Origin of the sequence: Streptomyces sp. NPDC001599, from assembly GCF_042893535.1 — a bacterium.
Classification (GTDB): domain Bacteria; phylum Actinomycetota; class Actinomycetes; order Streptomycetales; family Streptomycetaceae; genus Streptomyces.
The window spans coordinates 1-396,136 of sequence record NZ_JBIAVA010000009.1; the positions used below are offsets into that span (position 1 = coordinate 1).

Annotated in this window: 373 protein-coding genes, 1 rRNA gene, 5 pseudogenes and 2 riboswitches; of the genes and pseudogenes, 193 read left to right on the forward strand and 186 right to left on the reverse strand. The window is 73.1% G+C overall.

The window, feature by feature from the left end; genetic code table 11:
* The 11 genes from rrf to ACFYZ3_RS22705 all read left to right on the forward strand — a co-directional run.
* Nucleotides 1-95 (forward strand): 5S ribosomal RNA (gene rrf, locus ACFYZ3_RS22655); the annotation flags it as partial.
* A 109-nt stretch (nucleotides 96-204) separates the two neighbouring features.
* Complete coding sequence (locus ACFYZ3_RS22660; protein WP_007388195.1) at nucleotides 205-813, forward strand: CDP-alcohol phosphatidyltransferase family protein; 609 nt, start codon at nucleotides 205-207, stop codon at nucleotides 811-813.
* 112 nt (nucleotides 814-925) lie between these two features.
* Nucleotides 926-3,421 carry a mannose-1-phosphate guanyltransferase gene (locus tag ACFYZ3_RS22665; protein WP_358739076.1) on the forward strand — a complete coding sequence of 832 codons (2,496 nt, stop codon included), beginning with the start codon at nucleotides 926-928 and terminating at the stop codon, nucleotides 3,419-3,421.
* A gap of 99 nt (nucleotides 3,422-3,520) precedes the next feature.
* Complete coding sequence (locus ACFYZ3_RS22670) at nucleotides 3,521-4,429, forward strand: DUF881 domain-containing protein (RefSeq protein ID WP_388520610.1); 909 nt, start codon at nucleotides 3,521-3,523, stop codon at nucleotides 4,427-4,429.
* Entirely contained in the window at nucleotides 4,426-4,758 is a 333-nt protein-coding gene (locus ACFYZ3_RS22675; RefSeq protein ID WP_003977440.1) for a small basic family protein, read from the forward strand. The genes ACFYZ3_RS22670 and ACFYZ3_RS22675 overlap by 4 nt, the downstream gene beginning before the upstream one ends.
* A gap of 5 nt (nucleotides 4,759-4,763) precedes the next feature.
* The gene (locus tag ACFYZ3_RS22680; RefSeq protein ID WP_388520613.1) at nucleotides 4,764-5,618 is read left to right on the forward strand and encodes a DUF881 domain-containing protein; all 855 of its coding nucleotides are present in this window, start codon (nucleotides 4,764-4,766) and stop codon (nucleotides 5,616-5,618) included.
* Nucleotides 5,619-5,766: 148 nt separating this feature from the next.
* The gene (locus ACFYZ3_RS22685; RefSeq protein ID WP_388521495.1) at nucleotides 5,767-6,615 is read left to right on the forward strand and encodes an FHA domain-containing protein; all 849 of its coding nucleotides are present in this window, start codon (nucleotides 5,767-5,769) and stop codon (nucleotides 6,613-6,615) included.
* Between the two features lie 44 nt (nucleotides 6,616-6,659).
* The gene (locus ACFYZ3_RS22690) at nucleotides 6,660-7,400 is read left to right on the forward strand and encodes a MerR family transcriptional regulator (RefSeq protein ID WP_388520615.1); all 741 of its coding nucleotides are present in this window, start codon (nucleotides 6,660-6,662) and stop codon (nucleotides 7,398-7,400) included.
* An 83-nt stretch (nucleotides 7,401-7,483) separates the two neighbouring features.
* Nucleotides 7,484-7,957: a bifunctional nuclease family protein gene (locus ACFYZ3_RS22695; protein ID WP_388520618.1), complete on the forward strand. Its 474-nt coding sequence runs from the start codon at nucleotides 7,484-7,486 to the stop codon at nucleotides 7,955-7,957.
* Between the two features lie 162 nt (nucleotides 7,958-8,119).
* Entirely contained in the window at nucleotides 8,120-8,806 is a 687-nt protein-coding gene (locus ACFYZ3_RS22700; RefSeq protein ID WP_388520621.1) for a MerR family transcriptional regulator, read from the forward strand.
* A 64-nt stretch (nucleotides 8,807-8,870) separates the two neighbouring features.
* Entirely contained in the window at nucleotides 8,871-10,310 is a 1,440-nt protein-coding gene (locus ACFYZ3_RS22705; RefSeq protein WP_388520624.1) for a DNA polymerase IV, read from the forward strand.
* On the opposite strand, the gene ACFYZ3_RS22710 is transcribed toward ACFYZ3_RS22705, so the two are convergent.
* Nucleotides 10,220-10,603 (reverse strand): PRC-barrel domain-containing protein, encoded by a 384-nt coding sequence (locus ACFYZ3_RS22710; RefSeq protein WP_361006135.1) that lies wholly within the window; start codon nucleotides 10,601-10,603, stop codon nucleotides 10,220-10,222. The genes ACFYZ3_RS22705 and ACFYZ3_RS22710 overlap by 91 nt on opposite strands.
* 150 nt (nucleotides 10,604-10,753) lie before the next feature.
* Nucleotides 10,754-10,849: riboswitch (glycine riboswitch) on the forward strand.
* Between the two features lie 177 nt (nucleotides 10,850-11,026).
* On the opposite strand from ACFYZ3_RS22710, the gene gcvP reads away from it, so the two are divergent.
* Nucleotides 11,027-13,912 (forward strand): aminomethyl-transferring glycine dehydrogenase, encoded by a 2,886-nt coding sequence (gene gcvP, locus ACFYZ3_RS22715; RefSeq protein WP_388520628.1) that lies wholly within the window; start codon nucleotides 11,027-11,029, stop codon nucleotides 13,910-13,912.
* A 66-nt stretch (nucleotides 13,913-13,978) separates the two neighbouring features.
* Here the strand turns inward: gcvP and ACFYZ3_RS22720 are convergent, their stop codons facing one another.
* A complete protein-coding gene (locus tag ACFYZ3_RS22720) occupies nucleotides 13,979-14,398 on the reverse strand; it encodes a molybdopterin-binding protein (protein WP_388520631.1) in 420 nt (139 codons plus the stop codon).
* Nucleotides 14,399-14,547: 149 nt separating this feature from the next.
* On the opposite strand from ACFYZ3_RS22720, the gene ACFYZ3_RS22725 reads away from it, so the two are divergent.
* Nucleotides 14,548-15,144: a DUF1707 domain-containing protein gene (locus ACFYZ3_RS22725; RefSeq protein WP_388520634.1), complete on the forward strand. Its 597-nt coding sequence runs from the start codon at nucleotides 14,548-14,550 to the stop codon at nucleotides 15,142-15,144.
* Nucleotides 15,145-15,161: 17 nt separating this feature from the next.
* On the opposite strand, the gene ACFYZ3_RS22730 is transcribed toward ACFYZ3_RS22725, so the two are convergent.
* The 3 genes from ACFYZ3_RS22730 to ACFYZ3_RS22740 all read right to left on the reverse strand — a co-directional run bounded on the left by ACFYZ3_RS22730 (nucleotide 15,162) and on the right by ACFYZ3_RS22740 (nucleotide 17,549).
* Nucleotides 15,162-16,232, reverse strand: a complete 1,071-nt coding sequence (locus ACFYZ3_RS22730) for a LacI family DNA-binding transcriptional regulator (RefSeq protein ID WP_388520636.1) — start codon at nucleotides 16,230-16,232, stop codon at nucleotides 15,162-15,164.
* 230 nt (nucleotides 16,233-16,462) lie between these two features.
* Nucleotides 16,463-16,666: a DUF5999 family protein gene (locus tag ACFYZ3_RS22735; protein WP_030401952.1), complete on the reverse strand. Its 204-nt coding sequence runs from the start codon at nucleotides 16,664-16,666 to the stop codon at nucleotides 16,463-16,465.
* A gap of 298 nt (nucleotides 16,667-16,964) precedes the next feature.
* Complete coding sequence (locus ACFYZ3_RS22740; RefSeq protein ID WP_388520639.1) at nucleotides 16,965-17,549, reverse strand: hypothetical protein; 585 nt, start codon at nucleotides 17,547-17,549, stop codon at nucleotides 16,965-16,967.
* Between the two features lie 559 nt (nucleotides 17,550-18,108).
* On the opposite strand from ACFYZ3_RS22740, the gene ACFYZ3_RS22745 reads away from it, so the two are divergent.
* A complete protein-coding gene (locus ACFYZ3_RS22745; RefSeq protein WP_361006119.1) occupies nucleotides 18,109-19,626 on the forward strand; it encodes a glutamate--cysteine ligase in 1,518 nt (505 codons plus the stop codon).
* 81 nt (nucleotides 19,627-19,707) lie between these two features.
* On the forward strand, nucleotides 19,708-20,535 hold the full coding sequence (locus ACFYZ3_RS22750; RefSeq protein ID WP_388520642.1) for a CPBP family intramembrane glutamic endopeptidase: 828 nt from the start codon (nucleotides 19,708-19,710) through the stop codon (nucleotides 20,533-20,535).
* A gap of 26 nt (nucleotides 20,536-20,561) precedes the next feature.
* Here the strand turns inward: ACFYZ3_RS22750 and ACFYZ3_RS22755 are convergent, their stop codons facing one another.
* The 3 genes from ACFYZ3_RS22755 to ACFYZ3_RS22765 all read right to left on the reverse strand — a co-directional run bounded on the left by ACFYZ3_RS22755 (nucleotide 20,562) and on the right by ACFYZ3_RS22765 (nucleotide 23,358).
* Nucleotides 20,562-21,371: a PhzF family phenazine biosynthesis protein gene (locus ACFYZ3_RS22755; RefSeq protein WP_388520645.1), complete on the reverse strand. Its 810-nt coding sequence runs from the start codon at nucleotides 21,369-21,371 to the stop codon at nucleotides 20,562-20,564.
* Nucleotides 21,372-21,511: 140 nt separating this feature from the next.
* Nucleotides 21,512-22,147 (reverse strand): response regulator, encoded by a 636-nt coding sequence (locus tag ACFYZ3_RS22760; RefSeq protein WP_388520648.1) that lies wholly within the window; start codon nucleotides 22,145-22,147, stop codon nucleotides 21,512-21,514.
* Nucleotides 22,144-23,358, reverse strand: a complete 1,215-nt coding sequence (locus ACFYZ3_RS22765) for a sensor histidine kinase (protein ID WP_388520651.1) — start codon at nucleotides 23,356-23,358, stop codon at nucleotides 22,144-22,146. Before ACFYZ3_RS22765 ends, ACFYZ3_RS22760 begins: the two co-directional genes overlap by 4 nt.
* A 172-nt stretch (nucleotides 23,359-23,530) precedes the next feature.
* On the opposite strand from ACFYZ3_RS22765, the gene ACFYZ3_RS22770 reads away from it, so the two are divergent.
* From ACFYZ3_RS22770 to ACFYZ3_RS22780, 3 genes are all read left to right on the forward strand, one after another.
* Nucleotides 23,531-24,748 (forward strand): FtsX-like permease family protein, encoded by a 1,218-nt coding sequence (locus tag ACFYZ3_RS22770; RefSeq protein ID WP_388520653.1) that lies wholly within the window; start codon nucleotides 23,531-23,533, stop codon nucleotides 24,746-24,748.
* The gene (locus ACFYZ3_RS22775; RefSeq protein WP_388520656.1) at nucleotides 24,745-25,431 is read left to right on the forward strand and encodes an ABC transporter ATP-binding protein; all 687 of its coding nucleotides are present in this window, start codon (nucleotides 24,745-24,747) and stop codon (nucleotides 25,429-25,431) included. The genes ACFYZ3_RS22770 and ACFYZ3_RS22775 overlap by 4 nt, the downstream gene beginning before the upstream one ends.
* 102 nt (nucleotides 25,432-25,533) lie before the next feature.
* A complete protein-coding gene (locus ACFYZ3_RS22780) occupies nucleotides 25,534-26,196 on the forward strand; it encodes a PadR family transcriptional regulator (protein WP_388520659.1) in 663 nt (220 codons plus the stop codon).
* Between the two features lie 103 nt (nucleotides 26,197-26,299).
* Here ACFYZ3_RS22780 and ACFYZ3_RS22785 read toward each other — a convergent pair whose 3' ends face one another.
* Entirely contained in the window at nucleotides 26,300-26,488 is a 189-nt protein-coding gene (locus ACFYZ3_RS22785; RefSeq protein WP_162467732.1) for a hypothetical protein, read from the reverse strand.
* A gap of 197 nt (nucleotides 26,489-26,685) precedes the next feature.
* On the opposite strand from ACFYZ3_RS22785, the gene ACFYZ3_RS22790 reads away from it, so the two are divergent.
* The 3 genes from ACFYZ3_RS22790 (at nucleotide 26,686) to ACFYZ3_RS22800 (ending at nucleotide 29,583) form a co-directional block, all read left to right on the forward strand.
* Nucleotides 26,686-27,225 carry a Clp protease N-terminal domain-containing protein gene (locus tag ACFYZ3_RS22790; RefSeq protein ID WP_388520662.1) on the forward strand — a complete coding sequence of 180 codons (540 nt, stop codon included), beginning with the start codon at nucleotides 26,686-26,688 and terminating at the stop codon, nucleotides 27,223-27,225.
* Between the two features lie 216 nt (nucleotides 27,226-27,441).
* Entirely contained in the window at nucleotides 27,442-28,446 is a 1,005-nt protein-coding gene (locus tag ACFYZ3_RS22795; protein ID WP_388520665.1) for a DMT family transporter, read from the forward strand.
* Between the two features lie 186 nt (nucleotides 28,447-28,632).
* Nucleotides 28,633-29,583, forward strand: a complete 951-nt coding sequence (locus tag ACFYZ3_RS22800; protein ID WP_388520668.1) for a DMT family transporter — start codon at nucleotides 28,633-28,635, stop codon at nucleotides 29,581-29,583.
* A gap of 82 nt (nucleotides 29,584-29,665) precedes the next feature.
* On the opposite strand, the gene ACFYZ3_RS22805 is transcribed toward ACFYZ3_RS22800, so the two are convergent.
* Entirely contained in the window at nucleotides 29,666-30,352 is a 687-nt protein-coding gene (locus ACFYZ3_RS22805; RefSeq protein ID WP_388520671.1) for a pyridoxamine 5'-phosphate oxidase family protein, read from the reverse strand.
* A gap of 35 nt (nucleotides 30,353-30,387) precedes the next feature.
* On the opposite strand from ACFYZ3_RS22805, the gene ACFYZ3_RS22810 reads away from it, so the two are divergent.
* The gene (locus tag ACFYZ3_RS22810) at nucleotides 30,388-31,725 is read left to right on the forward strand and encodes an aminotransferase class I/II-fold pyridoxal phosphate-dependent enzyme (RefSeq protein ID WP_388520673.1); all 1,338 of its coding nucleotides are present in this window, start codon (nucleotides 30,388-30,390) and stop codon (nucleotides 31,723-31,725) included.
* 453 nt (nucleotides 31,726-32,178) lie between these two features.
* Here the strand turns inward: ACFYZ3_RS22810 and ACFYZ3_RS22815 are convergent, their stop codons facing one another.
* Complete coding sequence (locus ACFYZ3_RS22815; protein ID WP_388520676.1) at nucleotides 32,179-33,168, reverse strand: DMT family transporter; 990 nt, start codon at nucleotides 33,166-33,168, stop codon at nucleotides 32,179-32,181.
* 74 nt (nucleotides 33,169-33,242) lie between these two features.
* Here ACFYZ3_RS22815 and ACFYZ3_RS22820 point away from each other — a divergent pair, with 74 nt between their 5' ends.
* The gene (locus ACFYZ3_RS22820; protein ID WP_388520678.1) at nucleotides 33,243-34,154 is read left to right on the forward strand and encodes a LysR family transcriptional regulator; all 912 of its coding nucleotides are present in this window, start codon (nucleotides 33,243-33,245) and stop codon (nucleotides 34,152-34,154) included.
* Nucleotides 34,155-34,191: 37 nt separating this feature from the next.
* Here the strand turns inward: ACFYZ3_RS22820 and ACFYZ3_RS22825 are convergent, their stop codons facing one another.
* Both ACFYZ3_RS22825 and ACFYZ3_RS22830 read right to left on the reverse strand, forming a co-directional pair.
* Nucleotides 34,192-34,659, reverse strand: coding sequence for a pyridoxamine 5'-phosphate oxidase family protein (locus ACFYZ3_RS22825; RefSeq protein WP_361006077.1), 468 nt, complete (start codon nucleotides 34,657-34,659; stop codon nucleotides 34,192-34,194).
* A complete protein-coding gene (locus ACFYZ3_RS22830; protein WP_388520681.1) occupies nucleotides 34,656-35,153 on the reverse strand; it encodes a Rieske (2Fe-2S) protein in 498 nt (165 codons plus the stop codon). Before ACFYZ3_RS22830 ends, ACFYZ3_RS22825 begins: the two co-directional genes overlap by 4 nt.
* A gap of 317 nt (nucleotides 35,154-35,470) precedes the next feature.
* Here ACFYZ3_RS22830 and ACFYZ3_RS22835 point away from each other — a divergent pair, with 317 nt between their 5' ends.
* The gene (locus ACFYZ3_RS22835) at nucleotides 35,471-37,084 is read left to right on the forward strand and encodes a serine protease (RefSeq protein WP_388520684.1); all 1,614 of its coding nucleotides are present in this window, start codon (nucleotides 35,471-35,473) and stop codon (nucleotides 37,082-37,084) included.
* 42 nt (nucleotides 37,085-37,126) lie between these two features.
* Entirely contained in the window at nucleotides 37,127-37,690 is a 564-nt protein-coding gene (locus ACFYZ3_RS22840) for a hypothetical protein (RefSeq protein ID WP_388520686.1), read from the forward strand.
* 56 nt (nucleotides 37,691-37,746) lie between these two features.
* On the opposite strand, the gene ACFYZ3_RS22845 is transcribed toward ACFYZ3_RS22840, so the two are convergent.
* Nucleotides 37,747-38,730, reverse strand: a complete 984-nt coding sequence (locus tag ACFYZ3_RS22845) for a LuxR family transcriptional regulator (protein WP_388520689.1) — start codon at nucleotides 38,728-38,730, stop codon at nucleotides 37,747-37,749.
* A gap of 124 nt (nucleotides 38,731-38,854) precedes the next feature.
* On the opposite strand from ACFYZ3_RS22845, the gene ACFYZ3_RS22850 reads away from it, so the two are divergent.
* Nucleotides 38,855-40,267, forward strand: coding sequence for an aminopeptidase P family protein (locus ACFYZ3_RS22850; RefSeq protein ID WP_388520692.1), 1,413 nt, complete (start codon nucleotides 38,855-38,857; stop codon nucleotides 40,265-40,267).
* 50 nt (nucleotides 40,268-40,317) lie between these two features.
* Here the strand turns inward: ACFYZ3_RS22850 and ACFYZ3_RS22855 are convergent, their stop codons facing one another.
* Nucleotides 40,318-43,062, reverse strand: coding sequence for a LuxR C-terminal-related transcriptional regulator (locus ACFYZ3_RS22855; protein ID WP_388520695.1), 2,745 nt, complete (start codon nucleotides 43,060-43,062; stop codon nucleotides 40,318-40,320).
* 253 nt (nucleotides 43,063-43,315) lie between these two features.
* The gene (locus tag ACFYZ3_RS22860; protein ID WP_388520698.1) at nucleotides 43,316-43,936 is read right to left on the reverse strand and encodes an ATP-binding protein; all 621 of its coding nucleotides are present in this window, start codon (nucleotides 43,934-43,936) and stop codon (nucleotides 43,316-43,318) included.
* Nucleotides 43,937-44,195: 259 nt separating this feature from the next.
* On the opposite strand from ACFYZ3_RS22860, the gene ACFYZ3_RS22865 reads away from it, so the two are divergent.
* Nucleotides 44,196-44,951, forward strand: a complete 756-nt coding sequence (locus tag ACFYZ3_RS22865; protein ID WP_361006053.1) for a HipA family kinase — start codon at nucleotides 44,196-44,198, stop codon at nucleotides 44,949-44,951.
* Nucleotides 44,948-45,331: a DUF3037 domain-containing protein gene (locus tag ACFYZ3_RS22870; RefSeq protein WP_109030049.1), complete on the forward strand. Its 384-nt coding sequence runs from the start codon at nucleotides 44,948-44,950 to the stop codon at nucleotides 45,329-45,331. The genes ACFYZ3_RS22865 and ACFYZ3_RS22870 overlap by 4 nt, the downstream gene beginning before the upstream one ends.
* Before the next feature lie 47 nt (nucleotides 45,332-45,378).
* Here ACFYZ3_RS22870 and ACFYZ3_RS22875 read toward each other — a convergent pair whose 3' ends face one another.
* Nucleotides 45,379-46,161, reverse strand: a complete 783-nt coding sequence (locus tag ACFYZ3_RS22875) for a hypothetical protein (RefSeq protein ID WP_388520702.1) — start codon at nucleotides 46,159-46,161, stop codon at nucleotides 45,379-45,381.
* A gap of 265 nt (nucleotides 46,162-46,426) precedes the next feature.
* Between ACFYZ3_RS22875 and fabG the strand changes: the two genes are divergently transcribed.
* The 5 genes from fabG to ACFYZ3_RS22900 all read left to right on the forward strand — a co-directional run bounded on the left by fabG (nucleotide 46,427) and on the right by ACFYZ3_RS22900 (nucleotide 51,226).
* Nucleotides 46,427-47,188, forward strand: coding sequence for a 3-oxoacyl-ACP reductase FabG (gene fabG, locus ACFYZ3_RS22880; protein WP_087810511.1), 762 nt, complete (start codon nucleotides 46,427-46,429; stop codon nucleotides 47,186-47,188).
* Nucleotides 47,189-47,231: 43 nt separating this feature from the next.
* Nucleotides 47,232-47,993 carry an SDR family oxidoreductase gene (locus ACFYZ3_RS22885; RefSeq protein WP_388520705.1) on the forward strand — a complete coding sequence of 254 codons (762 nt, stop codon included), beginning with the start codon at nucleotides 47,232-47,234 and terminating at the stop codon, nucleotides 47,991-47,993.
* A gap of 208 nt (nucleotides 47,994-48,201) precedes the next feature.
* Nucleotides 48,202-49,788 (forward strand): ABC transporter substrate-binding protein, encoded by a 1,587-nt coding sequence (locus tag ACFYZ3_RS22890; RefSeq protein WP_388520708.1) that lies wholly within the window; start codon nucleotides 48,202-48,204, stop codon nucleotides 49,786-49,788.
* Nucleotides 49,789-49,861: 73 nt separating this feature from the next.
* A complete protein-coding gene (ung, locus tag ACFYZ3_RS22895; RefSeq protein ID WP_388520711.1) occupies nucleotides 49,862-50,545 on the forward strand; it encodes a uracil-DNA glycosylase in 684 nt (227 codons plus the stop codon).
* A gap of 129 nt (nucleotides 50,546-50,674) precedes the next feature.
* Entirely contained in the window at nucleotides 50,675-51,226 is a 552-nt protein-coding gene (locus ACFYZ3_RS22900) for a hypothetical protein (protein WP_388520713.1), read from the forward strand.
* Nucleotides 51,227-51,266: 40 nt separating this feature from the next.
* Here ACFYZ3_RS22900 and ACFYZ3_RS22905 read toward each other — a convergent pair whose 3' ends face one another.
* The 3 genes from ACFYZ3_RS22905 to ACFYZ3_RS22915 all read right to left on the reverse strand — a co-directional run bounded on the left by ACFYZ3_RS22905 (nucleotide 51,267) and on the right by ACFYZ3_RS22915 (nucleotide 53,052).
* Nucleotides 51,267-51,773 (reverse strand): hypothetical protein, encoded by a 507-nt coding sequence (locus ACFYZ3_RS22905; protein WP_388520716.1) that lies wholly within the window; start codon nucleotides 51,771-51,773, stop codon nucleotides 51,267-51,269.
* Between the two features lie 103 nt (nucleotides 51,774-51,876).
* Nucleotides 51,877-52,389, reverse strand: a complete 513-nt coding sequence (locus tag ACFYZ3_RS22910) for a DinB family protein (protein WP_388520719.1) — start codon at nucleotides 52,387-52,389, stop codon at nucleotides 51,877-51,879.
* Nucleotides 52,390-52,431: 42 nt separating this feature from the next.
* Complete coding sequence (locus tag ACFYZ3_RS22915; protein ID WP_388520722.1) at nucleotides 52,432-53,052, reverse strand: TetR/AcrR family transcriptional regulator; 621 nt, start codon at nucleotides 53,050-53,052, stop codon at nucleotides 52,432-52,434.
* Nucleotides 53,053-53,153: 101 nt separating this feature from the next.
* Between ACFYZ3_RS22915 and ACFYZ3_RS22920 the strand changes: the two genes are divergently transcribed.
* Together ACFYZ3_RS22920 and ACFYZ3_RS22925 are read left to right on the forward strand one after the other, a co-directional pair.
* Entirely contained in the window at nucleotides 53,154-54,344 is a 1,191-nt protein-coding gene (locus tag ACFYZ3_RS22920; RefSeq protein ID WP_388520725.1) for an FAD-dependent monooxygenase, read from the forward strand.
* Nucleotides 54,345-54,357: 13 nt separating this feature from the next.
* Nucleotides 54,358-55,263, forward strand: a complete 906-nt coding sequence (locus ACFYZ3_RS22925; protein ID WP_388520728.1) for a Gfo/Idh/MocA family protein — start codon at nucleotides 54,358-54,360, stop codon at nucleotides 55,261-55,263.
* Here ACFYZ3_RS22925 and lnt (ACFYZ3_RS22930) read toward each other — a convergent pair.
* Nucleotides 55,187-56,761: an apolipoprotein N-acyltransferase gene (gene lnt / locus ACFYZ3_RS22930; RefSeq protein ID WP_388520731.1), complete on the reverse strand. Its 1,575-nt coding sequence runs from the start codon at nucleotides 56,759-56,761 to the stop codon at nucleotides 55,187-55,189. The genes ACFYZ3_RS22925 and lnt (ACFYZ3_RS22930) overlap by 77 nt on opposite strands.
* 150 nt (nucleotides 56,762-56,911) lie before the next feature.
* Between lnt (ACFYZ3_RS22930) and ACFYZ3_RS22935 the strand changes: the two genes are divergently transcribed.
* On the forward strand, nucleotides 56,912-57,652 hold the full coding sequence (locus ACFYZ3_RS22935; protein WP_388520734.1) for an SDR family NAD(P)-dependent oxidoreductase: 741 nt from the start codon (nucleotides 56,912-56,914) through the stop codon (nucleotides 57,650-57,652).
* A 60-nt stretch (nucleotides 57,653-57,712) separates the two neighbouring features.
* On the opposite strand, the gene ACFYZ3_RS22940 is transcribed toward ACFYZ3_RS22935, so the two are convergent.
* From ACFYZ3_RS22940 to ACFYZ3_RS22950, 3 genes are all read right to left on the reverse strand, one after another.
* Complete coding sequence (locus ACFYZ3_RS22940; RefSeq protein WP_115746278.1) at nucleotides 57,713-57,892, reverse strand: hypothetical protein; 180 nt, start codon at nucleotides 57,890-57,892, stop codon at nucleotides 57,713-57,715.
* Between the two features lie 63 nt (nucleotides 57,893-57,955).
* Nucleotides 57,956-58,831, reverse strand: a complete 876-nt coding sequence (locus ACFYZ3_RS22945; protein WP_361006020.1) for an undecaprenyl-diphosphate phosphatase — start codon at nucleotides 58,829-58,831, stop codon at nucleotides 57,956-57,958.
* 149 nt (nucleotides 58,832-58,980) lie between these two features.
* Entirely contained in the window at nucleotides 58,981-59,454 is a 474-nt protein-coding gene (locus tag ACFYZ3_RS22950) for a winged helix-turn-helix transcriptional regulator (RefSeq protein WP_388520737.1), read from the reverse strand.
* 136 nt (nucleotides 59,455-59,590) lie between these two features.
* Between ACFYZ3_RS22950 and ACFYZ3_RS22955 the strand changes: the two genes are divergently transcribed.
* On the forward strand, nucleotides 59,591-60,760 hold the full coding sequence (locus ACFYZ3_RS22955) for a thiolase family protein (protein WP_388520740.1): 1,170 nt from the start codon (nucleotides 59,591-59,593) through the stop codon (nucleotides 60,758-60,760).
* 29 nt (nucleotides 60,761-60,789) lie between these two features.
* Here the strand turns inward: ACFYZ3_RS22955 and ACFYZ3_RS22960 are convergent, their stop codons facing one another.
* A complete protein-coding gene (locus tag ACFYZ3_RS22960; RefSeq protein ID WP_388520743.1) occupies nucleotides 60,790-61,566 on the reverse strand; it encodes a TVP38/TMEM64 family protein in 777 nt (258 codons plus the stop codon).
* Between the two features lie 49 nt (nucleotides 61,567-61,615).
* Here ACFYZ3_RS22960 and ACFYZ3_RS22965 point away from each other — a divergent pair, with 49 nt between their 5' ends.
* The 3 genes from ACFYZ3_RS22965 (at nucleotide 61,616) to ACFYZ3_RS22975 (ending at nucleotide 64,697) form a co-directional block, all read left to right on the forward strand.
* A complete protein-coding gene (locus tag ACFYZ3_RS22965) occupies nucleotides 61,616-62,338 on the forward strand; it encodes a DNA alkylation repair protein (RefSeq protein WP_388520746.1) in 723 nt (240 codons plus the stop codon).
* Nucleotides 62,339-62,613: 275 nt separating this feature from the next.
* Complete coding sequence (tuf, locus tag ACFYZ3_RS22970) at nucleotides 62,614-63,792, forward strand: elongation factor Tu (protein WP_388520749.1); 1,179 nt, start codon at nucleotides 62,614-62,616, stop codon at nucleotides 63,790-63,792.
* 59 nt (nucleotides 63,793-63,851) lie between these two features.
* A complete protein-coding gene (locus ACFYZ3_RS22975; RefSeq protein WP_361006003.1) occupies nucleotides 63,852-64,697 on the forward strand; it encodes a fused MFS/spermidine synthase in 846 nt (281 codons plus the stop codon).
* Nucleotides 64,698-64,720: 23 nt separating this feature from the next.
* Here ACFYZ3_RS22975 and ACFYZ3_RS22980 read toward each other — a convergent pair whose 3' ends face one another.
* Nucleotides 64,721-65,755, reverse strand: a complete 1,035-nt coding sequence (locus tag ACFYZ3_RS22980) for a hypothetical protein (RefSeq protein ID WP_388520752.1) — start codon at nucleotides 65,753-65,755, stop codon at nucleotides 64,721-64,723.
* 76 nt (nucleotides 65,756-65,831) lie between these two features.
* A complete protein-coding gene (locus tag ACFYZ3_RS22985) occupies nucleotides 65,832-66,797 on the reverse strand; it encodes a hypothetical protein (protein ID WP_388521498.1) in 966 nt (321 codons plus the stop codon).
* A gap of 84 nt (nucleotides 66,798-66,881) precedes the next feature.
* Between ACFYZ3_RS22985 and ACFYZ3_RS22990 the strand changes: the two genes are divergently transcribed.
* Nucleotides 66,882-67,319: a DUF4442 domain-containing protein gene (locus ACFYZ3_RS22990; RefSeq protein WP_052838967.1), complete on the forward strand. Its 438-nt coding sequence runs from the start codon at nucleotides 66,882-66,884 to the stop codon at nucleotides 67,317-67,319.
* Nucleotides 67,320-67,407: 88 nt separating this feature from the next.
* Nucleotides 67,408-68,043, forward strand: a complete 636-nt coding sequence (locus tag ACFYZ3_RS22995) for a DedA family protein (protein WP_388520756.1) — start codon at nucleotides 67,408-67,410, stop codon at nucleotides 68,041-68,043.
* Nucleotides 68,044-68,148: 105 nt separating this feature from the next.
* Here ACFYZ3_RS22995 and ACFYZ3_RS23000 read toward each other — a convergent pair whose 3' ends face one another.
* Nucleotides 68,149-68,676 carry a gamma carbonic anhydrase family protein gene (locus ACFYZ3_RS23000; RefSeq protein WP_388520759.1) on the reverse strand — a complete coding sequence of 176 codons (528 nt, stop codon included), beginning with the start codon at nucleotides 68,674-68,676 and terminating at the stop codon, nucleotides 68,149-68,151.
* Between the two features lie 108 nt (nucleotides 68,677-68,784).
* Here ACFYZ3_RS23000 and ACFYZ3_RS23005 point away from each other — a divergent pair, with 108 nt between their 5' ends.
* The gene (locus tag ACFYZ3_RS23005; protein WP_388520762.1) at nucleotides 68,785-69,588 is read left to right on the forward strand and encodes an acyltransferase; all 804 of its coding nucleotides are present in this window, start codon (nucleotides 68,785-68,787) and stop codon (nucleotides 69,586-69,588) included.
* 30 nt (nucleotides 69,589-69,618) lie between these two features.
* On the opposite strand, the pseudogene ACFYZ3_RS23010 reads toward ACFYZ3_RS23005, so the two are convergent.
* Nucleotides 69,619-70,477: pseudogene (locus ACFYZ3_RS23010) on the reverse strand (EamA family transporter).
* 129 nt (nucleotides 70,478-70,606) lie between these two features.
* On the opposite strand from ACFYZ3_RS23010, the gene ACFYZ3_RS23015 reads away from it, so the two are divergent.
* Both ACFYZ3_RS23015 and ACFYZ3_RS23020 read left to right on the forward strand, forming a co-directional pair.
* On the forward strand, nucleotides 70,607-71,179 hold the full coding sequence (locus tag ACFYZ3_RS23015; protein WP_388520764.1) for a helix-turn-helix domain-containing protein: 573 nt from the start codon (nucleotides 70,607-70,609) through the stop codon (nucleotides 71,177-71,179).
* A 43-nt stretch (nucleotides 71,180-71,222) separates the two neighbouring features.
* Nucleotides 71,223-71,780 (forward strand): YbaK/EbsC family protein, encoded by a 558-nt coding sequence (locus ACFYZ3_RS23020; RefSeq protein ID WP_388520767.1) that lies wholly within the window; start codon nucleotides 71,223-71,225, stop codon nucleotides 71,778-71,780.
* 4 nt (nucleotides 71,781-71,784) lie between these two features.
* Here ACFYZ3_RS23020 and ACFYZ3_RS23025 read toward each other — a convergent pair whose 3' ends face one another.
* Nucleotides 71,785-72,852 carry a cation diffusion facilitator family transporter gene (locus tag ACFYZ3_RS23025; protein WP_388520770.1) on the reverse strand — a complete coding sequence of 356 codons (1,068 nt, stop codon included), beginning with the start codon at nucleotides 72,850-72,852 and terminating at the stop codon, nucleotides 71,785-71,787.
* A gap of 105 nt (nucleotides 72,853-72,957) precedes the next feature.
* On the opposite strand from ACFYZ3_RS23025, the gene ACFYZ3_RS23030 reads away from it, so the two are divergent.
* Entirely contained in the window at nucleotides 72,958-73,317 is a 360-nt protein-coding gene (locus tag ACFYZ3_RS23030) for a metalloregulator ArsR/SmtB family transcription factor (protein WP_003977520.1), read from the forward strand.
* A gap of 29 nt (nucleotides 73,318-73,346) precedes the next feature.
* Here the strand turns inward: ACFYZ3_RS23030 and ACFYZ3_RS23035 are convergent, their stop codons facing one another.
* The gene (locus tag ACFYZ3_RS23035) at nucleotides 73,347-74,570 is read right to left on the reverse strand and encodes a 4-hydroxybenzoate 3-monooxygenase (protein ID WP_388520773.1); all 1,224 of its coding nucleotides are present in this window, start codon (nucleotides 74,568-74,570) and stop codon (nucleotides 73,347-73,349) included.
* Between the two features lie 161 nt (nucleotides 74,571-74,731).
* Between ACFYZ3_RS23035 and ACFYZ3_RS23040 the strand changes: the two genes are divergently transcribed.
* The 3 genes from ACFYZ3_RS23040 (at nucleotide 74,732) to ACFYZ3_RS23050 (ending at nucleotide 78,889) form a co-directional block, all read left to right on the forward strand.
* Nucleotides 74,732-76,138, forward strand: a complete 1,407-nt coding sequence (locus tag ACFYZ3_RS23040) for a hypothetical protein (protein WP_388520776.1) — start codon at nucleotides 74,732-74,734, stop codon at nucleotides 76,136-76,138.
* A 151-nt stretch (nucleotides 76,139-76,289) separates the two neighbouring features.
* A complete protein-coding gene (locus ACFYZ3_RS23045) occupies nucleotides 76,290-77,534 on the forward strand; it encodes an AAA family ATPase (RefSeq protein ID WP_388520779.1) in 1,245 nt (414 codons plus the stop codon).
* A 77-nt stretch (nucleotides 77,535-77,611) separates the two neighbouring features.
* On the forward strand, nucleotides 77,612-78,889 hold the full coding sequence (locus ACFYZ3_RS23050) for a VWA-like domain-containing protein (RefSeq protein WP_388521501.1): 1,278 nt from the start codon (nucleotides 77,612-77,614) through the stop codon (nucleotides 78,887-78,889).
* A 12-nt stretch (nucleotides 78,890-78,901) separates the two neighbouring features.
* Here ACFYZ3_RS23050 and ACFYZ3_RS23055 read toward each other — a convergent pair whose 3' ends face one another.
* Nucleotides 78,902-79,309 carry a CoA-binding protein gene (locus ACFYZ3_RS23055; protein ID WP_361005963.1) on the reverse strand — a complete coding sequence of 136 codons (408 nt, stop codon included), beginning with the start codon at nucleotides 79,307-79,309 and terminating at the stop codon, nucleotides 78,902-78,904.
* 141 nt (nucleotides 79,310-79,450) lie between these two features.
* Between ACFYZ3_RS23055 and ACFYZ3_RS23060 the strand changes: the two genes are divergently transcribed.
* Together ACFYZ3_RS23060 and ACFYZ3_RS23065 are read left to right on the forward strand one after the other, a co-directional pair.
* Nucleotides 79,451-80,221, forward strand: a complete 771-nt coding sequence (locus ACFYZ3_RS23060; RefSeq protein ID WP_388520782.1) for a hypothetical protein — start codon at nucleotides 79,451-79,453, stop codon at nucleotides 80,219-80,221.
* Nucleotides 80,222-80,291: 70 nt separating this feature from the next.
* Nucleotides 80,292-80,918: a YigZ family protein gene (locus ACFYZ3_RS23065; RefSeq protein ID WP_388520785.1), complete on the forward strand. Its 627-nt coding sequence runs from the start codon at nucleotides 80,292-80,294 to the stop codon at nucleotides 80,916-80,918.
* 39 nt (nucleotides 80,919-80,957) lie between these two features.
* On the opposite strand, the gene ACFYZ3_RS23070 is transcribed toward ACFYZ3_RS23065, so the two are convergent.
* Entirely contained in the window at nucleotides 80,958-81,893 is a 936-nt protein-coding gene (locus tag ACFYZ3_RS23070) for an SDR family NAD(P)-dependent oxidoreductase (protein WP_388520788.1), read from the reverse strand.
* Nucleotides 81,894-82,044: 151 nt separating this feature from the next.
* Between ACFYZ3_RS23070 and ACFYZ3_RS23075 the strand changes: the two genes are divergently transcribed.
* The 3 genes from ACFYZ3_RS23075 to ACFYZ3_RS23085 all read left to right on the forward strand — a co-directional run bounded on the left by ACFYZ3_RS23075 (nucleotide 82,045) and on the right by ACFYZ3_RS23085 (nucleotide 87,336).
* Nucleotides 82,045-82,965 (forward strand): helix-turn-helix transcriptional regulator, encoded by a 921-nt coding sequence (locus ACFYZ3_RS23075; RefSeq protein ID WP_388520791.1) that lies wholly within the window; start codon nucleotides 82,045-82,047, stop codon nucleotides 82,963-82,965.
* A 211-nt stretch (nucleotides 82,966-83,176) separates the two neighbouring features.
* Nucleotides 83,177-84,340 carry an exonuclease SbcCD subunit D gene (locus tag ACFYZ3_RS23080; RefSeq protein WP_388520794.1) on the forward strand — a complete coding sequence of 388 codons (1,164 nt, stop codon included), beginning with the start codon at nucleotides 83,177-83,179 and terminating at the stop codon, nucleotides 84,338-84,340.
* A complete protein-coding gene (locus ACFYZ3_RS23085) occupies nucleotides 84,337-87,336 on the forward strand; it encodes an AAA family ATPase (RefSeq protein WP_388520797.1) in 3,000 nt (999 codons plus the stop codon). The genes ACFYZ3_RS23080 and ACFYZ3_RS23085 overlap by 4 nt, the downstream gene beginning before the upstream one ends.
* A 32-nt stretch (nucleotides 87,337-87,368) precedes the next feature.
* On the opposite strand, the gene ACFYZ3_RS23090 is transcribed toward ACFYZ3_RS23085, so the two are convergent.
* A complete protein-coding gene (locus ACFYZ3_RS23090) occupies nucleotides 87,369-87,815 on the reverse strand; it encodes an Lrp/AsnC family transcriptional regulator (RefSeq protein WP_388520800.1) in 447 nt (148 codons plus the stop codon).
* Nucleotides 87,816-87,936: 121 nt separating this feature from the next.
* On the opposite strand from ACFYZ3_RS23090, the gene ACFYZ3_RS23095 reads away from it, so the two are divergent.
* From ACFYZ3_RS23095 to ACFYZ3_RS23105, 3 genes are read left to right on the forward strand one after another with little or no spacing between them, the layout of a single operon-like run.
* Nucleotides 87,937-88,428, forward strand: coding sequence for a rhodanese-like domain-containing protein (locus tag ACFYZ3_RS23095; RefSeq protein ID WP_388520803.1), 492 nt, complete (start codon nucleotides 87,937-87,939; stop codon nucleotides 88,426-88,428).
* A 21-nt stretch (nucleotides 88,429-88,449) separates the two neighbouring features.
* Nucleotides 88,450-88,971 (forward strand): immunity 21 family protein, encoded by a 522-nt coding sequence (locus tag ACFYZ3_RS23100; RefSeq protein WP_388520806.1) that lies wholly within the window; start codon nucleotides 88,450-88,452, stop codon nucleotides 88,969-88,971.
* 53 nt (nucleotides 88,972-89,024) lie between these two features.
* The gene (locus ACFYZ3_RS23105; protein WP_388520809.1) at nucleotides 89,025-89,870 is read left to right on the forward strand and encodes an SDR family oxidoreductase; all 846 of its coding nucleotides are present in this window, start codon (nucleotides 89,025-89,027) and stop codon (nucleotides 89,868-89,870) included.
* 24 nt (nucleotides 89,871-89,894) lie between these two features.
* Here ACFYZ3_RS23105 and ACFYZ3_RS23110 read toward each other — a convergent pair whose 3' ends face one another.
* Nucleotides 89,895-91,583, reverse strand: a complete 1,689-nt coding sequence (locus ACFYZ3_RS23110; RefSeq protein ID WP_388520812.1) for a DUF885 domain-containing protein — start codon at nucleotides 91,581-91,583, stop codon at nucleotides 89,895-89,897.
* Between the two features lie 78 nt (nucleotides 91,584-91,661).
* A complete protein-coding gene (locus ACFYZ3_RS23115; RefSeq protein ID WP_388520815.1) occupies nucleotides 91,662-92,153 on the reverse strand; it encodes an Lrp/AsnC family transcriptional regulator in 492 nt (163 codons plus the stop codon).
* Between the two features lie 59 nt (nucleotides 92,154-92,212).
* Here ACFYZ3_RS23115 and ACFYZ3_RS23120 point away from each other — a divergent pair, with 59 nt between their 5' ends.
* Nucleotides 92,213-93,436 carry a trans-sulfuration enzyme family protein gene (locus ACFYZ3_RS23120; RefSeq protein WP_388520818.1) on the forward strand — a complete coding sequence of 408 codons (1,224 nt, stop codon included), beginning with the start codon at nucleotides 92,213-92,215 and terminating at the stop codon, nucleotides 93,434-93,436.
* Between the two features lie 23 nt (nucleotides 93,437-93,459).
* Here the strand turns inward: ACFYZ3_RS23120 and ACFYZ3_RS23125 are convergent, their stop codons facing one another.
* The 5 genes from ACFYZ3_RS23125 to ACFYZ3_RS23145 form a co-directional block, all read right to left on the reverse strand.
* Nucleotides 93,460-94,803, reverse strand: a complete 1,344-nt coding sequence (locus ACFYZ3_RS23125; protein ID WP_388520821.1) for a GNAT family N-acetyltransferase — start codon at nucleotides 94,801-94,803, stop codon at nucleotides 93,460-93,462.
* A 115-nt stretch (nucleotides 94,804-94,918) separates the two neighbouring features.
* Nucleotides 94,919-97,651 carry a DUF6493 family protein gene (locus tag ACFYZ3_RS23130; RefSeq protein ID WP_388520824.1) on the reverse strand — a complete coding sequence of 911 codons (2,733 nt, stop codon included), beginning with the start codon at nucleotides 97,649-97,651 and terminating at the stop codon, nucleotides 94,919-94,921.
* Nucleotides 97,648-99,051: an SWIM zinc finger family protein gene (locus ACFYZ3_RS23135; protein WP_388520827.1), complete on the reverse strand. Its 1,404-nt coding sequence runs from the start codon at nucleotides 99,049-99,051 to the stop codon at nucleotides 97,648-97,650. Before ACFYZ3_RS23135 ends, ACFYZ3_RS23130 begins: the two co-directional genes overlap by 4 nt.
* A 153-nt stretch (nucleotides 99,052-99,204) precedes the next feature.
* The gene (locus ACFYZ3_RS23140; protein WP_388520830.1) at nucleotides 99,205-100,794 is read right to left on the reverse strand and encodes an alkaline phosphatase D family protein; all 1,590 of its coding nucleotides are present in this window, start codon (nucleotides 100,792-100,794) and stop codon (nucleotides 99,205-99,207) included.
* Nucleotides 100,795-100,945: 151 nt separating this feature from the next.
* A complete protein-coding gene (locus ACFYZ3_RS23145; RefSeq protein WP_388520833.1) occupies nucleotides 100,946-102,409 on the reverse strand; it encodes a PLP-dependent aminotransferase family protein in 1,464 nt (487 codons plus the stop codon).
* A 150-nt stretch (nucleotides 102,410-102,559) separates the two neighbouring features.
* Between ACFYZ3_RS23145 and ACFYZ3_RS23150 the strand changes: the two genes are divergently transcribed.
* From ACFYZ3_RS23150 to ACFYZ3_RS23190, 9 genes are all read left to right on the forward strand, one after another.
* The gene (locus ACFYZ3_RS23150) at nucleotides 102,560-103,042 is read left to right on the forward strand and encodes a hypothetical protein (RefSeq protein WP_388520836.1); all 483 of its coding nucleotides are present in this window, start codon (nucleotides 102,560-102,562) and stop codon (nucleotides 103,040-103,042) included.
* Nucleotides 103,026-103,988 carry a bifunctional lysylphosphatidylglycerol flippase/synthetase MprF gene (locus ACFYZ3_RS23155; protein ID WP_388520838.1) on the forward strand — a complete coding sequence of 321 codons (963 nt, stop codon included), beginning with the start codon at nucleotides 103,026-103,028 and terminating at the stop codon, nucleotides 103,986-103,988. Before ACFYZ3_RS23150 ends, ACFYZ3_RS23155 begins: the two co-directional genes overlap by 17 nt.
* Nucleotides 103,989-104,079: 91 nt before the next feature.
* Nucleotides 104,080-105,213 (forward strand): acyl-CoA dehydrogenase, encoded by a 1,134-nt coding sequence (locus ACFYZ3_RS23160; RefSeq protein WP_388520840.1) that lies wholly within the window; start codon nucleotides 104,080-104,082, stop codon nucleotides 105,211-105,213.
* A 484-nt stretch (nucleotides 105,214-105,697) separates the two neighbouring features.
* Nucleotides 105,698-106,825, forward strand: a complete 1,128-nt coding sequence (locus tag ACFYZ3_RS23165) for an SDR family oxidoreductase (protein ID WP_388520843.1) — start codon at nucleotides 105,698-105,700, stop codon at nucleotides 106,823-106,825.
* Nucleotides 106,825-108,114, forward strand: a complete 1,290-nt coding sequence (locus ACFYZ3_RS23170; RefSeq protein ID WP_388520846.1) for an aspartate aminotransferase family protein — start codon at nucleotides 106,825-106,827, stop codon at nucleotides 108,112-108,114. Before ACFYZ3_RS23165 ends, ACFYZ3_RS23170 begins: the two co-directional genes overlap by 1 nt.
* 53 nt (nucleotides 108,115-108,167) lie before the next feature.
* Nucleotides 108,168-108,635, forward strand: coding sequence for an aromatase/cyclase (locus tag ACFYZ3_RS23175; RefSeq protein WP_388520849.1), 468 nt, complete (start codon nucleotides 108,168-108,170; stop codon nucleotides 108,633-108,635).
* Complete coding sequence (locus ACFYZ3_RS23180) at nucleotides 108,607-109,215, forward strand: flavin reductase family protein (RefSeq protein WP_388520851.1); 609 nt, start codon at nucleotides 108,607-108,609, stop codon at nucleotides 109,213-109,215. The genes ACFYZ3_RS23175 and ACFYZ3_RS23180 overlap by 29 nt, the downstream gene beginning before the upstream one ends.
* Nucleotides 109,212-110,534 carry an NAD(P)/FAD-dependent oxidoreductase gene (locus tag ACFYZ3_RS23185; protein WP_388520854.1) on the forward strand — a complete coding sequence of 441 codons (1,323 nt, stop codon included), beginning with the start codon at nucleotides 109,212-109,214 and terminating at the stop codon, nucleotides 110,532-110,534. Before ACFYZ3_RS23180 ends, ACFYZ3_RS23185 begins: the two co-directional genes overlap by 4 nt.
* 56 nt (nucleotides 110,535-110,590) lie before the next feature.
* Nucleotides 110,591-111,835: a wax ester/triacylglycerol synthase domain-containing protein gene (locus ACFYZ3_RS23190; RefSeq protein WP_388520857.1), complete on the forward strand. Its 1,245-nt coding sequence runs from the start codon at nucleotides 110,591-110,593 to the stop codon at nucleotides 111,833-111,835.
* Between the two features lie 66 nt (nucleotides 111,836-111,901).
* Here the strand turns inward: ACFYZ3_RS23190 and ACFYZ3_RS23195 are convergent, their stop codons facing one another.
* The 6 genes from ACFYZ3_RS23195 to ACFYZ3_RS23220 form a co-directional block, all read right to left on the reverse strand.
* Nucleotides 111,902-112,798, reverse strand: coding sequence for an SAM-dependent methyltransferase (locus ACFYZ3_RS23195; protein ID WP_388520860.1), 897 nt, complete (start codon nucleotides 112,796-112,798; stop codon nucleotides 111,902-111,904).
* A gap of 32 nt (nucleotides 112,799-112,830) precedes the next feature.
* Nucleotides 112,831-114,393, reverse strand: a complete 1,563-nt coding sequence (locus tag ACFYZ3_RS23200; protein ID WP_388520863.1) for an ABC1 kinase family protein — start codon at nucleotides 114,391-114,393, stop codon at nucleotides 112,831-112,833.
* Between the two features lie 86 nt (nucleotides 114,394-114,479).
* On the reverse strand, nucleotides 114,480-115,145 hold the full coding sequence (locus tag ACFYZ3_RS23205; protein WP_388520866.1) for a hypothetical protein: 666 nt from the start codon (nucleotides 115,143-115,145) through the stop codon (nucleotides 114,480-114,482).
* Nucleotides 115,146-115,198: 53 nt separating this feature from the next.
* Nucleotides 115,199-115,723, reverse strand: a complete 525-nt coding sequence (locus ACFYZ3_RS23210; protein ID WP_388520869.1) for an RNA polymerase sigma factor — start codon at nucleotides 115,721-115,723, stop codon at nucleotides 115,199-115,201.
* A 150-nt stretch (nucleotides 115,724-115,873) separates the two neighbouring features.
* Nucleotides 115,874-117,631, reverse strand: a complete 1,758-nt coding sequence (locus ACFYZ3_RS23215; RefSeq protein WP_388520871.1) for an NAD(P)/FAD-dependent oxidoreductase — start codon at nucleotides 117,629-117,631, stop codon at nucleotides 115,874-115,876.
* A 49-nt stretch (nucleotides 117,632-117,680) separates the two neighbouring features.
* A complete protein-coding gene (locus tag ACFYZ3_RS23220; RefSeq protein ID WP_388520874.1) occupies nucleotides 117,681-118,298 on the reverse strand; it encodes a hypothetical protein in 618 nt (205 codons plus the stop codon).
* Between the two features lie 252 nt (nucleotides 118,299-118,550).
* Here ACFYZ3_RS23220 and ACFYZ3_RS23225 point away from each other — a divergent pair, with 252 nt between their 5' ends.
* Nucleotides 118,551-119,420, forward strand: a complete 870-nt coding sequence (locus ACFYZ3_RS23225) for an esterase/lipase family protein (RefSeq protein ID WP_388520877.1) — start codon at nucleotides 118,551-118,553, stop codon at nucleotides 119,418-119,420.
* Here ACFYZ3_RS23225 and ACFYZ3_RS23230 read toward each other — a convergent pair.
* On the reverse strand, nucleotides 119,372-120,250 hold the full coding sequence (locus tag ACFYZ3_RS23230; protein ID WP_388520880.1) for an alpha/beta fold hydrolase: 879 nt from the start codon (nucleotides 120,248-120,250) through the stop codon (nucleotides 119,372-119,374). The genes ACFYZ3_RS23225 and ACFYZ3_RS23230 overlap by 49 nt on opposite strands.
* 171 nt (nucleotides 120,251-120,421) lie before the next feature.
* Here ACFYZ3_RS23230 and ACFYZ3_RS23235 point away from each other — a divergent pair, with 171 nt between their 5' ends.
* Together ACFYZ3_RS23235 and ACFYZ3_RS23240 are read left to right on the forward strand one after the other, a co-directional pair.
* Nucleotides 120,422-121,309 carry an RNA polymerase sigma-70 factor gene (locus ACFYZ3_RS23235; protein WP_388520883.1) on the forward strand — a complete coding sequence of 296 codons (888 nt, stop codon included), beginning with the start codon at nucleotides 120,422-120,424 and terminating at the stop codon, nucleotides 121,307-121,309.
* A gap of 191 nt (nucleotides 121,310-121,500) precedes the next feature.
* Nucleotides 121,501-122,262: a GntR family transcriptional regulator gene (locus tag ACFYZ3_RS23240; RefSeq protein WP_388520886.1), complete on the forward strand. Its 762-nt coding sequence runs from the start codon at nucleotides 121,501-121,503 to the stop codon at nucleotides 122,260-122,262.
* Nucleotides 122,263-122,301: 39 nt separating this feature from the next.
* On the opposite strand, the gene ACFYZ3_RS23245 is transcribed toward ACFYZ3_RS23240, so the two are convergent.
* The 3 genes from ACFYZ3_RS23245 to ACFYZ3_RS23255 all read right to left on the reverse strand — a co-directional run bounded on the left by ACFYZ3_RS23245 (nucleotide 122,302) and on the right by ACFYZ3_RS23255 (nucleotide 125,387).
* Nucleotides 122,302-123,456: an ROK family transcriptional regulator gene (locus ACFYZ3_RS23245; RefSeq protein WP_356365336.1), complete on the reverse strand. Its 1,155-nt coding sequence runs from the start codon at nucleotides 123,454-123,456 to the stop codon at nucleotides 122,302-122,304.
* Between the two features lie 99 nt (nucleotides 123,457-123,555).
* Nucleotides 123,556-124,218, reverse strand: a complete 663-nt coding sequence (locus tag ACFYZ3_RS23250; protein WP_388520889.1) for a response regulator — start codon at nucleotides 124,216-124,218, stop codon at nucleotides 123,556-123,558.
* 14 nt (nucleotides 124,219-124,232) lie between these two features.
* Entirely contained in the window at nucleotides 124,233-125,387 is a 1,155-nt protein-coding gene (locus ACFYZ3_RS23255) for a sensor histidine kinase (protein ID WP_388520892.1), read from the reverse strand.
* 108 nt (nucleotides 125,388-125,495) lie between these two features.
* Here ACFYZ3_RS23255 and ACFYZ3_RS23260 point away from each other — a divergent pair, with 108 nt between their 5' ends.
* The 3 genes from ACFYZ3_RS23260 to ACFYZ3_RS23270 all read left to right on the forward strand — a co-directional run bounded on the left by ACFYZ3_RS23260 (nucleotide 125,496) and on the right by ACFYZ3_RS23270 (nucleotide 127,669).
* Entirely contained in the window at nucleotides 125,496-126,434 is a 939-nt protein-coding gene (locus tag ACFYZ3_RS23260; protein ID WP_388520895.1) for an ABC transporter ATP-binding protein, read from the forward strand.
* 2 nt (nucleotides 126,435-126,436) lie between these two features.
* On the forward strand, nucleotides 126,437-127,162 hold the full coding sequence (locus ACFYZ3_RS23265) for an ABC transporter permease (RefSeq protein ID WP_388520898.1): 726 nt from the start codon (nucleotides 126,437-126,439) through the stop codon (nucleotides 127,160-127,162).
* 66 nt (nucleotides 127,163-127,228) lie between these two features.
* Nucleotides 127,229-127,669, forward strand: a complete 441-nt coding sequence (locus ACFYZ3_RS23270) for a hypothetical protein (protein WP_388520900.1) — start codon at nucleotides 127,229-127,231, stop codon at nucleotides 127,667-127,669.
* Between the two features lie 13 nt (nucleotides 127,670-127,682).
* On the opposite strand, the gene mug is transcribed toward ACFYZ3_RS23270, so the two are convergent.
* From mug to ACFYZ3_RS23300, 6 genes are all read right to left on the reverse strand, one after another.
* A complete protein-coding gene (gene mug / locus ACFYZ3_RS23275) occupies nucleotides 127,683-128,234 on the reverse strand; it encodes a G/U mismatch-specific DNA glycosylase (protein ID WP_388521504.1) in 552 nt (183 codons plus the stop codon).
* 20 nt (nucleotides 128,235-128,254) lie between these two features.
* Complete coding sequence (gene purB, locus ACFYZ3_RS23280; RefSeq protein WP_388520903.1) at nucleotides 128,255-129,697, reverse strand: adenylosuccinate lyase; 1,443 nt, start codon at nucleotides 129,695-129,697, stop codon at nucleotides 128,255-128,257.
* Between the two features lie 85 nt (nucleotides 129,698-129,782).
* Nucleotides 129,783-130,565 (reverse strand): SGNH/GDSL hydrolase family protein, encoded by a 783-nt coding sequence (locus tag ACFYZ3_RS23285; RefSeq protein WP_388520905.1) that lies wholly within the window; start codon nucleotides 130,563-130,565, stop codon nucleotides 129,783-129,785.
* A 110-nt stretch (nucleotides 130,566-130,675) separates the two neighbouring features.
* Nucleotides 130,676-131,689, reverse strand: a complete 1,014-nt coding sequence (locus tag ACFYZ3_RS23290; RefSeq protein WP_388520908.1) for a hemolysin family protein — start codon at nucleotides 131,687-131,689, stop codon at nucleotides 130,676-130,678.
* A complete protein-coding gene (locus tag ACFYZ3_RS23295; protein WP_388520910.1) occupies nucleotides 131,686-133,101 on the reverse strand; it encodes a hemolysin family protein in 1,416 nt (471 codons plus the stop codon). The genes ACFYZ3_RS23290 and ACFYZ3_RS23295 overlap by 4 nt, the downstream gene beginning before the upstream one ends.
* An 82-nt stretch (nucleotides 133,102-133,183) precedes the next feature.
* The gene (locus tag ACFYZ3_RS23300; protein ID WP_388520912.1) at nucleotides 133,184-133,609 is read right to left on the reverse strand and encodes a GNAT family N-acetyltransferase; all 426 of its coding nucleotides are present in this window, start codon (nucleotides 133,607-133,609) and stop codon (nucleotides 133,184-133,186) included.
* Between the two features lie 106 nt (nucleotides 133,610-133,715).
* On the opposite strand from ACFYZ3_RS23300, the gene ACFYZ3_RS23305 reads away from it, so the two are divergent.
* Together ACFYZ3_RS23305 and ACFYZ3_RS23310 are read left to right on the forward strand one after the other, a co-directional pair.
* The gene (locus ACFYZ3_RS23305; protein WP_388520915.1) at nucleotides 133,716-133,943 is read left to right on the forward strand and encodes a toxin-antitoxin system HicB family antitoxin; all 228 of its coding nucleotides are present in this window, start codon (nucleotides 133,716-133,718) and stop codon (nucleotides 133,941-133,943) included.
* 19 nt (nucleotides 133,944-133,962) lie between these two features.
* Nucleotides 133,963-134,337 (forward strand): fic family toxin-antitoxin system, toxin component, encoded by a 375-nt coding sequence (locus ACFYZ3_RS23310; protein ID WP_356868064.1) that lies wholly within the window; start codon nucleotides 133,963-133,965, stop codon nucleotides 134,335-134,337.
* 21 nt (nucleotides 134,338-134,358) lie between these two features.
* On the opposite strand, the gene ACFYZ3_RS23315 is transcribed toward ACFYZ3_RS23310, so the two are convergent.
* From ACFYZ3_RS23315 to bioB, 4 genes are all read right to left on the reverse strand, one after another.
* Entirely contained in the window at nucleotides 134,359-135,036 is a 678-nt protein-coding gene (locus ACFYZ3_RS23315) for a class I SAM-dependent methyltransferase (protein ID WP_388520918.1), read from the reverse strand.
* Nucleotides 135,037-135,136: 100 nt separating this feature from the next.
* A complete protein-coding gene (gene bioD / locus ACFYZ3_RS23320) occupies nucleotides 135,137-135,853 on the reverse strand; it encodes a dethiobiotin synthase (protein WP_388520921.1) in 717 nt (238 codons plus the stop codon).
* Nucleotide 135,854: 1 nt separating this feature from the next.
* Nucleotides 135,855-137,141 carry an adenosylmethionine--8-amino-7-oxononanoate transaminase gene (locus ACFYZ3_RS23325; RefSeq protein WP_388520924.1) on the reverse strand — a complete coding sequence of 429 codons (1,287 nt, stop codon included), beginning with the start codon at nucleotides 137,139-137,141 and terminating at the stop codon, nucleotides 135,855-135,857.
* Nucleotides 137,134-138,363, reverse strand: coding sequence for a biotin synthase BioB (gene bioB / locus ACFYZ3_RS23330; RefSeq protein WP_388520927.1), 1,230 nt, complete (start codon nucleotides 138,361-138,363; stop codon nucleotides 137,134-137,136). Before bioB ends, ACFYZ3_RS23325 begins: the two co-directional genes overlap by 8 nt.
* Nucleotides 138,364-138,513: 150 nt before the next feature.
* Here bioB and ACFYZ3_RS23335 point away from each other — a divergent pair, with 150 nt between their 5' ends.
* On the forward strand, nucleotides 138,514-139,641 hold the full coding sequence (locus tag ACFYZ3_RS23335; RefSeq protein WP_388520930.1) for an 8-amino-7-oxononanoate synthase: 1,128 nt from the start codon (nucleotides 138,514-138,516) through the stop codon (nucleotides 139,639-139,641).
* 42 nt (nucleotides 139,642-139,683) lie between these two features.
* Here the strand turns inward: ACFYZ3_RS23335 and ACFYZ3_RS23340 are convergent, their stop codons facing one another.
* Entirely contained in the window at nucleotides 139,684-139,914 is a 231-nt protein-coding gene (locus ACFYZ3_RS23340; protein WP_388521507.1) for a DUF397 domain-containing protein, read from the reverse strand.
* 21 nt (nucleotides 139,915-139,935) lie between these two features.
* On the reverse strand, nucleotides 139,936-140,796 hold the full coding sequence (locus ACFYZ3_RS23345; RefSeq protein ID WP_361005787.1) for a helix-turn-helix transcriptional regulator: 861 nt from the start codon (nucleotides 140,794-140,796) through the stop codon (nucleotides 139,936-139,938).
* A 215-nt stretch (nucleotides 140,797-141,011) separates the two neighbouring features.
* Here ACFYZ3_RS23345 and ACFYZ3_RS23350 point away from each other — a divergent pair, with 215 nt between their 5' ends.
* The gene (locus tag ACFYZ3_RS23350) at nucleotides 141,012-141,524 is read left to right on the forward strand and encodes an ATP-binding protein (RefSeq protein WP_388520933.1); all 513 of its coding nucleotides are present in this window, start codon (nucleotides 141,012-141,014) and stop codon (nucleotides 141,522-141,524) included.
* Here the strand turns inward: ACFYZ3_RS23350 and ACFYZ3_RS23355 are convergent.
* The 3 genes from ACFYZ3_RS23355 to ACFYZ3_RS23365 all read right to left on the reverse strand — a co-directional run bounded on the left by ACFYZ3_RS23355 (nucleotide 141,495) and on the right by ACFYZ3_RS23365 (nucleotide 143,474).
* Complete coding sequence (locus ACFYZ3_RS23355) at nucleotides 141,495-141,968, reverse strand: C40 family peptidase (RefSeq protein ID WP_356868080.1); 474 nt, start codon at nucleotides 141,966-141,968, stop codon at nucleotides 141,495-141,497. The genes ACFYZ3_RS23350 and ACFYZ3_RS23355 overlap by 30 nt on opposite strands.
* 3 nt (nucleotides 141,969-141,971) lie before the next feature.
* Nucleotides 141,972-142,113, reverse strand: a riboswitch (cyclic di-AMP (ydaO/yuaA leader).
* Between the two features lie 412 nt (nucleotides 142,114-142,525).
* Nucleotides 142,526-142,831 carry a hypothetical protein gene (locus tag ACFYZ3_RS23360; RefSeq protein ID WP_388520936.1) on the reverse strand — a complete coding sequence of 102 codons (306 nt, stop codon included), beginning with the start codon at nucleotides 142,829-142,831 and terminating at the stop codon, nucleotides 142,526-142,528.
* Nucleotides 142,832-142,838: 7 nt separating this feature from the next.
* Nucleotides 142,839-143,474, reverse strand: coding sequence for an ATP-dependent Clp protease proteolytic subunit (locus ACFYZ3_RS23365; RefSeq protein WP_388520939.1), 636 nt, complete (start codon nucleotides 143,472-143,474; stop codon nucleotides 142,839-142,841).
* Between the two features lie 126 nt (nucleotides 143,475-143,600).
* Between ACFYZ3_RS23365 and ACFYZ3_RS23370 the strand changes: the two genes are divergently transcribed.
* From ACFYZ3_RS23370 to ACFYZ3_RS23405, 8 genes are all read left to right on the forward strand, one after another.
* Nucleotides 143,601-143,885 (forward strand): type II toxin-antitoxin system Phd/YefM family antitoxin, encoded by a 285-nt coding sequence (locus tag ACFYZ3_RS23370; RefSeq protein WP_388520942.1) that lies wholly within the window; start codon nucleotides 143,601-143,603, stop codon nucleotides 143,883-143,885.
* A gap of 250 nt (nucleotides 143,886-144,135) precedes the next feature.
* Complete coding sequence (locus tag ACFYZ3_RS23375) at nucleotides 144,136-144,438, forward strand: urease subunit gamma (RefSeq protein ID WP_388520945.1); 303 nt, start codon at nucleotides 144,136-144,138, stop codon at nucleotides 144,436-144,438.
* 13 nt (nucleotides 144,439-144,451) lie between these two features.
* Nucleotides 144,452-144,763 (forward strand): urease subunit beta, encoded by a 312-nt coding sequence (locus tag ACFYZ3_RS23380; RefSeq protein ID WP_388520948.1) that lies wholly within the window; start codon nucleotides 144,452-144,454, stop codon nucleotides 144,761-144,763.
* Entirely contained in the window at nucleotides 144,756-146,477 is a 1,722-nt protein-coding gene (locus tag ACFYZ3_RS23385) for an urease subunit alpha (protein WP_388520950.1), read from the forward strand. Before ACFYZ3_RS23380 ends, ACFYZ3_RS23385 begins: the two co-directional genes overlap by 8 nt.
* Nucleotides 146,478-146,485: 8 nt before the next feature.
* The gene (locus ACFYZ3_RS23390; protein WP_388520953.1) at nucleotides 146,486-147,160 is read left to right on the forward strand and encodes an urease accessory protein UreF; all 675 of its coding nucleotides are present in this window, start codon (nucleotides 146,486-146,488) and stop codon (nucleotides 147,158-147,160) included.
* A 166-nt stretch (nucleotides 147,161-147,326) separates the two neighbouring features.
* Entirely contained in the window at nucleotides 147,327-148,004 is a 678-nt protein-coding gene (gene ureG / locus ACFYZ3_RS23395; RefSeq protein WP_388520956.1) for an urease accessory protein UreG, read from the forward strand.
* Nucleotides 148,001-148,765 carry an urease accessory protein UreD gene (locus ACFYZ3_RS23400; RefSeq protein WP_388520959.1) on the forward strand — a complete coding sequence of 255 codons (765 nt, stop codon included), beginning with the start codon at nucleotides 148,001-148,003 and terminating at the stop codon, nucleotides 148,763-148,765. The genes ureG and ACFYZ3_RS23400 overlap by 4 nt, the downstream gene beginning before the upstream one ends.
* Before the next feature lie 152 nt (nucleotides 148,766-148,917).
* Nucleotides 148,918-150,531, forward strand: a complete 1,614-nt coding sequence (locus ACFYZ3_RS23405) for an alpha/beta hydrolase (RefSeq protein ID WP_388520962.1) — start codon at nucleotides 148,918-148,920, stop codon at nucleotides 150,529-150,531.
* Between the two features lie 63 nt (nucleotides 150,532-150,594).
* Here ACFYZ3_RS23405 and ACFYZ3_RS23410 read toward each other — a convergent pair whose 3' ends face one another.
* Nucleotides 150,595-151,620, reverse strand: coding sequence for an NAD-dependent epimerase/dehydratase family protein (locus tag ACFYZ3_RS23410; RefSeq protein WP_388520965.1), 1,026 nt, complete (start codon nucleotides 151,618-151,620; stop codon nucleotides 150,595-150,597).
* Between the two features lie 71 nt (nucleotides 151,621-151,691).
* Complete coding sequence (locus ACFYZ3_RS23415; protein ID WP_115740920.1) at nucleotides 151,692-152,414, reverse strand: 1-acyl-sn-glycerol-3-phosphate acyltransferase; 723 nt, start codon at nucleotides 152,412-152,414, stop codon at nucleotides 151,692-151,694.
* Nucleotides 152,415-152,629: 215 nt separating this feature from the next.
* Here ACFYZ3_RS23415 and ACFYZ3_RS23420 point away from each other — a divergent pair, with 215 nt between their 5' ends.
* Nucleotides 152,630-154,108, forward strand: a complete 1,479-nt coding sequence (locus ACFYZ3_RS23420) for a helix-turn-helix domain-containing protein (RefSeq protein ID WP_388520967.1) — start codon at nucleotides 152,630-152,632, stop codon at nucleotides 154,106-154,108.
* 274 nt (nucleotides 154,109-154,382) lie between these two features.
* Nucleotides 154,383-157,583 carry a M28 family peptidase gene (locus tag ACFYZ3_RS23425; RefSeq protein ID WP_388520969.1) on the forward strand — a complete coding sequence of 1,067 codons (3,201 nt, stop codon included), beginning with the start codon at nucleotides 154,383-154,385 and terminating at the stop codon, nucleotides 157,581-157,583.
* Between the two features lie 99 nt (nucleotides 157,584-157,682).
* On the opposite strand, the gene ACFYZ3_RS23430 is transcribed toward ACFYZ3_RS23425, so the two are convergent.
* Entirely contained in the window at nucleotides 157,683-159,197 is a 1,515-nt protein-coding gene (locus tag ACFYZ3_RS23430; RefSeq protein ID WP_388520971.1) for an MFS transporter, read from the reverse strand.
* 141 nt (nucleotides 159,198-159,338) lie between these two features.
* Here ACFYZ3_RS23430 and ACFYZ3_RS23435 point away from each other — a divergent pair, with 141 nt between their 5' ends.
* The gene (locus ACFYZ3_RS23435) at nucleotides 159,339-159,797 is read left to right on the forward strand and encodes an RpiB/LacA/LacB family sugar-phosphate isomerase (protein WP_388520973.1); all 459 of its coding nucleotides are present in this window, start codon (nucleotides 159,339-159,341) and stop codon (nucleotides 159,795-159,797) included.
* Nucleotides 159,798-159,812: 15 nt separating this feature from the next.
* Here ACFYZ3_RS23435 and rocD read toward each other — a convergent pair whose 3' ends face one another.
* The 3 genes from rocD to ACFYZ3_RS23450 all read right to left on the reverse strand — a co-directional run bounded on the left by rocD (nucleotide 159,813) and on the right by ACFYZ3_RS23450 (nucleotide 162,501).
* Nucleotides 159,813-161,036, reverse strand: coding sequence for an ornithine--oxo-acid transaminase (rocD, locus tag ACFYZ3_RS23440; RefSeq protein WP_388520975.1), 1,224 nt, complete (start codon nucleotides 161,034-161,036; stop codon nucleotides 159,813-159,815).
* A complete protein-coding gene (gene ddaH, locus ACFYZ3_RS23445) occupies nucleotides 161,033-161,872 on the reverse strand; it encodes a dimethylargininase (RefSeq protein WP_388520977.1) in 840 nt (279 codons plus the stop codon). The genes rocD and ddaH overlap by 4 nt, the downstream gene beginning before the upstream one ends.
* Before the next feature lie 125 nt (nucleotides 161,873-161,997).
* Nucleotides 161,998-162,501 (reverse strand): Lrp/AsnC family transcriptional regulator, encoded by a 504-nt coding sequence (locus tag ACFYZ3_RS23450; RefSeq protein ID WP_388520980.1) that lies wholly within the window; start codon nucleotides 162,499-162,501, stop codon nucleotides 161,998-162,000.
* A gap of 77 nt (nucleotides 162,502-162,578) precedes the next feature.
* On the opposite strand from ACFYZ3_RS23450, the gene ACFYZ3_RS23455 reads away from it, so the two are divergent.
* Genes ACFYZ3_RS23455 through ACFYZ3_RS23470 form a run of 4 tightly spaced genes read left to right on the forward strand, consistent with a single transcriptional unit; the run spans nucleotide 162,579 to nucleotide 166,665 of the window.
* Complete coding sequence (locus ACFYZ3_RS23455) at nucleotides 162,579-163,337, forward strand: LytR/AlgR family response regulator transcription factor (RefSeq protein ID WP_388520983.1); 759 nt, start codon at nucleotides 162,579-162,581, stop codon at nucleotides 163,335-163,337.
* Between the two features lie 3 nt (nucleotides 163,338-163,340).
* On the forward strand, nucleotides 163,341-163,700 hold the full coding sequence (locus ACFYZ3_RS23460; protein ID WP_385962536.1) for a hypothetical protein: 360 nt from the start codon (nucleotides 163,341-163,343) through the stop codon (nucleotides 163,698-163,700).
* Nucleotides 163,697-165,451: a cation acetate symporter gene (locus ACFYZ3_RS23465; protein ID WP_388520986.1), complete on the forward strand. Its 1,755-nt coding sequence runs from the start codon at nucleotides 163,697-163,699 to the stop codon at nucleotides 165,449-165,451. The genes ACFYZ3_RS23460 and ACFYZ3_RS23465 overlap by 4 nt, the downstream gene beginning before the upstream one ends.
* Nucleotides 165,452-165,459: 8 nt before the next feature.
* A complete protein-coding gene (locus ACFYZ3_RS23470) occupies nucleotides 165,460-166,665 on the forward strand; it encodes a histidine kinase (protein ID WP_356864139.1) in 1,206 nt (401 codons plus the stop codon).
* Between the two features lie 39 nt (nucleotides 166,666-166,704).
* On the opposite strand, the gene ACFYZ3_RS23475 is transcribed toward ACFYZ3_RS23470, so the two are convergent.
* The 5 genes from ACFYZ3_RS23475 to ACFYZ3_RS23495 form a co-directional block, all read right to left on the reverse strand.
* Nucleotides 166,705-166,875, reverse strand: a complete 171-nt coding sequence (locus ACFYZ3_RS23475; RefSeq protein ID WP_361005720.1) for a hypothetical protein — start codon at nucleotides 166,873-166,875, stop codon at nucleotides 166,705-166,707.
* Between the two features lie 43 nt (nucleotides 166,876-166,918).
* Nucleotides 166,919-167,869: a cytochrome c oxidase assembly protein gene (locus ACFYZ3_RS23480; RefSeq protein ID WP_388520989.1), complete on the reverse strand. Its 951-nt coding sequence runs from the start codon at nucleotides 167,867-167,869 to the stop codon at nucleotides 166,919-166,921.
* Nucleotides 167,870-168,043: 174 nt separating this feature from the next.
* Nucleotides 168,044-169,069 carry a 6-phosphofructokinase gene (locus ACFYZ3_RS23485; RefSeq protein WP_361005714.1) on the reverse strand — a complete coding sequence of 342 codons (1,026 nt, stop codon included), beginning with the start codon at nucleotides 169,067-169,069 and terminating at the stop codon, nucleotides 168,044-168,046.
* A gap of 218 nt (nucleotides 169,070-169,287) precedes the next feature.
* Nucleotides 169,288-170,016 (reverse strand): type 1 glutamine amidotransferase, encoded by a 729-nt coding sequence (locus ACFYZ3_RS23490; RefSeq protein WP_115740908.1) that lies wholly within the window; start codon nucleotides 170,014-170,016, stop codon nucleotides 169,288-169,290.
* A 23-nt stretch (nucleotides 170,017-170,039) separates the two neighbouring features.
* On the reverse strand, nucleotides 170,040-171,278 hold the full coding sequence (locus ACFYZ3_RS23495) for a MurT ligase domain-containing protein (protein ID WP_087810636.1): 1,239 nt from the start codon (nucleotides 171,276-171,278) through the stop codon (nucleotides 170,040-170,042).
* A gap of 178 nt (nucleotides 171,279-171,456) precedes the next feature.
* Between ACFYZ3_RS23495 and def the strand changes: the two genes are divergently transcribed.
* On the forward strand, nucleotides 171,457-171,996 hold the full coding sequence (gene def, locus ACFYZ3_RS23500; protein ID WP_388520994.1) for a peptide deformylase: 540 nt from the start codon (nucleotides 171,457-171,459) through the stop codon (nucleotides 171,994-171,996).
* 43 nt (nucleotides 171,997-172,039) lie between these two features.
* Here the strand turns inward: def and ACFYZ3_RS23505 are convergent, their stop codons facing one another.
* A complete protein-coding gene (locus tag ACFYZ3_RS23505; protein WP_388520997.1) occupies nucleotides 172,040-172,696 on the reverse strand; it encodes a TetR family transcriptional regulator in 657 nt (218 codons plus the stop codon).
* Nucleotides 172,697-172,866: 170 nt separating this feature from the next.
* Here ACFYZ3_RS23505 and ACFYZ3_RS23510 point away from each other — a divergent pair, with 170 nt between their 5' ends.
* Nucleotides 172,867-174,093 carry an acyl-CoA dehydrogenase family protein gene (locus ACFYZ3_RS23510; RefSeq protein ID WP_388521000.1) on the forward strand — a complete coding sequence of 409 codons (1,227 nt, stop codon included), beginning with the start codon at nucleotides 172,867-172,869 and terminating at the stop codon, nucleotides 174,091-174,093.
* On the opposite strand, the gene ACFYZ3_RS23515 is transcribed toward ACFYZ3_RS23510, so the two are convergent.
* The 8 genes from ACFYZ3_RS23515 to ACFYZ3_RS23550 all read right to left on the reverse strand — a co-directional run bounded on the left by ACFYZ3_RS23515 (nucleotide 174,090) and on the right by ACFYZ3_RS23550 (nucleotide 181,963).
* Entirely contained in the window at nucleotides 174,090-174,623 is a 534-nt protein-coding gene (locus tag ACFYZ3_RS23515) for a cupin domain-containing protein (RefSeq protein WP_388521002.1), read from the reverse strand. The genes ACFYZ3_RS23510 and ACFYZ3_RS23515 overlap by 4 nt on opposite strands.
* Nucleotides 174,620-175,834, reverse strand: a complete 1,215-nt coding sequence (locus ACFYZ3_RS23520) for a cytochrome P450 (RefSeq protein ID WP_388521005.1) — start codon at nucleotides 175,832-175,834, stop codon at nucleotides 174,620-174,622. The genes ACFYZ3_RS23515 and ACFYZ3_RS23520 overlap by 4 nt, the downstream gene beginning before the upstream one ends.
* Entirely contained in the window at nucleotides 175,831-176,955 is a 1,125-nt protein-coding gene (locus ACFYZ3_RS23525) for a 1,3,6,8-tetrahydroxynaphthalene synthase (protein ID WP_388521008.1), read from the reverse strand. The genes ACFYZ3_RS23520 and ACFYZ3_RS23525 overlap by 4 nt, the downstream gene beginning before the upstream one ends.
* Before the next feature lie 202 nt (nucleotides 176,956-177,157).
* Nucleotides 177,158-177,394 carry a DUF6213 family protein gene (locus tag ACFYZ3_RS23530; protein ID WP_003977626.1) on the reverse strand — a complete coding sequence of 79 codons (237 nt, stop codon included), beginning with the start codon at nucleotides 177,392-177,394 and terminating at the stop codon, nucleotides 177,158-177,160.
* 25 nt (nucleotides 177,395-177,419) lie between these two features.
* Nucleotides 177,420-178,805 (reverse strand): NADP-dependent succinic semialdehyde dehydrogenase, encoded by a 1,386-nt coding sequence (locus tag ACFYZ3_RS23535; RefSeq protein WP_388521011.1) that lies wholly within the window; start codon nucleotides 178,803-178,805, stop codon nucleotides 177,420-177,422.
* A 105-nt stretch (nucleotides 178,806-178,910) separates the two neighbouring features.
* Nucleotides 178,911-179,372 carry an NUDIX domain-containing protein gene (locus ACFYZ3_RS23540; RefSeq protein ID WP_388521014.1) on the reverse strand — a complete coding sequence of 154 codons (462 nt, stop codon included), beginning with the start codon at nucleotides 179,370-179,372 and terminating at the stop codon, nucleotides 178,911-178,913.
* A complete protein-coding gene (locus ACFYZ3_RS23545) occupies nucleotides 179,369-180,907 on the reverse strand; it encodes an ATP-dependent DNA ligase (protein WP_388521017.1) in 1,539 nt (512 codons plus the stop codon). Before ACFYZ3_RS23545 ends, ACFYZ3_RS23540 begins: the two co-directional genes overlap by 4 nt.
* A gap of 90 nt (nucleotides 180,908-180,997) precedes the next feature.
* On the reverse strand, nucleotides 180,998-181,963 hold the full coding sequence (locus ACFYZ3_RS23550; protein WP_388521020.1) for an NAD(P)/FAD-dependent oxidoreductase: 966 nt from the start codon (nucleotides 181,961-181,963) through the stop codon (nucleotides 180,998-181,000).
* Nucleotides 181,964-182,040: 77 nt separating this feature from the next.
* Here ACFYZ3_RS23550 and ACFYZ3_RS23555 point away from each other — a divergent pair, with 77 nt between their 5' ends.
* The 8 genes from ACFYZ3_RS23555 to ACFYZ3_RS23590 all read left to right on the forward strand — a co-directional run bounded on the left by ACFYZ3_RS23555 (nucleotide 182,041) and on the right by ACFYZ3_RS23590 (nucleotide 188,786).
* The gene (locus tag ACFYZ3_RS23555) at nucleotides 182,041-182,616 is read left to right on the forward strand and encodes a helix-turn-helix domain-containing protein (protein ID WP_388521023.1); all 576 of its coding nucleotides are present in this window, start codon (nucleotides 182,041-182,043) and stop codon (nucleotides 182,614-182,616) included.
* Between the two features lie 101 nt (nucleotides 182,617-182,717).
* The gene (locus ACFYZ3_RS23560; protein ID WP_388521030.1) at nucleotides 182,718-183,698 is read left to right on the forward strand and encodes an NADPH:quinone oxidoreductase family protein; all 981 of its coding nucleotides are present in this window, start codon (nucleotides 182,718-182,720) and stop codon (nucleotides 183,696-183,698) included.
* Nucleotides 183,695-184,876, forward strand: coding sequence for an acyl-CoA dehydrogenase (locus ACFYZ3_RS23565; RefSeq protein ID WP_388521033.1), 1,182 nt, complete (start codon nucleotides 183,695-183,697; stop codon nucleotides 184,874-184,876). Before ACFYZ3_RS23560 ends, ACFYZ3_RS23565 begins: the two co-directional genes overlap by 4 nt.
* Nucleotides 184,873-185,961, forward strand: coding sequence for an acyl-CoA dehydrogenase family protein (locus ACFYZ3_RS23570; protein WP_388521036.1), 1,089 nt, complete (start codon nucleotides 184,873-184,875; stop codon nucleotides 185,959-185,961). The genes ACFYZ3_RS23565 and ACFYZ3_RS23570 overlap by 4 nt, the downstream gene beginning before the upstream one ends.
* 129 nt (nucleotides 185,962-186,090) lie before the next feature.
* Nucleotides 186,091-186,954, forward strand: a complete 864-nt coding sequence (locus ACFYZ3_RS23575) for a phosphatidylinositol-specific phospholipase C/glycerophosphodiester phosphodiesterase family protein (RefSeq protein ID WP_388521039.1) — start codon at nucleotides 186,091-186,093, stop codon at nucleotides 186,952-186,954.
* 115 nt (nucleotides 186,955-187,069) lie between these two features.
* Nucleotides 187,070-187,264 (forward strand): hypothetical protein, encoded by a 195-nt coding sequence (locus tag ACFYZ3_RS23580; RefSeq protein WP_003977636.1) that lies wholly within the window; start codon nucleotides 187,070-187,072, stop codon nucleotides 187,262-187,264.
* A gap of 114 nt (nucleotides 187,265-187,378) precedes the next feature.
* Nucleotides 187,379-187,975 (forward strand): hypothetical protein, encoded by a 597-nt coding sequence (locus ACFYZ3_RS23585; RefSeq protein ID WP_388521042.1) that lies wholly within the window; start codon nucleotides 187,379-187,381, stop codon nucleotides 187,973-187,975.
* A gap of 40 nt (nucleotides 187,976-188,015) precedes the next feature.
* Entirely contained in the window at nucleotides 188,016-188,786 is a 771-nt protein-coding gene (locus ACFYZ3_RS23590; protein ID WP_388521511.1) for a transposase, read from the forward strand.
* A gap of 48 nt (nucleotides 188,787-188,834) precedes the next feature.
* On the opposite strand, the pseudogene ACFYZ3_RS23595 reads toward ACFYZ3_RS23590, so the two are convergent.
* Nucleotides 188,835-189,197: pseudogene (locus tag ACFYZ3_RS23595) on the reverse strand (DUF779 domain-containing protein); the annotation flags it as partial.
* Nucleotides 189,198-189,319: 122 nt separating this feature from the next.
* On the opposite strand from ACFYZ3_RS23595, the gene ACFYZ3_RS23600 reads away from it, so the two are divergent.
* Nucleotides 189,320-189,793 carry a MarR family winged helix-turn-helix transcriptional regulator gene (locus ACFYZ3_RS23600; protein WP_356863999.1) on the forward strand — a complete coding sequence of 158 codons (474 nt, stop codon included), beginning with the start codon at nucleotides 189,320-189,322 and terminating at the stop codon, nucleotides 189,791-189,793.
* A gap of 72 nt (nucleotides 189,794-189,865) precedes the next feature.
* Nucleotides 189,866-191,467 carry an MFS transporter gene (locus tag ACFYZ3_RS23605; RefSeq protein WP_388521045.1) on the forward strand — a complete coding sequence of 534 codons (1,602 nt, stop codon included), beginning with the start codon at nucleotides 189,866-189,868 and terminating at the stop codon, nucleotides 191,465-191,467.
* Here the strand turns inward: ACFYZ3_RS23605 and ACFYZ3_RS23610 are convergent.
* The 10 genes from ACFYZ3_RS23610 to ACFYZ3_RS23655 form a co-directional block, all read right to left on the reverse strand.
* The gene (locus ACFYZ3_RS23610) at nucleotides 191,430-191,852 is read right to left on the reverse strand and encodes a luciferase family protein (protein WP_388521048.1); all 423 of its coding nucleotides are present in this window, start codon (nucleotides 191,850-191,852) and stop codon (nucleotides 191,430-191,432) included. The genes ACFYZ3_RS23605 and ACFYZ3_RS23610 overlap by 38 nt on opposite strands.
* Before the next feature lie 173 nt (nucleotides 191,853-192,025).
* On the reverse strand, nucleotides 192,026-193,120 hold the full coding sequence (locus ACFYZ3_RS23615; protein WP_388521050.1) for a lytic polysaccharide monooxygenase: 1,095 nt from the start codon (nucleotides 193,118-193,120) through the stop codon (nucleotides 192,026-192,028).
* A gap of 199 nt (nucleotides 193,121-193,319) precedes the next feature.
* Complete coding sequence (locus tag ACFYZ3_RS23620) at nucleotides 193,320-194,480, reverse strand: cellulose binding domain-containing protein (protein ID WP_388521053.1); 1,161 nt, start codon at nucleotides 194,478-194,480, stop codon at nucleotides 193,320-193,322.
* Between the two features lie 232 nt (nucleotides 194,481-194,712).
* Nucleotides 194,713-195,738 (reverse strand): LacI family DNA-binding transcriptional regulator, encoded by a 1,026-nt coding sequence (locus ACFYZ3_RS23625; RefSeq protein WP_388521056.1) that lies wholly within the window; start codon nucleotides 195,736-195,738, stop codon nucleotides 194,713-194,715.
* A gap of 73 nt (nucleotides 195,739-195,811) precedes the next feature.
* Nucleotides 195,812-197,761: a hypothetical protein gene (locus tag ACFYZ3_RS23630; RefSeq protein WP_388521058.1), complete on the reverse strand. Its 1,950-nt coding sequence runs from the start codon at nucleotides 197,759-197,761 to the stop codon at nucleotides 195,812-195,814.
* Nucleotides 197,758-201,456 carry a DUF5682 family protein gene (locus tag ACFYZ3_RS23635; protein ID WP_388521060.1) on the reverse strand — a complete coding sequence of 1,233 codons (3,699 nt, stop codon included), beginning with the start codon at nucleotides 201,454-201,456 and terminating at the stop codon, nucleotides 197,758-197,760. The genes ACFYZ3_RS23630 and ACFYZ3_RS23635 overlap by 4 nt, the downstream gene beginning before the upstream one ends.
* A gap of 5 nt (nucleotides 201,457-201,461) precedes the next feature.
* A complete protein-coding gene (locus ACFYZ3_RS23640) occupies nucleotides 201,462-202,631 on the reverse strand; it encodes an AAA family ATPase (protein WP_388521063.1) in 1,170 nt (389 codons plus the stop codon).
* A 52-nt stretch (nucleotides 202,632-202,683) separates the two neighbouring features.
* Nucleotides 202,684-207,888, reverse strand: coding sequence for a hypothetical protein (locus ACFYZ3_RS23645; protein ID WP_388521514.1), 5,205 nt, complete (start codon nucleotides 207,886-207,888; stop codon nucleotides 202,684-202,686).
* Between the two features lie 5 nt (nucleotides 207,889-207,893).
* Nucleotides 207,894-208,748 (reverse strand): DUF4132 domain-containing protein, encoded by an 855-nt coding sequence (locus tag ACFYZ3_RS23650; RefSeq protein ID WP_388521066.1) that lies wholly within the window; start codon nucleotides 208,746-208,748, stop codon nucleotides 207,894-207,896.
* A gap of 121 nt (nucleotides 208,749-208,869) precedes the next feature.
* Nucleotides 208,870-210,030, reverse strand: a complete 1,161-nt coding sequence (locus ACFYZ3_RS23655) for a MerR family transcriptional regulator (RefSeq protein WP_388521069.1) — start codon at nucleotides 210,028-210,030, stop codon at nucleotides 208,870-208,872.
* A 101-nt stretch (nucleotides 210,031-210,131) separates the two neighbouring features.
* Between ACFYZ3_RS23655 and ACFYZ3_RS23660 the strand changes: the two genes are divergently transcribed.
* The 7 genes from ACFYZ3_RS23660 (at nucleotide 210,132) to ACFYZ3_RS23690 (ending at nucleotide 215,533) form a co-directional block, all read left to right on the forward strand.
* Nucleotides 210,132-210,890: a YqjF family protein gene (locus ACFYZ3_RS23660; protein WP_388521072.1), complete on the forward strand. Its 759-nt coding sequence runs from the start codon at nucleotides 210,132-210,134 to the stop codon at nucleotides 210,888-210,890.
* 34 nt (nucleotides 210,891-210,924) lie between these two features.
* A complete protein-coding gene (locus tag ACFYZ3_RS23665; protein WP_388521075.1) occupies nucleotides 210,925-211,338 on the forward strand; it encodes an SgcJ/EcaC family oxidoreductase in 414 nt (137 codons plus the stop codon).
* A gap of 172 nt (nucleotides 211,339-211,510) precedes the next feature.
* Nucleotides 211,511-213,265 carry an IlvD/Edd family dehydratase gene (locus ACFYZ3_RS23670; RefSeq protein WP_388521078.1) on the forward strand — a complete coding sequence of 585 codons (1,755 nt, stop codon included), beginning with the start codon at nucleotides 211,511-211,513 and terminating at the stop codon, nucleotides 213,263-213,265.
* Between the two features lie 30 nt (nucleotides 213,266-213,295).
* A complete protein-coding gene (locus ACFYZ3_RS23675) occupies nucleotides 213,296-213,622 on the forward strand; it encodes a DUF5709 domain-containing protein (protein WP_388521081.1) in 327 nt (108 codons plus the stop codon).
* Nucleotides 213,623-213,883: 261 nt separating this feature from the next.
* Nucleotides 213,884-214,483, forward strand: coding sequence for a molybdopterin-dependent oxidoreductase (locus ACFYZ3_RS23680; RefSeq protein WP_388521083.1), 600 nt, complete (start codon nucleotides 213,884-213,886; stop codon nucleotides 214,481-214,483).
* Complete coding sequence (locus tag ACFYZ3_RS23685; protein WP_388521086.1) at nucleotides 214,453-215,208, forward strand: ferredoxin reductase; 756 nt, start codon at nucleotides 214,453-214,455, stop codon at nucleotides 215,206-215,208. Before ACFYZ3_RS23680 ends, ACFYZ3_RS23685 begins: the two co-directional genes overlap by 31 nt.
* Nucleotide 215,209: 1 nt before the next feature.
* Nucleotides 215,210-215,533, forward strand: a complete 324-nt coding sequence (locus tag ACFYZ3_RS23690) for a DUF6510 family protein (RefSeq protein ID WP_388521089.1) — start codon at nucleotides 215,210-215,212, stop codon at nucleotides 215,531-215,533.
* A gap of 72 nt (nucleotides 215,534-215,605) precedes the next feature.
* Here the strand turns inward: ACFYZ3_RS23690 and ACFYZ3_RS23695 are convergent, their stop codons facing one another.
* Together ACFYZ3_RS23695 and ACFYZ3_RS23700 are read right to left on the reverse strand one after the other, a co-directional pair.
* A complete protein-coding gene (locus ACFYZ3_RS23695; RefSeq protein ID WP_388521092.1) occupies nucleotides 215,606-216,124 on the reverse strand; it encodes a molybdenum cofactor biosysynthesis protein in 519 nt (172 codons plus the stop codon).
* Nucleotides 216,125-216,431: 307 nt separating this feature from the next.
* Nucleotides 216,432-218,246, reverse strand: a complete 1,815-nt coding sequence (locus ACFYZ3_RS23700; RefSeq protein ID WP_388521095.1) for an NHL domain-containing thioredoxin family protein — start codon at nucleotides 218,244-218,246, stop codon at nucleotides 216,432-216,434.
* A 148-nt stretch (nucleotides 218,247-218,394) separates the two neighbouring features.
* Between ACFYZ3_RS23700 and ACFYZ3_RS23705 the strand changes: the two are divergent.
* The 3 genes and pseudogenes from ACFYZ3_RS23705 to ACFYZ3_RS23715 form a co-directional block, all read left to right on the forward strand.
* Nucleotides 218,395-218,499: pseudogene (locus ACFYZ3_RS23705) on the forward strand (peptide-methionine (S)-S-oxide reductase); the annotation flags it as partial.
* Between the two features lie 114 nt (nucleotides 218,500-218,613).
* A complete protein-coding gene (locus ACFYZ3_RS23710) occupies nucleotides 218,614-219,195 on the forward strand; it encodes a GNAT family N-acetyltransferase (protein WP_388521098.1) in 582 nt (193 codons plus the stop codon).
* 36 nt (nucleotides 219,196-219,231) lie between these two features.
* Nucleotides 219,232-219,507 (forward strand): annotated as a pseudogene (locus ACFYZ3_RS23715) (alcohol dehydrogenase catalytic domain-containing protein); the annotation flags it as partial.
* Nucleotide 219,508: 1 nt separating this feature from the next.
* Here ACFYZ3_RS23715 and ACFYZ3_RS23720 read toward each other — a convergent pair.
* Together ACFYZ3_RS23720 and ACFYZ3_RS23725 are read right to left on the reverse strand one after the other, a co-directional pair.
* Nucleotides 219,509-220,600, reverse strand: a complete 1,092-nt coding sequence (locus ACFYZ3_RS23720) for a DUF5937 family protein (RefSeq protein WP_388521101.1) — start codon at nucleotides 220,598-220,600, stop codon at nucleotides 219,509-219,511.
* A 21-nt stretch (nucleotides 220,601-220,621) separates the two neighbouring features.
* On the reverse strand, nucleotides 220,622-222,196 hold the full coding sequence (locus tag ACFYZ3_RS23725; RefSeq protein ID WP_388521104.1) for an AbgT family transporter: 1,575 nt from the start codon (nucleotides 222,194-222,196) through the stop codon (nucleotides 220,622-220,624).
* Between the two features lie 246 nt (nucleotides 222,197-222,442).
* Here ACFYZ3_RS23725 and ACFYZ3_RS23730 point away from each other — a divergent pair, with 246 nt between their 5' ends.
* Nucleotides 222,443-224,356 carry a CocE/NonD family hydrolase gene (locus ACFYZ3_RS23730; RefSeq protein ID WP_388521107.1) on the forward strand — a complete coding sequence of 638 codons (1,914 nt, stop codon included), beginning with the start codon at nucleotides 222,443-222,445 and terminating at the stop codon, nucleotides 224,354-224,356.
* Nucleotides 224,357-224,377: 21 nt separating this feature from the next.
* Here the strand turns inward: ACFYZ3_RS23730 and ACFYZ3_RS23735 are convergent, their stop codons facing one another.
* From ACFYZ3_RS23735 to xylB, 5 genes are all read right to left on the reverse strand, one after another.
* Nucleotides 224,378-225,901 (reverse strand): aldehyde dehydrogenase family protein, encoded by a 1,524-nt coding sequence (locus ACFYZ3_RS23735; RefSeq protein ID WP_388521110.1) that lies wholly within the window; start codon nucleotides 225,899-225,901, stop codon nucleotides 224,378-224,380.
* A gap of 138 nt (nucleotides 225,902-226,039) precedes the next feature.
* Nucleotides 226,040-227,335: a GAF domain-containing protein gene (locus ACFYZ3_RS23740; RefSeq protein WP_388521113.1), complete on the reverse strand. Its 1,296-nt coding sequence runs from the start codon at nucleotides 227,333-227,335 to the stop codon at nucleotides 226,040-226,042.
* Nucleotides 227,336-227,474: 139 nt separating this feature from the next.
* Entirely contained in the window at nucleotides 227,475-228,080 is a 606-nt protein-coding gene (locus ACFYZ3_RS23745) for an N-acetylmuramoyl-L-alanine amidase (RefSeq protein WP_388521116.1), read from the reverse strand.
* Between the two features lie 345 nt (nucleotides 228,081-228,425).
* On the reverse strand, nucleotides 228,426-229,634 hold the full coding sequence (locus tag ACFYZ3_RS23750) for an ROK family protein (RefSeq protein WP_388521118.1): 1,209 nt from the start codon (nucleotides 229,632-229,634) through the stop codon (nucleotides 228,426-228,428).
* A gap of 213 nt (nucleotides 229,635-229,847) precedes the next feature.
* Nucleotides 229,848-231,293, reverse strand: coding sequence for a xylulokinase (gene xylB / locus ACFYZ3_RS23755; protein WP_388521121.1), 1,446 nt, complete (start codon nucleotides 231,291-231,293; stop codon nucleotides 229,848-229,850).
* A 155-nt stretch (nucleotides 231,294-231,448) separates the two neighbouring features.
* Between xylB and xylA the strand changes: the two genes are divergently transcribed.
* A complete protein-coding gene (xylA, locus tag ACFYZ3_RS23760) occupies nucleotides 231,449-232,612 on the forward strand; it encodes a xylose isomerase (RefSeq protein WP_388521124.1) in 1,164 nt (387 codons plus the stop codon).
* Between the two features lie 94 nt (nucleotides 232,613-232,706).
* Here xylA and ACFYZ3_RS23765 read toward each other — a convergent pair whose 3' ends face one another.
* Together ACFYZ3_RS23765 and ACFYZ3_RS23770 are read right to left on the reverse strand one after the other, a co-directional pair.
* Complete coding sequence (locus tag ACFYZ3_RS23765) at nucleotides 232,707-233,975, reverse strand: SWF or SNF family helicase (protein WP_388521127.1); 1,269 nt, start codon at nucleotides 233,973-233,975, stop codon at nucleotides 232,707-232,709.
* Nucleotides 233,972-236,836 carry a DEAD/DEAH box helicase gene (locus tag ACFYZ3_RS23770; RefSeq protein ID WP_388521517.1) on the reverse strand — a complete coding sequence of 955 codons (2,865 nt, stop codon included), beginning with the start codon at nucleotides 236,834-236,836 and terminating at the stop codon, nucleotides 233,972-233,974. Before ACFYZ3_RS23770 ends, ACFYZ3_RS23765 begins: the two co-directional genes overlap by 4 nt.
* 271 nt (nucleotides 236,837-237,107) lie before the next feature.
* Between ACFYZ3_RS23770 and ACFYZ3_RS23775 the strand changes: the two genes are divergently transcribed.
* On the forward strand, nucleotides 237,108-237,290 hold the full coding sequence (locus tag ACFYZ3_RS23775) for a hypothetical protein (protein ID WP_016325661.1): 183 nt from the start codon (nucleotides 237,108-237,110) through the stop codon (nucleotides 237,288-237,290).
* Between the two features lie 57 nt (nucleotides 237,291-237,347).
* Here ACFYZ3_RS23775 and ACFYZ3_RS23780 read toward each other — a convergent pair whose 3' ends face one another.
* Both ACFYZ3_RS23780 and ACFYZ3_RS23785 read right to left on the reverse strand, forming a co-directional pair.
* Nucleotides 237,348-238,265 carry a hypothetical protein gene (locus ACFYZ3_RS23780; RefSeq protein ID WP_388521130.1) on the reverse strand — a complete coding sequence of 306 codons (918 nt, stop codon included), beginning with the start codon at nucleotides 238,263-238,265 and terminating at the stop codon, nucleotides 237,348-237,350.
* A gap of 139 nt (nucleotides 238,266-238,404) precedes the next feature.
* Nucleotides 238,405-238,713 (reverse strand): hypothetical protein, encoded by a 309-nt coding sequence (locus ACFYZ3_RS23785; protein ID WP_388521133.1) that lies wholly within the window; start codon nucleotides 238,711-238,713, stop codon nucleotides 238,405-238,407.
* 94 nt (nucleotides 238,714-238,807) lie between these two features.
* Here ACFYZ3_RS23785 and ACFYZ3_RS23790 point away from each other — a divergent pair, with 94 nt between their 5' ends.
* A complete protein-coding gene (locus tag ACFYZ3_RS23790; protein WP_388521136.1) occupies nucleotides 238,808-239,707 on the forward strand; it encodes an oxygenase MpaB family protein in 900 nt (299 codons plus the stop codon).
* Here ACFYZ3_RS23790 and ACFYZ3_RS23795 read toward each other — a convergent pair.
* Complete coding sequence (locus tag ACFYZ3_RS23795) at nucleotides 239,693-240,217, reverse strand: PadR family transcriptional regulator (RefSeq protein ID WP_388521138.1); 525 nt, start codon at nucleotides 240,215-240,217, stop codon at nucleotides 239,693-239,695. The genes ACFYZ3_RS23790 and ACFYZ3_RS23795 overlap by 15 nt on opposite strands.
* Nucleotides 240,218-240,341: 124 nt before the next feature.
* Between ACFYZ3_RS23795 and ACFYZ3_RS23800 the strand changes: the two genes are divergently transcribed.
* Nucleotides 240,342-241,097, forward strand: a complete 756-nt coding sequence (locus ACFYZ3_RS23800) for an alpha/beta fold hydrolase (RefSeq protein WP_388521141.1) — start codon at nucleotides 240,342-240,344, stop codon at nucleotides 241,095-241,097.
* Nucleotide 241,098: 1 nt separating this feature from the next.
* On the opposite strand, the gene ACFYZ3_RS23805 is transcribed toward ACFYZ3_RS23800, so the two are convergent.
* Nucleotides 241,099-241,698, reverse strand: a complete 600-nt coding sequence (locus tag ACFYZ3_RS23805; RefSeq protein WP_388521143.1) for a class I SAM-dependent methyltransferase — start codon at nucleotides 241,696-241,698, stop codon at nucleotides 241,099-241,101.
* 170 nt (nucleotides 241,699-241,868) lie between these two features.
* Here ACFYZ3_RS23805 and ACFYZ3_RS23810 point away from each other — a divergent pair, with 170 nt between their 5' ends.
* The 5 genes from ACFYZ3_RS23810 to ACFYZ3_RS23830 all read left to right on the forward strand — a co-directional run bounded on the left by ACFYZ3_RS23810 (nucleotide 241,869) and on the right by ACFYZ3_RS23830 (nucleotide 246,839).
* Complete coding sequence (locus tag ACFYZ3_RS23810) at nucleotides 241,869-242,645, forward strand: MHYT domain-containing protein (protein WP_388521145.1); 777 nt, start codon at nucleotides 241,869-241,871, stop codon at nucleotides 242,643-242,645.
* A gap of 62 nt (nucleotides 242,646-242,707) precedes the next feature.
* A complete protein-coding gene (locus ACFYZ3_RS23815; RefSeq protein WP_388521148.1) occupies nucleotides 242,708-245,299 on the forward strand; it encodes a nitrate- and nitrite sensing domain-containing protein in 2,592 nt (863 codons plus the stop codon).
* On the forward strand, nucleotides 245,296-245,733 hold the full coding sequence (locus ACFYZ3_RS23820; RefSeq protein WP_388521150.1) for a roadblock/LC7 domain-containing protein: 438 nt from the start codon (nucleotides 245,296-245,298) through the stop codon (nucleotides 245,731-245,733). Before ACFYZ3_RS23815 ends, ACFYZ3_RS23820 begins: the two co-directional genes overlap by 4 nt.
* Nucleotides 245,734-245,751: 18 nt before the next feature.
* Nucleotides 245,752-246,165: a DUF742 domain-containing protein gene (locus ACFYZ3_RS23825; protein WP_388521153.1), complete on the forward strand. Its 414-nt coding sequence runs from the start codon at nucleotides 245,752-245,754 to the stop codon at nucleotides 246,163-246,165.
* A gap of 68 nt (nucleotides 246,166-246,233) precedes the next feature.
* The gene (locus ACFYZ3_RS23830; RefSeq protein ID WP_388521156.1) at nucleotides 246,234-246,839 is read left to right on the forward strand and encodes an ATP/GTP-binding protein; all 606 of its coding nucleotides are present in this window, start codon (nucleotides 246,234-246,236) and stop codon (nucleotides 246,837-246,839) included.
* A 28-nt stretch (nucleotides 246,840-246,867) separates the two neighbouring features.
* Here the strand turns inward: ACFYZ3_RS23830 and ACFYZ3_RS23835 are convergent, their stop codons facing one another.
* Nucleotides 246,868-247,296: a PPOX class F420-dependent oxidoreductase gene (locus tag ACFYZ3_RS23835; protein ID WP_361013566.1), complete on the reverse strand. Its 429-nt coding sequence runs from the start codon at nucleotides 247,294-247,296 to the stop codon at nucleotides 246,868-246,870.
* A gap of 105 nt (nucleotides 247,297-247,401) precedes the next feature.
* Between ACFYZ3_RS23835 and ACFYZ3_RS23840 the strand changes: the two genes are divergently transcribed.
* On the forward strand, nucleotides 247,402-247,815 hold the full coding sequence (locus tag ACFYZ3_RS23840; RefSeq protein ID WP_087810698.1) for a roadblock/LC7 domain-containing protein: 414 nt from the start codon (nucleotides 247,402-247,404) through the stop codon (nucleotides 247,813-247,815).
* Between the two features lie 138 nt (nucleotides 247,816-247,953).
* Entirely contained in the window at nucleotides 247,954-248,928 is a 975-nt protein-coding gene (locus tag ACFYZ3_RS23845) for a DUF6397 family protein (protein ID WP_388521160.1), read from the forward strand.
* A gap of 1 nt (nucleotide 248,929) precedes the next feature.
* On the opposite strand, the gene ACFYZ3_RS23850 is transcribed toward ACFYZ3_RS23845, so the two are convergent.
* Together ACFYZ3_RS23850 and ACFYZ3_RS23855 are read right to left on the reverse strand one after the other, a co-directional pair.
* On the reverse strand, nucleotides 248,930-249,796 hold the full coding sequence (locus ACFYZ3_RS23850) for an acyl-CoA thioesterase (RefSeq protein ID WP_388521162.1): 867 nt from the start codon (nucleotides 249,794-249,796) through the stop codon (nucleotides 248,930-248,932).
* Between the two features lie 19 nt (nucleotides 249,797-249,815).
* Complete coding sequence (locus ACFYZ3_RS23855; RefSeq protein ID WP_388521165.1) at nucleotides 249,816-252,329, reverse strand: DEAD/DEAH box helicase; 2,514 nt, start codon at nucleotides 252,327-252,329, stop codon at nucleotides 249,816-249,818.
* A 145-nt stretch (nucleotides 252,330-252,474) separates the two neighbouring features.
* Here ACFYZ3_RS23855 and ACFYZ3_RS23860 point away from each other — a divergent pair, with 145 nt between their 5' ends.
* Nucleotides 252,475-253,269 carry a metal-dependent hydrolase gene (locus ACFYZ3_RS23860; RefSeq protein WP_388521168.1) on the forward strand — a complete coding sequence of 265 codons (795 nt, stop codon included), beginning with the start codon at nucleotides 252,475-252,477 and terminating at the stop codon, nucleotides 253,267-253,269.
* A gap of 20 nt (nucleotides 253,270-253,289) precedes the next feature.
* Here ACFYZ3_RS23860 and ACFYZ3_RS23865 read toward each other — a convergent pair whose 3' ends face one another.
* From ACFYZ3_RS23865 to ACFYZ3_RS23880, 4 genes are all read right to left on the reverse strand, one after another.
* A complete protein-coding gene (locus tag ACFYZ3_RS23865; RefSeq protein WP_104632641.1) occupies nucleotides 253,290-253,562 on the reverse strand; it encodes a type B 50S ribosomal protein L31 in 273 nt (90 codons plus the stop codon).
* Nucleotides 253,563-253,625: 63 nt separating this feature from the next.
* Nucleotides 253,626-254,096 (reverse strand): DUF5709 domain-containing protein, encoded by a 471-nt coding sequence (locus ACFYZ3_RS23870; protein ID WP_361013552.1) that lies wholly within the window; start codon nucleotides 254,094-254,096, stop codon nucleotides 253,626-253,628.
* 255 nt (nucleotides 254,097-254,351) lie between these two features.
* Nucleotides 254,352-256,133, reverse strand: coding sequence for an ABC transporter ATP-binding protein (locus ACFYZ3_RS23875; protein ID WP_388521172.1), 1,782 nt, complete (start codon nucleotides 256,131-256,133; stop codon nucleotides 254,352-254,354).
* Nucleotides 256,130-258,007 carry an ABC transporter ATP-binding protein gene (locus ACFYZ3_RS23880; RefSeq protein WP_388521174.1) on the reverse strand — a complete coding sequence of 626 codons (1,878 nt, stop codon included), beginning with the start codon at nucleotides 258,005-258,007 and terminating at the stop codon, nucleotides 256,130-256,132. The genes ACFYZ3_RS23875 and ACFYZ3_RS23880 overlap by 4 nt, the downstream gene beginning before the upstream one ends.
* Before the next feature lie 233 nt (nucleotides 258,008-258,240).
* Between ACFYZ3_RS23880 and ACFYZ3_RS23885 the strand changes: the two genes are divergently transcribed.
* Nucleotides 258,241-258,999, forward strand: coding sequence for a hypothetical protein (locus tag ACFYZ3_RS23885; RefSeq protein WP_388521177.1), 759 nt, complete (start codon nucleotides 258,241-258,243; stop codon nucleotides 258,997-258,999).
* 16 nt (nucleotides 259,000-259,015) lie between these two features.
* Here ACFYZ3_RS23885 and ACFYZ3_RS23890 read toward each other — a convergent pair whose 3' ends face one another.
* A complete protein-coding gene (locus tag ACFYZ3_RS23890) occupies nucleotides 259,016-259,477 on the reverse strand; it encodes a MarR family winged helix-turn-helix transcriptional regulator (protein ID WP_388521180.1) in 462 nt (153 codons plus the stop codon).
* Between the two features lie 146 nt (nucleotides 259,478-259,623).
* On the opposite strand from ACFYZ3_RS23890, the gene ACFYZ3_RS23895 reads away from it, so the two are divergent.
* Nucleotides 259,624-261,426 carry an ABC transporter ATP-binding protein gene (locus tag ACFYZ3_RS23895; protein WP_388521183.1) on the forward strand — a complete coding sequence of 601 codons (1,803 nt, stop codon included), beginning with the start codon at nucleotides 259,624-259,626 and terminating at the stop codon, nucleotides 261,424-261,426.
* A gap of 199 nt (nucleotides 261,427-261,625) precedes the next feature.
* Nucleotides 261,626-262,441 carry an endolytic transglycosylase MltG gene (gene mltG / locus ACFYZ3_RS23900; protein ID WP_388521520.1) on the forward strand — a complete coding sequence of 272 codons (816 nt, stop codon included), beginning with the start codon at nucleotides 261,626-261,628 and terminating at the stop codon, nucleotides 262,439-262,441.
* A gap of 12 nt (nucleotides 262,442-262,453) precedes the next feature.
* Here the strand turns inward: mltG and ACFYZ3_RS23905 are convergent, their stop codons facing one another.
* Nucleotides 262,454-263,533 (reverse strand): NAD(P)-binding domain-containing protein, encoded by a 1,080-nt coding sequence (locus ACFYZ3_RS23905; RefSeq protein WP_388521186.1) that lies wholly within the window; start codon nucleotides 263,531-263,533, stop codon nucleotides 262,454-262,456.
* Nucleotides 263,534-263,588: 55 nt separating this feature from the next.
* Between ACFYZ3_RS23905 and ACFYZ3_RS23910 the strand changes: the two genes are divergently transcribed.
* Nucleotides 263,589-264,011 (forward strand): secondary thiamine-phosphate synthase enzyme YjbQ, encoded by a 423-nt coding sequence (locus ACFYZ3_RS23910; protein WP_388521189.1) that lies wholly within the window; start codon nucleotides 263,589-263,591, stop codon nucleotides 264,009-264,011.
* Nucleotides 264,012-264,184: 173 nt separating this feature from the next.
* On the opposite strand, the gene ACFYZ3_RS23915 is transcribed toward ACFYZ3_RS23910, so the two are convergent.
* The 3 genes from ACFYZ3_RS23915 to ACFYZ3_RS23925 are packed head-to-tail and all read right to left on the reverse strand — an operon-like array spanning nucleotide 264,185 to nucleotide 267,214.
* Entirely contained in the window at nucleotides 264,185-265,684 is a 1,500-nt protein-coding gene (locus ACFYZ3_RS23915) for a tripartite tricarboxylate transporter permease (RefSeq protein WP_388521192.1), read from the reverse strand.
* A 1-nt stretch (nucleotide 265,685) separates the two neighbouring features.
* Complete coding sequence (locus tag ACFYZ3_RS23920) at nucleotides 265,686-266,231, reverse strand: tripartite tricarboxylate transporter TctB family protein (RefSeq protein ID WP_388521195.1); 546 nt, start codon at nucleotides 266,229-266,231, stop codon at nucleotides 265,686-265,688.
* Nucleotides 266,228-267,214 (reverse strand): Bug family tripartite tricarboxylate transporter substrate binding protein, encoded by a 987-nt coding sequence (locus ACFYZ3_RS23925; RefSeq protein WP_388521197.1) that lies wholly within the window; start codon nucleotides 267,212-267,214, stop codon nucleotides 266,228-266,230. Before ACFYZ3_RS23925 ends, ACFYZ3_RS23920 begins: the two co-directional genes overlap by 4 nt.
* A 285-nt stretch (nucleotides 267,215-267,499) precedes the next feature.
* Between ACFYZ3_RS23925 and ACFYZ3_RS23930 the strand changes: the two genes are divergently transcribed.
* Both ACFYZ3_RS23930 and ACFYZ3_RS23935 read left to right on the forward strand, forming a co-directional pair.
* Nucleotides 267,500-269,146, forward strand: a complete 1,647-nt coding sequence (locus ACFYZ3_RS23930; protein WP_388521199.1) for an ATP-binding protein — start codon at nucleotides 267,500-267,502, stop codon at nucleotides 269,144-269,146.
* A complete protein-coding gene (locus tag ACFYZ3_RS23935; protein WP_388521202.1) occupies nucleotides 269,143-269,934 on the forward strand; it encodes a response regulator in 792 nt (263 codons plus the stop codon). Before ACFYZ3_RS23930 ends, ACFYZ3_RS23935 begins: the two co-directional genes overlap by 4 nt.
* On the opposite strand, the gene xdhR is transcribed toward ACFYZ3_RS23935, so the two are convergent.
* Complete coding sequence (gene xdhR, locus ACFYZ3_RS23940; RefSeq protein ID WP_388521205.1) at nucleotides 269,897-270,487, reverse strand: purine salvage operon transcriptional regulator XdhR; 591 nt, start codon at nucleotides 270,485-270,487, stop codon at nucleotides 269,897-269,899. The genes ACFYZ3_RS23935 and xdhR overlap by 38 nt on opposite strands.
* Before the next feature lie 197 nt (nucleotides 270,488-270,684).
* Here xdhR and ACFYZ3_RS23945 point away from each other — a divergent pair, with 197 nt between their 5' ends.
* From ACFYZ3_RS23945 to ACFYZ3_RS23960, 4 genes are read left to right on the forward strand one after another with little or no spacing between them, the layout of a single operon-like run.
* Nucleotides 270,685-271,296, forward strand: coding sequence for a 2Fe-2S iron-sulfur cluster-binding protein (locus ACFYZ3_RS23945; RefSeq protein WP_388521209.1), 612 nt, complete (start codon nucleotides 270,685-270,687; stop codon nucleotides 271,294-271,296).
* A complete protein-coding gene (locus tag ACFYZ3_RS23950) occupies nucleotides 271,293-272,285 on the forward strand; it encodes an FAD binding domain-containing protein (RefSeq protein ID WP_388521212.1) in 993 nt (330 codons plus the stop codon). The genes ACFYZ3_RS23945 and ACFYZ3_RS23950 overlap by 4 nt, the downstream gene beginning before the upstream one ends.
* Complete coding sequence (locus ACFYZ3_RS23955; protein ID WP_388521215.1) at nucleotides 272,282-274,429, forward strand: xanthine dehydrogenase family protein molybdopterin-binding subunit; 2,148 nt, start codon at nucleotides 272,282-272,284, stop codon at nucleotides 274,427-274,429. The genes ACFYZ3_RS23950 and ACFYZ3_RS23955 overlap by 4 nt, the downstream gene beginning before the upstream one ends.
* The gene (locus ACFYZ3_RS23960) at nucleotides 274,422-275,582 is read left to right on the forward strand and encodes an XdhC family protein (RefSeq protein WP_388521218.1); all 1,161 of its coding nucleotides are present in this window, start codon (nucleotides 274,422-274,424) and stop codon (nucleotides 275,580-275,582) included. Before ACFYZ3_RS23955 ends, ACFYZ3_RS23960 begins: the two co-directional genes overlap by 8 nt.
* 9 nt (nucleotides 275,583-275,591) lie before the next feature.
* Here the strand turns inward: ACFYZ3_RS23960 and ACFYZ3_RS23965 are convergent, their stop codons facing one another.
* The 4 genes from ACFYZ3_RS23965 to ACFYZ3_RS23980 all read right to left on the reverse strand — a co-directional run bounded on the left by ACFYZ3_RS23965 (nucleotide 275,592) and on the right by ACFYZ3_RS23980 (nucleotide 280,041).
* Nucleotides 275,592-277,367: a glycoside hydrolase family 15 protein gene (locus ACFYZ3_RS23965; RefSeq protein ID WP_388521220.1), complete on the reverse strand. Its 1,776-nt coding sequence runs from the start codon at nucleotides 277,365-277,367 to the stop codon at nucleotides 275,592-275,594.
* Nucleotides 277,368-277,377: 10 nt separating this feature from the next.
* Entirely contained in the window at nucleotides 277,378-278,166 is a 789-nt protein-coding gene (locus ACFYZ3_RS23970; RefSeq protein ID WP_388521523.1) for a polysaccharide deacetylase family protein, read from the reverse strand.
* A gap of 95 nt (nucleotides 278,167-278,261) precedes the next feature.
* On the reverse strand, nucleotides 278,262-279,170 hold the full coding sequence (locus ACFYZ3_RS23975) for a DMT family transporter (RefSeq protein WP_388521222.1): 909 nt from the start codon (nucleotides 279,168-279,170) through the stop codon (nucleotides 278,262-278,264).
* A gap of 16 nt (nucleotides 279,171-279,186) precedes the next feature.
* The gene (locus ACFYZ3_RS23980; RefSeq protein WP_388521224.1) at nucleotides 279,187-280,041 is read right to left on the reverse strand and encodes an SDR family NAD(P)-dependent oxidoreductase; all 855 of its coding nucleotides are present in this window, start codon (nucleotides 280,039-280,041) and stop codon (nucleotides 279,187-279,189) included.
* A gap of 253 nt (nucleotides 280,042-280,294) precedes the next feature.
* On the opposite strand from ACFYZ3_RS23980, the gene ACFYZ3_RS23985 reads away from it, so the two are divergent.
* The 3 genes from ACFYZ3_RS23985 (at nucleotide 280,295) to ACFYZ3_RS23995 (ending at nucleotide 282,399) form a co-directional block, all read left to right on the forward strand.
* On the forward strand, nucleotides 280,295-281,380 hold the full coding sequence (locus ACFYZ3_RS23985) for a galactosyldiacylglycerol synthase (protein WP_388521526.1): 1,086 nt from the start codon (nucleotides 280,295-280,297) through the stop codon (nucleotides 281,378-281,380).
* Nucleotides 281,381-281,478: 98 nt separating this feature from the next.
* Complete coding sequence (locus ACFYZ3_RS23990) at nucleotides 281,479-281,865, forward strand: DUF2267 domain-containing protein (RefSeq protein WP_361013489.1); 387 nt, start codon at nucleotides 281,479-281,481, stop codon at nucleotides 281,863-281,865.
* 42 nt (nucleotides 281,866-281,907) lie between these two features.
* On the forward strand, nucleotides 281,908-282,399 hold the full coding sequence (locus ACFYZ3_RS23995; protein WP_388521227.1) for a DUF1360 domain-containing protein: 492 nt from the start codon (nucleotides 281,908-281,910) through the stop codon (nucleotides 282,397-282,399).
* 75 nt (nucleotides 282,400-282,474) lie between these two features.
* On the opposite strand, the gene ACFYZ3_RS24000 is transcribed toward ACFYZ3_RS23995, so the two are convergent.
* Nucleotides 282,475-282,873: a DUF5997 family protein gene (locus ACFYZ3_RS24000; RefSeq protein WP_388521230.1), complete on the reverse strand. Its 399-nt coding sequence runs from the start codon at nucleotides 282,871-282,873 to the stop codon at nucleotides 282,475-282,477.
* 58 nt (nucleotides 282,874-282,931) lie between these two features.
* On the opposite strand from ACFYZ3_RS24000, the gene ACFYZ3_RS24005 reads away from it, so the two are divergent.
* Nucleotides 282,932-283,780 carry a LysR substrate-binding domain-containing protein gene (locus ACFYZ3_RS24005; protein ID WP_388521232.1) on the forward strand — a complete coding sequence of 283 codons (849 nt, stop codon included), beginning with the start codon at nucleotides 282,932-282,934 and terminating at the stop codon, nucleotides 283,778-283,780.
* A 71-nt stretch (nucleotides 283,781-283,851) separates the two neighbouring features.
* Here the strand turns inward: ACFYZ3_RS24005 and ACFYZ3_RS24010 are convergent, their stop codons facing one another.
* The 3 genes from ACFYZ3_RS24010 to ACFYZ3_RS24020 all read right to left on the reverse strand — a co-directional run bounded on the left by ACFYZ3_RS24010 (nucleotide 283,852) and on the right by ACFYZ3_RS24020 (nucleotide 285,896).
* The gene (locus ACFYZ3_RS24010) at nucleotides 283,852-284,592 is read right to left on the reverse strand and encodes a DUF4142 domain-containing protein (RefSeq protein WP_388521235.1); all 741 of its coding nucleotides are present in this window, start codon (nucleotides 284,590-284,592) and stop codon (nucleotides 283,852-283,854) included.
* 83 nt (nucleotides 284,593-284,675) lie between these two features.
* Nucleotides 284,676-285,383, reverse strand: coding sequence for an HAD family hydrolase (locus tag ACFYZ3_RS24015; protein ID WP_388521529.1), 708 nt, complete (start codon nucleotides 285,381-285,383; stop codon nucleotides 284,676-284,678).
* 36 nt (nucleotides 285,384-285,419) lie between these two features.
* Complete coding sequence (locus ACFYZ3_RS24020) at nucleotides 285,420-285,896, reverse strand: Lrp/AsnC family transcriptional regulator (RefSeq protein WP_388521238.1); 477 nt, start codon at nucleotides 285,894-285,896, stop codon at nucleotides 285,420-285,422.
* Between the two features lie 218 nt (nucleotides 285,897-286,114).
* On the opposite strand from ACFYZ3_RS24020, the gene ACFYZ3_RS24025 reads away from it, so the two are divergent.
* Nucleotides 286,115-287,605, forward strand: a complete 1,491-nt coding sequence (locus ACFYZ3_RS24025) for an FUSC family protein (RefSeq protein ID WP_388521241.1) — start codon at nucleotides 286,115-286,117, stop codon at nucleotides 287,603-287,605.
* Between the two features lie 135 nt (nucleotides 287,606-287,740).
* Nucleotides 287,741-288,778 (forward strand): lactonase family protein, encoded by a 1,038-nt coding sequence (locus ACFYZ3_RS24030; protein WP_388521244.1) that lies wholly within the window; start codon nucleotides 287,741-287,743, stop codon nucleotides 288,776-288,778.
* Nucleotides 288,779-289,063: 285 nt separating this feature from the next.
* Here the strand turns inward: ACFYZ3_RS24030 and ACFYZ3_RS24035 are convergent, their stop codons facing one another.
* From ACFYZ3_RS24035 to ACFYZ3_RS24055, 5 genes are all read right to left on the reverse strand, one after another.
* Nucleotides 289,064-289,990 carry a sirohydrochlorin chelatase gene (locus tag ACFYZ3_RS24035; protein ID WP_388521246.1) on the reverse strand — a complete coding sequence of 309 codons (927 nt, stop codon included), beginning with the start codon at nucleotides 289,988-289,990 and terminating at the stop codon, nucleotides 289,064-289,066.
* Nucleotides 289,991-290,128: 138 nt separating this feature from the next.
* Nucleotides 290,129-291,115 carry an N-acetylglucosamine kinase gene (locus ACFYZ3_RS24040; RefSeq protein ID WP_388521249.1) on the reverse strand — a complete coding sequence of 329 codons (987 nt, stop codon included), beginning with the start codon at nucleotides 291,113-291,115 and terminating at the stop codon, nucleotides 290,129-290,131.
* Nucleotides 291,112-291,789, reverse strand: a complete 678-nt coding sequence (locus tag ACFYZ3_RS24045) for a uracil-DNA glycosylase (protein ID WP_361013465.1) — start codon at nucleotides 291,787-291,789, stop codon at nucleotides 291,112-291,114. The genes ACFYZ3_RS24040 and ACFYZ3_RS24045 overlap by 4 nt, the downstream gene beginning before the upstream one ends.
* 70 nt (nucleotides 291,790-291,859) lie before the next feature.
* A complete protein-coding gene (locus ACFYZ3_RS24050; RefSeq protein ID WP_388521252.1) occupies nucleotides 291,860-293,011 on the reverse strand; it encodes a WD40/YVTN/BNR-like repeat-containing protein in 1,152 nt (383 codons plus the stop codon).
* 81 nt (nucleotides 293,012-293,092) lie between these two features.
* Entirely contained in the window at nucleotides 293,093-294,796 is a 1,704-nt protein-coding gene (locus tag ACFYZ3_RS24055) for a DNA alkylation response protein (protein WP_388521256.1), read from the reverse strand.
* A gap of 102 nt (nucleotides 294,797-294,898) precedes the next feature.
* Between ACFYZ3_RS24055 and ACFYZ3_RS24060 the strand changes: the two genes are divergently transcribed.
* On the forward strand, nucleotides 294,899-295,651 hold the full coding sequence (locus ACFYZ3_RS24060; protein ID WP_388521532.1) for a PaaX family transcriptional regulator C-terminal domain-containing protein: 753 nt from the start codon (nucleotides 294,899-294,901) through the stop codon (nucleotides 295,649-295,651).
* A gap of 4 nt (nucleotides 295,652-295,655) precedes the next feature.
* On the opposite strand, the gene ACFYZ3_RS24065 is transcribed toward ACFYZ3_RS24060, so the two are convergent.
* Nucleotides 295,656-296,456: a pectate lyase gene (locus ACFYZ3_RS24065; RefSeq protein WP_388521259.1), complete on the reverse strand. Its 801-nt coding sequence runs from the start codon at nucleotides 296,454-296,456 to the stop codon at nucleotides 295,656-295,658.
* Between the two features lie 197 nt (nucleotides 296,457-296,653).
* Complete coding sequence (locus ACFYZ3_RS24070; protein ID WP_388521262.1) at nucleotides 296,654-297,733, reverse strand: NADH:flavin oxidoreductase/NADH oxidase; 1,080 nt, start codon at nucleotides 297,731-297,733, stop codon at nucleotides 296,654-296,656.
* A 158-nt stretch (nucleotides 297,734-297,891) separates the two neighbouring features.
* Here ACFYZ3_RS24070 and ACFYZ3_RS24075 point away from each other — a divergent pair, with 158 nt between their 5' ends.
* Together ACFYZ3_RS24075 and ACFYZ3_RS24080 are read left to right on the forward strand one after the other, a co-directional pair.
* Nucleotides 297,892-298,248, forward strand: coding sequence for an ArsR/SmtB family transcription factor (locus ACFYZ3_RS24075; protein ID WP_388521265.1), 357 nt, complete (start codon nucleotides 297,892-297,894; stop codon nucleotides 298,246-298,248).
* Nucleotides 298,249-298,391: 143 nt separating this feature from the next.
* Entirely contained in the window at nucleotides 298,392-298,847 is a 456-nt protein-coding gene (locus ACFYZ3_RS24080; protein ID WP_388521267.1) for a DUF6214 family protein, read from the forward strand.
* 42 nt (nucleotides 298,848-298,889) lie between these two features.
* Here the strand turns inward: ACFYZ3_RS24080 and ACFYZ3_RS24085 are convergent, their stop codons facing one another.
* Entirely contained in the window at nucleotides 298,890-299,546 is a 657-nt protein-coding gene (locus tag ACFYZ3_RS24085) for a DUF305 domain-containing protein (RefSeq protein WP_388521270.1), read from the reverse strand.
* 208 nt (nucleotides 299,547-299,754) lie between these two features.
* On the opposite strand from ACFYZ3_RS24085, the gene ACFYZ3_RS24090 reads away from it, so the two are divergent.
* On the forward strand, nucleotides 299,755-301,257 hold the full coding sequence (locus ACFYZ3_RS24090; protein ID WP_388521273.1) for an LVIVD repeat-containing protein: 1,503 nt from the start codon (nucleotides 299,755-299,757) through the stop codon (nucleotides 301,255-301,257).
* Here the strand turns inward: ACFYZ3_RS24090 and ACFYZ3_RS24095 are convergent.
* From ACFYZ3_RS24095 to ACFYZ3_RS24115, 5 genes are all read right to left on the reverse strand, one after another.
* On the reverse strand, nucleotides 301,245-301,946 hold the full coding sequence (locus tag ACFYZ3_RS24095; protein WP_388521275.1) for a TetR/AcrR family transcriptional regulator: 702 nt from the start codon (nucleotides 301,944-301,946) through the stop codon (nucleotides 301,245-301,247). The genes ACFYZ3_RS24090 and ACFYZ3_RS24095 overlap by 13 nt on opposite strands.
* Nucleotides 301,947-302,090: 144 nt before the next feature.
* On the reverse strand, nucleotides 302,091-302,780 hold the full coding sequence (locus ACFYZ3_RS24100; RefSeq protein WP_388521278.1) for an HAD family hydrolase: 690 nt from the start codon (nucleotides 302,778-302,780) through the stop codon (nucleotides 302,091-302,093).
* 84 nt (nucleotides 302,781-302,864) lie between these two features.
* Nucleotides 302,865-303,536, reverse strand: a complete 672-nt coding sequence (locus ACFYZ3_RS24105) for a phosphatase PAP2 family protein (protein WP_388521281.1) — start codon at nucleotides 303,534-303,536, stop codon at nucleotides 302,865-302,867.
* Between the two features lie 61 nt (nucleotides 303,537-303,597).
* Nucleotides 303,598-304,533, reverse strand: coding sequence for a M56 family metallopeptidase (locus ACFYZ3_RS24110; RefSeq protein WP_388521284.1), 936 nt, complete (start codon nucleotides 304,531-304,533; stop codon nucleotides 303,598-303,600).
* 112 nt (nucleotides 304,534-304,645) lie between these two features.
* Nucleotides 304,646-305,254: a DUF5134 domain-containing protein gene (locus ACFYZ3_RS24115; protein WP_388521287.1), complete on the reverse strand. Its 609-nt coding sequence runs from the start codon at nucleotides 305,252-305,254 to the stop codon at nucleotides 304,646-304,648.
* 199 nt (nucleotides 305,255-305,453) lie between these two features.
* On the opposite strand from ACFYZ3_RS24115, the gene ACFYZ3_RS24120 reads away from it, so the two are divergent.
* Nucleotides 305,454-307,166 (forward strand): FUSC family protein, encoded by a 1,713-nt coding sequence (locus ACFYZ3_RS24120; protein ID WP_388521290.1) that lies wholly within the window; start codon nucleotides 305,454-305,456, stop codon nucleotides 307,164-307,166.
* A complete protein-coding gene (locus tag ACFYZ3_RS24125; RefSeq protein ID WP_388521293.1) occupies nucleotides 307,163-307,738 on the forward strand; it encodes a MarR family winged helix-turn-helix transcriptional regulator in 576 nt (191 codons plus the stop codon). Before ACFYZ3_RS24120 ends, ACFYZ3_RS24125 begins: the two co-directional genes overlap by 4 nt.
* A gap of 40 nt (nucleotides 307,739-307,778) precedes the next feature.
* On the opposite strand, the gene ACFYZ3_RS24130 is transcribed toward ACFYZ3_RS24125, so the two are convergent.
* Together ACFYZ3_RS24130 and ACFYZ3_RS24135 are read right to left on the reverse strand one after the other, a co-directional pair.
* The gene (locus ACFYZ3_RS24130) at nucleotides 307,779-308,543 is read right to left on the reverse strand and encodes a VOC family protein (RefSeq protein WP_388521296.1); all 765 of its coding nucleotides are present in this window, start codon (nucleotides 308,541-308,543) and stop codon (nucleotides 307,779-307,781) included.
* A gap of 121 nt (nucleotides 308,544-308,664) precedes the next feature.
* Nucleotides 308,665-309,057, reverse strand: a complete 393-nt coding sequence (locus ACFYZ3_RS24135; RefSeq protein ID WP_388521299.1) for a VOC family protein — start codon at nucleotides 309,055-309,057, stop codon at nucleotides 308,665-308,667.
* A gap of 85 nt (nucleotides 309,058-309,142) precedes the next feature.
* Here ACFYZ3_RS24135 and ACFYZ3_RS24140 point away from each other — a divergent pair, with 85 nt between their 5' ends.
* Nucleotides 309,143-309,682: a GNAT family N-acetyltransferase gene (locus tag ACFYZ3_RS24140; RefSeq protein WP_388521302.1), complete on the forward strand. Its 540-nt coding sequence runs from the start codon at nucleotides 309,143-309,145 to the stop codon at nucleotides 309,680-309,682.
* Nucleotides 309,683-309,751: 69 nt separating this feature from the next.
* On the opposite strand, the gene ACFYZ3_RS24145 is transcribed toward ACFYZ3_RS24140, so the two are convergent.
* Nucleotides 309,752-310,435 carry a glycerophosphodiester phosphodiesterase family protein gene (locus tag ACFYZ3_RS24145; protein ID WP_356864846.1) on the reverse strand — a complete coding sequence of 228 codons (684 nt, stop codon included), beginning with the start codon at nucleotides 310,433-310,435 and terminating at the stop codon, nucleotides 309,752-309,754.
* Between the two features lie 227 nt (nucleotides 310,436-310,662).
* Here ACFYZ3_RS24145 and ACFYZ3_RS24150 point away from each other — a divergent pair, with 227 nt between their 5' ends.
* From ACFYZ3_RS24150 to ACFYZ3_RS24165, 4 genes are all read left to right on the forward strand, one after another.
* Nucleotides 310,663-312,066 carry a DUF6421 family protein gene (locus tag ACFYZ3_RS24150; RefSeq protein WP_388521306.1) on the forward strand — a complete coding sequence of 468 codons (1,404 nt, stop codon included), beginning with the start codon at nucleotides 310,663-310,665 and terminating at the stop codon, nucleotides 312,064-312,066.
* 68 nt (nucleotides 312,067-312,134) lie between these two features.
* Nucleotides 312,135-312,881 (forward strand): SDR family NAD(P)-dependent oxidoreductase, encoded by a 747-nt coding sequence (locus ACFYZ3_RS24155; protein WP_388521309.1) that lies wholly within the window; start codon nucleotides 312,135-312,137, stop codon nucleotides 312,879-312,881.
* Nucleotides 312,878-313,948, forward strand: coding sequence for a threonine aldolase family protein (locus ACFYZ3_RS24160; protein ID WP_388521312.1), 1,071 nt, complete (start codon nucleotides 312,878-312,880; stop codon nucleotides 313,946-313,948). The genes ACFYZ3_RS24155 and ACFYZ3_RS24160 overlap by 4 nt, the downstream gene beginning before the upstream one ends.
* 87 nt (nucleotides 313,949-314,035) lie before the next feature.
* Nucleotides 314,036-314,608, forward strand: a complete 573-nt coding sequence (locus ACFYZ3_RS24165; protein ID WP_388521314.1) for a transglutaminase domain-containing protein — start codon at nucleotides 314,036-314,038, stop codon at nucleotides 314,606-314,608.
* A 10-nt stretch (nucleotides 314,609-314,618) separates the two neighbouring features.
* Here ACFYZ3_RS24165 and ACFYZ3_RS24170 read toward each other — a convergent pair whose 3' ends face one another.
* Complete coding sequence (locus tag ACFYZ3_RS24170) at nucleotides 314,619-315,347, reverse strand: lysophospholipid acyltransferase family protein (RefSeq protein WP_388521317.1); 729 nt, start codon at nucleotides 315,345-315,347, stop codon at nucleotides 314,619-314,621.
* A gap of 265 nt (nucleotides 315,348-315,612) precedes the next feature.
* Between ACFYZ3_RS24170 and ACFYZ3_RS24175 the strand changes: the two genes are divergently transcribed.
* The 5 genes from ACFYZ3_RS24175 to ACFYZ3_RS24195 all read left to right on the forward strand — a co-directional run bounded on the left by ACFYZ3_RS24175 (nucleotide 315,613) and on the right by ACFYZ3_RS24195 (nucleotide 320,173).
* Nucleotides 315,613-315,993, forward strand: a complete 381-nt coding sequence (locus ACFYZ3_RS24175) for a TlpA family protein disulfide reductase (protein ID WP_388521320.1) — start codon at nucleotides 315,613-315,615, stop codon at nucleotides 315,991-315,993.
* Nucleotides 315,994-316,139: 146 nt separating this feature from the next.
* Nucleotides 316,140-316,649 (forward strand): flavin reductase family protein, encoded by a 510-nt coding sequence (locus ACFYZ3_RS24180; protein ID WP_388521323.1) that lies wholly within the window; start codon nucleotides 316,140-316,142, stop codon nucleotides 316,647-316,649.
* 221 nt (nucleotides 316,650-316,870) lie between these two features.
* On the forward strand, nucleotides 316,871-317,659 hold the full coding sequence (locus ACFYZ3_RS24185; protein WP_388521326.1) for an electron transfer flavoprotein subunit beta/FixA family protein: 789 nt from the start codon (nucleotides 316,871-316,873) through the stop codon (nucleotides 317,657-317,659).
* Nucleotides 317,660-317,741: 82 nt separating this feature from the next.
* Complete coding sequence (locus tag ACFYZ3_RS24190) at nucleotides 317,742-318,704, forward strand: electron transfer flavoprotein subunit alpha/FixB family protein (RefSeq protein ID WP_388521328.1); 963 nt, start codon at nucleotides 317,742-317,744, stop codon at nucleotides 318,702-318,704.
* Between the two features lie 170 nt (nucleotides 318,705-318,874).
* Entirely contained in the window at nucleotides 318,875-320,173 is a 1,299-nt protein-coding gene (locus ACFYZ3_RS24195) for a DUF6986 family protein (protein ID WP_388521331.1), read from the forward strand.
* Here the strand turns inward: ACFYZ3_RS24195 and ACFYZ3_RS24200 are convergent.
* Both ACFYZ3_RS24200 and ACFYZ3_RS24205 read right to left on the reverse strand, forming a co-directional pair.
* Nucleotides 320,154-320,987: a hypothetical protein gene (locus ACFYZ3_RS24200; RefSeq protein ID WP_388521333.1), complete on the reverse strand. Its 834-nt coding sequence runs from the start codon at nucleotides 320,985-320,987 to the stop codon at nucleotides 320,154-320,156. The two genes, ACFYZ3_RS24195 and ACFYZ3_RS24200, sit on opposite strands and share 20 nt — an antisense overlap.
* Before the next feature lie 45 nt (nucleotides 320,988-321,032).
* Nucleotides 321,033-322,109: a LacI family DNA-binding transcriptional regulator gene (locus tag ACFYZ3_RS24205; protein WP_388521336.1), complete on the reverse strand. Its 1,077-nt coding sequence runs from the start codon at nucleotides 322,107-322,109 to the stop codon at nucleotides 321,033-321,035.
* A gap of 215 nt (nucleotides 322,110-322,324) precedes the next feature.
* On the opposite strand from ACFYZ3_RS24205, the gene ACFYZ3_RS24210 reads away from it, so the two are divergent.
* From ACFYZ3_RS24210 to ACFYZ3_RS24220, 3 genes are all read left to right on the forward strand, one after another.
* Nucleotides 322,325-323,278, forward strand: coding sequence for an ROK family protein (locus tag ACFYZ3_RS24210; protein WP_388521339.1), 954 nt, complete (start codon nucleotides 322,325-322,327; stop codon nucleotides 323,276-323,278).
* Nucleotides 323,279-323,372: 94 nt separating this feature from the next.
* Entirely contained in the window at nucleotides 323,373-323,567 is a 195-nt protein-coding gene (locus ACFYZ3_RS24215; protein WP_388521342.1) for a hypothetical protein, read from the forward strand.
* A 167-nt stretch (nucleotides 323,568-323,734) separates the two neighbouring features.
* Complete coding sequence (locus ACFYZ3_RS24220) at nucleotides 323,735-324,778, forward strand: NUDIX domain-containing protein (RefSeq protein WP_388521345.1); 1,044 nt, start codon at nucleotides 323,735-323,737, stop codon at nucleotides 324,776-324,778.
* Between the two features lie 29 nt (nucleotides 324,779-324,807).
* Here the strand turns inward: ACFYZ3_RS24220 and ACFYZ3_RS24225 are convergent, their stop codons facing one another.
* A complete protein-coding gene (locus tag ACFYZ3_RS24225; RefSeq protein WP_388521348.1) occupies nucleotides 324,808-326,163 on the reverse strand; it encodes a dipeptidase in 1,356 nt (451 codons plus the stop codon).
* 144 nt (nucleotides 326,164-326,307) lie between these two features.
* On the opposite strand from ACFYZ3_RS24225, the gene ACFYZ3_RS24230 reads away from it, so the two are divergent.
* The 3 genes from ACFYZ3_RS24230 to ACFYZ3_RS24240 all read left to right on the forward strand — a co-directional run bounded on the left by ACFYZ3_RS24230 (nucleotide 326,308) and on the right by ACFYZ3_RS24240 (nucleotide 329,961).
* Entirely contained in the window at nucleotides 326,308-327,576 is a 1,269-nt protein-coding gene (locus ACFYZ3_RS24230; RefSeq protein ID WP_388521350.1) for a geranylgeranyl reductase family protein, read from the forward strand.
* Nucleotides 327,577-328,051: 475 nt separating this feature from the next.
* Nucleotides 328,052-329,299, forward strand: a complete 1,248-nt coding sequence (locus ACFYZ3_RS24235; protein ID WP_388521353.1) for a sensor histidine kinase — start codon at nucleotides 328,052-328,054, stop codon at nucleotides 329,297-329,299.
* Nucleotides 329,296-329,961: a response regulator gene (locus ACFYZ3_RS24240; protein ID WP_388521356.1), complete on the forward strand. Its 666-nt coding sequence runs from the start codon at nucleotides 329,296-329,298 to the stop codon at nucleotides 329,959-329,961. Before ACFYZ3_RS24235 ends, ACFYZ3_RS24240 begins: the two co-directional genes overlap by 4 nt.
* On the opposite strand, the gene ACFYZ3_RS24245 is transcribed toward ACFYZ3_RS24240, so the two are convergent.
* On the reverse strand, nucleotides 329,922-330,206 hold the full coding sequence (locus ACFYZ3_RS24245; protein ID WP_388521359.1) for a DUF6332 family protein: 285 nt from the start codon (nucleotides 330,204-330,206) through the stop codon (nucleotides 329,922-329,924). The two genes, ACFYZ3_RS24240 and ACFYZ3_RS24245, sit on opposite strands and share 40 nt — an antisense overlap.
* A gap of 75 nt (nucleotides 330,207-330,281) precedes the next feature.
* On the opposite strand from ACFYZ3_RS24245, the gene ACFYZ3_RS24250 reads away from it, so the two are divergent.
* The gene (locus ACFYZ3_RS24250; RefSeq protein ID WP_388521362.1) at nucleotides 330,282-330,680 is read left to right on the forward strand and encodes a MarR family winged helix-turn-helix transcriptional regulator; all 399 of its coding nucleotides are present in this window, start codon (nucleotides 330,282-330,284) and stop codon (nucleotides 330,678-330,680) included.
* A 23-nt stretch (nucleotides 330,681-330,703) separates the two neighbouring features.
* Here ACFYZ3_RS24250 and ACFYZ3_RS24255 read toward each other — a convergent pair whose 3' ends face one another.
* From ACFYZ3_RS24255 to ACFYZ3_RS24265, 3 genes are all read right to left on the reverse strand, one after another.
* Nucleotides 330,704-331,438 carry a maleylpyruvate isomerase family mycothiol-dependent enzyme gene (locus ACFYZ3_RS24255; RefSeq protein ID WP_388521365.1) on the reverse strand — a complete coding sequence of 245 codons (735 nt, stop codon included), beginning with the start codon at nucleotides 331,436-331,438 and terminating at the stop codon, nucleotides 330,704-330,706.
* Between the two features lie 74 nt (nucleotides 331,439-331,512).
* Nucleotides 331,513-332,685, reverse strand: coding sequence for an MFS transporter (locus ACFYZ3_RS24260; protein ID WP_388521368.1), 1,173 nt, complete (start codon nucleotides 332,683-332,685; stop codon nucleotides 331,513-331,515).
* Nucleotides 332,686-332,807: 122 nt separating this feature from the next.
* Nucleotides 332,808-333,830 carry a LacI family DNA-binding transcriptional regulator gene (locus ACFYZ3_RS24265; protein ID WP_388521371.1) on the reverse strand — a complete coding sequence of 341 codons (1,023 nt, stop codon included), beginning with the start codon at nucleotides 333,828-333,830 and terminating at the stop codon, nucleotides 332,808-332,810.
* Nucleotides 333,831-334,108: 278 nt separating this feature from the next.
* On the opposite strand from ACFYZ3_RS24265, the gene ACFYZ3_RS24270 reads away from it, so the two are divergent.
* From ACFYZ3_RS24270 to ACFYZ3_RS24295, 6 genes are all read left to right on the forward strand, one after another.
* Nucleotides 334,109-335,470, forward strand: coding sequence for an ABC transporter substrate-binding protein (locus tag ACFYZ3_RS24270; RefSeq protein ID WP_109030426.1), 1,362 nt, complete (start codon nucleotides 334,109-334,111; stop codon nucleotides 335,468-335,470).
* On the forward strand, nucleotides 335,467-336,402 hold the full coding sequence (locus ACFYZ3_RS24275; protein ID WP_388521375.1) for a carbohydrate ABC transporter permease: 936 nt from the start codon (nucleotides 335,467-335,469) through the stop codon (nucleotides 336,400-336,402). The genes ACFYZ3_RS24270 and ACFYZ3_RS24275 overlap by 4 nt, the downstream gene beginning before the upstream one ends.
* A gap of 2 nt (nucleotides 336,403-336,404) precedes the next feature.
* Complete coding sequence (locus ACFYZ3_RS24280; protein WP_356864823.1) at nucleotides 336,405-337,298, forward strand: carbohydrate ABC transporter permease; 894 nt, start codon at nucleotides 336,405-336,407, stop codon at nucleotides 337,296-337,298.
* A 58-nt stretch (nucleotides 337,299-337,356) separates the two neighbouring features.
* Nucleotides 337,357-339,438 (forward strand): glycoside hydrolase family 2 protein, encoded by a 2,082-nt coding sequence (locus ACFYZ3_RS24285; RefSeq protein WP_388521378.1) that lies wholly within the window; start codon nucleotides 337,357-337,359, stop codon nucleotides 339,436-339,438.
* An 82-nt stretch (nucleotides 339,439-339,520) separates the two neighbouring features.
* Nucleotides 339,521-341,188 carry a ricin-type beta-trefoil lectin domain protein gene (locus ACFYZ3_RS24290; RefSeq protein ID WP_388521381.1) on the forward strand — a complete coding sequence of 556 codons (1,668 nt, stop codon included), beginning with the start codon at nucleotides 339,521-339,523 and terminating at the stop codon, nucleotides 341,186-341,188.
* A 54-nt stretch (nucleotides 341,189-341,242) separates the two neighbouring features.
* Nucleotides 341,243-342,487 (forward strand): ROK family protein, encoded by a 1,245-nt coding sequence (locus tag ACFYZ3_RS24295; RefSeq protein WP_388521384.1) that lies wholly within the window; start codon nucleotides 341,243-341,245, stop codon nucleotides 342,485-342,487.
* A gap of 46 nt (nucleotides 342,488-342,533) precedes the next feature.
* Here ACFYZ3_RS24295 and ACFYZ3_RS24300 read toward each other — a convergent pair whose 3' ends face one another.
* The 4 genes from ACFYZ3_RS24300 to ACFYZ3_RS24315 are packed head-to-tail and all read right to left on the reverse strand — an operon-like array spanning nucleotide 342,534 to nucleotide 347,053.
* Nucleotides 342,534-343,913: a GH1 family beta-glucosidase gene (locus ACFYZ3_RS24300; protein WP_388521387.1), complete on the reverse strand. Its 1,380-nt coding sequence runs from the start codon at nucleotides 343,911-343,913 to the stop codon at nucleotides 342,534-342,536.
* A gap of 40 nt (nucleotides 343,914-343,953) precedes the next feature.
* A complete protein-coding gene (locus tag ACFYZ3_RS24305) occupies nucleotides 343,954-344,781 on the reverse strand; it encodes a carbohydrate ABC transporter permease (protein ID WP_003977772.1) in 828 nt (275 codons plus the stop codon).
* Between the two features lie 5 nt (nucleotides 344,782-344,786).
* Nucleotides 344,787-345,755 (reverse strand): carbohydrate ABC transporter permease, encoded by a 969-nt coding sequence (locus ACFYZ3_RS24310; RefSeq protein ID WP_385350733.1) that lies wholly within the window; start codon nucleotides 345,753-345,755, stop codon nucleotides 344,787-344,789.
* Between the two features lie 11 nt (nucleotides 345,756-345,766).
* Nucleotides 345,767-347,053, reverse strand: coding sequence for an ABC transporter substrate-binding protein (locus ACFYZ3_RS24315; RefSeq protein ID WP_388521392.1), 1,287 nt, complete (start codon nucleotides 347,051-347,053; stop codon nucleotides 345,767-345,769).
* Between the two features lie 284 nt (nucleotides 347,054-347,337).
* Here ACFYZ3_RS24315 and yicI point away from each other — a divergent pair, with 284 nt between their 5' ends.
* Nucleotides 347,338-349,608: an alpha-xylosidase gene (gene yicI, locus ACFYZ3_RS24320; protein ID WP_388521395.1), complete on the forward strand. Its 2,271-nt coding sequence runs from the start codon at nucleotides 347,338-347,340 to the stop codon at nucleotides 349,606-349,608.
* Between the two features lie 101 nt (nucleotides 349,609-349,709).
* Here yicI and ACFYZ3_RS24325 read toward each other — a convergent pair whose 3' ends face one another.
* Together ACFYZ3_RS24325 and ACFYZ3_RS24330 are read right to left on the reverse strand one after the other, a co-directional pair.
* A complete protein-coding gene (locus ACFYZ3_RS24325) occupies nucleotides 349,710-350,912 on the reverse strand; it encodes a cysteine desulfurase-like protein (RefSeq protein WP_388521399.1) in 1,203 nt (400 codons plus the stop codon).
* Nucleotides 350,913-350,960: 48 nt separating this feature from the next.
* Nucleotides 350,961-351,569: an aspartate/glutamate racemase family protein gene (locus ACFYZ3_RS24330; protein ID WP_388521535.1), complete on the reverse strand. Its 609-nt coding sequence runs from the start codon at nucleotides 351,567-351,569 to the stop codon at nucleotides 350,961-350,963.
* A gap of 68 nt (nucleotides 351,570-351,637) precedes the next feature.
* Here ACFYZ3_RS24330 and ACFYZ3_RS24335 point away from each other — a divergent pair.
* Nucleotides 351,638-351,739: pseudogene (locus ACFYZ3_RS24335) on the forward strand (helix-turn-helix domain-containing protein); the annotation flags it as partial.
* A gap of 89 nt (nucleotides 351,740-351,828) precedes the next feature.
* On the opposite strand, the gene ACFYZ3_RS24340 reads toward ACFYZ3_RS24335, so the two are convergent.
* Nucleotides 351,829-352,902: an ABC transporter permease gene (locus tag ACFYZ3_RS24340; protein ID WP_388521402.1), complete on the reverse strand. Its 1,074-nt coding sequence runs from the start codon at nucleotides 352,900-352,902 to the stop codon at nucleotides 351,829-351,831.
* A gap of 11 nt (nucleotides 352,903-352,913) precedes the next feature.
* Complete coding sequence (locus ACFYZ3_RS24345; protein WP_356864807.1) at nucleotides 352,914-353,516, reverse strand: DNA starvation/stationary phase protection protein; 603 nt, start codon at nucleotides 353,514-353,516, stop codon at nucleotides 352,914-352,916.
* Between the two features lie 209 nt (nucleotides 353,517-353,725).
* On the opposite strand from ACFYZ3_RS24345, the gene ACFYZ3_RS24350 reads away from it, so the two are divergent.
* Both ACFYZ3_RS24350 and ACFYZ3_RS24355 read left to right on the forward strand, forming a co-directional pair.
* Nucleotides 353,726-354,841 carry a Gfo/Idh/MocA family protein gene (locus ACFYZ3_RS24350; RefSeq protein ID WP_388521405.1) on the forward strand — a complete coding sequence of 372 codons (1,116 nt, stop codon included), beginning with the start codon at nucleotides 353,726-353,728 and terminating at the stop codon, nucleotides 354,839-354,841.
* Between the two features lie 128 nt (nucleotides 354,842-354,969).
* On the forward strand, nucleotides 354,970-355,422 hold the full coding sequence (locus tag ACFYZ3_RS24355; RefSeq protein WP_388521407.1) for a phospholipase: 453 nt from the start codon (nucleotides 354,970-354,972) through the stop codon (nucleotides 355,420-355,422).
* Here the strand turns inward: ACFYZ3_RS24355 and ACFYZ3_RS24360 are convergent.
* The 3 genes from ACFYZ3_RS24360 to ACFYZ3_RS24370 form a co-directional block, all read right to left on the reverse strand.
* Complete coding sequence (locus ACFYZ3_RS24360) at nucleotides 355,395-356,051, reverse strand: phosphatase PAP2 family protein (RefSeq protein ID WP_388521411.1); 657 nt, start codon at nucleotides 356,049-356,051, stop codon at nucleotides 355,395-355,397. The two genes, ACFYZ3_RS24355 and ACFYZ3_RS24360, sit on opposite strands and share 28 nt — an antisense overlap.
* A 204-nt stretch (nucleotides 356,052-356,255) precedes the next feature.
* Nucleotides 356,256-358,514 (reverse strand): heavy metal translocating P-type ATPase, encoded by a 2,259-nt coding sequence (locus tag ACFYZ3_RS24365; RefSeq protein WP_388521414.1) that lies wholly within the window; start codon nucleotides 358,512-358,514, stop codon nucleotides 356,256-356,258.
* Nucleotides 358,515-358,592: 78 nt separating this feature from the next.
* Nucleotides 358,593-358,826 carry a heavy-metal-associated domain-containing protein gene (locus tag ACFYZ3_RS24370; RefSeq protein WP_361013164.1) on the reverse strand — a complete coding sequence of 78 codons (234 nt, stop codon included), beginning with the start codon at nucleotides 358,824-358,826 and terminating at the stop codon, nucleotides 358,593-358,595.
* A 189-nt stretch (nucleotides 358,827-359,015) separates the two neighbouring features.
* On the opposite strand from ACFYZ3_RS24370, the gene ACFYZ3_RS24375 reads away from it, so the two are divergent.
* Complete coding sequence (locus tag ACFYZ3_RS24375) at nucleotides 359,016-360,020, forward strand: hypothetical protein (protein WP_388521418.1); 1,005 nt, start codon at nucleotides 359,016-359,018, stop codon at nucleotides 360,018-360,020.
* 91 nt (nucleotides 360,021-360,111) lie between these two features.
* Here the strand turns inward: ACFYZ3_RS24375 and ACFYZ3_RS24380 are convergent, their stop codons facing one another.
* Nucleotides 360,112-360,891, reverse strand: a complete 780-nt coding sequence (locus ACFYZ3_RS24380; RefSeq protein WP_011027539.1) for a DeoR/GlpR family DNA-binding transcription regulator — start codon at nucleotides 360,889-360,891, stop codon at nucleotides 360,112-360,114.
* A 126-nt stretch (nucleotides 360,892-361,017) separates the two neighbouring features.
* Here ACFYZ3_RS24380 and ACFYZ3_RS24385 point away from each other — a divergent pair, with 126 nt between their 5' ends.
* Nucleotides 361,018-361,899, forward strand: coding sequence for an SIS domain-containing protein (locus tag ACFYZ3_RS24385; protein WP_388521421.1), 882 nt, complete (start codon nucleotides 361,018-361,020; stop codon nucleotides 361,897-361,899).
* A 34-nt stretch (nucleotides 361,900-361,933) separates the two neighbouring features.
* Nucleotides 361,934-362,107, forward strand: a complete 174-nt coding sequence (locus tag ACFYZ3_RS24390; protein ID WP_388521424.1) for a hypothetical protein — start codon at nucleotides 361,934-361,936, stop codon at nucleotides 362,105-362,107.
* Here ACFYZ3_RS24390 and ACFYZ3_RS24395 read toward each other — a convergent pair.
* A complete protein-coding gene (locus ACFYZ3_RS24395; RefSeq protein WP_388521537.1) occupies nucleotides 362,097-363,230 on the reverse strand; it encodes a methyltransferase in 1,134 nt (377 codons plus the stop codon). The two genes, ACFYZ3_RS24390 and ACFYZ3_RS24395, sit on opposite strands and share 11 nt — an antisense overlap.
* A 152-nt stretch (nucleotides 363,231-363,382) precedes the next feature.
* Here ACFYZ3_RS24395 and ACFYZ3_RS24400 point away from each other — a divergent pair, with 152 nt between their 5' ends.
* Both ACFYZ3_RS24400 and ACFYZ3_RS24405 read left to right on the forward strand, forming a co-directional pair.
* A complete protein-coding gene (locus ACFYZ3_RS24400) occupies nucleotides 363,383-364,033 on the forward strand; it encodes an alpha-ketoglutarate-dependent dioxygenase AlkB family protein (RefSeq protein WP_388521427.1) in 651 nt (216 codons plus the stop codon).
* Between the two features lie 37 nt (nucleotides 364,034-364,070).
* Nucleotides 364,071-365,309 (forward strand): ROK family protein, encoded by a 1,239-nt coding sequence (locus ACFYZ3_RS24405; protein WP_388521430.1) that lies wholly within the window; start codon nucleotides 364,071-364,073, stop codon nucleotides 365,307-365,309.
* 21 nt (nucleotides 365,310-365,330) lie between these two features.
* Here the strand turns inward: ACFYZ3_RS24405 and ACFYZ3_RS24410 are convergent, their stop codons facing one another.
* The 5 genes from ACFYZ3_RS24410 to ACFYZ3_RS24430 all read right to left on the reverse strand — a co-directional run bounded on the left by ACFYZ3_RS24410 (nucleotide 365,331) and on the right by ACFYZ3_RS24430 (nucleotide 368,256).
* The gene (locus ACFYZ3_RS24410; protein WP_385350682.1) at nucleotides 365,331-365,729 is read right to left on the reverse strand and encodes a VOC family protein; all 399 of its coding nucleotides are present in this window, start codon (nucleotides 365,727-365,729) and stop codon (nucleotides 365,331-365,333) included.
* On the reverse strand, nucleotides 365,723-366,124 hold the full coding sequence (locus ACFYZ3_RS24415; protein ID WP_388521433.1) for a tautomerase family protein: 402 nt from the start codon (nucleotides 366,122-366,124) through the stop codon (nucleotides 365,723-365,725). Before ACFYZ3_RS24415 ends, ACFYZ3_RS24410 begins: the two co-directional genes overlap by 7 nt.
* A gap of 64 nt (nucleotides 366,125-366,188) precedes the next feature.
* Nucleotides 366,189-367,097: a phosphotriesterase gene (locus ACFYZ3_RS24420; RefSeq protein ID WP_388521436.1), complete on the reverse strand. Its 909-nt coding sequence runs from the start codon at nucleotides 367,095-367,097 to the stop codon at nucleotides 366,189-366,191.
* Complete coding sequence (locus ACFYZ3_RS24425; protein ID WP_388521439.1) at nucleotides 367,094-367,681, reverse strand: DUF4865 family protein; 588 nt, start codon at nucleotides 367,679-367,681, stop codon at nucleotides 367,094-367,096. Before ACFYZ3_RS24425 ends, ACFYZ3_RS24420 begins: the two co-directional genes overlap by 4 nt.
* Nucleotides 367,682-367,692: 11 nt before the next feature.
* Nucleotides 367,693-368,256: a TetR/AcrR family transcriptional regulator gene (locus tag ACFYZ3_RS24430; RefSeq protein WP_388521442.1), complete on the reverse strand. Its 564-nt coding sequence runs from the start codon at nucleotides 368,254-368,256 to the stop codon at nucleotides 367,693-367,695.
* Nucleotides 368,257-368,447: 191 nt separating this feature from the next.
* Here ACFYZ3_RS24430 and ACFYZ3_RS24435 point away from each other — a divergent pair, with 191 nt between their 5' ends.
* Genes ACFYZ3_RS24435 through ACFYZ3_RS24445 form a run of 3 tightly spaced genes read left to right on the forward strand, consistent with a single transcriptional unit; the run spans nucleotide 368,448 to nucleotide 372,042 of the window.
* Complete coding sequence (locus ACFYZ3_RS24435) at nucleotides 368,448-368,732, forward strand: SHOCT domain-containing protein (RefSeq protein ID WP_388521445.1); 285 nt, start codon at nucleotides 368,448-368,450, stop codon at nucleotides 368,730-368,732.
* Entirely contained in the window at nucleotides 368,729-369,478 is a 750-nt protein-coding gene (locus ACFYZ3_RS24440) for an ABC transporter ATP-binding protein (protein WP_087810811.1), read from the forward strand. Before ACFYZ3_RS24435 ends, ACFYZ3_RS24440 begins: the two co-directional genes overlap by 4 nt.
* A complete protein-coding gene (locus ACFYZ3_RS24445) occupies nucleotides 369,475-372,042 on the forward strand; it encodes an ABC transporter permease (protein WP_388521448.1) in 2,568 nt (855 codons plus the stop codon). Before ACFYZ3_RS24440 ends, ACFYZ3_RS24445 begins: the two co-directional genes overlap by 4 nt.
* Nucleotides 372,043-372,363: 321 nt before the next feature.
* Here the strand turns inward: ACFYZ3_RS24445 and ACFYZ3_RS24450 are convergent, their stop codons facing one another.
* Both ACFYZ3_RS24450 and ACFYZ3_RS24455 read right to left on the reverse strand, forming a co-directional pair.
* On the reverse strand, nucleotides 372,364-372,912 hold the full coding sequence (locus ACFYZ3_RS24450) for an ATP-binding protein (protein WP_388521450.1): 549 nt from the start codon (nucleotides 372,910-372,912) through the stop codon (nucleotides 372,364-372,366).
* A gap of 185 nt (nucleotides 372,913-373,097) precedes the next feature.
* A complete protein-coding gene (locus ACFYZ3_RS24455; RefSeq protein ID WP_361013119.1) occupies nucleotides 373,098-373,421 on the reverse strand; it encodes a hypothetical protein in 324 nt (107 codons plus the stop codon).
* A gap of 277 nt (nucleotides 373,422-373,698) precedes the next feature.
* Here ACFYZ3_RS24455 and ACFYZ3_RS24460 point away from each other — a divergent pair, with 277 nt between their 5' ends.
* Nucleotides 373,699-374,823, forward strand: a complete 1,125-nt coding sequence (locus ACFYZ3_RS24460; RefSeq protein WP_388521453.1) for a PLP-dependent cysteine synthase family protein — start codon at nucleotides 373,699-373,701, stop codon at nucleotides 374,821-374,823.
* A 40-nt stretch (nucleotides 374,824-374,863) separates the two neighbouring features.
* Here the strand turns inward: ACFYZ3_RS24460 and ACFYZ3_RS24465 are convergent, their stop codons facing one another.
* The gene (locus ACFYZ3_RS24465; RefSeq protein ID WP_388521455.1) at nucleotides 374,864-375,340 is read right to left on the reverse strand and encodes an SRPBCC family protein; all 477 of its coding nucleotides are present in this window, start codon (nucleotides 375,338-375,340) and stop codon (nucleotides 374,864-374,866) included.
* Nucleotides 375,341-375,540: 200 nt separating this feature from the next.
* Nucleotides 375,541-376,365 carry a DeoR/GlpR family DNA-binding transcription regulator gene (locus tag ACFYZ3_RS24470; RefSeq protein WP_361013112.1) on the reverse strand — a complete coding sequence of 275 codons (825 nt, stop codon included), beginning with the start codon at nucleotides 376,363-376,365 and terminating at the stop codon, nucleotides 375,541-375,543.
* Nucleotides 376,366-376,622: 257 nt separating this feature from the next.
* Here ACFYZ3_RS24470 and ACFYZ3_RS24475 point away from each other — a divergent pair, with 257 nt between their 5' ends.
* Nucleotides 376,623-378,980, forward strand: a complete 2,358-nt coding sequence (locus ACFYZ3_RS24475) for a hypothetical protein (protein WP_388521458.1) — start codon at nucleotides 376,623-376,625, stop codon at nucleotides 378,978-378,980.
* A 34-nt stretch (nucleotides 378,981-379,014) separates the two neighbouring features.
* Here the strand turns inward: ACFYZ3_RS24475 and ACFYZ3_RS24480 are convergent, their stop codons facing one another.
* The 4 genes from ACFYZ3_RS24480 to ACFYZ3_RS24495 form a co-directional block, all read right to left on the reverse strand.
* Nucleotides 379,015-381,456 carry a right-handed parallel beta-helix repeat-containing protein gene (locus ACFYZ3_RS24480; RefSeq protein ID WP_388521461.1) on the reverse strand — a complete coding sequence of 814 codons (2,442 nt, stop codon included), beginning with the start codon at nucleotides 381,454-381,456 and terminating at the stop codon, nucleotides 379,015-379,017.
* Between the two features lie 108 nt (nucleotides 381,457-381,564).
* Complete coding sequence (locus ACFYZ3_RS24485) at nucleotides 381,565-382,173, reverse strand: hypothetical protein (RefSeq protein WP_388521464.1); 609 nt, start codon at nucleotides 382,171-382,173, stop codon at nucleotides 381,565-381,567.
* Between the two features lie 218 nt (nucleotides 382,174-382,391).
* Nucleotides 382,392-383,219 carry an MOSC domain-containing protein gene (locus ACFYZ3_RS24490; RefSeq protein ID WP_388521467.1) on the reverse strand — a complete coding sequence of 276 codons (828 nt, stop codon included), beginning with the start codon at nucleotides 383,217-383,219 and terminating at the stop codon, nucleotides 382,392-382,394.
* Nucleotides 383,220-383,259: 40 nt separating this feature from the next.
* Nucleotides 383,260-383,703, reverse strand: coding sequence for a DUF6643 family protein (locus ACFYZ3_RS24495; RefSeq protein ID WP_003977808.1), 444 nt, complete (start codon nucleotides 383,701-383,703; stop codon nucleotides 383,260-383,262).
* 295 nt (nucleotides 383,704-383,998) lie between these two features.
* Between ACFYZ3_RS24495 and ACFYZ3_RS24500 the strand changes: the two genes are divergently transcribed.
* Nucleotides 383,999-385,321, forward strand: coding sequence for a TerD family protein (locus ACFYZ3_RS24500; RefSeq protein WP_388521470.1), 1,323 nt, complete (start codon nucleotides 383,999-384,001; stop codon nucleotides 385,319-385,321).
* Nucleotides 385,322-385,340: 19 nt separating this feature from the next.
* On the opposite strand, the gene ACFYZ3_RS24505 is transcribed toward ACFYZ3_RS24500, so the two are convergent.
* Nucleotides 385,341-386,576: a glycosyltransferase gene (locus ACFYZ3_RS24505; protein ID WP_388521473.1), complete on the reverse strand. Its 1,236-nt coding sequence runs from the start codon at nucleotides 386,574-386,576 to the stop codon at nucleotides 385,341-385,343.
* Nucleotides 386,577-386,633: 57 nt separating this feature from the next.
* Between ACFYZ3_RS24505 and ACFYZ3_RS24510 the strand changes: the two genes are divergently transcribed.
* Together ACFYZ3_RS24510 and ACFYZ3_RS24515 are read left to right on the forward strand one after the other, a co-directional pair.
* Nucleotides 386,634-387,419, forward strand: coding sequence for a glutamate racemase (locus tag ACFYZ3_RS24510; protein WP_388521476.1), 786 nt, complete (start codon nucleotides 386,634-386,636; stop codon nucleotides 387,417-387,419).
* Between the two features lie 80 nt (nucleotides 387,420-387,499).
* Entirely contained in the window at nucleotides 387,500-388,042 is a 543-nt protein-coding gene (locus tag ACFYZ3_RS24515; protein ID WP_361013091.1) for a hypothetical protein, read from the forward strand.
* A 56-nt stretch (nucleotides 388,043-388,098) separates the two neighbouring features.
* On the opposite strand, the gene ACFYZ3_RS24520 is transcribed toward ACFYZ3_RS24515, so the two are convergent.
* A complete protein-coding gene (locus ACFYZ3_RS24520; protein WP_388521540.1) occupies nucleotides 388,099-389,103 on the reverse strand; it encodes an O-antigen ligase family protein in 1,005 nt (334 codons plus the stop codon).
* Nucleotides 389,104-389,403: 300 nt separating this feature from the next.
* Here ACFYZ3_RS24520 and lnt (ACFYZ3_RS24525) point away from each other — a divergent pair, with 300 nt between their 5' ends.
* The 4 genes from lnt (ACFYZ3_RS24525) (at nucleotide 389,404) to ACFYZ3_RS24540 (ending at nucleotide 394,381) form a co-directional block, all read left to right on the forward strand.
* Nucleotides 389,404-391,017 carry an apolipoprotein N-acyltransferase gene (gene lnt, locus ACFYZ3_RS24525; protein ID WP_388521480.1) on the forward strand — a complete coding sequence of 538 codons (1,614 nt, stop codon included), beginning with the start codon at nucleotides 389,404-389,406 and terminating at the stop codon, nucleotides 391,015-391,017.
* Between the two features lie 68 nt (nucleotides 391,018-391,085).
* The gene (locus ACFYZ3_RS24530; RefSeq protein ID WP_388521483.1) at nucleotides 391,086-391,565 is read left to right on the forward strand and encodes an NUDIX domain-containing protein; all 480 of its coding nucleotides are present in this window, start codon (nucleotides 391,086-391,088) and stop codon (nucleotides 391,563-391,565) included.
* Between the two features lie 54 nt (nucleotides 391,566-391,619).
* Complete coding sequence (locus ACFYZ3_RS24535) at nucleotides 391,620-392,420, forward strand: 3-hydroxybutyrate dehydrogenase (RefSeq protein ID WP_388521486.1); 801 nt, start codon at nucleotides 391,620-391,622, stop codon at nucleotides 392,418-392,420.
* Between the two features lie 56 nt (nucleotides 392,421-392,476).
* Entirely contained in the window at nucleotides 392,477-394,381 is a 1,905-nt protein-coding gene (locus ACFYZ3_RS24540) for a helix-turn-helix domain-containing protein (protein WP_388521489.1), read from the forward strand.
* A 51-nt stretch (nucleotides 394,382-394,432) separates the two neighbouring features.
* On the opposite strand, the gene ACFYZ3_RS24545 is transcribed toward ACFYZ3_RS24540, so the two are convergent.
* Nucleotides 394,433-395,827 carry an MFS transporter gene (locus ACFYZ3_RS24545; RefSeq protein WP_388521492.1) on the reverse strand — a complete coding sequence of 465 codons (1,395 nt, stop codon included), beginning with the start codon at nucleotides 395,825-395,827 and terminating at the stop codon, nucleotides 394,433-394,435.
* Nucleotides 395,828-396,136: the final 309 nt, after the last annotated feature.

Below are 396,136 nucleotides of genomic sequence, written 5' to 3' on the forward strand. Positions count from 1 at the left end.
AAACGCCCGGTTACATTTCGAACCCGGAAGCTAAGCCTTACAGCGCCGATGGTACTGCAGGGGGGACCCTGTGGGAGAGTAGGACGCCGCCGAACTCCTTTTAGAGCTCTGGCTCTTGGGCATGCAGCCCGAGAGCCAGAGCTTTTTTGCGTTGAGGTAAGGTCAGTGAGCATCATTGGCTCGTTTCCCCCAGGAGGCCCCCGCGTGGAGGTCCAGGAGACCCGCGTGCAGACCGACCGGGTCCTCACCATCCCGAACATCCTCAGCATGGCGCGCCTGGCCGGCGTGCCCCTGTTCCTGTGGCTCATCCTGCGGCCCGAGTTCGGCGGCCCGCAGAGCGACGGTTGGGCGCTGTTGGTGCTGGCCCTGAGCGGGGTCAGCGACTACCTGGACGGAAAGCTCGCGCGGCGCTGGAATCAGATCAGCAGCCTCGGCCGGCTCCTGGACCCGGCGGCTGACCGGCTCTATATCCTCTCCACCCTGGTGGGGCTCACCTGGCGCGAGATTCTCCCGCTCTGGTTGACCCTTGTACTGCTTGCCAGGGAAGCGATGCTGCTGGTGATGGTGGGCATCCTCCGGCGGCACGGCTATCCGCCGCCGCAGGTGAACTTCCTGGGCAAGGCCGCCACCTTCAACCTGATGTACGCCTTCCCCCTGCTTCTGCTGAGCGACGGCAGCGGATGGATCGCGTCACTCGCCGCCGTCTTCGGATGGGCGTTCGCCGGATGGGGTACAACCCTGTATTGGTGGGCAGGTGTTCTCTACGTGGTGCAGGTCCGCCGCCTGGTTCGTGCGGACGTCGCAGCCGATTGAACTCGCTGATTGTGCGGTCCCGGTGGCCGGATGGCCCGCGCTGGAAAAGTGCGGGACCCTGGACGGGTGAAGTCGGCTAAACCGTCGTCTCTCAGAGGAGGACGCTTCCGACATGAAGGCCGTCGTGATGGCTGGAGGCGAAGGCACACGCCTTCGTCCCATGACCTCGAGCATGCCCAAGCCGCTCCTGCCGGTGGTCAACCGGCCGATCATGGAGCATGTTCTTCGGCTGCTCAAAAGGCATGGGCTCAACGAGACCGTCGTGACCGTCCAGTTCCTGGCCTCGCTGGTCAAGAACTACTTCGGTGACGGCGAGGAGCTCGGAATGGAGCTCACCTATGCCAACGAGGAGAAGCCACTCGGTACCGCCGGAAGCGTCAAGAACGCCGAGGAGGCGTTGAAGGACGATGCCTTCCTGGTCATTTCCGGCGATGCCCTGACCGACTTCGACCTCACCGACCTGATCAATTTCCACAAGGAAAAGGGCTCGCTCGTCACCGTGTGTCTGACGCGCGTGCCCAACCCGCTGGAATTCGGTATCACCATCGTCGACGAAGAGGGCAAGGTCGAGCGCTTCCTGGAGAAGCCGACCTGGGGCCAGGTCTTCTCGGACACGGTGAACACCGGGATTTACGTCATGGAGCCCGAGGTCTTCGACTATGTCGACCCCGATGTGCCCGTGGACTGGTCCGGTGACGTCTTCCCGCAGCTGATGAAGGAAGGCAAGCCCATCTACGGCTACGTCGCCGAGGGCTACTGGGAGGACGTCGGTACCCACGAGAGCTATGTGAAGGCCCAGGCCGACGTTCTGGAACGCAAGGTCGACGTCGACATCGACGGCTTCGAGATCTCGCCCGGCGTCTGGGTGGCCGAGGGCGCCGAGGTGCATCCCGACGCCGTGCTGCGCGGACCCCTGTACGTCGGCGACTACGCCAAGGTCGAGGCCGGCGCCGAGATCCGCGAGCACACGGTGATCGGGTCCAACGTCGTCGTCAAGAGCGGCGCCTTCCTGCACAAGGCCGTGGTCGCCGACAACGTGTACGTCGGACCGCACAGCAATCTGCGAGGCTGCGTGGTCGGCAAGAACACCGACATCATGCGCGCCGCGCGGATCGAGGACGGCGCGGTCATCGGCGACGAATGCCTGGTCGGTGAAGAATCGATCATCCAGGGCAATGTGCGGGTCTACCCGTTCAAGACCATCGAGGCCGGTGCCTTCGTCAACACCTCGGTCATCTGGGAGTCCCGCGGGCAGGCGCATCTCTTCGGTGCGCGCGGGGTCTCCGGCATCCTGAACGTGGAGATCACTCCGGAGTTGGCCGTGCGGCTGGCCGGTGCGTACGCGACGACCCTGAAGAAGGGGTCCACCGTCACCACGGCCCGTGACCACTCCCGTGGCGCCCGTGCGCTGAAGCGGGCGGTGATCTCCGCGCTGCAGGCCAGCGCCATCGACGTACGCGACCTGGAGAACGTACCGCTGCCCGTGGCGCGGCAGCAGACCGCGCGGGGCAGTGCCGGCGGGATCATGATCCGGACCACCCTGGGAGTGCCGGACTCCGTCGACATCATGTTCTTCGACGGTCAGGGCGCCGACCTGTCGCAGGGCAGCCAGCGGAAGCTGGACCGGGTGTTCGCGCGCCAGGAGTACCGGCGGGCGTTCCCCGGCGAGATCGGTGACCTGCACTTCCCGTCCAGCGTGTTCGACTCGTACACCGGGTCACTGCTGCGCAACGTCGACATCACCGGTATCGCGGAGTCCGGGCTCAAGGTGGTCGTCGACGCCTCCAACGGCAGCTCGGGGCTGGTGCTGCCGAGCCTGCTCGGGAAACTCGGCGTCGACTCGCTGACCATCAACCCCGGCCTCGACGAGGCCAGGCCCACCGAGTCGGCCGACATGCGGCGGTCCGGTCTGGTGCGCCTCGGGGAGATCGTGGCGTCCTCGCGGGCCGCGTTCGGCGTGCGGTTCGACCCCGTCGGTGAACGGCTGTCGCTCGTCGACGAGAAGGGCCGCATCATCGAGGACGACCGGGCGCTGCTGGTGATGCTGGACCTGATCGCGGCCGAGCGGCGCAGCGGCCGGGTGGCGCTCCCGGTGACGACCACCAGGATCGCCGAGCAGGTCGCCGCGTACCACGGCACGCAGGTCGAGTGGACGACCACCTCACCGGACGACCTGACCCGGGTGGGGGGCGAGGAAGGCGCGATCTTCGGCGGAGACGGCAAGGGCGGCTTCATCGTCCCCGAGTTCAGCAGTGTGTACGACGGCACGGCGGCCTTCGTCCGGCTGATCGGGCTGGTCGCGCGCACGCAGCTCACGCTGAGCCAGATCGACGCGCGGATTCCGCGGGCGCACGTCCTGAAGCGCGATCTGGCCACTCCGTGGGCGGTCAAGGGCCTGGTGATGAGGCGGGTCGTCGAGGCGGCCGGAGACCGGTTCGTGGACACCACGGACGGGGTGCGGGTGGTCGAGACCGACGGGCGCTGGGTGATGGTCCTGCCCGACCCCGCGGAGGCGGTCACCCATCTGTGGGCGGAGGGCCCCGACGACGCCTCCGCGCAGGCGCTGCTGGACGAGTGGGCCGCAGTGGTGGACAGCGCGGGCCGCTGAGAACACACCGCACGCGCGCGTGCCGGACAAGTGTCCCCAAGGGGGCCGGTCCGGCACGCCGGTGGGGCCGTTCGGAGGTAGTGGCGGCGGCGTGCGACGATGTGCGGCATGCCGCAGCCACCCCCCGTTCGGAGCAAACCCACGCGGCCCGCGCGCCTGGACGCGTCCATGTCGCTGCTCACGAACGTCATGGACCACAGCCTCGACGACGGATACGCCGAGGCCGCCGCGCGGAAGAAGGCCGACGGCAGTGGGGGCATGCCCAAGACGCTGCGTGCCAAGCTGGGCCTGGCGGCCGGTCTGGTGCTCGCCGCCCTGGTCGTGACGGTCGGGGCGGCCCAGGCACGGGTCGCCGCTCCCGGCGTCGCCAAGGAGCGTGAAGAGCTGGTCGACCGCATAGAGGGGGAGACCTCGGCGGCCGACGAGCTGGAGAAGAGCGTCGACGAGCTGCGCGACGACGTGGACGCCCGCCGGCGCGAGGCGCTGGAGAAGAGCGGTGACGGCGACCGGTCCGACCTGGTGGGGATCCTGTCGGGCGCGGTGGAAGTGCACGGCCCCGGCGTGAAGCTCGTGGTGAACGACGCCAAGGACGTCGGCGGCACGGGCGCCGACGGGCAGCCGCGCGGCACCTCCGGGTTCTCCGACACCGGACGGGTACGGGACCGGGACATGCAGCGCGTGGTGAACGGGTTGTGGGAGTCGGGCGCCGAGGCGATCTCCATCAACGGACAGCGGCTGACCGCGCTGTCGGCGATCAGGGCCGCCGGTGACGCGATACTGGTCGACAACAGGCCGTTGGTGCCGCCGTACACGGTGCTCGCGGTGGGGGACGGCGAGCGGCTGAGCAGGGGCTTCCAGGACAGCGCGGACGGGCTGTACCTGCATGCCCTGGAGGAGAGCTACGGCATCCGGACCGCCATCTCCGTCGCGGACGACCTCAAGCTGCCGGCCGCACCGAGTGTGATCGTACGTACAGCACAGCCGATAACCGAGAAGGGCACATCGTGATCGCCGTACTGGGCCTCGTCGTGGGAGTCGTGGCCGGATTGCTGGTCCGGCCCGAGGTGCCGGCGGCCGTGGAGCCGTATCTGCCGATCGCCGTCGTGGCGGCGCTGGACGCCGTGTTCGGCGGGCTGAGGGCCATGCTCGACGGCATCTTCGACGACAAGGTCTTCGTGGTGTCGTTCCTGTCGAACGTGGTCGTGGCCGCACTGATCGTGTTCCTGGGCGACAAGTTGGGCGTCGGAGCCCAGCTGTCCACCGGGGTCGTGGTGGTCCTCGGCATCCGTATCTTCTCCAACGCCGCGGCGATCCGACGCCACGTCTTCCGGGCGTGAGGCGGATGAGCGACGACGAGCAGCCCGCGAACAGGCTGCGCAAGGAACTGCCGGACGAGGTGCCGCCGTCGCGGTCCACGTCGGCGGACGACCCCGCGGGCGGCGTCCCGGGTCCCGCGCAGGGGGAGCGCGACGGAGTGACCGGCAGGCAGCGGCTCCTGAAGGGGCTGTGGCCGCCGCGCCTGACGCGGGCCCAACTGATCGTCGCCCTGCTCCTGTTCGGGCTCGGATTCGGCCTCGCGGTGCAGGTGGCGTCCAACAGTGACAGCGACAGCGCGTTGCGGGGCGCCCGCCAGGAGGATCTGGTTCGCATCCTCGATGAACTGGACGACCGTACTCAGCGTCTTGAAGACGAGAAACAGGGCCTCGAGAAGCAGCGCGACGAGCTGGAGAACAGCTCCGACCAGGCGGAGGAGGCCCGCAAGCAGACGCTCGAGAAGGAGCGGCAACTGGGCATCCTCGCGGGCACCGTGGCCGCGCAGGGGCCCGGTATCACGGTGACCATCGAGGACACGAAGGGGACGGTCGAGGCGGACATGCTGCTCGACGCCATCCAGGAGCTGCGCGCGGCGGGTGCGGAGGCGATCCAGGTGAACGGTGTACGGGTGGTGGCCGGCACGTACCTCGCGGACGCCGACAGCTCCGTCAGCGTCGACGGGAACAAGATCAACGCGCCGTATCGTTTCCAGGTCATCGGCAAGCCGCAGGACCTCGAACCGGCTCTCAACATTCCTGGAGGAGTGGTGCAGACTCTGGAGAAGGAACAGGCCACCGTTACTGTTGAGCGGTCGAGCAAGATCGTCGTGGACGCCTTGCGAGCGGCGGAGCGGCCTGACTACGCTCGGTCGTCCTCCCAGTGAACCGGCGGTGCATGGGGGGTGTCCGGCGAGGGCATGAGGTTGCGGGGGGTCGGCGCACCGATTGGGTGGTGCGTGGTGGAAACTGTCTGGTGGAGACGGACGTTGTGAAGGTGTCCGGGTCGGCCAGTGCGTTCAGTAAGGGTTCGTCCTGCCCCACGGGCGGGTCTGTTTCGGTCAAGGGGAATCGCCCGTGAAGTTGTTTGCGAAGTTGTTCGGCAAGAGCGCGCGAGAGGGCAGCGGCGACAACGCGACCGCCCGCCATCGCGCACAGCCCGACGAGGGCCGACGCCCGATGTACCGGGACCAGGTGGGTGGTCCGGGCGCGCCGTCTGTTGACCCTGCTCAGTCCGGCGGCATAGGTTTCGGCCAGCCCTCGGCCCCGGGTGCGGGTGGAGGGTTCACCCCCGACCCGTACGCGTCGAACGCCCCGGCGGGGCAGTCGCGGCAGGAGGATCCGTCCATGTCGGCCCTGGTCTGTACGAGGTGCGGCAACCGCAACGCGGAGAACAGCCGTTTCTGCTCCAACTGCGGTGCTCCCCTGCGGCCCGGCGCGGTCCCGGAGCGTGCCTCCGAGACGACCTCCACGATCTCCATCTCCGGTCTGGAGGCCTACGACGCCGAGGTCACCGGCCAGACGGCGATGCCGGCGCTCTCTCCCGAGGCGCAGGCGGCCGTGGACGCGCTGCCGCTGGGCTCCGCCCTCCTGGTCGTGCGCCGCGGCCCGAACTCGGGCAGCCGCTTCCTGCTGGACGGCGAGCTGACCACCGCCGGGCGTCATCCGCAGAGCGACATCTTCCTGGACGACGTGACGGTCTCGCGCCGGCACGTGGAGTTCCGCCGCAGCCCGGACGGTTCCTTCACGGTCGCCGACGTCGGCAGCCTGAACGGCACGTATGTCAACCGGGAGCGCATCGACCAGGTCGCCCTGTCCAACGGTGACGAGGTGCAGATCGGCAAGTACCGGCTGGTGTTCTACGCGAGCCAGCGGGGTTACTGACCCGCCCCCGGGCCGTCCGCCCGGGGAACCTCCAGGGAAGGTCCATGTCTCAAACACCGAGCGGCGGTGCCGGGCCAGGCGCCGCCGCCACGGACAGTGGGCTGATGAGCATCGGCGCAGTGCTGAACGCGCTGCGTGACGAGTTCCCCGACATCACCATCTCCAAGATCCGTTTCCTGGAGTCGGAGGGTCTCGTCGAGCCGCGGCGGACCCCGGCCGGGTATCGCAAGTTCAGCGCGCACGACGTCGAACGCCTCGGCCAGGTGCTACGCATGCAGCGGGACCACTATCTGCCGCTCAAGGTGATCCGTGAGCACCTGGACGCCGTGGAGCGCGGTGAGGCCGTGGCGCTGCCGCGGGTCGGCCGGCAGCGGGACGGGGAGGCCGCCGCGACCGAGCCCGCCGAGAGCCCGACGGTGGCCCGGATCGGCCGGGACGAGCTGCTCGCCACGGCCGGGATCGGCGAGCAGGAGCTGAAGGAGTGGGAGTCGTACGGACTGCTCGCCCCGCTGCCCGACGGGGCGTACGACGCCGAGGCGGTCACCGTGGCGTCGCTGGTGGTGCAGCTGGGGCGCTTCGGCATCGAACCGCGGCACCTGCGGGTGATGAAGGCCGCCGCCGACCGCGAGGCCGGGCTCGTCGACCAGGTGGTGGCGCCGCTGAAGCGCCACCGCAACCCCCAGACCAGGGCACACGCGGAAGCCCGTACCAAGGAGCTGGCGGGACTCGCGGTGAGACTGCACGCGGCGCTGGTGCAGACCGCTCTGGGCGTGCGGCTGCCCTGAAACGGGCGGGCCGGGGACCCGGATCGCCCACCCGATCCCGGCCCGACTACCCAAACGTCCCGGGCACGGCCTAGGGTTGCTGTGTGAACGAGCTCGATGTCGTAGGTGTCCGGGTCGAGATGCCCTCCAACCAGCCGATCGTGCTGCTGCGCGAGGTGGGCGGCGACCGTTACCTTCCCATCTGGATCGGACCTGGGGAAGCGACGGCGATCGCCTTCGCCCAGCAGGGCATGGCGCCCGCACGGCCGCTGACCCACGACCTGTTCAAGGACGTGCTGGAAGCCGTCGGCCAGGAGCTCACGGAAGTGCGCATCACCGACCTGCGTGACGGGGTCTTCTACGCCGAGCTGGTCTTCGCGAGCGGAGTCGAGGTCAGTGCCAGGCCGTCCGACGCCATAGCGCTGGCCCTGCGCACCGGTACGCCGATCTACGGCAGCGACACGGTCCTCGACGACGCCGGTATCGCCATTCCGGACGAGGAGGAGGACGAGGTGGAGAAGTTCCGCGAGTTCCTCGACCAGATCTCGCCCGAGGACTTCGGGACCAGCAATCAGTGAGACGCGGGCCCGTCGGGGCACATCCGGCTAGCCTTTCCCGGGATTGGACACGGGAAACCACTCGTAGGGTGATTATCACTCGGCGTGCCGAGTGTGGCGATCGTTGACGCACCCTTGGTGACTGCCTACCTTCGAGGAGGCAGGTCAAGGACGGAGGTCGGCGTGAGAATCAGCGGCGACGGTACGGTTGGGGGTGGCCCCGGGCACAGCCTCGGGGCAGGCGGTCCGTACCCTCCCCCGGGCTCCCGGCTTCGCGCAGGCGCGGGCCACGCCCAGCACGGTGTTGCGGCCGATCCCGGTCCGCAGCCACCGGCAGCCGTGCCGACCAGCGGAGGGGCGACGTCCATGGCGTCCGAGCAGATCGGCTACCGCGGGCCGACGGCCTGCGCGGCCGCCGGCATCACCTACCGGCAACTCGACTACTGGGCCCGCACGGGCCTCGTCGAGCCCAGCGTGCGGCCCGCGCACGGATCCGGGACGCAGCGCCTGTACAGCTTCCGCGACGTGGTCGTGCTGAAGATCGTCAAGCGCTTCCTCGACACCGGTGTGTCCCTGCAGAACATCCGCTCCGCCGTCCAGCACCTCAGGGAGCGCGGCTTCCGGGACCTGGAGCGGATGACGCTGATGAGCGACGGCGCCACCGTCTACGAGTGCACGTCTCCCGACGAGGTGCACGCCCTGCTCCAGGGCGGTCAGGGCGTCTTCGGGATCGCCGTCGGCGTGGTGTGGCGGGACGTGGAGAGCGCGCTGTCCCAGCTGCACGGCGAGCGGATCGACACGGGGGAGACCCTGGTGGGGCACAATCCGGCCGACGAGCTGGCCCGGCGGCGCAACAACCGGGCGGTCTGACCCCGCCGCGCCCCGGAGCCGTCCGATGACGGCATTGTCAGTGGCGTAGGGCAGCATCGGAGATGTGAGAACCGCGCCCACGATCCTGCATCTCGACATGGATGCCTTCTTCGCCTCGGTGGAGCAGGCGTCCAAGCCGAGCCTGCGCGGGAAGGCGGTCGTGGTGGGCGGCCTCGGACCACGCGGTGTGGTCGCCACCTGCTCGTACGAGGCGCGGGTGTTCGGGGTGCACTCCGCGATGCCGATGGGCCAGGCCCGCAGGCTCGCGCCGCATGCCGCCTACCTCGTGCCGCGCTTCGAGCTCTACCGGTCGATCAGCGAGCAGGTGATGCGCCTGCTGCGGGAGCTGTCGCCGCTGGTGGAGCCGCTGAGCCTGGACGAGGCCTTCGTGGACCTGGACGCGGGCGGGGCGGCCCGGGACGCGGAGTCGGCGCGAGTGGCCGGGGCGAAGCTGCGCACGGACATCCGCACCGTCACCGGCCTCACCGGGTCCGTGGGCCTCGCCGCCTCCAAGATGCTCGCCAAGATCGCCTCGGAGGCGGCCAAGCCCGACGGACTGGTGCTCATCCCGCCGGGGACCGAGCGGGCCATGCTGGAGCCGATGACGGTGCGGACGCTGCCCGGGGTGGGACCGGCCACGGGCGACCACCTGCGGCGGGCCGGGATCACCACGGTCGGCGAGATCGCCGAGGCGGGCGAGGACGAGCTGGTGCGGCTGCTGGGCAAGGCGCACGGCCACGCCCTGTACGCCATGGCGCTGGCGCGGGACGAGCGTCCGGTGGTGGCCGAGCGGGAGACCAAGTCGGTGTCGGTCGAGGACACCTACGACGTGGACATCCACGACCGGGTGCGGGTCGGCGTCGAGGTGGGGCGGCTGGCGGACCGCTGCGTGCGGCGGCTGCGCGCCTCCGGTCTGTCCGGGCGGACCATCGTGCTCAAGGTGCGCAGATACGACTTCTCCACGCTGACCCGATCCGAGACCCTGCGCGGGCCCACCGACGACCCCGCCGTGGTGCGTGAGGCGGCGGCCAGACTGCTGGACTCGGTGGACACCACGGGTGGCGTGCGGCTGCTCGGTGTGGGGGTCAGCGGGCTCGCCGACTACACGCAGGAGGACCTGTTCGCCCAGGCTGCGGGAGACCGGGCCGAGGAATCGGCCGAGCAGCCCGAGATTGGGCCCGCCGAGGAGCACAGACCCTCGCCCGCCGAGCGGCGGTGGCCGGCGGGGCACGACGTGCGGCACACGGAGCTGGGGCACGGCTGGGTGCAGGGCAGCGGTCTCGGGCGGGTCACCGTGCGGTTCGAGACGCCGTACTCGGAGGTCGGGCGGGTGCGGACCTTCGCGGTGGACGACCCGGAGCTGACGCCCGCGGATCCGCTGCCGCTGGTCGCCGACGCGGAGGGCGGGAGGGGTCAGCCCTCGTCGGGGCCCTTGCCCTTGCCGGCCAGCTTGCCGAAGTCGTGGTCGGGCGGCGGGGGAGCGGCCGCCACGTCCAGGCCGTAGTGGTGGTAGAGCTGGAGTTCCTGTTCCGGCGAGAGGTGGCGGCCGACGCCGAAGTCGGGCGCCTCCTTGATCAGCGCCCGGTCGAAGGGCACGCGCAGGCTGCCGTCGACCAGCTCGCTGGGCTCCAGCGGGACGAAGGCGTCCCTGCTGAAGAGACCGGTTCGTATCGCCGCCCACTCGGGGACGCCGGTGGCATCGTCGAGGTAGACCTCGTCCACGGTGCCGATCCTGGTGCCGTCGCGGTCGAACGCCTTGCGGCCGATCAGGTTCCGCGGATCGATGTCAGTACGCACGGGGCCCTCCACTTGATCGCACCACTGGGCCGGACTGGGGTCGCACACCAGCCGCCTAATCATCCGTAAGTACTACAAAAGGGCACAAGTGCCCGGTCGGCCACTCGAAGTCCGTGCGGCGACCTCGCTGGTACGCTGGCAAACGGCTGCTGACCCCGCGCGGGAGAGTCCTCCGGACACCACCGGAGGCGCCGAAGGAGCAAATCCTCCCCGGAATCTCTCAGGCTCACGTACCGCACGGACGAGGTCACTCTGGAAAGCAGGGCGGGTGTCGACGGCTTCCGCTCTCACCGACGGTGAAAGCCGGGAGAGCCCCAGGGCTCGCCCGGTGAAGCTCTCAGGTTGAGATGACAGAGGGGGAGGCCGTCCGGGTACCCGCGCCGTGGTGCCCCTCGAAGGTCGTCAGACCAGGAGGCCTCCGCAATGACCGCCCATCGCACTCCGCTCTCCGAACTCGAACAGGCCATGCCCTTCGAGCAGCGCCACATCGGCCCCGACCACGAGGCCCGGGCCAAGATGCTCGCGCAGGTCGGCTACGGTTCGCTCGACGAACTGACGGCCGCCGCGGTGCCGGATGTGATCAAGAACGCCGACGCGCTGGACCTGCCGGGCGCGCGCTCCGAGGCCGAGGTGCTGGCCGAGCTCCGCTCGCTGGCCGACCGCAACCAGGTCCTCGACTCCATGATCGGCCTCGGCTACTACGGCACCTTCACCCCGCCGGTGATCCTGCGCAACGTCATGGAGAACCCGTCCTGGTACACGGCGTACACGCCCTACCAGCCGGAGATCTCCCAGGGCCGTCTCGAAGCCCTGCTGAACTTCCAGACGATGGTCGCCGAGCTGACCGGCCTGCCCACCTCCGGCGCCTCGCTGCTCGACGAGGGCACCGCCGCCGCCGAGGCGATGGCGCTGTCCCGGCGCATGGGCAAGAACAAGAAGGGCCTGTTCCTCGTCGACGCGGACGCCCTGCCGCAGACCGTCGCCGTGATACAGACCCGCGCCGAGCCGACCGGCGTCGAGGTCGTCGTCGCCGACCTGAGCGAGGGCATCCCGGCCGAGGTCGCCGAGCGGGAGATCAACGGCGTCCTGATCCAGTACCCGGGCGCCTCCGGAGCCGTCCGCGACATCAAGCCGGTGATCGACCGGGCGCACGAGCTCGGCGCGCTCGTCACCGTCGCCGCCGACCTGCTCGCCCTCACCCTTCTCACCTCGCCCGGCGAGCTGGGCGCGGACATCGCCGTGGGCACCACCCAGCGCTTCGGCGTGCCGATGGGCTTCGGCGGACCGCACGCCGGTTACATGGCGGTGCACGAGAAGTTCGCCCGCAGCCTCCCCGGCCGCCTGGTCGGCGTCTCCGTGGACGCCGACGGCAACAAGGCCTACCGCCTGGCCCTGCAGACCCGCGAGCAGCACATCCGCCGCGAGAAGGCCACCAGCAACATCTGCACCGCGCAGGTGCTGCTCGCCGTCATGGCCGGCATGTACGCCGTCTACCACGGCCCCGAGGGCCTGCGGGCCATCGCGCGGCGCACTCACCGGTACGCCACGATCACCGCCGCCGGCCTCGCCGCGGGCGGCGTCGAGATCGTCCACGGCGCCTACTTCGACACCGTCACCGCGCGGGTGCCCGGCCGGGCCGCCGGGATCGTGCACGCCGCCCGGGAGAACGGCATCAACCTGCGGCTCGTCGACGCCGACCACGTGTCGTTCGCCTGCGACGAGACCACCACGCGCGCCCAGGTCGGCGGCGTGTGGCACGCCTTCGGCGTCGAGGGCGACATCGAGGCGCTGGACGCGGAGGCCGGGGAGACCCTGCCCGACCCGCTGCTGCGCACCGACGACTTCCTCACCCACCCCGTCTTCCACCAGCACCGCTCCGAGACCGCGATGCTGCGCTACCTGCGCCGCCTCGCCGACCGGGACTACGCGCTGGACCGCGGCATGATCCCGCTGGGCTCCTGCACCATGAAGCTCAACGCGACCACCGAGATGGAGCCGGTCACCTGGCCCGAGTTCGGCGCGCTGCACCCCTTCGCCCCCGCCGACCAGGCGCAGGGCTACCTCACCCTCATCCGTGAGCTGGAGGAGCGGCTCGCCGAGGTCACCGGGTACGACAAGGTCTCGCTCCAGCCCAACGCCGGGTCGCAGGGCGAGTTCGCCGGCCTGCTCGCCGTACGCGGCTACCACCGGGCCAACGGCGACGAGCAGCGCACCGTCTGCCTCATCCCGTCCTCCGCGCACGGCACCAACGCCGCCAGCGCCGTGATGGCGGGCATGAAGGTCGTCGTCGTCAAGACCGCCGAGGACGGCGAAGTCGACGTCGAGGACCTCCGCGCCAAGATCGAGAAGCACCGCGACGAGCTGGCCGTGCTGATGATCACCTACCCGTCCACGCACGGCGTGTTCGAGGAGCACGTGGCCGACATCTGCGCGCAGGTGCACGACGCGGGCGGCCAGGTCTACGTGGACGGCGCCAACCTCAACGCCCTCGTCGGCCTCGCCAAGCCCGGCCGCTTCGGCGGCGACGTCTCCCACCTGAACCTGCACAAGACCTTCTGCATCCCGCACGGCGGCGGCGGCCCGGGCGTGGGCCCGGTGGGCGTACGGTCGCACCTGGCGCCGTACCTGCCCAACCACCCGTTGCAGCCCGCGGCCGGTCCGCAGACGGGCGTCGGTCCGATCTCGGCGGCGCCGTGGGGCTCGGCCGGCATCCTGCCGATCTCCTGGTCCTACGTCCGCCTGATGGGCGGCGAGGGCCTCAAGCGCGCCACCCAGGTGGCCGTCCTGTCCGCCAACTACATCGCCAAGCGCCTGGAGCCGCACTTCCCGGTGCTCTACACCGGCCCCGGCGGGCTGGTCGCGCACGAGTGCATCATCGACCTGCGCCCGCTGACCAAGGCCACCGGCGTCAGCGTCGACGACGTCGCCAAGCGGCTGATCGACTACGGCTTCCACGCGCCGACGATGTCCTTCCCGGTGGCCGGCACGCTGATGATCGAGCCGACCGAGTCCGAGGACCTGGCCGAGCTGGACCGGTTCTGCGAGGCGATGATCGCCATCCGCGCGGAGATCGAGAAGGTCGGCTCCGGAGCCTGGCCGGCGGACGACAACCCGCTGAGCGGCGCCCCGCACACCGCGGACGCGCTCGCCGGTGAGTGGGGCCACGCGTACACCCGCGAGGAGGCCGTCTTCCCGGCCGGTGTGTCCGCCGCCGACAAGTACTGGCCGCCGGTGCGCCGCATCGACCAGGCCTACGGCGACCGGAACCTGGTCTGCTCCTGCCCGCCGCTGGACGCGTACGAGGACTGAGTCCCGCCGCGAAAGCGGGAGAGGCCCCGTCCGGGCCGCGGTGTCCGGACGGGGCCTCTCGGCGTCTCAGGCCGTGGCGAGCGACACCTCCGTCGACTTGACCAGCGCGACGACGGGAACACCCACGGACAGTCCCAGGTCGTCGGCGGCCTGCCGGGTGACGGCCGCGGTCAGCTCGGCGCCCTCGACGGCGACCGCGACCGCGGCCATCGCGGCGCCGGCGGTGAGGGCGGTGACCGTGCCCGGCAGCCGGTTGCGGATGGACAGGCCGTCCACGCGCCCGGTGGCCAGAGCCACCTCGGTGGACTTCACCAGGGCCCGCACGGCGGTGCCGGGGGCGAGCGCGAGGTCCTCGGCGGCCTCCCGGGTGATCGCCGCGGTCAGGTCCTGGCCGCCGGAGAGACGGACGGCGACCGTCGCCATGGCCTCGCCCGGGGTGACGGCGGTGACGGTGCCGGGGAGCTGGTTGCGGATGCTCAGGCTCATGGGGGCACCGTAGCCCGGTGGAGGGCGTTGCGCCGCGGGGAAGAGTCGGCGGATGCGGGGTTGGCCGTTGGGTATAACGCGATATAGCGTTAGTCTGCCGCAGTGGATGGGGTGGTCGCGGGACGCCCCGGGGAGATCGGGGTCGAGCTATGTCGGTGCAGCCCTCACAGGACGGCGGGACGCCCGCACTCCGGGCCTCGCACACGGACCGGGACCGGGCCGTGGACCTCCTGAGCGCCGCCGCAGGCGACGGCCGGCTGACCCCGGAGGAACTGGACGAGCGGGTGGGCGCGGCGCTCACCGCGCGCACCCAGCGGGAGCTCGCCGCCCTCACCGCCGACCTGCCGACGGCGTCCGACGGACCCCCGCTCGTCGCGGCCAAGGACGTCGTCCGCATCGAGCAGGAGGGGGCGTCCACCCGGCGGGGCGAGGGCTGGGTGGTTCCACGGCGGGTGGAGATCCGGTCGGCCTGGGGCGAGGTGACCCTCGACCTCGCCCGCGCCGTGATCGCGCACGACACCCTCCACATCGACCTCGACATGCGGGCCGGGGTGCTGAAGGTCGTGACCCGGCCCGGCATCGTGGTGGACACCGACTCCCTGGTGACCAGCTACGCCGAGGTGAAGACGCCGCGGACCGTCGACACGGGGGCGCCCGTGGAGCTGAGGGTGGAGATCGCGGGGGCGATCAGCTGGGGCCAGGTCGTGGTGCGCACGCCGCGCCGCAGGCTCGGGCGCCGGGCGTAAGAAGCCGGCGGAAGTTCTCAGCGGGAGGGGGGCGCCGGTGCGGGCGGGGGTGGCGGCGCGGTGCTGGAGCGGAGGATCAGCTCCGTGCCCAGCTCGATCCGTGGCGGGTCCGGACGTTCGCCGCGCGTACGGCCGAGCACTGTGCGCGCGGCCTCCCTGCCCATGTCGGCGAGCGGCTGGCGCACGGTCGTCAGGGGCGGGGACGACCAGCGGACCTCCGGAAGGTCGTCGAAGCCGACGACGCTCATGTCCTGCGGCACCCGCAGCCCCCGACGGCGCAGTGCCTCGATCGCGCCGAGCGCCATCTGGTCGCTGGCCGCGAAGACGGCCGTAGGCGGCTCGGGCAGGCCCAGCAGGGTGGCACAGGCCGCGAAGCCGGACTCGTGACGGAAGTCCCCGGGGACGACCAGCGACTCGTCCACGGCGAGACCGGCGTCCTCCAGGGCGGCGCGGTAGCCGTCGAGGCGGGCCCGCGAGCACAGCAGCCGCGGCGGACCGGCGATCAGCCCGATCCTGCGGTGTCCCAGCGCCAGCAGATGCTCGGTGGCCGCCCGGCCGCCCGACCGGTTGGCGGCGCCGACGGTGGGCACGTCCAGGGCGGGGGCGCCCGCCGGGTCGACGACCACCAGGGGCACGCCGAGGATCCGCAGCTCCTGGTGGAGCACGGGGTCCAGGGCGGAGGTGACGACCACGACGCCGTCGGAGGCCCGGGCCCGCAGATTGCGCATCCACTGGCGTGCGTCGCCCGAACGTCCGTGGATCGCGGAGACCACGGTGCCGACCCCGGCGGCGTGGGCCACCTCCTCGACCCCGCGAATGATCTCCACGGCCCAGGGGCTGTCCAGGTCGTTGAAGACCAGGTCGATCAGGGCGGCCCGGCGGCCCGGCGCCGTGGCGCGCTTGCGGTAACCGTGCCGGCGCAGCAGTTCCTCCACCCGGGCCCTGGTCCCGGGCGACACGTCCGAACGGCCGTTCACGACCCGGGAGACGGTCGGGACCGAGACGCCCGCGCGGCGGGCGATGTCCGTGATCGTTACCCTGCCCCGGTGGCCGGAGGCCGTTGCGGCCCGGGCCTCGTCTGCTGCCACTTCCCCCACCTCCGCCGACGCCGACCGCCAGACGTCCCGGAGTCTTCCGGAAACCGGGTGCTCGGGGGAAGGCGTTCCGGCCCCGGAAACCGGGCCGTTCACCATGTACGGGCGGGCAGACTACGCGGAGTGACCGGCCTCGGACACGTGTGGGGGCCGGTGCACAGCCGTGGCTGCGAGCCGGCCCCGTGATGCACCGGGCGCAGGGGACGCCCCCGCCCGGCCGGTGGTCAGGCGGCGGTCGTCAGGCCCGCGCCGACGGGACGGTGCGGGGCGATGACCTGACCGTCCGGCAGTAGCTCACCGGTGTCCTCGAAGAGGACGACACCGTTGCACAGCAGGCTCCACCCCTGCTCCGGGTGGTGCGCCACGAGACGGGCGGACTCCCGGTCGGCGGAGACGGCTGAGGGGCACGGTGGCTGGTGCTGACACATGAGTGGGGTCTCTCGGTCTGTGGTGATGGGTGAGTTCGCTGTGTTGTCTGTCCTGCGGCGTGAAGCCTCGTTCATGGCCGCCCCCCGTTGTCGAGTCGTTCGGAACCCAGTGTTGCCCCGCGGGCCTCGATCCGCAGGCATTTCGCAGCACCGCTTCTCACAGGTTGATGACGCATCACCCGCGCGGACGGTTCAGCTGAACTGCACTGTCACTTCGGATGGTTCGGCATGGCCGAATGGGGCTAGTCCGCGCGGGTGGGCGACGGGGCGACGGGGTGGTGAGCGGGGACAGGGCAGGTCAGGCGGGAGAACCCAGCAACCGCGTCGGCGTCAGCCGGTGCGTGAGGACCGGCAGCAGCTCGGCCACCCGGTGCGGCCGGTGCGCCGCGATGCCGGGCGGGGCCGGCGCCAGCGGCACCAGCAGATCGGTGGCCGCGGGGTGCCCCGCGGCGGCGTCGGCCGTGCAGTCGCCGTGCAGCCACAGCGTGAGCATGTACAGCTCGGGCACGGACAGGAGGCGCGGCTGGTACGACTGGGGCACCGACTCGGCCTGCCGCAGCGCGCGTTCCGTCGAGGCGACGTAGGGGCCCTCGAAGAAGTGCGAGAACGCCCAGCCGTCGGGGGTCAGCATCGTCTCCGCCGCCGCCACCGCCCGGTCGCCCAGCCGGATGTGGAACCGCCACCCGGCCAGCCGCGTCGCCGCCGCGCCCTCCGGCGTGACCCGGTCGAGGACGTGCACGGGAAGCGGCAGTTCGGGTGTGGCGGGTCCCTGGGCGCCGAGCAGGGCGGGGGTCCGGGCCTCGCGGACCGCGGTGGGCGAGGAGAGGGCGGTGAGGACGGAGCGCAGGGCGGGCGCGGGGGCCGGGGGGACACGCAGGGGCATGATGGGTCGCCTCTCATTCGAAGGCACGGTGGCGCGAGGGCGGAGCTGGGCGGACGACGCTGTCGGCTCACAGGGCTGGGAGAGGCAGGGGCCGGGTCCGGGAACCGGGAAGTGGGAGAGGCCTGCCGCGCGTCAGCTCGACGGCAGGATCCTGCGACCGTGGGCGCCGGTCCACTGCCTGTCCGCGGAGTTTATACGACATGTGTTCAGACTGTGTTTCGGCTAGCCGATTCCGGTAACCAGTACAAGGTTGCATTCGGCCGTCGACATGCGGTAATCCTCCGCATTTCGGACCGGGTGTACGGCGGTGACCTCGGGGAATGTTCACCGAGCGGTCGGCCAATTGTCGTCGGCGTTTTTCACGAGTTGTCGGCCCGGGAAACTGCTCGACGTGCCATGCCCGGTGAATGTGCCACCGGTCACACCGGCACAGCGTAGCGGCTGCCGGGCCGGTGCGGGGACGTTATCGATCGCTTCGGCTGGGCATCATCCCACCTGACCGGCCACCGGCCAGCGGCGGCCGGATCTTCCACTCATCGCTCCGAGAAGGGACTCTTCCATGGGGGAGAAGGTCGTGGCAGGTCAGTTCGACCTGTCCGATCGCCAGCGCTACCGCGAGAAGCTCCAGCGGTGCCTGACGGGCCTGGAGCGACTTCTGGCGGAGAAGCGGTTCGACCGCCCGAAGAACCTGATGGGGCTGGAGATCGAATTGAATCTCGTCGGTGCCGACGGGATGCCGAAAATGTTGAATGCGCAAGTCCTCGAGCGCATCGCGAGCCGTGACTTCCAGACGGAGCTCGCCATGTTCAACCTGGAAGTCAACATCGCCCCGCACCGCCTCGGCGGCCGGGTATTCGACCGCCTCGCCGAGGAGATCCGTACGTCTTTGGCATATGCGGACCGCAAGGCGGGCGAGGTCGACGCGGGAATCGCGATGATCGGAATTCTGCCGACGCTGGACCGGGACGACCTGGTCTCGTCCAATCTCTCCGCCGTCGACCGCTACGCTCTGCTCAACGAACAGATCGTGGCCGCCCGCGGAGAGGACTTCACCCTCGACATCGAGGGCGTCGAACGACTGACCTGCACCTCCAAGTCCATCGCACCCGAGGCCGCCTGCACCTCGGTGCAGCTCCACCTCCAGGTCACCCCGGACCGCTTCGCCGACGTGTGGAACGCGGCCCAGGCGGTGACCGCCGCCCAGATCGCCCTCGGCGCCAACGCACCCTTCCTCTTCGGGCGCGAACTGTGGCGCGAGTCGCGGCCCCCGCTCTTCCAGCAGTCCACCGACACCCGGCCGCCCGAACTGCAGGCGCAGGGCGTGCGGCCGCGCACCTGGTTCGGGGAGCGGTGGGTGACGTCGGCCTACGACCTCTTCGAGGAGAACCGGCGCTACTTCCCGGCGCTGCTGCCGATCTGCGACGACGAGGACCCGCTGGACGTCCTCGACGCGGGCGGCGTGCCCTCCCTGTCCGAACTCGTCCTGCACAACGGCACCGTCTACCGCTGGAACCGCCCCGTCTACGACATCGCCGACGGCGTCCCGCACCTGCGCGTCGAGAACCGCGTCCTGCCCGCCGGGCCCACCGTCACCGACGTCATCGCCAACGCGGCCTTCTACTACGGGGTCGTGCGCGCGCTCGCCGAGGAGCCCCGGCCGGTGTGGACCCGGCTGCCGTTCGAGGCCGCCGCCGCCAACTTCGAGGCCGCGTGCCGCCACGGCATCGACGCCCGCTTCGAGTGGCCCCGGCGCGGCCGCCTCGGCGGCACCACCGAGGTCGACGCCGCCGTCCTCGTACGCGACGAACTGCTGCCGCTCGCCGAGGCCGGTCTCGACGCGTGGGGGGTGGAGCCCGCCGACCGGGACCTCTACCTCGGCGTGATCGAGGAGCGGTGCCGGCGCCGGGTCAACGGCGCCTCGTGGCAGGCGGCCACGTTCCACCGGGCGCTGGAGGCCGGACTGTCCCGGGAGGCCGCGCTGGCCGCCACAACCCGCCGCTACGTCGAGCTGATGCGCGAGGGTGACCCGGTGCACCTGTGGCCGGTGGGCCTTCCGGAACCGGTGCCGCTCAGCTGACCGCCGCCCGACCCGCCCCCGCCGCGCGCCGCCCCATACTGATCGGGCAAGCTGTGACGTCCCAGCTGGAGGCAGGTGTGCATGGCGGAGGCGGGCCCGGTGGACGATGCGTTCCCTCAGAAGCGACTCGACGAGCAGTCCTTGACCGAGGAGCGGCTCACGCGGCGGATTCTGCGTGACGAGACGCTGCTCGTCCTCGCGCTGTCGCTCGGTGCGAGCGGCGTGTCCGCGCTCATCAGCTTCATCGGCTCGGTCACCCGGCCGGGTGGGCTCAAGGACCAGGCGGCCACCCTCAACGCCTCCGCGGCGCCCGGCCGCCCCTGGCTCGACCTGGCCTGGCAGCTCTTCGGGATCACCACGGCGCTCGTCCCGGTCGCCCTCGTCGCGCACTTCCTGCTGCGCGAGGGGCGCAGTCTGCGCACCCTCGGCTTCGACCGCACCCGTCCCTGGCCGGACCTGGGCCGCGGGGCCGCCGTCGCCGCGGTCATCGGCAGTACCGGCATCGCCTTCTACCTGGCCGCGCGCGGCCTCGGCTTCAATCTCACCGTGGTGCCCGAGGCCCTGCCCGACGTGTGGTGGAAGTACCCCGTCCTGATCCTCTCGGCGGTACAGAACTCCGTCCTGGAGGAGGTCGTCGTCGTCGGCTATCTGCTGCGCCGGCTCGACCAGCTCGGCTGGGGCGCGGGCGCCTCACTGGCGGCCAGTTCGGTGCTGCGCGGGTCGTACCACCTCTACCAGGGGATCGGCGGGTTCGTCGGCAACATGGTGATGGGCGTCGTGTTCGTCTACCTGTACCGCCGCTGGGGCCGCGTGGGCCCGCTGGTGGTGGCGCACTCACTGCTCGACATCGGGGCTTTCGTCGGCTATGGGCTGCTCGCCGGGAAGGTGGACTGGCTGCCGACGGCGTGACCGTCCGGGCCGGCGGCGCCGTGTGGTCAGGCCAGCAGTTCGCCGTCGATCACCGTCACCGCGTGCCCGCTCAGCAGCGTGCGCCCGCCGCGCAGTTGCGTGCGCACCCGGCCGGAGCGGGAGGACGCCTGGAGCCCGGTGAGGTCCGGGCGGCCGAGGCGCTCGGACCAGAAGGGGGCCAGGGCCGTGTGCGCGCTGCCGGTGACCGGGTCCTCGTCGATGCCGACCTTGGGGAAGAAGCAGCGGGAGACGTAGTCGTAACCGCGGGCCGGGTCCTCGGCGCGGGCGGTGGCGATGATGCCGCGCTCCGAGTGGGCGGCCAGTGCCTCGAGGTCCGGCGCCAGCGCGCGGACGGTCTTCTCGTCGGCGACCTCGACCAGCAGGTCCCCGATGTTCGGCCCGGTGTCCAGGACGGTACGGGGCTCGGCGCCCAGGGCCGCGGCGATGCCCGGCGGCACCTCGACCGGGGTGAGCGGCGCGGTCGGGAAGTCCAGGGTGAACGAGCCGTCCTCGCGGGGCGTCGCCGCCAGGACCCCGCTGCGGGTGGCGAACCGCACCGGCCCCTCGTGGGCCCCGGTGGTGTGCAGGACGTGCGCCGTGGCCAGCGTGGCGTGGCCGCACATCGCGACCTCGGTGACGGGAGTGAACCAGCGCAGCGCCCAGTCCGCCTCGCCGCCCGCGGGCAGGCGGTGGGCGAAGGCGGTTTCGGAGTGGTTGACCTCCAGGGCGACCCGCTGGAGCCGGTCGTCGTCCGGGAAGGCGTCGAGGAGCAGGACCCCGGCGGGGTTGCCGGCGAAGGGCCGGTCGGTGAAGGCGTCGACGATTCGGATGCGCATGGCCCGACGCTAGAGCCCGCACCGGACCGTGGACCAAGGCCAATCCCGGAGTGCTGGACCCTTTTCCCCGTGGGTTCGGCCTTCTCGTCTTCTCGTGGGTTCCCGGACTTTTCGCGGGCGTCGGCGCCGCGCGCGTGCGGTCAGCGGCGGATCAGGCCGAGGGAGGCGGCGGTGGCGACGGCGGCGGTGCGCGAGTCGACGTCGAGCTTGGCGTAGACGCGGGCCAGGTGGGATTTCACGGTGCCCTCGGTCAGGTGCAGCCGTTGGCCGACGGCCTGGTTGGACAGGCCGTCGGCGACCAGCGCCAGGACCTCCGTCTCGCGCCGGGTCAGGGTGGTGCCGGGGGTGCGCAGCCGGTTCATGAGCCGGTCGGCGACGGTGGGGGCCAGCGCGGTGCGTCCGGCGGCGGCGGTGCGCACGGCATCGGCCAGGTCCTCGGGCGGTGCGTCCTTGAGGAGGTAGCCGGTGGCTCCGGCCTCGATGGCGGGCAGGGTGTCGGCGTCGGAGTCGTACGTGGTGACGATCAGCACCCGCGGCGCCCCGGGGCGGGCGGCGATGGCGGCGGTGGCCTCGGCACCGTTCATCCCCTTGCCGAACTGCAGGTCCATCAGCACGACGTCGATGTCGCCCCGCGCGGCGCGCGTGACGGCCTCCTCGGCGGTGGCCGCCTCGGCCACCACCACCATGCCGGGTTCGGTCTCCAGTACGGCGCGCAGCCCGGCCCTGACCACGGGGTGGTCGTCGGCGAGGAGCAGGCGGACGGGGCTGTCGGTCACGGGTGGGCCTCGGGCTCGGTGGGCGGGGTGAGGGGCAGTCGGGCGGCCAGGGCGGTGCCGCGGCCGGGCGCGGACTCGACGGACAGGGTGCCGCCCAGGGCGTCCAGGCGGGCGCGCATGGCGGCCAGCCCGAAGCCGCCCGCCTCGGGGTCGGGCTGGGGCAGCTCGTCGGGGTCGAAGCCGCTGCCGTCGTCGACGACGTCCAGGGCGACGTGGTCGCCGAGGTGGCTGAGGGTGATCTCGGCCGTGCCCGCGTCGGCGTGGCGGACCGTGTTGGCCAGCGCGGACTGGGCGACGCGCAGGAGGGCGACCTCGTGGGCCGTCGGCAGCGGGGCCGGGGACCCGGAGAGGTGGAAGCGCGCGGTGATCCGGTGCCGGACGCGGGCCGTGGCGCACAGGCGCTCCAGGGCGTCGGCCAGCGTGGTGTCCTCCAGGGCGGGCGGGGTGAGGGCGGCGACGAAGCGGCGGGCCTCGGCGAGATTGTCCACGGCGGCCTGCCGGGCCGCGACGACGTGGCCGGTGGCGGCAGCGGGCCGCTCGGGCAGCGCGCGTTCGGCGGCGCGCAGCAGCAGCTGGATGCTGGACAGGCCCTGGGCGAGCGTGTCGTGGATCTCGCGGGCCAGCCGCTCGCGTTCCGCGAGCACACCGGCGGTGTGCTGGGCCCGGGCGAGGTCGGCGCGGGTGGCGGTCAGCTCCTCGATCAGCCGTCGGCGGCGCTCGCTCTCGCGGTAGAGGGCCTGATAGCCCCACACCACCGCGACGGCGACGGCGGCGCCCAGCGCGGGACCGATCACCATCGCCGGGCCGAAGGAGCCGGTGTGGGCGGCGAACCCGGCGACGGCCGCCACGGCGGTGGCGGTCACGGCGACCGGTCCGGCGCGGCGCGACAGCAGGTGGAGCTGGAGGAAGTACAGCGGGAAGGCGACCCAGACCGCTTCGGGCGACAGCGCCAGCAGCACCAGCCAGACGGCGCCCACCGCCGCCAGCCACCAGGCGGCGGCCCGGGGGACGAGACGCACCCGGGGCAGGAGCGGCCCGGCCGCGTACACCAGGCCGCAGGCCGCCGCGACGGCGACGATCGTTCCGGTGGGGGACCGGCCGTCCGTCACGGCCCGGGCGGCGACCAGGACGAGCAGCCCGACGACCAGCAGGTGCAGGCACCAGGACAGGGCCCGGGTGGTCGGGGTCGGGGCGGGAGCGGAAACGTTCACAGTGCTCCCAGGCTACGAAAGGCCGGCCCCGGGAGCCTCCATCGAAAGTTACAACCCGCGTGCCGCCTTCCGGCCCGGGAAGTGACCCCCTGCGCCGGACGCGCGTGCGGGGGGCCGGCGGCGACGGTTGGGGCCGTACCGCTGCCACCGTCGGAAAGGACAGGCCGAGGCCGTGTTCGTCGCCTGGAGAGACCTCAAGTTCGCCAAAGGGCGCTTCGCCCTGATGGGGACCGTCATCGTGCTGATCACCCTCTTGGTCGGGCTGCTGTCCGGACTCACGGCCGGACTGGGGCGGCAGAACACCTCCGCCATCACGGACCTGCCCGCCGACCGGATCGCCTTCCGGGCTCCCGGCGGGGGAGGGGACCTGTCGTACGCCGACTCCACGGTCACCGAGCGGCAGTGGCGGCAGTGGTCCGAGGCACCCGGGGTCGAGGACGCCGAACCGCTCGGCATCACCACCACCAAGGCCACCGCGGGGGACCGGAGCGCCGGTGTCTCCGCCTTCGGCGTACGGCCCGGCTCCCGCCTCGCCCCCGCCGGCGGGATCGACGACGGTGCGGCGGTGCTGTCCACCACGGCCGCCGACGACCTCGGGGTGCGGCGCGGCGACTCCTTCGCCCTGGCCGGGCAGCGGCTGAGGGTGGCCGCGGTGCGCGGCGACGCCTTCTTCAGCCACACCCCGGTCGTCTGGACCAGCCTGGACGTGTGGCGGAAGGCCGCGCCTCCCACCGGCGACGAGGGCGTCTCCGGCGGTGGGAGCGACGACGGCGCCTCGGGCGGGGGGAGCGACGGCGGCGCCTCCGGGGGTGGGCGCGATGACGGCGCCTCCGGGGGTGGGCGCGATGACGGCGCCTCCGGGGGTGGGAGCGACGGCGGCGCCACCGCCACCGTCATCGCGCTGAGCACCACCTCGGAGGCCGACGTGGCGGCCCTGGACGAGAAGGCCGGCACCACGACCGTCGCCACCACCGACTCGCTGTCCGCGATCGGCTCCTACACCTCGGAGAACGGCTCCCTGCAGCTGATGCGCGGCTTCCTGTTCGCCATCTCCGCGCTCGTCGTCGGCGCCTTCTTCACCGTGTGGACCATTCAGCGCAGCGGTGACGTCGCCGTCCTCAAGGCGCTCGGTGCCTCCACCGGCGGTCTCCTCAGGGACGCCCTCGGCCAGGCCGTCGTCCTGCTGGTCGGCGGCACCCTGCTCGGCACCGGCGGCGCCGCCGCCCTGGGAGCCCTCGCCGCGGACTCGTCCGTGCCGTTCCTCCTCACTCCCGCGACCGTCCTCCTCCCGGCCGCCGTGATGGTCCTCCTCGGCGCGCTCGGAGCCGCCCTGTCCATCCGCCGGATCACCTCCGTCGACCCGCTGACCGCCCTGGGGAGCGCCCGATGAGCCTGCGCCTGACCGACGTCACCCTCACCTACCCCGACGGCGGGGAGCGCCTGACCGCGCTCGACCGGGTCAGCCTGGAGGTCCCCAGGGGCAGCCTGACCGCCGTGGTCGGTCCCTCCGGCTCCGGCAAGTCCAGTCTGCTGGCCGTCGCCGCCACGCTCATCACGCCCGACGCCGGGACCGTCACCGTCGACGGCACCCCCACCACCGGTCTGAGCCGCGGCGAGCTGACCGCGCTGCGCCGCCACCGGATCGGCATCGTCTTCCAGCAGCCCAATCTGCTGCCTTCGCTCACCGCCGTCGAACAACTTCAGGTCATGGCCCAGATCGACGGCCGCAGGCCGCGCGCCGCCCGGGGCCGGGCGATGGAGCTCCTCGACGCGGTCGGGCTGGCCGGACAGGCGGGCCGCCGTCCCCACCAGCTCTCCGGCGGCCAGCGCCAGCGCGTCGCCCTCGCCCGGGCCCTGATGAACGAACCCACCGTCCTCCTGGTCGACGAACCCACGAGCGCCCTCGACCACGAGCGCGGCGCCGCCGTCATCGCACTGATCACCCGCCTCACCCACCAGCGGGCGAGCGCCACCGTTCTGGTCACCCACGACCGCACCCACCTCACGGCCGCCGACCGGATCGCCGAGGTGCACGACGGCCGCCTCCGCCTGCCGGCACCCGGCAGCAGCTGATGGCCGGCACCGGACCCGGGGACGCGGGGCCTTGTCATGCGACAGGTTCCGATATATCGTTGAGGCATCGCGACAGATCAACGACTGAGTGGAGTGATGGCGATGCACAACCACGGATACGAGCGTGGACACGGCGGACACGGCCCCGGCCACGGAGAGGGCGGCCCCTTCGGACCCTTCGGCCGAGGCGGCTTCGACGGCCGGCGTGCGGCATTCGGCCCCTTCGGCCCGGGCGGTCCCGGCGGCGGCCCCGGCGGTCCCTTCGGGCCCGGCTTCGGTCACGGGGGCCCCTGGGGCGGCCGAGGACGTGGCGGGCCCAGGGGAAGGGCACGGCGAGGCGATGTACGCGCCTCGATCCTGGCCCTCCTGAAGGACCGGCCGATGCACGGCTACGAGATGATCCAGGAGATCGCCGAGCGCAGCGGCGGGGCGTGGAAGCCCAGCCCCGGTTCGGTGTACCCCACCCTCCAGCTGCTGGAGGACGAGGGGCTGATCGCCAGCGAGAGCGAGGGCGGCAAGAAGCTCTTCGCGCTCACCGAGGCGGGCCGCACCGCGGCCGAGGAAGGTCCGGAGGCACCCTGGGAGGAGGCCTCGCGAGGCGTCGACTGGGAGGCTCTCAACGACATCCGGCAGGCCGGTTTCGGACTGATGGAGGCCTTCGGCCAGGTCTGGAAGACCGGCAGCAAGGAGCAGCGGGAGAAGGCGCTCGCCGTCATCGGCGACGCCCGCAAGAAGCTGTACCTGATCCTCGCCGACGAGGACTGACACGGGCGAGCACCGGTGCGGACGAGGACGGAGGTGCCCCGCGGAGCGGATCCGCGGGGCACCTTCGCGTGCGGGAGTGGCCGGCCGGGCGTTCGGGGGGCGTTCAGTCGACGCGCCGTATCACCGCCGCGTCGAAGACGTCCCACGCGCGCGGGAAGGCACTCTCGTCGTGGCAGTGCCACGCTTCCCAGAACAGGTCGGCGAGCAGCGCCTCCGCGGGGGCGTCCACCCGGTACACGTACTGCCTGCCGTCGACGGCGGGCAGCGCCACGAGCCAGCACCTGCTCCTCATGCCCCTGTTCGACCCGCGAGGGCACGTTTCGGTTGCCCCGGAGGGCGCGCGGCAAGGCGGCGCGCGCCCGGTGGGCCGAAACGGCCTGATCTCATCCGCAAGGAGGAGATCCGTCCGGGCGGGTCCACTCCGCGTGGGACGGCGAAATGCTCCCCTTCGGGGATGACCGGGCTCCGTGGGACTGATGAGCTGGGGATGTGCAACCCCGTATCCCCCGGCAGTCGGCCGGCGAGCAAGGCGGCCGGTGGCCGGACGGCACCGACCTCGAGGACCGGTTCGGCGCGGAACTGGCCTCGGCGGTCTCCGGCGCCCGCCGCCGGGCGGTGCGGGACGGGGACCGGCAGATCGACACGGCCCATCTGCTGCATTCGCTGCTCGAGTGCGACGCGGACTCCCGTGAGCTGCTCGGGGACGGGCCGCGGGTCGTGCGCGTCCTCGGCTACCTCGTGCAGCGCAGCATCGGCTACGGCCTGCGCTGGCAGAGCTCCGTCGAGGACTCCGGCGCCGTACCCGTCGTGACCGGAGCCGCCGGGTTCTCCCCGCCCGCCGCGGCGGCCATGGAGGACGCGTGCGCACGGGCGGCCCGGCGCGGGGCGGCCCGGGCCGGTGGCCCGGACCTGCTCGCCGCCCTGGTCGCGGACCCGCGGACGCGCGCCGCCGAGGTGCTGGCCCGCGCCGCCGTCGAGTCGCACACCGTGCTCGCCCGAGTGGAGAGCCACTTCGAGCCGACGCCCTGAGCCGGCCCTCGTCCCGCCCGTCCCTGCCGCGTGCCGCCCTCGTCCCGCCCGTGTCCCGCCCTCGTCCCGCCCGTGTCCCGCCCTCGTCCCGCCCGTGTCCCGCCCTCGTCCCGCCCGTGTCCCGCCCTCGTTCCTCCCGAGCGTGCGCCCCTGCGCCTTCCAGTCGGTGAGACAGGTGTCATCGGGGGTGACGGTCATGTCGACCCCTGTCATCATGTGCCGGTGCATACGACTGACAGCGCCCGCGGCAGCCGCGGCAAGGGCACCGGGCTCGGCCTGGCACTGGTCTCCGCGTTCGCCTTCGGAGGTTCCGGAGTCGCGGCCAAACCGCTGATCGAGGCCGGACTCGATCCGCTCCACGTGGTCTGGCTGCGCGTCGCGGGCGCGGCCCTGGTGATGCTGCCGCTCGCCGTGCGCCACCGCGCCCTGCTGCGCCGCCGCCCCGCACTGGTCGCCGGGTACGGACTGTTCGCCGTGGCCGGTGTGCAGGCCTGCTACTTCGCCGCCATCTCGCGCATCCCCGTCGGCGTCGCGCTGCTGGTCGAGTACCTGGCGCCCGCCCTGGTCCTCGGCTGGGTGCGGTTCGTGCAGCGGCGGCCGGTCACGCGGGCCGCCGCGCTCGGCGTGGTCCTGGCGGTCGGCGGACTCGCCTGCGTGGTCGAGGTCTGGTCGGGCCTGGGCTTCGACGCCCTCGGACTGCTGCTCGCCCTCGGCGCCGCCTGCTGCCAGGTCGGCTACTTCGTCCTGTCCGACCAGGGCAGCGACGCCGGGGACGAGGCGCCCGACCCGCTCGGCGTCATCGCCTACGGCCTGCTCGTCGGGGCCGCCGTGCTCACCGTCGTGGCCCGGCCCTGGTCGATGGACTGGTCCGTCCTCGCCGGCACGGCACCCATGGACGGCACGCCCGTCGCCGCCGCCCTGCTGCTGGCCTGGGTCGTGCTCATCGCCACGGTGCTCGCCTACGTCACCGGAATCGTGGCCGTACGCAGGCTGTCGCCGCAGGTCGCCGGAGTCGTGGCGTGCCTGGAAGCGGTCATCGCGACCGTCCTGGCGTGGGTGCTGCTGGGCGAGCACCTCTCCGCCCCGCAGGTCGTCGGCGGCGTCGTGGTGCTGGCGGGCGCCTTCATCGCCCAGTCCTCGACCCCGGCGAAGGGCTCCGCGGACCCGGTGGCCGGTGGCGGTCCCGAAAGGGAGTTGTCGAGCCGGGGAACGTCGACCTAGGGTGCGAATCATGCATTCCGACGCACTCGTCCTCCCGCCTCCGGCCGCCTGAGGCGGGCCCTGTAGCGAGCCCGGCGCGCTGTCGCCGGGCCGGACGGTGCTGCCCGCAGACGAAAGTCCTCGCGCCCCGGTCGTTCCGGGTCGCCCCGAACTTCCGCGCCTCGTGCGCGTCTGCGGAGAGAACTCGTGTCGAATGCCGTCTCCGGCCTGCCCGTAGGGCGTGGCCTCCTCTATCTGATCGTCGCCGGTGTCGCCTGGGGCACCGCCGGTGCCGCCGCCTCGCTGGTCTACCGTGCCAGCGACCTGGGGCCCGTCGCCCTGTCCTTCTGGCGCTGCGCGGCGGGGCTCGTGCTGCTGCTCGCCGCCCGCCCGCTGCGGCCGCGGGTGCGCCCGGCGGTCCGCGAACCGTTCGCCCGCAAGACGCTGCGGGCCGTCGTCACCGGTATCGGGCTCGCGGTGTTCCAGACCGCCTACTTCGCCGCCGTCCAGTCCACCGGACTCGCCGAGGCCACGGTGGTCACCCTCGGCGCGGGGCCCGTACTGATCGCCCTCGGCGCGCGCCTCGCCCTCGGTGAACAGCTGGGAGCGGGGGGTGCCGCGGCCGTGGCCGGCGCCCTCGCCGGGCTCCTGGTGCTCGTCCTCGGCGGCGGGAGTGCGACCGTCAGTCTGCCGGGTGTGCTCCTCGCGCTGCTGTCCGCCGCCGGGTACTCGGTGATGACGCTGCTCACCCGATGGTGGGGACGGGACGGCGGGGCGGACGCGGCCGGTACGTCCGTGGGGGCGTTCGCCGTCACGAGCCTGTGCCTGCTGCCGCTCGCCCTGGCCGAGGGCCTGGTCCCGCACACCGCCGAACCGGTTCGGCTCCTGTGGCTCCTCGCCTACGTCGCGGCCGTCCCGACCGCGCTCGCCTACGGGCTCTACTTCGCCGGCGCGGCCGTCGTCCGCTCCGCGACCGTCTCCGTGATCATGCTCCTGGAGCCGGTCAGCGCGGCCGCGCTCGCCGTCCTGCTGCTCGGCGAGCACCTCACGGCGGCCACCCTGGCCGGCACGCTGCTGATGCTCGGCTCGGTCGCGGGGCTCGCGGTGGCGGAGACACGGGCGGCGCGGGAGGCGCGGACGCGGCCGGCGCCCGCGTGACGGCGGAGGCCTCCCCGGGGACCCCGCGCCGCCCGTGCGGGCCGGTGTCACCCCGGCCGGCAGGGAGCCGTGCCGACCGGGGTCACCCGGCCGAGAGGTAGTCCGGCAGGGCCGTGCCGGGTGCCAGGGCCGGGTCGGCGACCGGAGCGTCGTACCCCTTGCGCAACGGGACGAGACCGGCCCAGTGCGGGAGGGAGAGGTCCTCCGGTTCGTCGTTCACCCCGCCCGTGCGGAGCTTGGCGGAGACCTCGTTCAGGTCGAGGCGGATCACGGCGGTGGCGGCCAGCTCCTTCTTGTTGGCCGGCCGCGAGTCGCGGGAGCGGCCCGGGACGACGTGCTCGACCAGGGCGTCCAGGGCCGTGCGCCGCTCCTCGGGATCCGTCACCTCGTACGCCGTGCCGTGCACCACCACCGACCGGTAGTTGATCGAGTGGTGGAAGGCCGAGCGGGCCAGCACCAGCGCGTCCACGTGCGTCACGGTCAGGCACACCGGCAGGCCCGGGTCGGCCGCCCCCGTCATCCGCAGCGGGCGCGAACCCGTGGAGCCGTGCACGTAGAGCCGCTCGCCCACCCGGCCGTACAGCGTCGGCAGGACCACCGGGGCACCGTCGCGGACGAAGCCGAGGTGGCAGACGTAGCCCTCGTCGAGTATCGCGTGCACCAGCTCCCTGTCGTACGCGGCCCGCTCGGGGGAGCGGGTGGGGACGGTGCGGTCGGTGGGCGGGTAGGTGCCGGCGGGCTGCGGCGGCGTCCCCGTGGTCCCCTGCATGGCGCTCTCCATTGCACTAGTGCATAATCTTCTTTGTGCTAGGAGAGTATCGGATCACAGGGCGGGGCGCAGCGGAGATTTCCGCGAGCGTCGAGCGCGCGGTGGGCTCGGGAGAGCTGGAACCGGGGCAACCCCTGCCGCCGATGCGGGAGTTGGCGCAGCGGCTCGGGGTGAACCCGAACACCGTGGCCGCCGCCTACCGCACCCTTCGGGAACGCGGAGTCATCGAGACGGCCGGGCGGAGGGGCAGCCGGGTGCGCGCGAAACCGGCGACCACCGGGCGGGAGTTCATCCGCGTCGACGTGCCCGCGGGTGTGCGCGACGTGTCCGACGGCAATCCGGACCCGGCGCTGCTGCCCGCGCTGGGCCCCGTGTTCGCCGTGGCGGCCGAACAGGGCGACCGTGAACCGGTGCTCTACGGGCAAGCCCCCGTGGATCCGGAGCTGGCCGCCGTCGCGCGGGCCGAACTGGACGCCGACGGTGTGCCGGACGGGCCCGTGGCGGTGACGTCCGGCTCCCTGGACGCCATGGAGCGGGTCCTCGCGGCCCATCTCAGGCCCGGTGACGCCGTCGCCGTCGAGGACCCGGGGTGGGGCAGCCTCCTGGACCTGGTGCCCGCGCTCGGCCTGCGCACGGTCCCCGTCGGGGTCGACGACCAGGGGCCGCTGCCCGAGGACGTGCGCCGGGTCCTGGCGGCCGGTGCCCGCGCCCTGGTGGTCACCGACCGCGCCCAGAACCCGACCGGCGCCGCGGTGGGCAGCGCACGCGCGCGTGCGCTGCGGTTCGTCCTGCGCGAGCACCCCGGGACGCTGCTCATCGAGGACGACCACGGCCACGGCATCGTCGACCTCCCGCTGCACCCCCTCGCCGGTACGACCCGTCACTGGGCCTTCGTCCGCTCCGCCGCCAAGGCCTGCGGTCCCGACCTGCGGCTCGCCGTGCTCACCGGCGACCCCGTCACGCTCGACCGGGTGCGCGGGCGGCAGCGGCTGGGCCCCGGCTGGGTCAGCCGCATCACCCAGCGGGCCGTGGCCCGGCTGTGGGCCGACGGCGCGGTCGACGCCCGCGCGGTGGCGGGGGTGTACGGGCGACGCAGGGACGGGCTCCTCGGTGCCCTCGCGGAACACGGGGTCGCCGGGCACGGGCGCAGCGGCATGAACGTGTGGATCCCGGTGCGGGACGAGACGGGTGCCGTCGCCCGGCTCCTGCACGCCGGCTGGGCGGTCGCCCCCGGTGCCCGCTTCCGCCTGGGCGCGCCGCCCGGTATCCGGATCACCGTCTCGACGCTGGGGGAGCACGACCTCGGACCGCTGGCCGAGGCGGTCGCCGCGGCGACGGGTCCGGGGTCGGGTCCGCCGCGGAGCTATGTCTGAGGCGGGGTCGGGAGGGACCCGGGTGCCGGCCGGCGCCCGTGGCCTCGGCGCCGGGTGCCGTGCTTGTTCGCGGTCGGAGCGGTGCGTCGTGGGGGCCCCGGGTCTCCTCACGGAGCGTGCCGGTAGGTGTCCCCGGGTGCGGGTGCGGGTGCGGGTGCGGGTGCGGGTGCGGGTGCGGGTGCGGAGCTGGGCCGGGCCGGGCCCGGCGGCGGGGGTGTCCGGTGCCGTCGCGCCGTACCGCGCCGTACCGCGCCGTACCGCGCCGTCCTCCGCTCGGCCGGACGGCGTGGGGCGCGCGCCTGCGCCCGGGCGTGCTGCCCCAGGACCCTCCCGGGCCGCGGCGAACCGCCCCGGCGAACCCGGAGGCGGGTGACTCCCGGCACGGACGGCGGGCGATCCGGCGAGCTGTCCCACCGGGGCGTGACAGGGCACACGCCCGGCGCCTCGCCCCTCTCAGACCCGCGAGCCCTGCCGTACTCCCGTCGTCCCCCGAGTCTCCGGCGCGGGTGCGGCCCCGCTCCGGTCGGTCCTGGGCCGGGACTGGGTCAGTGCCGCGCCGGCGAGGACGACGGCCGCGCCGACCGGGGTCGACCAGGACAGCGACTCGCCGAGGAGGGCGACGCCCGCGGCCGTCGCGATGACCGGGGTGAAGTAGGTGACCATCTGGGCCGTCGTCGGGCCGACCTCGGCGACCAGGTCGTACTGGATCAGGAAGGCGAGCCCGGTGCCGAGGACGCCCAGGGCGGCGACCGTCAGCAGGGGGAGTACCGGGAAGCTGGTGGGCATCGAGGTGAACAGCGGTGTCACGACCGCCAGTTGCAGCGTGGCCAGGCTCAGCTGGGCGCCGGCCAGTGAGAGGTGGGAGTGGCTGGAGCCCGCCAGGGTGCGGCGGACGTAGATCCAGCCGACCGGATAGCTGAGCGAGGCCAGCAGGGCCAGCGCGGTGCCCGTGACGTCGAGGCCGTGGAAGCCCTGCCAGACGCCGAGCACGGTCAGGACGCCGAGGAAGCCGATGCCGAGGCCGGCCACTCGGCAGCGCGTCGGCCGGTCCTCGGACAGGGCGACCAGCGACAGGGCCATGCCCCACAGCGGCGAGGTCGCGTTGCAGATGCCCGCGAGGGACGACGGGATGGTCAGCTCGGAGAAGGCGAACAGGGAGAACGGCAGCGCGTTGAGGAGGAAACCCGCCACCGTCAGGTGCACCCACGTCCAGGCCCCGCGCGGGAGCCGCTCCCGCTTCACCGCCATCGCCGCGGCCACCACCGCCGTACCGAACGCCAGTCGGCCGAGCGTGACCTGGAACGGGGCGAAGCTCTCGGTGCCCACCTTCATGAAGAGGAAGCTGAAACCCCAGACGAGGGAGAGGAGCCCGAAGCGCAGCCGCCAGTCGAGGACGCGGCGGGCCGGGGAGGGGGCGGAGGGGGACGGGACGCTGCTGCTCATGCAGGCAACGATGAGGCAGCCGTCCTCGTAGCACAATCGATATTTCGCACGGGGTACCTCGTAGTATTGCTTACATGTTGAACCTGGAGCGCCTGCGGACCCTCGACGCCCTCGCCCGGCACGGATCGGTCAGCGGTGCCGCGGCCGGACTGCACATCACCACCTCGGCCGTCTCCCAGCAGATGGCCAAGCTGGAGCGGGAGGCCGGTCAGCGGCTCCTCGCCAAGAACGGGCGGGGCGTACGGCTCACGGACGCCGGGCGGCTGCTCGCCGAGCACGCGGCCCGTATCCTCTCCCAGGTCGAGCTGGCCCAGGCCGACCTGGAGGCGCAGCGCGGACAGGTGGCGGGCGAACTGAGGCTGTCGGCGTTCCCGACGGCCGCCCGCGGACTCTTCCCCGCCGCGCTGGCCGCCCTGCGCACCAAGCACCCGGCACTGCGCATCCGCTCCTCGGAGCTGGAGCCGGAGCGCGGCATCAACGGCGTGGTGCGCGGCGACCTGGACCTGGCCGTCGTGCTCGACTGGTACAACAAGCCGATGCCGCTGCCCGACGGACTCGTCAAGGCGCCGCTCCTGGACGACCCCGCCGATGTCGCCCTGCCCGTCGGCCACCGGCTGGCCGGCCGGGAGGAGGTGGACCTCGCGGAGTTCGCCGAGGACGAGTGGATCACGTGGGGCGAGGGCGAGTTCTGCCACGAGTGGCTGATGTTCACGCTGCGTTCGAAGGGCATCGAGCCGATCGTCGGCCATCGCGCCGCCGAGACGCACACCCAGCTCGGGCTGGTCGCCGCCGGGCTCGGCGTGTGCATCGCACCCCTGCTCGGCCGCCATCCGATGCCCGCCGCGGTCGTCACCGTGCCGCTGAAGCAGCGGGTGCGCCGCCATGTGTACGTCGTCTGGCGCGCGGACGCCGACCGCCGCCCGTCGATCCGGGCGGCGGTGGACGCGCTGCGGGCGACGGCGCGGGAGGTGGGCGAGGAGGGCTGAACGGCGGGCGGGGCGACGACCGCGCGGGGACGCCGGGCTACACCGGTGCCAGCTTGCGGAAGTCCCAGGAGACGACCTTCTCCGGCGTCAGCCGCAGCCAGGCGTGCCTGCCGTCGTGCGGCATCTCCTGGAGGCCGAAGTTCTTGCGGGCGAACAGCGTCTCCGGGAAGTCGAGTTCGGCGCACAGCTCACCGGTGCGCGGCGCCTCGCCCACGAACGCCACCCGGCCGGACAGCTCCACGCCCCGCAACTCGTCGTACTCCTCGCCGGTGTCGACGACGATCGCCACCCGCGGATCGCGCCGCAGGTCCGTCCAGCGCCGGCTGCGCACGACCGAGTACAGCCACATCGAGGCACCGTCCCAGACGAACCACAGCGTGCTCACGTGCGGGGCGCCGTCCGCCGAGACGGTGGCGACCCGGCAGGTGCGCTGGGCGGTGAGGAACGCCTCCAGCTCGCCGGGCGTCATCATGATCCGGCGCCCCCGGCGCTGCGTCACGGTCATCCGGCCAGCCGGATCGAGTCCCCGCTGACCGTGATCTGCACGGCGGGCAGCGGCTTGGGCGCGGGACCGCCCTGCACACTGCCGTCGGTGATCGAGAAGCTGCTGTTGTGGCAGGGGCAGTTGATGAGCCCGTCGGCCACGCTCTTCACGGCGCAACCCTGGTGGGTGCAGGTGGCGGAGAAGGCCTTGAAGTCGCCCGCCGCGGGCTGGGTCACCACCACCTTCTGGTCGGGGAAGACCTTCCCGCCGCCCTCGGGGATGTCGGCCGTCGCCGCGAGGGCGGCCCCGGCCCCCGCGTTCTCGCCGCCGCCCGAACCGCTGCCGCCCGCCTCCTGGGAGGGGCTGCCGGAGGGAGCCGTGCCGCTGTCGCCGGACGCGTCGTCGTCCGAGCCTGAGCAGGCGGCCAGCACGGCGGTGAGCCCGGCCGCCCCGGCCGCCGCCACGACGGTACGACGGGCCGGTCCCGCTGTGGGATGAAACGATGCGCTGGTCATGCTGGGGTCCCTTCCGGGGTGGATGCGTGATGATCTGCCGAGAGGTACGGCCCCGCGGCGCTTGTTGTTCAGAGCCGGCAGCCGTCCGTCGCCGACCGATGCCGGGCAACTCGGCTGGAACTCCCCGAGTCGTACCGGGCGCCGCAATTACTTGCGTGTCCGTGCCGGTGAGACCCGGATAGGCGCGCGCCGGGCCGGTGCCTAGGTTCCCTTTCGCGAGACACCGTCGCACCGATTCCACGCCCCGGGAGGTGTGGACGACGCGAAAGGTGGCTTGCACTGCCTTGTCATGCGCACGACACCCCACGGAGATGCCCATGAAACCCATGAAGTTCGACGTCCGTGCCATACGGGGGCTGCTCGCCGCCGGTGCCACGTCCGCCCTGCTCGTAGGCGCCGCGGCCGCCAACGGCGCGGCGGCCCCCGTACCGCCCGACGACCGGGGCCACATCGTCGGGGCCGACCGCGCCGGAGCCGTCGAGGGCTCCTACATCGTCACCCTCGAGGACAACGTCGCCAGAGCCGACATACCCGCCTCGGCCAAGGCGCTGGCCCAACGCCACGGAGGCAGCCTGCAATACACGTACACCACCGCTCTGCGCGGCTTCGCGGTGAAGATGACCGAGCAGCGGGCCGAGGAACTCGCCGCCGACCCGTCGGTCGCCCGCGTCGAGGCCGACGCCGTGGCCTACGCGGTCGGCACCCAGCCCAACCCGCCCTCGTGGGGCCTGGACCGCATCGACCAGCGCGACCTGCCGGTCGACCGCTCCTACGCCTACCCCGGAGGTGCTCCGGACGTCACCGCCTACGTCGTCGACACCGGAGTCCGCCTCAGCCACCACGACTTCGGCGGCCGCGCGGTCAGCGGCTACGACTTCATCGACGACGACTCCAACGCCTCCGACTGCCAGGGCCACGGCACCCACGTGGCCGGCACCGTCGGCGGCGCCTCCCACGGCGTCGCGAAGGACGTCCGGCTGGTCAGCGTGCGGGTGCTCAACTGCCAGGGCACCTCGGGCAACACCTGGGCGCCGGTCCTCGCGGGCATCGACTGGGTCACCCGGAACGCCGACGGCCCCTCGGTGGCCAACATGAGCATCGGCGGCGGCCGGACCCAGTCCGTCAACGACGCCGTCGCCGCCTCCATCGCCTCGGGCGTCACCTGGGTGGTCGCGGCCGGCAACAACAACGCCGACGCCTGCTCGTACTCGCCCTCCTCCACCCCGGCCGCCGTCACCGTCGGCGCCACCGACAGCCGCGACGCCCGCGCCAGCGGCTGGTCCAACGGGCAGGGCTCCAACTACGGCTCCTGCCTGGACATCTTCGCCCCCGGCGACGACATCGTCTCCGCCTCCAACGCGGGCGACTCCGCCTCCCGCACCGAGAGCGGCACCTCGATGGCCTCCCCGCACGTCGCCGGTGCCGCCGCCCTGCTGCTGTCGGCCCACCCGGACTGGTCCCCCGCCCAGGTACGCGACCGACTCGTCGCCGACGCCACCTCCGGCAAGGTCACCGACCCCCGCAACGGGTCCCCCGACCGCCTGCTGTTCACCGGTACCGGTGACGACACCCAGCCGCCCTCCGACGGCCAGCGGTTCGAGAACACCGACGACTACCCGATCCGGGACGGGGCCACCGTCGAGTCCCCCCTCACGGTCACCGGCGTCGACGGCAACGCGCCCGCCGACCTCTCCGTCACCGTCGACATCCGCCACACCTACCGCGGCGACCTCAGGGTCGAGCTGGTCGCCCCCGACGGCGACGTCTTCCTGCTGAAGGACTACGCGGCCTACGACGGCACCGACGACGTCCGGGGCACGTTCGCGGTCGACGCCTCCGGCCGGCCCGCCAACGGCACCTGGAAGCTCCGGGTGAGCGACAACTGGGTCAACGACACCGGCCAGGTCGACGCCTGGTCGCTCCAGTTCTGAGCCGCCCCCCTTTCCCACCCCCCCCACACGAAAGGACACGACATGTCCGTGCTCAAGCGGGGAGCCGGAGCGCTCCTGGCCTCCCTCCTGCTGGCGGCCCTGCCCTTCACCGCCGAGGCGGCCGAGACGGCGGCCCCCGTCCCCGGCCCGCCCGCCGCGTCGGCCGAGGCCACCGCCGCGACCGAGGGCGTCCCGCTCACCGGCGACCGGGCCGGGTCCTCGGCGACGGCGCGGCCGGCGGACCAGTCCCCGCCGAAGCAGTCCGCGGGCGTCCCACAGGCGAGCTGGTACTACCACATCACCGCCTCGTGCCGGGGCTACGAGAACGCGATCGTCGCCGGCGCCGACTACTGGGGAGGCGGCGTCCGCACCGCGTCCAGCGGCACCCCCGTCTCCTGCACCAACGGCTATGTGGCGGGCTGCGGCATATCCAACGCCGTCGGCTGCAACTGGAACTACGGCGGCCGCATCGCCCTGTCCACCATGGTGCGCGACTTCGCCCTGCTCTCCGCGCACGAGTTCGGACACAACTGGTACGACCACAGTGCCGTGGGCTGCGCGAGCTGGAACAGTCCCTATGACGTCATGAAGACGCAGATGTGCTGACGACCGCGTCGAGGACCCCCGTCCGGGACCGGGCGGGGGTCACGGCCGTGGCGGGTTCACAGCCAGCCCGCGCGCTGGGCCTGAAGGGCCAACTGGAAGCGGTTCGCGGCACCGAGGCGGGCCATGAGGATCTGGAGACGCCGGAACAGCGTGCGCCGGCTGATGCCCAGCTCGCGGGCGGCGACCTCGTCGGTCGCACCGGCGGCCAGCAGCCGCAGCAGGCGCCGGTCGGCCGGCGCGAGCCCGGCCGGGCGGGCCGCGACACCGTGCAGCGGGACGGCGTCGCGCCAGGTCTGCTCGAACAGCGCCGCCAGCGCGGAGAGCAGACCGCAGGGCTGGACCACCAGCATGGTGTTGTGCACGTCCGCGTCCTTGATCGACAACGACACCAGCGCGAACGCCTCGTCGATGATCAGCAGCTTGACCGGCACCGACGGCAGCACCCTGGCCTGCTCACCCGCCTCGATACAGGGTTCGACGACGTTCTCGAGCTGTCCGGGCCGCTCCAGCGCCTCGCGCGCGTAGACGACCCGCTGGGTCACCCCGCGGGCCAGCGTCGCGAGCGCGTCGTCCGTCGCGCCCGCCAGGTGGACGTAGGGCGGGGACTCGAACTGCCGGATCTGTTCCCGGGCACTGGTCCACGCGTGACGCATCCGCGGACCGACGTCCTCCCCGGTGACGACCTCGACGAGGCCGTCGTTGCAGTCGGCGAGGCGCCGACGACGGAACGACTCGAACGCACCCCCGACGGCGATGCGCGACTCCTCCAGCTCGGCCGCCCGGTGCCGCGCGAGCACCTCCAGGCCCGCCGCTGGCGGCACCGGCGCCACGACGTCGGCGCCCCCGGCCGCGGCACTGGCCAGCCCGGTGTCCGCCAGCGTGGCGTACGCGGCGGTGAGCCGGGCCCCGCTCAGGCCGGTCGCCGCGCCGATCGCCTCCAGCGGGGCGGGGGACAGCTCCAGCAGGGCCAGGTAGACCCGGCAGGCCGTGGGGTCGAGCCCCAGTACGCGGAGGGACTCGCCGAGCTTCTCGTTCGCCATGAGGCGATTATCGGCCCGACCGGTCCCTCGTGGCCGATCAGTGCCACTGGCACTTTTGAGCCCCGCAGCCCGCCACCAGGCGGTACCGTCCGGGCGGAAGAACCAGCGAAGGAAGGTGCACGACGTGGCGAACCGTCGGAAGAACAGCCTGTACCCCACGCTCTCGGCGGAGCTGTCCGCCCTGATGCGCACGGGCTGGGCGGACACGGAGCGGCACGACCTCCCGCCCGCCGAACAGGCCCCGTACGCGGCCCTGCGCCGTACCGCGCTCTCCGCTCGGTTCCCCGGCGAACGGCTGGTGGTCCCCTCGGGCAACCTCAAGGTCCGCTCGAACGACGACACCTACCCCTTCCGGCCGTACTCCGGCTACGTGCACATGACCGGGGACCAGGCCCGGGACGGAGCCCTGGTGCTCGAACCCCGCGCGGAGGGCGGCCACGACGCCTACTGCTACCAACTGCCCCGGGACAGCCGTGACGACGACGAGTTCTGGACCGGCGCCCACGCCGAACTGTGGACCGGCCGGCGCCGCTCGCTGGCCGAGTCGGAGCGGGTGCTCGGCCTGCCGTGCCGCGACGTGCGCACCGCGGCCGCCGACCTGGCCGCCGCCAGCGAGGTGCGCACCCGGATCGTGCGCGGGGTCGACCCCGCCCTGGAGGCGGCCGTCACCACCGACGAGGAGCGCGACGCCGAGCTGGAGGACGCGCTGAGCGACCTGCGCCTGGTCAAGGACGCCTGGGAACTCGGGGAGCTGCGCAAGGCGGTGGACTCCACGGTGCGCGGCTTCACCGACGTCGTGGGCGAGTTGTCCCGGGCCGTCGCCTCGTCGGAGCGGTGGCTGGAGGGCACCTTCTTCCGCCGGGCACGCCTGGAGGGCAACGCGGTGGGCTACGGCACCATCTGCGCCGCCGGCGAGCACGCCACGATCATGCACTGGACGGACAACGACGGCCCCGTCCGCCCCGGGGACCTGCTGCTCCTGGACGCCGGTGTGGAGACGCGCTCCCTCTACACCGCCGACGTCACCCGCACCCTGCCGATCAGCGGCACCTTCACGCCGCTCCAGCGCGAGGTCTACGACGCGGTGTACGAGGCCCAGGAGGCCGGGATCGCCACGGTCAAACCGGGCGCCGCGTACCGCGACTTCCACGAGGCCGCCCAGCGCCACCTGGCGGCGCGGCTGGTGGAGTGGGGCTTCATCGAGGGCCCCGCCGAGCGGGCCTACGAGCTGGGTCTGCAGCGCCGCTTCACCATGGCCGGCACCGGTCACATGCTGGGCCTGGACGTCCACGACTGCGCGCGGGCCCGCACGGAGGAGTACGTCGAGGGCGTGCTGGAGCCGGGCATGTGCCTGACCGTCGAACCGGGCCTGTACTTCCAGGCGGACGACCTGACCGTGCCCGAGGAGTGGCGCGGCATCGGCGTACGGATCGAGGACGACCTGGTCGTCACCGAGGACGGTCACGAGAACCTGTCCGCGGGCCTGCCCCGCAGCGCCGACGAGGTCGAGGCCTGGATGGCCCGCTTCGCGGGCTGAGCCCGCGGACGGACTCCCAGACCTCGAGGACCTCGACGACCTCGAGGGTCTCAAGGAGGACCGGCGTTGTTCTCCGCGCGCAGGAGGTCGCGGCGGGAGAGGGCGCCGGTCTTCCGTATGGCACGGGCGACGTGCTGTTCCACCGTCCGCGGCGAGAGGTGCAGCACCACCGCGATCTCGCGGTTCATCAGGCCGCGGGCCGCGAGCTCCGCGACCTCCCGCTCCCTGGGGGAGAGCCGGTCGTCGAACGCGGGACGGCCCGGGCGGCGGGCCTGCGGGGGCTGGTGGGAGCGCAGCAGGGTACGGGCCCGGGCGGCGTCGTAGACCGCGCCGAGTTCCGTGTACTCCTCGACACAGCGCCGCAACGACGCGACGGCCTCGGCCCGCCCGCCGGCCGCACCTGCGGCACTGTCCGAACGGTCCCCGGCCGCCCCGCCGGCCGCACCGCAGGACTCCGCGCCGTCGACCGGGTGGCCGCCGGTGAGTGAGCAGCGTGCCGCACCCTCCGTCGTCAGGGCCCAGGCGTAGGGACGGGGCAGCTCCCGGTAGGCCGCCGCGGCCCTCCGGTACGACCCGGCCGCCTCCCGGTGGCGGCCCTCGCACTCCTCCAGCGCGGCCCGGCTCCACACGACGGCGGCCCGGGCGGACGGCGCTTCCTGCCCCTGAAGTCCCTGGACGAACTCCGCGGTCATCCGGCGGGCGGCGGCCACGTCCCCCGCCCGGGCCACCGCCTCCACCGCCCAGGGGGCCAGCTCCGCGGCCCACGCCCAGATGCCCTTCTCCGCCACGGCCGTCCAGGCCGCCCCGGCCTGGTCCGCCGCGCCCGACGGGTCGCCGCGGACCAGGGCGAGACGGATCAGCGCCCCCGCCGTGGCCGCGGCCAGCGGCATCCGCGTGCACTCCGGCGCCGGTGCCCCGAGCGCGGTCAGCCAGTGCACGGCCTCGGTCCAGTCCCCCTGGGCGAAGGCCAGCATGCCCCGCACCAGATGGGCGTCCGCCGCCACCACGGGCATGTCGGCGGTGTCGGCGACGAACCGCTCGCACCGCTCACCCAGCCCTGCCCACCGCCCGGACCACCAGTCCAGCAGCAGGCGGGTGCCCTGCGCCGTCTGCTCGGTGTACGAGGCACCGATACGGGCCGAGAGGTCGAGTCCCTCCGACAGCAGTTCCTCGCCCCACCGGTACGACCCCCGCCACAGCGCGGCGTCCGCGGCGTTGCACAGGCCCCGCGCCGCGTGCTCCCGGCAGCCGGCCGGCGGACCGTCGACGGGCAGGGCCGCCACCAGCTCACGGGCCCGCGGGTCACCGCAGGCCACGGCCAACGAGGCGTGGTTGGCGGCGACGGCGGCCCGCGCGACCTCGTTGTCACCGGCGTGGGCGAGCCCGGCGGCCCGGCGCAGCCACTCCCGGTGCCCCGCCAGCGTCCCCGTCGGCCACTCCGGCATGGCCAGCGCCACCATCGCCCGGGAGCTGAGCGCCGGACGCACCTCGCCCAGCTCCTCGACCGCCGACTCCAGCTCGCGCATCCCGGCGGCGAGGTCCCCGACCTGGTTCGCCAGCATCAGGCCCAGGTCCAGCCGCAGTTGCCCGCGGACGTCCACCGGCAGACCGGGATCGCGGACGGCCTGGGTGAGCACCTCCACCGTCCGGTCGGAGCGCAGCCCGACGACGGCGCTGCGGGCCAGCAGCGGGGCCAGCCGGGACCGGAACCGCGCCGGGACCTCAGGCACCGCCAGCGTCCGTTCCAGGAGCCCGATCGCCTCCTCGTGGTGTCCCTCCGCCACCGCGGCCAGCGCGGCCTTCTCCACCGCCTTCAGCCAGCCCTTGCGCCGGCCGGCGGACCCGCGGTGCCGGGCCACCTCCGCCCACGGCACCGGCCTGCGGCGGGCGAGCACCCGCGCCGCCCGCCCGTGCAACTCCTCACGCACCGGCCCGGGCACCCGCTCGCGCACGGCGGTCGCGGCGAGCGGCACGGAGAAGCCGTAGCGTCCCTGCGACACCTCCGACAGCGCCGCGCCGGCCAGGGCCGCGAGCAGCGCCTCACGGCCGTGCCCCGGGTCCGTCCCCGCCACGGACAGCAGTTCGTCCCGGCCGGCCGGTTCACCCAGCACCGCGGCCGCCCACACGACGGGCCGGTCCGCGGGGGCCAGCGCGTCCGTACGGCTCAGCACCAGTTCGGCCAGCCGCACCGGAACGCCGGCCGCGTCCACGTCGGCGGCCGTGCACCGGGAACCCGGGTCCGCGCGCAGCGCGCCGAGCAGGTCGGCCACCACCTGCGGCACCCCGCCGGAGCACGCGTGCAGCCGGGCGACCGCCTCGGGCGTCGCCCGTTCGCCCAGGACCTCCGAGGCGGCCCGGCGCACCCGGTCCACGCTCCAGGCGCGCAGCCGGTGCCGGAAGACCGCGAGAGCGGGAGGATAGGAGACGGCCGGGGCGCCCAGCGGCAGACCGCAGGCGCCCAACTCCTCGGGACGGTAGGCGACCACGGCCGCCAGCCCCTCCCACGGCCGCTCCAGGACCTCGCGCAGCCACTCCTTCTCCTCCGGTGCCGCCCGGTGCACGTCGTCCACCAGCAGAAGGGCGGGGCCCCCGCCCGTCTCCGGCCGCTCCTGCGCCGCACCGCACCGCCACCGGACCCGACGGGCACCGGCCGCCTCCGGCAGGCCGCTCAGTCGGTGCAGCGCACGACTCTTGCCCAGGCCCGCGGGGCCCTCCACGAGGACGAGGACCGAGCCGCTACCTCCGAGTGCCAGACGCAGGGGAGCCAGCCAGGGGGACCGTTGCACACCGGCCATGTCGTCGACCACCGCTTTCCGTCGGACCGCTAGGGGGTGTCGTTTGGATCTTGCCGGGGTCGCGGGCCCTGGCACGCACATCTGCGGCGTTGTCGTCGGTTGCCAGGGCTCCACCCTGTCGCCCTCCTCCGCCTTGCAGCTGCACGCTCCCCCACGCTCGGCTTCGCTCGCGCGGGAGGGGCCCCCATCGCCCCCGCTCGGGTCGGCCACAAGGCACCGTAGGCCGCGGCCGGCCTGATCCAAACGACACCCCCTAGCCGCGGACGCGCCGCCCCGCCGCCGGGCGGGCGTCCCGGGCGAACGGGGCGTTCTCCTGCCCCATCCTCAGCACGCGGCTTCCCGTCCGGGCAAGGGCGGCCCCCGCGGGCTCCACGACCCAGCGCGTGCTGCCCAGGCGTTCCCCGTCCGACGGGCGGCCCGGGAACGCCCCGGCGGGCAGCGTGACGACGGCCCAGCTGCGGGGGCCCGCCGGAGTGTGCTCGGTGCCGTGCGCCGTGCAGTGGGCGCCGACGAGCGCGAGGGCCCAGCCGTCCTCGTCATGGGCGTCGGGAGGATCGGCCCGCACGCGGGCCGAGGGCGGGGTGCCGTCGAGTACTTCGAGCACGTCGACGATGAGCTGGTCGCCCTCCATGTCGACGCCCACCGCGAGCCGCCCGGCCGGACCCTGGGCCGCCCGCCGTACCGCGCGGACGAGCAGCTCGCCGCAGACCACGGTGAGTGACCAGGCGGAGTCCTCGTCCAGGCCTAGGCCCCAGCCGAGCAGCGTCGTACGGACACGGCGGCGGCCCTCGCGGACGGCCGAGGGCACGGCGGGAAGGCGGAAGGACGCCGTCCGCGACGCCGTGGGACACGGATGGAAGACCGAGTTGGCCAAGGCAGGCTCCTGGTGCGAGAGCGGCGGGGAGGGGGCACGCGCCAAGGCGCGGCCGGCCGATGACGGCAACCTAGGGACCGCGGCCACCGCGCGTACATACGGACCCGGGCGCTACGGATACGTAAGAAAAGCCCTCCGCGGGGCGTGGGCCCGGGCCGGTCTCGCCGACGGTCACCCGCGGTCACTATGCTCACTCCAGGTCCGGGGGAAGCCTCCCCGCGGGGACGGGCAGGGCTGAAGAGACGGGTGGCCGGCACAAGTGTTGAGAGAGGTCCTCGCGACCCGCTACATCACGCCGTTGCGTGAGGGCGGCTCGCTGCCGGGACTCGTCGAGGCCGACGACCTCGGCACGTACGTCCTGAAGTTCACCGGCGCGGGGCAGGGCCGCAAGACGCTCGTCGCCGAGGTGGTCTGCGGCGAACTCGCCCGCCGGCTGGGCTTCCGGGTGCCCCGGCTGGTGACCGTCGACGTCGACCCGGTGCTCGGGCTCGGCGAGCCGGACCAGCAGGTGCAGGAACTGCTCAAGTCGAGCGGGGGCACCAACCTCGGCATGGAGTTCCTCTCCGGGGCGCTCGGGTTCGACCCGCTCGCCTTCGAGGTGAGCGCCGAGGAGGCCGGACGGATCGTCTGGTTCGACGCGCTGGTCAACAACGTCGACCGCTCCTGGCGCAACCCCAACCTGCTGCGCCTGCGCGGCGAGACCTGGCTCATCGACCACGGCGCCACCATGATCTGGCACCACAACTGGCCCGGCGCCGAGGCCTCCGCCGCCCGCCCCTACGACGCCGCCGACCACGCCCTCGCCCGCTTCGCGCCGGACGTCCGCTCGGCCGCGGCCGCGCTCGCACCGCTGGTCACCGAGGAACTCCTCGCCGAGGTCACCGCCGAGATCCCGGACGTCTGGCTGCGGGACGAACCCGGCTTCGCCACACCCGACGACCTGCGCCGCGCCTACGCCGGGCCGCTGCTCGCGCGGGCCGCCACCATCCACGAACGCGTCAAGGGGGTGCGGTGAGCGACCGCCACGTCTTCGAGTACGCGCTGCTGCGCGTAGTGCCGCGCGTCGAGCGCGGGGAGTGCGTCAACGCCGGCGTACTCGTCTACTGCCGTGCCAAGTCCTACGTCGGTGCCCGCACCCACCTCGACGAGGACCGGCTGCTGGCCCTGGACCCGCGGGTGGACCTGCCCGGGGTGCGCGCGGCGCTGCGTGCCGTGGAGGGCGTGTGCGCCGGAGGGGACGCGGCGGGACAGGCGGCCGAGGACGATCCCGGCCGCCGGTTCCGCTGGCTGATCGCGCCCCGTTCGACCGTCGTCCAGCCGGGCCCCGTCCACACCGGCCTCACGGCCGACCCGGCGGCCGAGACGGAACGGCTGCTCGAGTTGCTGGTGCGGTAGGGGCGGGGCCCGCCCGGACGATCGGCACGCGCCGCCCGGGCCGTGCGTCAGACGCGTCGGCGGCGCCTGATCACGTAGCCCGTCGCGAGCGCGGCGCCGGTGACGAAGCTCAGGCCGATGCCGATGTCCCAGTCGCTGGGACCGGTGCCCGAGGCGCCGCCCAGGCCGCCCTGTGTGCCGAGCGTCGGCGTCACGGCGGGGGAGGCCACGGGCGCCGGTGTGGTGACGACCGGGGCCGGGGCCGTGGTGGCCGGACGCGGCATGGAGGTGGCGGAGATCGTCGGGAGCTGCTCACGGCCCGGACGGGCCGCGCCGCCCGCGCCGTCGTCCGCCTCCCGGACCTCACGGATCCCGCCCTGGTCGAAGGGACCCTGGCCGGCGGAGTGGGACTGACCGGGCCGGTCCTGGTCCGGCTGGCCCTCGTCGAGGCGGCCCTCGTCGGGCCGGTTCTGGCCCGGTCCGCCTCCGTCGGGGCCGTTCTCGTCCGGCCGGACCTGACCCGGCCCGCTTCCGTCGGGCAGACCTCCGTCGGGCAGACCTCCGTCGAGGCGCCCGTCGTCGGCTCCGCCCGGGTCGAGCCGGCCGTCGTCGGTCCGGCCCTCGTCCAGCGGGGCCTCGGCGGACGGGTCTTCGTACCCTGCGTCCGGGCACAGCGGGTCCGGGCTGCCCGGATCCTCCTCCAGCCCGATCGGTACCGCTTCCTGGTAGGTGAAGCTCCGGCAGTCCGGCTCCAGGCTCGCGGTGAGGTCCTGGGCGGGTGCGGGGTCGGCCAGCGGCACGATCGCGGCGATCGCGACTGCTATGCCTGCTGCACCGGTTCGACGGCGCATGGACGCCTCCTTTCCGGCCACGGGTGGCTCGCGCTTCGACGCTAGGGGCCGGGCGGCCGGGCGGCCCGCAGCGCTGGGCCGATCGGGCGACCGAGGGGGAAGGGCGCAGGGCGGGGACCAGGTAATGGATCACACCGGCCCGGTGTCCCGTTGACACCGGGTGCCAGGGCTTCTAGCGTCACGTCTGCGGAAGGTACTAAGCGGTCGCTCACCCAGGGCGCACGCTCCGCACGGGCCGCATCCCCAGGACGAGGAGAAGCAGCGAATGTCCACCACTGAGCAGCGGGTCGCCGTAGTCACCGGAGCCGCGCGCGGCATCGGTGCCGCCACCGCCGTACGACTGGCCGCCGAGGGCCGCGCCGTCGCCGTCATCGACCTCGACGAGGCCGCCTGCAAGGACACCGTCGAGAAGATCACCGCGGCCGGTGGCAGGGCGATCGCGGTCGGCTGCGACGTCTCCGACGAGGCGCAGGTCGAGGCGGCCGTCGCGCGGATCGCCGAGGAGCTGGGCGCGCCGACGATCCTCGTCAACAACGCGGGCGTGCTGCGCGACAACCTCCTGTTCAAGATGAGCGTCTCCGACTGGGACACCGTCATGAACGTGCACCTGCGCGGCGCCTTCCTGATGACGAAGGCCTGCCAGAAGCACATGGTGGACGCCAAGTTCGGCCGCGTCGTCAACCTGTCCTCCTCCTCCGCCCTCGGCAACCGCGGCCAGGTCAACTACTCCGCCGCCAAGGCCGGTCTCCAGGGCTTCACCAAGACCCTCGCCAAGGAACTGGGCAAGTTCGGCGTCACCGCGAACGCCGTCGCCCCCGGCTTCATCGCCACCGAGATGACGAAGGCCACCGCCGACCGCGTCGGCATGGGCTTCGACGACTTCAAGGCCGCCGCCGCCACCCAGATCCCGGTCGCGCGCGTGGGCGAGCCCGACGACATCGCCAACGCCATCGCCTTCTTCACCGGCGAGGCCGCCGGTTTCGTCTCCGGCCAGGTCCTGTACGTGGCCGGCGGACCGCTCGACTAGGGAAAACGGAACACGGAGACCAGGAACGGTTGGGAACACTGACATGACTGAACTGCCCGAGCCCTCCGGCAAGGTCGCCCTCGTCACCGGCGCGAGCCGCGGCATCGGCTACGGCGTCGCCGAGGCGCTCGTCGCGCGCGGCGACCGGGTCTGCATCACCGGCCGCAACGAGGACGCGCTGAAGGAAGCCGTCGACCGGCTCGGCTCCGACCGGGTCATCGGCGTCGCCGGCAAGGCGCACGACGAGGCCCACCAGGCCGTCGCCGTCGAGCGCGTGATGGAGGCCTTCGGCCGCGTCGACTTCCTGGTCAACAACGCCGGTACCAACCCGGTGTTCGGCCCGATCGCCGACCTCGACCTGAACGTGGCGCGCAAGGTCTTCGAGACCAACGTGATCTCCGCGCTCGGCTTCGCCCAGCGCACCTGGCACGCCTGGCAGAAGGACAACGGCGGCGCGATCGTCAACATCGCCTCCGTCGCGGGCCTTTCGCCCTCGCCCTTCATCGCCGCGTACGGCGTGAGCAAGGCCGCGCTGATCAACCTCACCGCGCAGCTGGCGCACGAGTTCGCGCCCAGGGTGCGGGTCAACGCGATCGCCCCGGCGGTCGTGAAGACCAAGTTCGCCGCCGCCCTGTACGAGGGGCGCGAGGAGGAGGCCGCCTCGGGCTACCCGCTGGGCCGGCTCGGCGTGCCCTCCGACATCGGGGGCGCCGCCGAGTTCCTCACCTCGGAGCAGTCCGCCTGGGTCACGGGTCAGACGCTCGTCGTCGACGGCGGCATCTTCCTGAACGCCGGCGTGGCCTGATATCGCCCACGAGGACCCCGCAAGATCGATCCCGGACACGGGCGCCGTTGACGAGAACGGCGCCCGTGTCCGCGTATCGGAACCCGGTGCACGATGACAACGTAGTCATCGCCAAATGATCAAAACCCCTGTTCAGAAGGGGGTTCAGGGGGCGTGGCGCTGCGGTATGGTCTGCCGACCTTGGTACGGCGGATCGAGGAGCGTGCGCGTGTTCAACCGGAAGCGGGGCCTGCGGCGGGTCGCGGCCATCGTGTCCATATCGTCACTGGTCACCGGATGCGGCATCCTGTCCTCGGACGGTCCGCAGGACGAGGAGCCGATCGTCGTCGGGACGACCAGCGCCCCCAGCACCCTCGATCCGGCCGCTTCCTGGGACGGCTCCTGGGAGCTGTTCCGGAACATCTACCAGACGCTGCTCAGTTACCCGAGCGGCGCCACCGCGCCGCAGCCCGACGCCGCCGAGCAGTGCGCGTTCGCCGACACCACGAACCGGGTGTACCGCTGCGAGCTGCGCGAGGGCCTGACCTTCTCCAACGGCGACCCCCTCGACGCCCAGGCCGTCAAGTACTCGATCGACCGGATCAAGGACATCGACGTCAACGGTGGACCGGCCGGCCTGCTCGGCAGCCTCGAACGGGTCCAGGCGCCGAGCGAACGCGAGGTCGTCTTCCACCTCAACAAGCCCGACGCCACCTTCCCGTTCGTGCTCGCCACGCCCGCCATGTCGATCGTCGCCCCCGGCGACTACCCCGCGGACGCCCTGCGGGAAGGCAGCGGCGTCGTGGGCTCGGGCCCGTACACGCTCAAGTCGTACGAGGACGGCGAACGGGCCGAACTCGTGCGCAACGACCACTACAAGGGCTTCGCCGAACGACAGAACAAGGCCGTGACCGTCCGCTACTTCAAGGACTCCGCCGGCATGGTGAAGGCGCTGCGCGACGGAGACATCCAGGTCACCTACCGAGGCCTCGCGGCCGACGACGTCATCACCCTCCAGGGCAAGGAGGGCAAGGAGGAGGGCCTCCAGCTGGTCGAGGGCACCGGTACGGAGATCAGCTACCTCGTCTTCAACCCCGAGGACCCGTGGGCGGGGCGCAGGGAAGTGCGCCAGGCCGTCGCCCAGGTGATCGACCGGACGGTGATCGCCCACAAGATCTACCAGGACACCGTCGACCCGCTGTACTCGATGGTCCCCAAGGGACTCACCGGCCACACCACGGGCTTCTTCGACGACTACGGCGACCCGAGCGTGTCCAAGGCCCGCGAGATCCTCCGGGACGCCGACATCACCGAGCCGGTCCCGCTCACCCTCTGGTACACCACGGACCGCTACGGCTCCGAGACGGCCAAGGAGTTCGAGGAGATCAAGCGGCAGCTCGACGCCTCCGGCCTGTTCAAGGTCACCCTCAAGAGCCGCCCCTGGAAGACCTACGTCGCCGGATACCAGAAGGGCGAGTACCCGGTGTTCGGACGTGGCTGGTCCCCGGACTTCCCGGACGCGGAGAACTTCATCGCGCCCTTCGTCGGGGAGCAGAACGCGCTCGGCACGCCGTACCTCACCCCGAAGATCACCGGCGACCTGCTGCCGCGCTCCCGCCGGGAGAGCGACCGCGCCAACGTGGAGCGGGAGTTCGAGCAGGCGCAGCAGATCATGGTGAACGACGCGCGGCTGCTGCCGCTGTGGCAGGGCAAGCAGTACGTGGCCGCCAGCACGGACATCTCGGGCGCGGAGCAGGCCCTGGACCCGTCCACGATCATGATGATGTGGCAGCTCCAGCGGAAGACGAGCTGGTAGCCGCGCCCGTTGTCAGTGGTCGGCGGTAGGTTCTTGGGCAGTGGAAGCCACCGCACAGCGTAAGGAAGTTGACGTGACCGACATCGCCATGCTGCCCGAGTCCTGGCGCGAGGTGCTGGGCGGCGAGCTGCAGCAGCCCTACTTCAAGGAGCTGATGGAGTTCGTCGAGGAGGAGCGGGCGAACGGCCCCGTCTACCCGCCGCGCGAGGAGGTCTTCGCCGCGCTGGAGGCCACGCCGTTCGACCGGGTGAAGGTGCTGGTCCTCGGCCAGGACCCGTACCACGGCGAGGGCCAGGGCCACGGGCTGTGCTTCTCGGTCCGGCCGGGGGTGAAGGTCCCGCCGTCCCTGCGGAACATCTACAAGGAGATGCACGCGGAGCTGGACACCCCGATCCCGGACAACGGCTATCTGATGCCGTGGGCGGAGCAGGGCGTCCTGCTGCTCAACGCGGTGCTCACGGTCCGGGCCGGCGAGGCGAACTCGCACAAGTCCCGCGGCTGGGAGCTGTTCACGGACGCGGTGATCCGCGCGGTGGCCGCCCGGACCGACCCCGCGGTCTTCGTGCTGTGGGGCAACTACGCACAGAAGAAGCTGCCACTGATCGACGAGGCGCGGCACGTCGTGGTCAAGGGGGCGCACCCCTCGCCGCTGTCCGCGAAGAAGTTCTTCGGCTCCCGCCCCTTCACGCAGATCAACGAGGCGGTCGCCGGGCAGGGCCACGAGCCGATCGACTGGACCATTCCGAACCTGGGCTGAGCCGGGCCCCGACGCTCGGGCCGGTCCGCCACCGGCCGGCCCGCGCACACCCCGGTGCCGCCTGACCGGGAAAGCGGGCGCGTGCGGTTAGCGTCGTCGGGACAGCCGACGAGGGGCACGGAGGACGCGGTGGCGAAGGGACAGGAGCAGGCGGCGCCGGATGCCGTGCCGACGCGGATCGGCCAGGTCGCCATGCTGCATCACGCGGGCGACCGCGAGGAGGCCCGGCACCGCTTCCTCGCCCTGTGGGCGGAGATCGGCGAGCACGGCCACGCCCTGCACCGCTGCACGCTGGCCCACTACCTGGCCGACACCCAGGACGACCCGCAGGAGAAACTGGCCTGGGACCTGCGGGCGTTGTCGGCCGCCGAGGAACTGACGGGGGACCTGCCCGCCGACCGGCAGGAGGGCACGCCCGCCGCCCGCGCCCTCTACCCCTCGCTCCACCTGAGCCTGGCCGCCGACTACGACCGGCTCGGTCACCGCGAGGCGGCCCGGCTGCACCTGAGGCACGCCCGCGCCGCCGCCGAGACCCTTGCCCCCGATCGCTACGGAGAGGGCGTACGCGCCTCGATCGACCGGCTGGAGCTGCGCCTGGACGGCACCGGCCGGAGTGCCGACGGACCCGGCCGTCCCGATGGTCCCGAGGGACGGGGCCGACCGCCGCGGCAGCGGCCCTAAACACGGCCCGGCCCTGTCCGTGGTCGTGGCATGGCCAGGTTCAGCGGCCGTACGCCTGCTCGCAGATGCGGGCCTCGGGGCTGCCCGGCCGCCAGCCGCCGTACTGCTTGCCGAGGGAGCACACGTCCGCCTTCCCGCCGGTGCCTTCGCCGGACCCGCCGGGCAGTTCGGGCACCCGGGGCCGGTGCGGCGCGGGCGAACGGGTGTGCTCAGGAGCCGCCGGAGCGGCGGGCCGCTGTTCGGTGGCACCGGCGGCCGGGAGCCGGTGCCGCGCGGCCGGGGGCGCCGGGGCCTTCGTGCGGCGGGGTTCTCCGGTGGCGCGCTTTGGGGAGGGGGAGGGACCGATCATCTCCAGCGCCTCCCGGGCCGGGGCCTGCACCACCCGCGGCTCGGCCGCGCCGTCCGGGCGTGGCGCGGACGAGCGGGCGCCGACCGCCGACGGGTCGGCCGCCGCCGGGCCCCGGACCGTCGTACAGCCGGTCAGGGCCGACACGGCCACGGTCACGAGAAGCGTTGCGGTGGTCGTCGTTCGATGCACCCGCGCCACTCTGCTGGTTCGGGCGTCACGACCGCCGCCGGACAAGCGGAGGTTGCCCCGCACGGGTGATCTCCGGCCCCGTACGGAGTCGCGTGGGCGACCCGGGGTGACGTCAGTCGCCCGTGGCGCCGTCCAGGCGTTCGCGGATCAGGTCCGCGTGCCCGTTGTGCCGCGCGTACTCCTCGATCATGTGGGTGTGGATCCAGCGCAGGGTGTAGCGCTCGCCGGTGCGCAGATGCTTGCCCCGGGTCGGCTCGTCCAGGGGGACACCGGCCGCGTTGCGGCGGGCCGCCTCGATCTCGGCCTGCCAGGTGGCGTGGGCCTCGGCGAAGGTGTCCGCCTCGGTGAGCCGGAACTCGCCGTCCGGATCCTCGTCGGAGTAGTAGATCGGGCCCGCGTCCTCCGCCGCCAGCACCCTGCGGTACCAGCTGCGCTCCACCTCCGCCATGTGCCGGACGAGTCCCGTCAGGGACAAGGCCGACGGTGCGACGGCGGCCGTCCGCAACTGCTCGTCGGTGAGTCCCTCGCACTTCCAGGCGAGGGTCCGCCGGTGGTATTCGAGCCAGCCCTCCAGCATGGTGCGTTCGTCGGCGTCGACGGCGGGTTCGTGGCGTTCGGTCGTCATGTCGGCATCCTCGCTCAGAACGGCGGGTCCCACCAGGAGTTTTCAGCGGTCCGGCACGCCGCCCAGCATGCCCGCGAGGAGCTCCCGCAGCCCCGACCGCACCTCCTGGAGGCCCGGCACCTCGGCGTGGAAGGTCCCGGCCACGCAACTGAACATCAGGCCGTCCGCCCAGGCGACCAGCGTCAGGACGTGCCGGGCCGGGTCGGCCGAGCCCATCGCGGTGACGAGTGCGCCCAGTTGCTCCCGGAAACGGGCGCCCGCGGCGTCGAAGTGCGCCCGCAGCTCCGGGCGCCGGGTGGCCTCCAGCGCCAGTTCGTACCGGGCCAGCGTCAGCGCGCGGTTACGGGTCAGCGCCCGGTGCGTCGCCAGCGCCAGGGCGTCCACCAGGGCGTCCAGGCCGGCGCGCGGGTCGGGCATCTCGTGCAGCGCCAGCACCCGGGCCTCACGGTCGGCCAGCCGCCGCACCGCCAGCTCCAGCAGCGCCTGCCGGGTCCGCGCGACGTTGGAGGTGGAGCCCTGGGGGAGCCCCGCCGTCTCGTCGACCGCCCGGTGCGTGAGCCCGCGCATCCCGCGGTCGGCGAGCAGGGCCAGAGCCGCGTCGGCGACCAGGTCGGCGCGGGAAGCGCCCGCCGAGGGGCCGGGGTGTGCGGTGTGTGCGGGCATGGAGATCAACCTACCCGCCTCACTACGGCTGTAGTACAGTCGGCGACAGGTGTTACTACATCTGTAGTGATCCGCGCGTCCAAAGAGTGCCGAGGAGAGCCATGACACGCACGAGGAGCGCCGTCGTGATCGGCGGCGGCATCGGCGGCCTGACCGCGGCGGCCGCCCTGCACCAGAGCGGCCTGCGGGTCACCGTCCTGGAACGGGCCCCCTCGCTCCGCCCGATCGGCGCGGCCATCTCGCTGTCGCCCAACGCCCTGCGCGCCCTGGACGTGATCGGCCTCGGAGACGAGATCCGCGACCTCGCCGCCTGGCAGGGCGACGGAGGACTGCGCACCCCCGGCGGGCGCTGGCTCTCCCGCTCCAGTGCCGAGGCGGCCGCGGCGCGCTTCGGCGGTCCGCTGGTGCTGCTCCACCGGTCCACGCTCATCGAGAGCCTCGCCGCGCTGCTGCCGCCGGACGCGATCCGCACGGCCGCCGACGCGAGGGTCGCCGACCCCGGTGACCGCGACCGTCCGGCCACGGTCCGCACCCCACGGGGCGAACTGGAGGCCGACCTGGTCGTCGCGGCCGACGGCATCCACTCCGTCGTACGCCGCGCGCTCTTCCCGGACCACCCGGGCCCGGTCTACTCCGGCTTCACCACCTGGCGGATGGTGATCCCCCTCCCCGGCGTGGCATTCGCCTCCCACGAGACCTGGGGCCGGGGCCGCATCTGGGGCACGCACCCGCTCAAGGACGGCCGGATCTACGCCTACGCCGCCGCCGTCACCCCGGCCGCGGGACACGCGGCCGACGAGAAGGCCGAACTGCTGCACCGCTACGGCGACTGGCACGACCCGATCCCCGCCGTCCTCGCCGCCGCCCGCCCCGACGACGTCCTGCGCCACGACGTTCACCACATCGCCCAGCCACTGCCCGCCCACCACCGCGGCCGGGTCGCGCTGCTCGGGGACGCCGCGCACGCCATGCCGCCCAACCTCGGCCAGGGCGGCAACCAGGCCATCGAGGACGCGGTCGTGCTCGCCCACCACAGCCGGGACCTCGCCGGCTACTCGGCCGCCAGGTTGCCCCGCACCACCGCGATCGCCCGGCAGGCCGTCAGGGTGGCCCGCCTCAACCTGATGAGCAACCGCGCCGGGATCGCCGTACGCGACGCCGCGATCGCCGCCCTGTCCAAGGCCGGACCGGCCCTCTTCCTGCGCGGCTTCGACGGCATCGCCGACTGGCGGCCCCCGCAGCCCCCGTATGCTTCCGGGCGGACCCAGGTCGGCGAGCGTTACGAGCGTTAGAGGAGCACATCCCGTGAAGGTCGGCTGCATCGGACTCGGCGACATCGCGCAGAAGGCCTACCTGCCGGTGCTCGCCGCCCTCCCCGGGATCGAACTGCACCTGCAGACCCGCACCCCCGCCACCCTCACCCGGGTCGCGGACAAGCTGCGGATCCCGTCGGCGCAGCGCCACGCCGACCTCGACGCGCTCCTCGCCCAGGGACCGGACGCCGCCTTCGTGCACGCGCCGACGGCCGCCCACCCCGAGATCGTCACCCGGCTGCTGGAAGCCGGTGTACCCACCTACGTCGACAAGCCCCTCGCCTACGAACTGGCCGACTCCGAACGCCTGGTGACCCTGGCCGAGGAGCGCGGCACCAGCCTCGCCGTCGGCTTCAACCGGCGTCACGCGCCCGGGTACGCGCAGTGCGCCGAGCACCCGCGCGAGCTGATCCTCATGCAGAAGAACCGCACCGGACTGCCCGAGGACCCGCGCACGATGATCCTCGACGACTTCATCCACGTCGTCGACACACTGAGGTTCCTGGTGCCCGGACCGGTCGACGACGTCACCGTGCGCGCCCGTGCCGAGGACGGCCTGCTCCACCACGTCGTGCTCCAGCTCGCCGGGGACGGCTTCACCGCGCTCGGCGTGATGAACCGGCTCAGCGGCTCGGCGGAGGAGATCCTGGAGGTGTCCGGCCAGGACACCAAGCGCCAGGTGGTCAACCTCGCCGAGGTGATCGACCACAAGGGCCAGCCGACCGTGCGGCGCCGAGGTGACTGGGTTCCCGTGGCCCGCCAGCGCGGTATCGAGCAGGCGGTGCTCGCCTTCCTCGACGCGGTGCGCTCCGGCGCGGTGCTCAGCGCCCGGGACGCGCTGGAGACCCATGAGCTGTGCGAGCGGGTGGTGCGGGCCGTGCTCGACCGCTCCGCCTGAACCGCACCGTCCGTACGCCCTGCGCGGCGCCCCAGGCCGCGAGGGTCCCCAGCGCCGCGTACACCGTCCAGTCGCCGTAGCGGACGTACGGCGTGGTGCCGTGGGTGACGGGGACCTCGAACACCCGTGACGCGCTCGCGTCGGTGCCGAGCCAGGAGCCGATCCGCGCGCCGCTCGCGTCGTAGACGGCGGAGACGCCGGTCAGCGTCGCGTGCACCATGGGCCGGCCGGTCTCGGCGGCGCGCAGCGCGGCGAGCGAGGCGTGCTGCTCGGGGGCCCAGGTGTGCTGGAAGGTCGAGGTCGAGGACTGGGCGACCAGTACCTCGGCACCGTCGGCGACGAGGCTGCGGCTCATGTCGGGAAACGCGCTCTCGAAGCAGACCATCGGCCCGATCCGCAGGCCGTCGCCGACGTCCATCACCACCTGCTCGGTGCCCTGCCTGCGGTCCTCGCCCGCCGCCTTGCCGACGGAGGTGGCCCAGCCGAGCAGCGAACGGAACGGCACGTACTCGCCGAAGGGGACGAGCCGCATCTTGTCGTACCGGTCGCCGGTCGGACCCTCGGGGCCGACGAGCACCGAACTCTTGTAGATGCCGGGTTTGTCGGAGCGTCGCGCGTCCACGTTGACCAGGATGTCCGCCCCGGTCTGACGGGACAGCGCGGCCAGCCGCCGGGCGAGGTCCGGCCGGTCGTCCAGGTCGAAGCCGACGCTGCTCTCGCCCCAGACGATCAGATCGAGGTCCCGGTCCGCGAGCCGCCGGGTCAGCCGCTCCTCGCGGTCGAACCGCCGGCCGGCGCTGTCCGCCCCGGCGACGACGCCGGGCTGCACCACGGCGATCCCGGCCCGCTCGTCGGTGTCGGGGCGCGGCGACCAGACCCAGGCGGCCGAGGTGGCCGCGGCCGTGGCGACGAGCCCGGCCAGGGCAGGCACCCTCGCCCGGCGCACGGCGACGAGCACGGCGAGGGCGACGTTGACGGCCACCACCAGGAAGCTGAGCAGCCACACGCCGCCCACCGAGGCGAGCCGCAGCGCCGGGGCCACCTGCCACTGGCTGGCGCCGAGCATCCCCCAGGGGCCGCCCAGTCCCTGCCAGGAGCGGACCAGTTCGGCCAGCAGCCAGCCCGACGGCAGTACGACGAGCGCCGCCGCGACCCGGCCGGGGGAGGGCGTCCCGCCCAGGGTCCGGTGCACCAGCCAGCCCCACGGGACCCACAGCGTGCCGAGCAGTGCGGCGATGACGAACGTGAACACGTGCAGGTTCGGCAGCAGCCAGTGGTGCATGGCCAGCACGAACCCGAACCCGCCGCACCACCCGTCGTACGCCGCCCGCTTCCCGCCCGGCGCGGTACGGGCCAGGAGGATCCAGGGGACCAGTGCGAACCAGGCCCACCACCACAGGGCCGGGCCAGGGAAGGCGAGCACGGGCAGGGCGCCGGCGAGCACGGCGAGGCCCGAGCGCCGCCACGGGGAGGCGAGCCAGTGGCCGAGCGTCTTCATGGACTCCTCCCTACAGCTGATCCCTACCCGGTGATCCGTACAGTGTGCGCTCGCGACGAGGGCGAATTCAGTTGATCACACCGAAGCCTGTCCGGCGCGTGAGACCTCACCTAGGATGATCGATGATCGATCAAAACGTGGAGGTACCTCATGACACGGCCCATCACGGTGGTCACCGGCGGCAGCCGGGGGATCGGAGCGGCGACCTGTCTGCGCCTCGCGGCGGACGGCCACGACGTCGTCGTGGGCTACGCGCGCGACTCGACGTCCGCCGAGACGGTCGTGGCAGGGGTGCGCGACGCGGGCTGCCGCGGAGTCGCGGTGCGCGCGGACACGTCCGTCGAGGCCGACGTCGAGCGCCTCTTCGACGTGGCGGAGGAGCACTTGGGCCCGGTGACGGGGCTGGTGAACAACGCGGCCGTGACCGGCCCGCTGGGGCGGCTCGCCGACAGCGACACCGCGGACCTGCGACGGGTCCTCGACGTCAACCTGCTGGGCGTGCTGCTGTGCGCCCGGCGGGCGGCGCGGCTGATGACGCCGCGGGGCAGCGGTGCCATCGTGAACGTGTCGTCGGGCGCCGCGACCCTCGGCAGCCCGGGGGAGTACGTCCACTACGCGGCGAGCAAGGCGGGGGTCGACGCGCTGACCCTGGGCCTGGCCAAGGAACTCGGCCCGGACGGAATCCGGGTCAACGCCGTCGCGCCCGGGGTGATCGACACCGGGATGCACGCGGCGGCGGGGGACGCCGGCCGGGCGGCCCGGATGGGGGCGGCGGTGCCGATGGGGCGTGCGGGCCGGGCGGAGGAGATCGCCGCGGCCGTCTCCTGGCTGCTGTCGCCCGACGCGTCGTACACGACGGGGACGGTGCTGCGGGTGGCGGGCGGACGCTGACCGGGGTCCGGGGGCGTCCGGGGACGGGGGCCGGGCCGCGCACCGGCGCGGCCCCGCGGTTCAGGCGGCCTCGATGACCTTCGCGCGGATCGCGTTGGCCCACTCGACCACCAGCAACTCGTACTCCACACGCTCCTGCGCCGACAGGGTCCCGCCCGCGCGCCGCCACAGCGCGCGGATCTGATCGTTCAGCTCCGCGGCGGACCGCACGGAACCAGGCGTCACGTAATCGGGGGACATGCGGACCAGCCTAGGGGCAAGCACTGACGCTGCGCTACCGGACGGCTACACAAGCGGTTCCGGTCAGCCGGAGGACTCGGCGGCGTGCGGGCTGAGGGCACCCGTCGCCACCAGGGCGATGATGACGATGCCGAGCGCGATGCGGTACCAGACGAACGGCATGAAGCTCTTGGTGGAGATGAACTTCATGAACCAGGCGATGACCACGTACCCGGTGGCGAAGGCGATGACCGTGGCGAAGAGCGTCGGCCCCCAGGAGACGTGGTCGCTCTCCATCGCGTCCTTCAGCTCGAACACGCCGGAGGCGAGCACCGCCGGGATCGCGAGCAGGAACGAGTACCGGGCGGCCGCCTCGCGCCGGTAACCCATGAAGAGGCCGCCGCTGATGGTCGCGCCGGAGCGGGAGACGCCGGGGATGAGGGCGGCCGCCTGGCACAGGCCGTAGATCAGGCCGTCCCGCACGCCCAGGTTCTCCAGCTCCTTGCGCTGCTGGGGCGCGCGGTGCCGGCCGCCCTTCTCGTCCCGGGCGGCCATCCGGTCGGCGATGCCGATGATCACGCCGACGACGATCAGCATCGTCGCGGTGATCCGCAGGTCGCGGAAGGGGCCCTCGATCTGGTCCTTCAGCGTCAGGCCGAGGACGCCGATCGGGATCGAGCCGACGATCACCAGCCAGCCCATGCGCGCGTCGGGATCGTGGCGCATCGACTTGTCGGTGAGGGAGCGCGTCCACGCCGAGATGATCCGCCCGATGTCCTTGCGGAAGTAGATGAGCACCGCGGCCTCGGTGCCGATCTGCGTGATCGCCGTGAACGCCGCGCCCGGGTCGTGCCAGCCGGAGAACGCCGCGGTCAGCCGCAGGTGCGCGCTGGAGGACACGGGGAGGAACTCGGTCAGTCCCTGGACGAGTCCGAGGACGAGGGATTCAAACCAAGACATGGAGTTGCGTCAGTCCAAGTGGCGATCGGAGAACGGCGAGAAACGGTCGGCGGACACGCCGAACCGTCGCGTGCGGTGATCGGGACCTGGCGTGCCGTGGGGCAGCGTAGCGCCCCAAAATGAACCCCGGACGACGGGGGTGAGCGGGTCTACGCCGCCGCGGGGCCCGTCACCGTCCAGCCGGGGGCCTGCGGGTGGGCGGTCAGGTCCTCGTGGCGGACGGCGTCGCCGCAGGCGGGGCAGGTGACCTGGGGGACCAGCTCGTGGCCGCAGACGTGCTCGATCACCATGGGCCGGTCGCCGTCCGCGTGCAGATGCCGGTCCCCCCACGCCATGAGGGTCATCAGCACCGGCTCCAGCTCGAGGCCCGCCCGGGTCGGCCGGTACTCGAAGCGCTGCGGACGCTCGTTGTACGGACGCCGGTCCAGGATCCCCGCGTCGACGAGCCGCCGGAGCCGGGTGGCGAGGATGTCGCGCGGGGCGCCGGTGTTGCGCACCAACTGGTCGAAGCGGCCGTTGCCGAGGCAGACCTCGCGCAGGACGAGCAGCGAGTACTTCTCGCCGACGAGCGCCAGGGTGTCGGCGATGGAGCAGGGGCGCGGGTTCTTGGGAGCGGCGGCCATGACGGCCAGTCTAGGCGAGGACCAGGAGAGGGTTTGAATTTCCAACCCGCAGGGCTATGGTGAGTCCAGATTTCCTACTCACTGGTAGTTCCCGCACCGGCAGTTCGCCGACCACCGACCACCGGAGGCCCGCACCATGCGTGACGCAGTCGTCGTGGAAGCCGTACGCACCCCCATGGGCAAGGGAAAGCCGAACGGCGCCCTCGCCCACGTCCACCCCGTGGAACTCCTCGCGCACACCCTGCGCACCCTCGTCGAGCGGTCCGGGGTCGACCCGGCGCTGATCGACGACGTCATCGGCGGCACGGTGGACCAGGTCGGCGAACAGGCCATGAACACCACCCGCTACGCCCTGCTCTCGGCGGGCTTCCCCGAATCCGTCCCCGCCACCACCGTGGACCGGCAGTGCGGTTCCTCCCAGCAGGCCGTCCACTTCGCCGCGCAGGGTGTCATGGCCGGGGCGTACGACCTCGTCGTCGCCTGCGGCGTCGAGTCCATGAGCCGGGTGCCGATGTGGTCGAACGTGCCGCCCGGCGCCGACCCCTTCGGGCCCGGCGTCGCCGCCCGCTACCCGGAGGGACTCGTCCCGCAGGGCATCAGCGCCGAACTGATCGCCGCCAAGTGGTCACTGAGCCGGGAGCGCATGGACGCCTTCGCCGTCTCCTCGCACCAGAAGGCGGCCGGCGCCCACGCCGCCGGCCGCTTCGACGCCGAGATCGCGCCCCTGGACGGGGTGTCGCGCGACGAATGCGTCCGCCCGGACAGCAGCGTCGAGGTCCTCGCCGGCCTGCGGCCCGCCTATCACGACCCGGCGTTCGCCGAACGGTTCCCGCAGATCGAGTGGAACGTCACCGCGGGCAACGCCAGCCCGGTCAACGACGGTGCCTCGGCCGTGCTGATCACCTCGAGCGACACCGCCGCCCGCCTCGGTCTGCGGCCCCTCGCCCGGCTGCACAGCTTCGCCGTGACCGGCTCCGACCCGCTGCTCATGCTCACCGGAGTCGTCCCGGCCACCGAGAAGGTGCTGCGCCGGGCGTCGCTCTCCCTCGGCGACATCGACCTCTTCGAGGTCAACGAGGCCTTCGCGAGCGTCGTGCTGGCCTGGCAGCAGGAGACCGGCGCCGACCTGGACAAGGTCAACGTGCACGGCGGCGCCATCGCGCTCGGTCATCCCCTCGGCGCGAGCGGCACCCGCCTGACCACCACCCTCGTCCACGCCCTGCACGAACGCGGCGCCCGCTACGGCCTGCAGACCATGTGCGAGGCGGGCGGTCTCGCCAACGCCATGGTCCTGGAAGCGGTGTAACACCTCGTCAGAGCCCGTCCGGCGCCCGCTCAGTGCCCGCGCAGCCGGTGCCGCTTGCGCCAGGCCACCACCGCGCCCGCGAGCCCCGGCAGGGCGATGCAGGCCAGCGCGATCAGGAAGGCGGGCGAGGTCGGTGTCGAGGCGCGGGCGCCCGCGACGACGTAGGCGGCGGTGTTGGGGATCGAACCGAGCCCCGTCGCCAGCAGGAAGGGCAGCAGACCCATGCGGGACACGGCCGCGCAGTAGTTGGACGCCGCGAAGGGCACCCCCGGGAACAGCCGCATCGCCAGCATCGTCCGGAAACCGTGCCGGCTCAGCTGCCCGTCCGCGGCCTTCAGCCACTTGCCCCGCAGCAGCGGGCGCAGCGCCTCCTGGCCGAGGACCCGGCCGAGACAGAAGGCGACCCCGGCTCCGAGCACCGTCCCCGCCAGCGCGGAGGCCAGCCCCAGCTGCGAGCCGAAGAGCGCGCCGGCCGCCAGGTTGAGCAGCGGGCGCGGTACGAAGGCGACCGTGCACAGCCCGTACGCCACCGCGTACGCGACGGCCGCCGCGGCGCCCCCGAGCTGAGGTGGCCAGCCGTTCGTCAGCAACTGCTGCGGCTGGAACAGCACCACCGTCGTCGCGGCCGAGGCCAGCAGGGCGACGAGTAGAGAGAGCCGGGACCACGGAGACAGCAGCACTCTCGTCACACGCGCGGCGAAGCCGGTCGGCGCGACCGGTCCTGCGGCGGCGACGGCGAGTTCGGCGGCGGCGGTCCGGGGAGAGACCGTGGCGGTGCCCCCAGAGCGGGTGGTGGCATCGAGCATCCGGTGACACTAACCGACAAATGTGTGTGATCGCCGTATGGTGCGTCTCATGAGCGTCACAGCCCGGCCGATTCCGGACGCGCCGCCGAGCGCCCTCGCCGACACGGTACTGGAGCGGCTCACCGCCGAGTACCCCGCAGCGGCCGACCCCGAGCGGGCCGTCGGACTCCGGGCGTACATGAGGGACGTGGCGCCGTTCCTGGGCCTGACCTCGCCCGTTCGCCGCTCCCTGTCCCGCACGGTGCTGTCGGGCGTGCCCCGGCCGGACGAGTCGGACTGCACCGCGGTCGCGCTGCGCTGCTGGCGGCTGCCCGAGCGGGAGTACCACTACTTCGCCGTCGACTACCTGCGCCGGTATGTGACGCACTGCTCGTCCGGTTTCCTGCCGGTGGTCCGGCACCTGCTCACCACGGTCCCCTGGTGGGACACCGTCGACCTGCTCGCCGCGCACGTCGTCGGGGGCCTGGTCACCGCCGACCGCGGTCTCACGCGGGACATGGACGCCTGGATCGAGGACGAGGACCTGTGGCTGGTCCGCGCGGCGCTCCTGCACCAGCTGCGCCACAAGGAACACACCGACACCGACCGCCTCTTCGGCTACTGCGTGCGCCAGTCGGGCCACGGCGACTTCTTCGTCCGCAAGGCCGTCGGCTGGTGCCTGCGCGAGTACGCCAAGACCGATCCGGACGCCGTGCGTGCCTTCGTGGCCGAGCACCGCGCGCGCCTCGCCCCGCTGTCCGCGCGGGAGGCGCTGCGGACCATCGGCCCGTAGCACCGGACCGGTACCGTTCTCGAACTGCCGTTCCCTCAAAAACCATTCGACGTGCGACGAAGCGTCGGCAATGATCTGCCTCATGTTCCGGTACGCCTTCCACCTCGCAGCATCCGCGGTCGCGGATGCCCCGAAGGCTGCCGTCGCCCACCTCACCGCCGCAGTCGACGGCGCCCGAAGCTGACCCTCCCCGGATCGTCCGGCGGACCCCGCAGGGGGAGGGTCGGCCGGCCCCAGGGGTCCCCACCACCGCCACGAGGCTTCGAGGTACCGCCATGTCCAAGACGGCGTACGTCCGCACCAAACCGCATCTGAACATCGGCACGATGGGCCATGTCGACCACGGCAAGACCACCCTGACCGCCGCCATCACCAAGGTCCTCGCCGAGCGCGGGGCCGGCAGCACCACCCAGTACGTCTCGTTCGACCGCATCGACCGCGCCCCGGAGGAGGCGGCGCGCGGCATCACCATCAACATCGCGCACGTCGAGTACGAGACCGACACCCGGCACTACGCCCACGTCGACATGCCGGGCCACGCCGACTACGTCAAGAACATGGTCACCGGCGCCGCCCAGCTCGACGGGGCGATCCTCGTCGTCTCCGCGCTGGACGGGATCATGCCGCAGACCGCCGAACACGTGCTGCTCGCCCGGCAGGTGGGCGTCGACCACATCGTGGTCGCCCTCAACAAGGCCGACGCGGGCGACGAGGAGTTGACCGACCTCGTCGAGCTGGAGGTGCGCGAACTGCTCACCGCGCACGGATACGGCGGCGACGCCGTGCCCGTCGTACGGGTCTCCGGGCTGAAGGCCCTGGAGGGCGACCCGAGGTGGACGGCGTCCGTCGAGGCGCTGCTCGACGCCGTGGACACCTACGTGCCCATGCCCGAGCGGTACCTGGACGCGCCGTTCCTGCTGCCGGTGGAGAACGTGCTCACCATCACCGGCCGCGGCACCGTCGTCACCGGCGCCGTCGAGCGCGGCACCGTGCGCGTCGGGGACCGGGTCGAGGTGCTCGGGGCGTCCGTCGAGACGGTCGTCACCGGCCTGGAGACCTTCGGCAAGCCGATGCAGGAGGCGCAGGCAGGGGACAACGTGGCGCTGCTGCTGCGCGGGGTCGCCCGCGACACGGTGCGCCGCGGGCACGTGGTCGCCGCACCCGGCAGCGTCGTGCCGGCGCGGCGCTTCCGGGCCCAGGTGTACGTGCTGTCCACGCGTGAGGGCGGGCGCTCGACCCCGCTCACCACCGGATACCGGCCGCAGTTCTACATCCGCACCGCGGACGTGGTCGGCGACGTGGACCTCGGCGAGGTGGCCGTCGCCCGGCCCGGGGAGACCGTCACCATGACGGTCGAGCTGGGGCGGGACGTGCCGCTGGAGACGGGGCTCGGCTTCGCGATCCGCGAGGGCGGCCGCACCGTGGGGGCGGGGACCGTGACCGCGGTGGAGTGAGCGCGGTGGAGTGAGCGCGGTGGAGTGAGGGCCCCGCCGGGCACCGGCACAATGGGCGGGTGAACGAAGCCATACCCGTCAGCCGGGTCACCGACCACGGCACCGCCAAGCTCATGCCCGACGTCGACCGGGAACGGGCCTGGCTGCTGACCGTGGACGGGGCGCCGCAGTCGTACGTCGACCTGGACGAGCCGGCGCACCTGGAGTTCGAGTACACGCGCCGGCTCGGCCACGTCCTGGACACGGTCGCCGAGCCGGGGCGGGCGCTGGACGTCCTGCACCTGGGCGGTGGCGCGTTCACCCTGCCCCGGTACGTGGCCGCGACCCGGCCCGGCTCGCGGCAGGACGTGGTGGAGGCCGACCGGGGGCTGCTCGACCTGGTCGCCGAGCACCTGCCGCTGCCGCCGGACGCGGGTATCACCGCCCACGGTGCCGATGCCCGCGACTGGCTGGCGGGTGCCCCCGCGGACTCGGCCGACGTAGTGGTCGCCGACGTCTTCGGGGGTTCACGCGTGCCCGCGCACCTGACGTCCCTCGGCTATGTGCGCGAGGCGGCCCGGGTCCTGCGCGCCGACGGCGTCTACGTGGCCAACCTGGCCGACGGGGCGCCGTTCGGCTTCCTGCGCGGCCAACTGGCCGGGTTCGCCGCGTTCTTCGAGGAGCTGGCACTGATCGCCGAACCGGGTGTGCTGCGCGGGCGCCGCTTCGGCAACGCGGTGCTCGTCGCCGCGCACCGGCCGCTGGACACCGCCGCGCTGGCCCGGCGCACCGCCGCCGACGCCTTCCCGGCCAGGGTCGAGCACGGGCCCGGCCTGCGGGACTTCGTCGGCGACGCCCGTCCGGTGCGGGACGAGGATGCCGTACCGTCGCCCGAGCCGCCGGCCGGGGCGTTCGGCATCGGCTGAGCGGCGCCACCGGCCCGGTGTGCCTAGGACTCGGTCGGCGGTTCCTCAGTGAGGCGCACGGTGGCGAGGATCTTCTGGACCGTCGCCTCCGGGATCTCGTCCTTGACGCCCTTGGGGCCGTAGAGGTTCCAGGTGACGAAATCGCCCGCGCCGTTCTGGAACGCGAAGGTGATCGCCTTGCCCTCGGTGTCGCACTTGCCCTTCTTGGGGGCGCCCTCCGAGTGCGCCGTGATGACACTCCCCTTGATGCCCGAAGCGGTGGTGTACGGCTTCGGCTTGCCGTACTTCACGCTCTTCTTGTCCGGCTCGGTGTAACCGCCGTAGATCCACCACGGCACCCGAGTCTCGGCCGCCTGGTCGGTGGTCTTGGCGCCGCTCTCGCCGCGGGTGCCCGTGGTGGCGAGGGCGGTGGTCTCCTTGCGGCCGTCCTTGTTCTCGTCGGTCGTGCACCACTCGGACTTCAGGTAGGCCGGAGCGGTGACCGTGGTGCGGTCGGTCTTCCCGTCCTCCTCCCACTCGAAGCCGACGCTGGTGTCGGTGCTGTCGATCTCCCAGTCCGCGGGCACGTCGAACATGGTGCCGAAGCGCGGGTTGGCGACGACCTTCCAGCCGTCGACGGTGGCCTTCGCGCCCTCGCCCCCGCGCGGGTTCTCGTCGGAGCCCGACGCGCTCGGGTCGGCGGTGGGGGACTCGGACTTCTCCACGGTCGGGCTCGCGGACGTCTTCTTGTCCTTGCCGTCGTCCGCCTGGTCGTCCTTGTCGCCGCCGAGCACCAGGAAGCCGGTGACGCCCGCGGCCACGACCACGGCGAGGGACGCGATGATCGCGACCAGCTTCGTCCGGTTGCCGCCACCGCCGCCCCCACTGCCGCCCGTCACCGGCTGCGGAACGGTGGCCGGCTGCGGCGTGCTCCACTGCTGCTGGCCGTACGCGCCGGGCTGCTGCTGGTAGCCGGGCTGCTGATACGGATTCGGCTGCTGGTACCCCGGCTGCTGGTAGGGATTGTTCTGATTCTGCGGGTTCTGCTCGCCCCCGGGCGGCTGCTGTCCTGGCCACATGAGCAGTCACCCTAATGCCGCCAGGGAAACGATTCGGTCACCGACCCTTGTCAGGGACGTACCGAAACCCGGAAGCCTAGGCGTCCGACGGGGTGTACTCCCTGACGGTGGCCAGAATTCTTCGGACGGTGGCGTCGGGCACCTCGTCGGCGACGCCCGCGGCGCCGAAGAACGACCACGACACGAAGTCGCCGTCGGCGGACTTGAAGGCGAAGGTGGTCGCCTTGCCGTTCACGTCGCACTTGCCCTTCTTCGCCACCCCGGCCGACCGGGAGGTGGCCAGGCTGCCCTCGATGCCGGAGCCGGTGGTGAAGGGCGTCACCGGGCCCGTCGAGACCTTGTCCCGGTCCGGCTGGGTGAAGGCCCCGTAGACCCAGGCCGCGGCGTCGGTCCGGGCGATCTCCTCGGTGCTCCGGGCGCCGTTGTTGCCGCGGGTGCCCGCACTGGCCAGGGGCGTGTACTCGACCGAGCCGTCCCGGTCGCCGTCCGACCCGCACCACTTCTCCTTCAGGACGGCGGGGGCCTTCATGGCGACCAGGGGCTTCTCGTCGGGGTCGTCGTCCTCGGCGACGTAGGTCACCCAGTCGCGCGACTGCGGCACCCAGGAAGCCGGCACCTCGAAGGCGATGCCGAGGCCGGGGTTGGCCACTACGGTCCAGCCCTCGACGGTGGGCTTCGGGGCGTCGTCACCGCCGCGCGGGTCGTCGGCGGCGGACGGGGCGGAGGCGGCGGAGGAAGCGGAGGCGGAGGAGGCGGCGGGACCGGGCCGGGCCCCGTCGTCCTCGCCACCGCCCAGCAGGACGACCCCGGTCACGGCGGCGGCGACCACCACGACCGCGGCGGCCACGACCGCCACCACCTTCGTACGGCCGCCGCCGGGTCCCCGGCCGGCCGGTCCGCCGGACGGGACCGTGGGCGCGTTCCAGGGAGCGGGTTGCTGCTGCCCCGCGTACGGCGGCTGCTGCTGGTAGCCGGGCTGCCGGTACGGGTTGGGCTGGTGCGGGTCCGGTCCGCCGGTGGATGACTGCTCTCCTGGCCACATGGGCGCATAGCTTACGGCGATCTTCACGGGTGCCTGGCCCTGGAAGCTACTCACGGGTAACCTGCCTCCATGAGCGCAGATCAGATGTCGATCGGCGAGTTGCTCGCCGCCACGGTGCCGATGGTCCGGACCCTGAACCTCGAGTACCTGGAGACCACCCCGGAGAAGGCCGTCCTGGCCCTCCCGGACCAGAGCGAGTACCGCAACCACGTCGGCGGACCGCACGCCGGCGCCATGTTCACGCTGGGCGAGTCGGCCAGCGGCGCGATCGTGCTGGCCGCCTTCGGCGACCAGCTCTCCCGGGCGGTGCCGCTGCCGGTCACCGCGGAGATCGCCTTCAAGAAGATCGCCCTCGGCCCGGTCACAGCCACCGCGACCCTCGGCCGCCCCGCCGCGGAGGTCGTCGCCGAACTGGACGCGGGCAGCCGCCCCGAGTTCCCCGTGAGCGTCGCCATCCAGCGCGAGGACGGAGCCGTCACCGGTGAGATGACCGTCATATGGACCCTGCGCCCCAACGGCTGACCTCCGCCGACCCGGTACGCTTCCCGGTGCGCCTCGATCGAGGCGCACCGGGAACAGGGACCAGGTTCGCGAAGCGGAGGGTGGGGCGTTGCACGTCCAGGAATGGCTCGACACGGTGCCCGCGGCGGCCGTCTACGCCGTCGTCGGACTCGTCATCGGTCTGGAGAGCCTGGGCATTCCGTTGCCCGGCGAGATCATCCTGGTGTCGGCGGCCCTGCTGTCGTCGCAGCACGGCGGGATCGACCCGCTGGTCCTCGGCGCCTGCGCCAGCGCGGGCGCGGTGATCGGCGACTCCATCGGATACGCCATCGGCCGCAAGGGCGGCCGGCCCCTGCTGGCCTGGCTGGGCAGGAAGTTCCCCAAGCACTTCAGCGAGGGGCACGTCGCCACCGCCGAGCGGTCCTTCCAGAAGTGGGGCATGTGGGCCGTGTTCTTCGGCCGCTTCGTCGCCCTGCTGCGGATCTTCGCGGGCCCGCTGGCCGGTGTACTGCGGATGCCGTACTGGAAGTTCCTGATCGCCAACGTCCTCGGCGGCATCGTCTGGGCGGGCGGCACCACCGCCGTCATCTACTACGTCGGCGTCGTCGCGGAGGACTGGCTCAAGCGCTTCTCGTGGCTGGGCCTGGTGGTGGCGGTCCTGATCGGAGTCGCATCGATGCTCATCGTCAAGCGCAGGGCGGGCAGGGCTCAGCCGGAGCCCGAGCCCGTCACCGCCGGGGAGTGAGGCGCCCCAAAGGGGCGCGGGGCTGTGCCGATGTGCGGCTCCGCCGCGTGGGCGCGACCAGCCACAACCGGGCCCGCGGCCGACATACGGTCCGCAGCCCCCTGTTCACCCGCGGAGCTGAGCGTGCTCTCCAGCCAGCGCCGCGTACATCGTGCCGTTCAGCGTGACCCCCTGACGCTCCTCCTCCGTCAGCTCCCGCTTCACCTTCGCCGGCACCCCCGCGACCAGCGACCCCGGCGGCACCCGCATCCCCTGCGGGACCAGCGCCTGGGCCGCGACCAGCGAACCGGCGCCGATCACCGCGCCGTTGAGCACCGTGGCACCCATGCCGATCAGGCAGTCGTCCTCGACGGTGGCACCGTGCACCACGGCGTTGTGCCCGATGGAGACGCGCTCGCCGACGGTGACGGGGAAGCCCGGGTCGGCGTGGAGCGTGCAGTTGTCCTGGACGTTGCTGTTCGCGCCGACGGAGATCCGCTCGACGTCGCCGCGCAGCACCGCGCCGTACCAGACACTCGCCCCGGCGTGCAGCGTCACGTCCCCGACGACCGAGGCGGTCGGCGCCACGAAGGCCTCCGCGTCCACCTTCGGGTCCTTGCCGCCGATGCCCGTGATCAGCGCCTTCTGCGTCATCTTCGCCTCCTGCTCGGGTGTTGTACGGCACCGTACGCCACCCCGGTGGGGTGAAGATCACAGCCCTGCCGCGGCATGGCCGTACCGCACGCGGACTACCGTGAGCGGGTGCCGAAGCGCAAGAACACGTTCTCGTCCTGGCGGAGCCGCCTCGCGCAGAAGGCCGTCCACGCGGGCTGGGCCTGGGTGCAGCGCACCGGTTCCGTCACCGCCGCGCACCCCGGGCGGTTCCGGTTCGGCGCGCTGGGCACCGGCACCCGGCTCGCCTTCCCGCTCGGCACGGTCTTCGGCGAGCCCTGGATCCACGTCGGCGCGCACTGCATCATCGGCGAGCAGGTCACGCTGACCGCCGGACTCATGCCCGACCTCGACCTCGGACCGGAACCGATCCTGCGCATCGGCGACGGGGTCGTCCTCGGCCGCGGCAGCCACGTCATCGCGGACACCACCGTCGTCATCGGCAGCGACTGCTACTTCGGCCCGTACGTCTACGTCACCTCCACCAACCACTCCTACGACGACCCGCAGCAGCCCATCGGCAAGCAGTGGCCGCGGATGGACCCGGTGGAGATCGGCCCCGGCTGCTGGATCGGCACCGGCGCGGTGATCCTGCCCGGCGCGCGGATCGGGCGGAACGTGGTCGTGGCCGCCGGTGCCGTGGTCCGGGGCACGGTCCCCGACCACGCCGTGGTGGCGGGCGCCCCCGCCCGCGTCGTACGGCGCTGGACACCCGCCGAGGGCTGGCAGCCGCCGCTGCGGACTCCGGCTCCGGTGCCCATTCCCGACGGGATCACGCCGGGGCAGCTGCGGGAGCTGTCGAAGCTGGACGACGCGGCGGTGGCCCGTCTCGCCGAACTGGACGACCCGGAGCGGGCGGCGGGCAGGCTCGCGGAACCGGCCGCTGAGGGCTGACCGGGCGCGAGCGCCGAGCGGGCGCCGGCCTCAGCCCGTCGCCAGCAGCAGCGTGCCCACCAGCGCGAGGCCCGCGCCGGCCGCCTGTACCGCACGCAGCCGTTCGCTCAGCAACCCGCGCGCGGCCAGCGCCGTCACCACCGGGTAGAGGGAGGCCAGCACGGCGGCCACCGTGACCGGGCCGTGCCGGGCGGCGATCGAGTAGGTGCCGTTGGCCGCGACGTCGGCGAGTCCGACGAAGGCCAGGGCGGGCAGCGCGGTGAGGGGGAGGCCCCGCTCGGGCAGCGCGGGGGCGCCGCGCCGGACGGACACCCACAGGGCCAGTCCGCCCGCGGCGACGTTGGTGACGCGCTGGACGAACAGGGCGAGGAAGAGACCGGTGAGCGTGGTCGACGCCTCGGCGATGAGGGCCATCACCGCGCCGAAGCCGATCGCGGCGACGAGGGTGAGGACGACGGCCCGCCGCTGCACGGGCGCGCCCCGCAACTGCGGACCCCCGGCGAGCACGACCCCGGCCACGGCGACCAGGATGCCGGCGAGCTGCGGCAGTCCGGGCCGCTCGCCCAGGACGAGGCCCACGGTCACCGGGACGGCCACGCCGAGCGAACCGAGCGGCGAGACGACGCCCATCGGGCCCATGGCCAGTGCCTTGTAGAAGGCGAGCATCGCCACCGGCCCGACCAGCCCCGCCGCCACCGCGAACCACAGGTGCGGCGACGCCTCGCTCCAGGCGCCGGTCGCGGCCACGATCACACCGAGGACCGCGACCGCGATCGACTGCGAGACGACGACCACCGTGAGCGCCGGGGGTGCGCCGGGTCAGCACTCCGCCGCCGAAGTCCGCAAGGCCCCACAGGAGGCTGGTGGCCAGGGCGAACAGCGCTGTCATGATCCGGTCGCCTCGCAGTACAGTTCGGTGGACCTTCGGGTGCAGCAGACCATAGTTCAATCCGCTGCACCATGTCATCCAAAATAATGTACGCACCTGTACGCACCTGTACGAGTCCCTGGACGGAACGTGGCGGACCTCGACCTCCTGACCCAGTCCCTGGCGCGCAACGTCAAGCGCTGGCGCGGCGAACGCGGCTTCACCCTGGAGGCGCTCGCGGCGCGCGCCGGGGTCAGCCGCGGCATGCTCATCCAGATCGAGCAGGCCCGCACCAACCCCAGCCTCGGTACCGTCGTGAAGATCGGCGACGCCCTCGGCGTCAGCATCACCACCCTGCTCGACCGGGAACAGGGGCCCGCGGTCCGCGTCGTTCCCGCCGACGAGGCCGTCCGCCTCTGGCACACCGGCGCCGGCAGCTTCAGCCGGCTGCTCGCCGGGGTGGAGGCGCCCGGCCCGCTGGAGATGTGGGAATGGCGGCTGATGCCGGGCGAGAGCAGCCGCTCCGACCCGCACCCCACCGGCGCCGTCGAGCTGGTGCACGTCACCTCCGGTGAACTCGCCCTCACCGTCGACGGGGTGACCCACCGCGTGCCCACGGGCGCGAGCGCCTCCTTCGAGTCCGACACCCCGCACACGTACGGCAACGAGGGTGACGCGCCGATGGAGATGATCATGGCGGTGTCGGTGCCGCCCGTCCGCTGAGACGGCCGTTCTCCGGGGCTCCGGCAGTTGTTAGCGTGCCGCCATGCACGCACCCATCGGGAACTTCGACAGCGCCACGCCCGCCCCGGACAGCCTCGACACGCTGACCCGCCCGGTCGCCGACGCCGTACGCCACTGGAGCGGCACCGTACCCGCCGACCAGATCCTCTACGTCGACACCGAACCGGACTGGGCCGACACCGCCACCTTCGTCGAGCACTACGGCCGTGAGCTGCTCGAACAGTCGGCCAACTGCGTGGTGGTCACCGGCAAGCGCGGCGGCGGCACGACGCTCGCCGCCTGCGTGGTCCTCTCCACCACCCGGGTCGACGTCAACGGCGTCGTACGCCGTCGTCTCGGGGCGCGCAAGGCCTCCTTCGCGCCGATGGACACGGCAACCGGGGAGACCGGCATGGAGTACGGCGGCATCACCCCCGTCGGACTGCCCGCCGAGTGGCCCGTGCTCGTGGACTCGGCCGTCGTCGACCTGCCGTACGTCCTCGTCGGCAGCGGACGCAGGCGCGGCAAGCTGCTCGTGCCGGGCAAGGCCTTCGCGGAGCTGCCCGGCGCCGAGGTACTGGAAGGGCTGGGCGTCGCCTGACCCGTCACGCGGAGGCGTGGTGGGCGAGCGCCAGATGCGGATCCGCCTCGCCCGGGGACGGCGCCGGGTCGGCGTGGACCAGGGCTGCGGACAGCCGCGGCACCGCGTGCAGCAGGGCGTGTTCGGCCGCCACGGCGATGCGGTGGGCCTCGCGGACCGTCACCTCGCCGTCCACCACCAGGGCCACCTCGGCACGCAGCCGGTGCCCGATCCAGCGCAGCCTCAGCTCGCCCACCCCGCGCACGCCGGGAACCTCGCCCAGTACGCGCTCGGCCCGGTCCACCAGCGCCGGGTCGACGGCGTCCATCAGCCGCCGGAACACCTCGCGTGCCGCGTCCCGCAGGACGAGCACGATCGCGGCCGTGATCGCCAGCCCCACCGCCGGGTCGGCGAGCCGCCACCCCAGTGCCGCGCCCCCGGCGCCCAGCAAGACGGCCAGCGACGTGTAGCCGTCCGTGCGGGCGTGCAGACCGTCGGCCACCAGGGCGGCCGAGCCGATCTCCCGGCCCACGCGGATCCGGTGGCGGGCCACCCACTCGTTGCCGGCGAAACCGACCAGGGCGGCCACGGCCACCGCCGGGACGTGCGCGACCGGGCGCGGATCGAGCAGCCGGTCGACCGCCGTCCACGCCGCGAAGACGGCGGACGCGGCGATCGTCAGCACGATCACGATGCCCGCCAGGTCCTCCGCCCGGCCGTAGCCGTAGGTGAAGCGCCGGGTCGCCGCGCGCCGCCCGAGGACGAAGGCGATGGCCAGCGGCACGGCGGTCAGCGCGTCCGCGGTGTTGTGCACCGTGTCCCCGAGCAGCGCCACCGATCCGGAGACCACGACCACGGCCGCCTGTGCCAGCGCCGTGGCGCCGAGCACCGCCAGCGACACCCACAGCGCGCGCAGCCCGCGGGCCGAGGCCTCCAGGGCCGGGTCCAGCTTGTCGACGCCCTCGTGGGAGTGGGGTGTGAGCCGGTGGGCGAGGAGGTGGGCGAACCGGCGCCACCGGACGGCCGGAGAGCGGTCGTCGCGGTGGTGATCGTCGTGGTGGTGATCGTGGTGGTGTCCGTTCGGGTCGCTCATGGGTTCCCCTTCCGGTGCCCGGTGCCCGGTGCCCGGTGCCCGGTGCCTTCCGGTGTGTCGGTGCGACGGGTGGACGCGCGCCGTCCTTCCCGCCATTATGTGCGTATGAGCGCACGAATGCACCTGTCACCTGCGGACGATGCGCATCCGCGTACACCGGGCGAGGAGCAGTTCGCCCTCGCCGCCGAGATCCTCGCGCTGCTCGGCGACCGCACCCGCCTGACCCTGCTGCACGCCCTGACCGGCGGCGAGGCCGACGTCACCACCCTCACCGAGGCCTGCGGGGCGGCCCGACCGGCGGTCAGCCAGCACCTGGCCCGCCTGCGTCTCGCGGGGCTGGTCGGGACCCGCAAGGAGGGTCGCCGGGTCGTGTACTCACTGCGCGACGGACATCTGCGCCGCCTGGTCGACGAGGCGCTGAACGTGGCCGACCACCGGCTCGGAGACCGGCCACTGCACGACTGAGCGATCTGCCGTCCCGACTGTCCAGGCGCTCAGCCGGTGGTCCGCACGCCGAGGTACCGCTCGGCGAACTCCGCCGCCGCGGCCGGTGAGGAGAACAGGCGCCGCAGCCGGGCCTGCGCGGCACCCGCGCGGTACGGATCCCCCGACGCCGTGCCGTGGTACATCTCCCCGAGCCACTGGGAGAACTCCTGGTAGTCCCACACCCGGGCGAGACACGCGTCCGAGTAGCCGGCCAGTCCGGAGCCGTCGCCCTTCGTCAGGGACGCGACCAGCCCGTCGCCGAGCAGGAAGGCGTCGTGCAGGGCGAGGTTCAGCCCCTTGGCGGCGATGGGCGCGGTCAGGTGGGCCGCGTCCCCGGCCAGGAAGAGCCGCCCGAAGGTCATCGGCTCGACCACGTAACCGTGCATGTCGAGCACGCGCTTCTCGATCAGCCGCCCCTCTTGGAGCGGCGGTGCGCCCGCCGCGCCGAGCCGTACCCGCAGCTCGGCCCAGATCCGCTCGTGCGGCCAGTTCTCCGGGTCGTCGCCCGGCGGACACTGGAGGTAGAAGCGGGTCACCTCGGGGCTGCGCGCCATGTGCCCGGCAAAGCCCCTCGGATGCATGCCGAACACCACGCAGTCCGAGGACGGTGGTGCCTCGGCGAGCAGTGCCAGCCAGCCGACGCCGTAGTCGTGACGGGCCAGGCGTGCCCGTCCGGCGGGCAACGACGCGCGCGTCGCGCCGCGGGCACCGTCGCACCCCGCCACGAAGTCCGCCTCCACGACCCGGCGTTCACCGGAGTCGGGGCACACGTACGACACCGCCGGCCGGTCGGAACCGGCGCCGTGCAGGCGCACGTCCCGGACGCCGAACCGGATCTCCCCGCCGCGCACGTCCGCGTACTCCCGGACCAGGTCAGTCACCAGGAACTGCTGCGGGTAGACGAAGTGGTGGCGTCCCGTCAGTTCGGTGTACCGGAAGCGGTACCGCTCCCCGGCGAACCGGAACTCGCACTCGGTGTGGGCCTGTGCCCGCTCCAGCAGGGTCCGGGCCAGTCCGCGCCGTTCCAGCCCGCGCACGGCCCACTCCTCGATGACCCCCGCCCGCGGCCGCTGTTCGACGACTTCGCGGGTCCCGGTCTCCAGCACCAGACAGTCGACACCCGCGGCGCGCAGGATGTTGCCGACCGTCAGCCCGGCCGGACCCGCGCCCACCACGACGACTGAAAAGCCTTGTGGTGCACCGGAGTTGGAGTGGGGGGAGGGTGCGTTCACCCGGACATTATGTCGGCGGTGCGCGGGACACGGGAACGGTCGCGACGGCCCTCGCCGCGGGAAAACACCTGGCGGTTCCCGACCGGCGCGGCTACGCTCCCCGCGATGACTACTCCTCCTGTCGGCAGATTGGGGGACCCGTCCGCGCAAGGTGAGTGCTGATGGCCACTCACTTCGTGAACGGAGACTCCGACTCCCGCCTCTCCCTCTGGCAGCGCGTGCGCGAGTTCGCCGTGCCGCCCTCCATGATCGAGACCGCGACCGCGCGCCGCCGTGCCGGGGACTGGGCGGGCGCGTGCGCCGCCGCGGCCGTCGACGTCGACCTCGACCTGCGCTCCGTGGCCCGCACCCACGGCCGCTCTCTCGCCTCCCGGCTCCGGACCGACCTGCGGCACCTCGCTCCCGACCTGCTGCGCTGGCACATGCCGAGAATCGCCCCGGACGGGCTGCTGCGCCCGGGCCTCACGCTCACCCTGGCCCGGTACGCCACCGAGGGTCGCGACGGTGTACGTCCGGTGCGTCTCGTCGCCCGTACCCCACCCGCCTGGGCGGACGGCGGTCAGCGCATCAGCCTGGCCCTGTGGGACGGTTCGGGCCCGGTCGCCGGTCCCGCACGGCACCCGCATCCCCGGCCGAGCAGGCGTTTCCGGCTCGACCTGCACCGTCACCTGTGGGACGCGCGCAGAACCGATGAGCTGCGTGTGCGCTCGGGCGCCGACCTGCCGCCGCCCTCCGACGCCCCGCCCGAAACCGACGGCCCGCGGTGGGCGGTGCCGCCGGGGCGACACTGTGCCGTGGGCCGGTGGGAGGCCGAGGCACGGATCCTGCTCCGGGCCGAGGACACCGGCTGCTCGACGGTCGTCGTGCGGGTCGGGTCCGGGCAGCGGCTCGCCCTGGAACTGGACGCGGGCGAAACGCCCTCGGCCACGCCGCCGCGGATCGTCGCGGTGCCCACCGGCGGTGCCGCGTCCGCGCTGCCGGTGCTTCCCGACGCGGCCACCTGGGTACTGCCCGACCTGGAGCTGGTCCGCGCGGGTGCGATCGAGGCCGGCCGGCTGCATCCGCTGGTCGCCTCCGCACTGGTGGCGGGCCAGGTGCCGGACGCCCGGCTCCGGACCCCGGACCCGGTGGTGGGGCCGCGGATGGTGGACTGCCGGGGAGCCAGGCACCGGATCGGCCTCGTCGACGGGGCGCTGGCGGCGCTGGACCACGATCCGGCCGAGATCCGGCGGGAGGAACTGCTCGCCGCGCTGACCGGCACGCCGCTGCCCTGCTTCCAGGTCATCGACGAGGCACACCGGCGTCCGGAGTGCCTCCCCGACATCCGTGAACGCCTCAACCACGGCGACACCGCCGGTGCCCTCGCAGCCGTCGAGGGGCTGCTGGGGCCCGCCGCCCGCCTGCGCGACGGCGACCTGCGGGACGACCTGGAGGCCGCCGCGCTGCGGCGGATCGCCCACGGGCTGTTCCGCGCGGGCCTCGACGAGCCCGCTCCGGGACGCGTCGCCCCGGCCCCCCACCGGCCCCGCGAGGGCCGCTCCCGCCCGCGCCACGCGACGTTCGACTGACTCCGGGGGCCGCGGACGTCCCGCCCGCGCCGACCTCCTTGCGCCACCTCTCCGAGCCGACCTCTTTGCGCCGACCTGTTTGCGCCACCTCTCCGCGCCGAACCCCTCCCACGACCGACTGCTCCCGCTACCAACCCTCAGGTGATGACACATGACGACCTGCGCTCCCACCGTTCCTTCCCAGCTCGACGTCGCCGGTGAGCTCCTGACGCTGCTGCGCGACAGCACCACCGAACCCAGGCCCGACATCCAACTGGAGGCACTCACCCTGGCCGTGGCCGCCGACCTCCCCGTGCTGCTGTGGGGGGAGCCGGGGATCGGCAAGACCGCGGCCCTCACACAGCTCGCCGCCGCCCTTGACCTCCCGCTGACCACCGTGATCGCCAGCGTGCACGAACCGTCCGACTTCTCCGGGCTGCCCGTCGTCGGCGACGACCCCGCGGAGCAGGGTGTTCCGATGGCCCCGCCGGACTGGGCCGTGCGCCTCGTGCGGGCCGGCCGCGGACTGCTGTTCCTCGACGAGCTGTCCACCGCCCCGCCCGCCGTGCAGGCGGCGCTGCTCCGGCTCGTCCTGGAACGGCAGATCGGCGCGCTCCGGCTGCCGCCCGGCGTCAGGATCGTGGCCGCCGCCAACCCGCGGTCCTCGGCCGCCGACGGCTGGGAGCTGAGCCCGCCCCTGGCCAACCGGTTCGTCCATCTCCAGTGGACCCACGACCAGGACGTCGTCGTACGGGGCCTCGGGGGGACCTGGCCCCGTGCGGCCCTGCCGAGCCTCGACCCGGCCGGGCTGGGCGAGGCGGTGCGTTACGCGCGCCGCGCGGTGTGCGGGTTCCTCACCGCCCGCCCCGGACTCGTGCACCGGCTGCCCAGCGGCGAGACACGCCGGGGCGGCGCCTGGCCGTCGCCCCGGAGCTGGGAGATGACCCTGTGCCTGATCGCCTTCGCGACCGCGGCCGGCTCGTCCAGGGAAGTGCTCTCCCTGCTGGTGCGGGGGACCGTGGGGGACGGCCCCGGCCTGGAACTGATGGCGAGCCTGGACCGGATGGACCTCCCGGACCCGGAGACCCTGCTCGCCGACCCGGCCGGTGCCGTACTGCCCGAACGGGGAGACCTGCGCCAGGCCGTGCTGGACGCAGTGGTGGCCGCCGTGCGCAAACGGCCGGAGAAGTCCCGGTGGGACTCGGCGTGGGCGCTGCTGGCCCGGGCGATGGAGACCGGTGCCCCGGACGTCGTGGTCGTCCCGGCGACGACCCTCGCCACGCTGCGGCAGCAGGACTGGGACATCCCTGCCTCGATCGAGCGGCTCGCCGGAGCCATGTCCCTCTCACGGCGCGCGGACCGCGCGGCCGACCGCGCCGCGGCACGGCTCGCGGGTGCCGCGAGGACGGGCCGATGAAGCCGATGAAACCGGCGAAACCGCTGAACTCGATGAAACCGGCGAAACCGGCGAAACTGCTGAAGCCGATGAACCCGATGCCCACCACGGTGACGGCCGGGCCGGACCGGGTGCGGATCGACCTCGACAAGCTCTTCGCCGCCCGGCTGCAAGCCGCCCGGGCCCGGCCCTATCTGGCGACGGCGCTGTTCGCCCTGCACGTCGTCCCGTCGCGCGGGGTGCCGACGATGGCCGTCGACCGGTACTGGCGGTGCTACGTCTCGGCGGTCTTCGTGGACCGCACGCCCGTGGAGGAACTGGCCGGGGTCTGGGTGCACGAGGTCTCGCACCTGCTGCGCGACCACCACGGGCGCAGCGACCGGGTGGCGCGCGAGCGCGGGCTGACCGGGGCGGCGGAACGGCTGCGGATGAACATCGCCGCGGACTGCGAGATCAACGACGACGTGTTCGGCGACGGACTGGTCCGTCCTCAGGGCGCGGTCGATCCGGCGTTCCTGCAACTGCCCGAGGGGCTGCTCATGGAGGACTACCTGAGCCGGTTCCGGCTCGGGCGGCTCACCGAGAGCCTGGCCTGGCTGGACTGCGGCAGCGGAGCCGACGGCCTCGACCGGGAGTGGGACCTCGGCCCGGACGGTGCGGACGGCCTCAGCGAGCAGGAACGGGACGCGGTGCGCTTCCGGGTGGCCCGCGGCATCAACGCCGCCCCGGGGAGCGCCCCGAAGGGCTGGCGGCGATGGGCGGAGAAGGTGTTCCACCCGCCGCAGCCCTGGCGCGAGTTGCTGGGGGCGGCGGTCCGTTCGGCGACCTCCTCGGGCGGTGCCGGCGAGGACTACACGTACGGCCGGCCGTCGCGCCGCTCGGCGGGAACACCCGGAGTGGTGCTGCCCAGCCTGCGGCGCAGACCGCCCCGGGTCGCCGTGGTCATCGACACCTCCGGCTCGGTCAGCGACGCCGAACTGGGCAGCGCCCTCCTGGAGGTCGCCGCGATCGCCCGAGCCGTCGGCGGTCGGCGCGATCTGGTCAGTGTGGTGCCCTGCGACGCGGCGGCCCGCATCGCGCACTCGCTGTGCCGGGACGAGGGGATCGAGCTGGTGGGCGGCGGCGGCACGGACCTGCGCACCGGCTTCGCGAAGGCGCTCGGTGCGCGCCCCGCGCCGGACGCCGTCGTGGTGCTGACCGACGGGCAGACGCCCTGGCCGGACACGCGGCCGGCGTGCCGGACGGTGGTGGGCCTGTTCCCGCGGGAGCGGACGGGCGGCTCCTGGAACGAGGACGATCCCGAGTACGTCCCCGACACACCGCCCGACTGGGCGCGCGTGGTGGTCATCGAGTCCGGTCCGGGCGCCGGCCGGTGAGCCCCGGCGCGATCAGCCCAGCCGCGGGATCTCGATCGCCGGGCACCGGTCCATCACCATGTCCAGGCCCGCGGCCCGGGTCCGCCCGTACGCCGCCTCGTCGACCACACCGAGCTGGAACCAGACCGCCCGGGCGCCCTTGGCGACGGCCTCGTCGGCGACCGCGCCGGCCAGGTCGCCGTTGACGAAGACGTCGACGACGTCCACGTCGAACGGGATCTCCGCGAGCGAGGCGTACCCCTGCTCCCCGTGCACCGACTCCGCCTTGGGGTGCACGGGGACGACGCGCTTGCCGAAGCGCTGCAGCACCTCGGCGACGCCGTACGCCGCGCGCTGCCGGTTGTTCGACAGGCCCACCACGGCCCAGGTGTCGCCCAGCTCGGTGAGGATCTTGCGGACGGTTGCCTCGTCGCCGTACACCGGCGGCCTCCTCGTGCTCACGGGCGGCCCGCGGGTCGGGCCACCCGTTGCCGACAACGGAACGCGACGTGCGGGGATTCCCCGGGGGCGGGAGGGGCGCGCCCCTGTGCGTCACCGCGCCACCGCGCCTACGCTCGCCTCGTGCTGCGCATCATCGACGCCCGGACCGGAGAACCCGCCCCCGCCGCCCCCGCCCGACGGGCGCCGACCCGTGTCGAGGCGCACGCGCCGGGGCGTGACGCCACCGCCCTGCGCGTGCTGCTGGTCGCGGACCTCCTGGTGCGCGCCCTGGAACTCGACGGCACCCCCGCGTGGGCGGTGCTGACCGGCGCGGCGGAGCGGGACGGGCCGCGCAAGGACGCCGCCGCCCTCGGCATCCGGCCCTTCGAGGACGGCACAGCCGGGCCCGTGCCGGGCACCGGGCAGGGCGTCCGCGTCGTGAGCGACGGGGAGGATGCCGAGGGCGAGGGCGAGGGCGGAGGCGAGGGCGAAGGCGAGGGCGAGGGCGGAGACGCACAGGGCGTGGCCACGGTCGCCGTCGCCCCCGTGCACCCGGCCGTCCCCGACCTCGCCGACCCCGACGCCGTGCGCCTCGCCCTGCTGGAACGGCACCACCACGCGCGCGTGGACCTCGACGCGACCGCGCTGGACGAGGCCCGCGCCACCCTCGCCGGGCTGCGCGGGGCGGTCGCCGACTGGGCCCGGCGCCCCTCGCGGCCGGTCCCGGCAGAGCTGCGCGACCGGCTGCGGGCGGCCTGGGAGGACGACCTGGACGCCCCCGGCGTGCTGCGCGTCCTGCGTCAGGTGCGGACCGACCCGGACCTTCCGGACGGAGCCCGCTTCGAGACCTGCGCGTACGCCGACCGGTTCCTCGGCCTCCACCTCACCCGGGACGTCGGGTCCGCGCCGTGACCGGGGGCGCCGCCGGGACCGGGCCGACGGCCCCGGGGAGCGCGGCACGGCGAGCACATAGGCTGGCCGGATGCAGGACGAGTACCGCACGGTCGCCCGCGCGGGTGTGCACGAAACCGAGATCAACCGCTCGCGCTTCCTGTGCGCCCTCGCCCCGGCCGCCACCGAACAGGACGCCCAGGCCTTCGTCGCGGGCGTGCGCAAGGAGCACGCGGACGCCACCCACAACTGCTGGGCGTACGTCATCGGCGCCGACGCCGGGATCCAGAAGGCGAGCGACGACGGCGAGCCGGGCGGCACCGCGGGCGTCCCGATGCTCCAGATGCTGCTGCGCCGCGACATGCGGTACGTAGTCGCCGTCGTCACCCGCTACTACGGCGGCGTCAAGCTCGGCGCGGGCGGCCTCATCCGCGCCTACGGCGGCGCGGTCGGCGAAGCCCTGGACGACCTCGGCACCCTCACCCGGCGCCGGTTCCGCCTGGCCACCGTGACCGTCGACCACCAGCGGGCCGGCAAGCTCCAGAACGACCTGCGCACCGCGGGCCGCGCGGTGCGCGACGTGCGGTACGCCGAGGCCGTCACCATCGAGGTCGGCCTGCCGGAGGCCGACGTGGACACCTTCCGCGCCTGGCTCGCGGACGCCACCGCCGGATCGGCCGGGTTCGAACTGGGCGGAGAGGCGTACGGCGACGCGTGACGGGGCGGACAGCGGTGGACGACGGCGCCGTGCCGGGCCTCACGCGGCACGGACGTGCGCCGGCCGTTCGCTCGTGAGCCTCTCGACGGCCTCCCACAGCTCCTGCTCGCGCCGGCGGTCGTAGGACTCCGCCGAGGACGGAACGGCGCGGCCCCGGTCGACATAGGAGCCGCTGGGCGCCTGCGTGGCGCCGAGGACGAGATCGGCAAGGTGGCGCCCGGCGGCCGCGCGGCTGGTGGCGAACGGTGTGAGGGTCATCGCCGGCATGACCCGCCGCATCGCGAACCGGGCGACCGGGCCCGCGTTGCGGGTGAGGCCGGTGCCGGGGACGAATCCCGGGTTGTAGCCCACGGCGTCGATTCCGGCCGGCAGCCGGCGCGCGTACTCGTGCACGAGGTGGATCGCGGCCAGCTTGCTGGTCGAGTACGCGGTGCGCCCGGCGCGCGTGGTACCGGGTCTGGGAAACGCACCGGTGCGGGCGAGCCGGTCCGGGGCGGCCCAGACGGGTCCCGGCACCATGCCCATGTTGTGCCGGAAATCGCCGAAGTGCGTGTCACTGACCGTGATCACGACGCGGGCGGGGGAGACGAAGCGGTTCTCGAGTCCCCGGACGAGCAGGTGGTTGGCCAGCACGTTGATCGCGAAGGTGGCCTCGAAGCCGTCGGGCCCCTCGGTCAGCGCGTTCGTGTACTGCGTGCCCGCGTTTCCCACGAAGCCGCGCAGGGGCGGCAGTTCACCGCGCGTGAGCCGGCCGTTGATCGCGGCGGCGGCCGAGCGCACGCTGTCCAGCGAACCGAGGTCCGCCTCGACCGCGGTGACGGCCCGCCCCCGCGCTCCCAGTTCGGCGGCGAGCGCGTCGGCGCCGCCGCGGGCGACGACGACCAGATGCGTGTCCGGGGAGCGTCGCAGGATGTCCCGGGCCGCGACGCGGCCGATACCGCGGCTCGCGCCGGTCATGACGACGGTGTGCTTCATGGGGCCTCCTTGGCCGGTCAGCCGGTGTGCGCCCTGCTGGACGGACGCACCACCAAGGTCTCCGGCCCCGCCGAAGGCAACCAGGGCCCGCCCCGACCCTGGGACCGGCAGTACCCAGGCTCACCGCCCCTCCACGGGCGACAATGAAGCCATGACGCCCTCCCGCACCTCCTTCGGCGCGCTCCTGCACACCTGGCGCGACCGTCTGTCCCCCGCGGACGCCGGGGTCGCTGTGACGGCCGGCCGCCGCGCCCCCGGCCTGCGCCGCGAGGAACTCGCCCAGCTGTCCGGAATATCCGTCGACTACGTGCTGCGTCTGGAACAGTCACGCGCCAGGAACCCCTCGGAGCAGGTCGTCGCCGCCCTCGCCCGTACCCTCCAGCTCACCCGTGCGGAACGCGACGTCTTCTACCGCAGCGCGGGGCTCCTGCCCCCGCAGGACGGCCAGGTCAACACCCATGTACCCGCGAGTGTCCAACGGCTCGCCGCGCGCCTGGGCGACGTCCCGATCGGCGTGTTCGCCGCCGACTGGACCCTCCTGTGGTGGAACACCACATGGTGCGCGCTGCACGGCGACCCCGCCCAGCTCCCGGCCGCCGAACGCAGTCTCGTCCGCGCGCTGTTCGGCGACGGCCCCGCCCACGCGTCGATGCTTCCCATCCGGTCCGAGCGCGGGCAGGACGCGTTCGAGACGTCGATCGTCGCCGACCTCAAGGACGCCACGAGCCGCTATCCCGCGGACACCCGCCTCCAGCACCTCGTACGCGACCTGCGAGCCGAGTCGCCGAAGTTCGCCCGGTACTGGTCCGCACAGACGGCAGCCGCCCAGCACACGACCGACCGCAAGACCCTGCGCCATCCGCAGGTCGGCGACATCGTGCTCGACTGCGACGTCCTCGTCGTCCCGGGCGCCGACCTGCGCATGGTCACCTATACGGCAGCGGCCGGGAGCAGCGACGCCGGAAAGCTCGACCTGATACGCGTCACCGGCACCGCCGCCGCCCCCACCCCGGCCCCTTCCATGGTGGTCGGCGAGCGGGCGGCCGAGATTCTCGCGGCCGAGCAGGGCTGATGAGGGGCTGGTCCCAGGGGAAGGGCGGACAGGCTGGGGTGTCCGCCCTTCCCCTGGGACCGGCGGACAGGCTGGGGTGTCCGTCTGGCACAAGGGCCAGTGGTGAAGCAGGTGCCGGCAGGCGCTAGCGTGGTGGGGGCCCGGGGCTCCCGTGCCGGCTTGTGCTGGTTTCAGGTGTTGTCAAGAGAAAGACGCTGGTCAGGGTCATTTCATGAGATTGCTGCACACTTCCGACTGGCACCTCGGCCGGGCGTTCCACCGGGTGAACATGCTCGGCGCCCAGGCGGAGTTCGTCGGCCACCTCGTCGAGACCGTGCGCGAGCACTCCGTCGACGCCGTGGTCGTGTCGGGAGACGTGTACGACCGGGCGGTGCCGCCACTCGCCGCCGTCGAGCTGTTCGACGACGCCCTGCACCGCCTCGCCGGGCTCGGCGTGCCGACCGTGATGATCTCCGGCAACCACGACTCGGCCCGACGTCTCGGGGTCGGCGCCGGGCTCATCGACCGCGCCGGTATCCACCTGCGCACCGATCCGGCGGCCTGCGGCACCCCGGTGGTGCTGGGCGACGCCCACGGGGACGTGGCCTTCTACGGGCTGCCGTATCTCGAACCGGCGCTGGTCAAGACCGAGTTCGGCGTCGAGAAGGCGGGGCACGAGGCCGTGCTCGCCGCCGCCATGGACCGGGTGCGCGCCGACCTCGCCACGCGCGCGCCGGGCACCCGGTCCGTCGTCCTCGCGCACGCCTTCGTCACCGGCGGCGAGCAGAGCGACAGCGAGCGGGACATCACCGTCGGCGGGGTCGCCGCCGTGCCCTCCGGTGTCTTCGACGGCGTGGACTACGTCGCGCTGGGGCATCTGCACGGCTGCCAGACCCTCACCGAGCGCGTCCGCTACTCCGGCTCCCCACTGCCGTACTCCTTCTCGGAGCACCGGCACCGCAAGAGCATGTGGCTCGTCGATCTGGGCGCCGACGGGTCGGTCACGGCCGAGCGGGTCGACTGCCCGGTGCCGCGCGCGCTGGCCCGGCTGCGCGGCACGCTGGCGGACCTGCTCGCCGACCCGGAGCTGACCCCGTACGAGGACGCGTGGGTCGAGGCGACCCTCACCGACCCCGTCCGGCCCGACGAGCCCATGGCCCGGCTCACCGAGCGCTTCCCGCACACCCTCAGCCTCGTCTTCGACCCCGAGCGCGCCCCCGACCAGCCCGGGGTGTCCTACGCCCGGCGCCTCGCCGACCGCAGCGACCAGCAGATCGCGGAGGACTTCGTGACCCACGTGCGCGGCGCCGGGCCCGACGACCACGAGCGGGCCGTGCTGCGGGACGCCTTCGACGCGGTGCGCGCGGACGAGACCGTGCGGGAGGTGGCCCGGTGAGGCTGCACCGGCTGGACGTCACCGCCTTCGGGCCCTTCGGGGCCTCGCAGAGCGTCGACTTCGACGACCTCTCGGCCGCCGGGCTGTTCCTCCTGCACGGCCCCACCGGCGCCGGCAAGACCTCCGTCCTCGACGCCGTCTGCTACGCCCTGTACGGCTCGGTGCCGGGCGCCCGCCAGGGCGGCAGCGGCCAGGGCATGACACTGCGCAGCGACCACGCGGCCGTGGGGACCCGCACCGAGGTGCGGCTGGAACTGACCGTCGCGGAAAGACGGTTGGAGATTACCCGGCAGCCGCCCTGGGAGCGCCCGAAGCTCCGCGGCAAGGGCACGACCGTCGACAAGGCACAGACCTGGCTGCGCGAGTACGACGCCACGACCCGCGCCTGGAAGGACCTCAGCCGCTCCCACCAGGAGATCGGCGAGGAGATCACGCAGCTGCTCGGGATGAGCCGAGAGCAGTTCTGCCAGGTCGTGCTGCTCCCGCAGGGCGACTTCGCCCGCTTCCTGCGCGCCGACGCCGAGGCGCGCGGCAAGCTGCTCGGCCGGCTCTTCGACACCCGGCGCTTCGCCGAGGTCGAGAAGCGCCTCGCCGAACGACGCCGCACCACCGAGACACGGGTGCGCGAGGGGGACGCCACGCTGCTGGCCGACGCGCACCGGATGCAGCAGGCCGCCGGTGACGCCATGGAGCTGCCGGAACTGGCGCCGGGCGAGCCGGGGCTGGCCGAGGCGGTGCTCGAAGCCGCCGCCGTCGCCCGCGGCACCGCCCGAGAGCTGCTGACGGTCGCCGACTGCCGGCTCACGGCCACCGAGTCCGCCCAGGCCGCCGCCGAACGCCACCTGGCCGATGCCCGCGAACTCGACCGGCTGCAAGGCCGGTTCGCCGAGGCGCGGGAGCGGGCCGCACGGCTGGCGGAGCGGGCCGACGCCCACCGTGCCGCCGAGGAGCGCATGAAGCGGGCCCGCAAGGCCGAGGCGGTCGCTCCCGCCCTGGAGCTGCGGGACGCCGCCGAGAGCGAGCACCGAGGGGCGGCGGCCGCGGAAGCGAGCGCGCGTGCCCTGCTGCCCCAGGCCCTCGCCGACGCGGGTGCCGCCGGGCTCGCCGCCGCCGCCCGCCGGGCCGCCGAGGAACTGGGCGGACTCGAGTCCGCCCGCCGCGCCGAACGACGTCTCGCCGAACTGGTCGAGGAGCGGACCGGCCTCGACCGCCAGGAACGCGCCGACGACGAGGTCCGGCAGGAGGCGGAGACCTGGCTCGCCGACTGGGAGACCACCCGCACCGGCCTCCAGAGCCGCGTCGACGCCGCGCAGGAGGCCGCCGCCCGCGCCGAACAGCTCGCCCTGCAACGCGAACCGGCGCGGCGCAGGCTCGACGCCGCCCGGCAGCGCGACCGGCTCACCGACGAGACCGAAGAGGCGCGGCGGCGGGCGCTCGCCGCGGCGGAGGACGCCGTCGAGGCCCGCGGCCACTGGCTCGACCTCAAGGAACAGCGGCTGCACGGCATCGCCGCCGAACTCGCCGCGAACCTCACCGACGGCGCACCCTGCGCGGTGTGCGGCGCCACCGAACACCCCGCCCCCGCGCGCAAGTCCGCCGGGCACGTCGACCGCGACGCGGAGGAACGCGCCCTGGCCGGCCACCAGACCGCCGACGAACGGCGCGCGAAGGCCGAACGGCACCTGGGCACCGTACGGGAGGCGCTCGCCGCCGCCACGGCGGAGGCCGGTGACGCCGCCACCGACCGGCTGGCCGAAGAGGCCGAGGAACTGGAGGGGGCGTACGCGCGGGCGCGGGCGACCGCCTCCACACTGCACGCGGCGCAGGAGGAGCTGCGGCGGGCCGAGGGTGAACGCGAGCAGCGGGTCGCCGCCCAGCAGCAGGCCGTCGTACGGTCCGCCTCCCGGGTCGCGGGCCGGGACCGGCTGGAGCGGGAACAGGCCTCACTGGAGGAGGAGTTGACGCGGGCGCGGGGCGGCGCCGACAGTGTGACCGCGCGGGCGGCGCAACTGGAGCGACAGGCGGCGCTGCTCACGCGGGCCGCCGACACCGCCCGCGTCGCCGAGGACACCGCCCAGCGGCTCAAGGACGCCGACGCCCGGCTCGCCGACGCCGCCTTCCGGGCCGGTTTCGACACTCCGGCGGACGCGGCCGCCGCCCTGCTCGACGACACCGCCCACCGCGAACTGCAACGCCGGCTCGACGCCTGGCAGTCGGAGGACGCCGCCGTCCGTGCGGTCCTCGGCGAGGCCGACACCGCCGACGCGGCCCGGCGACCGCCCGCCGACCTCGCCACGGCGGAGCGTGCCGCCGCCGACGCGGGCCGGCGTCTGCGCGAGGCCGCCTCGGCCCGCGACGCCGCCGCCCGGTGCTGCGCCGAGCTGGACCGGCTGTCCGCGCACGCCGCCACCTCCGTGCGCCGGCTCGCCCCGCTGCGCGAGGAGCACACCCGGGTCGCCCGCCTCGCCTCGCTCGCCGCGGGCACCTCGGCGGACAACGAACGCCGGATGCGCCTGGAGTCGTACGTACTGGCCGCCCGCCTGGAACAGGTCGCCGCCGCGGCCACCGCCCGCCTGCTGCGCATGTCCTCCGGCCGCTACACCCTCGTTCACTCCGACGGCCGCACCGGCCGCGGCCGCAGCGGCCTCGGCCTGCACGTCGTCGACGCCTGGACCGGCCGTGAGCGCGACACGGCCACGCTGTCCGGCGGCGAGACGTTCTTCGCCTCGCTCGCCCTCGCGCTCGGCCTCGCCGACGTCGTCACCGACGAAGCGGGCGGCGTCCGCCTGGACACCCTCTTCATCGACGAGGGCTTCGGCAGCCTCGACGACCAGACCCTCGACGAGGTCCTCGACGTCCTGGACGCCCTGCGCGAGCGGGACCGCAGCGTCGGCATCGTCAGCCACGTCGCCGACCTGCGCCGCCGCATCCACGCCCAACTCGAGGTCGTGAAGGGGCGGTCGGGATCGGTACTGCGGCAGCGGGGCGCCGGCTGAGCACGCCGTCCTGGCGGTGGCCCCGGCGGCCCTCAGCGGCCCAGCGGGCGGCGGGGGAGCGGTGAGGAGTAGACGACGCTCGTGGTGACCGACCCGAGGGCGCTGATCCGGCCGGACACCTCCTCCAGGTGCCGCATCGAACGGGCCGCGACCTTGATGACGAAGCAGTCGTCGCCCGTGACGTGGTGCGCCTCCAGGATCTCCGGCGTGACCGCGACCAGGTCGTGGAACGGCTTGTAGTTGGCGACCGGGTAGCGCAGCCGCACGAACGCCAGGATCGGCAGGCCCAGCCGCTCGGGATCGACGACGGCCGCGTACCCCTGGATGATCCCCGCCTCCTCCAGGCGCCGCACGCGCTCCGTCACCGCGCTCGCGGACATCGACACGGCACGGGCCAGTTCGGCGAAGCCGGCCCGCCCGTCCCGCTGGAGGGCATCGAGGATGCGCCAGTCGGTGGCGTCCGGGGAATGCTCGGTCATCCGGCAGAAATAGCACGGATTCCCCGGTGGAACAAGGAGTGGGCCGGGGAATCGCCCTTCAGGCGGCGCGGTGGGACGCATAGATTTCCGGCTGGAGGATCCACCGAGGAGAGGCCCCACCATGAGCGTCACCACCACCGCCGTCGGGCACGTCAACCCCGTCCTGCGCGCAGCCCCCGCACCGCCCGCCGAGGCCGCCGCGTACTTCCGGGCGAGCCTCGCCTTCCACACCGACGTCTCCGACGTCGCCGGCGCCCTCGCGGCCGGCGGTGACCCGGGGTTCGTGCTCGTCGACTGCCGTTCCACCGAGTCCTGGGACCAGGGCCACGTGCCGGGCGCCGTCCACCTGCCCACCGCGCTCGTCCCCGAGCGGGCCGGGGAACTCCTCGACCCCGCGGTGCCGGTGGTGACGTACTGCTGGGGCCCCGCCTGCAACGGCGCGACGCGCGCCGCCCTCGCCCTCGCCGAACTCGGGTACGCCGTCAAGGAGATGCTCGGCGGTTTCGAGTACTGGGTGCGTGAGGGCTTCGAGTTCGACACGTGGCAGGGCGCCGAGCGACGCGCCGCCGACCCCCTGACCGTTCCGGTGGACGCGGCCGACTGCGGTTGCTGAGCGGCGTGTAGGTTCTGCCGCATGGTGCGATACGCGGAGCCGGGCGCGGTGGAGTGGGTCGAGTCGGGCGGAGGGCCGCTGATCGCGGTACCCGAGACGGTCCTGCCGTTCTGGACCGGCGCCGACGGCGAGGAGACGGATTCCGACTACGACCGGGCCTGCGAGGTCGACGGCCACGTCGGACTGCTCCCGGTCGGCGACTCCACCGCCCTGGTGCTCGGCGACGAACCCGCATCCACCGCCTACCTCCCCGACCACGGCGCCTTCGTCCGCTGGTGCGCCGCGGACTCCGAGGACGAGGTGCTGGCGAGGGTTCCCGCGGCCCTCGACGCCGCCGAGTGGCAGCCCGAGGTGTCCTGGCACGTGTCCGGTCCCGTGCTCCTGTTCGACGCCGCCTGGCCCGGCAGCGCGTCCGACCGCGCCCCCGACCGGGTGCGGGTCGCCCTGGAACCCGGCCGGTACGCGGTGCGCGCGGCCGAGGTGCGCCCGGGGCCCGAGACCTGGCTGAGCCTCGTACACCTGCGGCGGCTCGCCGACCGGTAGTCGCCGCGATATTGGCGTGCGGGGCGGCCGCGGCCCGCCCATCATGGGTGCCCATGCCACGACTTCCCCACCCCGCCCCCGAAGACCTGCGCCGCGACCCGCTGCCCCTGCGCGGCCGCACCGCCCTCGTCACCGGAGCCAGCCGGCGCGGCGGCATCGGCCACGCCGTGGCCCGGCGGCTCGCCGCGTACGGAGCCGGTGTCTACCTTCACCATCACGTCCCGCACGACGCCGCCATGCCCTGGGGCGCCGACCGGGTGGAGGACGTAATCGACTCCGTCCGTGCGGCGCTCGGCGACCCGGACGCCGCCCTGCACGCGGGCCCCGGTGACCTCACCCGCCCCGGTGCCCCCGGCGAACTCGTCGCCACCGCCGCCGAAGCGCTCGGCGGACGACTGGACATCCTCGTCGCCAACCACGCGCTCAGCGGGTCCGACGGCACCCTCGACACCATCGACGCCGCCATGCTCGACGCGCACTGGCAGGTCGACACCCGATCGGTGCTGCTGCTGATCCAGGCCTACGCCCGCCACCGCGCCGCCCTGCCGCCGCGCACGCCCGGCGGACGTGTCGTGACGATGACCTCCGGGCAGGACATCGCCGGCGGCATGCCCGGCGAGATCGCCTACGCGCTCCAGAAGGGCGCGCTCGCCTCCGTCACGCGCTCCCTGGCGACGACCCTCGCCGAGCACTCCGTCACCGTGAACGCGGTCAACCCCGGCCCGGTGGACACCGATTACCTGACCGGCGAGGACTACGACGCCGTCGCCGCGCGGTTCCCCGGCGGGCGCTGGGGCATGCCCGACGACCCGGCCCGCCTCATCGCGTGGCTGGCCACGGACGAGGCGGAGTGGGTCACCGGTCAGGTCATCGACTCGGAGGGCGGTTTCAGACGGTGAGGTGAGGGGCGCAGCGGGCGGGCGTCACAGCCGCGACAGCTCGTCGACCAGGTCGTCCAGGCCCAGCGAGCCCTGGGAGAGGGCCGCCATGTGCCACGCCTTCGGGTCGAACGCGTCACCGTGCCGCTCACGGGCCTTCTCCCGGCCGAGCAGCCACGCCCGCTCACCGAGCTTGTAGCCGATCGCCTGGCCCGGGATCGTCAGGTACCGGGTCAGCTCGCTCTCCACGAAGTCCGCCGGGCGGCTGCTGTGCGCGCCGAAGAACTCCTGCGCCAGCTTCGGCGTCCAGCGCTCACCCGGGTGGAACGGCGAGTCCGCCGGGATCTCCAGCTCCAGGTGCATGCCGATGTCCACGATGACCCGGGCGGCCCGCATCATCTGCGCGTCCAGGTAACCCAGGCGCTGTTCCGCGTCCGTGAGATAGCCCAGCTCGTCCATCAGCCGCTCCGCGTACAGCGCCCAGCCCTCGGCGTTGGCGCTGACCATGCCCACCGAGGCCTGGTAGCGGGAGAGGTCGTCCGCCACGTGCGTCCACTGGGCGAGCTGGAGGTGGTGGCCCGGGACGCCCTCGTGGTACCAGGTGGACACCAGGTCGTACACGGGGAAGCGGGTCTGGCCCATCGTCGGCAGCCAGGTGCGGCCGGGGCGGGAGAAGTCCTCCGACGGGGACGTGTAGTACGGCGCCGCCGCGCTGCCGGGCGGCGCGATGCGCGACTCCACCCTCCGTACCCGCTCGGCGAGTTCGAAGTGCGTGCCGTCCAGCTGCTCGATCGCCTGGTCCATCAGGCCCTGCAGCCAGTCGCGGACCTCGTCGACGCCCTCGATGTGCTTGCCGTGCTCGTCCAGGTGAGCCAGCGCCACCCACGGAGTCTCGGCGCCCGGCAGGATCTTCTCGGCCTCGGCCTTCATCTCGGCCAGCAGGCGGTGGTACTCGGCCCAGCCGTACGCGTACGCCTCGTCCAGGTCCAGGTCCGTGCCGTTGTAGTAGCGCGACCAGCGGGCGTAGCGCTCGCGGCCCACCGTGTTCGGGGCGCCCTCGATCGCCGGGGCGTACACGTCTCGCATCCAGTCCCGCAGCTCCGCCACGGCGGCGGTCGCACCCCGCGCGGCCTCGTCCAGCTCGGCCCGCAGCGCCTCGGGGCCGTCGGCGGCGAAGTCCTCGAACCAGCCGCGTCCTTCGCCCGTGTCCGCCCACTCGCCGAGCTGCTCGACGAAGGTGGCGGTCGGCCGCGGCGCCGCGTACAGCTCGCGCTCCAGGCCCAGCGACAGGGACTCGCGGTAGCCCGCGAACGCCGCGGGGACCGCCCGCAGGCGCTCCGCGATCCGGGCCCAGTCCTCGTCGGTCCCGGTCGGGGTGAGGGTGAAGACCTCGCGCACCGAGTGGGCGGCGGTGCCCATGTTGCCGACCGAACGCAGGCCCTCGTCGGCCTCGTGCACCGCGATCTCGGCGGTGAGGCGCTCGCGCAGCAGCCGGGCGCAGCGCCGCTCCACGTCGCTGTCACCGCCGGGCCGGCGCTCCGCCTCGTCCAGCCGGGCGAGGGTCGTGCGGGCCAACTCCGCGACGGCCTCCTGCCCGGCGGGCGAGAAGTCGGGCAGACGGCTGGAACTCTCCGCGACACCGAGATACGTACCGGTGACCGGGTCGAGGGCGATGAGCTCGTCGACGTACGCGTCGGCGACCTCGCGGGGCAGCGGGCTCTTGGTCTCTGACATGCGGACATCCTCATACGGATACCGGTGCCGCGTCAGCCCGGTGGGCCGGGCCCGGCCGTGCGCGCGGCCGGATTTCGCTCAGGGCGTGGCCGCGGGCGCGGTCGGCGGCAGCAGCGGGCCGCACTCCCACTGCTGGAAGATCAGCCGGGTCTCGACGCGGGCCACCTCCCGCCGGGACGTGAACCCGTCCAGGACCAGCCGCTGCAGGTCCGCCATGTCCGCCACCGCGACATGCACGAGGTAGTCGTCGGGGCCGGTGAGGTGGAAGACGGTGCGCGACTCCGGCAGCGCCCGGATCCGCTCCACGAACGGTCCCACCAGCTCCCGCCGGTGCGGGCGCACCTGCACCAGCAGCAGCGCCTGGAGACCACGCCCCAGCATCGCCGGGTCCAGCTCGAGCCGGTGGCCCAGGATCACCCCGGCCCGCCGCAGCCGGGCCACCCGGTCCAGACAGGTCGACGGGGCGACGCCGACCTGGGCGGCGAGATCGCGGTAGGTGGTCCGGGCGTCGTTCTGCAGCAACCGCAGCAGATGCAGATCCACCGGATCCAGTACGACGGAATCGGCCATGGCCCGAACGTAGCACGGCATACGACCCCGCTGTCCCGGCCGGTGTTCACCCTACGGCCATGGACTCAGCGCGCACGCACACGTCACCAGCCGACGACGTACGCTCCACCGCACCCACGGGCAGGGCACTGGCCACCGAAGCCGTGCACGCCGGCCGCGACGACCTCGCCGCCCAGGGACTGCACGCCCCGCCCATCGACCTGTCCACGACCTACCCGTCGTACGACAGCCGCGGCGAGGCCGCCCGCATCGACGCGTTCGCCGCCACCGGTGCCGAGCCGGACGGGCCGCCGGTGTACGGCCGCCTCGGCAACCCGACCGTCGCCCGCTTCGAGACGGCGCTGGCCCGGCTGGAGGGGACCGAGGCCGCCGTCGCCTTCGCCAGCGGCATGGCCGCGCTGAGCGCGGTCCTGCTGGTCCGCGGCTCGATGGGGCTGCGGCACGTCGTCGCCGTACGGCCGCTGTACGGCTGCAGCGACCACCTGCTGACCGCCGGGCTGCTCGGGTCCGAGGTCACCTGGACCGACCCGGCGGGCGTCGCGGACGCGCTGCGCCCGGACACCGGACTGGTGCTCGTGGAGTCGCCGGCCAACCCGACGCTGGCCGAGGTCGACCTGCGGGCCGTCGCCCACGCCTGCGGGTCGGTGCCGCTGCTCGTGGACAACACCTTCGCCACGCCCGTGCTCCAGCGCCCCGCCGAACACGGCGCCCGGCTGGTGCTGCACAGCGCCACCAAGTACCTGGGCGGGCACGGGGACGTGCTGGCGGGCGTGGTCGCCTGTGACGAGGAGTTCGCCGGGCGGCTGCGGCAGGTCCGCTTCGCCACGGGCGGAGTGCTGCACCCGCTGGCCGGCTACCTCCTGCTGCGCGGACTGTCCACCCTGCCCGTCCGGGTACGGGCCGCCTCTGCGGGCGCCGCCGAACTGGCCGGGCGGCTGGCCGCCGACCCGCGGGTGGCCCGCGTCCACTATCCGCGCATCGGCGGTGCGATGGTCTCCTTCGAGGTCCACGGCGACCCGCACGCGGTGATCGGCGGCGTCCGGCTGATCACCCCGGCCGTGAGCCTCGGCAGCGTCGACACACTCATCCAGCACCCGGCCTCCATCAGCCACCGCATCGTGGACGCGGACGACCGGCGGGGAGCCGGGGTCGGCGACCGGCTGCTGCGGCTGTCGGTCGGCCTGGAGGACGTCGACGACCTGTGGGCCGACCTGGACCGGGCCCTGGGGGAGCGGGCGGCCGGGGCCGTCCCGCTGCGGGAGGCGCTGTCGCGGGCCGACTGACCGTGCCACCGAGCCCCCGCCCGTCACTCCCGGCCGATCCGCTCCGCCTGCGGCAGCCGTGCCGCGGAGCGGGTGGACGGGTCCAGGCGGGCCGTGACGACCAGGGTCCCCTCCTCGATCTGGTAGTCGAGGGGGAGGCCCAGGCCACGCATCGCGGCGACCATGCCGGTGTTCGACGCCTGTGTGATCGCGTACACGCTCTCGCAGCCCGCGTCGGCCGCCATCGCCACGAGCCGGGCCAGGAGTTCGCCGCCGATGCCGCGGCGCTGCCACCCGTCCTCGACGAGCAGCGCGACCTCCGTCTCGTCCCCGTCCCACAGCAGGTGGCCCAGCCCGACGATCCGCCCCGAGGCGGTCTGCACGGCGAGGGTGCGGCCGAAGCGGGGGCCGAGCAGGTGGTTGAGGTACCGGTCGGCGTCCCCGACCGGGCCGTGGTACCGCATCCCCAGCGTCCGCGCCGAGCAGCGCTCGTGCATCGCCTTCGCGGCCGGAACGTCACGCGGGTCGGCCCGGCGGACCGTGATGTCGCTGCCCTCGGGCAGCGTCAGCACGTCCCGGCCGCGCGGGACCCGCGGGCCGAGCCGGGCGTCCAGCTCGACCAGCGCCCGCGCCCGCGCGAACTCGGCCGGGGTGAACGGAAGATGAGGCCGCTCCACGCTGAGCACCCCGCCCTCGGGAGCGCGCAGCCGCAGCACGGTGTCCTCGAGCGCGCCCTCCGGCGGTACGGCGTCCAGCGCTCGTGCCCCCGCCCCGTCGTCCGCGGTCGCCGGGAGGGACCTGATGGTGCAGCGGCCCAGCAACTGCCGCAGCGCCAGCGGGAGTTCGGCCGCGTCCAGGGCGGTGCGGGCGGCCAGGCCCAGCACCCGGGTGGGCGCGTCGACCAGGTCGTGGGCGTCCGCCCGCTCGGTCCAGGTCCGGGCACCGCCCGCCGTCGTCACCAGGTCGGCCAGCTCGGCCCCGCTCAGCTCACCCGGGGTACGGAGCAGGAACTCGTCCACCGTGCCCTCGGTCAGCGGGTGCGTCTGCAGGCTCAGGATGTCGATCCGCCGGTCGGCGAGGGCCGCGCAGAGCACGGCCAGCGACCCCGGCGTGTCCCGCACCGTCGTGCGCATCCGCCACAGCGCGCTCTCACCGCCGGGCCCGGATCCGCCCGGCGCGCTCCCGGCCGGTCCGGTCCCGGCCTGCCGCTCGGCGGTCGGCGGCCGGGCGCCGGTATCGTCCGCCGGTGGCGCCTGGCCGTGGCGTCGTGACGACCGGGTGTGGAAACCCGCCGTGGCGATCAGCGCGGCCAGCGAGGCCAGCACCAGGGCGGGCACCGCGGTGCCGTGCTCGACGAGGTGCGCTACGGCGTCCGTCACATCAGACATGTCTCGACTCATGCACCCACTGTGAAGGAACGGTGTTGCGTGATCACGAACGCTCTGTGACCGGTGGGTAAAGAAGACTTCTGGGGCGTTCTTTCCTTTCGGGTCGTTATGGGTGTCAGGCGGCCGCGGGTGCCGCCGCCAGTGCCTCCCGCAGCCGCCGGGCCTGCGTCACCAAACGTGACGTGCCGCGCCGGCCCGCCGCCGCCGACAGGTGCGGCAGATCCCCCTGGGCGCCGGCCCGTTCGGCGCACTCGGCCGCCACCGCCAGCAGCTCACCGAGCCCACGGGGCGAGGGTGAGGCCGCGCCGCCGGTGGCGAGGTCGGCGAGCAGTACGGGCAGCGTCTGACGGAGGACCGCCCACACGGTGGCGTTCGCACCCGTCGCCGCGGCGGTGCGCACCGAGTCGGCGAGCCGCGCCGGCTTCACGGCGCCGCGCCGCACCAGCTGTCCGAGGTCCGCGCCCAGCCGGTCCGGGTCGAGCCGACCGCGCGCCGCCAGCACCAACAGGGCGTCCACAGCGGCGAGCCGGTCCTCGGCGTGCCGGGCGCCCAGACCGTACGCCACGCAGAGATGCACGGCCTCGCCCGCCTCGCCGTCCGCGTCGGCCAGGTGGGGCAGCACCGCGGCGGCGGCACCTCGCTGGTCGTCCACGGCCACCTCGGACACGTCGCGCAGCAGCCGTGCGGCCACCAGCTCCGGCCGCTCGGGCAGCAGGGCGAACCAGTGCGGGCGCAGCCCGCCGCTCCAGTGGCTGCAGTACCAGTGGTCCGAGCCCGGGCTCACCGGACGCCCCAGCAGCCGCAGGGCGGCGGGGAACTCCTCCACTCCGAGGTCGGGCACCTCACCCAGTTCCACCAGGATCCGGGTGTCCGCCGTCCACCGGCTGGCGGAAGGGTCGGTCCGCTCGGTCGTCAACCGCCGCGCGAGCCACTGCCCCTCCTCGGTCCCCAGCGCCGCCGCGCGTTCCGCCGCCGCGAGCGCCGCCGTGCGGTCGTCCCGCCGCACCCGCAGCAGCGCCTGGCCGAAGTCGACCGCCGCGACCCGGGCGCCCGCGCGGTGGTAGGCGTCCAGACGGTCCACCAGCTCGTCGGGTTCGAGCAGACCCGTGCCCCAGGTGGGGGTGGCCAGCAGGAACGGCTGGGGGTCGGTGCGCAGCCGGTGGGCCACCTCCCACACGCGGGCCTCGAACGGGCGGGCCAGTGAATTGTGCGCACAGCCGGAGTTCGTCACCCCGTCCCGGACCACCCGGTGCAAGGTGTCCGTCTGGACCTTCCCGCACAAGGTGGCGAGAAGGAGGTCGAAGGCGCGCGCGTCGTCGAACAGTTCGTGGCGGCGGGCGAAGAAGTCGTCCGACCGGTGGCCGTACCGCGGGTCTCCTTCGGCCCACCAGCGGCGGGCGACCACCGGTCCGAGAGCCTCCAGCAGGGCTTCCCGGTCCCGGTGGGCGTGCCGGACCAGCCCGTCCAGGGCCCGCTCGAACGCGGAGACATCGCCTCCGGAGGCCAGTAGCGCGCTGATCTCCTCGGCGACTTCGACGGCCGCCGCGGGAACGGGGGCCAGGCGCACCGGCCGCGGCGGAGCAGGCAGTACCTCCTCGTGGGCCACGGCCCGAGCGTCGAGCGGCGTCGCCCCCAGGGTGCGCACCGCCCGGGCGCGTAGTGCGGGGATCAACTGCTCCGCCGCCCCGGCGAGTTCCTCCCGGACCTGCGCTGTGGTGACCTTGCCGACGTGGCGCTCGACCAGTTTCAGCGCCCGCTCCTGCGCGTCGGAGTCCTCGTGCCCGAACGCCCCGGCGGCGGCCGGCAGCAACTCACCGGCCGTGGCGGGGTGCTTGGTGAGTACCTTGCCGAGCAGCACGAGCTGGGCCCGCACGAGCTTCTTCTCGGTGCGGAACAGCACCGCGTCGGTCACCTCCGCCAGCTGCCGCGGCGCCAGCTCTCCGGCCAGGGCCAGGGCGCCCAGCACCGACTGGGCGTGGGAGGCCACCGTCGGCATCGCGTCCGCGGCGAGTGCCGTCCAGTCGGCCGTCCGCTCGCGCTCCTCCGCGCGGGTGAGCGCGAAATCGTGCAGCAGGCGCAGGAACACCCGCAGCTCGGCCGGTGCACCCCCGCGCAGCAGCCGTGCTACACACGCGTCGACCATGGCCCGCCGGTCGAGCGCGCCCTCGTCGGTCAGCCGTGCCAGGGCGCTGGTCCAGCTCTCGGGCCCGTCGCCGGACAGCCATCCAAGTTGCGCGCCGACGCCTTCGGTGCGGAAGAGGGCGGCGACGAGCTCCGCGAGATGCGGGTCCTGGCGCAGGCGGTCGCGGACCGTGCCGGCGCGCTGCCAACTCCCGCCGATGTGGAGCAGCCAGCCCCGGACGTAGGCCTCCGTCGTCGGCACCGGGCAGCCGGACAACCGCACCAGGCCGGCCATCAGCTCGTACGACACGTTGGAAGCGGCCGGTCGCTGGGCGAGGCGGTGCGCCACGTCGGCCAGCCACCCGCGATCGCGGTCGCCCAGCACGTGCAGCAGGACCGCCGGTGACGCCTGCGACCAGCGCATGTCGACGGCCGCGAGCCAGTTCGCCACGGCCGCGGCGCCGGTCTGGCAGGCCGCCCCGGCCGCGTGCAGCGCGGGGTGGGCCCGGCGGGACTCCGCGGACCAGCGGGCCGTCCTCAGCTCCTGCCGGACGGCCTTCAACTCGGGGAAGCAAGCGCGCCTCTCGGTGTCCGTCATGCCGTCGAGGAGCGACACGACCTCGGCCGTCCGGCCCGCTCGCACCGCCCCCACCAGCAGCCCCGTTGTGTCCGCAGTCGCAGTCGCAGTCGCAGTCGCAGTCGCAGCCGTCACCGTTGTCGTCGTCATCGCGCACCCCCGTCGATCCGAACCGTTGCCTGCGCCTCGCCGGCGCCCCTCCGTACCATCCGTACCGCCAGCGCGTGCTTGCACGGGCCCCGCCCGCCCCGGTACTTGGCCCACCACAGGCAGCTGCACGAGAGCACCCCTGCCTCCTCGCGCACCCGGTGCACATGACCGTCCTCGGCCGTGACCGTCCCGATCCGACCGTCCAGGGCGACCGCGCCCGCCGCCACCAGGGCGCGGGCCGAACGCAGCCGGGGGTTGTGGCGCTCCACGCGCCCCGCGTCGTACGGCAGCTCCCGGTGGAAGTAGGCCGCTTCGGCGGTGTCGTACCCGACGCGCCCCGACGTGCCGAGGCGGATCAGCGCCGCACGCACCCGCTCGGCGGTCAGGCCCGAGGCGGCGGCCAGGTCGGCGATGTCGATCCGCGGCTCCCAGGCGAGGAGCACAGAGATCAGCTCGGCGTCCGCGGCCGCCTCGTCGGTGGCGAGCGCGTCGAGGACACCGCCCTCCCCGGAGAACCCGCGGGCGGCGTCGGGGGACAGGGTGAGCGTGAGTCGCATGCCCGGCAGGAGCACCTCCCAGGCGGAGGCCGTGGCGGCGGCCCCCTGGGCGACCGCCGGCCCGTAGACCCGCAGGGCCGTGGCGTGCCGCAGTACGCGCTGCAGCGCGACCAGCCGCTCCGGACCGGGCAGGCACACCGCGCCGGGCACCGCACGCGTCGTCGGCCGCAGCGAACGCCCGGACGGCACCACCCACCGGGGGCCAGTCGTCCCGCTCCTGCCGCCGCGGGGCAGTGCGCGCAGGAAGCGCACCGCCTCGCCCGCGTCCAGCTCCGCCCGCAGGTCGAAGCCGGCCGCTATGACCTGGGCCTCGGCGAAACCGCGCAGCCACCGGTCGGGCAGCGGCACCTTCTTCTCCACGACCGGGCCGTCCAGCGTGGTCACGGCCATCTCCTCGGGGCCCACCCGCAGATGCAGCGGGTCGTCGGCACCGATCCGGGACAGGGCCTCGCGCAAGGGGTTGTTGACGTCGACGTTCGTCGTGCCGTGTCCGACCTCGCCGCCGTCGAGGCCCGCCTCCAGCACGTCCAGGCGGGCGTAGACCCCGCCGCAGCCGGAGAAGGACTCGAAACGGAGCCGGTCGCCGCTGCCCGTCACCACCGGGTCGAGCGAGGCCCGCAGCTGCGGCTGGTAGTACCGCGCGGCGGCCACGTCGGCCACCGCGAGCAGCGCAGCGGACGCCTTCTGAGGCGACGTCAGGAAGCCCGCGAAGAACCGCGGATGGTCCACGGCACCGGCGGGCGTCGCACCCCGGGAGGTCTCAAGACCCAGGTGCTGTCCGCCCGCCGAGGATTCCAGCACGGAGGGTCGTCGATAGGCCACGGCCTGCAAAGATCGCGTCATGGAAAAACCGTAGAGGCGACCACTGACAATCGCCTTGACCTGCGGATACGACCGCCGCGGAGGGGAAGTCGAAGCACGCGCCGCACGACGGCGGCGCAGGGCCGCGCACCGGGGGATGACGCCGGTGCGCGGCACACCCGACAGGCTACGGGACTACTGGCCCACCCGGCCCGGCCGCAGCACCTTCGTGAACAGCACCGTGCCGTCCTGCTCGCGCAGCCGCACCGTCATCTCGGCGCTGCCGCCGTCGATGTCGACCTCGCCGAAGAACTGGTAGCCGCCCGCGGGGGAGACGTTCGAGGCGGTCGGCGCCTTCACGAAGACCCGCTCGGGACCGAAGGTGCCGTCCAGCTCGCTGGCCGGGAAGGCGCCCGCGTTGAGCGGCCCGGACACGAACTCCCAGAACGGCTCGAAGTCGTCGAAGGCGGCCCGTGACGGCTGGTAGTGCTGGGCCGAGGTGTGGTGCACGTCGGCCGTCAGCCACACGGTGCCGGTGATCCTGCGGTGCTTGACGAAGCGCAGCAGTTCGGCGATCTGCAGCTCGCGGCCCAGGGGTGCGCCGGGGTCGCCCTGCGCGATCGCCTCGATGTGGGGCGCGCCCTCGGTGGTGTCCGGCACGACGAGACCGATCGGCATGTCCGCCGCGATCACCTTCCACACCGCACGCGACCGCGCCAGCTCCCGTTTGAGCCACTCCAACTGCTCGCGGCCCAGGATGCCCTGCGGGTCCACGGACTGTCCGCCGGGGGAGTTGGCGTTGCGGTACGTCCGCATGTCCAGGACGAACACGTCGAGCAACGGGCCCTGGCGCAGTACCCGGTGCACACGTCCCTCGCGCGCGCCGGGGCGCAGCGTGGAGACCGGGAAGTACTCGCCGAACGCGCGCCGGGCGCGGGCCGCCAGGACGTCGACGCTCTTCTCGGTGTACCGGTCGTCCGTGTCCGCGATCACCTGGCCCGGGTACCAGTTGTTACGCACCTCGTGGTCGTCCCACTGGACGATCGACGGAACCTGCGCGTTGAAGCGCCGCAGGTTCTCGTCGAGCAGGTTGTAGCGGAAGTTGCCGCGGAACTCGGCGAGGGTCTCGGCGACCTTGGACTTCTCCTCGGTCGTGATGTTCCGCCAGGTGCCGCCGTCGGGCAGGGCGGCCGTCTCCGCGATGGGGCCGTCGGCGTAGATGTTGTCGCCGCTGCACAGGAAGAAGTCCGGGTCCAGGGCGCCCATGGCGTCGTAGATGCGGTAGCCGCCGAGGTCGGGGTTGATGCCCCAGCCCTGGCCCGCGAGGTCGCCGGACCACACGAAGCGCACCCCGTCGCGCCGGCGGACCGGCACGGTGCGGAAGGTTCCGGTGACCGGCTCGCCCGTGCGGCGCGGGTCGTCCGGGTCCGCGAGGAGCACGCGGTAGTGGATCTGCTCGCCCGGCGGCAGGCCGTGCAGCCGGGTGGTGCCGGTGAAGTCGGTGCCGCGTCCGAGCAGCGGACCGTGCCACCGGTGCGGGTTGCGGAACGACTCGGTCGCCGACGTCTCGACGATCATCCGGGCCGGCCGGTCGGACCGCACCCACACCAGACCGGAGTGGGAGGTCACGTCTCCGGCCTGCACTCCCCAGCCCGCCCCCGGCCGCCCGGAACGGGCGAAGGCCGGCGCCGCCCCCAGGGCGGTGGGCAGGGTCAGGGCGGCCGACGCGGCGAGCGAACCGCGCAGCACGCCGCGGCGGCCGGGCAGCGGACGACGTTGTGACATGGATGCGCCTCCAGAGACGGGATCCGGCCAGTGTCCGGGCCGGTGTGAGCCAGACCTACTGGCACCGCGAGGCGCCCACGGAAATTGCGGGTGAACAACCCGGACGGCCCGGACGGCCCGGGCGGCCGTCGCTCGCGAGCGACGGGGCGCGTCACACGGCCCGGGCCATTCTTTCCAGCCCCGCCCGGATCCGGCCCGGAGTCAGGTGCGCGTACCCCAGCACCAGCCGCACCTCCTTGCCCGCCGCCGGACCACCGGCCGGCGGACCACCCGCCCGCGGACCACCCGCCCGCGGCCCACCGGCAGCCTGACCACCATCCGCCCCGCCGTGCGCGTACGCCGCCAGCGAGCGCACCGCGACGCCCGCCTCCGCCACGCGCGCGAGGAAGCCCTCCTCGGGCCCGTACCGCTCGGGGAGCGTGACGATGGCGTGCAGGCCCGCGGCGATGCCGGTCACCCGTGAGCCGGGAAAGTACTCGGCCAGGGCGCCCACCAGGGTGTCGCGGCGCTCCCGGTAGGCGCGCTGGCAGACACGGAGCTGGCGGTCGTAGTCGCCGCGCTCCACGAAACGGGCGAAGAGCGCCTGGTCGAGGGCCGGGTGTCCGAGGTCGGTGGTGCGCTTGCGCTCGACGACGTCGTCCGCCAGCCAGTCGGGCACCAGCAGCCAGCCCAGCCGCAGCCCCGGCGCCAGGGACTTGCTCACCGAGCCCGTATAGGCGACGCGTTCCGGATCGAGCCCCTGGAGCGCGCCCACAGGGGCACGGTCGTAACGGAAGTCGCCGTCGTAGTCGTCCTCCAGGACGAGGCCGTCCACGGACCGTGCCCAGTCGAGCAGCTCGGCACGGCGTCGCGCCGAGTAGGCGATCCCGGTGGGGAACTGGTGGGCCGGTGTCGTCACCACGGCCCGTACGCCCGAGTCGCGCAGCGGACCCAGGGCGAGCCCCTCGTCGTCCAGGGGAAGGGGCACGGTGCCGACGCCCGCCGAGGCGTACAGGGCGCTGTGCTGGGGACTGCCGGGGTCCTCGACACCGGCGGTGTGCGTCCCGCGCGCGTGGAGCACGCCCGCCAGCAGCGCGGTCGCCTGCGCCACCCCGGAGACCACCACGATCCGCTCGGGGTCCGCCACCACGCCCCGGCGCCGCGCGAGCAACTCGGCCAGCGCGGTCCGCAGTCTGGGCAGTCCGCGCGGGTCGGGATAGCCGAGGCCCTCGTGCGGCAGGTCCGTCAGCACACTCCGCTGCGCCGCGGCCCACGCCGGACGGGGAAAGAGCGACAGGTCGGGTGTCCCCGGCACGAAGTCCGCCAGGTCGGCGGAGGAGCGCGGGGACAGATCACGCGCGCGTGGCCGGGCGGCCCGTACGGCATCGCCCACCCAGGTGCCCGCTCCCCGTCCGCTGCGCAGGTATCCCTCGGCCGTCAACTGCTCGTACGCCTCGGTGACCAGCCCCCGCGACACGCCGAGATCGGCCGCGAGGTCCCGGCTCGACGGCAGCCGGGTGCCCGCCGCGAGCCGGCCCGAGCGGACCGCGTCCCGCAGCGCCTCCTGCAACGCCCGGCCACGCGCGCGTGCCGGTGCCGAGGCGGCGGGCAGCAGCAACTCCCACGCCGACGTCATGAAAACAGCCCCCCTAGGATCACGTCGTCCCAATCGCCCCCATTTTACGAGGGGTTGGACGCGCCGCCGCGTAAACCGGAGTGACAGACCACAGCGAGGGGGCAGGCTGATGTCGGGCCCCGGAATCGTACGCGCAATTCAGGAGCGCCCGTGGACGCCAAGAACCGTTTCGAGACGAAGGTCACCTTCGCTCTCTCCCGACTCGAATGGCTGGGTTTTCTCGCCGTATCGCTCGTGCTCGCGGTCCAGCACCGTACGGAAATCCGCTGGGGCGTTTTCGTGCTGCTGTTCGCCGTGATCGACGCCATCGGATACCTCCCCGGTGCGATCGCCTTCCGGCGCCGTCCGGATAGACCGGTTCCACGCGGCTACTACGTGGCCTACAACACGATGCACAGCCTGGTCACCGCCGGTGCCCTGGCCGGCGCGTGGGCGCTGTTCGTCCGGCCGGAATGGGCGCTGCTGGCCCTTCCGATCCACCTCATGGGCGACCGGGCGCTCTTCGGGAACTCCCTCAAACCCTTCGGCGTCGCGTTCGAGCCGGAACTCAATCCGGCGTTCCGGCTGTTCGAGCAGAAATACCGTCCGGCGGCGCAGAATTCCGTGGAGGGCACCGATGCCGTCCGTACTTGACACGCTCGCGGCGCACAGCGACAACCCCAGTTCGTTTCTCGCCCTGAACAGCGGGAACTCGTACTTCCACGACGACCGGTTCGACGGCGCCTGCGCCTACCGCAGTTCCGGCCGCTACGTCCTGCAATTCGGCGGTCCCTTCACGGCACCCGAGCACCGCGCGCGCCTGCTGGAGGCCTTCGCCGCCCACACCGGCCGCCGCCTCGTCGCCGTACAACTGCAAAGGGCGGACGCCGAGCTGTACGCGGCGCACGGGTTCACGGTCAACCAGATCGGGGCGTCGTACGCCGTCGACCTCAGCCGCTTCACCCTGCGCGGCTCGCGGTTCGTGCGCCTGCGCAACAAGATCTCACGCGCCCGGCGGGCCGGACTGGAGATCGCCGAGGTGCGGGACGGCGACGACTGCGCCGAGCTGGACCGCATCGACCAGCGGTGGCTGCGGGAGAAGGGGCGGCACGTCAAGGAGCTGCGGTTCCTGGTCGGCCAGCGGACCGGCAGCCTCCAGCGGCACCGGCGCCTGTTCGTCGGCCGGATCGACGGCGAGGTGGTCGGCTACGTCAACTACTCGCCGGTCTACGGCAGCCGCCCCGGCATGCTGCACGACCTCAGCCGCCGCCGCCCCGACGCCCCGCCCGGCGTGATGGAGGCGCTCAACGCCACCGTCATGGAACGGCTGACCGCCGACGGAGCCGGCTGGCTGCACTTCGGCTTCACCCCGTTCACCGGACTCGACCCGAGCCACGAACTGCCGGGCGCGAGCGGCATGTTCAGCCGGTTCACCCGACTGCTGGCCGAGCACGGCGGCGCGGTCTACCCCGCGGCCTCCCAGCTCGAGTACAAGCAGAAGTGGGCCCCGCACGCGGTGCTCCCGGAGTACATCGCCTTCCGCGGCAGGCCCCGCCCCGGCGCCGTCTGGCAGCTGCTGCGCGCCACCAACGCCGTGTGAGCGCCGCCGCAACGACCGGAGTGCCCCGCGCACCGGCCCCGTCCGCACCGTCGCAGCCCCGCCCCCATCCACCCAGGAGGACCGCGCGCCCATGAGATTCCTCGAACGTGAACGCACCACCCTCGCCAAGCTGCTGCCCGACCTGGACCCCGCCCTGCGCGAGATCCCCCTGATGGAACTGGAGCGGCCGGGCAGCCCGGGCATCCGGCACTTCCGGGACAGCGGCGGCCCCGGACTCCTCGTCCCGGAGTCCCACCAGGGGCGCGGCGCCTCGGCGTTGGACGCGCTGCGGGTGCAGCGGGCCATCGGCAGCCGCTCACCGTCCCTGGCCGTTGCCACCACCATGCACCACTTCTCCATGGCCACGCTGGTCGGTCTCGGGGGCCTCGGCGACGGCCTGGAGTGGATGCTGATCGAGGGCGTGGCGTCGAGCAACCGCGTCATCGCCTCCGGCTTCGCCGAGGGGCGCAGCGGCGCCGGCATCCTGGACCCGTCGATGACCGCGACCGTGACCGCCGACGGAATCCGGATCAACGGTGTCAAACGGCCGTGCAGCCTGGCCCACTCGATGGACGTGCTCACCGCGGGCGTGGTGATCCCGCGCGAGGACGGGCAGGGCGAGGAACTCGCCGTCGCCCTCGTGCCCGCCGACAGCGAGGGCCTGAGCGTCAGCGGCTTCTGGTCCAGCACCTTCCTGGCCGGCGCCGAGAGCGAGCAGGTCACGCTCAGCGACGTCCTCGTCCCGCCGGAACTGGTCCTGCGCACCGCGACCACCTCCGGGGACCGCCTCGACGAACTGCAGACGGCCGGCCTGGTCTGGTTCCAGGTGCTGATGACGGGCAGCTACCTCGGCGCCGCATCCGCCCTGGTGGAACGCGTGCTGCTGAACGAGCGGATCCCCGAGCACGAGCGCGTACGCCTCTTCGTCGAGACCGAGGCGGCCATGGCCACCGCCGAGAGCGTCGCCCGCAGGGTGGACGCCGGGGAACTGGACGAGTCGGCCCTCGCCCAGGCGCTGTGCGTGCGCTACGGCGTCCAGGACGCCCTCGCCCGCATCGTCCCGCGCGCGGTCGAGCTGCTCGGCGGGCTGAACTTCATGACCTCCGACGAGGTGGGCCACCTGGCCGCCTGCTCCAACGGGCTGTCCCTGCACCCGCCGTCGCGCTCCCGCATGACGGGCCCGCTCTCGGCGTACCTGGCCGACGGTCCGCTCGCCATCGCCTGACCGAGCCGGAGCCCACCCCACCCGCCCGTCCGGTCCTGCGGCACCCGGTCCTGCGGTACCCGGTCCGTCAGGCCCACCGTGAGCCGCCGCGACCCCGGGCCGACCGCGGACCGGCGTGGCCGCGTCGGTCCCCGTCCGGTCCCGGTCGGTTCCGATCGACCGGTCCCCGTGGGCCGTGGTCCGACGCGGCCCGCACGAGACCCGGATCCGGCCGTCCCGGCCCGCCCTGCTCCAGCCGCTGTTCCGCGACCGTCCCTCTTCCCTTGCCGTCCCGTCCCGTCCGGCCGGGCAGGCCGCCCTCCCGCCGGTCCCCGATCGCTCCGACGCTCCATCCGGCCCCGAGCCGAACCTCCCTCCCTCCCGCCCCGCCGGCATCCGCCGCCGTCCCGCCGGCATCCGCCGCCGTCCCGCCCAGCCCGTACCGGCCGCCGTCCCACCGCCCCCACGTTCCACGGCAGTCGAAACCCGTCGAGGGGAGCCCACCATGCCGCGCAACGCCACCCGTCCCACCGTCCTGTCCGCACCACCCCGCGCCACCGTGCGCGAACGTCCCACCCTGCTGCTGACCGGAGGCTCGGGAGTGCTCGGACGGGCGCTGATCGACGAACTTGCGTCCGACTACGACCTGCTCTGCCTGCGCCGGAACACGCCCCTGCACGATCCGCGGGTGCGTGAGATCGAGGGCGACCTCCTCGCCCCGCGCCTCGGCCTCGGCGCCGGTGCCTGGTACGAACTGGCCCTGCGCGTCGACGTGGTGCTGCACTCCGCCGCCCAGACCAACTGGCGCACCCCGCCCGAGGAGATCGTGCGGACCAACACGCTCGGCGCGGAGACGATGCTCGACCTCGCCGCCCGCGCGGATGCCCCCTTCTACCTGGTCAGCACCGCCTTCGTGGCCAACACGCCGAGCGAGGAGGACCGGGAGCGCTTCCCGGGCGCCGCCGCCTACCTCGACTCCAAGAGCCGGGCCGAGCAACTGACGCGCGAGGCGGGCCTGCCCGGTGCCATCATGCGCCCGTCAGTCGTCATGGGACACTCCGCCACCGGGCACATCGCCGGACAGCAAGGCCTCACCAAGACGATCGGCGCCATGGTCCTCGGCCAGGTGCCGGTGCTGCCCGGCGCCCCCGAGGCCCGCGTCGACATGATCCCGCAGGACTACGTCACCCGGGCCGTCGGCGCCCTGGTCCGCGGCGGCGTCGGCAGCGGGGAGTACTGGCTGACCGCGGGCAGCCAGGCCCCCGCCCTGAGCGAGATCGCCGACACCTGCGCGGAGTTCGCCGTCCGCCAGGGCCTGCCCCGGCCACTGCGCCCACGGCTCATCCCCGTCGAGGCCGTCCACCGGCTGCTGCTGCCCATGCTGGAGAGCACCTCGCTGCCCGCCTCGGTGCGGCAGCGGTTCCGGCACTACGCCGAACTGCTCCTGGTCTTCCAGCGCGAGCTGCCGTTCGACACCTCGCTCGGCACCCCCCACTGCGGCACCCGCGTCACCCACGCCGACATCCGTGCCGCGCTCGTCCGCAACCTGGAGAGCTGGGCGGCGGACCGGTCCGACGTCCCCGGCCGACGCCGAGAGCCGGCGACCGCGGCGACCAGGACGGAGGTGGCGTGATGACCATGTCACCCCCCGCCGGCGAAGCCGCCGCGCCCGCCGACCGGAGCGACGTCGTCGACCTCTACCTCAAGCACATCGGCTCCGGCCGCGCCGTCATGGGCCGGGTCATGGGCGGCATGGCCGAGGTCCGCTCCGAGGGCGCGTGGATCCACGCCGACGACGGCCGCAGCTTCCTGGACTTCGGCGGCTACGGCGTCTTCCTCCTGGGTCACCGCCACCCGGCCGTCGTCGAGGCCGTGCACCGGCAGATCGACACCCACCCGCTGGCCAGCCGGGTCTTCCTCGAACCGGTAGCCGCCCGGGCCGCCCAGGCCCTCGCCGCCCACACCCCGCCGGGCGTGGACTACGTCCACTTCGTCAACTCCGGCGCCGAGGCCACCGAGGCCGCCCTGAAACTCGCCCGCGCCCACGGACGCACGTCGGTGATCACCACCCGGCGCGGCTTCCACGGCAAGACGCTCGGCGCGCTCAGCGTCACCGCCAACGCCACCTACCAGACCCCCTTCCAGCCCCTGCTCCCCGACGTCACCCAGGTCGCCTACGACGACCCGGCCGACCTCGAACAGGCGCTGGCCGCCCGCCGCGACCGTGCCTGCGTCATCGTCGAACCCGTCCAGGGCGAAGGCGGCGTCCGCATCCCCCGCCCCGGCTATCTGAGCCAAGTACGCGCGCTGTGCACTGCTTACGGCGCCCTGCTCGTCGTCGACGAGATCCAGACCGGCATGGGACGCCTCGGCACCTGGTGGGGCGTCGACGCCGAGGACGTGCGTCCGGACGTGCTGCTGGCCGGCAAGGGGCTGAGCGGCGGCGTCGTACCGATCGCCGCCATGGCCGCCACCGCGGACGCCTACGCGCCCTTCAGCCGCGACCCCTACCTGCACACCTCCACCTTCGGCGCCTCCCCGATCGCCTGCGCCGCCGCGCTGGCCACCGTACGGGCCATGGAGGAGGAGGACACCGTGGCCCGGGCCGCGGCGCTCGGCCTGCGCGTGCTCGCCGCCGTACGGGAGGTGTGCGCCCCGTACGAGGGCGGCCTGGTCCGCGAGGTGCGCGGCCGGGGACTGCTGATCGGCATCGAGTTCGCCGAGGAACAGGCGGTCGGTGAACTGCTGCTGGAGCTGATCGCCCGCGGCGTCCTCGTCAACCACTCCCTCAACTCCACCCGGGTGCTGCGGCTGACCCCGCCGGCCGTGGTCGGGGACGCCGAGCTGAGCCTGTTCCTCACCACCCTCACCGACGCCCTGCACAGCACGGCCGGCCGCATGTCCGACCGGCCGCCGCGCTGACCGTCCGGCCGACACCCGCATCCGCGAACCCTCCGGAAGGAACCGAACGCCCCATGCGCCACGTGGTCCTGCACGCCCTCGCCGAGGGACTGACACCCGCCGAGGTCTACCTCCGCATCAGCGACTTCGGCCGCTACCCCGAGTACAGCGACGTCTTCCGCGAGGTGCGCGTCGAACCGCCGCTGCCCGACGGCTCCACCGTCTCCGACTGGACCGTCGAGTTCCGGGGCGGTCTGATGCGCTGGCGGGAGCGCGACACCTTCTCGCCCGAGACGTACTCCCTCGCCTTCGAGCAGCTCAGCGGCGACTTCCAGACCTTCGAGGGCAGCTGGCGGTGCGAGCCGCGGGGCGGCGGCACCCTCGTCGTCTTCACCGCCGCCTTCGACCTCGGCATCCCCTCGCTGGCCGAGATCCTCGACCCGGTGGCCGAGTCGACGGTGCGCACCAACATCGCCCGGGTGCTGCGGGGCCTGGCGGACGCGGAGGTGATCGATGAACGCGCGGCTGCGGCTCGTGGCTGACCGGACGGCGGCGCCGGCCGGGCACCCGCCCGCGCATACCGGGCACCCGCCCGAGCCCGCCGAGCCCCTGCACGAGGAACCCGGACCCGGCGCCGCCCGCTGCCTCGGCCTCTACGCCAAGCTGGCCGCCGGAGTGACCGTCGTGACCGCCCGCGGCGAGGACGGCCCGCTCGGCATGACCGTCTCCGCGGTCACCTCGCTCTCCGCCCGCCCGCCGCTGCTCCTGGCCTGCCTGCGGGACGGCTCCCGCACCCTTGCCGCCGTCCGCCTGCGCCGGACCTTCGCCGTGCACCTGCTGCGCGAGGAACAGCAGGAGCTGGCCGGCCGGTTCGCGTCCCCCACGACGACCGCCGCCGAGCGGTTCGCCGGGACGGAGACCCGGCAGGTGCTGGGCGTGCCCGTGCTGGCCGGATCGCTCGCCTGGTCGGTGTGCCTCGTCGAGGACGTGCGCCGCTACGGCGACCACCACCTCGTCGTCGGCCGGGTGGCCGCCGTGCACGTGGGCGCCGGCCGCCCGCTGCTGTGGCACGACCGCAGGTTCGGGGTGCTGACCGAGCCGGTGCCGGACGCCGCCGGATGAGTGGGCAGCCGGCCGGAACGCCGTACTGGGACCCGGCGGAACTCCCGCCGCAGCCCCAGCTGCACGGCGTGGTCACCGCGGACGTGGCCGTCGTCGGGGCCGGTCTGGCCGGGCTGTCCTGCGCCTACCACCTCGCCGAGCGCGCCCCCGGGCTCGACATCGCCGTGGTGGACGCACAGCACCCGGCCGCCGGGGCCAGCGGCCGGGGCACCGGCCTGCTGGGCCCCCGCGCCGGTCCCGCCCTCGACCGAGCGGTGCGCCGCTTCGGCGCCGGGACGGCACGCCGGATGCACCGGGCCAGCCAGCAGGCGGTACGGGACGTGCTCGACCTGTGCACCCGGCTCGACGTGCCCTGCGGGCTGCGGCCCGGCGAGCAGCTCATGGCCACCCGCTCACCCGCGGGCCTGGTGGCACTCGCCCGCCAGGCCCGCGCCTGCCGCGAGCTGGGTCTGGACGTCCCCGTCCTGACCCCGGCCGCCATCCGCGAACGGGTCGGAGTGTCCTACCGCGCCGCGCTCCTGCACCGCCCGGCCGCCACCCTCGACCCGGCCGCCCTGACCTGCGCGCTCGCCCGCGCCTGCGCCGACAAGGGCGTGCGGTTCTACGGCCGAAGCCCGCTGCTGGCCCTGCGCCCCGGCGACCTGGTCGGCCCCGAACTGGTCCTCCCGCACGGCCGCCTGTACGCCGGGCAGGCGGTGCTGGCCGTCAACTCCGCCGCCGAGGCGCTGGACCTGCCGGTCGGCACGGTCCTGCCGCTGGAGGTGTACGCCGTCGCGACCGAGCCGCTGAGTCCCGCCGCCTACGAGCTGCTGGGCGGGCGCACCGGGCACGCCGTCGTCGACGCCGTGCCGCTGGCGCCGTACTTCCGGCTGCTTCCCGACGGGGGCCTGATGGCGGGCGGCGGCACCGCCGCGCTCCCGGCCGGGCTCGCGGCATCCCGGCTCCAGCCCCTGCGCGAGCGTGCCTGGACCCGGCTGGAGCGCTGGCTGCGGGCCCTGCACCCCGACCTCGCCCGGGTGCGGGTCACGCACCGCTGGTCCGGCCGGATCGGCATGACCGCCGACGACCTGCCGGTGGTCGGGCCGGTGCCCGGGTACTCCGACGTCTGGTACATCGGTGGCTGCGGCGGTCACGGCCTCGCGCTGTCCGTCGCGCACGGCGCGCACGTGGCGGGCGCCCTGCTCGGTGAGCCGGATCCCGGCGAGCCGCTGCCCTGGCACCGCTCGCACGCCCCCCGGCTGCCCCTGCGCGGCCCCGTGCGCCCCCTGCTCCGCGCCTGTGTCGACGCACACGGGTGGGCCGTGCGGCGTGTCTGCTGACGGCCGGCGTGCGGTGGTGTCCCATTCCAGTTCCTGAGATCGACCGGGAGGTTCTTATGCTGCGACCCAGCCCGGGCACAGACGGCCGCCTGCCGCCGTCCGTGCCCATGGGCACCGTCGACGTCGCCTTTCACCTGGCCGCGCGGGGCCGGCCGCTCCCCGTCGTGTTCGCGTTCGCGTTCGACGGCCGGGCGCCGACCCTGGACTCCGTACGGGCGCGGGTGGCCGAACGCGCCCACCGCATCCCGGCGTTGCACTACCGCATCGCGCGCGAGCGCCGGAGGTTCTGGCGGGTGGACCGGATCGCGGCGGACCGGCACGTGCACGAGGCGTGGCTGCCCGAGGACACCGACGGCTCGGCGACCGGCCGCCTGATGCTCTCCCGGCCCGTGAGCGCCGAGGACCTGCCGCCCTGGGATGTGTGGCTGGTGCACGGTCCGGAGGGCCGCCACACCCTCTGCTACCGCACCGACCACGCGTTCCAGGACGGGGTGGGAGCCGCGTACACCGCCCGCGCCCTGCTCGGCGACGAACCCGGGGGCGGACCGGCCCCGCAGCCCCGCCGCCTGCCCACCGCCGCAGGCCTCGCGGGCACGCTGGGGGACGTGGCGGGGGCCTTCGGGGCGGCGACGGCGAAACCGGCCTTCGACGGCGTGTGCACCGGACGGGTGGACGTGTGCCACGCCGACACCTCGCTCGCCCGGCTCCGCGCCGTGGGCCGCACCCACGGCGCCACGGTGACCGACGTCTACCTGGCCGCCCTGTCCCAGGCCGTGCGCACCTGGCACCTGAAGGAGACCGGCGCGGTCCACCCGCCCCTGCCCGTGGCGATCCCGATGTCCGTGCGGGCGCCGGGCGAGGAGCAGGCGCCCGGCAACCGCATGATCACCGCCCGGATCCTGCTGCCCTGCGACGAGGAGTCGCCGCGGCGGGCGCTGGCCCGGGTCGTGGCCGAGATGAACGGGCTGCGGGCCGGGCGGCGGCGCGACTCCATGCGCGTGCTGCTGGCGGCCACCCCGCGCTCGGTCGGCGCCCGGGTCGGTGTCCGGCTGGTGCACGGCAGGCGCGTCGCGGGGCCGGTGAGCAGCGTGAACTTCGGTACGGCACTGGTCCACCAGGGGCTGACGGCCCGGCGCGCGGCCGTCTACACGAGCGTCGCGTCCGGCATCCGCAGCGTGGTGACCCTGACCAGCCAGCACGACACCGCCTGCCTGACCGTGGTGCACGACGCGGCGCTGCGCACCGCCGACGAACTCCCCGACCTGTGGCTCGCCGCGCTGCTGGAGCTGGAACGCGGGTGACGTGCGCGGTTTCCGCGCGGTCACGACGGAGCCCCGGGCGGCCGCCCGGGGCTCCGTCGTGCGGGCTCAGCGTCCGCCGCGCAGCGTTCCGGTCGTGAGGAAGGCGCACTTGGCCGCGGCCTCACCGACCAGCGGCAGATACAGGGACAGCCGTTCCATCGCGTACGGCAGGGTGAACAGGTCGGCGACCCGCGCCTCCCAGCCGTGCTCCGCCCACCACTCCTCCGGGTCGGCGAGCTGCCAGTTCCAGGCCGCCCCGACCGTGGCGAGGGCGTTGAGGAAGGGCGCGACCAGGGGCGATTCCACCGCCCCGGAGTTCACGCACTCGGCGCCGAAGGTGCTGCCGTCGGCGGACAGCCCGGTCATCGTGGTGACGACGGCCGCCACCTGGTCGGGGCGGAGGAAGTACAGCGGGGCCTCGCAGAGCCAGGCGGTGGGCCGTGCGGGATCGAACCCCGCCGCGACGAGTTCCTCGCCCCACGACCCGGTGACGTCGGCCCCGACGGTGCTGCGGCGTCCGCAGGTGACCGGGCTGCCGTCGAGAACGCGCTCCTTGAAGGCCAGGACGGAGGGGGCCTCGACCTCGAAGAGGTGCACGCCGGTCGGCCACTGGAGCCGGAAGGCTCGGGTGTCCAGGCCGGCCCCGAGGACGACCACCTGACGGCAGCCCGAACGGGCCGCGGTGAGCAGGTAGTCGTCGAAGAAGCGGGAGCGCACCACCTGCCAGTCGGGCAGCAGCCGCTGCATCGCTCCCTCACCGGGCGGACCGCCCTTGAACCGGGCCGCGTGCAGGAAGTCGGCGGCCCACGGGTCGAGGACGTACGGTGCGGGCCGCAGGGCCTCCGCCGCGTGCGCGGCGGTCGTCCACAGCGCCGCGTGCGAGAGGCCCTCCGGGGCTCGGGCGGCCGGCCCGGACGGGGACTGCGGTCCGGTGATCGACTGCGGGCGGGTGGTTTCCGGCATGGAACCTCCTGGAGAAGGACGGAGAGGATGGATCAGCCCGAGCGGCGACGGCCCAGCAGGAAGGCCGCGGCACCCAGCGCGAGCAGGCCCGCCGAGGGACGGGTGGGCCGCTGGCCGCCCATCGCGGCGGGGGTGCGCGGCTCGTGGATGTTCAGCGCGAACTGCCGGTTGGCCACGTCGGACAGGACGCCCCGGACCTGATCGGGACTGGTCACGGCGGCCAGCAGCAGCTCCATGGAGTTCCGGGCGAACTGGTTGCGGCCCAGGAACTCGCGGCCCACCGCGAAGAGGATCTTCGGCACCTCCGCCTGGAACACCTCGGGCAGCGTGATCTCGGGAGCCAGACAGCGCACCGAGCCGTCCAGGTTCGCGAACGACTTGCCCAGCAGCGACACGGCGGGCGGCGAACCGATGCCCCGCTTGGTCGCCTTGGCCAGCACCGTGGTGAGCGAGACCCCGAAGTTCATGTCCTCCAGGGACAGATGGGAGACCTTGGGCACGAACGCGGCCATGTCGGCCGCGAACGCGGGCATGTTGGCCCAGGGCGTCAGACGGCCCATCTCCGCCCAGTGCTGCGCCAGTCCGGCGCCGTCGTTCTGCGCCAGCGTCATGAACAGCGGCAGCAGTTGCAGGCTGGTGCGCCGGTCCAGCCGGCCGACCATGCCCCAGTCGATCAGGGTCGCCGGACCGCCGGGGGCGGCGAACACGTTCCCGGCGTGCGGGTCGGCGTGGAAGAAGCGGTGGACGAAGTACCCGTGGTACATGAAGCGCAGCAGGTCCTTGCCGATCTCCATGCGTTCGGTGTCCGTGAAGTGGCTGCGGTCGACGTGCCGCACCGACTTCCCGTCGGCCAGGGACTGGACCAGGACCCGGGGACTGGCGTGCAGCACCCGGGGCACCTCCAGGGAGCGGAACGGCCGGACGTGTTCGCGGGCCTCGTCCATGTTGCGGGCCTCGCCGGTGAAGTCCAGCTCGGGCTCCATGGCGTCGAAGACCGAGCCGAGCATCGCCTCGATGTCGATGACCTCGTTGAACCGGGGAGCGACGCGGGCCACGATCCGCGACGCCCGGCGCATCAGGGCCATGTCCGCGAGCACGCCGTCGCGGATTCCGGGCCGTTGGATCTTCACCACCGCGGCCCGTCCGCCCGGCAGCGTGACCCGGTAGACCTGGGCGAGGGACGCCGCCCCGAGCGGGGCGGCGGTCTGGATGTCGTCGAAGCGCAGCTTCCAGTCCGGACCCAGGTCCCCGGCCAGCACCGGTTCGAACTCCGAGAACGGCTGCACGTCGACCTCGTCGTGCAGGTTCTGGAGTTCGTCCCGGATGGACTCGGGGACCATGTCGGGCCTGGTGGAGAGGATCTGACCGAGCTTCACGTAGAAGGGGCCGAGGCTCTCCAGCGCCTGCCGCACCGCCTTGGCGCGGCGCTGTTCGGACCCCGCGGACCCGGCGGAGGCGTCGGTGTCCTCCGCCGGGGACCGCGCGTCCCGCCTCGTACGCCCGCGCAGCCGGGCCGACAGCCCCACCTCGTCGGCCACCAGGCTGCCAAGGACCTTGACCACGAGACGCAGCCGATCGCCGACGACAGACGCCATCGTGTGTGCTCCTCAGGTGGGTTGCGCGGACGGCTCCGGCCGGCGTGCCGCGGAGCCGGGCCGGGGCGGGACGGTGGTGGGACCGGTCAGCCGGAGGACTTGCCGCCCTTGGGCTTGTCGCTCCCCTGCTGCCCCGTCAGGCCCTGGAGCGCGGCGAGGCCCTGCTGTCCCGCCTGGGCCGGCAGGTTGGTCAGGTTCTGCATGCCCTGGACCGCCTCCAGGAGCTTGGGGAGCACCTGGGTGAGCTGCGCGAGCTGGGTCGGGAGCGCCATCAGGTCGCCCGCCCCGCTCGCCGCGTGCCCGAGGCCCCCGGCCAGCTGACCGAGCCCGCCGAGCGCTCCCGCCGCGCCGCCGACCGCGGCGAGCGGATTGGCCGCCCCGCCCAGCGCGGCCAGGGGATTGCCCGCCCCGCCCAGCGCGGCGGCGAGCGGATTGCCGCCGCCCACGGCGCCGGTGAGCGCGGCCAGCGGGTTCGGCGCGCCCGCCATGTTGCCGAGTGCGCCCATCCCGCCGAGGGCGGCCAGCGGGTTGGCGACACCCGCGAGCGCGGTTGCCGGGTTGACGGCCCCGGCCAGCGCGCCGAGGGCGTTCGGGGGCAGTCCGGCCAGCGCGTTGACGGCGCTGTTGGAGCCGCCCGACGACCCCGAGTCGTCGTCTCGGTTCAGCAGGTCGTCGAAGGCCTCTTTCCAGGCGTCGGTCATATCGCCGACCAAATCCTTGAAGATGTCCTGGATGTTCTTGCTGTTGCCCATGAGTGTGGTCCCTTTCCGTTTCTCTGCGATGGGAGAGGCGCGGCTGCCGGGTGTTATCCGGGACAGCCTTCCAAGGATTTCGCGCACGCGTTCTTCAGCCGGGCGCGACCCCTGGTGAAAGCGGCTTCGGCCGCCTTGACGGAAATGTTGTGCATGCGGGCGAATTCCGCAGTGGAAATTCCCTTGGCGCGGGCGAGTATGACCTCCTGTTCCCGTCCCCGCAGGTGTTGCACCTGGCTCAGCAGCCATCGGCCGAAGTCCTGGTCGCAGACGTCGTCCTCGGTGGTGCCGAAGGTGTCCACGAGAGCCGCACGCTGCAGAAGTCTGCTGCGACGCTCCATGTCACGGTAGAAGTCGATGCAGAGGCGGAGCGCCACGGACGTGAGAAAGGAACCGAGTCGATTCCGGTCCAACGCGGCGTGAGCGGCTGCGCGTGCCATGGTTTCCTGAACGCAGTCCTCAGCGTCCTGGAAACTCGGCAGTCGTCGTCGAACCAATCGCATGAGGCGGTCCTGGTGCTGGAAGATGTCTTCCCAGGAGCATTCAGCGGGCGATTGGCAGGTGGAATGTCGCACCATGGTGGATTGCAGCCCGTTGTCTCTCGGATTGGGCAGGGAGAACCGCGGCCGACTTTCTATTTGTCGGCCATGTGGTTTTCTTACCCGAGCCCCTGGAGCGGCAAACCGGAATATGTGCCTCCGCGGGTTGGCGGAAATGTTTTTTCGCGCTCATTTCCGAGGAGCGGGCCGGCGTGCCCAGTCGCGGTTCCAGTTGAGCCACATGTCCCGTACGGTCTGGTGGACCAGCGAGCTGCCGGCGCGCAGTTCGGTGGTGTACGCCTGGACCGCCTCCTTGCCCACCAGCCGCGCGCCGCCGGTGAAGTAGGAGCCCCGCACGTGCCGGGGCGAGCGGTACTTGCCCCACAGCAGGATCTTCATCAGCGGCCAGAGGGTGAACACTCCGGACGGGCAGCGGTTGTCGGGGTCCAGGGTCCCCCAGACGGCCGGGACCAGACCGCTCTCGCCCAGCAGCTCGTAGATGCGCGCGATCGTCTGTTCCTTCGTCAACTCCCCGGCCCGGTAGGCGAGCACGGTGTCGCGCGACTGGTCGAACATCCGCTCCACCCAGGGATTGTCCATCCCCTGGAGCCCCCGGTACGGCGGCATCTCCAGGACGTCGAAGCAGGCCGGGTCGTGCGTCTTCTCGTACGTCACGGCGGCCTGGTTCTGGGCGTTCGTGCCGTAGAGCGTGGTGAGGGTCCACACCCGGTTCCACGCGTTCCACAGGTCGAAGTCGTCGAACGCGATGTAGCTGCAGGACACCAGGTCGTCGTAGAACCGGAACATGCGCTTGGTCCAGTGGTCCAGGTACGCGAACCGGGCGGTGTCGAAGTCGTTCCGGCGCACGGCGTCGATGAGCCGGTGGCCCAGGGCGTTGAGCGCCATCACGGTGACGGCGAGCCCGCTGGAGAAGAGCGGGTCGATGAAGTCGCTGGCGTGCGGCAGCAGGCACCACCGGTCACCGACCACCTTCTGCGAGGCGAACTGGGTGCGGTCGGTGGACACGTACGGCCGGACCGCCCGCGCCCGCTCGAACTGCCGCGCCACGCTGGGGAACCGGCGCACATGGTGCCAGAACTCCTCCTGCGCCGGCATGTCGTCCGGGCGGGGGTACTGGTCGAGATCGAGGTTGAGGCCGACGCTGCACAACTGGTTCGTGCTGGTCGTCTGGTTGTCGAACGGGATGACCCACAGCCAGCCCCCCTGGAACATGTGGTGCAGCGTCCCCTGGCTGAACGGGCTAGGCATGCCGTGCTGTTCGCGGGGCGGCGACACCGCGTCGAAGGGGCGCACGTCCACCATGTGCGTGAAGATCGTGCGCGAGCGGGTCCGGTACGGCGGCTCCTGCCGCAGCCCGAGCCGCTCGGGCAGCATGGCCCGCATGCCGCCGGCGTCGACCACGTACGAGGCCCGGAAGCTGCCGCGGTCCCGGGTGACGAGCGTGGCCCCGTCCTCCTCGAACTTCACGTCGTCGACCATCGTGTGGGTGTACGCGGTGACGCCGTAGGAGACGGCGACGTGGAACATGTACGCGTCCACGTCCTGCCGGAAGTAGTGCGAGTCGGGGCCGAGCGGCGGCCCCCAGGTGGGGTACTGCGTGCACTCCTCGGGCCGGGTCGGCTCGTCCTCCCGGTGGTAGACAAAACTGAAGTTCCGCTTGACCCCGCTGTTCGAGGACACGTGGCGGCGCAGGGCCGCGTTGGTCGCCAGGTGCTCGAGCTCCGGGACGTCGTAGCGGCGGGCCAGGACCCTCAGGCCGAAGGTGGTCTCGGGGACGGTGGACTCTCCGATGGCGAACCGGGGGTGGCCGCTGCCCTCCAGCAGCAGCACGCGCACGCCGTGGCGGGCGAGGACGGTGCCCAGCATCGTCCCGCCGATGCCGCCTCCGACGATGGCGACATCGAAAACACGCTGGTCTTCTTGCATGTCTGCGGTTCCTTTCGCAACGGGAAGGGCGAGTTGCCGGTCCACCCGGTCACCGGGGGGCGACGGGGGAACCCGGCAGCACCCGGCGCAGCCCGCAGGCCACCACCCGGGCGGAGAAGGACACGGCGAACCAGGGGGTGGGCGCCAATTCGGCCAACCGCTTGCGGTCGCCCGGGATCTGGCGCTCACCGCGCCCGGTGACGTCGAGCCACGCGCCGAAGTGCAGCAGCCGGGCCTCGGGCCCGGCGTCCCGCGCGGGGAGCGGCCGCAGGTGCTCGCGCACCGCGCGCGTGAGGGCCGTGCGCCGCCCCATGCCCACCTCGTGCCCGGCCAGAAAGGCGTCGAGCAACTGGGCGGAACGGCCGGGGAATCCGCCCCGGCCGAGCGGTGAGCGCCCCACGAGTCCGGCGTCGTGGAACGCCGCGGCGGCCAGCAGGCCCACCCGGTCGTACGCCGTCCCGTGGCTGCGCGCGCAGGCGTCGGCCAGCAGGAAGGTCCGCAGGGAGTGCACGGCGACGTGCGGCGGCAGCAGCCGGCGCATCTCCGTCAGCGCGGCGCCCGCGAGGGGGTGCCCGAGCAGCTCCGCCAGGCCCGGCCGGCCGAGCAGGGGCTGCCACGCCTCGGGCAACGCCTCCGGCACCTCCGGAATACCGGGCCCTGCGGCCATGACCCAACCCCCTTGCCCTGCTGCCCCATTGGCAGTGTCCGTCTCATCTGTCTTTACGCTCGGGCAGCACCTCGACCCCCGTTTCACAACGCGTTCCGAACCCTTTTCTCAAGTGATTCGAAAAGATGAGCCCTATTTACTCCATGGAGTGAATTCTTTCCCTCGAACGAGGGATCGTTGCGCAAATTGATGGACGCGAGACTGAGAAGTCCGATCTGGCACGGCTCCATTCTCGGCGAAAGGCAGAACGCCATGAGCTTCCTCAACCCGCGCCTCCCCGGCCTCAATTCGGACGACGTCGTCACGGACATCACCGAGTCTCCGCACCGCCTGGGCGCCATCGCCCAGGCCGGTGGGGCGCAGGTCATCGCCACCGTCGACATCCAGGCGGGAGAGGACGACTGGAACGCGCCGCCGAGCGAGGAACATCCGCGCCCGGTGGTGCTCGTGCACGGCACCTTCGGCAACCGCGGCTACACGTGGAACACGGCGACGCCCCTGCTGCGGCAGCACGGCCACCGTGTCTTCCGGCTCGACTACGGCCAGCACGGCAACCCCGTGATCTTCGGCCTCGGCGACATCAAGCACTCGGCGCGGCAGCTCGCCGACTTCGTCGACGAGGTGCTGCGCCGCACCGGTGCCCAGCAGGTCGACCTCGTCGGCTTCTCACAGGGCGGCATGATGCCGCGCTACTTCCTGAACGCGCTGGGCGGCGGGCCCAAGGTGCACAACTTCGTCGGCATCTCGCCCAGCAACCACGGCGTCACGGCCCAGGGGCTGATGAACCTCGCCCGCCAGATCCCCGGCGCGGTGGAACTGCTCGAACAGGGCGCCGTCGGGGAGGTCGTGCCGGCCTGGCCGCAACTTCAGCACGACCACCCCTTCCAGCGGGAGCTGGCCGAACTCGGCGAGACGACGGAGGGCGTCCGCCACACCGTCATCGCGACCCGGTACGACGACGTGGTCACGCCGTACACCTCGTGCGCCCTGGAACAGACGGAGGGGCGCCACGTCAACAACATCGTCCTTCAGGACATCGACCCGGACGACCACACTCCGCACGTGAGCATGCCCTACAACGCGACCGTGCTGAAGGAGGTCCTCGCGGCGCTCGCCTCCTGAGTGCGGCTCCCGTCCAGGACGACGCGGGCGACCAGGGCCGGGTCGTCGTTCATGGGGACGTGGCCGCAGCCGGGCAGCCGCACCAGCCGGGCGCGCGGAATGGCCCGCTTGGCCCGTATGCCCTGCCGGGCCAGGAGCAACCGGTCCCGGCTGCCCCACGCCACGGTGACGGGGAGGCCGGGCACGTCGTCCGTGAACAGCACGCTCCGGCCGGCCCGCAGCGTCTCCGTGAAGCCCTCGGCGCGGGCGAGCGCCAGCGTCTCGGCGACCACGGCCTCGGGGGAGCGCCGGCCGGGACGGGCGTAGATCGTGCTGGTCAGCGCGGTGCGGCCGACGGCCGTGCGGGACAGCCGCTCGACCAGCGGGAGCGGCAGGCCGCGTGCCGCGCGGCGCATGCCCGTCAGCAGACCGAAGGCGTAGCGGCGCTCGGCCCGGGTCCAGAACCCGGCCGGGGACAGGGCCGTCACCGACCGCACCAGGTGCTCCCGGCCCAGCTCCAGGGCCAGCAGACCGCCCAGCGAGTTGCCCGCCACGTGCGGTCGGTCCAGGCCCAGGGCCGCGAAGAAGGCGCCGAGCACCGCGTTCGTCGTCGGCAGGTCGTGCGGCAGGCCGGACGGCAGCGCGGACGACTCCCCGAACCCCGGCAGGTCCACGGCTATCACGTCGCGTTCGGTGGCGAGGATGTCGACCACCGGGTCCCAGGCCTGCCGGTGATGGCCGATGCCGTGCAGCAGGACCAGCGGCGCACCGGTGCCCACGCGCGTGTAGGCGAGTGTGACGTCCTGCGGACCGTGGGCGGTGGGTGCCGTGAAGGAGAGCGTTGCGGACATGGGGCTCCTTGTCGGGAACACGTGTTCCGGGAAGACGTGTTCCGGGAACGCGCGAACGATGAGGACGTTGCGTAGACAGCTTGTCAGTAAGAGCTACCGACGGGTAGCCCCGGCGCCGGGTGTGGGCGATGTCGCCTGGACACCACCGGAGACGTCCGCTGGGATGGAGCGGTGACCACCGACACCGCGACCGACGTCTTCGAAGAACACCGGCCCGTCCTCCTGGGCGTCGCCTACCGCATGCTCGGCCGCCTGGCCGACGCGGAGGACGTGGTCCAGGAGGCGTGGCTGCGCTGGTCCGGTGCCGACCGCACCGCCGTGCGCGAACCCCGCGCATACCTGGTGCGCGTCACCACCCGGCTCGCCATCGACCGGCTGCGCCAGGTCAAGTCGCGCGGCGAGACCTACGTGGGCCCGTGGCTGCCCGAGCCCTACGTCACCGACTTCGGGGACGCGGTGCCGGACACCGCCGAGCGGGCCGTCCTCGCCGACTCCGTCTCCCTCGCCGTCCTCGTCGTCCTGGAGTCGCTGTCGCCGCTGGAACGGGCGGTGTTCGTCCTCAGGGAGGCCTTCGGTTACCCGTACGCGGAGATCGCCGCCATGCTGGAGCGCGGCGAGGCCGCGGTGCGCCAGCTCGCCGGGCGCGCCCGCAAGCACGTCGACGAGCGGCGGCCCCGCTACGACGTCGACCCGGCGCAGCGCCGCGACCTCACCGAGCGCTTCCTCGCCGCCGCGGCCGAGGGCGATCTGGCCGGCCTGCTGGCCACGCTCGCGCCGGACGTCCGGCTGGTGGGCGACAGCGGCGGCAGGTCCAAGGCGCCGCTGCGCGTGCTGGAGAGCTCCGACAAGGTGGGCCGCTTCCTGCTCGGTGTCGCGCGGCAGGGCCTTCCCGACGCGACCTTCCACTTCCTGGAGCTCAACGGCGGTCCGGCCCTGCTGGTCCGCTCGGGCGGCAAGCCGGACTCCGTCGTCCAGGTGGACGTCGTCGACGGCCGCATCCAGTCGATGTACATCATCCGCAACCCGGACAAACTGGTGTCTCTGGCCGACATTCCCTGACCCCGCGCCGTCTTCCGTCCGTCATCCCACGGCCCCGCCCCCCGTCCCGCGACGGGGGGCGGGGCCGTTCCGTCGCGGGATTGGTCTTGACCAAGGGGGTGGGGCGTTTTATGGTCGCAGAGAACTGCAACAACCTTTAATAAACAAGGGCGTCAAAACGCCGCCGGACCACGGCGATTGCGGAGGACAGGGTGGGGACCACGCAGTTGGAATCGGTGCCGGAGCCCAAGTACTGGCACCTCAGGACCGTGCTCAGCGAGGCACTGGACTCGGAGTTCGAGGTGGGCGAGATCCTGCCCAACGAACGCGACCTCGCCGCCCGCTTCGGCGTCGCCCGCGCGACCCTGCGCCAGGCCCTGGAGCAGCTCGAGCTGGAGGGCAGGCTCCAGCGCCGCCGAGGCGTCGGTACGACCGTGGCACCGCCGCGCGTCGGCGTGGCCGTCGGCACCCGGGAGCACGCCTGGCCCGGGACGGCCGACGACGCCTGGCAGCCGGCCGACTGCGTGCTCGCGGCACCTCCCGCGGCCGTGGCCGACGCCCTGGAGACCGACCGCGACGAGCCGGTCCACACCGTCCGCCGCTCCCGCGTGAGCCACGGCCAGCCCGTCGCCGCGGAACTGCTGTACGTCCCGGCGTCCTCGGTGCCCGACCTCACCGCCATCGACGCGCCCTCCGGCCCCGCACGCGCGCGTGCCGTGCTGCGTGAACTGCAGCGCGGGGACCTGGAGCGGCAGGAGAGCGCCGTCGAGCTGGGCTCGGCCGGCGCGGACGACGCGAAGGAGCTGGACCGCCTCCCGGGCGCGCCCGTCCTCGTGGTCACCACCCGCTACCTCGCCGAGGGCCGCACCGCCGCCCTCTCCGTCGCCACCTACCGCGCGGACACCTGCCGGCTGACGTTCGGCGACTCGGGCGACGTGGAGATCCACCACGACCCCGAGACCCAGGCCTCCTGACCGACCCGCCCCCGCCGCGCCCCCACCACCTCCGGTGTATCAGCGGCGGGCCGTCGCGCCCTCGACCGCGAAGAGCTGCTCCTCCACATGGTCGAGGGCCAGCCGCAGCGCCCCCGTCGCCACGGCGGCCTCGCCGAGCAGCGACAGGGCCACCCGCGGCGGACGCAGGCAGTAGCGGGCCAGCTCCCGGCGCAGCGGCTCCAGGACGCCGTCGAGCCCGGCCGCCCAGCCGCCGATGACGACCATCTCGGGATCGAGCGCCAGCGCCAGCGCCGCCACGTCGTGCACCAGCCGCTGGATGAAACGCTCGACGGCCGCACGGGCCCGCTCGTCGCCCTCACGGGCCTCGGCGAAGACCTTGGCGACCGCCTGCTCGTCCAGCGGGTGCAGCGGCTGGTCCGTGGTGGACAGCAGCGTCTCCGGCGTCACGTCCCGGCCCAGCAGGTGCAGCGCGCCGATCTCCCCGGCCGCCCCGCCGTACCCCCGGTGCAGCCGCCCGCCGATCAGCGCCCCCGCCCCGGGGCTGAGCCCCGCCAGCACGAACACGATGTCGTCGCACTCGGTGGCGGTCCCCTTCCAGTGCTCGGCCACCGCCGCCGCGTTCGCGTCGTTCTCCACCAGTACCGGGCACTTGAAGGAACGGCTCAGCCGCTCACCCAGGCCAAGACCCGTCCACCCGGGCAGCGCGGTACCCAGGCGGACCGTGCCGTCCGCCTCGACGATGCCGGGCGTGGCCGCGCCGACGGCCCGCAGCGAGCCGCGCGCCACACCGGCCCGGCGCAGCAGCTCGGCCACGGCCGTACGCAGCCGCTCCAGCCGCTCGTCGGCCGGCGCGTTCTCGTCCACGTCCTTGGCCTGGGCGCCGATCACCCGCCCGTCCAGGTCGGACAGGAGCGCGGCCACGCGGTGCGGACCGATCTCCAGGCCCAGCAGGTGTCCCGCCTCCGCCCGGAACCGGAACCGCCGCGCGGGCCGCCCCTGCCGCCGGGCCGTCCCCTCGTCGGCGGCCGCCTCGACGACCAGACCGGCCTCTATCAGCCCCTCGACGACGCCCTCGACGGTCGGCCTGGACAGCCCCGTCACCCGGGTGATCTCGGTCAGCGTCGCGGAGTCCGTCGCACGCAACGCGTGCAGCACCACAGCGGAATTGATCCTCCGCAACAGCGAAGGGTCCCCGCCGGTCAGGCCTGCCAAGGTGCGTCCTCCCAGCTCGTGCGCGTGTGGGCCGGATGGTACTCGGCCCGCCGAACCCCGGCGAGTTCCGGTCCGCCGTTCCCGCTTCCCGCGGCGCCCTCAGCCGGGCGCCACGAACCCCGACTCGTACGCCGTGATCACCGCCTGGGTGCGGTCGCGCGCCCCCAGCTTCGCCAGTACGGCGCTCACGTGCGACTTCACCGTCTCCGTGCCGACCACCAGCCGTGCGGCGATCTCCGCGTTCGACAGCCCCCGCGCCATCAGCCGCAGCACCTCGCCCTCCCGCTCGGTCAGCCGGGCGCGTGCCAACTCGGCGCGGGCCGCGCGGTTCCCGCCGCCGTCGCCGTACTCGGCGGCCAGCCGCCGCACCGAGGCGGGGAACAGCAGGGACTCGCCCTCGGCGATCAGCCGCACCGCGTGCACGATCTCGGCCGGTCGGGCCCGCTTGAGCAGGAAGCCGTCGGCGCCCGCGCGCAGCGCCTCGTACACGTACTCGTCGTTCTCGAAGGTCGTCACCACGAGGATCTTCGGCGGGTCGGCCACCGTCCGCAGCAGCGCCCGCGTGGCCTCGATCCCGTCCAGCAGCGGCATCCGGACGTCCATGGCGACCACGTCCGGCCGCACCTGCCGCACCAGCGGGACGACCGCCGCCCCGTCGGCAGCCTCACCGACCACCTCGATGTCCGGCTGCGCCTCCAGCACGGCCCGCAGACCGGCGCGCACCAGGGGTTCGTCGTCGACGAGGAGCACTCTGACCGGCATCCGCCCAGCGTAGATCAGCCGAGCGGCAGCTCGACCCGCACCTGCCAGTCACCGGCGCCGTCCGGCCCCGTGCGGGCCCGCCCGCCCAGCAGCGCCGCCCGCTCCCGTATGCCGCGCAGACCGCTCCCGCGGCCCGGGGCGGCCCTGTCGTCCGGCAGCGGATTGCGCACCTCCAGGGTGAGCGTCCCGTCCGCGACCCCGACATGGACCAGGGCCGGCACCGGACCCGCGTGCCGCAGCACGTTGGTCAGCGCCTCCTGGAGGATGCGGTAGCCCTCCCGGGAGACCGGGCCCGGCAGGCTCTCCAGCGGACCCGTGACCTCGGCGTCGACCTTGGCCCCGGAGGCGCGCGCGGACTCCAGGAGCCGGTCGGCGTCCGTGAGCGTCGGCCGGGCGCTCACGGGCCGCTCCGCCTCCCGCAGCACCCCGAGCACCCGCTCCAGGTCCTCCAGGGCCGCCCGGCCGGTCTCCTCGATCGCCGTCAGGGCCCGGTCGGTGAACTCCGGGCTGTTCGCCGCGCGAGCGGCCCCCGCCTGGACGACGGCCACGGTCAGCGCGTGGCCGATGGAGTCGTGCAGCTCGCGGGCGATGCGGGTGCGCTCCAGCAGCTGCTCGGTGCGCTCCTCGAGGGCCGTGAGACGTTCGGCGGCCGACGGGCCGAGCAGTCGCCGGGCGGCGGCGGTGAGCACCTCGCCGAGGCCGACCACGACCGCGTACAGCACGAGGAGCGGGAGCGGCGCCAGCAGGCCGTACAGCCACTGCGGTTCGCCCGACAGGGCGGGCAGGTCCTCGGTCTCGTGCCCCACCGTGCGCGCGGCCAGGGCGTACGCAACGATCGGCAGCCAGATCGTGAGGTAGGCGGCCACCCCGCCCAGCAGCGTCCTCACCTCCAGCCAGAGCACGGTCCGCCAGCGGTCCCGCCAGGCCGTGGCGGGCAGCGACGCGAAGTCCGGCGCCGCCTCGTCCGGTGTCAGCAGCAGCCGGGCCTGCATCACCTCGCCCACCCGCACCGCCGGGATCAGGCCCACCGGCACCAGCACGAGCAGCGGCACCCAGGGCAGCTCCGGTGCGACCCACCACCACACGCTGAGCGCGGCCACCGGCACCCACAGGTGCAGCAGCCGGGTGTACGTCCTCCCGCGTACCAGCGGGCGCAGCAGGCGAACCATCCCGTCATCGTGTCATCCGGCACCGACGGCGCGGCTCCCCCGCACGGGGGAGGCACCGTCCACCGGCGGGGGAGGCCCCCACGTGGTGCGGTCCGCCACGCTGTTGCCATGACCAGCATCGACGTCCGCGAACTCACCAAGGAGTACGGCACCCGACGAGCCGTCGACGACCTCTCCTTCACCGTGCGCCCCGGCCGGGTCACCGGCTTCCTCGGCCCCAACGGCGCCGGGAAGTCCACCACCATGCGGCTCGTCCTCGGCCTCGACCGGCCGACCGCCGGGACCGCGACCGTGGGCGGCCGCCCCTACGCCGCCCTGGCGGAACCCCTGCGGCTCGTCGGCGCCCTGCTCGACGCGGACTGCGCCCACGGTTCACGCACCGCACGGGACCACCTGCGCGTCCTGGCGGCGAGCAACCGCATCCCGGCCCGCCGGGTCGACGAGGTGATGGAGCAGACGGGCATCGCCGCGGTGGCCCGCCGCCGGGTGAAGACGTACTCCCTGGGCATGCGTCAGCGCCTGGGCATCGCCGCCGCGCTGCTGGGCGATCCCGAAGTGGTGATGCTGGACGAGCCCTCCAACGGCCTGGACCCCGAGGGCATCATCTGGATCCGCGGACTGCTGCGCGGGCTCGCCGCCGAGGGGCGCACGGTGCTGGTCTCCAGCCACCTGATGAACGAGACCGCGTCCTTCGTCGACCACCTCGTCGTCCTCGGCCGCGGTCGGCTCCTCGCCGACACCCCGGTGCGGGAGTTCATCGACGCGCGAGTGCGCCCGCGTGTTCGCGTCCGCACCTCGGACGCCGCCGCCCTGCGGACGGCCCTCACCCGGCTCGGCCACGAGGCCGTGGAACACGCCGACGGCCACTGGACCGTGCACCACGCCGACGTGGAGGCCGTGGGCCGGGCGCTGTCCGACGCGGGCGTACCGGTCCTCGAACTCGCCGCGGACGAGGGAACCCTGGAAGAGGCCTACCTCGACCTGACGGCCGCCGAGACCGAGTTCACCGCGCCCGCACCCGCACCCGCACCGCGTCAGGAGGCCTGACCATGCCGTTCACGCCCGTACTCCGCGCGGAGGTGCTCAAGGTCCGCACCCTGCGCTCCCTGTCCTGCACCCTGCCTGCCGTGTTCGTGGTCGTCACGGCGTTCTCGGCGCTGTCCGGCGGTTCCGACACGTCCGACCCGGACTTCGACCCGTTGTTCACGGCGCTGTCCGGCATCTGGCCCGGCCAGATCGCGGCGATCGCCTACGGGGCCCTGGCCGTGTCGTCCGAGTACCACGGCAACGGGATCCGGCTCTCCCTGGCCGCCGTTCCGCAGCGCGGACGGTGGTTCGCGGCGAAGCTCACGGTCGTCGCCGTACCGGTTCTGCTGGTGGGGCTCGGCACCGGACTCGCGGCACTGCTGACGTCGCGCGCCGTGCTCGGCACCGCGGCGGACGGGCTCAGCACGGGCGAGCAGGTCCGCGGCGTCGTGGGCTGCGGGGGCTACCTCATGCTCATCGCCCTGTTCGCGGCCGGGCTCACCACCCTCTTCCGCAGCGGAGTGGCCACCCTGTCCACCCTGATCCCGTTCATCCTCATCGTCTCCTTCGTGATCGGGGACGCGGCGGGAGCCGCCGCCGACTTCCTGCCGGACCAGGCCGGACAGATCGTCCTGTACCAGACGCACGAGGGGACCCTGGGGCCCTGGACGGGGCTCGCGGTGACCGCGCTGTGGACTGCGGCCGCGCTCCTCGCCGGATTCTGGCGGCTGCGCCGCCGGGACGCCTGACCGCGGACGACCGGCGGGGCGGCTGACGCCCCGCCAATTGTCAGTGGCGGCGGGTTTACTGGAGGCATGAACATCGCTCGGCACCTCGCCCTCATCGACGAGCTGTGCTTCCGGCCCTTCCCGGCGGAGCACGGCCCGTCGGGCGGGGGCACCGCGGCTCCCGGGTACTTCACGGCGGTGCTGGAGAGCAGCCGCGGCCTGCGCGGGCGTGACCCGGGCGAGCGGGCGGCGACGGTCGAGCAGTACGAGAAGGACCGGGACGCCCTCTACGAGCGGCTCGCCACGCGCTGGGGGCGGACGGACCCCTTCAACCTGCAGACGGTCCTGCTGCGGACCGAGCGCGAGGAGATACCCGAGCCGTGGGCCGCGCTGAGTGCCGGTGCGCGGGTGGCGTGTCTCTGGGAGGCCGAGGGCACCGGCCGCTGGGTCGCGGTGGCCGTCGCCGACCGCGACGAGGCGGACGAGGTGCGGCTGCTGGCGGTGGTCACGCAGGAGGCACCACCGTGACCGCGGCCCACGCCTAGGCCTGCGTCCCCGTGCCGTGCGCCCCCGTGCCGTGCGCCGCCTCCCGCAGCCGGGCGTACTCCTGCGCCATCGTCTGCGCCGTCCAGTGGGCGTTGAGCCCGCTGGGGTTGGGCAGCACCCACACCCGCGTGCTCCCGAACGTCCGCTCCTGCGGCCCCACCCGGGCCTTCGGCTCGTCGAAGGCGGCCCGGTACGCGGTGACACCCACCACCGCCAGCCAATCGGGCCGCAGCCGCGCCACCTTCCGCGCCAGCAGCCGGCCGCCCTCCCGGTACTCCTCGGCGGTCAGCTCGTCCGCCCGCGCGCTGGCCCGCGCCACGACGTTCGTGATGCCGAGCCCGTACGACGGCAACTCGTCCTGCTCGGACGGCTTCAGCAGCCGGGGCGTGAACCCGGACAGGTGCAGGACCGGCCAGAAGCGGTTGCCGGGACGGGCGAAGTGGTGGCCGGTCACCGCCGTCATCAGACCGGGGTTGATGCCGCAGAACAGCACGCGGAGGCCGTCCGCGACGACGTCCGGTACGAGACGGTCGCGGGCGGCCTCCAGCTCGGCCCGGGTGAAGCGGGTCAGAGGATCGCTCCGGGGGCGTAACCGGCGGCCTGGGGGTGCCGCTTGACGATGTCCTCGATCCGGCCGACGACGACACCGACCTGGTCGGCCGCGGCGCCGGTGAAGGAGAGCTTGTCGGCCATCAGCGCGTCCAGGGCGGCACGGTCCAGCGGGATGCGGTCGTCGGCGGCCAGCTTGTCGAGGAGCTCGTTGCGCTCGGCGCCCTGCTCGCGCATGGCCAGCGCGGAGGCGACCGCGTTCTCCTTGATCGCCTCGTGCGCGACCTCGCGGCCCACACCGCCCCGCACCGCGCCCATCAGCACCTTGGTGGTGGCCAGGAACGGCAGGTAGCGGTCCAGCTCCCGGGCCACGACGGCCGGGAAGGCGCCGAACTCGTCGAGCACGGTCAGGAACGTCTCCAGGAGGCCGTCCAGCGCGAAGAAGGCGTCGGGGAGCGCCACCCGGCGCACCACCGAGCAGGACACGTCGCCCTCGTTCCACTGGTCGCCCGCCAGCTCGCCGGTCATCGAGGCGTAGCCGCGCAGGATCACCGTCAGGCCGTTGACGCGCTCGCAGGAACGGGTGTTCATCTTGTGCGGCATCGCGGACGAGCCGACCTGGCCGGGCTTGAAGCCCTCGGTGACCAGCTCGTGCCCGGCCATCAGCCGGATCGTCTTGGCCAGCGAGGACGGCGCGGCGGCGAGCTGCACCAGCGCGGTGACGACCTCGTAGTCCAGGGAGCGCGGGTAGACCTGGCCCACCGAGGTGAAGGCCTGCGAGAAGCCGAGGTGCCCGGCGATCCGCTGCTCCAGGTCCGCCAGCTTGCCCGCGTCGCCGCCGAGCAGGTCCAGCATGTCCTGGGCGGTGCCGACCGGGCCCTTGATGCCGCGCAGCGGGTAGCGGCCGAGCAGCTCCTCCACCCGGCCGTACGCCACGAGCAGCTCGTCGGCGGCGGTGGCGAACCGCTTGCCCAGCGTCGTCGCCTGCGCCGCCACGTTGTGCGAGCGGCCGGCCATGACCAGCTCGGCGTACTCGCCGGCCAGCTTGCCGAGGCGGGCCAGGACGGCCACGGAACGGTCCCGGACCAGCTCCAGCGAGAGCCGGATCTGAAGCTGCTCGACGTTCTCCGTCAGGTCGCGGGAGGTCATGCCCTTGTGGACGTGCTCGTGCCCGGCGAGGTCGTTGAACTCCTCGATCCGCGCCTTCACGTCGTGCCGCGTGACCTTCTCGCGCTCGGCGATCGAGGCCAGGTCGACCTGGTCCAGGACGCGCTCGTAGTCGGCGATCGCGGCGTCGGGCACCTCGATGCCCAGGTCCTTCTGGGCCCGCAGCACGGCGAGCCAGAGCTGCCGCTCGAGCTTCACCTTGTGCTCGGGCGACCAGAGGGTGGCGAGCTCGGCGGAGGCGTAGCGTCCGGCGAGGACGTTCGGGATGCGGGGCTTGGCGGGAGCGGAAGTCACGTGGACGGATTCTACTGGCGATTCGTGCAGGTCGGCGCCGCGGGGCCGTTCGTCGGAACCTACGAAGGGCCCGCGGTGCCGGGGATCACCGCGCCGGGTCCTCGTAGGGCAGCAGGTCCGGGCGCTTGGGCGGCAGGCCGTCCCCGGACGAGCGGCCGGTCAGCCTGCGGCCTATCCAGGGCAGCAGGTGCTGCCGGGCGAACCGGACGTCCGCGGTCCTGCGCGCCGTCCAGCCCGGCGGCGTCGTCGCCGGGATCGGCGCGTCCCACTCGGGGTCCTCGGCCTCGTGGCCGAGCGACTGCCACACCGCCTCCGCGACCCGGCGGTGGCCCTCGGCGGTCAGGTGCAGCCGGTCCACGTCCCACATCCGGGGGTCGGCCAGCGACCGGGCCGAGTAGAGGTCGACGACCACGGCACCGTGCTGCTTCGCAAGGTCGTCGATGACCGCGAACAGCGCCTCCATGCGCGGCCGGAACCGTTCCAGGACCGGACCCTGCCGGCCCGGGCTCCGCATCAGCACCAGCTGCTCGCAGTGCGGGGCGAGCCGCTCCACGGCCTGGGTCAGCAGGTCCCGCACCCGGGCCATGTCGCACTTGGGCCGCAGCGTGTCGTTGAGCCCGCCGACCAGCGTGATCACGTCGGCTCCCATGGCGGCGGCCACGTCCACCTGCTCGTCGACGATCTGTCCGATCAGCTTCCCGCGCACCGCCAGGTTGGCGTACCGGAAGCCGGGGGAGCGGGCCGCCATCCGCGTGGCGAGGAGGTCGGCCCAGCCGCGGTAGGAGCCGTCGGGCAGCAGGTCCGACATGCCCTCGGTGAAGGAGTCGCCGACGGCGACGAGACTGGTGTACGCGGGGTTCGTCTGCATGGCGACGGAAATGGTATCCCCTGCACATACCCGCCGGTCGGTCGCCCTCCGGCGGCGTCGTCCCCGACGGCGGACGGCCCGTGGGCCCGTGGGCTCGCCGGACGCCGGGCTCACGTCCGTTGCCCGAACAGCTCCCGCAGCACGTCCTCCATGGTCACCAGACCCGCCAGCCGTCCGTCGGAGCCGAGCACCGCCGCCAGGTGCGTACGGCTGCGCCGCATGGCGGTGAGCACGTCGTCCAGCGGGGTGCGCTCGCGCACCCGGGCGATGGGGCGCATGTCCCGCAGCCGGAACGGCAGGTCCCGCGGCGAGGCGTCCAGAGCGTCCTTCACGTGCAGGTAGCCGACGATCCGCCGCCCGTCGTCCACCACCGGGAAGCGGGAGAACCCCGACTGCGCCGACAGCCGTTCCAACTGCTCCGGGGTGATGCCCACGCGCGCGTGGACGACGCGCTCCAGCGGCAGCACCACGTCCCGCACCGGCCGGCTGCCCAGCTCCAGGGCGTCGTGCAGCCGCTCCCGTGCCCGGTCGTCGATCAGCCCGGCCTCGCCCGCGTCCTTGACGATCTCCGCCAGCTCCGCGTCGGTGAAGGTCGCCGCCACCTCGTTCTTGGCCTCGACCCTGAGCAGCTTGAGCAGCCCGTTCGCGAAAGCGTTGACCGTGAAGATCACCGGGCGCAGTGCCCGGGACAGTGCCACCAGCGGCGGCCCGAGGATCAGCGCGCTGCGCACCGGCTCGGCCAGCGCGATGTTCTTCGGCACCATCTCGCCGAGCAGCATGTGCAGATACGTCGCCAGCGCCAGGGCGATCACGAAGGACACCGCGTGCCCGGCGCCCGACGGCACGCCCACCGCGTGGAACACCGGCTCCAGCAGGTGCGCGATCGCCGGTTCCGCGACGATGCCGAGGACCAGCGTGCACAGCGTGATGCCGAGCTGCGCCGCCGCCAGCAGCGCCGACACGTGCTCCAGGCCCCACAGCACGCGCTTGGCCCGGGTGTCGCCCTCCTCGGCGTACGGCTCCACCTGGCTGCGGCGCACGGAGATCAGCGCGAACTCGGCGCCCACGAAGAACGCGTTGACGACCAGGGTCGCCAGACCGATCAGCAGCTGTACGGCGGTCACCGGCCGGCCTCCCCTTCGTTCTCCCCGCCGCCCGGGCCGGGCTCGGCGGCGTCGGCTCCGTCGACCCGGTCGGTTCCGTCGGTTCCGTCGGCTCCGTCGGCTCTGTTGTCAACGGGGGCGTGCATCAGCACCCGGGCGGCCCTGCGCCCCGTGGCGTCCACGACGTCCAGCCGCCAGCCGGCGACATCGAGGCTGTCGCCGACGACGGGGATGTGCCCGAGTCCGGCCGCCACCAGCCCCGCGACCGTCTCGTACGGGCCCTCGGGCACCCGCAGGCCCAGCCGCTCGAGCCGGTCCACGCGCGCGGAGCCGTCGGCCCAGTACAGCGCGTGCCCCGCTTCGTCCGTGCCGGCCGGATCGAGGTCGGGCGTCTCGTGCGGATCGTGCTCGTCCCGCACCTGGCCGACCACCTCCTCGACGATGTCCTCCAGCGTGGCCACCCCGGCCGTACCGCCGTACTCGTCGATCACCACGGCCATCGTGCGCCGCCCGGAGAGCCGGTCCAGGAGCCGGTCCACGGTCAGCGACTCGGGGACCAGCAGCGGCTCGCGCATCAGGTCGGCGACCGGGATCCCGGGCCGCCGCTCGGCCGGCACCGCCAGGACGTCCTTGACGTGCGCCGTCCCGACCACGGCGTCGAGGCTGTCCTGGTAGACCGGGAACCGGGACAACCCGGTCGCCCGCGTCGCGTTCGCCACGTCCTCGCACGTCGCCCGGACGTCGAGGGCCACGACCTGGACGCGCGGGGTCATCACGTGCTGCGCCGTCAGGTCGGCCAGGTTCAGGGTGCGCACGAACAGCTCGGCGGTGTCGGCCTCCAGCGCTCCCTCCTTGGCCGAGTGCCGGGCGAGCGCCGCCAGCTCCTGCGGGCCGCGCGCGGACGCCAGTTCCTCGGCGGGCTCCACGCCGAAGCGGCGCACGACGCGGTTGGCGGTGTTGTTCAGATGGGTGATGAAGGGCCGGAAGACCGCGCTGAACCAGCGTTGCGGGCCGCCCACCCGCTTGGCCACGGCCAGCGGCGAGGAGATCGCCCAGTTCTTCGGCACCAGCTCCCCGACGATCATCAGGAAGACCGTCGACAGGGCGGTGCCCAGCACCAGCGCCAGTGAGGACGCCGCCGAACGCGACACCCCGAGGTCCTCCAGCGGCCCCGCGATCAGCGCCGCGACCGACGGCTCGGCGAGCATGCCGACCACCAGGTTGGTGACCGTGATGCCGAGCTGGGCGCCGGAGAGCTGGAAGGTCAGGTTCCGTACGCCCTTGAGGGCGCTCGCCGCGCCCCGCTCGCCCCGCGCCGCCGCGCGCTCCAGTTCGCCGCGCTCGACGGTGGTCAGCGAGAACTCGGCCGCGACGAAGGCGCCGCACGCGAGGGAGAGCAGGATCGCCACCAGCAGCAGGAGCACTTCGGTCATCGGGTCACCTCGGATCCATGATCGGCCAGGACCAGGAGGTTCGCCCGATGTTCAAGCCTTCAACCTTTCGCCTCGCGGCCGCTCAGTCGGTGAGGTGCTTCACCCAGCGCCGCCACTGCTCCTGCGGCTCGTACCCGGCGGCCCGCCAGGCATGCTGGGCCCGCTCGTTGCGCACCAGCACCATCGCGTCGCCGCGGCGCCCGCCGAGCCGGACGAAGCGCTCGTCGGCAGCCGTGAGCAGGGCCGAGCCGATGCCACGGCGCCGGTGGTCCGGGTGCACCGCCAGCCGGTACAGATGACAGCGCCAGCCGTCGAAGCCCGCGATCACCGTGCCCACCAGCTCCCCCTCGCGCTCGGCCAGGAGCAGTGCCTCGGGGTCGCGCGCCACCAGACGCTCCACGCCGTCCCGGTCGTCGCTGATGCTCGTCCCCTCGGCGGCCGTCTTCCAGAAGGCCAGCACGGCGTCCAGGTCCCCGGGCGCGGCGGGCCGTATGAGCAGATCCGTCATGCCGCGATCCCACCACGAGCGCCGGGCGCCCGTGCGGTTGTTCCGGGATGCGGACGGGCGCGGCACGCCCTTGCCGCCGCTAGCGTTCCGGCGCTAGCTTCAAGGCATGGCGAAGACCCGGAAGGCCCAGCTGAACGTGCGGGTGGACGAGGGCACGGCCCAGGCTGCCCGTGAGAAGGCCCTGGCCCGCGGGATGAGCGTCAACCGCTACATCGAGGAACTGGTCCGGCAGGACACCGGCGAGGCGGGCCGCACCTTCGTGGAGGCCGCCGCCGACTTCATGCGCCAGTACGAGAAGGTGTTCGCCGAGGAGGCAGGCGAGGGCCGACGCTGAGCCGTCGCACGCGTCCCGGATGAACGACCTCACCATCGACCTCGCCTGGCTGCTGATGCTCGCCGAGCGGCGCACTCCCGGTGACCCGCAGGTCACCGACTGGGGAGCGCTCGTCGCGGCCGTCGCCCGCCACCGGGCCGAGATATTCGACACCCCCGTCTACGACACCCCGCACGCCCGGGCCGCCGCGCTGCTCCAGCTGCTGATCCACGTCCCGGCGCTGGAACGCTCCAACGCGCTGTTCGCCTCCGCGGTCGCCTACGCCTACCTGGTCGCCGGCGGGGTGGAGGTCGTCACCACGCCGGAGCGGGTGCGGGACCTCGCGCTGCTCGTGAAGAAGGGCGAGGCGTCGGTCGAGGAGATCGCGGACGAACTGCGCGGCTGGAGCCGGTGACCGAGCCGGTCGCGCCGCTGTTCAGGACGGTCGCCAGGCCGTGCCCAGGACGCAGTACGAACTCGGCAGGGCCGGCCCGTGCTCCGGCATCATCACCTGCCGGTAGGGCCCGAGGGTGAACCCCGCCTCCCGCAGCGCGGCCACCGGTTCGCGGGAGAGGTGGCAGCCGCCGGACAGGGGAGGCCACAGCGTCCGGTCCAGGGCCCGCTGGGTGAAGGTCATCGCCCGTCCGCCGCCCCGGCCGTGCTCGAAGAACCTCACCTGTCCGCCCGGCCGCAGGACGCGCCGCAGCTCCGCGAGCGCCCGCGGCACGTCCCGGACGCTGCACAGCACCAGCGAGACCACGGCCGCGTCGAAGGCCTCGCTCTTGACCGGCAGGGCCTCCGCCGCGCCCGGCGCCACGTCCACCGGAACCTCGGCGCGCAGCGCCGCCTCCACCGCCAACTGCCGCAGTACCCGCTCCGGTTCGATGGCGACGACCTCGGACACGGTGCCCGGATAGTGCGAGAAGTTCAGCCCGTTGCCCGCGCCGACCTCGATCACCCGCCCGGACAGTCCGGCGAGCAGCCGTTCGCGCACGCGGGCCATGCCCATCCGGGTCTCGGCGCCCACACTGATCCGGGCGTAGTACCGGGCGAACAGCGGATGGTGCACGGTGTCCCGCGGCACCCCGCGGGCACGGGCGGATCGCAGCGGCATGAGACCTCCCTCACGAGGCGGCGCCTTACCGGGATTGTCCCCCGTCACGCCGTCCCGCACCCACCGCGGCCCGCACACGTTCGCTCTTCCGCGGCGCCGGTCACGGGCCGTGCCGGTCGCCGAACGTGTCCGCGTCCCAGGTGCCGTCCAAGGGCGAGGCCAGCCAGCTCGGTGCCGCCGAGCGGAAGGCGGCCGGGGCGAGGGACGCCGCGCCGGCCGGGACCGCGCCGAGGAGGGGAGCGCCGGACACGTCCGGAAGGTCCGCGAGGTTGCAGCGGGCGGCGAGGTCCGGGGCCCCGGGCCAGCTGCCGATCACCAGCCCGGGCAGCTCCAGCCCCCGGGAACGCAGCTCGCGTGCCGTCAGCTCCGTGGTGTTCAGCGTGCCCAGCCCCGCCGACGTCACCAGCAGCACCGGTGCGCCCAGCAGCCCGGCGACGTCCGCCAGCGTCCCGCCCTCCGCGTCGAAGCGCACGAGCAGTCCGCCCGCGCCCTCGACCAGCACGAGATCGTGCTCCGTGGCCAGTTTGGCCGCGGCATCGGCCACCTCCCACGGACGCACCGGTGCCCGTCCGGCCCGGCGCGCGGCCGTGCCCGGCGCCAACGGCTCGGGGAACCTGGCCACTTCGGCGACCGTCACGTTCCCGGCCAGGCGGGCCACTTCCCGGGCGTCCCCGGCCTCGTCCGGCCCGACGCCCGTCTGCGCCGCCTTGAGCACGGCCACCGTCCGGCCGCCCGCCAGGGCCGCCGCGGCCACCGCGGCGGTCACGACCGTCTTGCCGACCTCCGTGCCCGTGCCCGTGATCACCAGTACCGCCATGTCATCCCTCCCGTGCCGCCGCGCACACCGCGCGGGCGATGCGTGCCACGTCCGCGTCGCCCGTGACGTACGGCGGCATGGTGTAGACCAGGTCGCGGAACGGGCGCAGCCACACGCCCTCGCGCACGGCCGCCTCCGTGGCCGCCCGCATGTCGACGGCACGGTCGAGCTGCACCACCCCGATCGCGCCGAGCACCCGCACGTCCCGTACGCCGGGCAGCTCGGCGGCGGGCGCGAGCCCTTCGGTGAGACCCGCCTCGATGCGCCTGACCTCCGCGCGCCAGTCTTGGCCGAGCAGCAGGCCGATCGACGCGCACGCCACGGCCGCGGCCAGCGGATTGCCCATGAACGTCGGCCCGTGGGCCAGCACCGGTACCTCGCCCCGCGAGATGCCGTCCGCCACCCGCGCGGTGCACAGCGTGGCCGCCATCGTCAGATAACCGCCGGTCAGCGCCTTGCCCACGCACATCACGTCCGGCGTCACCGCCGCGTGCTCCGCGGCGAACAACGCCCCCGTGCGCCCGAATCCGGTGGCGATCTCGTCGAACACCAGCAGCACGCCGTGCGCGTCGCACGCCTCGCGCAGCACCCGCAGATACGCGGGGGAGTGGAAGCGCATCCCGCCCGCGCCCTGCACCACCGGCTCCACGATCACCGCCGCCAGTTCGTCGGCGTGTCGCTCGATCAGCGACCGCAGGTGGTCGGCGTACGTCTCCTCGTACTCCGCCGGCGGCGCGTCCGCGAAGACCTGGCGCGGCAGGACGCCGGACCACAGCTCGTGCATGCCGCCCTCGGGGTCGCACACCGACATGGGCTGCCAGGTGTCGCCGTGGTAGCCGCCGCGCCAGGTGAGCAGGCGGCGCTTGCCGGGGCGGCCGAGCGAGCGCCAGTACTGCAGGCACATCTTCACGGCGACCTCGACCGACACCGACCCGGAGTCGGCGAGGAACACGTGCTCCAGGCCCTCGGGAGACATGTCGACAAGGAGCTTCGCCAGCCGTACGGCGGGCTCGTGGGTGAGCCCGCCGAACATCACGTGGCTCATCCGCTCCAACTGCTCGCGCGCGGCCGCGTTCAGCACCGGGTGGTTGTAGCCGTGGATCGCCGACCACCAGGACGACATCCCGTCGACCAGTTCGCCTGAGCCGTCGGCCGGCCGCAGCCGGACCCCGCTCGCCGACTCCACGACCAGCGGGTCCTGCCGGCCGGGCATGGGCCCGTACGGGTGCCAGACGTGCCGCCGGTCCAGATCCAGCAGCTCGGCGACGTTCGGCGCGGGCTCAGGCATTGGGCGCGAGGTCCGTCCCGGCGCCGCGCCGGCGTACCGCCACCAGGTCCGTGCGGGGACCTTCGGCGGGGCGCGGCGTCGCGGACGCGGGCGCGGGCGCGGGGGCGCACACTCCACCACCGGCGTGCGAGCCGCAGCCCGCGTCGCCGTCGGCGCCCGCGTGCGAGCCGCAGCCGCCGCCACCCTCGTGCGAGCCGCAGCCCCCGCCCCGCACCGATGCGCGGTGCTCCGGAAGGGTGACCTCGCCCGCGCCCTCCACCTCGAAGCCGGCGTCCGCGATCATCTCCAGGTCCGCGTGGCCCGCCTGGCCCTCGCTGGTGAGGTAGTCGCCGAGGAAGATCGAGTTGGCCAGGTGCAGCGCGAGCGGCTGCATCGTGCGCAGATGGACCTCGCGCCCGCCGGCGATGCGGACCTCGACGTCCGGGCAGACGAACCGCGTCATCGCCAGGATGCGCAGGCACCGCTGCGGGGTGAGGTGCCACTCCTTGGCCAGCGGCGTGCCCTCCATCGGGATCAGGAAGTTGACCGGCACCGAGTCCGGGTCCAGCTCGCGCAGCGAGAAGACCACGTCGACCAGGTCCTCGTCGCTCTCGCCCATGCCCGCGATGAGCCCCGAGCAGGCGGACAGCCCGGCCGCGTGCGCCTTGTTCACGGTGTCCACCCGGTCGGCGTACGTGTGCGTGGTGGTGATGTCGCCGTACGTCGACTCGGAGGTGTTGAGGTTGTGGTTGTAGGCGTCGGCCCCGGCCTCGCGCAGCCGCTCCGCCTGGCCGTCGGAGAGCAGCCCGAGGCAGGCGCAGACCTCCACGGACTCGTTCTGGTCCTTGATGGCCTTGATGGTGTCCGAGACGCGGTCCACGTCCCGGTCGGTCGGACCGCGTCCGCTGGCCACCAGGCACACGCGTTTGGCGCCCCCGGACACTCCGGCCGCGGCGGCCGCCGAGGCCTGGTCGGGCTTGAGCCAGGTGTACTTGAGGATCTCCGCCTTGGAGCCCAGCCGCTGCGAGCAGTAGGAGCAGTCCTCGGGGCACAGGCCCGACTTGAGGTTGACGAGATAGTTGAGTTTCACCCGTCGGCCGAACCAGTGGCGGCGCACCTTTCCGGCCGCGGTCACCACGTCGAGCAGGTCGTCGTCGGAAGTGGCGAGGACGGCGAGCGCCTCCTCGCGGGTCGGCGACTCGCGCCGAAGCCCCTTGTCCACCAGCGTGTTCAGCAGATCCATGAGAGCCGATCCTGTCCTAAGGGGCCGTCCGCGGCCAAGGAGACTTTGCACAACACTGACAGATCGACGTGTGGGTATTGCCACACCTCGCGGGGGTGACCGGACCGCTAATGTCTGTTCATTGCCTACAAAACCCCGGAGGGCCGCCCCATGGCGTTCGGCTGGATCGAGGAGCAGGACCGGGTACGCCGCGAGGCCGGACTCGTACGGGTGCTGCGTCCCCGCCCGGCGGCCTCGCCGCTGCTGGACCTGGCGAGCAACGACTACCTGGGTCTCGCCCGGCACCCGGAGGTCGTCGAAGGCGCGGCCTCGGCCGCGCGGACCTGGGGCGGCGGCGCCACCGGCTCGCGGCTGGTGACCGGCACGACCGCGCTGCACGCCGAACTCGAGCGGGAACTGGCAGAGTTCTGCGGGTTCGAGGCCGCGCTCGTCTTCTCCTCCGGCTACGCGGCCAACCTCGCCGCGGTCACCGCGCTGGCGCCGCACGGCAGCCTTGTCGTCTCCGACGCGGGCAACCACGCCTCGCTGATCGACGGTTGCCGGCTCGCCCGCGGCACCACCCAGGTGGTGGGGCACGCCGATCCGGACGCCGTGCGCAAGGCACTGGCGACGCACGACGGACCCGCCGTGGCCGTCTCCGACACGGTCTTCTCGGTCGACGGCGACGCCGCGCCCCTGGCCGCACTGGCCGACGCGTGCCGGGCGTACGGGGCCGGACTGGTCGTCGACGACGCCCACGGTCTGGGCGTCCTCGGCGACGGCGGCCGGGGCGCCCCGCATGCGGCGGGCCTCGCGGGCCGCGACGACGTCGTCGCGACCGTCACGCTGTCCAAGTCGCTCGGCGCCCAGGGCGGCGCCGTGCTGGGCCCCGCCCGGGTCGTCGACCACCTGGTGAACGCGGCCCGCACATTCATCTTCGACACGGGACTCGCCCCCGCCGCCGCCGGGGCGGCCCTCGCGGCGCTCAGGCTGGTCGTCCGCGAGCCGGAGCGGGCGGCGCGGGCCCGTGCCGTCGCCGCCGAACTGCACGAACGCCTGACCGCCGCGGGTCTGGACGCGGTGCGTCCGGACGCCGCGGTCGTCTCGGTGCGCGCACCCTCCCCGGAGGAGGCCGTGCGGTGGGCGGCCGACTGCCGGGCGGCCGGCCTGTCCGTGGGCTGCTTCCGCCCTCCTTCGGTGCCCGACGGCATCTCACGGCTCAGGCTGACCGCCCGCGGGGACCTCTCCCGGGAACAGATCGAGCGCGCTGTACGGGTGATCGGCGAAACGCGGCCATGAGTCGGCGGGACACGGCCGTGCGTCGTCGGGTGTCCGGCGAGGTCAGCCGCGGCCGACGCCGGCGGTGAACGCCGTCCAGCTCCCGGGGGAGAAGAGCAGGGCGGGTCCGGCCGGGTTCTTGGAGTCGCGCACGGCGAGCAGTCCGGCGACGGGACCGGCCGACGGACGGGCCGTCTCCACGCAGTTGTTCGCCCCGGTGCTGTAGCTGCTGCGCAGCCACCGGACACCGGACATATCGGTGCTGGCAGGGATGTTCCGGGGAAGTTCGGACATGGAGCCTGACATGGTGCCTCCTTACGCGCCTGCCGCGGTCGCGGCGATGAAGTCCAACGAGTCCTCGGGCGAAAGGGCATGGATCAGAAGGGCGTTGAAGGCCTCGGTATAGGCCTCTAGGTCTTCTTTCCGTTCGAGGTGCAGGCTACTCGTCAAGTGGTCGAGAACAACCACGTCCAGATCAGAAGTGCTCGAAAATGAGAAGATTACGAAAGGGCCGGTGACACCGATGTGCGCCCCGGCGGCAAAGGGCAGGACCTGGAGCCGGACGTGGGGGAGCTGCGCCGCCTCGACCAGCCTGGCCAGTTGACGGGACATCACCCCGGGCCCGCCCACCTCACGGCGGAGCACCGCCTCGTCCAGGACCGCGCTCAGCTCCAGGGGCGGCTCGCCCCGCAGCACGTCCTGCCGGGCCAGCCGGACCTCCACCAGCGTGTCCAGCCGTTCCGCCGGCATCCCGTCCACGGCGGCGCTCGTCACCGCGCGGGCGTACTCCGGCGTCTGGAGCAGGCCGGGCACCACCGTGGTCTCCAGCGTGCGCATCGCGCTGGCCTGGGACTCCAGGCTGATGAAGTCGCGGTACGTGGGTGGCAGCACCCCGCGGTACGCGTGCCACCAGTGGTTGCGTCCCCCCGCGTCCTCGGAGCGCGCCAGCATCACCAGCAGCCCCCGCAGCTGCTCGTCGGCCACGCCGTAGGCGTCGAGCAGTAACCGCACGTCGGCCGGTTTCGCCCCACTCGTCCCGGTCTCGATCCGGCTGACCTTCGACTGGTGCCAGCCCACCAGCCGGGCCGCCTCGCCGCTGGTGATGCCCGCCGACGTGCGCAGGGCGCGCAGTTCCGCGCCCAGCTTCCGGCGGCGCACCACGGGACCGTGCTGCATGGGACATCCCCCTTACTCCTTATGAGTCGCCCAAATACGCTCTGCCGTCGCAGAGTTCACCGCTTCGAGCGACAGATATATGCATATCTTGGTGGATCGCCGCCCTTCACGGGTCCGGTGATGGCAGTCTGGCGGCGAAGCACCAGTCCGGGACCGTACTCGAACCATCCGCTCCGTGTCGGGTCGCGGTCCCGTGAGAAAGGGACGGCGTCGCCATGGCAGACCATCTGGAAGCATCCGTCACTCTGCCGAGCGATCCCGCCTCGGTGGCCGCCGCGCGGACCTACGTGGTGGGCACCCTGGCGGAGTGGGGACTGCCGGGCGACGCCGACCTGTCGGACACGGTGCGGCTCATCGTCTCCGAACTGGCGACCAACGCGGTCCAGCACACGTTCGGGCAGTCGCCCACCTTCACGGTGGACCTCGTCCTCGACCGCGACGAGCGGCTGCGCCTCGGCGTCACCGACAGCCATCCGCGCTTCCCCAAGCGTCTGCCCGCCGCCGTCCAGCAGGACAACGGCCGGGGCATGGTGATCATTCGCTGGCTGACCGCCGAGTGCGGCGGCAAGCTGAGAGTCAGGCCCACCCGCGAGGGTGGCAAGACCGTCTCCATCGAACTGCCCTGGACACCCCCGGGCGGACCGGTCGCGCCCGCGGGGGTGACGGCGGGACAGAACACCGCCACCCCCGCGGGCGGGCTACTTGACCCGGCCGTACCAGACGCTTGAGGTCCAGATCTTCTCCAGGCGCACCACGGCACCGGTCTTCGGCGCGTGCCAGATCCTGCCCTTCCCGGCGTAGATGCCGACGTGGTAGACGCTGCTGCCGGAGTGGAAGAACACCAGGTCTCCTGCCTTGCGGTTCCGCACGGAGACACGGCTGGTCCTGTTGTACTGCTGGGCCGCGGTGCGGGGCAGCTTCTTGCCGGCCTTCTTGAACGAGTACAGCGTCAGGCCGGAACAGTCGAACCGGTGAGGGCCGGTGGCACCCCAGCGGTACGGGGCGCCCTTCTTGGAGGCCGCGATCTTGAGGGCTTTCGTCGCATGGCTCGCCGCGGCCGCCTCGGAGGCGACACCGGGGACCACGACGGAGCCGCCCACGGCGGCGAGGGTGAGAGCCGAGGCCGTACCGGCACGGGCCATCAGCGACGGGACACGATTGAGCGCGGACATGCGCAACCCTTCGTCAGCCGCCTGTGAAGGATGACCTGTCGGATTCGGGCTGGCGAAGTTGCCCGGCCGCGGTGTGCGGCTTCACCCCAAGGATCGCCGGTACCGGTGCCTCGCGCGGAGGCGGCCGTGCCGGCGACCCGTCGTGCTCGGGTCCTCCACTCCTGCCGATCCACTTCCCTTGCGACCGGTCGTCCGGACGGCGGCAGGACTCGGCGTCCGCCCGGACCGCCCCGCCGCTGCGGCGGGGGCTTGTCGTCAGTCACGGATCTTGTCCCGCCCCGAGGGGAATTCCCAATGGAACGTGCCCTTTGTGTTGTTACGTGCCACTCGCCCGTTCGGGTCGACGCCCTCCTGTTCGAGGCGCCGCCGCGCGCGGTGACGGCCCCGGGACCAGCGGTGCAGTGGTGTGCGGCGGGGACGGAGCGCACGGGTGCCGCAACTTCGACCGGTCGCGAATCGGAGGTGTTCCTACGCCGAAAGGGGGTACGCCGTTTGGTCCGTTTCGGCCCGGGCCGATGCCTCGCGGTGTGAAGCGCCCGGAAGCGATGCGGGGTTCCTCAACTCTCGGAAGGCGGCGGGAGACCGACCCGCGCCGTCCGCCGCTCACCGTCGAGCACGCGCAGCGCCCGGGCCAGGGTGGCGTGCACCTCCGTCTCGCCCCGCCGGTGCATCAGCGTCAGCGCGTCACGCAACGCCGCCGCCTTGCCGACCAGCGCCTGGGCGGCCCGCAACCCGCGGTAGGTGTCGCCGTCCCGCCCGGGGTTGATGCGTCCGAGCAGGTCGACGACGTCCAGATAGCGGTCGATGACCTCGGCCTCGGCGCGGGTCAGTGCGGGCAGCGGGGGCAACTCGGGTGGCAGCACGGGCGGATCACCTCGCGCCGAACGAGGCGGGCGGGGTCCTGCGGCCCGGCACGATCCGGTCCGCCAGCCCGTACTCCAGCGCCTGCCGGGCGTCCAGGACCGTGTCCCGCTCGATGTCCGCGGTCACCTGCTGGGGAGTGCGGCCGGTGTGCCGTACGAGGATCTCCTCCAGTCGGGCGCGGATGCGGACCAGTTCCCCGGCCTGGACGGCCAGGTCGCTCGCCTGCCCCTGCACCGGTTCGGTGAGCGCCGGCTGGTGGAGCACCACCCGGGCGCCCGGCAGGACGGCGCGCTTGCCGGGGGTGCCCGCCGCCAGCAGCACCGCGGTGGACGAACCGGCCTGCCCGAGGCAGGTCGTGGCCACGTCGCAGGCGACGTAGCGCATCGTGTCGTAGATCGCGGTCATGGCGGTGAAGGAGCCGCCGGCCGAGTTGACGTAGAGCTCGATGTCCCGGTCCGGCGCCTGGTGCTCCAGGTACATGAACTGCGCCATCACGTCGTTCGCGGAGGTCTCGTCGACCGGTGTCCCGAGGAAGACGATGCGCTCCTGGAGCAGCTTGGAGTACGGGTCCAGCGTGCGGGCCCCCGCACTCGTGCGTTCGGTGAACTCCGGCAGGACATGGCGGGCGGACGGCCGGGTCATGACGAACCCCTCCTCGTGGCAGAGCCGACTTCGCAGAACCGATTTCGGCTGCGCTTGTCTCTGTAAAAAATGTACAGGACGTACGCTTGCTGAGAGTGGATTCGGGCGAAACCGTAAGCTGGGGTCATGGCCTACGAGATTCCGGTGACGCAAGCCAGGGCCGAGCTGGCCGACCTGATCAACCGGGTGGTGTACGGCGGGGAGCGCGTCGTCGTGACGCGGCACGGCAAGCCCCTCGTCGCCCTCGTCTCCGCCGCCGATCTCGAGCGGCTGGAGGAGGTCCAGGAATCCTCGGACGCCCAGGTGATCACCTCGGTCGCCGCGGTCCACGACACGGCCGCCGCCTCGACACCCCGCGAGCATCACCGCTTCGGCATCGCCGCGGAGCACCGGGGGCCGAACCCGTCCTAGGGCGGCCGGGTGTCCGGATGCGGGCATGCGGGCATGCGAGAAGTCACCGGCGGCATCGGTAATCAATCGGTCAAAACCGGGTGACGTGGCCGTAACACTCTAGCCCTAGTCTGCACCCCGATCCACCTGCGGTTTCTTCGACACCGGTGGGTGCATTCCGGCCCATTCATGTGTGTTACATCTAGAGCCGTCGCGGTGGCCGCGGCAGCCGGACCGTCCGGTCCTGGCGTGATGCCCTGTGAGGTGGTAAATGCAACTGACCCCGCACGAGCAGGAGAGACTGCTCATCCATGTGGCCGCGGACGTGGCGGAGAAGCGCCGCGCACGAGGTGTCAAGCTCAATCATCCCGAGGTCGTCGCGCTGATCACCGCACACGTCCTCGAAGGCGCCCGGGACGGGCGCAGCGTCGGCGAACTCATGTCCTCCGGACGCAAGCTGATCGAGCGCGACGAGGTCATGGAGGGCGTCCCCGAGATGATCCACGACGTGCAGGTCGAAGCCACCTTCCCCGACGGCACCAAGCTGGTCACCGTCCACGAACCGATCATCTGACGGGGAGACAGCCGTGATCCCCGGAGAGATCCTCTTCGCCGACGAGTCGGTCGCCTTCAACGAAGGCCGCGCAGTCATCCGCCTGACCGTGCTCAACACCGCCGACCGGCCCGTCCAGGTCGGTTCCCACTACCACTTCGCCGAGGCCAACCCCGGTCTCGAGTTCGACCGCGCCGCGGCGCACGGCAGGCGGCTGGACATCGCCGCCGGCACCGCCGTCCGGTTCGAGCCCGGCATCCCCGTCGACGTGCGGCTGATCCCCCTCGGGGGCGCCCGTGTCGTCGTCGGTCTGCGCGGCGCGACCGGAGGTGCCCTCGATGCCTGAACTGTCCCGCACCGCCTACGCCGACCTGTTCGGCCCGACCACCGGCGACCGTGTCCGCCTCGCCGACACCGACCTCTTCGTCGAGATCGAGGAGGACCGCTCCGGCGGTCCCGGCCGCTCCGGCGACGAAGCCGTCTTCGGCGGCGGCAAGGTGCTGCGCGAGTCCATGGGGCAGTCGCGCACCACCCGCGCCCAGGGCGCCCCCGACGCCGTGATCACCGGAGCCCTGATCATCGATCACTGGGGGATCGTCAAGGCCGACATCGGCATCCGCGACGGCCGCATCACCGGCATCGGCAAGTCCGGCAACCCGGACACCATGGACGGCGTCCACCCCGACCTGGTCATCGGCCCCGAGACCGAGATCGTCGCGGGCAACGGCAAGATCGTCACCGCGGGCGGCATCGACACCCACGTCCACTTCATCGCGCCGGGTGCCGTCGACGAGGCCCTGGCGTCCGGCGTCACCACCCTGATCGGGGGCGGCACCGGACCCGCCGAGGGCAGCAAGGCGACCACCGTCACGCCCGGCGCCTGGCACCTCGCGTGGATGTTCGCCGCCCTGGAGTCGAGCCCCGTCAACATCGGCTTCCTCGGCAAGGGCAGCACCATGTCGAAGGAGTCCATGCGCGACCAACTGCGGGCCGGCGTCCTCGGCTTCAAGATCCACGAGGACTGGGGCGCGACCCCCGCCGTCATCTCCGCCTGCCTGGACGTGTGCGAGGAGTCGGGCGTCCAGCTCGCCGTGCACTCCGACACCCTGAACGAGGCCGGCTTCGTCGGCGACACCTTCGACGCGGTCGCGGGCCGCACCCTGCACGCCTTCCACGTCGAGGGCGCCGGTGGCGGCCACGCACCTGACATGATCACGGCGGTATCGCTGCCCAACATGCTGCCGGCGTCCACCAATCCGACCCGGCCGCACACCGTCAACACCGTCGAGGAACACCTCGACATGCTGATGGTCTGCCACCACCTCAACCCGGCCGTCCCCGAGGACCTCGCCTTCGCCGAGTCCCGGATCCGGCCCAGCACCATCGCGGCCGAGGACATCCTGCACGACATGGGCGCGATCTCGATCATGTCGTCGGACGCCCAGGCCATGGGCCGCATCGGCGAGGTGATCCTGCGGACCTGGCAGACCGCGCACGTGATGAAGCGCAGGCGCGGCCTCCTGCCCGGCGACACCCGCGCGGACAACCTCCGTGCCCGTCGCTATGTCGCCAAGTACACCATCAACCCCGCCGTCGCCCAGGGCATCGAGCACGAGGTCGGCTCCGTCGAGGCCGGCAAGCTCGCCGACCTGGTGCTCTGGGACCCCCGCTTCTTCGGCGTGAAGCCGCAGCTCGTCATCAAGGGCGGTCAGATCGCGTACGCGCAGGTGGGTGATGCCAACGCCTCCATTCCCACGCCGCAGCCGGTGCTGCCGCGCCCGATGTTCGGGGCGCTCGGAACCGCTCCCGCCACCAACTCGGTGAACTTCGTCTCCGAGCAGGCCGTCGAGGACGGGCTGGCGGAACGGCTGGGGCTCGGGCGGGCGTTCGTGCCCATCCGGTCCACGCGTGGCCGGACCAAGGCCGACATGCGGCAGAACGACGCGCTGCCCCGCGTGGAGGTCGCCGCGGACTCCTTCGCGGTGACCATCGACGGCGAACTCGTCGAACCCGCTCCCGTCGCCGAACTGCCGCTGGCACAGCGGTACTTCCTCTTCTGAGCGCGGAGATGAGCCGCGCAGCACTGCTCGTCCTCGCGGACGGCCGCTTCCCCGCCGGAGGGCACGCCCACTCCGGCGGGGCGGAGGCCGCCGTCCGGGCGGGACGTATCACGGACGCCGCGAGCCTGGAGGCGTTCTGCCGGGGGCGCCTGCACACGAGCGGGGTCGTCGCGGCGTGCGTCGCCGCGGCCTCCGCCCTCGGCGCCGATCCCGGGGCACTCGACCGGGCCGCCGACGCCCGCACCCCGTCGCCCGCTCTGCGGGTGGTGGCGCGCAGACTGGGGCGGCAGTTGATGCGGGCCGCCCGGGCGACCTGGCCGAGCCCTGAACTCGACGCCCTGGCCTCGCTGTTCCCCAAGGGAGCGCATCAGCCCGTCGTGCTCGGGCTCGCCGCGCGCGCGGCCGGGCTCGGCGCGCTCGACGCGGCGTACTGCTCCCTCTACGAGGGGGTGAGCGGACCCGCGACGGCCGTCGTGCGGCTGCTCGGTCTCGATCCGTTCGACGCGACGGGGGTGCTGGCGCGGCTCGCGGGTGAGCTCGACCGGGTCGCCGCGGACGCCGTGGAGGTGGCGGAGCGGGTGATGGCCGAAGGGGTTGGCGTGCTGCCCGCGCGGTCGGCGCCCTTGCTGGAGATCGGGGCGGAGGCGCATGCCGCCTGGGCTGTGCGGTTGTTCGCCTCCTAGGTGGGTTCGCCCCCGCCGCCCCTTCCCGTCCCGAACCCAGGGGCTGTGCCCCTTCGACCCCGCCAGGGGGCTGTGCCTCCTGGCCCCCCCTTCGGCCTGAACGGCCTCGTCCGCAAGCGCCGGACGGGCTGAGGGGGCCGATCCCAGTTTTCATAGGAGCTGTTTCGTGCATCTCGATCATCACCTCGAATCTCCCGCCGCCGTCTCCGCCGACGCCCGGCGCCCCGACGGGACTCGTCGCGCGCTGCGGATCGGGCTCGGTGGGCCCGTCGGGTCGGGGAAGACCGCCACTGTCGCCGCGCTGTGCCGGGCGTTGCGGGAGGAACTGTCCCTCGCCGTGGTGACCAACGACATCTACACCCGGGAGGACGCCGAGTTCCTGCTCCGCGAGGCGGTGCTGCCGCCCGAGCGGATCACTGCCGTGGAGACCGGCGCCTGCCCGCACACCGCGATCCGGGACGACATCTCCGCCAACCTGGAGGCCGTCGAGGACCTGGAGGACGAGGTCGGTCCGCTCGACCTGATCCTCGTGGAGTCCGGTGGGGACAATCTCACCGCCACCTTCTCCAGGGGACTCGTCGACGCGCAGGTGTTCGTGATCGACGTGGCGGGCGGCGACGACATCCCGCGCAAGGGCGGGCCCGGAGTCGCCACCGCCGACCTGCTCATCGTCAACAAGACCGACCTCGCGCCGTACGTGGGCTCCGACCTCGCGCGCATGGCCGCCGACGCCAAGGCGGTGCGCGGTGAACTGCCCGTCGTCCTGCAGTCGCTGCGCGGCGAGGACGGGGTGCGGGCGGTCGCCGACTGGGTGCGGGAGCGGATCGCCGCGTGGACCGCGTGACCACCGCCACGGGCGGTGTCCGGGCCAGCGCCCGCGTCCTCGCCCGCGGTGACGGGCGCGGAGGCACCGTGCTGCCCGTCCTGGAGGGCGAGGGCCCCCTCGCCGTGCGGCGGACCCGGGGGAGCGGGGCCGAGGCCCGGGTGATGCTGGTCGGCGCGATGAGCGGACCGCTCGGCGGCGACCACTTCGAGGTCGGGGTCCACGCCGCGGACGGCGCCCGGTTGCGGGTCGGCTCGGCGGCCGCCACCCTCGCCCTGCCGGGGCAGGACAAGGCCGGGGCCCGCTACGACGTCCGGCTCACCGTCGACGAGGACGCGGAACTGCACTGGCTCCCGGAGCAGTTGATCTCCGCGGGCGGCAGCGATCTCACCGTCACCACGTCCGTCGACCTCGCGGCGGGGGCGCGGCTGCTGCTGCGCGAGGAGCAGGTGCTCGGGCGGGCCGGAGAGGAACCGGGGCGCCTGACCAGCCGTCTCGCCCTGCGGATCGACGGGCGGTGCGTCCTCGACCAGGAGATGGCGTGCGGGCCCGGTGCGCCGGGCGGCTGGGACGGACCGGCCGGGCTGGCGGGGCACCGTGCGGTCGGCCAGCTGGTCGTCGTCCGGCCCGGCTTCGCCGCCGAGCCGCCGGCGGCGCGCGTGTTCGAGGAGGGCGCGGCCGTCATGCCGCTCGCGGGGCCCGCGGCGCTGGTGACCGCCGTGGCGCCGGACGCGCTCCGGCTGCGGGCGCTGCTGGACGGGGCGCTGGCCTCGCTGGACTGAGTCTGCGCCGACGGGCCGGCCGACGGCTCCGCCGATCGAACGCCCTTCTCCGTTTATCGGATTGGCAAAGAAGTAGAACTGGCCCTGTTCTCAGGAAACCCACAGCGGCGAGGATCCCCGTACTTGTCGCGAACACGTACGGGGAGGGCCACTTGAGGAAGAGCAGCATACGGCGGAGGGCGACCGCGTTCGGCACGGCCGGAGCGCTGGTCACCGCCACGCTGATAGCCGGCGCCGTCTCGGCACCCGCCGCGAGCGCCACCCCGGCCGACGGCCACGGGCACGGGCGGGGCTGGGACCGGGAGGCGCGCGGTGCCGCCATCGCCGCCGCCCGCGCCGCCCGGGCGGGCATCGACTGGGAGGACTGCGCCGCCGACTGGAACCTGCCCAAGCCCATCCAGTGCGGCTACGTCACGGTGCCGATGGACTACGCCAAGCCGTACGGCAAGCAGATCAAGCTCGCCGTCGACCGCATCGGCAACACCGGCACCAGGAGCGAGCGCCAGGGCGCGCTCCTCTACAACCCCGGCGGCCCCGGCGGCTCCGGCCTGCGCTTCCCCGCCCGCGTCACCAGCAAGAGCGCGGTGTGGGCCAACACGGCCAAGGCCTACGACTTCGTCGGCTTCGACCCGCGCGGCGTCGGCCACTCCGCGCCCATCTCCTGCGTCGACCCGCAGGAGTTCGTCAAGGCGCCCAAGGCCGACCCCGTGCCCGGCTCCGAGGCCGACAAGCGCGCCCAGCGCAAGCTGGCCCGCGAGTACGCCGAGGGCTGCTTCGAGCGCAGCGGCGAGATGCTCCCGCACATGACCACGCCGAACACCGCGCGCGACCTCGACGTCATCCGCGCCGCCCTCGGCGAGAAGAAGCTCAACTACCTCGGCGTCTCCTACGGCACCTACCTCGGCGCCGTCTACGGCACCCTCTTCCCGGACCACGTCCGCCGCATGGTCGTCGACAGCGTCGTCAACCCGTCCCGCGACAAGATCTGGTACCAGGCCAACCTGGACCAGGACGTCGCCTTCGAGGGCCGCTGGAAGGACTGGCAGGACTGGGTCGCCGCCAACGACGCCGCCTACCACCTCGGCGACACCCGCGCCGAGGTCCAGGACCAGTGGCTGAAGCTGCGCGCCAGGGCCGCGAAGGAGCCGCTGGGCGGCGTCGTCGGACCGGCCGAGCTGATCTCCTTCTTCCAGAGCGCCCCGTACTACGACTCCGCCTGGGCGCCGACCGCGGAGATCTTCAGCAAGTACGTCGCCGGTGACACCCAGGCGCTGGTCGACGCCGCCGCACCCGACCCGTCCGACACCGCGGGCAACGCCTCCGCGGAGAACGGCAACGCCGTCTACACGGCCGTCGAGTGCACCGACGCCAAGTGGCCCACCAACTGGCGCACCTGGGACCGGGACAACACCCGGCTCCACCGCGACCACCCGTTCATGACCTGGGCCAACGCCTGGATGAACCTGCCCTGCGCCACCTGGCCGGTCAAGCAGCAGACCCCGCTGAACGTGAAGACCGGCAAGGGGCTTCCGCCGGTGCTGATCGTCCAGTCCGAGCGTGACGCCGCCACCCCGTACGAGGGCGCCGTCGAACTGCACCAGCGGTTCAAGGGATCCCGGCTCATCACCGAGCGGGACGCCGGCTCGCACGGCGTCACCGGACTGGTCAACCCGTGCATCAACGACCGCGTGGACACCTACCTGCTCACCGGCAAGGTGGACGCCCGCGACGTGACCTGCGCGCCGCACGCCACGCCCAAGCCGTAACCCGACGGGCGGACACGAAGGGAGGGGGCGGCCGGTCCGACCGGTCGCCCCCTCCCCGTGTCGCTACCGCCCGTCGGCCCAGGCGTCCTCCGCCGCGTAGTCGAAGAGGTCGCCGTACGCCTTGAACATCTTCGGGTAGGCCTCCCGCCAGTCCCGCCCGGCCAGCCGCTCCTCGATGAAGGCCACCGTCTCCGGCAGGGCGTCGGCGTACCCGGCCACCGGGCGATAGCCCAGCTGCTCCCGGGCCGCGGCCATGTCGCACACCACCGGCGCGGGCACCGTCCACGGGGTGTCGCCCACGCCGTTCACCGGCGGGCCGTCCAGCAGGACGTCCTCGGTCTCGACGCCCATCACCGCGTCGATGGCCGCCGCGATCTCCGCCACCGTCGGGGCGTCCGGGTCCACCGCGTTCAGGACGCGCGTGCCCGGTCGCGGGGCGGCCAGCCGGACCAGCTCGGCGATGTTGCGCACGCCCGCCGGGTGGAAGCGGCTCGAACCGCCGTACGCGAGCACGCGTCGGCGCCTGCCGTCGAGGTTGCGCTTGACGAAGTACAGCTCGCGCGGAGTCCGGCAGTACGGGCCGTGGATCGCGCCCGCCCGCAGCAGTGTCACCGGCAACCGGTCGCCCGCCGCGAGGAGTTCCCGCTCCAGCGCCGCCTTGCCGGTGCTGTACGAGCCGTCGCCCGGGCCGACGGTGCGCTGCGCCTCCGTGATCGGCACCGGGTACGCGGGGAAGCCGTCGGGCTCGGCCTGGGTGTCGAAGTTGCGGCCCCTGTCGTCCTCGTAGACCGAGACGCTGGAGATCACCACCGCCGAGCCGACCCGCCCGGCGAGCGAGACCAACTGCCGCGCCTCCCGCTCCCCGTAGGCCACCATGTCCACCAGGACGTCGCAGCCCTCGCCCACCGCCGCCGACAGCGCCGCGTCGTTCTCCCGGTCGGCGCGGGCCACCCGTACGTCCTCGGGCCACCGCGCGTCCCGGTCGCCGCCCCGCGAGACGGCCGTCACCTCCCAGCCGTCCCGGGCCAGCGCGTCGACCGCCGCCCGCCCGATCTGTCCCGTCGCCCCGATCACCACTGCACGTGTCATACGGCGACGGTAGGCGCCAGGCCCCCCGCCGAGCACGCCCTTCTGCCGACGGCAGACGGGGGGCGTGCCGGCTAGCGGTGCGGCAGCCGGGGGAACTTCCGGCCCTGCGCCGCCTTCTGGGCCTCCTCGGCCTTCACGTCCGCCGCGTACCGGTCGACGTACTCCTGACCGGACAGGGACAGGATCGCGTAGACGATCTCGTCGGTGACGGCGCGCAGCACGGCCTTCTCGCCCTCCATGCCCGCGTAGCGGGAGAAGTCGAGGGGTTCGCCGAAGCGGATGACCACCGGGTGCAGCTTCGGGATCTTCCGGCCCGGCGGCTGCGCCTCGAAGGTGCCGATCATCGCGCAGGGCACGACCGGCACACCGGCCCTGAGCGCCATCACCGCGACACCGACCTTGCCCTTGTACAGCCGGCCGTCGTGCGAGCGGGTGCCCTCCGGATAGATGCCGAGCAGCTCGCCCCTGCCCAGCACGCCGAGCCCCTCGCGGATCGCGGCCTGCCCCGCCTCCTTGCCCGAGCGGTCCACGGGGATCTGCCCCGCGCTGCGGAAGAAGAACGCGGTCAGCCTGCCCTTGAGGCCCGGCCCGGTGAAGTACTCGGCCTTGGCCAGGAAGGTGATGCGGCGCTTGAGCACCGCGGGCATGAGGAAGTGGTCCGAGAAGGAGAGGTGGTTGCCGGCGACGATGGCGGCTCCCGACCCCGGCACATGGTCGAGCCCCTCGATCCGGGGGCGGAAGACGACCCTCAGCAGCGGGCCCAGCAGTACGTACTTGAGCACGTAGTAGAACACGGTGTGTCTCCCAGTTCTCCGGGCTCCCGGCCGGTCGTCCGCGGCCGGTGATCGATCGTAGCCCGACCTCGCCGAAACCGGCCGGGACCGGTTCGGCCGCTCTTCGGTCAACTCGATTGACGCGGCACCGCCCCTCCTCTGTGCTGTCCGGTAGTGGAGGCGCGAAGCCCGGGCGGCGCACGGCCCGCGGCGGGGTCGCGACCGGGGGAGGACGGATGACCGGTGGATCGGCACGGGCGGCCGGACCTGCACGGGCGGCAGGACCGGCGGGGGCGGCAGGACCGGCGGGGGCGGCCGGGGCTCCGTGGGCCGAGTTCGGGCGGCAGTTGCGCTCCCTGCGCAGGGCGGCCGGGCTCACCCAGCTGCAACTCGGCCTGCGCGTGGGCTACCACCACTCCGCCGTGAGCAAACTGGAGGCGGGCCTGCGCGAACCGCCCGTGGGGCTGGTGCGAAGACTCGACGCGGTGCTGGAGACGGGCGGCGAGCTGGCCGCGACCGTCGCCGCGCCGCGCGAGGTGCCGCGGAGACCGGGCCGCTTCCCGGCCGACCCGGCGCTGTTCGCGCCGCTGCCCGGCGCGGACGCCCCCGCGGGGCAGGGGGCGCCGGATCCCCGGATGTGGCCCGCGCGGCTGCCCGCCGAGGGGCTGGCCTGCCCGCTGCACGGCACCGCGGGGTGCGCGGTGCCCGATCCCGGTGAGTTGCCGGCGCTGCTCGACGGGCCGGTTGCGGCGGGCGGTCCGGCCCCGTCGTGGGGCACCGGCACCGGAGCGGCGGTCGCCGAGGCGGAGTTGCTGCACGGCCTCACCGCGGTACTGGCCTGCCTGATCCGGGAGGCGTTCCGGTACGAGGGCCGCGTGACGGCCGTCGAAGGGCTGCTGCGGGCCCTGGCGCGCTGGGCGGGCGAGGTCAACGCCGCCGGGCGGCTGCCGTACGGGCAGTTGCGGCTCGGCGCGCAGTACGCCCAGGTCGCCGGCCGGCTGCGGATGGAGCGCGGGCAGATCGGCGTGGCCATGGCCTGGTTCGGCCACGGACTGCGCTGGGCGGACGCGGTCCAGGACGCCTCGGCCCGCGCGACCCTGCTCAGCGACATGTGCACCCTGGTCCGGCTCGACGGGGACCCCTCCCTGATGCTCGGGTACGCGCAGGGCATCGGCGCGGCGGACGCGCGACGCCGGTGGATGGCCACCCTCTCGGACCTCTACCAGGCGCGCGGCCACGCCCTGGCGGGCGACCCGGCGGCGTGCCGTCGGCACATCTCCCTGGCCCGGCGGGGGTTCGCCCGCCTCGGTCCGCAGGACCACCTGGAAGCGCCCTGGATGGCCGGGGCCGAGGGCGCGATGCGGGTGGACTCGGCGATCGGCGGCGCGCTGCGCGACCTGGCCGTCGCGACCGGGGACCGGGCGGCGGCCCGACGCGCGGTCGACGCCACCGCACGCTCGCGCGCACAGGTGCCGCCCCAGATGCGCGGTGCCCGGCTGCTGCTCACCCTGCGGCTGGCGGACAGCTGGGCGTGTGCGGGCGATCCCGGCGCCGCCGTCGCCCTCGCCTCGGAGGTTCTGCCGGAGGCGGTGCGCTCGCGCGAGTCGATGGTCACCGCCGAACTGCGCGGTCTGCACAGCAGGCTTGAGGGGCAGTGGGCCGACCTGCCGGAGGTCAGGGCCTACCGGGAGCGGCTGCTGGACGCGGGGGAGTGAGGCGGGGGAGGGCTCCGGACGCGCACGGGGCAGCGAGGCACGCGGCAGCTCTGCGACGCGCACACGGACTTGCCGGATTTTGACAGGTCTGGACCAAGCTCGCGGAGTCGTTGATTCCGGTGCGGCGGGGTGTGAGGGTTCCGCCAGTCCGCGACATGACATGCAAATGACACCCGAACGTCCGACGGACGCGTCTCCGCACCCCAGGCTGCGCGTCCGGCACGGCGTGGCGCGGGCCGGCCCGCAAGGAGCCCCACTCTCACAAGGAGCCACGATGCTCAGACAGACCGCGGTGGCCGGGACAGTCCTGGCCATGACACTCGCAGGGGTGGTGGTACCGACCTCCCTCGCCTCGGCCTCGGAGCGGTCCGCGCCCTCCGCGGCGGAACCCAGCCCCGTCGAGAGGGCCGTCGCCGCGGCCGACCGGGCCGTACGCAGCGGCCTGGACGCCCTCGTCGCCGGCGGCCCCGACGAGCAGTACGACCGCCACCAGGTCACCCCCTGGGACAAGAACCTGTTCTCCGTCGCCTACGAGCGCTCCTACAACGGCCTGCCGGTGGTCGGCGGCGACGCCGTCGTCCTCGCCGACGGCAAGGGCAGGGTCCGCGCCGTCCGGTCCGCCACCGAGGCCGCGATAGCAGTACCCACCGAGGCCGGGATCAGGGCCGAGCAGGCGGTGAAGACCAGCCGCGAACGGCTCGCGAACGTCGACAAGGTCGACTCCAAGCGCCTGGTGGTCCGCGTCAAGGACGACGTCCAGACGCTCGCCTGGGAGACCGTGCTCGTCGGCACCACCAAGGACCATGTGCCGAGCAAGCTGCACGTCTTCGTCGACGCCCGCACCGGCAAGGTCGTCGACAGCTACGACGACGTGAAGGCCGGCACCGGCCACAGCGAGTGGAACGGCCCCGACCCGCTGACCATCGACACCTCCCGCTCCGGCAGCCAGTACGCCCTGCGCGACACCACCCGCCCCGGCCTGCAGTGCTCGGACTACAACGGCGGCCTCTTCACCGGCCCGGACGACGACTGGGGCACCGGCAACGCCTCCAGCAAGGAGACCGGCTGCGTCGACGTCATGTACGCGGCGCAGAAGGAGTCGGACATGCTCCGCGACTGGCTCGGACGCAACGGCCACAACGGCAACGGCGGCAGCTGGCCGGTCCTCGTCGGCCTCAACCAGCTCAACGCCTACTGGGACGGCTCCCGCGTCACCATCGGCCACAACAGCGCCAACAAGTGGATCGCCGGCATGGACGTGGTGGGCCACGAGTTCGGCCACGGCCTCGACAGCTTCACCCCCGGCGGCGCCAACCACGAGAGCGGCCTGGGCGAGGCCACCGGCGACATCATGGGCGCCCTGACCGAGGCCTACGCGAACCAGCCGGCCCCGTACGACACCCCCGACTTCACCGTCGGCGAGGAGATCGACCTCCAGGGTCGCGGCCCGATCCGCAACATGTACAACCCACAGCTGGTCAACAACGACCCCAACTGCTACTCCTCCGCCATCCCGAGGACCGAGGAGCACGCGGCCGCCGGACCCATGAACCACTGGTTCTACCTCCTGGCCGAGGGCTCCGACCCCGGCGGCGGCAAGCCCTCCAGCCCCACCTGCGACGGCAGCCGGGTGACCGGTATCGGCATCCAGAACGCCGGAAAGATCTTCTACGGCGGGATGCTGCTCAAGACCAGCGGCATGACCTACAAGCGGTACCGCTCCGCCACCCTCACCGCGGCCAAGAACCTGGACGCCTCCTGCGACCTGTTCGACGCCACCAGGGCGGCCTGGAACGCGATCGACATCCCGGCCCAGGGCGGCGACCCGACCTGCACCCGGCAGGAGACCGACTTCTCGCTGGCCCTCAGCCCGGCGAGCGGCAACGTCGAGGCCGGATCCGCGGTGAACGCCACGGTCAACACCACCACCGTCACCGGCAGCGCCCAGCAGGTGTCGCTGACCGCCACCGGCACCCCGCCCGGCGTCAGCGTCTCCTTCAGCCCGTCGACGGTCACCTCCGGCTCCAGCTCGACGATGCGCGTGTCCACCACGGCAGGCACCGCCGCCGGAACCTACTCGCTCACGGTCAAGGGCACGGCGGGCAGCAAGAGCCACACCGCCCAGTACACCCTCACCGTCGGCGGCGGCAACAACCCCGGCACGCCGCCCGACGTCGACGTCGCCCAGGTGCAGGCCCACCTGGCGCAGTTCGGCTCGATCGCCGCGCAGAACGGCGGCAACCGCCGGTCCACCGGCTCCGGGTACGACGCCTCGCTCGCGTACGTGAAGGGCAAGCTCCAGGCGGCCGGCTACACGGTCACCGAGCAGACCTGCACCTCCGGCTGCTCCGCCGGCGCGGGCAACAACCTGATCGCCGAGTGGCCGAAGGGCGACGCGAACAGCGTCTACATGTTCGGCGCCCACCTCGACGGCGTCTCGGCAGGACCCGGCATCAACGACAACGGCTCCGGTTCCGCCGCGCTCCTCGAGACGGCGCTGACCCTGGCCGAGCAGAACCCGACCATGGAGAACCGCGTCCGCTTCGCCTGGTGGACCGACGAGGAGCAGGGTCTGAACGGCTCCGACTTCTACGCCCGGAACCTCTCCACGACCGACCGCTCCCGGATCAAGGCGTACTACAACTTCGACATGGTCGCCTCCGTCAACGGCGGCTACTTCATCAACAACCTGACCTCCTCGGCCTCCGCCCCGATGCGGGAGTACTGGACCTCCGTCGGCCTCGCCCCCCAGGAGAACGTCGAGGGCCAGGGCCGCTCCGACGACTACTCCTTCCAGCAGGTCGGCATCCCGACCTCCGGCTACGCCACCGGCGCCTCCGCGATCAAGTCGTCGACGGAGGCCGCCAAGTGGGGCGGCACCGCGGGCCGGTCCTACGACCCGTGCTACCACTCCGCCTGCGACACCACCGCCAACATCAGCGCCACCGCGCTGAACCGCAGCGCCGACGGCATCGCGTACACGGTCTGGAAGACCGCCGTCGGGGACACACCGAACCCGCAGGACGACTTCTCGATCTCCGCGAACCCGTCCTCGGGCACCGTCGACCCGGGCAGCTCCGCGTCCGTCACCGTGAACACCGCCACGACCGGCGGCGACGCCCAGAACGTACGGCTGTCGGCGTCCGGCGCGCCGACCGGTGTGAGCGTGGGCTTCAGCCCGGACTCCGTCACCTCCGGCCAGTCCTCGACCGCCACGGTCCAGGTCGCCGCGGGCACGGCCGGCGGCACCTACACCCTGACCTTCACGGGTGCGGGCACCGTCACCCACACCACCACGTACACCCTCACCGTGTCCGGCGACGGCGGCGGTGAGACCACCTGGCAGCTGGGAGCCACCTACGCGGCCGGTGACGTGGTGAGCTACGACGGCGTCAGCTACCGGTGCATCCAGGGCCACACCGCCTACCCCGGCTGGGAGCCGCCGAACGTCCCCGCCCTGTGGCAGCGCCTGTGACACGCGGCTGAGAAGAACGCTCCGGCACTGACACGCCGACGGGCGGTGGGGTTCGCACCGAACCCCACCGCCCGTCGGCGTGTGCTCGTGACCGCGTCGTCAGAACTTCGGCGTCGGGGCCTGCGCCTCCACCATCTCCGCCGCCTCCTCCTCGGTCTGCACCGACGGCGGGGAGCCCGCCAGCGGCTTCTGGGCCGTCTCCTTCATGCAGGCCACGGCCACCACACCGATCAGGGCCGCCGCCATCGAGTAGTAGGCGGGCATCATCTCGGAGCCGGTCACACTGATCAGCGCGGTGATCACCAGCGGCGTGGTCCCGCCGAACAGCGACGCCGAGAGGTTGTAGCCGACCGACAGGGACCCGTACCGCACGTTGGTCGGGAACATCGCCGGGAGCGCCGCCGACATCGTGCCCAGCAGGCAGACCAGCGACAGGCCGAGCATCAGCATGCCGCCCGAGACCGCGAGCAGACTGCCCTCCCGCACCAGCACGAAGGCGGGTGCGGACAGCACGAAGAACCCGATCATGCCGGTCATCAGGACGGGCTTGCGCCCGAAGTGGTCGGACAGCCGGCCGACCTGGTTGATGATCAGCATCAGCAGCACCATCGTCGCCACCAGGATCATCAGACCGTGGCTCTCGCTGTAGTCCAGCTCGTCCGACAGGTAGGTCGGCATGTACGACAGCAGCATGTAGTCGGTGATGTTGTACGCGCCGACCAGCGCGATGCACAGCACCAGCGCCCGCCAGTGGGTGCGGAAGATCTTGGCGAGGTCGCCCCGGGCAGTGGTCTCCACGGCCGTCGCGGCCTCCGAGACGTGGACGTTGGAGTCCTCCAGCTTCAGGTACGCGGGCGTGTCGTCGAGCCGCAGCCGCAGGTAGATACCGATCAGACCGAGCGGAAGCGCGGCGAGGAACGGGACGCGCCAGCCCCAGGAGTCCATGCCGTCGCTGCCCAGAATCGCGGTCAGGGCCGTGACGAGACTGGCGGCGGCGGTGTACCCGGCCAGCGTCCCCAGCTCCAGGAAGCTGCCGAAGAAGCCACGCCGCTTGTCCGGCGCGTACTCGGCGATGAAGGTGGACGCGCCGCCGTACTCGCCGCCGGTGGAGAAGCCCTGGAGCAGGCGGAACAGGATCAGCAGCAGCGGCGACCAGAAGCCGATGGAGTCGTAGCTGGGGATGAACCCGATGGCGGCCGTGCCGATCGCCATGAGGATCATCGTCAGCGCCAGCACCTTCTTGCGGCCGATCTTGTCGCCCATCGGGCCGAAGACCATGCCGCCGATCGGCCGCACCAGGAACGCCACGGCGAACGTGGCGAACGAGGAGAGCAGCTGCGCGGTGTCGCTCCCGGAGGGGAAGAACACCCGGCCGATCGTGCCCGCCAGATAGGCGTAGATGCCGAAGTCGAACCACTCCATGGCGTTGCCGAGAGAGGCCGCCTTGACGGCTCGCTTGACCGCGGCCTCGTCCGTGACGGTGATGTCCGACCGGCGCAGCCGGGGGTTCTGCCGGCGCTTGATCGCCCGGAAGAGGGCGGGGTGGCGGCGCACCGCCGCGGCGTCGGTCTCCGGTCCGTTCTCGGTGGGGGACGTGGCGGCCTCCCTTTCCACGCGCAGACACTCCGGTCGGAGCGCTGCTCGGTCGTACGTCTCTCAGGTCGTACCCGTTCCCCCGATCATGCTGGGTATGGTCGTGACTTCGGTCATGTGACTGGGCCGATGAGGTGAGCGGCCGGTGAGTACGCTTCGCACATGCGTATCTCCGTCTCCTCCGACATGGACGAACCCGTGGCCAGGCTCCTCGTCGAGGAACTGCGCGCACGCGGCCACGAGGTGCGCGCGTACGGCGCGCTCAGCCCCGGGGCGGACCCGCGGTGGGCCGCCTGTTCGGAGCGGGCGGCGCGCGAGGTCGCCGACGGACGGGCCGACCAGGCCGTCGTGTGCTGCTGGACCGGCACCGGCGCGTCCATCGCCGCCAACAAGGTGCCGGGCGTCCGCGCGGCCCTGTGCGCCGACGCGTACACCGCCGACGGGGCCCGCCGCTGGAACGACGCCAACGTGCTCGCCCTGAGCCTCCGGCTGACGTCCGGGCCGCTGCTGAGCGAGATCCTCGACGCCTGGTTCGCGGGCGGCCCGAGCGAGGACGCCGAGGACCGGGACAACGTCGCACACGTGGAGCGGCTCGACGAGGACCGCCGAGCCGCTCGGTGAGCCCCGCGGGGCGGGTCAGGAGGTCAGGACCTTCTCCAGCGTCCCGAGGGCGCCCGTCAGCTCCTCGGCCGTCACGGTCAGCGGCGGGGCCAGGCGGATCGTGGAGCCGTGGGTGTCCTTGACCAGGATGCCCTCGCGCATCAGCCGCTCACTGATCTCGCGTCCGCTGCCCAGCGACGGGTCCACGTCGACGCCCGCCCACAGGCCCCGCGCCCGGAAGCCGACGACGCCCCTGCCGACCAGGGCGGCCAGCCCCTCGCGCAGTACCGTGCCCAGCTCGGCCGCCCGGCGCTGGAACTCGCCGGTCTCCAGCAGCTCCACCACCGCCGTGCCCACCGCGGCGGCCAGCGGGTTGCCGCCGAACGTCGAACCGTGCTCGCCCGGGTGCAGCACCCCCAGAACGTCACGCCGGCCGACCACCGCCGACACGGGGACGATGCCGCCGCCCAGCGCCTTGCCGAGCAGCACCACGTCCGGCACGACCGCCTCGTGCTCGACGGCCAGGGTGTGCCCCGTGCGGCCCAGGCCGGACTGGATCTCGTCCGCGACGAACAGACAGCCCTTGCGGCTGGTCAGCTCCCGCACCCCGGCCAGGTAGCCGTCGTCCGGGATCAGCACGCCCGCCTCGCCCTGGATCGGCTCGATCAGGACGGCCGCCGTCGTCTCGTCGACCGCCGCCTCCATCGCCGCGAGGTCGTTGTACGGCACGATCCGGAAGCCCGGAGCGAAGGGGCCGAAGCCGGAGCGGGCCGTCTCGTCGGTGGAGAAGCTGACGATCGTCGTCGTACGGCCGTGGAAGTTGTCCGCCGCGACCACGATCGTCGCCCGGTCGGCCGGGACGCCCTTGACGTCGTAGGCCCACTTGCGGGCCACCTTGATGCCGCTCTCCACCGCCTCCGCGCCGGTGTTCATGGGCAGCACCATGTCCGTGCCGGTCAGTGCGGCCAGCCGCTCGGCGAAGCCCGCGAGCCGGTCGTTGTGGAAGGCGCGCGAGGTGAGCGTGAGCCGGTCCAGCTGCCGGTGGGCGGCCTCGACCAGTGCCGGGTGGCGGTGGCCGAAGTTGAGCGCCGAGTAGCCGGCCAGCATGTCCAGGTAGCGGCGGCCCTCGACGTCCTCGACCCAGGCACCCGCCGCGCGGGCCACCACGACGGGCAGCGGGTGGTAGTTGTGCGCGAGGACGGGCTCCTCGGCGCGGATCAGTTCCTCGGAGCCGCGGGCGGTGCGGGCGGGTGCGGTCATGAGCGGGTCTCCCGGATCTCCTGGGTGCAGCACTTGATGCCGCCACCGGCCTTGTGGAACTCGGACAGGTCGACGGGGACCGGCACGTAGCCGAGACCGTCGAGTCGCTCGGCCAGCCCCCCGGCCTCCGGAGCAATGAACACGTGCCGTCCGTCGGACACCGAGTTCAGCCCGAACGCCAGCGCGTCCTCGCGGGTGGCGACCACCGCGTCCGGGTAGAGCCGCTCCAGCACCTCGCGGCTGCCCGGCGAGAAGGCGCCGGGGTAGTAGGCGATGTTCCCGCCGCCCGCGTCCGACCCCTCCTCCAGCACGAACAGCGCCGTGTCCAGGTGGTAGAAGTACGGGTCCACGAGGGTCAGCGAGATCACCGGCACGCCGAAGAACTCCTGCACCTCGCGGTGCGCCGCAGGGCTGGTGCGGAAGCCCGTGCCGGCCAGGATCCAGCGGCCGGCCGGAACCAGGTCGCCCTCGCCCTCGCAGACCGACTCGGGATGATGGACCTCGAAGCCCTCCGTCTTGAACCACGCCTCGAAGGGCACGGACTCCGGACGGCGCTCGGGGGCGTGGAAGAGGGAGCCGAAGACCCGGCCCTCGACCACGACCGCGCAGTTCGCGGCGAAGACCATGTCGGGCAGGCCGGGGACCGGCGCGACCGTGTCCACGGTGTGGCCGTGGGCACGGTAGGTGTCGACCAGCGCCTGCCACTGGTCGAGGGCGCGGATGACGTCGACCGGTCGGCCGGTGCTCATCCACGGGTTGATCGCGTACTGCACGGCGAAGTGTCTGGGTTCGCAGACCACGAAGCGCCGCCGGCGCGGCACACGGGACTCGGTCACAGAGGGGTACCTCCGCTTTTCACGGTGTGTGACGGGGTGTTGACACCACGGTAAGAAGTGGCGACCGCGCCCGACAAGCGACGAAAGCTGCGTGTTCCCGCAGGATCGCTGCGTTGTTCCCGTGGTCAGCGCACGTCCGCTGCGTCCTTTGGGGCGAGCAGGGCCGCCCCTGCCTCCGGACTGTCCGGGATCAGGTGGGACAGCACCATCACGCTGATCGTCTTCCGGATGAACGGCTCCGCACGAATCCGCTCCAGCACCTCCTCGAAGTGCTCCACGTCCCGCGCCCGCACGTGCAGCAGCGCGTCCGCGCCGCCGGTCACCGTCATCGCCGCGGTGATCTCCGGGTAGCCCCGCACCACCTCCGCGAGCCGCCGCGGCGGCGCGGCCCCCTCGCAGTACACCTCCACGTACGCCTCCGTGCGCCACCCCAGCGCGGAGGGCCGCACCGTCGCCGTGAAACCGGTGATCACATCGGTCTCGCGCAGCCGGTCCACCCGGCGCTTGACCGCCGTCGAGGACAGTCCGATCTCCGCGCCGATCTCGGCGAAGGACGTCCTGGCGTTCTCCATCAGGGCGGTGACGATCTTCCGGTCGAGTTCGTCGAACGAAACGGGCCTGCTGCTCATGCGGGCACTGTATCCAGCGGATACGGCCACGCCGGGCCCGTGTGCAGGCGTACGGATTGCTCCTACACTCCAGCCTCATGCTGCGCGCCCTGGCTGTCGACGACGAACGCCCCACGCTCGAGGAACTCGTGTACCTGCTGAACGCCGATCCCCGCATCGGCGCGGCGGAGGGCGCGAGCGACGCGACCGAGGCGCTGCGCCGCATCAACCGCGCGCTGGAGTCGGGCCCCGACGGCCCTGACGCCATCGACGTGGTCTTCCTCGACATCCAGATGCCGGGCCTCGACGGACTGGACCTCGCCCGGCTCCTGACCGGGTTCGCGCGGCCTCCGCTCGTGGTGTTCGTGACCGCGCACGAGGACTTCGCCGTCCAGGCCTTCGACCTGGACGCCGTCGACTACGTCCTCAAACCGGTGCGCCGGGAGCGGCTGGCCGAGGCCGTGCGCCGCGCCGCCGAGCAACGCGGCGCGACCCTGCCCTCGCCGCGGATACCCGTGCACGAACCCGACCCCGACCACATCACCGTGGAGCTCGGCGGCGTCGCCCGCTTCGTCCCCGTGGACGACATCACCCACGTCGAGGCCCAGGGCGACTACGCGCGCCTGCACACCGACAAGGGCAGCCACCTCGTCCGCATCCCCCTGACCACTCTGGAGGAACGCTGGCGGGCGCGCGGCTTCGTCCGCATCCACCGCCGCCACCTCGTCGCCCTGCGCCACATCGGCGAGCTCCGCCTGGACGCCGGCTCCGTCAGCGTCCTGGTCGGCACCGAGGAACTCCAGGTCAGTCGGCGCCACGCCCGGGAGCTGCGGGACCTGCTCATGCGGAGGCCGTGAGCCATGCCCCAGGACCCCGCCGAACGGCGCGTCACCGTCACCGGCCCGCCCAGGCGCGCCCGCCGGACCTCCGGCTACTACCGCCCGCGCACCGAGATCGACGAGCAGACCACCCTCGGTCACACCTATGTCCGTTCCCTCATGCGCAGCCAACTGCGCGCCGGCCTCACCGCCCTCGCGGTCCTCGGCCTCCTCGTCGGACCGCTGCCCCTGCTCTTCGCGGCGCTGCCCGACGCCCGCGGCCTGGAGTGGGCCGTCCTCGGCTTCGGCCTGTACGCCCCCCTGGTCCTCCTCGCCCGCTGGTACGTGCGCCGCGCCGAGCGCAACGAACGCGACTTCGTGCGGCTCGTCGAGGACCGATGAACTCCAGCTACGCGATACCCGCCGTCGCCCTCGTCGTCGTGGCCACCGTCCTCGTCGGCGCCTTCGGCCTGCGCATCTCCCGCACCACCTCCGACTTCTACGTCGCCTCCCGCACCGTCGGCCCCCGCCTCAACGCCGCCGCCATCAGCGGCGAGTACCTCTCCGCCGCGTCCTTCCTCGGCATCGCGGGACTGGTCCTCGTCCAGGGCCCCGACATGCTCTGGTACCCGGTCGGCTACACCGCCGGCTACCTGGTCCTGCTCCTGTTCGTCGCCGCCCCGCTGCGCCGCTCGGGCGCCTACACGCTGCCCGACTTCGCCGAGGCCCGGCTCGCCTCCCAGGGGGTGCGGCGGCTCGCGGGGGCCTTCGTCGTCGGGGTCGGCTGGCTGTATCTGCTGCCCCAGCTCCAGGGCGCCGGGCTGACGCTGACCGTGCTCAGCGGGGCGCCCGACTGGCTGGGCGGGGTGATCGTCGCCGTCGTCGTCACCGCCATCGTCGCGGCCGGCGGCATGCGCAGCATCACCTTCGTCCAGGCCTTCCAGTTCTGGCTCAAACTCACCGCCCTGCTCGTCCCCGCCCTCTTCCTGGTGCTGGCCTGGCAGGCCGACGGCGCCCCCGGCCGCCCCTTCGACGAACCCGCCACCTTCCGCGAGCAGCGCTCCGTACGGGTCGACGACAGCCTCACCCTCAAGCTGGAGGAGCCGCTCACCGTCACCGTCGACGGCACCGTGGACGGCCGCGCCCACGAAGGCGACCGCGTAGCCCTGCCCGCGGGCGCCCACCGCATCGAGGCCGGCGCCCGCCTCACCTTCGCCGCGCACACCCCCGTCCCGGCCGCCGGACGCGGCGCCGACGACGCCCTGTCCCCCTCCCGGGCCGAGAGCCGCACGGAACGCCCGCTGTACGCCACCTACGGCCTCATCCTCGCCACCTTCCTGGGCACCATGGGCCTGCCGCACGTCGTGGTCCGCTTCTACACCAGCCCGACCGGCGTCGCCGCCCGACGCACCACCGTCGCCGTGCTCGGCCTCATCGGCGCCTTCTACCTGCTGCCGCCCCTCTACGGCGCCCTCGGCCGCCTCTACGCACCCGAGCTGACCCTCACCGGGGACGCCGACGCCGCTGTCCTGCTGCTGCCGGACCGGGTGATCGGGGGAGTGGGCGGCGACCTGCTGGGCGCGCTGGTGGCGGGCGGCGCCTTCGCCGCGTTCCTGTCCACCGCGTCGGGGCTCACCATGGCCGTCGCGGGCGTCCTCACCCAGGACGTGCTGCCCTCCCGCGCCGTGCCGCACTTCCGGCTGGGCACCCTGCTCGCCATGGCCGTGCCGCTGGCGGCGAGCGCGCTGGTCGGCGGGCTGCCGGTCGCCGACGCCGTCGGCCTCGCCTTCGCCGTGTCGGCGTCCTCGTTCTGCCCGCTGCTCGTCCTCGGCATCTGGTGGCGACGGCTGACCCCGCCGGGCGCGGCCGCCGGGATGCTGGTGGGCGGCGGTTCCGCACTGCTCGCCGTCGCCGCCACCATGGGCGGCTTCCCGGGCGGCGGGGGGTCCCTGCACGCGCTGCTGGCCTGGCCCGCCCTGTGGTCGGTGCCGCTGGGCTTCCTCACCATGGTGCTGGTGTCCCTCGCCACCCCGGGCCGGGTACCGGCCGGGACGGCGGCGATCCTGGCCCGCTTCCACCTGCCGGAGGAGCTGCACACGGAGGAACTGCGCACGGAGGAGCTGCGCGAGGTGCGCGAGGAGCCGGCGCGGTGAGCGGCTCCGTGGGCGGCTTCCTGGCGGGTCTCGCCGTGGCCCTGCTCCCGCTGCTGGCCGCCGGGTTCTGGCTGGGGCGGCGCACGGCCCGCCCGCAGAACCTCGGCGGCCTGGGCACCCCGGTCGAGCACGCCACCTTCCAGACCCTGCACACCGCGTCCCTGGCCACGCCCCCGCTGCGGGCGGGCCTGACCGAGGAGACCGCCGGGAAGTCGGCCCGCAAGCTGCGCTCCCTGCTGGGCACGGACGCGCTGTGTCTGACCGACCTCGAAGAGGTCCTGGTCTGGGACGGCGTGGGCACCCACCACCGCACCGAGATCATGGAACGCCTCGCGGGGCCGCTGAGCACCGGCCGCGGCGAGGCCTTCCGGCTCTCCTGCGACACCCCGGACTGCACGGTCCGCTGGGCCGTCGTCGCCCCGCTCACCGTCGACGACCGGGTACACGGCGCCCTCGTCGCCTGCGCGCCCCGCGAGTCCGCCGTCCTGGTCCGCGCCGCCGGGGAGGTGGCCCGCTGGGTCTCCGTCCAGCTTGAGCTGGCCGACCTCGACCAGTCCCGCACCCGGCTCATCGAGGCCGAGATCAAGGCACTGCGCGCCCAGATCTCCCCGCACTTCATCTTCAACTCGCTCGCGGTCATCGCGTCCTTCGTACGCACCGACCCCGAGCGCGCCCGCGAGCTGCTCCTGGAGTTCGCCGACTTCACCCGCTACTCGTTCCGCAGGCACGGCGACTTCACCACCCTCGCCGACGAGCTGCACGCCATCGATCACTACCTGGCGCTCGTGCGGGCCCGCTTCGGCGACCGGCTCGCCGTCACCCTCCAGGTCGCCCCGGAGGTGCTGCCGGTCGCGCTGCCCTTCCTCTGCCTCCAGCCACTGGTGGAGAACGCCGTCAAGCACGGCCTGGAGGGCAAGGCGGACCGGTGCCGCATCCAGATCACCGCCCAGGACGCGGGCGCCGAGGCCCTGGTCGTCATCGAGGACGACGGCGCCGGAATGGACCCCGACCTGCTGCGCCGCATCCTCGCGCGCGAGGTCAGCCCGTCGGGCGGCATCGGACTGTCCAACGTCGACGACCGCCTCCGCCAAGTCTACGGAGACGACCACGGCCTCGTCATCGAGACGGCCGTCGGCGCGGGCATGAAGATCACGGTCCGGCTGCCGAAGTACCAGCCGGGCGTGCACTCGGCGGGCCGGCTCGGTCGCGACTGAGCCGGCCCGCCGGGTGACGGGGGCGCCCCGCGCGGGGGCTCAGGCGCTGCGCGTGGCCACCAGCCCCAGGGTGATCAGGCCGAGCACGACCCAGCCGAACCACAGCCAGCCGTTGCTCCCGAGCGCCACCGTGTACCCCGTCACCGCGACGAGGCCGCCGATGGTGAGCGCCCCCATCGTCTTCGTCGAACTGTCCGTGGAACCGGGCATCGCAACACCCTCCTCGTGTCCGTTGCCCTCCATGGTGCCCCGTTCAGCCGCCGCGTGTGTTCAGTGAGGCCAGGTAGGCGTTGTACGCCGCCAGCTCCTTGTCGCCGTCGCGGTCGGCGGCCCGGTCGCTGCGCCGGGCCTGACGCTCCTCCGAGGCGTACCACTGGAAGAGCAGCGCGAGCAGCACCAGCACGGACGGGACCTCGCTGAAGGCCCAGGCAATGCCGCCGGCCGCGTTCTGGTCGGAGAGCGCGTCGATGCCGAGCGAGGCGGGCGGGTTCTTGAACGTCTCGACCATCGGGGAGGAGGCCATCATCAGCGCGATGCCGAAGAACGCGTGGAACGGCATGCCCGCGAACAGCTCCAGCATCCGCATCAGGTACCCCGGCCGGTGCGGGCCCGGGTCCACGCCCATGATCGGCCAGAAGAACACCACACCCACGGCGAGGAAGTGCACCATCATCCCGATGTGCCCGGCCTGCGAGCCCATCAGGGTGTCGAAGAGCGGGGTGAAGTACAGGGCGTACAGGCTCGCGATGAACAGCGGGATGGTGAACGCCGGGTGCGTGATGATCCGCATGTAGCGGCTGTGCAGCAGCATCAGCAGCAGCTCACGGGGCCCCTTGCGGCCGCGGCCCGCCGGGGGCAGGGCGCGCAGGGCCAGCGTGATCGGGGCGCCGAGCAGCAGCAGGATCGGCGACACCATGCTGATCACCATGTGCTGCACCATGTGCACGCTGAACATGACCATGCCGTAGTCGTTCAGCTTGGTGCACATCATCAGCGCGACGCTCAGCACACCGGCCACGAAGGCCACGGTCCGGCCGACCGGCCACTTGTCACCGCGCCGCACCAGACGCGCGACGCCCCAGCCGTACAGCGCCAGTCCCAGCAGGCAGGCGATCAGGAAGAAGGGATCCGCCGACCAGGCGAGCCCCCGCCCCAGCGTGAACGGCGGCAGATCCATCGTCATGCCGTGCCCGCTGTGATCCATCCGCCCGCTCCTGTTTCGTGGGGGTTGAGCGCGGTTGAACGCCGCTTGTCCGAAGCAAGCGTAGAACCGCCCCCGGCAGCATTTTTCACCGGGGGCGGTACAGCGTCCCGTCAGGGGCGCGCAGAACTGCGCGAGCAACCACGGACTACCCGCGGACGGAGTACAGCCGCAACCTCAAAGAACACATTCCGCTTCCGCGTACCGCGCATCCGGCACCGTCTTCAACGACTCCACCGCGTCGGCCAGCGACACCATCTCGATGTCCGTCCCGCGCAGGGCCGTCATCTTCCCGAACTCCCCACGGTGCACCGCCTCCACCGCGTGCCACCCGAACCGCGTCGCCAGCACCCGGTCGTACGCCGTAGGCGTCCCCCCGCGCTGGACGTGCCCGAGTATCACCGGCCGGGCCTCCTTGCCGAGCCGTTCCTCCAGCTCGATGGAGAGCTGGCGGGCGATCCCGGCGAAGCGCTCGTGGCCGTAGACGTCCTTGCCGCCCTCGTCGAAGTCCATGCTCCCGGCCTTCGGCTTGGCACCCTCCGCCGCCACCACGATCGCGAACCGCTTGCCCGCGGAGAAACGCTCGCCGACCTTCGCGGTCAGCTCGTCGATGTCGAAGGGCCGCTCCGGGACGACGACAGCGTGCGCGCCCGCCGCCATGCCCGAGTGCAGGGCGATCCAGCCGGTGTGCCGGCCCATGACCTCGACGATCAGCACCCGCTGGTGCGACTCGGCGGTGGTCTTCAGGCGGTCCAGGGCCTCGGTGGCGACGGTGACCGCCGTGTCGAAGCCGAACGTGACATCGGTGACCGCTATGTCGTTGTCGATGGTCTTCGGCACGCCCACGATCGGCAGGCCGTTGTCGGACAGCAGCCGGGCCGCCTTCAGCGTGCCCTCGCCGCCGATCGGGATGATCGCGTCGAGCCCGAGTTCCTCGACGTGTCCCCTGGCCCGCTCGACGCCGTCCCGCAGGTGCTCGGGACGGACCCGGGAGGAGCCGAGGATGGTGCCGCCGCGGGCCAGGATGCCGCCGACCGCGTCGAGGTCGAGCTTGAGGTAGTCGCACTCCAGGAGGCCCTTCCAGCCGTCCCGGAAACCGATGACCTCGTCGCCGTGGTCGACGACGGCACGGTGCACGACGGACCGGATGACGGCGTTCAGGCCGGGGCAGTCGCCGCCGGACGTGAGGACACCAATGCGCATAGCCCGAAATACCTTCTCAACGTGGCACGGGTCCGGACCGCGCTGTCCGGCTCGATCCCCGTCACCCTAGCGGCATCGGGCGGTGGGACCGAACCGTGCGTCCGCCTACTGGACGTGCCCGCTCACCTGTGCGGATGACGCATCAGACGGGCCACCGGGACGAGCGTCACGCAGGCTGCCGCGCGGCTGTACCTACGCAGGCTGCCGCGCGGCTGTACCTACGCAGGCTGCTGCGCAGCCGCGATGCGCTCGTTGCGGAGCGCCTCGTACCAGCGGTCGTCGGTCGGCGGCAGCGCGTTCACGTCGAGGGCCAGCTTGAGCAGCAGGTCCGCGATCAGCGGGTTGCGGGCCAGCACGGGGCCGTGCATGTAGGTGCCGAAGACCGTGTCGTTGTACGCGCCCTCCGTGCCGTCCCCCGTGCCGTTGCCGTTGCCGAAGCGGACCTGGGCGAGCGGACGGGCGCCCGGCCCGACGTGGGTGACGCCCTGGTGGTTCTCGAAGCCGGTCAGCGGGGGCAGGCCGAGGCGCGGGTCGATGTCGCCGAGGACGTCGCCGACGCACCGCGCGCCCTCGCCGCGGGTGGAGACCACGTCGAGCAGGCCGAGGCCCGGCTCGCGCTGGCCGAGGTCGTTGATGAACTCGTGGCCCAGGATCTGGTAGCCGGCGCAGACCGAGAAGACGATCGCGCCGTTCTCCACCGCCCGGTACAGGCCGCCGTCGCGGCGCAGCCGCTCGGCCGCGAGCCGCTGCGGCCGGTCCTCGCCGCCGCCGACGAGGTAGATGTCGCCGGAGGTCGGGATCGGCTGGTCGCTGCGCACGTCGAGCCGGGCCACGTCGAGGCCGCGCTGGCGGGCCCGGCGCTCCACGACGAGGGCGTTGCCCTGGTCGCCGTACGTGCTGAGCAGGTCCGGGTAGATCCAGACGATCCGCAGTTGGTTGTCGCTCACGAAAATCCCCTGAAGTCTCGCGGTCAGTTGCCGACGCGGCGGCGCAGGTCCTGGAAGGCGGTGTAGTTGGCGATGACCTCGATGCGTCCCGGCGGGCACAGCTGCACCGCCTGGTCGAGGTCCTCGCACACCTGGAACTGCTGGTTCGCGACCTCCAGGCGCACCGCGAGGTCCAGCTTCCGGTCGCCGACCACGCAGATCGGGTGTCCGGACAGCCGGGTGTAGTCCACGTCCCACAGCCAGGAGGTGTCGGTGCCGTCGGCGCCGCGCGCGTTCACCGAGAGGATCACCGGGGCCGGCGGCGGGTCGATCAGGGAGAACGTCTCCAGCCAGCCCGCCGGGTTCTTGGCGAGCAGCAGCCGCAGGTCGCGGCCCTGGAACTGGACGACGTCGTAGCGCCCGGCGACCGCCTGCACCTGGTACATGCGCTCCAGCGCGACCTGCGGCGGCACCCCGAAGACGGCGGCGACGGCGGCCGAGGAGGCGGCGTTGGCCTTGTTGGCGCGGCCCGGCAGCTGGAGGTGGATGGGCCAGGCGGAACCGTGCGGGTCGAGCACGTGGTCGCCGGACAGGGCCCAGCTCGGCGTCGGACGCCGGAAGCCGCACTCGCCGCAGAACCAGTCGTCGCCGGGGCGCTGCATCACGCCGCCGCAGGACGGGCAGGACCAGGCGTCGTCCTTCCACATCTGCCCGGCGGCGACCCAGATCACGTTGGGGGAGGAGGACGCGGCCCACACCACGAGCGGGTCGTCGGCGTTGGCGACGACCACGGCCTTCGAGCCGGCCAGGCCCTCGCGCCAGTTCTCGGCGAGCATCCGGGTCTCGGCGGCGCGGTCCAGCTGGTCGCGGGAGAGGTTGAGCAGCGCGATGCACTTCGGTTCGGTGGCCTGGGCGACGCCGACGAGGTACTTCTCGTCGACCTCGATGACCCCGTAGCGGGCGTCCGCGCCGCCCGCCAGCGCCGAGGTGATGCCGGCCGGCATGTTGGCGCCGAGCGCGTTGGAGACGACCGGGCCGGCCGCCTTGAGCGCCTCGGCGATGAGCCGGGTGGTGGTGGTCTTGCCGTTGGTCGCCGAGACGAGGGTCACGTCCAGGTGCCCGGCGAGCCGGTGCAGGAGGTCGGGGTCGAGTTTCAGCGCGACCCGGCCGCCGATCACCGAACCGCTGCCGCGCCCCGCGGCGCGCGATGCCGCCGCGACCGCCTTGCCCGCGGTCACGGCGATCTTGGCCCGCGGCGTGAGCGGGTCCGAGTTGCCTGCCATCAGTTCTCGATCCTCCTTGCCGTACGCGCCGCGCCTGAAGCCTGTGAAGCCTGACGGCCACGTGGTGTGGACCTCAGCCTATCGAGATCCATTCGCACTCCCGAATCGCGGCACCGGCCACCGGTTCCGGCGGTGGGCGCGTGCCGCCGGGGGACACAGGGACCTTACTCTGACCGCCATGCGACAAGGCTCCATCCCGGGCGCCCGCGGGCGCGTCCGTCCCCTCGGCCTCCTCGGCGACCCCGTCCTGCACGCTCCCTGCGCGGAGGTGACGGACTTCGGTCCGGAACTCGCGGCGCTCGTGGAGGACTTGTTCGCGACCATGTACGCCGCCCACGGCGTGGGCCTGGCCGCGAACCAGATCGGCGAGGCGCTGCGCGTCTTCGTGTACGACTGCCCGGACGACGAGGACGAGCGGCACCTCGGGCACGTGGTGAACCCCCGGCTGGTGGAGACCGGCGGGGTGGTGGTGCGGGGTCCGGAGGGCTGCCTGTCGCTGCCCGGTCTGGAGGCGGGGACCGAGCGGTACGACGAGGCGGTCGTGACGGGTTTCACGGTGACCGGTGAGCCGGTCACCGTGCGCGGGACGGGGTTCTTCGCCCGGTGCCTCCAGCACGAGTGCGACCACCTGGAGGGGCGGGTCTACGCCGATCGCCTGACCGGACGGCGGCACCGGAAGCTGATGCGCCGGGTGGCCCGGGCGTCCTGGCACCGCTGAGCGCCCTCACCGGCGACGGGCCGGGGTCGCGCAGCGGCCGGGGTCAGAATCCGGGACCGCCCGCCTTGTCGCCGGCCTCGGCGAGGCGGCCCCACAGCAGGTCGGCCAGGGTGCGCACCAACTCCTCCCGGGGGCAGGGGCGTTCACCCAGCCACCAGTCCCCGGCGGCGTGCATCATGCCGACGATGCCGTGCCCCCAGACCCGGGCCAGCTGCTGGGTGCCCGGCCCGACGTCGAGGCGCTCCTCGATGACCTGGGCCAGCTCCTCGCCCATGCGGCGCAGCAGCGGCGCCGAGTGCTTGCCGACGTCGAAGCCCTGCTCGGACTGGTCGCCCGGGGTGCCGGGGCTCTCCGCCGGATGCATCAGGAACCGGTACACCTGCGGGCGGGCCTCGATGGCCGCCAGATAGGTGTCCAGGGTGGCCTCGACGCGCTGCCGACGCTGGGCCGGGGCGTCCAGGGCGGCCCGCAGCGAGGCGAGGAGGGCGTCCGTGTGGCGGACGGCGAGGGCGGCGTAGAGTCCGCCCTTGTCGCCGAAGTGGCGGTACAGGATCGGCTTGGTGATGCCCGCCTCGGCGGCGATGGCGTTCATCGAGGCGTGTGGGCCGTCGCGCAGCACCACCCGGTCGGCGGCCTCGAGCAGCTCGCGCCGTCTGCGGTCGGCGGATGTCTGCTGATCGGCCCGCTGCGTGGTGTTCATGTGCTCTCCCCACCCGTGCTGTTTCGGTGACGCCTGCGCAAACTAACACTCAGGGGACGAGGGCCCTCGAACGGGAGGGCGAGGGGAGCCCGGGAGTTGACTTTTCTTACCCGTGGGTAACACACTCGGTGTTACCGCAAGTAACATGCACGGGCGTCACTGGAGGGGACATGGCCGAGTTCACCATGGAGCTGAGCGACGAACAGAAGGAGGTCCGGGACTGGCTGCACGGCTTCGCGGCCGACGTCATCCGCCCCGCGGCCGCCGAATGGGACGAGCGCGAGGAGACCCCCTGGCCCGTCATCCAGGAGGCCGCCAAGGTCGGCATCTACTCCCTGGACTTCTACGCCCAGCAGTACTTCGACTCCACCGGCCTCGGCATCCCGATGGCGATGGAGGAGCTGTTCTGGGGGGACGCGGGCATCGCCCTGTCGATCGTCGGCACCGGCCTCGCCGCCGTCGGCGTCCTCGCCAACGGCACCGAGGAGCAGATCGGCACCTGGATCCCGCAGATGTACGGCGACGCCAACGACGTCAAGGTCGCCGCCTTCTGCTCCTCCGAGCCCGACGCCGGCTCCGACGTGGCCTCCATGCGCACCCGTGCCGTGTACGACGAGGCCAAGGACGAGTGGGTCCTCAACGGCACCAAGACCTGGGCGACCAACGGCGGCATCGCCAACGTCCACGTCGTCGTCGCGGTCGTCGACCCGGACCTGGGCTCCAAGGGCCACGCCTCCTTCATCGTCCCGCCCGGCACGCCGGGGCTGTCCCAGGGCCAGAAGTTCAAGAAGCACGGCATCCGCGCCTCGCACACCGCCGAGGTCGTCCTCGACAACGTGCGCGTGCCCGGCTCCTGCCTCCTCGGCGGCAAGGAGAAGCTGGACGCCCGCCTGGCCCGCGCCCGGGAGAAGGCCAAGAAGGGCGGCGAGCGCGTCAAGAACGCGGCGATGGCCACCTTCGAGGCGTCCCGTCCGGCGGTCGGCGCGATGGCGGTGGGCACCGCGCGCGCCGCGTACGAGGTGGCGCTGGAGTACGCGCAGACCCGGGAGCAGTTCGGACGCCCGATCATCGACAACCAGGGCGTCGCCTTCCAGCTCGCCGACATGCGCACGTCCATCGACGCGGCCCGGCTGCTGGTGTGGCGGGCGTCCTGGATGGCGATCAACGGCAAGCCGTTCACGGCGGCCGAGGGGTCGATGTCCAAGCTGTTCGCGAGCGAGACCGCGAAGAAGGTGACCGCCCAGGCGATCCAGATCCTGGGCGGCAACGGCTACACGCGGGAGTACCCGGTGGAGCGGATGCACCGGGACTCGGCGATCTACACGATCTTCGAGGGGACGAGCGAGATCCAGCGGTTGGTGATCGCGCGGACGCTCGCGGGGATGCCGATCCGCTAACCGTGTCGCAGCGGCGTGAGCTGCTCGATGTCGTACTTCGCCCTCAGCGCCTCGATGGCCTCGTGGTCCGGCGGGCCCCCGTCGCCGAGGATCTCCAGCAGTTCCTCGAAGTAGCGCTCGTGGTCCGGGGGCGGGCCGGCCTGGAAGAACATCTTGGCCGGCTCGCCCGTCGGGTTCGCGAAGGCGTGCGGACAGCCGGGAGGTACGACGATGACCGTGCCGGGGGTGGCGCGCACCACGCGGTTGCCCGAACTCGACTCCCACTTCTGCCAGCTGTCCGGCGTACGGATCCTCGGTTCGAAGGCGAGCACGTCCAGCTCGCCCTCCAGCACGTAGAACAGCTCCTCGCTGCGGGTGTGCACATGGGCGCCGACGTCGAACCCCGGCGGCACGATCACCTCGAAGGTGGACGCCATCCGCGAGTGCGAACCGGTCACCTTGAAGGTCACCTGCTGGGCCGGTGCCTGCACCACCCTGCCCTGACCGGGCGGCACCAGCAGGCCCTCGGCCGCCGCGACCAGGCCGCTCACCAGGTCACCGGCAGGGCCTCGGGTCCGCGGATCAGCGCACCCTTCTTGAAGGGCACGTCCTCGGGCGCCACCGCGAGCTTCAGCCCCGGCACCCGGTCCAGGACCGCGTCGAGGAGCAGCTCCGACTCCAGCCGGGCCAGCATGCCGCCGGGGCAGTAGTGCGGGCCGAAGCCGAAGGACACGTGCGGGTTGGGCGAGCGCTCGAAGTCGATCGTGTCCGGGTCGGGGAAGACCTCCGGGTCGCGGTTGGCCGCCAGGTACGACACGTAGACCGCGTCGCCCGCGCGGATCCGCACCCCCTTGATCTCCACGTCCTCCAGGGCGATCCGGGACAGCCCCACGGCGTTGCGGTGCGGGATCCAGCGCAGCAGCTCGTCGATGGCCCGGGGGCGGATCTCCGGCTCGGAGCGCAGGCGTTCGGCCAGCTCCGGGCGGGTCAGCAGCAGATGGAACATCTGCCCGCTGTTGTTGGTGACGGCCTCGCCGCCGATCTGGAGCAGCACCGCGAGCCCGACGGCCTCCGACAGCGTGATCTCGTCCCGCCCCACGGCGGCACCCAGCAGCGAGGTGACGTCCTCGCCCGTGCTGTCGGACCGGAGCCCGATGAGATCCGAGAAGTAGGCGCTCATCTCGTTCTTGGCCCGCTCGCTGACCTCGGCGCCGTGCGAGGAGGACAGGATCAGCTGCGTCCAGGTGTGCATGGCGTGCCGGTCGGTGGCCGGCACACCCATCAGCTCGCAGATCACCGCGATGGGGAACGGGCTCAGCACCGCCTCGGTGAGGTCGGCGGGCGGACCGGCCCTCAGCATGGCGTCGACCAGCTCGTCGAGCATGCCCCGGGACCGCTCGCGCACGCGCTCCACGCCCCGCGCGGTGAAGGCCGCGGCCACCGAGCGGCGCAGCCGGGTGTGGTCGGGCGGGTCCAGGAAGCCGACCGCGCCGCGCGCCGGGATGAAGTGCGGGGCCAGCCGGGTGACCTGTCGGTCCATCACGGCCTCGCGCCCGAACCGGGGGTCGTTGGTGACCAGCCGGACGTCGTCGTGGCGGGTCACCAGCCAGGCCCAGCCCTCGCCGTTGGGCAGCGAGATCCGGGTGACGGGGCCCTCGCGCATCAACTCGGTCAGCACCGGGTCGAAGTCGCTGCCGGGCAGGTCGACGGCCGGCCAGTCCCGGACGGGCGGCACGGTCTGGGAAATCGTTTCTTCGCTCATGTCTGCCGCACCCTCCGCGTCACATCCCGGGACACGTCCCGCGTCATGTCCTGCTGCACGTTGCGCCGCACGTCCGCCCTCTGCCAGCAGCCCAGGGACATCTCCGCGGTGATGCCGGGACCGAAGCCGGCCAGCAGCCCGCGCGCCCCCTCCTGGACGCCGCCCTCGTCGAAGAGCCTGCGCAGCGCGTCCAGGACGACGGCGCTGGCGATGTTGCCGTACTCGGTGAGCGTGGCCCGGCTGAACCGGAAGGCGTGCGGGTCCACCTGAAGGAACTTGCTGAGATCGTCGAGGATCCGGGGGCCGCCCGCGTGCACGATGTAGAAGTCCAGGTCGGCGGCGTCCCAACCGTGCTCGCCGGCCAGGCTCTTGAGCGCCGGCGCGAGCGGCTCCATGGTGGCCGGCACCCGCTTGTCCAGCAGGAAGTGGAAGCCGGTCGCCTTCACGTCGTACATGATCCACTCTTCGGTCTTGGGGATCAGGTACGAGCCGTTGCGCTCCAGGTGCACTCCGGTGCCGCCCCGGCCGCGGACCACCGCGGCCGCGATGCCGTCGCCGAAGAGGCCGTTGCAGAGCAGTGAGCCCACGCCGAGGTCGGTGGGCTGGTAGCACAGCGAGCAGAACTCGCAGGCCACGATGAGGGCGTTGGCCTCCGGGTAGGCGGTGCAGAAGTCGTGGGCACGGTTGATCGCGGCACCGCCGGCCGCACAGCCCAGCTGGGCGATGGGTATCTGGCGCGTGGTGCTGTCGAAACCCATCTCGTTGATCAGCCACGCCGTGAGCGAGGGCATCATGAAGCCCGTGCACGAGACGTAGATGATCACGTCGATGTCGGTGGTGAGCAGCTCCGCGTCGTCCAGAGCACGCTGGATCACGGCCGGGACACGGGACTTCGCCTCCCGTTCGTAGACCTTGTTGCGGTCCTCGAAGCCGGGGTGCTCCAGCGTGTCGTCGATGGGCTGCACGATGTGCCGGGTGCGGACCCCGGTGTTCTCTATCAGCCGGAGCGCGAGCGGCAGTTGAGGATGGTCGGTGTGACGCCGACGCGCCAGCTCCAACGTCTCCTCCATCGTGATCACGTGCTCCGGGACGGACACCGAGGGTCTGCACAAAGTCGCCATGAACCGTGCCTGCTTTCGCCTCGCGGAAGGCTTGCGCCCCCCGGCCGGAAAGTGCTGCACCTTTTCAGGGGTGCCCGTCCACGATCACTCACCGGGGCGGCGATCTCTCGCCGGGTTACTCCGTCTCGGGGAGCGGGGCGTCAGAGGGAAGCGTCAGGCATCAGGCATCAGGCATCAGGCGGTCAGGCACAGGCACCAGGCGTCAGGAGGAGGGTCCGCTGCTGTGGGCGATGCACGCCACGTCGATCCGGTCGGCCAGCTTGGCCAGCTCGATGGTGAGGGCCGCGACGGTGTCCTCGTCCAGGCTCTCCTCGCCGGTCTCCACCAACCGCAGCCAGCGCCCGCCGACCGTGCGCAGCAGCTTGCTCACGTCGGACGCGGCGACCTGGAGCGTGCCGCGGTCGTCGACGATCAGAGGCAGGGTCACTTCGCGGTTCACAAAGGGGATCGTAGTCGCGGAAGGCTCACGCTCCGTGCCATACGGTGGTGATGTTGCAGAACTCGCGGATTCCGTGCCCGGACAGCTCACGCCCGTAGCCCGACCGCTTGACCCCGCCGAACGGGAACGCCGGGTGGGACGCCGTCATCCCGTTGACGTACACGCCGCCCGCCTCCAGGTCCCGGACGAAGCGGTCCACGTCGGCGTCGTCGCGCGTCCACACGTTCGAACTGAGCCCGAAGTCCGTGTCGTTGGCGATCAGCACCGCCTCGTCCAGGTCGGCCGCCCGGTAGAGCGTGGCGACCGGTCCGAAGGCCTCCTCGCGGTGGATGCGCAGCTCGCGGGTGACGTCCGCCAGGACGGTCGGTGGGTAGTACCAGCCGGGGCCCTCCGGACGTTCGCCGCCGCACAGTACGCTCGCGCCGCCACGCACCGCGTCGTCGACCAGCTCCACCAGGTCGTTCAGCCCCTGCTCGCTGGAGAGCGGGCCGACGTCGGTCCCCTCGTCCATCGGGTCGCCGACCTTCAGCGCCTTCATGCCCTCGGTGAAGCGCTCGGCGAAGGCGTCGTACACGTCCGTGTGCACGATGAACCGCTTGGCGGCGATGCACGACTGCCCGGCGTTCTGGGTGCGCGCGGTCACCGCCACCTCGGCGGCCCGCTCGACGTCGGCGGACGGCATGACGACGAACGGGTCGCTGCCGCCCAGCTCCAGCACCGTCTTCTTGATCATCTCTCCGGCGGTGGAGGCCACCGCGCGGCCCGCGGGCTCGCTGCCGGTGAGGGTGGCCGCCCGCACCCGCTCGTCGCGCAGGATGTCGTCGACCTGGGCGGAGCCGATGAGCAGGGTCTGGAAGCAGCCCTCGGGGAAGCCCGCCCGGTGGAACAGGTCCTCCAGGTACAGGGCGGTCTGCGGCACGTTCGAGGCGTGCTTGAGCAGTCCCACGTTGCCCGCCATCAGCGCGGGCGCCGCGAACCTGATCACCTGCCAGAGCGGGAAGTTCCACGGCATCACCGCGAGCACCGGGCCGAGCGGCCGGTAGCGGACCAGGGCCCGGGAGGCGCCGGAGTCCTTCACGTCGGCGTCGGCGGGCTCCTCGTCGGCCAGCAGCTCGGCGGCGTGGTCGGCGTACCAGTGCATCGCCTTGGCGCACTTGGCCGCCTCCGCGCGGGCCTGCTTGACCGGCTTGCCCATCTCCGTGGTGATGACCTTGCCGATCTCCTTCCGGTCCGCCTCCAGGAGGTCGGCGGCGCGGCGCATCAGCCCGGCCCGCTCGTAGAACCCCGTGGTCCGGTAGGTGCGGAAGGTGGCCTCCGCGAGCTCGATCCGGCGCTCGATCTCCTCCTCGCCCATGGCCTCGTACGTCCTGAGCGTCTCGCCGTTCGCCGGGTTCACCGTCGCGATGGGCATGGCCGACCTCCCTGGGTGCATTCGTGCTTCGACCTTGGCGCGCGGCGCGGGGAGCCGCAACGCGGACGGGTCGCGTCGTTCCTCGTGGTGTCTCGTGGTGTCTCGTCAGTGCGAGTGCTCCGCCAGACGGTCGAGAAACGCGGCCTGCGCCTTCACGATCACCTCGCGCGCCCGGTCGAGGCCGAACCACGCCACCCGGTCCAGCTCGGGGAACTCCTCGGTCCGCCCCGACCTCGGCGGCCACTCCATGGTGAAGGTGCCGGGGACGACCGTCGCCGGATCGAGGTCGGTCGCCACGGCCCAGACCATGACCACCTTCCCGCCCGCCTGCCGCACCTCACCGAGCGGCACCGCCTCGCCCTCGGGCGGCGGCAGCCCCAGCTCCTCCTGGAACTCGCGCCGAGCGGCCTCCCACGCCGGTTCCGCCGGATCGTACTCGCCCTTGGGGACGGTCCACGCCCCGGCGTCCCGGCGGGCGTAGAACGGGCCGCCCATGTGGCCGAGGAGCACCTGGAGCTCCCCGCCGGGAGCGCGCCGGTGCAGCAGCAGACCCGCGCTGCGCCTCACGGGGCCACCCCGGGGTGGGCGGCGAGCAGGGTGTCCACGGTGTCCGCGTCCTCGGGGCGCTTGTCCTCGCGGTAGCGGACCACGCGGGCGAAGCGGAGGGTGACGCCGGCCGGGTAGCGCGTGGAGCGCTGGAGGCCGTCGTAGGCGATCTCGACGACGAGTTCGGGGCGTACGGTCACCCCCCAGCCGTGCTCCTCGACGGCCAGCTCCCCGAGGCGCTCGGTCTGCCAGGCCAGCAGCGCGTCGGTCATGCCCTTGAAGGTCTTGCCGAGCATCGCGAAGGAGCCGTCGGCGGTGCGGGCGCCCAGGTGGAGGTTGGAGAGCCTGCCGGTGCGGCGGCCGTGACCCCACTCGGCGGCCAGCACCACCAGGTCGAGCGTGTGGACCGGCTTGACCTTCAGCCAGGACGCGCCGCGCCGTCCCGCGCTGTAGGCCGCGTCGAGCCCCTTGACGACCACGCCCTCGTGCCCGCGCGCCAGCGTCTCGGCGAGGAACTCCTCGGCGGCACCGGTGTCCTCGGGGCCGTGCACCAGCGTGCGCCGTACCCGCAACGGCTCGGGAACCAGCCGCTCCAGCTCCGCGTGCCGTTCGGTCAGCGGCAGGTCGAGCAGGTCGCGCCCGTCGACGGAGAGCGCGTCGAAGAACACCACCGAGACCGGGACCGCCCGCGCCGCCGTGGCCACGTCGGTGCGGGAGCCGACCCGGCCGGCGGTCTCCTGGAAGGAGCGGGGGCGTCCGTCCGCGTCGAGGGAGATCGCCTCGCCGTCCAGGACGAACCGCTCGCCGGGCAGCGCCAGGGCCGCCTCGGTGACCTCGGGGAGCCGGTCGGTGATGTCGTCCAGGGTGCGGGTGTAGAGCCGTACCGTGCCGCCGTCCCGGTGCACCTGGACGCGGATGCCGTCCAGCTTCTCCTCCACGGCCCCGGCGCCCAGCTTGCCGACCGCCTCGGCGACCGAGGACGCGCTGTGCGCCAGCATCGGCAGCACGGGCCGTCCGACGGTGAGCCGGAACCGGTCCAGGGCGACGGGCCCGTCGGCCAGCAGGGCCTCGGCCACCGTCTGGAGCGACCCCGCGAGCATCACCGCGCGCCGTACGTCCGCCGGGGGAGCGTCCGTCGCAGCGGCCAGGCCCTCGACGGCGGCCGCGTCCAGGGCGCCCTGGCGGACCTCCCCGGTGAGCAGCCCGGTCAGGAAGCGCTGCTCGTCCTCCGTGGCGGCGCCCATCAGCTCGCCGACCAGCCGGGTCCGCTCGGCCTGCGAACCGGCGCCGGAGACCGCGCCGAGCCGGGTGAGACGGGCGTCCACGTCTCGTACGGTCAGGCTCGGTGCGTCCGCGGGCGGGACGCGGCGGCTCAGCACCTTCCAGCCGACGCCGATCCGGCCCTGCGGGAGCCGTCCCGCCAGGTACGGGATGACGACCGGCACGTCCGCCGCCTCCGCCTCGCGGAACAGCTCCGCGAGCAGGACGGTCTTCCGGGACCGCGCCGACGTGGCGGCGACCTCCCGGGACACCTGGGCCAACCGGGCAAGCAGCATGCAGTCAGGGTGCACCGGAGCGGGCCGTCGTACACCCCGTGGCTGCCGCGCGAGGCCGCGTACGCCCTCCCCGGGTGCTCCGGAGTGCCCTCACTGCGCGAGGGCGGCGTCCAGGTCCGACATGATCAGGTCGCCGACGACCGCCGACGCCGCGCGGTACCCGCCGCTCGCCGCGTGCACGACCTGCTCGGCGAAGCCCATCGCGTTGCCGGCGGTCCACACGCCCGGCACGCTGGTCCGGCCCGTCGGGTCCACCACGGGGTAGGCGCCGAACGGCGTCTCCTGAAGCTCCGCCCCCAGCCGCTCCATCAGGCCGGTCTGCGGAACCGCCTTCGGGGCGACGAACACCACCGTGCGGTCGTGCGCCGTGCCGTCCGCCAGCCGTACCCCGGTCAGCCGGTCGTCCTCGACCCGCAGGGCGGCCACCTCGCCGGGCACCACCTTGACCCCGGCCGCGGCGAGCCGCCGCAGGTCGTCGTCGGACAGCTCCTGCTCGGCGACCGTGTGCAGGAAGAGCGTCACGTCGTCCGACCAGCCGGACACCATCAGGGCCTGGTGCACGCTGAGCGGACTCGTGGCCAGGACGCCGAAGCGTTCGTCCCGCACCTCCCAGCCGTGGCAGAACGGGCAGTGCAGCACGTCCCGGCCGTACCGCTCGGCGACCCCGGGCACGTCCGGCAGTTCGTCCCTGAGCCCGGTGGTGACGATCAGCCGACGGGCGTGCACGGTGTCCCCGCCGGCCAGCTCCACCGCGAAGTCCTCGCCCCGGGACACGTCCACCGCCCGGTCGCGGACCAGCTCCACCCCGTAGCGCGCGATCTCCTCCCGGCCGAGGGCCAGGAAATCGGCGGGGGACATGCCGTCCCGGGTCAGGTAGCCCTGCATGTGGTCCGAGGGCGCGTTGCGCGGCTCACCGGCGTCGACCACCAGGGTGCGCAGCCGCGAGCGGCCCAGTACCAGCGCGGCGGAGAGCCCCGCCGCGCCGCCGCCGACGACCACCACGTCGTAGGTGCCGGTCAGGTTCTTGCTCTGGGTGACGTCCTTGTTGCGGGTCATGGTGACCACCTCCACCTAGAAGGTCGCTCGGACACCACGGGATTGACAAACATGTTTGCCGGAACTGCAATAAACGCATGACGACCGCAGACGATGTCCTCGCCGGTGTCGGACCGCGGCTCCGCCAGCTGCGCAAGGAGCGCGAGGTGACCCTGGCGGCGCTGTCCGAGTCGACCGGCATCTCGGTGAGCACCCTGTCGCGGCTGGAGTCGGGCCTGCGCAAGCCGAGCCTCGAACTGCTGCTGCCGATCGCCCAGGCCCACCAGGTGCCGCTGGACGAACTGGTCGGTGCCCCGCAGGTCGGCGACCCCCGGGTGCGCGCCAAGCCCATCGTGCGGCACGGCCGCACCCACTGGCCGCTCACCCGCCAGGCGGGCGGCCTCCAGGCGTTCAAGGTGCTGGAGCCCCAGCGCAGCGAGGAGCCCGACCCGCGCACCCATGAGGGGTACGAGTGGCTCTACGTCCTCTCTGGCCGGCTGCGGCTCGTGCTCGGCGAGCACGACGTGGTGCTGGCGGCGGGGGAGGCGGCCGAGTTCGACACCCGGGTGCCGCACTGGTTCGGCTCGACGGGGGAGGGGCCGGCCGAGTTCCTGAGCCTCTTCGGCCCGCAGGGCGAGCGGATGCACGTACGGGCGCGGCCCGCGCAGGCGTGACCCCGCACCCTGTTCCCTGATCCCACCCTGTTCCCTGATCGGCAAGCGACCGCTTAGTATGCGGTGGACCGGTCGGACGACGCAGTCGGTGGAGGCCCCGCATGCAGGCATGGCAGGTGCACGAGAACGGCGAGCCGGGCGAGGTGATGCGCCTCGCGGACGTGGCGCCGCCGACGCCGGGCGACGGTCAGGTCCTGCTCAGGGTCCGTGCCGCGAACATCAACTTCCCGGACGCCCTGCTGTGCCGGGGGCAGTACCAGGTGCGGCCGCCGCTGCCGTTCACGCCGGGTGTGGAGATCTGCGGCGAGACCGAGGACGGACGCCGCGTCATCGCCAACCCGGCGCTGCCGCACGGCGGCTTCGCCGAGTACGCCCTCGCGGACGCCCGTGCCCTGCTGCCCGCGCCGGACGCCCTCGACGACGCCGAGGCGGCCGCCCTGCACATCGGCTACCAGACCGGCTGGTTCGGCCTGCACCGCCGGGCCCGGCTGGAAGCCGGGGAGACCCTGCTGGTCCACGCCGCCGCGGGCGGTGTCGGGAGCGCCGCCGTACAGCTGGGCAAGGCGGCCGGTGCCACCGTCGTAGGCGTCGTCGGTGGCCCCGAGAAGGCCGCCGTCGCGCGCGAGCTGGGCTGCGACGTGGTCGTCGACCGGCACGCCGAGGACGTCGTCGCCGCCGTGAAGGAGGCCACCGGCGGCCGCGGTGCCGACGTGATCTACGACCCGGTCGGCGGCGCGGCCTACGCCCAGTCCGCCAAGGTCGTCGCCTTCGAGGGCCGGATCGTCGTCGTCGGCTTCGCGAGCGGCACGATCCCCAGCCCCGCGCTGAACCACGCACTGGTGAAGAACTACGCGATCCTCGGCCTGCACTGGGGCCTGTACAACACCAAGAACCCGAAGCTGGTCCAGCACTGCCACGAACAGCTCACCGAGCTGGCCGCGCGGGGCGCGATCAAGCCTCTGGTGAGCGAGCGGGTGCCGCTCACCGGCGCCGCCGAGGCCGTACAGCGCGTCGCCGACGGCAGGACCACCGGCCGCCTGGCCGTCGTACCGGAGAACCTGGACAAGGGAGCCGCCGCATGACCGACGCAGCGGAACTGCGCCGCCGTACCCGTGAGTTGCTGGCCGCTCATCCGCCGGCGACCACCGAACGCCTGGACTTCCTGCGCGCCCGCTTCGACGCGGGACTCGCCTGGGTGCACTACCCGGAGGGCCTCGGCGGCCTCGGCGCCCCGCGCGCCCTCCAGGCCGTCGTGGACGCCGAGCTGGCCGCGGAAGGCGCCCCCGACAACGACCCCCGCCGCATCGGCATCGGCCTCGGCATGGCCGCCCCGACCATCCTCCAGTACGGCACCGAGGAGCAGAAGCGCCGGCTGCTGCGCCCGCTGTGGACCGGCGAGGAGGTCTGGTGCCAGCTCTTCAGCGAGCCGGGCGCCGGGTCCGACCTGGCCGCCCTCGGCACCCGCGCGGTACGGGACGGCGAGGACTGGGTGGTGAGCGGGCAGAAGGTGTGGACCTCCAGCGCGCACCTCGCCCGCTGGGCCATCCTCATCGCCCGCACCGACCCGGACGTGCCCAAGCACCGGGGCATCACCTACTTCGTGTGCGACATGACCGACCCCGGGGTCGAGGTGCGGCCGCTGCGCCAGATCACCGGCGAGGCCGAGTTCAACGAGGTGTTCCTCACCGACGTCCGTATCCCCGACTCCCGCCGCCTGGGCGAGATCGGCGACGGCTGGCGGGTCGCGCAGACCACGCTGAACAACGAACGCGTCGCCATCGGCGGCACGCCGATCCCCCGCGAGGGCGGCATGATCGGCAAGATCGCCGAGACCTGGCGGGAACGCCCCGAACTGCGCACCCACGACCTGCACCAGCGGCTGCTCGGACTGTGGGTCGAGGCCGAGGTCGCCCGCCTCACCGGCGTACGCCTGCGCCAGCAACTGGCGGCCGGGCAGCCCGGCCCCGAGGGCGCCGGCATGAAGCTGAACTTCGCCCGGCTCAACCAGGAGATCAGCGGCCTGGAGGTCGAACTCCTCGGCGCCGAGGGCCTGCTCTACGACGACTGGACCATGCGCCGCCCCGAACTGGTCGACTTCACCGGCCGCGACGCCGGATACCGCTACCTGCGGTCCAAGGGCAACAGCATCGAGGGCGGGACCAGCGAGGTCCTGCTGAACATCGTCGCCGAGCGCGTCCTCGGCCTGCCCGCCGAGCCGCGCACCGACAAGGACGTCGCATGGAAGGACCTCGCCCGATGAGCGCACAGCCGGAACCCGCTCTGCTCCCCTCGGAGGAGGAAGAGGCGCTGCGCGCCGCCGTCCGGGACCTGCTCACCGACCACTGCGACCCGGCGGGCGTCATCACCCGCACCGAGTCGGCCGCCCGCCACGACGTGGCGCTGTGGAAGACCCTCGCCGACTCGATGGGCCTCGCGGGCCTGCTGATCCCGGAGGAGCTGGGCGGCCAGGGCGCCACCCACCGCGAAGCCGCCGTGGTCGTGGAGGAACTGGGCCGTGCGGTCGCACCGGTCCCGTACCTCACGAGTGCCGTCGTCGCCACCGAGGCGCTGCTGGCCTGCGGGGCCGACGACCTGCTCGGCGAGCTGGCGTCCGCCACCACCGTCGCCGTGCTCGCCGTCGGGCTGCACGTCGCACCGGGCGGCGCCGTCCCGCACCTGCGTCTCGAAGGGGGCGTGCTGCACGGGGAGTCGACCGGCATCGCCGACGCGTCCGTCGCCGACGTGCTGCTCGTGCCCGCGGACGACGGGGGCCTGTACGCGGTCGGCGCCGCCGACGCCACGGTCACCGAGCAGGTGTCGCTCGACTCCACCCGGCCGCTGGCGCGCGTGACCCTCGACGGTGCCCCGGGGCGTCGCCTCGGTGACGCGGAACCTGCCGTACGCCGTGCCCTGCGGACCGGTGCCGGACTGCTCGCCTCCGAACAGCTGGGCCTCGCCGACTGGTTGCTGACCGAGACGGTCCACTACCTCAAGGAACGCAAGCAGTTCAACCGCCAGGTCGGCGGCTTCCAGGCGCTCAAGCACCGGCTGGCCCGGCTGTGGCTGGAGGTGGCGGGCCTGCGCGCCGCCGCCCGGAACGCGGCCGACGCCCTGGCGACCGGCGCGGACACCGACGTGGCCGTGGCCGTGGCCCAGGCGTACGCGGCCCAGGTCGCGGTGCACGCCGCCGAGGAGGCGCTGCAACTGCACGGCGGCATCGGCATGACGTGGGAACACCCGGTCCACCTGTACCTCAAGCGGGCCAAGGCCGACTCGATCGCCTACGGAGCGGCGGGCACCCACCGCGCGGCGCTGGCCGAACTGGTCGACCTGCGGGCTCCCTGACGCACCCGGCCGCGATGAGGTGAACGACCGGCGGCGGTCCGGCCAACTCACCGCACGGCTCTGCTCCCTGGGGCCGTCGGGACCCCATACTCACAGGCGTCCCGTACGGCACTTCCAGGGAGGCAGAGCATGGCCCTCACCACCCGTCGCAGAGCCCTCACCACCCTCGGCGCCGCCCTCGCGGGCGCGGTCGCCCTGCCCGCCGGCACCGCGCTGGCGTCCGAAGGCAGGCACGGACCGCGCCCGCTGTGGCGCGCGCACGCCCACAACGACTACGAGCACCCCCGGCCCCTCCTCGACGCCCTCGACCACCGCTTCGGCAGCGTCGAGGCCGACATCTACCTGGTCGACGGCCAACTCCTGGTCGCCCACGACCCCGAGGACCTCGACCCGTCCCGCACCCTGGAGTCGCTCTACCTCGACCCGCTCGCCGCCCGCGTCCGCGCGCACCACGGCCGGGTCTACCGGCGGGACCGCGGCTCCCTGCAACTCCTGATCGACATCAAGACCGAGGGCGAGGCGACCTACCTCGAACTCGACCGCCGACTGCGCCGCTACCAGCATCTGTTCACCTCCTACGCCCACGGACGGGTCTTCCCCGGCGCGGTCACTGCGGTCGTCTCCGGCGACCGGGCGGCCCGTGCGCCCATGGAGGCCCAGCGCAGCCGCCGCGCCTTCTACGACGGCCGCCTCACCGACCTCGGCACCACCGCACCGGCCTCGTTCGTCCCGCTGATCAGCGACAACTGGACGCTCAACTTCACCTGGCAGGGTGTCGGCTCCTTCCCGGCGGCCGAGCGGCGCAGACTGCGGGACATCGTGGGCGCGGCACACGCGCGCGGACAGCGGGTGCGCTTCTGGGCCACGCCCGACGTGGCGGGGTCCGCGCGGGACGCCGTGTGGGCCGAACTGCTCGCCGCCGGTGTCGACCACCTCAACACCGACGACCTCGGGGGCCTCGAAGCGTTCCTCGACGCGCACCGGGACGCGTAGGGCAGCGTCGGAACACCACTCGTTCGGAGGACAGGTCAGCCGCCCGGACGAACCCTCCGCTACGCCACACTTACGGCCGAACGCCGCGAAGTGGACGTGGCGGAGGAGGTTGACGATGGCCGTTTCCATCTCTGTGGTGCTCTTGCTGTCCATCCTGGCGGTGCTCTTCCTGCGCAACGGCGGGCTGAAGGTCTCGCACGCACTGGTGTGCCTGCTGCTCGGCTTCTATCTGGCGAGCACGAGCATCGCCCCGACCATCAACAGCGGACTGACCGCCACGGCGGACATCGTGGGCAGCCTCAGACCGTAGAGCGGTGCCTCCGCGACCTCGCCGGCCTAAGGGCTGTCCCGCAACGACCTGGAAGCCCATGCCGGGGTTCGAAAAGTGGCGATGCCGTGCGAGCAGTGTGCGTACGGTGCGGGAGTGATCGACACTGATAGCGCTCGGTTGGGTGCGGAGGCCGCGCGGCGGTTGGCTGAGGCGGACTGCTGTGAGATAGCTCCAGGGCTCACGGATGACGAGTTCAGCCGGATCGAGGCGACCTATGGGTTTGAGTTCTCCCCAGAGCATCGTGCCTTCCTGACGGGAGGGCTGCCTGTTGCCTCACCTCCCGAGGAAGGCGCGACGTGGCAGCAACCCTGGCCCGACTGGCGTCACGCGGATCTAGACGACCTGCGCGATCGGCTGGAGTGGCCCGCACGAGAGGTGCTGGCCGACGTCGCTCATGGCAGCTGGCATCCGGCCCTGGGGGCGCGTCCCGCCACCAATGATGAGGCCGTGGAGGTGACCCGAGCGGTACTTGCGCAAGCGCCTCAACTCGTCCCCGTATACGCGCACCGCTTCATACCTGCGGGTCGCCACACCCCGGGGCATCCGGTCTTGTCGGTGTGGGGAACCGACATCATCTGCTACGGCCACGATCTGGCCGATTACATCGACCGCGAGTTCAGTGAGGTTGACGAGGATGCGCCTTGGGCTCCGCAGGCGTCCGTGCCGTTCTGGAAGGACTTCCTCGGCTGAGACTGCCGCCAGATGGTGCCGGTCGTAAATGATCTCTGTCGTGCCTGGTGTGATCACGGCCTCGGAGCCGTCCTGGATAGCCCCATTCGCAGGGCTGAGCCCGCGCTGTTTCGGCAAGCTGCTGACCACACTGCGGCGCGATGGAGCAGATGCAGTCCACCGAGGCCGGCCGTGGAGCCTGCCGCTGGAGGACCGGGTGTTATTGGTCACGGCCTATTGGCGTACCAACCTGACGTTGCGACAGCTCGCTCCGTTGTTCGGCGTCTCGAAGTCCACGGCCAGCCGAGTCATCAACCACCTCGGCCCCCTGCTCGCGCTTCGGCCCCGCAAGCGGTTCGCCAAGAACACTGTGCTCATCGTGGACGGCACCCTGGTCCCCACCCGGGATCACACCATCGCCGAGCGGTCGAAGAACTATCGGTACTCCACCAACCACCAGGTCGTCATCGACGCCGTCACCCGCCTGATCGTCGTGGTCGGCCGACCGCTCGCCGGGAACCGCAACGACTGCAAGGCATGGGAGGAGTCCGGCGCCAAGGCCGCCGTCGGCAAGACCCTCACGATCGCCGATGGCGGCTACCCGGGCACCGGACTCGTCATCCCGCACCGTCGGGAGCGCGGCCAGACCGAACTCCCAGCCTGGAAACAGGATCACAACAGGTCCCACAAGCAGGTCCGGGCACGGGTCGAGCACGTCTTCGCCCGCATGAAGACCTGGAAGATCCTCCGCGACTGCCGCCTCAAAGGCGACGGCGTCCACCACGCCATGCTCGGTATCGCCCGGATGCACAACCTCGTCCTCACCGGATAGATCAACGGGCCTCACCGTGATCAACCATGCCCGAGGCGACCCGTAGACGTCGATCACGCGGGAGCGGATGAGGAAGCGCACCCCCTCGGGCGCCTCCAGCGAGAAGCCGCTGCCCCGGCCCGGGACCACGTCGACGATCAGTCGGGTGTGGCGCCACGCCTCGTACTGGCTGCGCGACATCCAGAACTCCACCGGCTCCTCGACGCCGTCGACGGCCAGCTCGCCGAGCAGGACGTCCGAGGCGCCGGTGCGGAACTCGCCGGCCGGGTAGCACATGGGTGCGCTGCCGTCGCAGCAACCGCCGGACTGGTGGAACATCAGCGGGCCGTGCGCCTCGCGGAGCCGCCGCAGCAGTGCGGACGCCTCGGGGGTCAGCTCGACGCGCGGGGTCTCCTCGTATGTGTCGCCCATACCGCGTATGCCAGCACGGGGAACGTTGCGAGTGCGTTGCGCGGCACCCGTGGCGGGCCCGCCGCGCCCTCCGCAGAATACCTCTTTTGACATACCTATCCGGCCATATCTATTGTCTCGGGGTGACCGACTCCAGCACCCCTCGCCGGGACATCGACCGCATGGCCTCCGGCCTCGCGGCGTGCCTTCCGGTCCTGCACCGGGCGCTGGACCGACAGGTCACCGCCCGGTACCCGCACCCCAAGCCCCCCGAGGGACAGCTCGCCCTGCTGCGGTACGTCGCGCAGCACGAGGGCGTCACGGTGCGCGAGGCCGCCGAGGCCCTGCTGATGAAGCCGAACAACGTCAGTGCCCTGGTCTCCCAGCTCGTCGAGCAGGGTGACCTGGAGCGCCGGCGGGACAGCGCCGACAAGCGGGTCGCCCACCTCCACCTCACGGCCACGGCCCGTGAGCGGGTGTCCGAGGTGCGGGAACTGGAGACCGCGTTCATCCGCCACGCCCTGACCTCCCTCACCGAGGGCCAGCAGGGCGCGCTCGGCTCCGCCCTGGACGCCCTCGACGCGTTGACGCGGCACCTCCACCCCGGCGCCCGCTGACCCACGTGCCCGCCCTCGCGGCGCGCCGTTCCCTTCCCGCACCACCCCCGAAACCGGAAGAGAAGCTCCTCCATGCCCTCCACGTCCGTGGATCACCCCGCCATGCCCGCGGCCGGGACCGCCCCCGCCCCTGGGGGCTTTGGCCGCCTGCGGTCCAACCCGTGGCTGACCCTCCTCGCCGTCGCGTTCGGCCTGTTCATGGTCCAGCTCGACGGTTCCGTCGTCGCCATCGCCAACCCCGAGATCGGCAGCGACCTGCACGCGTCCACCGCCCAGCTCCAGTGGGTGACCAACGCCTACCTGCTGGCCCTCGCCGCCACCCTCATCCTCGGCGGCAAGCTCGGTGACCGCTTCGGCCGCCGCACCTACTACCTGGTGGGTGTCGCCGGATTCACCCTGGCCTCGGTCGCCATCGGCCTGGCCGGTTCGATCGAGGGCGTCGTCGCCTTCCGCGCCCTCCAAGGCGTCTTCGGCGGACTGCTGATGCCCAACACCCTCGGACTGCTCCGCTCCGTGTTCCCGCCCAAGAGGTTCGGCATGGCCGTCGGCATCTGGGCCATGGTCTCCGCCGTCGCCACGGCCCTCGGGCCCATCGTCGGCGGCCTCCTCGTGGAGCACGTCGACTGGGAGTCCGTCTTCTACGTCAACGCCCCCATCGGCGTCGCCGCCATCGCCTTCGGCGCCCTCGTCCTCCCGGAGAGCCGCAACGCCGCGGGCCGCGAGCGCTTCGACATACCCGGGCTGGGCCTGCTCGCCCTCGGCCTCCTGGCCGTCGTCTTCGGCGTCGTCAAGGGCGAGACCTGGGGCTGGACCTCCGCCGGCACCCTCGGCGCCGTCGCCGCCGGTCTCCTGCTCCTGCTCGTGTTCGGCCGGTACGAGACCCGCGTGGAGCACCCGCTGCTGCCGATGCGCCTGTTCCGCAGCCGCGCGCTGACCATCGGCGCGATCGTCACCGCGCTGAACTTCTTCGTGATGCTCGGCGTGATCTTCTTCGTCATGCTCTACCTGCAGAACGTGCGCGGCTTCACGCCGGTCGAGGCGGGCGTGCGCACGCTTCCGCTCAGCCTCGCCTCGCTGGTCGCCTCGCCGCTGGGCGCGGCCCTGACCCAGCGCTTCGGTCCCCGGCTGACCATGCCGCTGGGCATGCTGCTCCAGGCGGCCTCCTGCTTCGGCATGCTCACCTGGCAGACCGACTCCGCCTACGCCACGATGTGGCCGCCGTTCATCGCGCTCGGTCTCGGCGTCGGCATGGTGATGGCCGCCTCCTCCGACGCCATCGTGGGCAACGCCCCCGTCCGGGACGGCGGAGTGGCGGGAGGTCTCCAGGCGACGACCCTGCAGATCGGCGGCGCGCTCGGCACGTCCGTGCTGGTCTCCCTGATCAGCGCCAAGGTGGGCGCCACCCTCACCGGTGAGCTGACCGGCGCGGGCGTGCCCCCGGCCGTGGCCCACGGTCTCCAGGAGGCCCGGGACGCCGTGGCCATGGGCGTGGCGCCCGTCTCCGGCGAGATGCCGGCCGGGCTGCGGGCCGCCGTGGTGGAGGGCAGCGGGCAGGCGTTCATGAACGGCGTGCACGTGGCCGTGGTCGTCACCGGTGTCCTCTGCGTGCTCGGCGCCGCGCTGGCGGCCGCCGGTCTCAGGCCTCCCCGGCCGCGGCGCGCGGAAGCACCGTGACCCGGTGGAAGTTGCACCCCGGGGCCGACAGCGCCGTCGGCCCCGGTGGACCCGCGGCGAGGTCGGCCGGGGGCCGGGACTGGTGGGCTTTGAGGGCGATGCTCACCAGGCTCAACAGCAGATCCACGTCCGCGTCGCAGTCCAGGTGCACGGTCACCCAACGGGAGCCGGGGACCAGACGGATGGCGGTGGAGCCGCCCAGGTCGTACTGGAAGCGCTGGATGGCCCGGTGGGTGAGGTGGAGGTCCACGTCCCGGTCCGAGTGGAAGTGGACGATCTCGTCGCGGACGGAGCACAGGGCCCGTCCGGTTCCGCAACTGGCCGGACCCGCCGAGAGGTCGGGCCAGGTTTGCAGCCGCTCGAAGGCGTGCTGGGCCGGAGTCATGGCCCTATCGTCGCCCGCTCACCGCTTCGCAACCAGAGGTTGAGCGATTTGTAACCGGCACGTGAGGTCGGCGGGAGCCCTGGCGGCCCCCGCCGACCGTGTCCCGAAGCCTGTCCCGACGCCCTTCCGGGCGTGCGTCGGGACACGCGTCGGGGCGTGTGCCGGGGCGTGCGTCAGGGTGCCACGCAGCCGATCGAGTCGACCGGGAAGTCATTGCCCGTCGATGTGGCGGTGAAGCCGAAGGTCACGCTCCCGTCCGGTGGTACGACCCGGTTGTGGTCCACGTTCCGGACCGTGACCGTACCGTCGGTGCCGCTGGTCAGCGAACCGTTCCACACTCCGCCGAGCGTGGTACCGCTGCCCGGCTGCCATTGCACGGCCCAGCCGTTGAGCGGCTCGGTGCCGTGGTTCATCACCTCGACCGAACCCTGGAAGCCGCCGCTCCAGGAGTTCTCCACGGAGTACACGGCCATGCAGGAGCCGGTGTGCGTGGGCGGCGTGGTCGGGTCCGTCGGGGTCGGTGTCGGATCCGGGTCCGGGGTGCTGCCGGAACCGCGGATGCCGGTGACCTCTCCGTTGCCGCCGTCGAAGACGACGTCCGAGCAGGAGAAGAAGTTCTCCTGGCTGTCCGAACGTACCCACTGCATGAAGATCAGCGCGTTGCCGGAGCGGCCCGAGGGCAGCGCGAGGTCCCAGTAGTAGTGGCCCCCGTCGGTGCCCGGCGAGCCCTGCTGGGGCGGGTCGGTCACCGTCTGGATCAGCTCCAGGTCGTCCCAGCCCAGCTCGGACGTGGGCGACCAGCCCGGCTTGGTCAGGTACACCCGGAAGTCACCGGGGTGAGCCGCCCAGTTGCTGTACTGCACCGGAATCGTCGCACCCGACGTCAGGTGCGTGCGGGGCCAGTCCGAGCGGGCGGCGTTGTAGGCGGAGAAGTCGTAGGGGGAACGGTCCCCGGCGCTGCACAGGGTGCCGTCCGGCACGTAACCGGCACCGCGGCCGCCCGCGTTGGAGTCGAGCACGGCGAACCAGTTGTACAGGGCCGTTGCCCCGCTCTGGTCGAGGGCGGACTGACAGGCGGGGTTCGTCGGGTCGAGGGCGCCGGTGCCGGTCTTGGCGTCCAGCTGACACAGGTAGGTGCGGGAGCCGGGCATCATCGCCACGCCGTGCGCCTCGGCCCGCCCCTGCCCCAGCAGAAGGGTCACGCCGAGCGAGCCGACCAGGGTGGCCAGCACCGCCGCGAGGGTGAGGAGTCTGGTGCGTCGAACCATAGGGGTCTCCTGGTTCCGGTCCGTGAGTGGGCTGACAGGTGTCTGAAGGGGGGGCGAAGGGGTGTCTGGAGGAGTGTCTGAGGGTGTGTCTGAAGGGATGCCCTAATGATCAGTGCATGACAAGATCAGGACGGAGCCCCATGGAACCCCCGCCCGTCCGGGGCGGGCGCTTCGACCGGACGGGCGGGGAGGCGGGGCGTTACGCCGTGGTGCAGGCGGTGTCGTTCAGGCGGTAGCCGGCCGGCTCGGCGAACGCGCCGCCGTAGGTGCCCTGGAAGCCGAACGACAGGCTGCCACCCGGCGCGATCCGGGCGTTGTGGCTCGCGCCGGTCGCCGTGACGGCGCCCGAGGACGGTGCCACGGACGCGTTCCAGGCGTTGGTGATCCGCTGGCCGGAGGGCAGGGTGAAGGCCAGTTGCCAGCCGTCGACGGGAGTCGTACCGGTGTTGGTGACGGTGACGTCCGCGGTGAACCCGTCCTGCCAGACGTTCGTGCCGTACGACACCGCACAGGCCGATGTGCCGCCCGGGTCGCCGGGATCGGGGTCGGGATCGGTCCCGCCGGGGGTGCCGCCGGTCTCGATGGTGGACGAGAAGGAGTTCACGGCCAGTCCGGCACCGTTCTGCCAGGGCTCGAACCCCGCCTGAACGCTCGTCAGGTACCAGTCGTCCTCGGCGAGTCCGCGCGCGACGGTCGCCCGGACGAAGTCCATGACGTCGAAGCTCCAGCCGGTGATCGCCGACGGTGCCACGAACGACAGCACGTCGTTCGAGCCGTTGCCGCCGCTCCACACCTCCCAGGTCCGGCCGCCGACGGAGGCCGTACCGACCGGTGAGCCGATGGGCTGGATCGGACCCACCCGGTTGAACCAGATCATGATCTCGGTCTGATTGACCCCGTCGGTGCGGGCCGTCGGGTCCAGCCAGATGTCGTACGAGGCGTTGTAGACGGCGTCGTCGACGAAACCGTACGAGATGCTGGACGGTGCCCCGGAGACGGTGTCGAGCCGGACGGGCAGGGCGGTGCCCGGCGAACAGTTGGTGTAATGGCAGCCGTTGAAGACCGACGGGTACGACTTCGGTGCCCCGTTGGTGGGTGCCGAGCCGTCGGCCTGCGTGACCCGGAAGCCGGTGTCGGTGGCGGTGACGCACTGGGTGGCGGTGGAGCCCCAGCGGTTGTTCTGGACGACGTACCGGCCCTGGATCGTCGTCGTCCCGAAAGGTTCGCAGATCGTGGTGTCCGCCTGGGCGGGCACGGCGGCCGTCACGAGAGACGCGACGAGGGCGAAGGCGGCGAAGGCTGCGCTCAGGGCCGCCAAGAGGCCGCGAGGGGCGCGGGCCTGGGGCCGTAACGTTCGCATGGGGGGCCTCTCCGGGAGGGTGCGGGGGGAAGGAGGGGCCGGTGCGGGAGCGCTCCCAACTCCCCACTGATGGGAGCGCTCCCACTTACCGGTTGATGGGACTGTAGAAGCGGTTCATGTTCCTGACAAGACTGTGCGCACCAGAGTTGTCGAAGGAATCTCGAAGCCGCAGATGGGAGGGGTTGCGCTCCGGGAGCGCTTCTGGAGCGCTCCCGGCCGGCCGCCAGATCGCTCAGGCGGAGTCCCGGAGCACCAGCTCCGTACGGAGGATGACGTGCCGCCAGGCGGCCGGGGAGTCCTCCATCTCCTCCAGCAGCAGCCGCACCATCGTGCGGCCGATCTCCTCCAGCGGCTGCCGGACGGTCGTCAGCGGCGGGTCCGTGGGCCGGGCCGGGTGGAAGTCGTCGAAGCCGATCACGGCCACGTCCTGCGGCACTCGCCGGCCCGCGGCGCGCAGCGCGTTGAGCGCCCCGGCGGCCAGCGTGTCCGAGGCGGCGAAGACCGCGTCCAGGTCCGGGTGCCGGGCCAGCAGGTCGGTCATCGCCCGATGCCCGCTCTCCTCCGTGAAGTCGCTCCCCTCGACGACCAGCGACGGCCCCGCAGTCACGCCCGCCTGCTCCAGCGCCTCCCGGTAGCCGCGCAGTCGGCACTGGGCGACGTACATGTCGAGCGGTCCGCTGATGGCCCCGATCGTGCGCCGGCCGGCGTCCAGGAGATGCGTCACCGCACCGCGCGCACCGCCCGCGTTGTCCGCGTCGACGTAGGTGACGCACTCCTCGCCGGAACGCCGCCCCAGCATGACGGTGGGCAGCCCCGCGTCGGCGAGCATGTCGGGCAGCGGATCCTCGGCGTGCACGGACATGAGCAGCACCCCGTCGACCCGGCCGCCGCGCGCGTACTCCACGAAACGCCGCCGTTCGGTGTCCGTGCGGACCAGGGTGAGCAGCAGCTGCAACGGGGTGTCGGTGAGGGCGTCGCCGACGGCGTGGACGATCTCCGTGAAGAACGGCTCCCCGAACAGCCGCCAGTCCGGCTCCGTCATCACCAGCGCGACGGCGTCGGCACGGTGGCCCGCCAGGGAACGGGCCGCGAGATTCGGCACGTACCCCAGTTCGGCGATGGCCCGCTGCACGGCCCGGCGCGTCGAGTCGCGCACGCCGGCCGCGTTGTTGACGACCCTTGAGACGGTGCCTCGCCCCACGCCTGCGCGGGCGGCCACCTCCTCCAGCGTCGGCGTACCCGGACGCTGCCTGCCCATGTCCGCCCGCCTTCCCCCACGAGATCATCCGATACTACGGTCCGCCGGGTCGCTTGCCTGCCGGGACGGCTGATCACAAAGAGGTGAGACCGGGGAGCCTCGCGCCCCACGCGGCGGCGCACAGGGCACGGTCCACCTCCTGCGCGTAGACGGCCGCGCCCAGCCACGCGTGGGCGAAGCGACCGGTGTCGGCCGGGAGCAGCCTGCCGAACGGGTCGCGCGCCCGTTCCACGGCGGTGGCGTGCAACTCGGCGAGCAGCTCACCGGCGGTGCCGAGGCCGTACCGACGCAGGCGCGTGGTCTCCGACTCCCGGCTCCCGGGGAAGGCCAGCACACGGCGGCCGCCGGACGCGGCCTGGTGGACCCGGCGCCGCAGCAGATGCACGGGAGCCTCGTCCGCGGCGGTCGCCGCCGGTACGGACGGCGTGGTCCGCGCCTCGCCCGCGGGGCCCGACGCCGCATCCGCCGGCAGGTCCGCGCGGCGGAGCCGGTCGAGACCGAGGTCGACACGACTGTCCGGATCGGTGGGACGGCTCGCCGCGAGCAGCAACGCGCGGGGCTGCGGGGCCGGGGTGAGCCGGGCGACCACGCGGAGCCGGGCACTCCCCGTGTACGTGAGCCGAGCGAGGAGGCGCAGGTTCTCACGGTGGGGCAACGCGGGGTCGTCGTGGGCGGCGGCCAGACGGACCCTCAGCCCGTCGCAGTCGGCGAGCAGACACTCGCCCGCCGCCTCGCGGACCGTGCCGATGAGCGTGACGTCGAGGAACAGCAGGTCCTGGCCGTCCCGCCCGGTGCCTTCAGCGACGTCGGCGGTGCTCCGGGCCTCGTGGGCGTCCTCGGCCCTCCCTGCGTCCAGGTCGCTCGCCAGGGCCCGGGAGACCTGTTCGGCCACCGGCACCGCCCACAGCCGGTCGAGCGGCTCGGCGTGCCACGAGCCGCCGGGTGCGCGCACGGCCCGTACGCCCGCCCCCGCCCCCAGGCGGCCCGTCGGGGAGACCGTCGCCCCGGACACGGCGAGTCCCGCACGGGAGAGTTCGCGATGCGTCAGGGACGTGTCGCCGATGCGCACGGCACGGTCCGCCGAGCCCGTGGCCCGTTCGGCGCCGCCCGGGGCCACGTCCGGGACCGTGTAGAGCCGCCCCGCGGCATCGGCGGTCCAGGTGACGGTGCCCGCGTAGCCGGTCGTCGTGAGGACCGGCTCGGCGAAGAGCCCGTACAGGCGCAGTGACCCGTCCGGTGAGTACGGCTGGCGCACTCTGCCGCGCAGCCCGGCCAACTCGGGCCCCTTGGCGTCCGGGAGGCGGTGCGCGAGGAGGAGGACGTCGCGCAGTGCGGCGCTGAGATCGCTCAGGCGGTGGGCGGGGTCGGCGGCACGGGCCGCGCGCAGCGCCGTGACCACGGCGACGGCACGGCCGGAGGCGCGCGGGAGGCCGGCGAGTCGCGCGGTGTGCGCGGCCCGCAGCAACTCCGCCTGGAGCACGGCCCCGGCACCTTCGATGCCCGCTTCCAGTACGGCGGCCGCCGCATCGTGCAGCGCCGCCGAGGCGGCGCACTGGGCGGGGGTGGCCGATTCCGGGGCGGGGTCGTCGCCGGAGGCCGGGGCAGAGGCGGGGGCAGAGGTCGGGGCAGGGGCCGGGGCGAGTGCCGAGGCCGGTGCGGAGGCCCCGGCCGGTCCCGGAGGCGCCTCCTGCGGTGGCTCCGTGGGCGAGGGCGCACCCTCTGCCGGTCCGGTCGGATCGGCGACCGGGGCCGCCGATGCTGCGGCGGCCCGGTGAAGGCAGTCCGGCGCCAGCAGGCACCCGCAGCGGATCGCCTCGGCACTGGACACGACCCCGTCGGGAGCGTGCAGTTCGAGATCGGTCTCGTCGTCGACCGCGATGCGCACGATGTCGCCGTCCCGGACCACCGGCCGCCCCGAGACCTTGGCGACCCCCGCGTCCAGCCGCTTGCGCAGCCGGGGGGTGAGCGCCGCGACGAGCTCGGCGGTCACCGAGGGGCTGACCGGCGGAAGGAGCGGGCTCATGCGATCTTCTCCCCTACCCAGCGGGCGAGTTCGAGCGGACTGAGCGCGGCGACCGGCATGCCCGCGGCGACGAGCTGTTCCGCCACCCCGGTGGAGTAGCGCGGGCGGCCCGCGTCGTCGAGGCTCGCGCAGCCCAGCACATGGCAGCCGGCGCCGACCAGGGCGCGGACCTCGGCGAGCAGCCCGCCCAGCGGATAGCCCTCCTCGAAGTCGCTGACGACGACCACGAGGGTGCGGGACGGCACGGTGACCAGCTCACGGGCGTGCCGCAGCCCCGCGGCGATGTGCGTGCCGCCGCCCACGCTGACCTCGAGCAGCAGGGACAGCGGATCGTCGACGTGCTCGGTGAGGTCCATGACCTCCGTGGAGAAGGCCAGGAAGTGCGTGGACAGGGTGGGAACCCCCGCCAGCACCGACGCGGTGAGGGCGGCCCAGACCGTGGACGCCTCCATGGACCCCGACACGTCCGTCACCAGGACCAGCCGCCAGTCGGCGGATCTCCTGGCCCGGGTGCGGAAGACGGGGTGCTCCGGGACCACCCGGACCGTGCCGTCCGGACCGCGGTGCGCCGAGGCCAGGTTGGCCCGCAGGGTGCGGGGGAGGTCGAGGCCACCGCCCGGCCGGCGGCTGGGGCGCGGCACCACGGTGCCGTGCAGCGCCGGGCGCAACCGGGTGGCCAACTCCCGGGTCAGGGCCTCGACCAGGCGCCGCACGAGCGGCCGGAGCGCGGCCAGCCGTGCCTCGGGCAGACCTCCCGCATGCCGCAGCACGGTGCGCAGCAGATCGACGGAGGGCCGCACGCTGTCCGGATCGAGTTCGGCCAGGACGTCCGGCCGGCCCGAGGAGGCCGCGGCCGCCAGGACCTCCTCACGGATGCCCGGCCCGAACAGCGCCGAGAGTTCCTCCGACCACTCGCGCACACTCGGATACGAAGGCTCCCGGCCGCCACCCGGGCCGCCCCGGCCTCGCCCGGTCAGGTCACCCCGGCTGCCCTCGCCGCGACCGCTGCCGTACAGCTCGTCCAAGGCGGTGGCTGCCGGGGCCGCCACCGAGGACAGCCGGTCGGTACGGCGACCGAGCACGAGCCGCCAGCGGTCGGCGGGCGTGAGGCGGTGGTCCCCCGCGCCGACGGCAGCCGTGGCCGTGCCGTGGGGCGGGTCGGCCACGGCTGCCGGGGTCTGGAGCCGGTCCGGATCCGGGGCCGGGGGCAGCAGTCTCAACCCGTCGAGGGCGGCCCGCGCCATGAGGTCGGCGCGGGTCCACAGGGCGAGCGCCGTGGGATCCACCCCGCCCGTGTCGGCCGGCCGGTCCACGCCGACGCGCTCCTCGACGACGGACAGCAGACGGTCTCGGGCGGCCGGGCTCAGGGTGTCGAAGCCGCCGCGCAAGGCCGGCAGCCGCTCCAGGAACTCCCGGTCGGCCAGCTCCGTCACCCGGTCGAGAAGTGGCTCCAGCGCCGGAGCCGCCGACTCCAGCAGCGGCCCCGTGGCTGTCAGCAGTCCGGTGAGCCGGGCGGTGAGCGCGGAGCGGGACGCGCGGTCGCGGGCCCCGTCGACCCAGGACGCGACACGTTCGCCCAGTGCGTCGGGATCCTCGTGCCCGAGGAGCACCCGGACGGCTCCGGCGGCGCCGCGCATCAGGGGCGAACCCTCGCGGGCCAACCGGGCCAGGGCGTCGGCCAGCCGGACGCCGCCGAGCACGTCCGCGCGGTGGGCGAGTTCCAGCAGGGCGTGCGCGTCCGCCGGGTCCTCGGCACCGCTCAGCCCGTCCACCTGACGCACCGCCGCGGCGGTGAGCAGCTCGGCCACGGCGGTGGCCCGGAGCGCACGGTCCTCGTCGGCACCGAGCCCGGGGACGTGCCCCGCCCGCAACCGGTCCAACAGGCCGAGGCCGGTGAGGAGTTCGGGCAGTGCGGCGGCACCGGGCAGCACGTCGGCGGTCTCCGTGAGCCGGGCGTCCGCCAGGTCCGCCAGACCGCACTCGGCCGCCTGCCGGAGTCCGTCCAGGGTCTGCGCGGCGGTGGGGCCGCCCTCGTCCCGCTCCGACCGCCACCGCTCGCGCAGTACCCCCTCGGCGGCCTGGGCGGGCGTGACACCGTGCACGCCGACCGCGGACAGCATCGCCGCGGTCGCCGGCGTCCAGCGCACTTCCCACCGTGTCGTCAACGTCTCGGCGCCGCCCGCACCGACGACGCCCCGCGCCTCGGCGTAGGGCACGCCGCACACCGTCAGGCGGCGCAGCAACAGGTCGCGCGCGCGGTCCAGCTCGGACCGCAGGGGGTCCAGCCGCAGTTCCCTGGCGGTCGTCGACGCGATGCCCCCCGAGGCGCCGCTGCCCCGTGCGGTGCCACCCGTCCCCGCCGGCCCGCCGTCGGCCGAACCCGGACCCGGCAGCCCCAGGGCCGTCAGCTCGGCCTCGACCGCCGGAGCGAGGCCGCTGCGCGGGGCGTCCGGGGCGGGGCGGCCGCTGCGGGTGCCGACGAGGACCTGTTCCATCGCCCTGGCGACGGCCCGCCCTCTGCCGTACGGCTCGCCCTGCGTGAGTACGGTCTGCATGGCCTCCACCAGCTCCCCCCGGCCGGCCGCCGGCAGCCCGCGCAGCCGTGCCAGGTCCGAGGCCAACCGCACGATCTCGCGTGCGTCGGCCGGACCCGACGGATGCCCGAGGCCGCGCAGCGCCGCACACACGCGTACGGCCGCGTGCGTCAGTGCCTCCTCCAGCGCCCCCGGATCACCGGCCGCCCCCAGCACCAGATGCTGCCACTCGGGGTCCCGGATGCCGGCTGGGTAACCGGACCGCTCGTCCAGGAGGGCGTACGTGTACGGGATGAGGGACGTGATCCACCCGGGCCGCCCGGCCGGTCCGGCGGCGGCTTTGGAACCGTCCTGCCCGGGTTCGGCCGCGGCGGCCGGGGAGACGAGTGCGGGCGCGTGGAAGGCGCCCACGACCAGGGCGGCCCGCGCACCGTCCGCGGTGGCGGCGGCCAGCCGGGAGCGCATCCACGCCTCGCGCCGCAGATCCAGCTCGGGTACGCCACCGGACGCCACGGCCTCCTCGCGCAGGGCCCAGCCGGTCAGGAGCGCGGCGCGGCGCAACGCCTCCGGCCCGGACCCCGGAGCCGTGGCCTCGACGAGGCGGTCCCACAGATCCTCACCGGGACGACCGGTGAGCCGCGCCCGCAGTGCCTTGCCGAGGCCGGAACGGTCCGAAGGGGCCGGCTGCGGCTGCGGCAGTGATTCCGGCGAGCCGGGTGCCGTGCGCGTGGTGGGGGCTTCCGGGCGCCGCCCTTCCCGCCATGCCCGGTCGGCCAGCGGCAGGTCACAGGCGACGACCGGAACGCCCTGCCGGGCGGCCCAGCGCACGGCGGCCAGCTCGGGGGAGAAGTCGGCGAACGGATAGAAGGCCGGTCCCAAGCCCTCCTCCCCGCCGGCGGCGGCCAGCGCGACCGGTGCCCGCGTCTCCTCGTGGCCCAGCCAGGGGAGCCACTCCTGCATCTCGGCGGGCAGCTCGACCAGCAGGACGTCCGGGGCGGCCCGGTCGAGCAGCGTCGGCACGGCCGCGGCCAGGGACGGCGCGTGATGCCGAACGCCGACGAGGAACGGCGTCCCGGGGCCGGTGAGCGCCGCGACCGCCTGGTCCGCGGACAGGGGCGCGGAGGGGGAGTGGCAGCCGGGGGAGGACGGGGAGCGAGACACTGCCGTCAGCCCTCCAGGACCGTGCGCAGGTCCCACAGGGTGCGCCAGGTGGCGGAACCCTGCTCGGCGCGGCGCCGGACCGGACCGTCCCAGTACCCGCGCAGCCGCGCCGCGTCCGCGGGATCGTCCTTGCGGACCACACCGAGGAGATGGCCCGGCAGCAGGCCCAGCACGTCGCGGTCCCCGGGGAAGTACGCCGCGGCCAGCCCCAGCGCGCCCGCGACCGACACTGCCTCCGCGGTGCTCATGACCGTGGAGGGGCGCTCGACCTCCCAGCCCTCCGCCGACCTGCCCTCGCGCAGGTCGCGGAAGGCGACGACCAGCGCCTCCAGGACCGCCTCGTCGACCTTGAAGGGCGCGCCGGCCCGTTCGACCGAGGCCCGGGCCTGGCTGCGGACCAGGGCCGTCTCGGCGTCGAGGTCCGGAATGGGGCCGACCGTCTCGAAGTTGAAGCGGCGCTTCAGCGCGGCGGACATCTCGGAGACGCCCTTGTCGCGGAGGTTCGCGGTGGCGATGAGGTTGAAGCCGGGGGCGGCGTGCGCCAGGGCGTCGTCGGTGCCCGAGAGTTCGGGAACGGCGATGCGCCGCTCGGAGAGCAGGGAGACCAGAGCGTCCTGCACCTCCGGCAGACAGCGCGTCACCTCCTCGACGCGGGCGATGCCGCCCCGGGTCATCGCGGTCAGGACGGGGGAGGGCACGAGAGCCGTCCGGCTGGGGCCCTGGGCGAGCAGCATGGCGTAGTTCCAGCCGTACTTCAGCTGGTCCTCGGTCGTGCCCGCGGTGCCCTGCACCACCAGACCGCTGGTGCCGCACACGGCCGCCGACAGCAGTTCGGACAGCATGGACTTGGCGGTGCCGGGCTCTCCGACGAGCAGCAGTCCGCGTTCCCCGGCGAGGGTGACGACGCACCGCTCGACCAGCGACCGGTCGCCCACGAACTTGCCCTCCACCGTCAGCCGGCGGGGCACGCCCTCGGGTGTCTCGGCGCCCTCGGGCAGCCGCAGGGCACGTCCGTCGCTGCCCATGACGAAGGTGACCACGGCGCGGGGGGTGAGCCGCCAGGCGGGCGGGCGCGGACCGTCGTCGTAGGCGGCGAGAAAGGCCAGTTCGGCGGCATACCGCTCCTCGGGCGGCACGATCTGGCGGGCGGTGTCGGGGGCGAGGGTGGTGGTCATCGACGGATCTTCCGGTCGGGTCGGGCTGCGGTCACTGGGGCGTCGTGCGGGGTCATCGGCGGCGGCCCCCGCGCGTGGCACGGGTGGTGAGCTCCTCGTAGGCGGGCGCGTCCCGGTCGCGCACCCGTGCCCAGGCGCGGGTGAACAGCTCGGGCACCGGGACCAGCGGAACGGAACGGAATCCCTCGCCGACCGGGTACAGCACCTCCTTCCACGTCTCCACCGGCAGGGCGGGCGACTTGAGATCGCGCCAGCCGCAGGGCAGGAAGAGGGAACGGCCGGCCCGCGGCCGTTTGGCCTCGACGACCAGGTCCGTGGCGGCCAGCTCGGCCCGGGCCTTCTTCGACCGCGCGGGCCTCCAGCCGGTCCAACGGGCGCAGTTGCGGTCGGTCGGGTCGGGCAGAGCGAGCAGCTGCAGGTAGAGCGCCGCCGCGTCCTCGCTCAGGCCGTGGGTCCGCGCCACCTCGACGACGAGCGCCGGAACACTGACCGTGGGGTCCTGGGCGGGTCCGTCGGCCCCCTCGTGATCCGGCCCGGCGCCGACGCTGCGCGCCAGGTCGTCGCCCAAAATCGTGCGCAGGGCCCGCACCCCGGTGCCGCGCGCGGCACCCACGAGCCCTTCGAGCAGTCCGAACACGGCGTCGTCCGGGCCGGTGAGGCCGGCCGGTCGCACCAGGACGGTCTCCCGGTCGCCGTGCCAGGGGCGCAGGACCAGGGCCGCACCGATCCGCGTCGTGCCCTCCGCATCGGCGCCGCCGGTGGCGGGCAGCCCGTACGCCCTGCGGAGTTCGGCGGCGGTGGTGCCGCCCTTCTCCGTCCACTCCACGTCCAGGTCGAGCAGCAGCCCCGGATCGGTGAGGCGGTGGCGCAGCGCGGCCAGCCCCTGGGGCAGGGCCGCGCGCAAGGGGTGGCCGAGGGGGAGGGCGTAGGCGAGCGAGGCGAGGGCGTCGACGGCGCCGGACAGGGTGTAACGGTGCGGCACGGCGGCGGGGTCCTCCGCGACCAGTCGCCCGTTCTTGTCCGGTCGTTGGACCGTGGTGCGGCTGAGCCAAGGGGTGCGCCCGGGATTGAGCACGGCCTCGGCGGATCCGACCGGCAGGCCGTCGAGCGTGACGGCCAGGTCCTCGGGCAGGCGGACGAGGGAACCCAGGCGCTCGGACCAGACCCGGCCCACGGCGCCCGTGTCCGGTCCCGCCGTCCACAACTCGGCCAATTCGTCGGGCAGCAGCGCGCCGATGAGCGCCGCCCGGTCGGTGGCGAGGAGGGAGTTCAGCATGCGGTTGCCCGCGTCCAGCTGACGGGGCTTGAGGCCGGTCGTGGCGAGTGCGCCGGCGTCGAGGCGCTCCGGTTGCGCGGCGAGGAGCACGGTGGCCTGGAGCGGTCCGACGCCATGGCCGGTGGCCGCGGCGAGGTCGGCCGGCGCCTCGGGCTGCCAGGGCGGGGCTCCCTTGTCACGGGTCAGCCGGGCGACCGCGGAGAGTGCGCCGGCGGGGAGCGTCGGGGCGTGCCGGGTCTCCTTCTCCAGCGTGAAGTGGGCGACGGCGCCGAAGACGCCCGCCGGATCGTGTTCGACTGCCAGCCAGTTGACGCGGTCCCGGGCCATGTCGACGTTCTGGCAGCCGAGGACGACCACGGTGCGGCCCTCGCGTCGCAGGACCTGCCCCGCACGCTCCCGCTGCCGGTGCTTGTCGAACGGCTCGCCCAGGACGATCTCCCGGACAACGTCCCCGGGTGCGGCGAGCGGCCCTTCGGCGAGCGCCTCGAACAGGAGGAGCAGCGCCTCCCGTTCCGCCTCCGGCAGGGTCGGTGCCGTGGCCCGGTAGGCCAGGGGCCGCAGCACGCCCAGCAGCTCGGGCCAGATCATGCCGATGCGGGGGACGGTGTGCTCGTCGCTGTGCCACCCGTCACCGAGCGCGGACCTACGGGTGCGCTCGGGCAGGCGCATGCCGTCGGCGGGCTTGCCCGAGAGCACGTGGTTCACGCCACGGATCTGCCGGAGCGCGGTCCACTGGCTCTCGCCGCCCCACGACCCCCACATGCGAGCCAGGCCGTCGGCGGCCGCGCGCAGGGTGCGGTCGTCACCGTGCTCGGGCCGGTAGTCCGCGAACATCCCCTCGGTCCGCTTCCGTTGCGGCTTCGGCTGCTCCACGGGCGGGGTGACGAAGCGGGTGACCGCGTCGGCGATCTGGACCGTGGTGCGGACCAGAGCCGTCACACCCACGAGGAGCCGCTTGTCGGTGAGTCCGGGAAGCGCACGGGCCACGAGCCGCCGTACCACCTCGTCGGCGGTGGGCACCACGGGCCTGTTCGCGGCGGACGCCCCGCCGGCTGCTCCCGTGGCCGCTCCGGAGTCGGCGTCGCGCTCACCGGCCGCCTCGTCCGCGGCCTTCGCCGCGCTCACCTGCGCCTGGCGCTCCGCCAGCGCCCGTACCGCCGCGCGCAGCAGGTCGGCCGCATCCTCGTCGGTGAAGGCGCGCAGCACGGCCGACGACCCCTCGTCCCGGGGGCGCAGCGCGTGCCAGAAGGAGACCGGCGGGACGAACGGGGTGCCCGCGGCGAATTCCCCGCCCCGCTCGTTCGGTGTCACCCGGCCGAGCACGCCCGCGTCGCTGCCGTCGTCCGGCGCGCACAGGGCGACCTGGCGTCGCGTGCGCGCCACGACGGGCGCGGCGCCCCCGGGCAGGCGCAGCGCACCGAGCGGGGTGACGCGTTCGCCGCGCCCGGAGGTGCGCAGTGTGACGGTGCGGCCGTCGGGCGTTCCCACCGTGGTCAGTGTCCCGCCCGCCGCTTCCTCGGCGCGCACCCAACGCCCGAGCACGGCGCCGTCGGTGCCGAACGGGCTCCGCTCGAGACCGGGTTGCAGCGGCAGCACCTCGCACTGGTCCTGCAACAGCGTCGCGTCGTCACGGATACCGGAGCGGAGGAAGGCGGGCAGCGACGCGCGACTGTGCGTGCCCGTCGCCGGGTCGTACTCCAGCCACACGTGCTGTCGGCCCTGCCTGCCCTGCCGCCAGTACGACGTGCCGTCGCCGATGACGGGCCTGCTCGCGGGCAGGACGGTGTCGCCGGCGTGCAGGGTGCGCCCGCCGCCGGCCCGGCCGCCGTCGGGCAGCGGGATGGACGGGGCGGCCTCGTCGCCACGCCACCAGTGGGAGATCTGTTCGCCCGTGAGCGTGAGGACCTCGGACGGCCGGGCGGACCAGTAGCCGCGCTGCTTGCCGTCCTGCCACCACACCACGAGCAGTTCCCCGTCGGCGTAGCGGAACTGCGGGCGCTGCCAGCGGTCCAGGTCGGCCGGGAGCCGCAGGTCGTGTTCGAGCAGAATCCCGTCCGGGCCGACGACGACCGCCTTGGGCCCGCGGCTGAGGATCAGGCAGGGCCAGGCCTCGTTCACGATCAGCGGGGTGTCGCGGTCCCCGCGGGGCCCGTTGCCGTGCCGGGCGCGGGTCTCGGTGTCGAGCAGCCGCAGGGCTTCGTCCAGGGCGGGCCAGCCCAGTTCGTCCAGGAGGCCGGTCCGCAGGGTACGCCCGAGCAGCGGAGCCGCCTCGTACCCGACGGCACGGGCGACGGCCTCGGGATTGACCCGGGGGGCCACCGACCGGTAGGGGCTCAGCCGGTTGAGCGCCTCGCGGGCTCCGGGCAGGCCCACCGCGCAGGCGAGTTCACCGACGGCGCCGTCGAGCCACTCGCGCAGCACCCCGCTCAGCACGGGATGGTCGGCGAGATGGTCCAGTACCGGGTGCGACGGCCGCTCGTGCCCTGCGGCACCGACGGCCCGCAGCAGCAGGGGGCGCAGCCGTGGGTCAGCGGCGACGGCGGCCAGATCACGCCGCTCCGGCCGGGTGTCGAGCACCCAGCGGTCCAGTTCGAGGTGGACCTCGGCGTCGGTGTCGGGCAGGGCGAGGGGAATGCCCTCCGCGGCGCACAGGTCGAGCAGAGCGATGTCGACGCCCACGTGCCGGCGGCCGGTGAACAGGTCGACGGCCCGTCCGTCGGCGCGCAACCGGGGCGCCATCCGTGCGACGAGGCCGAGCGTGGCCGGGGAGCTGTCGCACACCGTGGCGCCGCGCTTGCGATGGGCGGCCCAACGGCTCAGCCAGTCCGCCGCGTCTACACCGCCCGGGTCCTCGGCCACCGTGCCGCTTCCGGCCGCCGTCCCACCGTCCTCGGCCACCGTGCCGCTTCCGGCCGCCGTCCCACCGTCCTCGCCGGTCAGCAGCCGGTCGGCACCGCACTTGGCCAGCAACTCGAGCCAGAACTCGTCACTCCTGGTGCCGTGATCCAGCCCGGCCGGCATGATCTCCAGCAGCCGTTCCCGGACCGCGGGCCGCCGCTCGGCGAGGATGGCGAGCGTCGCCCGGTACGCGGTCCAGAAGGAGGCGGGCGCCCGGACGGCCGCGGGAGAGGCGACCAGGTCGGCGACGAGGTCGCACTCCGCCTCCACGCGGGGCAGCCCGGCCGCCTTGATCAGCACGCGGGCGTCCTGCGGCAGCGACGCGTACGGCGGCATACCGGCCGCACAGCGTTCGACGGCCAGCTGACGGAACTGGGCCCAGGCCTCGGCGGCGTCCAGCCTGGCGGCCAGGTCCCGCACATGCTGCTTCAGCGCCTTGACCGTCAGCGCCCCGGCGAAGGCGAACTCCAGGAACACGGCGCGCTGCCGCTGCTCGTCGACGGCGAGCGCGTGCACCCGCTCCGCCTCCCGCGCCTTGCCGAAGAAGGCGGCGGCGTACGTGGTGTTGTCGAACTGGAGGAAGATCCGCGCGGCCTGCTCGTAGAAGGTCGGCAGGAAGTGCGGCACGGCCCGGCCGAGCCGGTCGCCGAGCTGCTCGAAGCCCTCCTTGGCGTTGCCCGGGCGGGACTTGGCCTGGCGGGCGAGCCGCTCGACGTCCTTGACCAGGGCCAGCGCGTGGTGCCCGTTGGCCGGGTCGTTGACCAGGGCCCAGGCGGGGAATCCAAGGGTTTCCCGCCTGATCTGCCCGACCTCGGGAGTCTCCGCGTCCCGCACGAGGCCGAGGAAGTCCAGCGCGAGGTCCTCGGCCTCCCCGAGGGTGCCCGGCACCAGCCGGACGACGCTGCGCTCGCCGAGCGCGGCATGCGTGTACGTACGGACGGTGAGGGTGTCGGCGTCCTCCCGGCCGCTGCTGCCGGGCGGCAGGAGCGCGCCGGCCTCGAGCAGCGCCGAGGCGGTGGCGTCGTCGAGACCGGTGACCTCGCGCGCGCCGGTGGCCCCGTGGGGCGCGGTGGTGGTGTCCATGGCGTTCACGCGGCGCGCTCCTCGTCCTCGATGTCGCGACCCGCGTACAGCGCGGCAGCCATGCGCATGCCTTCCGACCAGGCGACCGGCCCGACCCGGCCGAGCTTCAGCACCCGCCCGGCGGCGTCGGTCCACATGAGGGGGCCGGTCTCCGTCTCCTCGTAGCCGTCGTAGTCGCCGACCCAGACTCGGGCCTCCACGCCCCGGCCGTCCTCCCAGGCGGAACAGACCGCGTATCCGCCCCGTACACGGTGGCCGAGCTGGGTGACCCGGCCGTGCAGGAAGCGCAGCTCCTTGAAGGCGCCGCCCGCGTACTCCTCGACCGAGGAGGCATCGGCGTCGAGTCCGGCGGGGCGGTGCCACACCTCGCGGAAGAGCTGCTGAGCGCGCTGTTCGACGCCGAGCTCGACGGCGAACTCCCGCAGCTCCTCCAGGTCTTCGAGGAGCACGGGATGCGGGAGACGGACGAGGTCTGGGGCGACGCGGACCGTGTCACCGTCGAGGTCGACGAGGCCGAGGCCGCGCTCGGGGTCGGCGTCGCGCAGGAATCCCGCGACCTCGCCGTCGGCACCGGTGACCACGAGGTTGCGCAGGGCGGACCGCCAGGCCGGGTCGGGCCACACGCGGGTGAGCACGGCGAGGGGCACGGGCAGTGACCGCACCATCCACCGCTCCACGTCGCTCAGGCACTGGCGTTCGTGACGCTCCAGCCACTCGACGAGCTGCCGCAGTCCGACCACCGTGGGATCGTCCGCGAGCTTGGCCGGCACCGACTTCAGCCGCCGTCCGGTGGCGTTGCGGCACACCACCTTCCCGTCGTCCAGGGCGACCTCGTAGTCCCCGGCCGTCACCCACCCCATGAGTGCCTCCCCGCACCGCAGTGATCAAGTGATGACGACTGTAAGCGAGCCCACTGACAACGCCGTCGGCGCGGGGGACGCAGGGTGGGGGAGGGGCACGGGGCGGGCGACCGGGCAGCCGTCAGTCGTCCAGGCGGACCGGCATCAGCAGCGAGAACGCGCTCTCGTCGTCCTCCCGGCGGATCGCCAGTGGCGCGGTGGGGGCGGGCCCGAACTCCAGGACGAGCCGGTCCCGGTCCGCGGCGGCGAGCGCGTCCAGCAGGTACCCGCGGTCGACACCGACGTGGTGCCCGGCCCCGTCCGCGTCCCTGTCCGGGGCGCCCTCCCCGCAGACGATCACCGTGCCGTCGTCCACCGCCGAGAGCACGCTGACGTCGCGCGCGGACCGACCCGGCTCGCCCTGTTCACCCGTGCGGACTGGGCCGGTCTCCAACGCCTCCCGGAACCCGGGCACATCGACGACGACGCGCCGCCCGGGCGGCAGCTGAACGAGACGGCGGTAGTCGGGGAAGTCGTGGGCCAGGCGCCGCCCCGACGCCTGGCGCTCCCCTGCCTCCAGCGTCACGCGGTCAGCCTCCACGGCGAAACGGACGGGCCCGTCGTCGCCCAGCAGCGCCCGCATCGCGTCGACGAGCGGTGCGGGCACGACGACCTGCTCGCGCGGTCCCCCGTGTCCGACGGCGGCCAGGCGCGCGACGGCCATCCGGTAGCGGTCGGTGGCCACGACGTGGAGCGTGTCGCCCTCGACGTCGAACAGGACGCCGCCGAGCATCGGCAGCTCGGGGTCCCGGCCCGCGGCGAAGCGGACCGCGTCGAGCGCGTCCGCCAGCGCGGGCGCGGGAAGGGACAGGTGGACGGTGCCGGTACGCGGCGAGGTGGTCATGGGATTCTCCCTGTGATCGAGTAGCGCTTCGAGCGTGGAGAACTCGCTGCGGGCCTCGGCCAGCCCCCGCTCCAGACGGCGCAGGTGTGCCCGGAGCAGCCCTCGCACCAGGTCGGCGTCCGCCCCGGACCAGCCGGCCAGCACCAGCCGGATGTCCGCCAGCGGCATACCCGCCCGCCGCAGCCGGACCAGCACCCTGGCCTCCTCGAGCTGGCCGGGGGCGTACCACCGGTAGCCACTCGCCGGATCGACCCGGGCGGGGACCAGCACACCGGCACGGTCGTAGAACCGCAGGGCGCTCACGCCCAGTCCGCTGTCGCGGGCCGTCTCCCCAATGCTGCGCATCTCGTTCTCCACGTCGGGAACTCTGATCCCTGGACCAGGTCGAGGGTCAATCATGAGGGGATTCATCATGAGGGGATTCCCGCAGGAGTGGCCGGCCGTACGCACGGCCCGCCCCCTCGGGCCGCACCGCCCGGTCCGTCTGTCATCCTTGCGCCGTGCAGAAGCCCAGCGCCGTCACCCCGGACGCCCCCGCGGCGATACGGACGCCGCTCCTCACCCAGGAGTGGCTCGACCTCGCCTTCATCCACTGGGCCGTCGAGCCCGCCGCCGTGGCGGGACTGATGCCGCGCGGCACCGTCCCCGACACGCACGACGGTCTCACCTACGTCGGGCTCGTGGCGTTCCGCATGCACCGGGTCGGATGGTTCCGGCTGCCCGGGATCCCGTACTTCGGCTCGTTCCCGGAGACCAACGTGCGGCTGTACAGCGTGGACGCGCACGGGCGGCGCGGCGTGGTCTTCCGGTCGATGGACGCCGCGCGGCTGATTCCGGTGGTGATGGGGCGCGTCGGCTTCCGGCTGCCCTACCTGTGGTCCCGCATGACCGTCCGCTCCGTGGGCGACACCGTGACCTACACCAGCTTCCGCCGCTGGCCGGGACCGCGCGGCGCCCACAGCCGCATCATCCTGCGGACCGGCGAGCGCATCGACGAGCCCACGGCCCTGGAGCACTTCCTCACCGCCCGCTGGGGCATGCACAACATGTTCTTCGGCGGAGCGGCGTACCTGCCCAACCACCATCCCCGCTGGCCCCTGCACCGGGCCCGACTCGTCTCGTGCGACGAGGACCTGGTCGAGAGTGCCGGGGTACCGGCGACGGGCGAGGGCCCGGTCAGCGTCCTCTACTCGCCGGGGGTCCCGGTCCGCCTCGGTCGTCCCGCGCTGCCGGTCTCCGCGGTCCCTGCCGGCCCTTGACCTCAAGCATGGTTGAGGCACCACGGTGATCCGCATGAACACACAGGGCTCACCCACGGAAGCCGGCGCCGAGGACATCGAGGCCATCGAGCACGTCGTGGCCACCGTCGAACGCACCCAGCGCGACAAGGACGCCGAAGGGTTCCTCACCCTCTTCCGGCCCGACGCGCTCTGGACGACCGCGCACGGCAAGGTGCTCCTGGGCCTCGACGCGATCGCCGAGTTCACGCGCGCGGTGCTGCCCCAGGCCGTGTGGGACGGCGACGTCACCTACGAGGTGATCCACACGCAGTTTCTGCGCCCGGACGTGGCGGCGGTCAAGGTCCGGCAGGTCTACCACTCGGCCGGGGGAGACGCGGAGGGCGCGCCGCTGTACGTCATGACCAAGCAGGACGACGGACGCTGGCTGCTGCATGCCTGCCAGAACACCGAAGTCCGGAGCGGGTGAGGCAGGCAGCGCGGGGGCGGCCCAGCGAGCCCGTGCACCACGATCTCCGCCCGCCCCCTGGACGCCATTGATCGAATCGTTCAATGATTGTGGGACAGGTACGGCCTGCGGGTCCTCACCCGGCAACGCCCCATCGCGAAGCGGACGACGCCAGAGCCACGGGAGTGACTGCATGACCGACGATCCAAGGACGAGTCGCCGCAGCCAGGCGTGGTTCGGCGCACAGGGCCGCAGCGGCATGGTGTACCGCTCGTGGATGCGCAGCCAGGGCTTCGGCCACGAGGTGTTCGACGGGCGCCCCGTCATCGGCATCGCGACCAGTGCCTCCGAACTCGCCCCGTGCAACGCCCACCTCACCCGCGTCGCCGAGGCCGTCAAGCGCGGTGTGTGGCAGGCCGGCGGCTTCCCCCTGCAGTTCCCCACGATGGCCACCGGCGAGACACTGATGCGCCCCACCGCCATGCTGTACCGCAACCTCATGGCCATGGAGGTCGAGGAGCTGATCCGGGCCAATCCGCTCGACGGTGTCGTGTTGCTGTCGGGCTGCGACAAGACGACCCCGGCCATGCTCATGGGCGCCGCCAGTGTCGACCTGCCCGCCGTCATGGTCACCGGCGGGCCGATGCTCAACGGCAAGTACCGGGGGCAGGACGTGGGGTCCGGCACCCACGTGTGGAAGTTCGAGGAGGACCTGAAGACCGGCCGGATGACCGAGGAGGAGTGCTTCTTCGCGGAAGGCTGCATGGCCCGCTCCAACGGGCACTGCATGACGATGGGGACCGCCTCGACGATGGCCTGCCTGGCCGAGGCGCTCGGCATGCAGCTGCCGGGCTCCGCGGCCTGGCCCGCGGTCGACTCGAGGCGGATGGAAACCGCGCAGGCGGCGGGGCAGCGCATCGTGGGGATGGTGGAGGAGGAGCTGCGCCCCTCGCGGATCCTGACCCGGGAAGCGTTCGAGAACGCCGTCCGGGTCAACGCGGCCATCGGCGGCTCCACGAACGCCGTCATCCATCTCCTGGCCCTTGCCGGGCGCGTCGGCGTCGAGTTGAGCCTGCGGGACTTCGACGACCTCGCCCGCGCGGTGCCGACGCTGGTCAACCTGATGCCCAGCGGCAAGTACCTGATGGAGGACTTCTGCTACGCGGGCGGCCTGCCCGCCGTCCTGGCCGAACTGCTCAGCGGGGATCTGCTGCACGGCAACCAGATCACGGTCACCGGACGCACGATCGCCGAGAACACCGGGGGCACCGAGAACACCGGGGACATCGAACGGGTCGACTCCGACGTCATCACCCGCCTCGACGCCCCCTTCCAGCCGGCCGGCACCGGGATCGCCGTCCTCCGCGGCAACCTGTGCCCCGACGGCGCCGTGATCAAGCAGTCCGCCGCGTCACCGCACCTGCTCACCCACCGCGGCCCCGCGCGTGTCTTCGACTCTCCCGAGGCGTATCACGAGGTGGCCGACGACCCGGATCTCGACATCGACGAGAACACCGTCGTCGTCATCCGCAACGCCGGCCCCAAGGGCTACCCCGGCATGCCCGAGGTCTCCAACGTCCCCCTGCCCGCCAAGCTGCTGAAGGCCGGCGTCAAGGACATGGTGCGCGTCTGCGACGGCCGGATGAGCGGCACCGGGTACGGGACGGTGGTCCTGCACGTGGCGCCCGAGGCCGCCGTCGGCGGACCCCTCGCCCTGGTCCACGACGGGGACCCGGTCGTCCTCGACGTCCCGAACCGCACCCTGCGCCTGGACGTCGACGACGCCGAACTCACGCGACGCAGGCAGGCGTGGCGCGCACCCGCCGAACGGCACGCCGGCGGCTACGCCTGGCTCTACACCCAGAACGTCGAACAGGCCGACCGGGGCGCCGATTTCGGATTCCTGCGCGGAAACCGCGGACACGAGGTCCCCCGCGACTCCCACTGAGTCCGCAGGCGATGCGCTGCCGGCCTCCGTGTGGAGAAGGGCGAGCGAGCCGGCCGACCAGGACGAGGCGGCGCGCCGGGCGATCGCCCGCCACTTCGCGACCTGGGAGGGGCTGCTCGCCGGCGGAATCACCCTCCGCGGTCTACGACTGGGGACTCACCGCGCGAGAGAGGGCTTCCCACGAGGATCTCACGCACCGGCTGCGGCGGTGACGACCACTGGGCGCGGGACGTCGGCATCGACGGCGGCGCGTCCTCCGCGGAGGAGACGACCGTCCGCATCGTGCCGGACACGACCGTCCGCATCGTGCCGGACGCCGCCGTCCGCATCGTGCCGGACGCGGCCGACGACCTCTGAACGCACCCGTCCATCGTCGCCGCGGCGAACCGGGTCGGCACACGGTGCCAGGCCGGCAGCGGCGGCGCCTGCCCGGCAGCCCGGGTAGCGTGGAAGTGGGGCATACCCGCAAAAACCGCAGGAGCAGGCTGTCACGTCAGGGCTGAAGCAGGATGCACCGGGTCTCCCCGGCGCGTGAGGTAAGAAGCCACCGCCCGCTGACGCGTATCCCACAGGGCCGTCACGACGGCATCGACACCCCGACAGCGAAGGACGGCGAGCATGGCCATCATCTCGCGAGGTTTCCACGGCCGCCGGCCGCTCGACAGTGCCAGACTGCCGCCCGGTCAGTACGAGACCACCAGTTTCCCCGTGCTGTCGGCCGGGCCCACCCCTCGTGTGCCACGGGAGACCTGGGAGCTCTCCGTCACCACGGAGACCGGGCAGCGGCACACCTGGGACTGGGACGGCCTGATGGCCCTGCCGGCGGAGTCCCCGACGGTCGATCTGCACTGCGTGACCAAATGGTCGAAGTTCGGCACCGAATGGCGGGGCGTCTCCCTGGACGTCCTGCTGGCGGACGTGGAGAGCGCGGCGGAGCATGTCCTTGTCGGCTCCTACGGCGGCTACACGACCAACGTTCCGCTCGCCGATCTGCTCGACGGCAAGGCATGGATCGCCTACGGATACGGCGGCGGCGACCTGACGCCCGAGCACGGGGGGCCGGCACGGCTCCTCGTCCCGCACCTGTACCTGTGGAAGTCCGCGAAGTGGGTGCGAGACATCCAGCTGAGAGAGAGCGACGTCCCCGGCTTCTGGGAAGGCGCCGGCTACCACAACTACGGAGACCCATGGCGGGAACAGCGGTACCAGGGAGACTAGGAGAGCGGCTTCGGTGGCGGGTCGCCGAGGTGACCGGCCGCCGGGCGGAATCCGCCACAGCCGTGACACTGGAGCTCGACGTGCCCGACTGGCCCGGGCACACGGCCGGCCAGCACGTGGACGTGCGGCTGACCGCGGAGGACGGGTACAGCACCCAGCGCAGCTACTCCATCGCCTCCGCGCCCGGGGAAGGACGCCTCGAGCTCACAGTCCAGCGCCTGCCCGATGGCGAGGTGTCGCCCTACCTGGTCGACGAACTCGTCCCCGGCGACCGGCTCGAACTGCGCGGCCCGGTCGGCGGCTGGTTCGTCTGGCACCACAGGCAGACGGAGCCGGTACTGCTCGTGGCAGGCGGCTCCGGCCTCGTGCCACTGATGAGCATGGTCCGCGCTCGCCAGGCAGCCGGCAGCAGGGCGCCGTTTCGGCTCCTGTACTCCGTGAGGACCCCCGAGGACCTGTTGTACCGCTCCGAGCTCCGTATGGGGGCGCCGGGGCTGGACACCGCCTATCTCTACACCCGCAAGACACCCGCGGACGCGCCGCGTCCTCCCGGTCGCATCACGCCCGACGATCTTGCACGAAAGGGCTGGCCTCCCGACTTCGAGCCGACCTGCTATGTGTGCGGGCCCACGGGATTCGTCGAGAGGGCGGCCGCCTGGCTGGTGTTGCTCGGACACGCGCCGGAGCGTGTCCGCACCGAACGCTTCGGCGACAGTGGAGGTTGAGATGGCGCCGACGAGGACGGACGAACCGGACGCGGACGGCGTCCCTGACTGCCACATCGACGGAAACGCTCTGGCGGGCCCCCTCTCCGAGGTGTTCGCCGTCGATGTCACCGCCGCGACGAGCCGGTGCGCACACTGCGGTTGTACGGGTCCGCTCGCCCGTCTGTACGTGTACGACAAGGCCCCGGGCCTCGTCGCGCGCTGTCAGCAGTGCGGCGGAGTCGTGCTGCGCATGGTGCGCGCGAGGGGTGCCGCATGCCTCGACATGACCGGTGTCGCCCTGCTGTCGATCCCGCTGGGGGAGGCGGGCAACCAAGGGGCCTGACGGCGGCGGCGCGCCGCCGTTCCCGACCGTCGGGCGGCCGGCCCGAACCGGCGCGCACAGCCCGACGAAGTGCTACCCGCCGTCGTCGGGCTGCTCCAGGACGCGAAAGCGCGCTGTGCCGACCCGGATCACACCGTCGGTCAGCGGGGTGCACCGGACACCGCCCTTTCCCCGCAGAGCGCGTTGTGCGCCCGGCGCGATGACGGCGTCCATCCACGCGCAGGGCCGTGCGGCTCGGTTGACCGCCAGCACCACGGGTCCGGCGCCGCTGTCGAGTTCGATGGTCCGGCCGATGAACGAGTCGATGTCGACGCCGCGGAGCAGGACGTTTCGGCGGGTCTGCCTGAGATCGGCGCCGAAGGGGAGGCCTTCCACGGCCATCACGGTGACCGCCGCGTCCCGGTGCGCCGGCCGGGCGAAGTAGCGGTCGCCGACGATCCCCAGCCGGCTGCGCACCTCGACCTGCTCGACCAGGCCACCGTCCGGGTCCGCCGCCGCGCCGTGGGCCGGGCGTCCGGCGTACCGGTGCACCGGCGAGACGAGCAGTTGGACGACCTCCACCTCGCGGGGAGGGCTGTCGGGGGTACTCATGCCGAGGGGGACTCCACTCCTGTGCCGGTGGGGCGACGACGGTGATCGGCCGCGGCGTCCGTGGCCCTTGTGAGGCCCGCCAGGCAGGCGTCCGCGACCTGCCGGCAGCGGGCCACCGCACTGGTCGTGTCGTTTCCGGCCCGTCCCCGAGCGAGGCCGGTGCACGGGCCGTAGCCCGGTCTGCGGGCTCCGGCGCTCTTGGCCAGCCCGATGGTAGTCCGGCGGCCCGCGAGGTGGCAGGCCGCGTGACCGGGTGCCGACGCGCAGTAGGGGCGCAGTAGAGGCGCGGTGGACGGAACGACCCGTGTCACGCGGGGGCGTCGTCCGGGCCGGCCAGGACGAGCGACAGGCTGCCCGCAGCGCCGTCGGCGAGACGGATCGGGATGTCCCAGTCCTGCTGCTGGACATGGCAGGCCGGGAACGGGATGTCCGGGTCGTCGTCGCAGGACGCGGCCGTCGCCGACACGTGCAGCACACCTTCCGGGACCACCGGGTCCAGTTCGAGCAGGCGGGCCGGGCCGGTGTCCGCGCCCTCCCCGGTACGCAGCAGCTCGGGTGGGGAGGCGGAGACCAGGAGCCGGGTCGAGGGCCCGTATCGCGTGTCCAGCTTCTGTCCGGGAGGTGCTCGGAAGACCACCTCCAGTCGCAGGATGCCCGGAGCCACCTCCGTCACGTCCCGTCGGGTCCGGTGGGCGACGACCGCCTGCCGCACGGTCTCCTGCGGCAGGCGCAACCGGGTCAGCCGGTGCCCGGCCGACTCGACGACCACGATCTCGTCCCCGACGACTACGGCGTCACTGGGCTCGCGCAGGCCGGTGGCGAGCGTGCTGACCTCACCGGTCGCCGTGTCGTAGCGGCGCAGAGCGTGGTTGTAGGTGTCGGAGACGGCCACCGAGCCGTCGGGCAGGGCCGTCACACCCAGCGGATGCTGCAACAGGGCCTGCCCGGCCGGACCGTCCCGGTGCCCGAAGTCGAACAGTCCGGTTCCGACGGCCGTTCGGACCGTGCCGTCCAGGTCGACCCAGCGCAGTGCGGAGGTCTCGGAGTCGGCGACCCAGAGCCTCTCCCCGGACGCCGCCAGCCCGGACGGCTGCGCGAACCAGGCCTCGGCCCCGGGCCCGTCGACGAGACCTTCGTCGGTCGTCCCCGCCGTGACGGCGACACTGCCGTCCCGCGGGTCGTAGGCCCACAGCTGGTGCACGCCGGCCATGGCGATCCACACCCGGTCGTTCCACAGGGCGACGTCCCAGGGCGAGGAGAGGCTGACGGCACGGGCCGGCCCGGACGTGGGTTCCCCGCGCATCCACTGCCGGCCCGTGCCGGCCAGGGTGGAGACGTCGCCGGTGACGGGATCGTAGCGGCGCAGGGCGTGATTGACGGTGTCGGCGACGACCACCGAGCCGTCGTCGAGCAGAGCCAGGCCCTGCGGTTCGCTGAAGCACGCCTCGCCGGCGGGACCGTCCGCGAAGCCCCGCTGCCCGCTCCCGACCCGCCGCACGACGCCCTCACCGTCCGGTGTCAGCTCCACCAGTCGGTGCCGGGTGGTGTCACTGACCAGGAATGTCCCGGAGGGCAGCAGCAGCGCCTTGCCGGGGAAGCGCAGGATCGTCGGCTCCGGTTCGGGCGCCGCGTACGGGGCGTCGCCGCGCCGCAGGGTGCCCTTGGCCAGGTGCTCGGCCTCCAGCTCCTCGATCAGCCGCTCGATGGCCGGCGCGTGTCCCTCGCCCGCGTACTGGGCGACGACGTAGCCCTCGGGGTCGACCACGACGAGGGTGGGCCAGGCGCGTACCGCGTACTGCTTCCAGGTGGCCAACTCCGGATCGTCCAGCACGGGGTGCTCGACGGCATAGCGTTCGACGGCGTCCAGAACGGCTCTGTGATCGGCCTCGTGCAGGAACTTCGGTGAATGCACACCTACGATCACGACGGTGTCCCGGTGTCTCTCCTCCAGCCCGCGCAGTTCGTCGAGGGCGTGCAGGCAGTTGATGCAGCAGAAGGTCCAGAAGTCGACGATCACGATCCGCCCGCGCAGGGCCGCCAGCGTCAGCTCCCGGTCACCGGTGTTGATCCAGCCGCCCCTGCCCTCCAGCTCAGGGGCGCGAACCCGGATGCGCTTCGCCATGCCTCAAGCCAACCACACGGCCGGCGTGCCCCGCCTCCGGTACGGCGGGAGCCCCGCAGCGCCCGTCATACGTGACCGGGCCCGCCGCTGCCGAGGGCACCGGGTCCGCCGGACGCTGCCGCGGCTGGTCCACGCCCACCTCATCCTCTGGATCGCGGACCCCGAGCATCAGGACTATCTTCAGCGTTGTCCGAACGGCTACACGTGCCACTGCGTCCGGGAAGGCTGGAAGCTGCCCCAGGCGTCGGCCTGACGGGGGCAGCCTCGTGCGGCCGGAGATCTCCGGTCGGGCGGGATCGCTGCCGACCCCACGACCCGAAGGTTTGGATGAGCAGACATGCCTGGTCCGTCAGATCGACCGCATCGTGTGCGAGTCGACGATGCCCGTATCGAGACCGAACGGCTCGTACTGCGCAGGTGGTCGACAGACGATGCTGCGGGGGCGGTCGCCGTGTACGGCGAAGACGAGGTCGCCCGATGGCTGGCCCCGGCCATGGGGACGGTGCCCGACAGGGAGGCCATGGCGGGAGTGCTCGGCCAGTGGATCGAGGAGTGCTCGCGCCTTGAACCCCCCGCGGGTCGTTGGGCCGTCGAGCTTTCGGAGACCGGCGAGCTCGTCGGCGGGGCCGCGATCCTGCCGCTGCCACCCGACGGTGTCGACCTGGAGATCGGCTGGCAGCTCGCGAGACCCTTCTGGGGACGTGGCCTGGCAACCGAAGCGGGCCACGGCGTGGCCCACTACGCCTTCACAGCGGGGGTGGACGAGGTCTTCGCCGTGGTGCGCCCCCGCAACACGCGTGGAATCGCGACGGCACGGCGCGTGGGCATGGAATGGGTGGGTGAGACGGACAAGTACTACGGACTCACCTTGCAGGTCTATCGGCTGCGCGAGGGGGACCTGGACGTCCCGCCTCTGCCCGGGCGCCGCTCACCGGCAGAGGGCGCGTGACAGGACGTCGTGAGCTGCGGGACGACAGCCGTCGTGGTGACAGCCGTCGTGGTGACAGATCAGGCCGCAGGAGCGGCCGGGACGACCCTGGCCGACCGGCCGGAGCCGGAGCCCGCGGGAAACGACGTGCTCGTCGAGGTCTACGCGTCGGGATACACCCCCGGCGCGCTGACGTGGCCCGGGACCCGGACCGATCGGCTGGGCCGGGACCGCACCCCGTCGATCCCCGGCCACGAGGTCGCCGGTGTCGTGACCGCCCTTGGCTACGGCACAAGGGGGCTGTCGGTGGGACAGCGGGTGTTCGGTCTCGCCTTCACCGTGCCACGGTTGCGAGGACGTCGTTGCCCAGTCGCTGGATGACATCCGTGGCGAGCCGGTGCCGCACCAGCTTGCCGTCCCGCGTGGAGCGCACCAGGCCCGCGTCGCGCAGCGTCCGCAGGGCCCGGGAGACCTGCGGTTCGCTGGATCCGAGCCGGGCGGCGAGCTCCGAGGTGGTGATGGGCTCGCCCAGCAGGTGGCGGCACAGCTCCATCCGGGCGGGCGAGGTCAGCGCCATCAGCCGGTCGTGCAGATCCCGCAGGGTCAGCTGTCCGTCCGGGGTGGTCCCGCGCGCCGGGTACTGCACCACCACGCACGACGGGTGCTCGTGCTTGACCGTCAGATGCGGCCAGACCCGGGCCGAGGGGACGAGGACGAGCGGGCGCGGGGCCACCCTCACCTCGTCGATCTGCAGCTTGTCCAGCCGGACCCGTTCCCCCGGCCCGACCCGGACCGCCGTCGGCAGCAGCTCGGCCAGCACGTCGGCGGGTGGCCGGGCCGCCAGTCGGCGACGTACTTCCCGCGCATGGTCCTCCAGGGCCGGCCGCAGCGTGCGCCAGTCGTCCGCGAAGAACGCGGTGTCGGCGGCCCGCAGCACCGCGAGCACACGGTCCCGCAGTTCCAGCGGTGCCGACACCAGCTGCCGCGCCAGCTCACCGCGGGCGTAGGAGCGGCGCAGACAGCGGCGGACGTAGTCCTCCGCGGTGGTGGTGCCGGCACGGAGTTCGTGTGCCGACGGCAGGGGCCGCGCGCTGGTGCCGAGGACTCCGGGCGCCACCAGTCCGAGGAAGGCATCCGCCGACAGCGTCGCGATCGCCGCCAGCGCCTCGTCCAGGCTCGCGGCGAGAGGAACCGCAAGGGGAAAGAACAGGCGGCAGCGGAAGCGGGCCCACAGCGGAGCGAACACGGACAACTCGTCGCGCAGTTCGGGGCCCGCGGCCGCGGCGCGGGCGGCCCAGTCGGCGGCCTCCGGGTGGTGCTCGGGTTCGGCGAGCACGTGCAGGCTCGCCATCAGTTCCGACAGGGCGAAGGGCCCGGCCACAAGGTCCGCGGGGCCGAGCCCTCCGAGGTCGAGGACGATGCTCACGCCGTCAGCGTACGGCGGTGCTCACCGCACCGGCGCGCCCGGACCGAGCGGGATGCCCAGCAGGTACCAGACGAAGAACAGCAGCACCCAGACCAGCAGCATGATCATCGCGAGGGGCAGCGTGAAGGAGACCAGAGTGCCGATGCCGGCCTTGTGGCGCAGGGTCTGCAGATAGCCGACACACAGCATGAACGACGTGCTCATCGGGGTGATGGAGTTGGTGCAGGAGTCGGCGATGCGGTAGAGGGCCATGGTGGTCGCCGGGCTGGTGCCCAGGAGCATCAGCATCGGCACGAGGGCCGGGGCGACCAGGGCCCACAGGGCGGAGCCGGAGGTGATGAGGAGGTTCATCAGCGCGACCGCGATGATCAGCAGGGAGAACAGCACCAACGTGGGCGCGCCCCACTGCTTGAGGAAGTCCGCGCCTTCGACCGCGACGACCGTGGCGATGTTGGTCCACTTGAACAGGGCCAGGAACTGGGACACGGCGAAGAAGAGCACCAACAGCGGGGCGATGGAACGCACTCCCTCCGCCATGAACTCCGGGATCGCCCGGCTCCCCCTGATCCGCCCGGTGAACCGCCCGTACACGGCACCGATGAGCAGGAAGAAGACGGTCAGGAAGACGGCGATGGAGTCCATGAAGGTGGACTCCACGATCGCCCCTCCCTCGCCGCGCAGCGGCGACGAGGCGGGCAGCATGGCAAGCACGATCAGCGCTGTATACCCGAGCACGGCCAGTCCGGTCAGCCTCAGGGCACGCGATTCGGTGCTGTCGTCGACCTCCGCGGCGACGACCCGCTGTGCCGCGGCGGTCTCCAGGTCGGCGTCGGGGACCAGGTGGTGCTCGCGCTTGGCGAGGACCTTGTCCACGACCAGGGCGATGGTGCCCGCCAGCACGAACGCCGAGACGGTGGTGAAGTACATGTTGTCCGTCGCGCGGACCACCACGTCCTCGTCGACGAGCTGCGCGGCCTCGGTGGCCACCGACGCGAACAGCGCGTCACCGGGGGCGATCAGCGGGTTGGCGTCGCCCGCCGCGTTGATGGCGACGAACGCGACGATCATGCCGAGCATCGGGGAGCGTCCCACGGCGCGGAAAGCCACCGCTCCGAGCGGGATGAGGACGACGTACGCGGAGTCGGACAGGAACTTCCCCAGCACACCGCCCAGGGCCACGCCCAGGACTACCGTGCGCGGGGACAGGCCCGACAGCATGCGGCGTGCGAGCGCTTCGAAGAGGCCCGACCGCTCGGCGACCGCGACGCCGAGCATCACCATCAGCACGGTTCCGAGCGGGCCGAAGGTGACGAAGGAGTCCTGGGCCCCGCTGACCAGGTCCCGTACGGCGTCCGCCGACAGGGCGCTCCGGACACCGACCGGGTCACCCGAGGACGGGTCCTCGACCTGAAGTCCGGAGGCGTTCAGTGCCCAGCTGACGAGGGCGACGACCCCGCCCAGGATCCAGAACAGCCAGAACGGATGCGGCAGCGCGTTGCCGGCCCGCTCGACCACGTCCAGGAGCCGGGAGCCACGGCCCCCCTTGCCGGGCTCGGCAGCCCGCGCCTCCCGGGTCCGGCTGTTCGGTGTGCTCATGGCGGCCTCCTGGGGGACGGTGAACGAGGGCATGACGCGGCCGCGCCGCGAGCAGGACGAGACGGCACCCCGGAGCCACGCACGATCCGTCGCGCCGTCGTGCCGTCGCGAGGGCTCGCGGGCAGTTCCCGGGGTGTGCGCTGCACAGTAGGTCCCGTGCCCGGTCCCGTCACCGTTCGACGGAACAGTTGACCTGATGACGTCAAGTGATCGCCATGACGTGGGCCACTGCCTAGCGTCACGGGTGTGACCTGCTACGACACCTCCCATGCCGGGCGGCCCGAACCCCTCCGGGGCGGCACGCTGTGGCGCCGCACCCTGCGCATCCCCGTGCGGGACGGCGTCCGTCTCGCGGCGGACCTGTACTCCGCCTCACCCGAGCCGGAGACGACCGCGCTTCCCGTGCTCCTCGAGCGCACCCCGTACGGCCGGCGCGCGCGGCGCGGTTCGGACCAGGACCGCGGCGATGCGCCGGTCCCGCGGCCGGAGGACATCGCCCGGCACTTCACCGACGCCCGCTACCACGTCGTGCGGCAGGACTGCCGGGGCCGCGGCGACTCCGAGGGAACGTTCGTGAAGTACCTCGGCGAGGGCCCGGACGGGGCGGACACCGTCGCGTGGCTCAGGAACCAGCCGTGGTGCGACGGCAGGGTCGTGATGACCGGGGTGTCCTACTCCGCCCACGTCCAGGCAGCCGCGGCCGCCGAGGGGGTGACCGGGCTCGCCGCCATGTTCCAGGACTCGGGCGGCTTCTCCTCCGCGTACGACGCGGGCATGCGGATGGGCGGCGCCTTCGAACTGAAGCAGGTGACCTGGGCACTGCGCCAGGCGGCGAAGAGCCCGGAGGCGGCGGTGGACCCGGTGCTGGCCGAGGAACTGCGGCGGGTGGACGTGGCGGGCTGGTTCGGTGCGATGCCGTGGCGGCCGGGCTGCACGCCGCTGCGGCACCTGCCGGCGTACGAGGACTTCCTGCTGGAGCAGTGGCGGGAGGACACCTTCGGGGACTACTACCGCAACCCGGCGATCTACGGGCGCGGTTTCTACGACCGTTTCCCGGACGTGCCGAGCCTCCACATGGGCAGTTGGTACGACCCCTACGTCCGTTCCACCATCGAGAACTTCACCGCCCTGCGGGAGCTGAAGTCGGCCCCCTCCTACCTGGTGATGGGCCCGTGGACGCACGGGCACCGCTGCGACACGTACGCCGGGGACGTGGACTTCGGCCCGCGGGCCGCACTGGACGGCAACCTCGCCCCGTCCTACCTGGAGTTCCGGCGCCGCTGGTTCGACCGAGCGCTGGGCCGGGAGGACGAGGGGCGTCCGGACGGCGGCGACCTCCCCGCCGTCCAGTACTTCCTGATGGGCGGCGGCGACGGCCGACGTGACGGGGCGGGGCGGATGCGGCACGGTGGCGCATGGCGCACCGACACCCGATGGCCGCCGGCCTTCACGGCACCCGTCGCGCTCTACCTCACCCCCGCGGGCAATCTCACCCTCGCCCCGCCCACCGAGGCCGCCGCGTCGGTGACCTACGACTTCGACCCGCGCCACCCGGTCCCCACCATGGGCGGGCAGGTCACCTCGGGCGAGCCGGTGATGACGGGCGGGGCCTACGATCAGAACGCCCCCGACGCCCGGGTGCACGGGGCGCGGGAGCCGTACCTGCCGCTGGACTCCCGCCCGGACGTCATCACCCTGACCACACCCCCGCTCGAACGGGACGTGATCCTGGCCGGCCCGGTGTCGGCACGGCTCCACGTCTCCACGACCGCCCCGGACACCGACTTCACCATCAAGCTGATCGACGTCCACCCGCCCAACGCCGACTATCCGCACGGCTTCGCCATGAACCTCACCGACGGCATCTTCCGCTGCCGCTTCCACCGCTCGTACGAGAAGCCGGAACTGCTCACTCCGGGCGAGGTGTACGAGGTCGAGGTCGCCGCCCCCGACACGGCGAACCGCTTCGCCGCCGGCCACCGCATCCGGCTCGACATCTCCTCCAGCAACTTCCCCCGCTTCGACGTCAACACCAACACCGGCCGGCCGGAGGCAGCCGCCCGCCGCACCGCCGTCGCCGCGAACACCGTGCACATGGATGCCGAGCGCCCCTCCCACCTCCGAGTGTGGCTGGAAGGGGGAGCAGACGCACTCGCGTAGCCGGGCAGCCGACTCGAGGCTCTAGAAGAACCCAAGCTTCTTCGGGCTGTATGAACAAAGAATGTTCTTGGTCTGCTGGTAGTGCTCCAGCATCATCTTGTGATTCTCCCGGCCGATGCCCGACTGCTTGTAGCCGCCGAAGGCTGCGTGCGCCGGGTAGGCGTGGTAGCAGTTCGTCCACACGCGTCCCGCCTGGATCGCGCGGCCCGCGCGGTAGGCGGTGTTCATGTCGCGGGTCCATACCCCGGCGCCGAGGCCGTACAGCGTGTCGTTGGCGGTCTTGACGGCGTCGTCGAAGTCGTCGAAGGACGTCACCGACACCACCGGGCCGAAGATCTCCTCCTGGAAGATCCGCATCCGGTTGTGGCCCTCGAAGATCGTCGGCTGGACGTAGTAGCCGCCCTTCAACTCGCCGTCGTGCTCGATCCGCTCACCACCGGTGAGTACCTTCGCGCCCTCCTGGCGGCCGATGTCCAGGTAGGAGAGGATCTTCTCCAGCTGGTCGTTGGAGGCCTGCGCGCCGATCATCGTGCCGGTGTCCAGGGGATGGCCGGGCTTGATCAGCTCGGTGCGGGCGACGGCCGCCTCCATGAACTCGGCGTAGGCGCCCCGCTGGACGAGCGCCCGGGACGGGCAGGTGCAGACCTCACCCTGGTTGAGCGCGAACATCGTGAAGCCCTCGAGCGCCTTGTCGCGGAAGTCGTCGTCCCGCGCCCAGACGTCGTCGAAGAAGATGTTCGGCGACTTGCCGCCCAGCTCCAGTGTGACCGGTTTGATGTTCTCCGAGGCGTACTGCATGATCAGCCGGCCGGTGGTGGTCTCGCCGGTGAACGCCACCTTCGCCACCCGGGGGCTCGACGCGAGCGGTTTGCCCGCCTCCACGCCGAAGCCGTTGACGACGTTCAGGACGCCGGGCGGCAGCAGGTCCGCGACCAGGCTCAGCCAGTAGTGGATCGAGGCCGGGGTCTGCTCCGCGGGCTTCAGTACGACCGCGTTTCCGGCGGCGAGGGCGGGCGCGAGCTTCCAGGTCGCCATCAGGATCGGGAAGTTCCACGGGATGATCTGCGCGACGACCCCCAACGGCTCGTGGAAGTGGTACGCCACGGTGTCGTCGTCGATCTCGCCGAGCGAACCCTCCTGGGCGCGGACCGCGCCCGCGAAGTAGCGGAAGTGGTCGATGGCGAGGGGGATGTCGGCCGCCAGAGTCTCGCGCACCGGCTTGCCGTTCTCCCAGGTCTCGGCGACCGCCAGGCGCTCCAGGTTCGCCTCCATGCGGTCGGCGATCTTCAGCAGGATGTCGGAACGCTCGGTCACCGAGGTACGGCCCCAGCCCGGAGCGGCCTCGTGGGCGGCGTCGAGCGCCCGCTCCACGTCGTCCGCCGTGCCGCGCGCGATCTCGGTGAACGGCAGGCCGTTCACCGGGGACGGGTTCTCGAAGTACTGCCCGCGCGCCGGCGGCACGTACTCGCCGCCGATGAAGTGGTCGTAGCGCGACTGATAGGAGACGATCGCGCCCTCGGTGCCGGGCGCCGCGTAACGGGTCATCCTGTCTGCCTCCCTCATCGAGCGCTGTCCGCCGTTGGACAGCTCTGCGCGCGAGGCTAGGCAGCGGGACGTTGCAGACACGTTGCGCGCGTCGCGGTCGGCGCCCGGTCGCTCGGAGCGCCGCTCGGCGGAGGGCGCTCACCAGGCGTTGGGCGCGGCCAGCTCCGACTCCAGCGCCGCGAGCCGGGAGCTCGTCGCCGCCGTGGGCCGCACCGCCGCGAGCGCACGCCACACGTCGAGGTCGTCCTCTCCCCAGGGTGCGTGAGCCCAGTCGGCCAGCAGGTCGGGGTCACCGCAGGCGATCAGCGCCGCGCGCAGACCGTCGGCGAGCCGGCGCCTGAGCCGTGCGACCGCCGGAGCCTGGGAGCCGGGCAGCAGCGGACCCGCGTACGCCGACGCGGCCGCCGTGATCGCACCGGCCCGCAGCCGGCGTTCGACGACGGAGGCGTCGGACTCGACGGGCATCGTGAGCCGGTACGGCCGGGAAGCCAGTCGGCCGGGTCCCAGGATGCCGCGCAGCCGGGCCAGCTCGGCCCTCAGCGTCACCGGCGGTACCGTCTCGTCCTCGTACAGAGCGCACAGCAACTCGTCGCCCGTCAGACCCTCCGGATGGTGGGCCAGCAGCACGACGATCTCGCTGTGCCGCCGGCTCATCCGGACCCTGCGACCGTCCGCGCTCAGCAGGGCCTCGTCGCGGCCCAGCGCGGTCAGCTCGGCCGCCTCAGGACCGGACGGCTCCGGAGCGAGCAGCGCCAGCTGGGACTCCGCGGCACGCGCCACCGCCTGTACGAAGCCCAGACTGTGCGGATGCGCCAGACCGTCACCGCCGGTGATGTCCACGGCGCCGAGCACCCGACCGGTGCGGGGATCGTGCACCGGAGCGGCGGCGCAGGTCCAGGGCTGTACCCGGCGTATGAAGTGCTCGGCCGCGAACACCTGCACCGGACGGCCGACGGCCACCGCCGTGCCCGGCGCGTTCGTCCCGACGGCCGACTCCGACCAGCGGGCCCCGGGCACGAAGTTCATCCGTCCCGCCCGGCGCCGGGTGGCAGGATGCCCCTCGACCCACAGCAGCCTGCCGTGCGCGTCGCACACCGCGAGCAGATGCTCGCCGTCGGCGGCGAACGTGCCCAGCAACTCGCGGACCAGCGGCATCACCCGCGACAGCGGGTGTTCGGCCCGGTAGGCGCCGAGGTCGCCGTCCATCAGCTCCACGCTCGCGGTACCGTCCGGGCCGACACCCGCCCGCACCGACCGCCGCCACGAATCCGCGACCACGGCCCGCACGGGCCGCGGCACCGTCCCCGCTTCGGTGAAGGTCTCGTGGGCCCGGCGCAGTGCCCGCGCGTGCTCGACGGGGTCGGCCCCCGGTTCCAGAGCCAGCCATGCATCGGTCAACTCGGCCTCCCCGGACGGTGTTGCGGTGTGGGACATCGTGACTCCGCGGGTACGCGCGGACAACCACTTCGACCAGCCGGACACCCGAATGTGGCGCTCCGAGTGGGCCGGCGAGGATGTCGGGCGACGGCCGGGCGACGGCGGGGCGACGGCGGGGCGACGGCCGGACGAGGGGTCAGGCGAAGTTGACCAGTCTGATGTAGCGGGTCCAGTCCCAGAACGGCCCCGGATCCGTGTGGTCGCTGCCGGGGACCTCGTGGTGCGCGATGATGTGCGTGCGGTCCTTGGGGATGCCGTAGGCGGTGCAGATCGCCGCGGTGAGCCGGGCCGACTGCTCGTACATGGCGTTGGTGAAGTACTCGGGACGGTCGACCCACCCCTCGTGTTCGATCCCGATGCTGCGGGTGTTGTAGTCCCAGTTGCCCGCGTGCCAGGCGATGTCCGTCTCCCGCACACACTGCGCCACGTGCCCGTCGGAGGACCGGACCACGTAGTGCGCGGACACCTGCTTCTCGGGATCGCGGAAGATGGACAGCGTGTCCGCGTACGTCTCCTGCGTGACGTGGACGACCACGAAGTCGACGGGGTAGGCCGTGGGCCGGCTCGACCGGCTGTAGTTCGACGTGTTCGCCGGCAGCCACTCGGCTGAGGGGTAGTCGACGGCGCGGACCTGCGCGGCGGCCCGGGTACCGGAGAGCAGGGTGTAGGGGACGGTGGCCAGCGCGGCGCCCTTCAGGAGCCGCCGCCTGGTCGGAGCGGGTGCTGTCCTCTCCCTTTCCATGGGATTGCCCTTTCGTCGGTGGGCCCAGGGCCCGGTGGGGGGGGAGTGCTCAGCCGTTCGGAACGGAATGACGGAGCGACATGTCCGAGCGGCACGACAGAGCGAAATGACTGCGGAACGAAATGACTGCGGAACGAAGTGACTGCGGAGCGGAATGCCGACGCGGACGTCCGACCGCCCCGTGGGCGAGGTGCGTCCGCGTGAATCACCGTACGGGGAGCGGGGGTTGCGCAGTAGAGCGCCGCGCCGTTCCGTGGACAGCCACCGCCTTGTGGACACCGTGCTCACTCGATCGAGTGAACGGGAGCGACGGTTCGGCTTGTCGGTGACCCCGGCGGGCGAGTGTCAGGCCCGCTCCGCCACCGCGCCGGGATCGTCCAGGACCGCCCGGACCACCGAGTGCGCGGCGCCGAGCAGCGGCCCTTGCGGACCCAGCTCGGAGACCGCGACCGGGCAGGCGGGGCCCGCCGTGCGCCGGGCCAGTTCGTCCCGCAGCGACGGCAGCAGCCAGGGCGCGAGTCCGGCGAGGGCGCCGCCCAGCACCACGCCCTCGGGGTCCAGCAGGTTCACCGCACCGGTCAGGGCGATGCCGAGCGCCGTGCCCGCCTCGCGCAGGGCACGCCGTACGTCCTCGTCACCCTCCGCGGCCCGTCCGGCGAGCAGCCCGACCCGGTCTTCCCCGGGCTCGACGCCCGCCGCGCGCAGGACCGCCTTCTCACCGGCGTACTGTTCCAGGCACCCGCGCCCGCCGCAGGCACACGCGGGCCCGTCGGGATGGACCGGCACGTGCCCCAGCTCACCGGCGAACCCGCGGGTACCGCGCAGCAGCCGACCGTCGAACACCACGGCCGCGCCGATGCCGATCTCGGCCGAGACGTGCAGGAAGTCCCGGGGAGTGCCGTCGCCGAGCCAGAGTTCGGCGAGCGCGCCGAAGTTGGCCTCGTTGTCCACGGTCGGCGGCAGATCCGCCGGCAGCAGGGCGCCGAGGTCCGCGTCGTGCCAGTCCAGGTTCGGCGCGCGGACGACCGTCCGGCCGTCCCTGGCCACCAGACCGGGCACGGCCACCGCGAGCCCGGCCGGCCACAGTCCCTCGGTCTCCGCCTCCGAGACCACCTGCCGCACCAGGCCGGTGAGCTGCTCCAGCACCGGCTCCGGCGAACGGCCCCGGTTGCTGCCGTACCGCACCGCACGCGCGCGGACGCGGCCGCGGAGGTCCACCGCGCAGACCGCCAGATGGTCGACGCCGACCTCCGCCCCGATGCCGGCCGGGCCCTGCCCGCTGACCGCGAGTGCGGACCCGGGACGACCCACACGGCCGGGGCGTTCGGGACCCAACTCCTCCAGCAGGCCCGAGCGGATGAGTTCGTCCACGAGGGTAGACACCGCGGCCCGCGTCAGCCCGATCCGCGAGGCCACGGCGGCCCGGGACAGTGGGCCCTCGGCGCTGACGGTGTGCATCACCCGCGCCAGATTGCGGCGGCGCATCCCCTGCTGGGTGTCCGGCAGCGCGCGCCCTGGGCGGGCCGGCTGGGCTTCGTGCGGCGGTGCGCTCATGCCTCCGTCAGTCCTTGGTCTGTCGTCGCTCGGTCCGGTCCCGGCCGGTCCCCACGGTTCGCGGGCGGGCCACGTGCGGGCCGTCCGGCGCCGGAGGCGAGGGGGGATGCCCCCTCCTCACGTCCCGGTCTGCTCGGCGACCCGTCCACGGCGGCTCCGCGGGGAGCGGAGCGTGGACTGTCCGCCGGTGGCCCCGCCCGTGCGGGCGCGCCCTCAGCGGGAGGCCGCGTCCCGTTCCAGCAGCGGTGCCGCGTCGGAGAGTACCCCGGTGATCCGGTTGAGCGTCGCCTCGTCCCGTTCCACGGCGTCGAGCACCGGCCCGGCGGCCGTGTCCCAGCGTCGGGCGACCGCGGCCGCGTCCTCACCGGTCAGCAGACCGGCCGCCTGCGCCGCGGCACCGAGCGCGACCAGCTCCCTGGCCTCCGGGATCTGGACCGGGCGTCCCGACAGCCGCAGTACCGTCTGCTGCCAGGCCGTCCCGCGGGCACCGCCGCCGATCAGCAGCAGCGGCGCGGACGGGTCCGCGTCGGCGTCGAGGACGAGGTCGAGCGCGCCGAGCAGCGAATGGACGGCGCCGTCGTACGCGGCCTGGAGCAGCTGTCCGGCGGTCGTGTCGTGGCGCAGCCCGTGCAGGAGGCCGGAGGAGTGCGGGAGGTTCGGTGTGCGCTCGCCGTCGAGGAAGGGCAGCAGGGTGACGCCGGTGCCCGGCTCGACGGCTTCCCGGTCCAGGCCCAGCAGGGACGCGACGCGGTCCACGGCGAGCGTGCAGTTGAGGGTGCAGGCCAGCGGCAGCCAGTCGCCGCGCGCGTCGGCGAAGCCCGCCACGGTGCCGGTCGGGTCGGCGGGCCGGCGCTGCGACACGGCGTACGCCGTGCCCGACGTGCCGAGGCTCATCACCGGGACGCCGGGGCGCAGTCCGAGCCCCAGCGCGGCGGCCGCGTTGTCGCCGGTGCCGGCGGCGACCAGGGTGCCCTTGGAGAACGGCAGGCCGTGGTCGGCGCGCACGGTGCCGGCCACCTCGCCGGGCCGGACCACCCGGGGCAGCAACACCGGGTCGAGGCCCACGCGCGCGAGGATCTCCTCGTCGTAGGCCTCCGTGCCCGACGCCCACCAGCCGGTGCCGGACACGTCGCCGCGGTCGGTGGTCCCCTCGCCGGTGAGGCGCTCGGTGAGGTAGTCGTGGGGGAGCCGTACGGCCTTCACCGCGCGGGCCGCCTCCGGCTCGTGCTCGGCCAGCCAGGCCCACTTGGTGACCGTGAAGGAGGCGCTGGGCACGCTCCCCGTGCGCTCCGCCCAGGCCTTGGCCCCGCCCAGCTCGTCGATCAGCCGGCGGGCCTGCGGAGCGGAGCGCACGTCGTTCCAGAGCAGGGCGGGGCGCACCGGCTCGCCCTGGGCGTCCAGCGTGACCAGACCGTGCTGCTGTCCGCCGATGGACACCGCGGCGGCCTCGCGGGCGGCCTCGCCGCACTGGCTCAGGGCCTCGCCGAGCGCGTCCCACCACTGGCGGGGATCGCTCTCGCGGCCGGTCCCGGAGGACACGGTGTGGGGCGCCTGGCCGCTCGCGACGACCCGGCCGGTGGCCGCGTCGACGACCAGTGCCTTGGTGGACTGGGTGGACGTGTCCACGCCGACGACGAGCGGACCCTCGGCTGCTGACATCGGGCTTCTCCCTCTTCCGCGGGTCCTGTGACCCGGCCTTCACTCCTTCGGGGACACCTTGTCCCTTCCCAGGACCGTGTGTGCATACTAATTTGTAAAGCGCCATGACGAAATAGTCGGCAGCGATTGATCGGCATCGAGTGAGGAGCCGCGGAATGAACTACCAGCCCACTCCCGAGGACAGGTTCACTTTCGGTTTGTGGACGGTCGGCTGGCAGGGCCGTGACCCGTTCGGTGACGCCACCAGGCAGGCCCTGGACCCCGCCGAGTCGGTACGGCGTCTGTCCGAGCTGGGTGCGCACGGCGTCACCTTCCACGACGACGACCTGATCCCCTTCGGGTCGAGCGACACGGAGCGGGAGTCGCACATCAAGCGGTTCCGGCAGGCGCTGGACGCGACCGGCATGAAGGTGCCGATGGCGACGACGAACCTGTTCACGCACCCGGTGTTCAAGGACGGCGCCTTCACGGCGAACGACCGGGACGTGCGGCGGTACGCGCTGCGCAAGACGATCCGCAACATCGACCTCGCGGTCGAGCTGGGCGCGAGCGTCTACGTGGCCTGGGGAGGCCGCGAGGGCGCGGAGTCCGGTGCGGCCAAGGACGTGCGGGACGCCCTGGACCGGATGAAGGAGGCCTTCGACCTGTTGGGCGAGTACGTCACCGAGCAGGGCTACGACCTGAAGTTCGCGATCGAGCCCAAGCCGAACGAGCCGCGCGGTGACATCCTGCTCCCGACCGTGGGGCACGCCCTGGCGTTCATCGAGCGTCTCGAGCGGCCGGAGCTGTACGGCGTGAATCCGGAGGTCGGCCACGAGCAGATGGCCGGTCTGAACTTCCCCCACGGGATCGCACAGGCGCTGTGGGCGGGCAAGCTCTTCCACATTGACCTCAATGGCCAGTCGGGCATCAAGTACGACCAGGACCTGCGGTTCGGGGCGGGCGACCTGCGGGCCGCCTTCTGGCTCGTCGACCTGCTGGAGCGGGCCGGGTACGCGGGGCCGCGGCACTTCGACTTCAAGCCGCCGCGGACCGAGGACCTCGACGGCGTCTGGGCGTCGGCGGCCGGCTGCATGCGCAACTACCTGATCCTCAAGGACCGGGCGGCGGCATTCCGCGCCGACCCGCAGGTGCAGGAGGCGCTGGCCGCGGCGCGGCTGGACGAACTGGCCCGCCCGACCGCCGAGGACGGTCTCGCCGCCCTGCTGGCCGACCGGAGCGCCTACGACACGTTCGACGTGGACGCGGCCGCCGAGCGAGGCATGGCCTTCGAGCACCTCGACCAGCTCGCCATGGACCACCTCCTCGGCGCCCGCTGACCGGTCCGGCACTCGTGAGCACGCTCCGGCCCCGTCCTTCGCGGACGGGGCCGGAGCTCGTCAGGGGCGTCACCCGGCAGGGCGGGACGGGGCGTCAGAGCTCGCAGTCCGTCGCGAGGGCCGCCGCGGCCAGGGCCGTCGCCGGGTCCTGGCTCGGGCCGCCCACGGGGACCCATCGGCCGTGCTCCCTGCGGTACGGCCACCAACGCCCTTGGCGGTCCAGGCGGAGCTGGTGAGGCGCGCCGACGACGGTCCACCGGTTGGCCCGCGCCTTCAGCGAGGGCCGCTCGTCCTCCTCCCAGGCCGAGTCCAGTGCCGCACGCGCGCGTGCGAGCGTGTCGGCCTTCACCGCCCACTCCTCCTCCAGCACGGACAGGGCCGCTCCGCCTCCGAGCCGCCATGCGCGTACGGCCGCGGCCAGTGCCTCCCGCGTGCGCCCCGAACCGTCGGCGAGGCGGTCCATCACGTCCGGTCGCGGATCCCCCGCGGCCAAGCGCACCGCATCCTGTGCCGGGGTCGGCTCCGGTGCCACCGCGTGCCCGCCGTGCCCGCCGCGCAGGGCCTCGGCGAGCAGGCGGTGGGCCTCCGCGGCCGTCCGCGAGGCCAGAAAGGACAGGCCGGAAGGGTCGACGCCCGGCGGAGGCGCCGCCTCGGTGTCCAGGGACGGCGGCATGCCCGGGCCCTCCCCGGGACCGGGCGGCGGGGGCAACGGGGGCAGCACCTGGCCCGCCGCGTACGCCTCCGCGGCGGCCACACCCTCCGGCCGGGACGAGACGTCCTCCGTGGGCGCGGAGCCGTGTGTCTGGAGAGCGTCGAGTACGGCACCCTCCGCGCGTCCCCGCATCAACAGCAGGACGAAGGGGTCCTGGTCCAGCAGCCTCGCGACCTGGTAGCAGAGCGCGGCGGTGTGCCCGCAGTGGTCCCAGGCGCCGCAGTCGCACTCCGGTTCCAAGTCGCCCATGCCCGGCAGCAGGTCGATGCCGGCGGCCGCGGCGTCCTCCACGAGGTGCGGCGGCATGTCGCGGTCCAGCAACGCCGCGACATGCCCCGACCGTTCGATCGCCATGTCGACAAAGCGATCCCACTGTGCGTCGGAGAGCTGCTCCAGCAGGACATCGGCCCGGTGCGCCGTACGGTCCCGGTCCTGGACGACCGCGGTGATGCGCCCCGGCCGCACCGACACCGCCCCGACCGCTCCCGCGCGCGCCAGCCGGCGCCCCGTCTTCACCTGCGCCGCGTCCATCGCCGCGTCCTCCAGCGCCTTCAGCCAGGCGCGGCCCCACCAGGTCTGCGCGAAGCCCCGTCCCTGTGCGGGCGGCAGCGCGAGGAACGTCCGCTCCGCCTCGTCGTCGTACCGGGTCATCGCGTACCCCCTCGCAGCTCGACCAGGTCGGCCAGTTCCGCGTCCGTCAGTTCCGTGAGTGCCGCCTCGCCCGAGCCCAGAACGGCGTCGGCGAGTGCCCTCTTGCGGTCCAGGAGGGCGGCGATGCGGTCTTCGATGGTCCCCTCGGCGATCAGCCGGTGCACCTGCACGGGACGGGTCTGGCCGATCCGGTGGGCACGGTCGGTGGCCTGTGCCTCGACGGCCGGGTTCCACCAGCGGTCGTAGTGAACGACGTGCTCCGCGCGCGTGAGGTTCAGTCCGGTGCCCGCCGCCTTCAGGGACAGCAGGAAGACCGGGGCCTCGCCGTCCTGGAAGCGTCGCACCAGCGACTCCCGTGCGGTGACGGACGTGCCGCCGTGCAGGAACAGCGACGACACTCCGCGCGCGGCCAGGTGCTGCTCCAGGAGCCGCGCCATCTGCACGTACTGCGTGAAGACCAGCACGCTCGCCTCCTCGCTGAGGATCGTGTCGAGCAACTCGTCCAGCAGTTCCAGCTTCCCCGAGCGGCCGGTGATCCTCGGCCGGTCCTCTTTGAGGAACTGCGCCGGGTGGTTGCAGATCTGCTTGAGGCTCGTCAGCAGCTTCACGATCAGGCCGCGCCGCGCCATGTGGTCGGCCCCGGCGATCTCCGCGAGTGCCTCGCGCACCACCGCCTCGTACAGGCCCGTCTGTTCGGCGGTCAGCGACACGGGATGGTCCGTCTCGGTCTTCGGTGGCAGTTCCGGCGCGATGCCGGGATCCGATTTGCGGCGTCGCAGCAGGAAGGGCCGTACGAGCCGGGCGAGTCGCTCCGCCGCTGCCGGGTCCTGTCCGCCCTCGACGGCCTGGGCGTAGTGCCGGCGGAAGCTGCCGAGCCGGCCCAGCAGCCCGGGGGTGGTCCAGTCGAGGACGGCCCACAGCTCCGAGAGGTTGTTCTCCACCGGGGTGCCGGTGAGCGCCACGCGCGCGCGTGCGCCGATGGTGCGCAGTTGTCGCGCGGTCTCGGAGTACGGGTTCTTCACGTGCTGCGCCTCGTCCGCCACGACCATGCCCCACGACACGGTGGAGAGCCGTTCGGTGTCCAGGCGCATGGTGCCGTAGGTGGTCAGCACGAACTCGCCGTCCGCGAGGTCGTCGAGGTCGCGGCGAGGCCCGTGGAAGCGGCGTACGGGTGTGCCGGGCGTGAACCGTTCGATCTCCCGCTGCCAGTTGCCCATCAGGGAGGTCGGGCAGACCACCAGAGTGGGACCGGCGGCCTCCGCGTCCGACTGCCGGTGCAGATGCAGGGCGATCAGTGTGATGGTCTTCCCGAGCCCCATGTCGTCGGCGAGGCAGCAGCCGAGGCCCAACGACGTCATGCGGACCAGCCAGTTGAGGCCACGTCGCTGGTAGTCGCGCAGCGTGGCCCGGAGGGCGGCGGGCTGCGCCACTGGCTCCTGCGCCTCGGGGTCGGCGAGGCGCTCCCGCAGCGACGCCAGCCATCCCGTGGGGCGGACCTCCACGCGGTGTCCGTCGACCTCCGCCGAGCCCGTCAGGGCCGCGGCCAGGGCGTCGACCGGCGTGACCTTGTGGTCCTGGCGGGCGCGGGCGCGGTGGGCCTCCTCCGGATCGACGAGCACCCACTGGTCGCGCAGGCGCACGAGGGGGCGATTCGCCTCGGCGAGCAGGTCCAGCTCCTCGCGCGTGAGGGCCTCGCCGCCCAGGGCGAACGTCCAGTCGAAGGCGAGCAGCGCGTCCGCGGACAGCAACGACGGGCCGGCTTCGGGCGCAGCGGCACGCCATGCCGGGCCGCCGTCGGGCGGTCCCACCTCGGCGCGCTCGGTCAGGTCGCGGGCCAGCTCCCGCGGCCAGTGCACGTCGACTCCGGCACCGGCGAGCGCCCGGGAGCCGGTTCCGAGAAGCTCGGTGATCTCTTCGTCGGTGAGTTCGACGGCATCCGGTACGGTCGCCGACAGCAGGGGCGTGAGCGAGGGCCAGGCCCGTGCCGCCCGGCGCAGGGCGAGCAGGGCGTCCATCCGTGCGCGCGTGCCGAACGCCTCTGCCACGGTGCCGGCCCACACCTGAGCGGTGTCGGCGACGAGCCCGGGATCGCTGACGCTGTGCACCTGTGGCACCGCCCGGAACGTCGGCCGGGCGTCCTGGGGAGCCGCCGCCGACAGCCCCCGCACCTCGATACGCAGCGACAGCCGTACGCCCGTGTCGTGTCCCGCGGCGACGTCCAGGGCCCATTCGCGCAGTTCGGGCGAAGGCCGCGGCGCGCGCGAGGCGTAGGCGGGCCCGGCCGTCAGGAGTTCGGCGGCGGGGGAGCGGGGCAGCGTGTCCGCGACGGCGTCCAGGAAGGACCGCACCAAGAGTTCCGGGTCGGGCAGCCGCAGGGGACCGGCGCCGTCCACCGGGACCGCGTGGGCCTCGGGCGGCATGGCGGCGGCGAGATGGCGGACCCGCTCGGTCCCCTCGGCGTCCAGTGGACCGGTGCGCCAGGCGTCGTGTCCGCCCGCGGACAGGCCGGGCAGCAACAGCCCGCGTGCCACGAGGTGCAGGGCCTCGACGGCGACCGCTCCCCAGAACACCGACGCCCGGTGGCCGTCCGCGCGGGCACGCGCGCGTGTGAGCACCGGCAGGGCTGCCCGTACCGGGAGCAGCACGGCCGGCACGCTCACCGCCTCCACACCGTCGCCGTCGGGCAGTGCGACCGTCAGGCTTCCCGGGGCCCCCGTCGGTACGATGCCGGGCGCCTCGCCGTCGGGGCGCCAGAACGCGACCGTGCCGGTGCGCGCCGGATCGCCGGGCAGGAAGACGGCACAGCAGTCGACGAGTGCGGAGACCTCGGAGGGGTCGGGAGGAGTGTTCTGCGCAGCGATGACGTATTCCTCAAATTTGACTAGCCAGGGTGCGGCGGCCGAGTGTACACGGACGTCGAGACCGTGGGCTGCGACTTCGGCGTGGCATGCGTCACTATTCAGTGGGGGAGGTGTTGCGCCGATGCCTTCCCGGACTCGGTCGCCGACGAGCTCTCAGGGGCGCGTAGGGGTCGGTCCTCAGGGAGTTCTCAGGGTCGCGCCGCGGAACCGCCACGAGCGCGGGTCCGTTTTCAGGACAGAGAGCGGCAGTGGCCGCGAAGGAGGCGACATCATGTCGAAGAACGCCAAGGTCGCAGCAGGTGGCGTGGCGGCCGGGCTCATCCTGCTGATCTGGCTGCCCTGGTGGGCCGCCCTGCTGATAGTTCTGGGAGTCCCGGCCGCCGCCTACCTCACGCTCGACCCCTCGCAGCGGCGCAGGCTGCGCCGTGTCTCACGCAAGGAGATAGGCCGTTGAGGCGCTGACGCCCACGACGGCCGGCTCCCGGCGGTGGGACGCCTTCCGTGTCCCCGGTCAGCTCGGCCGTACGGCCATTTTGTCGAGGGCTTCCAGGAGTCCGGGCAGCGACGGCCCCCGCCCCACCGGCATGACCTCACCGGGCTCCTCGTCGAGCAGGATGAAGGCGATGTCGTCGGTCCTGGCGACGAGTGACCAGCCGGGGCCGTCCGCACGCAGCGTCCGCGCGTCCCCCGGCGCGAACGACGACCGGACCCGGCCGAGCGGCGGTGGTGAGTCGACGTAGGCGCGGGCCTCCGCGAGGACCCGCCGGACCCCGCCGTGTCCGGAGACCTCCGCGCCGGGCCGACCGTCCGTGGCCACGCTCTGGTCCGCGGCGTCGGCCGGTGTGCCCGCGCCGGTGCCCGTGCCGCCCTCTCCGCCGTCGCCGGGGACCCCCTCCGCCGCACCGGCGTCGCCGCCCGGCGTCGGGAACTCCGCGTCGTCGATCTGCTCCCGCCACTGTGCCCACTGCAGGGCGATCTCGTCGGCCCCCAGGCGGCGCTGCGGCGGCCCCCAGACGGTGGTGTCCGGCGGGCACAGTGCGGGCTGGTCGGTGGACTCGGGTCCCGGGTCGTGCGGCACGGGTACACCGGGTGCCGCCACGGCGACCGCGAGGGGCCAGCCGGGCAGTGCCGTGACGACCGTTCGCTCGTCCGGCGACAGGTCGTACTCCATGCCGCAGTCCCAGGACGCCACGGCGACGGCCACCAGCGAGACGTCATCGACGACGACCGTCCACCGGGCGCCGTCACCGTCCTGGCCCAGCACCAGGCCGTAGCCGTCGGCCAGCGGTGGGAGACCGAGCGCGGCGCACGCCTCCGGGTAGTCGTCGCCCAGCACACTCGGAAACTTCGCCGGCGTCAGCAGTACCGCCGTGAGCACATAGAGCGCATCGTCCGCGGCGGCGACGGCGTCCTCGTCCGTCCCGGCCATCCCAGCCTCCCCATCGGTTCGTCCAATGGCGGGCACCCTAGTGCGCCGGAGAAGCCCTTGTCACGACTCCCGGACGCACCCGAGCTGCAGCTTTCCGGTTGGACGGGGGCGAATCGACCACCCGGCGCCGGGGGTGGGTTCAGGTCGCGGGCAGCCCCAGCAGCGCACGGGCCACGTCCCCCGGGGGCTCGTCCCGTTCCCGCGCGAGCGCGATCACGGCCCGGCACGCCAGTTCGTTGACCCCGAACGACAGGGCCTCCGGCGACACGCGGCCCGCCGCCTCGTCGATCCGGTCCTGGTCGTCGTCCACGCACGCCGAGACGTACGCGGCTGCGGCCTCGAACAGGTTGTGCGAGCGGGGCCCGCCGCCCGTGGCCCCCTGCTTGCTCCCCTCCGTGCGCCGAGCGGTGCGGGATCTGTCCCAAGCCTCGCGGATCCTGGCGAACAAGCGAACCACCCTCCCCAACCGATCACCCTGGCTGACCGTACATCTCCTGCTACTCAACGTAGAGTTGAAGTCCCGACGGCAGAAGGGGGCGGCCATGGCAGGACGCTTCGAGCGATTGGCGCGGATCCGGCGCATGGATCCCCACGAGGACGCCTCGGAGATCTATCGGCTGTGCTCGGCCTACGAGTTCCCCTGGGACTTCGCGCGTGCCCTGGAGTTGGCGCTCTACCGCACCTACGCCGTGCCGAGCATCGGCCGACTGCTCGCCGAGACCGCGGAGTTCACCGACCGGCCCCAGAAGCGCTACGACGACACGGCGCTGCTGCTCGACGCCGTGGTCGAGCACGGCTTCGACAGCCGGCAGGGCCGCACGGCCATCCGGCGCATCAACCAGATGCACCGCAGCTACGACATCACCAACGACGACATGCGGTACGTCCTGTGTACGTTCGTGGTGATCCCCAAGCGCTGGATCGACACCTACGGATGGCGCCGGATGTCGCGCCACGAGACCGTCGCCTCCGCCACGCACTACCACACGCTGGGGCGGCACATGGGCATCAAGGACGTTCCCGGTTCCTACGAGGAGTTCGAGGCCTGCCTCGACGCCTACGAGGAGGCCCACTTCGCCTGGGACGAGGGCGCGCGCCGCGTCTCCGACGCCACACTCGACCTCATGGCCTCCTGGTATCCGCGCCCTCTTGCACCGCTCCTGCGCGCCGGGACCCTCGCCCTGCTCGACGAACCCCTGCTGCGGGCCTTCGGCTACGTTCCGCCGAGCCCCGTCACCCGCGCGGTCGTGCGCCGCGCCGTCAGGCTGCGCGGGCGCGCGGTCCGCCTGCTGCCGCCAAGGCGCGCCCCGCACCATGCCCGGCAGAACTGGGAGATCAAGGGCTATCCGAACGGCTACCGGCTGGCCGATCTGGGCACCCGCCCGGCCCCCGGCCTCCGGGGCTGCCCGGTCCGACACATCGACACGTCAGCCGCCGAGTGACGCGATCGTCTCCCGCAGCCAGCTGAGTTCCGCCCGGGAGGTGGCCCGCGCGACGATCAGTACGCCACGCCGGAAGGGGTCGTCCAACTCCTCGGCGCCCAACGGGCGGTCACCGTCGTAGAAGAAGCTCGCGGGCTCTTCCAGGAAGGCGAGCCGGCGGTGCAGTACGGCGGCCTGGGCGGCGGCGTCGTCCAGGTGCCGGAGGAAGGCGAGCACCGTGAACCAGCGGTTCTCGTCGGTGATGTCGCGCCGAACGGGTTCGGCGAGCCGTCGGCGCAGCTCCCGCCGCCCCTCCTCGGTGAGGGTCAGAACATGACGCGGTGCGGCAACGGAACCGGGCTGCGTGGTGCGCTCGAGAAGGCCCGCCGTCTCCAGGCGCTTGATAGCGGGATAGAGCGTGCTCTCGGCGACCGGCCGTACGTGCCCCGTCAGCGCGGTGATGCGCTTGCGCAGTTCGTAGCCGTGCAGTGGATTGTCGTAGAGGAAACCGAGGACGGCGAGCTCCAGCATGCCCGCATTGTCTCCCGAGGCCTCTGCGGCTCTTGAAGTCGGTGTACATCGTGCACTCAATACATCGTAGGCGATGTATCCTCTGGCGCGGCATGAGGAACGTGGCACATCACGGGGGGACGGCATGAACGAGGCACGGTTCGACGACAGGGGGAGTCTCATCCGTTGGACGGAGACGCCCGGAGAGGAACCCGCCCGGGTGTACGTGCACGGGCTCGGCTCGGTCTCGTCCGTGTACCACGCCCACATCGCGGCGCGCGCGGAACTCGCCGGCCGGCGCAGCCTCTTCGTCGATCTGCCCGGTCACGGCATCAGCGACCGCCCTGAGGATTTCGGGTACACGCTCGTCGACCACGCCGACGCGCTGGCCGCCGCTCTGGACTCGGCAGGACTGACCGGCGCCGAACTGGTCGCGCACAGCATGGGTGGTGCCGTCGCCGTCGTCCTCGCCCACCGGCGGCCGGAACTGGTCTCCCGCCTGGTCCTCACGGAGGCCAACCTGGACGCGCCCCCGCCGCCGACCGCGGGCAGCAGCGTCATCGCCTCCTACAAGGAGGACGAGTTCGTCGCCGGCGGCCACGCGCGCGTGCTTGAGGACGTCGGCCCCCAGTGGGCCGCGACGATGCGGCTGACGGATCCCCGCGCCCTGCACCGCTCCGCCGTCGGGCTGTGCCGGGGATCGGACCCGGTCATGCGCATCCTCCTCGCGGAGCTCAAGGTGGAGCGTGTCTGTCTTCAGGGCGAACTCAGCGGCGAACTGCCGGGCCGGGAGGCCCTGGAAGCGGCCGGCGTGCGCGTGACGACCGTGCCGGGTGCCGGGCACAACGTCATGCTCGACCGCCCCGACGCGTTCGCGGCGGCGATCGCCCGGCGGGACTGACTCAGCCCGTGCGGGTCGCCAGGACCAGGAACCGATCCTCCTCGTCGACGTACGCCGTCATCTCCCACCCTGAACCGGCCAGCAGCGGCCGGAGGTTGGCCTCGGCACGAAGGTCGCCCGGCGTGAGCCGCCGCCCCTGCCGTGCCGCGAGGGCCGCCCGGCCGATCGGGTGGAACAGTGCCAGCACACCGCCGGGCCGCACTACGCGCGCCAACTCCCGCAGGTTTCGGGCCGGATCCGGAAGATGCGCGACGAGACCCGCGGCGAAGACCGCGTCGAGTGTCCGGGAACGCAGGGGCAGCGCGGCCACGTCGGTCAGCAGCAGACGTCCGTCACGGTCCCTCCCCGCCCGTACCGCGGCCTGGAGCATGGCAGGCGTCAGATCGGCCCCGACGACCAGCCCCGACGGCCCCACGACCGCACGCAACGGGGGCAGGGCGCGACCGGTGCCGCATCCGGCATCGAGCACCCGATCGCCCTCGCGCAGCCCCAGCCCGGCGACCGCGGCGGTGTAGGCCGGTCCGTCGTCCGGGAACCGGCGGTCCCAGTCGGCGGCCCGGGAGCCGAAGAATTCCTGGACGTGCGTGTGGTCGTCGCTCATGCTTCGCATGATCCCCCAAGCGCACGCGAACCACGCGGAGCACAGAGAGAGCCGCAGTGCACACGTTCGAGCGTGACGCGATCGTTCCATCTCACCTCTGTGCCAGATAGCAACACCTTTCGAAATGCGCCCCCGTTGTGCGCCCCGTTCGGGACTAGCGTCCCGGGGCCATGGGACACCTGGACCACGCCGCTCTCGGCTGGCTGACCCCCGCGCTGTCGTACGCGATGGCCTGTACCGGCGCCGCCCTCGGGCTGCGCTGCACCGTGCGCGCCCTGGCCGCCACCGGGCGCACGCGCCGCAACTGGCTCCTGACCGCGGCCTCGGCGATCGGCACGGGCATCTGGACGATGCACTTCGTCGCCATGCTCGGCTTCCGGGTCAGCGGCACGGACATCCGGTACGACGTACCGCTCACCCTCGTGAGTCTGCTCGTCGCGGTGCTCGTCGTCTGCGCCGGCGTCTTCGCCGTCGGCTACGGCCGCAACCGGGCAGGGGCACTCCTGCTCGGCGGACTCACCACCGGAATCGGCGTCGCGAGCATGCACTATCTCGGCATGGCGGCCATGCGCCTGCACGGCGAGGTGAGCTACGACCCGGTACGCGTCGGACTCTCGGTGGTCATCGCCGTCGCGGCCGCCACAGCCGCTCTGTGGGCGGCGCTCAACACCCGGTCGCCGCTCGCCGTCGCCTTCGCCTCGTTGATCATGGGGGCGGCGGTGAGCAGCATGCACTACACCGGCATGCTCGCCGTGAGCGTGCGCGTCACGCCCTCCGGCGACGCGCTGCCCGGGGCCACGGCGATGCAGTTCATCTTCCCCCTCGCCGTCGGCCTCGGGTCCTACCTCTTCCTGACCTCGGCCTTCGTCGCGCTGTCGCCGACGGCCCGGGAGCACGAGGCGTCCGCCTCGGCCCGGCAGCAACCCGCCGGGAGCACCGCCCCGTAACGGCGGACCGGGCGTCAGGGCCCGGCGACAACGCGCCGAACACCGCCCCGAGCGAGGAGGCCATGCGTCCACCCCGTACCACCCCCGCCCGTCCCACGCCCGAAGCCGGCGCCGAGACCTCGGCCCCGCCGTCCGTGCGCGGCCGTCGCGCGCACGCCGGACCACCCGCCGACGAGGGCCCGGCCGAGCCCGCGGGCGAGGCACCCGACCCGCCCGCCACGCGCGCGTGGCGCGGGCGCGTGCAGCCCCGCACCGTGCGCGCCCGGATCATCTGCCTCCTGATGGTGCCCGTCGTATCCCTGCTGGCCCTGTGGGCGTACGCCACCGTCACCACCGCCCAGGACGTCTCCCGGCTGCGGCAGGTCCAGCGTGTGGACGCCCGTGTCCGGGCCCCCGTCAATACCGCCGTCGCCGCCCTGCAGGCCGAGCGGCTCGCGGCCGTGCGCCACGCCACCGACCCGTCGTCGGTGCCGGGTGCCGACTTCCGGGAACGGATCGCGCGCACCGACCGCGCGGTGGGACAGCTGCGGCTCGGCGACCACCACACCGTGGCCGACAGTGAGGAACTGCCTGCCGGAGTGGCCCGGCGGCTCGAGGCGTTCGTCACCGGCGCCGAACGGCTGGCGTCGCTGCGTACCGCCGTCCTCGACCACCGGGCGGACTGGGAGGAGGCCTACCGCCGCTACACGGCGGCCATCTCGGCCGCCTTTCACGTGGGCGGCGCGCTGAGCGGGGTCCAGGACGCCGATCCGGGATCCGACGCGCGCGTGCTGGTCGAGTTCGCCCGCGCGGGCGAGGCACTGGCCCAGGAGGACGCCCTGCTGGGAGGTGTCCGCCCGGCCGACGGACTCGCCGGCGAGCGGCTGCGCCTGTTCACCGGCGCCGTCGCCACGCGCCGGACGCTGACCGAGTCCGCCGTCGCCGATCTCGGCGGCTCCGAGCGGGCCGCCTGGCGGGATCTGGCCGGCAGCGGTGCCTACCTGACCGTGGGCGCCACGGAGGACCGGCTGCTCGACAGCGGATCGCCAAAACGGCCGGCCGGGGCCACGACATCCCGGACCGCCTGGGACGCGGCTCACGCGCGCGTGCGCGACGGCATGCGGGCCATCGAGCGGGACGCCGGACGTTCCGTTGCCGACCGGGCCGACCCGTTCACCCGCGGGGTGCTCACTCCGGCCGGGGCCGCGGTCCTGTTGGGACTCCTCGCCGTCGCCGCCTCGCTCGTCATCTCCGTCCGCATCGGCCGCGGCCTGGTGGTCGAGCTGGTGAGCCTGCGCAACAGCGCCTTGGAGATCGCCCGGCACAAGCTCCCCGAGGCGATGCGCAGACTGCGGGCCGGGGACGAGATCGACATCCGGACCGAGGCGCCGCCGCGGCCTCCCGCCGAGGACGAGGCCGGTCAGGTCGCCGAGGCACTGGACACCGTGCACCGGGCCGCCCTGCGCGCCGCGGTGGAACGTGCCGAACTCGCCGGCGGCATCGCCGGGGTCTTCGTCAACCTCGCCCGCCGGAGCCAGATCCTCGTCCACCGCCAACTGAGCCTCCTGGACAGCATGGAACGCCGCTCCGACGACCCGAACGAACTCAGCGACCTCTTCCGGCTCGACCACCTCACCACCCGCATGCGGCGCCACGCCGAAAGCCTGATCATCCTCTCCGGCGCGGCGCCCGGACGGGCCTGGCGCATGCCGGTCTCCCTGACCGACGTGGTCCGTGCAGCCGTCTCCGAAGTCGAGGACTACGCGCGCGTGGAGGTACGGCAGCTCCCCGACGCGTCCGTCCAGGGCGCGGCCGTCGCCGACGTCACCCACCTCCTGGCCGAGATCATCGAGAACGCGGCCCAGTTCTCACCACCCCACACACGCGTACGCGTCACCGGCGAACCGGTCGGCAACGGCTACGCGATCGAGGTCGAGGACCGCGGCCTCGGCATGGGCAAGGACGCCCTCGCCGAGGCCAACCACCGCATCGCGCGGTCGGAGACGCTCGACCTGTTCGACAGCGACCGGCTCGGTCTGTTCGTCGTCAGCCGACTCTCCGCCCGGCAGAACATCAAGGTGCACCTCAGGACCTCCCCCTACGGCGGCACCACCGCGGTCGTCCTCCTGCCCACCGCACTCCTGCACAGCGAAACGGCGCCACCTCCTGCCCGCGCGGCCCACGAGGCGGCCCGGGCCGAGGAGAACCCGCACGTGCGCGTGCCCCGCGCCGCCGGGCAGCAGGAAACCGTGTCGGCACCGGTCGACCGGCCGGCACTGACATCCGCCGTACCGGCCGCCTCGCGCACCACCACATCGGGCCGGCCCCCCGGAGCGCCCGCGCTGCGGCTGCACCGGTCCTCCGACGTCCCCGATACCTCCGAAGCCCCCGCGAGGAGCGACATCCCCGGCCCGCCGCAGCCGACGGGGGAGCCGGACGACCTGCCCCGCCGGGTACGGCAGGCGAGTCTCGCCCCCCAGCTGCGCGACGGCAGACCCCTTGAGCCGGCCCGCCCCGGCCCGGCGCACGACGACGAGCAGCGCACCCCCGAGGCCGTACGGGACCGTATGACCGCCTACCGCGACGGCTGGTCGCGCGGCGGTGGCCGTCGCCCCGGCCACCCCGCACCGCCGCCATCGCCGACCGGTGACAGCACCGAAGGAGACCCCGCATGATCCAGAATCCCGGCGCCGGGACCGCCCAGCGGTCCCGCCAACTCGACTGGCTCCTGGACGACCTTGTCGGACGCGTACCCGAGGTGCGTCACGCCGTGGTGCTGTCGAACGACGGACTCGCCGTGGGCGCCTCGCACGGACTCGCCCGCGAAGACGCCGAGCACCTCGCCGCCGTCGCCTCCGGCTTCCACAGCCTGGCCAAGGGGGCGGGCCGGCACTTCGGCGCCGGGGGCGTGCACCGGACCATGGTCGAAATGGACGACGGATACCTGTTCGTGGCCGCGGCGGGAGATGGTTCCTGCCTCGCCGTCCTCACCGCCGTGACCGCGGACATCGGTCTCGTGGCCTACGAGATGGCACGGCTGGTGAGACGCGTCGGCGAGCACCTCCACACCGCACCACGCGCCGCCGCACGACCACCCTTCGGCGCATGACCCGGAAGGGCCCCAAGGATGACCGACGACATCAAGGGCGGCGGCCGGGAGGGACCGGGCAGCCAGTGGTACGACAACGAGGCCGGACCCCTCGTCCGCCCCTACGCGATGACCGGCGGCCGCACCCGGCCGGGTCCCTCGGGAGTGCGCTTCGACCTGATCGCCCTCGTCACGCGCGCAGTCGGCGCACCGGACGTCGACGACACCGTGCTCGGACCGGAACACCGCACGCTGATCGACCTGTGCCGCACGGAGACCCAGTCGGTGGCCGAACTCGCCGCCGACGCGGACCTGCCCGTGGGCGTCGTCAGAGTGCTCCTCGGCGACCTGGCGGAACTCGGGTGCGTGACCGTCAGCCGTCCCGTGCCACCGGCGCAGTTGCCGGACGAACGGATTCTGCGCGAAGTGATCGACGGACTGCGCGCTCTGTAGGGAAGGCCGAACGAACGACCATGACCGGCACGCACGTGCACGACCACCCGCACCGAGAGAAGTGATCCATGGTCTGCGAACGCTCCGACGCCACGGACGGCGACACGACCGCGCTGGCGTTGAAGATCCTGGTCGCCGGAGGGTTCGGCGTGGGCAAGACCACCCTGGTGGGCGCGGTCAGCGAGATCCGGCCGCTGCGCACCGAGGAACTGCTCAGCGAGGCCGGACGGCTGGTGGACGACACCGACGGCATCGACCGGAAGGTCACCACCACCGTCGCCATGGACTTCGGACGCATCACCATCCGGTCCGGACTCTCCCTCTACCTCTTCGGCACACCGGGGCAGGACCGGTTCTGGTTCCTCTGGGACGAACTGGCGCAGGGGGCGCTGGGCGCCGTAGTCCTCGCGGACACCCGACGCCTGGCGGACTGCTTCCCCGCGGTTGACTACTTCGAACACCGGCACATCCCGTTCGTGGTGGCAGTGAACTGCTTCACGGGAGCACGCCGCCACGACGAGCACAGCGTCCTGCGCGCCCTCGACCTCGATCCGGGGACACCCGTGGTGCTGTGCGACGCCCGGGACCGTGACTCGGGGAAGGAAGTGCTGATCCGGCTCGTCGAGTACGCCGGGCGGATGCACACCGCCCGGCTCCTCGACTCCGTCCGCTGACCGGACCCGTCCCTCTGGACAGGGGCTCTCAGTCGGCCACCGACTTCTGGGCCAGGACCTTGTCCACGGTCACCCGGACGAGGAGTTCCCCCGGGACACCGTTGCGTGCCCCGAACTCCTCGGCGCGCTCCTCACCCATGTACCGCGCGCCGATGCGCGCGGCCCAGTGCCGCAGTTCGCCGAGGTCCTCCGAGATACGCGCACGTCCCTGCAGCACCACGAAGTGGAAGGGCGGCCGGTCGTCGTCCACGCACAGGGCGATGCGGCCGTCACGGACCAGATTGCGCCCCTTCACGGTGTCCTTGCCGGTGTTGAACACGAGGTCGTCCCCGTCCAGCAGGAACCAGATGGGCGCGATGTGCGGGCTGCCGTCGGCCCGGACGGTCGAGAGTTTTCCGGTGCGGGTGCCGTCCGAGACGAACGCCCGCCATTCCTCATCGGTCATCTTCTGTGCCATGCCCCCATCCTCCTTGCCCGGAGCACGGGCGTGGTGAAGGCTGGCGGACGGATCCCCCGGCCAGGGGGAGGCAACGCGTACGGGGAGACACGGGGAGATCGGATCATGGTGCAGAACCAGGGACTGGGCTGGCTGCTGGACGACCTGACCGCACGCGTCGAACACGTGCGGCACGCGCTGGTCCTGTCCAACGACGGATTGGTGACCGGGGCGAGTACGGGCCTGCGACGCGAGGACGCCGAGCACCTCGCCGCCGTATCGTCCGGACTGCACAGCCTGGCCAAGGGCTCGGGCCGCCATTTCGGCGCCGGCCAGGTACGCCAGACGATGGTCGAGTTCGACGACGCCGTCCTGTTCGTCACCGCGGCGGGATCGGGCAGTTGCCTGTGCGTGCTCAGCGGGGCGGAGGCCGACATCGGGCAGATCGCGTACGAGATGACGCTGCTCGTGAACCGGGTCGGCGAGCACCTCGACGTCGACGCGCGGCAGCCGGGACGAATATCGCCCACCGAGCCCTGACCTGCGCTGTCGGTGCCCCTGGGGGCGGTCGCAGAGTTATCCACAGGCTCGCCAGGGATGCTGCGGTTGCGGCTACGGTTTTTTGGTGTCGGCGGGCGCGGACGGCGCCGGCCACACACTCCACGGGGGAGACGAACCATGTCCGGCAACACCATCACGCACGACGTCGCAGCGGTCGGCGATCGGACCGGGACCACCCGGGGCGCCGCCCCGGTCACCTACCGCCGCGCGGCGCGAGAGCTGGGCCTCAGGCGCAGCGAGTTCGACCTCGCCGTGCACCTCGGCCGAGTCCGCACGGTGCCCGACGACGGAGGAGGCGGGCGGCGCGTCCCCCGCGACGAGATCGACCGGATCCGGGCGGCGGACGGCTTCCCCGAGGTCCTTCGGGCCGCTGTCCGGGCCGTCGGGACCACGGAGGGCGCGGCCCTCATGGACGTGACCACGGCCCGGTTCACCCGTCTCGCACGGCTGGGACTGCTGGTGCCCGTGAAGTTCTACGTCAACCGGTACCGCGCCGTCGTCTGGCTGTATCCGGCGGAGGAGCTACGGCAGTTCAGGACCGACGAGCACCACACCGCACTGCTGAAGGGCCGCACGCCCGAAGGCCTGCGGGACCAGCTCGGGGAAGGGCTGGACCTGCGTCCCCGCAACTGGCGGGGGAGGCATCTGGGATTCCTGCTCCGGCAGGCGGACGACCCGTGGGCCCGGGCCGCGGCGGTGGCGTCGCTGCTCGACGCCGCCGAAATCTCGGACGTCGTCACGGATCCCTACGAGCGCTCCCATCTGCGCCGGTTCCGTCCCGCACGCGCCACGCACGGGTCGCCGGGCTCCCCGGCCGCGCAGCTCGCCGAGGAGATCGTCACGGCCGGCGACCCGGACGAGGTCGACTGGCTCCGCTCGGACCTGGCGGCCGCGATGGACGTGGCCCGCCGCCATCGTCCGGCGCCCCGCCCGGCCACGCACGGTGCGCCGCACCCGCCCGGTCCGGAACCCCTGCCCCGCGGGACGGCGCAACCGGTGCCGCCCGAGGCGGAGAACGCCGCACCGCGCGCGGCGCAGCAACCCGGACGGCTGACTGGTCTGTTCGGCAGGCTGTGGCGCAGAGACTCCTGATCTACAGGGCCCGGAAAAGCCCTTCCTGGACCACGGAGACCAGCATGCGTCCTTCCCTGTCGTAGATCCGCCCACGGGCCAGCCCACGCCCGCCCGTCGCGATCGGCGACTCCTGGTCGTACAGGAACCACTCGTCGGCCCGGAACGGCCGGTGGAACCACATGGCATGGTCCAGCGACGCCATGTCGAACCCGCGCGGACCCCACAGCGGCTCCACAGGGATGCGCACGGCGTCCAGGAGCGTCATGTCGCTGGCGTAGGTCAGGGCGCAGGTGTGCACGAGCGGGTCGTCGCCCAGCGGCCCGACGGCGCGCATCCACACGGCGCTGCGGGGCTCGGCTCCCTCGACGTCCCCGGCGCTCCAGCGAAGCCGGTCGACGTAGCGGATGTCGAAGGGCTGACGGCGGGCCATCCGCTCCAGCTGCTCCGGCAGCGCGCCCAGGTGTTCCCGTACCTCGTCGGCGACCGTCGGCAGGGACTCCGGATCGGGGACCTTGCGGGCCGGCGGCAACTGGTGCTCGAAACTCCCCTGCTCAGGCTTGTGAAAGGAGGCGGTGAGCGTGAAGATCGTGCGGCCCTGCTGCACGGCGGTGACCCTGCGGGTGGTGAACGACCGTCCGTCCCTGTCCCGTTCGACCTGGTACACGATGGGCACTCCCGGACGTCCCGGACGCAGGAAGTACGCGTGCAGCGAGTGCACCGGGCGGTCACCGTCGGTGGTGCGGCCCGCGGCGACGAGGGCCTGGCCCGCCACCTGGCCGCCGAAGACCCGCTGCAGCGACTCCTCGGGGCTGCGGCCACGGAAGATGTTGACCTCGATCTGCTCCAGGTCGAGCAGGGCGACGAGGCTCTCGGCCGGATTCGTCATGCGTGGGGTTCTCCTGTGCTCACAGCTGGCCGACATCGGTGACACGGACGACCGCACGGCTCTCCGCGTCGGAGGCGGTGAGGTCGACCTCCGCACTGATGCCCCAGTCGTGGTCGTCGTTCGGGTCGTCGAAAATCTGCCGCACGCGCCACAGCCCGTTCTGCGGCTCCTCCTCGATGATGAGCAGCTTCGGACCGCGGGCGTCGGGGCCGGTGCCCAGGTCGTCGTACTCGTCCCAGTACTTGTCCATGGCCTCGCCCCACGCGTCGGCGTCCCAGCCTGCGTCGGCGTCCATCTCGCCCAGCTCACCGACCTGGTCCAGGGCGGCGAGCTCGACACGACGGAACATGGCGTTGCGGACCAGCACACGGAAGGCACGCGCGTTGGCCGTGACCGGTCGTACCTGATCGGCCTTCTCCTGAGCCTCCTCGGCGGTCATCTCCTCCGGGTTGGCGAGCTGCTCCCACTCGTCGAGGAGACTGGAGTCGACCTGGCGCACCATCTCGCCGAGCCACTCGATCAGGTCCTGCAGGTCCTCGGACTTGAGGTCGTCCGGCACCGTGTGGTCGAGGGCCTTGTAGGCGCTCGCCAGGTAGCGCAGCACGATGCCCTCGGTGCGGGCCAGTTCGTAGTGGGAGACCAGCTCCGTGAAGGTCAGTGCCCGTTCGTACATGTCGCGGATGACCGACTTCGGGGACAGCGGGTGGTCACCGACCCAGGGATGGCTCCTGCGGTACGTGTCGTAGGCGTGGAAGAGCAGCTCCTCCAAGGGCTTCGGGTACGTGATGTCCTGGAGGCGCTCCATGCGCTCCTCGTACTCGACGCCGTCCGCCTTCATCGCGGCCACGGCCTCACCGCGGGCCTTGTTCTGCTGGGCCGCGAGGATCTGCCGCGGGTCGTCCAGCGTGGACTCCACGACCGACACCATGTCCAGCGCGTACGAAGGCGACTCCGGGTCCAGCAGTTCGAAGGCGGCCAGGGCGAACGTCGACAGCGGCTGGTTCAGCGCGAAGTCCTGCTGCAGGTCCACCGTGAGACGCACGATGCGACCCTCCGCGTCCGGCTGGTCGAGCTTCTCCACGATGCCGCCGTCCAGCAGCGAGCGGTAGATGGCGATCGCCCGCCGGATGTGCCTCAGCTGCTGCCTGCGCGGCTCGTGGTTGTCCTCCAGCAGGTGCCGCATCGCGGAGAAGGCGTCGCCGGGGCGGGCGATCACCGACAGCAGCATGGTGTGGGTGACCCGGAAGCGGGACGTCAGCGGCTCCGGCTCCGAGCCGATGAGCTTGTCGAACGTGCTTTCCGACCAGGCGACGAACCCCTCGGGAGCCTTCTTCCGGACGACCTTCCGCCGCTTCTTCGGGTCGTCACCGGCCTTGGCGAGTGCCTTCTCGTTCTCGACGACGTGCTCGGGTGCCTGGGCGACGACGAAGCCCTCCGTGTCGAACCCGGCACGCCCGGCCCGGCCGGCGATCTGGTGGAACTCCCTGGCCCTCAGCGTGCGGACCCGGGTGCCGTCGTACTTGGTCAATGCGGTGAACAGCACGGTCCGGATCGGCACGTTGACGCCCACGCCGAGGGTGTCCGTCCCGCAGATCACCTTCAACAGGCCCGCCTGCGCCAGCTTCTCCACCAGCCGCCGGTACTTGGGGAGCATGCCGGCGTGGTGGACGCCGATGCCGTGCCGCACGTACCGGGAGAGATTGCGGCCGAACTTCGTGGTGAAGCGGAAGTTGCCGATCAGCTCGGCGATCCGTTCCTTCTCCTCACGCGTGCACATGTTGATGCTCATCAGCGCCTGCGCCCGCTCCACGGCCTGCGCCTGGGTGAAATGCACGATGTACACGGGGGCCTGCCGGGCCGCCAGCAGATCGGTGAGCGTCTCGGTGAGCGGGGTGTAGCGGAATTCGTAGGACAGCGGCACCGGACGGGTGGCCGAGCGGACCACCGCGGTGGGACGCCCGGTGCGGCGCGCCAGGTCCTTCTCGAAGAAGGAGACGTCGCCGAGCGTCGCCGACATCAGGACGAACTGGGCCTGCGGCAGTTCCAGCAGGGGAATCTGCCAGGCCCAGCCGCGGTCCGGCTCCGCGTAGAAGTGGAACTCGTCCATGACGACCTGACCGATGTCCGCGTGCTTGCCGTCACGCAGCGCGATCGACGCCAGAACCTCGGCGGTGCAGCAGATGACCGGGGCGTCGGAGTTCACCGAGGCGTCGCCGGTCAGCATGCCCACGTTCTCGGTGCCGAAGATCTTGCACAGCTCGAAGAACTTCTCCGACACCAGCGCCTTGATCGGAGCCGTGTAGAAGGTGACCTCGTCCCGGGCCAGGGCGGCGAAGTGCGCGCCGGCCGCGATCATGCTCTTGCCGGAACCGGTGGGAGTCGACACGATCACGTTCGCGCCGGAGACCACCTCGATCAGCGCCTCCTCCTGATGGGGGTAGAGCGTGAGACCGCGTTCCTGGGCCCACGCCTCGAAGGCTTCGTACAAGGCATCGGGGTCGGCGGTCCGCGGCAGCTGATCGATGAGGGTCACGCCCCCATCTTGCCTGTCCCGGGTCGTGATGGGGGAATCGGCTGTCCGCGTGAAGATCACGAACGCTACGCTGGGTCGCCGGCGCGGCAACCGCGGACGCGGACAACTGCACAGCGGCACACGAGGAATGGGGCGGGCAACGGCGATGATGGGACCAGCACACTCACTCTCGGGCGCCGCGGCGTGGCTCGGCGTCGGGGCGGCGACCGCCGCCGCAGGACATCCGATGCCCTGGCCGGTGCTGCTCTCCGGAGCCCTGATCTGCGCCGGAGCGGCGCTCGCCCCCGACCTCGACCACAAGGCGGCCACCATCTCCCGGGCCTTCGGACCGGTCTCCCGGGGGCTGTGCGAGATCGTGGACAAGCTGTCCTACGCCGTCTACAAGGCCACGAAGAAGCGGGGCGACCCGCGCCGCACCGGCGGGCACCGCACCCTGACGCACACCTGGCTGTGGGCGGTCCTGATCGGCGGCGGCACCTCGGTCCTGGCCATCACGGGTGGCCGTTGGGCGGTCCTGGCGATCCTCTTCGTGCACATGGTGCTGGCCATCGAGGGTCTGCTCTGGCGGGCCACCCGCGGTTCCAGCAGCGACGTGCTGGTCTGGCTGCTGGCCGGGACCAGCGCATGGATCCTCGCCGGGATCCTGGACAAGCCGGACGGTGGCGCGGACTGGCTGTTCACCGCGCCGGGCCAGGAGTACCTGTGGCTGGGGCTGCCGATCGTGCTCGGCGCGCTGGTGCACGACATCGGGGACGCGTTGACCGTCTCCGGCTGCCCGATACTGTGGCCCATACCGGTGGGCCGCAAGCGGTGGTATCCCATCGGCCCGCCGAAGGTCATGCGGTTCCGGGCGGGCAGCTGGGTGGAGCTGAAGGTGCTGATGCCGGTGTTCATGCTGCTCGGGGGAGTGGGCGGCGCGGCGGCGCTCAACGTCATCTGAGCGACGCGGGCCCGGTCGGCTCAGCCGGTCTCCCCGGTGTCCTGTCCCTCGCCCGCGCCGTAACGCCGCTCGAAGCGGGCGACGCGCCCCTCCGAGTCCACCGTTCGCGCCTTGCCCGTGTAGAAGGGGTGACTCTCCGAGGAGATCTCCACGTCCACCACCGGGTAGGTCTCGCCGTCGTCCCACGCGATGGTCTGGTCGCTGGTCGCGGTGGACCGGGTCAGGAAGGCGTACCCGGCGCTGCGGTCACGGAAGACGACGGGCCGGTAGTCGGGGTGCTTGTCCTGCTGCATGGCTGCTCCTCGTACGGCACGGTTCATCGGGGCGACGGCAGGTGCCTGCCGTCGCGAGTGGTGTCAGCCGGGCAGGGAGTCCTCGTCGACCACGTGCATCGCTGCCTCCTCGGCGGAGGCGGCCGCGCCGTCGATGCCCACGTCCAGGGCGACCAGTGCCGGCTCCTCGTCCTCGTGTGCCCCTTCGTCGGGTGCCACGAGCCGGCCGGAGCGGTCCGCGCCGACCTCGTTGTCCAGCAGTTCCCCGTCGGTGCCGTCGGAATCGCCCAGCCCGTCGCCGTCGGGCGCGAGCTCGTCCGGCCGCTCCTCGGCGAGCCGCTGGTCCAGCGTTTCGCCGCGGCGGCGTTCGGCGGCCGTCACGCCGGTGTGCTCCACCGCCCAGGGGCGCTCGGGCGGGGACCAGCCCCGGTCGAGGGGATCGTCGACACCGTCCTCCTCGAGGGTGTCCTCACCGTCGAGGAGGCCGGTGTCCTCCCGCTGCTCGGATCCGTCGGGCTGGTAGACGTCATCTCCCCATCCGTCGACGCTGTTCACGGATACCTCCAGGGGGTGGGGACCGGCCCCTTCTCACCGTGGACCGCGGCGGGCCGCCGCTGCACGGGGCACAGGTCTCACCCGTCGGAGAACCGCGCGGTTCCCGGGCCTGCCTCGAGCCGGTGCCTTCTCCCAGCCTTCCACTCCCGTTCGGGACCGCGCAACGGCACGGACGCCGTCGGGGTACCCGCCGGGCCGGTCGCCTCTGCGCTGCACCGCCCCGGAACCCTCCCGCTCTCGAAGAGCGTGACGTGGCTACCCGTGCCAGGACCGCCACAGTGCCGCGTAGGCACCGTCCGCCGCCACGAGTTCGTCGTGGCTGCCCAGCTCACTGATCCGGCCGTTCTCGACCACGGCGATGACGTCGGCGTCGTGGGCGGTGTGCAGGCGGTGGGCGATCGCGATCACCGTGCGACCGTCCAGGACCCGGGCCAGGGACCGTTCGAGATGGCGTGCGGCCCGTGGGTCGAGCAGGGACGTCGCCTCGTCCAGCACCAGGGTGTGCGGGTCGGCCAGCACCAGGCGGGCCAGCGCGATCTGCTGGGCCTGCGCCGGGGTCAGCGCGAAGCCGCCCGAGCCGACCTCGGTGTCCAGGCCCTCGTCCAGCCCACGGGACCAGTCCTCCGCGTCGACCGCGCCCAGCGCCGCCCACAGCTCGGCGTCGGTGGCGCCGGTCCTGGCGAGCCGGAGGTTGTCGCGCAGGGAGCCCACGAAGACGTGGTGCTCCTGGTTGACCAGGGCGACGTGCGAGCGGACCCGTTCCGCGGACATCCGGGAGAGTTCCGCCCCGCCCAGGGTGATCCGGCCCTCCCTGGGACCGTAGATGCCCGCGAGCAGCCTGCCCAGGGTGGATTTGCCGGCGCCCGAGGGGCCGACCAGGGCGAGCCTGGTGCCCGGGGCGACCTCCAGCGACACCTTGCGCAGGACGTCCACCCCCTCGAGGTAGCCGAAGTGCACGCGGTCGGCGTGCACGTGCCGTCCGTCGGGGGCCAGCGTGGCGTCACCGGCGTCCGGCTCGATGTCCCGCACGCCCACCAGCCGGGCCAGGGACACCTGGGCCACCTGCAGCTCGTCGTACCAGCGCAGGATGATGCCGACCGGGTCCACGAGCATCTGCGCGATCAGGGCGGCCGTGGTCAGCTGACCCACCCCGATCCAGCCCTGGAGGACGAAGACACCACCGATGAGCAGGACGGAGGCGAGCACGGTCACGTGCGTGACGTTGATGACGGGGAAGAGCACCGACCTCAGCCACAGCGTGTAGCGCTCCCAGGCCGTCCACTCCCTGACCCGGCGCTCGGACAGCTCGATGCGACGGGCGTCGAGGCGGTGGGACTCCACGGTGCGCCCGGCGTCCACCGTCTCGGCGAGCGCGGCGGCCACCGCGGCGTACCCGGCGGCCTCCGAGCGGTAGGCGGCGGGCGCCCTGCGGAAGTACCAGCGGCAGCCGATCACCAGCAGCGGCACCGCGATCAGTACCGCGGGCGCCAGCGGCGGCGCCGTCACCACCAGGCCACCGAGCAGCAGCACCACCCACACGGCACCGATCGCGAGCTGGGGCACGGCCTCGCGCATGGCGTTGGCGAGCCGGTCGATGTCCGTGGTGATCCGGGAGAGCAGGTCGCCCGTGCCGGCCCGCTCCAGCACACCGGGCGGCAGTCCGACCGACCGCACGAGGAAGTCCTCGCGCAGATCGGCGAGCATCCGTTCGCCGAGTATGGCCCCCCGCAGCCGTACCTCGCGCACGAACACGGCCTGCACGACGAGGGCGAGCACGAAGAGTGTGGCCGTGAGGCCGAGACGCAGCTCGCGCGCGTCGTCCGAGACCCGCTCCACGAGCCCGCCCAGCAGGTAGGGGCCCGCCATCGAGGCGATCACGGCAACGGTGTTGACGGTGACGAGGAAGAGGAAGGCCCGGCGGTGGCGGCGCAGCAGCTCTCCCACGTATGCGCGCACGGTCGGGCGCGCGCCGACGGGCAGGGTGCTCGCCGTCGTGGGGGCCGCCGGGTCGTAGGACGGTGGCGCGACGCCGATCATGCCGTCTCCTCGATCTCTTCCAGTCGGTGCAGTACGTCGTCGTCGCTCAGGGAGTCGTCCCGGTCCTCGGCGCGGCCGTCGTCGGTCGGGGCCTTCGCCAGTTTCCGGCCTGCCGGTACGGCGTCCGGGTGCGCCGCGGTCTCCTCGTCGGTCTCGCGGGTCACCACCGCCCGGTACCGGGGCTCGGTGTGCAGCAGCTCCCGGTGCGCACCGACCGCCGCGACCTCGCCTTCGTGCAGGAACACGATCCGGTCCGCACGGTCCAGCAGCAGCGGCGAGGAGGTGAACACCACCGTGGTGCGCCCCGCGCGCAGTGCCCGCACGCCTTCCGCGATCCGCGCCTCGGTGTGCGAGTCGACGGCCGAGGTCGGTTCGTCCAGGACCAGCGCCTCCGGGTCCGTGATCAGGGACCGGGCCAGCGCCAGTCGCTGGCGCTGGCCGCCCGACAACGAACGGCCGCGCTCGGTGATGCGGGCGTCCATCGGGTCGTCGGCGCCGAGCGAGCCCTGCGCGAGCGCCGTCAGTACGTCACCGCACTGGGCAGCGGTCAGCGCGTCCTCGGCGCCGACGGCACCGGACGCGGGCACGTCCAGCAGCTCCCGGAGCGTTCCGGAGAGCAGCACCGGGTCCTTGTCCTGCACCAGCACGGCGGTGCGCGCGGACTTGAGGGGAAGCTCGTCCAGCGGCACCCCGCCCAGCAGGGCCGACGTGCCCTCCTCCGAGGGGTGCCCGCCGAGCCGCTCCGCCAGCCGCCCGGCCGCGTCCGGGTCGCCGCACACCACGGCGGTGAACCGGCCCGCCGGAGCCAGGAGACCGGTGGCGGGGTCGTACAGGTCGCCGGTGGGGATCTCGGCGGCGCGCGAACCCGCGGTGTCCGTGGTGCGTTCCAGGGACAGCACCCGTGCCGCCCGTTTGGCCGAAGGCCGGGAGAAGGAGTACGCCATGGCGATCTCCTCGAAGTGCCGCAGCGGGTAGGTGAGGATCATGACGGAGCTGTAGACGGTGACGAGTTCACCGACGTCGATGCGGCCGTCGCGGGCCAGGTGGACGCCGTGCCAGACCACGGCGATCAGCAGCAGCCCGGGCAGCAGCACCTGGATGGCGGAGATCAGGGACCACATGCGGGCGCTGCGCACGGCAGCGTGGCGCACCTCCTGGGAGGCGCCGCGATAGCGGTCGAGGAAGAGTTCCTCGCCGCCGATGCCGCGCAGCACGCGCAGTCCGGCGACGGTGTCCGAGGCGAGTTCGGTGGCCCGGCCGGCCTTGTCGCGCTGGACGTCGGCCCGCCGGGTGGCGCGGGGCAGCAGGGGCAGTACCGCGAGGGCCAGCACGGGCAGGCCCACGATCACGACGACGCCGAGCGCCGGCTGGTAGACGACCAGCGCCACACAGACCAGCACGATGGTGAGCGCGGCCGCGGTGAAGCGGGAGACGGCCTCCACGAACCAGCCGATCTTCTCGACGTCGCCGGTGGACACGGCCACGACCTCACCGGCCGCGACGCGCCGGGTCAGCGCCGAGCCCAGCAGCGCCGTCTTGCGGGCCAGCAGTTGCTGGACGCGGGCCGCGGCGGTGATCCAGTTGGTGACGGCGGCGCGGTGCAGGAAGGTGTCGCCGAGCGCGTTGCCGACGCAGCACAGGACCATGACGCCGCCCGCGAGGGCGAGCCGGCTGCCGGAGCGGTCGACGACCGCCTGGATGGCGAGACCGACACAGAAGGGCAGGGCGGAGACGGAGGCGAAGTGCAGCAGGCCCCAGGCCAGCGACTTGAGTTGCCCACCGAGCTGGTTGCGGAACAGCCACCACAGGAATCGGGGGCCCGAGCGTGCGTCCGGCACACCCGGGTCGGGATACGGAAGGTCTTGGATCTGCATGACGTCCCAGTGGCTCGTGGCTCGTGTCAGGGATGCCGTTGCCATGCGGCATCAAGAGGCTGCAAACCGTGAAAGGTTCGCGTCGCGACGTGCCCAAAATCAAGCGGTTTTCCGCGATGGGGTACGAATCCGGCTGCGGTCCGCCACACCGCCTCCACACCACCCCTCGCGGCGCGTGCGCTGCTTCGAGGCCGTCCTGACGGCTTGTCCGAGGGGAGTGGGACCATGGACGGATGGCACGTGGTGGTGGACGGCGTACGGCGGTCGCGATGGCGGCCCTTGGAACCCTGCTGGCCGGGACGGCACTGTCCGCCTGCGGCGGCCCGTCGGGGGACGGCGGGGACTCCCGGGCGGGCGAATCCCCCGGCGAGGCGGGCCGGAGCAGTGCCGCGGCCGACCCGACGAGGATCCCCGGCGTCGGCGACCGGCTCCAGGGGCGCATCCCGGCAGACTCGCGCCAGGTGGTCGCCGTGTACGGGGACGGCAGCAATTCCGCCGAGTCCACGGTCGTGCTCTACACCAGACAGGGCTCCGCCTGGCACCGCGACCGGAGTTGGGCGGGGCACAACGGCACGAAGGGGTGGACGACCGACCACCACGAGAACGACAAACGCAGCCCCGTGGGTGTGTTCACGCTCAGCGACGCGGGCGGCGTGCTCCCGGACCCGGATCCGGCCCCCGGTACGGGGCTGCCGTACAGCAGGTCCGCGAGCTTCGCGGCACCGCGGTGGTGGGCGAAGCCGTACTGGCACGACTTCGACTACGTGATCGCCATCGACTACAACCGGGTCAAGGGCACCCCGCCGAACGACCCGACCCGCCCCGAAGGCACGTCCAAGGGCGGTTCGATCTGGCTGCACATGGACCACGGCAGCGGTACGTCGGCCTGCGTCAGCCTGCCCAAGCCGGCGATGGAGTACCTGCTGCGCACGCTCGACCCGGACCGGCACCCCGTCGTCGTGATGGGGGACAGGGCCCATCTGAAGGCCTGAGTCCGGGCCACTGCGTTCACGCCGTCGGGCGGCCCTCGCCCGTGTCGGGCCCGTCGACCAGGGTGTCCAGCAGTCCGCCCAGCACCGCGCGCTGCTCGTCCGTCAGCGGGGCAAGGATCTCCTCGGCGGCGGAGCGGCGCGCACCGCGCAGTTCCCGCAGGGCGGCGCGCCCGTCGTCGGTCAGCTCGATCCGGATGACCCGGCGGTTGGCGGGATCCGGGACGCGGCGTACCTTCCCGGCCGCCTCCAGCCCGTCGACCAGGGTCGTCACCGCCCGGGGCACGACTTCCAGCCGCTCGGCCAGGTCGGCCATACGGGGAGGCGAGCCCCAGTGTGCCAGCGTGCGCAGGAGCCGGGACTGGGCCGGGGTGATGCCGAGGTCGCGGTGCTCGAGATGGCGCTTCTGGATGCGGTGCACCCGGCGGGTGAGCCGCAGCAGCTGCTCGGCGAGCAGGCCGTCGGAATCGGGGGCGGTCATACGGGAACAATATCAGGATGATGTTCATTGTGAGTATAGGTAACAATGACCTATGATCCGTAAGGTCGACGAGAGCCCGCCGCAGGCCCCGGAGGTCTGCCGTTCGAGGATTCCGTCGGCCTTCCTCGCCGCCTCCGAAGGAGCCCATGCACCCCGATCGCGAATCCGCCCGGACCGCGCCCGCCGACGCCGTGGAACAGCCCCGGCAGGTGCGCCGCATCCTCAAGCTGTTCCGCCCCTACCGCGGCCGCCTCGCGGTCGTCGGCCTGCTGGTCGGTGCCGCGTCCCTGGTGTCGGTCGCCACGCCCTTCCTGCTCAAGGAGATCCTCGATGTCGCCATCCCCGAGGGGCGCACGGGACTGCTGAGCCTGCTCGCCCTCGGCATGATCTTCGGCGCCGTCCTCACCAGCGTCTTCGGCGTGCTGCAGACCCTGATCTCCACGACCGTGGGCCAGCGCGTCATGCACGACCTGCGCACCGCCGTCTACGGCCGGCTCCAGCAGATGTCCCTCGCCTTCTTCACCCGCACCCGCACCGGCGAGGTCCAGTCCCGCATCGCCAACGACATCGGCGGCATGCAGGCCACCGTCACCTCCACGGCGACCTCACTGGTCTCCAACCTGACCAGCGTGGTCGCCACGATCGTCGCCATGGTCGTCCTCGACTGGCGCCTGACCGTCGTCTCGCTGCTGCTCCTCCCGGTGTTCGTGTGGATCAGCCGTCGCGTCGGCAGGGAACGCAGGAAGATCACCACCCGGCGCCAGAAGCAGATGGCCGCGATGGCCGCCACGGTCACCGAGTCGCTCTCCGTCAGCGGCATCCTGCTCGGCCGCACCATGGGCCGGTCCGACTCGCTCACCCGCGCCTTCGCGGACGAGTCCGAGAGCCTGGTCGACCTGGAAGTGAGGTCGAACATGGCGGGCCGCTGGCGGATGGCCGTCATCACGATCGTCATGGCCGCCATGCCTGCCGTCATCTACTGGACCGCGGGCATCGCCCTGCAACTCGGCGGCCCCGACGTCTCCCTCGGCACGATCGTCGCCTTCGTCTCGCTCCAGCAGGGGCTGTTCCGCCCGACCGTGAGCCTGCTGTCGACCGGAGTGCAGATCCAGACCTCGCTCGCGCTCTTCCAGCGCATCTTCGAGTACCTCGACCTGCCGATCGACATCACCGAGCGAAAGGACGCCGTCCACCTCGACCACATCAAGGGCGAGGTCCGCTTCGAGAGCGTCGGGTTCGGCTACGCCGGCAAGGGTGGCCCGGTCCTCGACGGCATCGACGTCACCGTTCCCGCCGGCAGCAGCCTCGCCGTCGTCGGTCCCACCGGCGCCGGCAAGTCCACGCTCGGCCACCTGGTGCCGCGGCTGTACGACGTGACGGACGGCCGGGTCACCCTCGACGGGATCGACGTGCGCGACCTCGACTTCGACACCCTCGCCCGCGCGGTCGGCGTCGTCTCGCAGGAGACGTACCTCTTCCATGCCACCGTCGCCGAGAACCTGCGCTTCGCCAAGCCGGACGCCACGGACGCCGAGCTGGAGGCGGCGGCGAGGGCGGCCCAGATCCACGACCACATCGCCGCCCTGCCCGACGGCTACGACACCGTGGTCGGGGAGCGCGGCCACCGCTTCTCCGGCGGCGAGAAGCAGCGCCTGGCCATCGCCCGCACCATCCTGCGCGACCCGCCCGTCCTCGTCCTGGACGAGGCGACCAGCGCACTGGACACCCGTACCGAGGCCGCCGTGCAGGGCGCCATCGACGCCCTGTCCGCCAACCGCACCACGATCACCATCGCCCACCGCCTGTCCACCGTCCGTGACGCCGACCGGATCGTGGTCCTCGACTCCGGACGCCTGGCCGAACAGGGCACGCACGAGGCACTGCTCGCGCAGGACGGGAGGTATGCCGCGCTGGTCCGCCGGGACGCCCGACTGGAGCCGACAAGATGAAGATATGCCGGGTTTGCGTGCATGTGGGGGTTACCGTGCCCGCATGCAGATGAACACTCCGTCACGGAGCGCGAGAAGCGCGAGGAGCGCCAGAGGCCCCAGAGGCAGCCTCAGAAGCCCCACAGGCCTCAGAGGTCTCAGAGGTCTCGGGGGCTCCGGAAGTCCCAGAAGCCCCAGAGGCCCCAGGAGGGCGATCCGGCTGACGCGTCGGGGCCGTATCGCCCTGATCGCGGCCGGCGCCGTCGTGGCCGGTACGGCCGTGTCGGTGCCGCTGCTGACGACGGACGACGAGGGCGAGTCGCGTCCCACGTCCCTGGTGATTCCGGAGGGCTGGCGCGCGACCCAGGTCTACGGAGCCGTCGACAAGGCCCTCGCCCTGCCCGCGGGCACCACCAAGAAGTCTCTGGCCAAGGCCAACCTCAAGCTGCCCAACGACGCCGAGGGCAACCCCGAGGGCTACCTCTTCCCGGCGACCTATCCGCTCGGCGAGAACCCGACCCCGGAGAAGCTGCTGACGGCCATGGTCGACACGGCGAACAAGAAGTTCACCGGCGCGCCGGTCGCCGCGGGCGCCCAGCGCAACGCGCTGAACGTCTATCAGGCGGTCACCATCGCCAGCATCGTGCAGGCGGAGGCCGCAGCCAAGGAGGACATGGGCAAGGTGGCCCGGGTGATCTTCAACCGGCTGGAACGGGGCATGCCGCTGCAGATGGACTCCACCATCAACTACGCCCTGGGCCGCAGCACCCTGAAGACCACCACCAAGGACACGAAGATCGACAGTCCTTACAACTCGTACCAGCGCATGGGGCTGCCGCCCACCCCCATCGCCAATCCGGGCGACGAGGCGATGACCGCCGCGATCAACCCGACCCCCGGTGACTGGCTGTACTTCGTCACGGTCAAGCCGGGCGACACGCGCTTCACCGCCGACTACGCCGAACACCGGCGCAACGTGGACGAGTTCAACCGCCTCCAGCAGAGCGCCTCGAAGCAGGCCGGGGCCGCCAAGTGACCGGTCGGGGCGTCACGCGGCGACCGGCTCCTCCTCGGCCAGCAGCCGCCTGATGTCCCGCACGGCCGCGCGTCCCGCCCGGTTGGCGCCGATGGTGCTGGCGGAGGGCCCGTAGCCGACGAGATGGATCCGCTGGTCGGCGACCGCGCGCGTCCCCTCGACCCGGATACCGCCACCCGCCTCCCGGAGCCGCAGCGGCCTCAGATGGTCGATGGCGGCCCGGAATCCGGTCGCCCACAGAATGACGTCCGCGTCCACCCGCCGCCCGCCGTCCCACTCCACCCCGTCGGGCGTGATCCGGTCGAACATGGGCTGCCGGTCCAGCACACCCGACTCCAGCCCGGCCCGGACCGCGTCGTTCAGGGGCAGCCCCGTCACCGACACGACACTCTTCGGCGGCAGCCCCTGCCGCACCCGTTCCTCCACGAGCGCCACCGCGGCCCGGCCCGCCTCCTCGTCGAAGGGTCCCTCGCGGAAGACAGGGGGCCTCCTGGTCACCCACGTGGTGGACGCGGCATACGGCGCGATCTCCAGCAGATGCTGAGTCCCTGAGGCGCCGCCGCCCACCACGACCACGCGCAGACCGGTGAACTCCTCGGGCCCGGCGTACTGCGCGGTGTGCAGCTGCCGTCCCCGGAAGGCCTCCTGCCCCGGGTAGCGCGGCCAGAAGGGGCGGTCCCAGGTGCCGGTCGCGTTGATCAGCGCGCGCGTCGACCAGGACCCGGCCGACGTCTCGACGAGCAGCCGCCCGTCCGTTCCCTCGCGCACGGCGCGGACATCCACGGGCCGCCGTACTCGCAGGTCGAAGGTCCGCTCGTAGTCCGCGAAGTACCCGCTCACCACCTCGGCGGACGGCCGCGCCGGATCAGCCCCGGTCAGCTCCATGCCCGGCAGGGCGTGCATGCCGTGCACCTTGCCGTACGTCAGCGACGGCCAGCGGAACTGCCAGGCGCCGCCGGGACCGGGGGAGTGGTCGAGCACCACGAAGTCGCGCTCCGGCTCGAAGCCTGTGCGCCGCAGGTGATAGGCGGCGGCGAGTCCGGCCTGACCGGCCCCGATGACGACGACCTCGACCTCGCGTGTGTTGTTCACGCTTCTACCAACGGCGTCGCAGGCCTCGATCTTCCCCCGGTGTCAGGATGGGGTCATGCCAGATGCCTTCACCACCCGAGTCCTCAGCCTCGCCACCGGCTCGGCGGAGCGGGTCGCCGACATCACCGGTGACTGCGAGTCCTTCCTGCGCGAGGCGGCGTCCGGCCGCGACGGCCTCCTCAACGTCTTCGTCCCGCACGCCACCGCCGGGATCGCGATCATCGAGACCGGAGCCGGCAGTGACGACGACCTGCTGTCCGCCCTGCACACGCTGCTCCCGGCCGACGACCGCTGGCAGCACCGCCACGGCAGCCCCGGACACGGCCGCGACCACGTCCTGCCCGCCTTCGTACCCCCGCACGCGACACTGCCGGTGATCGCCGGCCGCCTGGAACTCGGAACCTGGCAGTCGGTGTGCCTGGTGGACACCAACCGGGACAACCCCGACCGCCGGGTGCGGCTGAGCTTCCTCGGCTGAACGGGACGCGGTGTCCTGCTCAGCCACCGTCCCGCCACGGGCCGCGCCGCCCCGTACCGCAGAACGGCCCGGTACGGGGTCGCCGTACCGGGCCGCACACAACACTGCCGAGCGTGCGGACGCGTCGCCGGACGGAGCCGGAGAGCAAGGCCGCCGGACCGGATGGCCGGGAATCAGGCGTCCACCCGCGTCCGTCCCCGGCCCACCAGCCGTTTCACCAGCGGCCAGGCCAGCAGCAGGACGATCACCGCGTACACCGTCACCGAGAACGGCGTGTTGACCAGGCCCGACACGCTGCCGTCGCTGATCTGCAGGGCGCGGCGCAGTTGCTGCTCGGCGTTCGGGCCGAGGATGACGCCGATCACGGCCGGCAGGATGGGCAGCCCGTAGCGTCGCATACCGAACCCGATCAGACCGATGACCAGCAGGATCACCAGGTCCACCACCTCACCGCCGACCGCGTACGCGCCGACCGCGGCGAAGAACATGATCCCCGCGTACAGGTACGGCCGGGGGATCCGCAGCAGCTTCGCCCACACCGGCGCCAGCGGCAGGTTCAGGGCGAGCAGCAGCACCATGCCCACGAACAGCGAGGCGATCAGACCCCACACCAGCTCGGGCTCGCGTTCGAAGAGCAGTGGGCCCGGCTGGATGCCGTACTGCTGGAAGGCGGCCAGCATGACCGCCGCGACCGCGGTGGTCGGCAGGCCCAGCGTCAGCATGGACACCAGCGTGCCCGCGGCCGAGGCCGACGCGGCCGACTCCGGGCCCGCCACGCCCTCGATGGCGCCCTTGCCCCACTCGTCCTTGTGCTTGGACAGCCGCTTCTCCGTGACGTACGACAGGAAGGTCGGGATCTCCGCACCGCCCGCCGGGATCGCGCCGAACGGGAAGCCGATGAGCGGACCGCGCAGCCAGGACTTCCAGGTGCGCTTCACGTCGGCGCGGCCGAGCCAGGGACGGCCCACCGGGATCGGTTCGGCCGCCCCGCGCCGCAGATGGGCCGCCACCCACAGCGCCTCGCCGATCGCGAACAGACCGACCGCCACGATCACCACGTCCACACCGTCGGCGAGTTGCAGCGAACCGAAGGTCAGCCGCTGCTGGCCCGTCATCTGGTCCAGGCCCACCAGGCCGATCGTCAGACCGATCAGCAGCGAGGCCAGGCCTCTGATCCGCGAGGACCCCAGCACCGACGTCACGGCGATGAACGCCAGCACCATGATGGCGAAGTAGTCCGGGGCGCCGATGTCCACGGCCAGGTCGGCGACCGTCGGGGCGAGGGCCACCAGCAGGACCGTGCCGATCATGCCGCCCGCGAAGTGACCGATGGCCGCGGCCGCCAGCGCCTGCGCGCCGCGGCCCGCCTTGGCCATCGGGTTGCCCTCCATCGCCGCGACCACGGCGGCGCTCTCGCCCGGCGTGTTGAGCAGGATGGAGGTGGTCGAACCGCCGAACATCGCGCCGTAGTAGATGCCCGCGAACATGATGAACGCCGCGACCGGGTCAAGGCCGTACGTCACCGGCAGCAGCAGCGCCACCGCCATCGCCGGACCGATGCCGGGCAGCACGCCGATGGCCGTGCCGAGCAGTACGCCGAGGGCGGCCCACAGGAGGTTGAGCGGGGTCAGGGCCGTGCCGAAGCCGTCCATGAGGGAGTTGAGGGCGTTCATGTCAGAGCACTCCCATCAGCGGACCGCCGGGCAGCGGCACACCGAGCAGCTTGTCGAAGACGACATAGGTGATCAGGGACAGCACCGCGGCGATCAGCGGATCGCGGTCCACGCGGCGGCTGCCGAGGGCGAAGGCGGCGCCCCAGAAGAGCAGCGCCCCGGCGACGGGGAAGCCGGCCGGCTCGATCAGGGCGGCGGCGCCCAGGAAGATCCCGGACAGCAGCAGCACCGTGCGCCAGTCGGCCGGTTCGGACAGGTCGATGTCCTCGCCGCCCTCGGCCTCGCCCCGGCCGCCGCGCAGCACGTCGACGGCGAGCAGCGCGGCTATCACCAGCAGGCCGATGCCCACCACGACCGGCACGGTCTTGGGACCGACCGGGCCGCGCTGGGTGATGTCGACGTCCATGGTGAGCGCGTCGGTCAGGACGAGCACGCCGAGCGCCAGCAGCAGCACGCACACGCCCAGTTCGGAGTGCTCGCGCAGCCACGAGCGCCGGCCGGCGGCCGCTTCCCCGGGCTCCTCGGTGAGTTCGGTCCGCGTCGTCACAGTCCCAGCTCCTTCAGCACCGACACCACGCGCTGGTCCTGGGCGTCCAGGAAGTCGCCGAACTCCTCGCCGGTCAGGAAGGCGTCGTCCCAGCCGTTCTGGTCCATGGACTTCTTCCACTCGGGGGAGTCGTGCAGTTCCTCGAAGAGGCGGGTCAGCTTGTTGCGCTGCGCCTCGGACAGACCGGGCGGGGCGACGATGCCTCGCCAGTTGGTGAAGTTCACGTCGTAGCCGGACTCCTTGAGCGTGGGCGCGTCCTTGAGGTCGTCCACCCGCTCGGGACCGGTCACCGCGAGCACCCGCAGCTCGCCCGCCTTGATCTGGTCCAGGTACTCGCCGACGCCGGAGACCCCGAAGCCGACCTTGTTGCCGAGGATCGAGGCGAGCAGCTCGCCGCCGCCGTCGAACGGGATGTAGTTGACCGACTTCGGCTGGATCCCGGCGGCCTGCGCCATCAGCATCGGCGCGAGGTGGTCGGGCCCGCCCGGCGACGAGCCACCGCCCACCGGGATCTTCCCCGGATCCTGTTTCCAGGCGTCGATCAACTCGTCGATCGTCTTGTACGGCGAGTCCTTGGCGACCACGACGACGTCCTGCTCCTCGGTCAGCCGCGCGATCGGTGTGGTGTCGGCGAGGGTCTTGGGGGCGTGGTTGGAGCGGACGGCGCCCACGACGCCGAGGCCCATGGACATGGCGAGCTTGCCGTTGCCGTGCTCGCTCACCAGCCGGCTCAGGCCCACGGTGCCGCCCGCGCCGGGCAGGTTGAACACCTCGATGTTGTGGGTGAGCCCGGCGTCCTCGGCGTTCTTCGCGGCCGTGCGGGCGGTGATGTCGTAACCGCCGCCGGGCGTGTTGGGAACCATGAAGCGCAGGCCCGGGATCTGGGTGCCGGAATCCGAGTCGTCGCCCGAGGAGAGCAACGGCGGTCCCGCCAGCACGAGCACGGCGGCCCCGAGCAGGGCAAGGGGGGTGCGCAGGCGCACGTATGACACCACCTGTCGGTTGGGTAGTTCGTTACGGGGAGCCCTGTGGGGGAGGGTGACGTGGGCCACATGGTGCCCGGGCGCCTGTCCCGTGTCTTCCTTGCGGAACCAAGGGAGGTTGTGTTCATTGCGGTCGCCGGAACACGTGACCGATTCGGGGCGTCACATCGCTGTCGGATCGCCGGTTCATTGCGAAGCAGGCACATCCCTTTCCCTTGCCGCAGGTGGGCGCCATGATGGCGACCCGGCACCCCCGCCCCTCCGTGAGCCGAGAACGAGTCCGCCGTGGCCCCCACTTTCCGCCGTCAGACCCTTGCGGGCGAGATGCTGGTCCTCCAGCTCGCCATCGTCGTGGTCGTTCTGTTCGCGGTGGCCGCCGTCTCGCTCGCCCAGTCCAAGGCCACCTTCAACCGCGTCGAGGGCCGCCGGGTCACGGCCCTGGCCGAGCAGCTGGCCGCCACGCCGCTGGTCCGCAGCCAGCTGCTGCGCCCGGTGCCGCAGGAGGCCCTCGCCCCGCTGGTCAACTCCACGCAGACGCAGTCCGGGGTCACCTCCGTCACGGTGGCCGACGCCGACGGCCGGGTCGTCAGCTCCACCGACCCCACGCTGATCGGCGCCCGGCTGCCGCGCGGTGCGGGAGCCGGTGTCGCGAGCGGCTGGTCGGGGCCGCTGACCGTGCAGGGCAGCCGGGAACTCGTCGCCCAGGTCCCGGTGCTCGGCGCCACCCGGCAGACCCTCGGCCGCCACCTCGGCACGGTGATGGTCGGCGAGGCCGATCCCACGGTGTGGCAGCGCCTCAGCGGTGCCTCCTCCTACCTCCTCGCCTATCTGGGCATCGCCAGCGGCCTCGGCGTGGCCGGCTCCTGGCTGCTGGCCCGGCGGGTGAAGCGACAGACCCTCGGCCTGGAGCCGCGCGAGATCGCCGGGCTCGCCGAGCACCGCGAGGCCATGCTGTACGGCATCGCGGAGGGCGTCGTCGCCCTCGATCCGCAGCACCGGCTCACCCTGGTCAACGAGATGGGCCGGCGCCTGCTCGACCTGCCCGCCGACTGCGTGGGCCAGAGCCTGGACGGCCTCGGCATCGACGGGCGGCTGCGCGACGTCCTCGCGGGCGCCGCCCGCGAGGCGGCCGAGCCGCGTGACGAGGTCGTCGTCCGCCACGGCCGGGTCCTGGTCATGAACCGCATGACCGTCACCAAGGACGGCCGCCCGCTCGGCTCGGTCACCACCCTGCGCGACCGCACCGAACTGGCTCGCCTGGAGCGGGAGATCGGCTCCTTCCGCAGCACCTCGGAGCTGCTGCGCGCCCAGGCCCACGAGTTCGCCAACCAGTTGCACACCATCTCCGGGCTCATCCAGATCGGCGAGCAGGACGAGGTGGTGCGCTACGTCCGCGGGCTCAACCAGCGCCGCCAGTCCTTGGACGTCACCCTCAGCCGCCGGGTCCGGGACACCGCCGTGGCCGCGCTGATCACCGCGAAGTCCTCCCTCGCGGCCGAGCGAAGGGTCGCGCTGCGCGTCTCGGACCGCACGGCGCTGGACCGGCTGGAGCCGGCGGACGCCGCCGACGTGGCGACCGTGGTCGGCAACCTCGTCGACAACGCCGTGGACGCGGCCGCGGCCCTGGGCGACGCGCACGAGGCCTGGGTCGAGATCGAGCTGCGGCAGGATGCCGCAAGCGTCGAGATCGTGGTCCGCGACTCCGGGCCCGGCGTCGCGCCCGAACTGGCCCGGGAGGTCTTCTCCCACGGCTTCACCACCAAGGCCGCCCGGCAGGGCGAGCGGGGCATCGGCCTGGCGCTGACCCGGCTGGTCTGCGAACGTCACGGCGGTGAGATCTCGGTGACCAACACCCCCGAGGGGGCCATGTTCACCGCACGCATGACCGTCAGCCACCTCACCGACGCGGTGGCGGAAGGAGCAGCACCATGACGGCTACGAGCGGCACGTCCGACGCGACCGCCCCGAGTGCCGGACCCCTGGAGACGTCCCCGGGCGCCGCCCCGATCGGCGTGCTCGTCGTCGACGACGACTTCATGGTGGCCCGCGTCCACCGCGCGTTCGTCGAACGGGTCGAGCCCTTCCGGGTGCTCGGGGTCGCGGGCACCGGGGAGCAGGCGCTGGCCGCCGTCGGGGAGCTGCGCCCCGACCTGGTCCTGCTCGACCTGTACCTGCCGGACGTCTTCGGCCTCGACGTCATCCCGCGGCTGCGCGCCGCGGGCCACGACTGCGACGTCATGGTCATCAGCGCGGCCCGGGAGGCGGACGCGGTGCGCGGAGCCGTGCGCCAAGGCGTGGTCGACTACCTCCTCAAACCCTTCGAGTTCGAGGACCTTCGGGTCCGGCTGCAGCGCTACGCGGTCCAGCGGGGCCGGCTGCTCGGCACGGTGGTGCGCAGCCAGGCCGACGTCGACCGCGTACTGGCCGGGGCCGCGGCGCAGGCCGGGCCGGCCCCCGGGCTGCCCAAGGGCATGAGCGTGGAGACCGCCGAACTCGTCGAGGGCGCCCTGCGTGCGGCCGACGGCACCCTGTCCGCCAGCGAGTGCGCGGCGCTGACCGGCATCTCCCGGGTCAGCGCCCGCCGGTACCTGGAGCACTTCCACACCGTGGGCAGCGCGGAGGTCTCCCTGCGCTACGGGGTGGCGGGCCGCCCGGAGCGCCGCTACCGCTTCCGGGGCGCGGTCACCGGCCCGGCGCTCCGGCGCGCAGGCCGTCCATGACGAAGTCCAGGAACCGGGTGACCCGCGGCTGCCGGTCCTCACCGGGACCGATCAGCCACAGACCGCCGAGGACGAGGAAGAAGTCGTCCCCGGTCACTCCGGGCCGGATCGTGCCGGCCTCGTCATTGGCGCGGAGCAGGAGCTCGGCCGCGTCCTCCAGCGGGGTGGGGCGTGGCTTCTCCGGTGCCCCGGGTGCGCTGGTGACCAGTCGGATCGCGTCCGCCAGCCCCGCCTTGGTCATGGCGAACTCGGCGAGGCGGTCCATCCATTCGCGCAGGGCGAGGTCGGGTTCCCGGGTGGCGAGCATCTCGGGCGCGGCCTGGGCCACCTGCTGCATCCCGTGGCGGTAGATCTCCAGGACGAGCGCCTCGCGGTTCGGGAAGTTGCGGTAGAAGGTGCCCTGCCCGACCCCCGCCTTCTTGGCGATGGCGCTGAGGGGGGCGTTCGCGCAGTGCGTCAGCTCCTCCGTGGCCACTGCCAGGATGCGCTCGCGGTTGCGCTGGGCGTCCGAGCGCAAGGGAGTGTCCGACTTGTCCTTCTTTGGCTGCGACACTCGTCCCCCTTTCGGGTTCGTGGCCGAATCCCGACCTTGCTAAGCGGACAGCTGTCCGTTACGTTTCCAGTGAGTGGACAGTTGTCCGGTTACCCGCCCACTCTACCGGCGGAAAGCGGCCGATGGCCCCCGCCCGCCCATGAACCCAATGCCTACAGCCAGTTTTCCCGGTCACCAGACACCAAAGAAGGCTGATCATGGCCCCAGCGCCCTCGTCGACGTCCAGCGCCGTCACTCTGAACATCAACGGCGAGAAGCACCAGCTGACCGTCGACCACCGCACCACCCTGCTCGACGCCCTGCGCGAGCGCCTCGACCTCACCGGCACCAAGAAGGGCTGTGACCAGGGGCAGTGCGGCGCCTGTACCGTCCTGGTCGACGGGCGCCGCGCCGTCTCCTGCCTGAATCTCGCCGTCGCCGCCGAGGGACGTGAGATCACCACCATCGAGGGCATGGCCGAGGGAGACCGGCTGCACCCGGTCCAGCAGGCCTTCCTCGACTTCGACGGCTACCAGTGCGGCTACTGCACCCCCGGGCAGATCTGCTCGGCGATCGCCGTCATCGAGGAGCACGCGGCCGGCTGGCCCAGCGCCGCCACCGAGGACGTCCGCCCCGAGGCCGGGCCGCCACCGCTGACGCCGGACGAGATCCGCGAACGGATGAGCGGCAACCTGTGCCGCTGCGGCGCCTACGTCTCCATCGTCCAGGCCGTCACCCGCGCCGCCGAGGCCCACCGGGCCGCGGCCCACGAGGACGACCGCGCCGACCGTGCCGACCAGGACGAGATCACCGAGGAGACGGCCGCATGAGGGAGTTCGGATACCAGCGCGCCGACGACGTCTTTGGCGCGGTGGCGCTGCTCGCCGCCGACCCGGACGCCCGCTTCCTCGGCGGCGGCACCAACCTCGTGGACCTGATGAAGACCGGCGTAGAACGCCCCGCCCGGCTCGTCGACGTCCGCGAACTCCCCCTGGACGCCATCGAGGAGACCGCGGACGGCGGACTGCGCATCGGCGCCACCGTCACCAACAGCGACCTCGCCGCCCACCCCGAAGTGCGCCGCCGCTACCCGGCCCTGACCCAGGCGGTCCTGGCGGGCGCCTCCGGCCAGCTGCGCAACATGGCCACCGTCGGCGGCAACCTCCTCCAGCGCACCCGCTGCGGCTACTTCACCGACCTGAGCAAGCCCTGCAACAAGCGCGCCCCCGGCAGCGGCTGCTCCGCGGTCACCGGCGAACACCACAACCACGCCGTCCTGGGCGCCTCCGACCACTGCGTCGCCGTGCACCCCTCGGACATGGGGGTGGCCCTCGCCGCCTTCGACGCCGTCGTCGGCTACGAAACCCTCGACGGTCCCGGCGAGTTGCCGCTCGCCGACTTCTACCTCCCCGTCGGGGACACCCCGCACCGGGAGACCGCACTGCCGGCCGGCGCGCTGATCACCGGCGTCACCCTGCCGCCCGCCCCGGTCGCCGTCCGCTCCCGCTACCGCAAGGTGCGCGAGCGCGCCTCGTACGCCTTCGCGATCGGCTCGGTCGCCGCCGCGCTCGACGTCGAGGACGGCGTCGTACGCGAGGCCCGGCTGGCCTTCGGCGCGGTCGCCTCGCGGCCCTGGCGGGCCCGCGCGGCCGAGGCCGTCCTCACCGGCGCACCGGCCGACGGCGACACCTTCGCCGCCGCCGCGGACGCCGAACTCGCGGCCGCCAGGCCGCTGCCCGACAACGGATACAAGGTGACCCTCATGCGCAACCTCGTGGTGGCCGTCCTGACCGAACTCGCCGAGGAGACCGCCCGATGACCACCGCCACGACCGGCCGTACGGCGCTCCGGGGCGTCGTCGGCACCGCGCACACCCGCGTCGAGGGCCGCGACAAGGTCACCGGAGCGGCCCGCTACGCGGGCGAGATCCCCTTCGCCGACCTCGCGCACGGCTGGCTGGTCCTCTCCACCGTCGCGCGCGGCCGCATCCGCTCCCTCGACACCGAGGCCGTCCTCGCCATGCCGGGCGTGCTCACCGTCCTGCACCACGGCAACGCCCCGCGCGTCGACACCGACTACGTCGGCCTGCTCGGTATCCCGCCGGACCCCACCGCCGCCGTCTTCCAGCAGGACCGGGTGCACCACGTGGGCTGGCCGGTCGCCCTCGTCGTCGCCGAGACGTCCGAGCAGGCCCGGGAGGCCGCCGAGGCCCTCGTCGTCGCCTACGACGAGGAACCGCACGACACCGCCCTCACCGCCGGCCACCCGGGCGCCCACCCGGCCGGCGGGGTCATGCCCGGCGAGACCGCCAAGGGAGACCTGGCGGCCGGCCTCGCCGCCTCCGCCGTCGTCGTGGACGAGGAGTACACCACTCCCGAAGAGCACCACAGCATGATGGAGCCGCACGCCGCCACCGCCCGGTGGGACGGCGGCCGGCTGGAGGTCGTCGACTCCAACCAGGGCACCACCTGGATCCAGAACGAACTGGCCAGCCTGTTCTCCCTCGACGCCTCCGCGGTACGGGTGCGCTCCGAGCACATCGGCGGCGGCTTCGGCAGCAAGGGCCTGCGCGCCCACCAGGTCGCCGCCGTGATGGCCGCGACCGAACTCCAGCGGCCGGTGCGCGTGGTCATGACGAGGCGGCAGATGTTCTCGCTGGCCGGCTACCGCAGCCCCACCCTCCAGCGCGTCCGGCTCGGGGCCGACGCCGACGGCCGGCTGCGCGCCCTGGAGCACCGCTCGCTGAACCAGACGTCCACCGTCTACGAGTTCGTCGAGCCCAGCGCGGGCGTGGCCCGGGTGATGTACGACGCCGAGGCCCACCACACGGCCAACGAGGTCGCGCCCCTCGACGTGCCGTCGCCGACGTTCATGCGCGCACCGGGCGAGGCACCGGGCTCCTTCGCCATCGAGTCGGCCCTCGACGAACTCGCCGAGCGCGGCGGCATCGACCCCATCGCGCTGCGCCTGCGCAACGAACCCGAGGTCGGCCCGGTCTCCGGTCTGCCCTTCAGCAGCCGCAACCTGGACGCCTGCTTCCGCGAGGGAGCCCGGCGGTTCGGCTGGGCCGGGCGCGACCCGCGGCCCGGAGTGCGCCGTGACGGGCGCTGGCTGCTGGGCACGGGCACCGCCGCCGCCTCCTTCCACTCGGGCGCCGGTCCCTCGACGGCCGTCGTGACCGCGGAGGCCGACGGCGGATTCACGGTCCGGATCGCCGCCGCCGACATCGGCACCGGCGCCCGTACGGCACTCACCCTGGTCGCCGCCGACGCCCTCGAGGTCGCGCCCGACCGGGTTCTGGTCCGCATCGGCGACAGCGACTTCGGCCCCGCGATGATCGCCGGTGGCTCGATGGGCACGCGGTCCTGGGCCTGGGCGATCAGGGAAGCGGCCCGCGAACTGCGGGAGCGGCTGGCCCTGGGCGCGACGATCCCGCCGGAGGGCATCACCGTACGGTCCGACACCACCGCCCTGCTCGGCGCCCTCGCGCAGAAGGAACGGCACTCCTTCGGGGCGCAGTTCGCCGAGGTCGCCGTGGACACCGCCACCGGAGAGGTGCGGGTGCGCCGCATGCTCGGCATCTTCGCGGCCGGCCGGATCGTCAACCCGCTCACCGCCCGCAACCAGCTCGTCGGCGGCATGGTGTGGGGCATCTCCATGGCCCTGCACGAGGAGGCGGTACGGGACCGTTCGAGCGGCGGCCTCTACGCCCCCGACCTCGTCGGCTACCACGTGGCCACCAACGCCGACGTGGGCGACATCCAGGCCGACTGGGTGGACGACCCCGACCCCGACGACCCGGTCGGTATCAAGGGTGTCGGCGAGATCGGCGTCGTGGGCGCCGCGGCGGCCGTCGCCAACGCCGTCTGGCACGCGACCGGCGTCCGCCACCGCAACCTGCCGATCCGCCCGGACCGGGTGCTGTCGGCGGTGCCCGCGAGCCGAGGAGCGGCGGATGCTTGACATCGCCGAGGAGCTGGACCGCTGGCTCGCCGAGGGCCGGGAGTTCGCCGTCGCCACCGTCGTCTCCGTGGGCGGCAGTGCGCCACGCGGTCCCGGCGCCGCCCTCGCGGTCGACGGCGGGGGCACCGTGATCGGCTCGGTCTCCGGCGGCTGCGTGGAGGGCGCGGTGTACGACCTGTGCGCCGACGCCCTGCGCACCGGCGAGACGCTGCGCGAACGCTTCGGGTACAGCGACGAGGACGCCTTCGCGGTCGGACTGACCTGCGGCGGGATCGTGGACGTACTGGTCACGCCGGTCGGCGCCGAGGCGCCCTCGCGCGAGGTGCTCCGGGCGGCGCTGGCCACCGCCGCCCGGGGCGGGACCGCGGCCCTCGCCCGGGTCGTCGAGGGCCCGCCCGAGCTGCTGGGCAGGGCCCTGCTCGTCCGGCCCGACGGTTCGCACGCGGGCGGCCTGGGCGGCCACCCCGACCTGGACCGCACCGCGGCCGCCGAGGCCGGTGCCCTGCTGGACACCGGGCGCACCGGCACGGTCGGCCTCTCGGAGGACGGTTCGCACTGTCCCGGTGGGCTCACCCTGCTCGTCGAGACCAGCGTGCCGCCGCCCCGCATGATCGTCTTCGGCGCGGTCGACTTCGCCGCGGCGCTGGTGCGGGCCGGGAAGTTCCTCGGGTACCACGTCACGGTGTGCGACGCCCGGTCCGTCTTCGCCACGCGGGCCCGTTTCCCCCAGGCCGACGAGGTCGTCGTCGACTGGCCGCACCGCTACCTGCGGGACACCCCGACCGACGGGCGCACGGTGCTGTGCGTGCTCACCCACGACGCCAAGTTCGACGTGCCGCTGCTGGCGGAGGCGCTGCGGATGCCGGTCGCGTTCGTCGGCGCGATGGGCTCGCGCCGCACCCACGAGGACCGCGACCGCCGGCTGCGCCAGGCCGGCCTGGGCGAGGACGAGCTGTCCCGGCTGCGTTCACCGATCGGCCTCGACCTCGGCGCCCGCACCCCGGAGGAGACGGCCCTGTCCATCGCGGCGGAGATCGTCGCGGCCCGCCGTGGCGGAACGGGCGTCCCCCTGACGGGCGGGGCGGCACCGATCCACCGGGAGGCGACTGGGCGGCCGCCCGAGGAGGAGAGGCCGACGGAGGCGGCCGCCTGAGAAGAAGGCTCAGGGCAGCGCCGACTCGCCGGCCAGGCGGACCGCACACTCCAGCATCATGGCGTGCACGAAGGCCTGCGGGAGGTTGCCGCGGAGCTGGCGCTGGCGCACGTCGTACTCCTCGGCGAACAGCCCGGGCGGTCCGCAGGCCGCCCGGGTGCGCTCGAACCAGCGGAACGCGTCCACCCGGTCGCCGACCCGGTGCGTGGCCAGCGCCATGGCGAAGCCGCACAGCAGGAAGGCGCCCTCGGCCTCGCCCAGCGGCACCCCGGGGTGTTCGAAGCGGTACAGGTACCCGTCCTCGGACAGGCGGGATTCGACGTACGCGCGGGTGGCGGCGTCGCCGTCGTCCCCGAAGGCGCAGCCGCGGGCCATCGGCACCAGCAGCGCGGCCTCGGGCCCGTCGTCGTCCTCGGCCCGCCGCCAGCGGCCGTCCGCGTGCAGGCACCGGCGCCGGGTCTCCCGCAGCACCGTGTCGGCGAGGTCGGCGCACCGGCGCCCCTCGGCCCCGGGCAGCACCTCGGCCATCCGCCGCAGACCGCACACCACGCTCAGCCGGGAGTGGGTCCACCACCGGTCCTCCAGCTCCCACAGACCGGCTTCCGGCTTCAACCACTGCCGTTCGACCACGTCCACGGCGACGGCGGCGGCCCGTTCCGCCTCGTCGGTCAGGCGGTCGTGCGCGGCCGCCGCCGCGAACAACTGCAGCGCCTCGCCGAAGGTGTCCAGCTGGAACTGGGCGCCCGCGTCGTTGCCGACGTGGTCGTTGCCGCCGGGATAGCCGGGCAGCCGCAGGGACCGCTCCTTCCCGACCGGCCGCCCGTCGACCGTGTAGGCGGGGCGCACCCGGTCGCCGTCCTCGAGGATGCGCTCGGAGACGAAGCGCACGGCGTCGTCGACGAGGGGGTGCGGCCCGTGCGCGGCGACCGCGAGAGCGGCGTAGCACTGGTCGCGCAGCCACGCGTAGCGGTAGTCGTAGTTGCGCCCGCTGTTGGCCCGTTCCGGCAGGGACGTGGTCGCGGCGGCGACCATCCCGCCGGAGACGCTGGTCAGCCCGCGCAGGACGGCGTACGCGTGTCGGGCGTCGCGGGGCGCGACCAGCCGGGAGCAGTCCGGCACGGACCGCCGCCACTCCTGTTCCGTGGCCCGCCACAGCGCGTCGGCGTCGAGCGGTTCGGTCTCCCGCGCCGCGGACAGTTCGAGGACGAGGTCGTGGCTCTCGCCCTCGCGCAGCCGGAATTCGCCGCACAGCCCCGCCCCGTCCCGCCACACCGCGTCCGGGGCCCCGGCGAGCCGCATCCGCAGCCCCTGCGCCCCGGCCGTCCACACACCGTCTTCCCGCCGGGGGTCGCGCATCCGGGCCTGCCCGAAGCCGGGCCGCGGGTCCAGGTCCAGGTTGAAGCGCGCCTCGCCCCGCTCCACCCGCATGCGGCGCAGCAGCACGAGCCGGTCCGTGCGGGCCGGCATGGCCAGCGCCTCGCGGCACTCGATCACACAGTCGGCCGTCACCCACCGGCTGATCCGGATCAGCGTGCCCTCCTCGTAGGAGCCGCCCCAGACGTGCCAGGGGTCCGCCGGCTCCACCGTGAAGTGCCCGGCCCCGCCGATCAGCGCGGAGAACACCGCGTCGTCGTGCCACCGCGGGGCGCACAGCCACACGATCCGGCCGCGGGGATCCAGGACCGCACCTCGTTCACCGTCGGCGAGCACGGCGTACTCGCGCAGCGCCCAGGGCGGGCAGGACTTGTCCGGTTCCGCCGTGCGCCGATCGTCGCTGTCCTTCATGACGCTACGGCTATCCCGGCGCCGCTGACCGAAACGGCGCCGCCGTCCCTGCGGTCCCCGTGGCCCCACCTGCGCCGTGCTCGCCCAGTGGGCCCACCACCAGCCCCGCTTCGCGGCAGTCGCGCACGATGTCCGGCAGCGCGCCCAGCGTGGCCCGCCAGCTGCCGGGGGCGGAGGCGTGGTCGGTGTCGTGGAGGAGAACCGTGCCACCCCCGCGCAGGTCGGCCGCGACGGTCGCGCGTACCGAGGCGGGCGTGGCGTCGTGCCGCCAGTCCTTGCCCCACGCCGTCCACAGCACGGGTTGCAGTCCAGCCCGCCGGGCGGCCGCCCAGCGACCGGAGGTGAGGATCCCGTAGGGCGGCCGGTACCAGCGCGGCACACTTCCGGACACCTCGTGCGCCACCCGGACGGCACGCAGCAACTCGCGCGTGTCCCGCACCGGCGACGGCCACCAGGGACGGTCGTGCGTCCAGCCGTGGACGGCGAGTTCATGTCCGCGCCGGACCAGCTCACGGGTCAGCGCGGGGTGGCGTACGACGTTCTCGCCCAGGACGAAGAACGTGGCCCGTACCCCGAGTCCGTCCAGTGCCTCGAGGAACCGAGGCGTGGACGCCGGATCCGGGCCGTCGTCGAAGGTGAGCGCGACGTGGCCGGGGCTGCCCCGGCCGGCCAGGCCCGGGAACCGCCGGCGGCGCAGTTCCGGCAGCCAGGTCGCGGCCGGAGCGATGTGGGCCAGCGCGGCGGCGACGAACGGAGCGACGGCGTACACCGCCCGTCCGGTGGGAAACCCGTGCCGCATCCGTGGTGCCTCCGGTCTGGGTCTGTTCACTGCGTTCCGTCCTGATCCGTTTGACGTCCTCGTGCATTCCCGTACCGCCCGTCCGGGCGTTCCGCTCACCGCTTCACCGCCCGCGCGGGACCGTCCCGAGCCGCCGGGGCCGTGTCCCAGGCGCCGTGCACCGACGGCGCCCGGGCCAGTCCGACGCTGCCGAGGCCGATCAGCGCCACGCCGACCAGCTCGGGCAGCACCCGCACCCCGAGGAGGATCTCCTCGCCGAACAGGGCCCAGCCCAGGGCGACGCTGGTCAGCGCGTCGCCAAGGGTCAGCGCGGGCTGCGAGGCCGCGAGGGTCCCCGCCCGCAGGGCGCTCTGCAGCAGCAGGAAGCTGGCCACGCCCAGGACGGCCGTGGCGTACGGCGGCCACTGGGTCAGCACCTCGCCCACCCCCTGGGAGAGCCGCCCGGTCAGCTCCTTGAGCAGCGCCGCCGTACCGCCGAACCCCACCGCGGACGCCGAACCGAACAACGCCGCGCGGGGTGCGCCGTGCACCAGGCTGCCGACCGAGGCGAGGACCGTCATCAGGACGCACAGTGCCAGCCCAGCCCAGACCCACCGGCCCCCGGTGGCGGTGTCGTGACCGGGCGCCGGGGAGGCCGAGCCCAGGAACAGGGCGAGCCCCACGGCCAGCGCCACGAACGCCAGCCAGGTCCGCGAGTCCGGACGCCGGTGGAAGACCGCACTGCCGACCACGAGGGTGAACAGCAGTTCGGTGGCCATCAGCGGCTGGACGACGGCCAGACTGCCCACCGCCAGGGCGGCAGCCTGCAACACCGTCGTCAGTGCGAGCAGCGCCGCCCCGCCGACCCAGTACCGGTCGCGCACCAGCCGCAGCAGTGAGCGCAGCATCGTGTGCCGGGCCCCCGCCCGGTCCTCGTCCTGCGCCGCCGCCCTGCGCTGCAGTACCGACGCCGCCGCGTTGGACAGCGCCGCGAACAGGGCGAGGACGACGGTGAGGACACTCACCGCGGCGTGCTCCCGGTCATCCGTACCGTGCGGCCAGCCGCCGGTACAGTCCCGGGGCCGCGCCCCGCACCCGGCAGGGCAGGCGCAGCCACGAGGGCACGTACACCTCGTCCCGGCCCCGCAGCACCGCGGTCCGCACCGCGTCGGCCACGCGCTCGGGAGGCACCGGGCGCGGCCTGGACCGCCGGTAGGGGGCGCCCCGGCGCTCGAAGAACGGGGTGTCGACGACGCCGGGCACCACATGGGTGACCCCGACGCCCGTGCCCCGCAACTCGTAGCGCAGCGAGTCCGCGAAGGCGCCGATCGCGGCCTTGGCGGCGGAGTACACGGCCTCGTCGCGTACCGCGACGCTGCCCGCCAGCGAGCCGATGAGCACCACCCGCCCCGACCCCGCCGCCACCATCCCCGGCAGCAGCAGCCGCACCAGCCGCAACGTGGCCAGCACGTTGATGTCGAGCACCTCGTCGATGGTGTGCGGGGGCATGTCCAGGAACTCCCCGGCCCAGCCGACCCCGGCTCCCGCCACCAGCAGATCCACCGGGCCCGCCGTGGCCAGCGTGAAGTCGGTGAGCTGCCGGCCGGCGCCGGGGAGGGTGAGGTCCGCGGCGAAGGCGGTGGCCGACGTGTCGTCGGCGACCTGGCGCAGCCGCACCGGGTCACGGCCCGTGAGCACCAGCCGCCAGCCGTCCTCGTCACCCAGCCGGCGGGCCACGGCCGCGCCGATGCCGGACGACGCCCCCGTCACGAGCGCCGTACGGGTCCGCGGGTCCCGGAGCCCGACGGGCTGCCGCCGGAGCCTCGCGTGGTCCGCGTCGGGTGCGACGACCTGCGGTCCGGGGACGGACCGGGGACGGGAGAACGCATGGACCATGGGGACCACCTTGGCTCGGGGCGGGCGCCGGGGAGCGGCCGACCTGGTGGTCGGGCTCCGGCGTCCGGCCGGACGGGCGGTCACGGAGTATCCCTCAGGGCCCACCCGAAACGCCCGCTTGTGGGAGGGTTTGGAACCCGCGGCACCGGCAACTTGGTCCGTCGTGCATCCTCGCAGCTCATCAGTGCCCCGGCGCCCCGGTGCCCCGCGCGGTCCGTACGGCGCCAGACGTCTGCTGGTGATCAGCGCGAGCATGGGCGCGGGCCACGACACGGTCGCCGCCGAACTGGTCCGGCGGGCCCGCGAACGCGGCGACACCGCCCAGACCGTCGATGTCCTCGCCCTCCTGCCCTACGGCCTGGGCACGGCCCTCAGGTGCTTCTACCGGGGTTCCGTACGGCACTTTCCGTGGGCGTACGCCGCCCTGTACCGCCTCTTCCTGCGGCCCGGCGCGGGACGCCGGCCGAGCGGGACGCCCCTGGCCCGGCTCGCCGGAGACCGGCTGCGCGCGCTGGTCGCACGCACCGGCGCGGACGTGGTCGTGCCCGTCTTCCACCTGGGCGCCCAGCTCACCGGCCATCTCCGGGACCGCGGGCTGCTGCCCGTGCCCAGTGTCGTCCTCGTGATCGACTTCGAGCTCCACCGGCAGTGGCTGCACCCCGGGAACGACCTCTGCCTGTGTCTCACCGAGGATGCGGCGCGCGAGGTGCGGGGGAGCACCGGCACTCCGGCCAGGGCGTGCGGTCCCGTCGTGGCGCCCGAGTTCTGCGCCGGCCACGTCCCGGGGGCGGCCCAGTGGCGGGAGACCTTCGACCGGCTCGGCCCCGGGCGGCCCGCCGTGGTGCTGTCCGCCGGTGCCTGGGGCGTCGGCTCGCACCTGGACGCCACCGTCCGGCTCCTGGTGGACCACGGTTATCTCCCCGTCGTGCTCTGCGGCGACAACCAGCGGCTGCGCCACACGCTGTCCGGCACACCCGGCGTCCTCGCCCTGGGCTGGGTGACGGACATGCCGGGCCTGCTGCACGCCGCCCGTGCCCTGATCGACAACGCGGCCGGCCAGACCGCCGTACAGGCGCTCGCGGCCGGACTGCCGGTCGTGGGCCATCGCCCCATACCCGGACACGGCGCGCACGGCGTCCGGCGGATGGCCGCGCTGGGTGTCTCCGAGGTCGCCGAGGACCGGACCGCCCTGCTCGAAGCCCTGGCGCGGGTCACCGCACCGGGCCGGGACCGCCGGCGTCGGATCGCCGCCGGACGCGCCCTGTTCACCGACGACGCGGACGCGCTGACGCTGGTGACCGACCTCGCCGACGCCGCACGTGCGGCCGCACGGCGGTGAGCGGGCGCGGTGAGCACGGAGGGGGAGCGCACGCCCGTTTCCCGGGAGGGACACAGGGCACCCGCCCGGAGCGCGAACCGGCACAAGGAGGCGACGCCGTGCGGCTCGACGACTTCCTCACCAGGGTCCGCGACCGCGGTGAGTTCCACGGCGACGACGAGGCCGAGCAGGTCGCCACGGCCGTGCTGTGGGTGGTCGCGTCCCGCATCCCGCCGGGTGAGGCCGCCGACCTGGCCCGCGACCTGCCCGCCCCCCTGGACGACGCGCTGCGCCTGGAACGCGGGCGCCCCGAGACATTCGGGCGCGAGGAGTTCCTCCGGCGGGTGGCCCAGCAGACCGGCGCCCGGCCGCGCACCGCCGAGTGGGACGCGGGCGCCGTGCTGTCCACCCTCGCCGAGGCCGTGCCCCGCGAACGCGTCGACCGACTGCTGGCCCTCCTGCCCGCCGACTGCGCCGACCTCTTCGGCGGCCCGGCACCCCACTGAGAGCGGCCCCGGAGACAGGCCACCGACACCGAGGAGACACCCATGACGGACGTTGAACAGCGCTACGCCGACGGGGAGGAGACACCCCTCCTCGGATACGCGGCGCTCGCGACGACCTTCGCGGCCGGTGTCGGCGCGTTCACGGTGACGGCGTGGCGCCGTGGGGTCCGACTGCCCGACTCCGTCCCCGTCTGGGACGTGGTCCTGCTGGGAACGGCGACCTTCAAGGCCTCCCGGCTGCTGACCAAGGACAAGGTCACCAGCTTCCTGCGGGCGCCGTTCACCCGCCGCGAACGGGAGGGCAACGCCAACGAGGTGATGGACACCGGGCGCGGGACCGGTCTGCGCCGTGCCGTCGGCGACCTGGTCTCCTGCCCGTTCTGTACCTCCGCCTGGGTGGCCGGCGGGCTCGTGGGCACCTATGCCGTCGCGCCCAGGGCGGGGCGGCTGGTGTGCGCGGGCCTGAGCGCGGTCGTGGTGTCGGACTGGCTGCAGTACGCATGGAGCCTGACGGCGCAGAAGGCGGAGGAATGAGCCGAGGGTCGAGCGGAGGAATGAACCGGGGGACGGACGGAACGAACGGACGGAGGCCCGGGGCCGGGCGGCCGGTCAGTCGCGCTCGGCGCGCTCCGCCCGCTCGGCGTGCAGCTTCTTCACCCGGGCCGCCTCCTTGCGCACGTCGGCCTGGACCGCCTGCTCCCGCTCCAGCCACTCCGGGCGCTCCTGCTTCAGCGCGTCGATCTGCTCCGTGGTGAGCGGCTCGGCGACCCCGCCCCGGTGCAGGCCCGCGATGGAGACGCCCAGCTTCGCCGCCACCACCGGCCGCGGGTGGGGACCGTCGCGCCGCAGCTCGCGCAGCCACTCGGGCGGGTCGGCCTGGAGCGCGTTCAGCTCGGCACGCGTGACGACGCCCTCCCGGAACTCGGCGGGTGTGGCCTCGAGGTACACACCCAGCTTCTTCGCCGCGGTCGCGGGCTTCATGGTCTGGGTGTTCTGGTGCGACGTCATGCCCCCAAGGGTATCGATCGTGTGAGTGGCTCCCGACCACGCCCGGTAACCTGGCCGGGTGACAGGCTCGGAAGCTCCCCCTTCGTTCCGGCTCGCGTACGTCCCGGGGGTGACGCCCGACAAATGGGTGCGCATCTGGAACGAGCGGCTGCCGGACGTCCCCCTGGCCCTGACCCAGGTCCCCGCCGCCGGAGCGGCAGGCGTGCTGCTGGGCGGCGACGCCGACGCCGGGCTCGTACGCCTGCCCGTCGACCGTACGGCGCTCAGCGCCATCCCCCTCTACACCGAGACCACGGTCGTGCTGGTCCCCAAGGACCATCTCGTCACCGCGGCCGACGAGGTGGCCGTCGGGGACCTCGCCGACGAGATCGTGCTGCACCCCCTGGACGACGTCCTCGACTGGGAGCGGCTGCCCGGCAGGCCCGCCCTCGAGCGCCCGGCCACCACCGCGGACGCCGTCGAACTGGTGGCGGCCGGGATCGGGGTGCTGCTCGTGCCGCTGTCGCTGGCCCGCCTGCACCACCGCAAGGACCTCACGTACCGGACGGTCACGGACGCCCCGGAGTCGAGCGTGGCCCTGTCCTGGCCCGAGGACGCGCACACCGACCGCGTCGAGGACTTCATCGGCATCGTCCGGGGCCGGACCGTCAACAGCACTCGGGGCCGACAGCCGGAACCGGCGCGCTCCAAGGGCGGACGCGCCGAAGGGACCCCCTCCGCGCGTCGCACACCGGCGGCCGGGAAGACGGGCGGCAGGACGGGCGGAGCCTCGGGCGGCAAGACCGGCGGCAAGACCGGCGGGAAGCAGACCGGGAGCGCCCGGCGCGGCACCGCGGGCAGCCACCGGGGTGCGAGCGGCGGCAAGGGCAAGGGCGGCGGACGCGGCGGCAGGCCGCGTCAGCGCTGACCCCGCCGGCAGACCGGCCACGGCCGAGGCGCGGCAGACCGGTCACGGCCGACCCGTCGCCCTCCGGTGCGTCAGCGGACCGTCGGACTGGGCGTCGGCGCGGAGGTGTTGACCTCGAGCCCGGGCGGCGCGGTGAGCGAGAGCACCGGCTCGCCGGGCTGCGGGGCCGGCGGCGTGAGCTGCGCCTTCGGCAGGTTCGGCGGTGCGGTCTGCTGGAAGTTGACCTGGTCGAAGTTGACCAGCCCGGTCTTCTCCAGCACGGTGATGTGGTCGAGGACGGTGTCGTTGGCCTGGTCGGCGAGTTGCCGCACCAGGGAGTTCTTGGTGTTGGCCCGGATGTTGGCGATGGCCGGGAAGATCTGGCCGTGTGTGATCCGCATGATGTTGACCGCGGTGGTGTCGAACTGCTTGCCCGTCGTCCCGTTCACGGTCGAGACGAACTGCTGCTGCTGCGGTGAGGCCAGGTTCGGCAGGGTGATGCCCAGCTCCGGTGCGATCCTGCGGCAGGTGGCGTCCAGCCGGGAGTGGCCGACGACCAGGTGCTCACCGGCCTGCCGCATCTCCGGTGTCGTCCCTCGCTCCATGGCCATCAGCCCCAGCGGGTGCTCCCACAGCCCCGCGGCACGCACCTTCACCACGAAGTCCCGGTCCTGTTCGGTGAGCGGCCCGTACCGCGTGTTGGTGACGACCCGGGCCTGGTCACTGCCCGCGTTCTGTACCCCCAGCATGGCCGGGTAGGCGAGTGCGGTGAGGGTGAGGACCAGGGCACCGGCCACGAAGGCGGTCCCTGCCGTGGTGCGCGTGATGCGCATCGTGCCTCCTGGGGCGAAGACAGGCTCGGACACCAGGAGATACGGATACGGGAGGCGGTCTGATCACCGTTTCGGGCACTTGCTCAGATTGTTTCCCTCGTACTGTTTCCGTCGCTCCGCAGCCAGTCGTGCGCCGCCCGCGCGGTGAACTCCTCCTGGCCACCGCGCACCAGCAGTTCCGCCGTGGCGAACTCCGGTGCGTCGGCCTGCCCCGCGACGTAGGGGATCGCGATGCAGCGCATCCCGGCCGCGTGTGCGGCGGCCGCACCGGGAGCGGCATCCTCCAGCACCACGCAGCGGGCCGGCTCCGCGCCCAGCCGGCGGGCGGCCTCCAGGAAGACGTCGGGGGCGGGCTTGCCCCGCGCCACCTCGTCGGCCGAGACGACCGTGCGCAGGTGCGCGTCCAGGCCGGTGCGCGCCAGGATCGTCGCGATGGCCTCGGGCGACGAACCCGACGCCACCGCCATCGGCACGCGCTCGCCCGCCAGCAGCTCGACGAACTTCCGCATCTCGGGATACGCGCGGGCCGAGGCGCGGGCGAGCCCGAGATAGTGCCGGTTCTTCACGGTGAGCAGTTCCTCGACCGTGGCACGCAGCCCGTACCGACGCTTCCAGTCGGCGACCGTCTCCTGGGTGCTGATGCCCACGTACGCCTCGTGGTCGGCCCAGGTGAAGTCCGGGACGCCGTACCCGGCGAGGGTGCGGCGGCCCGCTTCGTAGTAGTTCGGCTCGCTGTCCACGAGCGTTCCGTCGAGATCGAAGATGACCGAGATGCCGCCCAGCGGGCCCATGGTGCTCATGGCGTCCAGGATGCCAAGGATCACCTGTCACCTGCGGGCCGAGCGCCCGATCGACTCCACCAGGGGCAGCAGCCGGTGCGGCACGCGCTCGCGCAACGCCACCTCGCTGCGGGTGCGGACCACGCCGGGCAGGCTGATCAGCTTCTGCACCACGTCTTCCAGATGCGCGTTGTCGCGGGCCACGACGCGGGTCAGTAGGTCCCCGCCACCCGTGATGGAGAACGCCTCGACGATCTCCGGCACGGCCGCCAGCGCCTCGCCCACCTCGTCCAGATGGCCCTGGGTGACCTCGATGTGCACGAACGCGAGCACCGGGTGGCCCAGGGCGGCGGGGGACAGGGACGGGGCGGCACCGGTGATCACGCCGTCCCGCTCCAGGCGGTCGAGGCGGGCCTGGAGGGTGCCGCGGGCGATCCCGAGGACACGGGCGTACTCGCGCACGCTGGTGCGCGGCTGCTCCAGCAGCAGCCGCAGGATGCGGGTGTCGAGTTCGTCGACGGCCATCGCGGGTCCGGCTCCCTCCAGTCGGCCATTGGCTCTCCGGTGGCCGCAGGCATGCCGTGATCACAGTACCAATGGCCCACTCCGAAGGCAGCCTGTTGAGCCACTGGTGGTCGGGATGCTCCTATAGGCATGTCGATGGCGCTGCGGACCCCGCGGCGCCTTTTGCATGTGGTGACTTCCGGGCCGATGGGCGTGAGCGAGCGAGGGGGTGGTAATCAGTGCTGAAGAAGGTGTTCGTGAGCCCGGACCCGGGACGGTCCCGGCTGCGGTTCGCCGCCCGGGCCGTCCTCGGCATCGGGCTGGCCGTCGTGGTGTGCGGGCTGGCCGGTACCTCCCTGATCGGCGCGATCATCGGCGGCCTCGCCGCTCTGCTCGCGCTCTTCACCGTCACCGACGCCACCGTGCGGGGCCAGGCCGTCACCACCGCGCTGCTGCCGGTCGCCGGGCTGCCCGTGCTCACCGCCGCCGCCGCGCTGCACGGCCTCCCCGTGGCCCGGGACCTCACCTTCCTCGCCGTCGTCGGCGTGGGCGTGTACGCGCGCCGCTGGGGCCCGCGCGGGCACAGCCTCGGCGTCTTCGCCTTCATGACCTTCTTCATCGCCCAGTTCCTGCACGCCACCACCGACCGGCTGCCCGAGATGTTCGCCGCCGTCCTGCTGTCCGTGGCCACCGCCGCGGCGGTGCGGTTCGGTCTGTGGTGCTACGAGCGCCGCCGTCCCGCGCCCGCCGTCCCCGCGCCGCCCGCCGGCACGGGGCTGGCCCGCATCACCACCCGGCAGGCCGTGCAGGCCACCGCGGGCGCCGGTTTCGCCCTGGTCGTGGGCCAGCTGGTGTCCGGGGACCGCTGGTACTGGGCCGTCGGCGCCACCTGGTGGGTGTTCGTCAACACCACCTCGCGCGGCGAGACGCTGGTGCGCGGCTTCCGCCGGGTCCTCGGCACGGTCGTCGGCATCGGCCTGGGCTTCCTGATCGCCGTGCCGGTGGCCGGGTCCCCGGTGCCCACCGCCGTGCTGGCCGCCGCCTGCGTCTTCGGCATCTTCTACACCGCCGCGGTCTCCTACACCTGGATGATGCTCTGCGTCACCCTGCTCGCCGAGCTGCTCTACGGCCTCCTGGGCGTCCTCGGCCCCGGCCTGCTCGCCCTGCGGATCGCCGAGACCGGCGTGGGCGCGCTCGGCGCCGCGCTCGCCGTGCTCTTCGTCCTGCCGGTCACCACGCACGCCGTCACCGACGTGTGGATCCAGCGCGCCCTGCGCTGCGTGCACGCCTGCACCGCGGAGGCCGCCGCCCGGCTCGCCGGAGCCGAGGGCGCCGATCCGGTGCCGCGCGTGGCGGAGCTGGAGCAGCTGCTGGGCCGGGTACGGCTGTCGATCGCCCCGCTCGTGCACCCGCTGAGCCCGATGCACGGCCGCAGGAGGCGGGCCCGCCGGGTCCTGGACCTGCTCGACGACTGCGCCCGGGAGATCCGCGGCCTGGTCGCCGTGGCCGCCGACCCCGAAGCCTCGCACGACGCCCGGCTGGCCGCCGCCTGCTGGCGTGTCGAGGCCGCGGTCGAGGCTCTCACCGGTGGGGGTGCCGTCCCCGCCCACGCGGGCGGGGAGCGCGCCGCCGAACCCGCTTTGGCGCACCTGCACGACCTGGAACAGGCCCTCGCCGAACTCGCCGCCCCCCTGCGCGCCCCCTCCGGCTCGCGCCTGGCCGGCGCCTGACCCGGGCCACCCGCCGCCCCCGCCACACCCGTTTGGTCTAGACCGCAAGTGATCGACTGCTACCGTCGCCTCCGGGCGGACGATCAGGGTCGGCGCTCCAGGCGACTGAGGGCAAGCGGGACGAGAGGGGCAGCGGTGACGGACGGCGGCAGGCGGCAGCGGCGGGCATACATCGGGTCGTTCACGGCGGCCGGCGGCCCCGGAATCCTGACGGCGACCGTCGCCCCCGGCAACGGCGCCCTCACGGTCGTGAGCGGCACGGACGGTCTGGCCGACCCTTCCTACCTGGCCCTGGCACCCGACGGGGGCACGCTCTACGCCGTCAGCGAGACGGCCGAGGGCGCGGTGGCCGCCTACCGGGTGAGCGGGGACAGGCCCGAGCCCACCGGGCGGCCGGTGCCCGTCGAGGGCGACGGACCGACCCACCTCAGCCTGTACGCCGGGCACGTGCTGACCGCCAACTACGGTTCCGGCACCGTCACCGCCGTACCGGTCCGGGCCGACGGCACCCTCGCCCGCTCCGCGTCCGGCGTGCTGCGGCACACCGGCTCCGGCCCGCACGTCCAGCGTCAGCAGGGACCGCACGCCCACCAGGTGCGGCCCGACCCCAGCGGGCGCTGGGCCGTCAGCGTGGACTTGGGCACCGACTCCGTGCGGGTCTGCACCCTGACCGACGGTGCGCCCGCCGTGCACCGGGAGGTCGCGCTGCGGCCGGGGTCGGGACCGCGGCACCTGGCCTTCCATCCGGACGGTTCCCAGGCCTACGTCGTCAACGAACTGGCGCCCACCGTCACCGTCTGCCACTGGGACGCCGCCGACGGCGTGCTCAAGCCCCTCACCGAGGTGCCGCTGCTGCCGGGGGCCCCGGCGGGCGACGCCTACCCGTCCGGCATCGCGGTGTCGCCCGACGGCCGCTTCGTGTGGACCGCGACCCGCGGCGAGGACGTCCTGTCCGTGTTCGTCGTGGAACCGGACGGCCTGCGGCTGTCCGCCACCGTGCCCTGCGGCGGGCACTGGCCCCGTGACATCGCCGTGTCCGACGGCTTCCTGTACGCGGCCAACGAGCGCTCCGGAGACGTGACCTGGTTCGCCCTCGACCCGGCCACAGGCATCCCCCGCCGCACGGGCTCCCTCGCGGTCCCGGCAGCCTCCTGCGTGATCTTCGCCCCCTAGCCGCGGGCGGCCGGTTGCCCTCAGCTGCGGGCAGTCGTGCCTCCCCAGCCTGCGGGCGGTCGTGCCTCCGTCAGTGCCGGAACGGCCTGGGAGGTACCCCCGGGCGGCACGGGTGGGCGCAGGCGGCCACTCCGCCGGCGCCGGGCAGCGCGCCCCCCGCCCCGCACGGACGCAGGGCACGATCTCGACAGGCGCCGCCGGAACCCGGGACATACGGAAGGGGCCCGCTCCTGCAGAGGAGCGGGCCCCTTCACGCACGCCTGGAAAAGCAAGCGCACGCGCACTTCACCGAACCGGCGCCCCCTGCGCAGGCTGCGGCGAGATGCCCAGCGCCGTCGTGTACTTGGCAAGCGCCAGCTTGCCGATCGCCGGGTACGGGCCGAGCGGCTCGGCGGTGGCGCAGCCTGCCTCCTTGGCCGCCTCCTCCAGCACGGACGCCTCGATCTCCGGACCGATCAGATACGGCGCGAGCGCCAGCTGCTGGGAGCCCGAGGAGCGCAGCTGCTCGGCGACGGACGCGATCGAGCCCTCCTCGTCCAGCGCCGCCGCGATCACCGGCACGGCCAGGCGCGCGGCGAGCAGCATGCCGGTGATCCCGGCCGCCTGGACAGCCTCGTCACCGCCGACGGAGGCGAGGATGATGCCGTCCGCGGCGGTCGCCACGGTGAACAGCCGGGCGCGGTCGGCGCGGGCCAGACCGGCCTCGGAGAGCCGCACGTGCAGCGCCTCGGCCAGCAGCGGGTGCGGCCCGAGGACGTCGGTCAGCTCGGCCGCGATCTTGCTGTCCATCACGGCCTGCCGGATCCGGCGCAGCAGCGAGTTGTCCGGCCCGGCGAGCAGCGGCACGACGACCGCGACGGGGCCCTCCGGCTCCTTCACGTCCAGTCCGGCGGCGCGCGCCTGCTCGAAGCGGGCGGTGCGCTCCTCGGCGGCCCGGACGAGCACGGTGGTCAGAGAGGGGAACTCGGCGTCGTCGTCCCCGTCGAGGTGGCCGATCCGGGCGTCGAGCCCGGGCAGCTCGGAACGGGCGATGCTGATGACCTCGTCGGCGAGGCTTCGGGTGGCGCTGCTGGGCGTCCCCGGCACCGCGAGGACGAGCGCCGGCGCGCCCTCGGGAGCCACCAGTGGTTCGGGACGGCGGTGCCGTCCGGGCTGGCGGGGGCGCGGCATTCGTACTGGCAGGCCGGACGCGGGCCCAGTGGGGGAGCTCATGGCGCCGCATGTTACTGGTTTCCGGGGTTTCCCTGTTCGGGGAGGGTGCAGGTGAGCGGTATCCGTCCGGTTTTGTCTGATGTGTGATGTACGGATCGGCCGACATCGGCATGATTCACCTCGTCGGCGGACCGGTTCTCAGCCGTCCGGCACGGTCGTCACCCACAGCATTCTGTCGTCAGTCGGAAGCGTGAATGAACCGGTCGCCAGGCCGGTCGCGACCCGGACCGAGCCGTCCAGCGGATCACCCTCGGCGTCCGTCCACCGCGCCTGCGGCAGACGCTTCGCCAGCTCCTCCCCCAGCGGTACGAGGAGCGGATCGCCCAGCCGCGTCAGCCCGCCGGTGACGGCGACGAGGGGCTCACCGGCGGCCGGACAGACCGCGGCGGCCGAGTCGGCCAGGTGCCGGGCGGCGGCCCCGAGGATCTCCGCCGCGACGGGGTCGGTGGCCGCGCACGCCGCCACCTCCGGTGCGAAGGAGGCCAGGACGGCGGGACGGTCGGACCGCGGATACACCTGCCCGGGCAGTCCCGCCGCCGGGCCGAAACGCTCCTCGGCGCGGGCCAGCAGCGGAGCGGAGCCGCCCGCCCGCCCGTCGTGGGCGCGCAGCGCCGCCTCGAGACCGGCCCGCCCGATCCAGGCACCGCCGCCGCAGTCGCCCAGCAGATGCCCCCAGCCGTCCGCCCGGCGCCAGCGCGTCAGGTCGGTGCCGACCGCGATCAGGCCGGTACCGGCGGCCACCACGGCCCCGGCCCGTGGCCCGAGCGCGCCCACGTACGCGGTGACGGCGTCGGCGACCAGAGCGACCGTCCGCACGCCCAGCTCCCGGGCCAGGGAGCCCGGCAGTTCGGCCCGCAGCGCGTCGCCCAGCGTGGCCAGCCCGGCGGCCCCGACGACGACGGTGTCGAGCCGGGTGACGCCGCTCTCGGTGATCAACGCCCTGGCCATCGGCAGCAGTTGCCCCAGGAGGTGCCCGGGGTCGATCCCGCGCGCACCGGTGCGGACGGGCTCCCGCGAGACCCGCCGACCGAGCGGGCCGCGCACGCCGCCGCTGTCGCCGACGGCGCCGACGACTATGCGCAGCCCCGAGCCGCCGGAGTCCACGGCCAGGAAGCCGGTGCTCACGGCAGGCGCCAGTCCACCGGCTGACCTCCCAGGCGCATCAGCAGGTCGTTGGCCCGGCTGAACGGACGGGAGCCGAAGAAGCCCCGGTCGGCCGACATCGGGGACGGGTGCGCCGACTCCACGGCCGGCAGGTCGCCGAGCAGCGGCCGCAGATTGCGGGCGTCGCGGCCCCAGAGGATGGACACCATCGGCTTGCCGCGTGCCGCCAGCGCCCGTATCGCCTGCTCGGTGACCTCCTCCCAGCCCTTGCCGCGGTGGGCCGCGGGCTTGCGCGGGGCCGTGGTGAGCGCCCTGTTGAGCAGCAGCACGCCCTGCTGCGTCCAGGGCGTCAGATCCCCGTTGGACGGCTGCGGAAGACCCAGGTCGGTGTTCAGCTCCCGGAAGATGTTGACGAGGCTGCCGGGCAGCGGGCGTACCTCGGGCGCGACGGAGAACGACAGTCCGACGGCGTGCCCCGGAGTGGGATAGGGATCCTGTCCGACGATCAGGACCCGGACATCGTCGAAGGGCTGTTGGAAGGCCCGCAGGACGTTCGCCCCCGCCGGGAGGTAGGTGCGTCCGGCGGCGATCTCCGCGCGCAGGAACTCACCCATCGAGGTGATCCGTCCGGCGACGGGTTCCAGGGCCTTCGCCCAGCCCGCTTCGACGATTTCATTCAAGGGTCGTGGTGCCACGGGCGTCACCCTACTGCCGTACGGGTGACGCCGATCAACCAGTGGCCAAGGCCGGTCCCCCCGGTTCGGGTCATGCGACGACCGCGGCCCGCACGCACAGCACGTCCGGCAGGTGGGAGGCCAACTGCCGCCAGCTGTCGCCGTCGTCGGCCGACGCGAACACCTCGCCGTTGCGGTTGCCGAAGTACACGCCCGCCTGCTCCGCGTCGTCCGTGGACAGCGCGTCGCGCAGCACCGTGCCGTAGTGGTCCTCCTGGGGCAGGCCCGCCGAGAGCGGCTCCCAGGTCTTGCCCGCGTCCGCCGTGCGGAAGACCCGGCACCGGTGGTCCGCGGGCACCCGGTCGGCGTCGGCGTTGATCGGGAAGACGTACGCCGTGTCGCCGCGGTGCGGGTGGGCGGCCACCGCGAAACCGAACGTGGAGGGCAGGCCCTCGCCGATGTCCGTCCAGTGCGCTCCGGCGTCGTCGCTGCGGTAGACCCCCCAGTGGTTCTGGAGGTACAGGCGGTCGGGGGTGGCCGCGTCGCGCGCGACCTTGTGCACGCACTGGCCGAACTCCGGGTCGGGGTCCGGCAGGAAGACGGCGGAGACGCCGGAGTTGGACGGCGCCCAGCTCGCGCCGCCGTCGGCGGTGCGGAAGACGCCCGCGGTCGAGACGGCGACCGTCACGGACCTGGGGTCGCGCGCGTCGGTGAGGACGGTGTGCAGCCCCTCGCCGCCGCCCGGCACCCACTTCGACCGTGTGGGGTGCTCCCACAGCGGGCGGACCAGCTCGAAGCTCTCACCACGGTCCTCCGAGCGGTACAGCGCCGCCGGTTCCGTGCCCGCGTACACCACGTCCGGCTCGGCGGCAGACGGGTGCAGCTGCCACACCCGCTCCAGGGAGGCGCCGGTGTCCTTGGGGAACCTGACGGCGGGCGCGGCCGGTTCGGTCCAGGTCCGGCCCAGGTCGTCGGAGTGGAACACCGACGGCCCCCAGTGCGCGCTGTCGCCGCCGGCCAGCAGCCGCGGGGTGTCGCCGCGGGTGTCGAGGGCGACGGAGTAGACCGCCTGTGCGTTGAAGTAGGGACTCTCGTCGAACTCCCAGGAGCCACCCCGCCGGCGCCCGATGAACAGGCCCTTGCGGGTGCCCACGGCGAGCAGTACCTCGGTCATGCCGATCACCTCCGCGGCGTCCTCGTCGACGCCTTCGTCTCGGACACGGGCCAGTCTGCACCCAGGCACTGACAGTCACCCCCGGAAGGAGTGTCGGCGCAGGTCAGAACGGTGGCGTCGGGTCCGGGGAGGTTTCTTGCCGCCGCCGGTTCAGCCCTCGCCCGGAAGGGCCCGCGCCAGGATCCCGTCGAGGTCGGCCGTGTCCGGCAGCGTGCCGAAGGCGTGCCCCCAGTCGCCGCCGAGCCGGGTGGCGCAGAAGGCGTCGGCGACGGCGGGCGGGGCATGCCGGACCAGGAGGGAGGCCTGGAGGGTGAGGGCCATCAGCTCCACCAGGCGGCGGGCGCCGGTCTCGGACGCCTCGGTGAGCCCCGCCCGAAGCCGGTCCGCAGCCGCGTCCAGCCGGGCGTCCGCCCCGCGCGCCAGGGACAGTTCACCGAAGAGCGCGTGCGCGGCGGCGGGGGAGCGGCCCAGCGCCCGCAGCACGTCGAGGGCGTTGACGTTTCCCGACCCCTCCCAGATCGACAGCAGTGGCGCCTCCCGGTAGTGGCGGGGCATGCCCGACTCCTCCACGTAGCCGTTGCCGCCCAGGCACTCCAGGGCCTCCGCGGTGAACGCCGGTCCCCGCTTGGTCACCCAGTACTTCCCGGCGGCGGTGGCGATCCGCCGGAACGCCGCCTCTCCCTCGTCGCCGCGCACGGCGCGGTCGGCCGCGCCGGCCAGCCGCAGGGTGAGCGTGGTCGCGGCCTCGGACTCCAGCGCGAGGTCGGCCAAGACGTTGCGCATCAGCGGCTGGTCCACCAGCCGGGCGCCGAAGGCGCTGCGGTGCCGTACATGGTGGCCGGCCTCGACGAGGGTCTTGCGCATCAGCGTCGCCGACGCCATCACACAGTCCAGCCGGGTGCAGTTGACCATCTCGATGATCGTCTTGACGCCCTGTCCCTCGGGCCCGACCAGCCAGGCCACCGTCCCGTCGAACTCGGGCTCCGAGGACGCGTTGGACCGGTTGCCGAGCTTGTCCTTCAGGCGCTGGACGCGGAAGGTGTTGCGGGTCCCGTCGGGCAGTACGCGGGGCACCAGGAAGCAGGACAGGCCCCCGGGCGCCTGCGCCAGCACCAGGAACACGTCGCACATCGGCGCCGACGTGAACCACTTGTGCCCGCGCAGCGTGTAGACGCCGGGCTCGGCGGTCGCGGTGGCCGTCGTGGTGTTCGTCCGGACGTCCGAGCCGCCCTGCTTCTCGGTCATCCCCATGCCGGCCAGCAGACCGCGCTTTTCCGTGGGTGTCCGCAGCCCCGGTTCGTACTCCCGGGAGGTCAGCAGCGGCTCGTAGACCTTCGCCAGCTCGGGCTGGGCACGCAGCGCGGGGACCGCCGCGTACGTCATCGAGGTCGGGCACCCGTGCCCCGCCTCCGTGTGACCCCAGACCAGCCCGCCGGCGGTCCGCGCGACGTGGGCGCCCGGCCGCCCGTCGGCCCACGGCGCCCCGGCCAGGCCCTCGCCGACGGCCACCCGCATCAGGTGGTGCCAGCTCGGGTGGTACTCGACCTCGTCGACCCGGTTGCCGTACCGGTCGTGGGTGCGCAGCACGGGCTCGTACCGGTTCGCGAGGTCGCCCCAGTCCTGCGCCTCCGCGCTGCCCGCCCGGCGGCCCAGCCGTCGCAAGCCGTCCTCGGCCCAGCCGGCGCCCTCCCGCCGCACGCCCTCCAGCAGGACCGTGTCGTCGGACGCGTCGTAGGGGGCCAGCGGAGGGGGCTGATTGGTGACGTCGTGCGTCGCGTACCCCTCGGGGCCGCCCCAGGGCTCCTCGGACGGCTCGTCGGACTCGTACGGCGGCTCCTGCGCGAGTGTCGTCATGATTCGAGTGTTGCACTATTCCTGCGGCCGTAGCAATAGTGCAACACCGTGGGCGCACGTACAGTACGTGCCCATGTGGACGAACGACACCCCCGCGCGCGGATGACCGCCTCCGAGGCCCCCGACGGGCTCGCGCTGCGTCCGCTGTCCGCGCGGTCGGTCGTTCTGAGCCTGCTGCTCGGCACCCATCCGCCGGAGCTGCCGGCGCGGGACCTGGTGCGGCTCGTGGAGGGGTTCGACGTCGGCGCCTCCACCGCGCGCGCGGCGCTGAGCCGGATGGCTGCCGCCGGGGACCTGTGCCGCACGGACACCGGCTACCGGCTCAGCGAGCGGCTGCTGGAGCGCCAGCGGCGCCAGGACGAGGCCCTGCGCCCGCACACGCGCGCGTGGGACGGCGACTGGGAGACGCTCGTGATCACCGCGACGGGGCGCGGTCCCGCCGCCCGTGCCGAGCTGCGGGCCGGGCTGACCGCCCTGCGTCTGGCCGAACTCCGCGAGGGCGTCTGGCTGCGCCCCGCCAACCTCGACCGCCCGCTGCCCGCGGCTCTCGACCGGGTGGCCGAGCGGCTCGTCTCCCGTCCCGAGGCCCCTGCCCGCGAACTGGCCGCGCGTCTGTGGCCGTTGGACGCCTGGGCGGACACGGCACGGGCGCTGCTCGCCCAGGTCGGCCGGGCCCGGCGCCCGGCCGGCCGGCTCACCGCCTTCGCGGCCGTCGTGCGCCACCTGCTCGCCGACCCGGTGCTGCCTTTGGAACTGCTCCCGCCCGACTGGCCGGGGACGGCTCTGCGGGACGCCTATGCGCGCTACCAGCGGGAGCAGTCCGGGCAGGTCCGGGCGCACGGCACCCGGACCTGACGCGTCACTTGTAGGTGATGTCGGACGAGGAGTACTTGCAGTAGGTGCCGTCGGCGCCGGAGCCGTTCGAGTCCGGCTCGTCGCCGTCGTCGTTGCCGATGTACTTCTGGCACGGGACGATCTTCTTGCTGCCGTCCCCGACGATCGTGATGTTGCGCAGGGTCGCGCTGTCGCCGTAGTTGGTGTTGATGCCGGCGATCCGGCCGCCCTTCCAGTTCACCTCGATGCCGCTGAGGTTGATGGTGCGCTTGTGCTGCGTCGAGCAGTTGCCGCAGGACCGGACGAAGGTGCCGAAGTTCTTGACGGCGAAGCCGGAGACGTTCAGTGTGCCGGCGCCGTTGAACTGGAACACCTTGTCGTCGGCCTCCTTGGCGCCGCCGCCGGAGACCGTGTAGACGTTCGACGACGAGGAGCCCCGGAAGGTCGCCGCGTCCTCGCCGACGTCCTCCCACCAGACGTTCTGGAGCGTGCAACTGCCCTCGCAGTGCACGCCGTCCGCGGCCGGGGCGCCGATGATCACGTTCTTCAGGACGGCGCCGGGGGCCAGTTCCAGGATCGGGCCCTGGTCCTCGTCCTGGCCGCCGGAGCCCAGGTCGCCGGTGCCGTACAGGCGCTTCATCCCGTAGTCCTTGGTGCCGGAGACCGAGATGGTGGAGGAGACGCCTTCGCTGCCGTTGGGGGTCGGCCAGGTGGCGGCCTGTGCCGAGGAGGCCCCGGAGGTCATGAGCATGCCAACCGAAAGGCCGAGTGCGCCCAGAGCGCCGGTCACCGCGCGCCGCGTGCGCGGTCGTGTCACAGGGGTCATGTTCTGGTCCCTTCCAAAGGGAGTGGGGGTGGAACGGAACATGTACGTGAACGTCGTGCGTCAACCTGACCGAGATCGCGAACGCGCGGCCACACTTGTGGGGAAGAGTGGAGCCGCGACGTTCGCGACGGTCATGCTGATGAACGGACCGTAGAGGGTAAGCGCTTTCTAGTCAACGCCTCGGGCGGCAGCCCGCCTCACATGCCCCAGCCGTACTGGTCCGGCATCCGGGCGTCCACGCCCAGCTCCCGCGCCGCGTGCTGGGCCCAGGACGGATGGCGCAGCAGCTCGCGGCCCAGCAGTACCGCGTCGGCCTCGCCGTTGGCCAGGATCTTCTCGGCCTGCTCGACCTCGGTGATCAGCCCGACGGCGGCGACCGGCAGCGTGGACCCGCCCTTCACGCGTGCGGCGAACGGGACCTGGTAGCCGGGCCCGGTCGGGATCCGGACGCGCGGGACGTTGCCGCCGGTGGACACGTCGAGCAGGTCGATGCCGTGTGCCTCGAGGTCGCGGGCGAAGCGGACGGTGTCGTCCGGCGTCCAGCCGCCCTCCTCCAGCCAGTCGGTCGCCGAGACGCGGAAGAACAGCGGCTTGTCGTCGGGCCAGACCTCCCGTACCGCGTCCACGACCTCCAGGGCGAACCTGGTGCGGTTCTCGTACGAGCCGCCGTAGGCGTCGGTGCGGTGGTTGGAGTGCGGCGACAGGAACTCGTGGACCAGGTAGCCGTGGGCGCCGTGGATCTCGGCGATCTCGAAGCCCGCGGCCAGTGCCCGGCGCGCGGCGTCCGCGAACCGGCGCACGACTTCCTGGATCTGCGGGACCGTCAGCTCGGTCGGCACCGGATGCCGCTCGTCGAACGCGAGCGCGCTCGGGGCCAGCGGCTGCCAGCCGTACGCGTCCGCCCCCACCGGCGCCCCGCCCTTCCAGGGCTGCGCGGTGGAGGCCTTCCGGCCCGCGTGGGCCAGCTGGACCGCCGGGACCGTGCCCTGGGAGCGCAGGAAGTCCGTGATCCGGCGGAACGCCTCGACCTGTGTGTCGTTCCAGAGCCCGAGGTCCTGCGGGGAGATGCGGCCCTCGGGCGACACGCCGGTGGCCTCCACGACGATCAGGCCGGTGCCTCCCACCGCGCGGGCGCCGTAGTGCGCGAAGTGCCAGTCGCCGGGCACGCCCGCCGACGGGCCTTCCGGTGCCGCGGAGTACTGGCACATCGGCGGCATCCAGATCCGGTTCGGGATCGTGGTGTCACGGAGCCGGAGGGGCTCGAAGAGGGCGCTCATGACGGGCTGCTCCTGGGTCGCGGCGGGTCGGGACGACTCGTACGGTAACTCTCGTAGTACGCCGGATGTCAAACTACGGCGACCTTCGTACAATGGGAACCCCTCCTGCAATGGGAACCCCTCCCGACCGGTGGGACCCCGGACGAACTGGAGTCGCCGTGACCCCTGCCGCCACTGCCGCCGGCACCCGCGAGCTGCCGCACCCGACGCGTGAGGAGATCCGGCTGGAGGGGGTGCTGCACGCGCTCTCCGACCCGGTGCGGCTGCGGATCGTGCGGGACCTCGCCGCCGACAGCGGCGCACTCTTCTCCTGCTCGCACTTCGACCTGCCGGTCACCAAGTCCACCACCACGTACCACTTCCGGGTGCTGCGCGAGAGCGGGGTGATCCGGCAGGCCTACCGGGGCACGGCCAAGATGAACGGCCTGCGCAGGGGCGATCTGGACATCGTGTTCCCCGGGCTGCTCGACGCCCTGCTGGACGCGGCCGCCCGCCAGGCCGCCGGGTCCCGCTGAGCTGACAGGGTGCCGCACCCGATGAACGAAGCGTGTTCCGTTCGTATGGAATGTGATCATTCGGTTACGTTGCGTATGTGCCCGAAGCATCCTTCGTTGATCGTTCTCTTCAGCTTTCCGACCGCTGTCCGGACGACGGTGAGATGTCCGTGCGGCACGCCTGGGTGGTGAGCGAGGGCTCCACCACGACCTCGTGGTTCGACGTCCGGCTGGCCTTCGCCGACGGCGCCCGGGTGGACGCGCTCGCCGTGCTGTCCGGTGCGGACGTGCGCGTCGAGGAGGTACGAGCCCGGCCGCCCCTGTCCCTCGACGACCTGGCCGTACTGGCCGAGTGGCTGGAGGATCCGCTCTTCGAGGCCTGCGTCGCGGCCCCCGCCTTCGGGGCTCCGGCCGTGTCGCGCCGGGCCCGGGCCGCGTGGCCCCGCGGGCGGGAGGGGCGCAGGCTCGTCGCCCAGGAGTACCGGACGGCCCGGGAAGCGGGCGGCGATCCGGTCCTCGCGGTGATGCGCGCGACCGGGCACAGCAGACGCAGGTCGCTCAGGCTGATCGGCCAGGCGCGCGACGAGGGGTTCCTGGCGCCCCGTCGCGCGCGCCGCTGAGACATCCCCGCGGGCACCTCCCGGCACCGGGCCTCCGCGTCGTCACAGCATCGCGCGCATGCGTGAGATCTCGCTCGTCTGCTGGGCGACCACGTCGTCCGCCATCTCCTCGATCAGCACGTTGTTGCCCTCGGACTTCACGTCCGTGGCCATGCTGATCGCCCCCTCGTGGTGAGTGATCATCAGGGTGAGGAAGAGCTGGTCGAAGGCCTTGCCCTCGGCCGCGCGCAGCTTCTTCAGCTGTGCCTCGGTCGCCATGCCCGGCATCGCGGCGTGGTCGTGACCGCCGCCCGTCACCTTCTCGCCGTGCGTCTCGAGCCAGCCCTCCATCGCCTTGATCTCCGGCCCCTGCGCGGCCGAGATCCGTTCCGCCAGCTTCTTGACCTGGCCGGACTCGGCCTGCTTCGGCGCCAGTTCGGTCATCTTCAGCGCCTGGGCGTGGTGCTGGATCATCATCCGCGCGTAGGAGACGTCCGCCGAGTTGGGGGAGTCGTCGTCGGCGCGCTGCTTCTCGGCGTCCTCGGCGGACAGGGTCCGGTTGCCCTCGCCCGGCTTGCCCGGCGCGATCACCGAGGGCCCGGCGGCGGCCGCCGAACCGGTGTCGGGTCCCGAGTCGCAGGCCCCCAGCCCGAGCACGGCCAGCGCGGTCAGCGAGGCCGTGACGAGTGACGCGCTGGACATCGCGGGGCGAAAGGACACAACGACCTCCTGTGGCTGCGGGTGCCCCTCCGGGTGGAGGGAGGCGGAGCACCTTGTGGGTGCGGTGACCGTCCTAGCACGCTTCCGCGCGTCACTGATCAAAAAACTTCATTGCGAGTTTGTTGCCCCCTGTTGGTATGTGCATGGCGAAGACGATACTGCGGGGTGCGTGAACCGTTCCGACGGGAACGGACGTTGGGAGGAAACAGTGACCCTGTTGAGCGACCCGCGAACGCGGCGCAGACGCCTGGGAGTCGCGGCTGCCGCCGCCGGACTCCTGTCCGCGCTGCTCACCGCCGGCCCGGCCGTGGCGACCCCCGACCCCGGGGACAGTCCGGCCACGTCGAAGGAGGTGTCCAAGAGTGCGCGCGCCGAGGTGCGCGACGCGATCGAGAGCGGCGACATACCCGGCCAGGACGAGATCGTCCACTCGGACAACATCGAGCACCTGACCAACATCCCCAAGGACGCACTGCCCGGCACCAACTCGGACCTGGCCTTCCAGGGCCGGTACGCCTTCGCAGGGAACTACGACGGCTTCCGCATCTTCGACATCAAGAACCCGAAGAAGCCGAGGACCGTCGCCCAGGTGCTGTGTCCCGGCTCGCAGAACGACATCTCCGTCTCCGGGGACCTGCTGTTCCTGTCGACCGACTCCTCGCGCAGCGACAGCAGTTGCAACAGCACCACACAGCCCGCGACCGAGAAGTCCTCCTGGGAGGGCATGAAGGTCTTCGACATCAGCGACAAGCGGAACCCGAAGTACGTCGCCGCCGTCGAGACCGCCTGCGGCTCGCACACCCACACGCTGGTGCCCGAGCGCAGGGACGTCTACATCTACGTCTCCTCGTACTCGCCGAACGCCGCCTACCCCGACTGCAAGCCGCCGCACGACGGGATCTCGGTGATCAAGGTGCCGCGCAAGGCACCCGAGCGGGCGGCCCTCGTGGGCTTCCCCGTGCTCTTCCCCGGTGAGGGCCCCGACGGCGGCGGCAACCCGGGCGGACCCACCAACCCGGGCGTCTCGAAGACCACCGGCTGCCACGACATCACCGTCCTGCCCTCCGAGGACCTGGCCGCCGGAGCCTGTATGGGCGACGGCATCCTGTTCTCCATCAAGGACCCCGAGCGCCCGAAGGTCATCGACCGCGTCCAGGACAACGTGAACTTCGCGTTCTGGCACTCGGCGACCTTCAACCAGAAGGCGAACAAGGTCGTGTTCACCGACGAGCTGGGCGGCGGCGGCGCCGCCACCTGCAACGCGGAGATCGGCCCGAACCGCGGCGCCGACGGCATCTACGACATCGTCGGCCGGGGCGACCACCGCAAGCTGGTCTTCCGCAGCTACTTCAAGATCCCGCGCCACCAGGCGGACACCGAGAACTGCGTGGCCCACAACGGCTCGCTGATCCCGGTCAAGGGCAAGGACATCATGGTCCAGGCCTGGTACCAGGGCGGCATCTCCGTCTGGGAGTTCACCGACTCCTCGCGGCCCAGGGAGATCGCCTACTTCGAGCGGGGTCCGCTGACCACCGACACGATGACCACCGGCGGTTCCTGGTCGGCGTACTACTACAACGGCTACATCTACTCGAACGACATCGCCAAGGGCTTCGACGTCCTCAAGCTCAGCGACCGGCGCACCGACCCGGCCAAGCGGGTCCACCTGCGGGAGCTCAACACGCAGACGCAGCCGGACTACTTCGACTGAGGACTCCGGCCCGTCGGGTCCTGCCGATCGGGTACACCGGTCGCGAAGAACCGCGACAGGTCCGGGTCGCACGTCGTCCCGCCGGGCGCTTCGGCGTCCGGCGGGACACCCAGCGTCCAGTCCAACCGGTAGCGCTCGAACAACTCGGCGCGCAGCTCCGGCACCGGCATCGGCACCCCGGGCACGAGAGCCGCGAAGACGGCACCCATCAGCTGTGCGCGCAGCATCGGGTAGTCGCGGTCCACGTCCCGCGAGCCGTGCCGGGCCACCGTGTCCCGCAGCAGCTCCGCCAGCCTCCGCTGCTCCGGGCAGGGCACGAAGCCCACCTCCGCCTGGAGCAGGCCCGCCATGTGCTGGCGCATGAGCACCGGCCGGTCCCGGGCGAGCCCCAGGATCGCGTCGATGGCCCGTGCCAGCCGCTCACGCCCGTCGGCGGTGCACGGCTCGCGCTCCAGGGCCTCCTCCAGGGTGCGGTGCATCAACCGGTGCACGGCGGACTGCACCAGCTGCCGCTTCCCGGGGAAGTAGTACGAGACCAGTCCCCGCGCGGAGCCCGCCCGGTCCGCGATGTCGCCCAGCGTGGTCGCGTCGTACCCGCGCTCGCCCACCAGCTCCACCGCGGCCTGCAGGAGACGCTCCTTCGAGCGCCGCCGCAATTCTTCATTGACCGAGGCGCTGCGCGGGGACATGCTGTACTCCTGCGTTGACTGGCTGCCAGCCAACTATACTCAACGCAGACGGAGCGGCCTCACGGGCCGCTCCGGCTACCGTCTGCCTCGGGCGACACGGGGGATCGTCCGAGGCGGACGGCACCACCCGGTGGTTGCCTCGGGCTACGTGCTCAGGTCCAGCACCGGCCGCAGTCCCGCCTGGCGCTCGGACACCGGCAGATGGTCGACGAAGTGCACCCCGCACCCGAGGGCCGCCGCGCCACCGTCCGCCCTCCGGTCGTCGCCGACCATCAGCGTTCGCTCCGGCTCCACGCCCAGCTCCGCGCAGGCGACGCCGAACAGCCGGGCGTCGGGCTTGCGGATGCCGTGCTCGTACGACAGGACGTACGTGTCCACGTACCGGTCGAGGCCGTGTGCGCGGAAGACCGGCCGCAGGTCCCAGCCGATGTTGCTGACCACCCCCACGGCGATTCCGCGCCCGCGCAACGCGCTCAGCACCTCGGCGGCGTCCGCGTAGGGACTCCACGCGTCCGGCGACATGTGCCGCTCGTACAGCACGTCGTGCAGGTCCGGGTCCGGCAGCGGCACCTGCCGGGAGAGCCCGGTGTACGCGGCCCGGTGCAGCGCGGGGCTGTGGTCGCGGACCTCCCACACCTCGGCGAGTTCCTCCGGAACCCGTAGCGGCGGTGCGCCGCCGGGCAGCGCTCCCACGCGCTCGAGAGCCTCGGCCGTCTCGGCCAACTCGGGCGCGGCAAGCTCCAGTCCGGCACCGTCGAGCGCCGCGCGCAGCCAGGCTTCGGTGGATTCGATCCGGAACAAGGTTCCGGAGAAGTCGAACAGAACGGCGGTCATGGACCGGATCCTAGGGGGCGACGGATGCGACAGGGGCGGCGCCGCGGTGCGGGCGGGAGCCGGACCGGGGCACCGCCGCGCCGCTCATCGATGCCCGCGCCGGTGCACCAGCACCGCGAGCGCCACGACCAGGCCGCCCAGGAGCCAGCCGCCGAGCACGTCCGTGGCCCAGTGGACGCCGAGCCACACCCGGGTCACGCCGACCCCGGCCACGGAGACCACGGCGACGGCCAGGCCGGTACGGCGCAGGGCGCGCCCCGCGTCGTAGTGGCGGAGCAGCCACACCAGCAGACCGCACACGAACGTCGCGGTCATGGCGTGCCCGGAGGGGAAGGCCGCGTAGTGCGCGGAGTCCACGGGGTCGGGCCAGACCGGGCGGGGGCGGTCCACCGCGGCCTTGAGGGCCTGTTGCAGCAGGCTGCCCAGCAGACACGTCGCTCCCAGCCACACGGCCGTCCACCGGTCCGCCCGGCGCCACCACAGCCACAGCACCACCACCGCACACAGCAGGCGCATCGTCCAGGTGTCCCACACCCAGTCGGTGAGGATCCGCATGGCGTGTGTGACGCCGCCTTCTTCGACCGCCCAGCGATGGGTCGTGCCGGCGATGTCCTCGTCGAGCCGCACCAACGGGCGCCATTCGACGGCCACCAGGGTGAGCAGGAGTACGGAGCACACGGTCAGTACCCAGGTGACACGGAGGGCGGTGCGTGGCTGCGGCGGGGCGGGCGGGGAGTCGACCGGCGGCGTCTGCATGCTGCGATCCTCGCCGAACGAGTGGCTCCGGGGCCAATGCCGTGGCGGGACAGGGTCTGGCCTAGCCCAACGCCCGCAGCCCCGGCGCGAACGCGAGCAGGACTGGGACCGCCGGTACCAGCGCGGCCGCTGCGGTCAGCCGCAGTCTGCGGCCCGCCGTCAGCCGGTTCGGCGGGGTGAGCAGGCGGTGCACTCGCTGCGGGACGTCGGCCCGGGCAGTCGGGCACGGACCGAAGACGCCGCGGTCCTCGTTGAGTTCGACCAGTGCCAGCGCGGTCGTCAGGCGGCCGAAACGGCGGGAGGCCACGTCGTCGGCGGCGAGTTCCACCAGGCGGTGCATCTCGTCGCGGAACCCGGCGAAGACCGGAACCTGCGGGAACCCGTCCGCCAGTGCGGCGGAGCAGTGCAGCAGCCAGTCGTGCCGCGCCTGCGCGTGGCCCTTCTCGTGGGCGAGCACCGCGTCCAGTTGCCGCCCCTCGAGGCGACGCAGGGCGGCGGTGGTGACCACCAGCTGCGGGGTGGCGCCGGGCAGCCACCAGGCGTCCGGCCGCTCGCCCTCCAGTACGACGAGCCGCCCCGGGCCGGGCTCCTCGCCGGGCAACAGCGGAGCGCGGTGCCGGAGTTCCGCGCGACGCAGCCGACGCCGGGCGCGGGCCCGTGCCACCTCCCGGGCCAGCATCAGCACGCTCCACAGTCCGCCGCAGGCCAGCGTGACGGCCGTCGTGTCCGCCCAGAGTCCGGACGTGCCCAGGGCGTAGGCCTCGACCACCGGACGGGGAGCGGTCGCGAAGACGGGTCCGCCCACCGCGTGCCAGGCCGCCGCCGCGCTCAACGTCATCGACAGCGCGCAGCACACGATCACCGCCGCGACCGCGCACTGCCAGACCCACAGGGCGACCACCGGTTCGCGATCCGGCCAGTCGGCCCGGGCGAGCAGCCTGGGGGCGAGCACGGCGGTCAGCGCACCGAGCAGCAGCAGTGCCGCGGGGAGAATCATGGGGGCAGCCTATGAGCGCCGCGCCGTCGGCAGTACGGCCCGACGCGCAAAGTGACGCAGGCAACGATTGCGCGCGGTGGACGCCGGGCAGCCCCGCTTCCGGTCGTCCGTGTCACAGGGGGAGCAGCATCGCCAGCATCGCGATCGCCATGGAGAGCCGGCAGGCCCGCGCCAGCTCCGGCCGGTCGCCCCACCCGGCCGCCGCACGGCCGGCGGCCCCCGCACCGCCCCCGGGTACGGGTGGTGCGCCCGGACCGCCCCCCGCCACCGCCACCGCCACCGCCACGACGGGTATCAGACGGACGCCGGTCAGCAGCACGTATCCCGTGAAGTAGAGCAGCAGCGCCCCCGTCAGCACCGGTGTGCCGGACGCGCCGTGCACGTGCCCGTGGGCGGGGGAGGCGGCCATCACCACCGCCATGTAGACCATCGCCGCGGCTCCCACGACGTGGTGCAGATGGTGGCGTCCCGACCGGGCCGCCCACAACGCCCGCAGTCCCGCGGCGCCGAACACCACCGCGTAGGCGGCCCAGACCCAGCCCGGCGGGGCGAGGACCGCCGCGGGCACGGCCATGGCGGCCATGCCGAACCCCATGAGTGCCTCGCCGCCCGCGGCCCGGCGCTGCTCCTCGACGCTGCTGCGCATCCGCAGCAGGCAGTAGGCACCGGTCGCCGCGCACAGCGCGACCAGCAGCCATCCGGGTGACGCCGGTCCGTGCACACGCACCTCCCCGTTCGGCGGTCCACGGTCTGTCAAGAACTGCCCGGGCCATGCGGCGCGCACGCGAGCGCAAGGGTGTACGCGGGGGCATCCGGGGGAGCGCGCGCCCCCACCGCGGTGGATCGTCGCTGGTCGGTGATGTGGACCGATGCGTCCTTGCATTTGATTTACAGGTAAAACACTGGTTAATCTTATCCGTATGAGCAGTGCGCCCCCCACCTCCGGCACCTCCCCGGCCCGACGTCTGTCCCTGGCAGGCGTGCTGCGCCTGCGCCGGCCCTCCGAGATCTGGTTCAAGCCCGCTCTGAGTTCGGTCGCCGCCGTCGCCCCTCCGAACCTCCTCCTGCTGGCGCTCGGCCGGCTCGACCTGGCGATGTACACGATGGCCGGGTCCCTGTGCGCGCTCTACGCCCACAACCGCCCCTACGCCGCCCGGGCCCGCACCCTGGCGTGGGTCGTGCTCGGCATGCTCGGCGGCGTCGCCGTCGCCCTGGTCACCGCCTCGCTCACCCGGAACGCCGTCGTCCTCGTGACCGTCGGCGCGCTGCTGGCCGCCGTGCAGAAGGCCCTGTGCGACGCCACCCGCGTCGGTCCGCCGGGCAACGTGGTCCTGACCTTCATCAGCTCCGCCGCCCTCTTCGTCCCGCAGACCCTCGGCCAGGTCCCCGGCCACCTGGCACTGGCCGCCGCCGCGGGCGCCTGGGCCTGGCTCGTCGGCATGGCACCCGCCCCGGTCCGTCCGCACGGTCCGGAACGCCGGGCCACCGCCCAGGCCCTGAACGCGGCCGCCGCGTACGCCGTCGCCTCCCGCGGCACCGGTGAGGGCGGCACCGGTGAGGGCGACGCCCACGCCGGTGCCCGCGCCGCCGGGTACGCCGCCGTACAGGCCGCCTGGCAGACGCTGCTGGCCCTGCCGTCCACGGGCGCCCGCGCCGCCACCCGGCACGCCCTGGAACGCCTCGTCGTCCGCGCCGAGGTCGCCCTCGCCGCCCCCGCCGACACCGACCCGGAGCGGTTGCGCGCCTGGGCCCACGCCCTGCGCGGCGGCGGCCGCATCCCCCGCACCGGCGACGCCCCGGGGGAGACCGACGAACTCCTCGGCGTGGACGCCGAACTCGCCGCCCGCCCCGCGCCCCTGTGGCAGCGGCTCGGCCCGCTGACCCCGATCGCCGCCCGCACCGCCCTCGGCTGCGCGCTGGCCGGGTACGCCTCCCTCGCCCTCGGCATCGGCCGCCCCTACTGGGCCCTGGTCACCGCCGCCGCGCTCTACCAGGCCAACGTCACCCTCACCTGGAGCCGGGCCGTGCAGCGCGTGGTCGGCAACCTCGCCGGAGTGCTGCTCTTCGCCGCCATAGCCCCGCTCGCCCACCTCGGGCAGGCGCTGCTCGTCCTGTGCTGCCTCGCCCTCAACTTCGGCGCCGAGGCCCTCATCACCCGCAACTACTGGCTCGGCAGCGTCTGCGTGACCCCGATGGCCCTGCTCGTCACCGAGTTCGCCGGGTACCAGGCCCCCGGCGACCTGATGACCGAGCGGGCCGTGGACACCCTCGTCGGGGCCCTGGTCGGCTTCCTCGCCGCCGTCGTCGTCACCAACCGGCGCGCCGGGAACCGCGTCGGACAGGCGGTGACCGCGGCCGACCGGGCCCGGGAGCGCGCCGCGCGCCTCCTCGCCGAGCCCGCCCCCGCCCCCGGCGCCCTGGAGGCCGCGCGCCGTGGCCTGGCCGCCGCGCTGACCGACCTGCGGGCCACCGCCGACGGGGCGGCCGGCGAATGGTGGGGACGCGCACTGCCCCAGGAGAGGGTCGTGCTCGCCGAGCAGGCCGGACACCGTACGCTCGCCGAGGCGGTGCGACGCCAGGCAACGCGTCCGGACCGGGGCGCGCGCACGAGAACGGAGGACGTACGGCCATGACCGCAACCGACGGGGGAGCGCACGACGGGGGAGCCGGGCCCGGGGCCGGTGACGGCGGGACCGGGCCGGGCGGGGACACCGTGGCCGCGGTCGTACGTCAGTGGCGTGCCGTCCACCCGGACCTCGACACCGGGCCGATGGAGATCATCGGCCGGATCAACCGCTGCGCCGCCCTCCTGCAACAGGCCGAGGACGCGCCGCTGCGCCGGGCGGGCCTCAGCCGTGCGGAGTTCGACCTGCTCGGCGCGCTGCGCCGCACCGGGCACGAGCTGACTCCCGGGGAGCTGGCCCGGGAGACCTTCTCCTCCGGCGCGGCCGTGACCAAGCGCCTCAAGCAGCTCACCGAGCGCGGCCTCGTCGAGCGGCGCGGCGACACCCGCGACCGCCGGGTCGCCCACGTCCGCCTCACGGACGCCGGACGCGACCTCGTCGACGGCATCCTGCCCGAACAGCTCGCCTACGAGTCGGCCGTGCTGTCCGGCGTGGCCGGGGCGCGGCAGGGCGAGCTGGCGGCGCTCCTCGGCGGTCTCCTCGGCCAGCTGGAGGGACGGCTGGACGCGCTGCGGGCCTGAGCGCGCCGCGAAGAGTACGGCCTTGCGCGCACCGGGCGGATCAGCGCTCGTCGCCCGCCCGGTACACGCCGAACATCGCGCCCTGCGGGTCCCGCAGCACCGCGATGCGCGGCCCGTCGGGGACGGAGGTCGGCTCCATGAGCACGGTGCCGCCGCCGTCCGTCGTGTCGACCGCGACGGTGTTCACGTCCGCCACCGCGAAATACGGCAGCCAGTGCGCCGGCACCTCGTGCGGGAACTTGTCGTCCATCGTCACCATGCCGCCGAAGTCCGCCCCGTCGATCCCCCACTGCGGATAGCGGTCCGAGGCGCCGACGCTCCAGCCGAACACCGTCGTGTAGAAGTCGGCGGCCCGGTCGGGCTCCCGGGTCAGCAGCTCCACCCAGCCCAGCGAGCCGGGCGCGTTGAACAGCCCGGCCCCCTGGAACGAGCGTCCCTGCCACAACTGGAACACGGCCCCGGTCGGATCGGCGGCCACCGCGAACCGGCCCGAGTCGAAGACGTCCGCGGGCCCCTGGAGAGCCACCCCGCCGGCCGCCGTCACCTGCCGTACGGCCGCGTCCGCGTCGCGCACGGCGAACGACACGTTCCACGCCACCGGCTGCCCCTGCTGATACAGCGGAGTCAGGGCGGCGACCGGCGCGTCGTCGATCCGGGCGATCGTGTGGCCACCCGCCTGCTGCCGCGGGTCCGTCTCGGGACGCCAGCCGAACAGCTTCGTGTAGAACCGCTTGGCCGCTTCCAGGTCGGTGGTCCCCAGCTCCGCCCAGCAGGGCCCGCCGGTCACCGGTTCGTGGAGCTTCATCGTGCTGGCGTCCTTCCGCCGGGGCCGCAGACCGTCCGTCCCCCTCCAGCACGCTAAGGCCGGGCCGGGGCCGCGGCCATCCGGCACGTACGCACCCCGGTCACGGTGCCCGTCCGCCGGCTCAGATCCCGGGCCGGTAGCGCAGCGGATGCTCCGCGGGCACCTCCACCAGCACGATCCGGGTGCCGTCCGGGTCCGCGATCCACATCTCCACCAGCCCCCACGGCTCCTTGACCGGCGGTCGCACGATCTCGACCCCCTTGGCACCCAGTTCCTCGTGGGCCGCCGCCGCGTCCTCGACCTGGAGCCACAGGGCGAGCCCGGGGGCGAGGGGGGCGTCGGAGCGCCCGGAGACCTCCAGGAAACCGCCGCCGAGAAAGTAGACGGTGCCCCGCTCCGGACCGGTGCCGAACTCCCGGTGGACGGCGAGGCCGAGCTGTTCGCCGTAGAAGGCGCGGGAGCGGTCGGGGTCGGTGGGGCGGAGCAGGGTCCGGCTGCTGAGTACGTGCACCATGCGTCCCGACCCTAGTGGCGGCCTTCGACGGCGTTACGCTCATCGGTGCCCGCGCCGTGCCCGAGACCGAACCGGAGACGCCCCCATGGCCACCGCCGACAGCCCACTGACCTACCGTGACGCCACCGACGCCGACGTGGACGCGATCGTGGCGCTCATAGAGTCCGCGTACCGCGGTGACTCCAGCCGGGCCGGGTGGACCACCGAGGCGGACATCCTCCAGGGGCAGCGCACCGATCCGCAGGGCGTGCTGGAGGTCGTCAAGGCGCCGGACAGCCGCCTGCTGACGGTGGAGCGGGAGGGCAGGATCGTGGCCTGCTGCCAGCTCGAGCACCGCGGGGCGCACGCCTACTTCGGGATGTTCGCCGTCAGCCCGGCGCTCCAGGGCGGGGGACTGGGCAGGGCGATCATCGCGGAGGCCGAGCGGCAGGCGCGCGAGACGTGGGGCGTCACGGAGATGCACATGACCGTGATCTCCGTGCGCGAGGACCTGATCGCCTGGTACGAGCGCCGCGGCTACCGCCGCACGGGAAAGACGACCCCCTTCCCGTACGGCGACGAGCGCTTCGGCATCCCGCAGCGCGACGACCTCCGCTTCGAGCTGCTGGTCAAGCCGCTGGTGTGACGCGGGTCCGCCGGATCCTGCCGCTCAGCCCGCTCAGCCCGCTCAGCCCGCTCAGCCCGCTCAGCCCGCTCAGGCGGTGAAGCGGCCGGTGCGTTTGATCTCGGGGTAGTCGGTCGTCGCGCCGTCCAGGCCCAGGGCGCGCACCAGTCGCAGGTGGTCCTGGGTGTTCACGGTCCAGGAGAAGACCCGCAGTCCCGCCTTGCGGGCCTTCCGCACGATCTCCAGCGTGACCCTGTTGATGTCCAGGCACAGGGTCTTGGCACCCGCCTTCACGGCGCGGTCCACGACCTCGGGGCCGTAGTACTGCGCGACCAGGGCGGTCCGCACCCCCGGCACCAGCCGGGCGATCTCGACGATGGCCTCGTCGTGGAACGAGATCACCTCCACCCGGTCCACCAGGTCCCGGCGGAGCATCACGTCGGCGAGGAGGCGCGCGGCCGCCGCGTCCTTGATCTCGGCCTGCAACGGCACCGAGACGGCGTCCAGCACCTCCTCGAAGACCGGGATCCGCTCCCCGCGGCCGGCGTCGAGGGCGCGCAGTTCCTCGAGGGTCTTGTCGGCGATCGCACCGGTGCCGTCGGTGGTGCGGTCCACGTCGGCGTCGTGCATGACGACGAGCGCGCCGTCCTTGCTCAGGTGCAGGTCCAGTTCGACGACGTCGAGGCCGGCCTGCTCGGCGGCGACGAAGGAGCGCAGGGTGTTCTCGGGTTCGACACCCATCGCTCCGCGGTGACCGATGGTGAGGAAGTTCAAGGCTCGACTCGCTTCCGTCGACGTCGGCGTGGGCAGGGCGGCAGCCTAACGGCCCTGCGGGACCGTTTCCCCCGTGCCGCGCCGGGTATACGAACCCGGCGCTCGACAGGAAAAAATGCGGCGAAGCCCGGGGTGAGGCAGGATAATTTACGGAGTCGCCCCTTGATTGGAGAAACGTCGTATGCCTACGGTGTCTTGACGCAAGCTTCTCCCGTGGAGGATGGGACATGACGGAAATTCTTGTGCAGGTGGGTGCGGAGGAGAACGTTCCTCCGGCGAGCAGGGTGGTGGAGCACCCGGCGTGGCCCGTGCTCAAGGATGCCGTGGAGCGGATCCGGCCATGGCAGTCCAAGGACGGGTCGATCGACTTCGACGCCGAGGGCGCCCCCGAGCGGGCCGCCGCCGAGGACGCCGTACGCAGCGTGACCGAGGCCGTGCGCGAGCTGTCCCCGCTGCTGCCGCACGACCGCGCCTACCACGAGGCCCTGGTGACCGACCTCGGCCGCTGGGCCGACGGCGGCTTCGAGGTGCCCGACTTCCTGGACTCGCTGCTGGCCTTCCAGCCCGCCGCCAACCGCGCGGACGGCCTCCAGCACCTGGTCGTCTTCCCGATGTACACGCAGAACGGCAACCCGGACCGCAACCTCGAAGCGGTCGTGCTGCGCATGGTCTGGCCCGACTGGCTGGCCGAACTGGAGCGCACCCGCTACGACAACCCGCTCTTCTGCGGCATCACCTTCGAGGACTTCACGGCCGGCTACGACACCAACTCCGCCGTCCTCTTCCCGGAGACCATCGCCGTGCGCGAGGCCCCCGAGCGCTTCTCCTGGGGCGGCATCTTCTGCGACCGCGAGGCCGCCCGCTTCCGCCGCGTCACCGAGGCCGCCGTGGATCTGCTGGGCCTGGAGCTGCCCGAGGACGTCGCCGCCATGGTCGACGACCAGAAGCGCTGCGAGGAGGCGTTCGTCCTGTGGGACATGGTCCACGACCGTACCCACAGCCACGGCGACCTGCCCTTCGACCCGTTCATGATCAAGCAGCGCCAGCCGTTCTGGATGTACGGCCTGGAGGAGCTGCGCTGCGACCTCACCGCCTTCAAGGAGGCCGTGAAGCTGGAGGCGGACGGCGTTCCGCAGGCCCGCGACGTGCAGTACGCGGTGCTCTTCGACCGCATGTTCCGCTTCCCCGTGACCGGCGAGCGGGTGCGCAACTACGACGGCCTCGGCGGCCAGCTGCTCTTCGCCTACCTGCACAAGCACGACGTCGTCCGCTGGACCGACAACAAGCTCTTCATCGACTGGCAGCGCGCCCCGCAGGTCACCAACCAGCTGTGCGCCGAGATCGAGAAGCTCTACCGGGACGGCATCGACCGCCCGAAGATCGTCCACTGGTTCGCCGGCTACGAGCTGGTCTCCACCTACCTCGCCCCGCACCCGGGCTCGAAGTGGGCCAAGGGCCCCGACGCCCTGGACCTGACGCTGCCGCCGCGCAAACTCGTGGACGACGTGCTTCCGGACGAGTTTCCGCTGAGCATGTTCTACGAGGCCCTGTCCAAGAAGCTGAAGAAGGTGATCGCCTCGACCCGGGGCATCACCGCGGCCGCGGACGGCGCCGAGCGGGCCGCCGCGTGAGCGACGGCGGCGGCACGCACGAACAGGCACGGCAGGCACAGGCTCAGCAGGCTCGGGAGGCGAGGACCATGGGGAACGGGGCGCTCGACGGCGCGGTGATCGCGGTGGCCGGGGCGGGCGGACCCGCCGGACGGGCCGCGCTGCTGCGGCTCGCCGAGGCGGGTGCGACCGTCGTCGGCGCGGACAACGACCCGGAGCGGCTCGCCGAGGCGGTGGACGCGGCCCGCTACGCGCACGGCGGCGCCACCGTCACCGGCGAGACCGTCGACCTGCTGGACCCGGACTCCACCCGGGCCTGGGCCGACCGTACCGAGAAGGAGTTCGGCCACGTCGACGGCATGGTCCACCTCGTGGGCGGCTGGCGCGGCAGCAAGACCTTCACCAAGACCGAACTCGGCGACTGGGACCTCCTGGAGAAGCTGCTCGTCCGCACCGTGCAGCACACCTCCCTCGCCTTCCACGAGGCGCTCCAGCGCAGCGCCCGCGGCCGCTACGTCCTGATCAGCGCCGCCGGCGCGTCCAGCCCCACCGCGGGCAACGCCGCCTACTCGGCCGCCAAGGCCGCCGCCGAGGCGTGGACGCTGGCCATGGCGGACTACTTCCGCAAGGCGGGGGGCGAGCAGGGACCGACGTCGGCGGCTGCGATCCTGGTGGTCAAGGCGTTGGTGCACGACGCGATGCGCGCCGAGCGCCCCAACGCGAAGTTCGCGGGCTTCACGGACGTGCGTGACCTCGCCGATGCCGTCGCAGGCGTCTGGGACAAGCCCGCCGCGGAAGTGAACGGAAACCGTCTGTGGCTGACCGAGAAGCCGTGAACCCCCCGAAGACCGACGCGCGTCGCCATCACGACCCCGAGGTCCGCGGTTTCGCCAGTGACAACTACGCCGGGGCCCACCCGGAGGTGCTCGCCGCCCTGGCCCTGGCCAACGGCGGACACCAGGTCGCGTACGGCGAGGACGACTACACCGAGAACCTCCAGCGCGTGATCCGCAGCCACTTCGGCTCCGGCGCCGAGGCGTTCCCGGTCTTCAACGGCACCGGCGCCAACGTCGTCGCGCTCCAGGCGGTCACCGACCGCTGGGGCGCGGTGATCTGCGCCGAGAGCGCGCACATCAACGTCGACGAGGGCGGCGCCCCCGAGCGCATGGGCGGCCTCAAGCTGCTCACCGTCCCCACCCCCGACGGCAAGCTCACGCCCGACCTGATCGACCGGCAGGCGTACGGCTGGGACGACGAGCACCGCGCGATGCCGCAGGTCGTCTCGATCACCCAGAGCACCGAGCTGGGCACCCTCTACACGCCCGACGAGATCCGCGCCATCTGCGAGCACGCCCACGCGCACGGCATGAGGGTGCACCTGGACGGCTCCCGGATAGCCAACGCCGCCGCCTCGCTGGACGTCCCCATGCGCACGTTCACCAACGCGGTCGGCGTCGACCTGCTCTCGCTCGGCGGCACCAAGAACGGGGCGCTGTTCGGCGAGGCGGTCGTGGTCCTGAACCAGGACGCCGTGCGCCACATGAAGCACCTGCGCAAGCTGTCCATGCAGCTCGCCTCCAAGATGCGCTTCGTGTCCGTGCAGCTGGAGGCACTCCTGGCCAAGGACCTGTGGCTGCGCAACGCCCGGCACTCCAACGAGATGGCCCAGCGCCTGGCCGAGGGCGTGCGCGCCGTGCACGGCGTGGAGATCCTCTACCCGGTGCAGGCCAACGCGGTCTTCGCCCGGCTGCCGCACGAGGTGAGCGAGCGCCTGCAGAAGCGGTTCCGCTTCTACTTCTGGGACGAGGCCGCCGGTGACGTGCGCTGGATGTGCGCCTTCGACACCACCGAGGACGACGTCGACGCGTTCGTGGCCGCGCTGAAGGAGGAGACGGCGCGCTGACGGGAGCACCTCCCGAGATTGCATAGGTATGCGGTCACCTGAAAAGTCATTGACTGACGGGTGATCGCTTTCCTATGCTCTGCGGGCATGGAGCTGATCCAGAAGACCTCTGACCTGTCCGCCTATCTGGCTGCCGACGAGGTCATCGACCATGACCATCCGCGCGTGCGGGAGGTGGCCGGCGGACTCGCCAGGCAGGCGGAAGATTCGTATGCCTATGCACGCCTGGCCTTCGAGTTCGTGCGCGACACCATCCCGCACTCGCAGGACTCCGGGGACCCGCGCGTCACCTGGCGGGCCTCCGACGTCCTGGAACGGCGCACCGGCATCTGCTACGCCAAGGCCCACGCGCTGGCCGCGCTGCTGCGGGCCGAGGACATCCCCACCGCGCTGTGCTACCAGCGGTTCGACGTGGTGCACGGACTGGTCGCCGTACGCCTCGACGGCGCCTGGCACCGGCAGGATCCGCGCGGGAACAAGCCCGGTGTGAACGCGCGGTTCTCCCTGGGCAGGGAGCAACTGGCCTTCACGCCGGATCACGCGGCGGGCGAGGAGGACTACCCGGAGCTGTACGCGGCGCCGCATCCCGTCGTCCTGGACGTCCTCAAGGCGGCCACCGACCGGCCGCACCTGTGGCAGACCCTCCCGGCCGCGCTCTGAAACGCCCGGCTCAGTGCGCCTGGGCCGTGCGCAGCTGCTCGGGCGTCGGGGCCGTGCCGCCGAGATGGGCCGGCATCCACCAGGTGTCGTCGGCTCCCTTGGGGCGCACGGGGTAGGCGCGCTGCGCGGCCTCCAGCAGCTCCTGCACCCGCTCGCGCAGCCGCCGGGTGATGGCACCCGCGTACTGCTCGCGCGAGGCCTCCATCGCCTCGCCGACCCGGATGGTGATGGGGGTGTGGCTGCGCTTGAAGTTGCGCGGGTGGCCCTTGGTCCACAGGCGCTGTGTACCCCACAGCGCCATGGGAACCAGCGGGACGCCCGCCTCCTGCGCGAGTCGCGCGGCACCCGACTTGAAGCTCTTCAGGGTGAACGACTCGGAGATCGTCGCCTCGGGGAAGACCCCGACGATCTCGCCCGACTTCAGTGAGTCCAGGGCGTGCGCGTAGGCCGCCTCGCCCTGCTTGCGGTCGACCGGGATGTGCTTCATCCCGCGCATCAGCGGACCGGAGATCCGGTGCCGGAAGACCGACTCCTTCGCCATGAAGCGCACCAGCCGCTTCTGCGGCAGCGCGGCCAGGCCGTCGAAGATGAAGTCCAGGTAGCTGATGTGGTTGCTCACGAGTACGGCGCCGCCCGTGCGCGGGATGTTCTCCGACCCACGGCAGTCGATCTTGAGGTCCCACGCCTTGAACATGGTGCGGGCGAGACCGATGACCGGACGGTAGACGAGTTCTGCCATGGGCGGGTCGGACCCTTCCTTGTCAGCCTGGGAAGGGAAACTCCCAGTCGAAAGTTACGCAGCCGTAGGTTTGCGGCTTGTCGCAGATCGTGCCCCAAGAACGGCCGGTGTACCAGCCTTGGTGCCCACGCGCGGCGAGATCCTCATCACTTGCCCGGCCCTGTCGTGGCCGAAATGCGACGGTGGGCGGGAATCTCCGCGGCTCCGCGAACGCTGCACCTTCGGAGTACCGAACCGGTGGCGTGCGGGGTACGCGCGCCCATGAGTGCCGCGCTGGCGGCGGAACGGGGGCGCGCTGGTGCGCGGGCAGGACGACGGCAACCGGTCTGGGGTCACCCCCGTACGGGTCGACGCGGCCGATCTCGGTGCGGAGCTGGGCTCCCGCGCGACGCTCGTACAGTTCTCCAGTGCCTTCTGTGCGCCCTGCCGGGCCACCCGGCGGGTACTGGGCGAGGTGGCCGGGCTGGTCCCCGGGGTCGCCCACGTCGAGATCGACGCCGAGGGCCACCTCGAACTCGTCCGCGCCCTCGACGTGCTCAGGACTCCCACCGTGCTGGTCCTGGACGCCGACGGCCGCGTCGTGCGGCGTGCCACCGGGCAGCCGCGCCGGGCGGACGTGATCGCCGCGCTCGGTGAGGCGGTGTGACAAGCGCCACGCCAGCGGTGAGGTCTTCTCCACAGCCTCCACATCCCGGGACGTAATTGACTGTGTGTGCCACCCGTCGTCAGCCTGCCCCCATGCCCCGCTCGCCGCTTCCGGGACCGAGGCGCAACGCGGAAGGACCACCCCGCATGACGGTCACACCCGACCTCGCCGCCCCCCGGGCCGCCACCGACGACCTGCTGCGGTCCGTCTTCCGGCGGCACGCGGCGGGCGTCGCCGTGATCACCGCGCGGGGCCCCGGCGGTCCGGTCGGCTTCACGGCCACGTCCCTCACCTCCGTCTCCGCCGGCCCGCCGCTGCTCTCCTTCGGGATCGGCGCAGGTTCTTCGAGCTGGCCCGCGGTGGCCGAGGCCGAGCACGTCGGCGTCCACGTGCTCGGCGAGCACCAGGAGGAGCTGGCGGCCACCTTCGCCCGCAGCGGCGCCGACCGCTTCGCCGCGCCCACCGTCTGGCGGGAGGGGCCCGAGGGCGTGCCCGTGCTGGACGGCGTGCTCGCCTGGCTCGTGTGCCGGGTGGTCGGCCGGGTGCCCGCGGGGGACCATCGGATCGTGCTGGCGGAGGTCCTCCTCGGCGACCCCGCCGGAGTCGGCGAGCCGCTGCTGTACCACCAGGGGCGTTACCGGGGTCTGCGCGGCTGACCGGTCGGCGGGACGGCTTCTGCGGAGGTGTCGAGTTCCGGTTACGCTGCGTTGCGAAGGTCACAGTTCAAAGCGCTTGCTTAGCGGGCAGGAACTGGGTGTACTGACGAGTAATATTCCGGGCGGAGCGCAGGTCGCCCCGACCGGGATCGGCCGCTTGGGGCGCCTATGCTGCCTGCAAGAGGCAGCACTGGAAATGTCGACGCAGTAGGAGAGCCGGCGTGAGCTTGAGGATCGTTGTCACTGTGAAGTACGTGCCCGACGCCACTGGCGACCGGCACTTCGCCGATGACCTGACCGTCGACCGGGACGACGTGGACGGTCTGCTCTCCGAGCTGGACGAGTACGCGGTCGAGCAGGCGCTGCAGATCTCCGAGAATTCCGACGACGACGTCGAGGTCACCGTCCTGACCGTGGGCCCCGAGGACGCCAAGGACGCCCTGCGCAAGGCGCTGTCCATGGGCGCGGACAAGGCGATCCACGTCGAGGACGACGACCTGCACGGCACCGACGCCATCGGCACCTCCCTGGTCCTGGCCAAGGCCGTCGAGAAGGCCGGGTACGACCTGGTCGTCTCCGGCATGGCCTCCACCGACGGCACCATGGGCGTCGTCCCCGCGCTGCTCGCGGAGCGTCTCGGTGTGCCGCAGGTGACGCTGCTGTCCGAGGTCTCGGTCGAGGACGGCGTCGTGAAGGGCCGCCGTGACGGCGACTCGGCCACGGAGCAGCTGGAGGCCTCGCTGCCGGCGGTCGTGTCGGTCACCGACCAGTCGGGCGAGGCGCGTTACCCCTCCTTCAAGGGCATCATGGCGGCCAAGAAGAAGCCGGTGGAGTCCTGGGACCTCTCCGACCTCGACATCGACGAGGACGAGGTCGGCCTGGAGAACGCCTACACGGTCGTGGAGTCGGCCGCCGAGCGTCCGGCGCGCACCGCGGGCACGATCGTCAAGGACGAGGGCGAGGGCGGCAAGCAGCTCGCCGCCTTCCTCGCGGAGCGAAAGTTCGTGTAACAGCCTCGCGGGCCAGAAGTTCATCTGAGCCCCGCCGCCCCCACCGCCCCTCATCTTTCGCAAGCAGGAGAGAAGAAGTCCCATGGCTGAAGTTCTCGTCTACGTCGATCACGTGGACGGTGCCGTCCGCAAGCCGACCCTGGAGCTGCTGACCCTGGCCCGCCGCGTCGGCGAGCCCGTCGCCGTCGCGCTGGGCAACGGCGCCGGCGACACCGCCGCCGCGCTGGCCGAGCACGGCGCGGTGAAGGTCCTCACCCACGAGGCCGCCGAGTACGCCGACTACCTGGTCGTCCCGAAGATCGACGCCCTCCAGGCCGCCGTCGCCGCCGTCTCCCCGGCCGCCGTGCTGGTCCCGTCCTCCGCCGAGGGCAAGGAGATCGCCGCCCGCCTGGCGCTGCGCCTGGGCTCAGGCATCATCACCGACGCCGTCGACCTGGAGGCCGGCGACGAGGGCCCGGTGGCCACCCAGTCGGTGTTCGCCGCCGCCTTCACCACCAAGTCCCGTGTCTCCAAGGGCACCCCGGTCATCACGGTCAAGCCGAACAGTGCCGCCGTCGAGGCCGCCCCGGCCGCCGGCGCCGTCGAGGCCCTGTCGGTCACCTTCTCCGCCGCCGCGACCGGCACCAAGGTCACCTCGCGCACGCCGCGCGAGTCGACCGGCCGCCCGGAGCTGACCGAGGCCGCGATCGTCGTCTCCGGCGGCCGCGGTGTCAACGGCGCGGAGAACTTCGCGATCATCGAGGCGCTCGCCGACTCCCTCGGCGCGGCCGTCGGTGCCTCGCGCGCCGCGGTGGACGCGGGCTGGTACCCGCACACCAACCAGGTCGGCCAGACCGGCAAGTCCGTCTCGCCGCAGCTGTACATCGCCTCGGGCATCTCGGGCGCGATCCAGCACCGCGCGGGCATGCAGACCTCGAAGACGATCGTGGCGATCAACAAGGACGCCGAGGCCCCGATCTTCGAGCTGGTCGACTACGGCGTCGTCGGCGACCTCTTCGACGTGGTCCCGCAGCTCACCGAGGAAGTCAAGACCCGCAAGGGCTGAACCTCCCCGCCGCACCGCACGCCGAGGCCCCCGGTGACGTCCACGGACGTCGCGGGGGCCTCGGCGTGCGCGCAGGATGGGTGTTGACCGGCGAGAGGGCCGACAGATAACTTCACTCTACGGATATCTGATTCCGGTCAGCGGAAAAATGAACATCAGGAGGGTGTCGAATGGGTCAGCAGGAGAAGGTGGCAACGAGCCTCGCGGGCGCCGTCGGCGACGAGATCAGTGCCTCCCTCGCACCGGTCGACGCGGAGCTGGAGCGCCGCTACCCCGGAGACCCGGGCACCCGCCAGCCCGTCCACACCGTCTACGTCCCCGGTGACGTCTTCGCCGCCGACACGATCCGCTCCTGGGGCGACAAGGCCCTCGCGGCGCTCGACGAACACGCCCCCGACGCCGCCTCCTTCGCCGCCGTCCTCGGTCTCGCCGACGACCTCGCAGGGCCCGTGTACACCCGCGTACGCGCCAAACTGGAGCGCGAGCCGATCGAGGACCTGCGCGTCGACTTCGAGGACGGCTACGGCAACCGCACGGACGCCGAGGAGGACGAGGCGGCCGCCCGGGCCGCCCGCCTGATCGCCGAGGCGTACGAGCAGGGCACGGCCGCCCCGTACATGGGCATCCGCATGAAGTGCATGGAGGCTCCGGTCCGCGCCCGGGGCATCCGCACCCTCGACGTCTTCCTCAGCGGCCTGATGGAGGCCGGCGGCCTGCCCGACGGGCTGGTCCTCACCCTGCCCAAGGTGACCTACCCCGAGCAGGTCACCGCGATGGTGCGGCTCCTGGAGGCCTTCGAGAAGGCGCGCGGCCTCACGCCCGGCCGGATCGGCTTCGAGATCCAGATCGAGACCAGCCAGTCCATCCTCGCCGCCGACGGCACCGCCACCGTGGCCCGCATGATCCAGGCCGCCGAGGGCCGCGCCACCGGCCTGCACTACGGCACCTTCGACTACAGCGCCTGCCTCGGTGTCTCCGCCGCCCACCAGGCCAGCGACCACCCGGCCGCGGACCACGCCAAGGCGGTCATGCAGGTCGCCGCCGCGGGCACCGGCGTACGGGTCTCGGACGGCTCGACCAACGTCCTGCCGGTCGGCCCCACCGCGCAGGTCCACGACGCCTGGCGGCTGCACTACGGCCTCACCCGCCGCGCGCTGGCCCGCGCCTACTACCAGGGCTGGGACATGCACCCCGGCCACATCCCCACCCGGTACGCCGCCGTCTTCGCCTTCTACCGCGAGGGCTTCGAGCAGGCCGCAGCACGCCTGGCCCGCTACGCCAACCGCACCGGCGGCGACGTCATGGACGAGCCCGCCACCGCCAAGGCCCTCAGCGGCTACCTGCTGCGCGGCCTGGACTGCGGTGCCCTCGACATCGGCGAGGTCGCCCGGCTGACCGGCCTGACCCGCGCCGACCTGGAGGGCTTCTCGGGCCCGCGACGCGGCGACCTCACGGCATCGGCGCAGTAGGCCCGGCCGACGGCGTCCGGCTCCCGGCGAAGGGATCCTCCGGCCCGGAGCCCACGTACCGCTCCAGGCCGGACGCCGTCACCCGCTCCTCCTCGGCGAACAGCCGCGTCCCCCGGTCGCACAGCCGCCGGTCCGCCCGCGCCCGCGCGCTGAACTCCTCGGGCGTCGCCCCGAACAGCTCCCGGAGCCGGGCGGACTCGTGCAGCAGCTCGGTGATCAGGGGCCGTTGCGCCCCCGGATGCCGCCGCGGCGCACCGGTGCCGTCGTGCAGGACGCCGTGGCGGTTGACGTACGCGTACGCACCGCCCAGCACCGAGCCGTCCCCCTGCTCGACGCGCACGTCGGGCGCGGGCAGCCGGACGCGGTCGAAGTTGCCGCCCGCCATCGGCACGCCCTCGCTGGCGTCGATCACCGCGAGCTGCTCGGCGTCGAGCCACAGGACGAACAGCTCCCGTACGGTGCCGGGGGCGCTCACCGGCGAGGCCGACACGTAGCCCATGCGGCTCACGTGCGCGGAGACGCCGATGTCCAGTCCGGTGACCCGGGACCTGACCATCGGGATCGGCGAGTCGATCCCGAACTCGGCCATCTTGTGCCGCAGCTGTGCCGGGCTCGCGTTGGACCCGATCGCCAGCACCGGGACCCGGCCGTCCCCCTCCTCGTACCCCGGCCGGTCCAGCGGCAGCAGCCGGTCCCCGTCCAGCAGCCCGGACTCCCGGGGCCACGCGCCCGGGTACAGCAGCGGCTCCTCGCGCGGCACGCCGGCCAGCCCGAGCGCCCGCAGCGTCCGGTCCTCGCCGGGAGGTTTCGACACGGTGTGATGCTCCTCGTGGCTGTGGCTGTGGCTGTGGCTGTGCGCTCAGTCCGACGGCGGCAGCTCGCCCGAGCCCCGGGTGACCAGCCTGGTCGGCAGTTCGATGCGGTCGGGAGCGAGGAGGGAGCCGTCCAGCTGCCGGAAGAGCCGCTCGGCGGCGGTGCGGCCGAGGGCGGCCGCGTCCTGCGCGACCACGGTGACGCCCGGCTGGAGCAGGTCGGCCAGCTCGATGTCGTCGAAACCGACCAGGGCGACGCCCCGGGTGTGCTCGGCCAGGACCCGGATCACGGTGACCGTCACCCGGTTGTTGCCGGTGAAGATCGCGGTGACCGGCTGCGGGTCGGCGAGCATCTCCTCGGCCGCCCGGCGCACCCGCACGGGATCGGTGACACCCAGGGACATCCACGAGTCCTTGACCGGTATGCCCGCGTCCTCCATCGCGGCCCGGTAGCCGCGCAGCCGCTCGGCGGCGGTGTGGATGCGGGGCATGTCGCCGATGAAGCCGATCCTGCGATGCCCGTGCGCGATGAGGTGGGCCACGCCGTCGCGGGCACCGCCGAAGTTGTCGGAGACCACCACGTCCGCGTCGATCTGCCCCGCCGGACGGTCCACGAACACCGTGGCGACGCCCGCCTTCAGCTCGGGCTCCAGATACCGGTGGTCGTCCCCGGCGGGGATCACCACGAGACCGTCCACGCGCCGCGCGCACAGCGCGAGCACCAGCTCCTGCTCGCGGTCCGGGTCCTCCGCGCTGGACCCGTTGATCAGCAGGGCGCCGTGGGCGCGGGCCACCTCCTCCACGGCACGGCTGAGCGGCCCGTAGAACGGGTCGGCCAGATCCTCCAGGACCAGGCCGATGCTCGCGGTGCGGCCCTTGCGGAGCACCCGCGCGCTGTCGTTGCGACGGAAGCCCAGCGCGTCGATGGCCTCCTGGACGCGGCGCTCGGTCTCCGGGGTGACGCCGGGCTCCCCGTTGACCACCCGGGAGACGGTCTTGAGACCGACCCCGGCCCGGGCGGCGACGTCCTTCATGGTCGGGCGATTGCCGTAACGGTTCCCGGGGAGGCGGTCTGCGCGGCGGGTCGCGTCGGGCACGATGCGGTGTCCTGTCCTGTCGTCCACGGGAATGCGTCGGCTCCTGTAGTCCAGGGGGATGTGTCGGTCATGGGCTTGTATGAGGATGTGGCGTCGAGCATAGAGCCTGGACAACGTTGTCAGATGCGGGAGACACTGTCCATCGCACTCTCCGGTCCTCGTCCCCACCGTGGGACCGGTCGCTGCGCGCTCTTGTGTACGCCATTTTTTCGCTTTCGGTCCGACGGGGAGATCCGACTCTGATGCACACCGACCTCGTGGCAGCGCTGGACATCGGCGGCACCAAGATCGCCGGCGCACTGGTGGACGGCCACGGCCGCATCCAGGCGCGGGCACAGCGTGCGACACCCGCCCGGGAGGACGGTGACACCGTGATGGGGGCCGTCGAGGCCGTGCTCGCCGAACTGACCGCGTCGCCCCTGTGGGAGCGGGCCACGGCGGTCGGCATCGGCAGCGCCGGTCCGGTGGACGCCTCGGCCGGCACGGTCAGCCCGGTGAACGTCCCCGGCTGGCGCGACTACCCGCTGGTCCGGCGGGTCCGGGCCGCCGCCGGCGGCCTGCCGGTGGAGCTGATCGGCGACGGGGTGGCCATCACGGCGGCCGAACACTGGCAGGGCGCCGCCCGCGGGCACGACAACGCGCTGTGCATGGTGGTCTCGACCGGCGTCGGCGGCGGACTGGTGCTGGGCGGCCGGCTGCACCCCGGGCCGACCGGCAACGCGGGCCACATCGGCCACATCAGCGTCGACCTGGACGGCGACCCCTGCCCGTGCGGTGCGCGCGGCTGCGTGGAGCGCATAGCGAGCGGCCCCAACATCGCCCGCCGTGCCCTGGAGGCCGGCTGGCTGCCCGGACCGGACGGCGACACCTCCGCCGCCGCGGTCGCCGCCTCGGCGCGCCTCGGCGACCCCGTCGCCGTCGCCTCCTTCGAACGCGCCGCGCAGGCGCTGGCCGCCGGTATCGCCGCCACCGCGACCCTCGTCGAGATCGACATCGCCGTGGTGGGCGGGGGAGTGGGCAAGGCCGGGGACGTCCTCTTCGCCCCCCTGCGCAAGGCCCTCACCGACTACGCGACGCTGTCCTTCGTCCAGCGCCTCGCGGTAGTCCCCGCCCAGATGGGGACGGACGCCGGGCTGGTCGGCGCGGCCGCCGCGGCCCTGTCGAGGACCGCGGCCGTGACCGCCGCACACGTCTGAGCCCCGCACCACGGCGGCAGGACGCACTCCGCGGCACCGGCGACTCCCGCGGCCCCGCCCGTGACCCCGGGGCGGCGGCGTAGTTGAACGGGGCATGAAGAAGCGCAGCATCCTCGCCCTCGCGACCCTCGCCACCGGCTTCGTGGTCGCGGCCGTCAGCCCGTCCCACGCCGCCCCGAGCGACCTCCCGCTCAATCTCGGGGTGGACGACACCGTCAGTACCCTGGAGGACACCGTCGCCACCGAGAGCCTCACCCTCGACGACGACGCCCCGGGACAGCTGGGCTGACACCCTGGACCGGGCCGGCACGTCCGGTCGGGACCACAAGGCGCCGGTGCCCCCGAGGGGGCGTCGGCGCCGTTGTCATATGCCCTTTCCCACGTCACCGGCCGGGCTGGTTTCCGCGGCGGGGTGAAGCGGGCAAGCCACAGTGGGCCAACAGAAGAGGGGGACCTGTGACCGTCGTCTGGATCAACGGCGCGTTCGGTGCGGGGAAGACCACCACCGCACGGGAACTGATCGAACTGATCCCGAACAGCACGCTCTTCGACCCCGAGGTCATCGGCGGGGCGCTCGCGCACCTGCTGCCGCCCAAACGCCTGGCCGAGGTGGGCGACTTCCAGGACCTGCCGATCTGGCGCCGACTGGTGACCGACACGGCGGCCGCGCTGCTCGCCGACCTCGGCGGGACGCTCGTGGTCCCGATGACCCTGCTGCGCCAGGAGTACCGGGACGAGATCTTCGGCGGTCTCGCCGCCCGCCGGATCGAGGTCCGGCACATTCTCCTGGCCCCGGCGGAAACGATCCTGCGGGAGCGAATAGCGGGCCGCGAGGTACCGCGTGACCTCCCGGACGGCGAGCTGCGGGTACGGCAGTGGTCCTACGACCACATCGAGCCCTACCGCGCCGCCCTCGCCTCCTGGCTCACCACCGACGCCCACCCCGTCGACACCGGCGCCCTCACCCCCTACGAGGCCGCCGCCCGGGTCGCCGAGGCCATCGGCTCGGGTGCCGTGCCGGCCTGCGAGATCGTCCAGACGCCCGAGCCCACCGGCGAGACCGTCGCCGCCGGTGTCCTGCTCTTCGACGAGCGGGACCGGGTCCTGCTCGTCGACCCCACCTACAAACCCGGCTGGGAGTTCCCCGGCGGCGTCGTCGAACCCGGCGAGGCACCCGCCCGCGCCGGCATGCGCGAGGTCGCCGAGGAGACCGGCCTCAGCCTCCGGGACGTACCGGCCCTGCTGGTCGTCGACTGGGAACCACCGGCCCCTCCCGCCTACGGCGGTCTGCGGCTGCTCTTCGACGGCGGCCGGCTCGACGCCTCGGACACCGACCGGGTGCTGCTGCCCGGCCCCGAACTGCGCGACTGGCGCTTCGCCACCGAGGACGAGGCCGCCGACCTGCTGCCCCCGGTCCGCTACGAGCGGCTGCGCTGGGCGCTGCGGGCCCGGGAACGCGGCGCCGCCCACTACCTTGAGGCGGGCACGCCGGTCGGCTGACGCCGACCGGCCGCATCAGGCCGCCCGGCTCAGCTCGCCGCGTAGTTGCGCAGGAAGTGCGCCTCCGCCACCGACAGCCGCTCCAGCTCCTCGGGGGACACACTCTCGTTCACGGCGTGGATCTGCGCCTCCGGCTCGCTCAGGCCGATCAGCAGGATCTCCGCGTCCGGGTAGAGGGACGCCAGGGTGTTGCACAGCGGGATGGAGCCGCCCTGACCGGCGTACTGCATCTCCTCGCCGGGGTACGCCACCGCCATCGCGTCCGCCATGGCCTGGTACGCGGGGCTCGTGGTGTCGGCGCGGAACGCCTGGCCCTGGCCGATCTGCTCCACGGCGACCCGGGCGCCCCACGGCGTACGCGTCTCCAGGTGGGCCTGGAGCAGCTTGGTGGCCTCGGCGGCGTCCACGCCCGGCGGCACCCGCAGGCTCACCAGCGCCCGCGCACCCGCCTGCACCGACGGGGTGGCGCCGACGACCGGCGGGCAGTCGATGCCGAGCACCGTGACGGCGGGACGCGCCCAGATCCGGTCGGCGACCGAACCGGCACCGATCAGCTCCACGCCGTCCAGCACCCGCGCGTCCCGGCGGAACTGCTCCTCGTCGTAGGCCAGTCCCTCCCAGGTGCTGTCCGCCGCCAGACCGTCGACGGTGGTCGAGCCGTCCTCCGCGCGCAGCGAATCCAGTACGCGGATCAGGGCGGCCAGCGCGTCGGGCGCCGCACCGCCGAACTGACCCGAGTGCAGGTTGCCTTCGAGGGTGTCGACCTTCACGCGCAGCAGCGTCATGCCGCGCAGCGTGGAGGTGACCGTCGGCAGACCGACCCGGAAGTTGCCCGCGTCGCCGATGACGATGGTGTCGGCGGCCAGCAGGTCCGGGTGCGCCTCCGCGTACCGCTCCAGGCCGCCCGTGCCCTGCTCCTCGGAACCCTCGGCGATCACCTTGACGTGCACGGGCACGCCGCCGTTCGCCTTGAGCGCGCGCAGCGCGAGCAGGTGCATCAGCACGCCGCCCTTGCAGTCCGCGGCGCCGCGCCCGTACCAGCGGCCGTCGCGCTCGGTCAGCTCGAACGGCGGAGTGGCCCAGCCCGCCTCGTCCAGCGGCGGCTGCACGTCGTAGTGGGCGTAGAGCAGCACCGTCTTCGCGCCCTGGGGCCCCGGGAGGTACCCGTACACCGACTGCGTGCCGTCCGGAGTGTCCAGCAGGGCCACGTCCTGGAAGCCCTCGGTGCGCAGGGCCGCCGCTATCCAGTTGGCGGCACCCTCGCTCTCACTGCGCGGGAACTGGTCGAAGTCGGCCACCGACTTGAAGGCCACCAGCGCGGCGAGTTCCTCCTTCGCGCGGGGCATCAGCGAAGCGACGGTCTCGGCGACCGGATTCGACGACATGGGCACGCTCCTTGTGGGTGCGACGTTGTACCAAGGAGTACTTGGAATGACGGGCCGATCCTCCCACAGTGGCCTGCGGCGATGCCCGCCGTAGGATGCGGGGGTCAGGTGCGGCATGCGGTTTGATCGGAGCAGTAGACCATCGTGAGCAGCGAGAACTCTTCGGCGGACGACGCGCGTCAGGTCTGGGACGTGGTCGTGGTGGGCGCGGGACCGGCGGGGGCCTCGGCCGCCTACGCGGCGGCGGTCGCGGGGCGGCGCGTCCTGTTGCTGGAGAAGGCCGAGCTGCCCCGCTACAAAACATGCGGCGGCGGCATCATCGGCCCCTCGCGCGACACCCTCCCTCCCGGCTTCGAGCTGCCCTTCCAGGACCGGGTGCACGCGGTGACCTTCTCGAACAACGGGCGCTTCAGCCGGACCCGGCGCTCCCGGCAGATGCTGTTCGGGCTGATCAACCGGCCCGAGTTCGACCTTCAGCTCGTCGAGCACGCCCAGAAGGCGGGCGCCGAGCTGCGCACCGGCGCGACCGTGACCCGGGTGGAGCAGCACGGGTCGGCGGTCCCGGACCGGCGCACGGTCGCCGTCGTCCTCCAGGGCGGCGAGACGGTGCTGGCCCGGGCCGTGGTCGGCGCGGACGGCAGCGCCAGCCGGATAGGCGCGCACGTCGGGGTGAAGCTCGACCAGGTCGACCTCGGCCTGGAGGCGGAGATCCCGGTGCCCGAGACGGTCGCCGAGGACTGGAAGGGCCGGGTGCTCATCGACTGGGGTCCGATCCCCGGCAGTTACGGCTGGGTCTTCCCCAAGGGCGACACGCTCACGGTCGGGGTCATCTCGGCGCGCGGCGAGGGCGCGGCGACCAAGCGGTACCTGGAGGACTTCGTCGCCCGGCTCGGGCTGGCCGGATTCGAGCCGAGCATCTCCTCCGGCCACCTGACGCGCTGCCGCGCGGACGACTCGCCGCTCTCGCGCGGCCGGGTCCTGGTGTGCGGGGACGCGGCCGGGCTCCTGGAGCCGTGGACCCGCGAGGGCATCTCCTTCGCGCTGCGCTCGGGCCGGCTCGCGGGGGAGTGGGCGGTGCGCATCTCCGAGGCCCACGACGCGGTGGACGCGCGCAAGCAGGCCCTGAACTACGCGTTCGCGATCAAGGCCGGGCTGGGCGTGGAGATGAGCGTCGGCAAGCGGATGCTGACGGTGTTCGAGCGCAGGCCCGGTCTCTTCCACGCGGCCCTGACCGGTTTCCGCCCGGCCTGGAAGGCGTTCAAGGACATCACGCAGGGCTCGACCTCGCTGGGCGAGCTGGTCCGCAGCCATCCGCTGGCGCAGCGGGCGCTGGGGGCGATGGACCGCCGGTCCGAGGCGGCCGAAGCGTCGGCCCCGTCCACGTCGCCCGCGGGAGAAGAGCCCGGCGCCTGACCGCGGGCGACCGGCCGTCGGCGGCGGTCCGACCGGGTCCGGCAGCCGGCGGCGGTCCGACCGGGTCCGGCCGTCGGCGCCCGCCCGCTCAGGACCTGACAGCGAGGCACACCGGGGCACCGACCTCGCCAAGCCCGTGCTGCCCGCCGAGCCGCGGCCTGAGGCCCGCCGGACGGCCGCCGGCCCCGCCCCCGGGCCGCCGCCCCGCCCTCGGCCCGCCGCCCGAGACCGCGACGGCGGTGGTGGCCTGCTGGGCCGAGCTGTTTGCCACCCGGCAGACCGCCGCGCCCGTCCGGTCGGCCCGCTGCTTCCCCGGCCGTCCGCTTGCGGGTCCGGGTCCGGGTCCGGGGCCGGGTCCGGTCCGGGGCCGTGGGCGCGGGAGCGGGCGGTGGCGGGGTGTACTTCGCCGGGAGTACGTGTGATCACCACGCGCGGGTGACGCCGCCCGCCGGGCCCGGCGTCTAGCGTGGCGGTCATGGACGGACAGCGCGAGCGCGCGGGCCGGGCACCGCAGTGGCGGTGGCACGGGCCCCCGTGGTGGAACCGGCGGGGCGACGAGGAACAGCGCCCCGCCTGGCCCTGGCGCTCCACCGTGCTCGTCACGGCGTTCGTGCTGATCGGCTCCAACTTCGCCGCCCACGCCCAGGAGGGGGAGCGGGCCGGCCTGGACCCCTTCGCACGCGTGCTGCTCTTCGTGACGGGAGCCGCCCTGCTGTGGCGGCAGCGGTACCCGGTGCCGGTCGTGTTCGGCACGGCGGTCACCACCCTGGTCTACCTCGGCGCCGGCTACCCGTACGGACCGGTGTTCGTGGCCGTCGCGGTGGCCTGCTTCAGCGCCGTCGTCGCCGGGCACCGCAGGGCCGCGTGGGCGGCGATGGCGACCCTGTGGGCCGGGCACGCCCTGGTGGCGCACTGGCTCTACCGGTGGCTGCCGCCGTCCGGTGACTCCGCCGCCTCCTGGGGGCAGGAACTCGTGATCGCCACCTGGGTGGTGGCCGTCGCCGCCCTGTCGGAGCCGGCCCGGGCGCGCCGCGAGCAGTGGGCACGGGAGCGGGCCGAGCGGGCCCAGGCGGCGCGGCGCCGCGCGGACGAGGAACGGCTGCGGATCGCCCGCGAGCTGCACGACGTACTCGCGCACAGCATCTCCGTCATCAACGTGCAGGCAGGCGTCGGACTCGCCCTCCTGGACACCGACCCGGAGCAGGCCCGCACCGCGCTCACCACCATCAAGGACCAGAGCAAGGAGGCGCTCGGCGAGGTGCGGCAGGTGCTCGACACCCTGCGCACCCCCGGGGACGCGCCGCGCGCTCCGGCCCCGGGCCTCGACCGGCTCCCCGAACTGGTCGAACAGGCGGCGAGCGCGGGCCTCACCGTCGAGGTGGAGGGGAAGCCACCGCGCCTGTCGCCCGGTACCGATCTGGCCGCGTTCCGCATCGTGCAGGAGGCGCTCACCAACGTCGTACGGCACTCGGGTTCCCGGCACGCGCGCGTGTGTCTCGACCGGGACGGGGGCACGCTGCTGCTGCGCGTCGACGACGACGGTCCCGCGACGGGCGCCGAGGCGGGCGGCAGCGGCAACGGGCTGGCCGGGATGCGGGAGCGCGCGGCGGCGCTGGGTGGCACCATCGAGGCGGGCCCGCGCCCCGACGGCGGCTTCCGGGTCCTCGCGGCCCTGCCGATCGACGTGAAACACACGACCCGCGCGAAGGAGGACGACCGGTGATCCGCGTACTGCTCGCCGACGACCAGTCACTGGTACGAGCCGGTTTCCGGGCGCTGCTGGACGCGCAGCCGGACATCGAGGTGGTCGCGGAGGCCGCCGACGGCGAGGAGGCGGTGCGCACGATCCGCGAACTGCGCCCCGACGTCGTCCTCATGGACATCCGCATGCCCCTGCTCGACGGCCTCGCCGCGACCCGCCGGATCACCGGCGACCCGGGGCTGCACGACGTGAAGGTGGTCATGCTCACCACCTTCGAACTCGACGAGTACGTCTTCGAGGCGATCCGCTCCGGGGCCTCCGGCTTCCTGGTCAAGGACACCGAACCCGAGGAACTCCTGCGCGCCGTGCGGGCGGTGGTGGACGGCGACGCGCTGCTGTCGCCGGGGGTGACGCGGCGGCTGATCGCCGAGTTCGCGGCCCGTTCCAAGGAGCCCGCGGCGGCCGGTGAGATGGCCCGGCTGACCGAACGGGAGCGCGAGGTGATGGCCCTGGTCGGCATCGGCCTGTCCAACGAGGAGATCGCCCGCAGGCTGGTCGTCAGCCCGCTGACCGCCAAGACCCACGTCAGCCGGACCATGGTGAAGCTGGGCGCCCGCGACCGCGCCCAACTGGTCGTCCTGGCCTACGAGTCGGGTCTGGTGCGGCCGGGCTGGCTCGGCTGACCACCGCGCGCGAACCGGACCAGCACGCTCACCACCCGGACGGCGAACACCACCACGGCGAGCACGACGCCCGCCCCGACGAGCGCCGCGCGCACCCGGCCCGTCAGGCCGAAGAGGTACGCGGGCCCCGCCACCGCGCCGAACAGCACGGCCGCCGCGAACGCCGCGCTGCACAGCGCATAGCCGATCTCGACCGTGATGGCGTCCCGCTCGCCCTGCGTGCGCCGTCCCCCGTGGGTATCCATGGCGGCAAGTCTCCCTGAGCGGTGGCGTTCCGGCAGCGCGGTGCCTGCCGCGCGCGGCTCTGCTACGGTGCGCGGATGGCGGCGAAGAAGGCCGAACAGGCGCTCGTGACCCGGTGGCGCTCGATCCTGGTCCTCCATGCCCGCGTCCAGTGCGAACTCGACCGTGCGCTGCACGGACACGGCCTGTGCGGAAGCGACTTCGAGGTCCTCGACGTCCTGGCCGGGACCCGGGACGAGGACGGTTCCGGCTCCTGCGGATACCGCGTCCAGCAGATCTCCGAGCGGGTCCACCTCAGCCAGAGTGCACTGTCGCGGCTGGTCGCCCGGCTGGAGAAGGACGGTCTCGTCGAGCGCTCCCTGTGCCCCGAGGACCGGCGGGGCGTGCGGGTGGCGCTCACGCCCGAGGGACGCGCCCGGCACGGCGAGGCGCTCCCGGTGCAGCGGGCGGTGCTGCACCGGATGCTGGCCGGCTGACCGACGCGCGGCTGGCCTCACCTTCAGATGACACCCGACCTCTCCTGCCAGAGCGTGGCAAGCGAGCCGTCGCCGGCGACTTCCGGGAGGGGCCGGCGGTTCCACAGCGCCGCGTAGAGCTGCGCGGCGGGTCCGGTCAGCTCGCAGTCGGCGTCCCCGGCGTCGTCCCGCACGGTCACCGGCGGCTGCGGGGACAGCCGTACGGTCCATACGGCGTCCGGTGCGTCCGTAGCCCGCACCCGCAGCGTGCGGGGCTCCTCGGTGCGTACGGCGCTCTTGGGGCGGGCGTGAAAGCCGTACAGCAGCTCGTCGATGCCGTCCACCGCGAAGTCCGCGCCGATGTCGGTGGGTTCGCCGCCCCGGGCCGACTCGGCGTCGATCCGGTGCACGGTCGTCTCGTGCGCCTGCCGCCGGGCCCAGAAGGCCAGCGGTGACGGTGCGGGCAGGAAGCGCCAGCACCGCACGTCGGGCGCGGCGTCCGTGAGGGTGTCGACGAGCCGCCCGTGCCCCTGGCGGAACCAGGCCAGGAGCGGAGCGCCGTCCAGGTCGGGCAGGCCGCCTTCGGGACGGGGTTCGGTGTGTCCCTCGGCGACGAACGCCGCCGCCCAGCGGTGGATCGTCCCCGTGTGCCGCAGCAGGTCCCGCACCCGCCAGCCGGGGCAGGTCGGCACCTCGGCGTCGCTGCCCGCCGCCTCGGCGGCCGCGGCCAGCAACGCGCCTTCACGGTCCAGGAGCTCGATGTACGCCGCGGTCTTCATGGCAGGGAGTGTGCCGCATGGAGTGCACTCGACGGCAGGCCGCCCCGGCACGTTCCCGGGGCGGCGTCCCCGGCTCAGCCGGGAACCGCCGCGCGCCGCGTCGCGACCGCGACCAGTACCGCCACCGCCGCGAGCACCGCCACGCTGGTGAGGGCGGCCGGCAGGGAGAACCAGTCGGCCATGAAACCGATGGCGGGCGGACCGAGCAGCATGCCGCCGTAGCCCAGGGTGGACGCGGTCGCGACCCCGCTCGGGCCGCCGAGTGCCCCGGCCCGCTCGATCGCGACCGGGAAGATGTTGGCGAGCCCGAGGCCGGTGATCGCGAAGCCGAACAGCGCCGCCCACACGGACGGGGCGAGCGACCCGAGCAGCATGCCGGCCACCGCGGTGGTGCCGCCCGCCACCACCGTGGCCGTCCGGCCCAGGCGTTCCAGCAGCGTGGTCCCCGTCAGCCGGCCGACGGTCATGGCGAGCGCGAAGCACGAGTAGCCCGCCGCCGCCAGGCCCGGGGAGGCGTCGAGGTCCTGCTCCAGGTGCAGGGCGCCCCAGTCGGCCATGGCACCCTCGCCGTACGCCGTGCACAGGGCGATCAGGCCGAAGGTGATGACGAGGCGACGCGTACGGCGGTCCCGGCGGCGCGGGGTGCCGTCCTCCTCGGGAGCGCGGTCCGGTGGCGCGGCGGGCGCGCAGCGCAGCAGGGCCCGGCCCGCGACGAGGGTGACCAGCAGGCCGGTCACGGTGAGGGCGAGCAGGTGCCGGGTCGGCGACAGTACCCCGGCGACCAGCCCGCCGAGCCCCGCGCCGACCATGCCGCCGAGGCTGAACGCCGCGTGGAAGCTGGGCATGATCGGGCGCCCCAGTGCGGCCACCAGATCGACGGCGGCGCTGTTGAAGGCGACGTTGATCCCGCCGTACGCGCTGCCGAAGACCAGCAGGACGACGCCGAGGGCGAGCGCGGAGTGGGTGAGCGGGGGCAGGGCGATGCTGAGGCAGAGCAGGACCGCGCAGGCGACGGTGACGGGATGGCTGCCGTAGCGGCGGACCAGCCGTCCGGTGAGCGTCATGGTGACCACGGCGCCTGCCGAGACACCGAGCAGGGCGAGCCCCAGGGTGCTGGCGGAGGCGCCGGTCTGCTCCTTGATGGCGGGGATCCGGACCACCCAGCCGGCGAAGACGAAGCCGTCGAGGGCGAAGAAGGCGGTCAGGGCGATTCGGAGACGGGTGAGGTCGTCGCGGGAGCCCGGCACGACGTTGTGCGATCGGGCTTTGTTTATTTGCGGCACAAAGTCAGGCTAGGTGCGGGACGGGCGACGCGGCAAGGGTGCCCGGGGCAAGGGAGGCGCCGTGACGTGCGGGAGGCCGGGCGTCGTCAGTCGGCCGGTGTCCCTGCCGTGCTCTCCCGCACCACCAGCCGGTGCGGCGCCTTGGCCTCCGTCGGCGCGGGTGCCGAACCGTCGATCACGCCGAGCAGGGTGCTGACCGCCGTGCGCGCGATCGCGGCCTTGTCCGGGGCGACGGTGGTCAGCGAAGGCGAGCTGTACCGGCCCTCCTGGATGCCGTCGACCCCGACGACGGCGATGTCCTCGGGCACCCGTACCCCCGCCCGGGTCAGGGCGTGCATGGCGCCGATGGCCAGCAGGTCGTTGTAGCAGAAGACCGCGTCGGGCGGCTCGGGCAGCGCGAGCAGCCGCTCCATGGCCTGGGCGCCGAGGTGGCGGTGGAAGCGCGGGGTGGGGACGATCAGCTCCTCGTCCACGGTGAGCCCGGAGCGTTCCAGCGCCTGGCGGTACCCGGTCGTACGCAGTTGCGCGGTCTCGCCGGTGCTGTAGGGCTGGTCGCCGATGGCGGCGATCCGTCGGCGGCCGAGGCCGACGAGGTGTTCGGTCGCGTCCCGGGCCGCGGCGACGTTGTCGATCGCCACATGGTGGAAGCTTCCGTTGAAGATGTGCTCGCCGAGCAGCACGACGGGCACCTTGTTGGTGCGTTGGCGCAGCTCCTCGGCGGAGATGGACAGCGGGCTCAGCAGCAGACCGTCGAACATCGTGGCGCGGGACTCGCGGCCCAGCAGCTCCCGCTCGCGCTCGCCGTCACCGTCCGTCTGGTCGAGCATGACCACGTACCCGTGGGTGCGGGCCGCGGTGATCACCTCGCGGGCCAGCTCGGCGAAGTACGGCACGTCCAGCTCGGGGACCACCAGGGCGATCATGCCGCTGCGGCCCCGCCGGAGGTTGCGGGCCACCAGGTTGGGCCGGTAGTCGAGTTCGTCGAGCGCGGCCTGCACCCGGACCCGCAGTTCGTCGGAGACGGGCACCGACCCGTTGACCACGTTGGACACGGTGCGAATCGAGACTCCGGCGCGTCGGGCGACGTCGCGGAGTGTGGAGCCGGCCATCCAGTTCCCCCTCACGGCCCCCGCGGGGCGTCGGTCGGCAGCATCTCGTGCTCGCGCCGGTGCGGACCGGCGCAGATGCAGGTTGATGTTACTCAGCTATTGCATCGTTGCAAAAGGCGACGCATCATCTCTGCATCGTTGCAAAGCGTGGACGGCGGCCCGGACCTCGTACGGACCGCCGTGCCGCCGACGACGCCTGCGCGCGTCCCCGTCCACCCCTGCTCAGCCACTCCCTCTCGCGCACCCCAGCCCGCATTCCCGACCGAGGAGCCGTGCTCATGTCCAGATCATTCGTCCCGCGGCGCAGCGTTCTGCGCGGCGCGCTCGGCGCCGGCGCGCTCGCCGCGGCTGCCGGTCCCCTCGCGGCGTGCGCCCCCGGCTCCTCCGGGTCCGAGCCGCGCAAGCTCACCGGGACGCCCAGTGCGTCGGCCAAGGGCGAGATCACCATCTGGAACCGCTCCGGCGACCTGTTCAAGGTCTTCGACGCGGCGATCGACGCCTTCCGCAAGGCCTATCCGGACATCAAGGTCAACCACCAGGCCGTCGACATCGACGCCAAGCTCGCCAACACCCTGATCAGCGGCACCGACCTGCCCGACGGCAGCTTCTGGGACGACGCCAAGATCGGCGGCCAGGCGGAGCACCTGTACGACCTGACCGACCTGATAGCGCCCTACCGCGACAAGACCTCGGCGTACAAGCTCTCGGTCAACACCGTCGACGGCCGGATCTACGGCGTGCCCTGGGACCTCGACCCCGGGCTGCTCTGGTACCGCGAGGACCTGCTGGAGGACGCCGGAGTCGACCCGGCCGGACTCAAGACCTACGACGACCTGCTGGCGGCGGCCCGGTCGCTGCGGGAGAAGAACCCCAAGGCGCGCCCCCTGCACATGGAGAAGGACCCCTTCCTGGGCCAGCTCTGGCTGGAGATGCTCGCGGGCCAGCAGGGCACCAGCCTCGCCGACGCCGACGGCCAGGTGCGGCTGGACTCCAAGGAGTACCGCAACATCCTCAACTGGGTCCGGGACGCCGTCGACGACGACCTGGTCACCCACGCCGAGTACCTCAAGCAGGCCGACCTCGCTGCCCTCGAGAACGGTCAGCAGGCACTGGTCCCCTGGGCGGTGTGGTGGTCCTTCGCGCCCCAGCAGCTGCTGAAGAAGGGCAAGGGCAAGTGGCGGGCCGCGCCCCTGCCGGCCTGGACCCCGGGCGGGGCGCGCAGCGGCGCCATGGGCGGCAGCAGCTTCATCATCCCGGCGAAGGCGAAGAACCCCGAACTCGCCTGGCTGCTGTACGAGTTCCTGTGCTTCAAGGAGCCCGGCTACAGCGCCGTGTACGGGCCGAGCGAGGTCTACCCCGGCGGACTGACCACCTCCGTGCCGAGCTACGGACCCGCCCGCCGCCCCGACAAGCCGCTCTTCGAACCGGTGGCCGCGCTCGGCGGACAGGACCTGTGGAAGGTCGCCGTGGACGCCGCCGACACCATCCCCTCCGCCGCGCCGATCCCGGCCTGGTGGGCCAAGTCCGTCGACTACCTCGGCAACAACCTCCAGCGCCTCATCGAGGGCAAGATGGCCCCCGACGACGTCATCGACGACTCCACCAAGAAGATCCAGCGCAACCTGGTGGACCGCGCATGACCTCCGGCACCCTAACCCCGCCCCGCAAGGAGCGAGCGACACCGGACGCGCCGCGCCCCGCCCGCCGCTCCCGCCGCAAGCCCTTCCTCGCGCCGTACCTCTTCGTCGCGCCGTTCTACGTCGTCTTCGCCGCCTTCGGCCTCTACCCCCTCGTCTTCGCGCTCCAGCTGAGCTTCACCGACTGGAAGGGCGCGGGCGAGGCGAACTTCATCGGCCTGGAGAACTACACCTACCTGCTCACCAGCGAGGAGTTCTGGTCCTCGCTGGGCAACAGCGCGGTGATGTGGCTGCTGATCGTGCCCCTCCAGATCGTCGGGGGCCTGGCCGCTGCGGTCCTGCTGGCCAACGCGAAGCTGCGGCTGCGCGGCATGTTCCGGGTCGCCTTCATCGCGCCGTTCGTCACCCCGCTGGTGGCCATGGCCCAGGTCTGGATCGTCGCCTTCGACACGGACTACGGGCTGGTCAACCACCTGTTCAACTTCGTCGGCCTGCCGGACGTCGACTGGCTCCAGTCGACCGCCTGGGCCAAACCGACGCTCGCCATGCTGTTCCTGTGGAAGACCACCGGGTTCGCGATCATCATCCTGCTCGCCGGACTCCAGGCCGTACCCGCGGACGTGTACGAGGCCGCCGCCCTCGACGGTGCCTCCCGCAAGCGGCAGTTCTGGTCGCTGACCCTGCCACTGGTGCGGCGCAGCATCGCCTTCCTCGTCGTGGTGCAGACCCTCGCGGTGTTCCAGATGTTCGCCGAACCGTTCGTCGTCACCCAGGGCGGCCCGTACGGCTCGACCACCACCGGCGGGCTCTACCTCTACAACCACATCCTGGCGTCCGACCTCGGGACCGGCGCCGCGAACTCCTTCCTGCTCGTGCTGCTGGTGTTCGCCCTGTCCCTGCTGTCGGTGCGCCTGCTCCGCTCCCGAGACGAGTGACCATGACCAGCCTCATGACCAGCCGGACCAAGAAGCCGGGCAGGAGCCTGTCCCAACCCCGGCCGGGGCCGCTCCAGTACCTGGTGCTCGGCCTCCTCGCCCTCGTGTTCGTCTACCCCATCTGGTGGGCCGTCAGCTCCTCGCTGAAGCCACCGGCCGACATCGTCCGCGACCCCCTGTCCTTCTCCCTCGGCTCGGCCACGCTCGACAACTACCGGGCGATGTTCGACGACGTGCCGATCGGCACCGGCTTCGTCAACACCGTGCTCGTCGTGGCCGTCAAGGGCGCGATGACCATGTTCTTCTGCCCGCTGGCCGGCTACGCCTTCGCCAAGTACCGCTTCCCCGGCAAGAACCTGCTCTTCGGCGTGTTGATGCTCACGCTGATGCTGCCGACCCTCGTGCTGGTCATCCCGTTGCTGCTGGAGATGAGCCAACTGGGCTGGGTCAACACGTACCAGGCGCTGATCCTGCCCGGCAGCATCGACGCCTTCAGCATCTTCTGGATGCGGCAGACCATCGCGGCCGTGCCCGACGAACTCCTCGACGCCGGACGCGTGGACGGGGCGAGCGAGTTCGGCATCTTCGCCCGGATCGTGGTGCCGGTCATCCGGCCGGGCATCGCCGCGCTCGGCGTCCTGACCGCCATGAACATCTACAACGACTTCGTCTGGCCGGTCGTCGCCGTCAACGACGAGAGCCACCAGACGCTGCAAGTCGTGCTCTCCACCCTCGCACAGAACGTCACCGGCAACCGCGTCGGCGCCGACTTCGCGACCGTCTGGGGCGAACTGCTCGCCGCCGGAAGCATCGCGATGCTTCCCGTGCTGGCCCTGTTCGTCCTGCTGCAACGCCACTTCATCAACGGGATCCTCGCGGGCAGCGTCAAGGGCTGAGTTCCCCCATACACCGCCGACCGTCCCACAGCCGCACCGAATCGGAGCACACACGCCCATGACCACCCCCCGTCCCGAATACCCCCGCCCGCACTTCGACCGGTCCCACTCCTGGCGCACCCTCAACGGCACCTGGGACTTCCGCGCCGACCCCGCCGAGCGGTACTCCGCCGACGCGTCCGACGGCTACGACCGCGCGATCACCGTGCCCTTCGCCTGGGAGACCCCGGCCTCCGGCATCGCCGAGCACTGGCTCCGGACCGCCTGGTACCGGCGCACGTTCACCGTGCCGGCCGACTGGGCCGGACAGCGCGTCGTGCTGCACTTCGGCGCCGTGCACCACGCCGCCACGGTCTGGGTGAACGGCACCGAGGTCGCCCACCACGAGGGTGGCTACACCCCCTTCGCGGCCGACGTCACCGACGTCCTGGGCGAGGGCGAACAACACCTCACGGTGCGGGTCCACGCCCCGGCCGACAAGCGGGACATCGCCCACGGCAAGCAGCGCAGCATGCCCCGCGACGACTACGACGGCGTCTGCTTCACCCCCTCCTCCGGCATCTGGCAGAGCGTCTGGCTGGAGGCCCGCCCGGCCACCCACCTCGCCGCACTCCGGCTGCGCCCGAACGACGGCCTGACCGGCATCACCGTCGAAGCCGTCGTGCACGGCCCCGCGGCGGACCGCGCCGAACTCCGGCTGCGCGTACGCGACGAGGACACCGCCGTCACGGCGACCGTGGACCCCGACGGACGTCTCCGTACCGAACTTCCGCTCCCCGCGCCCAGGTTGTGGTCGCCCGAGGACCCGCACCTCTACCACGTGGACGCGGAGCTGACCTCGGCCGACGGCACCGACCGGGTCGCCGCGTACACCGGCCTGCGCACCATCGCCGTCGACGGCGAGTCCCTGTACCTCAACGGACGGCGGCTCTTCGTACGCGGTGTGCTCGACCAGGGCTACTGGCCCGAAACCGGCATCACCGCTCCCGACGACACCGCCCTGCGCCGCGACCTCGAACTCGCGGCCGAGGCCGGCTACAACCTCGTCCGCAAGCACCTCAAGCTGGAGGACCCCCGCTTCACCCACCACGCCGACACCCTCGGCATGCTCCTGTGGGCCGAACCCGCCTCGCCCGGCCGCTTCTCGCCCGCCTCCACCGCCGCCTTCGCCGAGCAGATCGAGCCGATGGTCGAACGCGACGGCAACAGCCCCGCCATCGTCGTCTGGGGCCTGTACAACGAGGAATGGGGCCTGGACTGGGACATCCCCGGCGACCCGGCCAAGCAGCGCGCCACCGCCGACGCCTACGACCGCCTCAAGGCCCTCGACGCCACCCGCCCGGTCGTCGACAACTCCGGCTGGACCCACGTCAAGACCGACCTGCTCGACTGGCACTACTACGACGAGAGCGCCGCCTCCTGGGCCACCACCGTCGCCGGCCTGCTCTCCGGCGAACGCGACGACTTCCCCGTCAAGCTCGGCCCCGACTTCGTCGTCCACAAGAAGCTCGCCGTCCCCGGTCAGCCGCTGCGCGGCCTGCCCAACCTCAACAGCGAGTACGGCGGCGGCTTCACCGGCCTGGACCGCGCCTGGCACCTGCGCTGGCAGACCCAGGAACTGCGCCGCCACGACCGGCTCGCCGGTTACGTGTACACCGAGCTGTACGACATCGAGCACGAGAGCGCCGGACTGCTGGACTTCGGGCGCGGCACGAAGGACCTCGCGGGCGTCGACCCCGCCCACGCCAACGCGCCGACCACCCTCGTCCTGGACGTCACACCGGTGGCACCCGGCCGCGACCTGCTCACCGCCGACCTCGACTTCACGGTCGACGTCCACGTCTCCCACCACGGCGCCGACCCCGTCGCGGGCACCCTGCACACCACCTGGACCCCGGTGTACGCCAGGACGCCCGACGCGCCCGGCGACGCCGTCCCCGGCTGCCGCGCGGAGGCCAAGCCGTACGTCCTCGGCGCCGCCGTCACCGTGCCCGCCACGCTGCCCGAGGGCTGGACCAGCGGCCGGCTGCACCTGGCACTGGTCGTGGACGGAACCGTCACCGCCCGGACCGCGCTGGACGTGGACACGCGAACCGAGCAGTACATCGGCGACGACCCACTGGCCCGCCCGTCCGCCTGACCCCCCGCCTCCCCTCCGCACCACCGACCCCGCACCACCGACCCCGCACCACCCGACCTCCCCACCACCAAGGAGTCGACCCGTGCGCAACCCGTCACTCACACACAGAAGATCACCGGCCCTGCTGGGAGTCCTCGCCCTCCTCACGGCCCTGCTGTCCCTGTGGTCGCAGCCCGCGTCGGCCGCGCCCGCAGGACAGGTCCTGGCGTCGCCCGACCTCGCGGCCCATCCGCAGGGCGACAACAGCTACCCCCGCGCCGTCCGCCTCGACCACGACGGCTCGGCCGGCCAGACCATGCTGGCCACCTACGCCAAGCGGGAACAGGGCGCCACCAACACGCTGCCCGTCCACCGCAGCACCGACGGCGGCCGCACCTGGAGCGCCGCCCCGATCTCCACCATCACCTCGCACACCCCGGGCTGGGACATCGAGGCACCCGTCCTGTACGAGGTGCCGCGCACCGCGAACGGCCTGAACCAGGGCGACCTCCTCGCCGCCGGCACCGCCTGGCAGGCCGGTGACTACACCACGCAGCGCGTCGAGGTCTTCAAGAGCACCGACCACGGCCGGAGCTGGCAGTACCTCTCCGACTGCACCCGCACCAGCGGCCTGCCCGACACCATCGGGCACGGCATCTGGGAACCCTGGTTCCTGCTGGCCCCCGACAACACACTGGCCTGCTTCATCTCCGACGAGCGGCCCGCCAACAGCCCCACCAACAACCAGGTCATCGGCCACTACACCTCCACCGACGGCGGCCGCACCTGGAGCGGCACGCTCACCCAGGACGTCGCCTTCCCCGCCGACAACCTCGCCCGCCCCGGCATGTCGATCGTCGTCCCGCTGCCCGACGGGCGGTTCATGATGGCGTACGAGATGTGCCGGGACGCCACCGACGCCGACCACGCCTGCGAGGTGTACACCAAGACCAGCCCCGACGGCCTGAACTGGGCGCCCGCCGACAACCCGGGCACCCTGGTGCGCACCGCCGACGGCAGGGAGCTGCTGCACACCCCCTACCTCGCCTGGGTACCGGGCGGCGGCCCCGACGGCACGCTGCTGATGTCCGGCCAGCGCGTGGTGAGCGGACCCACCGGGAACAAGACCGTCCTGTCGGAGTCCGGCAGCGTGGTCTTCGCCAACACCCACCTCGGCGCGGGGGAGTGGACCGAGATCGAGGCCCCGGTCCTGACCGACCCCACCGGCGGCTACAACCCCGGTGAGCCCTCCTGCCCCGGCTACAGCTCACCGATCGTGCCGCGCGCCGACGGCACCTCCTTCCTCTACCTGACCGCCACCTGGCTCGGCACCGGCAACCAGTGCCAGGTCCGCTTCGGCACCGGCGGCCTCGGCGGACCGGTCGGCCAGGTCACCACGCCGTGGGTCGCGGGCAAGTGCCTGGACGTCGACACCAACACCAGCCGCAACGGCAACGGCGCCCAGCTGTGGGACTGCTCCACCGCCACCGGCCAGCGCTGGTCCGTCGCCCCCGACGGCACGGTGCGCGCGTTCGGCAAGTGCCTGGACATCGACGGCAACGGCACGGCCAACTTCACCAAGGTCCAGGTGTGGGACTGCGCCCCGGGCGTCGGCGGCCAGCAGTGGCGCCACCGGGCCGACGGCTCGCTGCTCAACCCGCAGTCCGGCCGCTGCCTGGACATCCCGTCCGGCGGCACCGCCAACGGCACCAAGCTGCAGATCTACGACTGCAACGGCCTCGGCACCCAGAAGTGGAACCTGCCGGCCTAGCCGCCAGAGCACCCGGGGCCCGCGCCCCGGGTGTCGCATACGCTCGACAGCACCATGATGAACAAGCTCACCCCCCTGGAGCCGAAGGCCGACAAGGCCACGGTCAGACGGCACAACCTCAGCCTGGTCCTGAGGGCCGTGCACGACGCGGGGGAGGCGACCAGGGCCGGTGTCGCCACGCACGTGGGACTGACGCGCGCGGCGGTGTCGTCCCTGGTCGAGCAGTTGCTGGAGTACGGCGTCGTCTCCGAGTGGGGCAAGACCAGCAGCGGCCAGGCGGGACGCCCCGGCACCGTCCTGAAGGTGTCCCGCTCGGGCCCGGCTGGACTCGGCGTCGAGATCAACATCGACTACATCGCGGTGTGCGTCGTCGACCTCGCCGGCACCGACCGGGTGCGGCTCGTGGAGCACGTCGACAACCGCGGGGCCCAGCCCTCCGAGGTCCTGGCGCGGGCGGCCCGGCTGGCGGCGCGCGCCATCGGCTCGGCGGCCGAGCAGGACCTCGTTCCGGCCGGCGTCCATGTCGCGCTGCCCGGCCTGGTGACCGGTGGCACCGTACGTCAGGCACCCAACCTCGGCTGGCAGCGGGTCGCCGTCGAGGGACTGTTCGCCCAGGCGCTTCTCGCCCTGCGCCCCGCCCACCGGCCGCTGCCGGTCAGCTCCGACAACGAGGCCAACGCCGCCGCCCTCGCCGAGCTGTGGTTCGGCGCCGGCACCGAGGGCGTGCGCAGCTTCCTCTACCTGACCGGTGAGATCGGCGTCGGCGGCGCCCTCGTGCTGGGCGGCGAGCTGCTGCGCGGCGCGCACGGCTTCGCCGGGGAGATCGGGCACATGGTCGTCGACCCCGACGGCCCGCTGTGCCGGTGCGGCGCCCACGGCTGCCTGGAGCAGTACGCCGGACAGGCCGCGCTGCTCACCGCCGCCGGCATCGACGCGGACGCGGGTGGTGCGCAGGGCGTCGCCGAGCTCGAACGCCGCGCCCGGCGGGGCGAGCCGTCCGCGCTGTCGGCGATCGAGCGGGCCGGGCGGCAACTGGGCATCGTGGTCTCGGGCGCGGTGAACCTCTTCGACCCCGAGGCGGTGATGCTCGGCGGCGTCTACCGGGAGCTGATGGACTGGCTCGCCCCGGCCGTCGACCGCGAACTGGCCCGGCGCGTGGTCTCCGGACTGTGGAGCGAGGACGGCAAACGGCTGCGGGCCGCGTCCTCGCTCGGCGACGCGGCCCGGGGCGCGGCCGGCGTGATCGTCCGCGAGGTGCTGGCCGACCCGGCGGCGTACGCGGAACGGGACGCGGGCTGACACGGAGGGCGGCCGCCCGGCAGCCCTCCGCATCGGCCCGCCGCTCTCACCCGCGGTTCGCGGCGATCAGCTCCCGGTACCAGCGGTAGCTGTCCTTGGGGGTGCGCTCCTGCGTGTCGTAGTCGACCCGCACGATGCCGAAGCGCTTGTCGTAGCCGTACGCCCACTCGAAGTTGTCCAGCAGCGACCACACGTAGTACCCGCGCACGTCCACGCCCGCGTCGATCGCCGCCCGCAGCGCGGTGAGGTGGTCGCGCAGGTAGGCGACCCGGTCGGTGTCGTGCACCGTGCCGTCGGCGGCCGCCACGTCGTCCTCCGCCGAGCCGTTCTCGGTGATGTGGACCGGCGGGAGCGCGTCGCCGTACCGCTGCTTCAGGGCGACGAGCAGGTCGGTGAAGCTGTCGGGCACGACCGGCCAGTTCATCGCCGTGTGCCGCACTCCGGGGTGCCGTACCTCCTCGTACCGGTTGTCCGTCGCCACGCGCCGCCCCGGGTCGCTCTCGCGGTGCGGGGCGTCGGCGACCACGATCGGCCGGTAGTAGTTGACGCCGAGGAAGTCCAGGGGCTGGGAGATCAGCTCCAGGTCGCCGTCGCGCCGGAAGTCCTCGCCGGTGATCAGCTCGCCCCAGGTCTCCTCCTCGGTGGCCGGGTAACGGCCCGCGAGGATCGGCTCGGTCCACACCAGGTTGTGCTGGGTGTCCGCGCGGACCACCGCCGCCAGGTCGGCCGGGGAGTCGGTGGCGGGCAGGTTGCGGTCCAGGTTGAGCGTGATGCCGACCTCGCGCACCCCGGCCGCCCGCAGTGCCTTCACCGCCAGCCCGTGGCCGACCAGCAGGTGGTGGGCGGCCGCCAGCGCGCCCCGGCCCTCCTTCGCGCCCGGTGCGTGCCGGCCGATGGAGTAGCCGAGGAAGGAGCTGCACCACGGCTCGTTGAGGGTGATCCAGCGCGGCACCCGGTCGCCCAGGTGCTCCGCGACCACCGACGTGTACTCGGCGAACCGCTCCGCCGTCTCCCGCACCCGCCAGCCGCCCCGGTCCTCCAGGGCCTGCGGCAGGTCCCAGTGGTACAGGGTGGCGGCCGGCTCGATGCCCGCCGCCAGCAGTTCGTCGACCAGGCGGGAGTAGAAGTCGAGCCCCTTGGGGTTCACCGCGCCGGAGCCGTCCGGCACGATGCGCGGCCAGGCGATCGAGAAGCGGTAGGAGTCCACACCGAGGTCGCGCAGCAGGGCCACGTCCTCGGGGTAGCGGTGGTAGTGGTCGCAGGCCACGTCACCGGTGTCGCCGTTCACCACCAGGCCGGGGGTGTGGCTGTAGGTGTCCCAGATCGACGGTCCGCGGCCGTCCTCGGTCGCCGCGCCCTCGATCTGGTACGAGGCGGTCGCGGCGCCGAAGACGAAGCCGGGCGGGAAACCGGGGTACTCACTCATGCTGTGCTGCTCATCTCCGTGCTTGCGGGGCGTGCGAGGTTCACTTGACGGAACCGCCGGTGATCCCGGCGGCGATGTACTTCTGGGCGAGGACGAGGAGGATCGCCGCGGGCACCGCGGACAGCACCGACGCGGCCATCACCGAGCCCCAGTCGCCGACGTGCGCGCCGATGTACTGGTAGATGCCCAGGGTGATGGGCTTGACCTCGTCGGTGGTGTTCAGGGTGAGGGCGAACATGAAGTCGCTCCACGAGAACAGGAACGCGAACAACCCCGACGTGATCAGCGAGTTGCGGCTCATCGGCAGCACCACCCGGACGAAGGTGCGCACCGGACCGGCGCCGTCGATCTGCGCGGCCTCGATCACCTCGCCCGGGATGGACACCATGAAGGAGCGCATCAGCACGATCGAGAACGGGATGCCGAGCGAGGCGTCCGCCAGCATCAGGCCGAAGTAGGAGTTGACCAGGCCCAGGTCGACGTAGGAGTTGTAGAGCGCGTTGGCGATGACGATGCCCGGCACCATCTGGGTGATCAGCGTGCCGAAGACGATGGTGCGCGAGCCGCGCAGCCCGAACCGCGCGAGACCGTACGCGGCGGGCGCCGAGATCGCCAGGCAGATGGCGACCGCGCCGAGCGAGACCGCCAGCGACGTCAGCAGGTGTCCGCCCTGGTCGCTGATCGCCTTGGAGAAGCCGGAGAAGTCCAGGCTGCCCGGTACCGGATCGACCTGAAGCAGCCCGGAGTCGGGCTGGAGCGCGGTGTTGAGCATCCAGTACAGCGGGAACAGCATCACGCACAGGATCAGAACGCCGGCGACGGTGGAGCCCCAGCGGCGCCGGGAGGCGGTGGGCGTGTGGGAGGCCATGGACGTCACTTCCCCTCGGTGCGGTTGGCCCGCAGGTAGAACACCGCGAAGACGGCGGAGATCAGGATGAGTACGTTGCCGACCACGGCGCCCGCACCGAAGTCCAGTTGGACGAAGGAGTTCTGGTAGGTCAGGGTGCCGAGCGTCTGGGTGGCGTCGGCCGGGCCGCCGTCGGTCAGGGCGAGGATCAGGTCGAGGATCTTCACCGTCGACATGAAGCCCAGCACGAGGACGACCGTCACGACGGGCTTGAGCATCGGCAGGGTCACCGAACGGAAGGTCCGCCAGGCCGACGCGCCGTCCAGCGCGGCCGCCTCGTGCAGCTCCTTCGGGATCTCCTGGAGACCGCCGTAGAGGATGACCATGTTGAACGGGATGCCGATCCAGATGTTGACCAGGATCACGGACAGCAGGGCCATCTCCGGGCTGGTCAGCCAGGGCGTGTGGCCGCCGATGCCGAGCGTGTCCAGGAACGAGTTGAGCACGCCCGTGTCCTGGTCGAGGATGCGCCGCCAGACGATGCCGGACACCACCATGGGGACCAGCCAGGGCAGCAGGATCAGCGAGCGCAGCACCCCGTTGAGGGGGAAGCGGCGGCTGAAGAAGACCGCGAGCGCCAGGCCGATGCAGAACTGGCCGAGCAGGGAGCCCGCCGTGAAGACGAGCGTGTGCCACAGGGCCTTGCCGAACAGGGCGTCCTGGAAGACGTTGGACCAGTTGTCGGCGCCGTTGAAGGGCGCCTCACCGGTGAAGAAGGTCTTCGGCGTGTAGTCCTGGAAGCTCATGACGACGTTGCGCACGAGCGGGTAGCCGAAGAACAGCAGCATGAAGACGACGGCGGGGGCGACGAACCCCCACTGGGCGAGCCTGCGGCGGCGGGCGATCCGGCCGGGGTCGGGAGCGGAGGCGGGCTCGGACGCCTTGGCGGGCGTCTGCGCGCCGACGGTGGAGGTGGTGGGCATGGGCGTGGTCATGGGGTCGTACCTCAGTTCCCGCTCGTGGCCCGCTGCTGGGCGCGCTTCAGGGCGGTCTCACTGGACTGGCCGGTCAGGGCCGACTGGAAGGCGCTCTGCAGCGCGAGTGACACGCTCGACCAGCCGGCGCCGAGCTTCGCCGTCCGGGACCGGGCGACGGCCACCTGGTCGGCCAGCGAGTCCAGCTCGGGCACCTTCTCGCGCCAGACGGCGGCGGCCTCGGCGTTGGCCGGGACCATCCAGCTGTTGAGCGCGTAGGTCAGCTGCTCCTTCTCGCTCGCCAGACACGCGACGATCTTGCCGGCCGTCTTCTCCCGGGCCTCGTCACCGGTGTTGGGCACGGTGAGGACGGCACCGCCGAGCGGGCCGACCGAGTCGTCCCCGGTCTCCGGCACCGGAATCGGCGCGATGCCCCAGTGCAGCGACTTGTCGCTGTTGAGGGTCTCCACCTGCCACGGGCCGTTGATCATCATCGCCGCGTTCCCGGCCATGAACTGGTCGTTGACGTCGGCCTGGGTCCAGTTGACCGTCGACTTCGACAGCGAACGGTCCTTCAGCAGGCCCTTCCAGTAGTCCAGGGCCTCGACCACCTTCGGACCGTCCAGGTCGGTCTCGTCGCCGCCGTTGGACCACATGAACGGCGTGAACTGGAAGACGCCGTCCTCCGCGCCGCCCGCGCTGAGCGCCAGGCCGTACTGCTTGCCCCGAGTGAGCTTCTTCGCCGTCTCCCGCAGCTCGGCCCAGGTGGCGGGCACCTTGAGGCCCGCCTTGTCGAGGACGTCCTTGTTGTAGAAGAGGGCGAGGGTGTTCACGGAGCGGGCCGCGCCGTAGTACGTGCCCTTGTACGAGCCGAAGTCCAGGATCCCGTCGGGGATGTCGTCGGTGCTCAGCCCGAGAGTCCTCAGGTCGACCAGGCCGCCCGCGTCGGCGAAGGTAGGCATCTCGGACGCGTCGAACTGCACGATGTCGGGCAGCGACTTGGACGAGGCCATGCGCAGCGCCTTCGTCATCACCTGCGCCGCCGGGACGCTCTGCTGCTCGATGGTGACGCCCAGCTCCTTGCCGCAGCGGGCCATCGCCTCCGCGTCCCAGCGGTGGTACGACTCGTCGGTCGAGGAGTTCATCACGGTGTACGTGCCGGCGTCCCGCTGCTGTCCGCAGCCGGCCAGTGCCGCCCCGGCGACCAGCACGGACACGGCCGTGAAGGGGGCGACGACTCGGCGTGAGCGTCCTCGTCCGCGGCGCGTGGCAGCCGGAGGGTGTGCTGTCAAGGCGAGCGAGGTGAAGCGCTTCGACATGGTGCGGCCCTTGCTGTCGTACCGTCCGGCTTCCTCGCCGGACTGTTTTGTTTGATGTGATGACTAATACGTCACGAACCCGCTTCCGCGCTAGAGCAAAGTGGCCCCCCTCTCGTCGTTCCGAGGGGTGAGGAAGTCGTTCTCTTGCGTGATAATGCCAGTTCAGCGCCCTGGAGTCGATGTGGACGCCTCGGCGTGGGGATTTGTTTTGTGTACGATCAAAACGCTGTGAGACGGCCTCCGCGCTCCCACCCCGACAGCTCCCGCCCCACCCAAGGAAGATCATGAAGTTCACCGACGGCTTCTGGCTCATCCGCGAGGGCGTGCATCTCTCGTACGCCACCGAGGTACGCGATGTACGCCCCGAATCGAAGCGCTTCACCGCCCATGCCGCCGTGAAGAAGGTGACGCGGAGGGGGGACACGCTCAACGCGCCGCTCCTCACGGTCGAGTGCTTCTCACCCGCCGAGGGCGTCATCGGCGTCCGCGTCACCCACCACGCCGGCAAGCGCCGGCCGGGCCCCGACTTCGCCCTCTCCGCAGCGGCGGACGGCGCGGGCGAGGTACGCCAGGACGGCACCGTCACCGAGCTGACCAGCGGCCCGCTCACCCTCCGCCTGGACCGCGAGGGCCCCTTCGGTCTCACCTTCCGCGACGCGGACGGACGCGAGCTGACCCGCGCCGACGCCAAGGGCACCGCCTTCGCCACCACCGGCGACGGCGCCCACCACATGCTGAGCCGCCTCGCCCTCGGTGTCGGCGAGCAGATCTACGGCCTCGGCGAGCGCTTCACCCCGTTCGTCAAGAACGGCCAGGTCGTCGACATGTGGCAGGCCGACGGCGGCACCAGCAGCGAGCAGGCCTACAAGAACATCCCGTTCTACCTCTCCTCGCGCGGCTACGGCGTCTTCGTCAACCACCCGGGCGCGGTCTCCTTCGAGGTCGGCTCCGAATCCGTGGGCCAGGTCCAGTTCAGTGTCGAGGACCAGACGCTGGAGTACTACGTCGTCGCCGGGCCCACCCCCAAGGACGTCCTCAGCCGCTACACCGCCCTCACCGGCCGCCCCGCCCTGCCGCCGGCCTGGTCCTTCGGCCTGTGGCTCACCACCTCCTTCACCACCTCCTACGACGAGCAGACGGTGACGTCCTTCGTGGACGGCATGGCCGAGCGCGGCATCCCGCTCTCCGTCTTCCACTTCGACTGCTTCTGGATGCGCGAGTACCAGTGGTGCGACTTCCAGTGGGACCCGGACGTCTTCCCGGACCCGGACGGCATGCTCGCCCGGCTCAAGGCCAAGGGGCTCAGGGTCAGCGCCTGGATCAACCCCTACATCGCCCAGAAGTCCCCGCTCTTCGACGAGGCCGCCGCCCTCGGGCACCTGGTGCGCAGGCCGGACGGCGACATCTGGCAGTGGGACCTGTGGCAGGCGGGCATGGGCCTGGTCGACTTCACCAGCCCCGCCGCACGCGACTGGTACGCGGGCAAGCTCAAGCCGCTGCTCGACCAGGGCGTGGACTGCTTCAAGACCGACTTCGGCGAGCGCATCCCCACCGACGTGGTCTGGCACGACGGCGCCGACCCGGAGCGCATGCACAACTACTACACGCACCTGTTCAACCGCACCGTCTTCGAACTCCTCGAGAAGGAGCGCGGCCAGGGCGAGGCCGTCCTCTTCGCCCGCTCGGCGACCGCGGGCGGCCAGCAGTACCCCGTCCACTGGGGCGGCGACTGCTGGTCGTCCTTCGAGGCGATGGCCGAGTCACTGCGGGGCGGCCTGTCCCTGTCCCTGAGCGGCTTCGGCTTCTGGAGCCACGACATCGGCGGCTTCGAGGGCACGCCCGACCCGGCGGTCTTCAAGCGCTGGCTCGCCTTCGGCCTGCTCTCCTCGCACAGCCGGCTGCACGGCTCCTCGTCGTACCGGGTGCCGTGGGAGTTCGGCGAGGAGGCCGTCGACGTCGCCCGCCGCTTCACCCTCCTCAAGCACCGCCTGATGCCCTACCTGTACGGCGTCGCGGCCGAGGCCCACCGCACGGGCGTGCCGATGATGCGGCCGATGGTCCTGGAGTACCCGCACGACCCGGCGTGCCGTCCGCTGGACCGCCAGTACATGCTCGGCTCCGACGTCCTGGTCGCCCCGGTCTTCACCGAGGACGGCGAGGTCGAGGTCTACCTCCCCGAGGGCACCTGGACCCACCTCCTGACCGGCGAGCGCGTCACCGGCCCGGCCTGGCGCACCGAACGGCACGGCTACGACAGCCTGCCGCTGTACGTCCGTGAGGGCGCCGTCCTGCCGCTCGGCTCCGACGACCAGCGCCCCGACGGCGACTGGCTGGACGCCCCGACCCTGCTGGTCCACCCGTCCGCCGCCGCCGACTACGCGGCCGAGGTCACCGTGCCCGACCTGCTGGGCACACCGGCCGCGACCTTCCGCGTGCGGCGCGACCGGGACGTCCTGCGGGTCACCGCGAGCGGCACCGACCGCCCCTTCACCGTCCGGGTCGCGGGCGGCGCGAGCGAGCAGGGCACCGGAGAGGTGGCCGTGCCCCTGAGCTGACCCGGATGGGGCGGGCGGCACACACGGCGAAGCGGCACGCAGAAGGGGGCGTGCCGCTTCGTTCCGGGCAGTGTTCGGCCGGGCGTTCCGCGGGGTGTGTCTCAGCGCTCCAGGGCGCCGAGCGCCGACAGCAGCCGGTCCACGTCCTCCGCGCTGCTGTACGGAGCGAGGCCCACGCGTACGCCGCCCTCGTCGCCGAGGCCCAGCCGGCGTGCCGCCTCCACGGCGTAGAAGGAGCCGGCCGGCGCGTCGACCGCCCGCTCGGCGAGCTGCCGGTAGACGTCGGCCGGGCGCAGGCCCGCCACGGTGAACAGCAGCGTCGGAGTGCGTCGCGCGGCCCGCGAGTACACGGTGACTCCGCCGAGGTCCGCGAGCCCCCGCTCGATCCGCTCGCGCAGCGCGTCCTCGTGCGCCTCCAGCGCCGCGAAGGAGGCGACCAGCCGGTCCCGGCGAGCGCCCCCGGCCTCGGGGTCGAGCCCCGCCAGGAAGTCCACCGCCGCGCTCGTCCCGGCCAGCAACTCGTAGGGCAGGGTGCCCAGCTCGAAACGCTCGGGCACGGTGTCGGCGGACGGCAGCAGCTTGTCCGGGCGCAGCGACTCCAGCAGCTCGGCCCGACCGGTCAGCACGCCCAGGTGCGGGCCGAGGAACTTGTACGGCGAGCACACCAGCGTGTCCGCGCCCGTTGCCGCCAGGTCCACCACGGCGTGCGAGGCGTAGTGCACCGCGTCGACGTGGAAGTGCGCGCCGTTCGCGTGGGCGAGGGACGCCAGCGCCGGCAGGTCCGGCATGGTCCCGATCAGGTTCGACGCGGCGGTCACCGCGACCAGCCTGGTGCGCGGGCCCAGCACCGCCGCGAGGTGCTCGGGACGCAGCTCGCCGGTGGCCGGGTCGAAGTCCGCCCACCGCACGTCTGCCCCGGCCGCCTCGGCCGCCTGCACCCACGGCCGGATGTTCGAGTCGTGGTCGAGCCGGGTGACCACCACCTCGTCGCCCGGTCCCCAGCCCTTGGCCAGGGTCCGCGACAGGTCGTAGGCGAGCTGGGTGGCGCTGCGCCCGAAGACGACCGTCCCCGGCGTGGTCCCGAGGAGATCGGCGAGCGCGGACCGGGCCCCGGTGACGATCCGGTCCGCGTTGCGCTCGCCCTCGGTGTTGCGCCCCCGGTTGGCGAGCGGGGCGGTCAGCGCCGCCGCGATCGCGTCGATCACCGGCTGCGGGGTCTGCGTACCGCCCGGCGCGTCGAAGCGCGCGGTACCGGACTTCAGGGCGGGCACGTGCGCGCGGATCGCGGCGACGTCGAGGGCCATGGGGCAACTCCAGGGTCGTGGGCCAGGCGGACGGGGAGGGGGTGGTCGTCAGGCGATGCGGCCCTTCGGCCGGGGCGGCAGGCAGGTGGTACGGCTGGGCCGCACCCCGAGCCGCACCTGCGACTCCAGCCACATGATCGCAGCCCCGGTGGGGTCGACGACAGGGACCAACGGGCCCTCGGCGGCCGGGCGCTCCTGGAGGGCAGCGGCGACACCCGGCATCCCGGTGCAGCCCAGCACGATCACATCCGCCTCCCGCGCCGCCACCGCCGCCCGGGCCTGCTCGGCGAGTGCCTCGATCAGCCGGTCGCCGGGGTCCAGGTCGAGGACGGGGATGTCGACGACCCGGATCGGGCCGGCCCGTCCCGTCTGCCCGCAGCGCCGGACCAGGCCGTGCGGCATCCCGAGCACGTTCGGCAGGACGGTGATCACCCCGTGCGCCCGCCGAGCGCGAGGGAGCTGAGCACGGCGGGCTCGAAGCCGCCGACCGGCCGGCATCGGCAGGCCCCGCCAGAGCCCCGGCGGCCTGGCCGACACCCTGACCGAGGCCCGCAACGCGGCCCGGCTCGCGGCTGCCAGGGACGTCCGGCCGTCCGTGGAACACACCGACGCACTCGGCGTGGGCAGACTGCCGGCCGCATGGCAGCGGTCCGGCATCACCCGCGCCTTCGCCGAGACCGCGCTCGCCCCGCTGAGCGTCCCGAGCACGCCCCCTGCTCACCACCTTGCGGGTCTTCCTGGAGCACGGCGGCTCCGCCGCCACCGCCCGCGCCCTCGGCCCGCACCGCAACACCGTCGCCGCCCGGCTGCGTCAGGTCCGCGAACGGCTCGGTGTCCCTCTGGGCGACCCCGGCAACCGGCTCGCCCTCCAGACGGCCTGTCGTGCCCTTGACCTCCCCCTGAGACCGGCGGACCGTCAGGACGGGGCGGCCTCCGGACCGGTGTCCGGCGGCTCCGTCTCCCGCCCGCCGGGATGCCGGTGCCGCCAGACCCAGAAGACCGTGCAGGACAGCAGCGCCCACCCGCCCAGCACCAGGTACGGGAACGCGTGCTGGTGGCCCTGGAAGTACACCGCGGTGTGCTGCGCGTTGACCGAGGCCCCGGGCGGCAGCCACCGGCCGATCACCCCCAGCGGCGACGGCAGCAGCGGCCAGGACACCGCGCCGCCCGAGGAGGGGTTGCCGATGATCACCATCAGGCCCCAGGTCGGCAGCATCGCCCAGCGGCCGAACATGGTGTTGAACATGGTGAAGACCATGCCGGACACGAACATGGTGAGCGCCAGGATCAGCCAGGACTCGGCGAACGGCAGGTCCACCGCGCCCAGCAGCCAGTCCACCGTGGCCGCGATGACGAACCCGCCGAGCAGCGCGTAGGCCACGGTGAACAGGATGCGCTCCAACGGGGTGAGCGCCCGCGCGTGCACGCTGAGCTGGATCGCCCCGACGAAGCCGATGATCACGGCGGCCAGGGAGATGTAGAAGATGGCCAGCCCGCGCGGGTCGCCCCGCTGGAGGGGGTTGACGTCCCGGACGGTGACCTGGACGCCGAGCTTCTTTCCCACCGCCGGTGCCGTCTGCGCGAGCAGCTCGGCGACCGAGGCACCGGACGCGCCGGACACGTCGAGGGCGGCGAACCGCCCGTCGTCGCGCAGCTCGAAGACCGCGAAGACCTCCTGCTGCTCGATCGCCTCGCGGGCCGCGGCGCGGGTCTCGTAGGGATGCACCCGCACCGAGGTGTCCAGCGCCTGTTCCAGTCCGCGCAGGAAGGCCCGCCCGCCCGCCTTCTCGTAGGAGCCGACCACGGCCGTGGGGATCAGCCGCGGCGTCGGGTTCGCCATCGAGTACGTGTACGAGCCCGCGAAGAAGCCCGCCGCGGCGGCGAGGATCAGCACCAGCACGGTGGCCGGCCAGAACGGCGACTGCCGGAACGCGGACCACCGCCCGCGCACCGGCGAGCCGCCGTCGGCGTCCTGCGACGTGTGCGCCATGTCCGACGGGGTCAGGCGTGGACCAGCGGGGTGTCCACGAGGTGTTCCGCGACGAACCACGCCTGGAGTTCGTTGGTCCGCAGGACCTCGGAGACCAGCAGGTCGTTGGTGCCGTCGTCCCCGTACTCCTGGGTGCGGGCCGCCGCGTCGTGACACTCGGTCAGGATCAGCTCGTGCGCCTCCAGCAGCCGCGAGAGCATCGACGGCACCTCCTCCACGCCGTCCGGCGGGCGCGGCACGGTGGTGATCTCGGCGACGTGCCGGGGGTCGCCGACCGCGACGCCGCCGAGCGTCTGGACGCGTTCGGCCACGGTGTCGATCAGCTCCAGCTGCTCACCTGCGTGCTTGTCCAGCAGCAGGTGCAGTTGGTAGAACGTCGCCCCGCGCATCAGCCAGTGGTACTTCTTGTACAGATCGTGCAGGATCCGGGTGTCCGCCAGGACCTTGTTGAGCCGCTGGCAGGAGTAGAGCCGGGTGTCCATGGTCAGGGCCACGGGGAACTGCTTGACGGTGCCGAACTCCTGAATCGTCCGGCCCTTCTGGTGCAGCCAGGGCTGGCTGCCGTCCGACCGGTGCTCCACGGACGACGAGGGTTTCGGCTTCGGGGAACTCACGCCTGGACTCCTTCCGGAGAGGACTGAAGAGCGGGCCGGCGCGATACCGCCGGCCCCGGTCCCCCCGCGCCAGTCGACCAGCCGTACGCCCGGCCCGCAAACGGTGGGGGTTGTCCGGGCCATCTCTCCCCGCTTAGGGTCGGCTCTGCTTGAAAGCGCTTTCTAACCCATGGGCGCGTGCGCCCGCGCCGCCGTCCGAGGAGGACCGCATGTCCCCACGTCCCGCCCGGCGCCGGGTCGCGGTGGTCGGCACCGGTGCCATCGTCACCGGCAGTCACCTGCCCGCCCTCGCCGCCCACGCCGACCGCACCGAACTGGTCGCCGCCGTCGACGTGGACCCCGCGCGGCTCGACGCCTTCCGCGCGCAGGCGCCCGGCGACGTCGCCGGGTACGCGTCGACGGGCGCCATGCTGGACGCCGTACGCCCCGACCTCGTCCTGGTCGGCACACCGCCGTCGCTGCACCGGGAGCAGACGGTGGCCGCGCTGAAGGCCGGTGCCTGGGTGCTGTGCGAGAAGCCGCTGTGCCTCTCCCTCGCCGAGTACGACGACATCGCGGCGGCCGAGGAGGCGTCCGGGGCGTACGCGTCCGTGATCTTCCAGCACCGGTACGGCTCCGGCGCGGCGCACGCCCGCGACCTGATCGCCGGCGGCGAGCTGGGCGCCCCGCTGGTCGCCCACTGCCAGACGACCTGGCACCGCGACGCCGCCTACTACGCGGTGCCCTGGCGCGGCCGCTGGTCCACCGAGGGCGGCGGCCCGACGATGGGCCACGGCATCCACCAGTACGACCTGCTGCTCCATCTGCTCGGCCCCTGGGCGGAGATACGGGCCATGGCCTCGCGCCTGGTGCACGACACCGAGAGCGAGGACGTCTCCACCGCCCTGGTCCGCTTCGAGAGCGGTGCCCTCGCCACCGTCGTCAACAGCGTGCTCTCCCCGGACGAGACGAGCCGGATACGCGTCGACTGCGCCGACGCGACGGTCGAGTTGACGCACCTGTACGGACACCGCAACGACGACTGGACCTACACCCCGGCCCGGCACGTCACCCCCGAACGCGCCGCCGCGTGGGGCACCCCTGCCGTCGACGTGCCCAGCTCCCACACGGCGCAGCTCGGCGCCGTACTGGACGCCTGGGACGCCGGGGCCCGGCCGCCCGGCAGCGGCCAGGAGGCCCGCGCCACGCTGGAGTTCGCCGCGGCCCTGTACAAGGCGGCGTTCACCGGGCGGCCGGTGCGCGCGGGCGAGATCGCCACCGGTGACCCCTTCTACTCGGCGATGCACGGCGACCACCCCGACTGGGCCCCCGGAGAGCACGCGTAACGCCCCAAAGCCGTAGTATTCACAGCGAGTTGGGCCGCCGGAGGTGTGAACGGGTGGTGGAGATGCGCATCATCTTGGCATGAACCTGCGGTCCGAGGGGCGGGCCGCGTCCTCATGGAGGTGTGGGCATGCACCGCAGACTCGCCACCGGACTCACCGCCGCGGCCCTGGCCGTGACCACCGTCGTCACCACCGCCGCGGCCGCCGACGCCGCTCCCGCCGACAAAGCGCAGGTTCTCGCGAGCTGGACACAGACCAGCGCGTCCAGCTACCAGGCCTGGACCGCCGCACGGGCGAACAAGTCAGCCTGGTCCGCCTACGGTTTCGACTGGACCACCGACTACTGCTCCTCCTCGCCGGACAACCCGTTCGGCTTCCCCTTCAGCACCTCCTGCGCACGGCACGACTTCGGCTACCGCAACTACAAGGACGCGGGCACCTTCAGCGCCAACAAGTCCCGTCTCGACAGCGCCTTCTACGAGGACCTCAAGCGCGTCTGCGCCGGTTACGGCGGCGCCACCAAGACCGCCTGCAACAGCACGGCCTGGACGTACTACCAGGCCGTGAAGGTGTTCGGCTGACGAACCCGGGCAGGCGCCGCCGCCGCCAACACGGCCGCCGCGCTGGCGATGCCCAGGACGGCGCCCGCGGCGACGTCACCCGGATAGTGCACGCCGGTGTGGACCCGGGAGTAGCCGACGGAGCTCGCCAGCGCGCCCAGCGGTACGGCGGCCTCGGGCAGGACGACGCCCACGGCCGTGGCGAACGCGACCGCCGCGGCCGTGTGTCCCGAGGGGAACGACGCCGACGCGGGCATGGGGACGTACCGGTCCACCGTCACCCGCGCCGCCTCCCGGTCCGGGCGCGCCCGGCGCACCAGACGCTTGCCCAGCAGGTTCGTCGAGGCCGACGCCACGGCGACCGCCCCGACACCGACCAGGGCCGCCCGCCGCGCCCGCGCACCGCTCAGTGCGAGCGCGGCGGCGATCCCCAGCGAGATCTTCGAATGGTCCGCGGCGCGGGACAGGCGCCGCAGCGCCCGGTCGAGCGTGGGCGTGGACGTGGCGGCCACCGCCGCGTACAGCGCGCCGTCCACGGCCCGCAGCTCCCCGAGTACGGCGGTGAGGGCCCGCTTGCGCGCGGACCCCGGGCCGGGGGGCGGCCCGAGAGGGGCGCGGGTGCCGCCGTCGGCGTCGGTCGGTTCGGTCATGGGCTCCTGCTCCGCGGGGAGACGGGACCCCAGCCATCCTGGTCGTCCGCGGACCCGGCGGCGCGCGGGCGGGGCCCGTCCGGGGGACGCCGGGAGGGGAGGCTGGTTCGGGCGGTGCGGCTCGGCCCGGCCGGGTCCACGCACCGGCGGGCCGCCCGCCGGCCCTAGTGGAGTCGGCCGGCGGCCCGGTGCGGCGGCGGTGGGTCAGTCCGCGGCCTGGAAACCGCGCAGGCGCAGGCTGTTGCCGACGACGAAGACGGAGGAGAAGGCCATGGCGGCTCCGGCGATCATCGGATTGAGGAGTCCGGCGGCGGCGAGCGGCAGGGCGGCGACGTTGTAGGCGAAGGCCCAGAACAGGTTGGACTTGATGGTGCCGAGTGTCCTGCGGGCCAGTCGGATGGCGTCCGCGGCGGCGCGCAGGTCGCCGCGGACGAGGGTGAGGTCGCCCGCCTCGATGGCGGCGTCGGTACCGGTGCCCATCGCGAGACCCAGGTCGGCCTGGGCGAGCGCGGCGGCGTCGTTGACCCCGTCGCCGACCATCGCCACCGAACGCCCGTCGCCCTGGAGGCGCTTGACCACGGCGACCTTGTCCTCGGGCATGACCTCGGCGATCACGTGCTCGGGAGCGATGCCGACCTCGGCGGCCACCGCCTCGGCGACGGCCCGGTTGTCGCCGGTGAGGAGGACCGGCGTCAGGCCCAGCGCCCGCAGCCGGGTCACGGCCTCGGCGCTGGTGTCCTTGACGGCGTCGGCGACCTCCAGGACGGCCCGGGCCGCGCCGTCCCAGGCGACGGCGATCGCGGTGCGGCCGGCGGCCTCCGCACGGGCCTTGGCGCGTGCCAGGCCGACGGGCAGTTCCATGGCCCATTCGGCGAGCAGCTTCTCCCGGCCGACCAGGACGGCGTGGCCCTCGACGACGCCCTGCACGCCGAGACCGGGCACGTTGGCGAAGTCCTCGGGGGTGGGCAGGGTGCCGACCCGTTCGGTGGCGCCCGCGGCCACCGCCTGCGCGATCGGGTGCTCCGAGGCGTGCTCCAGCGCCCCGGCCAGCCGCAGCACCTCCGCCTCGTCGGTGCCGTCGGCGGTGTGCACGGCGAGCAGGGTCATGCGGCCGGTGGTGACGGTCCCGGTCTTGTCCAGGACGATGGTGTCGACCTTGCGGGTGGACTCCAGGACCTCGGGGCCCTTGATGAGGATGCCGAGCTGGGCGCCGCGACCGGTGCCGACCATCAGCGCGGTCGGGGTGGCGAGGCCCAGCGCGCAGGGGCAGGCGATGATCAGGACGGCGACGGCGGCGGTGAACGCGGCGGCCGGTCCGGAGCCGTTGCCGAGCCAGAAGCCCAGGGTGGCCAGCGCGAGGCCGATCACGACGGGGACGAAGACACCGGAGATGCGGTCGGCGAGCCGCTGGGCCGCGGCCTTGCCGTTCTGCGCGTCCTCCACCAGCCTGGCCATCCGCGCCAGCTGGGTGTCCGCGCCGACCCGCGTCGCCTCGACCACCAGCCGGCCGCCCGCGTTCACGGTGGCCCCGGTGACCCCGTCGCCCGCGCCGACCTCGACCGGCACGGACTCGCCGGTGAGCATCGACGCGTCGACGGCCGACGTGCCCTCGACGACCGTGCCGTCGGTGGCGATCTTCTCGCCGGGGCGGACCAGGAACCGGTCGCCGACCTTCAGGTCCCCCACCTGGATCTGCTCCTCACGACCGCCCCGCACGACCGTGACGTCCTTGGCGCCCAGCTCCAGCAGCGCCTTGAGCGCGGCACCGGCCTTGCGCTTGGACCGCGCCTCGAAGTAGCGCCCGGCGAGGATGAAGGCGGTCACCCCCGCCGCCGCCTCGAGGTAGATGTTCCCGGAGCCGTCGCCGCGGGCGATGGTCAGCTCGAAGGGGTGGGTCATGCCGGGAGTGCCCGCGCTGCCGAGGAACAGGGCCCACAGCGACCACAGGAACGCCGCCGAGGTGCCGACCGAGATCAGGGTGTCCATGGTGGCCGCGCCGTGCCGGGCGTTGGTGAACGCCGCCTGGTGGAAGGGCCAGGCCGCGTACGTCACCACGGGCGCCGCCAGCGTCAGCGACAGCCACTGCCAGTACTCGAACTGCAGCGCGGGCACCATCGCCATCGCGATCACCGGGACCGCCAGCACCACCGACGTCACCAGGCGCTCCCGCAGCTCGTCGACGGTCTCGGCGCCCCCCGGCCCGGACCCGGACCCGGCACCGGTACGGGCCGGTTCGGGCTCGCGGGCCGTGTACCCGGTCGCCTCGACGGTGGCGATCAGCTCCGGGACGGACACGTCACCGGCATGGCTGACCTTCGCCTTCTCCGTCGCGTAGTTGACGGTCGCGGTGACCCCCTCCATCCGGTTCAGCTTCTTCTCGATCCGGGCGGCGCACGAGGCACAGGTCATGCCGCCGATGGCGAGTTCCACCTCGGCTGGTGCGCTGGTCGTACTGGTGGTCATGGCTGCTCCTGATGCGGGGTCGTCGGCCGGGACCCGGCGTCGCGGGTCCCGGCGGTGCGTCGGGGGAGTGCGGGTCGGTCAGACGCGGCCGGTCAGCTCGTACCCGGCCTCGTCGACCACCTCGGCGATCGCGGCGTCGTCCGGCTCGGCGTCGGCGGTGACGGTGACCCGGCCGGTGTCGAGCCGGACGTCGACACCGATGACACCGTCCAGCTCGCCGATCACCCGGGTGAGTGTCGCGACGCAGTGACCGCAGCTCATGCCGGCGACGGCGTAGGCGGTGGTGACGGGGGCGGTGACGTTCGAGGGCATTGCTTCCTCCAAGGATGTGGTCACAGATACGGGGCGGGGGTACCCGCCCGGACCAGTCCATGTATACCCCTAGGGGGTACCTAAGGCAAGTGGCTCCACGGCTTGATTATGTACCCCCCAGGGGTATGGTGAAGTGCAAGAAGAGGGCTTCCGGGCGAGCCGGAGCCCCGGATCCGAGGAGACGCCGTCATGCACACCGGACTGAGGATCACCGCGTTCGCCGCCGCGCTGGCCGCCACCTTCGGCACCGCCTACGGTGTCGGCACGGGGATCGACCCGATCGTCGCGGACGGCGCCGCGCCCGCGCCCCATGACGAGCACCGCGAACCGGACGGGCCGCGTGAACCGACGCCGCGACCGAAGGAGGGCGGCGGCCACGAGGGTCACGAGAGCATCCCGGCCGGCGGCCTGCAGATCTCCGAGTCCGGCTACAGCCTCGACCTCGCCACTCCGCACGTCACCGCCGGCCGGCGCACCGAGCTGCGCTTCACGGTCCGGGACGCGAGCGGCGCGGCCGTGACCGCTTACCGGCGCGAGCACGACAAGGAACTCCACCTCGTCCTGGCCTCACGCGACCTGGTCACCTACCGCCACCTGCACCCCACCCGTGCCGCCGACGGCACCTGGAGCACCCCCGTCGACCTGCCCGCCGCGGGCGGCTACCGCGTCTTCGCCGACTTCACCCCGGCCGGCGAGGACGCGGAGAACCTCACCCTCGGCGCCGACCTGGCCGCCTCCGGCCGATACGAGCCCGCACGGCTCCCGGCCCCGAACCACGCCGCCCGGACCGACGGCTACGAGGTCGAACTCGAGGGTTCCCTGCGCCCCGGCAGGGCGAGCGAGCTGAAGCTGAAGGTGTCCCGGGGCGGCGAACCCGTGGGCGACCTCCAGCCCTACCTGGGCGCCTACGGCCACCTCGTCGCCCTGCGCTCCGGCGACCTCGCCTACCTCCACGTCCACCCGAACGGCGAACCCGGCGACGGCACCACCAGGCCGGGCCCGGAGATCTCCTTCAGCGCCACCGCGCCCAGCCCCGGCACCTACCGCCTCTTCCTGGACTTCCGGCACCAGGGCGAGGTCCACACCGCGGCGTTCACCGTGCGTGCCGGATCGGCGACGGGTGCGACGGCCGGTGCGACGAAGGAGGCCGACCCGAGCGCCACGCCGGAACACACCGACGGCCACGGGCACTGACCGGCGCCACCACCTGCGCCACCACCGGGGCCGGGCGTACTCCGAGGCCGGGCGCACCCCGTGGTGCCGGGCATACCCCCCCCGGGGCTCCTCAGGCCGTGACGACCCGGACTCCCGCCTCCTCGAAGCGCCCGACCAGCTCCGGGTCGGCCGCACCGTCCGTCACCAGCGTGTCCACCGACTCGGTCGCGCAGATCCGGGCGAACGCCCGCCGGCCCAGCTTGCTGGAGTCGGCGGCCACGACGACCCGCTCGGCGCGCTCGCACAGCAGCCGGTTGATCGCGGCCTCGGCCTCGTCGTGGGCCGCGGCACCGTGCGCGACGTCGAAGGCGACGACGCCGAGGACCGCCACGTCGAGGGTCACCTGCCCCAGCACGCCGTCCGCGAGCGGCCCGATCAGCTCGTACGACTGCGCCCGGGCCACCCCGCCGGTGACCACGATCTTGAACTGGGGGCGAACGGCGAGTTCGTTGGCGATGTTGAGCGCGTTGGTCACCACGGTCAGCGCGGGGGTGCCGGAGGCCAGGTCGGCGCGCACGGCCAGGGCGCGCGCCACCTCCGTGGTGGTCGTGCCGCCGGTCAGCCCCACCGCCTCGCCCGGCGCCACCAGGGCGGCGACCGCCTGCGCGACGCGCTGCTTCTCCGAGGCGCGGCGGGCGGTCTTGTAACGCAGCGGCAGTTCGTACGACACCCCGTGCACCACCGCGCCACCGCGCGTGCGCACCAGCATCTGCTGCTCGGCGAGCCGGTCGAAGTCGCGGCGGATCGTCGCGGCCGAGACCTCCAGCTCGGTCGCCGCCTCCTCGACGTCCAGCCGGCCGCGCTCGACGAGCAGTTCCAGCAGTGCCTTCCAGCGGGCGTCGCGCGACATCCGCGCCTCCGTTCCTCGACCCCCGCCGACCCTAGCGCACGCACTCTTCCCCGGATTGCTTGATCGTGCTCTAAAGCTCGCTATATCTTGCAGGAACAGTCAATCCGTGTTCGGGGAGTGTGCGGCATGACGTATGTCGAGGACGAGCTCAACAGCCAGCCCGAGTGCTGGACGCGCGCCGCGGCCGAGGCGGCACGGCACACGGCGGCGCTGCCGGTGGCGGGGGAGCGGGTGGCGATCGTCGGGTGCGGCACCTCGTACTTCATGGCGCAGTCGGCGGCGGCGCTGCGCGAGGACGCGGGCCAGGGCGAGACGGACGCGTTCGCCGCCTCCGAGTTCCCGCGCGGGCGGATGTACGACCGGGTCGTGGCCCTCACCCGCTCCGGCACCACCACCGAGGTACTGGAGCTGCTCACGGAGCTGAAGGGCCGCACCCGCACCGTCGCGCTCACCGCCGACCCGGCCACGCCGGTCATGACCGCCGCCGACGACGTCGTCGTCCTCGACTTCGCCGACGAACGGTCCGTCGTGCAGACGCGGTTCGCGACCACCGCGCTCACCCTGCTCCGCGCCCACCTGGGCCTGCACACCGAGGCCGTCGTCGCCGACGCCCGCGACGCGCTCGCCGCCGAGCTGCCCGAAGGGCTCGTCGAGCGCACCCAGTTCACCTTCCTCGGCCGGGGCTGGACCGTCGGACTGGCCAACGAGGCCGGCCTGAAGATGCGCGAGGCCTCCCTGTCCTGGACCGAGGCCTACCCGGCCATGGAGTACCGGCACGGCCCCATCAGCATCAGCACCGCGGGCACGGCGGCCTGGATGTTCGGCGAGGCACCCGTCGGGCTGGCCGAACAGGTCCGCGAGACCGGCGCGCTGTGGGTGCCCGGCGAGCTGGACCCGCTGGCCGAACTGGTGCGTGCCCAGCGGCTCGCCGTCGCCGTCGCCGCCGCGCGCGGCCTCGATCCGGACCGCCCGCGCCACCTGACCCGCTCCGTCGTCCTCGCCCCTTGACATCCGCTCCCCGACGCCCGCCGAGGAACAGACCGTGCCCCTCGCCACCACCGGCGACCTGATCGGCCGTGCCGCGACCCGTCCCGAGGCGGTCGACTCGCGCGGCTACCTCACCGCGGGGAGGGAGGCCATGGTCCGGACGGTGGCGACGCTGATCCAGGTGGTGACCAGGACCGACCCCGTTCCCCCTGCTCCGGCTACTCCTTGACCGCCTTCAGCACCACGAACTTCCGGTCGCCCGCCACCAGCCGGCTGTTGCCGAACAGGCGCCGCAGCTTGACGTGGTAGCCCAGATGCCGGTTGCCGACCACCCACAGTTCGCCGCCGGGGCGCAGCGCCCGCCGCGCCCCGGTGAACATCCGCCACGCCGTGGCATCGGTCGTCGCCTGGTGGGAGTGGAACGGCGGGTTGTTCAGCACCAGGTCGACACTGCCGTCCGGCACCCCGTCCAGCCCGTCGCCGACCCGGAACTCCGCCTGGCCCGCCACCTCGTTCGCCCGGTACGTCGCCCGGGCCGAGGCCACGGCCTGGAACGACTCGTCGGTGAACAGCAGCTCCGCGTCCGGATCGGCCAGCGCCACCGCCGTACCGACCACACCGTTGCCGCAGCCCAGGTCCACCACCCGCCGGAAGCTCCCGGGGGCCGGCAGGTGCCGGAGGAAGAAGCGGGTGCCGATGTCGAGCCGGTCGGCGCAGAAGACACCGGCGTGGTTGACGACGGGGCGACCGGAGAGCGGCCCGACGTCGTCGGGCAGCCGGTAGCCGAGCGGCCAGGGGTTGGCGGGCCGCTTCAGCGCGGGATCGGGCTCCGCGAAGATCAGCCGGGCCTTCTTCACGGCCAGTGACGTCCGGGTCGGGCCGACGATCCGCTCGAACAGCCGGAGCGTGGAGGTGTGGATCTCCTTCACCATCCCGGTGCCCACCACGACCGTGCCCTCGTGCAGCCCCGGCGCCAGCCGCAGCAGCTGGTCCTCCAGCAGGGCGAGGCTCTTCGGCACCCGCACCAGCAGCACGTCGACACGGTCCGGCGGCGGGTCCTGCGTGGTGAGCAGGCGCACCGAGTCCGGCTCGACACCGCTCCGCTCCAGATTGACCCGCGTCGCCTCGCGCGCGAGGTGGGAGTCGGTGATCTGCACCGGACGGTGCGCCGCCAGCGCCGTCACCAGCGCTCCCCACCGGTCGCCGACCACCACGACCGTGCCGGACAGCGGGACCTCCCGCTCCGCGAGGTGCCCCAGCAGGTACTCGTCGGCGGCGTCCCAGGCGCGGAGCCGGTCGCGCGGGTCCTCGGGGAAGCGGGACAGCACGCGCTCGCCCCACACAGTCGTCATGCGGTCGTCGCGGTCGCCGCTGTGGTTCGTGCTGCTCGGGTTCGTGCTGTGGTCGTTAGCGCTGCGGTCGTTCATCGTGTGTCCAGGCTAGCCGAGCCGCAGCTCAGCGCCGGTCGCGCCCGGGGAGCGGAGCACGGAGGCAGGATGGGGACATGGACGCCGAGCTGTTCCCCAGGACCCGCGCCGAGACCGCACCCGGCGCCGTCCACGTGCCGGACTGGCTGGCCCCGGGACGGCAGCGCGAGCTGCTGGACGCCTGCCGCGCGTGGGCCCGCCCACCGGCCGGACTGCGCACGGTACGCACCCCCGGCGGCGGCACCATGACCGCCCGGCAGGTCTGCCTCGGCCGGCACTGGTACCCGTACGGCTACGCCGCCACCGCCGTCGACGGCGACGGCGCCCCGGTCAAGCCCTTCCCGGCCCGGCTCGGCGACCTCGCCCGCCGCGCGGTGACCGACGCGCTCGGTGCCGAGGCGGTGGCGGCGGCGCCGTACGACATCGCGCTGATCAACTTCTACGACGCCGACGCCCGCATGGGCATGCACCGCGACGCGGACGAGCGCTCCGACGCCCCCGTGGTCTCCCTGAGCCTCGGCGACACCTGCGTCTTCCGCTTCGGCAACCCCGAGACCCGCACCCGCCCCTACACGGACACCGAGCTGCGCAGCGGCGACCTGTTCGTCTTCGGCGGTCCCTCGCGGCTCGCGTACCACGGGGTGCCGAGGGTGCACCCGGGCACCGCGCCGCCCGAGTTGGGGCTCGCCGGGCGGCTGAACATCACGCTCCGCGTCAGTGGCCTCTAGGCACCCCGCACGGACGGATCATGGGAGACTCCCCCTCATGAGCGGCAAGGCGGACCCCCGGACGGCGGGGGAAGGGACCACCTCGAGGACGCGGCTGGACCGGGGGCGCGGTGCGCTCGGACCCGCGTTGGAGCTCGTGCACACCGGACGCGCCCCCACCCGGGCCGTCCTCACCGCCGAACTGGGCGTGACCCGGGCCACGGCGGGCGCGGTCGCCGCCGAACTGGAGGCGCTCGGCCTGATCCGGGTGGACGCCAGGCCCGGCGCGGCGGCCGGGTCCCAGGGCCGCCCCTCGCACCGTCTCTCGGTCGCCGAGGACGGGCCCGTCGCCCTCGCCGCCCAGATCCACGCCGACGGCTTCCGGGCGGCCCTGGTCGGCCTCGGGGGCCGGATCGTCGCGACGGCGCCCGGCTGCGAGGTCGTCGACGCCGACCCGGCGAAGGTGCTCGGCTCCGTCGTCGAGGCGGGCGCGGAACTCCTCAGGGAGACCGGGCGGCGCTGCGTCGGCGCCGGGCTCGCCGTGCCGTCCGCCGTCGCGGAACCGGAGGGCCTGGCCCTGAACCCGCTGCACCTGGCCTGGCCGGCCGGCGCACCCGTGCGGGAGATCTTCGCGCAGCAGGTGCGCGCTGCCGGGATCGAGGGGCCCGCCTTCGCCGCCAACGACGTCAACCTCGCCGCCCTCGCGGAGCACCGTCACGGTGCCGGACGGGGCGCCCGCGACCTGCTGTGCGTGGCCACCGGCCACCGCGGGGTCGGCGGCGCCCTGGTCCTGGACGGCCGTCTGCACACCGGCAGTTCCGGGCTCGCCCTGGAGGTCGGCCACCTCGCCGTCAACCCGGAGGGCCGCCCCTGCCACTGCGGCAGTCGCGGCTGCCTGGACGTGGAGACCGACCCGCTGGCCTTCCTCACGGCGGCCGGGCGTGAACCGGGACCCGAGGTGTCCCTGCTCCAGCAGTCCTACGACCTGATCCGCGAGCACTACGCCGACCCGGCCGTCCGCACCGCCACCGAGACCCTCATCGACCGCCTCGGCCTGGGACTGGCGGGCCTGGTGAACATCCTCAACCCGGATCGCATCATCCTCGGCGGACTCCACCGCGCGCTCCTCGACGCCGACCCCGAGCGGCTGCGCGCGGTCGTCGCCGGGCGCAGCCTGTGGGGCCAGAGCGGCGGGGTGCCGATCCTGCCCTGCGGTCTCGACCACAACAGCCTGGTCGGCGCGGCCGAGTTGGCCTGGCAGCCGGTCCTGGACGACCCGCTCGGCGTGCCGGCGTAGGCAGCCGGACGTGCCCGCGACTCAGGGCGCGGGCCGGTCCCCGCCGCTCGGGGCGTGGCTGAGGTCGACGACGCAGAAGATGTTGCCGTCCGGGTCGGCCAGGACGACGAAGTCGGGGTCGGGCGGGTACAGGTCCCACTCGACTGCCCGCGCGCCGAGGCCGATCAGCCGCCGCACCTCCGCCCGCTGCTCCTCGGCCGAGTCCGTGAACAGGTCGAGGTGGAGCCGGGGCCGGGGCTCTGGCGGCGAGTCGCTGCGCAGGAGACCGAGGGCCCGCCCGGAGCCGTCCGCGTACTCCAGCGTGCGCCAGGTCTCGCTCTGCCACTCCTCCGCGGCCACCAGCGGCAGCGCGGCCGTCCAGAACGCCACCGCGCGGGGGAGATCCGTGACACCGACGACGGGGATTCCGAGTCTCAGCATGATCCCGACCCTACGTACTGCGCCAGCCCGTTGCCCAGCGACCAGTCCGCGGAGGTGTTCTCGGTCAGGGTGACGAAGACGTTGCGGGGGTCCGTCCCCGCGTACTCCTCGGCGAGCCGGGCGATCCGGCCGTACAGTGCCTCCTTCTGCCGGGTGGTCCGGCCCGCCCGCAGCGTGATCGCCACGAACACGATGCCCGCGTCGCGGCGCACGCCCAGGTAGTCGTCGTAGCGCAGGGTGCCGCGGGTGGCGTCGTGCGCGGTCAGAACCTGGAAGCGGTCGTCGGGCGGAATGCCGAGGGTTTCCACCAGGGCGTCGTGGACGGCCCGCCCGAGCGCGTCGAGCCGGTCGTCGTCGGTGCCGCCGCCGTGGGCGTCGATGCGGACGAAGGGCATCAGGGGTCTCCTGTCGGACGGGGCCGGGACGGGGGCCGCGGAAGGGGGGCGCGGAAGGGGGGTGTCAGTGCCAGTCGACGGCGAACGCCCGCGCCGGGTTCTCGGTGAGGACGCGCCGCACCAGCTCGTCCCCCACGGAGAGGGCGAGCCGGGGAGCCACGCGGCGCAGCAGGTACGGCATCCCCGGGCCCCCGTCGACCGACCGGGCGGACGCCGTGGTCGTATCGCCGCCTAGCAGCAGCCGGTCGCCGAAACCCGCCTCGGCGAGATCGCGCACGGCGTCCGGCATCCGCCAGTCGGTGGCGTGGTGGGCCCGTGACGGTCCGTCGAAGGCCAGCCAGCATCCCGACCCGGCGGCCTGCCGGTGGGTCACGGGGTCGGGGGAGCGGTTGAGGTGACCCAGGATCACCCGGTGCGGCGGGACGCCCGACTCGCCGCACAGCAGCTCCAGTACGTCCAGGGCGCCGGTGCCCAGCTCCAGGTGCACGGCGATCGGCGCCCCCGTCGCGTGGTGTGCCTCGGCCGCCGCCGACATGGTCCACCGCGCGTGCGCGTCGAGCGCGTGGAAGCCGCCCGCCACCTTGATCAGCCCGGCGCGGACGCCCGACGTCCCGATGCCCCGGGTCAGTTCGGCCACGAAGACGTCGGCGGCCCGGCCCCGCAGCGCGGCGAGCGTGTCCCGGTCGTAGTGGACGTCCTGGTGCAGTCCCGTGGCGGCCACCACGTGGACGCCGGTCTCCCGGGACAGGGCCGGCAGATCGGCGGCCCGCCGGCCCAGTCCGTACGGTGTCCACTGCACCACCGTGCCGCCGCCCCGTTCCCGGAAGGCGGCCAGCTCCGCCCGTGCCGCCGAGGCGTCGCGCAGTTCCTCGCCGGGCAGCCGGGGACTGGCGAAGAACAGGTGGTCGTGGGCGTCGCACACCCCCAACTCCCCGCCGGGCACGTCCCCGAGGACCGTGCGGACGGCGCTCACCACTGGCGCCCCCTCGGCAGCAGGGCCCGCCCCGGCGCGGACAGGTGCAGCACCTGGAAGACCTCGCCCTCCAGCCCCTCGGGCGCGTCGCCCGCGTGCAGCGAGAAGCGCACCAGCTCCCACTGCCCGGTGTCCACGACCGCCGCCGCGAGCAGTACCCCGCCCATGGCCGCCAGCCGCCCGGTCTCCCGCACCGCGTCCGCCGCCACCTCCGACAGCGGCACCCCCTCCGGCACCCGGTGGCGCCACAGGACCGCGTGCCGCGCGGGGCTGCCGGCGGCACCGCCCTCCTCGTGGGCCAGGCCCGTCCACTGCCGGACCGCGGGCCGGCCGAAGTCGTCGGTGGGCCGCTGGAAGGCGCCCTCCCAGAGGAAGGAGTTCATGCCCTCCACGGTGTTCCACAGGTAGAACGGCGCGTACTGGTTGACCGGCGAACCGTCCTTGCCCCGCTCACGGATCAGATACGCCTTGAGCCCGAGACCGGGCCAGTCGTCCAGCAGGTGCCCGGTGCGGGCCACGCGCTCCCTGATGACGTCCATCGGATAGTCGGCGGGCAGGGTGAAGGCGTACTGCATGGCATGCATCGGATGCCCCCTCAGTTCTTGTGGGTCGCGAGCAGCGAGAGCAGGCCCCGGACGCCCGCGTCGAAGGCGGCGGGGGAGCCGGACGCACGGGCCAGGACGTAGCCTCCCTGCACGGTCGCGACGACCGCCGCCGCGATCTCCTCGCCGTCCAGCCAGGGCGCGAACTCGCCCTGTTCCCGCCCCTCCTCCACCAACTGGGCGATCTGCTCGCGCAGCCAGTCGAGGGTCTCGTCCACCGGGGCGCGCAGCGAGTCGTCGGCGATCACGTCCGGGTCCATCGTCAGACGCCCGACCGGGCAACCGCGCAGCACGTCGCGCTCGCGCCGCAGATACGCCTCGATGCGCTCGTACGGCGTCCCGGGACCGGCGAGCACGGCCCCGGCGGCGGCCCGCATCTCCTGGGCGGTGCGCCGGATCGCGGCGAGCGCGAGGTCGGGCTTGCCCTTGAAGTGGTGGTACATACTGCCCTGCCCGGCCTCGGCCCGCTCCAGGATCGCCTTGGGGCTGGTGCCCACGTACCCGCGCTCCCACAACAGCTCGCGGGTGGACTCGATGAGTCGTTCCGAGGTGCTCATGTCCGCACTGTACATACTAGTAGTTACAGACGTCGAGTGAGCGTCCGGAGACCGGGGAAGCAGCCGCGGACCGCCGGAGTACTCCCCGCGTCGTACCCGCACTGCCGCTGGCCGTACGACGACCCGGGCCCCCTCCCGGGGCGAGGCTCGGAAGCGACACAAGGGACATCGCGACCGAGGAGTTGGACGACATGGAGACCCTGGCACAGTTCGGCGACGGCGGGCCCGGCCCGTGGATCCTGCTCTTCCCGTTGATCTGGGCACTGGTCATCGGCGGCGGCATCACCCTGCTGCGCCGCACGGTGTGGCGCGGGCGCCGCGGACCCAGGCGGCCGAGGACCGTCGAGGACAACTCGCCCATCACCGTGCTCGGCCACCGCTTCGCCTCCGGCGAGATCGACGAGGACGAGTACTGGCGTCGGCTGTCCGTGCTGGACGAGCAGTTCGGCCGGACCGGCAAGGGCGGTGCGGCATGACCACGACGACCGTCACCCGGGCCGCCGCCCGGGTCGTGGACGCCGTGAAGGTGTACGGCGGTGGTGACACCGCCGTACGCGCCCTCGACGGCGTCAGCGTCGACTTCCCGGCCGGCCGCTTCACCGCCATCATGGGGCCCTCGGGTTCCGGCAAGTCCACCCTCATGCACTGCGCCGCGGGCCTCGACACGCTCACCTCGGGCACCGCCCGCATCGGCGACACCGACCTGAGCACCCTCGACGACCGCCGGCTCACCCTGCTGCGCCGCGACCGCGTCGGCTTCGTCTTCCAGGCCTTCAACCTGGTGCCGACGCTGACCGTCGCCGAGAACATCACGCTCCCCCTCGACCTGGCCGGCCGCCGGGGCGACACCGAATGGGTCGACGCGCTGATCGACGTCGTCGGACTGCGCGACCGACTCCACCACCGGCCCGCCGAACTCTCCGGCGGGCAGCAGCAGCGCGTCGCCGTGGCCCGCGCCTTCGCCGGGCAGCCTGACGTGGTCTTCGCCGACGAGCCCACCGGCAACCTCGACTCCCGCTCCGGCGGCGAGGTGCTGGGCCTCCTCGGCCGCACCGTCCGCCAGACCGGCCGCACCGTCGTCATGGTCACCCACGACCCCGTCGCCGCCGCCCACGCGGACGAGGTCGTCTTCCTCGCCGACGGACGCCTCGTCGACCGCATGGACGCGCCGACCGCCGACAAGGTCCTGGACCGGATGAAAGCCTTCGAGGTGCCGTCATGAACGCCCCCGTCCCCGTCCGGCTGAGCGTCTCCTCGCTCCGGGCCCACAAACGCCGCTTCGCCGGGACGTTCCTCGCCGTGGTCCTCGGGGTCGCCTTCCTGACCGGCACCCTGGTCATGGGCGACACGCTCCGCGCGAGCTTCGACACCATGTTCGGCAACGCCGCCGGCGGCACCGACGCCGTGGTACGCAGCTCCGACGCCATCACCACACCGGGCGAGAGCCAGGGCGTACGGCAGCCGGTCGGCACCGACCTGGTGCGGACCGTCGAGCGGGTGCCCGGCGTCGCGGCCGCCGCCCCCAGCATCCAGGGCGCGGGCCAGCTCGTCGGCGCGAACGGCGACCCGATCGGCGGCCAGGGCCCGCCCACCCTGGCCGGCATCTGGATCACCGACCCCGAGCTGAACCCGTACCGCCTCGCCGAGGGCCGCGCCCCCCAGCAGTCCGGCGAGGTCGTCGTCAACCGCGGCGCCGCCGAGAAGGGCGGACTGGCGATCGGCGACACCACCACCCTGCGCACGCCCGACCCCGTCGAGGTCACCGTCGTGGGTCTCGCCACCTTCGGCGGCGAGGACGGCATGGCCCAGGTGACCTTCACCGGCATGACCCGGGCCGACGCCGAGAAGTACCTCACGGCCCGGCCCGGCGAGGCGGCGAGCATCCAGGTGCGGGCCGGGCCCGGCGTCGGCCAGCAGGAACTCGTCGACCGGCTCACCCCCGTACTGCCCGACGGTGTCGAGGCCATCACGGGGCAGGAGTCGGCCGCGGAGAACACCGACATGATCTCCAGCCAGTTCCTGACCCTGTTCACGACCTTCCTGCTCGTCTTCTCCGGCATCGCCCTGCTGGTCGCGACCTTCTCGATCCACAACACCTTCGCCATCGTGGTCGCCCAGCGCACCCGCGAGAACGCCCTGCTGCGCGCCCTCGGCGCCTCCCGCCGTCAGGTCACCGCCGCCACCCTCGTCGAGGCGGCCCTCGTGGCCCTCACGGCGTCCGCCGCCGGGCTCGCGGGCGGCATCGGCATCGCGGCCGGACTCCAGGCCCTCTTCCCCGCGATCGGCTTCCCGTTCCCCGAGGGCGCCCTGGTGATCAGCGCGCTGTCGCTGCTGCTCCCGCTCGCCGTCGGCGTCGTGGTCTGCCTCGGCTCCGCCCTGCTGCCCGCGGCCCGGGCCGGCCGCACCGCACCCCTGGCCGCGCTGCGCGAGACGGCCGTCGACACCTCCGGCGCCTCCCGCGCGCGGGCGTTCACCGGCACGGCGCTGCTCGCGCTCGCTCTCGCGGTGACACTCGTCGGGGTCCTGCTCTCCCCGTCGGTGTGGCTGGCGGGACTGGGCGCCGTCCTCGCCCTGGCCTCCTTCGTGGTGCTCGGCCCGGTCGCCTCCGCCACCGCCGTACGCGTCCTCGGAGCCCCGCTGGACCGGCTGCGCGGCGTCACCGGCGTCCTCGCCCGGCGCAACGCCCTGCGCAGCCCCAAGCGCACGGCGGCCACCGCCGGGGCACTGATGATCGGCGTGGCGGTCGTGTCGCTGTTCACCGTGTTCGGCGCCTCGCTCAAGGCGACCATGGACCAGACGGTCTCCCGGTCCTTCGCGGGCGACGTCGCCGTCAGCGCGCCGTCCTTCGGCGCCGGCGGCAGCGGCCTCAGCCCGCGGCTGGCCGGAGCCGTCCAGAAGCTGCCCGAGGTGGACACCGCCGTCGGCCTCGGCCGGGGCGTCGCGGAAGTGGACGGCGAGGGACGGGCGTTGACGGTCACGGACCCGGTCGCCCTGAACCGCACCTTCGACCTGGGCACCGTCCGCGGCTCACTGGACGACCTCGGCACCGACGGCATCGCGGTCACCGGGAGCGAGGCGGACAAGCAGGGGCTGACCACCGGCGACACCACGCGACTCACCTTCACCGACGGACGCAGCGGGACCTTCACCGTCCGCGCGGTCTACGGACAGTCCGAACTCGCCGGCGACTACGTCATCACCCGCGCGGCCTGGGCCCCGCACCGTACCCAGGACTCCGACACCCTGGTCGCCGTCGCCTTCAAGGACGGCGTGAGCGCGGAGGCGGGCAAGGCGGCGGTCGAGAAGGTCGCCGGGCAGTACGGCAACCCGGAGGTGCAGACCCGGGACGAGTACGCCGAATCCTCGGCGGGCGGCATCGACATGATGCTGACCCTCGTCTACGCGCTGCTCGCTCTCGCGGTGCTCATCGCCCTGCTCGGCATCGCCAACACCCTCACCCTGGCGGTCCACGAGCGCACCCGCGAACTCGGCCTGCTGCGCGCCGTCGGGCAGACCCGGGCCCAGTTGCGGGCCATGGTCCGCTGGGAGTCCGTCCTGGTCGCCGCCTTCGGCACGGTCGGCGGGCTCGGTCTCGGCGCCTTCCTCGGCTGGGTCCTCGTGGCGGCCTCCGACGGTGCCTCGGACAGCGCCTTCGCCTTCGCCGTGCCGCCCGCGCAGCTCGCGGTGGTGGCCCTGGTCGGCCTCGCGGCCGGTGCCCTGGCGGGACTGCGTCCGGCTCGGCGGGCATCCCGCCTGGACGTACTGCGCGCCGTCGCCGCGGAGTAGCCCGCGCCGGCCCGGCGAACCGGCCGCCGTTGCGGCACCCGCCCTCCCTCCACGGCGAGTGCCGCACCCGGCTTGGGGCCGTACCGCGAGCAAGGCGGGCTCGGCAAGAGGCGGCGCGCGCCCACCTCTCGACCGGGTCCGCTGCCGCTTGCCGCCGCGTGCCACCGCCCGCCTCCGCACCGCGTCCTTCCGGACGGCCGACGCTCCGTCAGGGCCGCTGACGGCCCCGCCGGTCGACGACCGCCGGAGACGCGAACCCGCGTCCCGGGCGTCGCCGGAACCGTGACGCACGGTCCCCGGCAGCGGACGGTCACCGCCCGGTCAGCCGGCAACGGCCGACCGGGCGGGAGCGGGTTGGGGGCTGCCGAGGTCGACCGCGTGCTCGACCTCGGCGAACGCGGCGACCGGCACCTCCTCGACCAGACGGCGCGGCGGGCGGGCCGACACGGGTGGCACGGTGACCGGCGCGGCGGTCACGGCCGTCGGGAGCGTGAACCAGACGACCTTGCCGGACTCGCCGTCCGGCCGGGCGCCCCAGCTCTCGCTCATCGCGGCCACCATGGCGAGCCCGCGCCCACACGTGGCGAGGGGCTCGGCGTCGTCCACGACGGGCAGTCGCGCATCGTGGTCGCGCACCGAGACCGTGAGCCGGTCCAGGAGCAGTTCTATCTCCACGGTGCACGTCTTGTCGGGCCGCGCATGCAGATGGACGTTGGTCAGCAACTCCGTCACGCCGAGCACCGCACGGTCGATCAGGAGATCCATATGCCAGTAGCGCAATTGCGCAGATACGATTCTGCGGACCTGGCCGATCCGCGACGGCAGGGCTTGGAGCTCCACCGTGCAGTGTCTGCTTGGGTGAGTGATCACGGCTGCGACTCCCCGACATAGAGGTCCGGAAGAACACGGAGTTCGGATCCAGCGAGCCGCACGTGGCGCACGTCGCCCGCTGTCATGGCCGGCGGGCTGGTTCGCAGCGTTATCGCCGGTAAACCCAGAGTGACGTGAGACCAGCGTGACGCAAGGGGTGAGGCACCGCAAGTTACGGACATCTCTCAGGCGCGGCGTCCGGCAGCCCTGCGCACCGCCTCGATGAAGCGGCGGGCCGCGGGAGGCCCCGGCTCCCCGGGGGCCGGGTCACGCTCTCCGAGGGTCAGCAGGTACCGCTTGCCGTCGAGGTCGGCCAGCGCCCGGTCCTGCGGGGCGAACCACGGGCGGGAGGCGCGCACCGCCTGCACCGGCGCGCTGTCTATCTCGCTGCCGTAGCTGGTCAGCAACTCCACCCGGCCACCGCTGATCCGGACCGTCCCGGCCCGGGTGAGTGAACGCAGCCGCTTGCCGATCCGCACCCCCGTGGCCCTGAACTCCGGCTCCGTCATGGCCGTCGCCCCCTCGTGCGCGTCGGTTCCGCCGCTGGCAGTCTGCCCGCACCACGCTCCGAGCACCAGTACGCGCCGGTCCTTTCCGGAGGCGACCGGAGCACTCGCGTGAATGCGCCCCCCACCGGGCGCCCGCTGCGTCGACCCCCGCACCCCAGGGGTGCCTTTGAGGCCCCCAAAGGTGCGTTTATGCAGGTGAGAAGCGTGTGCAAGGTGTTTATGATCCAGGTGTCGGCCGCGCTGTCCGCCGTCGGCGCGCAGCGTAAGGAGCCCCGAAGTGAGCACTGACCGACAGACCGGCACCGGCGCCACCCTCGACGTCGACCACAGCGACGCCGCCTACCGTGCCTGGCTGAAAGAGGCCGTCCGCAAGGTCCAGGCCGACGCCAACCGCTCGGCCGACACCCACCTGCTCCTGTTCCCGCTCCCGGAGCACTGGGGCATCGACCTGTATCTGAAGGACGAGTCGACCCACCCGACCGGCAGCCTCAAGCACCGGCTCGCCCGCTCCCTGTTCCTCTACGGCCTGTGCAACGGCTGGATCCGGCCGGACCGCCCGGTGATCGAGGCGTCCAGCGGCTCGACGGCCGTCTCCGAGGCCTACTTCGCGAGCCTGATCGGCGTGCCCTTCATCGCCGTCATGCCCCGGACGACGAGCACCGAGAAGATCCGGCTGATCGAGTTCCACGGCGGACGGTGCCACTTCGTGGACGACTCCCGGCGGATGTACGAGGAGTCGGCCCGCCTCGCGGCGGAGACGGGCGGCCACTACATGGACCAGTTCACCTACGCCGAACGCGCCACCGACTGGCGCGGCAACAACAACATCGCCGAGTCGATCTTCCGTCAGCTGCGGCTGGAACGGTATCCCGAGCCGTCCTGGATCGTCGCCACGGCCGGCACCGGCGGCACCTCGGCGACCCTCGCCCGCTACGTCCACTACATGCAGTACGACACCCACGTCTGCGTCGCCGACCCGGAGAACTCCTGCTTCTTCGAGGGCTGGACCACCGGCGACCCCGACGTGGCCTGCGACCGCGGCTCCCGCATCGAGGGCATCGGCCGGCCCCGGATGGAACCGAGCTTCGTACCCGGCGCGATCGACCGCATGATGAAGGTGCCGGACGCGGCGAGCGTCGCGGCCGTACGCTCCCTCGAGCGGGCGATCGGCCGCAAGGCGGGCGGCTCCACGGGCACCGGGCTGTGGAGCGCACTGAAGATCGTCGCCGAGATGGTGGCCGCGGGGCAGCGGGGCAGCGTCGTGACACTGCTGTGCGATCCGGGGGACCGGTACCTCGACAAGTACTACTCGGACGCCTGGCTCGCCGAACAGGGCCTCGACATCGAGCCGTACACGGCGGCGATCGAGTCCCTGCTGCGCACCGGCAGCCTGCTCGACTGAGCGGTCGCCGGTCGCCGGTCGCCGGTCGCCGGTCGCCGGGCTACGGCCGCCGCCGCAGCCGCCGGTCCAGCGACGTGACCGCGCTCCGGAACGCCCGCCCCAGCCCCGGACGGGCCCGGTCGAGGACGAAACGGAACGGCGCCGTACCGTCCGCCGCGAACGTCCAGCGCACCCGTGTCCCGGTCCCGGCCGGCGTCAGGCGCCACTCCTCGAGCATGGCCCGGGCGCCCGGCACGTTGGTGACGTCGACGCGGTAGGCGTACACCTCGGACCGCTCGGCCGCCAGCACCGTCTCCACGAAGCGCGCACCGCCCCTGAGCCGGATCTCGCGCCCCGCGCCCTCACCGATGGGCCGGGCGAACGTCACCGCCGAGAACCACGCGGTCCAGCCCGGCACGTCCTCGGCCAGGGCACGGAAGACGGCGTCCGGAGCGGCGGCGACCTCCCGCGCGAAGACCAGGCGCACCGGCGCCGTCTCGACGAAGTCGAGACCCACCGGACGCAGACGGCGAGCCATGGACACCACCCCCTGGTGCGAAACCGCGCGCGGCGGACGATCGGCTGGGTGGCGCCACGATAGACCCGGGCACGCCGGGTGTCAGCGGGGCGGGCGCCCCACGGCGGGCCCGCGCGGCGCCTCGCACGGGCAGGGGCTCCCGCGACAGGGGGCTCCCGCGACAGGGAGCTCCCGCGCACGGCCGACGCCGACGCGAGGGGTCAGTCGGTCTCGGGCTCCGGCTCGCCCGCAACGACCAGCCCGAGGTGCTCGGCGACCTCCGCGCGGGCATCCGCCGACAGGCCGGAGTCGGTGACGAGCGTGTCCACCTGCTCCAGCGCTGCGAACGAACTCAGGCCCACGACACCCCACTTGGTGTGGTCCGCGACCACCACGACACGCCGTGCCGACTGCACGAGCCGCCGGTTCGTCTCGGCCTCCGCCAGATTCGGCGTGGACAGACCGGCCTCGGCCGATATCCCGTGCACGCCCAGGAACAGCACGTCGAAGTGGAGCGTCGCGATCGCCTGGTCGGCGACCGGGCCCACCAGCGAGTCGGAGGGCGTGCGCACACCGCCGGTCAGCACCACCGTCGCCCCGCCCTGCCGCGGCCCCGAAGTACGCTGCGCCACGTGGAACACGTCGGCCACCCGCACCGAGTTGGTGACCACCGTCAGATCCGGCACGTCCACCAGCCGGTGCGCCAGCGCGTACGTCGTCGTACCGCCCGACAGGGCGATCGCGGCGCCCGGCGCGACCAGCTCCGCCGCGGCCCGCGCGATGTCCTCCTTGGCCGTCGGCTCCAGACCCGACTTGGCCTCGAACCCCGGCTCGTGCGTGCTCGCCTCGGCCACCGGCACCGCGCCGCCGTGCACCTTCTCCAGCACGCCCTGCCGGGACAGCGCGTCCAGGTCGCGGCGGACCGTCATGTCCGACACGCCGAGCTTGCGGGTCAGCTCGTTGACCCGGACCCCGCCCCGGCGGCGCACCTCGTCGAGGATCAGGGCGCGCCGCTGCTCCGCGAGGAGGTTCGGATTCTCACTCACGTACGCCCCGGTCCTTTCGCCGCAAAACCGTCCGACACGCCGCCGCACTCGCTCCGATGAGGACTTCTCCCCGCACCCGTGCGCGGATGTCCCATCCTCGCACGCCCCGCCACGGCGCGCGCCACCGCCCGCCGCGCGCACCACCGGTCACACGGATCGGGGAGATTCCGTGCCGAGGGGTGTACGACGTCCGCGGACGGGAGATCCTTGTGCCCGCACGGACAGAGCCGACGGCACGTCACGGGGGAGTGCGGACAGTGAAGAAGGCGCAGGAACGGGCCGGGACGGGCGGGCGCGACGCGAGAAGCGGCACCGCCCTGGAACTCCTGGTCCACGGAGTGGGCGGCACGACACCCGCCGAGATGCTGGACGACCCGCGGACCGTGCGGATCACCGGCGACCACGTCGCCGCCGTCTTCCGGCGCACCGAGGACGCCGACGCCGAGTCCCGGCCCGAGGACTACCGGGGCCGGCCGGTCCCCGAGGCCTACGTCTGGTGCAACCTGACCTCCGGCAACGGCAGCCGCGCCCTGTGGCTGCTGCTCCTGCCCTTCATGGTGGTCAACATCGCCCACTGGATGCGGCCCGCCGCCCACGGCCGGATCCGCACGGTCCGCCTCTACGGACTGCTGCTGCGGCTCGCGGCCCTGACCCTGACGGTGCTGCTGGTCGCCGCCGCCTGCGAGGTCGCCCTCGACCTCGTGGCCTGGCAGTGCGCGGGCACGCGCGCGTGCGCCGAGCGGCACTCCTGGCTTGGCTTCCTGTCACCGGCCCTGTCGGACGGCGGCTGGTGGAGCACGCCCGGCCGCAGGCTCGCCCTCGCGGCCGCGGTACCCGCCGCCCTGACCGGGCTGCTGTGGTACCTCTCGCTGCGCACCTGGCGGGCGTACGAGTCCCAGCAGCCGATGGACCGCGAGGCCGACCCCGAGGAGGACCCCCGCCGCGCCGCGCTGGGCCGCCCCGGGTTCTGGTACGGGCGCCGCCTGGTGGCCCGGCTGCGTGCCGCGCACACCGCCGCCGGTCTGCTGACCGTCGCCGTGGGGGTGGCCGCCCCGGCGGCCCGCTTCGACCGCCGGCCGGGCGGGCCCGCGCCGCTCGACACGCTCGGATGGGCGCTGCTCGGGGCCATGGCCGCGGCGGCGGTCGCCGTGGTCGCGGTGGTGTGCCGCCGCGGCCGCAGTGAGCGGCTCATCGACCGGACACTCGACGAGCACCTCGTCCGCCGCCTGCCGCTCGCCGCCCTCCTCCTGTTCGTCCTCGCCCTGCTCTACGGCGGCTGGGCCCGCCCGGAGTGGACCTCGGGCGGCCGGCTGTCCGGGAACACCGCCTTCGGCGGCATCGCCCTGTTCCAGGGCCTGCTGGTGGTCGCCCTGGCCGTGGTCGCCCACCTGCTCCACCGCAGCCGCCCCGACGCCCGCGCCGCGATCCGCGGCCTCGGCGGCCCCGCCGTCGCCATGCTGGCCTGCGCGCTGGGCGGCGTGATGTCCGGCGGCGTCGCCCAGCGCGTCTCCGACTGGATGGACGGCACCGGCACCTCCCTCGACGGCCCGCCCGTCCTGCTGACCTGGCAGGCGTCCGTCATCCCGCCGCTGCTCGTCGTCGTCCTGCTGATGTGCGCCGCGCTCGCCCTGCACACCCTGCGCCTCGCCCGCGCGGAACGGGACACCGTGGAAGGCGACCACCCGGGGGAGGCCGGAGACCCGGGGCGCACCCGGCGCATCGCCCTCGCCCGCGCCATGGCCACCCTCACCGACCGGGCGCCCCTCCTCGTCGCCATCACCTCCGCCGCCACCCTGCTCCTGGGCGCCGGAGCGCTGGTGGGCGCCCTGACGACCGACCAGGTGCCCGGCGAGGCCGCGCGCGGCACGTACGCCGTCGTCCAGGGGGCCGCGCAGACCGCGCAGGACCTGGGATCCTGGCTGATCGGCCTCGGCTTCATACTGTTCGTCACCTGGGGCAGGCGCGCCTACAAGGACGCTTCCGCGCGGCGCACCATCGGCATCCTGTGGGACGTCGGCACCTTCTGGCCACGCGCCGCGCACCCCTTCGCACCGCCCTGCTACGCCGAGCGCGCGGTGCCCGACCTGACCTGGCGGATGGCGACCTGGACCCGCGCCACCGGCGGGCGGCTGGTCATCTCCGGGCACTCCCAGGGCAGCGTCCTCGCCGCCGCCGCGTCCTGGCAACTCGAACCGTCCGCCCGGGGGCGCGTCGCCCTGCTCACCTACGGCTCCCCGCTGGAGCGGCTGTACGGCCGCTGGTTCCCGGCCCACTTCGGTCCCGACGCGCTCGCCTCGCTGCACGAGGAGGTCGACTGCTGGCGCAACCTCTACCGGCGCACCGACCCCATCGGCGGCCCGATGCGGCTGCCGGGCGACGCGGGCCCCGCGGTGGACCGCGCACCCCTGAAGGACCCGCTGACGTACGGCCGGACCGAACTCCATCCGCTGCCGGCGCCGATCCTCGGCCACTCCGACTACCAGGCCGACCCGGTCTTCGCCGAGGAACGCGGACGGCTGCTGGCCCGGCTTCGCCCCGACGTACCGGCGCCACGCCACACCGGCGGTGCCGCGGCGCCCGTCCCGGCGGCGGACGACGCGACCGGGGACTGCTGAGGCCGAGGCCCGCCCGGCACCGGCCTCAGCGCCGTCACGGCAGCGCGGGCAGGTCCTCCGGGTACAGCAGCGTCAGGTCGTCCGTGCTGGGGTCGGGCAGCTGGGCGACCCGGCTCGCGTGCCGCTCCACCATCGCCTCGAAGGTCTGGCGGGCGGTGCGCCCGTTGCCGAAGGCCGGGCCCTTGGGGATCTCCGTGAAGTACTTCGTCAGCGCCTCGGACGTGCCCGGCGCCAGCCGGTACTCGTGCTCGTCGGCCTGCTGCTCCACGATCCGCAGCAGCTCCCCGGGGCCGTAGTCGCCGAACGTGATGGTGCGTGAGAAACGGGACGCCACGCCGGGGTTGACCGACAGGAAGCGCTCCATCTCCGCCGTGTACCCCGCGACGATCACGACGACCGACTCCCGCTGGTCCTCCATCAGCTTGACCAGCGTGTCGATGGCCTCCTTGCCGAAGTCCCGGCCCGCGTCCTCGGGGGAGAGCGCGTACGCCTCGTCGATGAACAGCACGCCGCCGTGGGCCCGCTGAAACGCCTCCTGGGTCCGGATCGCCGTGGAGCCGATGTGCTCGCCCACCAGGTCCACCCGGGACACCTCGACCAGATGGCCCTTGTCCAGCACCCCGAGCGAGGCGAGGATCTCGCCGTACAGCCGGGCGACCGTCGTCTTGCCCGTGCCGGGGGAGCCGGTGAAGACCAGGTGCCGCTTGACCGACGCCGCCTTCAGGCCCGCCCGCTGCCTGCGCCGGCCCACCTCGATCATGTCGGTCAGCGCCCGCACCTCGCGCTTGACGCTGTCCAGGCCCACCAGCGCGTCCAGTTCGCCCAGGACGGCCTTCGAGGTCCGGGCAGGCTCCGGCGGGGCGGCGGCCGCGATCAGCGGCTCCTGCTCGGTGGTGCGCTGCCCGGGGATCGACCCCAGCAGGCCGGGGGACTGGGCCGCGGTCTGCACCACCGGCTCGGGCGCCGCGGCGGGCGCCGTCAGACCGGTGCTCTCGTCACTGGTGCAGTCCTCGACGAGTGGACCGGAGTCGTACGCCGTGTCGGGACCGCCGTCCGCGAACTCGTATCCGCCGCGCGCGCACCGCTCCGTGCGGCATTTCCGCAGCGTCGTACGGCAGCCGTCGATCACGTGGAAGCCGTAGCCGGCGCTGCCGGTCACCCGGCAGTGCAGGAAGCTGCCGCGGCCGCCGGCCGACACGTAGACGCCCGCCTCGGAGGGGGAGTCGACGGTGCAGCGCTCGATGGTGGGGTCGGCGCCCTTGGTGACGATCACACCGGTGCGATTGCCGTCCAGGGTGCAGTTGTTCAGGGTGCCGCCGCTGCCGTGGTCGCGGAACCAGGCGCCGGTGGCGGCGTCCCGGATGCGGCAGTCGTCGAGCTGCGCGGTGGCGCCGTCGCTCACCGACACGGCGGTGTTGCGCACCTGGGAGAGATCGCTGTCGACGACGTCCACGCGCGAGCCGCGGTCCAGGACGAACAGCGCGTCCGGCACGTCGTGCACCCGGCAGGAGTCGAGCACCGCCGTGGCACCGTCACTGACCCAGACCGCCGGGTAGTCGCCGGTGCTGTCGAAGATCTCGCACTGGTTGGCGTCCACCCGCGTGCCCGGGTCCCACACCGACAGGCCGTTGCGCCCGAACTGCCGCACGCTGGTGCGGGTCAGGGTGAGGACCGAGCGGGACCTGAGGTCGACCGCGTTCTCCGGGATGTCGTGGATGCGGCAGTCGGCGAGGGTGAGCACCGCGTCCGTGTCCAGCGTGACACCGTCGCCGGTGGTGCGGTGCACGTCGCAGTCGGTCAGGTGGGCCGTCGCCCGGGCGGTCACCTGGACGCCGCTGCCGCGGACCTCGTAGACCTCGCAGCCCACGGCCTCCAGGGTGGAGCCCTCGCCCGTCGCCGTCAGTCCGGAACCCGCGGCGTGGTGCACCCGGCAGCGCTCCAGCCGGGGATGGGCGCCGGAGCGCACCGCGACGCCCGCCTGCCCGGCCGCGACGACCTCGCACTCCTCAAACACGCCGCCCCCGCCGTCCAGGACGGCGATGCCGACACCGGCCGGATTGTCGACGGTGCAGCGCCGCACCGTGGGACGCGCACCGCCGCGCACCTCTATCCCGGAGGCGGAACGCGCGACGACCCTGAGGCCCAGCAGTTCCGGCGTGCCGTCCTCCACCAGGACCGCGGGCGCCGCCGCGTCCTGGCCCTCGACGTGCAGGTCCTGGATCACCGCCGAGGCACGCACGGTCAGCGGGACACCGTCGGACGGCGCGATGCGCACCGAACCCTGGGCGCCCTCGGGCCCGCGCAGGGTCACCGCCCGCTGGACGACGAGGTTCTCCCGGTAGGTCCCCGGGGCGACGGTGAGGACGTCGCCCTCGGCCGCGGCCTCCAGGGCGGCGGCGAGCGATGCGTACTCACCCGTGCGGCGCCGCCACCGCGAGGTGCCGGTGTGCGTCACCTGGACCGTGCCCTGTGCCATGGCGTTGCTGTGCCCCCACCTCGTCGTACGCGGGTCGTCGCCGATTCGGTTCGGCCGGTCCACCGTAGCGTGCGCGCAGGTGGTGAGTTGACCGGAGACGGAAGCCCGTCAACTCCCCGCGCCGGTCCTGCCCCAGTCCGGCCCCGCCCGCTCCCACTCCTGCTCCAGGCGCGCGTACCGGCGGCGGACCATGCGCCAGACCACTGTGCGCCGGGCGGCCTCCACGAGGGCGGCCACCGCGACCGCGGTGCCCGTCCCGGCGAGCACCGCGTGGGTGGTCGCGGTCCCGGCATCCAGCGGGCGCGCCACCTCACGGCCCCGCGCGTCCGTCCACATCGCGAACCGGTCGCCGCCGTCCGGGCGGTCGATGCCCACCAGGACGGGGCCCTCGTGCAGCGAGCCGTCCGGCCCGGTCCAGGCGGCGAGGACACGGCTGCGCAATTCCTCGCCGGAGGAGGCACCCTCCGGGTCGACGGCCAGGGGCGAACGCTCCAGGGCACGCAGGACGGTGGCCGTCACCCGGTGCCGGGACTCGTGCTGCTCGCGCACCGACCGCTGCAGGGCGTTCTGCGCCGCACCGCCGACGAGCACGCCGATCAGGGGCGCCAGGGACAGGATCAACAGCAGCGCCGTCAGGGCCACCCAGGCCTCGGCCAGGTCGCTCCCGCGGCGCAGCGGATTGCCTCGCCAACGCCACAGACCTCTGATCGCCCGCACACACGGACCCCCTTCCCGCTCCGCTCCACCCCCGTCGAGCCGTTCACGCGGATCCCGGGCGGACCGGACCGCGGGGCGCGCCGTCCCCGCTCGGTGGCCCGTCACGGCCGGGTTCTCATGAACCTCTCACAAAGCCCAACGCGCGGACCCCGTACCGGGTTCCCGTTACCGGGCCGTTTGTCCGGAACCCGGGCACGGTCCGGGCAGGCGCGGACTCCTCACCCGACGATCCGCACCGGGTCACCGACCCGGACCGTGCCCCGGCCGAGAGGGACCAGGTTCTGCCCGAAGACCAGTTTGCCGTCGACCCGACGGTGCCGTCCGAGGCTGTGCAGGGGTTCGGCGCCGCGGTCCGCGGTGCCCTGGTCGGTGGTCGTCACGACGCACCGCCCGCACGGCTTGGCGACCCGCAGGACGACTTCGCCGACGGCGACGCGGGACCAGCGGTCCTCGGCCCAGGGCTCGGTGCCGGAGACGACCAGGTTCGGCCGGAAGCGGTCCATGGGCAGAGGGCCCTCGTGCGCGTGCTCGCCCCGCGCGATCAGGGAGTTGAGGGCGTCGAGCGAGGCGGTGGTGGTCAGCAGCAGCGGAAAGCCGTCCGCGAAGGAGACGGTCTCGCCCGGCAGCGCGTACGCCGGGTCCACGGGCCTGCGGGTGGCGGGATCGTCCAGGTGCACCAGCCGGACGTCGGTGCCGAGCAGGGCGCTGCACCAGGCGTGCGCGGCCGCGTCCTCGGCGGGGACCGCCTCCACCTTGTCCCGGAAGATCCGCACCGCGACGGTGCCCACCGCTTGCGGGACCGGCACCGCGAGCGGTGCCATGCCGGGCGCGGACAGCCGTACGCCGCCGCCGGGCAGAAGCTCGGCGGCGGCCAGGGCGAGGCGCGGCTGCCGGCGTTGCGTGACGATCTTTCCCCCGTCGTCGATCAGCATCCAGCGTCGGTCTCCGGCCGGCCCCCAGGGCTCCACGACGGCCTCCTGGAGCGACAGGCTCCGGAACGCCTTGACCGGATGGACGTGGATCGACTGCAGTCGCGCGTACCCCATGAGGTCATCGTGCCAGGTGGCACCGACCCCGGAGGACGGCTCAGTAGCCGCGGTACTGCTGCTGGTTGTACGGGTCCTGGTACGGCGCGGGCGCCGGCCGGGGAGCCGCGGGCCGCATCGCCTCGTACCCCGCGGGGCCGGGCGCGCCCGGGCGGGGCTGCTGCGGCTGCTGGGGGCCGGGGTAGCCGCGGGGCGCGGTCGCCTGGTGCGGGATGTACGCGGCGGGCGCCTGCTGCAGCGGGGCGGGCTGCGGGGCCTGCTGCGGGTACCCGTAGGAGGGCTGCGAGGGGCCCGCCGGGAGGGCGGGCAGGGCGGACGGCAGCGCGGGCAGATGGCTGCTGCTCGGCATGTCGTACGCGGCGGGAACCCGGATCGGGGCGATCTGCGGTGTGCCCCGTTCGGCCACGAGCGAGTCGTAGATCGGGGTGTCCGGGAAGGAGGCGGAGTAGTAGCCGCCGCCATAAGTGGAGCGGGGGGAGGTCATGGCCATAAGTTAAGCCCACGATGTGCTGGTTGGGGAGACCGATAAGAGGGTTGTTTTCCGTGTCCGCAGTGACCGGGCATCCCCAATGCGAGCGAACTTGGCAAAATAGGGCGTCACGCCACGCGATTTTGCGGTAAAGGCCGAGTTCCGGGCGGGTTACCGGCGGTTGGCCGAACCTTCTGCCGGACTCTTCTTCAGCGGCGGGCGGCCCGGAGAATAGGTTGTGCGTCAGGAACTCGACGATTCGCCGGGACACGACTCGGCTCGGTGACACGTGATGGGGGCGGACATGTCAATGTCGAAAGGATCGAACACCCCGGTGCCGACGACGGCGCTGCGGGTCGAACTGGGCTGGCGATCCGGCCCCGGCGTGCCCGACGCGGACGCCTCCGCCCTCCTGCTGGTGGGCGGCAAGGTCCGTTCCGACGCGGACTTCGTCTTCTACAACCAGCCGGCCCACGCCTCCGGCTCGGTCCGTCACGAGGGCAAGCGGGACGCCGGCGGCCGGGTGACCGACAGCCTGCTCGTCGACCTCACGCGCGTGGAGCCCGCGATCGAGACGGTGATCCTCGCCGCCTCCTCGGACGGCGGAGCGTTCGGGCAGGTCCCCGATCTGTACATCGAGGTGCGCGACACCGCGCGGAACGCCGTCGTGGCCCGCTTCGACAACCCGGGCGCCAGTGTCGAGACGGCCTTCGTGCTCGGCGAGTTCTACCGCCGCCAGGGCGCCTGGAAGTTCCGTGCCGTGGGACAGGGTTACGACAGCGGACTCGAGGGCCTGGCCACGGACTACGGCATTTCGGTGGACGAGCCGCAGCACGCCCCGCCCCCGCCCCCGCCCGGCCGGCCGGCGACGCCGGTCCCGCCGGTCCCGCCCGCCCCCGCGGCCACGATGCCCGCGCCGGCGCCTCCCGCACCTCCCGCGGCACGGCCGGCCGCAGCGCCCCCGCCGCCCCCGGCCGCGCCCGCCGCCGAGCCGGTCCGGCTGACCAAGGTCACGCTCACCAAGGCCGCGCCCTCCGTCTCGCTCACCAAGCAGGGCGGCACCTCCGGCGCCATGCGCGTCAACCTCAACTGGCAGGTGCGCAAGCAGTTCTCGGGCTGGGCCCGCAAGCTCGGCCGCCCGGTCGCCATGCACGACGACCTCGACCTCGACCTGTGCTGCCTGTACGAACTGAGCGACGGCAGCAAGGGCGTCGTCCAGGCGCTCGGCAACGCCTTCGGGGCACTGCACCGGCCGCCGTTCATCCACCTCGACGGCGACGACCGCACCGGCGCCGTGTCGACCGGCGAGAACCTCACCATCAGCCTCGACCACAAGCAGTACTTCCGGCGCATCCTCGTCTTCGTGACCATCTACGAGGGCGCCCGCTCCTTCGCCGACCTGCACGCCACGGTCACCCTCCAGCCGCAGTACGGTGCCGCGGTCGACTTCTCGCTCGACGAGTGCACCGTGCCCTCGACGGTGTGCGCCCTCGCGCTGATCACCAACACCGGAAACGACCTCGTCGTCCAGCGCGAGGCCCGTTACCTGGTGCCCGACCGCGGGGTGAGCCCGCAGCGAACGGTCGATTACGCCTACGGCTGGGGCATGAACTGGACCCCCGGCCGCAAATGACCCGCCCCCAGGGAGGCGCTCAGCCCGCCCGGCCCTCCTCGGGCACCGCGTCCGGACGGGCGTAGGTGCGGCCCTTCCAGGCCGCGCCGCGCCCCCGGTAGTGCTGCACCGCCGAGTCGACCGTCATCAGCAGATAGAGGAACGCGGTGAACGGCAGCAGCGGCGCGAGCCACAGGGGCTGCCGGTAGTAGCGCAGCATCGGCAGATACGTCCCCGCCATCACCAGCCAGGCGGCGGCGCCCGGGGCGGCCGTCGCGCTCTGCCCCGTCGCCGCCCCGACCAGCACCGCCGCGGGCGGCACCAGATACACCAGGGCCAGGCCGAGCACCGTTCCGGCCAGCACCAGGGGGTTGTGGCGCAGTTGCGCGTAGGCGCTGCGCGAGACCATCCGCCACAGGTCGTGCAGCCGCGGATACGGGCGCACGCTGTCCACCCGGTCGGCCAGGCCCAGCCAGACCCGGCCGCCGGAGCCCTTCACCGCGCGGGCGAGGGCCACGTCGTCGATGACGGCGTGCCGGATGGCGTCCGGGATCCGCGCCCGCTCGGCGGCGTCGGCCCGCAGCAGCACGCACCCGCCCGCCGCGGCCGCCGTCCGCGTCGCCTTCTTCCGTCCGCTCCCGGTGCGGCCACCACCGATCCACCGGAACGGGTACAGCTGGGCGAAGAAGTAGACGAAGGCCGGGACCACGAGCCGCTCCCAGACGCTCTCCACCCGCAGCCGGGCCATCTGGGAGACGACGTCGAAACCGCCGGTGCCGGCCGCGGACACCAACGCGCGCAGACTGTCCGGAGCGTGCGCGATGTCGGCGTCCGTCAGCAGCAGGTAATCGGGCTCACGCGCGCGTGCCAGGCCGATGCCGTGCCGCACCGCCCACAGCTTGCCCGTCCAGCCGGCCGGCGGCTCCCCGGGGGAGGCCACGGTGAGCGGCAGCCCCTCGTGCCGCCGGGCCAGCTCGCACGCCAGCTCACCCGTGCCGTCCGTGCTGCCGTCGTCGATCAGGAAGACCTCGGCCCGCCCCGGATAGTCCTGGGCCAGCAGCGACGGCAGGCTCGCGGGAAGTACCGCCGCCTCGTCGCGGGCGGGGACGACCACGCACACCGAGGGCCAGGCGTCGGGCTCCTCCCGGGCCGGAAGTCTGACGTCCGTGCGCCAGAAGAAGCCCCGGGCGAACAGCAGCCACAGCCAGGCGGCGAGGGAGAGGGCTGACACCAAGGGCACGACGGTCACGGCGGAAGTCCACGCATCGGCGCTCACGTGCGCAGTCTGCCCCACGGCACCGGCCGGTGGCGGCGCATCGTCTATGGTGGCCGGGTGAAGATCGCGCTCATGGACTCCGGAATCGGTCTGCTGGCGGCCACCGCCGCGGTACGGCGGCTGCGACCGGACGCCGATCTCATCCTCTCCCTGGACCCCGACGGGATGCCCTGGGGCCCGCGGACCCCGGAGGACCTGACCGGACGCGCCCTCGCCGTGGCCGAGGCCGCCGCGGCGCACCGTCCGGACGCCCTCATCGTCGGCTGCAACACGGCCACGGTGCACGCGCTGCCCGCGCTGCGCGCCCGGCTCGAGCCCGAGGTGCCCGTCATCGGCACCGTGCCGGCGATCAAGCCCGCCGCGGCCGGTGGCGGCCCGGTCGCGATCTGGGCGACGCCGGCCACCACGGGCAGCCCCTACCAGCGGGGCCTGATCGAGGACTTCGCGGGGGACGCGACGGTCACCGAGGTGCCGTGCCCGGGACTCGCCGACGCCGTCGAGCACGCGGAGGAGACCGCGATCACCGAGGCCGTCGCCGCCGCGGCCGCCCGCACGCCCGACGACGTGACGACCGTCGTCCTGGGCTGCACCCACTACGAACTGGTCGCCGAACGCATCCGCGCCGCCGTGCAGCGTCCCGGCGCCCCGCGGCTCGTCCTGCACGGTTCCGCCGGAGCCGTGGCCGCCCAGGCCCTGCGCCGGATCGGCGCCCGCCCCGACCCCGGCGCCCCGGCGACGGGCACCCTGACCGTGCTGCTGAGCGGACGCGAGGGCACCCTGCCCGCGCCCGCGCTGGCCTACGACGAGGGGCGCCTCCTGCGCGCGGTCACCCCGGCCGGCTGACGGGTCCGCCCCGCCCGGTCGGCCCAGTCACCCTGCGCGACGAGGTACCCGCGCAGGGAAACATGAGTAATCTCATAGCCATGAGGCATCGCCACGGCGAGACCGTCCCCCAGCCCAACGTCTGGACCGGCCGTGCCACCAGCCGGGTCCAGTGGTTCCTGGCGCTCATCGGCGCCGCCTGCATGGCGCTCGGCATCGCCCTGGCCGTCGAATCGGCCTGGGAGTCCGGCGTCGCCCCGCTCGCCATGGCCGTCGTCGGCTGCATCGCGGCCGGGCTGCTGGTCCTGTTCGGCACGCTCGCGTTCGTGCACGTCGCGCTGAGAGTCGACGAGGACTGCCTCGAAGTGCGCTGCGGCCACATCGGCGTGCCCCGCCGCCGCATCCCCCTCTCCCTCGTCGCGGGCGCCGAGTTCGCGCCGCACGTCACCCCGCGCCACTGGGGCGGCTGGGGCTACCGGTGGCGGCCGGAGATGGGCACGGCCGTCGTCGTACGGCGCGGGGAGGGCCTGATCCTGCGGCTGCTGGACGGCCACACCTTCACGATCACCGTGGACGACGCGGAGGCGGCCGTCCAGGTCATCAAGGACCGTCTGCGCCCGAAGACACCGGGCCCGGCACACTGAGGCCGGGCGGGCCGAGCCCGCCGAGCCCGTGGCACGAGACGCCGAGCCGCGCTGCCTCAGGGGGGCAGCCGGCCGTTCGGCGGCCTTGCGTCCATGCTCCTGGCCAGTGGTTCCTCCGCGAAGGGGCGGGCCGTGGCCAGCCCCGCGAGGAGCCCCGCTCCCAGCGGAACCGCGGTGAAGCTCAGCGCGTTGCCGACGGCGGCGATGGCCGCCACGCCGGTGAGTGCCGCGCCCGCGGTGAGGGCGACCGGAGTGGGCCGCGGGGAGCGCCACAGCGCGTACAGCACCCAGCAGAAGGCCGCGGCCAGCAGTGCCACCCCCACCAGCCCCTGTTCGGCCGCCTGCTGCCACACCGCGGAGTGCGGGCGGCCGTCCGGCACCGGCGCCCCCGCGGCCGTCGGGCTCGACGCCCCGAACCGTCCCGGACCGACGCCGAGGGCCGGGTCCTCGCGCAGCGACTCCAGCGCGTCGGCCCACAGCCGGACGCGATGGGAGGTCAGCTGCCCCTCCAGGGACGGGGCGAGCCCGTCCGGTACGTAGCCGCCCGGCACCGCCCAGCTCAGGCCGGCCACCAGACCCGCGCCGAGACCCAGCCCGGCGATTCCCGCCCCGCGGCGGCGTACTCGGCCGGCGGCGAGCGAGCACAGCAGCACCACCCCACTGGCGACACAGCCGGCGACCGAGCCCAGTACGGCCGCGGTCACGGCGATCCCGGCAGCCAGCAGCCGTAACGCCGCCCGCACGGCCGGCACCCCGCACGCCCACGCCCCGCAGCACGCGGCGCCCCCCGACAGCGCGAGCAGGGCGGCGGTGGCACCGGCGTGCCCGAGCGGTGCGGTGAGCCGCGGCCCCGGCGCGAGGTGCGGGACGGCGACCGCCAGGACGACCCCGGCCAGCGCGACGGCACAGGGCGCGGCAACGGGCAGCAGCGACCCGCCGATCCGCCCCGCCGCGTAACCGGCGGTCACGGCCAGCACCGCGAGCAGTACACCCTCGGGGCGCCCGTCGCGCGCGGCCGCCGTGATCAGCGACCAGGAGGCGCAGGCGGCGAGGATCACCATCCCCGCCGTGTCCACGCCCGCGCGTCTCTCGCCGTCCGCGACCGCACCGGCCGCAGACGCCGTCCCCCTCGAACCCACCGTGTCCCCCGCCCGCGTCGCCCCCGACCTGACGGGCCCCCGCCGTCCGGCGGAATCGGACCGGCGGCCGGGGCTCGGCCACACCGTAACGGCTGGTCGGCAGATTGTGGACCGGTCGGCGCCCGGTTGTGGCGAAACGATGCGGCACAGGTCGCCCACGACCCGTCGAGGCCCTCGGACCGTCCTGTCCACGGCCAGGTCACCCGCCGTACACTCCGGGGGGTGACAGCCACCGCAACCACCGTCGGCGAGCCGGACCGGACGCAACCGCGGACCACGCCCGCCTCCCGGGCCGTCTCGCGGCTCGCGCGACTCCTCCCGGCCGCCGCCGCGGCGCTCTCCGGAGTGCTCCTCTACATCAGCTTCCCGCCGCGCACCCTGTGGTGGCTGGCACTGCCCGCCTTCGCCGTCTTCGGCTGGGTGCTGCGCGGCCGGGGCTGGAAGGCGGGCCTCGGCCTCGGATACCTCTTCGGCCTCGGCTTCCTGCTGCCCCTGCTGGTGTGGACCGGCGTGGAGGTCGGCCCCGGCCCCTGGCTCGCCCTGGCCGCCATCGAGGCGCTCTTCGTGGCGGCCGTCGGCGCCGGCGTCGCCGCCGTGTCGAAGCTGCCGGGGTGGCCGGTGTGGGCGGCGGCGCTGTGGATCGCCGGAGAGGCGGCACGCGCGCGTGTGCCCTTCGAGGGCTTCCCCTGGGGCAAGATCGCGTTCGGGCAGGCGGACGGCGTGTTCCTGCCGCTCGCCGCGGTCGGCGGCACACCGGTTCTCGGCTTCGCGGTCGTCCTGTGTGGCTTCGCCCTCCACGAGGCCGTGCGCCTGGCCGTCCGGGCCCGCCGCGGCGACGAGGTGCGACGCGGTGCCGCGGCCGTGGCACTCCTCGGCGTGGCCGTACCCGTGGTGGGCGCCGTGGCCGCCAGACCGCTGGTCAGCGACACGGCGGAGGACGGCACCGCGACCGTCGCCGTGATCCAGGGCAACGTGCCGCGCGCCGGACTCGGCTTCAACGCCCAGCGCCGGGCCGTACTGGACTACCACGCGCGCGAGACACTGCGCCTGGCCGACGAGGTGAAGGCGGGCAAGGCGGCACGCCCCGACTTCGTGCTGTGGCCGGAGAACTCCTCGGACATCGACCCCTTCGCCAACGCCGACGCCCGCCTCGTCATCGACCGGGCCGCCAAGGCCATCGGCGCGCCCATCTCGGTCGGCGGTGTCGTGGAACGCGACGGCAAGCTGCTCAACGAGCAGATTTTGTGGGACCCGGACAAGGGCCCCGTCGACACCTACGACAAGCGGCAGATCCAGCCCTTCGGCGAGTACCTGCCGCTGCGCTCGCTCATCGGGGCGATCAACGACACCTGGACCACCATGGTCAGCCGGGACTTCAGCCGCGGCACCGAGCCCGGCGTGTTCACCATGGCGGGCACCAAGGTGGGCCTGGTGACCTGCTACGAGGCGGCCTTCGACTGGGCCGTGCGCTCCGAGGTCACCGACGGCGCCCAGATGATCTCCGTGCCCAGCAACAACGCGACCTTCGACCGCAGTGAGATGACCTACCAGCAGCTCGCCATGTCCCGGATTCGCGCGGTCGAGCACAGCCGGACCGTCACCGTCCCGGTGACCAGCGGCGTCAGCGCGATCATCATGCCGGACGGCCGGATCACCCAGAAGACCGGAATGTTCGTGGCCGACTCCCTGGTGCAGGAGGTGCCCCTGCGCTCCTCCGAGACGCCCGCCACCCGGCTCGGCATCGCACCCGAGATCGCCCTGGTACTGGTCGCCGCCGGTGGGCTCGGCTGGGCCGTCGGCGCCGGTGTGCGCGGTCGACGCGCCCGCGACGTGTAGCCGTACGCCCGGTGCACGCCCCGTGACGACGGCGGGAGCGGTCCGGCCGCCCCGTTAGGGTCGGACGCATGACTACTCCCGACTTCATCCGCGACCTGCGCGCCTCGGCCGGACACCAGCTCCTGTGGCTCCCCGGAGTCACCGCCGTCGTCTTCGACGACGAGGGCAGAGTGCTGCTCGGCCGACGGTCCGACAACGGGCGCTGGTCGTTGATCGGAGGCATCCCCGAGCCGGGGGAGCAGCCCGCCGCCTGCGCCGTGCGCGAGGTCGAGGAGGAGACCGCCGTCCAGTGCGTCGTCGAGCGGCTGGTCCTCGTACAGGCGCTGAAGCCGGTCACCTACGACAACGGTGACGTCTGCCAGTTCATGGACATCACCTTCCGCTGCCGGGCCGTGGGCGGCGAGGCCCGGGTCAACGACGACGAGTCGCTCGAGGTGGGCTGGTTCGCGGTGGACGCGCTGCCGGACATCAAGGAGTTCGGGCAGACCAGGGTCAAGCAGGCCCTGACCGACGCCCCCACATGGTTCGAACCCACTGGTTCCCTCTGAAGTATGGGGCGTGCCCACATGGGGGACGGGGTGGACGCTGCCTAGGGTCGGGGCATGACCTCGCCCAGCGTCCTCCAGGCCCCCCACGCCGCCCCGCTCGACCTGCACGGCCGCACCGCCCTCGTCACCGGCGCCGCCGGCGGCATCGGCCGTGCCTGCGCACTGCGGCTGGCCGCAGCCGGGGCCGAGGTCAGGGCGGTCGACCGGGACGCCGCCGGTCTCGAGGCGCTCGCCGGGAGCTGCGGAGACCTCGCGGGCAGCGTCCAGCCGCAGGTCCTGGACCTGACCGACCTGGACGCCGCCGAACGCGCCGCGGCCGGCACCGACGTCCTCGTCAACAACGCCGGGCTGCAACTGGTGCGACCCCTGGAGGACTTCCCGCCGGACGTCTTCCACACCGTGCTCACCGTGATGCTGGAGGCCCCCTTCCGGCTGATCCGCGGCGCCCTGCCCCACATGTACGGGCAGGGCTGGGGCCGCATCGTCAACATTTCCTCCGTCCACGGCCTGCGCGCCTCCGCCTACAAGGCCGCCTACGTGTCCGCCAAGCACGGGCTGGAGGGCCTGTCCAAGACCGCAGCCCTCGAAGGCGCCGCCCACGGCGTCACCTCCAACTGCGTGAACCCCGCCTACGTCCGCACCCCGCTGGTGGAGCGGCAGATCGCCGACCAGGCCCGGGCCCACGGGGTGCCCGAGGAGCAGGTGCTCTCTGACGTACTGCTGCGCGACAGCGCCCTGCGGCGGCTGATCGAACCCGACGAGGTCGCCGAAGCGGTGGCGTACCTGTGCGGGCCGTACGCCTCCAGCCTCACGGGCACCTCACTCGTCCTGGACGGCGGCTGGACCGCGCACTGAGCCGGGGTTTTCCACAGGGCTGCCGGGACGGGCGGGCGATGGGGAATCCTGTGAGCATGTCCCGTGATCACGCGCAGTCCGCCGAGACGCCGTACCTGGAGCTGCTGGCCCGCGGCGCCTCCGCCGACGCCTACGAGCAGCCGGTGCTGCTCGCCCGTGCCGAGGGCGGACCGGCCGAGCGGATCGACGTGCTCGAGCGGGCCAAGCACCTCGCGCTGCGGGTGCGCTCGGAGCTGGAGGGCCGGCGCAGGCGCGAGGCCGAGTTGTCCGCACTGTTCGAGACCGCCCACGACCTCGCCGGACTGCGCGACCTGGACGCGGTCCTGCGCGCGATCGTGCAGCGGGCCCGCTCCCTGCTCGGCACCGACGTCACCTACCTCAGCCTCAACGACCCGGAGCGCGGCGACACCTACATGCGGGTCACCGAGGGCTCGGTCGCCGCCCGCTTCCAGCAACTGCGGCTCGGCATGGGGGAGGGGCTCGGCGGCCTCGTCGCCCAGACCGCCCGGCCCTACGTCACCGACGACTACTTCGAGGACGCCCGCTTCCAGCACACCGGCACCATCGACGCGGGCGTGCGCGACGAGGGCCTGGTCGCCATCCTCGGCGTGCCCCTCATGCTCGGCCACCACGTCATCGGCGTGCTCTTCGCCGCGGACCGGCGGGCCAGGGTCTTCGAACGCGAGCAGATCGCCCTGCTCGGCTCCTTCGCCGCCCTCGCGGCCGCCGCCATCGACACCGCCAACCTGCTCGCCGAGACCCGCTCGGCCCTCGCGGGCCTGGAGCGGGCCAACGAGATCATCCAGGACCGCAGCGGCGTCATCGAGCGCGCCTCCGACGTCCACGACCGGCTCGCCGAGCTCGTCCTGCGCGGCGGCGGGGTGCACGACGTGGCGGCCGCCGTCTCGCAGGTGCTGGACGGCACCGTTGAGTTCACCGAGGCCGCCGCGGCACCGGAGTACGCGCTGGAGGCGTCCCGCGCCGACGGACACGTGGTGCGGCACAAGGACGACTGGATCGCCGCCGTCGCCGCCGGTGACGAGCTGTTCGGCGCCCTCGTCCTGCGCGGCCACCCCGGGCTCGACCCCGTCGACCAGCTCACCCTCGAACGCGCCGCGATGGTCACCTCCCTGCTGCTGCTCGCCCGCCGCTCCGCCGCCGAGGCCGAACAGCGGGTCCGCGGCGAGCTCCTGGACGACCTGCTCGACGCCCGCGACCGCGATCCGCGCCTGCTGGACGACCGGGCCCGACGGCTGCACGCCGACCTGTCCGCCGCCCACGTCGTCCTGGCCGCCCGCCTCGACGCCACCGAGGCCGACGCCGACCAGGAGGCGGACGCGCGCCGACGCCTGTGGGCCGCGGCCTCCCACCTCGCCGCGACCCGGCACGGCCTGGCCGCAGCCCGGGACGGCGGCACCGTACTGCTGCTGCCGCTGACGGACGGCGACACTGCCACCGATCTGGCCCGCCGCACCGCCCGGCACCTGGGCCGCGCGGTCCACGAGGCCGTCACCGTCGGCGCCTCCGCGCCCGTACGGGATCTCGCCGCCCGTCCCGAGGCCGTGGCCGCCGCCTACACCGAGGCCGGACGCTGCCTGGACGCCCTGCGCCTGCTGGGCCGGGGCGGAGACGGCGCGGCGGCCGAGGACTTCGGGTTCCTGGGCCTGCTCCTTGCCGGGGACCAGAACGTGCCCGGGTTCGTCGAGCGCACCATCGGCCAGGTCGTCGCCTACGACGCGCGGCGCGGCACGGAACTCGTGCGCACCCTCGACGCGTACTTCGCCTGCGGGATGAGCCCGGCCCGCACCAAGGAGGCCCTGCACGTCCACGTGAACACCGTCGCCCAGCGCCTCGAGCGCGTCGGCCGGCTCCTGGGCGAGGACTGGCAGAGCCCCGACCGCGCGCTGGAGATACAACTGGCCCTCAGACTCCACCGGTTGTCGGCCCCGGCACGCCACTGACCCCCGCGCGCACGGGCGCACGGGCGCACGGGGGCCGGTGACGGGGGCGGCTCAGACGGTGCGCGCCCGCTGCGCACGGGAGTCGGACACCGGCCCGTCCTCGTCCTCGTCCGCGTCGCCGGCGACGGAGTCCACCTCCGCCAGATCCCGGTGCCGGGTCTCCCGGGCCACCCCCACGGCGAACAGCGTCAGCACGGACGCCGCGATGACATAGAGGGAGATCGGCGTCGAGCTGTCGTACTCGGACAGCAGCGCGGTGGCGATCAGCGGCGCCGGAGCACCCGCCGCCACGGAGGCGAACTGGGCGCCGATCGAAGCCCCCGAATAACGCATCCGGGTCGCGAACATCTCGGAGAAGAAGGCCGCCTGGGGCGCGTACATGGCACCGTGCAGCACCAGCCCCACGGTCACCGCGAGCAGCAGACTCCCGAAGTGACCGGAGTCGATCAGCATGAAGAACGGGAACATCCACAGCCCGACACCGGCCGCGCCCAGCAGGTACACGGGACGCCGGCCGATCCGGTCCGACAGCGCGCCCCAGGCCGGGATGACCGCGAAGTGCACGGCCGAGGCGATCAGCACCGCGTTGAGCGCGGTCTGCTTGGAGACGTCGGCCGCGGACGTCGCGTAGACGAGGATGAAGGCCGTGATGACGTAGTAGCTGATGTTCTCCGCCATCCGCGCGCCCATGGCGATCAGCACGTCGCGCCAGTGGTGCCGCATCACGGCGACCAGCGGAAGCGGCTCGGTCTTCGCCTTCCGCGACTCGGCCTGCGCCAGGGCCTGCTTGAAGACCGGAGATTCGTCGACAGAGAGACGAATCCACAGACCGACCATGACCAGGACCCCGGAGAGCAGGAACGGAATCCGCCAGCCCCAGCTATTGAACGCGGCGTCCGACAGCACGGCCGTCAGCAGCGACAGCACACCGGTCGCGAGCAGTTGCCCCGCCGGCGCCCCGGTCTGCGGCCACGACGCCCAGAACCCGCGCCGCCGCGCGTCCCCGTGCTCCGACACCAGCAGCACGGCCCCGCCCCACTCACCGCCGAGGGCGAACCCCTGGACGAGCCGCAGCACGGTCAGCAGCACGGGAGCGGCCGTGCCGACGGTCGCGTGGGTGGGGAGCAGCCCGATCGCGAACGTCGCCCCGCCCATCATCAACAGGCTCAGCACCAGCAACTTCTTACGCCCCAGCCGGTCACCGTAGTGCCCGAACACCAGGGCCCCGACCGGCCGCGCGGCGAACCCGACGGCATAGGTCAGGAACGACAGCAGCGTCCCGACCAGCGGGTCGGAGTCCGGGAAGAACAACTCGTTGAACACGAGCGCGGCGGCGGAACCGTAGAGGAAGAAGTCGTACCACTCGATGGTGGTGCCGATGAGGGACGCGGCGACGATGCGCTTGAGGTTGTTCGGGGCTGGTGGAGCGGTTGCGGGCGACGACATCGGCACCACTTCCTGGGGAGCGACGGGGACGTTTGCGTGTCGGCACACCGTAGGAATCCGCAGGTCAGGCGCACATGTGGCGGGGCACCATAGTTCGAGGGCCAGCTATGCGCGCGGCCACCATGCCGGCTCATGCAAAGGCGTCTCAGGGGACCGGTGGTGGTCAAAATGAGGGCCGTCCGGGACACGTAGTTCAGCACGATTTGACGGTGCCGGGTCTGATGCAGGTTCGGGTGACAGGTTCGGTCACGCGGCCTGGAGAGCCGGAGTGGTCATGACGGTCTCGAATTCGATGGGGGTCAGCCGGCC

Bases quoted from the DNA above. Each gene is read 5' to 3' on its own strand.
- ACFYZ3_RS24120 (WP_388521290.1), top strand. From the start codon at position 305,454: ATGAGCAGTGCGCCCCCCACCTCCGGCACCTCCCCGGCCCGACGTCTG.
- ACFYZ3_RS23625 (WP_388521056.1), bottom strand. From the start codon at position 195,738: ATGGGCAGGCAGCGTCCGGGTACGCCGACGCTGGAGGAGGTGGCCGCC.
- ACFYZ3_RS24310 (WP_385350733.1), bottom strand. From the start codon at position 345,755: ATGACCACGCCCATGCCCACCACCTCCACCGTCGGCGCGCAGACGCCC.
- ACFYZ3_RS24265 (WP_388521371.1), bottom strand. From the start codon at position 333,830: ATGGCCGGCTCCACACTCCGCGACGTCGCCCGACGCGCCGGAGTCTCG.
- ACFYZ3_RS22755 (WP_388520645.1), bottom strand. From the start codon at position 21,371: ATGCGCATCCGAATCGTCGACGCCTTCACCGACCGGCCCTTCGCCGGC.
- ACFYZ3_RS22940 (WP_115746278.1), bottom strand. From the start codon at position 57,892: ATGTCCCCCGATTACGTGACGCCTGGTTCCGTGCGGTCCGCCGCGGAG.
- ACFYZ3_RS23260 (WP_388520895.1), top strand. From the start codon at position 125,496: ATGACCAGCATCGACGTCCGCGAACTCACCAAGGAGTACGGCACCCGA.
- ACFYZ3_RS23350 (WP_388520933.1), top strand. From the start codon at position 141,012: ATGGCAGACCATCTGGAAGCATCCGTCACTCTGCCGAGCGATCCCGCC.
- ACFYZ3_RS23790 (WP_388521136.1), top strand. From the start codon at position 238,808: ATGGCAGGACGCTTCGAGCGATTGGCGCGGATCCGGCGCATGGATCCC.
- ACFYZ3_RS23685 (WP_388521086.1), top strand. From the start codon at position 214,453: ATGGCGGGAACAGCGGTACCAGGGAGACTAGGAGAGCGGCTTCGGTGG.
- ACFYZ3_RS23735 (WP_388521110.1), bottom strand. From the start codon at position 225,901: ATGACCCGTTACGCGGCGCCCGGCACCGAGGGCGCGATCGTCTCCTAT.
- ACFYZ3_RS23250 (WP_388520889.1), bottom strand. From the start codon at position 124,218: ATGCCGGTCAGAGTGCTCCTCGTCGACGACGAACCCCTGGTGCGCGCC.
- ACFYZ3_RS23295 (WP_388520910.1), bottom strand. From the start codon at position 133,101: ATGACCGAAGTGCTCCTGCTGCTGGTGGCGATCCTGCTCTCCCTCGCG.
- ACFYZ3_RS23075 (WP_388520791.1), top strand. From the start codon at position 82,045: ATGACGCCCTCCCGCACCTCCTTCGGCGCGCTCCTGCACACCTGGCGC.
- ACFYZ3_RS22980 (WP_388520752.1), bottom strand. From the start codon at position 65,755: ATGTGGCCAGGACAGCAGCCGCCCGGGGGCGAGCAGAACCCGCAGAAT.
- ACFYZ3_RS24520 (WP_388521540.1), bottom strand. From the start codon at position 389,103: ATGGTGATCCTCGCCGCCTGCGCCTCCTGGTCGCTGATCACGGCGGCC.
- ACFYZ3_RS22985 (WP_388521498.1), bottom strand. From the start codon at position 66,797: ATGTGGCCAGGAGAGCAGTCATCCACCGGCGGACCGGACCCGCACCAG.
- ACFYZ3_RS22855 (WP_388520695.1), bottom strand. From the start codon at position 43,062: ATGGCCGGTGTGCAACGGTCCCCCTGGCTGGCTCCCCTGCGTCTGGCA.
- ACFYZ3_RS23820 (WP_388521150.1), top strand. From the start codon at position 245,296: ATGATCCAGAATCCCGGCGCCGGGACCGCCCAGCGGTCCCGCCAACTC.
- ACFYZ3_RS23680 (WP_388521083.1), top strand. From the start codon at position 213,884: ATGGCCATCATCTCGCGAGGTTTCCACGGCCGCCGGCCGCTCGACAGT.
- ACFYZ3_RS22735 (WP_030401952.1), bottom strand. From the start codon at position 16,666: ATGTGTCAGCACCAGCCACCGTGCCCCTCAGCCGTCTCCGCCGACCGG.
- ACFYZ3_RS24165 (WP_388521314.1), top strand. From the start codon at position 314,036: ATGGAGCTGATCCAGAAGACCTCTGACCTGTCCGCCTATCTGGCTGCC.
- ACFYZ3_RS23690 (WP_388521089.1), top strand. From the start codon at position 215,210: ATGGCGCCGACGAGGACGGACGAACCGGACGCGGACGGCGTCCCTGAC.
- ACFYZ3_RS23550 (WP_388521020.1), bottom strand. From the start codon at position 181,963: ATGACCCGCAACAAGGACGTCACCCAGAGCAAGAACCTGACCGGCACC.
- ACFYZ3_RS23050 (WP_388521501.1), top strand. From the start codon at position 77,612: ATGCCCACCACGGTGACGGCCGGGCCGGACCGGGTGCGGATCGACCTC.
- ACFYZ3_RS23025 (WP_388520770.1), bottom strand. From the start codon at position 72,852: ATGAGCGACCCGAACGGACACCACCACGATCACCACCACGACGATCAC.
- ACFYZ3_RS24155 (WP_388521309.1), top strand. From the start codon at position 312,135: ATGGGGAACGGGGCGCTCGACGGCGCGGTGATCGCGGTGGCCGGGGCG.
- ACFYZ3_RS24150 (WP_388521306.1), top strand. From the start codon at position 310,663: ATGACGGAAATTCTTGTGCAGGTGGGTGCGGAGGAGAACGTTCCTCCG.
- ACFYZ3_RS23255 (WP_388520892.1), bottom strand. From the start codon at position 125,387: ATGGTTCGCCTGCTGCGCCCGCTGGTACGCGGGAGGACGTACACCCGG.
- ACFYZ3_RS23195 (WP_388520860.1), bottom strand. From the start codon at position 112,798: ATGCCGGAAACCACCCGCCCGCAGTCGATCACCGGACCGCAGTCCCCG.
- ACFYZ3_RS23810 (WP_388521145.1), top strand. From the start codon at position 241,869: ATGGGACACCTGGACCACGCCGCTCTCGGCTGGCTGACCCCCGCGCTG.
- ACFYZ3_RS24325 (WP_388521399.1), bottom strand. From the start codon at position 350,912: ATGGCCCTCGACGTCGCCGCGATCCGCGCGCACGTGCCCGCCCTGAAG.
- ACFYZ3_RS23000 (WP_388520759.1), bottom strand. From the start codon at position 68,676: ATGACGCAGAAGGCGCTGATCACGGGCATCGGCGGCAAGGACCCGAAG.
- ACFYZ3_RS23200 (WP_388520863.1), bottom strand. From the start codon at position 114,393: ATGGCGTCTGTCGTCGGCGATCGGCTGCGTCTCGTGGTCAAGGTCCTT.
- ACFYZ3_RS23435 (WP_388520973.1), top strand. From the start codon at position 159,339: ATGCGTATCTCCGTCTCCTCCGACATGGACGAACCCGTGGCCAGGCTC.
- ACFYZ3_RS24130 (WP_388521296.1), bottom strand. From the start codon at position 308,543: ATGAAGCTCCACGAACCGGTGACCGGCGGGCCCTGCTGGGCGGAGCTG.
- ACFYZ3_RS23740 (WP_388521113.1), bottom strand. From the start codon at position 227,335: ATGTCCCACACCGCAACACCGTCCGGGGAGGCCGAGTTGACCGATGCA.
- ACFYZ3_RS23065 (WP_388520785.1), top strand. From the start codon at position 80,292: ATGCAGGACGAGTACCGCACGGTCGCCCGCGCGGGTGTGCACGAAACC.
- ACFYZ3_RS23145 (WP_388520833.1), bottom strand. From the start codon at position 102,409: ATGACGTCGGCGTGGGAGTTGCTGCTGCCCGCCGCCTCGGCACCGGCA.
- ACFYZ3_RS23865 (WP_104632641.1), bottom strand. From the start codon at position 253,562: ATGCAGCAGGACAAGCACCCCGACTACCGGCCCGTCGTCTTCCGTGAC.
- ACFYZ3_RS24370 (WP_361013164.1), bottom strand. From the start codon at position 358,826: ATGCCCTCGAACGTCACCGCCCCCGTCACCACCGCCTACGCCGTCGCC.
- ACFYZ3_RS23080 (WP_388520794.1), top strand. From the start codon at position 83,177: ATGAGATTGCTGCACACTTCCGACTGGCACCTCGGCCGGGCGTTCCAC.
- ACFYZ3_RS23535 (WP_388521011.1), bottom strand. From the start codon at position 178,805: ATGCCCATCGCGACGGTGAACCCGGCGAACGGCGAGACGCTCAGGACG.
- ACFYZ3_RS24500 (WP_388521470.1), top strand. From the start codon at position 383,999: ATGTCGAAAGGATCGAACACCCCGGTGCCGACGACGGCGCTGCGGGTC.
- ACFYZ3_RS23365 (WP_388520939.1), bottom strand. From the start codon at position 143,474: ATGACCCGGCCGTCCGCCCGCCATGTCCTGCCGGAGTTCACCGAACGC.
- ACFYZ3_RS24405 (WP_388521430.1), top strand. From the start codon at position 364,071: ATGAGCGGCAAGGCGGACCCCCGGACGGCGGGGGAAGGGACCACCTCG.
- ACFYZ3_RS24095 (WP_388521275.1), bottom strand. From the start codon at position 301,946: ATGTCCCCGCGCAGCGCCTCGGTCAATGAAGAATTGCGGCGGCGCTCG.
- ACFYZ3_RS23215 (WP_388520871.1), bottom strand. From the start codon at position 117,631: ATGCAAGAAGACCAGCGTGTTTTCGATGTCGCCATCGTCGGAGGCGGC.
- ACFYZ3_RS22720 (WP_388520631.1), bottom strand. From the start codon at position 14,398: ATGAGCCTGAGCATCCGCAACCAGCTCCCCGGCACCGTCACCGCCGTC.
- ACFYZ3_RS22665 (WP_358739076.1), top strand. From the start codon at position 926: ATGAAGGCCGTCGTGATGGCTGGAGGCGAAGGCACACGCCTTCGTCCC.
- ACFYZ3_RS23955 (WP_388521215.1), top strand. From the start codon at position 272,282: ATGACCACCGCCACGACCGGCCGTACGGCGCTCCGGGGCGTCGTCGGC.
- ACFYZ3_RS23805 (WP_388521143.1), bottom strand. From the start codon at position 241,698: ATGAGCGACGACCACACGCACGTCCAGGAATTCTTCGGCTCCCGGGCC.
- ACFYZ3_RS23270 (WP_388520900.1), top strand. From the start codon at position 127,229: ATGAACATCGCTCGGCACCTCGCCCTCATCGACGAGCTGTGCTTCCGG.
- ACFYZ3_RS24275 (WP_388521375.1), top strand. From the start codon at position 335,467: ATGACCTCCGGCACCCTAACCCCGCCCCGCAAGGAGCGAGCGACACCG.
- ACFYZ3_RS24285 (WP_388521378.1), top strand. From the start codon at position 337,357: ATGACCACCCCCCGTCCCGAATACCCCCGCCCGCACTTCGACCGGTCC.
- ACFYZ3_RS23325 (WP_388520924.1), bottom strand. From the start codon at position 137,141: ATGCCTGAGCCCGCGCCGAACGTCGCCGAGCTGCTGGATCTGGACCGG.
- ACFYZ3_RS22945 (WP_361006020.1), bottom strand. From the start codon at position 58,831: ATGTCTTGGTTTGAATCCCTCGTCCTCGGACTCGTCCAGGGACTGACC.
- ACFYZ3_RS22875 (WP_388520702.1), bottom strand. From the start codon at position 46,161: ATGCGCCGTCGAACCGGTGCAGCAGGCATAGCAGTCGCGATCGCCGCG.
- ACFYZ3_RS23100 (WP_388520806.1), top strand. From the start codon at position 88,450: ATGGTGCGATACGCGGAGCCGGGCGCGGTGGAGTGGGTCGAGTCGGGC.
- ACFYZ3_RS22745 (WP_361006119.1), top strand. From the start codon at position 18,109: ATGGGGGAGAAGGTCGTGGCAGGTCAGTTCGACCTGTCCGATCGCCAG.
- lnt (WP_388520731.1), bottom strand. From the start codon at position 56,761: ATGAAGACGCTCGGCCACTGGCTCGCCTCCCCGTGGCGGCGCTCGGGC.
- ACFYZ3_RS22910 (WP_388520719.1), bottom strand. From the start codon at position 52,389: ATGACGACCGAACGCCACGAACCCGCCGTCGACGCCGACGAACGCACC.
- ACFYZ3_RS23560 (WP_388521030.1), top strand. From the start codon at position 182,718: ATGCAGGCATGGCAGGTGCACGAGAACGGCGAGCCGGGCGAGGTGATG.
- ACFYZ3_RS23095 (WP_388520803.1), top strand. From the start codon at position 87,937: ATGAGCGTCACCACCACCGCCGTCGGGCACGTCAACCCCGTCCTGCGC.
- ACFYZ3_RS22725 (WP_388520634.1), top strand. From the start codon at position 14,548: ATGTCGGTGCAGCCCTCACAGGACGGCGGGACGCCCGCACTCCGGGCC.
- ACFYZ3_RS23915 (WP_388521192.1), bottom strand. From the start codon at position 265,684: ATGAACGCCCTCAACTCCCTCATGGACGGCTTCGGCACGGCCCTGACC.
- ACFYZ3_RS23090 (WP_388520800.1), bottom strand. From the start codon at position 87,815: ATGACCGAGCATTCCCCGGACGCCACCGACTGGCGCATCCTCGATGCC.
- ACFYZ3_RS23205 (WP_388520866.1), bottom strand. From the start codon at position 115,145: ATGGGCAACAGCAAGAACATCCAGGACATCTTCAAGGATTTGGTCGGC.
- ACFYZ3_RS24245 (WP_388521359.1), bottom strand. From the start codon at position 330,206: ATGGATACCCACGGGGGACGGCGCACGCAGGGCGAGCGGGACGCCATC.
- ACFYZ3_RS24305 (WP_003977772.1), bottom strand. From the start codon at position 344,781: ATGGCCTCCCACACGCCCACCGCCTCCCGGCGCCGCTGGGGCTCCACC.
- ACFYZ3_RS24350 (WP_388521405.1), top strand. From the start codon at position 353,726: ATGTCCCCACGTCCCGCCCGGCGCCGGGTCGCGGTGGTCGGCACCGGT.
- ACFYZ3_RS24235 (WP_388521353.1), top strand. From the start codon at position 328,052: ATGGACGGACAGCGCGAGCGCGCGGGCCGGGCACCGCAGTGGCGGTGG.
- ACFYZ3_RS24180 (WP_388521323.1), top strand. From the start codon at position 316,140: ATGACGGTCACACCCGACCTCGCCGCCCCCCGGGCCGCCACCGACGAC.
- tuf (WP_388520749.1), top strand. From the start codon at position 62,614: ATGTCCAAGACGGCGTACGTCCGCACCAAACCGCATCTGAACATCGGC.
- ACFYZ3_RS23965 (WP_388521220.1), bottom strand. From the start codon at position 277,367: ATGAAGGACAGCGACGATCGGCGCACGGCGGAACCGGACAAGTCCTGC.
- ACFYZ3_RS24210 (WP_388521339.1), top strand. From the start codon at position 322,325: ATGCACACCGACCTCGTGGCAGCGCTGGACATCGGCGGCACCAAGATC.
- ACFYZ3_RS23875 (WP_388521172.1), bottom strand. From the start codon at position 256,133: ATGATCGGCGTCGCGCCACCGTCCTACGACCCGGCGGCCCCCACGACG.
- ACFYZ3_RS24070 (WP_388521262.1), bottom strand. From the start codon at position 297,733: ATGAGCGCCCTCTTCGAGCCCCTCCGGCTCCGTGACACCACGATCCCG.
- ACFYZ3_RS23545 (WP_388521017.1), bottom strand. From the start codon at position 180,907: ATGCTGCTTGCCCGGTTGGCCCAGGTGTCCCGGGAGGTCGCCGCCACG.
- ACFYZ3_RS23130 (WP_388520824.1), bottom strand. From the start codon at position 97,651: ATGACGACGACAACGGTGACGGCTGCGACTGCGACTGCGACTGCGACT.
- ACFYZ3_RS23970 (WP_388521523.1), bottom strand. From the start codon at position 278,166: ATGCGGCACGGGTTTCCCACCGGACGGGCGGTGTACGCCGTCGCTCCG.
- ACFYZ3_RS24330 (WP_388521535.1), bottom strand. From the start codon at position 351,569: ATGCCGGACCGCTGCCATGCGGCCGGCAGTCTGCCCACGCCGAGTGCG.
- ACFYZ3_RS24110 (WP_388521284.1), bottom strand. From the start codon at position 304,533: ATGATTCTCCCCGCGGCACTGCTGCTGCTCGGTGCGCTGACCGCCGTG.
- ACFYZ3_RS23650 (WP_388521066.1), bottom strand. From the start codon at position 208,748: ATGGGGTGGGTGACGGCCGGGGACTACGAGGTCGCCCTGGACGACGGG.
- ACFYZ3_RS23185 (WP_388520854.1), top strand. From the start codon at position 109,212: ATGAGTGGGCAGCCGGCCGGAACGCCGTACTGGGACCCGGCGGAACTC.
- ACFYZ3_RS23335 (WP_388520930.1), top strand. From the start codon at position 138,514: ATGGCGTTCGGCTGGATCGAGGAGCAGGACCGGGTACGCCGCGAGGCC.
- ACFYZ3_RS23265 (WP_388520898.1), top strand. From the start codon at position 126,437: ATGCCGTTCACGCCCGTACTCCGCGCGGAGGTGCTCAAGGTCCGCACC.
- ACFYZ3_RS23980 (WP_388521224.1), bottom strand. From the start codon at position 280,041: ATGGTCCATGCGTTCTCCCGTCCCCGGTCCGTCCCCGGACCGCAGGTC.
- ACFYZ3_RS23040 (WP_388520776.1), top strand. From the start codon at position 74,732: ATGGCCACTCACTTCGTGAACGGAGACTCCGACTCCCGCCTCTCCCTC.
- ACFYZ3_RS23310 (WP_356868064.1), top strand. From the start codon at position 133,963: ATGAACGACCTCACCATCGACCTCGCCTGGCTGCTGATGCTCGCCGAG.
- ACFYZ3_RS24000 (WP_388521230.1), bottom strand. From the start codon at position 282,873: ATGACGTCGCACCAGAACACCCAGACCATGAAGCCCGCGACCGCGGCG.
- ACFYZ3_RS23305 (WP_388520915.1), top strand. From the start codon at position 133,716: ATGGCGAAGACCCGGAAGGCCCAGCTGAACGTGCGGGTGGACGAGGGC.
- rocD (WP_388520975.1), bottom strand. From the start codon at position 161,036: ATGACCGCACCCGCCCGCACCGCCCGCGGCTCCGAGGAACTGATCCGC.
- ACFYZ3_RS24445 (WP_388521448.1), top strand. From the start codon at position 369,475: ATGAACGCCCCCGTCCCCGTCCGGCTGAGCGTCTCCTCGCTCCGGGCC.
- ACFYZ3_RS24010 (WP_388521235.1), bottom strand. From the start codon at position 284,592: ATGCGCATCACGCGCACCACGGCAGGGACCGCCTTCGTGGCCGGTGCC.
- ACFYZ3_RS23580 (WP_003977636.1), top strand. From the start codon at position 187,070: ATGGCCGTTTCCATCTCTGTGGTGCTCTTGCTGTCCATCCTGGCGGTG.
- ACFYZ3_RS24415 (WP_388521433.1), bottom strand. From the start codon at position 366,124: ATGCCCTTCGTCCGCATCGACGCCCACGGCGGCGGCACCGACGACGAC.
- ACFYZ3_RS24395 (WP_388521537.1), bottom strand. From the start codon at position 363,230: ATGACGACTGTGTGGGGCGAGCGCGTGCTGTCCCGCTTCCCCGAGGAC.
- ACFYZ3_RS23605 (WP_388521045.1), top strand. From the start codon at position 189,866: ATGCCCTCCACGTCCGTGGATCACCCCGCCATGCCCGCGGCCGGGACC.
- ACFYZ3_RS23775 (WP_016325661.1), top strand. From the start codon at position 237,108: ATGTCGAAGAACGCCAAGGTCGCAGCAGGTGGCGTGGCGGCCGGGCTC.
- ACFYZ3_RS24540 (WP_388521489.1), top strand. From the start codon at position 392,477: ATGTCCCGTGATCACGCGCAGTCCGCCGAGACGCCGTACCTGGAGCTG.
- ACFYZ3_RS23460 (WP_385962536.1), top strand. From the start codon at position 163,341: ATGCCCCAGGACCCCGCCGAACGGCGCGTCACCGTCACCGGCCCGCCC.
- ACFYZ3_RS23670 (WP_388521078.1), top strand. From the start codon at position 211,511: ATGACCGACGATCCAAGGACGAGTCGCCGCAGCCAGGCGTGGTTCGGC.
- ACFYZ3_RS24295 (WP_388521384.1), top strand. From the start codon at position 341,243: ATGATGAACAAGCTCACCCCCCTGGAGCCGAAGGCCGACAAGGCCACG.
- ACFYZ3_RS23850 (WP_388521162.1), bottom strand. From the start codon at position 249,796: ATGACGAATCCGGCCGAGAGCCTCGTCGCCCTGCTCGACCTGGAGCAG.
- ACFYZ3_RS22785 (WP_162467732.1), bottom strand. From the start codon at position 26,488: ATGAGGAGCAGGTGCTGGCTCGTGGCGCTGCCCGCCGTCGACGGCAGG.
- ACFYZ3_RS23890 (WP_388521180.1), bottom strand. From the start codon at position 259,477: ATGACCGCCCCCGATTCCGACGGCCTGCTCGCCGAGCAGCTGCTGCGG.
- ACFYZ3_RS23210 (WP_388520869.1), bottom strand. From the start codon at position 115,723: ATGGTGCGACATTCCACCTGCCAATCGCCCGCTGAATGCTCCTGGGAA.
- ACFYZ3_RS23300 (WP_388520912.1), bottom strand. From the start codon at position 133,609: ATGACGGATCTGCTCATACGGCCCGCCGCGCCCGGGGACCTGGACGCC.
- ACFYZ3_RS24365 (WP_388521414.1), bottom strand. From the start codon at position 358,514: ATGACCACCAGTACGACCAGCGCACCAGCCGAGGTGGAACTCGCCATC.
- ACFYZ3_RS23155 (WP_388520838.1), top strand. From the start codon at position 103,026: ATGCCGTCCGTACTTGACACGCTCGCGGCGCACAGCGACAACCCCAGT.
- ACFYZ3_RS23115 (WP_388520815.1), bottom strand. From the start codon at position 92,153: ATGGCCGATTCCGTCGTACTGGATCCGGTGGATCTGCATCTGCTGCGG.
- ACFYZ3_RS23780 (WP_388521130.1), bottom strand. From the start codon at position 238,265: ATGGCCGGGACGGACGAGGACGCCGTCGCCGCCGCGGACGATGCGCTC.
- ACFYZ3_RS24375 (WP_388521418.1), top strand. From the start codon at position 359,016: ATGCACACCGGACTGAGGATCACCGCGTTCGCCGCCGCGCTGGCCGCC.
- ACFYZ3_RS23420 (WP_388520967.1), top strand. From the start codon at position 152,630: ATGACCGGTGGATCGGCACGGGCGGCCGGACCTGCACGGGCGGCAGGA.
- ACFYZ3_RS23885 (WP_388521177.1), top strand. From the start codon at position 258,241: ATGGCACGTGGTGGTGGACGGCGTACGGCGGTCGCGATGGCGGCCCTT.
- gcvP (WP_388520628.1), top strand. From the start codon at position 11,027: ATGACCGCCCATCGCACTCCGCTCTCCGAACTCGAACAGGCCATGCCC.
- ACFYZ3_RS22950 (WP_388520737.1), bottom strand. From the start codon at position 59,454: ATGGCCGCCGCTCCCAAGAACCCGCGCCCCTGCTCCATCGCCGACACC.
- ACFYZ3_RS22840 (WP_388520686.1), top strand. From the start codon at position 37,127: ATGTCCGTGCTCAAGCGGGGAGCCGGAGCGCTCCTGGCCTCCCTCCTG.
- ACFYZ3_RS23995 (WP_388521227.1), top strand. From the start codon at position 281,908: ATGACGGACGTTGAACAGCGCTACGCCGACGGGGAGGAGACACCCCTC.
- ACFYZ3_RS23465 (WP_388520986.1), top strand. From the start codon at position 163,697: ATGAACTCCAGCTACGCGATACCCGCCGTCGCCCTCGTCGTCGTGGCC.
- ACFYZ3_RS22775 (WP_388520656.1), top strand. From the start codon at position 24,745: ATGAGCCTGCGCCTGACCGACGTCACCCTCACCTACCCCGACGGCGGG.
- ACFYZ3_RS24020 (WP_388521238.1), bottom strand. From the start codon at position 285,896: ATGGCCGTCGACGAACTCGACACCCGCATCCTGCGGCTGCTGCTGGAG.
- ACFYZ3_RS24195 (WP_388521331.1), top strand. From the start codon at position 318,875: ATGGGTCAGCAGGAGAAGGTGGCAACGAGCCTCGCGGGCGCCGTCGGC.
- bioD (WP_388520921.1), bottom strand. From the start codon at position 135,853: ATGGCGGTACTGGTGATCACGGGCACGGGCACGGAGGTCGGCAAGACG.
- ACFYZ3_RS23750 (WP_388521118.1), bottom strand. From the start codon at position 229,634: ATGAGCGCACCGCCGCACGAAGCCCAGCCGGCCCGCCCAGGGCGCGCG.
- ACFYZ3_RS23880 (WP_388521174.1), bottom strand. From the start codon at position 258,007: ATGCAGATCCAAGACCTTCCGTATCCCGACCCGGGTGTGCCGGACGCA.
- ACFYZ3_RS23450 (WP_388520980.1), bottom strand. From the start codon at position 162,501: ATGAGCAGCAGGCCCGTTTCGTTCGACGAACTCGACCGGAAGATCGTC.
- ACFYZ3_RS24425 (WP_388521439.1), bottom strand. From the start codon at position 367,681: ATGCATGCCATGCAGTACGCCTTCACCCTGCCCGCCGACTATCCGATG.
- ACFYZ3_RS23345 (WP_361005787.1), bottom strand. From the start codon at position 140,796: ATGCAGCACGGTCCCGTGGTGCGCCGCCGGAAGCTGGGCGCGGAACTG.
- ACFYZ3_RS24480 (WP_388521461.1), bottom strand. From the start codon at position 381,456: ATGGCACAGGGCACGGTCCAGGTGACGCACACCGGCACCTCGCGGTGG.
- ACFYZ3_RS22835 (WP_388520684.1), top strand. From the start codon at position 35,471: ATGAAACCCATGAAGTTCGACGTCCGTGCCATACGGGGGCTGCTCGCC.
- ACFYZ3_RS23495 (WP_087810636.1), bottom strand. From the start codon at position 171,278: ATGGCAGGCAACTCGGACCCGCTCACGCCGCGGGCCAAGATCGCCGTG.
- ACFYZ3_RS24015 (WP_388521529.1), bottom strand. From the start codon at position 285,383: ATGGGCCCGCTGGGCGGCATCTCGGTCATCTTCGATCTCGACGGAACG.
- ACFYZ3_RS23370 (WP_388520942.1), top strand. From the start codon at position 143,601: ATGGCCTACGAGATTCCGGTGACGCAAGCCAGGGCCGAGCTGGCCGAC.
- ACFYZ3_RS23575 (WP_388521039.1), top strand. From the start codon at position 186,091: ATGGCCCTCACCACCCGTCGCAGAGCCCTCACCACCCTCGGCGCCGCC.
- ACFYZ3_RS23285 (WP_388520905.1), bottom strand. From the start codon at position 130,565: ATGCAGACGAACCCCGCGTACACCAGTCTCGTCGCCGTCGGCGACTCC.
- ACFYZ3_RS23410 (WP_388520965.1), bottom strand. From the start codon at position 151,620: ATGACACGTGCAGTGGTGATCGGGGCGACGGGACAGATCGGGCGGGCG.
- ACFYZ3_RS22960 (WP_388520743.1), bottom strand. From the start codon at position 61,566: ATGCTCGATGCCACCACCCGCTCTGGGGGCACCGCCACGGTCTCTCCC.
- ACFYZ3_RS23910 (WP_388521189.1), top strand. From the start codon at position 263,589: ATGCCAGATGCCTTCACCACCCGAGTCCTCAGCCTCGCCACCGGCTCG.
- ACFYZ3_RS24435 (WP_388521445.1), top strand. From the start codon at position 368,448: ATGGAGACCCTGGCACAGTTCGGCGACGGCGGGCCCGGCCCGTGGATC.
- ACFYZ3_RS22740 (WP_388520639.1), bottom strand. From the start codon at position 17,549: ATGCCCCTGCGTGTCCCCCCGGCCCCCGCGCCCGCCCTGCGCTCCGTC.
- ACFYZ3_RS24490 (WP_388521467.1), bottom strand. From the start codon at position 383,219: ATGGGGTACGCGCGACTGCAGTCGATCCACGTCCATCCGGTCAAGGCG.
- ACFYZ3_RS22690 (WP_388520615.1), top strand. From the start codon at position 6,660: ATGTCTCAAACACCGAGCGGCGGTGCCGGGCCAGGCGCCGCCGCCACG.
- ACFYZ3_RS24060 (WP_388521532.1), top strand. From the start codon at position 294,899: ATGACCGCCTCCGAGGCCCCCGACGGGCTCGCGCTGCGTCCGCTGTCC.
- xylB (WP_388521121.1), bottom strand. From the start codon at position 231,293: ATGTCAGCAGCCGAGGGTCCGCTCGTCGTCGGCGTGGACACGTCCACC.
- ACFYZ3_RS22920 (WP_388520725.1), top strand. From the start codon at position 53,154: ATGACACGCACGAGGAGCGCCGTCGTGATCGGCGGCGGCATCGGCGGC.
- ACFYZ3_RS23960 (WP_388521218.1), top strand. From the start codon at position 274,422: ATGCTTGACATCGCCGAGGAGCTGGACCGCTGGCTCGCCGAGGGCCGG.
- ACFYZ3_RS23140 (WP_388520830.1), bottom strand. From the start codon at position 100,794: ATGTCACAACGTCGTCCGCTGCCCGGCCGCCGCGGCGTGCTGCGCGGT.
- ACFYZ3_RS23160 (WP_388520840.1), top strand. From the start codon at position 104,080: ATGAGATTCCTCGAACGTGAACGCACCACCCTCGCCAAGCTGCTGCCC.
- ACFYZ3_RS23615 (WP_388521050.1), bottom strand. From the start codon at position 193,120: ATGGTTCGACGCACCAGACTCCTCACCCTCGCGGCGGTGCTGGCCACC.
- ACFYZ3_RS23135 (WP_388520827.1), bottom strand. From the start codon at position 99,051: ATGACGCGATCTTTGCAGGCCGTGGCCTATCGACGACCCTCCGTGCTG.
- ACFYZ3_RS24355 (WP_388521407.1), top strand. From the start codon at position 354,970: ATGCACCGCAGACTCGCCACCGGACTCACCGCCGCGGCCCTGGCCGTG.
- ACFYZ3_RS23485 (WP_361005714.1), bottom strand. From the start codon at position 169,069: ATGCGCATTGGTGTCCTCACGTCCGGCGGCGACTGCCCCGGCCTGAAC.
- ACFYZ3_RS23510 (WP_388521000.1), top strand. From the start codon at position 172,867: ATGGCCGAGTTCACCATGGAGCTGAGCGACGAACAGAAGGAGGTCCGG.
- ACFYZ3_RS23475 (WP_361005720.1), bottom strand. From the start codon at position 166,875: ATGCCCGGTTCCACGGACAGTTCGACGAAGACGATGGGGGCGCTCACC.
- ACFYZ3_RS22670 (WP_388520610.1), top strand. From the start codon at position 3,521: ATGTGCGGCATGCCGCAGCCACCCCCCGTTCGGAGCAAACCCACGCGG.
- ACFYZ3_RS23225 (WP_388520877.1), top strand. From the start codon at position 118,551: ATGAGCTTCCTCAACCCGCGCCTCCCCGGCCTCAATTCGGACGACGTC.
- bioB (WP_388520927.1), bottom strand. From the start codon at position 138,363: ATGGATCTGCTGAACACGCTGGTGGACAAGGGGCTTCGGCGCGAGTCG.
- ACFYZ3_RS23815 (WP_388521148.1), top strand. From the start codon at position 242,708: ATGCGTCCACCCCGTACCACCCCCGCCCGTCCCACGCCCGAAGCCGGC.
- xylA (WP_388521124.1), top strand. From the start codon at position 231,449: ATGAACTACCAGCCCACTCCCGAGGACAGGTTCACTTTCGGTTTGTGG.
- ACFYZ3_RS23835 (WP_361013566.1), bottom strand. From the start codon at position 247,296: ATGGCACAGAAGATGACCGATGAGGAATGGCGGGCGTTCGTCTCGGAC.
- ACFYZ3_RS22965 (WP_388520746.1), top strand. From the start codon at position 61,616: ATGAGCGTCACAGCCCGGCCGATTCCGGACGCGCCGCCGAGCGCCCTC.
- ACFYZ3_RS22935 (WP_388520734.1), top strand. From the start codon at position 56,912: ATGACACGGCCCATCACGGTGGTCACCGGCGGCAGCCGGGGGATCGGA.
- ACFYZ3_RS24360 (WP_388521411.1), bottom strand. From the start codon at position 356,051: ATGACCGAACCGACCGACGCCGACGGCGGCACCCGCGCCCCTCTCGGG.
- ACFYZ3_RS24225 (WP_388521348.1), bottom strand. From the start codon at position 326,163: ATGTCGTCGAATCCGGTCGCCGAGACCGTCGCTTCGCTGATGCCCCGC.
- ACFYZ3_RS23840 (WP_087810698.1), top strand. From the start codon at position 247,402: ATGGTGCAGAACCAGGGACTGGGCTGGCTGCTGGACGACCTGACCGCA.
- ACFYZ3_RS23725 (WP_388521104.1), bottom strand. From the start codon at position 222,196: ATGAGCACACCGAACAGCCGGACCCGGGAGGCGCGGGCTGCCGAGCCC.
- ACFYZ3_RS24105 (WP_388521281.1), bottom strand. From the start codon at position 303,536: ATGCAGACGCCGCCGGTCGACTCCCCGCCCGCCCCGCCGCAGCCACGC.
- ACFYZ3_RS22805 (WP_388520671.1), bottom strand. From the start codon at position 30,352: ATGCAGGGGACCACGGGGACGCCGCCGCAGCCCGCCGGCACCTACCCG.
- ACFYZ3_RS24455 (WP_361013119.1), bottom strand. From the start codon at position 373,421: ATGACGGAGCCGGAGTTCAGGGCCACGGGGGTGCGGATCGGCAAGCGG.
- ACFYZ3_RS23190 (WP_388520857.1), top strand. From the start codon at position 110,591: ATGCTGCGACCCAGCCCGGGCACAGACGGCCGCCTGCCGCCGTCCGTG.
- ACFYZ3_RS24140 (WP_388521302.1), top strand. From the start codon at position 309,143: ATGGCCACCGCCGACAGCCCACTGACCTACCGTGACGCCACCGACGCC.
- ACFYZ3_RS23170 (WP_388520846.1), top strand. From the start codon at position 106,825: ATGACCATGTCACCCCCCGCCGGCGAAGCCGCCGCGCCCGCCGACCGG.
- ACFYZ3_RS23845 (WP_388521160.1), top strand. From the start codon at position 247,954: ATGTCCGGCAACACCATCACGCACGACGTCGCAGCGGTCGGCGATCGG.
- ACFYZ3_RS23565 (WP_388521033.1), top strand. From the start codon at position 183,695: ATGACCGACGCAGCGGAACTGCGCCGCCGTACCCGTGAGTTGCTGGCC.
- ACFYZ3_RS24135 (WP_388521299.1), bottom strand. From the start codon at position 309,057: ATGGTGCACGTACTCAGCAGCCGGACCCTGCTCCGCCCCACCGACCCC.
- ACFYZ3_RS23645 (WP_388521514.1), bottom strand. From the start codon at position 207,888: ATGGACACCACCACCGCGCCCCACGGGGCCACCGGCGCGCGCGAGGTC.
- ACFYZ3_RS24035 (WP_388521246.1), bottom strand. From the start codon at position 289,990: ATGAGCTCCCCCACTGGGCCCGCGTCCGGCCTGCCAGTACGAATGCCG.
- ACFYZ3_RS23020 (WP_388520767.1), top strand. From the start codon at position 71,223: ATGCACGCACCCATCGGGAACTTCGACAGCGCCACGCCCGCCCCGGAC.
- ACFYZ3_RS24535 (WP_388521486.1), top strand. From the start codon at position 391,620: ATGACCTCGCCCAGCGTCCTCCAGGCCCCCCACGCCGCCCCGCTCGAC.
- ACFYZ3_RS24545 (WP_388521492.1), bottom strand. From the start codon at position 395,827: ATGTCGTCGCCCGCAACCGCTCCACCAGCCCCGAACAACCTCAAGCGC.
- ACFYZ3_RS23425 (WP_388520969.1), top strand. From the start codon at position 154,383: ATGCTCAGACAGACCGCGGTGGCCGGGACAGTCCTGGCCATGACACTC.
- ACFYZ3_RS23555 (WP_388521023.1), top strand. From the start codon at position 182,041: ATGACGACCGCAGACGATGTCCTCGCCGGTGTCGGACCGCGGCTCCGC.
- ACFYZ3_RS24340 (WP_388521402.1), bottom strand. From the start codon at position 352,902: ATGGCGCACACGTCGCAGGACGCCGACGGCGGCTCGCCGGTGCGCGGG.
- ACFYZ3_RS22680 (WP_388520613.1), top strand. From the start codon at position 4,764: ATGAGCGACGACGAGCAGCCCGCGAACAGGCTGCGCAAGGAACTGCCG.
- ACFYZ3_RS24380 (WP_011027539.1), bottom strand. From the start codon at position 360,891: ATGTCGCGCGACGCCCGCTGGAAGGCACTGCTGGAACTGCTCGTCGAG.
- ACFYZ3_RS24530 (WP_388521483.1), top strand. From the start codon at position 391,086: ATGACTACTCCCGACTTCATCCGCGACCTGCGCGCCTCGGCCGGACAC.
- ACFYZ3_RS23230 (WP_388520880.1), bottom strand. From the start codon at position 120,250: ATGTCCGCAACGCTCTCCTTCACGGCACCCACCGCCCACGGTCCGCAG.
- ACFYZ3_RS23355 (WP_356868080.1), bottom strand. From the start codon at position 141,968: ATGTCCGCGCTCAATCGTGTCCCGTCGCTGATGGCCCGTGCCGGTACG.
- ACFYZ3_RS22990 (WP_052838967.1), top strand. From the start codon at position 66,882: ATGTCGATCGGCGAGTTGCTCGCCGCCACGGTGCCGATGGTCCGGACC.
- ACFYZ3_RS23220 (WP_388520874.1), bottom strand. From the start codon at position 118,298: ATGGCCGCAGGGCCCGGTATTCCGGAGGTGCCGGAGGCGTTGCCCGAG.
- yicI (WP_388521395.1), top strand. From the start codon at position 347,338: ATGAAGTTCACCGACGGCTTCTGGCTCATCCGCGAGGGCGTGCATCTC.
- ACFYZ3_RS24465 (WP_388521455.1), bottom strand. From the start codon at position 375,340: ATGGCTCGCCGTCTGCGTCCGGTGGGTCTCGACTTCGTCGAGACGGCG.
- ACFYZ3_RS23630 (WP_388521058.1), bottom strand. From the start codon at position 197,761: ATGAGCCCGCTCCTTCCGCCGGTCAGCCCCTCGGTGACCGCCGAGCTC.
- ACFYZ3_RS23620 (WP_388521053.1), bottom strand. From the start codon at position 194,480: ATGCGAACGTTACGGCCCCAGGCCCGCGCCCCTCGCGGCCTCTTGGCG.
- ACFYZ3_RS23175 (WP_388520849.1), top strand. From the start codon at position 108,168: ATGCGCCACGTGGTCCTGCACGCCCTCGCCGAGGGACTGACACCCGCC.
- ACFYZ3_RS23570 (WP_388521036.1), top strand. From the start codon at position 184,873: ATGAGCGCACAGCCGGAACCCGCTCTGCTCCCCTCGGAGGAGGAAGAG.
- ACFYZ3_RS23795 (WP_388521138.1), bottom strand. From the start codon at position 240,217: ATGCTGGAGCTCGCCGTCCTCGGTTTCCTCTACGACAATCCACTGCAC.
- ACFYZ3_RS24190 (WP_388521328.1), top strand. From the start codon at position 317,742: ATGGCTGAAGTTCTCGTCTACGTCGATCACGTGGACGGTGCCGTCCGC.
- ACFYZ3_RS23945 (WP_388521209.1), top strand. From the start codon at position 270,685: ATGGCCCCAGCGCCCTCGTCGACGTCCAGCGCCGTCACTCTGAACATC.
- ACFYZ3_RS23640 (WP_388521063.1), bottom strand. From the start codon at position 202,631: ATGACCACCACCCTCGCCCCCGACACCGCCCGCCAGATCGTGCCGCCC.
- ACFYZ3_RS24315 (WP_388521392.1), bottom strand. From the start codon at position 347,053: ATGTCGAAGCGCTTCACCTCGCTCGCCTTGACAGCACACCCTCCGGCT.
- ACFYZ3_RS23120 (WP_388520818.1), top strand. From the start codon at position 92,213: ATGGACTCAGCGCGCACGCACACGTCACCAGCCGACGACGTACGCTCC.
- ACFYZ3_RS23610 (WP_388521048.1), bottom strand. From the start codon at position 191,852: ATGACTCCGGCCCAGCACGCCTTCGAGCGGCTGCAAACCTGGCCCGAC.
- ACFYZ3_RS23525 (WP_388521008.1), bottom strand. From the start codon at position 176,955: ATGGCGACTTTGTGCAGACCCTCGGTGTCCGTCCCGGAGCACGTGATC.
- ACFYZ3_RS23695 (WP_388521092.1), bottom strand. From the start codon at position 216,124: ATGAGTACCCCCGACAGCCCTCCCCGCGAGGTGGAGGTCGTCCAACTG.
- ACFYZ3_RS23385 (WP_388520950.1), top strand. From the start codon at position 144,756: ATGCCTGAACTGTCCCGCACCGCCTACGCCGACCTGTTCGGCCCGACC.
- ACFYZ3_RS23765 (WP_388521127.1), bottom strand. From the start codon at position 233,975: ATGACCCGGTACGACGACGAGGCGGAGCGGACGTTCCTCGCGCTGCCG.
- ACFYZ3_RS23125 (WP_388520821.1), bottom strand. From the start codon at position 94,803: ATGTCTGATGTGACGGACGCCGTAGCGCACCTCGTCGAGCACGGCACC.
- ACFYZ3_RS23340 (WP_388521507.1), bottom strand. From the start codon at position 139,914: ATGTCCGAACTTCCCCGGAACATCCCTGCCAGCACCGATATGTCCGGT.
- ACFYZ3_RS23455 (WP_388520983.1), top strand. From the start codon at position 162,579: ATGCTGCGCGCCCTGGCTGTCGACGACGAACGCCCCACGCTCGAGGAA.
- ACFYZ3_RS24495 (WP_003977808.1), bottom strand. From the start codon at position 383,703: ATGACCTCCCCCCGCTCCACTTATGGCGGCGGCTACTACTCCGCCTCC.
- ACFYZ3_RS23070 (WP_388520788.1), bottom strand. From the start codon at position 81,893: ATGAAGCACACCGTCGTCATGACCGGCGCGAGCCGCGGTATCGGCCGC.
- ACFYZ3_RS24255 (WP_388521365.1), bottom strand. From the start codon at position 331,438: ATGAAGACCGCGGCGTACATCGAGCTCCTGGACCGTGAAGGCGCGTTG.
- ACFYZ3_RS22815 (WP_388520676.1), bottom strand. From the start codon at position 33,168: ATGAGCAGCAGCGTCCCGTCCCCCTCCGCCCCCTCCCCGGCCCGCCGC.
- ACFYZ3_RS23935 (WP_388521202.1), top strand. From the start codon at position 269,143: ATGACGGCTACGAGCGGCACGTCCGACGCGACCGCCCCGAGTGCCGGA.
- ACFYZ3_RS24400 (WP_388521427.1), top strand. From the start codon at position 363,383: ATGGACGCCGAGCTGTTCCCCAGGACCCGCGCCGAGACCGCACCCGGC.
- ACFYZ3_RS23165 (WP_388520843.1), top strand. From the start codon at position 105,698: ATGCCGCGCAACGCCACCCGTCCCACCGTCCTGTCCGCACCACCCCGC.
- ACFYZ3_RS24125 (WP_388521293.1), top strand. From the start codon at position 307,163: ATGACCGCAACCGACGGGGGAGCGCACGACGGGGGAGCCGGGCCCGGG.
- ACFYZ3_RS23045 (WP_388520779.1), top strand. From the start codon at position 76,290: ATGACGACCTGCGCTCCCACCGTTCCTTCCCAGCTCGACGTCGCCGGT.
- ACFYZ3_RS23110 (WP_388520812.1), bottom strand. From the start codon at position 91,583: ATGTCAGAGACCAAGAGCCCGCTGCCCCGCGAGGTCGCCGACGCGTAC.
- ACFYZ3_RS23800 (WP_388521141.1), top strand. From the start codon at position 240,342: ATGAACGAGGCACGGTTCGACGACAGGGGGAGTCTCATCCGTTGGACG.
- ACFYZ3_RS24080 (WP_388521267.1), top strand. From the start codon at position 298,392: ATGTCCGTGCGGCACGCCTGGGTGGTGAGCGAGGGCTCCACCACGACC.
- ACFYZ3_RS24280 (WP_356864823.1), top strand. From the start codon at position 336,405: ATGACCAGCCTCATGACCAGCCGGACCAAGAAGCCGGGCAGGAGCCTG.
- ACFYZ3_RS24385 (WP_388521421.1), top strand. From the start codon at position 361,018: ATGACGTATGTCGAGGACGAGCTCAACAGCCAGCCCGAGTGCTGGACG.
- ACFYZ3_RS22955 (WP_388520740.1), top strand. From the start codon at position 59,591: ATGCGTGACGCAGTCGTCGTGGAAGCCGTACGCACCCCCATGGGCAAG.
- ACFYZ3_RS23985 (WP_388521526.1), top strand. From the start codon at position 280,295: ATGGGCGCGGGCCACGACACGGTCGCCGCCGAACTGGTCCGGCGGGCC.
- ACFYZ3_RS23700 (WP_388521095.1), bottom strand. From the start codon at position 218,246: ATGGCGAAGCGCATCCGGGTTCGCGCCCCTGAGCTGGAGGGCAGGGGC.
- def (WP_388520994.1), top strand. From the start codon at position 171,457: ATGCGACAAGGCTCCATCCCGGGCGCCCGCGGGCGCGTCCGTCCCCTC.
- ACFYZ3_RS24440 (WP_087810811.1), top strand. From the start codon at position 368,729: ATGACCACGACGACCGTCACCCGGGCCGCCGCCCGGGTCGTGGACGCC.
- ACFYZ3_RS22830 (WP_388520681.1), bottom strand. From the start codon at position 35,153: ATGACCAGCGCATCGTTTCATCCCACAGCGGGACCGGCCCGTCGTACC.
- ACFYZ3_RS22885 (WP_388520705.1), top strand. From the start codon at position 47,232: ATGACTGAACTGCCCGAGCCCTCCGGCAAGGTCGCCCTCGTCACCGGC.
- ACFYZ3_RS23520 (WP_388521005.1), bottom strand. From the start codon at position 175,834: ATGAGCGAAGAAACGATTTCCCAGACCGTGCCGCCCGTCCGGGACTGG.
- ACFYZ3_RS24300 (WP_388521387.1), bottom strand. From the start codon at position 343,913: ATGAGTGAGTACCCCGGTTTCCCGCCCGGCTTCGTCTTCGGCGCCGCG.
- ACFYZ3_RS24215 (WP_388521342.1), top strand. From the start codon at position 323,373: ATGAAGAAGCGCAGCATCCTCGCCCTCGCGACCCTCGCCACCGGCTTC.
- ACFYZ3_RS24065 (WP_388521259.1), bottom strand. From the start codon at position 296,456: ATGACCCCTGTGACACGACCGCGCACGCGGCGCGCGGTGACCGGCGCT.
- ACFYZ3_RS22915 (WP_388520722.1), bottom strand. From the start codon at position 53,052: ATGCCCGCACACACCGCACACCCCGGCCCCTCGGCGGGCGCTTCCCGC.
- ACFYZ3_RS23745 (WP_388521116.1), bottom strand. From the start codon at position 228,080: ATGGAAAGGGAGAGGACAGCACCCGCTCCGACCAGGCGGCGGCTCCTG.
- ACFYZ3_RS23105 (WP_388520809.1), top strand. From the start codon at position 89,025: ATGCCACGACTTCCCCACCCCGCCCCCGAAGACCTGCGCCGCGACCCG.
- ACFYZ3_RS23315 (WP_388520918.1), bottom strand. From the start codon at position 135,036: ATGCCGCTGCGATCCGCCCGTGCCCGCGGGGTGCCGCGGGACACCGTG.
- ACFYZ3_RS22780 (WP_388520659.1), top strand. From the start codon at position 25,534: ATGCACAACCACGGATACGAGCGTGGACACGGCGGACACGGCCCCGGC.
- ACFYZ3_RS23030 (WP_003977520.1), top strand. From the start codon at position 72,958: ATGAGCGCACGAATGCACCTGTCACCTGCGGACGATGCGCATCCGCGT.
- ACFYZ3_RS24055 (WP_388521256.1), bottom strand. From the start codon at position 294,796: ATGACGACACTCGCGCAGGAGCCGCCGTACGAGTCCGACGAGCCGTCC.
- ACFYZ3_RS23830 (WP_388521156.1), top strand. From the start codon at position 246,234: ATGGTCTGCGAACGCTCCGACGCCACGGACGGCGACACGACCGCGCTG.
- ACFYZ3_RS22825 (WP_361006077.1), bottom strand. From the start codon at position 34,659: ATGACCGTGACGCAGCGCCGGGGGCGCCGGATCATGATGACGCCCGGC.
- ACFYZ3_RS24250 (WP_388521362.1), top strand. From the start codon at position 330,282: ATGGCGGCGAAGAAGGCCGAACAGGCGCTCGTGACCCGGTGGCGCTCG.
- ACFYZ3_RS23505 (WP_388520997.1), bottom strand. From the start codon at position 172,696: ATGAACACCACGCAGCGGGCCGATCAGCAGACATCCGCCGACCGCAGA.
- ACFYZ3_RS24410 (WP_385350682.1), bottom strand. From the start codon at position 365,729: ATGCTGAGACTCGGAATCCCCGTCGTCGGTGTCACGGATCTCCCCCGC.
- ACFYZ3_RS24270 (WP_109030426.1), top strand. From the start codon at position 334,109: ATGTCCAGATCATTCGTCCCGCGGCGCAGCGTTCTGCGCGGCGCGCTC.
- ACFYZ3_RS22820 (WP_388520678.1), top strand. From the start codon at position 33,243: ATGTTGAACCTGGAGCGCCTGCGGACCCTCGACGCCCTCGCCCGGCAC.
- ACFYZ3_RS24100 (WP_388521278.1), bottom strand. From the start codon at position 302,780: ATGACCGCCGTTCTGTTCGACTTCTCCGGAACCTTGTTCCGGATCGAA.
- ACFYZ3_RS23390 (WP_388520953.1), top strand. From the start codon at position 146,486: ATGAGCCGCGCAGCACTGCTCGTCCTCGCGGACGGCCGCTTCCCCGCC.
- ACFYZ3_RS24430 (WP_388521442.1), bottom strand. From the start codon at position 368,256: ATGAGCACCTCGGAACGACTCATCGAGTCCACCCGCGAGCTGTTGTGG.
- ACFYZ3_RS23480 (WP_388520989.1), bottom strand. From the start codon at position 167,869: ATGGATCACAGCGGGCACGGCATGACGATGGATCTGCCGCCGTTCACG.
- ACFYZ3_RS24170 (WP_388521317.1), bottom strand. From the start codon at position 315,347: ATGGCAGAACTCGTCTACCGTCCGGTCATCGGTCTCGCCCGCACCATG.
- ACFYZ3_RS22750 (WP_388520642.1), top strand. From the start codon at position 19,708: ATGGCGGAGGCGGGCCCGGTGGACGATGCGTTCCCTCAGAAGCGACTC.
- ACFYZ3_RS22845 (WP_388520689.1), bottom strand. From the start codon at position 38,730: ATGGCGAACGAGAAGCTCGGCGAGTCCCTCCGCGTACTGGGGCTCGAC.
- ACFYZ3_RS23375 (WP_388520945.1), top strand. From the start codon at position 144,136: ATGCAACTGACCCCGCACGAGCAGGAGAGACTGCTCATCCATGTGGCC.
- ACFYZ3_RS23665 (WP_388521075.1), top strand. From the start codon at position 210,925: ATGAACACACAGGGCTCACCCACGGAAGCCGGCGCCGAGGACATCGAG.
- ACFYZ3_RS23950 (WP_388521212.1), top strand. From the start codon at position 271,293: ATGAGGGAGTTCGGATACCAGCGCGCCGACGACGTCTTTGGCGCGGTG.
- ACFYZ3_RS23860 (WP_388521168.1), top strand. From the start codon at position 252,475: ATGATGGGACCAGCACACTCACTCTCGGGCGCCGCGGCGTGGCTCGGC.
- fabG (WP_087810511.1), top strand. From the start codon at position 46,427: ATGTCCACCACTGAGCAGCGGGTCGCCGTAGTCACCGGAGCCGCGCGC.
- ACFYZ3_RS24515 (WP_361013091.1), top strand. From the start codon at position 387,500: ATGAGGCATCGCCACGGCGAGACCGTCCCCCAGCCCAACGTCTGGACC.
- ACFYZ3_RS23655 (WP_388521069.1), bottom strand. From the start codon at position 210,030: ATGATTGACCCTCGACCTGGTCCAGGGATCAGAGTTCCCGACGTGGAG.
- ACFYZ3_RS23180 (WP_388520851.1), top strand. From the start codon at position 108,607: ATGAACGCGCGGCTGCGGCTCGTGGCTGACCGGACGGCGGCGCCGGCC.
- ACFYZ3_RS23825 (WP_388521153.1), top strand. From the start codon at position 245,752: ATGACCGACGACATCAAGGGCGGCGGCCGGGAGGGACCGGGCAGCCAG.
- ACFYZ3_RS23895 (WP_388521183.1), top strand. From the start codon at position 259,624: ATGCACCCCGATCGCGAATCCGCCCGGACCGCGCCCGCCGACGCCGTG.